455 protein-coding genes, 7 tRNA genes and 9 pseudogenes (2 of these 471 cut by a window edge) are annotated in these 461,373 nt (G+C 42.8%); 282 read left to right on the top strand and 189 right to left on the bottom strand.

The genetic code is table 11. From position 1 onward, the window contains the following. Positions 1–36: the final stretch of a lipocalin-like domain-containing protein gene (locus tag ACQ86K_RS07265; RefSeq protein WP_091163108.1), read on the top strand. 456 nt of this gene lie to the left of the window's left edge; 36 of the gene's 492 nt are visible here — the last part of the coding sequence; its start codon lies off the left edge, out of view; its stop codon occupies positions 34–36. A 135-nt stretch (positions 37–171) separates the two neighbouring features. Here ACQ86K_RS07265 and ACQ86K_RS07270 read toward each other — a convergent pair whose 3' ends face one another. From ACQ86K_RS07270 to ACQ86K_RS07305, 8 genes are all read right to left on the bottom strand, one after another. Continuing rightward, positions 172–1,524, bottom strand: coding sequence for a bifunctional folylpolyglutamate synthase/dihydrofolate synthase (locus ACQ86K_RS07270; RefSeq protein WP_256337341.1), 1,353 nt, complete (start codon positions 1,522–1,524; stop codon positions 172–174). 133 nt (positions 1,525–1,657) lie between these two features. After that, positions 1,658–2,476 (bottom strand): energy transducer TonB, encoded by an 819-nt coding sequence (locus ACQ86K_RS07275; RefSeq protein WP_091163110.1) that lies wholly within the window; start codon positions 2,474–2,476, stop codon positions 1,658–1,660. A 224-nt stretch (positions 2,477–2,700) separates the two neighbouring features. Next, positions 2,701–3,102: an ExbD/TolR family protein gene (locus ACQ86K_RS07280; RefSeq protein WP_090523411.1), complete on the bottom strand. Its 402-nt coding sequence runs from the start codon at positions 3,100–3,102 to the stop codon at positions 2,701–2,703. Continuing rightward, complete coding sequence (locus ACQ86K_RS07285) at positions 3,099–3,812, bottom strand: MotA/TolQ/ExbB proton channel family protein (protein ID WP_091163111.1); 714 nt, start codon at positions 3,810–3,812, stop codon at positions 3,099–3,101. Before ACQ86K_RS07285 ends, ACQ86K_RS07280 begins: the two co-directional genes overlap by 4 nt. 40 nt (positions 3,813–3,852) lie before the next feature. Beyond that, positions 3,853–4,605 carry an SPOR domain-containing protein gene (locus tag ACQ86K_RS07290; protein WP_431200084.1) on the bottom strand — a complete coding sequence of 251 codons (753 nt, stop codon included), beginning with the start codon at positions 4,603–4,605 and terminating at the stop codon, positions 3,853–3,855. Further along, on the bottom strand, positions 4,575–4,874 hold the full coding sequence (locus ACQ86K_RS07295) for a hypothetical protein (RefSeq protein WP_431200085.1): 300 nt from the start codon (positions 4,872–4,874) through the stop codon (positions 4,575–4,577). Before ACQ86K_RS07295 ends, ACQ86K_RS07290 begins: the two co-directional genes overlap by 31 nt. 40 nt (positions 4,875–4,914) lie before the next feature. Further along, the gene (locus ACQ86K_RS07300) at positions 4,915–6,594 is read right to left on the bottom strand and encodes a hypothetical protein (protein ID WP_431200086.1); all 1,680 of its coding nucleotides are present in this window, start codon (positions 6,592–6,594) and stop codon (positions 4,915–4,917) included. A gap of 219 nt (positions 6,595–6,813) precedes the next feature. Further along, complete coding sequence (locus ACQ86K_RS07305; protein WP_091163511.1) at positions 6,814–9,906, bottom strand: tetratricopeptide repeat protein; 3,093 nt, start codon at positions 9,904–9,906, stop codon at positions 6,814–6,816. 271 nt (positions 9,907–10,177) lie between these two features. On the opposite strand from ACQ86K_RS07305, the gene ACQ86K_RS07310 reads away from it, so the two are divergent. From ACQ86K_RS07310 to ACQ86K_RS07330, 5 genes are all read left to right on the top strand, one after another. Continuing rightward, positions 10,178–11,275 carry a DUF922 domain-containing protein gene (locus ACQ86K_RS07310; RefSeq protein WP_143020690.1) on the top strand — a complete coding sequence of 366 codons (1,098 nt, stop codon included), beginning with the start codon at positions 10,178–10,180 and terminating at the stop codon, positions 11,273–11,275. Positions 11,276–11,462: 187 nt separating this feature from the next. Then, positions 11,463–12,497 (top strand): LacI family DNA-binding transcriptional regulator, encoded by a 1,035-nt coding sequence (locus ACQ86K_RS07315; RefSeq protein ID WP_091163115.1) that lies wholly within the window; start codon positions 11,463–11,465, stop codon positions 12,495–12,497. Positions 12,498–12,605: 108 nt separating this feature from the next. Further along, on the top strand, positions 12,606–13,655 hold the full coding sequence (locus tag ACQ86K_RS07320) for a glycoside hydrolase family 43 protein (RefSeq protein WP_091163116.1): 1,050 nt from the start codon (positions 12,606–12,608) through the stop codon (positions 13,653–13,655). 258 nt (positions 13,656–13,913) lie between these two features. Beyond that, positions 13,914–14,771, top strand: a complete 858-nt coding sequence (locus ACQ86K_RS07325) for an SDR family oxidoreductase (protein WP_091163117.1) — start codon at positions 13,914–13,916, stop codon at positions 14,769–14,771. Positions 14,772–14,838: 67 nt separating this feature from the next. Next, positions 14,839–15,420, top strand: coding sequence for a Crp/Fnr family transcriptional regulator (locus ACQ86K_RS07330; RefSeq protein WP_091163118.1), 582 nt, complete (start codon positions 14,839–14,841; stop codon positions 15,418–15,420). Here the strand turns inward: ACQ86K_RS07330 and ACQ86K_RS07335 are convergent. Continuing rightward, positions 15,417–16,007, bottom strand: a complete 591-nt coding sequence (locus ACQ86K_RS07335; protein ID WP_091163119.1) for an HD domain-containing protein — start codon at positions 16,005–16,007, stop codon at positions 15,417–15,419. The two genes, ACQ86K_RS07330 and ACQ86K_RS07335, sit on opposite strands and share 4 nt — an antisense overlap. 167 nt (positions 16,008–16,174) lie before the next feature. Between ACQ86K_RS07335 and ACQ86K_RS07340 the strand changes: the two genes are divergently transcribed. Beyond that, the gene (locus tag ACQ86K_RS07340; protein ID WP_091163120.1) at positions 16,175–16,615 is read left to right on the top strand and encodes a hypothetical protein; all 441 of its coding nucleotides are present in this window, start codon (positions 16,175–16,177) and stop codon (positions 16,613–16,615) included. Between the two features lie 23 nt (positions 16,616–16,638). Here the strand turns inward: ACQ86K_RS07340 and ACQ86K_RS07345 are convergent, their stop codons facing one another. Genes ACQ86K_RS07345 through ACQ86K_RS07360 form a run of 4 tightly spaced genes read right to left on the bottom strand, consistent with a single transcriptional unit; the run spans position 16,639 to position 19,407 of the window. After that, positions 16,639–17,193, bottom strand: coding sequence for a hypothetical protein (locus ACQ86K_RS07345; RefSeq protein ID WP_431200087.1), 555 nt, complete (start codon positions 17,191–17,193; stop codon positions 16,639–16,641). Next, positions 17,144–18,187: an FAD-dependent monooxygenase gene (locus ACQ86K_RS07350; RefSeq protein WP_431200088.1), complete on the bottom strand. Its 1,044-nt coding sequence runs from the start codon at positions 18,185–18,187 to the stop codon at positions 17,144–17,146. Before ACQ86K_RS07350 ends, ACQ86K_RS07345 begins: the two co-directional genes overlap by 50 nt. Positions 18,188–18,245: 58 nt before the next feature. Further along, positions 18,246–18,485, bottom strand: a complete 240-nt coding sequence (locus tag ACQ86K_RS07355) for a hexameric tyrosine-coordinated heme protein (RefSeq protein ID WP_091163122.1) — start codon at positions 18,483–18,485, stop codon at positions 18,246–18,248. 52 nt (positions 18,486–18,537) lie between these two features. Further along, a complete protein-coding gene (locus ACQ86K_RS07360) occupies positions 18,538–19,407 on the bottom strand; it encodes an AraC family transcriptional regulator (protein ID WP_091163123.1) in 870 nt (289 codons plus the stop codon). Between the two features lie 839 nt (positions 19,408–20,246). On the opposite strand from ACQ86K_RS07360, the gene ACQ86K_RS07365 reads away from it, so the two are divergent. The 9 genes from ACQ86K_RS07365 (at position 20,247) to hmpA (ending at position 26,142) form a co-directional block, all read left to right on the top strand. After that, the gene (locus ACQ86K_RS07365; RefSeq protein ID WP_431200089.1) at positions 20,247–20,930 is read left to right on the top strand and encodes a sensor histidine kinase; all 684 of its coding nucleotides are present in this window, start codon (positions 20,247–20,249) and stop codon (positions 20,928–20,930) included. Between the two features lie 163 nt (positions 20,931–21,093). Continuing rightward, complete coding sequence (locus ACQ86K_RS07370; protein WP_129571050.1) at positions 21,094–21,501, top strand: hypothetical protein; 408 nt, start codon at positions 21,094–21,096, stop codon at positions 21,499–21,501. Next, the gene (locus ACQ86K_RS07375) at positions 21,501–21,845 is read left to right on the top strand and encodes a hypothetical protein (RefSeq protein ID WP_091163127.1); all 345 of its coding nucleotides are present in this window, start codon (positions 21,501–21,503) and stop codon (positions 21,843–21,845) included. The genes ACQ86K_RS07370 and ACQ86K_RS07375 overlap by 1 nt, the downstream gene beginning before the upstream one ends. Before the next feature lie 22 nt (positions 21,846–21,867). Then, entirely contained in the window at positions 21,868–22,986 is a 1,119-nt protein-coding gene (locus ACQ86K_RS07380; protein WP_091163128.1) for a PAS domain-containing sensor histidine kinase, read from the top strand. A gap of 86 nt (positions 22,987–23,072) precedes the next feature. Then, positions 23,073–23,510 carry an RrF2 family transcriptional regulator gene (locus ACQ86K_RS07385; protein ID WP_091163129.1) on the top strand — a complete coding sequence of 146 codons (438 nt, stop codon included), beginning with the start codon at positions 23,073–23,075 and terminating at the stop codon, positions 23,508–23,510. Positions 23,511–23,879: 369 nt separating this feature from the next. After that, complete coding sequence (locus ACQ86K_RS07390; protein WP_091163130.1) at positions 23,880–24,266, top strand: group III truncated hemoglobin; 387 nt, start codon at positions 23,880–23,882, stop codon at positions 24,264–24,266. 31 nt (positions 24,267–24,297) lie between these two features. Next, the gene (locus ACQ86K_RS07395; protein WP_091163131.1) at positions 24,298–24,591 is read left to right on the top strand and encodes a cupin domain-containing protein; all 294 of its coding nucleotides are present in this window, start codon (positions 24,298–24,300) and stop codon (positions 24,589–24,591) included. 1 nt (position 24,592) lies between these two features. Next, complete coding sequence (locus ACQ86K_RS07400; RefSeq protein WP_091163132.1) at positions 24,593–24,889, top strand: hypothetical protein; 297 nt, start codon at positions 24,593–24,595, stop codon at positions 24,887–24,889. Positions 24,890–24,927: 38 nt separating this feature from the next. Continuing rightward, positions 24,928–26,142 (top strand): NO-inducible flavohemoprotein, encoded by a 1,215-nt coding sequence (hmpA, locus tag ACQ86K_RS07405; RefSeq protein ID WP_256337342.1) that lies wholly within the window; start codon positions 24,928–24,930, stop codon positions 26,140–26,142. A 206-nt stretch (positions 26,143–26,348) separates the two neighbouring features. On the opposite strand, the gene ACQ86K_RS07410 is transcribed toward hmpA, so the two are convergent. Beyond that, positions 26,349–27,689: a polysaccharide deacetylase family protein gene (locus ACQ86K_RS07410; RefSeq protein ID WP_091163133.1), complete on the bottom strand. Its 1,341-nt coding sequence runs from the start codon at positions 27,687–27,689 to the stop codon at positions 26,349–26,351. Positions 27,690–27,845: 156 nt separating this feature from the next. On the opposite strand from ACQ86K_RS07410, the gene ACQ86K_RS07415 reads away from it, so the two are divergent. Genes ACQ86K_RS07415 through ACQ86K_RS07430 form a run of 4 tightly spaced genes read left to right on the top strand, consistent with a single transcriptional unit; the run spans position 27,846 to position 34,386 of the window. Next, positions 27,846–28,523 carry a hypothetical protein gene (locus tag ACQ86K_RS07415; protein ID WP_431200090.1) on the top strand — a complete coding sequence of 226 codons (678 nt, stop codon included), beginning with the start codon at positions 27,846–27,848 and terminating at the stop codon, positions 28,521–28,523. Continuing rightward, entirely contained in the window at positions 28,483–32,031 is a 3,549-nt protein-coding gene (locus tag ACQ86K_RS07420; RefSeq protein WP_431200091.1) for an MG2 domain-containing protein, read from the top strand. The genes ACQ86K_RS07415 and ACQ86K_RS07420 overlap by 41 nt, the downstream gene beginning before the upstream one ends. Further along, positions 31,953–33,566 carry an alpha-2-macroglobulin family protein gene (locus ACQ86K_RS07425; protein ID WP_431200092.1) on the top strand — a complete coding sequence of 538 codons (1,614 nt, stop codon included), beginning with the start codon at positions 31,953–31,955 and terminating at the stop codon, positions 33,564–33,566. The genes ACQ86K_RS07420 and ACQ86K_RS07425 overlap by 79 nt, the downstream gene beginning before the upstream one ends. Continuing rightward, entirely contained in the window at positions 33,514–34,386 is an 873-nt protein-coding gene (locus ACQ86K_RS07430; RefSeq protein WP_431200093.1) for a hypothetical protein, read from the top strand. Before ACQ86K_RS07425 ends, ACQ86K_RS07430 begins: the two co-directional genes overlap by 53 nt. A gap of 450 nt (positions 34,387–34,836) precedes the next feature. Here ACQ86K_RS07430 and ACQ86K_RS07435 read toward each other — a convergent pair whose 3' ends face one another. From ACQ86K_RS07435 to ACQ86K_RS07465, 7 genes are all read right to left on the bottom strand, one after another. Beyond that, positions 34,837–35,235 (bottom strand): carboxymuconolactone decarboxylase family protein, encoded by a 399-nt coding sequence (locus tag ACQ86K_RS07435; RefSeq protein ID WP_431200094.1) that lies wholly within the window; start codon positions 35,233–35,235, stop codon positions 34,837–34,839. Continuing rightward, entirely contained in the window at positions 35,192–35,428 is a 237-nt protein-coding gene (locus ACQ86K_RS07440) for a hypothetical protein (protein ID WP_431200095.1), read from the bottom strand. The genes ACQ86K_RS07435 and ACQ86K_RS07440 overlap by 44 nt, the downstream gene beginning before the upstream one ends. A gap of 15 nt (positions 35,429–35,443) precedes the next feature. Then, positions 35,444–35,989, bottom strand: a complete 546-nt coding sequence (locus tag ACQ86K_RS07445) for a carboxymuconolactone decarboxylase family protein (RefSeq protein WP_091163136.1) — start codon at positions 35,987–35,989, stop codon at positions 35,444–35,446. Between the two features lie 77 nt (positions 35,990–36,066). Beyond that, complete coding sequence (locus tag ACQ86K_RS07450; protein ID WP_091163137.1) at positions 36,067–37,341, bottom strand: MFS transporter; 1,275 nt, start codon at positions 37,339–37,341, stop codon at positions 36,067–36,069. Between the two features lie 6 nt (positions 37,342–37,347). Continuing rightward, positions 37,348–40,116 carry a TonB-dependent receptor gene (locus ACQ86K_RS07455; protein WP_091163138.1) on the bottom strand — a complete coding sequence of 923 codons (2,769 nt, stop codon included), beginning with the start codon at positions 40,114–40,116 and terminating at the stop codon, positions 37,348–37,350. A gap of 34 nt (positions 40,117–40,150) precedes the next feature. Continuing rightward, complete coding sequence (locus ACQ86K_RS07460; protein WP_091163139.1) at positions 40,151–40,711, bottom strand: carboxymuconolactone decarboxylase family protein; 561 nt, start codon at positions 40,709–40,711, stop codon at positions 40,151–40,153. A 184-nt stretch (positions 40,712–40,895) separates the two neighbouring features. Beyond that, a complete protein-coding gene (locus ACQ86K_RS07465; protein WP_129571063.1) occupies positions 40,896–41,444 on the bottom strand; it encodes a hypothetical protein in 549 nt (182 codons plus the stop codon). Positions 41,445–41,723: 279 nt separating this feature from the next. Between ACQ86K_RS07465 and ACQ86K_RS07470 the strand changes: the two genes are divergently transcribed. Next, positions 41,724–42,200: an organic hydroperoxide resistance protein gene (locus tag ACQ86K_RS07470; RefSeq protein WP_091163141.1), complete on the top strand. Its 477-nt coding sequence runs from the start codon at positions 41,724–41,726 to the stop codon at positions 42,198–42,200. Between the two features lie 101 nt (positions 42,201–42,301). On the opposite strand, the gene ACQ86K_RS07475 is transcribed toward ACQ86K_RS07470, so the two are convergent. From ACQ86K_RS07475 to ACQ86K_RS07500, 6 genes are all read right to left on the bottom strand, one after another. Further along, complete coding sequence (locus tag ACQ86K_RS07475; protein WP_091163142.1) at positions 42,302–42,982, bottom strand: metal-dependent hydrolase; 681 nt, start codon at positions 42,980–42,982, stop codon at positions 42,302–42,304. Between the two features lie 26 nt (positions 42,983–43,008). Beyond that, complete coding sequence (locus ACQ86K_RS07480; protein ID WP_091163143.1) at positions 43,009–43,431, bottom strand: hypothetical protein; 423 nt, start codon at positions 43,429–43,431, stop codon at positions 43,009–43,011. 232 nt (positions 43,432–43,663) lie between these two features. After that, positions 43,664–44,464: a DUF1223 domain-containing protein gene (locus tag ACQ86K_RS07485; protein ID WP_091163144.1), complete on the bottom strand. Its 801-nt coding sequence runs from the start codon at positions 44,462–44,464 to the stop codon at positions 43,664–43,666. 171 nt (positions 44,465–44,635) lie between these two features. After that, entirely contained in the window at positions 44,636–44,890 is a 255-nt protein-coding gene (locus ACQ86K_RS07490; RefSeq protein ID WP_431200096.1) for a LytTR family transcriptional regulator DNA-binding domain-containing protein, read from the bottom strand. A gap of 38 nt (positions 44,891–44,928) precedes the next feature. Further along, a complete protein-coding gene (locus ACQ86K_RS07495) occupies positions 44,929–45,396 on the bottom strand; it encodes a LytR/AlgR family response regulator transcription factor (RefSeq protein WP_431200097.1) in 468 nt (155 codons plus the stop codon). Then, positions 45,377–46,402: a sensor histidine kinase gene (locus ACQ86K_RS07500; RefSeq protein ID WP_091163146.1), complete on the bottom strand. Its 1,026-nt coding sequence runs from the start codon at positions 46,400–46,402 to the stop codon at positions 45,377–45,379. The genes ACQ86K_RS07495 and ACQ86K_RS07500 overlap by 20 nt, the downstream gene beginning before the upstream one ends. A gap of 394 nt (positions 46,403–46,796) precedes the next feature. Between ACQ86K_RS07500 and ACQ86K_RS07505 the strand changes: the two genes are divergently transcribed. From ACQ86K_RS07505 to ACQ86K_RS07560, 12 genes are all read left to right on the top strand, one after another. Continuing rightward, complete coding sequence (locus ACQ86K_RS07505; RefSeq protein WP_175489876.1) at positions 46,797–47,336, top strand: RNA polymerase sigma-70 factor; 540 nt, start codon at positions 46,797–46,799, stop codon at positions 47,334–47,336. Between the two features lie 84 nt (positions 47,337–47,420). Beyond that, a complete protein-coding gene (locus tag ACQ86K_RS07510; protein WP_091163147.1) occupies positions 47,421–48,488 on the top strand; it encodes a FecR family protein in 1,068 nt (355 codons plus the stop codon). Between the two features lie 194 nt (positions 48,489–48,682). Beyond that, positions 48,683–52,051: a TonB-dependent receptor gene (locus tag ACQ86K_RS07515; protein WP_091163148.1), complete on the top strand. Its 3,369-nt coding sequence runs from the start codon at positions 48,683–48,685 to the stop codon at positions 52,049–52,051. A gap of 4 nt (positions 52,052–52,055) precedes the next feature. After that, on the top strand, positions 52,056–53,534 hold the full coding sequence (locus ACQ86K_RS07520; protein WP_091163149.1) for a RagB/SusD family nutrient uptake outer membrane protein: 1,479 nt from the start codon (positions 52,056–52,058) through the stop codon (positions 53,532–53,534). A 74-nt stretch (positions 53,535–53,608) separates the two neighbouring features. Continuing rightward, entirely contained in the window at positions 53,609–55,804 is a 2,196-nt protein-coding gene (locus tag ACQ86K_RS07525) for an alpha-N-acetylglucosaminidase (RefSeq protein ID WP_091163150.1), read from the top strand. A 238-nt stretch (positions 55,805–56,042) separates the two neighbouring features. Further along, entirely contained in the window at positions 56,043–57,473 is a 1,431-nt protein-coding gene (locus ACQ86K_RS07530) for a beta-galactosidase (RefSeq protein WP_431200098.1), read from the top strand. 22 nt (positions 57,474–57,495) lie between these two features. Then, complete coding sequence (locus ACQ86K_RS07535; protein WP_431200099.1) at positions 57,496–59,001, top strand: hypothetical protein; 1,506 nt, start codon at positions 57,496–57,498, stop codon at positions 58,999–59,001. A gap of 13 nt (positions 59,002–59,014) precedes the next feature. Continuing rightward, entirely contained in the window at positions 59,015–60,142 is a 1,128-nt protein-coding gene (locus tag ACQ86K_RS07540; RefSeq protein ID WP_091163152.1) for an acyltransferase family protein, read from the top strand. Between the two features lie 126 nt (positions 60,143–60,268). Further along, positions 60,269–61,696 carry a glycoside hydrolase domain-containing protein gene (locus ACQ86K_RS07545; protein WP_431200100.1) on the top strand — a complete coding sequence of 476 codons (1,428 nt, stop codon included), beginning with the start codon at positions 60,269–60,271 and terminating at the stop codon, positions 61,694–61,696. Next, entirely contained in the window at positions 61,683–62,402 is a 720-nt protein-coding gene (locus tag ACQ86K_RS07550) for a glycoside hydrolase domain-containing protein (protein ID WP_431200101.1), read from the top strand. Before ACQ86K_RS07545 ends, ACQ86K_RS07550 begins: the two co-directional genes overlap by 14 nt. Beyond that, complete coding sequence (locus ACQ86K_RS07555) at positions 62,381–63,235, top strand: hypothetical protein (protein WP_431200102.1); 855 nt, start codon at positions 62,381–62,383, stop codon at positions 63,233–63,235. Before ACQ86K_RS07550 ends, ACQ86K_RS07555 begins: the two co-directional genes overlap by 22 nt. Next, positions 63,211–63,543, top strand: a complete 333-nt coding sequence (locus tag ACQ86K_RS07560) for a LamG-like jellyroll fold domain-containing protein (RefSeq protein ID WP_431200103.1) — start codon at positions 63,211–63,213, stop codon at positions 63,541–63,543. The genes ACQ86K_RS07555 and ACQ86K_RS07560 overlap by 25 nt, the downstream gene beginning before the upstream one ends. A gap of 6 nt (positions 63,544–63,549) precedes the next feature. Here the strand turns inward: ACQ86K_RS07560 and ACQ86K_RS07565 are convergent, their stop codons facing one another. From ACQ86K_RS07565 to ACQ86K_RS07585, 5 genes are all read right to left on the bottom strand, one after another. Next, on the bottom strand, positions 63,550–64,110 hold the full coding sequence (locus ACQ86K_RS07565; protein WP_431200104.1) for a LacI family DNA-binding transcriptional regulator: 561 nt from the start codon (positions 64,108–64,110) through the stop codon (positions 63,550–63,552). A gap of 85 nt (positions 64,111–64,195) precedes the next feature. Further along, entirely contained in the window at positions 64,196–64,576 is a 381-nt protein-coding gene (locus ACQ86K_RS07570; RefSeq protein WP_431200105.1) for a LacI family DNA-binding transcriptional regulator, read from the bottom strand. A 158-nt stretch (positions 64,577–64,734) separates the two neighbouring features. Beyond that, positions 64,735–64,807: transfer RNA gene (locus ACQ86K_RS07575), tRNA-Lys, on the bottom strand. An 87-nt stretch (positions 64,808–64,894) separates the two neighbouring features. Continuing rightward, positions 64,895–64,967 (bottom strand) — tRNA-Lys (locus ACQ86K_RS07580). 133 nt (positions 64,968–65,100) lie between these two features. Further along, positions 65,101–66,123, bottom strand: coding sequence for a WD40/YVTN/BNR-like repeat-containing protein (locus tag ACQ86K_RS07585; RefSeq protein ID WP_431200106.1), 1,023 nt, complete (start codon positions 66,121–66,123; stop codon positions 65,101–65,103). Positions 66,124–66,263: 140 nt separating this feature from the next. Here ACQ86K_RS07585 and ACQ86K_RS07590 point away from each other — a divergent pair. Further along, positions 66,264–66,347: transfer RNA gene (locus ACQ86K_RS07590), tRNA-Leu, on the top strand. 63 nt (positions 66,348–66,410) lie between these two features. Then, positions 66,411–66,494 (top strand) — tRNA-Leu (locus ACQ86K_RS07595). A gap of 19 nt (positions 66,495–66,513) precedes the next feature. Here the strand turns inward: ACQ86K_RS07595 and ACQ86K_RS07600 are convergent. From ACQ86K_RS07600 to ACQ86K_RS07660, 13 genes are all read right to left on the bottom strand, one after another. Next, positions 66,514–66,765 carry a hypothetical protein gene (locus ACQ86K_RS07600; protein ID WP_431200107.1) on the bottom strand — a complete coding sequence of 84 codons (252 nt, stop codon included), beginning with the start codon at positions 66,763–66,765 and terminating at the stop codon, positions 66,514–66,516. A gap of 517 nt (positions 66,766–67,282) precedes the next feature. Then, positions 67,283–69,835, bottom strand: a complete 2,553-nt coding sequence (locus tag ACQ86K_RS07605; RefSeq protein ID WP_431200108.1) for a GDSL-type esterase/lipase family protein — start codon at positions 69,833–69,835, stop codon at positions 67,283–67,285. After that, positions 69,835–70,449 carry a hypothetical protein gene (locus ACQ86K_RS07610; protein WP_431200109.1) on the bottom strand — a complete coding sequence of 205 codons (615 nt, stop codon included), beginning with the start codon at positions 70,447–70,449 and terminating at the stop codon, positions 69,835–69,837. Before ACQ86K_RS07610 ends, ACQ86K_RS07605 begins: the two co-directional genes overlap by 1 nt. 236 nt (positions 70,450–70,685) lie before the next feature. After that, positions 70,686–71,909 carry a hypothetical protein gene (locus ACQ86K_RS07615; protein WP_431200110.1) on the bottom strand — a complete coding sequence of 408 codons (1,224 nt, stop codon included), beginning with the start codon at positions 71,907–71,909 and terminating at the stop codon, positions 70,686–70,688. Beyond that, a complete protein-coding gene (locus ACQ86K_RS07620; RefSeq protein ID WP_091163222.1) occupies positions 71,906–72,154 on the bottom strand; it encodes a hypothetical protein in 249 nt (82 codons plus the stop codon). The genes ACQ86K_RS07615 and ACQ86K_RS07620 overlap by 4 nt, the downstream gene beginning before the upstream one ends. Before the next feature lie 87 nt (positions 72,155–72,241). Next, positions 72,242–72,829 (bottom strand): hypothetical protein, encoded by a 588-nt coding sequence (locus ACQ86K_RS07625; RefSeq protein ID WP_091163223.1) that lies wholly within the window; start codon positions 72,827–72,829, stop codon positions 72,242–72,244. A gap of 107 nt (positions 72,830–72,936) precedes the next feature. Continuing rightward, a complete protein-coding gene (locus tag ACQ86K_RS07630; RefSeq protein ID WP_431200111.1) occupies positions 72,937–74,145 on the bottom strand; it encodes a hypothetical protein in 1,209 nt (402 codons plus the stop codon). A gap of 112 nt (positions 74,146–74,257) precedes the next feature. After that, entirely contained in the window at positions 74,258–75,460 is a 1,203-nt protein-coding gene (locus ACQ86K_RS07635) for a head maturation protease, ClpP-related (protein ID WP_431200112.1), read from the bottom strand. A 330-nt stretch (positions 75,461–75,790) separates the two neighbouring features. After that, complete coding sequence (locus ACQ86K_RS07640) at positions 75,791–76,030, bottom strand: hypothetical protein (protein WP_431200113.1); 240 nt, start codon at positions 76,028–76,030, stop codon at positions 75,791–75,793. Positions 76,031–76,184: 154 nt separating this feature from the next. Continuing rightward, positions 76,185–76,679 (bottom strand): hypothetical protein, encoded by a 495-nt coding sequence (locus ACQ86K_RS07645; RefSeq protein ID WP_431200114.1) that lies wholly within the window; start codon positions 76,677–76,679, stop codon positions 76,185–76,187. Next, entirely contained in the window at positions 76,661–78,304 is a 1,644-nt protein-coding gene (locus tag ACQ86K_RS07650; RefSeq protein WP_431200115.1) for a hypothetical protein, read from the bottom strand. Before ACQ86K_RS07650 ends, ACQ86K_RS07645 begins: the two co-directional genes overlap by 19 nt. A 448-nt stretch (positions 78,305–78,752) precedes the next feature. Next, on the bottom strand, positions 78,753–79,130 hold the full coding sequence (locus ACQ86K_RS07655; protein WP_431200116.1) for a hypothetical protein: 378 nt from the start codon (positions 79,128–79,130) through the stop codon (positions 78,753–78,755). 292 nt (positions 79,131–79,422) lie between these two features. Next, positions 79,423–81,471 (bottom strand): hypothetical protein, encoded by a 2,049-nt coding sequence (locus ACQ86K_RS07660; RefSeq protein ID WP_431200117.1) that lies wholly within the window; start codon positions 81,469–81,471, stop codon positions 79,423–79,425. A gap of 106 nt (positions 81,472–81,577) precedes the next feature. Here ACQ86K_RS07660 and ACQ86K_RS07665 point away from each other — a divergent pair, with 106 nt between their 5' ends. Next, positions 81,578–82,027: a hypothetical protein gene (locus ACQ86K_RS07665; RefSeq protein WP_431200118.1), complete on the top strand. Its 450-nt coding sequence runs from the start codon at positions 81,578–81,580 to the stop codon at positions 82,025–82,027. Positions 82,028–82,032: 5 nt separating this feature from the next. On the opposite strand, the gene ACQ86K_RS07670 is transcribed toward ACQ86K_RS07665, so the two are convergent. From ACQ86K_RS07670 to ACQ86K_RS07695, 6 genes are all read right to left on the bottom strand, one after another. Further along, the gene (locus ACQ86K_RS07670) at positions 82,033–83,520 is read right to left on the bottom strand and encodes a hypothetical protein (protein ID WP_431200119.1); all 1,488 of its coding nucleotides are present in this window, start codon (positions 83,518–83,520) and stop codon (positions 82,033–82,035) included. Positions 83,521–83,621: 101 nt separating this feature from the next. Then, positions 83,622–84,137, bottom strand: coding sequence for a hypothetical protein (locus ACQ86K_RS07675; RefSeq protein ID WP_431200120.1), 516 nt, complete (start codon positions 84,135–84,137; stop codon positions 83,622–83,624). A gap of 24 nt (positions 84,138–84,161) precedes the next feature. Then, positions 84,162–84,602, bottom strand: coding sequence for a hypothetical protein (locus ACQ86K_RS07680; protein WP_431200121.1), 441 nt, complete (start codon positions 84,600–84,602; stop codon positions 84,162–84,164). A 210-nt stretch (positions 84,603–84,812) separates the two neighbouring features. Beyond that, positions 84,813–85,532: a hypothetical protein gene (locus ACQ86K_RS07685; protein ID WP_431200122.1), complete on the bottom strand. Its 720-nt coding sequence runs from the start codon at positions 85,530–85,532 to the stop codon at positions 84,813–84,815. Between the two features lie 44 nt (positions 85,533–85,576). Further along, positions 85,577–86,836: a PBSX family phage terminase large subunit gene (locus ACQ86K_RS07690; RefSeq protein ID WP_091163235.1), complete on the bottom strand. Its 1,260-nt coding sequence runs from the start codon at positions 86,834–86,836 to the stop codon at positions 85,577–85,579. A gap of 48 nt (positions 86,837–86,884) precedes the next feature. Next, a complete protein-coding gene (locus tag ACQ86K_RS07695) occupies positions 86,885–87,352 on the bottom strand; it encodes a terminase small subunit (RefSeq protein WP_176844374.1) in 468 nt (155 codons plus the stop codon). A 175-nt stretch (positions 87,353–87,527) separates the two neighbouring features. On the opposite strand from ACQ86K_RS07695, the gene ACQ86K_RS07700 reads away from it, so the two are divergent. The 5 genes from ACQ86K_RS07700 (at position 87,528) to ACQ86K_RS07720 (ending at position 91,227) form a co-directional block, all read left to right on the top strand. Beyond that, on the top strand, positions 87,528–88,031 hold the full coding sequence (locus tag ACQ86K_RS07700) for an antitoxin Xre/MbcA/ParS toxin-binding domain-containing protein (protein ID WP_091163237.1): 504 nt from the start codon (positions 87,528–87,530) through the stop codon (positions 88,029–88,031). A gap of 97 nt (positions 88,032–88,128) precedes the next feature. After that, positions 88,129–88,593, top strand: coding sequence for an RES family NAD+ phosphorylase (locus ACQ86K_RS07705; protein WP_167516197.1), 465 nt, complete (start codon positions 88,129–88,131; stop codon positions 88,591–88,593). Positions 88,594–88,676: 83 nt separating this feature from the next. Further along, complete coding sequence (locus tag ACQ86K_RS07710) at positions 88,677–89,921, top strand: hypothetical protein (protein WP_091163238.1); 1,245 nt, start codon at positions 88,677–88,679, stop codon at positions 89,919–89,921. Positions 89,922–90,194: 273 nt separating this feature from the next. Beyond that, positions 90,195–90,692, top strand: coding sequence for a hypothetical protein (locus ACQ86K_RS07715; protein ID WP_431200123.1), 498 nt, complete (start codon positions 90,195–90,197; stop codon positions 90,690–90,692). Between the two features lie 244 nt (positions 90,693–90,936). After that, positions 90,937–91,227 carry an RNA recognition motif domain-containing protein gene (locus ACQ86K_RS07720; protein WP_090523751.1) on the top strand — a complete coding sequence of 97 codons (291 nt, stop codon included), beginning with the start codon at positions 90,937–90,939 and terminating at the stop codon, positions 91,225–91,227. 291 nt (positions 91,228–91,518) lie between these two features. Here the strand turns inward: ACQ86K_RS07720 and ACQ86K_RS07725 are convergent, their stop codons facing one another. From ACQ86K_RS07725 to ACQ86K_RS07735, 3 genes are all read right to left on the bottom strand, one after another. Further along, positions 91,519–91,866, bottom strand: coding sequence for a hypothetical protein (locus ACQ86K_RS07725; protein ID WP_091163240.1), 348 nt, complete (start codon positions 91,864–91,866; stop codon positions 91,519–91,521). 218 nt (positions 91,867–92,084) lie between these two features. Beyond that, positions 92,085–92,597 (bottom strand): GNAT family N-acetyltransferase, encoded by a 513-nt coding sequence (locus tag ACQ86K_RS07730; RefSeq protein ID WP_091163241.1) that lies wholly within the window; start codon positions 92,595–92,597, stop codon positions 92,085–92,087. Between the two features lie 209 nt (positions 92,598–92,806). Continuing rightward, positions 92,807–93,508 (bottom strand): S24 family peptidase, encoded by a 702-nt coding sequence (locus ACQ86K_RS07735; protein WP_091163242.1) that lies wholly within the window; start codon positions 93,506–93,508, stop codon positions 92,807–92,809. A gap of 204 nt (positions 93,509–93,712) precedes the next feature. Between ACQ86K_RS07735 and ACQ86K_RS07740 the strand changes: the two genes are divergently transcribed. Both ACQ86K_RS07740 and ACQ86K_RS07745 read left to right on the top strand, forming a co-directional pair. Then, positions 93,713–93,907: a hypothetical protein gene (locus tag ACQ86K_RS07740; protein ID WP_431200124.1), complete on the top strand. Its 195-nt coding sequence runs from the start codon at positions 93,713–93,715 to the stop codon at positions 93,905–93,907. A gap of 67 nt (positions 93,908–93,974) precedes the next feature. Then, positions 93,975–94,391 carry a hypothetical protein gene (locus ACQ86K_RS07745; protein ID WP_091163244.1) on the top strand — a complete coding sequence of 139 codons (417 nt, stop codon included), beginning with the start codon at positions 93,975–93,977 and terminating at the stop codon, positions 94,389–94,391. Between the two features lie 102 nt (positions 94,392–94,493). Here the strand turns inward: ACQ86K_RS07745 and ACQ86K_RS07750 are convergent, their stop codons facing one another. After that, positions 94,494–94,790, bottom strand: coding sequence for an alpha/beta fold hydrolase (locus tag ACQ86K_RS07750; RefSeq protein ID WP_091163245.1), 297 nt, complete (start codon positions 94,788–94,790; stop codon positions 94,494–94,496). A gap of 133 nt (positions 94,791–94,923) precedes the next feature. Further along, positions 94,924–95,262 (bottom strand): hypothetical protein, encoded by a 339-nt coding sequence (locus ACQ86K_RS07755; RefSeq protein WP_091163246.1) that lies wholly within the window; start codon positions 95,260–95,262, stop codon positions 94,924–94,926. Between the two features lie 197 nt (positions 95,263–95,459). On the opposite strand from ACQ86K_RS07755, the gene ACQ86K_RS07760 reads away from it, so the two are divergent. Both ACQ86K_RS07760 and ACQ86K_RS07765 read left to right on the top strand, forming a co-directional pair. Further along, positions 95,460–95,795 (top strand): hypothetical protein, encoded by a 336-nt coding sequence (locus tag ACQ86K_RS07760; protein WP_143020700.1) that lies wholly within the window; start codon positions 95,460–95,462, stop codon positions 95,793–95,795. A gap of 171 nt (positions 95,796–95,966) precedes the next feature. Further along, the gene (locus ACQ86K_RS07765; RefSeq protein WP_431200125.1) at positions 95,967–96,329 is read left to right on the top strand and encodes a hypothetical protein; all 363 of its coding nucleotides are present in this window, start codon (positions 95,967–95,969) and stop codon (positions 96,327–96,329) included. Positions 96,330–96,437: 108 nt separating this feature from the next. Here ACQ86K_RS07765 and ACQ86K_RS07770 read toward each other — a convergent pair whose 3' ends face one another. Together ACQ86K_RS07770 and ACQ86K_RS07775 are read right to left on the bottom strand one after the other, a co-directional pair. Further along, on the bottom strand, positions 96,438–98,672 hold the full coding sequence (locus tag ACQ86K_RS07770; RefSeq protein WP_091163249.1) for a tetratricopeptide repeat protein: 2,235 nt from the start codon (positions 98,670–98,672) through the stop codon (positions 96,438–96,440). A gap of 204 nt (positions 98,673–98,876) precedes the next feature. After that, a complete protein-coding gene (locus ACQ86K_RS07775; RefSeq protein WP_129568850.1) occupies positions 98,877–99,098 on the bottom strand; it encodes a hypothetical protein in 222 nt (73 codons plus the stop codon). A gap of 367 nt (positions 99,099–99,465) precedes the next feature. Between ACQ86K_RS07775 and ACQ86K_RS07780 the strand changes: the two genes are divergently transcribed. From ACQ86K_RS07780 to ACQ86K_RS07815, 8 genes are all read left to right on the top strand, one after another. Next, positions 99,466–99,831, top strand: coding sequence for a TetR/AcrR family transcriptional regulator (locus ACQ86K_RS07780; RefSeq protein WP_431200126.1), 366 nt, complete (start codon positions 99,466–99,468; stop codon positions 99,829–99,831). Positions 99,832–100,000: 169 nt separating this feature from the next. Next, positions 100,001–100,384 carry a VOC family protein gene (locus ACQ86K_RS07785; RefSeq protein ID WP_229701616.1) on the top strand — a complete coding sequence of 128 codons (384 nt, stop codon included), beginning with the start codon at positions 100,001–100,003 and terminating at the stop codon, positions 100,382–100,384. 95 nt (positions 100,385–100,479) lie between these two features. Further along, positions 100,480–100,704 (top strand): YciI family protein, encoded by a 225-nt coding sequence (locus ACQ86K_RS07790; RefSeq protein WP_431200814.1) that lies wholly within the window; start codon positions 100,480–100,482, stop codon positions 100,702–100,704. Between the two features lie 108 nt (positions 100,705–100,812). Continuing rightward, positions 100,813–101,028: a hypothetical protein gene (locus tag ACQ86K_RS07795; protein WP_091163252.1), complete on the top strand. Its 216-nt coding sequence runs from the start codon at positions 100,813–100,815 to the stop codon at positions 101,026–101,028. A gap of 126 nt (positions 101,029–101,154) precedes the next feature. Next, entirely contained in the window at positions 101,155–101,370 is a 216-nt protein-coding gene (locus tag ACQ86K_RS07800; protein ID WP_090523794.1) for a hypothetical protein, read from the top strand. 308 nt (positions 101,371–101,678) lie between these two features. After that, positions 101,679–102,230 (top strand): hypothetical protein, encoded by a 552-nt coding sequence (locus ACQ86K_RS07805; protein WP_431200127.1) that lies wholly within the window; start codon positions 101,679–101,681, stop codon positions 102,228–102,230. Positions 102,231–102,389: 159 nt separating this feature from the next. After that, positions 102,390–102,761 carry a DMT family protein gene (locus ACQ86K_RS07810; protein ID WP_091163254.1) on the top strand — a complete coding sequence of 124 codons (372 nt, stop codon included), beginning with the start codon at positions 102,390–102,392 and terminating at the stop codon, positions 102,759–102,761. Between the two features lie 167 nt (positions 102,762–102,928). After that, positions 102,929–103,327: a GNAT family N-acetyltransferase gene (locus ACQ86K_RS07815; RefSeq protein WP_091163255.1), complete on the top strand. Its 399-nt coding sequence runs from the start codon at positions 102,929–102,931 to the stop codon at positions 103,325–103,327. A gap of 53 nt (positions 103,328–103,380) precedes the next feature. On the opposite strand, the gene ACQ86K_RS07820 is transcribed toward ACQ86K_RS07815, so the two are convergent. Both ACQ86K_RS07820 and ACQ86K_RS07825 read right to left on the bottom strand, forming a co-directional pair. Next, a complete protein-coding gene (locus tag ACQ86K_RS07820) occupies positions 103,381–104,028 on the bottom strand; it encodes an outer membrane beta-barrel protein (protein WP_091163256.1) in 648 nt (215 codons plus the stop codon). Between the two features lie 238 nt (positions 104,029–104,266). After that, on the bottom strand, positions 104,267–104,917 hold the full coding sequence (locus ACQ86K_RS07825; RefSeq protein ID WP_431200815.1) for an N-acetylmuramoyl-L-alanine amidase family protein: 651 nt from the start codon (positions 104,915–104,917) through the stop codon (positions 104,267–104,269). A 393-nt stretch (positions 104,918–105,310) separates the two neighbouring features. Here ACQ86K_RS07825 and ACQ86K_RS07830 point away from each other — a divergent pair, with 393 nt between their 5' ends. The 4 genes from ACQ86K_RS07830 (at position 105,311) to ACQ86K_RS07845 (ending at position 107,515) form a co-directional block, all read left to right on the top strand. Next, the gene (locus tag ACQ86K_RS07830) at positions 105,311–105,553 is read left to right on the top strand and encodes an alpha/beta fold hydrolase (RefSeq protein ID WP_431200128.1); all 243 of its coding nucleotides are present in this window, start codon (positions 105,311–105,313) and stop codon (positions 105,551–105,553) included. Then, entirely contained in the window at positions 105,553–106,131 is a 579-nt protein-coding gene (locus ACQ86K_RS07835) for an alpha/beta fold hydrolase (protein ID WP_431200816.1), read from the top strand. Before ACQ86K_RS07830 ends, ACQ86K_RS07835 begins: the two co-directional genes overlap by 1 nt. Before the next feature lie 416 nt (positions 106,132–106,547). Then, positions 106,548–106,769 carry a YdeI/OmpD-associated family protein gene (locus ACQ86K_RS07840; RefSeq protein ID WP_091163259.1) on the top strand — a complete coding sequence of 74 codons (222 nt, stop codon included), beginning with the start codon at positions 106,548–106,550 and terminating at the stop codon, positions 106,767–106,769. Between the two features lie 170 nt (positions 106,770–106,939). Then, the gene (locus tag ACQ86K_RS07845) at positions 106,940–107,515 is read left to right on the top strand and encodes a YceI family protein (RefSeq protein WP_090523809.1); all 576 of its coding nucleotides are present in this window, start codon (positions 106,940–106,942) and stop codon (positions 107,513–107,515) included. A gap of 469 nt (positions 107,516–107,984) precedes the next feature. Here the strand turns inward: ACQ86K_RS07845 and ACQ86K_RS07850 are convergent, their stop codons facing one another. After that, on the bottom strand, positions 107,985–108,383 hold the full coding sequence (locus tag ACQ86K_RS07850) for a hypothetical protein (protein WP_129568859.1): 399 nt from the start codon (positions 108,381–108,383) through the stop codon (positions 107,985–107,987). A 790-nt stretch (positions 108,384–109,173) separates the two neighbouring features. On the opposite strand from ACQ86K_RS07850, the pseudogene ACQ86K_RS07855 reads away from it, so the two are divergent. The 4 genes and pseudogenes from ACQ86K_RS07855 to ACQ86K_RS07870 all read left to right on the top strand — a co-directional run bounded on the left by ACQ86K_RS07855 (position 109,174) and on the right by ACQ86K_RS07870 (position 113,241). Then, a pseudogene (locus ACQ86K_RS07855) lies at positions 109,174–109,871 on the top strand (DUF2130 domain-containing protein). A 467-nt stretch (positions 109,872–110,338) separates the two neighbouring features. Beyond that, positions 110,339–111,424, top strand: coding sequence for a lantibiotic dehydratase (locus ACQ86K_RS07860; protein ID WP_431200129.1), 1,086 nt, complete (start codon positions 110,339–110,341; stop codon positions 111,422–111,424). 8 nt (positions 111,425–111,432) lie between these two features. Further along, positions 111,433–112,513 (top strand): annotated as a pseudogene (locus tag ACQ86K_RS07865) (lantibiotic dehydratase). A gap of 2 nt (positions 112,514–112,515) precedes the next feature. After that, positions 112,516–113,241, top strand: coding sequence for a thiopeptide-type bacteriocin biosynthesis protein (locus ACQ86K_RS07870; RefSeq protein WP_431200130.1), 726 nt, complete (start codon positions 112,516–112,518; stop codon positions 113,239–113,241). Between the two features lies 1 nt (position 113,242). Here ACQ86K_RS07870 and ACQ86K_RS07875 read toward each other — a convergent pair whose 3' ends face one another. From ACQ86K_RS07875 to ACQ86K_RS07885, 3 genes are read right to left on the bottom strand one after another with little or no spacing between them, the layout of a single operon-like run. Continuing rightward, the gene (locus tag ACQ86K_RS07875; protein WP_090523820.1) at positions 113,243–113,980 is read right to left on the bottom strand and encodes a LytR/AlgR family response regulator transcription factor; all 738 of its coding nucleotides are present in this window, start codon (positions 113,978–113,980) and stop codon (positions 113,243–113,245) included. Further along, the gene (locus tag ACQ86K_RS07880; protein WP_431200131.1) at positions 113,967–114,311 is read right to left on the bottom strand and encodes a hypothetical protein; all 345 of its coding nucleotides are present in this window, start codon (positions 114,309–114,311) and stop codon (positions 113,967–113,969) included. The genes ACQ86K_RS07875 and ACQ86K_RS07880 overlap by 14 nt, the downstream gene beginning before the upstream one ends. Then, a complete protein-coding gene (locus ACQ86K_RS07885; protein WP_431200132.1) occupies positions 114,308–115,057 on the bottom strand; it encodes a histidine kinase in 750 nt (249 codons plus the stop codon). Before ACQ86K_RS07885 ends, ACQ86K_RS07880 begins: the two co-directional genes overlap by 4 nt. A gap of 145 nt (positions 115,058–115,202) precedes the next feature. On the opposite strand from ACQ86K_RS07885, the gene ACQ86K_RS07890 reads away from it, so the two are divergent. The 3 genes from ACQ86K_RS07890 to ACQ86K_RS07900 all read left to right on the top strand — a co-directional run bounded on the left by ACQ86K_RS07890 (position 115,203) and on the right by ACQ86K_RS07900 (position 119,681). After that, complete coding sequence (locus ACQ86K_RS07890; protein WP_176844377.1) at positions 115,203–115,370, top strand: hypothetical protein; 168 nt, start codon at positions 115,203–115,205, stop codon at positions 115,368–115,370. Between the two features lie 83 nt (positions 115,371–115,453). Then, positions 115,454–118,567, top strand: a complete 3,114-nt coding sequence (locus ACQ86K_RS07895) for a lantibiotic dehydratase (RefSeq protein ID WP_091163264.1) — start codon at positions 115,454–115,456, stop codon at positions 118,565–118,567. 211 nt (positions 118,568–118,778) lie between these two features. Next, positions 118,779–119,681 carry a metallophosphoesterase family protein gene (locus tag ACQ86K_RS07900; protein WP_091163265.1) on the top strand — a complete coding sequence of 301 codons (903 nt, stop codon included), beginning with the start codon at positions 118,779–118,781 and terminating at the stop codon, positions 119,679–119,681. 62 nt (positions 119,682–119,743) lie between these two features. On the opposite strand, the gene ACQ86K_RS07905 is transcribed toward ACQ86K_RS07900, so the two are convergent. Next, positions 119,744–122,779 carry a glycosyltransferase family 117 protein gene (locus ACQ86K_RS07905; RefSeq protein ID WP_091163266.1) on the bottom strand — a complete coding sequence of 1,012 codons (3,036 nt, stop codon included), beginning with the start codon at positions 122,777–122,779 and terminating at the stop codon, positions 119,744–119,746. Positions 122,780–122,976: 197 nt separating this feature from the next. Here ACQ86K_RS07905 and ACQ86K_RS07910 point away from each other — a divergent pair, with 197 nt between their 5' ends. After that, a complete protein-coding gene (locus tag ACQ86K_RS07910) occupies positions 122,977–123,762 on the top strand; it encodes a mechanosensitive ion channel family protein (RefSeq protein WP_091163267.1) in 786 nt (261 codons plus the stop codon). Positions 123,763–123,773: 11 nt separating this feature from the next. After that, on the top strand, positions 123,774–123,950 hold the full coding sequence (locus ACQ86K_RS07915; RefSeq protein WP_176844378.1) for a hypothetical protein: 177 nt from the start codon (positions 123,774–123,776) through the stop codon (positions 123,948–123,950). A gap of 80 nt (positions 123,951–124,030) precedes the next feature. On the opposite strand, the gene ACQ86K_RS07920 is transcribed toward ACQ86K_RS07915, so the two are convergent. Next, complete coding sequence (locus ACQ86K_RS07920) at positions 124,031–124,432, bottom strand: winged helix-turn-helix transcriptional regulator (protein WP_090523849.1); 402 nt, start codon at positions 124,430–124,432, stop codon at positions 124,031–124,033. A 92-nt stretch (positions 124,433–124,524) separates the two neighbouring features. Between ACQ86K_RS07920 and ACQ86K_RS07925 the strand changes: the two genes are divergently transcribed. Then, positions 124,525–124,884, top strand: a complete 360-nt coding sequence (locus ACQ86K_RS07925; protein ID WP_091163268.1) for a DoxX family protein — start codon at positions 124,525–124,527, stop codon at positions 124,882–124,884. Positions 124,885–124,898: 14 nt separating this feature from the next. Here the strand turns inward: ACQ86K_RS07925 and ACQ86K_RS07930 are convergent, their stop codons facing one another. Both ACQ86K_RS07930 and ACQ86K_RS07935 read right to left on the bottom strand, forming a co-directional pair. Then, positions 124,899–125,084 carry a hypothetical protein gene (locus ACQ86K_RS07930; protein ID WP_091163269.1) on the bottom strand — a complete coding sequence of 62 codons (186 nt, stop codon included), beginning with the start codon at positions 125,082–125,084 and terminating at the stop codon, positions 124,899–124,901. A 172-nt stretch (positions 125,085–125,256) separates the two neighbouring features. Continuing rightward, positions 125,257–126,132 (bottom strand): glycoside hydrolase family 25 protein, encoded by an 876-nt coding sequence (locus tag ACQ86K_RS07935; RefSeq protein WP_091163270.1) that lies wholly within the window; start codon positions 126,130–126,132, stop codon positions 125,257–125,259. 223 nt (positions 126,133–126,355) lie between these two features. Here ACQ86K_RS07935 and ACQ86K_RS07940 point away from each other — a divergent pair, with 223 nt between their 5' ends. The 5 genes and pseudogenes from ACQ86K_RS07940 (at position 126,356) to ACQ86K_RS07960 (ending at position 129,531) form a co-directional block, all read left to right on the top strand. Then, the gene (locus tag ACQ86K_RS07940; protein WP_091163271.1) at positions 126,356–126,793 is read left to right on the top strand and encodes a MarR family winged helix-turn-helix transcriptional regulator; all 438 of its coding nucleotides are present in this window, start codon (positions 126,356–126,358) and stop codon (positions 126,791–126,793) included. A 27-nt stretch (positions 126,794–126,820) separates the two neighbouring features. Next, a complete protein-coding gene (locus ACQ86K_RS07945) occupies positions 126,821–127,942 on the top strand; it encodes an MFS transporter (protein WP_431200133.1) in 1,122 nt (373 codons plus the stop codon). Next, on the top strand, positions 127,894–128,079 hold the full coding sequence (locus tag ACQ86K_RS07950; RefSeq protein ID WP_431200134.1) for a hypothetical protein: 186 nt from the start codon (positions 127,894–127,896) through the stop codon (positions 128,077–128,079). Before ACQ86K_RS07945 ends, ACQ86K_RS07950 begins: the two co-directional genes overlap by 49 nt. A gap of 106 nt (positions 128,080–128,185) precedes the next feature. Next, a pseudogene (locus ACQ86K_RS07955) lies at positions 128,186–128,661 on the top strand (cysteine hydrolase). Between the two features lie 213 nt (positions 128,662–128,874). Further along, entirely contained in the window at positions 128,875–129,531 is a 657-nt protein-coding gene (locus ACQ86K_RS07960; RefSeq protein WP_256337347.1) for a phosphatase PAP2 family protein, read from the top strand. A 228-nt stretch (positions 129,532–129,759) separates the two neighbouring features. Here ACQ86K_RS07960 and ACQ86K_RS07965 read toward each other — a convergent pair whose 3' ends face one another. Further along, positions 129,760–130,488, bottom strand: coding sequence for a DUF6896 domain-containing protein (locus ACQ86K_RS07965; RefSeq protein WP_431200135.1), 729 nt, complete (start codon positions 130,486–130,488; stop codon positions 129,760–129,762). 312 nt (positions 130,489–130,800) lie between these two features. Here ACQ86K_RS07965 and ACQ86K_RS07970 point away from each other — a divergent pair, with 312 nt between their 5' ends. Together ACQ86K_RS07970 and ACQ86K_RS07975 are read left to right on the top strand one after the other, a co-directional pair. Continuing rightward, entirely contained in the window at positions 130,801–131,520 is a 720-nt protein-coding gene (locus tag ACQ86K_RS07970; protein WP_431200136.1) for a patatin-like phospholipase family protein, read from the top strand. Between the two features lie 51 nt (positions 131,521–131,571). After that, the gene (locus ACQ86K_RS07975; RefSeq protein ID WP_091163276.1) at positions 131,572–131,976 is read left to right on the top strand and encodes a VOC family protein; all 405 of its coding nucleotides are present in this window, start codon (positions 131,572–131,574) and stop codon (positions 131,974–131,976) included. A 102-nt stretch (positions 131,977–132,078) separates the two neighbouring features. Here ACQ86K_RS07975 and ACQ86K_RS07980 read toward each other — a convergent pair whose 3' ends face one another. After that, on the bottom strand, positions 132,079–133,398 hold the full coding sequence (locus ACQ86K_RS07980) for an SGNH/GDSL hydrolase family protein (protein WP_091163277.1): 1,320 nt from the start codon (positions 133,396–133,398) through the stop codon (positions 132,079–132,081). Between the two features lie 19 nt (positions 133,399–133,417). Beyond that, entirely contained in the window at positions 133,418–134,545 is a 1,128-nt protein-coding gene (locus ACQ86K_RS07985) for an OmpP1/FadL family transporter (RefSeq protein WP_431200137.1), read from the bottom strand. A 309-nt stretch (positions 134,546–134,854) separates the two neighbouring features. Between ACQ86K_RS07985 and ACQ86K_RS07990 the strand changes: the two genes are divergently transcribed. From ACQ86K_RS07990 to ACQ86K_RS08055, 14 genes are all read left to right on the top strand, one after another. Beyond that, complete coding sequence (locus ACQ86K_RS07990) at positions 134,855–135,100, top strand: hypothetical protein (protein ID WP_431200138.1); 246 nt, start codon at positions 134,855–134,857, stop codon at positions 135,098–135,100. Continuing rightward, positions 135,097–135,741: a helix-turn-helix domain-containing protein gene (locus ACQ86K_RS07995; RefSeq protein WP_431200139.1), complete on the top strand. Its 645-nt coding sequence runs from the start codon at positions 135,097–135,099 to the stop codon at positions 135,739–135,741. The genes ACQ86K_RS07990 and ACQ86K_RS07995 overlap by 4 nt, the downstream gene beginning before the upstream one ends. Before the next feature lie 517 nt (positions 135,742–136,258). Next, positions 136,259–138,055: an acyl-CoA dehydrogenase family protein gene (locus ACQ86K_RS08000; protein ID WP_091163279.1), complete on the top strand. Its 1,797-nt coding sequence runs from the start codon at positions 136,259–136,261 to the stop codon at positions 138,053–138,055. A 315-nt stretch (positions 138,056–138,370) separates the two neighbouring features. Beyond that, positions 138,371–139,114 (top strand): electron transfer flavoprotein subunit beta/FixA family protein, encoded by a 744-nt coding sequence (locus tag ACQ86K_RS08005; RefSeq protein ID WP_091163280.1) that lies wholly within the window; start codon positions 138,371–138,373, stop codon positions 139,112–139,114. Between the two features lie 174 nt (positions 139,115–139,288). Continuing rightward, the gene (locus ACQ86K_RS08010; protein WP_091163281.1) at positions 139,289–140,266 is read left to right on the top strand and encodes an electron transfer flavoprotein subunit alpha/FixB family protein; all 978 of its coding nucleotides are present in this window, start codon (positions 139,289–139,291) and stop codon (positions 140,264–140,266) included. 12 nt (positions 140,267–140,278) lie between these two features. Beyond that, on the top strand, positions 140,279–140,722 hold the full coding sequence (locus ACQ86K_RS08015; RefSeq protein WP_208102441.1) for an acyl-CoA thioesterase: 444 nt from the start codon (positions 140,279–140,281) through the stop codon (positions 140,720–140,722). Between the two features lie 79 nt (positions 140,723–140,801). After that, the gene (locus tag ACQ86K_RS08020) at positions 140,802–141,071 is read left to right on the top strand and encodes an acyl-CoA-binding protein (RefSeq protein ID WP_090523886.1); all 270 of its coding nucleotides are present in this window, start codon (positions 140,802–140,804) and stop codon (positions 141,069–141,071) included. A 320-nt stretch (positions 141,072–141,391) separates the two neighbouring features. Beyond that, on the top strand, positions 141,392–141,844 hold the full coding sequence (locus tag ACQ86K_RS08025) for a DUF2147 domain-containing protein (RefSeq protein WP_091163282.1): 453 nt from the start codon (positions 141,392–141,394) through the stop codon (positions 141,842–141,844). Positions 141,845–141,883: 39 nt separating this feature from the next. Beyond that, positions 141,884–144,262, top strand: a complete 2,379-nt coding sequence (locus ACQ86K_RS08030; RefSeq protein WP_091163283.1) for a 3-hydroxyacyl-CoA dehydrogenase/enoyl-CoA hydratase family protein — start codon at positions 141,884–141,886, stop codon at positions 144,260–144,262. 27 nt (positions 144,263–144,289) lie between these two features. Further along, positions 144,290–145,465, top strand: a complete 1,176-nt coding sequence (locus ACQ86K_RS08035) for an acetyl-CoA C-acyltransferase (RefSeq protein WP_091163284.1) — start codon at positions 144,290–144,292, stop codon at positions 145,463–145,465. Between the two features lie 30 nt (positions 145,466–145,495). Beyond that, positions 145,496–146,005 (top strand): AMP-binding protein, encoded by a 510-nt coding sequence (locus ACQ86K_RS08040; RefSeq protein ID WP_431200140.1) that lies wholly within the window; start codon positions 145,496–145,498, stop codon positions 146,003–146,005. Between the two features lie 23 nt (positions 146,006–146,028). Continuing rightward, positions 146,029–147,309 (top strand): AMP-dependent synthetase/ligase, encoded by a 1,281-nt coding sequence (locus tag ACQ86K_RS08045; protein ID WP_431200141.1) that lies wholly within the window; start codon positions 146,029–146,031, stop codon positions 147,307–147,309. Positions 147,310–147,312: 3 nt separating this feature from the next. Further along, complete coding sequence (locus tag ACQ86K_RS08050) at positions 147,313–148,089, top strand: enoyl-CoA hydratase/isomerase family protein (RefSeq protein WP_091163286.1); 777 nt, start codon at positions 147,313–147,315, stop codon at positions 148,087–148,089. A 6-nt stretch (positions 148,090–148,095) separates the two neighbouring features. After that, the gene (locus tag ACQ86K_RS08055; protein WP_256337348.1) at positions 148,096–149,007 is read left to right on the top strand and encodes an SDR family oxidoreductase; all 912 of its coding nucleotides are present in this window, start codon (positions 148,096–148,098) and stop codon (positions 149,005–149,007) included. 685 nt (positions 149,008–149,692) lie between these two features. Here ACQ86K_RS08055 and ACQ86K_RS08060 read toward each other — a convergent pair. Further along, the gene (locus ACQ86K_RS08060; protein WP_091163287.1) at positions 149,693–150,415 is read right to left on the bottom strand and encodes a hypothetical protein; all 723 of its coding nucleotides are present in this window, start codon (positions 150,413–150,415) and stop codon (positions 149,693–149,695) included. Positions 150,416–150,617: 202 nt separating this feature from the next. Between ACQ86K_RS08060 and ACQ86K_RS08065 the strand changes: the two genes are divergently transcribed. From ACQ86K_RS08065 to ACQ86K_RS08150, 18 genes are all read left to right on the top strand, one after another. Further along, positions 150,618–150,953 carry a winged helix-turn-helix transcriptional regulator gene (locus ACQ86K_RS08065; RefSeq protein ID WP_431200142.1) on the top strand — a complete coding sequence of 112 codons (336 nt, stop codon included), beginning with the start codon at positions 150,618–150,620 and terminating at the stop codon, positions 150,951–150,953. Positions 150,954–151,420: 467 nt separating this feature from the next. Continuing rightward, entirely contained in the window at positions 151,421–152,230 is an 810-nt protein-coding gene (locus tag ACQ86K_RS08070; protein ID WP_091163289.1) for an SDR family oxidoreductase, read from the top strand. Between the two features lie 4 nt (positions 152,231–152,234). Further along, the gene (locus ACQ86K_RS08075; protein WP_091163290.1) at positions 152,235–153,152 is read left to right on the top strand and encodes a helix-turn-helix domain-containing protein; all 918 of its coding nucleotides are present in this window, start codon (positions 152,235–152,237) and stop codon (positions 153,150–153,152) included. A gap of 11 nt (positions 153,153–153,163) precedes the next feature. Further along, positions 153,164–153,496, top strand: a complete 333-nt coding sequence (locus ACQ86K_RS08080; protein WP_091163291.1) for a nuclear transport factor 2 family protein — start codon at positions 153,164–153,166, stop codon at positions 153,494–153,496. 286 nt (positions 153,497–153,782) lie between these two features. Beyond that, positions 153,783–154,355 carry an RNA polymerase sigma-70 factor gene (locus ACQ86K_RS08085; RefSeq protein ID WP_091163292.1) on the top strand — a complete coding sequence of 191 codons (573 nt, stop codon included), beginning with the start codon at positions 153,783–153,785 and terminating at the stop codon, positions 154,353–154,355. Positions 154,356–154,572: 217 nt separating this feature from the next. Then, a complete protein-coding gene (locus ACQ86K_RS08090) occupies positions 154,573–154,971 on the top strand; it encodes a FecR domain-containing protein (RefSeq protein WP_431200143.1) in 399 nt (132 codons plus the stop codon). Between the two features lie 26 nt (positions 154,972–154,997). Beyond that, positions 154,998–155,465 carry a FecR family protein gene (locus tag ACQ86K_RS08095; RefSeq protein WP_431200144.1) on the top strand — a complete coding sequence of 156 codons (468 nt, stop codon included), beginning with the start codon at positions 154,998–155,000 and terminating at the stop codon, positions 155,463–155,465. Positions 155,466–155,876: 411 nt separating this feature from the next. Next, entirely contained in the window at positions 155,877–156,107 is a 231-nt protein-coding gene (locus ACQ86K_RS08100; protein WP_431200145.1) for a hypothetical protein, read from the top strand. After that, positions 156,059–157,708 (top strand): SusC/RagA family TonB-linked outer membrane protein, encoded by a 1,650-nt coding sequence (locus ACQ86K_RS08105; protein ID WP_431200817.1) that lies wholly within the window; start codon positions 156,059–156,061, stop codon positions 157,706–157,708. The genes ACQ86K_RS08100 and ACQ86K_RS08105 overlap by 49 nt, the downstream gene beginning before the upstream one ends. Positions 157,709–157,770: 62 nt before the next feature. Further along, complete coding sequence (locus ACQ86K_RS08110; RefSeq protein ID WP_431200146.1) at positions 157,771–158,415, top strand: hypothetical protein; 645 nt, start codon at positions 157,771–157,773, stop codon at positions 158,413–158,415. Between the two features lie 26 nt (positions 158,416–158,441). Beyond that, positions 158,442–158,639, top strand: a complete 198-nt coding sequence (locus tag ACQ86K_RS08115; RefSeq protein WP_431200147.1) for a hypothetical protein — start codon at positions 158,442–158,444, stop codon at positions 158,637–158,639. A 158-nt stretch (positions 158,640–158,797) separates the two neighbouring features. After that, positions 158,798–158,995 carry a hypothetical protein gene (locus ACQ86K_RS08120; RefSeq protein WP_431200148.1) on the top strand — a complete coding sequence of 66 codons (198 nt, stop codon included), beginning with the start codon at positions 158,798–158,800 and terminating at the stop codon, positions 158,993–158,995. A gap of 25 nt (positions 158,996–159,020) precedes the next feature. Further along, complete coding sequence (locus ACQ86K_RS08125) at positions 159,021–160,832, top strand: RagB/SusD family nutrient uptake outer membrane protein (protein WP_091163295.1); 1,812 nt, start codon at positions 159,021–159,023, stop codon at positions 160,830–160,832. Positions 160,833–160,971: 139 nt separating this feature from the next. Further along, entirely contained in the window at positions 160,972–161,424 is a 453-nt protein-coding gene (locus ACQ86K_RS08130; protein WP_431200149.1) for a hypothetical protein, read from the top strand. After that, positions 161,406–161,669, top strand: a complete 264-nt coding sequence (locus tag ACQ86K_RS08135; protein ID WP_431200150.1) for a hypothetical protein — start codon at positions 161,406–161,408, stop codon at positions 161,667–161,669. Before ACQ86K_RS08130 ends, ACQ86K_RS08135 begins: the two co-directional genes overlap by 19 nt. Continuing rightward, positions 161,666–161,881, top strand: a complete 216-nt coding sequence (locus ACQ86K_RS08140; protein WP_431200151.1) for a hypothetical protein — start codon at positions 161,666–161,668, stop codon at positions 161,879–161,881. The genes ACQ86K_RS08135 and ACQ86K_RS08140 overlap by 4 nt, the downstream gene beginning before the upstream one ends. Positions 161,882–161,988: 107 nt before the next feature. Further along, a complete protein-coding gene (locus ACQ86K_RS08145; RefSeq protein WP_091163297.1) occupies positions 161,989–162,936 on the top strand; it encodes a BT_3987 domain-containing protein in 948 nt (315 codons plus the stop codon). A gap of 278 nt (positions 162,937–163,214) precedes the next feature. After that, entirely contained in the window at positions 163,215–163,445 is a 231-nt protein-coding gene (locus ACQ86K_RS08150) for a hypothetical protein (RefSeq protein ID WP_143020702.1), read from the top strand. 398 nt (positions 163,446–163,843) lie between these two features. Here ACQ86K_RS08150 and ACQ86K_RS08155 read toward each other — a convergent pair whose 3' ends face one another. Next, entirely contained in the window at positions 163,844–164,323 is a 480-nt protein-coding gene (locus tag ACQ86K_RS08155; RefSeq protein WP_091163299.1) for a Dps family protein, read from the bottom strand. Positions 164,324–164,397: 74 nt separating this feature from the next. Between ACQ86K_RS08155 and ACQ86K_RS08160 the strand changes: the two genes are divergently transcribed. The 4 genes from ACQ86K_RS08160 to ACQ86K_RS08175 all read left to right on the top strand — a co-directional run bounded on the left by ACQ86K_RS08160 (position 164,398) and on the right by ACQ86K_RS08175 (position 166,841). Next, the gene (locus tag ACQ86K_RS08160) at positions 164,398–165,183 is read left to right on the top strand and encodes a DUF4905 domain-containing protein (RefSeq protein ID WP_091163300.1); all 786 of its coding nucleotides are present in this window, start codon (positions 164,398–164,400) and stop codon (positions 165,181–165,183) included. Positions 165,184–165,204: 21 nt separating this feature from the next. After that, positions 165,205–166,029: a LysM peptidoglycan-binding domain-containing protein gene (locus ACQ86K_RS08165; RefSeq protein WP_431200152.1), complete on the top strand. Its 825-nt coding sequence runs from the start codon at positions 165,205–165,207 to the stop codon at positions 166,027–166,029. Between the two features lie 26 nt (positions 166,030–166,055). Further along, entirely contained in the window at positions 166,056–166,217 is a 162-nt protein-coding gene (locus ACQ86K_RS08170; protein ID WP_431200153.1) for a hypothetical protein, read from the top strand. 87 nt (positions 166,218–166,304) lie between these two features. Further along, a complete protein-coding gene (locus tag ACQ86K_RS08175; protein WP_431200154.1) occupies positions 166,305–166,841 on the top strand; it encodes a uridine kinase family protein in 537 nt (178 codons plus the stop codon). Here the strand turns inward: ACQ86K_RS08175 and ACQ86K_RS08180 are convergent. The 5 genes from ACQ86K_RS08180 to ACQ86K_RS08200 all read right to left on the bottom strand — a co-directional run bounded on the left by ACQ86K_RS08180 (position 166,838) and on the right by ACQ86K_RS08200 (position 169,462). Beyond that, a complete protein-coding gene (locus tag ACQ86K_RS08180) occupies positions 166,838–167,176 on the bottom strand; it encodes a superinfection immunity protein (RefSeq protein ID WP_091163302.1) in 339 nt (112 codons plus the stop codon). The two genes, ACQ86K_RS08175 and ACQ86K_RS08180, sit on opposite strands and share 4 nt — an antisense overlap. 410 nt (positions 167,177–167,586) lie before the next feature. After that, positions 167,587–168,243 carry a 3-oxoacid CoA-transferase subunit B gene (locus ACQ86K_RS08185; RefSeq protein WP_090523970.1) on the bottom strand — a complete coding sequence of 219 codons (657 nt, stop codon included), beginning with the start codon at positions 168,241–168,243 and terminating at the stop codon, positions 167,587–167,589. 227 nt (positions 168,244–168,470) lie between these two features. Then, positions 168,471–168,953: a CoA transferase subunit A gene (locus ACQ86K_RS08190; RefSeq protein ID WP_431200155.1), complete on the bottom strand. Its 483-nt coding sequence runs from the start codon at positions 168,951–168,953 to the stop codon at positions 168,471–168,473. Positions 168,954–168,978: 25 nt separating this feature from the next. Next, positions 168,979–169,167, bottom strand: coding sequence for a CoA-transferase (locus ACQ86K_RS08195; RefSeq protein WP_431200156.1), 189 nt, complete (start codon positions 169,165–169,167; stop codon positions 168,979–168,981). A 118-nt stretch (positions 169,168–169,285) separates the two neighbouring features. Next, a complete protein-coding gene (locus tag ACQ86K_RS08200; protein ID WP_218134365.1) occupies positions 169,286–169,462 on the bottom strand; it encodes a hypothetical protein in 177 nt (58 codons plus the stop codon). Positions 169,463–169,630: 168 nt separating this feature from the next. Between ACQ86K_RS08200 and ACQ86K_RS08205 the strand changes: the two genes are divergently transcribed. Further along, the gene (locus tag ACQ86K_RS08205) at positions 169,631–170,188 is read left to right on the top strand and encodes a hypothetical protein (RefSeq protein ID WP_091163304.1); all 558 of its coding nucleotides are present in this window, start codon (positions 169,631–169,633) and stop codon (positions 170,186–170,188) included. Positions 170,189–170,334: 146 nt separating this feature from the next. Here ACQ86K_RS08205 and ACQ86K_RS08210 read toward each other — a convergent pair whose 3' ends face one another. The 4 genes and pseudogenes from ACQ86K_RS08210 to ACQ86K_RS08225 form a co-directional block, all read right to left on the bottom strand. After that, the gene (locus ACQ86K_RS08210) at positions 170,335–171,420 is read right to left on the bottom strand and encodes an SGNH/GDSL hydrolase family protein (protein WP_091163305.1); all 1,086 of its coding nucleotides are present in this window, start codon (positions 171,418–171,420) and stop codon (positions 170,335–170,337) included. A 277-nt stretch (positions 171,421–171,697) separates the two neighbouring features. Further along, positions 171,698–172,060: a VOC family protein gene (locus ACQ86K_RS08215; RefSeq protein WP_208102442.1), complete on the bottom strand. Its 363-nt coding sequence runs from the start codon at positions 172,058–172,060 to the stop codon at positions 171,698–171,700. A gap of 160 nt (positions 172,061–172,220) precedes the next feature. Beyond that, positions 172,221–174,582 (bottom strand): annotated as a pseudogene (locus tag ACQ86K_RS08220) (endonuclease MutS2). 4 nt (positions 174,583–174,586) lie between these two features. After that, on the bottom strand, positions 174,587–175,162 hold the full coding sequence (locus tag ACQ86K_RS08225) for a DUF4296 domain-containing protein (protein WP_090523992.1): 576 nt from the start codon (positions 175,160–175,162) through the stop codon (positions 174,587–174,589). Positions 175,163–175,205: 43 nt separating this feature from the next. On the opposite strand from ACQ86K_RS08225, the gene ACQ86K_RS08230 reads away from it, so the two are divergent. From ACQ86K_RS08230 to ACQ86K_RS08250, 5 genes are all read left to right on the top strand, one after another. Beyond that, positions 175,206–175,895, top strand: a complete 690-nt coding sequence (locus ACQ86K_RS08230; RefSeq protein ID WP_091163307.1) for a YggS family pyridoxal phosphate-dependent enzyme — start codon at positions 175,206–175,208, stop codon at positions 175,893–175,895. 392 nt (positions 175,896–176,287) lie between these two features. Further along, positions 176,288–176,806, top strand: a complete 519-nt coding sequence (locus ACQ86K_RS08235; protein ID WP_091163308.1) for a GNAT family N-acetyltransferase — start codon at positions 176,288–176,290, stop codon at positions 176,804–176,806. Between the two features lie 10 nt (positions 176,807–176,816). Next, entirely contained in the window at positions 176,817–177,614 is a 798-nt protein-coding gene (locus ACQ86K_RS08240) for a DUF3298 and DUF4163 domain-containing protein (RefSeq protein WP_091163309.1), read from the top strand. Then, positions 177,615–178,871, top strand: coding sequence for an aspartate kinase (locus tag ACQ86K_RS08245; protein WP_091163310.1), 1,257 nt, complete (start codon positions 177,615–177,617; stop codon positions 178,869–178,871). 77 nt (positions 178,872–178,948) lie between these two features. Then, positions 178,949–179,809 carry a YitT family protein gene (locus ACQ86K_RS08250; RefSeq protein WP_091163311.1) on the top strand — a complete coding sequence of 287 codons (861 nt, stop codon included), beginning with the start codon at positions 178,949–178,951 and terminating at the stop codon, positions 179,807–179,809. A gap of 106 nt (positions 179,810–179,915) precedes the next feature. Here ACQ86K_RS08250 and ACQ86K_RS08255 read toward each other — a convergent pair whose 3' ends face one another. Together ACQ86K_RS08255 and ACQ86K_RS08260 are read right to left on the bottom strand one after the other, a co-directional pair. After that, positions 179,916–180,299 (bottom strand): acyl-CoA thioesterase, encoded by a 384-nt coding sequence (locus ACQ86K_RS08255; RefSeq protein WP_091163312.1) that lies wholly within the window; start codon positions 180,297–180,299, stop codon positions 179,916–179,918. A gap of 51 nt (positions 180,300–180,350) precedes the next feature. Next, positions 180,351–181,349 carry a beta-ketoacyl-ACP synthase III gene (locus tag ACQ86K_RS08260; protein ID WP_091163313.1) on the bottom strand — a complete coding sequence of 333 codons (999 nt, stop codon included), beginning with the start codon at positions 181,347–181,349 and terminating at the stop codon, positions 180,351–180,353. Between the two features lie 221 nt (positions 181,350–181,570). Here ACQ86K_RS08260 and ACQ86K_RS08265 point away from each other — a divergent pair, with 221 nt between their 5' ends. The 3 genes from ACQ86K_RS08265 (at position 181,571) to ACQ86K_RS08275 (ending at position 183,588) form a co-directional block, all read left to right on the top strand. Beyond that, positions 181,571–182,299, top strand: a complete 729-nt coding sequence (locus ACQ86K_RS08265; RefSeq protein ID WP_091163314.1) for an intradiol ring-cleavage dioxygenase — start codon at positions 181,571–181,573, stop codon at positions 182,297–182,299. A 64-nt stretch (positions 182,300–182,363) separates the two neighbouring features. Then, positions 182,364–182,885: a hypothetical protein gene (locus tag ACQ86K_RS08270; RefSeq protein ID WP_091163315.1), complete on the top strand. Its 522-nt coding sequence runs from the start codon at positions 182,364–182,366 to the stop codon at positions 182,883–182,885. Position 182,886: 1 nt separating this feature from the next. Then, positions 182,887–183,588, top strand: coding sequence for a hypothetical protein (locus tag ACQ86K_RS08275; protein ID WP_091163316.1), 702 nt, complete (start codon positions 182,887–182,889; stop codon positions 183,586–183,588). A gap of 115 nt (positions 183,589–183,703) precedes the next feature. Here ACQ86K_RS08275 and ACQ86K_RS08280 read toward each other — a convergent pair whose 3' ends face one another. Next, on the bottom strand, positions 183,704–184,468 hold the full coding sequence (locus ACQ86K_RS08280) for an SDR family NAD(P)-dependent oxidoreductase (RefSeq protein ID WP_091163317.1): 765 nt from the start codon (positions 184,466–184,468) through the stop codon (positions 183,704–183,706). Between the two features lie 104 nt (positions 184,469–184,572). Further along, a complete protein-coding gene (locus ACQ86K_RS08285; protein WP_091163318.1) occupies positions 184,573–185,364 on the bottom strand; it encodes a carbon-nitrogen hydrolase family protein in 792 nt (263 codons plus the stop codon). Between the two features lie 189 nt (positions 185,365–185,553). Here ACQ86K_RS08285 and ACQ86K_RS08290 point away from each other — a divergent pair, with 189 nt between their 5' ends. From ACQ86K_RS08290 to ACQ86K_RS08335, 10 genes are all read left to right on the top strand, one after another. After that, positions 185,554–186,597, top strand: coding sequence for an NAD(P)-dependent alcohol dehydrogenase (locus ACQ86K_RS08290; RefSeq protein ID WP_091163319.1), 1,044 nt, complete (start codon positions 185,554–185,556; stop codon positions 186,595–186,597). Positions 186,598–186,745: 148 nt separating this feature from the next. After that, complete coding sequence (locus ACQ86K_RS08295) at positions 186,746–187,306, top strand: dihydrofolate reductase family protein (RefSeq protein WP_091163540.1); 561 nt, start codon at positions 186,746–186,748, stop codon at positions 187,304–187,306. Between the two features lie 103 nt (positions 187,307–187,409). Then, positions 187,410–187,946, top strand: coding sequence for a hypothetical protein (locus ACQ86K_RS08300; RefSeq protein ID WP_091163320.1), 537 nt, complete (start codon positions 187,410–187,412; stop codon positions 187,944–187,946). 197 nt (positions 187,947–188,143) lie between these two features. Then, positions 188,144–188,488, top strand: coding sequence for an SWIM zinc finger family protein (locus tag ACQ86K_RS08305; RefSeq protein ID WP_431200157.1), 345 nt, complete (start codon positions 188,144–188,146; stop codon positions 188,486–188,488). A 91-nt stretch (positions 188,489–188,579) separates the two neighbouring features. Next, positions 188,580–189,452: a hypothetical protein gene (locus tag ACQ86K_RS08310; protein WP_431200158.1), complete on the top strand. Its 873-nt coding sequence runs from the start codon at positions 188,580–188,582 to the stop codon at positions 189,450–189,452. Continuing rightward, positions 189,452–190,279 carry a DUF5691 domain-containing protein gene (locus tag ACQ86K_RS08315; protein ID WP_431200159.1) on the top strand — a complete coding sequence of 276 codons (828 nt, stop codon included), beginning with the start codon at positions 189,452–189,454 and terminating at the stop codon, positions 190,277–190,279. Before ACQ86K_RS08310 ends, ACQ86K_RS08315 begins: the two co-directional genes overlap by 1 nt. A 143-nt stretch (positions 190,280–190,422) precedes the next feature. After that, positions 190,423–190,932 carry a hypothetical protein gene (locus ACQ86K_RS08320; protein ID WP_431200160.1) on the top strand — a complete coding sequence of 170 codons (510 nt, stop codon included), beginning with the start codon at positions 190,423–190,425 and terminating at the stop codon, positions 190,930–190,932. A gap of 10 nt (positions 190,933–190,942) precedes the next feature. Then, a complete protein-coding gene (locus ACQ86K_RS08325; RefSeq protein ID WP_091163323.1) occupies positions 190,943–192,019 on the top strand; it encodes an ATP-binding protein in 1,077 nt (358 codons plus the stop codon). Between the two features lie 18 nt (positions 192,020–192,037). After that, positions 192,038–194,302, top strand: coding sequence for a DUF5682 family protein (locus ACQ86K_RS08330; protein ID WP_431200161.1), 2,265 nt, complete (start codon positions 192,038–192,040; stop codon positions 194,300–194,302). Then, entirely contained in the window at positions 194,292–195,434 is a 1,143-nt protein-coding gene (locus tag ACQ86K_RS08335; protein ID WP_091163325.1) for a VWA domain-containing protein, read from the top strand. Before ACQ86K_RS08330 ends, ACQ86K_RS08335 begins: the two co-directional genes overlap by 11 nt. A gap of 111 nt (positions 195,435–195,545) precedes the next feature. Here ACQ86K_RS08335 and ACQ86K_RS08340 read toward each other — a convergent pair whose 3' ends face one another. Continuing rightward, positions 195,546–197,225 carry a GH39 family glycosyl hydrolase gene (locus ACQ86K_RS08340; RefSeq protein WP_431200162.1) on the bottom strand — a complete coding sequence of 560 codons (1,680 nt, stop codon included), beginning with the start codon at positions 197,223–197,225 and terminating at the stop codon, positions 195,546–195,548. A 233-nt stretch (positions 197,226–197,458) separates the two neighbouring features. On the opposite strand from ACQ86K_RS08340, the gene ACQ86K_RS08345 reads away from it, so the two are divergent. From ACQ86K_RS08345 to ACQ86K_RS08365, 5 genes are all read left to right on the top strand, one after another. Continuing rightward, complete coding sequence (locus tag ACQ86K_RS08345) at positions 197,459–198,295, top strand: phosphatase PAP2 family protein (protein ID WP_129571901.1); 837 nt, start codon at positions 197,459–197,461, stop codon at positions 198,293–198,295. 131 nt (positions 198,296–198,426) lie between these two features. Then, entirely contained in the window at positions 198,427–198,828 is a 402-nt protein-coding gene (locus ACQ86K_RS08350; RefSeq protein WP_091163328.1) for a BlaI/MecI/CopY family transcriptional regulator, read from the top strand. A 15-nt stretch (positions 198,829–198,843) separates the two neighbouring features. After that, positions 198,844–200,430 (top strand): M56 family metallopeptidase, encoded by a 1,587-nt coding sequence (locus ACQ86K_RS08355; protein WP_091163329.1) that lies wholly within the window; start codon positions 198,844–198,846, stop codon positions 200,428–200,430. A gap of 109 nt (positions 200,431–200,539) precedes the next feature. Beyond that, entirely contained in the window at positions 200,540–201,178 is a 639-nt protein-coding gene (locus ACQ86K_RS08360; protein ID WP_431200163.1) for a hypothetical protein, read from the top strand. A gap of 5 nt (positions 201,179–201,183) precedes the next feature. Further along, the gene (locus tag ACQ86K_RS08365; protein WP_431200164.1) at positions 201,184–201,399 is read left to right on the top strand and encodes a hypothetical protein; all 216 of its coding nucleotides are present in this window, start codon (positions 201,184–201,186) and stop codon (positions 201,397–201,399) included. Between the two features lie 295 nt (positions 201,400–201,694). Here the strand turns inward: ACQ86K_RS08365 and ACQ86K_RS08370 are convergent, their stop codons facing one another. Together ACQ86K_RS08370 and ACQ86K_RS08375 are read right to left on the bottom strand one after the other, a co-directional pair. Beyond that, entirely contained in the window at positions 201,695–202,993 is a 1,299-nt protein-coding gene (locus ACQ86K_RS08370; RefSeq protein ID WP_431199432.1) for an IS110 family transposase, read from the bottom strand. 425 nt (positions 202,994–203,418) lie between these two features. Continuing rightward, the gene (locus ACQ86K_RS08375) at positions 203,419–203,997 is read right to left on the bottom strand and encodes a Crp/Fnr family transcriptional regulator (RefSeq protein WP_091171000.1); all 579 of its coding nucleotides are present in this window, start codon (positions 203,995–203,997) and stop codon (positions 203,419–203,421) included. Positions 203,998–204,127: 130 nt separating this feature from the next. Here ACQ86K_RS08375 and mgrA point away from each other — a divergent pair. From mgrA to ACQ86K_RS08390, 3 genes and pseudogenes are all read left to right on the top strand, one after another. Then, positions 204,128–205,122: pseudogene (mgrA, locus tag ACQ86K_RS08380) on the top strand (L-glyceraldehyde 3-phosphate reductase). A gap of 225 nt (positions 205,123–205,347) precedes the next feature. Next, the gene (locus ACQ86K_RS08385; RefSeq protein WP_091171006.1) at positions 205,348–206,058 is read left to right on the top strand and encodes an RNA ligase family protein; all 711 of its coding nucleotides are present in this window, start codon (positions 205,348–205,350) and stop codon (positions 206,056–206,058) included. After that, positions 206,027–207,157 carry an AAA family ATPase gene (locus ACQ86K_RS08390; protein ID WP_256337485.1) on the top strand — a complete coding sequence of 377 codons (1,131 nt, stop codon included), beginning with the start codon at positions 206,027–206,029 and terminating at the stop codon, positions 207,155–207,157. The genes ACQ86K_RS08385 and ACQ86K_RS08390 overlap by 32 nt, the downstream gene beginning before the upstream one ends. A 50-nt stretch (positions 207,158–207,207) precedes the next feature. Here the strand turns inward: ACQ86K_RS08390 and ACQ86K_RS08395 are convergent, their stop codons facing one another. The 6 genes from ACQ86K_RS08395 to ACQ86K_RS08420 all read right to left on the bottom strand — a co-directional run bounded on the left by ACQ86K_RS08395 (position 207,208) and on the right by ACQ86K_RS08420 (position 213,465). Next, complete coding sequence (locus tag ACQ86K_RS08395) at positions 207,208–208,287, bottom strand: hypothetical protein (protein ID WP_091171012.1); 1,080 nt, start codon at positions 208,285–208,287, stop codon at positions 207,208–207,210. Next, entirely contained in the window at positions 208,274–209,746 is a 1,473-nt protein-coding gene (locus ACQ86K_RS08400) for an FAD-dependent oxidoreductase (RefSeq protein ID WP_431200165.1), read from the bottom strand. The genes ACQ86K_RS08395 and ACQ86K_RS08400 overlap by 14 nt, the downstream gene beginning before the upstream one ends. A gap of 189 nt (positions 209,747–209,935) precedes the next feature. Then, entirely contained in the window at positions 209,936–211,444 is a 1,509-nt protein-coding gene (locus ACQ86K_RS08405; RefSeq protein WP_176844511.1) for a polyamine aminopropyltransferase, read from the bottom strand. A 5-nt stretch (positions 211,445–211,449) separates the two neighbouring features. Further along, complete coding sequence (locus ACQ86K_RS08410) at positions 211,450–211,629, bottom strand: hypothetical protein (RefSeq protein WP_091171023.1); 180 nt, start codon at positions 211,627–211,629, stop codon at positions 211,450–211,452. Beyond that, positions 211,626–213,110 (bottom strand): DUF4178 domain-containing protein, encoded by a 1,485-nt coding sequence (locus tag ACQ86K_RS08415; RefSeq protein WP_091171026.1) that lies wholly within the window; start codon positions 213,108–213,110, stop codon positions 211,626–211,628. The genes ACQ86K_RS08410 and ACQ86K_RS08415 overlap by 4 nt, the downstream gene beginning before the upstream one ends. Before the next feature lies 1 nt (position 213,111). Continuing rightward, positions 213,112–213,465, bottom strand: coding sequence for an S-adenosylmethionine decarboxylase family protein (locus ACQ86K_RS08420; RefSeq protein WP_091171030.1), 354 nt, complete (start codon positions 213,463–213,465; stop codon positions 213,112–213,114). 409 nt (positions 213,466–213,874) lie between these two features. Between ACQ86K_RS08420 and ACQ86K_RS08425 the strand changes: the two genes are divergently transcribed. The 10 genes from ACQ86K_RS08425 to ACQ86K_RS08470 all read left to right on the top strand — a co-directional run bounded on the left by ACQ86K_RS08425 (position 213,875) and on the right by ACQ86K_RS08470 (position 224,763). Then, the gene (locus tag ACQ86K_RS08425) at positions 213,875–214,498 is read left to right on the top strand and encodes an RNA polymerase sigma-70 factor (RefSeq protein ID WP_091171034.1); all 624 of its coding nucleotides are present in this window, start codon (positions 213,875–213,877) and stop codon (positions 214,496–214,498) included. 56 nt (positions 214,499–214,554) lie between these two features. Then, a complete protein-coding gene (locus ACQ86K_RS08430) occupies positions 214,555–214,845 on the top strand; it encodes a hypothetical protein (protein WP_431200166.1) in 291 nt (96 codons plus the stop codon). Positions 214,846–214,876: 31 nt separating this feature from the next. After that, positions 214,877–215,113 carry a FecR domain-containing protein gene (locus ACQ86K_RS08435; RefSeq protein WP_431200167.1) on the top strand — a complete coding sequence of 79 codons (237 nt, stop codon included), beginning with the start codon at positions 214,877–214,879 and terminating at the stop codon, positions 215,111–215,113. Between the two features lie 20 nt (positions 215,114–215,133). Then, positions 215,134–215,283: a hypothetical protein gene (locus tag ACQ86K_RS08440; RefSeq protein WP_431200818.1), complete on the top strand. Its 150-nt coding sequence runs from the start codon at positions 215,134–215,136 to the stop codon at positions 215,281–215,283. Then, the gene (locus ACQ86K_RS08445) at positions 215,280–215,633 is read left to right on the top strand and encodes a FecR domain-containing protein (protein ID WP_431200168.1); all 354 of its coding nucleotides are present in this window, start codon (positions 215,280–215,282) and stop codon (positions 215,631–215,633) included. The genes ACQ86K_RS08440 and ACQ86K_RS08445 overlap by 4 nt, the downstream gene beginning before the upstream one ends. A 371-nt stretch (positions 215,634–216,004) precedes the next feature. Continuing rightward, positions 216,005–219,136, top strand: coding sequence for a TonB-dependent receptor (locus ACQ86K_RS08450; RefSeq protein WP_431200169.1), 3,132 nt, complete (start codon positions 216,005–216,007; stop codon positions 219,134–219,136). A gap of 30 nt (positions 219,137–219,166) precedes the next feature. Continuing rightward, positions 219,167–220,723, top strand: coding sequence for a RagB/SusD family nutrient uptake outer membrane protein (locus ACQ86K_RS08455; RefSeq protein ID WP_091171045.1), 1,557 nt, complete (start codon positions 219,167–219,169; stop codon positions 220,721–220,723). Between the two features lie 189 nt (positions 220,724–220,912). After that, positions 220,913–222,400, top strand: a complete 1,488-nt coding sequence (locus ACQ86K_RS08460; RefSeq protein WP_091171048.1) for an arabinan endo-1,5-alpha-L-arabinosidase — start codon at positions 220,913–220,915, stop codon at positions 222,398–222,400. Between the two features lie 537 nt (positions 222,401–222,937). Further along, on the top strand, positions 222,938–223,372 hold the full coding sequence (locus tag ACQ86K_RS08465) for a CBS domain-containing protein (protein WP_090524079.1): 435 nt from the start codon (positions 222,938–222,940) through the stop codon (positions 223,370–223,372). Positions 223,373–223,776: 404 nt separating this feature from the next. Continuing rightward, complete coding sequence (locus ACQ86K_RS08470; RefSeq protein WP_431200819.1) at positions 223,777–224,763, top strand: DUF885 domain-containing protein; 987 nt, start codon at positions 223,777–223,779, stop codon at positions 224,761–224,763. A 123-nt stretch (positions 224,764–224,886) separates the two neighbouring features. Here the strand turns inward: ACQ86K_RS08470 and ACQ86K_RS08475 are convergent, their stop codons facing one another. Further along, the gene (locus ACQ86K_RS08475) at positions 224,887–225,513 is read right to left on the bottom strand and encodes a CatA-like O-acetyltransferase (RefSeq protein ID WP_091171060.1); all 627 of its coding nucleotides are present in this window, start codon (positions 225,511–225,513) and stop codon (positions 224,887–224,889) included. Between the two features lie 143 nt (positions 225,514–225,656). On the opposite strand from ACQ86K_RS08475, the gene ACQ86K_RS08480 reads away from it, so the two are divergent. Then, complete coding sequence (locus ACQ86K_RS08480) at positions 225,657–226,499, top strand: isocitrate lyase/PEP mutase family protein (protein ID WP_091171062.1); 843 nt, start codon at positions 225,657–225,659, stop codon at positions 226,497–226,499. Between the two features lie 165 nt (positions 226,500–226,664). Continuing rightward, on the top strand, positions 226,665–227,909 hold the full coding sequence (gene fabF / locus ACQ86K_RS08485; RefSeq protein ID WP_431200170.1) for a beta-ketoacyl-ACP synthase II: 1,245 nt from the start codon (positions 226,665–226,667) through the stop codon (positions 227,907–227,909). Between the two features lie 59 nt (positions 227,910–227,968). Here the strand turns inward: fabF and ACQ86K_RS08490 are convergent, their stop codons facing one another. The 4 genes from ACQ86K_RS08490 to ACQ86K_RS08505 form a co-directional block, all read right to left on the bottom strand. After that, on the bottom strand, positions 227,969–229,642 hold the full coding sequence (locus tag ACQ86K_RS08490) for a patatin-like phospholipase family protein (RefSeq protein ID WP_091171069.1): 1,674 nt from the start codon (positions 229,640–229,642) through the stop codon (positions 227,969–227,971). 93 nt (positions 229,643–229,735) lie between these two features. Continuing rightward, positions 229,736–229,909, bottom strand: coding sequence for a hypothetical protein (locus ACQ86K_RS08495; protein WP_176844512.1), 174 nt, complete (start codon positions 229,907–229,909; stop codon positions 229,736–229,738). A 311-nt stretch (positions 229,910–230,220) separates the two neighbouring features. Next, a complete protein-coding gene (locus ACQ86K_RS08500) occupies positions 230,221–231,048 on the bottom strand; it encodes a hypothetical protein (protein ID WP_091171575.1) in 828 nt (275 codons plus the stop codon). 14 nt (positions 231,049–231,062) lie between these two features. Continuing rightward, positions 231,063–232,880 carry a PAS domain-containing sensor histidine kinase gene (locus ACQ86K_RS08505; protein WP_091171072.1) on the bottom strand — a complete coding sequence of 606 codons (1,818 nt, stop codon included), beginning with the start codon at positions 232,878–232,880 and terminating at the stop codon, positions 231,063–231,065. A gap of 285 nt (positions 232,881–233,165) precedes the next feature. Between ACQ86K_RS08505 and ACQ86K_RS08510 the strand changes: the two genes are divergently transcribed. The 8 genes from ACQ86K_RS08510 (at position 233,166) to ACQ86K_RS08545 (ending at position 239,422) form a co-directional block, all read left to right on the top strand. Then, positions 233,166–233,633 carry a hypothetical protein gene (locus tag ACQ86K_RS08510; protein ID WP_129571878.1) on the top strand — a complete coding sequence of 156 codons (468 nt, stop codon included), beginning with the start codon at positions 233,166–233,168 and terminating at the stop codon, positions 233,631–233,633. A 122-nt stretch (positions 233,634–233,755) separates the two neighbouring features. Beyond that, the gene (locus ACQ86K_RS08515; protein WP_431200171.1) at positions 233,756–234,067 is read left to right on the top strand and encodes a two-component regulator propeller domain-containing protein; all 312 of its coding nucleotides are present in this window, start codon (positions 233,756–233,758) and stop codon (positions 234,065–234,067) included. Then, a complete protein-coding gene (locus tag ACQ86K_RS08520; RefSeq protein ID WP_431200172.1) occupies positions 234,064–235,485 on the top strand; it encodes a ligand-binding sensor domain-containing protein in 1,422 nt (473 codons plus the stop codon). The genes ACQ86K_RS08515 and ACQ86K_RS08520 overlap by 4 nt, the downstream gene beginning before the upstream one ends. Positions 235,486–235,538: 53 nt before the next feature. Beyond that, positions 235,539–236,714, top strand: a complete 1,176-nt coding sequence (locus tag ACQ86K_RS08525) for an ATP-binding protein (RefSeq protein ID WP_431200173.1) — start codon at positions 235,539–235,541, stop codon at positions 236,712–236,714. 2 nt (positions 236,715–236,716) lie between these two features. Continuing rightward, positions 236,717–237,343, top strand: a complete 627-nt coding sequence (locus ACQ86K_RS08530) for a response regulator transcription factor (RefSeq protein WP_090524105.1) — start codon at positions 236,717–236,719, stop codon at positions 237,341–237,343. Positions 237,344–237,618: 275 nt separating this feature from the next. Next, positions 237,619–237,984, top strand: a complete 366-nt coding sequence (locus tag ACQ86K_RS08535) for a VOC family protein (protein WP_431200174.1) — start codon at positions 237,619–237,621, stop codon at positions 237,982–237,984. Positions 237,985–237,996: 12 nt separating this feature from the next. Next, positions 237,997–238,863, top strand: coding sequence for a helix-turn-helix transcriptional regulator (locus ACQ86K_RS08540; RefSeq protein ID WP_091171085.1), 867 nt, complete (start codon positions 237,997–237,999; stop codon positions 238,861–238,863). A gap of 385 nt (positions 238,864–239,248) precedes the next feature. Next, positions 239,249–239,422 carry a hypothetical protein gene (locus ACQ86K_RS08545; RefSeq protein ID WP_176844513.1) on the top strand — a complete coding sequence of 58 codons (174 nt, stop codon included), beginning with the start codon at positions 239,249–239,251 and terminating at the stop codon, positions 239,420–239,422. A gap of 80 nt (positions 239,423–239,502) precedes the next feature. Here the strand turns inward: ACQ86K_RS08545 and ACQ86K_RS08550 are convergent, their stop codons facing one another. From ACQ86K_RS08550 to ACQ86K_RS08615, 14 genes are all read right to left on the bottom strand, one after another. Continuing rightward, positions 239,503–241,575: an alpha-galactosidase gene (locus tag ACQ86K_RS08550; protein WP_431200175.1), complete on the bottom strand. Its 2,073-nt coding sequence runs from the start codon at positions 241,573–241,575 to the stop codon at positions 239,503–239,505. 161 nt (positions 241,576–241,736) lie between these two features. Beyond that, positions 241,737–244,076, bottom strand: coding sequence for a glycoside hydrolase family 95 protein (locus tag ACQ86K_RS08555; RefSeq protein WP_431200176.1), 2,340 nt, complete (start codon positions 244,074–244,076; stop codon positions 241,737–241,739). 35 nt (positions 244,077–244,111) lie between these two features. Then, entirely contained in the window at positions 244,112–245,419 is a 1,308-nt protein-coding gene (locus ACQ86K_RS08560) for an alpha-L-fucosidase (protein WP_431200177.1), read from the bottom strand. A 96-nt stretch (positions 245,420–245,515) separates the two neighbouring features. Continuing rightward, entirely contained in the window at positions 245,516–246,745 is a 1,230-nt protein-coding gene (locus tag ACQ86K_RS08565; RefSeq protein WP_431200178.1) for a DUF4998 domain-containing protein, read from the bottom strand. A gap of 27 nt (positions 246,746–246,772) precedes the next feature. Continuing rightward, the gene (locus tag ACQ86K_RS08570) at positions 246,773–248,011 is read right to left on the bottom strand and encodes a DUF5000 domain-containing lipoprotein (protein WP_091171126.1); all 1,239 of its coding nucleotides are present in this window, start codon (positions 248,009–248,011) and stop codon (positions 246,773–246,775) included. Positions 248,012–248,058: 47 nt separating this feature from the next. Then, on the bottom strand, positions 248,059–248,898 hold the full coding sequence (locus tag ACQ86K_RS08575) for a RagB/SusD family nutrient uptake outer membrane protein (protein WP_431200820.1): 840 nt from the start codon (positions 248,896–248,898) through the stop codon (positions 248,059–248,061). After that, positions 248,841–249,968 (bottom strand): RagB/SusD family nutrient uptake outer membrane protein, encoded by a 1,128-nt coding sequence (locus tag ACQ86K_RS08580; protein WP_431200179.1) that lies wholly within the window; start codon positions 249,966–249,968, stop codon positions 248,841–248,843. Before ACQ86K_RS08580 ends, ACQ86K_RS08575 begins: the two co-directional genes overlap by 58 nt. Positions 249,969–249,994: 26 nt before the next feature. Next, positions 249,995–253,312: a SusC/RagA family TonB-linked outer membrane protein gene (locus tag ACQ86K_RS08585; RefSeq protein ID WP_091171132.1), complete on the bottom strand. Its 3,318-nt coding sequence runs from the start codon at positions 253,310–253,312 to the stop codon at positions 249,995–249,997. Between the two features lie 309 nt (positions 253,313–253,621). Then, a complete protein-coding gene (locus tag ACQ86K_RS08590; RefSeq protein ID WP_431200180.1) occupies positions 253,622–254,236 on the bottom strand; it encodes a hypothetical protein in 615 nt (204 codons plus the stop codon). An 11-nt stretch (positions 254,237–254,247) separates the two neighbouring features. Beyond that, entirely contained in the window at positions 254,248–255,492 is a 1,245-nt protein-coding gene (locus tag ACQ86K_RS08595) for an SGNH/GDSL hydrolase family protein (RefSeq protein WP_431200181.1), read from the bottom strand. A 401-nt stretch (positions 255,493–255,893) separates the two neighbouring features. Then, on the bottom strand, positions 255,894–257,192 hold the full coding sequence (gene fucP / locus ACQ86K_RS08600; protein WP_091171138.1) for an L-fucose:H+ symporter permease: 1,299 nt from the start codon (positions 257,190–257,192) through the stop codon (positions 255,894–255,896). A gap of 15 nt (positions 257,193–257,207) precedes the next feature. Then, positions 257,208–257,972 (bottom strand): SDR family NAD(P)-dependent oxidoreductase, encoded by a 765-nt coding sequence (locus tag ACQ86K_RS08605; protein ID WP_431200182.1) that lies wholly within the window; start codon positions 257,970–257,972, stop codon positions 257,208–257,210. A gap of 9 nt (positions 257,973–257,981) precedes the next feature. After that, a complete protein-coding gene (locus ACQ86K_RS08610) occupies positions 257,982–258,161 on the bottom strand; it encodes a hypothetical protein (RefSeq protein WP_431200183.1) in 180 nt (59 codons plus the stop codon). A gap of 17 nt (positions 258,162–258,178) precedes the next feature. Further along, positions 258,179–259,210, bottom strand: a complete 1,032-nt coding sequence (locus ACQ86K_RS08615) for an enolase C-terminal domain-like protein (protein ID WP_431200184.1) — start codon at positions 259,208–259,210, stop codon at positions 258,179–258,181. Positions 259,211–259,429: 219 nt separating this feature from the next. On the opposite strand from ACQ86K_RS08615, the gene ACQ86K_RS08620 reads away from it, so the two are divergent. The 5 genes from ACQ86K_RS08620 (at position 259,430) to ACQ86K_RS08640 (ending at position 266,047) form a co-directional block, all read left to right on the top strand. Further along, positions 259,430–260,305, top strand: coding sequence for an AraC family transcriptional regulator (locus ACQ86K_RS08620; RefSeq protein ID WP_091171146.1), 876 nt, complete (start codon positions 259,430–259,432; stop codon positions 260,303–260,305). A gap of 378 nt (positions 260,306–260,683) precedes the next feature. After that, on the top strand, positions 260,684–261,223 hold the full coding sequence (locus ACQ86K_RS08625; RefSeq protein WP_431200185.1) for a ThuA domain-containing protein: 540 nt from the start codon (positions 260,684–260,686) through the stop codon (positions 261,221–261,223). Between the two features lie 10 nt (positions 261,224–261,233). Next, positions 261,234–264,125 carry a PQQ-dependent sugar dehydrogenase gene (locus ACQ86K_RS08630; RefSeq protein WP_431200186.1) on the top strand — a complete coding sequence of 964 codons (2,892 nt, stop codon included), beginning with the start codon at positions 261,234–261,236 and terminating at the stop codon, positions 264,123–264,125. Positions 264,126–264,250: 125 nt separating this feature from the next. Further along, positions 264,251–265,108, top strand: coding sequence for a sugar phosphate isomerase/epimerase family protein (locus ACQ86K_RS08635; protein WP_091171152.1), 858 nt, complete (start codon positions 264,251–264,253; stop codon positions 265,106–265,108). Positions 265,109–265,111: 3 nt separating this feature from the next. Further along, a complete protein-coding gene (locus ACQ86K_RS08640) occupies positions 265,112–266,047 on the top strand; it encodes a sugar phosphate isomerase/epimerase family protein (protein WP_091171155.1) in 936 nt (311 codons plus the stop codon). Positions 266,048–266,230: 183 nt separating this feature from the next. On the opposite strand, the gene ACQ86K_RS08645 is transcribed toward ACQ86K_RS08640, so the two are convergent. Then, positions 266,231–266,752: a protease gene (locus ACQ86K_RS08645; RefSeq protein ID WP_091171157.1), complete on the bottom strand. Its 522-nt coding sequence runs from the start codon at positions 266,750–266,752 to the stop codon at positions 266,231–266,233. Positions 266,753–266,865: 113 nt separating this feature from the next. On the opposite strand from ACQ86K_RS08645, the gene ACQ86K_RS08650 reads away from it, so the two are divergent. Continuing rightward, complete coding sequence (locus ACQ86K_RS08650) at positions 266,866–268,008, top strand: metallophosphoesterase family protein (protein WP_218134477.1); 1,143 nt, start codon at positions 266,866–266,868, stop codon at positions 268,006–268,008. A 48-nt stretch (positions 268,009–268,056) separates the two neighbouring features. Here ACQ86K_RS08650 and ACQ86K_RS08655 read toward each other — a convergent pair whose 3' ends face one another. After that, the gene (locus ACQ86K_RS08655) at positions 268,057–268,653 is read right to left on the bottom strand and encodes an FMN-dependent NADH-azoreductase (protein ID WP_091171585.1); all 597 of its coding nucleotides are present in this window, start codon (positions 268,651–268,653) and stop codon (positions 268,057–268,059) included. 419 nt (positions 268,654–269,072) lie between these two features. Here ACQ86K_RS08655 and ACQ86K_RS08660 point away from each other — a divergent pair, with 419 nt between their 5' ends. From ACQ86K_RS08660 to ACQ86K_RS08785, 26 genes and pseudogenes are all read left to right on the top strand, one after another. After that, positions 269,073–269,657, top strand: a complete 585-nt coding sequence (locus ACQ86K_RS08660) for a DUF4255 domain-containing protein (protein WP_090524152.1) — start codon at positions 269,073–269,075, stop codon at positions 269,655–269,657. Positions 269,658–269,696: 39 nt separating this feature from the next. After that, positions 269,697–270,278, top strand: coding sequence for a hypothetical protein (locus ACQ86K_RS08665; RefSeq protein ID WP_431200187.1), 582 nt, complete (start codon positions 269,697–269,699; stop codon positions 270,276–270,278). Positions 270,279–270,370: 92 nt separating this feature from the next. Continuing rightward, positions 270,371–270,880, top strand: a complete 510-nt coding sequence (locus ACQ86K_RS08670; protein WP_431200188.1) for a hypothetical protein — start codon at positions 270,371–270,373, stop codon at positions 270,878–270,880. A gap of 18 nt (positions 270,881–270,898) precedes the next feature. Further along, positions 270,899–272,353 carry a phage tail sheath family protein gene (locus tag ACQ86K_RS08675; RefSeq protein WP_091171163.1) on the top strand — a complete coding sequence of 485 codons (1,455 nt, stop codon included), beginning with the start codon at positions 270,899–270,901 and terminating at the stop codon, positions 272,351–272,353. A gap of 11 nt (positions 272,354–272,364) precedes the next feature. Further along, a complete protein-coding gene (locus tag ACQ86K_RS08680) occupies positions 272,365–274,356 on the top strand; it encodes a phage tail sheath C-terminal domain-containing protein (protein ID WP_091171165.1) in 1,992 nt (663 codons plus the stop codon). A gap of 124 nt (positions 274,357–274,480) precedes the next feature. Further along, positions 274,481–274,912 carry a phage tail protein gene (locus tag ACQ86K_RS08685; protein WP_090524162.1) on the top strand — a complete coding sequence of 144 codons (432 nt, stop codon included), beginning with the start codon at positions 274,481–274,483 and terminating at the stop codon, positions 274,910–274,912. A 2-nt stretch (positions 274,913–274,914) separates the two neighbouring features. Beyond that, entirely contained in the window at positions 274,915–275,373 is a 459-nt protein-coding gene (locus tag ACQ86K_RS08690; RefSeq protein WP_091171169.1) for a phage tail protein, read from the top strand. 4 nt (positions 275,374–275,377) lie between these two features. Beyond that, complete coding sequence (locus ACQ86K_RS08695) at positions 275,378–275,560, top strand: DUF5908 family protein (RefSeq protein WP_091171172.1); 183 nt, start codon at positions 275,378–275,380, stop codon at positions 275,558–275,560. Next, on the top strand, positions 275,560–276,231 hold the full coding sequence (locus ACQ86K_RS08700) for a CIS tube protein (RefSeq protein ID WP_091171174.1): 672 nt from the start codon (positions 275,560–275,562) through the stop codon (positions 276,229–276,231). Before ACQ86K_RS08695 ends, ACQ86K_RS08700 begins: the two co-directional genes overlap by 1 nt. 6 nt (positions 276,232–276,237) lie before the next feature. After that, positions 276,238–277,989 carry a type VI secretion system tip protein VgrG gene (vgrG, locus tag ACQ86K_RS08705; protein ID WP_091171176.1) on the top strand — a complete coding sequence of 584 codons (1,752 nt, stop codon included), beginning with the start codon at positions 276,238–276,240 and terminating at the stop codon, positions 277,987–277,989. 9 nt (positions 277,990–277,998) lie between these two features. After that, complete coding sequence (locus ACQ86K_RS08710) at positions 277,999–278,253, top strand: PAAR domain-containing protein (RefSeq protein ID WP_431200189.1); 255 nt, start codon at positions 277,999–278,001, stop codon at positions 278,251–278,253. A gap of 38 nt (positions 278,254–278,291) precedes the next feature. Next, positions 278,292–278,714, top strand: a complete 423-nt coding sequence (locus ACQ86K_RS08715; protein ID WP_091171184.1) for a GPW/gp25 family protein — start codon at positions 278,292–278,294, stop codon at positions 278,712–278,714. 9 nt (positions 278,715–278,723) lie between these two features. After that, complete coding sequence (locus tag ACQ86K_RS08720) at positions 278,724–282,020, top strand: baseplate J/gp47 family protein (protein ID WP_091171187.1); 3,297 nt, start codon at positions 278,724–278,726, stop codon at positions 282,018–282,020. Next, positions 282,017–284,728 carry a hypothetical protein gene (locus ACQ86K_RS08725; protein WP_091171191.1) on the top strand — a complete coding sequence of 904 codons (2,712 nt, stop codon included), beginning with the start codon at positions 282,017–282,019 and terminating at the stop codon, positions 284,726–284,728. Before ACQ86K_RS08720 ends, ACQ86K_RS08725 begins: the two co-directional genes overlap by 4 nt. 18 nt (positions 284,729–284,746) lie before the next feature. Further along, positions 284,747–288,937: a hypothetical protein gene (locus tag ACQ86K_RS08730; RefSeq protein ID WP_431200190.1), complete on the top strand. Its 4,191-nt coding sequence runs from the start codon at positions 284,747–284,749 to the stop codon at positions 288,935–288,937. Between the two features lie 9 nt (positions 288,938–288,946). Continuing rightward, positions 288,947–290,418: pseudogene (locus ACQ86K_RS08735) on the top strand (contractile injection system tape measure protein). Next, positions 290,390–291,742 carry a DUF4157 domain-containing protein gene (locus tag ACQ86K_RS08740; protein WP_431200191.1) on the top strand — a complete coding sequence of 451 codons (1,353 nt, stop codon included), beginning with the start codon at positions 290,390–290,392 and terminating at the stop codon, positions 291,740–291,742. Before ACQ86K_RS08735 ends, ACQ86K_RS08740 begins: the two are co-directional and overlap by 29 nt. Before the next feature lie 112 nt (positions 291,743–291,854). After that, the gene (locus ACQ86K_RS08745; protein ID WP_431200192.1) at positions 291,855–293,984 is read left to right on the top strand and encodes a hypothetical protein; all 2,130 of its coding nucleotides are present in this window, start codon (positions 291,855–291,857) and stop codon (positions 293,982–293,984) included. Beyond that, complete coding sequence (locus tag ACQ86K_RS08750) at positions 293,981–294,964, top strand: tetratricopeptide repeat protein (RefSeq protein ID WP_091171206.1); 984 nt, start codon at positions 293,981–293,983, stop codon at positions 294,962–294,964. Before ACQ86K_RS08745 ends, ACQ86K_RS08750 begins: the two co-directional genes overlap by 4 nt. A gap of 7 nt (positions 294,965–294,971) precedes the next feature. Further along, positions 294,972–295,148, top strand: a complete 177-nt coding sequence (locus ACQ86K_RS08755) for a hypothetical protein (protein ID WP_431200193.1) — start codon at positions 294,972–294,974, stop codon at positions 295,146–295,148. 14 nt (positions 295,149–295,162) lie between these two features. Then, positions 295,163–295,645: a hypothetical protein gene (locus tag ACQ86K_RS08760; protein WP_431200194.1), complete on the top strand. Its 483-nt coding sequence runs from the start codon at positions 295,163–295,165 to the stop codon at positions 295,643–295,645. 4 nt (positions 295,646–295,649) lie between these two features. After that, positions 295,650–295,922, top strand: coding sequence for an eCIS core domain-containing protein (locus ACQ86K_RS08765; protein WP_167516186.1), 273 nt, complete (start codon positions 295,650–295,652; stop codon positions 295,920–295,922). 1 nt (position 295,923) lies between these two features. Then, positions 295,924–297,252, top strand: a complete 1,329-nt coding sequence (locus ACQ86K_RS08770) for an ATP-binding protein (RefSeq protein ID WP_091171216.1) — start codon at positions 295,924–295,926, stop codon at positions 297,250–297,252. Positions 297,253–297,541: 289 nt separating this feature from the next. After that, positions 297,542–299,854, top strand: a complete 2,313-nt coding sequence (locus ACQ86K_RS08775) for a sensor histidine kinase (protein WP_091171219.1) — start codon at positions 297,542–297,544, stop codon at positions 299,852–299,854. Between the two features lie 3 nt (positions 299,855–299,857). Further along, positions 299,858–301,648, top strand: a complete 1,791-nt coding sequence (locus tag ACQ86K_RS08780; protein WP_431200195.1) for a sigma 54-interacting transcriptional regulator — start codon at positions 299,858–299,860, stop codon at positions 301,646–301,648. Further along, entirely contained in the window at positions 301,630–301,806 is a 177-nt protein-coding gene (locus tag ACQ86K_RS08785; protein ID WP_431200196.1) for a helix-turn-helix domain-containing protein, read from the top strand. Before ACQ86K_RS08780 ends, ACQ86K_RS08785 begins: the two co-directional genes overlap by 19 nt. Before the next feature lie 67 nt (positions 301,807–301,873). Here the strand turns inward: ACQ86K_RS08785 and ACQ86K_RS08790 are convergent, their stop codons facing one another. Genes ACQ86K_RS08790 through ACQ86K_RS08805 form a run of 4 tightly spaced genes read right to left on the bottom strand, consistent with a single transcriptional unit; the run spans position 301,874 to position 304,360 of the window. After that, entirely contained in the window at positions 301,874–302,905 is a 1,032-nt protein-coding gene (locus ACQ86K_RS08790) for a trans-sulfuration enzyme family protein (RefSeq protein WP_431200197.1), read from the bottom strand. Beyond that, positions 302,902–303,030, bottom strand: coding sequence for a hypothetical protein (locus ACQ86K_RS08795; RefSeq protein WP_431200198.1), 129 nt, complete (start codon positions 303,028–303,030; stop codon positions 302,902–302,904). The genes ACQ86K_RS08790 and ACQ86K_RS08795 overlap by 4 nt, the downstream gene beginning before the upstream one ends. Before the next feature lie 2 nt (positions 303,031–303,032). Next, on the bottom strand, positions 303,033–303,302 hold the full coding sequence (locus tag ACQ86K_RS08800; RefSeq protein ID WP_431200199.1) for a hypothetical protein: 270 nt from the start codon (positions 303,300–303,302) through the stop codon (positions 303,033–303,035). A gap of 8 nt (positions 303,303–303,310) precedes the next feature. After that, positions 303,311–304,360: an APC family permease gene (locus ACQ86K_RS08805; protein ID WP_431200200.1), complete on the bottom strand. Its 1,050-nt coding sequence runs from the start codon at positions 304,358–304,360 to the stop codon at positions 303,311–303,313. A 399-nt stretch (positions 304,361–304,759) separates the two neighbouring features. Between ACQ86K_RS08805 and ACQ86K_RS08810 the strand changes: the two genes are divergently transcribed. From ACQ86K_RS08810 to ACQ86K_RS08820, 3 genes are all read left to right on the top strand, one after another. Then, positions 304,760–305,788, top strand: a complete 1,029-nt coding sequence (locus tag ACQ86K_RS08810; RefSeq protein WP_431200201.1) for a LacI family DNA-binding transcriptional regulator — start codon at positions 304,760–304,762, stop codon at positions 305,786–305,788. A 342-nt stretch (positions 305,789–306,130) separates the two neighbouring features. Next, positions 306,131–306,802: a basic secretory protein-like protein gene (locus tag ACQ86K_RS08815; protein WP_091171233.1), complete on the top strand. Its 672-nt coding sequence runs from the start codon at positions 306,131–306,133 to the stop codon at positions 306,800–306,802. A 164-nt stretch (positions 306,803–306,966) separates the two neighbouring features. Beyond that, positions 306,967–309,255 carry a GH92 family glycosyl hydrolase gene (locus ACQ86K_RS08820; RefSeq protein ID WP_431200202.1) on the top strand — a complete coding sequence of 763 codons (2,289 nt, stop codon included), beginning with the start codon at positions 306,967–306,969 and terminating at the stop codon, positions 309,253–309,255. Between the two features lie 231 nt (positions 309,256–309,486). On the opposite strand, the gene ACQ86K_RS08825 is transcribed toward ACQ86K_RS08820, so the two are convergent. From ACQ86K_RS08825 to ACQ86K_RS08835, 3 genes are all read right to left on the bottom strand, one after another. Further along, positions 309,487–310,563, bottom strand: a complete 1,077-nt coding sequence (locus ACQ86K_RS08825) for a DNA polymerase beta superfamily protein (RefSeq protein ID WP_431200203.1) — start codon at positions 310,561–310,563, stop codon at positions 309,487–309,489. Then, complete coding sequence (locus ACQ86K_RS08830) at positions 310,560–311,315, bottom strand: nucleotidyltransferase domain-containing protein (RefSeq protein WP_431200204.1); 756 nt, start codon at positions 311,313–311,315, stop codon at positions 310,560–310,562. The genes ACQ86K_RS08825 and ACQ86K_RS08830 overlap by 4 nt, the downstream gene beginning before the upstream one ends. A gap of 905 nt (positions 311,316–312,220) precedes the next feature. Beyond that, on the bottom strand, positions 312,221–313,792 hold the full coding sequence (locus ACQ86K_RS08835; RefSeq protein ID WP_091171247.1) for a TROVE domain-containing protein: 1,572 nt from the start codon (positions 313,790–313,792) through the stop codon (positions 312,221–312,223). Positions 313,793–314,212: 420 nt separating this feature from the next. Between ACQ86K_RS08835 and ACQ86K_RS08840 the strand changes: the two genes are divergently transcribed. From ACQ86K_RS08840 to ACQ86K_RS08850, 3 genes are all read left to right on the top strand, one after another. Next, positions 314,213–314,286, top strand: a tRNA-Pro gene (locus ACQ86K_RS08840). 14 nt (positions 314,287–314,300) lie between these two features. Further along, positions 314,301–314,372: transfer RNA gene (locus ACQ86K_RS08845), tRNA-Ile, on the top strand. A gap of 6 nt (positions 314,373–314,378) precedes the next feature. After that, positions 314,379–314,452: transfer RNA gene (locus ACQ86K_RS08850), tRNA-Cys, on the top strand. Positions 314,453–315,061: 609 nt separating this feature from the next. On the opposite strand, the gene ACQ86K_RS08855 is transcribed toward ACQ86K_RS08850, so the two are convergent. Further along, a complete protein-coding gene (locus ACQ86K_RS08855) occupies positions 315,062–315,853 on the bottom strand; it encodes an NIPSNAP family protein (RefSeq protein ID WP_112652142.1) in 792 nt (263 codons plus the stop codon). A 192-nt stretch (positions 315,854–316,045) separates the two neighbouring features. On the opposite strand from ACQ86K_RS08855, the gene ACQ86K_RS08860 reads away from it, so the two are divergent. Next, positions 316,046–316,732 carry a DUF2461 domain-containing protein gene (locus ACQ86K_RS08860; protein ID WP_431200205.1) on the top strand — a complete coding sequence of 229 codons (687 nt, stop codon included), beginning with the start codon at positions 316,046–316,048 and terminating at the stop codon, positions 316,730–316,732. Positions 316,733–316,735: 3 nt separating this feature from the next. Here the strand turns inward: ACQ86K_RS08860 and ACQ86K_RS08865 are convergent, their stop codons facing one another. Then, on the bottom strand, positions 316,736–317,053 hold the full coding sequence (locus tag ACQ86K_RS08865) for a hypothetical protein (RefSeq protein ID WP_431200206.1): 318 nt from the start codon (positions 317,051–317,053) through the stop codon (positions 316,736–316,738). A 129-nt stretch (positions 317,054–317,182) separates the two neighbouring features. Further along, complete coding sequence (locus ACQ86K_RS08870; protein WP_112652139.1) at positions 317,183–317,338, bottom strand: lmo0937 family membrane protein; 156 nt, start codon at positions 317,336–317,338, stop codon at positions 317,183–317,185. A 162-nt stretch (positions 317,339–317,500) separates the two neighbouring features. Here ACQ86K_RS08870 and ACQ86K_RS08875 point away from each other — a divergent pair, with 162 nt between their 5' ends. After that, positions 317,501–317,785, top strand: a complete 285-nt coding sequence (locus ACQ86K_RS08875; RefSeq protein WP_431200207.1) for a hypothetical protein — start codon at positions 317,501–317,503, stop codon at positions 317,783–317,785. Between the two features lie 135 nt (positions 317,786–317,920). Here the strand turns inward: ACQ86K_RS08875 and ACQ86K_RS08880 are convergent, their stop codons facing one another. The 4 genes from ACQ86K_RS08880 to ACQ86K_RS08895 all read right to left on the bottom strand — a co-directional run bounded on the left by ACQ86K_RS08880 (position 317,921) and on the right by ACQ86K_RS08895 (position 322,091). Further along, on the bottom strand, positions 317,921–319,057 hold the full coding sequence (locus ACQ86K_RS08880) for a glycoside hydrolase family 76 protein (protein ID WP_431200208.1): 1,137 nt from the start codon (positions 319,055–319,057) through the stop codon (positions 317,921–317,923). A gap of 503 nt (positions 319,058–319,560) precedes the next feature. After that, positions 319,561–320,994 carry a tetratricopeptide repeat protein gene (locus ACQ86K_RS08885; protein WP_091171268.1) on the bottom strand — a complete coding sequence of 478 codons (1,434 nt, stop codon included), beginning with the start codon at positions 320,992–320,994 and terminating at the stop codon, positions 319,561–319,563. Between the two features lie 83 nt (positions 320,995–321,077). Then, complete coding sequence (locus ACQ86K_RS08890; protein ID WP_090524279.1) at positions 321,078–321,257, bottom strand: hypothetical protein; 180 nt, start codon at positions 321,255–321,257, stop codon at positions 321,078–321,080. Between the two features lie 228 nt (positions 321,258–321,485). Then, positions 321,486–322,091, bottom strand: coding sequence for an NUDIX hydrolase N-terminal domain-containing protein (locus ACQ86K_RS08895; protein ID WP_431200209.1), 606 nt, complete (start codon positions 322,089–322,091; stop codon positions 321,486–321,488). Positions 322,092–322,465: 374 nt separating this feature from the next. Here ACQ86K_RS08895 and ACQ86K_RS08900 point away from each other — a divergent pair, with 374 nt between their 5' ends. Further along, a complete protein-coding gene (locus tag ACQ86K_RS08900; protein WP_091171276.1) occupies positions 322,466–323,059 on the top strand; it encodes a dihydrofolate reductase family protein in 594 nt (197 codons plus the stop codon). Between the two features lie 20 nt (positions 323,060–323,079). Here the strand turns inward: ACQ86K_RS08900 and ACQ86K_RS08905 are convergent, their stop codons facing one another. The 4 genes from ACQ86K_RS08905 to ACQ86K_RS08920 all read right to left on the bottom strand — a co-directional run bounded on the left by ACQ86K_RS08905 (position 323,080) and on the right by ACQ86K_RS08920 (position 326,296). Further along, a complete protein-coding gene (locus ACQ86K_RS08905) occupies positions 323,080–323,475 on the bottom strand; it encodes an AAA family ATPase (protein WP_431200210.1) in 396 nt (131 codons plus the stop codon). A gap of 13 nt (positions 323,476–323,488) precedes the next feature. Then, positions 323,489–323,824: an AAA family ATPase gene (locus ACQ86K_RS08910; protein WP_431200211.1), complete on the bottom strand. Its 336-nt coding sequence runs from the start codon at positions 323,822–323,824 to the stop codon at positions 323,489–323,491. Positions 323,825–323,860: 36 nt separating this feature from the next. Then, entirely contained in the window at positions 323,861–324,640 is a 780-nt protein-coding gene (locus ACQ86K_RS08915; protein ID WP_143020822.1) for a hypothetical protein, read from the bottom strand. Positions 324,641–324,841: 201 nt separating this feature from the next. Further along, positions 324,842–326,296, bottom strand: coding sequence for an RtcB family protein (locus tag ACQ86K_RS08920; RefSeq protein ID WP_431200212.1), 1,455 nt, complete (start codon positions 326,294–326,296; stop codon positions 324,842–324,844). Between the two features lie 271 nt (positions 326,297–326,567). Between ACQ86K_RS08920 and ACQ86K_RS08925 the strand changes: the two genes are divergently transcribed. From ACQ86K_RS08925 to ACQ86K_RS08935, 3 genes are all read left to right on the top strand, one after another. Next, complete coding sequence (locus tag ACQ86K_RS08925; RefSeq protein WP_091171286.1) at positions 326,568–327,629, top strand: helix-turn-helix transcriptional regulator; 1,062 nt, start codon at positions 326,568–326,570, stop codon at positions 327,627–327,629. 24 nt (positions 327,630–327,653) lie between these two features. Next, positions 327,654–328,208 (top strand): RNA 2'-phosphotransferase, encoded by a 555-nt coding sequence (locus ACQ86K_RS08930; RefSeq protein ID WP_176844515.1) that lies wholly within the window; start codon positions 327,654–327,656, stop codon positions 328,206–328,208. Positions 328,209–328,503: 295 nt separating this feature from the next. After that, positions 328,504–328,641: a hypothetical protein gene (locus ACQ86K_RS08935; protein WP_167516184.1), complete on the top strand. Its 138-nt coding sequence runs from the start codon at positions 328,504–328,506 to the stop codon at positions 328,639–328,641. 228 nt (positions 328,642–328,869) lie between these two features. On the opposite strand, the gene ACQ86K_RS08940 is transcribed toward ACQ86K_RS08935, so the two are convergent. After that, entirely contained in the window at positions 328,870–330,435 is a 1,566-nt protein-coding gene (locus ACQ86K_RS08940; protein ID WP_091171288.1) for a M20/M25/M40 family metallo-hydrolase, read from the bottom strand. Between the two features lie 354 nt (positions 330,436–330,789). Between ACQ86K_RS08940 and ACQ86K_RS08945 the strand changes: the two genes are divergently transcribed. Further along, positions 330,790–331,251, top strand: coding sequence for a hypothetical protein (locus tag ACQ86K_RS08945; RefSeq protein ID WP_143020823.1), 462 nt, complete (start codon positions 330,790–330,792; stop codon positions 331,249–331,251). A gap of 182 nt (positions 331,252–331,433) precedes the next feature. Here ACQ86K_RS08945 and ACQ86K_RS08950 read toward each other — a convergent pair whose 3' ends face one another. Next, positions 331,434–331,643 (bottom strand): hypothetical protein, encoded by a 210-nt coding sequence (locus tag ACQ86K_RS08950; RefSeq protein WP_090524308.1) that lies wholly within the window; start codon positions 331,641–331,643, stop codon positions 331,434–331,436. A 171-nt stretch (positions 331,644–331,814) separates the two neighbouring features. On the opposite strand from ACQ86K_RS08950, the gene ACQ86K_RS08955 reads away from it, so the two are divergent. Then, positions 331,815–332,822, top strand: coding sequence for an ABC transporter ATP-binding protein (locus ACQ86K_RS08955; RefSeq protein WP_091171294.1), 1,008 nt, complete (start codon positions 331,815–331,817; stop codon positions 332,820–332,822). Positions 332,823–332,982: 160 nt separating this feature from the next. Here the strand turns inward: ACQ86K_RS08955 and ACQ86K_RS08960 are convergent, their stop codons facing one another. Together ACQ86K_RS08960 and ACQ86K_RS08965 are read right to left on the bottom strand one after the other, a co-directional pair. Continuing rightward, on the bottom strand, positions 332,983–333,939 hold the full coding sequence (locus ACQ86K_RS08960; protein WP_091171296.1) for an EamA family transporter: 957 nt from the start codon (positions 333,937–333,939) through the stop codon (positions 332,983–332,985). A 6-nt stretch (positions 333,940–333,945) separates the two neighbouring features. Continuing rightward, positions 333,946–334,425, bottom strand: coding sequence for an Lrp/AsnC family transcriptional regulator (locus ACQ86K_RS08965; protein ID WP_091171299.1), 480 nt, complete (start codon positions 334,423–334,425; stop codon positions 333,946–333,948). Positions 334,426–334,661: 236 nt separating this feature from the next. On the opposite strand from ACQ86K_RS08965, the gene ACQ86K_RS08970 reads away from it, so the two are divergent. The 4 genes from ACQ86K_RS08970 (at position 334,662) to ACQ86K_RS08985 (ending at position 335,960) form a co-directional block, all read left to right on the top strand. Further along, positions 334,662–334,919: an RNA polymerase sigma factor gene (locus tag ACQ86K_RS08970; RefSeq protein ID WP_431200213.1), complete on the top strand. Its 258-nt coding sequence runs from the start codon at positions 334,662–334,664 to the stop codon at positions 334,917–334,919. Positions 334,920–334,923: 4 nt separating this feature from the next. Continuing rightward, the gene (locus ACQ86K_RS08975) at positions 334,924–335,235 is read left to right on the top strand and encodes an RNA polymerase sigma factor (RefSeq protein ID WP_431200214.1); all 312 of its coding nucleotides are present in this window, start codon (positions 334,924–334,926) and stop codon (positions 335,233–335,235) included. A 20-nt stretch (positions 335,236–335,255) separates the two neighbouring features. Next, positions 335,256–335,657 carry a hypothetical protein gene (locus ACQ86K_RS08980; RefSeq protein ID WP_176844516.1) on the top strand — a complete coding sequence of 134 codons (402 nt, stop codon included), beginning with the start codon at positions 335,256–335,258 and terminating at the stop codon, positions 335,655–335,657. An 87-nt stretch (positions 335,658–335,744) separates the two neighbouring features. Then, a complete protein-coding gene (locus tag ACQ86K_RS08985; RefSeq protein ID WP_091171302.1) occupies positions 335,745–335,960 on the top strand; it encodes a hypothetical protein in 216 nt (71 codons plus the stop codon). A 240-nt stretch (positions 335,961–336,200) separates the two neighbouring features. Here the strand turns inward: ACQ86K_RS08985 and ACQ86K_RS08990 are convergent, their stop codons facing one another. The 6 genes from ACQ86K_RS08990 to ACQ86K_RS09015 all read right to left on the bottom strand — a co-directional run bounded on the left by ACQ86K_RS08990 (position 336,201) and on the right by ACQ86K_RS09015 (position 339,277). Then, on the bottom strand, positions 336,201–336,332 hold the full coding sequence (locus ACQ86K_RS08990; RefSeq protein WP_431200215.1) for a VOC family protein: 132 nt from the start codon (positions 336,330–336,332) through the stop codon (positions 336,201–336,203). Continuing rightward, on the bottom strand, positions 336,301–336,690 hold the full coding sequence (locus ACQ86K_RS08995) for a VOC family protein (protein ID WP_431200216.1): 390 nt from the start codon (positions 336,688–336,690) through the stop codon (positions 336,301–336,303). The genes ACQ86K_RS08990 and ACQ86K_RS08995 overlap by 32 nt, the downstream gene beginning before the upstream one ends. Positions 336,691–336,773: 83 nt before the next feature. Further along, the gene (locus ACQ86K_RS09000; protein ID WP_091171306.1) at positions 336,774–337,004 is read right to left on the bottom strand and encodes a hypothetical protein; all 231 of its coding nucleotides are present in this window, start codon (positions 337,002–337,004) and stop codon (positions 336,774–336,776) included. 721 nt (positions 337,005–337,725) lie between these two features. Next, complete coding sequence (locus tag ACQ86K_RS09005) at positions 337,726–337,926, bottom strand: hypothetical protein (RefSeq protein ID WP_091171309.1); 201 nt, start codon at positions 337,924–337,926, stop codon at positions 337,726–337,728. A gap of 110 nt (positions 337,927–338,036) precedes the next feature. Continuing rightward, positions 338,037–338,894 carry a glycoside hydrolase family 16 protein gene (locus tag ACQ86K_RS09010; RefSeq protein ID WP_091171312.1) on the bottom strand — a complete coding sequence of 286 codons (858 nt, stop codon included), beginning with the start codon at positions 338,892–338,894 and terminating at the stop codon, positions 338,037–338,039. A gap of 170 nt (positions 338,895–339,064) precedes the next feature. Further along, positions 339,065–339,277: a hypothetical protein gene (locus ACQ86K_RS09015; RefSeq protein ID WP_143020824.1), complete on the bottom strand. Its 213-nt coding sequence runs from the start codon at positions 339,275–339,277 to the stop codon at positions 339,065–339,067. 181 nt (positions 339,278–339,458) lie between these two features. Between ACQ86K_RS09015 and ACQ86K_RS09020 the strand changes: the two genes are divergently transcribed. From ACQ86K_RS09020 to ACQ86K_RS09040, 5 genes are all read left to right on the top strand, one after another. Continuing rightward, positions 339,459–340,724 carry a metallophosphoesterase gene (locus ACQ86K_RS09020; RefSeq protein ID WP_091171319.1) on the top strand — a complete coding sequence of 422 codons (1,266 nt, stop codon included), beginning with the start codon at positions 339,459–339,461 and terminating at the stop codon, positions 340,722–340,724. Between the two features lie 86 nt (positions 340,725–340,810). After that, complete coding sequence (locus ACQ86K_RS09025) at positions 340,811–341,026, top strand: hypothetical protein (protein WP_091171323.1); 216 nt, start codon at positions 340,811–340,813, stop codon at positions 341,024–341,026. A 356-nt stretch (positions 341,027–341,382) separates the two neighbouring features. Further along, complete coding sequence (locus ACQ86K_RS09030; protein ID WP_431200217.1) at positions 341,383–341,715, top strand: hypothetical protein; 333 nt, start codon at positions 341,383–341,385, stop codon at positions 341,713–341,715. 74 nt (positions 341,716–341,789) lie between these two features. Then, the gene (locus tag ACQ86K_RS09035; protein WP_431200218.1) at positions 341,790–343,145 is read left to right on the top strand and encodes a TolB family protein; all 1,356 of its coding nucleotides are present in this window, start codon (positions 341,790–341,792) and stop codon (positions 343,143–343,145) included. Further along, complete coding sequence (locus tag ACQ86K_RS09040; RefSeq protein ID WP_431200219.1) at positions 343,085–344,221, top strand: hypothetical protein; 1,137 nt, start codon at positions 343,085–343,087, stop codon at positions 344,219–344,221. The genes ACQ86K_RS09035 and ACQ86K_RS09040 overlap by 61 nt, the downstream gene beginning before the upstream one ends. 93 nt (positions 344,222–344,314) lie before the next feature. Here the strand turns inward: ACQ86K_RS09040 and ACQ86K_RS09045 are convergent, their stop codons facing one another. From ACQ86K_RS09045 to ACQ86K_RS09060, 4 genes and pseudogenes are all read right to left on the bottom strand, one after another. Further along, entirely contained in the window at positions 344,315–344,995 is a 681-nt protein-coding gene (locus ACQ86K_RS09045; protein WP_431200220.1) for a hypothetical protein, read from the bottom strand. 4 nt (positions 344,996–344,999) lie between these two features. Then, a complete protein-coding gene (locus tag ACQ86K_RS09050) occupies positions 345,000–345,746 on the bottom strand; it encodes a copper homeostasis protein CutC (protein WP_091171332.1) in 747 nt (248 codons plus the stop codon). A 152-nt stretch (positions 345,747–345,898) separates the two neighbouring features. Beyond that, positions 345,899–346,908 (bottom strand): annotated as a pseudogene (locus tag ACQ86K_RS09055) (N(4)-(beta-N-acetylglucosaminyl)-L-asparaginase). A gap of 149 nt (positions 346,909–347,057) precedes the next feature. Continuing rightward, positions 347,058–347,498 carry a DUF2007 domain-containing protein gene (locus ACQ86K_RS09060; RefSeq protein WP_091171339.1) on the bottom strand — a complete coding sequence of 147 codons (441 nt, stop codon included), beginning with the start codon at positions 347,496–347,498 and terminating at the stop codon, positions 347,058–347,060. Positions 347,499–347,552: 54 nt separating this feature from the next. Here ACQ86K_RS09060 and ACQ86K_RS09065 point away from each other — a divergent pair, with 54 nt between their 5' ends. The 6 genes from ACQ86K_RS09065 (at position 347,553) to ACQ86K_RS09090 (ending at position 350,038) form a co-directional block, all read left to right on the top strand. Next, positions 347,553–348,107, top strand: a complete 555-nt coding sequence (locus ACQ86K_RS09065; protein WP_431200221.1) for a helix-turn-helix transcriptional regulator — start codon at positions 347,553–347,555, stop codon at positions 348,105–348,107. Positions 348,108–348,121: 14 nt separating this feature from the next. Then, complete coding sequence (locus ACQ86K_RS09070; protein WP_431200821.1) at positions 348,122–348,499, top strand: helix-turn-helix transcriptional regulator; 378 nt, start codon at positions 348,122–348,124, stop codon at positions 348,497–348,499. Between the two features lie 121 nt (positions 348,500–348,620). Beyond that, positions 348,621–349,076 carry an EVE domain-containing protein gene (locus ACQ86K_RS09075; RefSeq protein ID WP_091171346.1) on the top strand — a complete coding sequence of 152 codons (456 nt, stop codon included), beginning with the start codon at positions 348,621–348,623 and terminating at the stop codon, positions 349,074–349,076. After that, positions 349,064–349,195 carry an SRPBCC family protein gene (locus ACQ86K_RS09080; RefSeq protein ID WP_431200222.1) on the top strand — a complete coding sequence of 44 codons (132 nt, stop codon included), beginning with the start codon at positions 349,064–349,066 and terminating at the stop codon, positions 349,193–349,195. The genes ACQ86K_RS09075 and ACQ86K_RS09080 overlap by 13 nt, the downstream gene beginning before the upstream one ends. An 8-nt stretch (positions 349,196–349,203) precedes the next feature. Beyond that, a complete protein-coding gene (locus ACQ86K_RS09085) occupies positions 349,204–349,485 on the top strand; it encodes an SRPBCC family protein (protein WP_431200822.1) in 282 nt (93 codons plus the stop codon). Between the two features lie 94 nt (positions 349,486–349,579). Next, positions 349,580–350,038 (top strand): GyrI-like domain-containing protein, encoded by a 459-nt coding sequence (locus ACQ86K_RS09090; protein WP_091171354.1) that lies wholly within the window; start codon positions 349,580–349,582, stop codon positions 350,036–350,038. A gap of 166 nt (positions 350,039–350,204) precedes the next feature. Here the strand turns inward: ACQ86K_RS09090 and ACQ86K_RS09095 are convergent, their stop codons facing one another. The 3 genes from ACQ86K_RS09095 to ACQ86K_RS09105 form a co-directional block, all read right to left on the bottom strand. Beyond that, positions 350,205–351,539 (bottom strand): dihydroorotase, encoded by a 1,335-nt coding sequence (locus ACQ86K_RS09095; RefSeq protein WP_091171358.1) that lies wholly within the window; start codon positions 351,537–351,539, stop codon positions 350,205–350,207. Positions 351,540–351,635: 96 nt separating this feature from the next. Next, positions 351,636–352,199 (bottom strand): hypothetical protein, encoded by a 564-nt coding sequence (locus ACQ86K_RS09100; protein WP_091171361.1) that lies wholly within the window; start codon positions 352,197–352,199, stop codon positions 351,636–351,638. A gap of 11 nt (positions 352,200–352,210) precedes the next feature. Next, positions 352,211–352,627 carry a winged helix-turn-helix transcriptional regulator gene (locus tag ACQ86K_RS09105; RefSeq protein ID WP_091171363.1) on the bottom strand — a complete coding sequence of 139 codons (417 nt, stop codon included), beginning with the start codon at positions 352,625–352,627 and terminating at the stop codon, positions 352,211–352,213. An 80-nt stretch (positions 352,628–352,707) separates the two neighbouring features. Here ACQ86K_RS09105 and ACQ86K_RS09110 point away from each other — a divergent pair, with 80 nt between their 5' ends. From ACQ86K_RS09110 to ACQ86K_RS09160, 11 genes are all read left to right on the top strand, one after another. Continuing rightward, the gene (locus ACQ86K_RS09110) at positions 352,708–353,019 is read left to right on the top strand and encodes an NAD(P)H-binding protein (protein ID WP_431200223.1); all 312 of its coding nucleotides are present in this window, start codon (positions 352,708–352,710) and stop codon (positions 353,017–353,019) included. Positions 353,020–353,045: 26 nt separating this feature from the next. After that, positions 353,046–353,591, top strand: coding sequence for a hypothetical protein (locus ACQ86K_RS09115; RefSeq protein ID WP_431200224.1), 546 nt, complete (start codon positions 353,046–353,048; stop codon positions 353,589–353,591). A gap of 244 nt (positions 353,592–353,835) precedes the next feature. Beyond that, positions 353,836–355,188 (top strand): DEAD/DEAH box helicase, encoded by a 1,353-nt coding sequence (locus ACQ86K_RS09120; protein WP_091171370.1) that lies wholly within the window; start codon positions 353,836–353,838, stop codon positions 355,186–355,188. A 9-nt stretch (positions 355,189–355,197) separates the two neighbouring features. Beyond that, positions 355,198–355,464, top strand: a complete 267-nt coding sequence (locus ACQ86K_RS09125; protein ID WP_091171373.1) for a hypothetical protein — start codon at positions 355,198–355,200, stop codon at positions 355,462–355,464. A gap of 8 nt (positions 355,465–355,472) precedes the next feature. Beyond that, positions 355,473–355,805 carry a gliding motility protein GldC gene (gene gldC, locus ACQ86K_RS09130; RefSeq protein ID WP_090524371.1) on the top strand — a complete coding sequence of 111 codons (333 nt, stop codon included), beginning with the start codon at positions 355,473–355,475 and terminating at the stop codon, positions 355,803–355,805. Between the two features lie 10 nt (positions 355,806–355,815). Beyond that, on the top strand, positions 355,816–356,253 hold the full coding sequence (locus ACQ86K_RS09135; RefSeq protein WP_091171377.1) for a hypothetical protein: 438 nt from the start codon (positions 355,816–355,818) through the stop codon (positions 356,251–356,253). An 86-nt stretch (positions 356,254–356,339) separates the two neighbouring features. Continuing rightward, a complete protein-coding gene (locus ACQ86K_RS09140; RefSeq protein ID WP_431200225.1) occupies positions 356,340–357,827 on the top strand; it encodes a CHASE3 domain-containing protein in 1,488 nt (495 codons plus the stop codon). Then, a complete protein-coding gene (locus ACQ86K_RS09145; protein ID WP_431200226.1) occupies positions 357,824–359,791 on the top strand; it encodes a response regulator in 1,968 nt (655 codons plus the stop codon). Before ACQ86K_RS09140 ends, ACQ86K_RS09145 begins: the two co-directional genes overlap by 4 nt. A 2-nt stretch (positions 359,792–359,793) precedes the next feature. Further along, positions 359,794–360,624, top strand: a complete 831-nt coding sequence (locus ACQ86K_RS09150) for a CheR family methyltransferase (RefSeq protein WP_176844517.1) — start codon at positions 359,794–359,796, stop codon at positions 360,622–360,624. 75 nt (positions 360,625–360,699) lie between these two features. After that, positions 360,700–361,200, top strand: a complete 501-nt coding sequence (locus tag ACQ86K_RS09155) for a chemotaxis protein CheB (protein WP_431200823.1) — start codon at positions 360,700–360,702, stop codon at positions 361,198–361,200. 27 nt (positions 361,201–361,227) lie between these two features. Then, a complete protein-coding gene (locus ACQ86K_RS09160) occupies positions 361,228–363,156 on the top strand; it encodes a hybrid sensor histidine kinase/response regulator (protein WP_129567545.1) in 1,929 nt (642 codons plus the stop codon). On the opposite strand, the gene ACQ86K_RS09165 is transcribed toward ACQ86K_RS09160, so the two are convergent. Beyond that, positions 363,153–363,638 (bottom strand): methylated-DNA--[protein]-cysteine S-methyltransferase, encoded by a 486-nt coding sequence (locus tag ACQ86K_RS09165; RefSeq protein WP_091171391.1) that lies wholly within the window; start codon positions 363,636–363,638, stop codon positions 363,153–363,155. The genes ACQ86K_RS09160 and ACQ86K_RS09165 overlap by 4 nt on opposite strands. A gap of 92 nt (positions 363,639–363,730) precedes the next feature. On the opposite strand from ACQ86K_RS09165, the gene ACQ86K_RS09170 reads away from it, so the two are divergent. The 10 genes from ACQ86K_RS09170 to ACQ86K_RS09215 all read left to right on the top strand — a co-directional run bounded on the left by ACQ86K_RS09170 (position 363,731) and on the right by ACQ86K_RS09215 (position 373,114). Continuing rightward, entirely contained in the window at positions 363,731–364,414 is a 684-nt protein-coding gene (locus tag ACQ86K_RS09170; RefSeq protein ID WP_091171395.1) for a heme exporter protein CcmB, read from the top strand. A 191-nt stretch (positions 364,415–364,605) separates the two neighbouring features. Continuing rightward, the gene (locus ACQ86K_RS09175) at positions 364,606–365,040 is read left to right on the top strand and encodes a carboxypeptidase-like regulatory domain-containing protein (protein WP_431200227.1); all 435 of its coding nucleotides are present in this window, start codon (positions 364,606–364,608) and stop codon (positions 365,038–365,040) included. Positions 365,041–365,069: 29 nt separating this feature from the next. Then, positions 365,070–365,789 (top strand): hypothetical protein, encoded by a 720-nt coding sequence (locus ACQ86K_RS09180; protein ID WP_431200228.1) that lies wholly within the window; start codon positions 365,070–365,072, stop codon positions 365,787–365,789. 79 nt (positions 365,790–365,868) lie between these two features. After that, complete coding sequence (locus tag ACQ86K_RS09185) at positions 365,869–366,207, top strand: hypothetical protein (RefSeq protein ID WP_431200229.1); 339 nt, start codon at positions 365,869–365,871, stop codon at positions 366,205–366,207. Positions 366,208–366,660: 453 nt separating this feature from the next. Then, entirely contained in the window at positions 366,661–367,335 is a 675-nt protein-coding gene (ccsA, locus tag ACQ86K_RS09190) for a cytochrome c biogenesis protein CcsA (RefSeq protein WP_426589359.1), read from the top strand. A 1-nt stretch (position 367,336) separates the two neighbouring features. Then, positions 367,337–367,546, top strand: a complete 210-nt coding sequence (locus ACQ86K_RS09195) for a CcmD family protein (protein ID WP_091171407.1) — start codon at positions 367,337–367,339, stop codon at positions 367,544–367,546. 152 nt (positions 367,547–367,698) lie between these two features. Further along, entirely contained in the window at positions 367,699–369,135 is a 1,437-nt protein-coding gene (locus ACQ86K_RS09200) for a Glu/Leu/Phe/Val family dehydrogenase (RefSeq protein ID WP_091171410.1), read from the top strand. Positions 369,136–369,510: 375 nt separating this feature from the next. Next, entirely contained in the window at positions 369,511–369,921 is a 411-nt protein-coding gene (locus ACQ86K_RS09205; protein ID WP_091171412.1) for a cytochrome c maturation protein CcmE, read from the top strand. A 9-nt stretch (positions 369,922–369,930) separates the two neighbouring features. Then, positions 369,931–372,393, top strand: a complete 2,463-nt coding sequence (gene ccsA, locus ACQ86K_RS09210) for a cytochrome c biogenesis protein CcsA (RefSeq protein WP_091171415.1) — start codon at positions 369,931–369,933, stop codon at positions 372,391–372,393. A 10-nt stretch (positions 372,394–372,403) separates the two neighbouring features. Continuing rightward, entirely contained in the window at positions 372,404–373,114 is a 711-nt protein-coding gene (locus ACQ86K_RS09215; protein WP_091171418.1) for a phytanoyl-CoA dioxygenase family protein, read from the top strand. Here the strand turns inward: ACQ86K_RS09215 and ACQ86K_RS09220 are convergent. The 4 genes from ACQ86K_RS09220 to ACQ86K_RS09235 are packed head-to-tail and all read right to left on the bottom strand — an operon-like array spanning position 373,111 to position 374,424. Then, positions 373,111–373,497, bottom strand: coding sequence for a hypothetical protein (locus tag ACQ86K_RS09220; protein WP_091171420.1), 387 nt, complete (start codon positions 373,495–373,497; stop codon positions 373,111–373,113). The genes ACQ86K_RS09215 and ACQ86K_RS09220 overlap by 4 nt on opposite strands. Before the next feature lie 8 nt (positions 373,498–373,505). After that, positions 373,506–373,868, bottom strand: coding sequence for an alpha/beta fold hydrolase (locus ACQ86K_RS09225; protein ID WP_431200230.1), 363 nt, complete (start codon positions 373,866–373,868; stop codon positions 373,506–373,508). 32 nt (positions 373,869–373,900) lie between these two features. After that, complete coding sequence (locus ACQ86K_RS09230; protein ID WP_431200231.1) at positions 373,901–374,125, bottom strand: alpha/beta fold hydrolase; 225 nt, start codon at positions 374,123–374,125, stop codon at positions 373,901–373,903. Beyond that, positions 374,029–374,424, bottom strand: a complete 396-nt coding sequence (locus ACQ86K_RS09235) for a hypothetical protein (RefSeq protein ID WP_431200990.1) — start codon at positions 374,422–374,424, stop codon at positions 374,029–374,031. Before ACQ86K_RS09235 ends, ACQ86K_RS09230 begins: the two co-directional genes overlap by 97 nt. Positions 374,425–374,506: 82 nt before the next feature. On the opposite strand from ACQ86K_RS09235, the gene ACQ86K_RS09240 reads away from it, so the two are divergent. The 6 genes and pseudogenes from ACQ86K_RS09240 (at position 374,507) to ACQ86K_RS09265 (ending at position 378,249) form a co-directional block, all read left to right on the top strand. Further along, positions 374,507–375,289, top strand: a complete 783-nt coding sequence (locus ACQ86K_RS09240; RefSeq protein ID WP_431200232.1) for a Rossmann-like and DUF2520 domain-containing protein — start codon at positions 374,507–374,509, stop codon at positions 375,287–375,289. A gap of 19 nt (positions 375,290–375,308) precedes the next feature. After that, positions 375,309–375,641 carry a 2Fe-2S iron-sulfur cluster-binding protein gene (locus ACQ86K_RS09245; RefSeq protein WP_090524420.1) on the top strand — a complete coding sequence of 111 codons (333 nt, stop codon included), beginning with the start codon at positions 375,309–375,311 and terminating at the stop codon, positions 375,639–375,641. 90 nt (positions 375,642–375,731) lie between these two features. Then, positions 375,732–375,975: pseudogene (gene iscX / locus ACQ86K_RS09250) on the top strand (Fe-S cluster assembly protein IscX). Positions 375,976–376,124: 149 nt separating this feature from the next. Continuing rightward, the gene (locus ACQ86K_RS09255; protein WP_090524424.1) at positions 376,125–376,646 is read left to right on the top strand and encodes a KdsC family phosphatase; all 522 of its coding nucleotides are present in this window, start codon (positions 376,125–376,127) and stop codon (positions 376,644–376,646) included. A gap of 171 nt (positions 376,647–376,817) precedes the next feature. Next, positions 376,818–377,390, top strand: a complete 573-nt coding sequence (locus tag ACQ86K_RS09260) for a Maf family protein (protein ID WP_431200233.1) — start codon at positions 376,818–376,820, stop codon at positions 377,388–377,390. 211 nt (positions 377,391–377,601) lie between these two features. Beyond that, positions 377,602–378,249 carry a DUF4136 domain-containing protein gene (locus ACQ86K_RS09265; RefSeq protein ID WP_431200234.1) on the top strand — a complete coding sequence of 216 codons (648 nt, stop codon included), beginning with the start codon at positions 377,602–377,604 and terminating at the stop codon, positions 378,247–378,249. 264 nt (positions 378,250–378,513) lie between these two features. Here the strand turns inward: ACQ86K_RS09265 and ACQ86K_RS09270 are convergent, their stop codons facing one another. Together ACQ86K_RS09270 and ACQ86K_RS09275 are read right to left on the bottom strand one after the other, a co-directional pair. Next, positions 378,514–383,157 carry a T9SS type A sorting domain-containing protein gene (locus ACQ86K_RS09270; protein ID WP_431200235.1) on the bottom strand — a complete coding sequence of 1,548 codons (4,644 nt, stop codon included), beginning with the start codon at positions 383,155–383,157 and terminating at the stop codon, positions 378,514–378,516. Between the two features lie 680 nt (positions 383,158–383,837). Beyond that, complete coding sequence (locus tag ACQ86K_RS09275) at positions 383,838–385,823, bottom strand: M1 family metallopeptidase (protein WP_431200236.1); 1,986 nt, start codon at positions 385,821–385,823, stop codon at positions 383,838–383,840. A gap of 160 nt (positions 385,824–385,983) precedes the next feature. Between ACQ86K_RS09275 and ACQ86K_RS09280 the strand changes: the two genes are divergently transcribed. The 5 genes from ACQ86K_RS09280 to ACQ86K_RS09300 are packed head-to-tail and all read left to right on the top strand — an operon-like array spanning position 385,984 to position 389,414. Beyond that, entirely contained in the window at positions 385,984–386,691 is a 708-nt protein-coding gene (locus tag ACQ86K_RS09280; RefSeq protein ID WP_091171451.1) for a carboxypeptidase-like regulatory domain-containing protein, read from the top strand. 22 nt (positions 386,692–386,713) lie between these two features. Beyond that, positions 386,714–387,466 (top strand): prolipoprotein diacylglyceryl transferase, encoded by a 753-nt coding sequence (locus tag ACQ86K_RS09285; protein WP_091171455.1) that lies wholly within the window; start codon positions 386,714–386,716, stop codon positions 387,464–387,466. Further along, positions 387,459–388,856: a radical SAM protein gene (locus ACQ86K_RS09290; RefSeq protein ID WP_091171458.1), complete on the top strand. Its 1,398-nt coding sequence runs from the start codon at positions 387,459–387,461 to the stop codon at positions 388,854–388,856. Before ACQ86K_RS09285 ends, ACQ86K_RS09290 begins: the two co-directional genes overlap by 8 nt. After that, positions 388,853–389,131 (top strand): hypothetical protein, encoded by a 279-nt coding sequence (locus ACQ86K_RS09295; protein WP_091171461.1) that lies wholly within the window; start codon positions 388,853–388,855, stop codon positions 389,129–389,131. Before ACQ86K_RS09290 ends, ACQ86K_RS09295 begins: the two co-directional genes overlap by 4 nt. Before the next feature lie 19 nt (positions 389,132–389,150). Next, positions 389,151–389,414 (top strand): hypothetical protein, encoded by a 264-nt coding sequence (locus ACQ86K_RS09300; protein WP_091171466.1) that lies wholly within the window; start codon positions 389,151–389,153, stop codon positions 389,412–389,414. Here the strand turns inward: ACQ86K_RS09300 and ACQ86K_RS09305 are convergent. The 5 genes from ACQ86K_RS09305 to ACQ86K_RS09325 form a co-directional block, all read right to left on the bottom strand. Further along, complete coding sequence (locus tag ACQ86K_RS09305; protein ID WP_091171468.1) at positions 389,411–390,337, bottom strand: hypothetical protein; 927 nt, start codon at positions 390,335–390,337, stop codon at positions 389,411–389,413. The two genes, ACQ86K_RS09300 and ACQ86K_RS09305, sit on opposite strands and share 4 nt — an antisense overlap. A gap of 95 nt (positions 390,338–390,432) precedes the next feature. Next, a complete protein-coding gene (locus ACQ86K_RS09310) occupies positions 390,433–391,686 on the bottom strand; it encodes an ABC transporter permease (protein WP_091171470.1) in 1,254 nt (417 codons plus the stop codon). Beyond that, a complete protein-coding gene (locus tag ACQ86K_RS09315) occupies positions 391,679–392,599 on the bottom strand; it encodes an ABC transporter ATP-binding protein (protein WP_091171473.1) in 921 nt (306 codons plus the stop codon). The genes ACQ86K_RS09310 and ACQ86K_RS09315 overlap by 8 nt, the downstream gene beginning before the upstream one ends. Positions 392,600–392,654: 55 nt before the next feature. Next, positions 392,655–393,314, bottom strand: a complete 660-nt coding sequence (locus tag ACQ86K_RS09320) for a hypothetical protein (protein ID WP_091171475.1) — start codon at positions 393,312–393,314, stop codon at positions 392,655–392,657. 135 nt (positions 393,315–393,449) lie between these two features. Further along, entirely contained in the window at positions 393,450–394,604 is a 1,155-nt protein-coding gene (locus tag ACQ86K_RS09325; protein ID WP_091171477.1) for an exo-alpha-sialidase, read from the bottom strand. 229 nt (positions 394,605–394,833) lie between these two features. Between ACQ86K_RS09325 and ACQ86K_RS09330 the strand changes: the two genes are divergently transcribed. Continuing rightward, positions 394,834–396,807 (top strand): alpha/beta hydrolase family protein, encoded by a 1,974-nt coding sequence (locus tag ACQ86K_RS09330; protein ID WP_091171594.1) that lies wholly within the window; start codon positions 394,834–394,836, stop codon positions 396,805–396,807. A 17-nt stretch (positions 396,808–396,824) separates the two neighbouring features. Here the strand turns inward: ACQ86K_RS09330 and ACQ86K_RS09335 are convergent, their stop codons facing one another. Then, positions 396,825–397,196 (bottom strand): hypothetical protein, encoded by a 372-nt coding sequence (locus ACQ86K_RS09335; RefSeq protein WP_091171479.1) that lies wholly within the window; start codon positions 397,194–397,196, stop codon positions 396,825–396,827. Between the two features lie 234 nt (positions 397,197–397,430). Between ACQ86K_RS09335 and ACQ86K_RS09340 the strand changes: the two genes are divergently transcribed. Continuing rightward, complete coding sequence (locus tag ACQ86K_RS09340) at positions 397,431–399,323, top strand: alpha/beta hydrolase family protein (protein WP_218134479.1); 1,893 nt, start codon at positions 397,431–397,433, stop codon at positions 399,321–399,323. 335 nt (positions 399,324–399,658) lie between these two features. Here ACQ86K_RS09340 and ACQ86K_RS09345 read toward each other — a convergent pair whose 3' ends face one another. The 5 genes from ACQ86K_RS09345 to ACQ86K_RS09365 all read right to left on the bottom strand — a co-directional run bounded on the left by ACQ86K_RS09345 (position 399,659) and on the right by ACQ86K_RS09365 (position 406,053). Next, positions 399,659–400,195, bottom strand: coding sequence for a pyridoxamine 5'-phosphate oxidase family protein (locus ACQ86K_RS09345; protein WP_091171485.1), 537 nt, complete (start codon positions 400,193–400,195; stop codon positions 399,659–399,661). Between the two features lie 176 nt (positions 400,196–400,371). After that, complete coding sequence (locus ACQ86K_RS09350) at positions 400,372–400,980, bottom strand: transposase (protein WP_091171489.1); 609 nt, start codon at positions 400,978–400,980, stop codon at positions 400,372–400,374. Further along, entirely contained in the window at positions 400,980–402,344 is a 1,365-nt protein-coding gene (locus ACQ86K_RS09355) for an exonuclease domain-containing protein (protein ID WP_091171493.1), read from the bottom strand. Before ACQ86K_RS09355 ends, ACQ86K_RS09350 begins: the two co-directional genes overlap by 1 nt. Positions 402,345–402,569: 225 nt before the next feature. Further along, a complete protein-coding gene (gene yidC, locus ACQ86K_RS09360) occupies positions 402,570–404,420 on the bottom strand; it encodes a membrane protein insertase YidC (RefSeq protein WP_091171497.1) in 1,851 nt (616 codons plus the stop codon). Between the two features lie 22 nt (positions 404,421–404,442). Next, positions 404,443–406,053, bottom strand: coding sequence for a CTP synthase (locus ACQ86K_RS09365; protein WP_091171501.1), 1,611 nt, complete (start codon positions 406,051–406,053; stop codon positions 404,443–404,445). Positions 406,054–406,208: 155 nt separating this feature from the next. Here ACQ86K_RS09365 and ACQ86K_RS09370 point away from each other — a divergent pair, with 155 nt between their 5' ends. Then, on the top strand, positions 406,209–406,352 hold the full coding sequence (locus tag ACQ86K_RS09370) for a hypothetical protein (protein ID WP_176844519.1): 144 nt from the start codon (positions 406,209–406,211) through the stop codon (positions 406,350–406,352). Positions 406,353–406,586: 234 nt separating this feature from the next. Here ACQ86K_RS09370 and kdsB read toward each other — a convergent pair whose 3' ends face one another. From kdsB to trpS, 4 genes are all read right to left on the bottom strand, one after another. Continuing rightward, entirely contained in the window at positions 406,587–407,321 is a 735-nt protein-coding gene (gene kdsB, locus ACQ86K_RS09375; RefSeq protein WP_091171504.1) for a 3-deoxy-manno-octulosonate cytidylyltransferase, read from the bottom strand. Continuing rightward, positions 407,318–407,992, bottom strand: coding sequence for a hypothetical protein (locus ACQ86K_RS09380; protein ID WP_091171510.1), 675 nt, complete (start codon positions 407,990–407,992; stop codon positions 407,318–407,320). The genes kdsB and ACQ86K_RS09380 overlap by 4 nt, the downstream gene beginning before the upstream one ends. Positions 407,993–408,006: 14 nt before the next feature. Beyond that, a complete protein-coding gene (locus ACQ86K_RS09385; RefSeq protein WP_091171513.1) occupies positions 408,007–408,621 on the bottom strand; it encodes a deoxynucleoside kinase in 615 nt (204 codons plus the stop codon). Positions 408,622–408,746: 125 nt separating this feature from the next. After that, a complete protein-coding gene (gene trpS / locus ACQ86K_RS09390; RefSeq protein WP_091171518.1) occupies positions 408,747–409,742 on the bottom strand; it encodes a tryptophan--tRNA ligase in 996 nt (331 codons plus the stop codon). Positions 409,743–409,824: 82 nt separating this feature from the next. Here trpS and ACQ86K_RS09395 point away from each other — a divergent pair, with 82 nt between their 5' ends. The 5 genes from ACQ86K_RS09395 to ACQ86K_RS09415 all read left to right on the top strand — a co-directional run bounded on the left by ACQ86K_RS09395 (position 409,825) and on the right by ACQ86K_RS09415 (position 414,464). Then, a complete protein-coding gene (locus ACQ86K_RS09395) occupies positions 409,825–410,535 on the top strand; it encodes a lysophospholipid acyltransferase family protein (protein ID WP_431200237.1) in 711 nt (236 codons plus the stop codon). Between the two features lie 40 nt (positions 410,536–410,575). After that, positions 410,576–410,962 carry an Asp-tRNA(Asn)/Glu-tRNA(Gln) amidotransferase subunit GatC gene (gene gatC, locus ACQ86K_RS09400; RefSeq protein WP_369596633.1) on the top strand — a complete coding sequence of 129 codons (387 nt, stop codon included), beginning with the start codon at positions 410,576–410,578 and terminating at the stop codon, positions 410,960–410,962. A gap of 179 nt (positions 410,963–411,141) precedes the next feature. Beyond that, on the top strand, positions 411,142–411,882 hold the full coding sequence (locus ACQ86K_RS09405; protein ID WP_091171524.1) for an ABC transporter ATP-binding protein: 741 nt from the start codon (positions 411,142–411,144) through the stop codon (positions 411,880–411,882). A 54-nt stretch (positions 411,883–411,936) separates the two neighbouring features. After that, positions 411,937–412,770 carry a helix-turn-helix domain-containing protein gene (locus tag ACQ86K_RS09410; RefSeq protein ID WP_091171527.1) on the top strand — a complete coding sequence of 278 codons (834 nt, stop codon included), beginning with the start codon at positions 411,937–411,939 and terminating at the stop codon, positions 412,768–412,770. 44 nt (positions 412,771–412,814) lie between these two features. Further along, positions 412,815–414,464, top strand: coding sequence for a serine hydrolase domain-containing protein (locus ACQ86K_RS09415; protein ID WP_091171530.1), 1,650 nt, complete (start codon positions 412,815–412,817; stop codon positions 414,462–414,464). Between the two features lie 93 nt (positions 414,465–414,557). Here ACQ86K_RS09415 and ACQ86K_RS09420 read toward each other — a convergent pair whose 3' ends face one another. From ACQ86K_RS09420 to ACQ86K_RS09440, 5 genes are all read right to left on the bottom strand, one after another. Beyond that, complete coding sequence (locus ACQ86K_RS09420; protein WP_091171533.1) at positions 414,558–414,965, bottom strand: hypothetical protein; 408 nt, start codon at positions 414,963–414,965, stop codon at positions 414,558–414,560. A gap of 47 nt (positions 414,966–415,012) precedes the next feature. Then, complete coding sequence (locus tag ACQ86K_RS09425) at positions 415,013–415,315, bottom strand: hypothetical protein (protein WP_431200238.1); 303 nt, start codon at positions 415,313–415,315, stop codon at positions 415,013–415,015. A gap of 93 nt (positions 415,316–415,408) precedes the next feature. Beyond that, on the bottom strand, positions 415,409–415,636 hold the full coding sequence (locus tag ACQ86K_RS09430; protein ID WP_431200239.1) for a hypothetical protein: 228 nt from the start codon (positions 415,634–415,636) through the stop codon (positions 415,409–415,411). 72 nt (positions 415,637–415,708) lie between these two features. Further along, positions 415,709–416,581 carry a chitinase gene (locus ACQ86K_RS09435; RefSeq protein ID WP_431200240.1) on the bottom strand — a complete coding sequence of 291 codons (873 nt, stop codon included), beginning with the start codon at positions 416,579–416,581 and terminating at the stop codon, positions 415,709–415,711. 2 nt (positions 416,582–416,583) lie between these two features. After that, the gene (locus ACQ86K_RS09440) at positions 416,584–416,715 is read right to left on the bottom strand and encodes a hypothetical protein (protein WP_431200241.1); all 132 of its coding nucleotides are present in this window, start codon (positions 416,713–416,715) and stop codon (positions 416,584–416,586) included. Positions 416,716–416,956: 241 nt separating this feature from the next. Here ACQ86K_RS09440 and ACQ86K_RS09445 point away from each other — a divergent pair, with 241 nt between their 5' ends. The 3 genes from ACQ86K_RS09445 to ACQ86K_RS09455 all read left to right on the top strand — a co-directional run bounded on the left by ACQ86K_RS09445 (position 416,957) and on the right by ACQ86K_RS09455 (position 418,080). Next, positions 416,957–417,505: a cob(I)yrinic acid a,c-diamide adenosyltransferase gene (locus ACQ86K_RS09445; RefSeq protein WP_091171542.1), complete on the top strand. Its 549-nt coding sequence runs from the start codon at positions 416,957–416,959 to the stop codon at positions 417,503–417,505. A gap of 93 nt (positions 417,506–417,598) precedes the next feature. Then, a complete protein-coding gene (locus tag ACQ86K_RS09450) occupies positions 417,599–417,820 on the top strand; it encodes a DUF2795 domain-containing protein (RefSeq protein WP_002996718.1) in 222 nt (73 codons plus the stop codon). A gap of 110 nt (positions 417,821–417,930) precedes the next feature. Further along, positions 417,931–418,080, top strand: a complete 150-nt coding sequence (locus tag ACQ86K_RS09455) for a lmo0937 family membrane protein (RefSeq protein WP_110585189.1) — start codon at positions 417,931–417,933, stop codon at positions 418,078–418,080. A gap of 41 nt (positions 418,081–418,121) precedes the next feature. Here ACQ86K_RS09455 and ACQ86K_RS09460 read toward each other — a convergent pair whose 3' ends face one another. After that, positions 418,122–418,850, bottom strand: a complete 729-nt coding sequence (locus tag ACQ86K_RS09460) for a 2-C-methyl-D-erythritol 4-phosphate cytidylyltransferase (protein WP_091171545.1) — start codon at positions 418,848–418,850, stop codon at positions 418,122–418,124. Between the two features lie 150 nt (positions 418,851–419,000). Next, positions 419,001–420,050 carry a tRNA preQ1(34) S-adenosylmethionine ribosyltransferase-isomerase QueA gene (gene queA / locus ACQ86K_RS09465; RefSeq protein WP_090524496.1) on the bottom strand — a complete coding sequence of 350 codons (1,050 nt, stop codon included), beginning with the start codon at positions 420,048–420,050 and terminating at the stop codon, positions 419,001–419,003. Positions 420,051–420,310: 260 nt separating this feature from the next. Between queA and ACQ86K_RS09470 the strand changes: the two genes are divergently transcribed. From ACQ86K_RS09470 to ACQ86K_RS09480, 3 genes are read left to right on the top strand one after another with little or no spacing between them, the layout of a single operon-like run. Next, positions 420,311–421,096, top strand: a complete 786-nt coding sequence (locus tag ACQ86K_RS09470) for an ABC transporter permease (RefSeq protein ID WP_431200242.1) — start codon at positions 420,311–420,313, stop codon at positions 421,094–421,096. Further along, positions 421,075–421,557 (top strand): ABC transporter permease, encoded by a 483-nt coding sequence (locus ACQ86K_RS09475; RefSeq protein WP_431200243.1) that lies wholly within the window; start codon positions 421,075–421,077, stop codon positions 421,555–421,557. Before ACQ86K_RS09470 ends, ACQ86K_RS09475 begins: the two co-directional genes overlap by 22 nt. Before the next feature lie 7 nt (positions 421,558–421,564). Continuing rightward, positions 421,565–422,038, top strand: coding sequence for a DUF3347 domain-containing protein (locus tag ACQ86K_RS09480; protein WP_431200244.1), 474 nt, complete (start codon positions 421,565–421,567; stop codon positions 422,036–422,038). Between the two features lie 442 nt (positions 422,039–422,480). Here the strand turns inward: ACQ86K_RS09480 and ACQ86K_RS09485 are convergent, their stop codons facing one another. Then, the gene (locus ACQ86K_RS09485) at positions 422,481–423,299 is read right to left on the bottom strand and encodes a response regulator (protein ID WP_431200245.1); all 819 of its coding nucleotides are present in this window, start codon (positions 423,297–423,299) and stop codon (positions 422,481–422,483) included. 8 nt (positions 423,300–423,307) lie between these two features. Further along, on the bottom strand, positions 423,308–425,506 hold the full coding sequence (locus tag ACQ86K_RS09490) for a PAS domain S-box protein (RefSeq protein ID WP_431200246.1): 2,199 nt from the start codon (positions 425,504–425,506) through the stop codon (positions 423,308–423,310). Positions 425,507–425,892: 386 nt separating this feature from the next. Here ACQ86K_RS09490 and ACQ86K_RS09495 point away from each other — a divergent pair. Then, positions 425,893–427,180: pseudogene (locus tag ACQ86K_RS09495) on the top strand (citrate synthase). Between the two features lie 344 nt (positions 427,181–427,524). On the opposite strand, the gene ACQ86K_RS09500 reads toward ACQ86K_RS09495, so the two are convergent. From ACQ86K_RS09500 to ACQ86K_RS09510, 3 genes are read right to left on the bottom strand one after another with little or no spacing between them, the layout of a single operon-like run. Beyond that, the gene (locus ACQ86K_RS09500) at positions 427,525–428,553 is read right to left on the bottom strand and encodes a SusE domain-containing protein (RefSeq protein WP_176844520.1); all 1,029 of its coding nucleotides are present in this window, start codon (positions 428,551–428,553) and stop codon (positions 427,525–427,527) included. Positions 428,554–428,611: 58 nt separating this feature from the next. Beyond that, the gene (locus ACQ86K_RS09505) at positions 428,612–430,201 is read right to left on the bottom strand and encodes a RagB/SusD family nutrient uptake outer membrane protein (protein WP_091171562.1); all 1,590 of its coding nucleotides are present in this window, start codon (positions 430,199–430,201) and stop codon (positions 428,612–428,614) included. A 32-nt stretch (positions 430,202–430,233) separates the two neighbouring features. Continuing rightward, complete coding sequence (locus ACQ86K_RS09510; protein ID WP_431200824.1) at positions 430,234–433,158, bottom strand: SusC/RagA family TonB-linked outer membrane protein; 2,925 nt, start codon at positions 433,156–433,158, stop codon at positions 430,234–430,236. A gap of 449 nt (positions 433,159–433,607) precedes the next feature. On the opposite strand from ACQ86K_RS09510, the gene ACQ86K_RS09515 reads away from it, so the two are divergent. Together ACQ86K_RS09515 and ACQ86K_RS09520 are read left to right on the top strand one after the other, a co-directional pair. Then, the gene (locus ACQ86K_RS09515) at positions 433,608–434,744 is read left to right on the top strand and encodes an alpha/beta hydrolase (protein WP_176844521.1); all 1,137 of its coding nucleotides are present in this window, start codon (positions 433,608–433,610) and stop codon (positions 434,742–434,744) included. Between the two features lie 253 nt (positions 434,745–434,997). Beyond that, entirely contained in the window at positions 434,998–436,893 is a 1,896-nt protein-coding gene (locus tag ACQ86K_RS09520; protein WP_091171572.1) for a RecQ family ATP-dependent DNA helicase, read from the top strand. Between the two features lie 185 nt (positions 436,894–437,078). Here ACQ86K_RS09520 and ACQ86K_RS09525 read toward each other — a convergent pair whose 3' ends face one another. Then, positions 437,079–438,335, bottom strand: coding sequence for an IS4 family transposase (locus ACQ86K_RS09525; protein WP_431199200.1), 1,257 nt, complete (start codon positions 438,333–438,335; stop codon positions 437,079–437,081). Positions 438,336–438,602: 267 nt separating this feature from the next. Between ACQ86K_RS09525 and ACQ86K_RS09530 the strand changes: the two genes are divergently transcribed. From ACQ86K_RS09530 to ACQ86K_RS09595, 14 genes are all read left to right on the top strand, one after another. Next, the gene (locus ACQ86K_RS09530; RefSeq protein ID WP_091176637.1) at positions 438,603–439,202 is read left to right on the top strand and encodes a GIN domain-containing protein; all 600 of its coding nucleotides are present in this window, start codon (positions 438,603–438,605) and stop codon (positions 439,200–439,202) included. Between the two features lie 370 nt (positions 439,203–439,572). Continuing rightward, positions 439,573–440,871, top strand: a complete 1,299-nt coding sequence (locus tag ACQ86K_RS09535) for an IS110 family transposase (protein WP_431199432.1) — start codon at positions 439,573–439,575, stop codon at positions 440,869–440,871. 228 nt (positions 440,872–441,099) lie between these two features. After that, positions 441,100–441,690: a TetR/AcrR family transcriptional regulator gene (locus ACQ86K_RS09540; RefSeq protein ID WP_091176408.1), complete on the top strand. Its 591-nt coding sequence runs from the start codon at positions 441,100–441,102 to the stop codon at positions 441,688–441,690. Between the two features lie 141 nt (positions 441,691–441,831). Further along, positions 441,832–442,686 carry an oxidoreductase gene (locus ACQ86K_RS09545; protein ID WP_091176405.1) on the top strand — a complete coding sequence of 285 codons (855 nt, stop codon included), beginning with the start codon at positions 441,832–441,834 and terminating at the stop codon, positions 442,684–442,686. A 38-nt stretch (positions 442,687–442,724) separates the two neighbouring features. Further along, positions 442,725–443,468, top strand: coding sequence for an SDR family oxidoreductase (locus ACQ86K_RS09550; protein ID WP_091176403.1), 744 nt, complete (start codon positions 442,725–442,727; stop codon positions 443,466–443,468). Positions 443,469–443,619: 151 nt separating this feature from the next. Beyond that, positions 443,620–443,961 carry an ArsR/SmtB family transcription factor gene (locus tag ACQ86K_RS09555; protein WP_090524524.1) on the top strand — a complete coding sequence of 114 codons (342 nt, stop codon included), beginning with the start codon at positions 443,620–443,622 and terminating at the stop codon, positions 443,959–443,961. Beyond that, positions 443,942–444,298 carry an SRPBCC domain-containing protein gene (locus tag ACQ86K_RS09560; RefSeq protein WP_431200247.1) on the top strand — a complete coding sequence of 119 codons (357 nt, stop codon included), beginning with the start codon at positions 443,942–443,944 and terminating at the stop codon, positions 444,296–444,298. Before ACQ86K_RS09555 ends, ACQ86K_RS09560 begins: the two co-directional genes overlap by 20 nt. 449 nt (positions 444,299–444,747) lie before the next feature. Then, positions 444,748–445,356, top strand: coding sequence for a GIN domain-containing protein (locus ACQ86K_RS09565; RefSeq protein ID WP_091176400.1), 609 nt, complete (start codon positions 444,748–444,750; stop codon positions 445,354–445,356). Between the two features lie 116 nt (positions 445,357–445,472). Next, on the top strand, positions 445,473–446,195 hold the full coding sequence (locus tag ACQ86K_RS09570) for a head GIN domain-containing protein (protein WP_091176397.1): 723 nt from the start codon (positions 445,473–445,475) through the stop codon (positions 446,193–446,195). A gap of 90 nt (positions 446,196–446,285) precedes the next feature. Then, on the top strand, positions 446,286–447,269 hold the full coding sequence (locus ACQ86K_RS09575) for a c-type cytochrome (protein ID WP_091176395.1): 984 nt from the start codon (positions 446,286–446,288) through the stop codon (positions 447,267–447,269). A gap of 470 nt (positions 447,270–447,739) precedes the next feature. Then, the gene (gene tig, locus ACQ86K_RS09580) at positions 447,740–449,098 is read left to right on the top strand and encodes a trigger factor (protein ID WP_091176391.1); all 1,359 of its coding nucleotides are present in this window, start codon (positions 447,740–447,742) and stop codon (positions 449,096–449,098) included. Between the two features lie 346 nt (positions 449,099–449,444). Continuing rightward, positions 449,445–450,173: an ATP-dependent Clp protease proteolytic subunit gene (locus ACQ86K_RS09585; RefSeq protein WP_090524532.1), complete on the top strand. Its 729-nt coding sequence runs from the start codon at positions 449,445–449,447 to the stop codon at positions 450,171–450,173. A gap of 169 nt (positions 450,174–450,342) precedes the next feature. Further along, positions 450,343–451,581, top strand: a complete 1,239-nt coding sequence (gene clpX, locus ACQ86K_RS09590; protein WP_090524534.1) for an ATP-dependent Clp protease ATP-binding subunit ClpX — start codon at positions 450,343–450,345, stop codon at positions 451,579–451,581. Between the two features lie 91 nt (positions 451,582–451,672). After that, the gene (locus tag ACQ86K_RS09595; RefSeq protein ID WP_091176387.1) at positions 451,673–452,530 is read left to right on the top strand and encodes an AMP nucleosidase; all 858 of its coding nucleotides are present in this window, start codon (positions 451,673–451,675) and stop codon (positions 452,528–452,530) included. Between the two features lie 90 nt (positions 452,531–452,620). On the opposite strand, the gene ACQ86K_RS09600 is transcribed toward ACQ86K_RS09595, so the two are convergent. Beyond that, a complete protein-coding gene (locus ACQ86K_RS09600; RefSeq protein WP_091176384.1) occupies positions 452,621–458,518 on the bottom strand; it encodes a carboxypeptidase-like regulatory domain-containing protein in 5,898 nt (1,965 codons plus the stop codon). Between the two features lie 170 nt (positions 458,519–458,688). Here ACQ86K_RS09600 and ACQ86K_RS09605 point away from each other — a divergent pair, with 170 nt between their 5' ends. Beyond that, positions 458,689–460,050: a cystathionine beta-synthase gene (locus tag ACQ86K_RS09605; RefSeq protein ID WP_091176382.1), complete on the top strand. Its 1,362-nt coding sequence runs from the start codon at positions 458,689–458,691 to the stop codon at positions 460,048–460,050. Between the two features lie 68 nt (positions 460,051–460,118). On the opposite strand, the gene ACQ86K_RS09610 is transcribed toward ACQ86K_RS09605, so the two are convergent. Continuing rightward, positions 460,119–461,240, bottom strand: coding sequence for a DUF6438 domain-containing protein (locus ACQ86K_RS09610; protein WP_091176379.1), 1,122 nt, complete (start codon positions 461,238–461,240; stop codon positions 460,119–460,121). Positions 461,241–461,348: 108 nt separating this feature from the next. Then, on the bottom strand, positions 461,349–461,373 hold the final stretch of the coding sequence (locus ACQ86K_RS09615; protein ID WP_431200248.1) for a hypothetical protein. It continues 674 nt past the right edge of the window; only the last 25 of its 699 coding nucleotides appear in the window; its start codon lies off the right edge, out of view; it ends in the stop codon at positions 461,349–461,351.

The following is a 461,373-nucleotide window of genomic DNA, read 5'->3' on the forward strand; positions in this document are numbered from 1 at the left end:
GTAATGGGAGAGGTGGTTTGGAAGAAACTGTCTTAATCAGAATTTACAGGATTTAAGAATTAACAGCATGTTTTACTTCAAGCCCAGATTTTACAGGATTTGAATTAGCAGAAAACCTTGCCAATTCCTATATCAAAATTTTGCAAATCCTAAAATTCTGTAAATTCTGATTCAGACAACTTCAGCCACCACAAAAGTGCTGCCGCCTACAAAAACAAGATCATCATTAGCTGCATTTTTTTGTGCCGATAACAATGCCTCTTTTACAGAAAGGTAGGCTTCACCAATTAAACCATGAGCCCCCGCCTGTGCTTTCATGCTTTCAGCGTCCAGGCCTCTTGGAATGTCTGGTTTGCAGAAATAATAAGTAGCATCTTTAGGCAGCAGCGATAACACTTTGCCGGTGTCTTTATCATTTACCATCCCGATAACCATGTGCAGATGATTGTATTTAACAGATGCGATATTTTTCAATACTTCCTCTATGCCATCTGGGTTATGCCCGGTGTCGCAAATAGTAAGGGGATTTTTACTTAAGGTTTCCCAGCGGCCATGTAAGCCGGTGAGATTTTTGACTTGCTTTAAGGCTGTGTCGAGATGCTCATCGGTAATTGCAAAGCCTTGCTCGCGTAATTCATCAACGGCGGATAAAACGGTTTTTACATTTTTAAGCTGATAGCTACCTGTTAGGTCGAGTCCGAAAGTCCGAAAGTCCGAAAGTCCGGAAGAGGTATGGCCCAATGGGTTTCGTTTTGCACTAATTTTAAGTAGCCCTTCGTTTTCTTTCCGACTTTCGGACTTCCCGGCTTCCGGACTTGAAATCGTCCACTCTCCTGATGCAAACCGAATGTTGCTGTTAGTTTGCGCAGCTTTATCGATAAACACGTTTGATACCTCCGGTTGTTGTTCACCAATGATTACCGGGATGCCCGGTTTGATGATGCCTGCCTTTTCGCCGGCTATAAGTTGCAGGGTATCGCCAAGCATGTTCATGTGATCCCAACCTATATTGGTAATTACCGAGAGCAGCGGAGTGATCACATTCGTTGAATCCAGCCGACCGCCCAAACCTACCTCTATAACGGCGATATCCACCTTTTCTTTGGCGAAAACATCAAAGGCAAGAGCAACGGTCATCTCAAAAAAGGAGGGGACTATTTCATCAAAATCGGCCCTGTGATCTTCAACAAAGTCAACTACCGTTTGCTCGCTGATCATTTGTCCGTTAATGCGGATCCGCTCGCGAAAATCTTTGAGATGGGGTGAGGTATAGAGCCCTGTTTTGTAACCGGCAGTTTGTAAAATAGCGGCCAGCATGTGCGATGTTGATCCTTTGCCATTAGTGCCGCCTACGTGCACACTTCTAAATTTATGCTGAGGATTATCCAACCGCCTGCAAAGCCCGAGCGTATTGGTAAGGTCTTTCTTAAATGCCGAAGCCCCGTCCCGTGTAAACATGGGAAGCTGGGTATAGAGGTATTGGAGGGTTTGATTATAGTCCATAGTCCATGGTCCATAGTCCATAGTTGATGGTCAATGGATTTTACCGCAAACTTATGGTTTATGCGTCATAGTGCATAATCATGGTCGATCCAATTTACCGTAGGTTAACAGATAAATGCTATGGTCTATCATCCATCGACTATGAACTAAGAAATCAATTTACCTTAAACACAAAAACAACGGTACCCTGTTGCTGATCGGGGGCATTATCAAGCGGGTTGAGTTTGGAATTTTTTACAGCATCTTCGCATTTTTGAAGCAAGCCGGCATCTGATATGGTGGTACCACGGGCACCAGCACGGGCATACGTAACGTTGCCATCTTTATCAACCCTGATATCAACTACAATTTTACCGCTTTGACGGTTGTCATCACTTACAGAGGGTCGGCTCACAAAGTTACGCTGTGCCATATTCAGGCTACCGCCATTGCCGGATCCTGTTCCATTATAGTTATTGGTGAGTGTAGTACCCGTAGTTTTACCCTGGTTGCCCGGAGTTTTGCCTGTGCCATCGCCTTCACCGGTACCGGTTGATGCTTTGCCTCTGTACAAAGCATTTTGGTTAACGGTAGGTTTTGCCGGCGGTGTTTTTACCGGTGGAGTAGGGGCAACATTTTGACTTGGTTTTTTAGTAGGCGCGGCCACTTCTGGGGCATCCTCGTTATTTTGGGTAACTACCGTTTTTTCGCTGCTTTCGGGCGTTGGTTTTTCTTCGGTGGGTTTACTTTCGGTAACTTTATCCGGCTTAGTATGATTGGCTTTTTCCGCTACCGAAGGTTCTTCGGTGCTCATGTAATCATCGCCCATACCTTCATCAACCGTACCGTAGTTTACCAATATGCCGCCTGTTCCGTTCTCTTCAACCGGCGGATTTTTGAATACTATAAAATAACATGCCGCTATCAGCACAGCCATAATAATGCCTGTTGCTATAAATGCTTTCGGATAGTTATTTTCTTCCCTGTACTCCATTTTTATAATTAGTGCAATTTTTTAGTTAGCAGTATTTTCTTAGTTGCAGTGACAGTAGCGAGTAGCACTTTTTTATTCTTATCAGTAATCTGTTAAAACTGCTGCTAAAAACTGCAACTGCTACTTAAAGAACAACTGCTACTAAAAAGAGTGGCAGTTTGTTTAAAAGATTACGGTAACTTACTGCAATAATCTACTATAAACTTTAAGCTCAACTGCCACGGTTATCCCTTAGGTTCTGTCGCCAAAACCAGTTTAATGTTCAACTTTTGTGCTACGTCCATTACCTGTACCACATCCTGTATGGCTACAGTTTTATCAACATATAAAACTATGGTAAGTTCGGTAGCCAGGGTTTTGTAACCCGCCAGTGTAGTTTGCAGGGCATCCACCGGGATCTCCTTTTTATCCACGTAGTATTTCAGGTCTTTGGTTACGGAAACAGTTATGGTTTTTTTAGATACCGACTGCCCTGTTGATGACTTAGGAAGCACCAACTTAATAACGTTAGGGTTGGTAACTGTTGATGCTATAAGGAAAAACAGCAGCAGAAAAAACATAATATCGTTCATTGCCGACGTATGTACTTCTGCCGATGCGCCCCTGTGTCGTTTTCTTAAATTCATTTGCTCGGCTCCTCTAACAGGTCAATAAATTCAATAGCATCGGTTTCCAGCTTTAGGATCACCTTATCAACCATCATATTTAAAACGTGGTAGCACACATAAGCTACGATACCTACAAACAAACCTGCGGCTGATGTTACCATTTTTACGTATAAACCGCCAGAGATTACACCCATGCTGATGTTATCGGTTTTTGAGATATCATAAAAAATCTTGATTACACCGGCAATAGTACCAAGGAAACCAAACATCGGTGCTATACCGGCTACGATACCTAAAATACCAATGTTTTTTTCCAGTTTTGATACCTCAAGCTTACCAACGTTTTCAATGGCGCCTTCAATATCTTTTATAGGGCGACCAATGCGCAATAAGCCTTTTTGCAGCATGCGCCCGAGCGGCGTGTTATTGTTACGGCAAATAGCAATGGCCGATTCCAAATTGCCCGAGTGGATACTTGAACGTACCTGTACCATCAGGTTTGATTCATCACGAGATGCTTTACGGATAGTAAAGTAACGTTCAAAAAATATTACCAGCCCCAGTACAGCTAAAATACCTATCGGGATCATTACCCAGCCACCCTTGATCAGCAGGTCGCCAAAGCGAAGTTCTTCAGTTGGCAGTGCTGCGGTTGTTACGGCGTGGTTTGCGGTATCTGCCAGGTGTTTGGCGGTATCTGTAATTTGCTGAATTAATAATAAAGTCATTTCGTGGAATCAGTAATTTGTTTTGAGTATGTGTCTTTAGTTATTTTTCCTTGTGATATGAGTTTTTTCTCACGGCTTCTGCTTCCTCGGATGAGGAAAACCCTCCAATTATGATCTTGATCCGCGGACCGGTTCCGGGGCCTTTCAGCAGGCGGGCATCAATCCCCCTGCTTTTATAATCTTTAACCGCCTCATTGCTTTTGGTTATCGTTTTAAACGATCCTAAAAATATCGCAAACTCCGGTTGTGCTACGGTATCTGTTTTAGCTGCCGGATTATTTAACGCTTCAACAGGTTTAGAAATTGCCTTTGCCGTATCAGCAACAGTTGGAGTGGAATCCTTTTGGATCCTATCCGGCTTAATTATGGGAGCAGCTTTGGGCTTTTCAACCTTTGGTTGTTCTTTAGGGCTGTCATTGTTAAGATGTAATAGTGCGGGGTTATATTTATATACGCCAAAAGCTGCTGCGGCAAGTATAACCACTGCAATTGCTATTATAACCCAAATGCTGATACCCCGCTTAACTTCGGGTTCATCATCAATATACTCAGGCTGCTCAACAAGGGTTGCGTTTGCAGGCGGCGGTGTATAGGTTTGCTGTAGAGATATAGCCGTAGGCAAAGGCGGCGGCGGTGGCGGCGGGGGCACGTAGTTAACCTTGTTAATGGTTACCGGAGTAAGGCCAAAAAACAAAGGATCGCTGCCCGATGCCTGTTCCTGCGGTCTGAAAGCAATTTTGCCTTCCTGCATATAAAACCAGCCTAATTGGGCAAAAGGTACTTCATGCAGCACCAGCTCCTGCTTAAGGCTGTTGATGTATTTTTCGGTGAAATATTTGGATGATGCCAGCGAGATTTTTTCTTTTCGGCGATATGGCGTGTCAGGATCTCATCGTCTTTAGCCTCCTGATCAAAATGCAGCTTATGACCGGGCGGATAAAAAGTTGCCTGTACATCATCATAATAGCCATTTACGCGCAGGCGCGAAAAGCAGCCCAAGCCAGGTACACTTATTTCGGTGTACCGGCCGAGTAGTTCGCTTAAATAATTGGCTATATCCATCCGGTAAAAATACGGTTAATTTTAAAACATCAAACAGGGCTTAAAACGAGTACCCTACCCCGCCAAAGATATTAAATCCGTAGTTAGGGTAGTATAACCAATTTTGATACGAACTGCTCAGGATATTATTAGCCTGCGCAAATACCGAAAACTTGCTGTTTATCCTGTATTCTACGCTGCCGCTCAGGTCGCCAAAGCCCTTAATAGGCTGTTTAATCTGGTTGTAAACCGGGCTTCCCGGGGTAGATGTTGGTGCCAATACCAATAACCTGTCGGTTGTTGAGCCGCGGATAAGTAATGAGCCTGTAACAGTCAATTTGCTGTCGATATGTATAGCTGTACCAGCAGTTAATAAAAATTTGGGCAAATTCCATGGCTCACTTTCTTTAGCCATTTGATAGTCTTTTATTTCAACGCGACCGAAAATGTTAAAATCGTCTGTTGCTTTAAAATCCAGCTCGCCGTTAAAACCGTTTACGCGTGTTTTGCCATCATCATAAATAACAGCGAATTTGTTGCCCTCGGCGTTGAAGTTACTCACCATTAAAGGCATGTTTTTAATGCTGTTGCGGTACACGGCAGCTTTGAAGCTTAAGCCCGGAGCAAGCGTACCTTTTAAACCAGCACTGATATCCAGCTGATCAACCGAGTTTTTGATGTTGATGTTTTGGCCAAGGAATGGATTGATCATGGCAAAATCGTGCAGTGAAGAGCGGTTAACATCACCTTTGGCTTCCACAAACAGCCGTACATATTTAGGTACCACCTGTACCTCAAGCTTTGCTGCCGGGAAAATGTAAAACTTGCCAAAGTCGCCAAACTCTTTCACAATGTTAACTCCCGCGTCTATCTTGTAGTTAGTACCCTGAAATTTGATGTAGGGGTTAACCCTTGCAATGTTATTACCAAGACTGTATAGACTGTCTTTTTGACTGGCCAGGTCTAACGAAGCGCTTAAGCCTGCATAAAACTGCTTAACAGTTTGATTTAGAAAGCCTGAAATAACTACATTGTTTTCACGTGCCTGGTAAGCATTGCTAAATGCGTATCCTTTTAACTTTACAGCATAGGTAAAGTCGTTTTCAACGTCTTTGTAATTCTTTGCCAGTTCAACCTCGCCGCTTATGGTATTGAAGTGCTGTTTTGTCGGCACAAAATTGTTGTCGGGAGCATCCTGGTTGTAACCGTAAAAATAGGTACCTAAACGATTGTAATTGATGCGGCCTGAGACATTGTTATCGCCAATGATACTTTTACCGAAAACACCAACGTCATCGCGGCTTTGGGTTTGTTTTTGCAGTGAGCCAGATTGCGACAAATGTTTTATGAAACCGCCAAATTGTAAAGCCTCATCCCGACCGTTGGCAAAATAGCCTTCGCCATAAATGGTTTTCAGGTTGCCAAAACCAACTTTAGCAAAGTTGTTGGTTAAAACAGAATCCTGTTCTGCCGGCCTTTTCATTGGGTCAAGCTGCCTGATCTCGGAGTTTTGCTCCTGGCGTTTATCAAGCGGGGCATAGGTTAAAGGTGCTTTAAAGGGCACTTTATCTTCCAAATCAGGGTTACGACGGATCTTTACCGCATCGGCCAGCACCGGTTTGTAGGCAGTGGTCACTACAATTTCTTCTGATAAGCTACCGCCATTGGCAGCGTTATTGGGATTATTGCCGCCTCCCTTTTTAGTAGTATCCTGCGCTGTTTTTGCAGCAGCATCGCCCAAGCTTTTGCTGTCTGTAGCTTTTTTAGCTATAGGTTTTGGCGCGGCCTTTTTAGGTGCCGGTTTAACGACAGTTTTTTTGTCGCAGTTTTTACTGTTGTTTTTTTGGTAGATTTCTTTGTTTGTGCCTGGGCAGGAACAAAGTATAATGCTATTATTAAGGTAAGCAGCGTATATGTGTATCTTGAGTTCATTGCTTGTCTTTTTTTATATTACTCTTTGTTACTGTTTGTTAGTTGTATCGGGCTGGGCAGTTTCTTTGGTGCCTGCGGCAGGGGCTTTGGTTTTGCGGCCGCTCAGTTTATCCAGCTTTTCTTTAGCAGTAGGTAATATGTCGTCATCGGCTTTATAGTTATCAATGATACTTTGCAGGGTTGCTTTTGCCTGGAAGGTATCTTTTAAGCCCACATAGGTGTCAGATAACAAAATGTATGTTTTGGCTACCCAGTAATCGTAGTTTGGCATTTCCTTGGCCAGGTCAAAACACATTTTTTGCGCTGTTTTATAACGGCCTTTTTCATACTCAATAAGGGCAAGGTTGTAACGGGCTTCGGCAGCAGCAACGGTTTTGGTGTTGGTTGCAGTATAGGTGAACTGCTTAACAGCAATGGCGGTATCGCCGGTTGCGAGGTAAGCTTTACCTTCGTAAAGACCGGTTTTAAATTTATCTTCCTGCGATGTTTTATCATTGGTTTTAACAAGCTCTGCGTATTTAATAGCATCGTCGGTCATTAACATTTCCGAGTAGCAGTACATCAGGTTGGTGATGGCAAAAGTATAGTCGGCCTTATATTCGGAGTTGGTTTCCAGGCGTTTCAGGAACACTACAGCTTCGTTATATTTCTTTTGCTGCATGTATAATTTAGCCATGCTGATCAATGCTTTTTCGCTGTAGGCGCTGGTCCAGTCATTAAGGATCACATTGTAGTCAACAACGGCTTCGTCTGTGCGGCCCAATGCAGCTAAACCTTGCGCGCGGATAAAGCGTGCCTGTTTTTCGTAGATCTGTTTGCCTGGGAACTTATCGAAATAAGCGTTTACCGCGCTTACAGTACCCTGCCAGTCGCCTTTAAGATAAAGGTTGTTGGCTGCGGTTATCATTATGCTTTCCTGGTCAGACGTGGTATAGTTACCAATAGGGGTGGTACCAGCATAATTGATGAATGTTTGGGCATCGCCTTTATCGGTATAGATCTTTTCAATCTGTTTTAAAGATTGTTTTGCCTCATCTGTTGACGAGTAATCCTGTACTACTTTTTTAAATGATTCAACAGCAAGGTCATCATTGCCTGCGTTATAATCTATCAAACCAATGGTAACCAGCGCACGCGGTACATAACTGCTGCGCGGATATTTCTGGATCATGGCATTCAGATCGGTTTTAGCTTTATCTCCGTCTGTTTTCAGGAAATAGGTGTAGGCAATCTCAAAAGATGCATCATCGGCATAATCTGAGTTAGGGAACTTGTTCAGCACATCATTAAGGGTACTGATCTTAGTATCTAACGAGCCTTGTAACCCCTGGATCATACCACGCTGAAATAAGGCGTAATCTTCGCCCTGGTTGTGCATGGCTATAATGCGGTTGTAGTAGTTCATGGCATTGCCGTAGCTTTTCATTACAAAGTAGCTATCGGCCAGGCGGGTGATGGCATCATTTTGGGTATTAACGTCTTTAACATCACCCTGTAAAAACTTCTCAAAGTAGTTGGCTGCTTTTTTATACTGCTCATCGCCAAAAGCTGCATAAGCTAAAGCATAGTTGGCGTAGTTAGAAACATCAGTTTCCTTAGCTTCAGGCATGCTCAGGAATTTCTCAAAATTCTCTACCGATTCGCCGTATTTACGAACCTCGAACATGGCCTCGGCCATCCAGTAAGTAGTTAAGGCTTCAGTTTTGCTATCAACCGGATCTTTTAATGAACGAAGGAAAATACCGATGGCATTTTCAAAAGCACGCTCATTATAAAACTCCAGACCGCGGTAGTAAGTAACTTTTTGATAGGCTAAACGTGCACTCTGGCTTTTATTAGGGATGGGCTCCAGGATCTCAACAGCTTCTTTATAGCTGCGTGAGTTTAGTAATTCTTCACCCAATAATACCTTAACCTCGTCAATACGTTTTGAACGTGGGTATGTAGCCAGGTATAACCTTGTGGCACCTAAAGCTTGCAGGTTAAAATCGAGCTCGTATGATAGTTTGGCATACTCATAAAGGGCATCTTCCTGCAATTGCTTATCATAATCAAGCTTGGAAGCGTTGAGGAACGCATTACGTGCGCTCTGTTTGTTGTTCATTTTCAGGAACACATCGCCAAGGGTATAGTTACCGCTTTGACTGTAAACATCGTGTTGTTCAACCAGTTTTTCCAGTTCGCTGGCAGCTTTGGCATAGTTGCCTACTTTATAATAGGTATAACCCATCTGGTAGCTGTCCTGCGTGTTTTGCGTACGGCCCTGATCCCGGTCTTCAAAACGGCCATAATACTTCACCGCGTTGTCATAATCAGCCTTGGCAAAGTACGATGCGGCGATGATACGCAGCATTTCAGTTTCGTTTTGCTGATGTGTGCTGTTTACAATAGGAACGGCGTAGTTGAGCACATCGTCATAACGCTTATCTAAAAAGTAAACTGCCGAGATATAGTAAGGATAGCTGTTTTCGTATTTCTTTGAGTTTTTAAGCTTTTCAAAGTTTACCAGGGCAAGATGATAATCCTTGTTCAGGTAAGCGATGTAGGCAAAATAATAAGTAGCATCTTCGGTAAACTCGGTGCGTTTGTTTTTAACCTCGCCAAAAAGCAATTGGGCATTTTTGTAGTCTTTTAGCTCAAAATAGGCATAACCCTTGCGAAATTTATACTCGGTATTGTCATGGCCGTTAAGCTCGCCTGCCTCAACCTTGTTAAACCAGCGGATAGCGTCTTCATATTTACCTTGTTTAAAATACGATTTACCAATCTGGAAAAAAGCCTGTTTGGTAAGCGGATTTTCAGGGTGTTCTTTTATAAAACGGAGAAACATGCTTTCGGCATCATCATTACCCAGGTTAAGGGCGCAGAATGCTTCATAATACTGGCAGTTTTCTTTAGTGAGCGATAGCTCGGTTTCAAACTGTGGCTGGGTGCTTGTTTTAATTTTGTAAGCCTCAACCAGGCGAAATTGTTCGGCCGCCGAAGCAAATTTTCCTTTGTCCATCAAATCAATAGCCGCATGATAAGTGCGGTAAATTTGAGTGGAAGGATTTTGCTGGGCTCGTGCTGTTGTAACTAAAAATACGGGAATGAGCAGGGTGATGTATCTTGTTTTGATCATAAAGCGCATACTAACGATAGTGCGAAAATAGCTAAACCAAAAAGAGGCTTTTCACATTAGAAATTAACAATTGTGGATAACACTTCTTTTAACGAAGGTAATACTTAAGATAATATCCATGTGGAAAACTTTAAAATTGTTGAGTACTGCCGTGGTACCGGCTATGGATAATCAAAAGTAATAATTACACGTTAAACAGTGCAATTTATTTGTATTTTGAGCATTATAATACCCTGGGGGCGGCGTGCCCCATCCATTATTTTTACCAATTATGAATAGCGTTCTTAACAGAGGGGGATTGTGGTTGCCGGTTATTTTGTACATGTTGGTGTTTTGTCCGTTAAATTCAAAAGCACAAAAAACAAATGCCGAAATTGTTTTAACAAACAGGCAGTTAAATGATAAACCGAACGAATTTTATATCGCAAATGTTACTGATGAACGGCCCGACCGGAGTGCCGTCGCCTGGTTATTATCGGCCACAGGTAATTTGCCGGCAGTAAAACATGAAGTTGATCTACAGGGAGGCACAGCAACAGCTGTTAAACAATTTGCTGATAATGCTATCCCTGTTAATAAGATGTTACGCCCGGTGGTCATCCGCATTAAGAAGTTAAAGCTTACCGAAACGGCAATGGCCGATGGCAGGATAGAGGGCCAGCTTGACATACAATTGTGGTTTGAATTGAAAAAAGCTGAGGACAATGTGCATTTGATTGATTACCCGGCAGCTACAACATACTATCGCGGCGCGGGGCAACAGTACGATACCGGGGCGCTGATAAGCCGGGCCCTTGAAGCAGGACTGGTGTATTTTAACAGATGGATGAATCGTGAAGCGGGCACTAACATCAAACTGGCTAAGGGAGTAAAGTTAATTTTTACCGATTATTCGGAACAGCCGGAAGGCGATACCATCTACTACTCGGCTAAACGGCCTTTAACCTGGAATGACTTTCAGGATAAAGCCCGGGGCGAAAAGTATGTTGCCGAGGTGCAGCCAAGTTTCGGTTACACAGAACAGGTAGAAGTAGTGAAGTCGGTAGTGGTAGTGAAGATAAGCATGCGCGTGTTTTTGCCTAAAAGTGCCGCCTGGGTGAAACCGGAAGGACGTACAGACTATGCTCTAAATCATGAGCAGCGGCATTTTGATATTGTAGCAGTAATAGCCCGGCATTTTAAGAGGGCCCTTATGACCATGAAACTCCCGGTTGATAACTATGATGGCTATATTAACGTACAATACCTTGACTCGTACCGTGAAATGAATCAGCTACAAGATCAGTATGATAACGAAACCAGTCACGGTACAAACCAATACTACCAACGGGAATGGAATATGAAGATAGATGGATTTTTAAGAGATTAAAGCAGGAGACTCAACACGCCCGAGCCCGGGGGATAAATAGCACATATATGAATTTAAATTCGTGGATGTCAGCATAATGTTACATGGCATAACACATCCTTATGCTGTTCAGGACTTATTTTTCTTATGTTTACTCTCCTTTATATAATTGGATTGTTAATTTTAGGATCATAAGCAAGGGGGCGAAATGAATTTTGGCGGAGTTACCATAAAGGATATTGCTAAAGAGTTAGGGATCTCACCGTCAGCGGTTTCCAAGGCGCTTAAAGACAGTCATGAAATTGGCGAAAAAACTAAGGCGCTTGTACTGGAGTGTGCTAAAAGGCTTAACTATCAGCCCAATCTTAACGCTCAAAGCCTTAAACGGGGCAACAGCAAATCTATCGGCATTGTGGTTTCAACTATTGAGAACCAGTTTTTTTCGCAGGTGATCAATGGCATCGAATCAGTAGCACACAGTAAGGGATATAATGTGTTTATTACACAAACCCATGAATCGTATGAGCTTGAAATGCAAAATGTACGTCACCTGACTTTTCGCTCCATTGATGGTTTGCTGATCTCCCTCTCAACCGAAACCCAAAATATTGATCACCTGAAAAACCTGCATGAAAAAGGTTTGCCTATTGTTTTCTTTGATAGGGTAAGCGATGAAATTGATACGCATAAAGTAGTGGCCGATAATTTTGCCGGGGCATATAAAGCCACAACACAATTGCTTGAGGCAGGATACCGTAAAATAGCTCATATTACCAGTTCGGTAAACGTGTCCATTACCGCCGAACGCTTGAGGGGATACAAGGATGCACTTGAACAACATGGTATAATACCTGATGAAAAACTGATCAAGTACTGCCCGCATGGTGGTAAAGACCTTGCCGAGATCGAAAACGCGCTAAGTGAATTGTTTTCTGAAAGTAAACCCGATGCTATCTTTACAGCCTCCGACAGGATCACGACTACTACCTTGTCCCTTCTTCATAAATTAGGCTTCCGGATCCCTGCTGATATTGCTTTGCTCGGCTTCACCAATACCCAACTGGCCGAAGTTTTAAACCCACCGCTAAGTGCTGTTTATCAGCCCGGTTTTGAAATGGGAAAAAAGGCAACCGAAATGCTGATCAGCATTATCGAGAGCAAGCGGCCTGTTACAGAGTTTGAAACTACCGTATTGCCTACCCGGGTTTTTATCCGCAGTTCCTCTCAACCGGTAAAAGCTTAATATTAAACACCTGATTGGTAATAAATGTATGCTTAACATTTGTTGTTTTTGTGAAAACTTTTACAGATTTTTAGCGCATTATAAACCACGCTAAAACCTTTCAGCCCTATGAAAAAAATGTTCACTGCCTGTTTGCTGCTGCTTTTATTTTACAGCGCGGCAATTGCACAAAATACCGGCGATAAAACTTTTACCAACCCGTTGTTGCCATCTGGCGCCGATCCCTGGGTGATCTGTAAAGATGGGTTTTACTATTATACCAATTCAACAGGGGGCAATATTGTTATCTGGAAAACAAAAGATATTACCAAGTTGAGTACTGCACCTAAGAAAGCTGTTTGGGCGCCGCCGCCTGGTACAGCTTATTCCAAAGACCTATGGGCGCCCGAACTCCATTTTATAAATGGCAAATGGTATGTATATTTTGCCGCGGATAATGGCGATAACAATAACCATCGCATATATGTACTGGAAAATAGCTCGGCCGATCCAATGGAAGGTACCTGGGAGTTTAAAGGAAAAATAGCAGATAGCACCGATAAATGGGCTATTGACGCTTCGGTATTTGAAAATAACGGTGGTTGGTATATGATCTGGTCGGGCTGGGAAGGAGACCATAACGGGCAGCAGAATATTTACATCGCTAAAATGAAAGACGCTATGACCATCGGCAGCGAACGCGTGAAAATATCGAGCCCGGCTTATCAATGGGAAACCAATGGCGATCTGCATGATGCCGGTAACCCGGCACATGTAAGCGTAAATGAAGGACCGGAAATTTTGAAGCATAAAGATAAGTTATTCCTGATCTATTCGGCCAGCGGCTGCTGGACTGACTTTTATGCATTGGGCATGCTTACCGCTTCTAAAAATAGTGATCTGTTGAACCCTGCCTCATGGATCAAAACAGAGGAGCCGGTATTTAAGCAATCGCCGGAAAACAGCGTTTACGCGCCCGGTCATAACTCATTCTTTAAATCGCCAGATGGAAGGGAAGACTGGATCCTGTACCATGCCAACTCAAACCCTAACGAAGGCTGCGGTAATAAACGTTCGCCGCGTGCGCAAAAATTTACCTGGAATAAAGATGGTTCGCCAAATTTTGGTATGCCAATGAAAGATGGACAGCCTTTGGTTGTACCTTCGGGAACGAAATAGCATTCTGGAATAACCGACGTCGTGATTTCGATAGAGCAGAAGGCTCGGAATGTGTGCCGGAGCGAAGGAGAACTTATACAAGCTGTCTGTATAGTTTGTAGCAGGGCGTATAAGATTTCGACGAGGGACGAGGAGAAATGTCATTGATTTAAATCTCTGCTCCATCTTCTTGACAAATGTCAATTTCCTTCTTATCAAATGTCAATGTACAGGTTATAGTGTCGCGGTAAATTTGTATCAACAAAAGAACGATACAAAATGTCAAAAACAATTTTTATAACCGGAACAAGCACAGGATTTGGTAAATTAACCACTATAACCCTTGCAAATGCAGGCCATACCGTAATAGCAGGTATGCGCGGAATAAATGGCAAAAATGAAACTGTAGCCAAAGAGCTTTCAGCCTTGCCAAATGTTGAAGTAGTTGAGGTAGATATTACTGATGATAATTCAGTTAAAGCTGCTTTTGAATATACATTAACCAAATACGGCCATATTGATGTGTTGGTGAACAATGCCGCAGTTTCAGGCTTTGGCGTACTGGAGGCTTACTCGCTCGATCAGATCAGGCAGATGTTTGAAGTGAATTTTTATGGAACCCTGCGCACCATCTTTGCGGTTTTGCCGGGGATGCGTAAAGCTAAAAATGGCCTTATCATCAACATTACATCGGGTGCAAGTGGTCATACCCTGCCATTCATGATTCCTTATCTTGCATCAAAATTTGGGGTAGAAAGTATTACCGAAGGTTTAAAGGATGAGCTTGCACAGTTCAACATCGAGAGCGTTAGTATCCAGCCGGGCGTATATCCAACCGAAATGAATAATGGCAGCAAAACAGGTATCCATGCCGATAAACCGGAAGTTATAGCCGAGTACGGCGAGGCCTCAGCACAGCAATTTAACGCTATGGGCACCGCGCTTTTCAGCAAAATGGCCGAGTTTAACATGGACCCGCAAACTATTGCCGATGGTATATTGAGACTGGTTGAAATGGAAAAGGGCACAAGGCCTCTACGCTATCCGCTTGATGCAGTAGCGCAGGGTACCGACCAGGAATTTATTGATGCCCGCGCCGCTATCAAAACAAAATGGTTAAGCAAATACACCGCATAACCTAATTATAAAAATATGACCCGAACAAAAGCAAATATCCCCGGATAAAGGAGATATTTGCTTTTATATGTTTGAGCAATTTAAAGAGTACATTGGCCAGAAAGCAACACTCACCGAAGCTGACTATGCTAAAATTGAAGCAGTTTGTATTTTTAAAAAACTCCGTAAAAAGCAGTATTTATTGCAGGAAGGCGATGTTTGGAAGTATAACGCTTTTATAACCAAAGGCTTGGTTCGATTTTACAGCGTTGATGAAAATGGCCGCGAAAACATAGTAAGCTTTGCCAAAGAAAACTGGTGGACCGGCGACCGTGCCAGCCTGCTTACCGGCGAGCCTTCTAAAAATAATATTGATGCTATTGAGGATACAGAACTGATACTGATTACCAAAACAAACTTCGACAGGCTTTGCCATGATATACCGGCTTTTAACGATATGGTTAATGCCATCCTTAACAAAAGTTTCATTACCAGTCAAAACCGCATTCACTCGGCTATTGCTTTTACTGCCGAGCAAAAATACCTTGATTTTGTGCAGAAATATCCCGATCTGTCGCTAAGGGTGCCACAGGCGATGATTGCATCTTACTTAGGCATTACACCCGAAACCTTAAGCCGTGTACGAAAAGAAACTGTAAAGAAACATTAACCCTGAAACTTCATCAGTTCAATGTTTTTCTTTTTCATGGCTTGCAATACCGTTTTACCGTATTCCGTAAAATATTGGTGCCGTTGTAACAGGCTTAAATTGAGGGCATGCCATTCTTCGTCGCTATACTGCTTATCCAAATGTACTTCCCATTCCTGTTTTAAATCATGGGCAAAATCCAGGTAGTTTACAGATGCCAGGTGGTGCATATCGGCATCGCAAATAATTTGCTGGATAAGGTTTTGGGGCGATTGCGGTAATTTGGTGGCTTCAATACAATCCCATACCTGTTGTATAAAATCATTATTATAGTGGTGCTGCATTAAAAAAGTACCGGCAATGATCATGCTTGTGTCTTCATGGCCGTTATAATGATAGAGGTAGCCTGTATCATGAAACCAGGCAGCTATTGTTAAAATAGTTAGTTCCTGCTTTTTTAATTTGCAGTGTGCTGCAATTTCTGTTGCTGCGTTAACAACGCCCAATGTATGTTTAAGGTTATGAAAGTACATGGTTGATGGTAGGTTTTCTTCCATCAGCGACTTGACATAGGCAGCAGCTCTTTTTACTATACTTATTGCAGGCATAAGATAGTTGCGATACTACCCTCACATTCTGTAGGAATTCTGGATAAATATTAACCGGCCAAACTCTCAACAAAAAGATGACACTTTTATCTTATTTGTGTAAACATGGATTTTGCGTTTTTAAGCGGGATTTTAAACCTGTATTTTAGATGCATAAATGTTGATAGATGAAAAATACACTTCAAATAGCACAACTTTACTTGCGCTTTGCTTTAGCTATTGGTTTTTTGTTGCCCGTGGCAGATCGCTTGGGTTTCATGGGGCCGGCAGGGCAAAATTCAGTAAGCTGGGGTAGTTGGGATAATTTTGTGGTTTATACCAATACGTTGATGCCATATTTGAGCCGGTGGATGGCAGGTGTCATGGGTTTTTTAGCAACAGTGGCCGAGGTTTCAATAGCCATCATGTTTATTGTAGGTTTTAAGATTCGTACGGCAGCTTATGCAAGTTTTGCTCTTACGCTTACTTTTGCCCTTTGCATGACCATATTTTCAGGAATCAAGGCTCCTTTTAATTATTCGGTTTGGGCCGATAGCGCGGGTAGTTTATTACTGGCAAGTATAGCTACTTATCGCTGGAGCATTGATTTTATATATGATGAAGCTTAGTGCATGTTAAGGCTTTTTAGTATTCATTTACCTTTGAAGGTATCAAAATAACCGCTTATCAAACCTGGGCTTATTTCATCGCTAAGCAGGCCTATATAATTGTCGGGCCGTATTAGCAGGTATAAACCCGATTGTACCCCTAATTTTTGCCAGCTTTCATTAAGGGGTAAATTAACTACTTTGATGTAATTTATTAAGTGAACAGGAATTAGGCTGTCGTACCCAATGCTGCCAATACATAACAGGTGAAATTTGGGTTCCATGAGCAAATGATAGATGCTTTGTAGTTTGCCGTCGATAGCGGTCATAACGTAGGGGCACCTGTCGCCGGCACTAAATTTTAGCTTCTGTTTAATAAACTGCAGGGAAAGCCGGCTTTTTCTGTACGAATACCAAATTTGGGACAAGATCCTGAAAATCCGTTTTGAGATCCATTGGGTTGACAGTACGAGGCGTAAAATATTGGGCATAACGTAGGTGCGTAACTGATATAAGAACCAGTTACAGCTTGTCATGAAAGCAAATATTTTATCGGTAAATTTCATGAGCCATTGGGCAAAAGGGTACCGTCTCGTCATGATATGTATTAATAAGTTTATCGTCAGCAACACCTTGCAGCACCAGGGCCAGTTTCCAGGCCAGGTTATGTGCATCCTGCAAGCCGGTATTCATGCCCTGTCCACCTGCGGGACTATGAATATGTGCGGCATCGCCCAATAAAAAACATCGGTTTATCCTGAACCTGTTAACACAGCGGTGATGTAGTTTATAAACTGAAAACCAGTTTAATTTTTCTACGTTCAGCGGCAGCTTAATATTGGCCGTGATCACATCTTTAAGATCATCAAAACTAACATTTTCTTTGCCTTCAAAACCTTTGGGCAGGGTACCTAAAATGCGGTAATTACCATTGCCATACATTGGGAAAAAGGCGCAGAAATTAACACGCGACAGTGATGCGATGAGCTTGTTTGCGGGTTGCAGCCAGCTAAGCTTTACATCGGCAACAAAAAATTTATTTTGGTAGGTGCCTCCTTCAAAATTTAATTCCAGTTGCTGCCTTACCAGGCTCGATGAACCATCGCAAGCCAGCAAGTAGGAGGCTTTAATACTTATTTTGCTGAACGGATCACTTTTATCGTAAAGGCTGGCCACTACGTGATCATCATGCTGTTCAAAACTAACCAAACTGGTTCGCCACAAAACGTCACGGCCTGTAGCTTTCAATTGCTCGTAAAGCAGTTCCTCGTTTTTAAACTGTTCAAATGCCTGCAGGTTGGGGAAATCGGTGAGTCCGTTACCTGCGTTGGTTGTTTCGAGTGTTGCTTTTTCCCGGCCATTCATATAAATGGCGAATTTTCCAATCACCTGTCCCTGTTGCAAAACAGTATCAGCCAAGCCCATTTGCTGATAAATTTCCATGCTGCGGGCTGTAACCAACATAGCCCGCGACTCATGAGTAGGTGCGGGCTTGGTATCGATAATAATAAACTCAACGTTAAAGCGGGCCAGCTGGCAGGCGGCCATTAAACCGGTTGGCCCGGCACCGATAATAATTACTTGTGTATGCACGATGTATTACCGGGCTTAAAAATATGAAATTAATTGGCAAAGCGCAGGCATTATTGCACTATCGCCAGTAATTATTAGCTGCAGCTATGGTGGCAAATTCGGTTGCAACTGTTTGTCCTACGGCAATGAGCATCGCTGGGTCTTCGGCGTAAACACCTCTTAGCTTACCACGAATTTCGGCGTCGGGCTGGGTTACCTTGATGATGAGCCGGGCCATTTTAATTGCAAGTTCACGGCCTTCCTGTGGTGTTGCTGTAATTAGTGAGTCGCCTGGGATTAGTTGTACTGTTTCTGACATGGTGATAAATTTAATTAGTTATAAAGCTGATTAATAGGTTTTTGATGCGTTGTTAAAAAACAGGTTGTAATATTGTGCCCTTTTTCTTAAAATCAGAAAAGCTTATACCGGTAGTGTTTTTAAAAAATTTACTGAAATGGGCCAGGTCACAAAAGCCCAGATCGTATGCAATTTTTTTCATGCAGCTATCAGGGTGTATGGCCTGCCGTTTTGCCTCGGCGGCAACCCTTTGTCTGATGTGATGACCGGCCGGCTGGCCTGTTAGCTTTTTGACCACCTCGTTGAGGTAATTGGGGGTTACCGCTAACCTGCTGGCATAATCGGCAACCATTTTATTCTCCCTGAAGTTTTTATCAAGCAAGGTCATGAAGTTTTGCAGGATGGCAGTATTTCGCGATTGCTTTGGCGCTTGCTCCGAGTCCAGCTGGCGTGAAAGATAAATTAGGAAAATCTTGAAATAACGCTTCAATATCTCGGATCGGTAAAGGTTATGCCTACTGTATTCTTTAAGCATTATTTCGCTGATATCAATCATATCTTTGGCCAGTTCACTGCTTATGGTGATGATCTGCGTTTGGTTAAACATTTGATAAATGGGGCTGTATACAGGCTCCCTGCCGTAATCTTCTATATCTAAAAACGAATCGGTAAATGAGATGACATACCCTTGCAAACTGCTGCTAAATTTAAGATTATGCAGCCGGCCGGGTTTGATCAATAGTAATTGATTGGGGGTAACAGCTTCTTTTTGCAAATTGAGCCTGTAGTAACCGTTACCGGCTGTTATCCAAATCAGCATAAAATAATCGTTAGGAAGGTCAATGCCGTTTTCTTTGATCCACTCAATGGCATGGATCTTAAAAGGAAAGCAGCAGGATGCTTTGTCAAAGTGTAGCGGAGCAAAATCGTTAGCTTGTTTCATGGTTACTTAGTTTAAAGCTTGTAATACATGTACCGCAACTCTAATTTCGTGCCGTTGTGTTTACTTTATTGATATTCAGTTATTTGTTGTTTTTATAAGCGCTGCTTCTTAACGAAATATCATTATATTCCTGATGGGAAAGCGAAATATCGTCCGTATATATCCTTAACCGCCTAAGCCGTGTTCTATCACCGGCAAAAGCGGGCGCGCCGATATACTCAAGCTAAATCTATTGAAAAAACATTTATTAGTCGGGAGAAGGGATGCCGATATTTTTGTTCTGCTTCAGTCATCCTACATTCACGAATAAAAGAGCTTGAAACTGGTAAGTTTGATGCTTAGTATTTGATTATTAATCATATAGATTAATATTTGCTTTTATTGCAAGGTGGTAATACAATACATAATTTATACATCAAAATCCATATTTAATACATTGATAAGGTTTGGGCATCATATTATTTTTATAAGTTGAATTTGAGGACATGCCTATTTGTGTATAGGCATGCATTGTGAACAGGATTTTTGGTTTAGGCCGGTAATAAAAATAATACCAAGTGAATATCAATATAAGCTTATCCCGGTTTTATTGCAAGCTGACGTTAACAGGCTTTTTGCTTTTGATATCCACAAACTCGCCGGCGCAGCGTTACGATCATATCTCCCAGGGTGTTTTGTGGGCAAAAAGTAGTTCGTTTTTTATGAGGTGGGATCTTATAATTGTCGGCATTGTTGCGTTGCTTTTCGTTTTGGGGGGTGCTTGTGTTGGTTATTGGCAAAAGCAAATAAACGGTAAACGGTTGCAGCTAAAGGAGAAAGAAATCAGCGAGCAAAATCAAATGCTGCAGCATTTAACCGCGGATAAAAATCGTCTGCTTGATGAAAAGGACTGGTTATTGAAAGAGGTGCATCACCGGGTAAAAAATAACCTGCAAATAGTGATGAGCCTGCTTAATACCCAATCGGCATTTTTAAAAAATAACGCAGCGCTTGCCGCCATCCGTGAAAGCCAGAACCGCGTACAGGCTATAGCGCTCATCCATCAAAAATTATATAGCAGTTCAAACGTAGCCTTTATTGATATTGCTGTTTACATCAGCGAACTGGTTAATTATCTTGCCGATTGTTACGACGCTCATGAACGGGGAATCAGGTTTGAACAGCAAATTGAACGTGTTAAAATAGATGTTGCCCAGGCCGTACCTGTTGGCCTTATGCTCAATGAAGCTATTACCAATGCTATTAAGTATGCTTTTCCACACAAGCGTGGTTATATAAACATCTCGCTTGGTACACTTGATGATAATAATATCATGTTGAGCATTGCCGATAATGGTATTGGCCTGCCACAGGGTTTTGATATTAAAGAAGCGTCGTCATTGGGTATGGAAATGATGAAGGCCCTGAGCAAGCAGCTTGGCGGGAATTTTAAAATGGAAAATAGCGAAGGCGTGGCAATAACCCTGGTTTTCCGTGCCGAAAAGAATTTCGGGAATATCGAAAATGAATACTATCCTATATAGTATTAACGTCTCATTTGTATTGGGCCATATGTAATTTGTACTACTGAAACCATAATTAGTACATTGATTTCGGGTATCTCCGGCCCGAACTTTACATTGTTAAATAACAGTTAATAATTAAGCATTAATTAATTGTGCGATAAACGTGTAAAGCCCTCATGCTATGAAAAAGTTTGTTTGTTTGGCAGTTGCCTTCTTTACAAGTGTGTTGATGTTTATAGCAGCAGGTTTATTTATTAAGCTTAGCACAAGTTTGATGGAACCCCTGGTGCCTGCCAGGTTTTTCATAATCGTGCTTTATAGTATATGTTCATTGAAATTTGCTTTGCTGGTTATTATGCTTATGCCGGACAAACCTGTGCTTAAGCAAATGAGCATCGGTTTTATATCGGCCGATATGTTTTTAGTGCTACCGGGCAGCGTCACCTGTATTGCAATAAGCGTGCCTGTGCCGCTTATTGCAATACAGGCATTACTCCTGCTTTTTTACATGGCTTTGCAAGGTCGTTTGTGGCTTTATAAGGTCAATGAAAATACTATTGAAAATGAATTGATGGCATCACCTATTTAATGAATGACAATATGCATCACTATGATGAACAATTGATTAATCTCATTATTGATCTGCAGGAGCGGGGCTTTAATCACGATTTTGTAATTGAGAAAGAATATATCAGGTGCTTACAATACAACGAGCTGATTTCGCCCGATGATTTTGATATCCTGGAAACCTATCACTGCAAATCATCGGGAAAGAATAATGATTGCAGTTTGGTGTATGCCATTCGGTTAATTAACCATGACATGAAGGGCATATTAATGAGCGATTACGGGGTGTACATTAAAGGGATGTCATTAAGCTTATGGTCAAAATTTAATAATGTAATCAGGTTAAATCTATCAGTAATAAAATAAAATTTAAGAAAAACATATCCAAATGAACAGGGAAATCAGAAATATGGAAAGCCGGACGGGGCTAATGCCTGAACACCCCATAGGAGCAGCATACATAGGCAATTGGAAAATCCAGCTCCGGTCAAATAAGGTATCCTTTTGCCCGCGAATGCGCAAGATGCTTGAGCTATCAAAGGGATATGATGAAAATATCGAAGAACTTTTTGGGCTTGTTAAACCCGGGCAGTTGAGCGGACTTATCCATGAGTTTAAGGTTGCCTCCTTTAATGGAACCAAATTTGAAAAGCAGGTGCAAATTGTAACCCCATCCGGTACCGAAAAATGGATCCGGCTTACAGGTGTTTTATACTCACGCCGGTGGGGTACTGCCGAGCAAATGATTGGTACCATTGAAGATGTTACCCAGAAAGTTAACGAGGACTGCCTGAGCATGGCTATTTTAAATCATGAACTGCGTGCGCCGTTAACTATTATAAAGCTCAATACCCAGTTTTTAATTAACCATCTTGCACTCAGTATCAATAAACAACCAGTGAGGTTGCTGAACATGGTTGATCAGCATATTAACGGGATGACCAAGTTGATTGATGAATATTTATCACCATCAACCGGCGAGGACAGATCAGCACAGCTCAATTATAGCCTGTTTGATATTAACGACCTGGTTGATACAGTGCTTGGTGAAATGAGGATTCTTTATCCCGGGCACCGCTTTTGTAAATATCCCACTGCCGATAGCATTTTGGTTAGGGGAGATAAATACAAGATTATCCAGGTGCTGATCAATTATTTAACCAACGCTGCCAAATTTTCGCCGCCATGCTCACACATTAACATTAATATAGACTGTAACGAAAATGATGTTGAAGTATCGGTGCATGATGAGGGGGTAGGGATTAATGAGGAAAGCAGCCAGGCGCTGTTCCAGAAGTTTTACCAGTGCAATCAAAAATCGATGAGGCAAAAAAACAGCAAAGGCCTGGGTTTGTATATTGTGAAAAGCATTATCCAAAAACATGGCGGTACAGTGAAGGCCGAAAACGGAAAGGATGGAGGTGCTGTATTTTCTTTTAGCTTGCCGCTTAACCAGCAAAATAAATTTAACAGCACCAGCCAGGAAGCAATAAAACTAATGGCATAAACTGTCAGGTTTAAGTAAACGAAACAATAAAAGATATTTATATCTTTTATTGTTGATTTAAATAATTACTTTTGCTTTATAAAGCAATGGGAATATTTTCAAAAACATGTGAGTATGCGGTAAGGGCGGTATTTTTTATAGCCCAGCGCACCGCCGACGGTAGTAGGGTTGGCATAAAGGAAATAGCCGTAAACATTGATTCGCCCGAGCATTTCCTGGCTAAAATACTTCAGGATTTAAGCAGAAGAGGTATCATTCAATCCGTAAAAGGCCCCAACGGCGGTTTTTATCTTGATGCACAAAGCCTGGCCCGCCCGCTATCAGATGTAATAGAAGCAGTTGACGGCGGAGGCATATTCAGGGATTGTGGTTTAGGATTGAAAGAGTGTTCATCAAAAAATCCATGTCCCTTACACCATGATTTTTTAGATGTAAGGAACCGTTTACAAAACATGCTTGAATCTATCACCATAAGCCAGTTCAATGAAGATTTGAACCTGGGAATTGTAGTACTAAAAAAATAAATCGCCCGCCCGAAAGACTTAAGGCGCGGTCAAAGCATCAAATTTAGTAAATTAAATAAAATCTGGTGTTGAAATAACTAACTAAAGGATAAAAAGGTATTAATATATTATATAAAAACCAAATTAATACCTCAAAGAAATCCGATGAGCTTTGAGGTGATATGAAAAGTAGGAAGACTTACGAAATTTCAAAAACTTCATAAGTCTGGGCTCTGCAACTTGTCGCGAATAGCCGGTTGAAATACACTAAATGGTCTTTTTACGCGCTATTCTTAGACCGGTTTACACTGGCAAGGTGGTTAGGCTCAATGGAATAATAATTGTGATGGTTACTGCTAAATAGCGTGTATTTCAACAAATAAACAACTAATGAACGATATAGAAGACCTAACATCAATTAAGATACTGGTTGATGAATTTTACACCAGGGTGCGTCTCGATGAACTATTGGGCCCCATTTTTGCCGAAGTTATAAAAAACGACTGGCAGCCGCACCTTGATAAAATGTACGCCTTCTGGAATGCCGCTTTGTTTGGTGTTCCGGGGTTTAAAGGTAATCCTTTTGCGAGGCATGCGCCGCTACCTATCGGTAATGCTCATTTTGATCGCTGGCTGGATCTGTTTAAAGAAACTGTTGATGCTCATTTTGCCGGTCCTATGGCCGATGATGCCAAGAACAGGGCGGGCTTAATGGCGGTAATGTTCATGAGTAAGCTGGCCAATATGAAGGGTGGATCAGGAAGAGTTATTATGTAGCCGATATTTCCAGATATAAAAATCAAATGTTATGAAACAACTTGAAGTAAACGAACACTTCCAGGTGGTTAAGGTTGAGCTTACCGCAGGTGCAAATATGAAAAGGCACATAGCTACTTCAGATGCCTGCCTGATTGTAGAGGAGGGGAACGCCCTGCTCATCTACGCTGGCGAAACCTATGAACTTGGCAAAGGCGAAACTTTTCTGATCCCTGCCAACGAGCAGCATATGCTTAAAATAATCAATGATTTTAAGGCCTGGATTGTATTGGCTAATGGCGCGAAGATCAAATACCTTGAAGCTGATAACATTTACATTAATTGATATGATTATAGAACAAGTGCGGGGGCAAATGCCCTTGGCTACAGGGCCGATAGTTAAAATACTAAAACAAGGCAGTCACTATAAAGTGATAGCAATCGGCCTTAAAAAAGGAACGGTTTTAAAGGAGCATAAAACCGCTGTACCCGCCACGCTGATAGTAACCGAAGGAAGCGTGTTGTATAAAGAACATGAACGCTCGGTTGAGTTGAAGCGCGATACTGATTTCGAAATACCAATAAATGTGCTGCACAGTCTGCTGGCCCTTGAGGATAGTATTTGCCTTTTGATACAGGGTTAAACAGGCACAGCAATTAATTATAAATATATACTGTTAAAATGATGATTACTAAAGAACAAAAAGAGCTGGTTAAAGCCACAGTGCCTGTATTGAAAGAGCATGGAGTATTATTAACAACTCATTTTTACAACCGGATGTTTACTCATAACCCCGAACTTAAAAATGTGTTTAACATGGGCAATCAGCAAAACAGCAAACAACAAACCGCTCTTGCCATGGCTGTACTGGCTTATGCCGAGCATATAGAAAATCCGGGCGTGTTAATGCCCGTGCTTGATGGCATTGGTCAAAAACATACAAGTCTTGATATTAGGCCCGAGCATTATGCTATTGTTGGCGGTCACCTGATTGCCTCAATCAGCGAAGTATTGGGCGATGCCGCTACACCCGAGCTGCTCGAAGCATGGACTGTTGCTTACAATCAGCTGGCGGCTATTATGACTGGCCATGAACAAAACCTTTACAGTAAACAAGTGGCTAAAAAAGGTGGCTGGACAGGCTGGAGACCATTTGTGGTAAAACAGAAAGTAAAAGAATCGGCAGAGATCATTTCCTTTTACCTTTATCCCGCGAACGGTGGAGCGGTACCGGATTTTACGCCCGGTCAGTTTTTAAGCGTGCGTTTGTTTTTGCCCGAGCTTAACCTGTTACAACCCCGTCAGTACAGTATTTCAAGTGCGCCTAATGGTGAGTATTACCGGATTTCGGTTAAACGCGAAGCTGGAACTGAATTGCTTGCCGATGGCATGATCAGCAACCGCCTGCATAATTTTGTTAATGAAGGTGATATCATCGAGGTATCTGCACCGGCAGGTGGCTTTGTACTAAATGGTGATGGTGACCACCCAATAGTTTTCATTAGCGGCGGCGTTGGCCAAACCCCATTAATGAGCATGATGGAAAGCCTGATTAAAAGCGGCAGTAAACGACCAAAAACCTGGGTCCACGGTTGCCGCGACAAAAATGTACATGCCTTTAAAGAAGTTATTGAACATTGGGAAGGTAAAAACGAAGAGGTTAAAAAGCACATTTTTTATAACCAGATTGAAGAAGGGGTGACTGATGATTTATATGAAGGCTGGGTTGACCTGAGCCAACTGGGTGATGAGATATTTGAGCCTAATACAGAATATTACATTTGCGGTCCGGCTGGCTTTATTGAACTGCATTACCGCGAGCTCGTTAAAAAAGGGATCGATAAACAGCTGATCCATTTTGAGGAGTTTGGCCCGCAAACTTTGCAGCTGAATTAAGCAGCGTTTTAAAATGTAGAGACGCATCACATGCGTCTCCCGCATGCAAATTCTTGAAGTTAATGATTACGAAGCGGCTTGTCATATGTGAGACGCATGTGATGCGTCTCTACCAGTAAACAAACTCTAAAAGTAATAGTTATTCGTGCTGAAATAAGCTGTCTTTCACATTGGCTATTTCAGCACGAAATAACCATCCAACATTATTATCCTTTCTTCAGCGTTACTACCGCTTCATTTGGTTGAGCCTGGTATAACACGTAAGTGCCCTGGTCATCTTTAGCTGTACTAATCTTTTTGCTTTTTTTGCCCTGGATAACTGTTGTGCTTGTCCAATTGGGTGATACATAGGTTTTGAGCGTCACCGGCAAATAATACAATTTACCATCGAGGTTATGGCTCACCTTAACCTGAATACTGTTGCCATTTACCGAAGCCACAGCTTTACCGTGCTCTCGCTCGCGCATGTAGCGGGTTACGTCGCCAAAGGTGGCTACCCAAAGTTTATCGTTTTTGCTTTTGATGTATTGGAAATATTCATCGAGCAGAGTGCTTGGCAAGGCTTCGTAACCCATGCCGTCAATCCCATGGAAAACAAGTACCAGCCAGGTATTGGTATGATTAAGCGTAGTATCAACCCAAAGCTTCATCATAGGTAGCGGTGTTTTTGTAGTTGCGCCGCGCTGCCATTGAATATAATCTTTATCTGTTGAGCCGGGTGTTTGTTTGCTGGCGCGATCAATTTCCTTTAACCATGGTTCGGGCATGCGATTACGCAGTGCCGGGTAAATTTTAAGCGCGTAGCTCATCACCCGGTCGTTTTCAAAACCGTACGGGCACTCGGCCGAAAAGGTATGTTTAGGGCCAAGCTGGGCCAGGATATCGGCCTTACTTTTTTCCAGTTCCCAAAGCAGGTTTGGCTCATCAAGTCCGGGCATACTGGGGTGGGTGATAGAATGACTGGCAAACTCGTAACCTTTAGCCGCATCTTTTCTGAAATCATCCCAGGTTGAACCTATGGATTGTTTAAACTCATCGTTAGGTTCATAACCTGGTTTCAACTCGCCATTGCGGACCTTGGCATAGATGTCATCCAGCACTTTAAAAGCTTTTTCCTTTTTACCGCTATCGTACAAACTTCCGGCCTGCGTATGCGAAGCGATGGTACCCATATAACCCAAATACCCTGTGGCCGAGCATCGCTCAAAAAAGTTCTGATCGTTGGTTGGTACGATTGCCGATTCTTTGATGATCTCTTTTACCGGGCGACCAATAAATCTCCCATGGTATTTGGATCCGGGAATGGAACCTGTAATGATGAAAAATGTGGCCGGCATTTTTAGGCGTTCCATCACAGGGAGGGCTTTTCTGAACTGGTTCATGGAGCCGTCATCATAAGTAAGGGAAACAGCTCCGGTTTTGCCGTATTGCCATTTAGTTATTTCGGTTGTACCCGCTTTGGTTTGGGCATTGCTTTGCAAGCTTTGCAGGCCGATAAATGCAGTGAGCAGCAGGGTTTTAATTGGTTTATGATTGGTGGTTAGCATAACTAAAATTAACTTTTTAAATTAATTTACAAAGTAATATTGCTGTTTCAATTGGCAGTATATGAGGTCTGAAAACTATTTATGGAAAAAGGTTTGTCATTGCATCTTAAGGGTAGAGTGATTGATCAACCGTTAAAAAACGTTAAATTTTAACCTATGGATATTTTATATCTTGGTACGTCGTTTAAACATCAACCAAAACCATTATCCAGCATGTTACCACAACCTGCCAAAACCCTTGCCTGCTTGCTTATCTTAAGCTTAATTATTTCGATTAACCCGGTATCGGCACAAACTAAATATGACGTGCTCAATTTCCGGATCGATTCACTGGCAGCCGTAGGTTTGCCCAAATCAGCATTGAAGGAAGTTGATAAACTCGACAAACTGGCCCATGATGAAAAAAATGCCCCTCAGCAGGTACACGCGGTAATTTATAGAATGACTTTTCAATCATACATTGAGGAAGAAGCATTGGTGTCTATTATCGCCCGCTTAAAAGCTGATATTGATAAGGCGAAATTCCCCGTAAAGCCGGTGCTGCAATCAATGCTGGCCGAAATGTATTGGAATTATTACCGGGAAAACCAATACGAATACAGCCAGCGCAGCCACCTCGAAAAGCATAGTGACGACTATACCAAGTGGGACCTGCAAACTATTATTTCTGAAACAGCCAGGCAATACCAGCTTTCGCTTATGGATGCAAAAGAAGAGCAGTCCACGCCAATTGGTGTGCTTGACGGGGTTTTAGACGGTGATAAAAGTATCCGCTATCTGCGGCCTACGCTTTATGACCTGTTGGCACAACGGGCATTCGAATTTTTTAGCTGATGAGCCGGAAGTCATCAAACCTAAAATGGCTTTTTCGGTAAATGATCCGGCCTTTTTTGGTGATGCCCGTTCATTTGTCGAGATAAAGATCCATACTACCGATACCGCTTCGACATGGTACAAGGGTATTAAATTACTGCAGCAGATAACGGCCTTTCATTTGCATAAAAATAATGATGAAGCCCTTGCTGATCTTGAATTGCAGCGCCTGAAGTTCCTGCATGAAAAGTCTGCATTAAGTAATGCGGACTCATTATACTTTACAGCCTTAAAACAAATAGCCACAAGCTACGCCGCTAAGCCGATAAGCGCCGAGGCATTGGTGCTTATCGGTAGTTACTACAGCGGGATAGACAGTTTGGTAACTGCCCATAATTATTATAAAAAAGCTGCAGAATTATTTCCCAACAGTGTTGGCGGTAAAAACGCGGTGACTTACATCAGGGAATTAGAAAATGAAAATTTATCTGCCCAAATAGAAGAAGTATACGCCCCTGGCAAACCTTTGCTGGCCAGCTGGCAATATAAAAATGTTAAAGAGGCAAAATTTGCTATCTACAGTATTACCGATGTCCAAATTGAACAGTTAAAAAAAGATGGCAAACAGAGCGAAGATCAGGATTTAATGATCTCAAAACGGCTGTACAATTTTGTAAGTAAATTAAAACCTGTGGAAACCGGCGGATTTTCGTTACCCGGTCCGCATGATTACCGGAGCCATAGCACTGAATTTAAGATAAACCCGCTTAAGGCCGGTAATTACATCCTTGTGATTGATGATACATTGTTAAACAAATCTCCTTTAGCGGCTATGGCAAAATTTAGGGTAAGCGGTTTAGCTTATGTTACCAGGCAAAGGCCGGATGGGGTAAAGGAGGTCAGGGTGCTGGACCGTGATAGTGGAAAGCCTTTAAAAGGTGTAAAAGTTGATGTATACAATACCTATAATGATAAAGGGAAAATATTACGAAACGCTATTAGCAATGGCGTTTCGGACGCTGAAGGTGTGTTTACCTTTACCTGCAAAGGAGATTATTATAATGTAAACCTGTCAACAGCTAACGATAAATTTGCTGATCAGAATAGCTATGTATCGGGCTATCTCGAAACAAAACAACCTGCCGCCCAGCCTATTGAACGTACTATTTTATTTACCGACAGGCAGATCTATCGTCCGGGCCAAACCGTTTATTTTAAGGGCTTGCAGATAAGCACTTTGAATAACAAAAGCAGTATTGTGCCTAATGAGCAGGTTATAATTACCTTATTTGATGCCAACCGGCAAAAACAAAGCAGTCTTAATCTTAAAACTAATGAGTATGGCACAGTAACCGGCTCGTTTATTGTACCTCAGCAAGCGCTGGGCGGCATGATGTCTGTAACTACCGATCATGGATCGGCCTTGATTCGGGTTGAGGAATATAAGCGGCCTACCTTCCAGGTAGCGTTTTCGCCGGTTAAAGAAACTTACCGATTTAACGATTCCGTTCACATCAACGGAAAAGTTACTGCGTTTTCGGGATATGGCCTTTCAGGCGCTAAGGTAGCCTATCACGTAAAACGGGTTGCAGCGTTTCGGCCCTATTATGCAAAAGTAAGGGGCGATAATTTTACGGGGGATGACAATGTGGAAGTAACATCAGATACTATTAGAACGAATGATAATGGTGACTTCCAATTTACCTTTAAGGCTTCTGCCGGTAACGGACAACTTCAGGATATGTTTAATTATACCGTAACTGCCGATGTTACCGACGGAAGCGGCGAAACCCAATCGGCCAATACGGTTGTTAAGGTGAGCAATAATGTGCTTGACCTGGATCTGTCAGTACCTGAACAATTGTCGACAAAAGATAAAACCACTATCCCCGTAAAGCTTAGCAACATAAATGGGCAGCCGCAAAACGGCGTTTTAAATGTAAGGGTTTATTCACTAAACCAACCCGAGGGGGTATTTAAGAAGCGTTTGTGGGACGCTCCCGATCAATACCTGATGGGCGCCGATGAATACAAAAGGCTGTTTGAAGGTTATGCCTATAAACAGGAAGATAAACAGGATAATTGGCAAGTAAATAAAACAGTTATAGAAACCGATGTAAAGGTTACGGACACTACCAATAGCCAGCTTGATCTGGCAGCGTTAAAAAAGCAGCCAACCGGTGTTTATGAGCTGATTATTAATGCCAGGAGCAATAATGGCGACACCACATCGCAAACCTATTACATAAAAGTTCATACTGATCCGGCCAAAGCACCCGATATGGATAGCTGGGTAACGACTATCAATGATGAAGTAGGAAAAGCCGACGATACGGCTGAGTTTTGGCTGGGCGTGACGAGGGAAAGCAATATACTTGTTGAACAATATGAGGGCGCCAAGATGCTTTCGGCAAAATGGCTTACTGTTGGTGCAGATTATCAGCAAAGCTTAAAAATAGCTGTACCTGCAACCGCTAAAAATAATTTCGCGGTACAGTTTTTAATGCTGAACGATAACCGTCGGTATAGTTATTACAAGCAGATCAAAATAAAAGATACTGCCTCGGCCCTGAATATTCGATTACTTACTTTCAGAAATAAGCTGCAGCCTGGTGAAAAAGAGCAATGGAAATTACAGGTATCGGCACCCGGTAAAGAAAAAGAACAGGCCGAATTGCTGGCCGGCATGTATGATGCCTCGCTTGACGATGTTGCAACATCTCAAACCTGGAATAAACAATTATCGGTCTACGGTGGCAATGATCCCCAATATTTTAGCTGGCAGGCTTACGACGAATTTGTAAAGGCTACTGATACCTATGTTTTTAATAATCTCCAATATTATCGTCCACGCATAGTAAGTTTTGATTATGAAACCCTTAATTGGTTTGACTATAATTATTTCGGCGGCGATAATTATGGTTATAATACCTACATCGAATCGGTAAAGCAACATAAAACAGTATCGGCTAAAGATAAGCGGCTCGAGGGATTGTATCTTAAAAATTCGGCACTTGTAAAAAACGGCGTGATAGTAAGCGGTAGGGTTGTTAATGTGTTCAATTTGCCCATAACGGGTGTTAAAATCGCTATTAAAGGTACAAGTATCAGCACACAATCAAACTCATTAGGATTCTACAAAATCAAAGTACCGCGAAATGCTACATTAATATTTACCGGTAAATACCTGGTTGAAAAATATATGACACCTCCGGTAAACGGCTATTTACGAATGAGTTTAGAAAAATTAGACAAAATAAGAATTAACGGAAAAGATTATATGCGTATTGCTGATCCCGGTGTGAAATCTCAAATGGGAGAGCCTAACCAGTACATTAACATAGATGAGCCGGTAGGTAATAGCGATATGAAGGGGTTTGTAGAAAACGATAATAATATTGTGGGGGGCTACGGGGAAAAGTACCCGGCATGCAGGTTGTTAACCGTTCTATGGGTTATTTTTCTAACGTACCATTGCGGGAAATACAGGCTAATGTTCCGAAATTTGATAAAGAACTATTATCTGTAGGTTATGGCTCCCTAAAACCAATCGCCACCCGCAAAAACTTTAATGAAACAGCTTTCTTTTACCCGCAACTCCGTACAGATGAAAAAGGAGAGGTATTGATTGAGTTCACCATGCCCGAGGCACTCACCAAATGGAAGTTCAGGGCTTTTGCACATGATAAACAGCTACAGCTTGGCTATACCGAGGCAGAAGTGGTTACACAAAAGCAATTGAGCATAACCGCCAATATGCCCCGCTTTTTACGTGAAGGTGATACGGTGGTCGTTTCCGCTCGGTTAGCTAATCTCGAAGGAGAACCATTAAAGGGACAAGTGGAGTTACGGCTCTTCAATGGCATTAATATGCAACCTGTAGAACTATTAACAAATAAAGATGATGCACAACAAAAGTTTGAGATCGGCGCTTCGGCAACTAAATCAATTTCTTTTAAACTGGTAATCCCGCCCGGGCTTGATGCACTTACTTATCGTTTAACAGCTGACGTGGGTAAATACACCGACGGTGAAGAAAATACTATCCCGGTATTGCCAAACCGCATGTTGGTTACCGAAAGTATGCCGATGATGGTGCGGGCTGGTCAAAGCAAAACGTTCAACTTTGATAAGCTGATCAATAACAGCAGCACTACGTTAAAAAGTAAAACCCTCACGCTGGAATACAGTCAAAATCCAGCCTGGAATGCTGTGCAGGCCATTCCTTATATGATGGAGTTTCCGTATGAGTGTTCGGAACAATTGTTTAGCCGTTATTATGCCAATAGCTTGTCGACAGATTTGATCAGTAAAATGCCGCTGATCAAGCAGGTATTTGATCAGTGGAAAAGTGGCGACAGTAAAGAATTGCTCTCCAATCTCGAAAAGAACCAGGAATTAAAAACCACACTGCTCGAAGAAACACCATGGCTGCAGGATGCCCTTAGCGAGTCGGAGCAAAAGAAAAGGATAGCCCAGCTTTTTGATCTCAATAAAATGAGCTACGAAATGAAGGCTAACTTGGATAAACTGAAACAAAAGCAATTACCGAACGGCGCTTTCCCCTGGTTTGGGGGCAATTATGCCGATGATTACATCACCCGCCATGTTTTGGAAGGAATAGGACAGCTTTATCATCTGAAGATAGCCACAGCTGATAATAAAATATTAAAAGAGATTGCCGGCAAAGCGCTTGGGTATATGGATGCCGGGCTGATAAAACAGGATAAAGAAGAGAAGAAACAAAAGGACTATCAAAAAAGAGAGATTGGTTACGATGAAGCCCATGCGTGGTACGTGCGGAGTTACTACACTGATAAGCAAATGGAACCGGCGTTAAAATCTATCTTCAATAATTATCTGAAACGAGCCGAAGATCAATGGGTAACGCGAAGCATTTATGAGCAGGGGATGATAGCCCTTACCATGGTGCGTAACGGCAAACCATTGGTTACAAAGGCCATCATTAAATCGTTGATGGAAACGGCACAAACTTCGGACAGAAATGGGTATGTACTGGGGAAAAAACATGGTGGGTTATTACTGGCACCAGTCGCCAATTGAAACGCAAAGTTTAATGATAGAGTTGTTCACTGAGGCTGGTAATAACGCGAAAGCGGTTGAGGAAATGAAAATATGGCTTATGCGCAAAAAGCAAACCAATAACTGGAAAACCACCAAAGCGACTGCCGCTGCAGTGTATGCACTGCTATTAAAACAGGAAGACTGGCTGCAAGGTGGCGCTGCATCTGAAATTAAGCTGGATAATAAACCGCTCGCCAAATTAAAGCCGGATGTTAAAGCTGATGCCGGTACAGGCTACATAAAAACCAGCTGGATTGATGAGCAGGTAAAACCAGCATTGGGCAAGGTGGAGGTCAAAAATAACGGAAAATCCATCTGCTATGGTGCTATGTACTGGCAGTACCTGGAGCAAATGGATAAGATCAACCCGTCGCAAACGGATATCCATTTGGAGCGTAAGTACTTCATCAAAAAGCAAACAGATGCAGGCCCCGTATTGCAGGAGGTTGATGTAGCGCATCAGCCTAAAACCGGAGATTTGCTCAAAGTGGTGGTGTATTTAAAAGCCGGTCGTGATTATGAATATGTGCAGCTTAAGGATCTTCGCCCGGCAGGTACGGAGCCTGTAACGGCTTTATCGGAATATAAATACCAGGATGGTTTATCATATTATCAGGTATCTAAAGATGTAGCAACCAACTTTTTCATTAGTTATTTAAACAAAGGCAGCTACGTATTTGAATATGAATTGCGGGTAGCACAGCCTGGCAATTTTTCAACGGGGATTACCAGTATCCAATGCATGTATGCGCCGGAGTTTAATGCGCATAGTGAGGGGAGCAGGGTGGTGTTTAAATAGAAGTTTTTTTTAAGCTTTTTGTCGTTTCGATAGAGCTTGGGGGAATGAGTATAGGGGCAAAAGAGAAATCTTATGAGCCCGGCTGAGCGGTTTTGCAAAGTCCGCTTAGCAGGGTGTATAAGATTTCTCCCTGCGGTCGATGACAAGGGATACGCGAAAAAAACAGTTAGATGAATTGAAAATTAGCTGATAATATTATACAAAAGGGGGTAACACTTTTTTTGTATAAAAAACGATTAATTATCTGATTGTTAAATATATATGTAAGTGTTAGCCCTGAATTCTGTTAACCCTGTTAACCCCCTTTGTTAGTAAATCCAACTCAAACTCTATATCACTTATTAACTGAATAAGAAAAAAATGAGGCTAATCCTGATTTGCGGTACAGCTTCATAGTATATTCGATTCAAAGGATAGAGCAGCGTTTAATAACAAAAAAACAGCCCGAAGTTAAAAACTCCGAGCTGTGGGCGTGATAAAGCAGTAGGTATTAAGCTTTTTAAAAATGCTTGATATATAACCAACTTCGGCACGTTCAGGTGCCCGGTCGATATAGATCTGACGGTCTCGCGGTGCCCAGGTTCCCAATCCATCAACATAGCGGTTGAACATACAAAATGCAGCCGCAATCAATACCGTATCGTGGATCTCCTTATCATCGGCGCCTTCTGCACGGGCGGCCTCAATCTGATCGGTGGTTACGTGTTTCCCACCTTTTTGTACGCTGCCGGCAATAGCTAATAGTGCTTTGATCTTTGGTGAAAGATCAGCCGTAGAAAAATTAGCTTTGATAGCATCTATCTCGTCAATATTGCAGCCAAGGTAGTGCCCGGCTACAGCGCCGTGCACATTCTGGCAAAAAACAATCGTTAAGGTAGGATACATAGGTTGCAATCAGCTCCCTTTCGCCACGCGATAATGAATTGTTATCATCACGAAGTAATTGCTCGGCAAGGGCATTCAACGGGGCCTCTGTTTCCGGACTATAAAACATCAACCCACGAATGCCGGGCAGATCGTTATTTAATTCTATATGTGCCATATCTGTCAGGTTAAATTAATGCTGTGGTTGTGGTAATACGTAACCTTTAGCCATACGTTTTCCCATTTCGACGTAAGCTTCTGGATCGGTAGGGGTAAGGCTGGCAAGCCCGTCAACATAGCGGTTAAACATACTGAACGCAGCTGCTATCAATACCGCGTCGTGGATCTCACGGTCGGTAGCTCCTTCTGCGTGTGCGGCGTCAACGTCTTCCTGTTTTACTTCTTTTCCTAATATCTGCACTTTACCGGCAATATTCAGCAAAGCTTTTAGTTTGTTGCTGATGGGGGCTTCGGTCATATCGCGCAGCACTTCGTCAACAATAAGGGCGTCATCTTCATAAAGGCAACGGGCGGCAGCGGCATGACTGCTGTAGCAAAATGTGCAGTTGTTACGATATGATACATAAGTGGCTATCAACTCACGGTCGGCCGGACTTAAGGTTGATTCTCCGCGTAATAACACTTCGGCCAGTTCATACAAATACTGACCGGTTTCGGGCCTGAACATTACCAGCGAACGGATGCCCGGAACGCCTTCGGGTACATTGATGTGTGCCATATTTTTAATTAGTGAATTAGTGAGTTATTGAATTAGTGATTTTTTTAATTTTCTTCTAAGCTTTCGGCTTTAAGCCTTCAGCTTTTTGCTTTTTCCTCGCCTTCGGCTTTCTCCCGTACAAATAATACTACCAGTAAGCCAATTATAAATACCAGTGAAAAGATGAATAAAGCGTTACCGTAGCCACCCAGGGTTGATACCAGTACCCCTACAAATAAAACCGCAGTAGCTGTAAATATTCGCCCGATGTTGAAGCAAAAGCCAGTTGCAGTTGCTTTGATGCCGGTTGAAAATAATTGTGGAATATAGGCTGATAATACGCCCTGGCTCGCCCCGAAAAATAGCGCCAGTATGATGATCTCGATGTAAACTGCTGCACTGAACGTGGTATTGGTTTTAAACAGGATAAATGACATACCCGCGCAAACCGCGAAACAGATCACCATGGAGCGCCTTATAGATAACAGGTTAACAAGCCATCCTGAAAAGAAACCACCGGTTAACCCACCCATACCCATACACATCATGCTCAGGCCGCGTTCTTTTGCGGCATCATGGTCGGTAATCAGGCTTTGCACCCAGGTAGGTAGCCACGAAAATATGGCCCATAAACCTATCAGCATTGTACCGAAGGTTAAGGAGCCAACAATAAGCTCGCGGCGATGGCTTTTAGAGAGGAGCTTGTTCAAGGGATTTTCGCGGTTGACGATATCGTTACGGTAGTTGAGCCAGTTTTCAGATTCATTCAAAACCAGAGCGCCTATCAATGCCAGTGCAAGAGGGATCGCCCCGACAAAAAAGCCCGACCGCCATGATGATACAATAAAGTTGATTAGCCCTGCAGAGAAAATACCTATCGGGAAAGCTATGGAAAGAATGCCTATGATCACTGCTTTGCTTTTGGCCGGCCAGACTTCGCTCACCAGCGTTATGGATGTTACCAAAACGCCGCCTACGCCAAAACCGCTGAAAAAGCGGCAACACAGCACGCCCCACCAGGTTGGCATTAACCCGGTTAAAATGGTAAATACGCCATAGCTGCCAATGGCGAGCAGCAGGGCTTTTTTCCGACCCATTTTATCGCTGATTACCCCCCAGGTAAACCCACCAAAGGCCCAGCCGAATATAAAAATGGCATTGATATACCCGCTGATGGCGTTGATTTCATTGGCCGGAACGGCACCCTGTAGATCCTTTACCACAACAGGCAGGTAAACCGACATCAGCGTGGAAACCGAACCGCCCAGGGCAGTACTAAAAAAACAGATCACAAACAGCACCACCCTATAGGCGGCACTGAGGTTTGTTTGAGGTTTTACAAGCTGCTGTTCTTCAATTGCTAAAGTGCTCATGTTGTTCTATTTTAAAAGGTCATCAAATACTATTGAAACATAATAAATGGCGCCAATTGCCGGCGAACCATACGATTGGTAAATGCGGTTGTTGAAGATATTGCTGCCTCCCAGTTTAACGGTTGATTTAAGTTTTGGCAGTTTTTTGCTGAACTGCAGATCAACAACTGAATAGGCATCTACACGGCCCGGACGGGTGCCGTTGAATGTACCATACCAGTCGTAAGCAGTTTGCCAGTGCCATGCCGCGTTAAAACCGAAATCATTGATTACGTTGCTGTTGCCAAACGTAGCGTTAGTGCTCCATTTTGGTGTATTGAAAGCCGCAATATTGTTAGGATTAGCGTTGCGAAGGTTAAACACCGATAAAGTTGCGTTACCACCTAAAGCGTAACCGCCATTAAGCAGATAGGTCAACCCCGCGCTTGCTCCTTGTGCCGATACTTTATCAGGTGCGTTAGTATACAACTGAAACGCGTGTACTTTACCATTGGGAATGTCAGTTGCTGAAGCGGTTGTAACCTGGCCATCAGAACCAAGAATTGGGTTGCTCGGCTGGATAACCACGGTATTCAGGATAAAGTTGGTGTAGCTGCTGTAATAGTAGTTTACATCAATCAATAATTTATCCATCATCAAGCCTTTGTAGCCCAGCTCAAACGCTTTCTGTTGCTCTGGTTTGATATACGCTACACTTGCTTTTTGTAGGAGGCTCTTATTTTGTTCAATAGCTTGCGGAAATGGTGTCCCACTTTGTACCGCTTTGCCAAACGCTGCACCAAAGGCACTTACCGATGATGAAGTGAACGAGTTTTCATAAACGTTTAAGCCCTTGCTGTTATTAGGCGCGCCACCCAAAATAGTGATAGGGCCTACGTTAAGGTGGATAAACTGATCAACCGGGGTTGGGTTCCTGAAACCGGTTTGATATGATGCCCTGAAGTTTGAGGTTTTATCAACCGTATAAACTGCCGAAACACGAGGAGTGAAGCTGCCTTTAAAGTTTTCGTTTTTATCATAACGGATAGAAGCTGTTAGTTTCAGGTTGTCATCAAACAGTTTTTTGCCGGCTTGTAAAAATGAGCCGTACTCTTTAATGGTTACACGATTTACCTTATCATCAAACAAACTGCCATTGGTAAACATCCTGTAATCGCGGAAACTGCCGCCTGCCAAAAGCTCAAACACTTTTATGGCGCTGGTAAAATCATACTGGCCTTCGGCATGGTAAAATTTACTGTTACTGAAAACACCTGCGCCACTTAATCCATAATTATGAATTGATGCATTCTTAGCATTGTTAAATTCTGTTGTACCCGGTAAAAAGCGACCCTGGTCGGCAAAAGTCCTTGCGGCGGAATTGCTGTTTGGTGTAACGCCACTTACCGAACCGTTAAATGCTGCGGCATAGCGGGTAAACCAGGTATCATCGGCTTTATCAGGTGTTACGGTGTTGCCATTAAGGTCTTTTACCCAATCGCGGTTAATGAACTGAGCCAGTGAGCGGGTATTGTATGAGTCGTGTGAATTTTCTTCAACCGAGTAGCCGCGAACGAAGAAGTTGCTGCCTTTTAACTCAATCCTGTGTGTTTGCAAAACAAAGTTATTCAGGTCGAAACGGCTGCTGCCTGTATAGCTTGCAGTACCGCGACCGTAGTTGTATTGGTAGATTGCCTCCAGATTATTGTTGAAGCGGTATTGTAATGCGCCGTTAAGTTTAAGGCTGTAAACGTTGTAGTTCATTAGGTCTTTTTCTTCATAACCAGTTCTGGAAACAAGGCCAATTCCCGGTAAGGTTTTTGTAACCTCATCTCCATAAATGTTAAGTGCATCGCGGCCAGGGTTATTGGGGCCGCGCTGAGCGGCTGGAGTTGATGCGCTTACGTCGGTATAGTTATCGGCATACCAGTCGCGCCCGGTAAGGTATGAGGCGTTGATTTTAAACGCGAATTTATCATTGAATGCTTTGGCATAACGGGCTGCAAAGTCATATAAGCCCTGCGGCTTAACAACCGATTCGCCAAAGTGGTTGAGACCGCTTTTTACCTGTACGGTTAATCCCTGGTATTTAAACGGATCTTTGGTTTTAAGCGAAAGTAAGCCGTTAAAAGCTACCGGACCATACAATGCCGAAGCCGCGCCCGGAATAACTTCCACACTTTCGATATCAATATCCGAAGCGCCAAAAAGGTTACCTACCGAAAAGTTTAAACCGGGGGTTTGATTATCCACACCATCAACCAGTTGTAAAAAACGGCTGTTACCTGTGCTGTTAAAGCCGCGTGTGTTGATCTGTTTGTAGGTTAAACTGCTGGTAACGGCTTCGAGGCCTTTCAGGCTCTGTAATCCATCGTAAAATGTGAATGAAGGGTTTTCCTTAATGGCCTTAAGGCTCATTTTTTCGATACTTACCGGCGATTGTAAAATGCTTTGGTTGATACGGGTAGCCGATGATACCACCTCATTAAGCACAATTGCCTTTTGTATTAGCTTGACGCTGATATTGTTATTGGCAGATGTTATCTGGCTTTCCTGCACTTCAAAGCCTACTGCCGATATAATGATAGTAAAGGGCAGCTTCAATTTATTGGCATTTAAAGTATAGTTACCCTTTGAATCAGTAGTGGTGCCTGTAAGTTTTCCTTTAACAGCGATACTTGCGCCGGATACAGGTTTGCCTGTAGCTGCATCGGTAATGTTGCCCGTTATTTTAATGTCCTGTGCAAACAGGTTTATTGAGCTGAGCAGTAATATGATGAATAAAAGTTTTTTCATTGTGATTGGGTTTTACTTCAAATGAGGATTAGGGTTATTTTTTTAAATGATCATAGCCTTGTGGCAGGCGGGTATAGCCATGGTTTACTAATCGCTCGGCCAGTATGTTGTAATAGCCGGCATCAGCAGGTAAGGCTGTGGCCAATCCGTCAACATAGCGGTTGTAATAGCAAAACAGGGCAGCTATGAGCACGGTATCATGGATCTCGATATCGGTAGCTCCGGCAGCTTTGGCACGGTCGATGGCTTCGGTAGTTACATTCCGGCCATTTTGGGCAGTTAGCTTTGCAATGGTAAGCAAAGCTTTCATTTTTTCGGTAACCGGGGCAGTTTCAATGTTTTCCTTTACTTTTTGCGCTGTTTCAGCTTCACCTGCAAGTAGGTCGGCCGCGGCGGTGTGAGCGGTAGTGCAAAAGGTGCATTGGTTGTTGTGTGATACCACTGTGGCGATCAGCTCACGATCGGCTTCAGACAAGGTTGATGGCCCGCGCAATAAAAACTGTGTAAGGTTACGGATAGGTTGTGCCGCTTCTTTGGCATACTCCAGCAGGCCGGTAATGCCCGGCAAATGGCTTTCAAGTGTAATGTAAGGCATTTTAATAAATTGAATGTTTATAGGTTGGGAGAGGATGTATCGTCTGGAGATTACTAATCTTATCGATATGTTGTTATTTTCATAACTCTTGAGCCACGAATAAACTATCGACAGAAATAAATAATAACACAGCGGTAGAGTGGCACAGCCGCTACCCTAAGAAATGAACTAAAACAGGAGAAGATTAACAAACGGCCTTTGGCGGTTGCTCGGGGATATCCTGGTGAGCAGGAATTAACTGTTGAACTATGTGAGCAACAATTTGTTGAGTATATTTTATAGGGCAGCCAAACTCAAAATGTACAAAAGTGAAATTGAGGTTATCCTGCATAATTATTTTACCAAAGGGTACATGCTCCTTTTGCGGTACCGGGTTTTCTTTTATATCCTTTGCGTTAATAATGTTTTTATCGGCCAGCTGGGTGGTTTCGTAGTTTGGGATGCACATCAAATAAATTGCGCGACTGGTTACGCGCATTTTTTGATAATTGTAGCTGTTGTTGCCAAACCGGATCTGCCCATGAATATTTTCGTAGTTTTTCCAGTCGGTTATGCCAGGCATGTTTACCGGGATTACTACCTCGGTAAGGTCTTTCACATTGTAAAAGCCTTTGGCAGTTTGTTCGGCAAAGTATTTATTGCTTTTGTAAACCATGAACTGATGCAATGCCAGTTGCCCGCCTATATTAAGCAGGTGAAAACCGAGCAGCATTAGGGCAATAAACTTCTTCAATTGGTTTACGAACAATGAGTGGCTTAAAATTGCTGTTTATAAACGCAGTATCCAAATTTATTTAGAATAATTACGCGTAATGTGTAGCTGGTTTTCTTATTCTTTACCGGTTGTGATTAAAAGTTTCAATAGCTCTCGTACTGGTTGAACTTTCGGCTTAAAGAATGTCTTGTTCACGACATGGCTTGTCCGGTTCACATAGTTAGTGATAGGGCACCGGGCGATATCAGGGTATCTTTGAGCATACAAAAAACAAAAATTAATTAAATAAATAACACAATGGAAACTATTGAAGAATCAGGTATCAACAAGATCAAGGTTATCGAAGATATCTCACCTAATAAAATCGACAAAGTATTATATACAGGTAAAGTTCGTACCGTTGGCGGTCGCGACGGTGGTTCATCTGTTAGTACCGATGGCCAGTTGGATATCAAACATTCAACTCCCGGAACCCCTAAACCAGGCACTAACCCCGAGCAATTATTTGCAGCAGGCTGGTCAGCATGTTTTGAAGGTGCCATCGGTATTGCTGCTGCTAAAAAACGGATTGCCCTTCCTGCCGAACTGGCTATTGATGCAGAAGTGGATTTGGGTATTACCTCAGGTGCATACTTCCTGCAAGCCCGTTTAAATGTAAGTTTGCCAGGTTTGGATGTTGAAGTAGCCAAAGCATTGATTGAAGAAGCACACCAAACATGTCCTTATTCAAAATTGACTTACGGTAATATCAATGTTGAGATCAATTTAGTATAATTCGCCCCCTTCCGTCCCCCTAAAGGGGGTACTTTAAAAGCAACAAAGATGCCTTCCCAATTTAATTAGGAAGGCATCTTTGTATTCAAGAAAACTAAAGTTTAAATTTCTATACTCTCGCCAATACCCGGTAAAAATAATTTTAATCCGGCTTTTTCAAACTCACTAACAGCTTCGTCTTTATCTATTTTAATAAAGCCAAAGGTATCATAATGAACTCCCAAAACTTTATTGGCCTTAACAAGCTTTGCCGCTTCAATGGCATCTTCAACGCCCATCGTTAACATGTCCCCGATAGGAAAAACCGCGAAATCGAGATCAACCCATTTGGCCACCAGTTCCATATCTAAGGTGAGACCGGTATCGCCGCTGTAATACAGATTGCCATCATCAGTCGTTAATGCATAACCACAGGCTACACCGGCATAGCTACCATCTGGAAAGCTGGCAGAGTGTTGGGCAATGAATGATTTTGCAGTACCGAAATCAAAAGTCACCTTGCCGCCAGGGTTTAAAGGATGCACATTTTTAACGCCTTTTTTGCTGAAGTAATCATACACCTCATAAATACCCACAACCATAGCGCCTGTACGGTTGGCTATAGTTTCTACATCCAAAATATGATCGTAATGCCCGTGCGATACAAAAATGTAATCAGCTTTAATTTCATCAATGTTAATTTCTTTTGCCAATTCGTTACCTGTAATAAAGGGATCAAACAAAATGTGTTTACCTCCGGCTACTACCGAGAAGCATGAGTGACCGTAATAGTTGAGTTTCATTGGTTTGTTTTTTATGTTAATGATGATTAGTTTAAGAGCGGAGTTAAGGCGTTTAAGACAGGCATTGGCAATAGCTTAAAATGATCGTAGGCTGCGTAGGTAAATTTACCTGTTATATTGTTTATTTTAGGATGTAGAAATGTCATCTTTTTTGACATGATAGTATCAGCCGGGGAATAAGCTGAGTACGAATCAGTTTTTTTGTTAAAGCCGGTAAGAAGCGTGCTTCCCGCTTGATTTTGTTTACTGGTATTAGCACCCGGCAACCTGAATTCCGGCGATAATTGTGAAGCATCAAAGCGGCCTATTTCAGATGAATAGTTGCGTCCACTCGCTGGCAGGTTTATTTTAAAAGTAAATGCCCGCTCGGTACAATTTAGTTCGTTTGCCTGGGCATAAACCCCAATGCTTAAAAATGTTGCTATGGCAATTAGCAGTAATGTTTTCATGATAGTATTTATTAAAAACAGGATCGGCCCTGCGAAGGGCCGATCCTGTTTATGTTAGATTTAGTTATTTTCCACCGGTTTTTTCTCTTTCCCGGAACGCAGATCAATTCACAATCCTGCGGGTTACGTTCAAACGGTGCCCTTGTCAGGAATGATAAAGAGAACAGTGACAAGAATCCCATTAATAACCGGCCTTGTTTCAACTTGCTCATGATTTTTGAATTTATAGTTGTTATATTTTGGCTACAGCTTCATTGGTTAAAACTGCTTTTGTTGCGGTTAAAACCTCACCATTATCTTTGTTTTGTATAAAGCCTACTACTTCCCATTCTTGCTGGTTAAATTCTTTAGGAACGCTAATAATGGTTTGGCTTGTTTTTACCTGGCTTAGGGCAACTGTTTTTAAGTCGCGTACAATTTGGGCGTGTGATAAGGTTCTGCCTTCGTTTTCGCCGCGGGCAACTTTGCTGATGGCTGTTTTTTGTACAATGGCTATCAGCAATTGTTGGTTATCAGTGTTGCCCGATAGTTCGTAATTTACAGCAAGCTTATCGCCGGTTTGTTGTGCTTTTAAGGAAACCTGAGCGGCTTGTGTGGTTGTTAGTGCATTCGAAATCGCTTCACGAAGTGCCGGCTCATCCGAGCCAACCATCTCAGTTTTACCATTAACTATAACTTGGGGTGTATAAACCTGGGCATTTAAATGGTAGCTATATTCTTTTTGGCGTTTTGAAAACATGGCATTGCTGAATGCATCTTTCCAGCCGAGGTTATTCCAATAGTCCACATGGTAAGCCAATATGTAAACGGGTTTGTCCTCTGAGTCTTTTTGGATCCTCGCCAGCAATTCATCAGCAGGAGGACAACTTGAACATCCCTCTGAAGTAAACAATTCTACCAAAGCAAAACCTTTTTCGGGAGTAGCGGCGTTTTCAGTTTTAGGGGCATTTATTTTACGATTAGCGTAAGCTGCTGTAGCGAGTGCCAGTGCCACGGTACCAACGCAAAAGCTAAAAATTTTTAAGGTTTTCATATTTCTTGATTTTTTATTTACTTCAAAATTATACCCTAAATAGCCGCAGAAACAGCATAAAAAAGCCCAACCAGACATATCTACAGTTCAGTTGGGCATTTGTTAAGTCGAAAGTCTTGAGTCAGAAATCGTTTTACTTAGGACTTAAGACTCAAGACATCGGACTTAAAACTATCTATTCTCGAGCCAGCTTAAAAATACCGGCGCTTTTTCTTTATTGATGAGTAATTTCTCGGGAGTTGGAATGGTTAGTTTCACAAACAGCTTACGCATAAAATAATGCTCCACCTCTTTTATCGCACTGAAGTTAACTATGTATTGCCTGTTGAGCCTGAAGAACTGCTCCTGCGAGAGCTGACCGCTGATCTGATCAAGCGACTGGTTAACCACATATTCCTGCTGATCAAAAGTCATGATGGTCGACAATTCGTTACGGATGTAAAAGAAAGCGATATCATTGGTAGCTATCGTGATGTACTTATTGTTTTTAAATACCAGGAAGCTTTTTTACCTGCCGGAGGAGTAATCTGCGATAACAGGCTGCTGATATCCGGCTGCGAGCCTTGCTGAAAGAAATTTCGCAGTTCATCTACCTTTTTAAAAGCATCGGCAATATCTGTTTTTGAGAAAGGCTTGAGCACATAATCAACGCTGTTGGCCTTAAATGCCTCTAACGAATATTCATCAAACGCAGTGCAGAAAATAATAGGGCAGTACACCTTTACCAATTTAAAGATCTCAAAACACAACCCATCCGAAAGCTGGATATCCATAAAAATAAGATCGGGCTGCCTGTTCTCTGAAAGATAGGCAACCGAGCTTTCAACGCTCTGAAGCTTCGCAATTATTTTTGAGTGCGGCCTTAATTCTAATATGATACCTTCAAGCGAGCGGGCCGCTTTTAGTTCGTCTTCAATTATGATAATGTTCATGTATAATAGGTAGTTTAACTTTGAATATTTTATCTTCAGATATGATCTCTATGTGTTTATCAAGCAGGTGATCGTAGCGTAGATTAATGTTCTTAAGTCCAACACCTGTTGATGGTTCTTCAAAACGCTTTGGTTTTATTTCGTTTTCCATAACGATGTTTTCACCTTCAGCATAAAGCTTAATATGCAACGGATGATCCAGCGATACCACATTGTGTTTAATACAGTTTTCTATCAATAGCTGCAGCGTGAATGGGGGGATTAGCGTACCGCGATATTGTTCATGTATAGTATTAGTGAAAATAAAACCGTCTTCAAACCTGGCTTTAAGTAAAAAATTGTAAGCTTCTACAATTTCCAGTTCTTCGGATAAATGAATAAGGTCTAACCTGCGGCTTTCAAGCGTAAAACGATAAAAATTTGAAAGTTTAAGGATGAAATCTACCGAGTGTTGGTCATTGGTCTCAACCATCGCCTTTAGGGTATTGAGACTGTTAAACAGGAAATGCGGGTTGATCTGCTGTTTCAACAGTTCATATTGTGCGCCAAGGTTATCGGCCTTGATGCGTTCCAGCTCAACGTTAACCTGCTGGTTTTGGTAGTTTTGGTACAACAGGTTTATAAGCATATAAAATACGAGGTTAATAAGTATACCCCTTACCTCAATCATCAGCATTACCGGGCCGAAATTTAAATGCGTTAATATCAGTTGCTGTATGTAGGCTAAGGCCAGCATTACCCCCATACCTATCAGCAGTGTTGTAAGAAGCCGGGAATACGAGATGCTTTTATTCAGTTGTTTATTGCCCGATTGCTTTGGCAGCGTATAGATATTATAGTACCATACAAACAGTGAAAAAGAAGCGGTAACAGCCGAATTCACTGCCGCTTCAGCGGGTTTAAAATGGCGTTCGGCTATTTGGGGAACAGAGGCCAGCAGGCCAAGGAAAATTGAACTGCTCCATATAATTCCGGGGGAAATTTTAAATGTAGTGTTATTTTTCATTTACTGTAAACGGGTTTACGGAAATACGGACAGTTGCCGGGCAAATATAGAGTTAATTACGGCCTGTGAGCCAAATCCACCTTCATGATGCTGAAAGGGAAGCTAATGTTAATCTGTTTTGACCAAACACTTTAATTATTTTACGTTTTTGAGGGCTAAGATATAATCACCCGGGCTGTTGAATTATAAATTTATAGTTAAACCGGGCATTTGCCTTCCTGAATCAGACATTTGGAAACATGAAAAACCAATGTCAAATAAAAGAATATCGTAGACAGATTAATTCTTTTACAGGTTTTCTAAATCAACCTAAAATAGTTTGGATCAAGATTTTTTACTTAAAATTGTACATTATTTCAGTTAACTGTTCCCGTTAAAAGCAAGCCGCTCAACATTGGAGATTAAAGAACTTATAGATTCTATTCATTACAACAATGATGAATCTGCCTTTAATGAATTGTATAAGCTGCTGATCAATAATCTTAATCAGTTTGCCTGGTCCTTTTTGGGCGATAAGGAAGCTTGCGAAGAGATCATCAATGACCTTTTTGTAAATATCTGGACAGGCCGCCACAAGCTTAACAAGATCTCGAACCCTAAAGTATACTTTTATGTGGCTATAAAAAATGCCTGTCTTAACCATATCCGAAGCAACACCTCAAAAAGAAACCGCGATGCTCAACTTGCCGAAACCTATTATTTTCATTTATCGGTTGATCCCGCGCAATTGCTCATCAGCAAAGAGCTGCAGGCCGGAGTTTTAAACGCTGTAAACAGTTTGCCGCCCCGTTGTAAGCTCATTTTTAAAATGGTTAAAGAGGATGATCTCTCCTGCAATGAGGTAGCCGATATCCTTGGCCTGTCGAACAAAACGGTTTTTGCGCAACTGGCTATCGCCCTGAAAAAACTTGACGAGGCGCTGGGGAATAAATAGGTTAATCCCCCTCAAAAAAATATTTTAATTTCTTTTAGGAAAAACCGGGAACTGCCGTGTCCTTAATGCAGAATACCAATTACTATGAGCAAATCCAGGTTTATTGAGTTAATGGCCAAAAGCATGGGCAAAACTGCCAGTGCTGAAGAATTGACCGAACTCGACATGTTTCTTGAACAATTTCCCGACTATAAAAAAACGTATAATGTTACCAATGCTTTAAAAGGAAACGGCACTGAAGCAACAGAAACAAAACCAGAAGAGATTAACGGAAACCTGGAGGAAATCTGGAACCGAATTAAAAACTTGAACGAAAATTCGGCGAATGATACTAAGATAAAACCAATGTTCAGGTGGCAATGGGTTGCTGCAGCGGTACTGGTGCTTGTTACTACGGGAGTTTTATTTTATAACAGAGCGGCACAGCAGGATACTTTAACCGTCGAAAATATATTACATGAAATTCATGTGCCTTATGGTAAAACCGAAAAGCTCAAATTGCCCGATGGGACACAGGTTACGCTAAATGCGGGCAGTACTTTTTCGTACCCCGAGGCTTTTGAGAAAAACAGCCGGGATGTAAGCCTTACCGGCGAAGGTTTTTTTGAGGTAACTAAAAATTCTAAGAGACCTTTTCTGGTACATACTGCCAGACTTGTTGTAAAGGTATTGGGAACCGTTTTTAACGTAAAAGCCTACAATAACGATAAAACTGTAGAAACAACATTGCTAAAAGGTAAAGTACAGGTTGAATTAAAAAACAATCCCGAGAAAAAGATCATCCTGTTGCCTAACGAAAAGCTGATTGTTATTAATAACCGGGAACCACAAAGTGTAAAACCCAAAGAGGGAAAAATTGAATACCAGGTAACCGAACTGCCTGATGTTAAGCCGAACGAAGTGAAAGAAACAGCCTGGGTTGATAACCGCATCCTGTTCACCAACGAAATGTTTGAAGATGTGGCTGCTCAAATTGAACGCAAATACAACGTGCAGGTTGTGTTTGAAGATCGGGCGCTTCGTACCGAGCAGATAAGCGGGTTACTTGATAAAGAGACGTTGAAGGAGGCTTTGGGCATTATTGAATTGACCACACCGTTCAATTTCAGGGTTGATGGACAAACGGTTTATCTGTCAAAGAAAGATAAATAAAAACAAAATAAACTAACTAACCACTAATTAACAGCTTATGATATTGAAAACTTACCTGTCAGATTCCTGAAACATCCTCAAATAAACAAGGGAAGAGCTGCCACTCCTCCCCGCAAACAAATAGGATTTTATTAACGGAGTAAGCTATTGTAACACAGCACTTACTCCATCCATTTATTTTCAAAACAAATGTAATGAAAAAAACAAGAAGGGTGTTCCCGCTTCGTGGCGCGCCCGTGTGTCTCAAAGTTATTTTGCTGATGAAAGCAGTATTTTTATTGGTCATGGTTACCTGTGTGCAAGTTTCTGCAAAAGTGTACTCACAGCAGAAATTTACACTTAACCTAAAGCAGGCCGAAGTAAGTAGTGTCCTTACCAAAATTCAAAAACAAAGTGATTACCGTTTCTTTTACAACTATGCCAGTATTAAAAAGTTGGGCAGGGTTGATGTGGATGTAAAAGACGCAACAATTGATGAGCTGCTTGCCGTTATTATTGATGATAAGCTTTCCTACAAAATGAATGATGATCATGTAGTGATCATCGCCAACCAGGAGGATGCCAAAAGCCTTGCCCTTATAAAAGGAAAAGTTGTTGATGCCAAAGGCGAACCGCTTATTGGTGTAAACATTAGGCTTCAAGGGACTAACCAGGGCACCACTACCGATGCAAATGGTAATTTCAGTATCGATGCCCCTGTAAACGGTGTGTTGGAAATCTCTTATATCGGGTATGAAAAGAAGGTTGTTACAATAACCGGAAGCCAAACTTTAAATATCACCCTGGTTGCCTTGCCATCTGCCTTGACCGAAGTTGTGGTTGTTGGTTATGGTACCAGCAAAAAGGTTGATGTTACGGGTGCAGTAGCAAGCGTTAAAGGATCGGATATTCAAAACTTGCCTGTTAGTACAGCGGCTCAGGCTTTAGATGGTCGTGCAAGTGGTGTAAGTATTGTTCGTAACGATGGTTCACCTGGCGCTGCGCCGAGCATCAGGATCCGTGGAACAGGTACAGTGAATGATGCCAATCCGTTAATTGTAATTGACGGTGTACCTACCAGTAACCCTGACGCGTTAAGTGACATTAACCCTAATGATATTGCCAGCGTTGACATTTTGAAAGATGCTTCATCAAGCGCTATTTACGGTACCCGTGCTGCAAACGGTGTAGTTTTGGTAACCACAAAAAGAGGTACCTATAATCAAAAGCTTGCAACAGCATTTAATTTCTACAGTGGTTTTTCTAACACAACTAAATATCTTAGCCTGTTAACTGCTCCACAGCTTTATCAGCTAAAAAGAGAGCGTTATACCAATGATGGTGTTGCTATTGACGCGCCATGGGATGATAGTTATTATGCTACACAAAGAACCGACTGGCAAAGGGCTATTATGGGTACCGGACATGTAACCAATGGCGATGTTAGTATTCAAGGCGGTAACGATGCTTCAAACTATTACTTTTCAAGCTCTATTTATAATGAGGATGGTATTATTGATAAAACCAACTTCAAACGATACAGTACACGTATCAATTCCGAGCATAAGATAACTTCGTGGTTAAAGCTGGGAGAGAACGTTCAACTGACCTACGGTAATAACAATGGCTTTGATAACAATAATTCGCAAACAGGTTTGATATTTTCGGCTCTGCGTTTTAACCCGGCTATACCACTGGTAAATCCTGATGGTACTTACGGTACATCAAAGGCTTTTGCTAATCAGTTGGGTGATATCAACAGTCCCTATGCTACTATCCAAATGGCCGACAGGTACACTAAAAAGTACAGGGCATTGGCCAACGCGTTTGCTGAAATTACCTTTTTAAAGGAGCTGAAATTGAAAGTTAACTATGCCTTTGACGGTACATTTATCCGCAATTATAATTTTAGTATCGCAGATAATAATCAAACAAGGCCAAATCCAAATTCTACTTTAACCCAATCTGAAGAGGAAGTATCGTCACAGTTGCTTGAATCTTTTCTTACGTATGATAAGGTGTTTGGCAAAAATCACGTAACTTTTACAGGTGGTTATTCTTATCAAAACTTTAAAGATTACGGTTTTAACGCTCAAAGGGTTGGTTATGACGATACCGATCCCGATCAACGGGTGCTTAACCAGGGCAATGGCCAATTCAATTCAAATATCTTGCCTCAGCCATCTTCATTACAGTCGGGCTTTGCAAGGTTATTTTATGATTTTGACAGCAGGTACCTGGCAACCGTTACTTTTCGTGCAGACGGTTCTTCCAAATTTGCGCCCGGCAAACAGTGGGGGTACTTTCCTGCATTTTCCTTGGGCTGGAGAATTACCAGTGAAAAATTCATGAAAAATATCACCTGGGTTAATAACTTGAAATTGACGGGTGGTTATGGTGAGTTGGGTAATCAAAATGTACTGCCTTTTCAGTATCTAAGCTTGATCAAAATTGGCAGTACTTATGAAAATGGTGGTTATGCCTTTGGTGGCACGGGAGTAAGTGGTGCAGCTGTTACAAGTATTGCAAATCCGGATATTACTTGGGAGCGTACTGCTATGACCAACATTACCCTTGATGCTGGTTTCCTGAATAACCAGTTAAATACCACACTTACGTATTTCAATAAGAATACTAAAGATATGTTGATATCACCGCCGGTAGTAGGTTCAGCGGGTTCGGTAGCTATTCCAAATCAAAACATCGGTACAATGAATAACAAAGGTGTCGAAGTTGAAATTAACTATCAAGGCGGCGATAAACTAAAATATTCATTCGGTGCCAATGCTTCGTTTATCAAAAATAAGGTAACTAAACTTAATGGAGAAGGCACTTTCATTGGTTCGACAGTTTACGGGCGTTCAAGCCAGGAAATCTCAAGAACATATCAGGGTCAGCCGATAGCTTCTTTTTACGGATGGAAAACAAATGGCCTTTACCAAACCCAGGCAGAAATTGATAACGATCCGGCGCTTAAAAATGATTCGCGTAAGGCTAATATCAAACCCGGCGATGTGCGCTTTCTGGATTTAAATGGCGATGGCCAGATTGATGGTAATGACCGCACCAATTTGGGCAATCCAAATCCTAATGCTACAGTTGGTTTGCAAGGCAGTCTTTCATACAAAGGTTTTGATTTTGCAGCAAACTTTACCGGCGTATTTGGTGTAAGCCTTTATAATGCCGATAGGATGCAAGGTATTGATCCAACCTATCCGTTTAATCTTTATGCCGAAGACATGAACCGCTGGACAGGGGCGGGCACAAGCAACTCGATCCCGCGTATGTCATTAGATCGTGCTAACGACAATTATCGCACATCCGACTTGTTTGTCGAAAGCGGGAATTACTTTGCCCTCAAAAACGCCACTTTAGGTTATACTTTACCTGCAAGCTGGGCTAAAAAAGCAACACTGAAAAGCGTAAGGTTATATGCATCAGGTCAAAACATATTTTTTATAACCAATTATAAGGGATACACGCCTGAGCTTGGTTATACTAACGGCAACCTGCAGCGTGGGGTTGATGTGGCCCAGTATCCTACGGTACGTACAATTACATTCGGTATAACTGCTAAACTTTAAAATCATGAAATCGAAAATTACAATATATATGGTTATAGGGCTGGCGTTACTCAACAGCGCCTGTAAAAAAGCACTTGACCTTAAACAACAAGGGGTTTATACCTCAGATAATTATTTCAGGAACGAAGTTGATGCTGTAAATGCGGTTTCCGGTATTTATAGCCTTTTGGAAGAAGAGGATTATGTTGGCCACGCGGAGGCTACATTTGATGTTCCATCTGACGATTACTGGCGTTCAGGTGATCATAGCGAAGATGAGGGCATTGAGAACTTAACTTATGATGCTTCAAATGCTGCCATCAGGTATCCATGGAAATGGAGGTATGAAACCATTAACCGGGCAACCAATTGCATCATTAACATCCCAAAGATCACCGCAATATCTACCGATATTAAAAATCGGAGTATGGGCGAAGCTTATTTTTTACGTGCCTTTGGCTACTGGCGTTTAATGATCATTCATGGCGATGTACCTATCATTACCGAAGATGATTACTCAAAACAAACTTTTAATGTTCCAAAATCGCCAATTGAAGAAGTACGAAAACAGATCGAGTCGGACTTGTTGAAAGCGGTGGATCTTTTGCCTGAAAGCTATGGCTCTGCCGACCGCGGCCGTGTAAGCAAAGGAACTGCATTGGGCTTATTAACCAAGCTTTACATGTATTGGGAAAAACTTCCTGAGGCAATTGCAACCGGTCAAAAAGTGATTTCCAATTCACATTACGCGTTGGCTGCTAACTACGCCGATAATTTTACCCGCGCTAATGAAACCAGCACCGAGTTGCTTTTTTCGATCCAGGCTGTACAAACCGTTGTGCAAAATGACTTTACAGTTTATTACATTCCAAGATCATGGAATGGTTATGGCTTTAGTCAGCCATTACAGGGACTTGCCAATGAGTTTGAGGCAGGTGATCCACGTAAACAGGCTACTTTATTAAGCGTTGGCGACAAGGTTGATCTGGGTGATGGCAAGGGCTTGACAACGTTTACCGCCGATCTTTCTGCTACTGGTTATGCATTTAAAAAGTACGCTGTATTTAATACTGAAGCTGATGGCGGCGGAGTTGACCACAGTTATGCTGTGCCTCTAATGCGTTCTGCGGATATTTATTTATTAGTTGCCGAAGCCTTGATCCGTACACAAGGTGCCGGAGCTGGTGACGCTTTGATCAATCAGATCAGGCATCGTGCATCTCCGTTGTTAAAGCCGGTTTCCGGAGCAGGTATGAAAGAGCTGATCCATGAGCGCCGTGTTGAGCTGGCTGGTGAAGACCAACGTCACCAGGATTTGATGCGTTGGGACAAAGCCAAAATTGTGGATATAGCTGCTATTTATAATCTGGCTGTTTCCAAAGCTCCGCTTGATCAAAACAAAACGGTAACCTTTGTTCGCCCTAAAAACTATTATTTCCCAATCCCGCAGGTTGAGATTGATAAGAGTAAAGGTGTGTTGGTGCAGAACCCTAATTTTAAATAATGATATCCTCATACCGGCAATAGGAGAGAGCCTTCTGTTGCCGGTATTTATTTCCAGCGTTTAACTATCTGTTGATGAGAAAGTGCTTACTTGTTGTTGCTATTATTTCATTGGGTTTTAAAGCCAATGCCCAGGTTGATCAGAAAGCCTCGTACGATTTTATTGAAAGAGTAATTGCCGGCAAAAGTAATTTGTTTGCTGTTGAGGCTATCCCCCAACAAAACGGCAAAGATGCGTTTGAGTTGGAAAGCCGCAACGGTAAAATTGTGTTGAGGGGTAACAATGGACTTTCAATAGCATCAGCATTAAACTACTATCTTAAAAATTATTGCTTTTGCGATATCGGCTGGAATGGCACTAATCTTAATTTGCCTGCTACCCTGCCTGTGGTTAAAGGTATTATCCATAAAACCACGCCTTATCAATATCGCTACTATTTAAACTATTGCACGTTTAATTACACCATGGCCTGGTGGGATTGGGAACGCTGGCAAAAAGAAATTGATTGGATGGCTTTGAACGGTATTAACCTGCCGCTGGCTATAACAGGTGAAGAAGCCATTTGGCAAACTGTTTATAAAGAAATGGGCTTTACCGATAAACAACTGGATGAATTTTTTAGTGGCCCCGCTTATTTTTCATGGTTCTGGATGGGGAATATCGACGCCTGGGGCGGCCCGCTGCCACAGCATTGGATGGACTCGCACAAGGCATTACAGAAAAAGATTTTGGAGCGTGAACGCTCATTTGGGATGACACCTGTTCTGTCGTCATTCACCGGCCACGTGCCGCCATCATTTAAAGACAAATTCCCCGGTGCCAAGATTAAAAGAACCAACTGGGATGCCGGTTTTCCCGATGTATTTATACTTGACCCCGACGATCCGATGTTTGAAACCATCGGTAAAAAATATATAGAAGCACAAACTAAAGAGTTTGGTACCGACCACCTGTACTCGGCCGATACTTTTAATGAAAACGTGCCGCCAACAAACGATTCAACCTACCTGGATGGCATGAGTAAAAAGGTATTCAACTCCATGGCCGCTGCTGATCCTAAAGCAATCTGGGTAATGCAGGGCTGGATGTTCCATTATAATAACAAATTTTGGCAGCCGCAACAAATTAAAGCTTTGCTTAACGCTGTACCTAATGAACAAATGATAGTGCTTGACCTGTACAGCGATGCCCACCCGGTTTGGAACCGTACCGAAGCTTATTACGGCAAACCGTGGATCTGGAGTATGCTCCAAAACTTCGGCGGGAATATCAGCCTGTTTGGTCGTATGCGCCATGTAGCTGCCGATCCTGCCATAGCCCTGCACGATCCCGAATCAAAAAATATGCGTGGTATTGGTGTTACACCCGAAGGTATTGAACAAAACCCAGCGCTGTTTGCCCTGATGCTGGAAAACGTTTGGCGCGATAACCCGATTGATGCCGATAAATGGGTTGCAAATTACGCTCAACGCCGTTACGGGCAGGTAAACAGCCAGGCCGGTGAAGCGTGGCACATGCTGTTAAATTCGGTGTACTCAGGCGGCTTAACCGAAGGCGGCCCAGAATCGATTATTGTGGCAAGGCCAACGTTGAAAAAATATATCGATAGGGTGCTTACCAAACTGGATTATGATCCCATGCAACTGGCTAAAGCATGGACATTACTTATAAACGCTGCCGACAGCCTGAAACAAAGTGATGGCTTTCAGTATGATTTGGTTGATGTAACACGGCAAGTATTAGCCAACTATGCAAGTCCGCTGCAACAAAAAATGGCTCAAGCTTATCAAAATAAAGATCAGCAACAGTTTAAATTATACAGCAGCCAGTTCTTGGAACTGATGGACGATATGGATGCTTTGTTGAGCACCCGTAAAGATTTCCTGTTAGGCAAATGGATCAACGAAGCCAGAGCTAACGGCGTAACCGATAAAGAGAAAAACCTGTATGAGTTTAACGCCCGTGACCTGGTTACCCTTTGGGGTGACAAAGAAAGTGGCCTGCGCGAATACTCAAACCGTCAATGGGCTGGTTTAATCAAAGGCTATTACAAACCACGCTGGGTAATGTACTTCGGTTTGCTGGATAAGTCATTATCAACCAAAACTGACTTTAATGCCGAAGCTTTTGATAAGCAGGTGAAAGATTGGGAATGGCAATGGGTGAACAAACATGATAATGCTTATACCGATGCTGCAAAAGGTGATGCCGTTGAAAAATCAAAGCAATTGTTTGCGAAGTATAATGCGATAATTTTGGGGACGCGATAAGAAGTTTAATAAAAACGATGTCATTTCGATAGAGCAGGGGAGGAATCGAGAACTGGGACGAAAGAGAAATCCTATACGCCCTACAAGGCACAGCATAGTTTAATGGAATGGCGTATAAGATTTCTCCTCACGCTACGCTTAGGCCATCACAAGTTCGTCGAAATGACAGGAGTAAAAACATACAGATAAAGACTTACGAAGTTTTCAAAACTGCGTAAGTCTGGATTTTTGAAAAATCATGAGAATACGCTATACCATATTAACATTTATCCTATTGTTAACCGCTTTTACATCAGCCCTCAGCCAGGGCTCAAACGATTATATCTTCCCAACTACAGCAGTTGCTAAGCCTTATATTGATTTTGACAGTAAAGGTTTCATTGTTCAGGGTAAACGTACGTTTATAGTATCAGCCGGATTGGAGTACTCTCGCATACCGCATGAACTTTGGTACGACAGGTTGATGAGAATCAAACGGGCAGGTTTTAATTGTATCGAGATCTACACTATCTGGAATTTTCATGAAGAGCAGGAAGGTAAATTTAACTTCAGCGGGGACCGTGATCTTGGAAAATTTCTGGACATAGTAAAGCAACTTGGTTTATATGCCATTGTGCGTGTTGGCCCGTATTATTGCGCCGAATGGGATAACGGTGGCTACCCGATATGGCTTAAATTTAAAAAAGGTCTGCGGGTACGTGAAGACAATAAACCATTTGAACAATATGTCGACCGCTTTTTTGATCATCTTTTGCCTGTGGTGTTCCAAAGGCAAATCAATAAAGGAGGAGCGGTTATACTGGTTCAGTTAGAAAACGAGCATCCCAACGGTTGGGGAACCGTAATGCCCGATGGTTATTTCAAACATCTTCAGGCAAAAGCTTTGGATATGGGTATGCAGGTGCCATATTTCTTCAGCGGTTTACACCACGCCAGTGACCCTGCAGGTGATGGAAAGCTTGACGATGATAAACGCCCGAACCCATGGTTCTCTACAGAGTTCTGGACTGTTTGGTATTCACAATATGGAGCCAAGCCGGGAGATGCTGAGCTTTACGACAGACGTACCTGGAAAATCATTGCTCATGGCGGTAACGGTTATAACTACTATATGGCCCATGGTGGTTCAAACTTTGGCTATACCAATAATGACGAGGATGCAGCTTCGTACGATTATGGCACGGGTATAGGCCAGGCGGGCGATTTACGACCGATTTATTACACTTTCAAGCGCGCCTCATGGTTCTCCCGCAGTTTCCAGGATGTATTGGAAAACAGCACAAACGCTTCCGAAATATACAAAGGCATTGCTGCTGATACAGCAGTTAAAATATCTGCCCGTACAAGCCCGGCTGGTGATCTGATATTCCTTGATAATCCGGGAGCATCTAAGGTAAGTACATTGTTAAATATCAAGGGTGACGAAGGTTTGCTTGCGGGTAAAAAGATCAGCGTGCAGCCTAAAGAGATCTATCCTTTGGTGCACAATTACAAGCTTAATGATGAAGTTACGCTTGATTGGGCGCTTACCCGTGTATTCGCTATTGTTAAACAGGTTAATACGACGACTATAATTGTTGATGCTGAAGCAGGCGATCAGTTGTTGCTTCGTTTCAATACTAAAGAGAAAGCTTCTGTCAGCATCGGCTTCGGTAAAAATCGGCAATAATAATTTGCTAATTGATGAGCAAATGCCTGCTACTGCCGAAATGCCGGTTGAATATACTTTTAATTCAGGCTCGCAAACTATAAGGGTTTTGGCCATGAACCACACTTTAACCGATAAAACGTGGATAGTTGGCATTGAAGGCACAAGCTATATCATCACAGGGTTAAACTATGTTGGTGATCTATCGGTTAAAAATGGACAATTAAAAGTTACGGCAGAAACGCCTTTAATACAAAATGCAGGCCAGAAGATAATGTTATACACTGATGGTAAAGGGATTGCTTTCAGTGTCGACGCGCAAGAAGGGAATCAGCCGCGGACTATCAGTCTAACTAACTGGCAGTATAAAGACGCGTCCGTTAATGCTGCTCCAAATGTTAATGCCAGCAGCTGGCTCAAATCAAAAGATCCGCAGCCAATGGGAGCGGATGACGATATAACTGCCGATGCCTGGTACCGGGCTTCGCTAAACATAACATCTAACGGAAAATATACCTTGCAGGTTAAAGGAGGGGGCAGGGGACAGGCGTTTATTGATGGCAAACCTGCTGCTAAATGGAAATTGAACGATAATGAGTTAACGATTAATCTAACCAAAGGCAAGCATAACTTAGCTGTTTTTGCAGCGCATGACGGGAGGGATAAGCTGGCCGCCTATCTGGGGCCGATTGATGAGGTTGATAGCAAAGGGCTTTTCGGTAACGCGTTGATCAAAAAAGGCGGACCGTTTATTTCTGAGCTTAGCGATTGGTATTTTACCAGGGCCAATAAAAAGTATGATGTAAAACAAGGACCACCGGCGTTTGATACATCGGTATACAAAAAGTATAAAATAGGCAATGATGTTTTCAACCTGAAAGAGGGTTATGCCTGGTTTCACATAACTATTCCGCAGCAGCCGGCGGGGACTTCAAAATTAGCAGTGCTGTTTAAAAGCGTTGACGAAAACGCCACCGTATTTATTAACGGTAAACAAGTAGCCCATCATGACGGCTGGAACCAGCCATTTGAAGTGAACATTACTGATGCAGAAACCTTAAAACACCCGGTTGATCTTACCCTTTTTATTGAAAATTACTCAAATGAAGGGGGCATCGATCAATCTGTAAAAATCAATGCCATAGGTGATGCCACAGCGGTAATCAACTGGCAATTAAAAGGTGGTCCGGGTGATGCGCAAGCTGTTCAGGGCTGGACGAAGCTTGAAGCAGTTAAGCAAGTAAAAAACGTACCAGCCTTTTATCGCACCATTTTCAGTCTGCCATCATCAGCAGGAAGTACATTCATCTGGCGTTTTGATCCCGATGGATTAGGACATGGCTCCGTTTGGGTTAATGGTCACAACTTAGGCAGGTACCCTGAAAAACTGGATATGAAAAGCCTTTATATCCCCGAATGCTGGCTTAAACCGGGTGTAAACCAGGTGGTGGTTTATGACGAAGACGGCAATAGTATCAATAAAACCCGTATTGTGGCAGAAGGAGCTGCAGGCCGGTTAATCAAAGAAATTTCAATACCCCTTAATTAATATAATTGCAAAAATGGCTGCAACAACCGAAAGATTTACCGCGCTCGATGTTTTCCGTGGTATGACCATTTGCTTCATGATCATCGTTAATGCCCCCGGTTCGGGGGCAAACGTATGGTCGCCGCTTGATCATGCACCCTGGATTGGTTTTACACCTACCGATCTGGTTTTTCCTTCTTTCCTTTTCGCAGTAGGCAACGCGCTTAGTTTCTCTAAAAAGAAATTTGAAACTGATGCCGCTTTTATAGGCAAGATTTTTAAGCGCACTGTGATCATTTTTCTGCTGGGGCACCTGATGTATTGGTTCCCGTTCTTTCACCGTGAAGCAGGTAGCTGGGTATTTAATCCGCTAAGCCATACCCGTATTATGGGGGTGCTACAACGGATTGCTTTGTGTTACTTTTTTGGCGCGTTGATAGTTCATTACTGCTCGCAAAAAACGGCCGTTATCATATCTGTTTTACTTTTAATTGGCTACTGGGCATTCCTGATATTTTGTGGTGAACCGGGTAAAGAGTATACCATGCTTGGCAACGCAGGTACCCGGTTGGATATTGTATTGATGGGCAACAACCATTTATATCATGATAAAGGCGGCCCCATAGCTTTCGACCCGGAGGGTTTACTCAGCACCATGACGGCTATTGTTAATGTGATTGGCGGGTACCTGGCCGGAGCGTTTATACAGCGTAAGGGTAAAAATTATGAGTCGATTGCGCGCTTGTTCATGTGTGGGGTATTGCTGATAGCTGCTTCATTATTCTGGGCACAATTTTTCCCTATAGCCAAAAAATTGTGGACAAGCTCATTCACACTTCTTACTATCGGGATTGATCTTTTACTGTTAGGTTTTATGGTGTTCGCCATCGAAATAAAAAAGGTAAAGAGTAGCACAAACTTCTTTCTCATATTCGGGCGCAATTCACTGGCCATATATCTGCTGTCAGAATTGCTGTTAACCGTGTTCCAAACCATTTGGGTAAAACCACAGCTAAGTTTTTACGACTGGATAAACCAGGCGTTTTATCAAAAAATATTCCCCGGCGCGTTTGGTACATTGGTGTTTGCGCTTTGTTATATGATGCTTTGCTGGCTGGTGGCATATCTGCTTGATAAGAAAAAGATCTATATAAAAATATAACATCCACGTAGAGACGCATAATTGCGTCTCCAACTATACAGAGAGGGTATACACGTTAAATGCCCTGCAAGAGGGAGACGCAATTATTCGCCTCTACATTAGTGTTTTAAATTATTGATTGCGCAATTGAAGAAGATAATCTGTTTAGTTTCAATCATTACATTATTGGGCAGCAACCTCTATGCCCAGCAAATAAATCATCTACAATATGTTGATCCGTTTATTGGTACATCACTTAGCAATGTGCTTACTAAATGGGGCAACAATGGTGGTTGTTATCCTGGAGCCGTTGCGCCATCGGGTAGCGTACAGCTAAGTCCAGAAACAAGGACAATGGGGGCAAGGGGATATAATTATACCGATAGCTCAATTTATTATTTCAGTTGTTTTGGCCACATGAGTGGCTTCCCCGAAGGTTCGTCCGGACATTTCTTTGTGATGCCATTTAATGGAAACAATATTTTTGAGCCTGGTAAATCAAATCTCCGTTTTTCGCACAGAAATGAAATGGCTGCTCCTGGCTATTACAAGGTAAGTTTTGACGGTAAACAGATTGTCGCCGAAGCTACCGCTACGGCAAGAACAGGCATGTTCCGTTTTACATTTAATGGGAACGCTAATCCGCAAATCTTTATCGGTAATGCCGGCGAAATTCAGGTGGTATCAAATAAAGTGCTTCATGCTTCAAATGCTAACGCGGTAATAAACTTTAACCAAGGGTACACTGATAAAAAAGAAGTTAAAGGCGGCTGGCTGTTTACTTTCAGCAAAGCTCAGGCAGGTGCCACAATTATCACTTTACAATTAAGCAAATCATCGGTTGGTTACCCCGGGGCACAGCATAATATCAATCAGGAAACAGGTAGCCTTAGTTTTGACGAGATACGCGCCAAAATAAATAGGGAATGGGCTAAACTATTATCAATCGTTGATATAACCGATGATAATGAGCAGAATAAAAGGGTGTTTTACACAGCACTTTATCATTCATTATTGCTGCCGTGGGTTGCTGATGACGCTGATGGCAGTTACCGCGGTACGGATGGTAAGGTCTATCAAAAAACAGGTCAAAACCAGTATGAAGCTTTTTCTCCATGGGATACATTCCGGTCGTTACATCCTTTGCTCACTTTGTTATATCCGCAAAAGCAACAGGATGTGATCTTGTCTATGTTGGATGTATACAAGCAAAGCGGTCACCTGCCTACCGAAAGTATGACGGGCAACCATGCTGTTCCAATTATTGTTGATTCCTATTTGAAAGGGATTGTGGGCTTTGATAAAGATTTTGCTTATAAGGCTATGAAGAAAGATTTGGTTGACGGGCCATTTGTTCAGTCAGACATGGAAGTTTATCACCAAATGGCCTATGTCCCCTTTACCCGGCCCGAGTCAGTTACCCGCACGGTTGAGTATGCCTATGATGACTGGGCGCTGTCGCAATTCGCAGATAAGGTGATGAATGATAAGCCGACTTATCAGTTATTATCAAGCAGAGGTTTTAACTACCGCAATCTTTTAAATAAGGACGAGACTGTTTATGCTTCCGCGTAATGGAGATGAGTTTAAGCTTCAGCCCGGCACATCGGGTTATAAAGAAGGCGACAAATGGGTATATTCCTACTTTGTGCCTCAAAATGGTAAAGACTTGATTAATATGACCGGCGGCAATGAGCAGTTTGCCGCCCGTTTGAATTCAGCTCTTCGCAATAATGTTATCCTCTTTGATAACGAAACTGTTTTTCACTTACCTTATCTGTTTAACCAGGCCGGCAAGCCACGGTTAACACAAAAATGGGTGAGAGATATCATGCTCAATAGGTTCAAGGCTACTCCTGGCGGTTTGCCCGGTAATGATGACCTCGGTTCAACATCAAGCTGGTATGTCTTTAGCTCGCTCGGGATATATCCGGTATGTCCTGGTAATCCGCTTTACGCTATCGGTGCGCCTTTGTTCAAATCTGTAACGCTTCATTTACCCAATGGCAAAAAGTTCATCATCGACAGTAATAATTCATCTGCAAAAAATAATTACGTACAGGCTCTGCATGTGAATGGCAAAGCCTGGCAACAATTGGCCCTGACACATTCGGTGTTGGTTAACGGTGGTGCAATGACTTTTGATATGGGGAAAGCCCCAGGTAACTGGCCAACCGATAAAGATCCGATTGAGCTATCGGCCACACAAAAAAATACTGCCTTTAGTATAGCGAGTTATTCGGTCGATAAAAAAATGCAGTGCCTGACGAGCCGCTTGTGATAAGGTTTAAACTTAAAAATACAGGTAGCAAGGGCATTAAAACCGTAAAGCTGTTGGTTAACGGAAAGCCATATAGTTATAAAAACTGGCTGGTTGAGCCGGGACAAACTGTTCAGGATTCTATTGAGTTTCGCCTTTACCCTGTGGGAAAAACGGTACTGAAGCTTGATAATACACTACCGTTGATTGTCGAAGTGAATCTGCCTGCAAAACCGCAGGAACAAGCTTTTAATATATCGGGGCTGGAGGTAAAACCGATGATCAGGTTGAATGAAAGCCAGGAAATAAAATACCGGATAAAAAATACTGGCGGATTAAAGCAAACCTTTATTATACCTGTAATCCAGAATGATTCGGTTGTTTTTACCGATAATATTAAACTTGATGCCGGTGAAGTTAAAACCATTAGTCATCATATAAAAGCTTCCAAAAACGGATTTGAATATGTGAGGGTCGATACGGCGAAAACTATCTACAAGGTTTATGAAAATGCTACAGAATCATTATTACTTGATTTCGCATCGATAGTCCGTGGTAAGATAGTTGCTGATAGTTCGGGCTTTCATAACAACGGAAATGTTATTTCATCTTCAGTAACGACTACTAATGATAAATTGTTATTTAGCGATAGTACTTATGTGGAAGTCCCAAACTCACCAGCTTTGGACAATATGGATGAATCCATTACTATGATGGGATGGGTTTACCCGATGGGCAATAAGAAAGGTCTGGTTGATATCATTACCAAAGGCGATAACCATGTATTGCAAATGACGGATAGCAAAACCCTCACTTTTTTTGCCGGTGGATGGGGCAGGGGGACTGTACCGTAAACCTTCCTGTCGATTGGAAGCAGCACTGGCACCACATAGCCGGCGTGTGCAACGGCAAAACGCTGTATGTTTATATCGATAGTGTTTTGGCCGGAACCACGCTGTTAGAGGTAACCGCTGATCTGTCGGTAAATAACAAATGGACGTTAGGCCGAAACGAAGAGTTTCCATCGGAACGCGTGTTTCACGGCTTTATGGACAGAGTGAAAGTATTCAAAGCCGCATTATCCGCTGATGATATCAAAAATATAGTGTCGTCAGAAAAAAGTAAGCTGGTGGTGTCTCCTACGTTTAAGAACGATATATAACAATCTCTAACTGGCTGTTGATGCTCTTGCTATCAATTGCGATGGCATTATCAGTTCCTGCTTGGCTTCATTAAGCCGCCCGGACAAGCGGCCGAAAAGGATTTCCGCTGCTTGCTTTCCCATATCATATGCAGGTTGTAAAATAGTAGTAAGCGATGGATTAAGTATGGCCGCGGTAATTTGATTGGTAAAACAAACAACTTTTACATCACAAGGGATCTGTAGTTTTAGTTCATCGCAAGCCAGATAAGTTGCGGTTGCCAGCTGCTCAACTGTAGCTATGATACCATCGGGTTTAACGGTTGCCAAATGCGCTTTGATCATGTTTACGTTTTCCTCTGTATATTTATTGGCGCAGGTTACTATTTCTGCATCTTTAACTACAAACCCATTTTCAGTTAAAGCGTTGCGATATCCTTGTTCCCGGGCGGTTAAAATAGTAGGATAACCGCTGATGGTAACCAGTGAGATGTTTTTACATCCGGCTTGCAATAAGTGGGTGGCTGCGTTGTAAGCGCTATTATAGTCGTCGGTTACTATTTTATCTGCAGTAATATCCTCGCACACCCTATCAAAAAAACTATGGGAATGCCCGTTTCCTGTAATGTTTTAATATGTCCGGTATCCTGGGTGCTGCTGGCTACCGACATAATTAGGCCATCAACGCGTCCGCTGGCCAGGTCGTTAAACATGGATGCTTCCCGTTCATAGCTATCATGAGTAAGGTAAATGAGCGCATGATATTTTTTGGCGCGACAATACTTTCAATGCCGTTAATGGCCTGGCTAAAAAAGCTGTCGGCAATTTCGGGTATAATGATGGCTATGGTATTGCTGCTTTGTTTGCGGAGACTGCTGGCATAAGCGTTAGGTACGTAATTTAAACGCCTGGCGGCTTCCATTACCCTCAGTTTGGTTTCAGGACTTATATCATAGCTGTCGCGAAGCGCTTTGGATATGGTTGCGGTTGAAAGGTTAAGCTCTTTCGCAAGCGTTTTCATATTCACCCTATCGTTCTTGTTACCGCCGGTCATTTTTAGTATTGGTTGTGCTTAATTGTGGAGCAATATAACGAAAAAGATGTTCAGTAGTTTCGACGCAACTCAGCCTGAACGGAAGAAGGGCGTTTATATGTTAAAACAATGCTGGGTACGGTTTAAATAAGAAAAGGCACAATTTCTTGCGCCTTACGTGATCCCGCTGGGACTCGAACCCAGGACCCCAACATTAAAAGTGTTATGCTCTACCGGCTGAGCTACGGAATCATTCTTTAAATTTTTCGCTTACTAAGGCGTGGCTGTTTAAAGGCAGCTTTTGTTTTTAAATAAAAAAGCCTCTTTTCAAAGGCTTTGTGATCCCGCTGGGACTCGAACCCAGGACCCCAACATTAAAAGTGTTATGCTCTACCGGCTGAGCTACGGAATCATACTTTTCAACTTCCTGGTTCGGTTAACCGTTTCCGTTTAAAGTGGTGCAAATATAGGGTTCTTAATTATTCCCTGCAAGCTATTTTTTAAATTAATGTTAAGGTTTTTTTAAGCCGTTAAAAACCAGTAAACTACAATTTTAGAATGGCTATTTTACCACTATTCCCGGCTAATAATACAAGCTTACCATGTTTTGCCTTGCGGCAAACATTAAAACTTGTGCTATCTATTTGTTTCCATGTTTTGCCGCCGTCAGTAGTAATATTACTCCCGGGCGTGCCTGTGGAAAGAAATATCCCGGATTTTATGTGCTCAACACTTGATTGAAAACCTGCCGGCCCTGTTTGGGGTGGTGTAAATGTGAGGACAGGGTGAACCGCCAGGATAGTCGCCACTGAATCTGTTTTTTTATCACTGGCATAATCACCTCCGACAATAATACCGGCATTTTGCCCTATCGATATTGAAAAAGCGCCTTCACTGCTTTTTCCATGTGTAAGTGGAAGGTTTGAATACTGCCATTGATTATTGTGAGGCTGTAAGGAAATAAGCCTGGCGTTACTACCCCCTGAAACGATGTATATCGCCTCTTTGCCCGATACTCTGAGGCATGTGCCACTTGCGGCAAACGATGCCTCTCCCGGCAGTGCATTTGGGGCATTATTCGACTCGTTCCAGGTTTCACCGCCGTCTTTGGTTTCCAGCAATAAAAATTTATTGTTGATCGGGTCGCCCAAGATGTAGCCATGAAGGTTATCGGCAAAATCCATAGCGTCTAAAAAATAGGTAGTATCCGTTTTTCGATATTTTTCATGCCAGGTTTGTCCGCCATCAATTGTTTTCAAGATGAGGGACGGCGTGCCCGAACTCATGATTACAGCCTCTTTGTCGTTGAAAGCTTCAATATCCCGAAAGTCGGATTTTTCATAACCCTTTATTTGTTGCCAGCTCCAGGTTTTGCCGCCGTCGTTTGTTTTGGCGATGTATCCTTTGCTGCCGCTTATCCATGCCGTATTATCATCAACTACAGATAAACCACGGATGCTTGTTGGCTTATCCTGTTGTAAAACGGTAATAGTTTGTGCTTTCAGGACAGAATTGAACCACAAAGAAAAAAGTAGGGTACCTGAAATAAAAATGCGGTTTAGTTTCATTACGTTTGATATAAAGAGTTTTATGAAACCTAAGTTAGATTTTCAAAGGCCGTTAAACGACATAATAATGATTTTTTAATTTATTAAGTTGCAATTTGCCGGAAACGATTATATTTGCACGCTTGTTAATAAAACGATAAGCCCGGATGGCGAAATTGGTAAACGTTGCGGTCTCAGAAGCCGTTGAGAATTGTCTCTTGAGAGTTCGAGTCTCTCTTCGGGCACGCCTTTTTTAAAGTAAGAAAAATTAGAATGTGAGAATTGAAAGATTCTCACATTTTTTAAAAGCCCAGGTGGCGAAATTGGTAGACGCACCATCTTGAGGGGGTGGCATTCGTAAGGATGTACGAGTTCGAATCTCGTTCTGGGCACACCTCTTAAACAATGTATTTAAGATCTCTTCCCCTCTTTTAATCCACGGACTTCCTGCTGTAATACATTAACTTGTCCTTCCAGTATTTTTAACCTGATCTCGTTGATCCTGCTTTGTGTTTCCTGCGATGAACGGATATCTTTAATGTCGCCTTTCAATTGGAAGTAGCCTGTCATTACCGAAACAACAATACTTATGGTGCTGGCTATGGTGACTATCATATTCTTTATGGTAATGCCCCTGATCTCTCTGTGTTCAAATGTTGTCATGATGTAGATATTATAAATTGGTTGGGAAATGCGCTGGTATTTAATTGCTTGCGCTATAATGGTGGTGGGTAAAATCGCAAAATCCCCATTTAAAAAATAAAACGAATGGTATATTTTTTACACGATTTTGATATGCATGGTAAATCTTAAAGTCCCTAAAAAAGATTTAATCGGGCTTTAAGATTCAGAGAAATTCAATTAACATAGCCTTTTATAAGCCTGCGCCAATTAAAATATCCTGCTTGGCTATGATAAAGCAAACAAGAAAAAAGGTAATTTTGTTAATAGTTTTAAATTGGGTATATTACAGTATAAATGAATGGTTTTAATAGCTAAGGCATGTTATTTTATATTAAAAATCTTATTTGTAGGTATAATATTCATTACTGGATATACAAACCAAATGAGCGTACTTGCAAATGGTGTGGCAAAAAAATGATTGCGCTTGACGAAGGCCCCTCAACAGGTTGGGATCAATCGTGTAGCTGGATAGAACCATCTGAACATCCATCAATTATCAAAGAAACGCTGTCCACGCGAAAGTAGACCCTACTACTGCCGGAGCAGATGAACTATAATTTAACCGAATATTAACCCCACTGACAACTGATATACTTGCTATAATGGCTGAACGAGCATCTGAATTCATTGGAGTAACACTAAACCCTTTAAGTGTCTGATCACTTGAAAGGCCTGTTGAAATAGTGTTTGTAAAATCATAATGATCAGTAGTGTAAATTCCTGATGCAATAGTATTACCATCTAATAATCTTATAAAAGGAAACCATCCATCACTTGTGCTACCTGATCGATACCAAAACTGATTTCCATAAAATCCCCGGCCATGTACATACTGATTTATTGTGCCATTGCTACCTTTTGACCTGAATGTTATTACTTGTCCTTGAACCGGAAATGTTGAGCTTGCCTCGAATTGGCTTAACCCTAAGGGATAATCGGAAGGTGGTTGAGTAGCTGTGAACACATTCGCAGGCACAAAATTGTTATTAATGACTGGTCTGAAAATTGACGGGAAAATAACATTGAAAAGCTTATCGGCCTGCCATGCGTAAAATACAGACTGTGGGTGTAAACGATCTCCCATATAATCAGAGGCGTTTCTTGCATCTTGCCACATAGCATAAGTGTCAAAAAATACACATTGATATTTACGTGCTAATGATTTTAAGCCTTTTCGATAATCTTCTATCCAAATCTCACCGCTATAACTTCCACTTATGTGGTCTTGATGGGTATTTGGGGTACATAAAATAATTGATAATTTATCTTTAGTAAAATTAGAATTTGCCCTAATTGTTGCTAAACCACTTTCTACAAGATCGATGGATTGCTTAGCGGTTTTTCCGTCTTGTGCATCGTTAATACCATATCTAAGAATATATAAATCCATCGGAGTAGACATAGATAAATCAGAGGGCAAAACGGTGTTAACCCAACTAACGTTTGATAAACCAAGAGCACTACTTGAAGACCATGTTACGTTGGTGAAATTGCTCCTAATAGTTAAGTTCTGTAAGAGGCTAAATATATCATATCCAGCAGTACCTCCGTCAAATACAGAAGTACTATCCCCTGATAATTGACATTTCACACCCGTACCTGCTATTAATTTTTTGTGAAAGCTCGATAGATATTCTAAGCCAAATATGTGTTGATATTTATCAGCATCGCTATTTAGCTGAACTGGTTGACCAAAATCTCCTGTTTTTGTTATCCGAATGTCGCCATTTATTGGCGTACCGTATGTATTAGTTGGATTGGTTGAAACATGAAAGTCCCCGGTATCTTCTATAACACGCTCCGATGCTAACGCTGTATTTATAACTGCCGTGTCATCCGTCACACCATCCCCAACAGCCCCGTAATCAACCCTGAAAGATTTAATCTGCCCGGATGGTTCAGATGAGCCGCCCCCGCCACTACCGGAAGGCGCATTAATCCAATGCAAATCACCATCAGTATTGCTATTTTTTGCTAAGATCTGCCCGCTTATCCCTCCCGAAGGAATCTTAAATAAACCGGTAATTTGAGCCTGCAGCTTCCCCAACGCCTGCAAAATGCTATCGGTTGCTGATATTGCCGAGGCGCTTCCGAATCCGATACCTGTAAGTACAGCGTTTAAAACCCTTGATACCGTGAAATATTTGTTTGTTGCGCCTTCGGGTACAGCATCGGTAGTACCGGGCGACGCCACAATTTGGATGTATGCCGATCCGCCCCACCTGTATTCATTGTTGGTATCGGTAGTAATATAGATTTTTCCGGTTTCTCCGATCGCCGGCAGGGATGCATAATTGGCAATCTCCAGTACATCATCGACATAGCCGGGGAGTTGGGCTGCCGAAATCTTTCCGCTGCCATCTAAACCCGCATAGCCGTTGGGTGTATTTTTGTTCGCAATTTCCTCAAATTGTGCGCCCGAAACTATCAATGAAATTCCGCTGCCCCAGATACCGGCGGTCTTGGGGCCGAAAAAGTAATAAGAGGAGGTATTGATATAAAAATCACCATCGGTACCCAGGCTGTTTGCCGGATTGGTTAGCCCGTTTAATATTGTTTTGCCGTTTGTACCATTGATACCATCCGTTCCGCTTGCCCCTTGTGGTCCCTGCGGACCTGTTTGCATGGAGAATACCTGGTTCCATGCTCCGGCGGTCTTTTTGTAAAATATGCCGCTTACGGTGTTTATAAATGTATCGCCATTATTGCCGGTTGACGTATTGGGGTTGGTTGTGCCGTATAGCACGGTGGTATCGCCGCTGCTTCCGGTGGCTATGGTGTAAACAATTGTCCAAACACCTGCTATTTTTTGCGCAAAGGAGCCTGCTGCAGTGTTTATAAATACGTCCCCGTTTTTACCGCTTGTGTTTTGCGGAAGCACCGGGCCGAAGGTTAGGTTAGCTCCGGCGTTTAGCCCTGAATTGATAAATTGAAGCAGGGTGGCAAAATCGAATTGATAATCGGCATTGTTGCTGATGAGGATTGATCTGTCTTCGGTATTTATAGTTTCTGCTATCGGGAGCTCGCTTATTTTTTTATCGTTCGCCATCAGTTTAAAAATTCGGTTATTGGTAAATTGTAATTGTTAATTGTGCCCGGATAGTTGAAATCATTTTTGTCGATACCACGGATCCGCGGACCGGACTGGCGGCTGCTTTTATTCTTTTCGTTGTAGCGCCAAAGCGGAAAGTTTTCCTGGTTATCTCTTAAAAATTTTTCTATATCATTGGTATAAGCATTGGCTATACTGCGTTGCTGCTGCACCAGTTTTACAATCTCGGGCGATGAAAGGGCATCGCCGTTATCGTGGCGTTTGATAACTGGTCCAGTTGCAGTGTAGTGTATAGCGTCGTTTTCAATAAAGCGGGCAAAGGTGAAATAAACCAGGGCGGGAGCGAGGCCTTCGTATAATACGATGCGGCCATACTCGTCAAGATATTCGCTGCCGTTTAACAGGTCCTTATAAGCCTGCGGAGCATCTTCTTTTATAGTACCGTCATCATTGCAGCAGGTGATCAGCTGGTAGTATAAGGCATAACCTAAAAATGGCTTCAAATCAAGCTCCTGCGCTTTTTTAATGAACACTTTGAGACGCTCGGGTTTAATATTTATGTTAATGTCTTCGTATTGCTGAAATATGGTTTGATTGATTAAATAGATCATAGCATGGCCTCCTAACTCCCGTTGCGGGATTTGAAAATGTTGTTTATGATTGTGTTTAAGTCTTAGTTCTAAGTCTTGAGTCGGAAGTCTTAAGTCGTTTTTTGTTTAAATTAGAATGATGAAAATGATAAGGCTTAAGCAGCTTTTAGAACTTACGACTAAAGACTGATGACTTAATTAAGCGCACATTGCTTCGGCTTCGGCTTGTTTAAAACCATAAGCGTATATCAACGCAGCTATTTTGTTTTTTGAGGAATGGCCGATTGTAGGAGCCCGTTGATGGCGTTTCCGGCCTTGATACCCGGGCTATCATCGGCTGCTATCGCTGTTACGGGTACGATGTTCCAGTTATTACCGGGATTTATATTTCTGTAAAAACGATTGAAAATTTCAGCTAAAGTTTCTGACAGGTCAAGCCTGTCGGCCGCGGTATTGTCATTGAACTCAAGAATTGCCTGCTTCTTTTCGCTGCCGTTGCTTAACCCTGATGATTTTTCGGCGTTAATCAATTCTTTTGGCACCGAAAAGCCTTTAATGATGCGGGCTTCGACAGATCGTTCCGTCGTTTCAAACAGCTTATCGTTATTCTGAATAGGGTAGGCTTTGAATTCCGGTTTTGAGTTTTCATCTTCATATTCAATTACGATGATCTTTTGCGCGCTTTTCGCACCCTGAAATGCGCCGAGGTCTTTTTCAAGCTGCGATGGGATATTGGCCGCTGAGTACTCATCGGCATCAGGCCTGGTGTTTTCGGCCTCCTCGCGGCGCGACTGCATAAAAAGCATGGTTGATGGCAGAAACCCGGTGGTTACCTCCCTGTTGTTGAAAATCTTGATCCCGGCCTCGGTTTCAAAATCTTCCCATACCGAATCTGCTTCAATTAACGGGTAATCATCAACTTCCGGATTAAAATAAAACAACTGTCCTTTGTAATGTTCCCATCCGCCGGCCCGGGATACCTGTTCCCGGATCACCTGCGGATCAGGATTATACCGGTCTAAAAAAGTGATCTTGCTGCGCATGATGTTTTTCCAGGTTTTGCGGCCCCAATCTGAGTAAAGCGCATATTTGTCGGTCGTTTCCGGGCTATCGGTATCGCCCATGCGTATATCCTCGAATTTTACGTAACTCACCGATACGATCTTGAAATCAGCATTGTAATTTACGTGAATGCAGAAACCAGTGAAAAGTGCTTTGTCGGTAGCCAATGCCTTTAATAGTTTGGCAAGGGTTAAACCCTTGGCGTTGATCACCTGTTTGTTGAGGTCTTTTTCTTCAAATCCATTACCGGCAATGAATTTTGTCCGTTTGTTCCAGCAGTCTTTTGCTGTAGGTGATCCGGCTACCAACTCAAGCATCCGCTGCGGATAAGCATTATCCAGGTCATAGTTAAGAATACCATAGGTTTGGTTTGGCCTTACCAGTATTCGCCTTTCAATTTGCGGAAGATAGGTTTTCATTTTGAACCTCCTTTGTTTGAATCTTTATTAGCCATTGATTTGCGCCTATTCTTAGATTGGATTATAACTCCCCCTTCAGGGTGACGGGGGGCAAACAGCGCTTCTATATGTGGATATCGTTGTAAGTACCATTCTGCTTCTTCATCGCTCAGGTTTTCATTGCAATGTATTGCTGCCGAACCAGGTGCAAATTGATGAAAGCCGGGTTTAAGCATGTATTTCTTTGTTATTGCGTCATCAGTCATTTGGTCATTAGTTTTAGGTTATAGAAAAAGGATCTTTTAATGGTCATTAGCCATTATACAATGACTAATGACCTCATGACACAATGATTATGCTGTAACCAGCGCCTCGATAGCTGATAAAGTGCTGGCATAAGTGGCGTTACCAGTGCCGGGAGCAATAGATACCGCGCGGGGAGGGTAGGGCTCTTTCATTTTATCAGGATTGGTAAGCTTCAGTTTGTAACCACCGTCAAGTGATTCATCTGCGGCATTACGTTCGGCATCGGTTAGGATCAATCCGTTTACCGCGCCAAAAAGTTCAATAGCCGAATCGCTTGATTTATAGTTATTAACCGCTATGGCGCGTACGCGGCCATATCCCATGGCCATAAGCTGGCCTTTGATATCAACAGATAAACCTGCTATGTTGAAATCTATCTCTTCGGTATAACGCGGGCCTACCTGTGTTTTTGTTTGTTTGGAAGTAGTATTGAAACTGTTATTTGTTCCTTCAAATTTGTAAACTTTGGCATTGCTCACAGCGGTTAATCCTTTAACAATAAGCGGGTTGCTGGTGTCGTAAGTGAGCACAATATCATCCGCATTAAAGATATAGATCACATCCTCAATACCCGAGGTAATAGGTTCATCCGTACCCAGGCTAAAACCTGCGTTTATTTTATTATAAATTGACATGTTATTATTGGTTGATTAAGTTAATGGTTGATTAAGTTGATTGGGTTAGTTAAGGATAGGGTAAAGAGTCAATAACCACTCACCTAACCAACCCAATCAACAATTCACTAAGCAGAGAGGTAGAACAGTTCGTTGGCAAATTTGAAATTTACGGCCGCTTTCATACGGGCTTTCATGCGTACCACGTTATCGTTGGTGTAAGGCTTCAGGTAAACGGTTGATAGCTCAGAAGCATCACCTAACAGGTCGACACCGAGGAATAGGTTTGACGACCTTGCACCTAAAATAGTATTAGCCTGCCAGTGGTTCATGATTTGAAGAGGGATGCCCAGGTAGTCCATCTTTTTCATATCGGTAAAAGCGTTGATAACGTTTAATGCCTTGTTTGCCTGCGCCTGGGCATACGCATAACCCACATGTAAAGGAATCTGTAAGTTAAAATCTTCCTGGATCCTGTCGGCAGGGTCAAGCTGGGCATAAACACTGCCCAGCACCTGCAATACATTGCTTACGTTAATGTAGTTTACTGTAGCCGCGGTGGCTGTGCCGCTAAAAGTTGCAGGCCTACGGCTGTTAACTTCATTGTAGTTACGCACCAGCTTAAACGAGGTGGCGCTCGCTACCTGAATGAAGTAAGATTGGCCCTGAACAGCGATACCTGGCGCGCCATTGGTAGTATCCTTGCTGGTGCCGGTTACCGCGGTGATTGTAACAACATCGCCATCAGCGAGGGTTGAGGTATCGGCCACGGTCACAATGCCATTTGCATCAATTGCGGTAGCTGCCAATGAGGTGGCGGGTTTGCTTAACCCTACTTTGTAAACGCCTGAAGCCGCAGCTATCGATGGGAGCAGGCCGGGGAAGTCGGCTGTAAAGGCAGCTTCCTTAGTGGCACCTTTGCCAAGCCAGTACAAACGTTCGTTAGCAATCTGGATTTTGGTTAAATAACGCTGTACCATAAAGTCCGACAGGTCAACCACACCTTCATAATCCATAAAGGCTCCTGGTTTAAGGGATTGGGCTTCCCAGCCTTGGGCAAGTTTATCCCACTGCTCCTGTTTCATGAATTCGTAAACCACGGGGTCAAGATAGCTTTCGGTTTGGTGAGCGGTTGTACCTTGATCAGTAAAGATACCTGATGGGTTTTGCAGTACAACGTCGTCATCGACATCAAGGATTACCTTGCGGGCTTTTACGTCGTTAATTACCGTGAGCAGGCCACGTTTAACGGAATCGGCTTCCAATAAAGTGCTTGCCATAAATCCTGCCAGCGCTTCGCCGGCGTAGGTGTTGTTTGTAAATGTAAATTGAGCCATAAAGTTTAGCCCCCCGGCCCCCTAAAGGGAGAGCTTTGATTGTTTTAAACGTATAGGGATAGTAAGAATGGGTTAATTAGATACTATAAGGTTTAGTAAGGTAGTAGTCGGTTTAGGAAGCTATTGCTTTTTTAACCGCGTTTTTCGCGATTTCAGTTTGCGGGGCAAAAAACGGAGCGGGCTCTGAGTGGGTTTTATTGCTGCGCTTTGAGCTTTCGGGTATAAAGGTTGATTTGATTTCGTTCTTTACTTCAGTATGTGTTTTTTGCAGGCGGTTGTTGGCTTCCTCAAGCGCGCTACGGGCTTCTGTTAACAGCGCGTTTTGTGCATGCAGGCGGGCTTTTAACTGCTGCATGCGATTTTGTACATCTGCAGGTTTTTTAGCCGATTTAAATTTACTTTCCGGCAGGTTGTCGTCTTCATCCTCTGCTTCCGGTGCTGTTTCAGGGTCAGCAGGTGTTACCGTTTGAATCTTTCCGTGTTTAACGTCCAGTTGTTTGCCATCGGCGCAGGTATAAGTATCGCTTATGGCGGGCATAGTCATGTCTTCGTCCTGGTAAACTTCGGCACCTTCTTCAATTTGGCCTGCGTGGTGCAGCGTTCCCTTATCGGTGATGGTTTGCTTGTTTACCACTTTTTTGAAAAAATTCATGATCTTGTTTAATACCGACGTGGTTTTCTCAATGAGTTCTTTGTTCTCGATGTTCATACAGTTGTTTTTTATGTTTAAGATTTTGTTAATGCATCGCTGGTAAACTGCTGGGGCGGTGCTTGTATAGTTTTTAATAAGCGCGCTGTTGGTAATCTCTGTTTGATAATCTTCTATTTGGTCGATAAAGCCAAGATCAAGTGCCTGATCGGCAGTCATCCAGGTGACGGAGTTGATCAAACTGTTTACGGTAACTCCGTCTAACCCGGATTTGTCCATGTAGATCTGTGCCAGCCGCTCCTGAACTACATTTAGCATCTGTACATCTTTTAAAAGTTCATCTGCATTGCCGCCGGTACCAACCATTGGTTTGTGAATCATAAGCAGCGCGTATTTGCTCATGATTACTTTTCTGCCGCCCATTGCAACAACTGAAGCTGCTGAGGCGGCCAGCGCGTCGATATAGGTAGTAACTTTACCGGGATACTTTTTAAGCAGATCATAAATAGCGATGGCATCAAATGCGCTGCCGCCGACCGAACTGATGTGTACTTCAATATCAGCGCCAGCCGCTGCCTCAAGCTGGGTTTGTATGTAAGCGGATGATAAGTTGCCCGAACCAATGCAGTCGGTCTCGGTATCGTATAAATAAATTTTGTAGCTCATATAAATTGTTTTTTGTCCGAAAGTCGGGAAGTCAGAAAGTCCGGAAGATGGACTGGGGATTGTTAATTAGCTTGTAATAGCGGCCGTTTTTTTTACGTCTTATAATGCCGGCTGGCATGTATCAAAGATCGTGGTTATTGTTTATTTTGATGGTGACAGTGTTTTGTCAGTTGTGGTCTGAACTCGAATTTCTTGAATTATTTGAATGGACTGGATTTGCTTTGGCGTGTTTTAATCTTAGTGATTCTTCGCGTTCGGTTGATTGACATAACAAATGTCGGCACAAATTTCTTTCAACCTGGTGACAGTATTTTGTCAGTTAAAGAATCTTTAAGCTACTTTCTCCGAAAAGCAATTAAGTGCACGCCAGATGGTGCGTTCGTCTTTGCTGAACTTAATTTCTGCTTCAAGCACAGCCTGATTTTTCGAGATACCCCGGGTTTGTTGTTGTGCATGAACCCATAAAAAGATTTCGCGGTACACAAATACTTTAGTAGTGATGAACCCAGCTTTATACATAGCAGAGAATATTCCTTCATCAAAAAGGGTATTGGCAATTTGGATATCCATTTTGTTAGAGGTTAGCGGTTATAGGTTATAGGTTATAGGTTATAGGTTATAGGTTATAGGTTATAGGTTATAGGTTATAGGTTATAGGTTATAGGTTATAGGTTATAGGTTATAGGTTATAGGTATGTTTGTTGTGATGATTGGCATAATTTGATTAAAGGTTTACACGGTTAATAGTTTGAGCTAATATATTTTGCTGGTTATTAATATCCTTTACATCCACATAAACAGGAGGGAAGTTATTGATCATTTGATAAGCGAGTGTATTGGCCAGGTCTTTAACGTCATTAACAGGTTGATTATAATACCTGTTAGCATTGCCGCCATCAGTGAATATGCCGCCTAAGGCATAACCCCGATTCAGATTCGGTATAGAAAAATCACGACCTCCATGTGCCACGTTGATAGCGCTAACCAGGTTGCGGGCCCATGGGTTCCGCATAGCTTCAGATACAACAATAGCTTCGCCTGAGCGAAGGTAGGCATTGGTGTTATCTGTACGGCTATAGCCGGAAAGTAATGCCCCGCGACCGTCAGACTGATAATGTAAGCCGCCTTTGGCGTATTGCGGCGGTTTCTGGGCTATAATGGTTGCAACCTGCATGGCGGTAGAAGCAATTATACCAGGTATTACGAAAGGAGCCAGCACACCGGTTTGAGAAGTAGCCTTGGTAACAGCCAGCGCTCCATTAATAACGGCTTGTAATATTGAAGCTTTTTGTTCGGCCTTAAAAGCTTTGACTTTTTCAGCAGCTTCCTTTTTTGATATTTATCTTCAATGGCTTTTTTCTGTGTGTTTGTCAGGTTTTTATTGCCCAGTTCGGCTGCTTTGTCTTTTTCTAACCCCTTGATTTTGGCATCGCTTTGATTTTTAATGTTATTTTGAATGATTGAAAAAGCTTTGTCGGATACTTGTTGTGCTGCTTGTAGTGCAAATTCTTTGCGTTGCTGCTCGTATTGCTGTGTTAAAGTTGTAATATCCTTTTGCTTTTGATCTTCTAAGGCTTTGATCTTATCGGCATTGCCTGCAGCCAGTTTTATTTCATAAGTGTATTTGTCGTTAATGAGTTGTTTTTCGGCTTCTAATTTTTGACCGGGCAGCAGGGCTTTATCAACCTTTTTCTCATCCTTTGCCATAGTGTCCTCGTGTTGATTAGCATCTATTACGGCCTGCATTTGCTTTTTTGCTTCATCAAAATCATTTTTATTAAAAAACTGAATTTTATCACCAATACCAAGATGGAATTTTTGTTGAAGCTGCTCACTTTTTTTGTCGTAATCTTCCTGGCTGATCAGCTTTCTACTCAGCGCATCATTCAACGCGGCGAGTTCAATGTCGTAGTGTTGCTTATCAAGCTCAATTTGTTTGGCAAATGTAATTGCCCTGGCTTGCAATAATTGGGCGGCGCGGGAGGTATCTATTTTCTGTTTCTTTTTTTGTGGGGCTGTGTCAGTGTCAAAATTATCCCAAAAACTCATGTCCATTTCTTTCGCTATATCAGCAGCTTGTTTTTGAAATCCGGCTGCTATTGCTTCCAACTTCTTTTGCTCGTTTTGGGCATCTTTTACTGCTTGAGCCCGCCGATTTTCGGCTTGCTTTTTCTTTTCTCTATCGGCTGTTTCACTTGTGTTTGGTATACCTCTTGACCCTTCGCCAGCGGCACCCGGATTTCTGTTTAGTACGTCCATCACTTTGTCCCAAAATGTAAGAGAATCATCGTCTGACTTTAATTTGGCTTGCTCTGCTTCATAAGCTTTTTTTGCAGCATCCTGAAGTGCTAACTGGGCTGCAGCTTTGTATAAGGTCATTTTTATATAGGCGGGCCCATCTTTTGTTAACTTGTTCTCAACTTCGGCCAATGATGATGCCTTGCCCATTGTTTTTCCCAGCGTTTCATTATATTGATTCAATACATCTTTTTTCTTAAGAAAACCATTTCGGGCTAAATCGACATTTATTTTTAACTCATCTAATTGCTGGATAGCTTTTGAATAGTCGCTACTGCTGAAAGCTTTATTTAGTGCATTTAATTTAAGTATAGCGTCATTAATAGCATCTTTTCCTTGTATGAGAGATGCAACCCATTCCATTATTTCCGGGCCATAAATAGTTAATATAGTTAGACCAGCGCTTAATATATTGGTGAATGTAAGAAAGCCTGCCCTTACGCCTTCAATGATATTTTTCCATATAGAAAATGTAGATGAAAGTGTTGATAAAGTTTCCTTGAATGCATTGCCAGATTTTGCAGCTGCCTCATTTTGTTCATTCAATTTTTTAATTGAGTCTGTTAATTTGTTAAGGTCTTTATCTAAGGCATGCACATTGTCTGAGACATTTTTTATCGGTTTACCAAGGTTACTTATGCTGTTCTTTAAATTGATAAACGCCTGGTTGTATTTTTCGATCTGCTGAATGGAATTATTCATGTCCGAAAATATCGGGTCATCATTGGATGAATTTGTCATTTTGATTATTAGTTTTAATTATGTTTAGGTAAAAAAGTAGCCGCTGATATTAAACAAAAAAGTCTTTTTTAATTTGATGGCTTAATGCTTAAAATTCCATTTGGCATAATTTAAAGATTGATTTAATTCAGAATGATTAGAAGAATCTGCGGTTATAGCGAACTGTCCGAGCTATGGCTTAGGATATTAGGATGTGGAACTGATTATCAACAAAGTTGTGTGCAGCCTTAACCAAATAATCAGGCGATATTTATTACTGTAGCTTTTTAGTTATTTTAGTAATGCTTTCTATTTTGAAATCAAGTTTAGGGTTTGAGAAAGCATAATCCTTATCATCCCCATTACTTGTAAACTCAATATCCCCCGTTTTATTTTTCTCAAATGATCCGGTTATTAATACTCTATCACCTTTTAACAAATCTTTTAGCTTATCTTTTATGATGGTATTGTCTGGTAGTACCCTGGCAGATAATACTATATTACTCAAATCTGGGTATTTTTGGTCGTCATCTAAGTAAATCTTTGGCGTAACAAGTAAAGTTGCCTCGATATAATCAACGGGGTAACTTTTTAATTCAATTTGATAAAGAGTAGCCTGCCATTGCACAGCTTTCGCATGCAAAGTATCCACAATCAATTTAGCTACCTGAGCATGTTGTTTATCATATATTTCATTTTTTTATCGCATTTTCTTCTCCGGAATAGAGAGAATCAGCTACATGAAATTTATTTATTAACGTTAATTCCTCAGTCGGTCGGTCATCTACTATTTTAACAGGAGGAGTGCAACTTGCTATAATTAATAATAACAACAGAAGGTTATATGATTTCATCAAAGTGATAATTTAGATTTTACTAATATTATTGGTAAATATAACGTTTACACTTTGGGTTGCAAATAATATTTGGAAAATAAAAAAATGTTAACCAAGCTTTACTAATTCTACTTTTGTCGGCTGTCCTTTACGCCAGCTATCGATTTTGTTGATATAATAATAACAGCTGTCCTGCTCCAGATAAACCGGAATAAGCAAATCAAGTTCCATGATATCGCGCGGGGTTAATAAAAAATAGCGCACTACCTTTTTGGTTTGGGTTAGTATCTTTTGCAGTTGCGGATAATAGTTTGTTCTTAAACCTGGCTGCTTTGCGCCGTTAACTCCCGGTTTATCGCTAAAGCAAAGGTTAAATTCACCATCGGGTTTATAAAAATAAGGCACCGATACTACGTCATTTACCTCAACAGTCTTTTCGCCGTCGGTAAATTTTACCGTAGGATAATCTTTAAGATTGAGCAGGTTTAACTTTTGATCAATCAATATTCTTGGTGATGTGCTGATGCTGAAATCGTTGGTATCGCTATCAGGATCGAGCTTTTTAATTTGCGCTATAGTTCCACCGGTAAATGCCCGGTTAAGGGTAGGGGCAAACTGGCTTTCGAACAGGTCGGCACTTGCCGGCAGGGTCTTATCTTTAACTATAATTTCAGAATCGGCCAGTTTTTTGGGTAATACGTTATCGTCATCCTTGTATTTCATGTAATTAACCTGTGCATATCCGCCGAGTTGAAAACTTATGGTTTTACCCTGATCAATACACTTGCTTGTCCAGTTTTTTGCGATTGGAATATTGGAAACAATATCTGCAAATGAATTAAAGGACACGGTGCGGGTACTGTTATCTGTTTGGCATACAATGCCGAAACGTTGCAGCGTATCCTTCAATAAATCTTTCTGACTTATATCCGGAAAAATGCGTTCGCATTGTACCTGCTGGCCATATAAAACCGGTTTCTGATCAACATCGAACCTAAACACAGCGCCTTTATGAATAAATACGGTGGTGTTATAACGGTGCAGGTGGTAAGTGATGAAAATCGAATCTCCTTTATTAAGCTCGAAATCGTATGTGAACTTTAAATTCTTAACCGGTTCTGTGCGCTCACGGGTATTAGGCGGATAAGCCTTATCTGTAAAGTTGATGGTTTGCTTTGCCACTTCGCTTGAATGGCCGTTTGCATCACGATAGTTTATGATGAGTTCAAAATACCCGTTATCGCCGGTATTGGCCACGCCATGCATGTCTAAGTCGAGAATGAGGCTTGCTGTGCCGTTAACCCGCTCTGTTGCGTGGTATTCCTGAAATCCAATTGGTAAAGTTCTGTCCCTATTATCATTGGCATGCATACCTAACTGCCCGCCATCAATTACAAGTTCGTTATTTGTAACGTACAACATCGATGCTGATTTACTCAAACCTTCAACTGAGTTCTGAAAATCGGTACCATGTTCAAACTCGTCATTGGCAAACTGGCAAATAAGTTTAGGATATAACTCATTTTTAAGCAAGGAGCCTGTTGCTTTATAACCTGTGTTTTTGATCATTAGTTCGATTGCAGTTTTAATGAAAAAACCTGGCCGCATGGTATACACATCCAAAGGTTTATCAAAATCAACCTCATTTATTGATCCATAATCAACAACAGGCCATATCCAACCCTCTTCCTTTTTTTGTGATGCAACAATGGTTTCCAAATTCCAGGGATGGTCAAAAGCCTGCCACGGCAGATTTTTACCCAAATTGGATGTGGTGCTGCTGCTATCGCCCATATCATAAATCTTTCCTTCCAACGCGTCAAAAAAATCAACGTTACCGCTTAGTATGGTGATATTGGCCATATCCTGTTCAATGCTGTTAAGCACAGCCAGCCCGTAAGGAATAATCTCCAGTCCATCCTGGATGATTTTTGCCTGGTAATTATCATAAGGGAGCATAGTAGTAAAAGCTATATCATCCGGAAAACCCAGAATTTGACGGTTACGTTGCGTTAGCGGTATCTTAAACTGGTTGCTGGTATTGCCCTGCTGGTTTTTAACTTCGGCCAGGTTATTGATTTGGAAGGTAAGCGCAATAGGGCTGTCATCAGTTAAATCAACCAGTTGGTCATTAATATAAAGTTGTATTTGATTCATGAAATTAGCAAATGTTAGTTGTTGACCGTTGTTTAAAACAATTGGTTTATTATCAATAATTTATTTAAGTTTATGATCCCGACCAATTAACCTGAAACAGCATTCAATGCATGTAAAGTATCTTTTGATAATTGCCATATTGGTATGTTGCCTGGTATCATGCAAAAAAGATGATAAGGCTGCTAACCCTCTAGTTACTATTACAGGTAAATGGTACCTGAAAAAATATCATACCCGCAGTTATAAAAACAATGTACTGTTGAGAGATACTGCCCGTACAGATTACTCGGCTGCTGATTTTGAAATTTTTAATAATGATGGTTCAGGTTATACGTCAAACCGCACTCCGTCGGGCGAAACGGCGCTTATTAAATATCAATACACTTTGAAGGATAAAGTATTAACCATAAGTAAAACAACACCGGCATTTTATGAAGGCACTTATACCGTTAATACACTTAGCGAAAAGGCACTTGAGGTAAGTTATGAAAGTAGTATAACTGTTGATGGTGATTATTACTATGGGATTGATAACATTAGTTTTACGAAAGAATAAGTCCGTTACTGGGTTTGAATATTTATGGACGGCATGTTGAATGTTATGCTAAACGGGGCCTGCCCGTTGCGGGTTTCATATTCGCTGTAGGTAGCGGTATTTATCACAATGGTTTGCCACCTGACGGGATTTTTATTTACCAGCATCTGTACCTTTGGCGAATATTTAATTGACTGCAGCCCGCGGATATCATTTACAGAAAGATCTTCGGCCATAACCTTCATTTTTTGCCCTGCACTTTTGCTGATCACTTCTTCAATTCCTTCCTGGGTTTGCCAGTTTTGTACAAAGTTTTTAATGATAACAGCATTTTGAACATCCAGACTTATTTCCTGGTTAAATACAAAACGATAGTAATTCCAGGAACCACTAAGCCCGGTCCATCTCAGGTATACTGAATTATCATCAACAGCATCATCTATCCGTACAGTTTGTGCTTTGGTTAACGAATGCGAACCATTTTCATCATCATACCTGATCTGGATATTAAAGTAATAGGCCACGGCCGGGAAGTTTGCATTAACCATAAGCCGGTGCAGGCCGGCTGGACCTGTTAAAGGCATGATAAAAGATGTCTGGTTCCCAATACTAAATTTGCTGCCATCTTCATTCAGGATCCATGAATCATCTTCGTTTTGTAAATAATCTGGTTGTGAACCACCGGGTAGCGGGTTCTGGTTAATATCAAGCAAAGTAAGCAGGCAATAGGGTTGTAAACTGGCCATCTCATTAGTGCAGATGAACCCAATATCGAATGGGTATCCGGCCGAATATGCAGGTTTTTTAAAATCTGTTATCCATTGTGCAGGTGAGTAAACGTTTGGCACATAAGCTGCAAGGTTGCCGCCATATTTATCCCCGAGCTGTTTGGCCGCATAAACTACGTAGTACGGATACTGAATTTGACTGAAGCTGCTTGTAAATCCTTCGTTTGAGCCATCATCATAATGCTGGGCGTACTCAACCGTATAAGCGGCACAGAGATTGGTATCGCGATGATCAACCTGGTTATAATCGCTGCTGTCGGCAGGGCGCAGCAAACTCTGTAAAAAGTTTGACAGGTCTGCTTTTACTAAGCCGGTATTATCCGGCCGGTTTACTGATTTTATGGTGGATAGGTTATTGGTAAGCGGATCGGTATAGCTAATGCGGGTATGCAGCTCATAATACGGGTACATGCTGTTGATATTAATAAAACCGGTAGTGTCACCGTTTATAAACGGAGTATCAATCACTATGCTATTGGTGCCTGTTACTTTTTCAATGGTATAAACTCCTTTATAAGCGTTCGACTTCAGATAGATTTTATCCCCTTCCTTGACTTTAACCAACCCTGTATTGGTGTCTTTAAAATTGGCGTTAACACTGATGCAGGCATGTCCTTTTTCGCTGTCGGCTGTTATGCTTTTAATCGTGAAATCTTTTCTTTGATAGGTAAACACGATAGGATTGAACGCCGCGCTCCAGCGTGATACATATCCATCGGGGAGCATTACCGAAGGATCACCGATTAACAGATTGGTGGATGTTGAAATACTAACCTCCGCGGTGTCTGTACAGCCTAAGGGGTTACTGTCTTTTACAAGTATGTGTTTTAACCCCCGCTTAGGTTTGTAAAAACAGGAGACGCCTGCCAGTTTACACCCAGATCTATACTGTACAATATGGATGCAAAACTTGAGGTTGCGTTAACTGTAATCTGAGCGTCGGCAGCTCCCGGGGCCGACTCGATCTTATTGATAGCTATATAATTTATCTTCAGATCACAAACAGAGGGATTGGGGGAAGGATTGTCACCGGCTTTGACAGCAATTATGCTGAACGATATATAGTTGCTCCGGATCATATCTCCCTGAGGACTGTATTCATAGTCTCTGATAATGCCCGAATAGAGCAGGAACGATTGCCCGGCTACCGTAACAGTATAGTTGCTTGTATACCCATTTTCGTTACGCTGATAGGTAACCTCGCAGTTATTGCCATTAGTAGGTTGCCTGGTATCAGCATCAATGATGCTGATGAACACATCGCCCTGGTCAATTTGCCCCCCATTTTGATCGGGGTAGGTTGTTGAGCTGATGGTTTCATTAATGGTGGCTGTTATATTCATTTTTTTATTAGTTAGAATGAGGGTTTAAAAAGCATCAAAATACATGGCCGATAACGCTATGGTTAAACCAATACCGGTGGTGTTAACATCAAACTTGTTATAAACCGGCACACATTTGGCTTTTTGTCCTGCTTTGACCCTGAAGTACCGGCCTTCGCCTTCCCTGTATTTTGAGGCTTTTACCACAAATTGACTGGCCATTTGCAGCGCTTGCGATACGTAGGTTTCATTTTCGGCCGTGAATTGCCCAAAATCTGTTTTGAACAAAAACTCCATATAAACGGTAAACATATTATCAATCGAGCCATTAACCTGCGGACTTACCTCAATAGGCTGAAGGGGGTAAAGAAATACGCAGGGAAAGGTGATATCATCAGCAAGGGTATTCAGTTCGGCCTGGGTGCCATAGGCAAATGCCGGGTTGCCATTAAGTGTTTGTACAATAGCTTCTATTTGGTTACGCATAATAATTCAGGCCCCGATCCCTGGTTTGGGGTGGTTATATGTTTTTGCCTTGCAGGGATAAGGCGCTTTAAGTTGTAGTTTGAGATAGCTCGCTATATCGTTTTTGATACTCGGCTTCGGTTTTATTAAGCAGCAGTTTGGTAAGCATACGCTCATATGGCATACTCATGATCAGGTCCCATTTGGTAATATCGCCGCCTGCTAATGAGTTTACAGTGTTGATATATTTAAACTTTTCGAAGGACTGGATTCCTGCCCTTTTTTCCAATACGGTAGGAGCCGATGCCAAAAGCTTATTCTCGGCATCGATAAGCTGGGATAACAGGTAAAAAAATGCTTTGAGATGGGCAGTGCCTCCGTTACCCGTAGCTTTTTAACTTCGTCCATAAAGCTTTCTACCTCATATTCGTTATATTTTTTACCTGTTGCCCGGCAATAGAAGTATTGCGCCAATATCTGGCAGCAAGCGTTTAATGAAGGATTAAAATGTTCCTGCCAATCATCTTCGCCATGGGTTTTTATATGGGTATTTATTTCTTCGGCTATGATATCGCGGGCTGCCATAAATGCGCCGGCAGGCTCAACCGAAAGGTTTTGCATTACTTTTACCTTTGTTTTTTGGGGTGGTGCCCCGCTGCCCCCTGATAGCATAAAAATTACCTCTTTGGGGATCTCGTTACTGTTGTACAGGTATTTAATCTGGTGGGATAAAGAAAGCACGGCATCGCCAAACTGGTGCAGATCATCATAGTTTTTGATGTTATGAAGCTCAGTAACCGGTATGCCCGAAAGTATGCTGATGGCCTCCAAATCTGTTATATTGGGCCGGGCTTGCAAATCCATTAGTTGGCCGAGGGTTACTTCATTTAATTGCGTTGGTATCCGGACCCGCAACTTGCCCTGGGTTGTTTTTAATATTTGTTCTGTCATATCTATTAAGCCTGTGTCGGTTTTGTAGTTTTTATTATGGATGTTTAGATCAGCCCGTGTAATACCCCTACCTGTTGAATGCTTTGCCTGTGCGGCAGGCGCGATTGAAGTTTTCCGGTGCCGTTTATTTTTAATTTATTAAGGGCGATATACCTTAAGGGGTCTATCAAATGGTTCCATGAGTCAACCGGTTCATTGATGGTTTTGCCTGTTACATCTACGCGCCATTTATAACGGTTAAGCTCGTTGCGCAGGTTTGTACTATTGCGGGTTATATTTATTTTGTAGCGTTTAAGGATATCAATAGAGTTTTTAACACTATCGGCACCTTTTTTTGCAGCTGTAACGCGCCACCCCAGGCGTTTTAATTCTTCTATTGATTTGGGTTCTGCACTATCTGCAATAATTTCGCAGTTAAAACCTACACCGGCCTCTTTTAATTTTGAGGAAATATCTGTGTTGGTGAGGCCTGTTTTGTAGAGTAACTCGTTTACCCACAATTCGCCGTTTTGCTGGTATACTTCAATGCATCCGGTTTCATCATTGGTAAAACCAAAATCTAAGCCCAGGGCTATCAAACGGGCATCGGCCGGGATAGATTCGCAGATATACCAGTTGTCAAATATAAGCCCGTTTATTTTGCCGGTTAAACCACGGGCGTATACTTTCCATAGTTCAATATCAACAGTTTTTAACGCTTCTATTTTGTCACGTACTTCCTGACCTAAAAACGGGTTATGCCGATGGTCGGACACTATAAGTTGTACCCCCGGTTTACCAATTAAGTGCTCATGTACCCAAAAGCCGGTATTGGGGTTATAGTCAATAAAAATGCGCTTTTTGGTACGCAGGGCCAATTCTGTATATACATCCCATGTAAGGCCATTGGCTTCGTTGATAAACAGGTAGTCGCGCTTTCCGGATTTTGCGTCCTGTCCGTTGTCGTAGCTTTTAAACTCAATTATGCTACCGTTGAGAAACTCGAAAATACGGTCGCTTTTATTATAGCTTTTAATTTTTGCCTGTAATACCGGCGAAGAGCTGTATATATTTAGAGCATCGCGCAGGGCGCCTGCTTTAAGGTTAGGGATATCCTGTCCAACTATGGTGATCACCTGTTTGGGGTTTTCGCAGGCAAGGCAAAACAGCGCCTGCTCAATGGCAAATGTTTTACCGCTGCTGGTACCTCCCTGGTTAATTACCACATGCGCGGTTGAAAGATAATTTTGTTTGAACAGGACAGAGCAGTGAAAACCTTCCGGCTCTTTAAATGTAATGTCGGTGATTACTTCTTCATCGGTCATTGTTACTGATTTTAATCTGATAGCTGAGGTTGCAAACGGGTACCGGGGTTATAGTTTTACCTCTTTTTCGCTACCGGCAGGAGGAGGACCGGAGCTAAAAACCTTTACTGTTAAAATGTTCCCTGCTTCTGTATTTGGTAATGGATCATGTTTTTCGTTCCACCCCATATTTTTTAGCGCGAACATTGCCCCGGTTACATTTTGGTGCAGATGGGCTTCATAGCAGGCTTCTACGCGTAAAACGCCCTGTTTAACTGCCTGTGAAAACGGGCCGTGCTGTACATATGTATAAAACTCCTGCCGGCTGCTAAAGCCAAGGGCAAGGGCCAGTCCTGATAATGTTGCAGGTTCGGGTTCACGGTCCCAAACCTTTTGTTCAATAGTTTCTGCATTGTCTTTACTGTTTTTTACCGGTTTTTGTTCAATATGATATTTCCCCTTTATATAGGCGAAATATTTGTCAATAAGCCGCTCAACCTGGGCGGCGTTATTAAAGGAAGATATATCAGGCTTCATTATGTTTTGAATGCCGATTGGCATAAGGGAATAATCAAATGTCGGGAATATTTTTCACAATTACTAATTTTATTGGTAATTTTTTATTTAAGCAGATGTAGGCGGATGGGCATAGCGGTGGAATGAATAAAATGTAAATATTTTCTTTTTTAATAGAAAAAATTTACATTTGTGTATGAGCAAAGCAATTAAACGTAATACAGCTATTGAAGGCCGGCAAGGGCAGGCTGCATCCCGCCCTTATGTATTTACCGATGCGCCTATGCAGGTTTTTAATGATCTGCTGATGCCTTATGAAACCTATTTTAAATCGCCTTTGGCTAAGCTTGGGGCTATAAAACAAGGGTTGCGTTCAAATTCCATCACTGATTTATTAAAGGTAACCGGTGCTACTCAAAGTGATATTGCCAAATGGTTGCATATAACCGAGCCTACTTTGCGTAAGCATTTGCAAAGCACACATGAGCTAAACCAGGGGCTGAGTGAGCACATCATTCAACTGTTTGAGCTTTTTGACAAAGGCCTGGATACCTTTGGCTCCCTTGATGAGTTTAAAGGCTGGCTAAAACATTATAATCCGGGTATTGATGCTATCCCATTTGATTTGCTCGATACCATAACAGGCATTGGTATTGTAATAAGTCAGCTTATCCGTATTGATTACGGTGTGCTTGCCTAAAAATAATTATTGAATTAATGATTTAGTGAATTATTGATTGCATTTTTAACGCAAATTTATGATCACTAAATAGGTTATTAATCTTTCCTTCTATCTTTTGAACGTTTACCGGATAAGTCAAACCAAGTATGCCCATGACCGCAAAGGCTCAGGAATTGACGGCCGATGGAATTCATTGGGACAATATATGATCTATACAGGCGGTTCACTGGCTCTTTCATGTCTTGAAAAACTGGCGCACTCGCCTGGTACTGCTTTATATGCCGGTGATTTTTCAGTTATTATATTTCAGATACCGGATAACCTGCCTGTTTTTGAAATCACTGTAAACAAACTCCAAAAACTTAATGCCAACTGGCACAAGGTAATTAACTACCCGGTTACTCAATTGCTTGGTGATACCTGGCTTCGTAAAATGGAAACGGCCGTATTAAAAGTGCCATCGGCAATTATTGACCTGGAGTATAATTACCTGCTTAATCCGGCCCATCCCGATTATAACAAAATAACTATCAGCAGTGTAAATAAGTTCACTTTTGATCCGCGGCTTAAAGCTCAATAAAATCTTGTACAAACAAATAACTTAAATAATTATTTTATAATTGCACGGATAAACCTTTACTTTTCCTGCATCGAATAATTATAATGGGTATTAATAAAACAAGCATTTTAATTTTTGCAGGCCTGCTCATAAGTATCAGAGTACACGCCCAGGATAAAAGATACATCCCGATAGGGCACACTAAATATAAAGATACAATACTGGTTACCCATCCCGACACTACTTTTGAAAAAGATGTATTTGACGTTATAGGATCCATTTTTGGTGAAAGCAAGAAGCCCGGCAAAGTTGATTCTGTAACTTCAAAACCGGTAATATCAATTATTCCGGCTATAGGTTACACTTTACAAACAGGGCTGGCGGGTACTATATCGGGCAATGTGATTTTCAGGTTAGCACCCGATACCCGGATCTCCACTATAACGGTAAACCCTGCTTACACTCAAAATAAGCAGGTGATCGTCCCCATCCAATCAAACATATGGTCGAAAAATAACAAATATGATTTTATAGGCGATTTCAGGTTTTACAAATATCCGCAAAGCAGTTTTGGCTTAGGCAGTAATTCTGACAGGGATAATGAAAATCCCCTGGTTTACAGTTTTTTTCGTTTCCATGAAACTGTTTTGCGCAATGTATCCGGAAATTTTTACGCCGGTTTGGGGTATATTTTTGATGACAGGTGGGATATGTACGAGAAAGGTCAGTTAAACGGAAAAACGTCCGACTATGAAAGGTACGGCCCCGTTAGCCGCGCTATATCAACCGGGATAACGTTTAGCGGGCTCTATGACAGTCGCGACAACCCGATTAATGCATCGCGCGGATTCTACACCTCATTACAGTACCGGGATAATTATACTTTTTTAGGCAGTACAACTGCTTGGCGCTCTTTAATTGTTGATGTGCGCAAATACTTCAGGTTTCCGGAAAGCTCGGATAACGTGCTGGCCTTTTGGTCATACAATTGGCTGGTAATTAATGGTCGGCCGGCATATCTCGACCTGCCCGCTACAGGGCATGACCCGAGCTTTACTACCGGGCGCGGATACATACAGGGTAGGTTTAGAGGGGCGCAAATGGTTTACCTTGAAAGCGAATACCGGTTTAAAATAACCCGTAATGGTTTACTTGGAGGGGTAGCTTTTGTAAACGGCGAGTCGTTTTCGGCGGCACCGGGTACGGCTTTGCAAACTGTGCAGCCTGGTTTTGGAGCCGGTTTAAGGGTTAAACTGAATAAGGTATCCAAAACAAACATAGCCATTGATTATGGTTTCGGGCGCGAAGGGTCAAAAGGCTTGTTTATTAATGTGGGCGAAGTGTTTTAATTGGTCGATATTGGTTTGATTAACAGTATATTGTCTGTAATTTGTATTTTAATTTTTACATTTTGGATGGTGAAAATTCCTGAAAATAGGCCGTAGCTTGCCCGTTTTTTGCATTTTTATTAAAAGGGCATTACCGCGCATAAACCGGCAACTTTAGCATGACTATTGACGTATATTCATATAAAGGTTAAAAAAGTTAAAAAATTAATTCGTTTAACCATATTTAATGAAATTTGTAATTATTTATTGCTATGTTTATTCGCCAGTAAGCCTATGATACGTACCAGTTTTACTAAATGGTTTGTTTTACTAAGTTTATCCATTTCGGTGGCTTTAACTTCCTGTCAAAAAGACGAGGAAGTGAAAGATATCAGCGCGGTTAAAACATCTGGCAGTAAGGACAGCGTATCATCAGTAAACATTATCAATACTCCGGGTAATTTTCTTGCAGGCAAAGGTACTTTAAAAGTTACCATCGAAGATTCTACTTACACTTTCGATGCCAGCCAGGATTCAATTGCATTCATAAACGTGCATAATGGCGATAACAAATACTTTGGCATCACAGCAATCAATAAGGCGCATAACATGAGTTTTGGCATCAGCTCGTTAGGATTGGCGTCGGTGAAAACCAGCAGCGACGTAGCCGGAAGCCAGTTTTTATTTAAGGTTGATGAAAAAAACCATTACTTCAATATACCCTTACCAAATATGCCGGACAACAGGATTTTGGTAAGATTGATATGGATCAGTATAATCACGAAAATATGATTGCTAAAGGTACTTTCTTTACCTTTTTAGCTAAAGACGATAAGTCTGACTCTCCTTTTTACCGCGTTGAGGGAAGCTTCGAGCTACAACTCAAATAAAATCCGGTTCTGTTTTTAACATTTGGTTTGGAAGTTTTATTCAGTAATATGAAGGTAAAAAAGCCATTACCTAATCATCATTAGTGCCCGGAGAGGCAGGAATCCGGCTCTTTTTTTGTACCTTTACGCAAATTTTAAAAACATTGATGAAAGTATTTATTGCAGGTCTTCCTTTAGAAGTAGATGAGGCCGAATTAACAGCTGTTTTTGGTGATTTTGGGCCGGTTAAATCGCTCAGGATCATTAAGGATCGCGAAACAAAAGAGAGTAAGGGTTTTGGTTTTGTGGAGATGGTTAACGAGGATGAAGCGAAAGAAGCGATACGTTGCATGAATGGAGCAAGTTATTATGGCCGCAGGATCACGGTTAACGTAGCCGAAGATAAAGGTCCTGGCTTTAACGGCGGTGGCCAAAAAGGTGGCTTCAGACGTAATTAATACCAACTAAAACATTATTCTTCTTTTTTTAAAATATTAGCCGGCTTAGTCCGGCTTTTTTGTTTTTGGTGATGCGGGATTTTATAATTTAAATCACTTAAACTAATTTGTTGCTTTCCAAACAATAGCCCTGAAATTGATCTGTTTACGTGCGCAATTTAATGGGCACGTGCTGCCGGCCGGGACTTATTATCACGTGGTTGATCTTAAAGATGGTAAGAAACCGCTGTCGGGGTATGTAACACTTTTAAAGTGATATATGCGAGCCGGCGCAATTAAGTAACTTATTGTTTATGATGCTTGTGCCAGTGAATTGTTAACATCGAGGTTACTAAGTAAGCTGTCAAGCTTGAGGTTAAATTCTTTCAATTTGATATCGCCTTTTTCAAAAGCTCCTGTTAAGCGTGTTAACTCCTGTTCAATACTTGTTACAATGGCATTGTTGGTATTAGTAGCATTCTTTTGTAAATCTTCAATTACTTCTATTTTATGTTCTGCAGCTTTAAGCAGGTATAGTTGTTGCACATCGGCGGTTATATGACTACTATCGCCAGCTTTTGTGTTTTGCCGTTTGTTAAATTCAACTAAAATTATGGCAGCAATAATAGCCGCGATTACCAGTATCATGATAGGTTCCATCTTCTTCTCTTTTTATTACAACTTTATCACTCCGGCAGAGGCCTGCGGTTTATAATTACTATAAATATAATTGAATAAAAAATAAACTAAAAAGCTATTGTTGATAAAATGCCCATTTGTGAATAACTATTGAGAAATGGTTGTAAGTTTTGTGTAAATATGTGAAGCTTTAAATAGATGGAAACAGGTTAGCCATACCGGATAGCTGTTGTAATTTGTTATTGTTTGCTATTGAGCCGCTTTTCGTAGCACAAAAAACTTAAACCCGGCCTTATATCCAGGCTAATTTCGCCGGCCAAAACATAGCCCAGCTTTGGGAATAGCTTTTGCGTTGCCATGTTCGCAATATTGGTGTCAATTCGTAATGTATTTATTCCTCGCTGTATAGCTTCATGTTCGGCCTGCTTGAGAAGTGCTGTGGCGACGCCCCGGCCCTGGTAGTTAATGTTTACAGCAAGCCGATGCGTAACTATAGCAGCTTCACCGATATCAAGCCCGGCCTGCGCATATTCTGCATCCTGATCGGTAGTTAGGGCAGCCACACCCGCAATTGCTCCTGTAACTTCGGCGACCCAAAGTTGGTTAAGGTTAATGTCCTCTGTAAATACTTGTTTATTGGGATAGTCGTCATTCCATTGAAAATTACCTGCTGCTTTCATGCCAGGTATTACTTCAGCTACAAAAGCTAATATCTGGGGTATATCATTGAGGGTAGCCAGCCGGATTGTCATTTTATCTGTCAAGCAAATTGTAATTAAAAATAACGAAGTTTTAAGCTATGATAGCTTGATTTTTGTAATAAATAATCGGCTTATTTCGCTGTGGGCCGTTTTATAATACTGTTTGGATGTTAATTTATAGGTATGATAACCGCTCACCGGGCAGGCAACAATGGCGGTGGAATTTGTTGTTCTTTTAATAAATTCTACCGCCACGCTGGTTAATGGTTATGCTTTTTGTGGATGTCTTTAACAAGGCAAAGTTTTTTGATGTCGACTACTTTTATAATAAATGGGGCATATTTGAGCCGGTTGCCAACCATTTCGGTTGTATTATCTGAATGTGCAATTACTTCATCAGGGCTATCCCCTGCAAGCAGGCGTTTATACATTCGGTAATCTCCCCACTCGATGTAATAAACCTCGCCGGGCAGGATCTTTTTGTCATGAATTATTTTTAGTGCAACCCAGCAGCCGTTTTCAAGATATGGGTACATACTGTGCCCCCAAACCGGAAGTGCGAAATCGCAATCCTCAATGCCCGGGAAATTCATATGACCAACCGGCTGTGAATCATTAATGTCGTTATATACTTCTACGCCTGAAGCGGTTGCAGAAATTTCATACATAGGTATGCCCTCACTGTGTTTGGATACAGGCTTTGATTCAGAGAAATTCTGTTTTTTGTCTCCGATTATGTATTCTTTGTATTTTTCTTTAAAAATACGGAGTTTTTCTGGATCTATGTTCTGTCGGCTCTTTATTATTTCAGTGATTGAGCTTGGCGAGTTAAAGCCTAACGCTTCAGCTAATTGAGCATTTCCATTAAAAGCTTTTCCCTTAAGCTGATTGTAAAGTATGATAAACTCCAATGTGTCGGGCCGTACAATCTTTATTTTGTTTGGTTTTATGTCGTCTTCCATGATGAAAATAATTTAAATATTTTTCTTGATTATAATAAAGATTATTCTGTATATTTGTTTCGTTGATAAATGCTAATGTAAGTCAAATTATTTACAAATCAAAATGTTCGTTTCGTTTTATAAAGAGTATTCTTTTGTTAAGTACGATATTCTGTAATTTAAAATCAAGAAATAATATCAATAAATAATCAATATCATACCACCATGCATATAGTATTTTCGGCCCTGCGGCAATTGACAGGAAGTAATAGCAATCAACATAATCGAGATACTTTGAATGAACATGAGGCTTTGCAGCGCTTTGAGGGTTACAAAACTGCATGTGAAAAATATAGAGATGAAATTGCTGCTATCCAAAAGTATATGCCGGGATGGATGCCCGCTTTTAAACGGTCATAACCTGGTTGCAGGTATTACGGCCTTAAATTCTCAATTAAAATAATACGAAATCAATACACTAATTATCATGATAAAAATTTCTCAAAAACTTAAAAGCCAGCTTTGGTGGCTTATTATATCGGTTGACTATGATTACAGCCGGATAACTATTGCCGAACACGATATTACCGATGAAGTGCTTACTTTGTGGCTGGAGGATAAACAGGATTTTAAAAACTCAATTGATGAATGCCTTCAGGTAGATATCCGGATCCGTGACCTTGCCCGGATCATTAAAGCCGAAAATCTGAATAGTTACGAGGGTACCAAATTACACCCAACCAAAAACTTTGCCTACAAGGCCCGCATCGAAATTAACACCCCCTTGCAATGGTATAAAGAGGACGCCTCGTCACCCGAACAGCAATGGACCCGCGAAGCTGTATTGAAAGCTTTGCTTACACAACTTGTAGAAGAGGGTGCTGCAAGTGATTATGCGTATTAAATTAGCTATAAAATATGCTGTTTGGCATTTAATTCATAATTGACCGTGTTGTTAAAATTGCTTTAAATACCGTTTTACAGGCTTGAGATCATTCACCGTCTATTAGTTGTGGCTTTTACCTGATTGGCCATAACCAGGCAAATCAATCGTAATAACCCGGTATTTATTACCAAGGTATTTTACCTGATTGTTAAAGTAACTTTTGTTAATGCGTCGTCCATGTACAAAAAGCAATGTGGTATCACCTTTGCCTGTATCTGTATAGGCAATGTTAACGCCATGGTTGCTGATTTTTACGGCAGACTTATCAATAGCGTTTTTGTTTTGCGGGTGCTGGGTACAGGCATACCACAATCCAATTGAGGTTGCCAGTGAAAACAATGCGGGTAACTTTTTCATACAGACAGATAATTATATGCAGCAGGTTCGCTATATAAATATCCGTTTATGAATAGGTTGCAGCAAATGTTTAACTTATTTTAACAAAGCGATCATTGTTGCCTGAAGGAGGGCCGGGATGCAGGTCCCGACGCTATTTTACTTTTACCAGCTGTTGTTCTTTTTCAATATGCTCAACCAGCTCCAAATCTTCGCTAACAGCTTCGGCTTCCGGACTTGCGTAGTTTAGTTTGCGGAAACGCCACTGGGCAAAAGCAGGTTCCTGGAAGCGGTTTATCAGTTTAAAAAATTTGGGGAAATTGTGTACTTCTTCCAACAACAGGCCGGTTACAATACCATTGTTATCAAGTATTTCGCGTATGGTGTATTCCTTATCTTTGGTGATCCAAATCTCAAAGTCCTGCCGTATTTCAGCCATCTTTTCAGGATCTATTTTGTCATTTATACAAATTACCTTATCGCCCGGTTTCATAATGATCGCAATTTTATGTATTTCTTTTGTTAAGAGATTGTGAATGTAAAGGTCGGCTTTTTATACATATTTTAAAATTTGTGCGCGGGGATTTTTGTGTTAGAAAAATATTCGAAAAAAGTTTTAAATATTATGCAACCTTATTTTATTGGCTTCGTATTAAAATGTATAATGAATGTTTAATATCAGAGCTTTATATGGATTATTTTTATTTGTTTATGATAGCGGGGCTCGGACTGGTATTTGTTATTTTACAGTTTGATAAGCAACAACGCAGCAGGGTTAACTTATTGCTGAAAAACGCGAATGATGTGCAGCCGTTACTGATGAAACGATGCATGGATCAAAAAATAAGTAAAATTAATGCCGGGCTCAGTGCTGATACCTGTCATACGAATATTCGTAACGATGCGAAGCAAAAAATAGATGCAAACCTGCAACAGATAGCAGATGAGTACCATGCAGGAAAGATCAGTTTGCCGGTTTATAATGATAAGCTTGGCGAGCTGCTTGAAAATTTAGGAAATAAATAATTTATGGTTTAACCTGAGTTTATTTTATTGTCATATATAGTTTTTGTTGGTTAGTTTTACTTTAAGGTCATCTGCTGTTGGGGCATTTGACCTTTTTTGTTTTGGGTGCTTGTTCAATAAAGCAATTATATATTGCATGGATAAACAAAATGATTATTATTGCAGTCACTTATGTCTGACAGAGCGATTATAAAACGGTTAAAGGTAGTTGTTAAAGAGCACGGCGGCCAGCTGGGGCTTGCCGGGGCCATTGGTGTTGATCAGGGTTTCATTAGCAAGGTGATCAACAAAAAGCAGGATATTAGCTATTATCTTATCCGCAAACTCTGTTTCCAGCTTAAATACTCGCCCGAATGGCTTATTCTTGGTACAGGCGAAAAAATAATCAACAAACCCGAATCGGCCAAGCTTATTACCGAAATACAAATGATGCGTACCGAGGTTGATATTTTACAGGCCCGTATGCGCGCCTACGAAATGGAATTGAAAGAGCTACGCGCGCAATTACATATAGAAGATAAGAAGGCGGTATAGCCACTCCAAGTCCGCGTAAATGTAAAAGCCCCTTTCGGGGCTTGGTTGTTATTTATAGATCAGTTAATAGTTACTTATTATACGAGTATTGTAAATAAAAAGTTATTGTTATTTGCAATATTTTATAATGAAATCAGATGCTTCTTTTGCGCCCATACTTAAAGCTTTATTCATATCGGCGCAGCCGCCGGTTTTATCATCAAGTGCTATTTTTGCAAGCCCCCTTTGTAGATAAGCACGGCCATTTTTCGCGTCAAGGCTTATAGCGGTATTACAGTCTAAAATTGCTCCGTTCAGATCTTTTAAATTTATTTTGGCGGCAGCCCTGTCAATATATAGATCAGGATTGTTAGGGGCAAGTTTAAACACGGCTGCAAAATCTTCTTTCACTCCCTGGGCGTCCCCGAGACTACTTTTAGCAATACCGCTATGCGAGTAAGCTTTTACATTGGTATCGTTCATATAAATGGCATTATGATAATCATCGGCAGCGCCGGCATAATCCTTCATAGCCATTTTAGTATCGCCCCTGATTAAAAAGGTTTCGTCGTTTGAGTAAATTGACACAGCACGGTCGAGATCAGCCAGGGCGCCTTTATAGTTTTTAAGTTTGGCTTTTACAAAGCCCCGCGCTTGCCATACTAAAGCGGTTGAATCTGATAGTGAGTCAATTTTTAGTGCGTTGCTCAAATCGGCTATAGCTCCGTTGTTGTCTTCAGCGTCTGCTTTGGCCAGGCCCCGCTTCAATAATAGCGTTATATTTTTAGGGGCTTTTAGTACACCGGTATTATAATCGGCCATGGCCCCTTTGGCATCGCCGGTGGCGGCTTTTGCTTCACCCCGATAAAGGTAAAAATCAGCATTTGCAGGGTTAAGTGCTATAGCCTTGTTAAATATTTGTACGCCATTGTTAGTGTATTTAAAAAAATTATTGATTTTACCCAATCGTGAATAACCATTTTGTTGTTGCGGGGCAATACTGATCAGTTTTTCGAGGTCAGTTACAGCTGCGGCATAATCGCCCAGTTTGGTTTTTTCAATGGCCCGGTTTAAAAAGGCATAAGTATAAACCGGGTTTATAGCAATCGCCTTGGTATAGTCGTTAATAGCAGCTAAGGGAACTCCTAAATCGCGATAAGCATCGCCGCGCGACAGGTAAGCTTCATCGCTTTTACTGTTCAGGTTGATTGCTTTTGTTAAATCGGTAATCACTCCCGCGGTATCCTTCATGGCCATTTTAGCTTTGCTTAAGGTTACGTAAGCACTTATGCTGTTAGGGTTTATTTTAATTGCCGAATCGGCATCAGCCCTGGCGCCTTCGTAATTGCCTAATGCCAGCTTTGAAAATGAACGGCTTTGGTATGCATCGCCGTTTTTGGGTTCAAGGGCAATAGCTTTGTTAAAATCTTCCAACGCGGCATTATTATCTTTTTTGTCGCTCTTAATAATTCCACGATATAGGTACAGATTTGCATTCCGGGGGAATTGAGCAATTGCCTTGTTGAAATAATCAAGAGCGCCATTTGAATCGCCCAGGCTGCTTTGGGCATTGGCCATGTAAAGCAAAAGGTTTTTAAGGTTGGGGTTGATAGCAGCCGCTTTTTTATAATCATCAACCGCACCTTTAAAATCATTTAGTTTTGCCCTGGTATTTGCCCGGTAAAAATAAGCTTCAGCGTTATCGGGATTAAGCGATAGTGTTTTGGTATAATCAGCAATAGCGCCATTATAATCGTTTATGCTGGCCTTGCTGCCTGCCATGTATTGATAGATTTCGGCGCTGTTAGGGCTTAGTTTAACAGCCATATTATAATCAGCAATGGCTCCGGTAAAATCGTTGTTATTGTTTTTGGCCAGGCCCCGGTACTTGTAAAGATCGGCGTTATTTGGTGTAAATTGAAGTGCTGTGGTAAAATCGGCAATAGCGCCGGTATAATCGCTCATATTACTTTTGGCATTGCCCCTGTAGTGAAACATGTCTGCAGTTTTAGGTCCTAACGCTATCGCGCGGTCAAAATCAATAATGGCGGCCTGATAATCTTGTATGGCAGCCTCTGCATTGGCTTTATAAAGGTAGGCGTTGGTTAAATCGGCTTTTAGGACAATGGCCTGAGCATAATCATTAATAGCTGCTTTATAGTCTTTGAGGTTGCCATATGCATTGGCCCTGTAATAAAAAACGTCTGCGTTTTTGTCGTTTAATTCTATAGCACGTGTAAAATCTTGTATGGCATCTTTGTAATTCCTTACATTGGCTTTTGAGTTTCCCTCCTGGATATATTTACTTGCTGTTTGGGCAAGTGAACATAGCGGCAAAAAAAGCAGAAATAGAATTTTTTTCATGAACACGGCAGCGGTTTATCAAATATCAATAAAAAACTGTTATTGACTATGGCAAAACTTATACCATAATGAAATATCTTATAACTGATAAGAAAAGAGTGGGGGGTAATGGGCATTGGGGATAAAATTGGGGCGTAAAAGCCCCAATTTTAAAGAGTTTAATTACAACCGGGCAGGAATATTCCTTTATTTTTTTATCAATGATCAGGAAAAAGAAGCTTCGTTTGTCCTGTCCTGATTCCGTTTTTTTCCATATGCTATCGCGGCTGTACAAAGCGCAATGCACACCAATAATGCTACCTCAATTACAACGTGAATTACCGGAACCTTGCCAGGGAAGTTTGACAACAAAATACCTGCATCCGGAACCAATAGACCAACAAGGGGGAAGCAAAAGAACATTCTTAATATTATTAATTTTTCCATAATTATTAACATTTAGTATGACAATGCTAAGGTACGTATTATTTCTTTGTAATTTAAATAAAATTGCATTCATTCCATTGAAACCCTCAAAATCAGCCGGCTAACAATTTCGAAGGCATCGTTTACAAAAAGCCTCTGCAATTTTTAGTTAATTAAGTGTTGATAGAACATTACATTGCGGTTATTGTTTTAACTTCCGTGTTTTTTTATAGATTTTTTTAGGGTGATATAGGTTTTTAGCCCATATCCAAAATGAATAAAAATAAATTTTTAAATAAGCGAATGCTCACTTATTTTTGCGTTGAAATGAGGCCACGCGACGAGACATAAAGAATACAAAATACGCCAGAAGGCGATAGAATTGATAGTGGCTGAAGGCCTTGACGGTTTTGGAGTGAACAAGCTTGCGCGGTCGGCAGGGGTATCACCCGCTACTATCTATATTTATTATAAAGATAAAGAAGAATTAATAAGCAGTATTTGCGTTGGCGTAGCTGAAAAGATGATGACTTTTAGTCTTCAAAATTTTTCGCCTGATATGGATTTTGCAGATGGGCTGAGGGTACAATGGCGCAACCGTCTTGAGTATTTCATGCAATGTCCGTTAGATATGGAGTTTATTGAAATTATGCGCTATACCCATTTTTATGAAAAGGTAACCGCCATGCTTACCGTTAATTTTGGGCAGGTACTGGGAGCATTTATGCGTAATGCCGAAAAAAGCAGCAACTGATACCACTGCCTTTTGAGGTTTATTGGGCGGTAGCATATGCGCCTCTTTATCAGCTTATCAAATTTCATAACCAGGGCAACAGCTATGTGAACAGCAGTTTTAAATTGGATGATAAACTGATGGAGCAAGCATTGGGTCTGGTATTAAAAGCATTAAAGCCTTGATCAGTATGTCAGCAACCACTATTAAACTTAATCATGTTAATTTGCCGGTGACCGATGTTGCCGCCTGCTCTGAATTTTTTGAGCAATATTTTAATTTTAAATGTACTGGCGTAAAAGGTAATAATATGCTGGCCGTAATGGAAGGCAAGGATGGTTTTATCCTGGTGCTTATGGCTGATACCTTTAACCGGAATGGCAATAACAGTTACCCCGATGCTTTTCATATCGGTTTTTTGGTTGACAGTCATGAACAGGTTGCCGAAGTTTATGACCGGCTGGTAAAAGGGGGAGTAGCTGTAACGCAAGCCCCTGCGCCTTTGCGTGGCGGTTATGGGTTTTATTTTAATGCTCCGGGTAATATATTAACGGAAGTTACCTGTTTAGCTTAATGAGTGTAATAATTAAGTATTAAATTAAATAATCAACTTATGGTACATGCATCAGCCTATAAAGATCCGCATCACGTGATGCTTTTTTTCAAGAGATTGACAGCCTTGCGGATAACGAACAATGTTTAGTTGATAGAAATGGTTATTACGATGATCTTAAAAGCAATGGCAAAGTTGTTATAAGCGGTAGTTTCTGGAACCAGGATAGAAACTTTGTAATAGTTTCTTTTTCAGATGATAATGAGCTTGTGCAGATTATTGAAAACGATCCCGCGATAAAACAAAATGTACTTGAATTGGTAAAAGCAATGCCTTTTTAACCCTTTTTTCAGGGTGAAAATACGTAGTGTAAAATGGGTTAAAATACGGGGTGCGTCACGCTTGTATATCTGTATACTACACAATATTTTTGGGTAAACGGATTGCCCATGGAGCCTTTTAAACTAAGAGTTAATAAGCGGACTTATAAAATCATACCTTCGGTTGTTAATGAAACCACTTTCAGTGTATTAAACTACTCGGCTTTTTACACCATAACCAGGTTAACAAAAGGTTACTGGGAAATTATCGAGCATCGTTTTGGAGATCATCTAATCCCTCTGCAGGAAATAGGCCGCTCAATTGAGGAATATTATAAACTCTGATGCTGTTTAAATCTATAAAAACTCACATTAACCATATCGAAAATATTTATTGCTTTTTAATAAATATTATTTTAATTACTCTCTAAAGTGTTAAATTAGACGTATTAACTGATACCTTAAAATATTATGGAAAAATTAGCAATTTTAAGAATGTTTGCCGGCTTTCCATTGTTCGGCTTATTACTGCCTGATATTTCTACTTTTATAGTTGGCCGTTTTCAAGATATTTCGCCGTTTCATATATACATTGAATGCTTTTTATTTCTTTTTATAATTGCTTGTACATTGGGCATAGCCTATATCCGGAAACTTGGCGACAGGCCAGGTTCACAGTTGCAATAATAAATTACTGGCCTCGGCCAGTTACAGTAGTTTTTAACATTAATCATTATAAACCCAATATATTGTTTAGTACCCTTAAAGCCCTGTTGCCCGGTTTATTTAGGCCGGGCTTTTTTGTGGCTTTACATGTTATGAAATTAATTTAGTGTTCGGGGTTAACTTTATTTTTTTATTTTTACGGGTAAATGAACCCTAAACACCATTATCTAACTTCTCCCCGTAAGGCGCACTTACTCCTCATGAAAAAATCAGCTATCTGTTTTAAGATATTTTTAATATTTATACTGTTTTGTTGTTTTAATACTGCTATGGCCCAGCATCATTCAAGCCGGGCGTTAACGTATGGTGGCGGAGGCAGTGGCGCCGTTAATTTTAGCGATGGCTGGGGCATAGCCGCAGGTACAGGTGTTGATATTCCGCAGGGCAATTTTAATTATACCTTTAAGCCTGCCAATAGTTTTAATGCCAGCGTTTACAGGTTCTTAGGCCCTTTTACCGCAAATCTGAGCGTAGGGTACATGAACTTTAAGCCCGATGAATATTTAATTTCAGAGGAAGTTGAAGGCACCGGCTCAACTGCTAATACGTATTATGCGGATATGCCCGTAATTGCCGCGTATGGTGGTGCTGCTTATAATATTGATATAGCCGATAACTTCCGGGTATATGGCGGTGTGAACTTAGGGGTATATTTTACTGATTTTGCTGTAGGTTATGAAATTGACGGCGTAGATCCATTTGTTTATGATAAATGGTCGCAATCATTATATTATGCTCCTAAAGTAGGGGTGATATTTCCGATAACTCCTAAGTTAGGGGTCAGCATCGAATCAAAATATAATTTTTTTCCCAGAAACTAACTTTGGGCGATGTTTCGGCAAAACAAAACTGGAATTCTCTTTCGCTTGGGGCCGAGCTGGTTTTTAAATTTTAAATTGTTATAAATAATAGCATAACAATTTACAGCCGCCGGTGTTATCAATCTCAATTTATTGATATTTACACAAAAAATTGTATTGATGAAAGGCTTGCGCACTGTTACATTTCTGTTTATATCCAACACCTTTATGACATTTGCCTGGTATGGACACCTTAAGTTTAAAGAGTACGAATGGGGCAAAAACCTAAGCTTAATAGCCATTATACTTATAAGCTGGGGCTTGGCATTTTTTGAATACCTGTTCCAGGTACCTGCTAACGAAGGAGGCTTTAAGGAAAACGGCGGCCCCTTTACCCTGGTTGAATTAAAAACCATTCAGGAAGCGATTACGCTCACGGTATTTATGATTTTCACAACCCTGCTTTTCAAAAATGAAAAACTGGGCTGGAACCATTTAGTAGGTTTCGGACTAATTGTGCTGGCGGTATTTGTTATTTTTAAAAAATGGTAATTAACTAACACTTAGGTAAAGCGGTCTGAATGATACGCTGTAAAACTTACCGCCCGCTTCCCGTTTTCATATTTGCTGGACTACCTGCTTTCTTAATCCTGGCTTATTGGGATAACGCAGATGCTGTTTACATTTGATTAATAGCTTGTAAACAACTCAATAACAATATGGAAATAACTTATAAAACCGGTACAATACCATCCGCCCGGCAAGTGATAGAACTTTATGATACAGCCGGGCTGAAACGCCCAACCCATGACGAGCAGCGGATTGCCAGGATGTACCAAAACTCAAACCTTGTGGTAAGCGCTTGGGATGGTGATAAACTGGTAGGCATATCTCGCGCGCTAACCGATTTTTGTTACAGCTGCTATCTTTCAGACCTGGCGGTTACTAAAGCTTATCAAAAAGAAGGAATAGGCAAAAAGCTGATTGAACTAACTAAAGAAGCTATTGGCGATGAAACTATGCTTTTATTGCTTTCGGCCGCAACAGCTATGGAGTATTATCCTAAAGTAGGTATGGAAACTGTTCGTAACGGCTTTATCATTCACAGGGTAAAATAAAATAAGGGCAGGACGATAAGTTTATATCTTTTCATCCTGCCGTGATTTAGCGTTTATTTACCGCCAAATATATAAAATACAGAGAGCAATACGCCATTGTTAATTATATTGAAATTAACGTTATTGGTACTTCCAATCTGGCTGTTATAATCGTCTTTGATCTTGCTGTGATTGTAAGAGAAATTGGCCAATGTGGCGGCTACGCCAAGTTTTTTTGTAGGGTAATAAACAAGACCCATTGTTGCTCCTGCTACATAACTGTCAGTTTTAGTTGGAGTACTTGTATCAGCTGATCTGAAATCGTAGCGACTGTATCCGATATACGGTCCTGCGCGAAGCCCTAATTTATCGCCGAACATAAAATATTTTCTCAGAAATAGTGCAGCCCCATATTGATGTGAAGTTACGTTGTTGGGATAATTACTGTTTTTACCGTTTTGTGAGGTGTGGGCGTAATTAAGACTTACTCCAATATCAAGTTTATCTGCTATAAAATAACTATAGTTAGGACCGATGCTGAAATTTGTATTTTTAACTTCAGATTCGTAAGGGTTGGGGACCGACTGAAAAGCGTTTTGCGTCGATTTCTGATACATAAATTGCAGATCGATACCTAATGTTTGTGAACCTTTTTCGGTTTGGGCTTTTGATATTTGAAAAGCCAATAAAAATACGGGGATTAAGATTAGGATTTTTTTCATTTGTGTTAACGTTTTGGTGTGTTGAGCTATTGAAACGGAAAAACACAAAAGATATTTTGCCCGAGAAAGGCTTTTAATAATATTTATAAAATAAATTTAATTTGAGCTGAAATAGATAATATAAGTTATAAAAACTCGTTATAACGGATTTTTTATAGTTGTGCTAATATTCAATAAAATAAATATCAGAACGAAGCATAAATGTTTAATTAGGGTGATGATGTAAGGTGGGTTACTGTTAATTCCCCTCCAAATTATTACGGTATTGCTTTAGCGCTGTTAGGATTGATCGTACAATTTCGTTTTGGCCGCTGGTCGAGTTCAGATATGCTTCATCAGATGGATTATTGATAAACCCGGTTTCAACCAGTACGGCAGGCATACCGCTTTGTGCCAATACCAAAACACCCTGTTCCTTTACGCCCAAACTATGCCTTCCATTGGTTTTACGGAACTGATTGTCAACCAAATCACCAAACTGTATACTTTGCTTGCGGTATTTTTGCTGAAACGCGTTAAGTACAATAGTATTTACCGCAGCATCATCACCATAGCCATTGTATTTTTCTTTGTAATCCTTTTCTATAAATATCGAAGCATTTTCACGCAAGGCTTCACGCTGCTCCTGGCTGCGGTGAAAGCCGTATACAAGCAACAATGTTCCCCTCGATGATCCTTTTCGCTGGGGCGATGAATTACAATGAATGGAAATGAACAGGTTGCCGTGATTGTCGTTAGCGATATCGGTACGTTTGTGCAACTCAATAAAAACATCGGTACTGCGGGTCATTACTACTTTAATGCCGCTCATTTCATCATTTATAGCATCCCTTAACTTTTTGGCGATACTTAAAGAAACGTTTTTTCCTTTGAATAAGTCCCGTGCGATCCCGGATCTTTGCCTCCGTGTCCGGCATCGATAATAACCGTTTTAAATTTGAAACGATTGGGGCTTGCTGTTGCAGACTGTTGCCCGAAACACCTGGCGGTGAACATCACGCATAGTAAGGGAAAAAGCGAAATAAATATTTTATATTTTTTGGGAAAGGAAGCAGGCATGAACATATATGTATACAGGTTTATAAACATTCATTCTATAACAAATAATTATAGGTATGATATTGTTTTAACCGTATGGTTTAAAAAGCGCATTTGTTAAAGTGCGCAAATATAATACATGTTTGATTTACAGCACTATCTAAAAAATAATAGCCCGGGTCCGTAACAGAAGTTTAAACTTTGCATTATGTATGTATATTTAATGACTTAAACAGGTGTGATCATGATGTTAAAAAAGCTGTTGTTAATTGTATTGGTATGTCAGGCATTTTTGGCCTGCAGTCAGCAAAAAGGCGTAGTTTATGGCGATAATGCCGTTGCCGGTAAATATTATGATATTAGGGGAATAAAGTTGTATGCCGAAGTTTATGGTAAAGGCAAACCCCTGCTGATGATACATGGCAACAGTAGCAGCATCAATGCTTTTAAAAAAATATACCCTATTTTGCAAAGAAGTACAAGGTAATAGCTGTTGACAGCCGTGCACATGGCAAGTCCACCGATCCGCGCGATTCACTTACTTTTGAAATGATGGCCGATGATTTTGCTGCCCTGCTCGATGTAATGCATATCGATTCGGCTTATGTGATAGGATGGAGCGACGGCGGCATTAACGCGCTGGTGATGGCTATGCGCCATCCCAACAAAGTAATAAAACTGGCCTCGACCGGTGCCAACCTCTGGCCCGATTCTACAGCCCTTATACCTTCCTTATGGAAGGATATGGAAAAAGAATATGCCGCCAAAAAGGATTATCATTTTATCACCGCCAAAGAAAAGAACGATAGGAAGGTGTTTATGCTTGATTATAAAGAACCCCATATTAAACTTTCGGCATTGAAAGCTATTAAATGCCCGTCGCTGATTATTGCCGGCGACCATGACCTTATAGTAACAACGCACACTGTTCAGATAGCCGAAAATATTCCGAACGCGTATTTATGGATCCTGCCCAACTCGGGTCATGGCACATTGGTTGAACATACCGATGAGTTTAATAAAAAAGTGGATGATTTTTTTGAGCAACCGTTTCACCGGCGTTAAGGGATATAAAAAGGGGGATGTAATTGGTTACAAGGTATTTAAAAAGATGGCCCGGTTGGTACGCCGGGCTATCTCACATGATTACTTTAATTTAGTAAAATCTCAATTGCTTTGGGTAACAATTTTTTTTGCCTTAGGTTTTATAAAATTTGCGTTACATATGCTTTTGGGGCAATTTCACTATACTAATTACGGCCTGATGCCGTTTTCACAATAACTCAACCGTAAGCTAACCTGCAGCTTTTACTGTTTAAGTAAAGTAATATGGAATCAAAAAACCAAAGGCTGCTTATCGACACGCTTTTAACCATCTCATTTCTTTTAATAGTTTTACTTGCCGTTATTATGGTTTTTCAGCCCGGTGTTTATTCCAATTAATATTATCTTTATTGGGAAGTAAACCCAGATAAAAAAACATGCTTAAACCCGGTGAACATATTGAAGATACACCTGCCGAACTGCAGGCTCTGCTTGACAACGATGCAGACGCCCGTGCGTTTTTTGAAAGCCTGTCCAAATCATATAAACAAGGTTATTGTGATTGGGTAGGTTCGGCTAAGCAGGAGGCTACCCGTAAAGTAAGGGCCGATAAGGCATTGATCATGCTCCGTAACAAACAAAAAACCTTAAAAACCTAAGTATAAATCTCCCCGGAAATAGTTTGTTTTTCTTGTAAGTTCTACTAAAATGGTAGTATATTGTCATCTGATTTCAATAAAAACATGTTTAAACATTTATTTTATTTGAAGTCCGGATCATTTACATACTTTTGAGCCATAAATCAAAAACAAAAAAAGAAATTAAAACAATGAAAAAGATTTTTATCCTGTTAGCAGCAGCATTCACCTACACGGCGGCATCAGCACAAACTACCTGGACTGTAGACAAAGCTCACTCAAACGTTAAATTTACAGTAACCCACTTAATGGTATCTGATGTTGATGGTATTTTTAAAAACTATGATGCAACCATCACTGCCGCTAAACCTGATTTCAGCGACGCTAAATTTCAGATCAGCATACAAACAGCCTCAGTAACTACAGATAATGATCAGCGCGATAAACACATCACAAGCCCTGATTTTTTTGATGTTGCTACTTACCCAACTATTACTTTTACCAGCACCGGTATCACCAAAACATCTGATAAGCACTACAAACTTACCGGTAACTTAACTTTACACGGTGTAACCAAACCGGCTTCATTTGATTTATGGTACCGTGGTACTATCCAAAACCCAATGAGCAAAGCTGATGATGCAGGTTTCCAGTTAACCGGCACCATCAAACGTTCTGATTTTAACTTCGGTTCAAAATTTGGCAACGCTATGGTAAGCGACGAAGTTGCTATTAAAGCAAATGGTGAGTTTGGCAAAGCCAAATAATTGCAAAAATATATTAACAGGAACGGCGCGGATAACCCGCGCCGTTTTCTTGTTTTATGATACAGGCAGTGGAAGATCTATGCTTGGGAAGGCAGATATTGCATTTTTAATCCCTGCTTTTTTTGATAGCGGATTATTAAGGTGCAAATGCTAATTATTGAAATAAGGGCCGCGCTTGCTATGACATGTGTAAAGGGTACTTTAAACTCCGGATTGATAAGCGTTTCGGTTATGTCAGGAATGATGATGGCGATGAGGGGTAAGCAGGAGAATAGCCTCAGGAAACCAAGTTTTTTCATAAAAGTGATAATGGTATTTAGCGCAACTAATGCGCTGTAAATATGCCACTATGTTTCTTTTTATAAAATACCCGTTACACGGTATTTTTACAACCTGAATTGGTAATTTGCTGAGTAACTGCTTAGCTTTGAAAGAAGCGCCGGTAAAACGAGGGAAAAAGAAAGTCCGCTTAGGCCTTGCGGGAAAGCAGTTGTTTTAGGGTATTAAACCACAATTGATTTTTAGCTCCAAAAAGGGTATGATCAACAATAAGATATAAGGTGATAAGCTCTTCTTTTAGCCTGTAGCGTAATCTTAACGGCTGCCAGAATAAACCATTGTTCCGTACCATCGAACGTTTGTAAAGCTCGTCAAAACCTAAATATAACTGTTCAAGACTATCAAGCGGGATATGTTCATAGCTATCGCCGTCAAGTACAAGGCTTTTAGGGGTAAGTATAATTTCGCCGTTGTAATGGTGTGGTGGCGGGGTAAATGCAAATAATGCTCCTCCGTCATTTGCCAACCCTAATGTGGCCAGGTCATAATCGTGACTCCACATTACCTTTCCAATTCTCAATATCTGCATGTTATAAACTTCGGTATTTTAAACGGCAATTACAACAGATTGTTATCATTGTAGTTTCATTTTGTTACAATAATGTTAATACCCCTTATGGGTTACCATATCATGTGCTAAACAGTAAAATCCCTATCTTTGATTTACAGGAAATATTTTCCTTTTATTAAGTAATTGAATAATATCAATAATCAAGTTATTAGCTTAAAGCTTTGTGCATTCAGCTCTCAGCTTTTATATAAATAATATGGCTACAGAAGTTAAGTGCCCAAGTTGTGGTTTCGGTTTTCCGATAGAGGAGGTAATGGCCGAGGAGTATAAAAAAGAGCTCAGGGTTAAAATGATGGATTATACCCGTCAAAAAGAAGAAGAATACCGCAAAAAGGATGAGGAGTTTTTAAATAAGGAGCGCCAGCAGCAGGCAGCCTTTGAACAAAGGCTTAACAACGAAAAAAAGCAATTGCAGCAAACGCTTGAAGACAACCTGCGTAAAACCATAAGCCAGGATTTTGAAAACCAGCTTGTACTTCTCAAAAATTCAGCCGCTGAAACAGAGGAAAAACTAAAACTATCACGCCAGAAAGAGCTGGAATTTTTGCAGCGCGAGAAACAACTGCATCAAAAGGAAGAGGAAATGGAGCTTGCAGTGCAGCGCAAGCTGCAGGAGCAGCGGAACGAACTTACCGATCAGATCCGCAAGCAGGAAGCAGAACGCCACAGCATAAAAGATACCGAATACCAGCTAAAGGTAAAAGAGCTTGAAAAACAGCTTGACGACCAGAAGAAACTGGCTGATGAAATGAAGCGCAAAGCCGAGCAGGGTTCTATGCAGCTGCAGGGCGAAGCCCAAGAGTTGATACTGGAAGAGTTATTACGCAATTATTTCCCGTTCGATATCATAAGCGAAGTAGGTAAGGGCGTACGCGGTGCCGACTGCGTACAAACCGTGCGTAACCAGTTTGGCCAGGAGTGCGGCCGCATTATTTATGAAAGCAAGCGTACCAATGCTTTTTCGGCAGACTGGATCGAGAAGCTTAAAAAGACATGCGCAGCATGGGGGTTGATGTAGCCGTTATTGTAACCCAATGCTACCCAAAAGGCATGGATTGTTTTGGCGAGCGTGACGGGGTTTGGATTTGTAGTTTTGATGAGGTGAAGGCAGTATCCTACATTTTAAGAGATGGGGTGATGAAATTATCAAACCTGGCCAAATCACAGGATAATAAAGGTGATAAAATGCACCTGTTGTATGATTACCTTACCAGCAGCGAGTTTTCGGAGCAATGGAAGGCTATTCGTGAAGGATATATGAGCATGCGCCAATCCATTCAGCGCGAACGCGATGCCATGGAAAAACTCTGGAAAGCCCGCGAAAAGCAATTGGATAAAGTGCTGCTAAGTGCCGCTCACATCCGCGGCAGTATTGAAGGGATTGCGGGGAGTGATACTATTCAGCTTAACCTTACCGATGATGAGGATGCGTTGCTGTTGGAGTAATTAATGTAGTTTCAGTCGGTCCATATACTACCGCAAACGTCGCCGCTTGTGGTTATCATGCAGTGTCATGCGGATTGCTTGCAAATTGATAACCTGAACCTCGGCTATAAGTGAAGGCCTGGAATCAAATGTTCTTAATTACCGAAGGATGATATTTTGTGAGTTTTTGCCGCCCTATTTTGGATAGTGCACTTGCATGGCAATTATTTTGATCGCCTTGTCAGTATATCAATTTTTGCGCTAAATACAAAGGCATGAAGCAGGGCGATATTAACTCAATTAATCATATTATAAACAAAGAAATAGACAACACTCATAACAAACCTGCTAATAAAAATAGCTTTTACTTAAATTAGCTGTTTACATACTGAACCTTGCCTGTACATCCAAATGAAAGTTAATTTTATTAACGGTTTAATTTTACGCTCGGCTGCTTTGTCGTACAGGCAAAAGCTTGATAAAAAAACTTGCTTACATTATGGAATGACAGGTTAATCAAAGAAAGTATTTACCTGGCAAGTAAATCGCTTTATAATGAACTGGATGCTTTTTTTGCAAACGGGCAGCAAACGAAAGCTAAAGAAGCTCAATTACTATCAAGTTTTTATAAATATATGGCCCGTATGTCAAACCGGGCTACGCCGTTTGGGCTGTTTGCGGGTTGTTCATCGGTTTACTGGGGGGCTGCAAATAAAGTAAAACTTACGGCAAAGTTCAGGAGACATGCAGTGCCCGACGCTGTGGTGAGTTTCTCGCTTGCCAAACAAATTGAAAATGCCAATCAAATATCTGCAGGATATAAGCTAAATAATACCCTTTATAAAGTTGGGGGCGATTTACGATTTATTACTTATCAAATTATTGATAACCAAAGGGTTTACCAGGTGAGCGCCATTGCCTGCAATGAGGTGCTTGATGACATAATTACCGTTGTTGGTGATAAAATATGGAATAAACAACAACTGCTCGAAAAATTCCCGGATTTTGAGCCTGATGATTTCATTGTGTTTATTAATGACCTTATTGAAGGGCAACTGCTAAAACCGGCATTTGAGCCGGCAATAGGGTATGATTTTCCAGTCTTTTTGCAAAAGACTGATGATCCGGGATTAAGGGATACCATTAATGAATTGGTCGATTTGCTTAATAAAATTAATAATGGAGATGTTGAAAGCTCAAACTGGTTTTCGTTATATACTGCTATTGAACAAATTACTAATCACATAACCGGCAGGGAACTTAAAGACCAGGTGCATGTAACCAGGTTTAACGAGCTGGAAAGCCGGGAGCTTGGTCAATCATTGCAATGGAAAATAACTAAGGCGATTGCATTGCTTAATAATGTGAGTGCTGTGGCTCCCAATAAAAGGATTGAGCAGTTTAAAGGCAGGTTCGGGAAAAGGTATGAGGAGCAGAGCGTACCGCTCCTGGAGGCATTTGACACCGATACGGGAATTGAATACGGGCAATGGTATGAGCATGAAACCCTTTTTACAGAAGGGCTGTATACCGGAAGCGAAGGGGGCCTTCATGGGTGGATTATACAGAGATAGATTTTAAAATGCTTAATCTGTTAAACCGCGCCAAAATTGAAAAACAGTATAAAGTTATTATACCTGATAATTTTGCCAGGGAACGCAGCCCGGATCATTTGCCATTTTCCATGTCGGCGGTTTTTCAGCTTTTTGAAAACGATATGGTATACCTGGAGAGAGTTACCGGGCCCGGCGCTTTAAGCATGATAGCGCGGTTTGCAGTTGGGGATGCCGAAATTTATAAAACAGGTTTAGAGATAGCGGCAAAGGAGATCGCCAACTGCCCGGATGCCATGTTTGCCGAAGTGATCCATATGCCCGAAGAACGGATCTTAAACGTCATGATGCACCCGCCTTTCTGGCCCCATGAACTGGCTTATATTGATGATGCCAAGGGAAGTTCAGTTTTGAGGCTTGACGATATCTACATAAAGCTTGAGCAGGGCGTTTTTAAATTGTTTTCAAAAAACATCAGCGGGAAGTAGTTCCGCGCTTAAGCAGTGCTTATAATTATAACAGGTCGCAGCACCCCATTTACACCTTTTTGTGCGATATCCAGCATCAGCGGGGCAATGGCAGCTTAAGTTTTAACTGGGGGCACTCTCTACAGATTTTGTGTTTTTTCCACGCGTTGAAACCAGCTTTGGCGTTATCCTGCACCGTGCCACCTGGAAGTTTACGCCCGCTATTTTGGGTGAACTTTGCAAGGCTGAAAAATTCATGGATAAATTCGGCGATTTGTTTAACAGCTTTAGGAATGAGTGGTTACTGCCCGATAAATTTTATATAATAAAGGGCGATAATGAATTACTGATTGATACTGAAAATGAGATTAGTATACAGGTACTTGCAAAGGAAATAGCAAGGCAGGACCCGGTTTTGATTTTATCTGAGTGTATTCACCTTCAGCATGAGGCTATTGTACAAGATGTGGATGGCGATCCTTACATGCACCAGTTTGTTGCACCCTTCCATTTCGATAGGCCTTTGAAGCCCCCATATTTCCAATATATTGAAAATACGCTTCAGCGTAATTTTTTCCCGGCAGCGAGTGGTTATTTATCAAGCTATATCTCAGCAGTAATATCGCCAACGAGGTGCTGTTAAAATTGGATGAACTGTTAAATTATTCGGGTACTGTTAAAATAAAACAATGGTTTTTTATCCGGTACCATGACCCGGATAATCACATTCGGGTTAGGATTAATTTGCTTAAGGACGGTGATTTTCAGGATGTTTACCTGGCTGTGCGCGAGGTGTTGTCGCCATTTTTGACAAGCGGGCAGCTTCATGTTGTACAGCTTGATACCTACGTGCGCGAACTGGAACGTTACGGGCAACAAATTGAACAAGCCGAGGGCCTTTTTTGTATTGAAACTTCGTTTTGCTGCAGCGTATTCAGGCTGCTTGAAAGCAACCGCTATGATACCGAAGACTGGCTCCTGATTTTTTGGCTGATCAAAGATTACCTAAACCTGATGAGCAATAACCTAAACGACCAACTGCAATTTGTTGAAAGGCAGCAGGCTTATTTTTTTGCCGAATTTGATGATAAGGCGGTTAAAATACAGATTGATCAGTTATATAGAAAATATCATGGCAGCCTCAATAACCTGCTTTTAGCATATGATGACCTGCTTCGGCAAAAAAGAATGCAGGTAGAATTACTGCTGCAAAACTACACTATTGATTGGAATGCGAAGTTTTTGAGCAGCGTGATCCACATGGCAATTAACCGCTATTTTAGCAGCCGGCAGCGCCTGCATGAATGCATCTTGTACGGGATGCTCTTAAAGTTCCTTAAATCGGAAAAAGCCCGGAACGGGAAAGTATAGCTTACTTAAACATCTTGTTATTGAGCAGTGCGAAAAAGCTGTCGCGGTAAGTAACACCTATGGGGATCTTTTCTTTGATCTTATCAAAGATCACCATGTTGCCATCAATAGCTTTAATGCGTTTTAAAGCGATAATGTAGGATTTATGGGTCCGCGCAAAATTTTCCTGGGGCAGGGTGTCAACCAAGGTTTTCATGCTCACCAATGAGATATGCCGTTCATTTTCTGTAAAAACCGAACAGTAATTTTTAAGTCCTTCTATATAAATGATATCCTCAAAGTTGATACGTACAATTTTACCGTGATCGGTTTTCAGGTAAAATGAGTCGGGCTTTGGCTGCAGGTCAATTACCGGCGCTGGCTTATTAGATGAAAGCAGTATTAGCTTGTCAAGGGCTTTTTGTGAAGCCTGTAAAAACCTGTCGAAAGCGAAGGGCTTAAGCAGGTAATCGAGCACATTGTTTTCAAACCCCGCCAGCGCAAATTCACTAAAGGCTGATGTTATGATGATCTCCGTGCTTTTCGGTAGCATTTTAATCAGGTCGATACCCGAAAGCTCAGGCATGTTTATATCAAGAAAAATGAGGTCAGTGGCTGATCCTTTTAAATATAATAGTGCTTCAATAGGATTGGTAAACGTTTCGGTAAGGTTAATAAAAGGCACTTTTGATATAAAATCGCTTAAAATATCAATGGCATAAGGCTCGTCCTCAACTATAATACAGTTAATTACTTTCATGATACTTTAAAGGCATGGTAAGTTTGCATTCATAGCTGTTGTGCGTTTCATCCACCAATAATTCATATCCGTCCCGGCCATATTCATCGGTTAATCTGTCGCGAATATAATTTAATCCTATCCCGTTCGACTGTATTTTGTTAACGCTGTTATTGTTTTTATAATTAAGCGAATAAAAATGCAGCTTCCTATCTTCAACAGTAATGCTCAACACAGCCTCCTTTGTACTTTGATTGAAAATGCCGTGCTTAAACATGTTTTCGATGAGGGTAATTAAAACCAATGATACTACCTGATACGGAATAACACCGCTTTCGATACTTATCTTCATAAAAAAGCTTTGCTGCGATCTTCATGAATTTTTATGAAGTCTTTGATATAGGCAAGCTCACTTTCCAGGCTGCTAAACCCGTCCTCATTTTTGGTTAATGCATACCGCATAATGTTTGAAAGTGTAATGATTGACTGCCCTACTTCCGGGAGTTTCTTATAAGTTTCAGCATATAAAAAGCCGAGCGTATTAAATACAAAGTGCGGATTGATCTGTGATTTTATTACATTTAGTTCGGCTTGAAGGGCTTTCTTTTCTAATTTTTGCCGCTCCTCAAGCATTTGAGCCTTTTCCAATCTGTGCTGTGCAGCCTCGCGCTCTTTTAATATTACCTCTTTGGCAAAACCATAAGCTACGCCCATTACAGCAAAGTAAATAGAGCGCATAACAAATGTCAGAATCCTGGCGGGGGTTCCATAAACCTTAAGTGAACTATGCTGGAAAATGATGAGCGAAAATGCTTTTAAGTAAGCGGATACTACAATGATAGCTGCGGAAACAACAAGGGTTGCTGTTACTAATAACAATTTGTTGTTGGTTTTTTTATTGAGGAATTTATAAAAGTTCCAAATACCATAAAATACTCCGGCATTAACCATGAAGGCAACAATGGTGTTAAGAAACTCAACTTCCACGCCGGCAAAATAAACAACCACTTCTTCATAAAGTACATAAGTAATCCAAAAAAGTAGATGCTGAAATATTGCTTTTAGATTTTCCTTATTCACGATAAAGTCCTCTGTCATTTTTTTCGTCACTCTTAAAAGCGGTTTTGGTCATTCGGAAAGGGGCATTGGTACTAAATTTTTTCTCGGTAAAAGCCTGTTAACCAAATTTATACTATCTGGGTTAAATAATTAACCATTTACAGCCATTTAAAAGTTTAAAATTATGAAAAATCACGACAAAGCAACCTTGCCAAAAATCCAAATTAAACAGGTACAGATACTCAATAGGGTTTTAAATAATAACGTAGCAAAATATGCCAATCAAGCCTGTTTCATGCAAACAACTACCGAAACAGGTACTATAACGGCTACTGCAACAGGCATTATTTAGTTTAGTCGCCCCGGATGCTGGTATCAGGAAAAAATGAACGGAGTGTTTTTCATCAATGAGGTTATTATCAATAGCCAGCTGTCATGAAAGCGACAAAATTATCCGAGCAATATAAATTTTCATCAGGCCTGATGTTCAGGTTTCCTGCATTTGATTGCGTGGAAGCAATTGATAAAGAAACTATCAGGGCATTCACAAAAGATGAATTGTTTATGCAGGCGCTTTGGCTTACCTCTAAAGACTTGTATGAAGCGGTTTTGCATATAGATGATATTACAGATGCGAAAAAACTGGAGAAGCTTGAAATAACCTTAGCCAAATTTATTAACAGGAGCGCCACCGGCACCAATCCATCAGGGTTATTTGCAGGTTGCGCTCCTGTTACCTGGGGGAATACGACCGATTTACAGCTTGGTAATGCTTACCAGCATGTAAGGCTTAATGTTGCCGTAGCGGTTAATTTGAACGGCCAGATTTTAAATAATCGCCTCATACGGACATTGTTAAGTTACAAGGTAAATAAAACAATGTATACCTTAAACGGGACCTACCGTAAAATTGACCGTCAAACTGTAAACCGTGGTAAATACAAAGCATCGCCGGTAAAGATATCTGACGATCTGCAGGCGGTTATCGGGTTTTGTGAAAACGCCAGGACATACAATTCGATAGGCTTATTTATAACGCAAAAACTTGGCAAAAATCCGGAATGTGCCGCTGCTTTTTTGGATCAATTGATTAAAAACCAGGTTTTGTGGAGTGAGCTTGAACCGTGTATTGACAGCGGGGAATACCTTGACCAGGCCATTGGCATTTTTACCCGGTTGGCATACCAAAGTGCACAGGCACAAAGCTATTTGTCAAAACTGAATACCGTTAAGCAGGTGCTAACAGGCACCGATAATGTAATTACAAAAAATAATAAGGTTGCTATGATTTTGAAAGATTTACCAGGTGATGCCTCACAGGGGACATTGCTGCAGGTTGATTATTTTAGGCAGGCAGATTCGGCTACGCTTGATAAAGCTTATGCTGATAAATTGCTCGATGCCATTGATCTGCTTAACCGGATCACACCCAGGCATCAAAGTAAAAACCTGGAAACGTTTATAAAACGCTTCCGCGACCGGTATCATGAGCGGGAGATTTTGCTAACAGAAGCGCTTGATCCTGAAAAAGGTATCGGTTATGCCATAAACTGTTATACAGAACCATCTGGCTTTGCAGCTGATAAGGAAGATCTGCAATATACCAGCGCCGTGAAGTGGCTTATCGGGCAAATTGTTAATAACCCCGGGCAGGAAATTATCCATTTGCAAAAGTCACAGTTTGAAAACGTTAAGGCTTACGATGATGAGTTGCCCCCAAGTTTTTCGGTAATGTTCCGAATTTCGGGCCATGATGAGCCCTTGCTGTACCTTGAACATTGCGGGTGGCCGGCCGGTACCTCCATGTTTGGCCGTTTGGCTAATGCCGAGCGGAATTTTGGCCAGATCCTTGATGAAATAGCCGAAACAGAAGCCCGTATTTATGAGCCGGCTATAGTTGCCGAAATTGTACACTCGCCTGATGACTGCTTAGGAAGCTTTACCTCTGCGCCGTACCGGGGCTACCAGTTTCAAACACCGGTAAGCGCTGGTGACCAGGAAGTTAATATAACAGATCTGCTCGTATCTGTTAAAGGAAATAATGTTGTGCTGCGTTCGGCCAAATTAGGTAAACGGATTATTCCCCGCTTAAATACAGCATATAATTACGGAATGACAGCTTTACCTGTGTACCGGTTCCTGGCCGATCTGCAATGCCAGGATTTAAAATACGAGCTTGGGTTTAATCTTGACATATTACCTAAACTTGGGGTAACCAAAACGCCAAGGGTAGTTTATGAAGGCGTAATATTAGCCTTAAAAACCTGGTACATAAACAATGCTGATTTACAGCAGCTGTTAAAAGAACTGGCTATTGATTACAGCGAAGCATGGGCGAAGTTTGTTAGATACTGGGATTTGCCCGAGGCTTTCGTTTTTACAGATATTGATAGTGAATTGGTTGTACATACCAACAGCAGGCTTGAGGTTGCTGCATGGCTTTCGTCATGCAAGAAAAAGAATGAAATTATTTTAAAGGAATACATTGGCGAACGCGATAATGTCATGCTTAAAAAGAAGGATGAAAAGCTTATCGGTAACCAGTTTGTCGCTGTTTTAAAGCGGGACGAAAAAGTAGCCGGCAAGTATACCAGTATGGGGCCGCTTAGCACAAACGTGGCCAAACGCCAGTTTTTCCCGGGTGATGAATGGCTGTATGTAAAACTGTATTGCGGCATAAACACTGCCGAACATGTGATAGGCAATGAGCTGATACAGCTAAGCAAAAAGCTTTACCACGAAGACCTGATTGATCAATGGTTTTATGTACGATATGCTGATCCTGAACCTCATATTCGTTTCAGGGTCCATCTGGCTTCTGTATTTGCATTGGGCAGGGTCATTCAAAATATTAACAATTGCTTTTCGGCCTTAATTAAATCAAAGCAGATCTGGAAGGTGCAGTTTGATACCTACGAGCGCGAACTGGAACGCTATGGGGAGGCGTCGATTGAACTTGTTGAACAGTTGTTTTTTAACGATAGCCTTGCCATAGCCAGCCTCATATCAAGAGCGGATGTGACCGAAAACTTTGAAGAGGTGAGGTGGCTCTGGGGGCTGTTATCAATTGACAGGCTGTTGAATGATTTTGATTTTCAGATCGAACAAAAAAACGAGCTTATGGAGCTGCTTGTAGCCTCATCATATCCGGACGTTAATTATGATAACCTGCTTTCAAAGCAACTGACTTTTAAATACAGGCATTACCGCAACAAGATTGAGGGCCTTTTTGCCGAAGGTGCCGCGGTTGCAGGCAACGACCTGCTCAGGTACCGGAGTTTAAACAACAGACCGGCAGCTTTATTGCTCGCCGAGCTTATTTCATCCGAAACGGTACCGCAGGATTTGAACCTGCTTGTGATCAGCCTTATTCAAATGAGTATGAACCGCTTGTTTAAAACCAGGCAGCAGGCTCACGAACTGGGCGTGTACGATTTTCTGCTGCTTTATTATAAATCAGTTTTGCAAAACAAAGAAACGGATTACAACAATAAATATATTGGCGGGGTTGTAAATGATTACATGACAGGCAGGCCGTATCTTCAATAAATAATGGTTAAGTACCCTGAAATACTATTTTAACCTTCCCTACACAAATCTATTAAGCCTTCTGCTAACGCGGAAGGCTTTTTGTTTTATATAAATGTTTCGGTCATTATTTTCTTAATAAAAGTTTAACAGAAATTCCAGCGGCCTACCAATATTATAAATGTATTTTTAACCCCAAAATTACCTGAACCCGGGAGGTAGCTTTTACATTATGGAAAGAAGATCAGCATTAAAAAATATAGGCGGCCTGCTTCTGGCGCCTTCATTAGCACTTGGCAATACAACACCAGCTGCAAAGCCATCATTACGAATAGCCCACATTACCGATGTGCACCTTAAGGATAAGTTTGATGCCCCTGCCAGGTTTACCAGGTGCCTCCATCACCTGCAGCAGCAAACGCCAAAGGTTGACATGGTATTGAATGGCGGCGACATTGTTTTTGATATGAACAAGGAAAACATCGGCACCATCAATGATCAATGGAAGCTGGTGCAAAACATCATGAAAAATGAATGCAGTTTGCCCGTTCATTATTGTTTGGGCAACCACGATATCTGGTGGTACGAGGACGACAAGGGACAGGCCATCTACGGAAAAAAATACGCTTTGGATAAGTTACAGCTTGTAAAGCCCTACTACAGTATGGTTAAGAATGGCTGGAAGGTTATTGTGCTGGATAGTGTGCATTTAGATATTGATAATACCTGGTATATAGGTAAGCTGGGCGAGGAACAGCTTAACTGGCTCAACGATGAGCTGAAAGCTACGGACGCCAATATGCCGGTAATGGTTATGTCGCACATACCGATATTGACGGCTTTACTGATGATAGAGGATGATATTGTAAACAAGTGGACAATGCTTGGCGGCGATATGCATACCGATACGGCTAAGATCATTAACCTGTTTTACCAGCACCCCAACGTAAAGTTATGTGTGAGCGGTCACCTGCACATGCGCGATAAGGTGGTTTATAACAATGTTACTTACCTGTGTAACGGCGCCGTTTCCGGTGCCTGGTGGGAGGGGAACCGCCGGGAAACAGCCCCCGGCTATGGTTTGATAGACCTGTATGCCGATGGTACTTTTGAAGAAAAGTATGTGAATTATTAAAATATAAAAAAGGGGCAGGCTAAATCAAATAGCCTGCCCCATAGCATATATATGTTGGTTGTTTAGAGCTGGAGAATACTTTTAAACTTTTCGGCATAATCATTAAGCTGTGTAATTATTTGACCGCATAGTTCTTTTTGGTTGCCGTTTTGAGTAATGGCTGCCATATTATTGAGAAGTTGCATACTGATCTGCACATCGCGCGGACTTAACCGGCCTGTATCTTTTTGCAACTGATGGTAGTTATAATCAAGCTGATCGGTTAGGTAGCTGTTAACACTTTTGATCAATTTATTACCCAGCTTGGCATAGTCCAACTTATACGAGGTATCGGCCATTGTTATTTTGCCTTGTGCCGTCATAAAGTTAGGGTTGATGTCGGGCATTACCTCTTCATATTTGTGCAGGGTATTAAGTGCCAGGTTACGATGGCCTTCTTTCAGTAATGTCGCCGACAGATCAGAAAAAGCAGAAACCATTTGAGGGAAAAACATAGTTGTTGATTGCTGATCAAGGTATTTGGCTGTTTTGAAATTGCCGAACTTAAACTTATCCATCATGTTGCTGTACATCACCAGGCTGTTGATCTTTGAAAGCTGATCTCTTAACGATGAATCAGTTTTGAAAGGCAATAGGCGATAGGTAAAACCTTCCTGGTACAAATATGGCTGTAAGCCAACCATGCTTGTTTGCCCAATAGATGTAGTGAAACAAATTGGCCGTTTCCAGTCGTTATGGGCAAGTATATCTATCATGGCAAGGTTTTCTTTGGTGATATAATTGGGAGGGAATTTCCATTTCATGGTATCCGTAAGTAAGCCTTTTTGCTCGGGCGTGATCACCTTATTTTTCATTACACCATCAGCATTAACTGCCAGCTTGAAGTTTTTGGTAGGCAAATAATTTTCGGTTGTGCCGTTGGTGTATTCAACATGCGTACGTTTATCATCCGAAGTAATAAAGTCAAATATCTCTTTTACATCAACATAGCCCGGTATTTTGGCATCATTATACCTGATCACATCACGGGTGCCCAGTTTATATTTATCAAAGCTCATGGTGATGGGCAGTGCGTCGGCCTGGTTTATTTTGCGTTGCATTTGCCTTACCGACCAGTCGGCGCTTAACAGGCTCAGGTTTACGATGCGTACATCAGGCCGAATGTTTTCTACCTCCTGGTCATACCATAGCGAGTAGGTGTCGTTATCACCCAGGTCAAATAAAATAGCATTTTTAGGGCAGGACATGAGGTAATTGTAAGCCATGTCATGCGCCGCCATTTTGGTTGAGCGGTCGTGGTTTTTCCATTCTTTACTTGCCAGCAAAACAGGGCCAGCAATTGTACAAATAATAAAAGCGCCAATAGTGGCAAACCTCGGGCTGATCTTTTTAGGCACCATGTCAATCAGCGCTATCAATCCTAAACCAATCCAAATGGCAAAGGCATAAAACGAGCCCACGTACGAGTAATCGCGTTCACGGGGCTGTACAGACGGCTGGTTAACATATAATACTATAGCCAACCCGGTGAAAAAGAACAGCAACGTTATTACCAGCGCGTCTTTCTTTCGCTTCTTGAAATGGTAGAGCATGCCTAACAAGCCAACCATTAATGGCAGCGCATAAAGGGGCGTATAGGTAACATTATTCAATACAAACTTAGGCGTATTGGAGGCATTGTTGAACAAGCCCGATGTCCAGTTGCCGCCGATGCCATTCATGTTGGTTTGGCCTTCCATATCATCATCATTATAGCGGCCAACAAAATTCCACATAAAATAACGCCAGTACATCTGGTACATTTGCCAGCTGAACATCCATCTTAAATTATCCGAAAAGGTAGGCGTAGCGTTATCGCTCAATTGCAGCCAGTTGCGGTAAAACTGGGCATCCTGGGCGTAGGTGGTATTCTCCTCTGTCGACCACATGCGGGGCAGAATGCTGGTGTGGTCATAAACATAATTAGGCTTATTGTAAGCTACCTCGTATTTGCTCTTTCCTTTACGATAAAGCGGTGTACCGTCGGTAACATCTGTTATTTTGGCATCGAAGTAAGGGCCCTTAAGCAATGGTGTTTCACCATATTGGGTACGGTTAAGATATTCATACATCGTAAAGGCATCGCTGGGGTGTGAGTTGTTAAGGTTGGTGCCCGCCGATGCCCTGATAGGGATGTAAACAAAAGAGCTGTAACCAAAATAAACAAACACAACGCAAAGCAGGCTTATATTTAAAAGATGTTTCTGCTTGCGGATGCTGTACCGGATCCCGGCGATAAGCAAGCCGATGATCAGCAAGAAAAAGAACAATACGCCGCTGCCAAAACCAAGTCCAAGGCTGTTTACAAAAAATAGATCGAACCGGGCGGCGAGGCCTATGGTATATCCCCTGATGCCAAACTGAACAAAGGCCAGGATAAGGATGCTTATAGCGAATGCCAAAAGCCCGCTTTTAACACTGATGTTTTTATGCCTGCGGAAATAATAAACCATTACCAAAGCAGGTATGGTTAATAAATTAAGCAGGTGAATGCCGATAGAAAGGCCGATTACATAAGCTATAAAAACCAGCCACCTGTCGGCACGTGGTTCATCGGCAACGGCATCCCACTTTAAAATAGCCCAAAATACTACTGCGGTACATAATGACGACCATGCAAAAACAATGGTTTCAACTGCCGAAAACCAAAAGGTGTCGGTAAAGGTAAATGCAAGGGCGCCGGTTAGCCCGGCACCCATTATTTGTAAGGTTTGGGTTGTATTAACAGTAGTATTTTTTGTAGCAAGGAGTTTTTTAGCAAGGGCGGTTATGCTCCAAAATAAAAACATAATGGTAGCCCCGCTGGCCAATGCCGAACCCAGGTTGGTAAAGTAGGCAACTTTTGTCCTGTCGCCCATCGAAAGCAGCGAGAAGGCCTTACCTATCATGGCAAAAAGAGGGTAGCCCGGTTGGTGCGATACCTGGAGTTTATAGGCGCAGGAAATAAATTCGCCGCAGTCCCAAAAACTTACGGAGGGCTCTAAAGTAAAGACGTAAGTTACGGATGCAAGGGTAAAACAAAGCCAGGCCAAAAGGTTGTTGATCTTATTGTAGCTCATGATAAAGTGTAAAAGTTTTTTTCAAGTAGTTAATACCAAATTAGGGCTTAAAATTGGTAACGTATTGAAATTTAACACTTTTAACATTTGTTAACACTTGGAGGGTTGAAGTGTTAAATGGTTGTTAAAACAAACCCTTCCCCCAAATATGCGTTAAGCATAGGTGGTTTTTATGCGGAAGCTAAACGATTTGTTTTATGAAGATTGAAAAGTTTTATGACCAGGTTTATATATGGGTGATTCGCTATGCACCCAGTTTTTTGATTGGGCTGGTAGTTTTATTCATCGGCCTTTGGCTGATTAATATGTTGTTGAAATGGTGGCAGGGCCATATGCAAAAAAAGGAAATAGATCCTACTATTAAACCCTTTTTGCAGAGCCTTGTAGGGGTTGTATTGCGTGTGTTGCTAATTTTAGGAGTTGTGCAGATCATGGGTGTGCCCATTACTTTGTTCACTGCACTCGTGGGTGCCTTTGGTGTAGCCGCTGGTTTAGCGCTTTCAGGTACTTTGCAAAATTTTGCAAGCGGTGTGTTGATACTGCTGCTCAAGCCCTTTGTTGTGGGCGATAATATCATAGCTCAAGGCCTTGAAGGAACGGTTATCGCTATCCAGATCTTTTATACCATTGTTAAAACCTTTGATAACCGAATAGTTATTATGCCTAACAGTAAACTCTCAAACGAGGTGATCATCAACATCAGCAGGGAAGGCACCCGCAGGCTTGATATCGAGCTGAAGTTTACCAATAATATTGATTTTAATGAGGTGAAGTCGGTCATTAACTCTTCTATCGATAAATCAAAAAATATATTGGAAACTCCGGACAGGAGGATAGGTATTGCCAGTTTAGATCCTGATGGTTATCGTGTAGGAGTTAATGTTTGGGTTCATGCGCATGGTTTCCAGGATACCAAGCTGGCCGTACAGGAAAATATTTTGCAGGATTTGAAAGCTTCCGGGGTTAAAATACCAGGTTTATAAAATATGTACGCATGGATAATTTAGAAAATAAGATCACGGTGATTGTTGAAACGCCTAAAGGCTGCGGCCATAAGCATGATTATGATGCCATCACCATTCAGTTCAGGCTTAAAAAACTACTGCCGGCCAGTATGGTTTTTACATCAAGCAGGGATAGCGCTCATCGCCCCGAGAAGAAAAAAGCGTAATGTTATCATTTATAAAAGCGCCTTTGCTTACCAGGCAAAGGCGCTTTGCGCTTCTAAATTCTGAAGAGCTATTTACTACATTATAATGAAACTGCCATTGTTTTTTTGGCATCGGCTTCAGCCCGGCTCATTTGTTTAATATGCTCACGATGGTTCATGCCCCATTCGCGTAATTCCGAAACAACCTTACCAAGCGTATCGGCATATTCGGTACGTTCATAAATTACAGTTACCGGTGTGGTATCATAAACAGTCCGTTTAACAAAGCCATTTAGTTCAAGCTCCCTTAACTCTTTCGAAAGTATTTTAGGCGTGATGCTTTCCAGGTCGCGCTGAAGTTCCTTAAACCGTTTAGGGCCGGTCATTAGGCTTACCAGCATTGGCAGCTTCCATTTGCCGTTTACTACATAAAGCGTATCGCGTACTGCGGTTACAGAAGCTTTGCAGGTCTCTTTATTGTGAATGATTTGTTCGTTGTTCATACTCGCTATCCTTAACGATACCGGTATCCTTTAGGATAGTAGTATCTTTTTAATAGCAAAGGTAGCTAAGTTTGCGGTAAATAATTCATTAGATGAAAGCAACTAAAATTTTTTACTGGATCCTGAGCGCTATTGTAGCATTGATGATGGCTTTTTCATGCTATTCATACTTAACGAAGCCCGAAATGGCTGCAGCCTTTCATCATTTAGGCTTCCCTGATTATTTTAGAGTTGAACTGGCAATAGCCAAGCTTATCGGTGCAATATTACTATTGGTACCAGTGCCTGCCAGGTTAAAAGAATGGACTTATGCGGGATTTACTTTTGTATTTGTTTCTGCGTTTATCGCACATACCGCATCCGGCGATCCGGTAGCAAACCGTGTGATGCCGTTGGTGTTTCTGGCGATTTTGGGAGGATCGTATGTGTTATATTATAAGAAGCAGAAGTAATGTGAGATATGTTTCTACCACGTCATTGCTGTAACCATCAGGTAGCCAAAAAAGCGTGATGACAGGTAAAATATATTTTGGCGGTGTTGCACGTGGGCTGCGTTAGTGATTGCAGTGTAAAGCCCGGAGCGCGCAAAGGGGGTGCGGGTAGGAAAGGTGAGGACTTGCAACGGAAAGCCCGGGCCGCAGGCAACGCCCATGTTATAAAAATTTATCGGAAAAATATAATTAATAATCAATAACTTACGATCTCGTCATTATAAGGGACGACGCAATCTTTAACTGTACACGGTCGATTTGCAGGCCTGCTCTACTGATTGGGGATTGCTTCGTTCCTCGCAATGACGGATTTTATATCCTATTTCCCAATTCCTACGGCACCAGCAATTTCTCAAACTCCGTACTATCGCCCTTAAACACATTAAAATCCACAACATGGTTAATGCCGTTAACATGGGCCTTATCTGAGTGCTGCCAGAATTTCCAGTTAGTTTTATTAGATACAAGCAGCTTGGGCTGGTAATAATGGGCAATCCAAAGGGTATAACCATCAAAATAACCTTCCAGGTAATCCTGGTAAAATTTAAGGTTAGTATAGATGATGGGCTTAATCCCTGTACGGTTTTCAATGGTTTTGATAAAACTCTCCAGCTGTTCGCGCATCTTTTCAGGACTGGTACGATACAACCTTTCTATATCCACCACCATGGGCAGGTCGCCTTTTTCGGTTTTTACCGTTTGAAGGAAAAACTTAGCTTGCCATACGCCACTTTTTTGCGGAAGGAAAAAATGATAAGCGCCGCACATGATGCCTGCCTTTGGCGCTTCTCGCCAATTACGCTGAAAATATGGGTCAACACTTAATACACCCTCGGTAGCCTTGATAAATGCGAAGCTGATATGGACATCACCCTCGCGCATGGCTTTTACCTGTTTCCAGTTTATACGGCCCTGGTATGAGGACACATCAATGCCATATACGGTATAGCCATCGGGGATATGAATGGCAAAATCCTTGTATTTACGATAATGCGTATCCTCTCCTGCATCCATGATCCATCGCCAGGTAGCGCTGCCAAATTTTAAAATATAGCCATAATAAAAAGGCGAAAACAGGATGAGCAGCAAAGCGCCTACAGCCACTATCCACTGTGTGGAGAAATTGGCCTGCTGTTTTGCTTTAACTACCGGCTTTTTACGGGCAGGAGCTTTCTTTCTTACAGGTGTTTTCTTTTCAGGAGCAGGCACGGGGTAAAATTACGAAAACGAACCGTTGATTAGGGATGATTACGTTGATTGCGCTGATTTTTTTGATGATCAAAGCGGTCTTCGAATCTAATTGTGTTAAGTAAGCTAATCAAAATCAACACAATCAGCGAAATAAAAAAATCAACGGTCAGGTTTGACATTGTGCTGATAAAACAATCTCTATATTTGTAAGGTAAACTTACAAGTTTAACTAATTAATTATATGGGCGACGAAAAAGAGATTCAACTGGCTTCGGAATTGAGGTTTATTATAGGTAGGCTTAGTAAAAAGATCAGGAAGACTTCGACTACTGCCGAAAAGCTTTCGCTTACCGAGCGGTCGACCATGGCACTGATCTTTCAGCATGAAGAGATCCTGCCTAACGAGTTGGCGGCTATGGAGAAGATCACCACACAATCCATGTCGCAGATATTGAGTAACCTGCTCAATCTCGGGTTAATCAAAAGGCGCATTTCCGAATTGGACAAGCGCAAGGTTATTATTTCACTATCGGAAGCTGGGATCAGCCTCATCCACAAATCCAGGAGTGAAAAAGACGAGTGGCTTAACCGTGCGCTTGAAACTACCTGTACTGCCGAAGAGCAGGCAGTTTTAAAGAAAGCCCTGGCACCCCTGGCCAAACTTGTTGACTTTGATTAATTAATGAAAACTGACAGAAAGAGATAGATGAGTAAGATAAGTACATTCAACGCTTTTAAAAGCCGCAACTATCGGCTGTATTTTGCCGGGCAGTCAGTTTCGTTACTGGGCACCTGGATGCAGAAAACTGCTGTTAGTTGGGTGATCTATTCGCAAACGCATTCCAAGTTTATGTTGGGCTTAACTCTGTTTGCAAGTTTGTTCCCTTCATTCCTGTTCTCGTTTTTGGGTGGTGTGGTTTCTGACAGGTATAACCGTTTTAAAGTGCTGCTATTTACACAGGTGGCTTCAATGGTACAGGCTGTTTTACTCACTGTGCTGGTGTTTTTCGGATATTATTCGGTTTGGGCCATCATGGCATTGACTGCTGTTTTAGGGCTGATTAACGCATTTGATGTTCCGGCAAGGCAATCGTTAGTATACGAAATGGTTGATGATAAATCCGACCTGCCTAATGCGCTTGCCCTTAACTCTTCCATGGTGAACCTGTCGCGGTTAATAGGGCCGGGGATAGCAGGCCTGATTATTGAAAAATTCGGCGATTCGGTTTGCTTTGGGGCTAATGCATTAAGCTTTATTGCGGTAATTGGCTCATTGCTGATGATGCGTTTGCCCGAATTTACTCCCAAGCCCCACGGTAAAAACGTGCTCGCCGATCTGAAAGACGGCTTTGAATACATTCAGCAAACGCCCACTATAAAGTTTATGTTACTGATGCTTGCTTCAATAAGCCTGCTTGTACTGCCTTTTAGTACGCTGATACCGGTTTATGCTAAGGATATATTTAAGGGAACGGCGTCAACTTTTGGGGTTATAGATAGTGTGATAGGGCTTGGTGCTTTTGGCGGCGGCATTTTGCTGGCCTCATTAAGTGCCGGTACCGATCTTAAAAAGATCCTTGCAGTTAATACAGTAATATTTGCGGTGGGGCTGATCGCATTTTCACATATGCACAACTATCCCGTGGCGCTGTTTTTTTCGGCTATTATCGGTTTCGGTATGATGTCGCAGGTTACCATTGGTAATACCATTATCCAAACTACTGCTACTCCCGAAATGCGAGGCCGGGTAATCAGTTATTACGCCATGTCTTTTTTGGGATGCAGCCGCTTGGCGGTTTGCTCATTGGCGCAGTTTCGCAAAAAATAGGCGTACCCGATACTGTTATGGCCGAAGGCATGGTAGCACTGCTGTTGGGTGTTTTACATTTTGCTTTTTTACGGCGCAGCAGGCTTAAAAAGAAAGCGATGGCTGCCGTGCAGCAATCTACCGAAGCAATTTCTTAACCATTAAAACAATCAAATTATCATGATAACTGCACTTGATCAAAATACGGCACTCGTACTGATAGACTTACAAAAATATATTGTACAGCTTTCATGCGCGCACCCCATGGCCGGCATCCTTGAAAAATCGGCAGCGCTTGTCGAAGCCTTTCGTAAAGCAGGTAAACCCATTGTTGTTGTTCATGTAGAACCTATAGGTGCGGCTTTTAAAACAAGGCGTGATAACAATAGAAACAGCATGACCGAACTCCCTGCCGATTGGAACGAAATAGCTCCTGAAATTAAAACCGAGCCAACGGATATTTTTATCACCAAAAAAACTGGGGCGCTTTTTATAATACAGGTCTGCACCAGGAATTGCAAAAAAGAGGCGTTACACAAATTGTACTGGCAGGTGTAGCTACCAGTATCGGTGTTGAAGCTACTGCCCGCTCGGCCAACGAGTATGCCTACAATATAGCTTTTGCCAGTGATGCCATGACCGATATGTTTCCCCAAGCGCATGCCCACAGCTTCAAATACATTTTCCCGAGGATAGGGGAGGTGGGGACTACCGCCGAGATTATTGAGAAGTTGGGATAGATAAGGGTAAGTGTATAATAGGACGCACCTTTGCTTTGTATCTACCCTTAGTAGGTTGAAGAACCCAGACTTACGAAGCTTCAAAAATTTCGTAAGTCTTATTCTTCTGGTCATCCATTCTTTGTGCTTCTACTATTTCGGCGAAAAAACAATCTTCATGCAATAGGCATTTATAGTTAAATTAGCAGTGTGGATATTGCTACTAAACCGCCTATGAAAAAGATCTCCCCGCTTAAATTCCTGGTAGTTTTAATTCATTTGCAGGGCTTATTTATTTGCTTAACAAACAAAGCTTTTGCCCAGGCGGATTCGGCGAAAGTCACCGTAAATAGTCCTGCATTTATCTCACCTGCTGTTCAGCGTTGGGACGACCGTGTCATGATCGATTTGCAAAATCAACGCACAACTGGCCAAACAGGTTTTTTCATGTTCCTGAGCAAAAATGTTTTGTATGGCGATATCGGGATCCCGGCGGGCTTACTGGTAGGAGGTATTGCAAGCAATAACAAAGAAATGCGCCAAAACGCAGGTTATGTGGCAAGCAGTACGGCAATATCATACGGCTTTATGTTGTTGATAAAACATTTGGTGAAGCGACCGCGGCCATTTATTCAAAATATCAATATTACACCTGTTTACAGGGCAGGTGGTACCTCATTCCCGTCGGGGCATACTTCATCAAGCTTTGCCACAGCTACAGCTTTATCGGCTGCCTATCCTAAGTGGTACGTCATTGCGCCATCTTTCTTTTGGGCGGGGGCCACAAGTTATTCAAGAATGTATTTAGGTGTTCACTATCCTACCGATGTGGCTGCTGGATTAACGTTGGGTGTGGGCAGTGCTGCGGTTATGTCGTTTTTGAAGAAGTAGAGGTAATTTATGTTTGAAAATTTTTTAATTATGATTTAACTGGTATCTTTAGTTATCAAATTGCCGGATATATGATTGCTATACTTGATTTTTTGTTTGGATTATTACTCACCGACTGGAGGCGTATCCGCAGGCTTAAATGGAACCGGAAAGATTAGATGGAAGTTTTTCATTCTGATTATTTTAATCCAAAAAAACGCAATACGTTGAATTTCTTTTTGGTATCAATCAAGGCATCTTCCTGATAAACTTCAATGTGAATTTTTTTCTGTCATTGACAACTACACCCGTATGGTTTTCAATATTGGAAGTTATGCGTTCGAACTTATTAAGAGCAAGCATCCTTTCAATTATCCTTACACCATCTGCGTACTCGTCATAAATGTCTATAGGTAAGGGAAAGTAGTTTTGAGTTGATTTAATGAACCTTGTGAAAAAATAAGGATCTAAATCGCCAAATTCCAATCCAAACACAAGCGGGACTTCTATTATTTGGCCGGACCTTTTGTGCTCGAAGCCACAATGAAAACCATGTAAAAAATAACGCCATTCTTTAATTATTCCACTTTGTTTTTTATTAGCAAAAAACGGGTTAAATGAACTAAGCGGGAACTGTGGATTGATCTCAATACCTAATTTTGAAGCTAACTTATTGATCAATAATTCAGATAAGGCGCGGTAATCTTTTGCGCATTGTTCGAAAAATAGCTGATTGTCGTCGATTTCTTTATCCGTTAGCAGTTTTGCAATATTTATTTCAGGCTGAGTTGCATGTATGTAAACTTGAAATCCCTTAAGATCATTTTTTAGTTTTTTGCCAATTTCTTCTCTTTGGTATTGCAAAGTTTGTTCAAAAATCAACCTTAGTCTTTTTTCACGAGGTATTTTGCTTATTACCTCTAAAGAAGGAATCTGTTTGACTGAACCTATTATTAGCGTTTGGGTTATCCTATCCACTGTTATTATAAATGAACTGCAGTAACATTTAATTATCTGCACTTATAGGTAGCTAAAATAAGTTATTTGTTCGATGCACGTCGCACACTTAAATAACCTCATAGTGTTAGTAATGCAGATATAATTTGAAGGGAAATTTCTCCTTATTTGAATAAAGTGATATCTTGACCTCAATCATTCTCATAGCTTGCCATAAACAACGGCGAATGATAAACTATAAAAAATGAATACAAATATTGATCAAAACGGCTCAAGAAAGATAGGATTAGTGTTGTCTGGCGGGGGGTAAGAGGGGTGGCCCATTTGGGGGTGATGCAGGCCCTAACCGATTATGGTATCAAATTCTCGCATATCTCGGGCACAAGTGCAGGCGCAATAGCTGCGGCTTTTTTTGCAGAGGGATATACCCCAAAAGAAATTTTACGCGTCATCAAAGACAACAGCCTGCTTAAATTGCTGCGCCCGGCATTTGGCAGCAACGGTTTGATCTCAATAACACATGCCAGGGTATTGATTAATAAATATATTCCGCATAATTCCTTTCAAAGCCTCAAAACACGTGTTACCATTCCGGCGGTTGACCTGGGCGAAGCAAAGCTGGTTTACTTTACCGAGGGCGAACTGGATATCGCAATTTTGGCTTCCTGCTGTTTGCCAGGTATTTTTAAGCCCATTATGATTAATAATCATATGTATGTTGATGGCGGGATCCTCAATAATTTCCCGGTTGAGCCCTTGGTAGGCAATTGCGACCTGATTATTGGCTCATGCTGCAACCATTTGCCGGTAGTTACAACTATCAAATCATTTGGGAACCTGGTTGACAGGGCCGCTATGATAGGAATTAACGCGAACCTTAGCTCACATAAAATGCTGTGCGATATAGTTATTGAACCGCATGGTTTGGGAGGGTATGGTATTTTTGATACCGACGCGGCCGAGGAAATTTATATGATAGGCTACGAGGAAGGCTTAAAAACCATCCGTGCTAACGAAAAATTAAAGGAGATCACCCTTTCACAAAAAAGGTAAAACTGCTTTGGAAATGGTATTACAATGTGACGTAAAAATTAAGATATAACTATGAAAAAAGTAACTGGCCTTGGAGGTGTATTTTTTAAATGCGACGATCCGAAAGGTATGAACGAATGGTATGTCAAAAACCTTGGGCTGCCTTCCGGCGAATACGGGACAACGTTTGAGTGGCGGCATGCAGATGATCCGTCAAAAATAGGGTCCACCTCATGGTGTACGTTCCCGCAGGATACCAAATATTTTAATCCGTCGGCCAAGCCGTTTATGATTAATTACCGGGTAGAAAATCTTGTTACACTGGTAGACGAATTAAAAAAAGATGGGGTAACCATTATTGACGAGATTGCCGAGTATGACTATGGCAAGTTTGTTCACATTCTCGATCCGGAAGGGAACATTATTGAGCTTTGGGAGCCAGGCGATGAATCGGAGCCGGATAGTGCTGCGGGATAATTTAGTTCTAAGTCGAAAGTCTTGAGTTCTAAGTTAGGATTTATCCCTATCGACTTAGAACTCAAGACTTTCGACTTAAGACTTCTGACTTCTGACTAACGATCAGGGAAACTTAACCCCGTTATAATCAGATATATTCACCTGTGGTATTGATGAGTTGTATTTGTCATTAATAGCCTTGATAAATTCATTGGCAACAATGGCATATCCGCGTGGTGTAAGGTGCACCCCGTCCAGCGAAAACAGGCCGCCGCTGATATAGTTGGAATTAACGCTTACTCCGTCAACCACCATCCCGTTCAGTTTAACATTTTGCAGAAAGGTATATGCATCAAATACAGCCAGGCCTTTTGCTGCCGCTATAGATTTTATGGTTGTGTTATAAGAAGTCACATAATCCTCGGTAAGGGCAACCTCCTTTTCGTCAAGTACATATTGGTTATCTATCGGCGTATACGGCGTTAAACCGTAAGGCAGGTTGCCAACAGGGGTTGCGACCGGCTGCCCGATCTTGCTCGTCGGAAAGGTAAGTACGATAAGATCGTTAGGCGTTGCTGCGCGCGGCGCATAAGTACTGCCCGAAACCAGAGCGTTAATATACAATGCTTTTGCATTGGGGTTGGCTTTTTGCACGCCGGCCAGTATTGCAGAAACGGTGATGGTATTAAAATAAGGTATTGAGGTTACATCGGGTACGGTTGCAACTACGCCTTTCTGTCCCTTGGCAGTAAGGGTGTTGATCAATACATTATACAGAGCAGCAAAAGTATTTTTGTCTGTCAGCACGTCGCCGGTCCCTCCGGATGTGGCATAGCCTAAAGCGTCATTATTTCCCAGCCAGTTAGAGAAGAAGGTAAAGGGCTTGGCCATAACAAAACCAAGATAGGTGGTGGAGTTTGTTGGCGCGTTGCCCGGCAGCAAGCGTTCAAAATACCCGTTAAGGTTACCATAGGGAGCGTAAGTGATGTGCATCAGCTTAATGCCGGGTACGCCATAGTTATTAATATCGCCCGTATATTTGGTATAGAGAGTAACATCTCCAAAACCGGGTACTGTAAGTTTCCCACGTATTGCCAGGTTAGTAGTTACCGGGGTTGTAATCGGTGTGCCATCGGCATTAAACCCGGTGAGTGATAAATAGCCCGATCCGTTTGCCTGGGCGGTGCTGAATAGCGGCTGCGTAAATGCGCCACCGCCAACCGATTGCATTTGCTTGCCGATGATGCTGGGATAGGATACCTGCTGACCTGCAAGGTATAAGCCCCCATCGGCATAACCGGCAGTGAGCGAGTTACCCAACGCAATGTATCTTGAAAAATCAACAGAACCTGCGGACGGCTTTGGCGTATGGATTTCGGGCTTGCAGGCACCTAATAACAGTAACCCTGCAACAATATAAATATGTAATTTAAACGTTTTCATGAACTGATTTCTTTAAGGATTACCAATGATAGGCTAATGAGATACCTGGTATATAAACATCGGTTTTAAATGTTCCCGATAGCTGCGATTCGATATTGGTTTGGGTGCGTTGCATCAGGTGCTCGTACTCAAAGGAGATATCTATATCGAGGTGCTTGGCTACGGTATAACCTAAGCCCAGGGTACCATAAACCCGGTTAGCATCCGGAGCTTCGGGAGTTACATAGCCATCTAAAACAGCGGTGCCGCCATAGCCACCGCCAAAACGCAGGGCCAGTTTATCGGTAGCCTTATATTGAGCGCCCCCGCGTAAGCTAAATGCCTGTTGATAATTCCGGGCGGAGTGGGTATCCTGTAATACAGCCGTATTGTTTTTATAATCAAACGATAGCGTTTTATAACTATCCCAGTTAACCAGGTTAACATCCAGGGCCAATATCCATTTGCTGCTGGGGTAAAAGCCGAAACCGATGGAGTTAGTGGCTGGTAGGGGTATGGTTGAACTAAAGGTATTGGGCTGAGGGAAACTGCTTTGCAGCGATGCAGGCACAGTAAAAATAGCGTTCCCTGCCGAAATTGTGGTATTTACCTGCGAGCGGTGTGTGATCCCTATGGTAATACCTGCTTCCGTTTTGAAGTAAACGCCCGCGTTCCACCCGTAGCCTTTGCCGCCGCCTTTCAACCGGGCCTGTCCTGGGTCGCCGCTGCTGTTTGCCAGTGGGATGGCCCGCGTCAGATCAACGCTGCCATGGTTGTAAACAAAGCCTCCGCCAATGCTCACCCAGTCGGCCAGTTTTATACTTATTGTTGGCTGAACATAAATGGCTTTCAGGTCGAGGCTTTCCAGTACATATTTGCCTTGCCAGGTATTGCCCCAGTCGGTTAAGCCGCCAAAAGGAGTATAAACGCCAAGTCCCAGTTTCCAGAAGGAAGATTTGGGCCCCCATACCGCATAAGCATGGAACGGGGTAGCAACTTTATTGGAAGTATGGTCCTGTATTGAGGTTCCGGCGGGGTTGAAAACAGATTTGAACAGTAAAGGGCTTATTCCTCCCTGTATGTAATTTTCGGGCAGCATGGCTACCGCGCCCGGGTTAAAAAATACGGAAGCGCCATCCTGTACGATACCCGTACCTGTATGGCCCATTCCTATTTGCTTTTGCCCCCCAGGTTCACCTGGAAACCCTGGGAAAAAGCTAACAGCGGTGCTGCGGTGAGCACCAATAGTAGAATTTTTCTCATAAAAATATAATTGGTTCGTGACAGGAAATTGCTTGTAGGTTACAATTTGAAACTGTCAGGGATAAAATTAGTTTGGATTAAAAAGAAAAAAGGGCTATAATGCGGAGATATTAGTCAAAAAGTCGGATAAAGCTTATTTTTAATACCAGATAAGAAAAGTTGCTTTACAACCGTCTTTAATAAATAAATAGTTAAAATTATATATCTAAACTATATGAATAATAAAGTTGGACAATTAAGCCTGTCAAAATTTGCAGATCTTTATGCAGACAAGCTGGCTGGTGCCGATTTTTTTGTTGTTGACGAAAAGCAATTATTGAGCCTGAGCGAATATCCTTATCGTTCGGACGGTTATATTATAGGCATTTGTACCCGGGGCACAGCCAAAGTAGAAGTAAACCTGCAGGTTTATGATGCCCGGCCGGATGCCATGCTTCTGGCAACCCCTTTCATGTTTTGAGGATCTACGATAGCAGTGCCGATTTTTTATGCAGGTTTGTTGTTTTCAGCAAAGCTTTTCTAATCGAAAATAATGCTAATAGCCATTTCCTTGAATCATTCAGTTATTTCAACAGCGCGTCTATCCCGGTAATTTATCCTGGCAATGCCGATGCCAAAATGATCCTGGAAATTTATTTATTGATCCAGCGCAAATTAGCGCGCGAAGGGCATCCTTACGATGTTGAAATATCCAGGAGCATTTTGATGACACTGCTTTATGAAATACAGGCCATTTACGAAAAGCAACACCTGATAATAAAAGGTAAACAAACCAGGAAACAGGAACTAAACGTGCTTTTCCAGTCCCTCATTTTCCATCATTATAAAGAACATCGCAGCGTGCAATACTATGCCGACGCGCTGTATGTATCTCCCAAACATCTAACAGAAACCATTAAGGAAGTAACCGGGAGGACCGCGGGCGAATGGATAGACGATGCGGTAATATTGGAAGCCAAAGTACTACTAAGAAACCACGAGATCAGCATTGCCCGCGCCGCCGAGAGCATCCATTTCCCCGACCAATCATCGTTTGGCAAATATTTTAAAAAGCATACCGGCATGTCGCCTTCTGACTATAGAGCGATATCTGCGCATTGATTGTTTGAAAAAAATGTCATAGCGAGTAAGCGCCAGGGAATCCCCGAAAAAAATTGTAACGACTTGTAAAATATATTTTAGCGGTGTTGTGCGGGGGCCGCATTAGGGATTGCAGTGTAAAGCCCACAGCGCGGGTTGGGACTGTGGTCAGGAAAGGCGAGGACTTGTAACGGAAAGCCCGGGCCGCAGGCAATGCCTATATTATAAAATCGATTAAAATATTATTGATAATCAGTAATTTACGATTATTTCATTATAAACGCAGCGCGGCAATCACACGGTAGCATAGCGGCCCTGTATAGTATGCGATTGCTTCGTCGTTCCTCCTCGCAATGACGTGGCTTTTCGAATACATGAAATGTTATTTCCGTAATATATTTAAGCCAATGGCAGTCTTTCCACCCTCCCACATTCCCTCTTCTTTCCGACTTTTTGACTAATATCTCCGCATTGCTGCCCTTTCTTTGGCTTCATAATGCCTCTAATTTTACTCCTAATTATAAACCAATAAAACTTTATGAATGCCACAGAACCGATGAAAGCCATAAAAGGAGGGGAGTTTCTGATCAGGGAGACTTCCGCGGAAAGCGTTTTTATTCCTGAAGAATGGAATGAAGAGCAGTTGATGATCGCCGAAACATGTACCAATTTTTTGGCACAGCAGGTAACACCAAACCTTCAGCGTATTGACGAGCAGGAGGAGGGGTTAATGCGCCATTTAATGGACGAGGCAGGTGCGCTTGGATTGTTAGGCATCTCCGTGCCCGAAGAATATGGCGGTTTTGGTAAAGATTTTAAAACTGCCATGCTGGTTACTGAAAAATTAGGTGCCGGTCACTCATTTTCGGTTGCTTTTTCGGCGCATACAGGTATAGGTACCCTGCCTATATTATACTACGGTAATGATGCCCAAAAGCAAAAGTACATCCCCAAGCTGGCCAGCGGCGATTGGAAAGGGGCTTATTGCCTTACAGAGCCTGCCGCAGGCTCAGACGCTAATTCGGGTAAAACCAGGGCAAAACTTTCTGCAGATGGTAAGCATTATCTTATCACCGGGCAAAAAATGTGGATCACCAATGCCGGTTTTGCCGATGTGTTTACGGTTTTTGCCAAAATAGATGATGATGAAAACCTGAGCGCGTTTATTGTTGAAAAGGATTTTGAAGGTCTTTCGTTAAATACCGAAGAACATAAAATGGGGATAAAAGGCAGCTCGACACGCCAGGTGTTTTTTAACGACTGTAAAGTGCCGGTTGAAAACCTCCTTTCCGAAAGGCAGAATGGTTTTAAGATAGCAGTCAACATCCTGAATCTCGGCCGCATCAAATTAGGCGGCGGCACCGTTGGGGCCAGTAAGGATGTGATCACCTCATCGGTACGTTATGCCAATGAGCGGGAGCAGTTCGGTCGCGCTATTTCCAAATACGGGGCGATAAGATATAAACTGGCCGAACAGGCTATCCGTACTTATGCGGCAGAATCGGCCGTGTACAGGGCCAGTCAGAATATGGAGGAGGCTACAGAAATGTTAATTGCCTCCGGCCTTGATGAAAATAAAGCCAAACTGAAGGGGACTGAGCAATTTGCTATCGAAGCAGCGATCCTTAAAGTTCATGCTTCAGAGGTTTTAGATTATGTAACTGACGAAGGTGTGCAGATTTACGGCGGCATGGGCTATAGCGCAGAGGCGCCGATGGATAGGTCGTACCGCGATTCCAGAATCAACCGGATCTTTGAGGGCACCAATGAAATTAACAGGTTGTTAACTGTTGATATGATGCTGAAACGCGCCATGAAGGGTGAGCTTGACCTGATGGGACCGGCTCAGAAAGTAGCCGGTGAATTGATGAGCATCCCCGATTTTGGCGCAACCGAAGAAGATGGCCTGTTTACTAAAGAAAAGAAATACATAGCCAATTTTAAAAAGGCCATATTGATGGTAGCCGGTAGCGCTGTTCAAAAACTAATGATGCAATTGAGCAAAGAGCAGGAAGTATTGATGAACCTGGCCGATATGCTGATAGAGCTTTATGTAAGCGAATCGCTGCAATTGAGGGTAGAGAAATTGGTTGGCTTAAGAGGAGAAGAAGCGTGTAAGGAACAATTGGATATGATGCGGGTGTACATCAATGACGCGGCCGAACATATTGCGAAATCGGGTAAAGAAGCATTAAACTCATTTGCCGAAGGCGACGAAAGAAGGATGATGCTCATGGGACTAAAGCGCTTCACTAAAACCGAAGACATCAATACCACCCAGGCACGCAGAAATATTGCAGCCAAATTGATTGCTGAAAATAAATATTGCTTTTAGTGCTTCATCACTTTTTTAATGTTGTGGTAACACATCACTTCAAACAAAAGAAAATGTCATTTCGAACCCTTGAAGGGCGGGAAATAGCGAGGCAAGGGTGAGAAATCTCCTACGAGATGCAGATTTGTGCGGGTTAAAACAGGGCGTAGAAGATTTCTCCTCACCGGCTGGGACACGCCCTTCAAGGGTTCGTTCGAAATGACATTATTTTTCCATTAATAATTAAGTCATTAAAGACGTGTACGAAGAGGAAAATCTCACGATCCCCGCGTTTATTTTCCCTAAATAATATCAACCAAAAACAAAATTCTGATAATGAAAATATTAGTGTGTATAAGCCAGGTGCCGGATACCAGTACTAAAATTGTATTAAAAAATAATAACACTTCTGTTAATAGTGATGGAGTTACTTATGTGATTAACCCATATGATGAATGGTACGCGTTGATCAGGGCTATCGAATTAAAAGAAAGCGGTATCGCCACCGAAATTCATTTGATAACCGTAGGTAAGGCCGATGTAGAGCCCGTGATCAGGAAAGCATTAGCCCTAGGCGGCGATGAAGCTATCCGTATTGATGCTGAGAGCAATGATCCTTATGAAACCGCTCATTATATAGCCGAATATGCTGCCGGGGTTGGTTATGATCTTATTTTATGCGGCAAAGAGTCTATCGATTACAATAATGGAACTACAGGCGCCATGCTGGCCGAGTTACTTGACCTCGATTATATTGGTTTTGCAACCGGGATCAGCATAGAGGCCAATGCTGCTGCGGTAAATCGTGAAATAGAAGGCGGTGAAGAAACAGATGCCTGTAATTTACCGCTGGTTATTTCCTGCCAGAAAGGTGTTGCCGAAGCCCGCATTCCCAATATGCGCGGCATCATGGCGGCACGTACGCGTCCGTTAAAGGTAATTACGCCTTCAGGAATAACTGCTGTAACCGAAATACTGTCATATGAATTGCCGCCTGCCAAGGCCGGTATCAAGCTGGTAAGCCCGGATGATATGGATGAATTGGTGCAGCTGCTGCATACCGAGGCTAAGGTTATATAATGTCAATTATTATTAAATGTAGAGACGCATAATTGCGTCTCCCGAATGCAAATTATGGCAATTGAAAAAGATAAGTAAAGCCGCTTGTCCTGCGGGAGACGCAATTATGCGTCTCTACCCGAAAAAACTTAAATAGTTTTTAAACAGTTAACTTCTAACTAAAAAAACAAAAAAATGTCTGTAATAGTATTGGTAGAACATACCGGAGGAATTATAAAAAAGCAAAGCTTTGAGGCTGTGCAATATGCCGCTCAAATAGCCCCAAAAATGGGCACTACGGTAACTGCCGTTGCTTTAGGCAGCGTTACCGAAGCTGAAATGGAAAACCTTGGCCAGTACGGTGCTCAAAAAGTGCTGCACGTTGCCGATGGCCGGTTGGACGAGTTACACTCAAGGGCATATGCCAGCGCGTTAATAGCCGCAGCACAAAAGGAGAATAGTAAAGTAGTTGTAGCCCTTCATGATATCAGGGGCAGGGCGGTAGCGCCGCGGATAGCTGTAAAATTAAAAGCAGGCCTGGTAGCCGGGGCGCTTTCATACCCTGATACGGAAAAAGGCTTTGTAATTAAAAAGGCCGTGTTTTCGGGAAAAGCATTTGCCTATGTAAACATTTTAAGCGACGTAAAGGTGATTATGCTGATGCCTAACACATTTCCACCTCAAAAGCAGGAAGGTAAAGCAGTTGTTGAGCAACTGGATGTAAGCTTTAGCGAAAAGGATTTTAGTGTGAAAGTAAAATCGGTAAATAAAGTGACAGGTGAAGTACCGCTTGCGGATGCCGAGCTGGTTGTTTCGGGTGGCAGAGGTTTAAAAGGCCCGGAAAACTGGGGCATACTGGAAGACCTGGCGAAAGAGCTGGGCGCTGCTACGGCCTGCTCGCGCCCGGTAGCCGATTCGCACTGGCGACCGCATCACGAACATGTGGGCCAAACAGGTGGCACCGTTCGTCCAAATCTGTATATAGCGGTAGGAATATCCGGAGCTATCCAACACCTGGCCGGGGTTAATGGTTCAAAAACTATTGTAGTGATCAATAAAGATCCCGAAGCTCCGTTTTTTAAAGCAGCCAATTATGGGGTAGTTGGTGACGCGCTGGAGGTTTTGCCTCGACTAACGGCAGCAGTCAAAAAGTTTAAAGAACATCATCAATAAATAATCAGGGCTATGGAGTTTTTTTATGAAGGACAGGTGCTGTGGTCGCAGATAGACTCGAACCAACATATGCGGCATTCTGCATATGCCGATCTTGCAGCACAGGCACGCATCACCATGCTTGAAAGCCTGGGTTTAAAACTGCCTACACTTTATGAATACAAAATAGGGCCTGTATTATTCAGGGAAGAAATGATTTACCTGAGAGAGATCGGGATCAATGAGCAGATCAGGGTAACCTGTGAGCTTACTAAATCCCGGCCTGATGGTTCCCGCTGGGCAATCAGGCATGAGCTGTACCGGGGCGACGACGTCAAAGCTGCAATCATAAATGCCGAAGGTTCATGGATAGATATGGAAAAGCGTAAGCTGGCCGTATTGCCGTCAGAGCTAAGCCAGATGTTTATGAAGGCGCCCCGCAGCAGCGATTATGTGGAAGAGGCCAATCCAGCCTGAAATAATTAAATAGTGTTGAATATCAGTTTATAAGCTTTGGGCTTTATGCCTTCTGCTTTTAGCTTTAAATAATTTATCTATGACCGATCTGAAAGGCACTTTTGAAAGGGCCGTTAAAGAGAGTAAGGAACTACCCTCAAAACCTGATAATGAAACATTATTACGCCTGTACAGTTTATATAAGCAGGCAACGGAAGGCGATATAAATACAGAAAACCCTCCGGGCATGTTTGATTTTGTAGCTAAAGCAAAATATGATGCCTGGTTAAAACAGAAGGGCACTACCGCTGATAATGCGATGCAGCAATATATTCAGCTTGTAACGCAATTATCAAATAAAACCAGCTAACTTTAATTCCGAAATATTGACAAATGTTTCCGCCGTTTAGACCTTTATAAAGCACCGCAGAAATAGATATTTGTTTTTATAAACCATCCCGGTATCGGGGATATGATTAGAATCTATTAGTTCACATAGATAATTAAATAGTAATAACCAGGCTATTAGCTTTAAGCCTTGTGCATTCTGCTTTTAGCTTTATATAAACCATTTTATAATTCTACTCTGTCTCTTTTTAGGTGGCTTCTGATACCCGTATTGATATTAGGTAAATGCGACAGAGGCCCTAAAAACCGACTTGTTTTTAACTATAAAAAACACCTAAGTCAATGTCAGCATCAAAAAAACATTTCACCCGTTTTGTATTAATCCTGCTAGCCATTGTGGCGGTAAGCATCAATGCAAAAGCGCAAACCGATAAAATTGAAGGTTTATGGTACAACGATGTAAAAACCGCCAAAATCCAGATCACTAAAGAAAGCAACGGTAAGTTTTATGGTAAGGTGGTATGGCTTAAGGAACCATTAAAAGATGGGAAGCCGAAAGTTGACGAAATGAATAGTGACGAAAAATTGCGTTCAAGGCCCAGGCTGGGCTTACCCGTATTGGCTGATTTTGTGAAAGATGGCGATAACAAATACTCGGGCGGAACAATTTACGATCCTAATAACGGCAAAACGTATTCCTGTAAAATGACCTATAAAGGTAAAACCCTGGATATCCGCGGATACATTGGTATTTCGCTTTTCGGGCGGACAACAACCTGGTCGCGGGCAGAGTAAAATAAAGATAAAGAGTTTTAATAACACAAGCAGATACTAATGAATGCTAAACGAATTATAAAAAAGGTTGCAGTATTGGGGTCGGGAGTAATGGGCAGTCGTATCGCCTGTCACTTTGCAAATATTGGCGTACAGGTACTGTTGCTTGATATTGTACCCAAGGATGCTCCGGCAGATAAAAAAGCGCGGAATAAAATTGTTAATGACGCGCTGGACTTCGCGTTAAAGTCAAACCCTTCGCCCATCTATCTCAAATCTTTCGCAAAACGTATTACAACCGGCAATTTTGAAGATGATATGCCCAAAATTGCGGATTGCGACTGGGTTATAGAGGTAGTTGTGGAACGGTTGGATATTAAACAACATGTGTTTGAAACAGTAGAAAAGTACCGTAAACCCGGCACACTGATCACTTCCAATACATCCGGTATCCCGATACATTTAATGGCCGAAGGTAGGAGCGATGACTTTAAAAAATATTTCTGTGGAAGCCATTTCTTTAACCCTCCCCGGTATTTAAAATTACTGGAGATCATTCCCACAAAAGACACCTTAGCGGGCGTTGTGGATTTTTTGATGGACTATGGCGCAAAATACCTGGGGAAAACTACAGTATTAGCTAAAGATACGCCGGCATTTATCGGTAACCGCATCGGGGTTTTCAGCATCATGAGTGTGCTGCATTATGTGGAGCAAACCGGTATGACGGTTGAAGAGGTTGATAAACTGACAGGGCCTGTAATAGGGCATCCTAAATCGGCTACGTTCCGTACCAATGATGTGGTGGGTTTAGATACGATGGTGCACGTTGCCAACGGTCTTTACAAAAACGCACCCGATGATGAGGCAAGGGAACTATTTAAAATTCCTTCATTTGTTGAGGGAATGCTAAAAAATAACTGGCTGGGCAGTAAAACCGGCCAGGGTTTTTATAAAAAAGAAAAAGGTGAAGGTGGAAACCAGTTTTATGCGCTCGATCTGAAAACGCTTGAGTACAAACCCTCTCAAAAGGTAAAATTCGCCTCGCTTGAAACTACAAAGGCGATTGATAACTTAAAAGATAGGCTCAGGATCCTGGTTGCAGCAAAAGACAAGGCAGGTGATTTTTACCGGGCTACCTTTTATCAGTTATTTGCTTATGCCAGTAACCGCATCCCCGAAATAGCCGATGAACTTTATAAAATAGATGCTGCCACCAATGCGGGCTTCGGCTGGGAACTGGGCCCATTTGAAAAATGGGACGCGCTTGGTGTTGAGGATACGGTAAAAGCCATGGAAGCCGTGGGAAACAAACCGGCCCAATGGGTATATGACATGCTTGCGGCGGGTGCAAAAAGCTTTTATAAAATAGAAGATGGCAAACGCCTGTATTATGATATTCCGTCGAAAAGCCACAAGGTAATTCCCGGTACCGAAGGCCTTATTTTGCTCAGTAATATCCGGGAAACAAATACGGTGTGGAAAAACAGCGGTACTACCATTACCGATATTGGTGATGGTATCCTGAACCTTGAGTTTCATACCAAAATGAATACAATAGGCGGCGAGGTGATTGAAGGCATCAATAAAGCCATCACCCTTGCCGAGGCAAGTTACAAAGGCCTGGTTATATCAAACGAGGGTGCAAATTTCAGCGCAGGGGCCAATGTGGGCATGATATTCATGATGGCCGTTGAGCAGGAGTTTGATGAGCTCAATATAGTGATCAAAGCCTTCCAAAATACGATGATGCGCATCCGTTATTCATCGATCCCGGTGGTGATAGCGCCTCATCAAATGGCCCTGGGTGGTGGCTGCGAAATGTGCCTGCATGCCGATAAGGTAGTGGCACATGCCGAGCTATACATGGGTTTGGTTGAGTTTGGTGTTGGCTTGATTCCCGGAGGTGGGGGCACAAAGGAATTTGCCCTGCGCCTTTCAGACGAACTACAGGAAGGTGACGTAGAACTCAATAATTTCCGTGATCGTTTTTTAACCATCGGCCAGGCAAAAGTATCCACTTCGGCTTATGAGGCATTTGAATTTGGCTATCTTAAAAAGGGCAGGGACATAGTGGTAGTATCGCGCGACGGGTTACTTACCGAAGCTAAACAGCAATGCCTGCAGATGGCGAACGAAGGGTACATACAGCCTATTCCGCGCGGAGATATCAGGGTGCTGGGTAAGCAGGCCCTGGGTTTGGGTTATGTAGGGGCCAATACCATGTACAGTGGTAATTACATAAGCGAGCACGATGTGAAAATTTCGCAGAAACTGGCTTATGTGCTTTCGGGCGGTGATCTGTCCCAGCCTTCAATGGTGAGCGAGGAATATTTGCTGGGGTTGGAGCGTGAAGCCTTTGTTTCGCTTTGCACCGAAAAGAAAACGCTTGAACGCATTCAATCCATTTTAACCGGCGGAAAAGTGTTAAGGAACTAATTTTTTTAAATATAAAATCTCAATAAAATGAACGCATATATAGTGGCAGCCAGCCGCAGCGCTGTTGGAAAAGCTACCCGGGGCGGGTTTAGGTTTACCCGTCCGGATACGCTCGCGGTAGATGTGATCAGGCATCTGCTGGCATCAGTGCCTAATGTTGATAAAGAGCAGATTGATGATGTAATTGTGGGCAATGCTACACCCGAAGCCGAACAGGGATTGAATGTTGCGAGGCTGATTTCATTAATGGCGCTTGATACCGATAAAGTACCCGGCATGACGGTGAACCGCTATTGCTCGTCGGGGCTGGAAACAATTGCCATTGCCTCTGCAAAAATACACAGTGGCATTGCCGATTGTATTATCGCGGGTGGTGTAGAAAGTATGAGCCTGATCCCGATGGGGGGCTGGCGCATTGTTCCTAACGCCGATATTGCCCTTGCACATCCCGATTATTACTGGGGCATGGGCCTTACTGCCGAAGCTGTTGCTAAAGAATATCATATTGGCCGCGAAGAGCAGGACCAGTTTGCTTATAATTCCCACCAAAAAGCCATCAATGCTATTAAAGAAGGTAAGTTTAAAGATGAAATAGCGCCGGTAAATATTGTGGAAACCTATGTAGATGAGAGCGGCAAAAAAGCGAAAAGGGAATTTAAGGTAGATACAGATGAAGGCCCGCGCAGCGATACCTCAATTGACGCGTTGGCAAAGCTTAAACCGGTATTTGATGCAAAAGGAGTGGTTACCGCAGGCAATTCGTCGCAAACCAGCGATGGGGCTGCTTTTGTCATGGTGGTTAGCGAACGTTTTATGAAACAGAACAACCTTAAACCTATTGCCCGGCTGGTTAATTACGCGGTTGCAGGTGTTCCGCCCCGGATCATGGGGATAGGCCCGCTGGTGGCGATCCCAAAAGTGTTGAAAATGGCCGGGATGAAACAGCAGGATATTGACCTGATAGAATTGAATGAAGCCTTTGCTTCGCAATCATTGGCGATAATAAAAGGGCTGGAGCTTAATCCCGAAATTGTAAATGTAAACGGAGGGGCTATATCGCTCGGCCATCCGCTTGGCTGTACCGGGGCTAAACTTTCTGTTCAGCTTTTTAACGAATTAAAACGGCGGGAGAAAAAGTATGGTATGGTTACCATGTGTGTAGGCACGGGGCAGGGCGCGGCGGGTGTATTTGAACTGTTGTAGGAATTTACCTTTATCTAAACCATTGCAAGCATGGAAAAGGCGACAAGATTGTTTGATTGCATGATTACCCAGGCTAAGGAGCCTAAGGTGGATCTTTTGAATGCGAAGGAGAATGGTTCCTGGCGGTCATACAGCACCCAAGAAGTGCATGCCATGATCAACCAGCTATCCGCAGCCCTGTTGGCCCTGGGCGTTTCGGGCGGTGACGGCACTACCGAAGGCCGCGATAAAATAGGTTTGATAAGCAATGGCAGGCCCGAGTGGATTATAACCGATCTGGCAGTACAGCAAACGGGAGCCATACTGGTCCCGCTATACCCTAATACAGGCACTAAAGAAATTGAGCAGATCCTGAACGAGGCAGAAGTTAAATATGTATTTGTAAGCAGCAAAGATTTATGCGAAAAGGTTAAGGAAGTTCATTTAAATATCTCCTCGTTAAAAGGCATATTTACTTTCGATAACATCGATGGCTGTGATTACTGGGGTACATTGCTTAAGCCTTTGCAAGAAAGTTATCAGAAAAAATACAGCAGATAAATGATCAGATTACCGAAGACGATGTGGCAACCATCATTTATACTTCGGGCACTACCGGCCGGCCAAAAGGGGTAATGCTTACGCATAAAAACATTATGACCAATGCCTCGGCATCCGGCGATATTCTTAGCCGGATTCCGGTTACAGAAAAACGTGTTTTGAGCTTTTTGCCTCTGAACCACATTTTTGAAAAGATGTGTACCTATGTTTATCTGTATTATGGCTTTTCTATTTATTACGCCGAAAATATGGACACCATAGGCGCGAATATGAAAGAAATAAAGCCTTCACTTTTTACCGCTGTGCCCCGCTTGCTCGAAAAAGTGTTTGAGAAAATTATGGTGCAGGGGCAGAAACTAACCGGTATTAAAAGGAAGATCTTTTTCTGGTCGGTAAAACTGGCCGAAGCTTATGAAATTAATAATACCAGCCTTCGGTATAAAATTAAACTGGCCATAGCCGATAAACTGGTTTACAGCAAATGGCGTGCTGCTATAGGTGGTAATATAAAGGCTATAGTAGTTGGCAGTTCGGCCTGCCCCATTAAGCTGGAAAGAGTTTTTACAGCTGCAAATATTGTTATTATGGAAGGTTATGGGCTTACCGAAACATCGCCTGTAATTGCTGTTAACTGTTATGAAAAAAGCGGGAGGAAATTTGGCACCGTAGGTCGTTTGCTGAGCGGTGTGCAGGTGAAGATAGCCGCCGATGGAGAGATCCTCTGCAAAGGCCCTAATGTGATGCTGGGCTATTATAAAAATCCTGAGCTTACGGCAGAGGTATTGGAAAACGGCTGGTTCCATACCGGGGATATAGGCGAACTGGACCACGATTCGTTCCTGAAAATAACAGATCGTAAAAAAGAGATCTTTAAAACCTCGGGCGGTAAATACGTGGCCCCGCTACCCATCGAAAATAAGATGAAGGAAAATTATTTTATTGAGCAGATGATGGTTGTTGGTGCGGAAAAGAAATTTGTCGCGGCGCTCATTGTACCATCCTACACTCATTTAAAACCCTGGTGCAAGGAAAATGGTATTGCTTTTACAACTAACAATGAGTTAGTTAAAGATGCGAAGGTAATTGAATTGTATCAATCCATTATTAATAACTATAATCCCGAATTTAACCATGTTGAACAGGTGAAGAAGATCACCTTGCTTCCCAACGAATGGTCGATAGATAGCGGTGAACTTACCCCGACAGGTAAAATGAAACGGAAAGTGATCACCGAAAAATACAAAGCCGAGATAGATAAAATGTATCTCTGCCAAGTAAGTGAGGATCCAACTCTTGTAAATTAATTGATGAATACATTTCAAACAACAATACAGGGCAGGCTGGTTACAATTTCGCTTGATAGGGGCCGCTCAAATGCCATTAATCATGAAATGGTTAAAGAACTGGCGGCCTGTATCAAAACATTGGAGCATGATGACAACGTGGGCGGGGTTATTTTAACCGGCAAGGAAGGCTTTTTCTCTTCCGGTATCGACCTGATTGAGGCCTATGATTATGATGAAGCGCAAAGCCGCCAATTTTGGGTGGATTTTTTAGCCTTGCAAAATACTTTAGCCGCTTTCAGGAAACCTTTGGTAGCTGCCATTAGTGGTCACAGCCCGGCTGGCGGCTGTATATTAGCTATTTGCTGCGATTATCGGGTGATGGTCGAAGGCGCATTTATCATCGGCTTAAATGAAGTTCCGGTTGGTATTATCGTACCTGACAGTGTTTTTAGCTTGTATGCCTTTTGGCTTGGCCAGCGTAAGGCATATCAGTATTTAATAGAAGGTAAGCTGCTTAAGGTAAACGAAGCACTGGAAGCCGGGCTCGTTGATGAAACTGCTGCGCCGGATAAGTTAATGAGCGCTGCAATAGAAAAGGTAATGGCCTATATAAAACTGAACCCGGTTACCTGGACGGAAAGTAAATTGAATTTGCGAAAGGAGTTGATAGGGAAACTCAAAGCCGACCAAACCGATACCCTGAACAAAATGCTAAAACAATGGTGGGCACCCGAAACCAGGCAAGGCCTTCAAATGATGATCCAGAATTTAAAATCAAAAAATACAGCTGTTAAATAATTGACAATGACAGATCCTAAAACTTCAAATGATGCTGCAAATCCAAACGCCGCAACTGTCGGTGGAATGTTAAGAGATGACGCTTTAAAAGGAAAAACCATCATTGTAACCGGCGGCGGAACAGGTTTAGGTAAAGCAATGGGGACTTACTTTTTGCATTTGGGCGCTAACCTGGTAATTACCAGTCGCAAATTGGACGTACTGCAACAAACCGCTGCCGAAATGGAAGCCGAAACCGGGCGTAAAGTATTGCCAATAGCCTGCGACGTGCGGAAGTATGACCAGGTTGAAGCAATGTTGCTGAAAGCTATCGAAAGATTTGGGCAGGTTGATGCACTATTGAATAACGCGGCGGGTAATTTTATTTCGCCTACGGAGCGTTTATCGGCAAACGCGTTTTCGGCTATCATTGATATTGTTTTAAAAGGTTCGGCCAATTGTTCGCTGGCTTTGGGCAAATATTGGATCAGGGAGAAAATGCCCGGAAATATCCTGAATATCATAACCACTTATGCTTTTACAGGTTCGGCTTATGTTGTGCCCTCGGCCTGTGCAAAAGGCGGTGTGCTGGCCATGACCAGGTCCTTAGCCGTTGAGTGGGGCAGGCATGGCATCCGCGCCAATGCAATTGCGCCGGGCCCATTTCCCACCAAAGGCGCATGGGAAAGATTATTGCCCGGAGACATGGCCCAAAAGTTTGATTTTAAAAACAGGGTGCCGCTTAAAAGGGTAGGCGAACACCAGGAGCTGGCTAACCTGGCCGCTTTTTTGGTGTCTGATTATTCAGGATACATTAATGGCGAGGTGATTACCATCGATGGGGGAGAATGGCTGCAGGGTGCCGGTCAGTTCAGCGGGCTCGAAATGATACCGGATGAAATGTGGGATGATATTGAGAAAGCTACAAGGTCGGCGTAGGGTGGTAATCGATTAGTAATTGAGTGTGTTAATTACCGATCTGAAGAAGTGAAGTTTTCAAATGCATTTTTGCCCTCTTCAAAAGCTTTTAGGTCTTCCTCTGTCCAGGTTGAAACTTAAGATATTTTCTTCCTGTATGCCGAGGGCTGTGGTTTAATTTGTTGTTGTATAGTAACACCAAGCCCCTAAGTATTTGTAACCAAAATACTTTTAGTATCGGGAATATCCATTACTAACCTCTCCAAGCTGGCCTTGTTGATTTGCATCCCTTTTCTAAACGAAGCGGTATCTGTAAAGGTATATGGAGCAATACCTTTAATATTTACTTTCAATCTACCATTTAAAACAACATCATTAACATTCACTATCGGATCATCATAGCAGTCTTTTCCGGCGTCAACGACAAGCGACTTCTTTTTAAAGCCTTCGCTGCCTGGTCATCAAACTGTAGTAAACCACCTCATGCGGATATTATGAGGTGGTTTTTTCGTCCACTTAAGCTGTCTTGCGATGGATGTTCCTTTTGTTTTTTCTACGGCGCGCTTGGAAGATATAGATCGAAAAAAGCGAAGAGGCAGCAGTACTACTTCGTATGGTGTCGAAAACATACATTGAGATCGGTTAAAATCAGTATGAAACAATAAAGCCATCGAAGACTTTCCAATAATGCAGCATATATTGATGCTTAAAACAATTTTATATTACTTAATTCGATAGAGATAAACAGCGGGGCAGGAACAAGGGCGGTATTATCTTCATTCCTTTTGTAAACATGCCTGCTTGTTGGGAATTTGATGCCCTGAACTTCGGCATAATTTGCCAAATAATGAACAGATGCCGCATTGTTGAGAATCTCAACATTATAGTCATGCCTCTTGAACAGGCCTGACTGATCGATATAAAATACCTGTTCCCTGCAGTGTGTTGCAATGTTTTCCGGGAAAGTGACATGCAGCCGTCTTAATACCTCACCATTTTCAGTCCACGGCTCCAGTTCTTTCACTTTATATCCGGGTTCCGCTAAACAAAACGGTGTGTTCAAATAAGTCCACATGGCGTAGCCTGTGAAATAGGTTACCTGAAGTTTTGACCAGGGTGTTTCTGTTACATAGTCTTTAAAGCTGTGTCGTGGAAAATACAATTGATCGACCAGTGCGTCCTTCTCATCTATGATGGCGACTTTGTTAGTTTCAAAGGTATTATGCCAACCTTCTTTTATAAAAGGAGAGAACGACACATGCTGTTTTGTAGTGCTCAACAAGACATTAATGTCATCCATAATACCTGGGACCTGCTTAAATGCCCAGGTAACGCCCCCAATTTTAAGATGTGCAGAAATATATTCAAACTTTTTCCAGTTATCCAAGCCGCCATGGGCATCAATCGTAAATTTTAAGAGATCATTCATATCGTGAGTTAATTTAATTTGCAATCTGAATAAGCTATTTTTTCGTTGTTGCTTTTTGCAAGTGCAAATATAAATCTTTCTACTTGTTATTTGCAAGTAGAAAGATTTATGGTGGTGGGTTTTCTCTTACTAATGGGTTTTTATGCTTAAATTTGCACTTGTAATCAGCAAGTGAAATGCTTGTGAAGTTTATGACGATATCATGAAAAAGATAAAGAAACGTTCTGCCTGCCCGATAAGTTTTAGCCTGGACTTTCTCGGAGATAAATGGACATTACTGATCGTCAGGGACATACTGCTTAATAATAAAAATACTTTTGGCGAGTTTTTCCAGTCGGCTGAAGGTATCGCAACCAACGTATTAACAGATCGCTTAAAAATGCTGGAAACCGAAGGTTTCATCATGAAATACCCCGTTCCTGGCAAGGCCAGGGTGGCCTATTGCCTTGCAGAAAGAGGCATTGCCCTTATCCCGATTATTATGGAAATGGCAATATGGGGAGTGTCAGAGAATAACACGGAAATAAAAAAGAGTTAACGGCAGCCCTTAAGAACGATAAGGAGGCCGTCTTATCAGGATTAGCAAAGAAACACCTGGCGATATACGAACAAAGGAAAGAATCAAGGATTGAACCCGATCAGGTAAACGTTTAACGATCAAGCATCCTGGGCAGTGCAGTCATTTTCACTCCTCCGCCATTGGCAGTACGTTTTCATTAGTTGGATAACCGGCCGTGATCATTTTGCTTTTTATCAGTTTTGTTATTCAGACCCCTGCCTTCCCTGAACACTTACTCGATAATGTATCTTCCGCAGTGCTTTTTATATAAAATCAGGAAATAAAATCCATTTCCTGTGCCGGGATAAGTGTAAACAGTATGCCTTTAAAGAGAAAATCCACAAGGAACAGCGGCATCGCGTCATTTTGGCTACTATAAACTGCAATACGGCCACACATCGCAAATAACTCCTGCCGATTTTTGTACGGTAATATTTAAGCAAAAAATGGGAAAGACAATTTTTATTACCGGGGCATCTTCAGGGCTGGGTAAAGCCACTGCCAAATTATTTCAAAGTAAAGGCTGGAACGTTATCGCGACAATGCGCAATCCCGCCCTTGAAACAGAACTTACTGCATTACAAAATGTAACCCTGCTGCCATTAGACGTTACCAATTTGGAGCAAATTCAAAGTACCGTAAAAGAAGCAACCGGCCAACATGATATCGATGTGGTATTTAATAACGCCGGTTATGGCCTCGTTGGCGCGCTGGAAGCTTTTTCAGATGAACAGGTGGTAAGGCAGATAAACACAAATTTGCTCGGTGTCATCCGCGTTACGCAGGCTTTTGTACCCTATTTCCGAAAAAAGAAAAGCGGGTTGTTTATTACCACAACTTCTATCGGCGGCCTGGTGACCTTCCCTCTCGACTCGATCTATCACGCAACAAAATGGGCGCTGGAAGGCTGGAGCGAGGGTATGTCCTATGAACTGGGGCTTCACAACATCGGTATCAAAACCATTGCGCCGGGTGGTATCAAAACTAACTTCGCGGGTGAGCCATTAGATGTTGCCCGCCACCCTGCCTATGAAGAAGGATTGGAAAAGCTGTTTAACCTGATGAATCCTGCCAATTTTGAACCTGTGGAATGGATTGCAGATGTGGTATATGAAGCTGCTACAGATGGTAAGCAGCAGCTGCGCTATGTTGTAGGGGCATTTGCCAGGCAGTTGTATGAAAGGCGTTTGGAAATCGGTTCTGAGGTAGCAGTACAGGAGATGAACAAAATGGTCTTCGGAGAATTAGTAAATTAGCCAAATGAGGAAAGAAGCCAACAACCCTTTGCGGATAGATTCTATTTCAGCACTGCACAGGATGCTGGGCTTACCCAAGCCATTACATCCGTTAATAAGTCTGGTGGATAATACAAAAATGGTGGTAAATAAAGCGCAGCTGAACAGTTCTTTTCTCTTCAACTTTTATAAAATTTCTTTTAAGAAAACGCTGAAAGGGCTCATCGGCTATGGACAGGGCCATTACGATTTTGATGAGGGCGGTATGGTATTTACCGCCCTCAATCAATTGCTCTCAATTATTAGTAACGACGAAGAGTATGAAGGCTTCTCATTGCTTATCCACCCGGACTTTATCAGGAACTACCCGCTGGATAAAAAAATCAGGTCGTATGGATTCTTCTCTTACGAAACGAATGAGGCCCTGCACCTTTCTGATAAAGAAAAGACGATTATTTTAGGCGTTCTGGACAACATACAGCAGGAATTAAACGGAGCTATTGACGATCTCAGCCAGGACTTGCTAATTTCTTACATCGAGGTGCTGCTCAATTACAGCAACCGTTTTTACAAAAGGCAATTTATTACCCGCAAGGCGGTAAGTAATGATATGCTTATGCAGATGGAAGATGTATTAAATGACTACTTTGAAAAAGAACAGGGATTGGATAAGGGACTACTGACGGTAGAATACCTGGCGCAGCATTTACATGTCTCCCCACGGTATTTAAGTGATATGCTGCGTTCCCTTACCGGCCAAAATGCACAGCAGCATATACACGAAAAACTGATAGAAAAAGCAAAGGAATATCTTTCGGTTTCCCATTTAACAGTTGCAGAAATAGCCTACCAGCTGGGTTTTGAGCATCCGCAATCGTTCAATAAAATATTTAAAAGAAAAACCAATGTAACGCCCCTGGAATTCAGGGCCTCGTTCAATTAAACAGCCAGTAAATGGATATCAGATTATTTATAGAAGAGTGGATTAAACTGGGCAATGCTTTCGATACGGATGCATACCTGGAAAAGTACCGGGCCGATGCAATTCTGGACGACCCTTCTGTTGGGAGGAAATTTATCGGTCACAAAGGCATCCGGGATTATTTTACCACTTATTTTATAGGATATAAAACTCAGACCCGGTTAATGAAGTTGGACATCCACGGTAACGAAGCGCATCTGGAAGTGGAATTTACCGGGGAATTTCCCGAGGGGAAAATCGGCGGTACTTTTGATATTATACTCAAAGATGAAAAAATCGCAGCAGTAAAAGCAGCGCTTATTTAAGCAGTAAAACAATAAGTTGCGATTTCGGCTGCAAACCTGTGATCAGGCTGATTTAAGCGTCATTTACCAACCCGGGCGATATTTTTAATATTTCCTGATTGAACTGGTATGTTTTGAGGATCGAGGTTTACTGGTGTGTAGTTTAATTAACACCGGTAAGGTTAATTTAATGGTTGTATAAAACACGCTAAGGAAGCCGGCAGTAACGCATGAAACGTAATAAAAAAAATTGTGTTGTTACTACTTGTGCTTTTTTATTGATAGATTCGGGAACTAGCTGGAATCTATGTCAATGTATCTTAAACTTGATGATCAACAACTGTTGCGATTATTGATTAATGGTAGTGAAGACGCATTTGCAGCTATCTACAACAGGTATTGGCGAAAACTTGTTGCGATAGGTTATAGTCATACTAAAGACAGGTTTTTAGCCGAAGAAATTGTACAGGAGGTTTTTCTGAGTATCTGGAACAGACGGAATGAACTAAAAATAGATACGGTAAGTAGTTACCTGGCAACAGCCATAAAATTTTCAATATTTAAACATATTGCAACCAATAACCGCCGTCAGAGAATTTTATCGGCCATGCCGAACGCAAGCTTAGTGGAAATGACGGATGAGCTTGTGCATGCCCGCTTTTTGAAGGAATATATAAGCGGCGTGGTAGAGGAGATGCCCGAAAAATGCCGCCTGGTTTATAAACTAAGTCGCGAAGAAGGGTTAAACGTTGGCGAGATCTCGCAAAAAATGAACATTGCCGAAAAAACGGTTGAAGCACATCTGTCTAAAGCGCTTAAAGTGCTCCGCCTCAATTTGAAAGAATTTATGGTATTGGCCATATTTCTTCACAAAATTTAACATCGCCCAGTTAATTTTGTTGTTTATCCGCGTCTTACCAAAGGTTTGTTCATTAAGTTATTTTAAATAAATATTAAAGTTTTTGTTTTTTGACTAAGGGTAACTTCATAGTTGTTGTACATCCTGTTATAAAAAACAAAGATGGAAGACGAGACACCTGCAGTCGCTTGCCAAAAAATATCTTTCCGGCACGGCTACCGAAGCCGAAAAGGCCGAGTTGCATACCTGGTATAGACTTAAGGAAGGGGAAGATCTGATATTGCCTTATCTTGATCAGCGTGAAGAAGCGGAAGCAAGAGAGAGGATGTATAAAAACCTGAAGCAAAAAATGGATGATGCCGATGGTGAACAGCACCGACCTAAAACACTTAAATTCAGGCTGGCTGCTGCGGCTATCGTGTTGCTGGGTATTGCCATGTCGTTTTATTACCTTAACATATACCACTCTGGCGGGCAACTACGGCTTGTAACAACCAAAAGCGGCGAGCATAAAAAAATTGAACTTACCGATGGTACTTTAATTTACTTAAGTTCGGAATCAAAGCTTTCATATCCCGTTGCCTTTAAAGGAAATACCCGCGAGGTGATTTTAGAAGGAGAAGCTTTTTTGAGGTAGCTAAAGACAAATCAAAACCCTTCATTTTGCATACCGGTAAGTTAACTACAAAGGTGTTGGGTACATCATTTAATGTGGATGCTATCCTGTCACACCCTGATGTTACCGTGGCACTTATAAGCGGTAGGGTAATGTTTTCTGACGGAAATGCGCAAGCTGTACTTAAGCCCAACTTCCAGGTAGTATACAATAAATCAAAAAAACTGCCACGGATTGAAACAATTCCGGATTCGGCAGCGCTTATTGGCCGCCATAAAGGCTCATTTGAATACAAGAACACCCCGCTTGAACAGGTAATTGAAGATCTGAACCGAAACTTTAATACTCACGCCGTTGTAATAGGCGCTGTTAAAAACTGCACCTTTTTTGGCCGTATTAAAGAGGGCGAAAGTCCGGAGCAGTTTCTTAACAAGTTAGGAATAATTATGGATGCTACAGTAACCGGTAAAAATGGCGGTTATGTTATCAAAGGAAAGGGAGGAGGTTGCCGTTGAGCTAAGTCATCTACTTTAAAACAATCTTCAGCAGGCCCGGCAAGGCCTGCCTGAAGATCAAAAAATGTCATTCGTTAAAGCAGTACTTGAAAGGTTGGAGCCAAAAGTATCTGCAATTTTTTTAAACATTTTATTTAGTGAATATATGAAAAATAATGTGCCCTGCCAATGGGGCCGCAAGTGTACGCTTTTTATGAAATTGAGCACATTAATGCTTTTATTATGCAGCACTGCGTTTTCTATGACTCGCGTTGATGCAAACGGGCAGGAGGTCCTGAAAAAAAGATCACTGTAAACGTTAAAAATAGTCCGGTTTCTGATGCGCTCGAGAAGATCTCCGCCTCATCGGGGGTTAAGTTTACTTATAATGGAGCGGTAAGTAACAGTACCGAAAAAGTATCGGAAAAAGCGGTGAATATTGAACTTGGCGTTGTACTTAAACGGGTGCTGGCTAAAACCGATTTTACTTTTATCGTACTCGACGATGGCGAAATTCTTGTTCGCTATGATGATGCTAAAAAAATACCAATTCTGGTAAAACGTTTTTTCAGCGAATTGTTACAGGCAGGGTCACCGATGAAAAAGGCATTGCGCTGCCCGGCGTTTCCGTTAAAGTTAAAGGAACAGACAGGGGTGGTATAGCCGATGCTAAGGGAAATTACCAGATCCAGGTTAATGCAGATAGCGAAATTTTGGTTTACAGTTTCATTGGCTATAAGAACCAGGAAGTAGCCGTTACGAACAAAAAGGTTATTGATATACAAATGCAGCCCGCGGCTGATAATGAACTAAAAGAAGTAGCGGTAGTAGCTTATGGCACGCAGAAAAAGGTAAGCCTTGTAGGCGCACAGTCAACTATTGATATTGAAAACCTGAAACAGCCTGTTTCGGATGTTACCACCCTGCTGGCCGGGCAGGTTGCCGGCGTTATCGGCGTACAACGTTCCGGCGAACCGGGCCGTAGCAGTGCCGATATCTGGATTCGTGGTATATCAACCTTTACGAGCAGCTATCCATTGGTATTGGTTGATGGTATTGAGCGCTCTATCAATAATATCGAGCCTGAGGATATTCAATCTTTCACGATTTTAAAAGACGCGTCGGCCACTGCGGTTTACGGTGTTCGTGGTGCAAACGGTGTTATCATTGTACAAACCAGGCGTGGGGTAGCCGGTAAGCCCAAAATAAACGTCGATTTTTATGAGGGTATAAACTCATTTACCCGTATCCCTAAAATGGCCGATGGCGTAACCTACATGAATATGGTTAATGAGTCATTAACCACCCGGGATCAGCCTGCCAAATACACGCAAACCTATATCCAAAACACCAAAAACCAGGTTGATCCGCTGTTGTATCCGGATATTAACTGGATAGATGCCGTTTTTAATAAATACAGCCACAACAGGCGCGCTAATATCAATGCCAGCGGCGGGGTACCAAGTGCCCGTTACTACGTTTCGGCAAGTTATTATGATGAAACCGGCTTGCTTAAAACAGATGAGCTGGCCAAATACAATTCAACTATTGATTATAACAGATACAATTTTACCAGTAATCTAAACCTTGAGCTTACAAAAACCACCAAACTTGATTTAGGTGTACAGGGTTTTGTGGGCAAAGGGAACTATCCTTCAGTTTCGGCCAGCGATATTTTTGTGCAGGCCATGATCGTACAGCCTACGGCTTTCCCCATTATGTATCCTGGCGGTTTTGTTCCGGGTGTAAACCCCAACGGCGATCAGCGAAATCCATATGCTGATTTAACTACACGGGGTTACAGCACCACGTATTCGAGCCAGTTATATTCAAATGCCAGGCTTACGCAGGACCTGAAATTTATTACACCGGGCCTGAGTTTTACGACCATGTTTGCTTATGATATCAACACATCACACAGCGTTAACCGCAGCAAGCGTTTGGATACCTATTTTCCTGATGCAACAACACCCTATAACGCCGACGGATCGCTTAACCTGATCAAAACATATTCGGGCACAAGTACATATCTTAACTTTTCGGAAGCAAGCGGCGGTTACTATAAAACCTATACCGAATCGTCGCTGAATTATGACTGCACTTTTGGCGATCACCATGTCGGCGGCCTGCTATTATTTAACCAGCAGGATCAAACCAATTATCCGGGGGCTCCTTTGCAAACTCAATTCCTTACCGTTACAGGGGCCTGGCCGGCAGGGTTACCTACTCCTATAAAGACAGGTATTTTGCCGAGTTTAACGTAGGCTACAACGGATCTGAAAACTTCTCGCCCCAAAAACGCTACGGCTTTTTCCCGGCCTTCGGCGTGGGCTGGCTTCTGTCCGAAGAGAAATTCTTTGAGCCGCTGAAAACAGCGTTCTCCATGTTTAAGATCCGTTACAGTAATGGTTTTGCGGGTGCTGATGACGGCGGTCCGCGTTTTGACTACCTTACTTTTTTAACAGATGGTGCCGATGGTTATACATTCGGTCTTAACCGACAGGGTGTAAGCGGAATCAATATTACCAATTATGGTGTAAACGTGACCTGGGCAAAATCACACAAACAGGATCTCGGCTTTGATATACGAACGCTGAATGATAAGCTCTCACTTACTGTTGATTTGTTTAAAGAACACCGCACGGGTATTTTATTGCAAAGGCAGGCCGTTCCAAGTTTTGTAGGGCTTGCAAACTCGCCTTACGGTAACCTGGGTATTGTTGATAATAAGGGGATTGATGCCAGCCTACAGGATAACATGACTATTGGCAAGGTTAATTTAAGCATCCGTGCAAACGTTACTTATAACAAGGATAAGGTGATAGAAAACGATCAGCCCATACCGCCGTATCCATGGATGAACCGTCGCGGTAACAATGTACTGGCTAATTACGGTTATATAGCCGAGGGTTTTTTACCAGCCAGGATGAAGTTAACAAAAGCGCGGTACCCGGTGATAAAAGCAGCATAAGGCCCGGCGATATCAAGTATAAAGACTTGAATAACGACGGTGTGATTAACGCTTATGATGTTACTAAAATTGGCCGCGGCGATGTGCCTTCGTTAATTTACGGAGCCGGCTTTACGGTATCGTACCTGAATTTCAGCGTGGGCGCTTTTTTCAGGGTACAGGCCGGGCTGACAGGTATATTTCAGGTAATGCTATCCAGCCGTTTTCAACCAATGGCGGTGTAAGCAATGCCTATGCCAATATTACCGACCGATGGACACCCGAAAACCCCAATCCCAACGCGTTTTATCCACGCCTGGCCTTTGGCGATGCCGCGAACACCAACAATACCCAAACCAGTTCATTCTGGATCAAAAACGTTCAGTTTGTAAGGCTTAAAACATTGGATGTTGGGTATACGCTGCCTAAAGGTTTGTTTAATAACCTGGGTTTAAAAGGAGCAAGGGTATATGTAATGGGGTATAACCTGTTCACCTTCAGTAAGTTTAAATTATGGGATCCAGAGCTTAACACAGGCAATGGAACGTCTTATCCTAATACTAAAACGTTGTCGCTAGGCCTTAGCGCGCAGTTCAATTAATACTAACTGTATTTAAAAGTCAGGTATGAAAAAAATATTAATAATGTCTTTCTTACTATCCTTGGTAAGCATGAACTTTTCCTGTAAAAAGGGATATCTGGACCAGGTTCCGGATGATAGGTTAACCCTTGATCAAACGTTCAATAACCGTAATACGGCATTGAAATTTTTGGCAAATATATACTCTAATATGCCCGATGAGGCTTCGCAGCGTTTTGCCGGTTTCGGGAATACCGTAGGCCAGTGGACGGGTGGCAGCGATGAGGCCGAATATGTATGGGGCTTTGTAACCAGCAATAACATCAATAATGGTACTTATGATGCTTCAAGCAGCCTGATCAGTGGCTTCTGGACTTATTTTTACCAGGGGATCAGGAATGCCGGAGTATTTATGGATAATATAGATAAGGTGCCAGACCTTACGCCCGATCTTAAAACGCAGTACAAGGCCGAAGCGAGGGCATTGCGTGCTTTATATTACTTTTATCTTTTGCGCATTTATGGGCCTGTGGTTATTATCGGCGATAAAACCATCGCTCCGGATGCATCTTTTAACGATGTTCAGTTACCCAGAAATTCATATGATGAGTGCGTAAGTTATGTTACTGCCGAGCTTGATCAGGCGGCCAAAGACCTTCCTGCATTGCCTTCTAATGATAATAATTATGGACGTTTTACCAAAGGTTTTGCATTGGCCATCAAATCTGAAATGTTGTTGTATGCTGCCAGCCCGCTTTACAATGGCAATACCGATTATGCCCCTATGAAAAATGCCGATGGCAAACAACTGATCACTCAGCAGCCCGATGCTAATAAATGGAAGCTTGCTGCAGATGCCGCTAAGGAATTTATTGACCAGTTTGTTCCGGCGGTGTATGATCTTTATCGTGTAAATGACCCAAGCGGCAATTATAGCCCGTATCTATCATGCCGTGATGTATTGTTAAAAGATTGGAACAAAGAAGTTATATACGCCAATATTGGCGCAGGCGTTACGAACCGGCAGTACGAAACAACCCCATACCATCAGGGTGCAGCTGACGAAGACAGGGGGGCCGGAGGTCTGGGCGCTACCCAGGGTATGGTTGATGCTTATTTTATGGCCAATGGACGCGCTATTGATGATGCCGCATCTGGCTATCAAAAAACTGGCTTCTCAGATTTTAAGGCACCTTATGATGATCAGTCAAGAAGTACCTACAATCAATGGGTAGGGCGCGAACCTCGGTTTTATGTAGGCATTACCTATAACGGCAGCGAGTGGCTTAATAAAAACTCAGGCAATGTGATTACACAACTCTGGAATACCGGTAACTCGGGCCGCAACACCGGTGGTAATGATTATTGCCCCACCGGATACGTGGTGCGAAAAAATATGCCACCAAGCGATAGGACACAAGGCAACCGCTCATGGGTAATGTTAAGGCTTGCCGAAATTTACCTCAACTATGCAGAAGCGTTAAATGAAAGCAATCCGGGCAACGCCGATGTGCTGACCTATATTAACCTGATCCGTAACCGCGCCGGCATCCCCGAATATGGCAAAGGTGTCCCTGCACCGGTAGGGCAGGAAGCCATGCGCCTGGCCATCAGGAAGGAACGGCAGATAGAACTGGCATTTGAAAACAACCGTTTTTTTGACGTAAGGCGCTGGAAAATTGCCGAAACTACGGAAAGCGGACCAACTTACGGATTAAATATCAGTGCCGACCTGCCCGATTTTTATAAAGTGGTGTCGTTCGAAAATCGTGTTTTTTCTAAAAAACACTACTTCTATCCATTGCCGCAAAATGATATTAATAGTGATAAACTATTGGTGCAAAATACCGGTTGGTAAACTCATTGAAAAAAGCATACCGGTAAAGGCCATTTGAAATTGGCTTTTGCCGGTATAAAAAGCAAATCATCCTGTTTTAAATAAACAAATCCTGGTTGCCGTGCAAAAGCGCCGCAGCGCAGGATGTTAGCACATTGTTATGAAATTTATCAAATATGCATCATTACTGGTGGTGTTTTTCTTTACACATATTTTAATCAGTTCGGCAACTCAGTTCAGCTCCGGCGACACGCTGAAAAGCCCTGCCAAAAACTGGAAAGAGCATTGGTTTGAGCACGACCTTATAGTTTCGCGCACTTATGCCGATGCTAACGTGGTTTTTTATTATGATGATAACATGTACCCTTCAGTAACATGGCCTTATAAAACCATGTCGGCTGTTTGGGCTTATGTAAAAAAACATACGGAGCATTCGGTACTGATCCCCGCCTGTACGTGGTGTTGCACCGTGTGGTTAACAATAAGCTGGGCGGCGGGCACCCTGCATCGTACTTTGATGCCAGTCATGATCATCACAATACCATTGATTGCGGGCTTGATGACTGGACAGGCTCTGAAGGGCAGCAAATTGGGATGCCTGTTCATGAGGTAGGGCACATTGTTAGCGGTGCCAGCCACGGGGTAAAAGGCTCGCCATCGGATGCTTTATGGGGTGATAGCAAGTTTATGGAAATTTTTAACTATGATGTACTGAAACATATTGGTAGGGAAGATGAAGCAGGCAGGGTTTATAAACAAATGCAAACCCAGTATGATGATTTCCCCGCCCCCGGTCGCAGTGGTTTAAAAACTGGTTCTACCCAATTTATCATAACTATGGCGAAGCAGCGGTATTGAATAAATATTTTGGTTTGCTTGCCGATTATTTCCCGCAAAAAAATAAGGAGTACACCAGGGACCTGAACTGGGGCGAGTTTATACATTTTTGGAGCGGTGCCGCCGGTGTAAACCTCAAGACGCAGGCATCTGTAGCCTTTGGATGGAGTGATGAATGGGAAGCGCAGTTTATTAAAGCGCAGCACGATTTTCCGCAGGTTAAATACAAATAAGTTTAACAGTGAAAATGCTGATAGACCGCTGGCCAATTTTTTTAAGAAAAGACCGCTGCCTGGTTGTAAAGACATTTAAAAACATTAATCATTAACTCAATTAAAAAATGAAAAAGATCTTAGTGAAATATTACCCGGTACTGATGGCCCTGGTAGTATTAATCAGTTCATGCTCAAAAAACGACGATAATTACGATTACCGGAAGATGCCAACTTCGGTTGAATTGCCTATAGCGGCGCATGCAGGCCCCGCATCGTTTGATAATGGCGGTTTTAAGTATAAAATATCTGAAAGCATCAGCGCGCAGCCGCAGTCCTTATCCACTACTGTGTTACTGTCTGCAGTAAAACCGCTTACAAAGGCCTTAACAGTTACCCTTCAGGTTGATATGAATGCCGTTACCAGTCTTAACGCGGCACACAGAGCCCTATTTGTTGCCGATAGTACCGAGGCGGTAAAAAACGGTACTGATCTGCCTGATCGTAACAGCGCACAATACGCCACCTTTGTACCTTTGCCATCAAGCGCTTATAATGTGCCAGCTTCAACCGTAACTATCGGGGCCGGACTTTTATCGGCCAATCATAATATCAACCTGATTACCTCGGGCCTTTCGCTTAGTACTAATTATATGTTGCCCCTATCTATTACAGATGCGCAGGGCCAGGCTATCAATTACTATAAAACAGTATACTATATTATTGGGATAAAAAGTCAGTATGAAGGCACCTATACAGCAAATGGTTCTATCGCTTTTCCTGATCCTTCAATAAACAGATCATGGACTAACAGAACTAAAACTTTAACAACCATTAACGGAACAACTGTACGTTCAGAAGCGGCAGACCTTAGTGGAAGTAATTACTACATGTATTTAACGGTAAACGCCGATAATTCGGTAACTGTTAAATCGGCTCCTGAAGCCGCTAACCAAACTATCCAAAATAATGGTGTATGTATGTATGATCCGGTTACAAAAACTTTTAGACTAAATTACAAATACGTAGGTGGCACCGGCGATCGGCGAATCAGTGAGAGCATCAAGTTGAATTGATACTTAAAAATGCAGTAGATAATCCAAACGCTTTCATCAGAAACGTTATTCGGTGAAAACACCTGATTAGAAAAGGCAAATGCCAGGATGCCAGCTATGTGAACATGTTCGTTTAGCCCGAAACGCTGGCATGCAAGAGGTTATCGGTCCGACTCTGATATTACCCACTTGACTGAAACCAACAGGTTGAAAGGCCTTTAGATACCCTCTAAAGGCCTTCGTTTTTGGCTTACGGTTCCCTGCATGAAAAGGAAGTGTGGCACTCTTTCCGACAGGAAATGTATACTCAAAATAATGATAACTGGGTGAGTACCGGCCTTAACCCGGCGTTGCCCGCGCCCGACCTGGGCTACTTTATCGGTTACCGGATATGCCAGGCATATTATGACCAGGCAAAAGATAAAAAAGCAGCGCTAAAGGAAATCATCGAATTAGATTACGCAAACCCGGTAGCAGTGGACGATTTTTTCAAACGTTCGGGTTACCGATGCGGCCGATCGGGTAACTGACCCACGATTTAAAAGTTTTGAATGGTGGTAAAAACATTTTCGATAAATTCAACAAAAAAAGCTGCTCAACTTAACGGGGGCAAGTAATTTGGATTTTGAAAGTTTTTTAAAAGACGCATTTTTAGCCTTTAAACGCAAAAAAAGCCCTTAGCAATGCGCTAAGGGCTTTTCAAAACAAGTTTTCCTACAAGGGCTCGAACCTCAATCTTCAGAGCCAGAATCTGACGTGCTACCATTACACCATAGGAAAATAAACAGAACATCTGCCGCTTAAAGAGACGGCGTTTCGTTCCGTGCAAATATACGAAATATGCAAACCGGTGAAAACCCCGTTTTAAAAAAAGCCACATCCGGATTGTTCCTGATGTGGCTTTTTTTACAGTAGGATTATGTGCGGGTTAGTCCTCGTTCACGAATGAACGCAGCATCCATGTATTTTTTTCGTTGAATTGCATGAAGCGGTTGATCATGTCGTTAGTGCCATCGTCTCCGGCATCGGCGGTGATGGTTAATATCTCGCGTTCCATTTTTATCAGCGCAGCCAAATCGTCAATAATAGCTTTCACCATCAGGGTATCCTTTAGGCCGATGGTCTGGATCTCTTTAATGCTTGATGTTTCAATATAATCTTTAAAAGTACTGATAGGAGGTTTGCCAAGGCTCAGGATCCTTTCGGCAAGCTCATCAATAGTAACCAGCGCGGCAGTGTACAGCTCTTCAAATTTCAGGTGCAGGGTAAAAAAGCTTGTGCCTTTAACGTTCCAGTGGCAGCCACGCAGTTTTTGGTAGTGGATATGGTAATTAGCCAGCAGGTCGTTCAGGTGGTCAACTACCGGTTTTACTTTAACTTCTTCGAGGCTTATTTCTTTTGCGTCCATAAATAATAGTGATGTTTTAGTTGTAACATGCCTTTACGGGCAATGTTTGGCAAAGGTAAACAGTTTTAATTTTAATGAGCATATTTGCATTCTCTATGACTTCGCTTTTACCCTTCATCAGCAAAACTTACCAGTCCCCGGTTTGGCGTATGGAAATTGACGAAAGCAGCCAAACGCTGTTCCTCGAGATCAGGGACCATGCCGATAAGCAGGTTAGTTTTTCGGCCCTGAACCTGCAAAACGGTGAGGTTTATTTTGAAGGCTTAACTACCCCCGAGCGCTGGCTTACCGGTATTGAAGCTGCTTATGATGGCGTATTATTGCTGCATAATTACCAATCGGCCACAGGGCCGGTACATAAAGGCGTCACTGCAATTGAAGCCGCTTCGGGCAAAGAGTTATGGAATAATTTTACTTTAGCTTTTGATCATCTGTCGGTTAATGGCCCTGTAGTGTATAATGCCCAATTACAACCGAAGAAATTATTTTTACTTGATGTTAAAATCGGCAATACACTAAGAGGATACGAGCCGGTTCCTGATCAACCGCTGAATAATCAGATCATTAGCCCTGAACTGTTGCCCTCAGCGGAAGTAAATAGTTTATATTTACCGCTCAGCGTATATGCAAATGCGGTTCATTATATCAGCTACAATAGATTCAGAATTGTATCTTTGCACACGCTTTTGCAGGAGCATCTTGAACAGCACTTGTTTGTATTTAACGAGGAGGGTACCCTTTTGTATCACGATTTGTTACATAACGCTATACAAAAAATGCAGCCCGAGGCGTTTGTACTACATAATAATCAGCTCATCTATTTAAAAAACAGATCGGGCTTAATAGTGTTGAACTTGTAAATTACTGTATTATAATTTATTATGAAATTTAAGATTTTATTATTGGTCGCTCCCTTACTCACACTCTCCATATCGCTTTTTGCAAACCCAGTTGTTGATTCAATTGGTGTTGAAAACCTGAACGGCAAAAAAGTGATCGTTCACAAGCTTGATCCCAAAGACAATTACTACTCTATAGGCCGTCGCTACAACGTCAGCCCTAAAGCTATTATACAGTTTAATAATAACGCCCCGCTTAAAATTGGCGGCATTGTTAAAGTACCTACCGAATTACCTTTTTCAGGTGAAGCTGCTGCACAGCCTGCCGTAACTGCGCCTGCAAAACAGGTAGCAACTACTTCTGCGCCTGTACAACAAAAGCCGGTTACCCAGGCCCCTGTTCAGCAAAACAAACCACAGGTACAAGCTCCGGTTAGCTCACCTGCGCCTGTAGCCCAAGCTACAGTAAATAAAACACAGCAAGCAGCTGCCGATACCGTTAAAAAAGTAAGCATGCTTAATGTGCAGCAATACAAAGTATCGGCGGGCGAAACCTTGTTTTCTATCGCCAAGCGTTTTAATACATCTGTTGAGGATATCAAAGCACTTAATAAACTAAGCTCTGATTCATTAGCACCTAACCAGGTGATTAATGTGCGCAGCGGTTTACCTCCCGAAGAGGTTAAACAGCCAGTAATGCAGCGCGATTCAACTTCTGTTGCTGCGCAGCAGGACACCACCGGCGACCATGGCAAAGCTAACCGTTTTGGTTTATACGAGAAAGTTGAAAAAGGCGTGGCTACCTGGATGGATGACGCCGGTTTAGATCCTAAAAGGAGTTGGTGCTGCACCGTACAGCACCAATAGGCACCATCATTAAAATTACCAACCCTATGAACAATCATACCACCTTTGCAAAGGTTGTTGGCCGTTTTACCGATAACGAAACAAACAAAAATGTTTTGATCATCATGACCAAGAACACTGCCGATGCTTTAGGTGCTTTAGATAAACGTTTCCAGGTAAATATCAGCTACGGCAGCCCGAATGAATAAACCTTATATTATTGGAATTGCCGGCGGAAGCGGCTCAGGCAAAACCTTTTTTTAAAGTGCTTTTTAGAACATTTTACTGCCGACGAGGTGAGCCTCGTATCGCAGGATGATTATTACATCCCGGTAGCACATAACATGACCAAGGAGGAGAACAAAGAATATAATTTTGATCTTCCTTCAACTATTGATCATGAACATTTTCAGCAGGATATCAGCAAGCTTTTAAATAAGGAAGCTATCCTGAAACAAGAATACACTTTCAATAACCCCGATGCTATCCCCAAAATGATAGAGATCAAGCCTGCACCTATTTTGATAGTGGAGGGCTTGTTTATCCTGCATTTTAAAGATATATCGGAGCTGCTTGATTTGAAAGTGTTTATTGATGCTGATGAAGACATCGCCCTGCAGCGCCGCCTTAAACGCGACCTGATAGAACGCGGCTATTCGCACGATGACGTGATGTACAAATGGATCAACCACGTGGTGCCGGCCTACAAAGAATACCTGCTGCCCTACAAAGATGAATGCGACCGTGTGATCACCAATAACACCCACGTTGCTGAGGACATTATGGTGATAACGGAAGAGATTTCGGCTGATTTGAGGGGACGTTTATTTTAAGACAGATCGCCTAAAATCTCTTTAAGTGCTTTGTCGTAATCGGCTTTGGTAATAACCCCGGCATCAAATTGTTTGTATAGTTCATGCAGCTTCAGCGCTTTTTCGGTGGTATAACCCGGATAACCCGATTTATAATAATCTAAAGGCGCTTTTTCCTTTTCAAACGACCAGATAAGCGCCCAAATCCAGCCGATAATAGTCCAGCCCAGAAACAGGTTTAACAGGAAGATTAATTTAAAGTCGGCTTTTTCGCGGGCAATTATAGCGGGTATAAAATACAGCAGTGCGCCAATTGCCATGCCCATCATTCCAGCAATGCCAAATATGAAATTCATGTTTTAAAGATAGGAGTTTCTTTGAGAGGGATGCTATAGCGTTTTACTAAATCGTCATTGCGAGGAACGAAGCAATCGCGAGCTATACAGAGCGGACTTGCTTATTGAGGATTATTAATAATTGTAATTTGATTTTTATAGGTATTAATGAGCTCCCTACGGTCGGTTGTCTTCGTGCTTTATGATGACGTCATTGTAAATAATTGATTATCAAGTTGGTTTTTTGGGCCTGTTTTGTGATATGGGCGTTGCCTGTGGCCCGCGCTATACGCTCATACTGCACGGGCATTAGCCACAAGGCCGGTATCCGCTGCTATCGCTAACGCGCCAGACACACCATCGCTAAGATATATTTTATACGTCATCACGGTGTTTTTCAGGATTTCCTTGATGGTTACTCAATGACGTGACTACAGAATTATTTCCGGCACGTCGCCTTCAATAATGAGCTTCCCTGCCGTAGCCTGTTTTATTTCTTCAACACTTACTCCCGGAGCCCTTTCAATAAGCCTGAAACCACCTTCGGGCAAAACGTCAAATACACCCAGCTCCGTCACGATTTTTTTAACGCAGTGTACGCCGGTGAGGGGAAGGGTACACTGGGGCAGCAACTTTGATTCGCCCGCTTTGTTTACGTGCTGCATGGCTACAATGATATTTTCGGCCGACGCTACAAGATCCATAGCGCCACCCATACCTTTAACCATTTTACCGGGGATTTTCCAGTTGGCTATATCCCCATTTTCGGATACTTCCATAGCGCCAAGGATGGTAAGGTTTACCTTTTTAGCCCTGATCATCCCAAAACTCATGGCCGAATCAAATATGGCCGATCCTGGCAGCATGGTGATGGTTTGTTTGCCTGCATTAATGGTATCCGGGTCTTCCTCCCCCTCAAAAGGGAAAGGTCCCATCCCCAATAAACCATTTTCGGATTGTAATACCACATCCATGGTATCCGGTATATAATTGGCTACCAGCGTTGGGATGCCAATGCCGAGGTTAACATAATAACCGTCTTTTATTTCTTTTGCAATTCGCTTTGCGATGCCTTGTTTGTCAAGCATGATTTTCTTTATTAAATCATGTCATTGCGAGGTACGAAGCAATCGCATGCTATACAGGGTGGCTATGCCTCTGTGCGATTGCCACGCTACGCTCGCAATGACATGTTGCGTTTTATTAATTATGTCATTGAGGAACGAGGCAATCGCTTGCTATACAGAGAGACTTGTATAGTCGCTCTGCCAATCGGGGATTGCTTCGTGCCTCGCAATGACGTGGTGTTTGATATTTATTGTTTACTTCTCACCGTTGCATGCTCAATTCGTTTTTCGTAGTTGGCCCCCTTAAAAACCCTGTGTACATAAATACCCGGTGTATGGATATGATCCGGATCAAGTTTGCCGGGTTGTACCAGTTCTTCCACTTCGGCAATGGTTACCTTACCGGCCATAGCCATTACCGGGTTAAAATTGCGGGCGGTTGACCGGTATACCAGGTTACCCATAGTATCACCTTTCCAGGCCTTTACAATGGCAAAGTCGGCATTAAAAGCCATCTCCATTAAATAATCCTTACCGTTAAAGTTGCGCACTTCCTTGCCTTCGGCCACTTCGGTGCCAATACCTGCGGGGGTGAATATGGCGGGCATGCCGTAACCGGCGGCCATACAGCGGGTGGCCAGCGTACCTTGTGGTATCAGTTCCACTTCAAGCTCGCCGCTTAGTAACTGGCGTTCAAATTCAGCGTTTTCGCCCACGTACGATGAGATCATTTTTTTACTTGGCGCTGCTTCAGCATCAGGCCGATGCCGAAGTCATCAACCCCGGCATTATTGGAGATACAGGTGAGTTGCTTAACCCCTTTTTTACCAGGGCGGCAATGCAATTTTCGGGCAATCCGCATAATCCGAATCCGCCGAGCATAAGGGTCATGCCGTCGGTAATATCGCGGATGGCCTCATCGGCACCACTAACTACTTTATTCATATATTATAATTGGTTGCTATAAATTTAAGTAAAATAAGCCTGAAGCTTATGGTTATGTAGATAACTTATTAGGGCAGGTTTGTGTTTTATGAATGTAAGCGTATTACATTGTTTTAACTTAAGCTTTTGAAGGATGGAATGGAAATGGGCGATCGGGGCCACAAGTCAGCTCTGCACCACCCTGCACACAAGACTTGCGCCAAAAGAGGCATAAACCAAAGCCGCCCAGCATGAGGGTCATACCATCGGAAATGTCGCGGATGGCCTCATCGGCACCACTAACTACTTTATTCATATATTATAATTGGTTGCTATAAATTTAAGTAAAATAAGCTTAATGCTTATTGTTATGTAGATAACTTCCTACCGCACGACTGTGTTTTTATAAATGATGTTTTATAGGTTTTATAAAACAAATAGAAATTAATTTTATTATTAATTAATACACCAAATATCAAAACCTATGGAATTAAGAGATGACGAGTTCAGGAGCGACGAGCTTAAACGCCCCGAACATGAAGAAAACAAACCCAATGCTTACCGGGTGGACGACGACAATAATGAGGACGAAAAAGACCTGAAGCGAAGTTATCTGTTTGGTAGCTCAGAAATGAACAGCCCCAATGACCCAGGTATGGAAGGAAACGGTATGGGAGGCGAAAATTTTGGTCAAAACAATATCACCCCGGCCGGTAACGATAAAGACAATCCGTCACAAATGGCGGGCAATAATAACGAATACTTTAACCGCACCCAGCCTGCCGAGGAACATCCCGAAAACAGCAATTTTAAAGATCCTAACCAGGCAGGTAACGCCAACTACGGCAATGTGATCAACGTATCACAAAACGGCCGTTCGGATGAGGACAATGGACAAACGGAAACCAGTAATAGCAAGCCCAACCCGCAGCAGCAATACCAGGAAGGAACTGCCGATGATGACGGGGATGCCAGCAAAAAGCAACAAACCAATATTCCAGGACCTAATGAGTTGCCTGATCAGCAGAAGGTAGGGGAGTAAGGTGAAATTTTATGTCATTGCGAAGAGCGAGTCGGAATGAGCCTTGGGGCGACGTGGCAATCTCGTCGTTTTGCAATACGAAAAGCATATTTGCCCTGTATTGCTACGAGATTGCCGCGTTACGCTCAATGACATGGTTTTATATTTTACCACTTAACCGTCTTTTCCATAAAAGCGATCAAATCATCGGCCATAGCTTGCTGCTCTTTCAGGCTCGGATGCCCCGGTGTATTTTTATAAGGAATAAAGTGCGTGTAAATGCCTTTATCATTTAAAGCAGCAACGGCCTTTTCGATATAACCAGGCCATGGCGAACCTGCTTTGGTTGCATCCATGCTGCCCAGCGCGCAAATGATCTGTGCTTTAGGATATACCTTGCGGATACTTTTTACAAACTCTTTATAAGCTTTAATGATCTGCTCCGGCTCGGGGGCTTTACTGCCAAAGCGCTCTTTAAACTGTGGATTGTTGGGTTGGTTTACAATCCACGAATCATTTTGAAACAGGTTGATCACTACTACATCGGGCGTATACTTTTTGAAATTCCAGGTGCTTGTTGGGTCTGTTGGATCAAGGCGGTTATACATTTCGGGCATAATGAGCGGGAACCAGCTCACGGTAATGCCGATACCGCTTTTAGAGGTGCAAACATACTGTGCATTAAAGTGACGGGCAGTAAGGGCCGCGTAGCTAAGGTAGCCGTTTTCATAAGGGGCGCTGCCACGATCCTGCCCGGTGGTGTCCTCATCGGCATAACCGCAGGTAATGGAGTTGCCGAAAAATTCGATCTTACGTTTTTTAGCCTCTGGTGCAGTTAATGCAGTAGCTTCTTTGGCCAAGGTGAACTGATAAAAAAGGGTTTTGCCTTTGTCCCATTCGGTACGTTTAAACAGTTCGAGGGTGTGCTTACCGCTCGGCAGGTTCTCAGCGAGTGTATAAGCCTGTTTGGTATTATCAAGGTGAATGGTGTTTACAACCTTGTCATCAACAATGATGGTAAAATAGTTTTCGCCCCGTTCATCCTGCATCACAGCCGATGCGCCGGTTCCGTCAAAACTAATTTTTAATGATGAGCCCGTCCAGTACAGTTCGGCAGCTTCATCAGTTTGATTGATCCGACCGGTGTAGCGGATGCGCTGATCTTTGCTCTTTAAAATAATATTTTGAGCAAGACAGCTTGTTATTGAACCGGTAAATGCAATGAAAAATACAAGAAAATATAATCTGCGCATCTTTATTAGGGTTTGGCCGCCCTAAAAATAGGAAACTTATGCAAAATCAATGCAGCAAAAAAATCTCCTCTATGCCTATGCCGTTGTTGGTGTTGTCCCCAACAACTTCTATTCTTTCAATAAATTATGTTTTTTAATTACGTTACCGTTAATAAAACTGGTAAACAAATTTTGTTGGTGACAACACCAACAACGGCGGGGTTGCCCTAAAAATAGGAAACTTATGCAAAACGCGGATAAGTTATTAGCCTATTCGCAAATATTTGTTAAGAAACTATCATTCAATTGGCATCCCAAATTGCAGCAGGTAACCATTATAGTCAAAAACGCCGAATTCGCGCATGCCGTAATTAAAATCTTCAATAGGGTAGCAAATTACTGCCCTGTCTTTCAGTTCGCTCCACAATAGATCAACTTTATCTGTCCGGATATAAAACGAGCCGGTAAATTTGGGCACGGTGAACGATGCATTATCAACAGGCAAAGCTAACATGATCTCAATATCATCACGGCTTACCGTAGCCCAGCCCCAGTCTTCATCATAGCCAATACAGGTAAAACCAAGGTTATTAATGTAAAAATCAACACTTTCCCGTACCTGCCGGGTGTATAACATGGGAGCAATAGATTTTAAAGACATATTTGAAATAAGTTAGGGCGCAAATTGTAAAAACGTAGTTCAATTAAAGCCGTCATTGCGAGGTACGAAGCAATCCCAAACTTTACAGAGCGGCTATGCTAATCGGGGATTGCTTGGTACCTCGCAATGACGGGGCTTTTATGATATTTTAACGTTATGGTTACTTCAAATATACATAAGTTATTCCATCTCCGCCACGATCAGCATGCTCATCTTCCATGCGGTCAACCTGTTCATATTTTTTGAGGTATTGCCTGATCATTTTGCGTAAAATTCCATCGCCTTTACCATGAATGATCTTGAGGTTGTTAAAACCCATCATCAGTGCACGATCAAACAGTTTTTCAATGGCGTGAAGCGCATCTTCGGTACGCTGGCCACGTACGTCAATCTCCGGACTAAAACTGGCCATGTCATTGGTGTGCGAACTGAAATTTCGCCTGATCTCTTTAGGTACCGATGATTTGGAAACTTTGATCACGCGTTTCTTTTTAGCAACCGTGCGTAAATCGCCAATGGCAATTACTACATTCTCTTTAATGATCTCTATCACCTGGCCTGTAGTTTCCGAATCGATGAGTTTCACCCAGTCGCCAGGTTTTAATTCTTCATCGGCAGGAGCAGCAGGTTTTGGGGCCTCAGTTTTAACGGTGTTCTTTTTAAGCTCAACATTCAGATTTTCGCGCAGCTGCTTTGTCTTTTCTTTATCGGCATTGCTGCTCTTTATTTCGGAAATGGTATTTTCAACCAGCTTGTTTGCGTTCAGGATAATGTTCTTAGCCTGATCCTTGGCTTCCTTAATCAGTGTGCGTTTATTTTCTTCGAGATAGCTTTTTAACTTCTCGTTTTCTGCAAGCAGCTCATTAACCTTGCGTTGTTGTTTATCCAGTTTTTGTTTGGTTTCAAAAATAGAGCGCTTTTCACGCTCCAGGTCAACAAGCAGGGTATCCACCTTTTTTGCCCCTCACTTATTTTGTTTTTGGCGAGGTTAAGCACGTTTGCCGGCAAGCCTATTTTTTGGGCAATCTCAAAAGCATATGAACTGCCGGGTTTGCCGATCTCCAACTGGTACAGCGGCCTCATCTCAATATTATTGAACAACATCGAAGCATTTTCAATGCCCTCGGTGTTGCTGGCAAATATTTTAAGATTGGAGTAGTGCGTAGTTACCATGCCCTTAACCTTTTTTTGATTCAACGATTCCAACACGGCCTCGGCAATCGGCCCGCCAAATTGCGGATCGGTACCGGTACCAAATTCATCTATCAGGATCAGGGTTTTGCCGTTGGCCTGCTCCACAAAGTTTTTCATTTTGGACAGGTGGGCGCTATACGTACTCAAATCACTTTCTATCGATTGGTCATCGCCTATATCAACAAAAAGTTGCTTGAACACACCTACAACGCTGGCCTCATCGGCAGGGATCAGTAAGCCAGCCTGCACCATCATTTGCAATAAACCAACGGTTTTCATACAAACAGATTTACCGCCGGCGTTGGGACCCGATACCACGATGATGCGGGTACCTTCGTCTATCTGCATATTGAGTGGGACAACCGTTTTTTCTCTGCCTTAAAATTCAGGAACAATAGCGGGTGACGGGCATTGTATAATTTAACCCTGGCCTCGTTTATCACCTGCGGCATTTCGGCCTCAATATCAATGGCAAACAGGGCTTTGGCGCGCACAAAATCAAGCTTGGTTAGCAAACCATGATAGGAGAGTAGCAAAGGCACATAAGGCCTTAATTCGGTAGTTAAGGCGGTCAGAATTTTTACTATCTCCCGGCGGCGTTCAAACTCCAGGTCGCGGATGCGGTTGTTGAGTACAAATACCTCTTCGGGTTCAATATAAACTGTTTGGCCCGATGCTGATTCGTCATGCACAAAACCTTTCAGCTTGCGTTTGTTTTCGGCCAGCAGGGGGATCACCAGCCTACCATCGCGTACTGTTAACGAACCATCGGCAGCCCAGCCGTTTGATGTGGCATTTTTAAAAACCATATCAATTTTTTTGCGGGCTTCCTGCTCGGCTTTGGCAATGCCTGTGGTAATTTCCATCAGCTCGCGCGAAGCATTGGGCCTGATCTTGCCTTTCTGATCAATTACGGCGTCTATCTTTTTAAGGATTGCCTTTTCAATAGGCAGGTGCTCAAAAAGGGCTTCAAGGTTAGGGTACAAGCCTTCACGCTCGTTAAAATAGGCAATAACGGCAAATACCGTGGTTAACGAAGCCTGAACCTGGTAAAACTCTTCTTCGCTTAAAAAAACGCCCTCTATACGGGCTTTATTGGCAAGGGACTTTATATCGAAAAAATGCTGGATGGGCAGGACCTCATCATTAACCAGGATATTCTTAAACTCGTTTGCCTGGCTCAGGAATTTATGGATCTGGTCGTAATTGCTCATCACCTGGATCTTGTCAACCATTTGTTGACCCATTTCGCTCAGGCAATGTGCTTTTATCAGTTCTTTTATCTCGGTAAAACCCAGCTTATCTACACTGTTTTGGGGGTAAAGCATCAGGTTATGACTTTAAGTTTTTTAACGAATCGGCTTTGCGGGCTTTCTTGCTTTTGCGGGGATGGAATCTCCTTGCCGAGTCGGTTTTTAGTTTAGTTTTTAAATTTTTCAATGAGTCGGCTTTGCGGGCTTCCGTGTTTTCATGCGGATGCATTTTTCTTGCCGAATCTATTTTAGTTTTAATATTTAAGTTTTTTAGCGAATCGAGCTTACGCGTAGCCTTGCTCTGTTCTGTTTGCACTTTGGCAAGCGAATCGGTTTTACTTTTAATTTTAATATCTACCTGGTCATAAATGGCCAGCAGTTTATCGGGCTGCATGGCGTAGTACCGCATGCTGCGGTTGAAATGCGCGGTATCGGTATGCAGGCGCTGAAACATGGCAATATATTTACCCGCGCCGTATTTATACAAACTATCGGGTATCTGCGTGGTATTATACAGGCTGCCGTCGATGATGTGCATTTCGGTTAACACCGCTGCCATAGCGTCGGGTTTGAGGACGTCGTTGGGAATACTTTTGCCATTGCAGGCACATAAAAAAAGTGCTGCAGAAAAAAACAAGGTTATATATTTATGCATTCAGTAATTTAGCGGCTGATTAATTAAGCAAATTTACGGATAAATGAGCATTGCAGATAACATCAAAAGCTTAAAAAAGGAAACGGAAGCAGATAAGGTAATATTATTGGCCGTATCAAAAACAAAACCTGTTGCAGATGTACAGGAAGCATATGATGCCGGACAGCGCCTTTTTGGCGAAAACATAGTGCAGGAGATGGTTGAGAAGTATGAGCAACTGCCTAAAGATATCGAATGGCATTTGATTGGTCACCTGCAAACCAATAAGGTAAAGTATATAGCGCCTTTTGTAAGTATGATCCAGTCTGTTGATAGCCTGAAGCTTTTGCACGAGATCAACAAACATGCTGAAAAAGCCGGAAGAATAATTGACTGCCTTTTGCAAATTTATATAGCCGACGAAGAAACCAAATACGGACTGGGCTTTGATGAAGCAATAGAATTGCTGCGCTCTGAAGAGTTTGCTGCAATGAAAAATATCCGGATCCGTGGCTTGATGGGTATTGCTACCAATACTGATAACGAAAAGCAGATTAAAGAAGAATATTACGAACTGAACACCTTTTTCGAGGGCATAAAAGTGAGTTATTTCCGGAAAGAGGAAAGCTTTGATATCCTGTCGATGGGCATGTCGTCTGATTATAAACTGGCTATTGAGCAGGGCAGTAATATGGTAAGGCTGGGCAGTACCATATTTGGCGGCAGGGTAATTAAGCACTGGAAGAATAATTAATTAGCACATCATGTCATTGCGAGCGCAGCGTGGCAATCGCATGGAGGCATAGCCGCCTCGTGTAGTATGCGATTGCTTCGTCATTCTTGCTATGGCCGTTGTTGGTGTTGTTACCAGCAACATGTTTTTTGCAATGAAATTTGAGTGTTCAATTTTTCAAAAACGGGTGTTCAACTTTTAAAGTTGCAAAAAGTTAAGTGGCTGATTGTCAGTTATTATGCGTTCATTGTTGCTTAAATGTGCAGTGGGTGGTAAATTAAATATCTGATTATCAATTAGTTTTGTTTTGAAGGTAACTATGAGTGTTCACACCTAAAAAAGTTGAACACCTGTTAAAATAAATATAAAATTGTTGGTGACAACACCAACAACTGCGAAGCGAAAAGATAAAAATGAATAATACAGAAAATAAAATTGAAAGTCAGCACCCTCTTCAGGGGGCCGGGGGGCTAATTATAAGGGAAGCCATTCAAACCGACTGTCCGCGCCTGATGGAGCTGGTGCATGAGCTTGCCCTCTATGAAAAAGCCCCGGACGAGGTTACCGTAACCCTGCAGCATTTTGAAGAAGCCGGGTTTGGCCCTAACCCGGTCTGGAAAGCTTTTGTTGCCGAAGTTGACGGCCTTGTGGTTGGTTTTGCCCTATACTATATCCGATACTCCACCTGGAAAGGCTCCCGCATGTACCTTGAAGATCTCATTGTAACTGAAGATATGCGTGGCAAAAAGATCGGCAAACTACTTTTCGACAGGTTGATCCAGGAAGCTAAAGAAAGAGGTTTCAGCGGTATGGTTTGGCAGGTACTTGACTGGAATGAGCCGGCCATTAACTTTTACAATAAGTACGGCGCGAATATTGAGGCGGGCTGGTTAAATGCTTCGCTTTCAAAAGAGCAGTTGTTAAACTACTAATACTATACCTATGAAAAATCTGTGCCTGGCGTTTTTTCTGGCGATGGGATTATCATCGTGTCAGTGGGGTGTTCCTAATAAAATCCCCGAGAGGTCATTTGATACCCTGCGTTATGCTTATAAAGTAATCAAAGCACGGGCGGCAGATTGCGGTGCTAAAGCCGATAGCGCCTGTACGGTAGTGAAAATTAATTACCCGTTGTTTGACAGCGACAAAATTTTAAATGATACCATAATCCGTAAGCTTACATCGATGTTTGCTATGGATGGAAGGCCCGACACCAGCCTGGAGCTGATGACCAAAAAGTTCCTGAAATCATATGATGAATTCAGGAAGACTAACCTGCGGCCGGGAATGTTTTTTACGCTGGATGATTCCGTTAAGGTGATCCACCAGGATTCGAGCTTAACAACGCTCGAAGTTCGGGGTTATTCATATACTGGCGGCGCTCATGGCAGCACATCTGTCGGCTTTATAAACTGGGATACCAAAGCCGGTAAAGACCTTAAACTTGATGATGTTCTTGTTGACGGGTATCATGATAAATTAAATGCCGTTGCCGAAAAGATCTTCAGGAAGAATGAAAAATTAAGTGATACCGCATCACTCGCCACCAATTATTTTTTTAAGGATAACAAATTCGCGCTCAATACTAATTTTTCCATTACGCCACTCGGGATTAAATTTTTGTACAATCAGTATGATATTAAACCATATGCGGCCGGTATTACCGAATTGTTTATTCCATACGCACAGATCAAATCATTAGTACAGCCGGGTTCGGTTGTAAGTCAATTCATTAAATAAATGCTTGTTTTTAAATTCGGAGGAGCGTCGGTTAAAGATGCTGCGGGTGTTACCAACCTTGCTAACGTTGTAAAACAATATACTAATCAACAATTGCTCATTGTGGTATCGGCCATGGGCAAAACCACCAATGCGCTGGAGAAGCTTACCAAAGCCTACATGGAGCAAACCGATGATATGCACGGGATCTTTAACGAAATTAAAGAATATCATTACAACATCCTGAGCGGATTATTTGAACCGGGCCACCCTGTATTTGATGAAGTTGCCAATACTTTTGTGGAAATTGACTGGGCCATTGAGGATGAGCCACATGATAGCTATGATTTTGTTTATGACCAGATCGTATCCATTGGCGAACTGGTGTCAACCCGGATAGTTAATGCCTACCTGAACAAGGTTGGGCTCAAAAGTAAATGGCTTGATGTACGCGGATATGTGCATACCGATAATACTTACAGAGAGGGTATAGTAGATTGGGATAAAACTAAAGCAAGTATCAGCAAGGATCTTCCAACCTTACTTGAAAAAAGTATTGTTGTAACCCAGGGCTTTTTGGGCGGCACCTCCGAAAATTTTACCACCACACTTGGTCGCGAAGGGTCTGATTACACAGCATCAATATTTGCGGCTTGCTTAGGCGCCGAATCGGTTACTGCCTGGAAAGATGTTCCGGGCATCCTGAACGCCGATCCGAGATTTTTTGCTGATACGGTTAAATTTGATGAGCTCTCCTATACGGAAGCCATCGAAATGACCTATTACGGGGCCAGTGTCATCCACCCCAAAACCATCAAACCCTTACAAAATGCTAAAATACCCCTGCTGGTAAAGCCGTTTACAGACCCATCTGCGCCAGGTACAGTAATTAAAGAAGATGGACATAATCAGTTTACCAAGCCGGTGATCATCCTGAAACAAAACCAGGTATTACTGTCAGTATCAGGTAAGGATTACTCTTTTATAACGGAAGATCACCTTAGCGATGTGTTTCGCCTGTTTGCTCAAAACAATGTTAAGGTAAATGTGATGCAAACATCAGCATTAAGTTTTTCGGTTTGCTTTGATTTGAACGAAGAGCGTTTTGAAAAGTTGCTGAACGGCCTAAAACAAGATTTTAAAGTGAAATATAACGATGGGCTAACGCTCATTACTGTACGCCATGACGGGGCGAATACCGTTAAGAAACTAACCGAAGGCAAAACCATTTTGCTGGAGCAAATTAGCAGGAATACAATACAGGTGGTGGTTAGGTAAAAGTCAAAAATCTCACTTTATCAACATTCGTCAGTGTTCAAATACCTGCTTTTAGCGCCAAAAAGCTATATTTGGGCATGAAGGCAATCAACACGATCAGGGATTCAGCAAATATCGGCCTCGGGATTTTATCGGCAGCTTTTGGTCTTAAGGGGTTTTTATTATCCAGCCACTTTATCGACGGAGGTGCTACCGGGGTATCCATGCTGATATCTGATATAACGCTTATTCCTATATCCATATTGATCTTTGTTATCAACGTGCCTTTTTTATGGATAGGCTACCGGAAGCTTGGACTTTGGTTTGCTATCAAAAGTACTGTGGCCATAGCTTTGCTTTCATTATGCCTTGCAGTAGTTCAGTTTCCGGATGTTACTCATGATAAATTGCTTACCGCGGTATTTGGCGGCGTGTTTATCGGTACCGGCAGCGGGTTGGCCATGCGTGGCGGAGCTGTGCTTGACGGTACTGAAATAGCTGCCGTATTGGTAAGTAAAAAAACGCAGCTGCTTAAAGTGAGCGACTTTATTTTGCTTCTTAACGTTTTGATATTTGGGGTTGCAGCCTCGGTATTGGGTGTTGAACCGGCCATGTATTCAATATTAACCTATATGGCTGCCGCCAAAATGATCGATTTTTTGCTGAACGGTATCGAGCAATATTCGGGTGTTACCGTTATCTCAACTAAAAGTGATGCTATCCGCAGAGCGATAACAGTTACGCTTGGCCGTGGCGTTACTATTTATCAGGGGAAAAGCGGTTACGGAAAAGACGGTCATGTCAATGATCCCCGCGATATTGTATTCACTGTTGCTACCCGTTTGGAAATCCCATCATTAAAACAAACTATTCTTCGTATCGATCCCAAAGCCTTTATTGTACAACAAAGTATTGACGATACAACAGGCGGGTTGTTGAAGCGCAAGAAACTACATTAAGAAGCTTAAAGCTTAAAGCCGGCCGAAGGCTGAAAGCAAACATCTTTAAATAATGGCAATAGGATAGCATTTTCTGGCTTTTAGCTTTCCGCTTTAAGCCTTCAGCTTACAAAACGCTTACCGGGTGCTTATGATCATCAATGGCAACAAACGTAAAAGTGCCGGTGATAGCTTTTTCGCGCACAAAAGAGTACATTTCTTCAATATAGATTTCAACCAAAACTTTTAGGCTGGTATTGCCGATATGGGATACACGGCCAACAAGTTCAATAATGGTACCTGCCGGGATAGGGCGGTTAAAGTCTATCCTGTCGGATGATACGGTAACCATTTTTTTACGGGTGAAGCGGGTGGCCGTAATGAAAGCTACCTCGTCCATCATGGCCATTGCCGAACCTCCGAAAAGCGTGTCGTAGTGATTGGTGTCGCTCGGGAACACGGTTTTGAATATCCGTGATTCAGCTTCTTTAATTCGTTCTTCAGTAGTCATTGAGTTGAATTTTAACTCCCTCTCTTTTGGAGAGGGTTGGGGTGAGGTTGCTTATCTCAATTTACCCCATTTTAAATAAGTAGCGCCCCATGAAAACCCAGCACCAAATGCTGTCAGGATCATGTTATCGTTCTCTTTAAAATCTTCTTTATAATCCCACAACGCCAGCGGGATAGTGGCAGCTGTGGTGTTACCATAACGGTCGATGTTGATCTTAACACGGCTTTCAGGTAGGCCCAAAGCATCACCTACGGCGTGGATAATGCGGTAATTTGCCTGGTGGGGTATTAGCCAGTTGATATCATCTATGGTAAGGTTGTTACGCTGCAGTACAGATGTGCAGCTTTCAGTCATCCCTTTTATAGCAGCTTTAAAAACTACACGGCCATCCTGGCGTATATAATGTAGTTTGCCATCAATAGTTTCTTCAGATGCCGGGTTCATAGAACCTCCGCCGGGTACATATAAATGTTCCCTGCCGTGCCCATCTGTTTTAAATACACTGTCAATAACGCCAATGTCTTCGGTAGATGGTTCAAGCAATACCGCGCCGGCGCCGTCGCCAAAAAGGATACAGGTGTTGCGGTCGGCATAGTTTACAATGGCGCTGTTTTGATCGGCACCGATAACTATTACTTTTTTATAACGGTTGCTTTCAACCAGGCTCGAGCCAAGGGTAAAGGCATAAAGGAAACCACTGCAGGCCGCGTTAACGTCAGACGCCCAGGCATTGTTTAAACCACATTTATCACAAACGATGCTGGCGGTGGAGATAAGCAGGTAATCGGGAGTTGAGGTGGCTACAATAACACAGTCAATTTCAGAAGGATCAACTTTGGCATTTTCAAGTAAATTTTTTACTGCAAAGGTAGCCATATCTGAAGTAGCCAGTGTTCTGTCGGCGAGGATCCTTCTTTCTTTGATCCCTGTACGTGAAACTATCCAGTCGCTGTTAGTTTCAACCATTTTTTCTAAATCACTGTTAGTTAAAATGTTGTCGGGAACATAGCCGCCTACACCGGTAATCACCGCACTGCTTTTTAATGCCATAAATATTATATACTCTCAAAAAAACATGCAAAGATAGAGAAATTTGACGGTTTAAAGTTGTCATGCAACTGTATGTTTATACAATCTTATCTGCCTGCGCACCGATAATTTGCTGTTTATCGACACAAAAAGGCAGCTAGCCGACACATGTTTCAACACAGACTATACTGCTTTTACTTTTGAATCAACAGATTAGGTTAAACTTAAAAGCAGAACATACAATGGAAAGAAAGAACTTTTTAAAAAGCCTGGTAATCGGCGCAGTGTCATCGTCGGTATTGGTTGAAGCCTGCAAAAAGGATGCTGATACCGCCACAGCAACTACTACTTCATCTTCCGGCAGTACTTCGGGGTCAACCGATTCAGGCACCTGCAGTGTTGCACCTACCGAAACCGAAGGCCCCTATCCAACACATTCACCTGCATCTTATATAAGAAGCGATATTACCGATGGCCGTACCGGGTATAAGCTTACCGTGAAAATTACAATCAACAATAGCAATAATAGCTGTAGCGCGCTATCGTCAGCATTAGTTGATATCTGGCATTGCGATGCGGAAGGCAATTATTCTGAATATGGCGGCAGCGGCACACAATCAACAAATTATACTTCCGTACATTTTTTACGCGGCAGGCAAACTACCGATTCAAATGGCCTGGTAACTTTTACCTCTATATTTCCGGGATGGTATACCGGCAGGGCAACGCATATTCATGTACATGTGTATAACTCATCGGGTACATCATTGAAAGTAACACAGATTGCTTTTCCGGAAGGTGCCGGCACGGCCCTGGCGGCTGTTAATGGTTATGCTAAAGGCATGAGCGGATATACGTATAATGCGAGTGATAATGTGTTTAGCGATGGGTATACGCTTGAAACCGCTACTGTTACCGGTAGTACCACCGCCGGTTTTGTATTAGCTATCAGCTTAAGTGTACCTGCTTAAAAAAACATTTTGTTTGTAACAGGGCGCCGGCGACAAGCCGGTGTTTGTTTTTTTGAACCATCATATGCAAAAACGCCTCATCATTTTATGTTATCGTAAAATCATCGATATCCGCTCGGTTAAGCAATGGGATAAGCTGGTTTTTGAAAGCACCTACCTGGAATTTAAAATGCAGGCCCAGAACTTTAGCCAGGGAACAGCCTATACATCCTATGCCGAATTGTTAAGAAATGTGCCCAATGCCCAGCGTTTAACCGGTATGGTTGCACCATCGGTTACAGGTTATATTCAGCAGCTTGGCAGTATTATGCCCGATATTTTAAATAATATTGGCAGGCGGTTTCTTGCGTTCAGCAAGTTTCAGCTGGAGATCATCAATTCGGATATTAATGATAAGGATAAACACCAGGTCGCGGTTAATTTTTATTCCGAACCGTTGTTTTGGCATGATACCATAGATAATTACCTGCTCATATCCGCTCAACAGGCCGAAAATCAGTTAAATGTCGAAAATAATTGCATATCTACCAACCTTATGCAATTGCAGCCGTATATAAACATAACTTCATTGCAATATCACAATTAACATGGAAAAGATCTCACCGGGACAAATACATTTGGCCGACCAGAGAGGTTTCAGCAAAACCGCAACTCTGCTTCGTTACAGTAATTTCAATTATGGTAACTATTTTAACGAGCATCGTAAGCCCTTTGGCAGGCTGGAGATATGGAATGATGAAATGCTGGCCGGTAGTAGTTCAATTGATGTAGCTGTCGAAAACTCGGGCTGGTTTGTTTTAATGCCGGTAACCGGTGAGTTGTTGTTAAAAAGGGTAAATGGAGATATCCGCCTGATTGATGTTGGAGAGCTGTTTGTAGGTTATGCTGTTGCCGGTGAGCGTCTTGAATTAACTAATCTTTATAAAAGCGATTGGATCAATTACATTTATTTTCAGCTAAAGGATAATGATATAATAAACCCGCATCGTGATACGGTTTTTAAGTTTGATTTTACGGGCAGGGCAAACGAATTGATTGACTTGGTTCCAACCTGCGGAATATATCCGTTTCGATTACATATCGGGGTATTTGGTGGCAGGATAGATGCCTTTTATCAACTGCAAAATAGTAGTTCATTGTTTTACGCATTTGTGCTTGCCGGGGCTTTTGAGCTGCAGGGTCGCCTGATGCATGAGCGTGACGGATTGGCGTTATGGCAGGTGGAAGAGGCTGACATGGAAGCATTAAGCAATAACGCGGTGATTGTGATATTGGAAATATTAAAATAAATCACCTGTTGTAGAGGCGCATTATTGGCACCTTCTGTAATATACAGCCAACCCCTTACAAAAAGGGTACCTCATTAATTTAACGAGGTACCCGGCTAATCAAGATATTTCTCATTTAAATTGCCATACCACCCGATGCTTCAATACGCTGGCCATTAACCCAACGCGCATTTTCAGTACAAAGGAAAGCTACTACGCCGCCGATATCTTCCGCAACACCTGGCCTGCCCAATGCAGTTATGCTGCTTACCATTTTTTGGGTTTCTTGGCTATTGCGCAAATGGCCGCCGCCAAAATCGGTCATGATGGCGCCGGGGGCAACCACATTAGCTCGGATACCTCTTCCGCCGAGTTCTTTAGCCAGGTAACGGGTGAAAATTTCTACCGCGCCTTTCATAGATGCATACGCCGAAGAACGCGGAACTGATACCCGCGTCAGCCCGGATGATACGTTGACAATCCCACCGCCATCTGCCATCAACGGGATCAGTTTTTGAGTTAAAAAGTATACACCTTTAAAGTGCACGTTCAATAAATCATCAAAAAATTCCTCGGTAACATCGCTAATGGCGCTGTAACCGCCTTGCCCGGCATTATTAATTAAAAAGTCGATATGATCGGTGCCGAATTTATCCGTCAAAACTTCGCGCAGTTTTTCGGTAAATGCGTCAAAGCTTTTAATTACACCAGTATTGAGTTGCAATGCAGCAGCCTTTGCGCCGCTTTGTTCTGCAAGGTTAACCACCTTTGCTGCTTCCTCTGTATTGGTATTGTAGGTTATAATAACATCTATTCCTTTTTCGGCAAGCCTTAAGGCCATGTCCCGGCCTAAGCCACGGCTGCCGCCGGTAACCACGGCAATTTTATTTCTGTTTTCCATTTCTTTTGTTTTGATACAAAAGTAAAACAGATAGGAGAGGAAGGGTTTGGATAAATCAATCCATTATTTACAAAATTCAAATAATGGGTAAGATATCGGCGCTTTTAGTAATTGTATAACTGTGGTTTAAATCTTTTAGCCAGATAGCCGGTAGCTTTTTGCGGGTCAATATCGGCTATAATTACACCGGTTGTTCCATAAGCCTGGTAAACCACACACGTACCATCCGGCGCTATGACCGAACTTGCTGATTCCGGGTAAAGCGAACCATAATTAGAACTGGCAAAGTAGATGGTGTTTTCCAGCGCCCGCATCATCATGGCTTTTTCGTAATAGGGGTTTGCCATACTGCCCCATTCGGTAAGCAATACCCCATCAGTATTACTGCCCGAAAAATGAGGGTGGAAAACAATGTGCGCGCCATTGCGTGCCGCCCATCTTACCGATTCGGGATAACGGAACCCTTCATGACAAATGGTAATGCCAAATTTTAAGCCATTCACTTCAAAAATACTTCTCTGGGTGCCCGGAACCCAAATGGCGTCTTCCGATGGGTCTAATTGATTTTTAGTTTGATATCCAAGCACGTTGCCGGTTTTGGATATTACATGTGCAATGTTTAAAAGCCCGTCTTCGCTGTACCAATCCATAGGCATAATTACCGCAATATTATTTTCGGCGGCCATCCTGCATACTTCATCCAGCGCCGATCGCAATATTGCCGGCGATGTTGGCTCCGGATCGGCTATCATACCCGGATATGCAGGTATATATGATTCAGGGAAACAGATAACCTCTGCCTGTTGTGACGCTGCATCTTTAATCAGCTTTTCGGCTTGTTGCAGACCATCATTAATTGATTTCGGAAAAGGTGGGGTGGCAATGGCTATCTTCATGCGGTGTTAATCTATATGCTAAATTAAAGGTTTGCGAATATCTGTGGTTAATATTTATCCCCTCATGTGTCACTTTTTTATTTCAACCCATGCTTGGCCGATATTTATAAAATTATCATTGTACATTTGTAGAGGAGATCCTCTCCAAACTCAATAAATCATCATTCACACTACTTAACGTTTACTACTATGATTGAAACTAAAGCGTATGCTGCGCAAGATGAAAATACACCGCTTGCCCCCTGGACTTTTGAGAGGCGCGAAGTTGGTGCTCATGACGTACAGTTTGATATTTTGTACTGCGGCGTTTGCCACTCCGATTTGCACCAGATCAAAAACGACTGGTTCCCCGGCATTTTTCCTATGGTGCCCGGACATGAAATTGTTGGCCGCGTAGTTAAAGTTGGCGAGCATGTAAAAGGTTTTAAAGTTGGCGACCTTGCCGCCACCGGCTGTTTGGTTGACTCATGTCGTACATGCGAAAACTGTAAACGCGACCTTGAGCAATATTGCCTCAATGGCAACTCGCAAACTTATAATGGCCTTGAACAGGATCATAAAACACCTACTTATGGTGGTTACTCAAACACCATTGTTGTTAATGAGGATTTTGTGCTGCACCTTAAGGAAGGGGTTGATCTGGCCGCCGTTGCCCCGCTATTATGCGCCGGCATCACAACCTACTCGCCGCTAAGGCACTGGAAAGTAGGCAAAGGCCATAAGCTTGCCGTGCTTGGCTTAGGTGGTTTAGGCCATATGGCGGTTAAATTTGGTGTTGCCTTTGGTGCCGATGTTACGGTATTAAGTACATCTCCCAAGAAAGAAGAAGACGCTAAAAAATTAGGTGCTCACCACTTTGTGGTAACTACCGATCCAAAACAGGTTGAAGCAGCTAAAAACTCCTTCGATTTTATTTTGGATACCGTATCGGCCGAGCATGACTTTAACATGTACCTATCGTTATTACGTACCGATGGTGTTCATATCTGCGTAGGTGTTCCCCCTAAACCGGCTGAGATTGCTGCGTTCAGTTTATTGGGTGGCCGTAAAAGTTTAGCCGGTTCGGGTATTGGCGGTATCAAAGAAACCCAGGAGATGCTTGATTTCTGTGCCGAAAATAACATTGTTTCGGATATTGAAATGATTGATATCAAGGATATTCACACTGCTTATGACCGTATGGAAAAAGGCGATGTGCGTTACAGGTTTGTAATTGATATGGCTACGTTGTAAAGTAATTTATAATTGATAACAGAAGGCCGTGCGGGAGCATGGCCTTTTTACTATAGTCATATTTACACCCTTCAAAAGTCGCTTTAGCCCCCTGCATACGAACGAGCACCAGTTTAATTTTGATATAAAAAATATAACCACTGATATTATGAGAAATTTAGTATTGTTTATGCACATTTCACTCGACGGTATGGTTGCCCGCACTGATGGCGCTATGGACTGGATCAAAGTGAGCAATGAGCTGTTTGAGTATGCCAACGCCCGCACACAGGTAGCTGACACCGCCCTGTATGGTCGTAGAACTTTTGAAATGATGGATGCCTACTGGCCAACAGCAGCCGATGGGCCAAACCCCTCAAAACATGATATTGAACACGCTACATGGTATAATAATACACTTAAGTATGTAGTGTCTGAAAATGCTGCCGGGCAAAATACCGATAAGATTAAATTTATCAGTGACGATGTAAAGGCGCGGATTTCAGACCTCAAAAAACAGGAAGGCAGCGAGATCATCATGTTCGGCAGCCCCGGCCTTGCCCGTTATTTGATGCAGGAAGGATTGATTGATGAATTTTGGCTGTTTATAAACCCGATAGTGCTTGGCGCCGGTGTTCCGTTGTTTCCTAATGCGGAAATAAAACTTAAACTGGAAAAAAGCACAACTTTCGCCGATGGTGTTCTCGGGGTGCATTATATAAAAGAGTAGTGTTTTGCAGGTAGATATCTTACCGTTATAAAAAAAACTGCAACCCGAGGCAACGCCTTTGCTAAAATGGTAGTAATCATTATGTACACAAACATATTACTACATGAAATTACTATCAAAGCTAACAGCAGCGGCCCTTGTGACAGGAACACTGTTTTTTTCAAATACGGTAAAAGCGCAAACCACTCCTGCAAATGCGTTCCGTTTAGGTTTAGGAATTGAAACCGGCTTGCCTACAGGTGTAGCAAAAATTGGCACTACTTTTACCTTAGGTGGTACAGCCCGTTTACAATATGGTATAAGCAATAGTTTTGCGCTTACTTATACTATGGGCGGGTATCATTTTTTTCAGAAAGAAAATCCTGCTACGGGTAAACGCTATCCAAGCTATGGCGAAATTCCGATTAAATTTGGTTTCAAAGAGTTTTTTGTACCAAGTGTATATGTTGCCGGCGAAGCAGGTATCGCTTACGAAAAACTGGAAGAAGGCTGGGGCCCGCACAGACTTGATCTTTCGCCTGGTATAGGCTGGGCCAATAAAACCTGGGATGTAAGTGTACGCTATGAAAACTTTTCGGGTGCTAATCAGGATTATTTTGGTATGGTTGGCCTGCGTTTAGCCTACGGGTTTGCTTTATAATTTCGCACTTAATGTAACGATTAACTAATATGAACTAACAAACACCCGGGTTACCCAGGTTATGTTAGGTTGACTGGCCCTCTTTCGGTTATTACCGGAGGAGGGTTTTTGTTTATTTTCGGGTTGACAGCTAATTATTTTATCCTGATTTTAGGAACGAGAAACCTAACCCGTTTTTTTACTAAACATCACAAGTTTTGCAGCTAACAGAAGATCAGATATACGCTCTCGCACCTGATGAAGCTTCAAAAAAAGCAGGTCGTGATTTGGCTAACCCGGCCAAATGGGGAAGTAAAGGTATTAGTGAAGAAGCCCTTTGGGGCGAATGCCAGGGTAGCGGCAGCAAACCTTACCAAACTCAGGTTGATCTTGGAGCTATCGCCTTTAAATGTTCATGCCCCAGTCGTAAATTTCCATGTAAGCATGGCTTAGGCTTAATGCTTTTATGTGCGAGGCAACCAGGCTTATTTGCCAAATCAACAATGCCTGCCTGGGTAAGCGATTGGATAAACAAACGAGCCGAAAAAGAAGAAAAAAGTTGAAAAGGCGGACGAAAAACCTGTAGATGAAAGCGCTCAGGCTAAACGTGTACAGGCACGTGAAGAAAAAGTAAGTGCAGGGATAGCCGAACTAATGGTTTGGATCAAGGATATTGTACGCGGCGGAATTTTAACCATCCCCGAAAAAACGCCGGCTTACTGGGATAACATGGCCCGCCGTATGGTTGATGCCCAGGCATCGGGATTGGCTGGTATGGTGAGGAACCTTGGTGCTACCAACTTTTGGAACGAAGGCTGGCAAAGTGGCTTCATAGATAAATTACTCCAATTATATTTAGTTGCAGAGGGGTACAATAACATTCAAAATATTGACCCGGATTTGCAGCAGGATTTACGCGCTGTCATAGGTTTCACCACCAACCAGGAAGAGCTGCGGGCGCAAACAGGTGTAAGTGATACCTGGCTTGTTATTGGAAAGGAAAGCCGCGATGAGCAGCAACTAACCATTGAGCAAAACTGGCTTTACGGTTTAAAAACCAACAGGTATGCGCTGGTGCTGCAATTTACGGTTAAAGGGCAATTCCCGCCGCTTAACTTTTCGCCGGGAATATACCTGGATGCTACCCTGGTGTATTTCCCGTCGGCCCTGCCGTATCGTGCTATCGTTAAGGATTATAATATCATAAGGCCAATCGATAACGTTAACATAAAAACATTTGCAGGCTGGCAGCAAGTTGCCGGTTATGAAACCATACTAAACAGTCGTTTGCCATTTCGCAGCGAAATGCCCCTTGTTATAGCATCGCTAACACCGGTTTTTTACCAAAAGCAATGGTGGCTACAGGATAGCGAAGGCTGCCTCTGTAAAATATCAGCAAGTTATACCAACATCTGGCAACTGATTGCCATAAGCGGAGGCGACCCGGTAAACATGGCCGTCATCGGTAGAGAAAATGAATATCGCCCGATTGGCGTTTGGCATCAAAATAATTACAAAAGTATCTGATGAAGGCCTGGGAAAGTATCATAAACACCGCAATGCTGGGTACTGATAAACCTACACCTGCTATTGCTGATTTGCCGGAAGAAGTAGCCCTGATCGCTAATGTGATAGAGGCCTCAGCAGGCTTAGATAAAGAAGAACGCTACCTGCAAAAAGCTGCTGTGATCTACAATTACAGGCAATCGGGTTTTGTACCCTTTCAAAAAAATGATCTGCCGGCTAATAAAGCGCCTGCAGAAACAAGACCGTACTGTTCACCCGAAGCCGCCGGGGTTTTGAACGCCATATTGGGCGAGGAGAACGATCAATTACTACAATTGTGGTTAATGCAATGCTGTAAATCAGGGCAATTACTATTGCCTGATGTATTGCCGGTCGTATTTGAAAAAGCACAAAAGGAGATGGCATTGCGCAAAGTTGTTATTGAATGCAGTGGTAACAGGGGAGTTTGGCTTAGCAAAATGAACCTTATGTGGAACTGGTTTACTACTATAGCCGATGAGGAACTATGGCAAATGGGTACGCCAGCCCAGCGTTCAGAAATATTGAAAAGCTTAAGGCTGAGTGAGCCCGCCAAAGCTTTAGAATGGCTGCAGCAAACGTGGGAGCAGGAGAATGCAGCCGGTAAATTGGAATTGCTTAAAGCCATGAAAGTGAATAGTAATGCTAATGACCTGCCATGGTTGGAGGGCTTGCTCAACGAAAAAGGGCAAAAGGTTAAAGATGAAGCTTTGGCCCTGCTCAAAAGTATTTCTGGTCTGTCGGTTGTTAAACAGTATCAGCAGTTGCTACGTGAATCTGTATCGCTAAAAAAGAAAAGGCCTTATTAGGTTTAACTACCAAAACTTCCATCCAAATAAAACTTCCCGCCGTAGTTGACGAAAGCATCTACAAATCGGGCATCGAAAAATTATCGGGGCCTAAAAGTACGGTAACTGACGAAAACTATGTTGTTTATCAGCTCATCAGCAGCGTGCCGCCTGCGTTTTGGGAAGATCAGTTTGAAGCAACGCCCATTCAGATAGTTGAATATTTTGAAAAATATGCACCTGCTATGGTACCGGCTTTGGCCAATGCGGTAGCAAAGTTTGGGCAAAAGAATTGGGTGCCGTTTTTTCTCGGGCAAAATATGTTCTACCCGGATTTTGTTGAAATGCTAAGCGGCAGGGAACAGGAAAAATACCTGCTGAAAGCCTTGAGCAACGATCCGCAAAATACAATCGCACATGCCATCCGCATTAGTGATGAATGGGGCACCGAGTTTGCGGTTGCAGCCCTGCTTAAAATGGCTAACTGGCCTTACGAATATAATCGTGGTTTTTTTACCCGGTATATCAGCCTGGTCCCTGTCGGGGCTTTGAAACATGTCGAAAACATAACATCACAGCAGGTTAACCTCCAGCCAACCTGGGACAAAACCCGCAATCACTTAATTAATTTACTCGACTTAAAACAGCAAACGCTTAAAGCCTTTAACGCATAAAAACTTTAACATGTCACAGATATTACGTCAGCATGCAGAGCAATTATTTGCACACGAACTGGAAGAATTGAAAAAGCAGGACGGTGATAAGCGTCCGGCCAACTGGGTACTTTCTCCTCAATCGGTAGTAACCTACCTGGTTGGCGGAAAGCTGAAGAATGGCTTTGAGGTTTCGCCAAAATATATTGGCAACCGCCGCTTAATGGAGATTGCTGTAGCTACGCTCACAACAGATCGTGCCCTGTTATTATACGGTTTGCCCGGTACAGCAAAAAGCTGGGTGAGTGAGCATTTGGCAGCGGCTGTAAGTGGCGATTCAACCATGATTATCCAGGGAACAGCTGGTACCAGTGAAGAGGCTATTCGCTACGGCTGGAACTATGCCCGTCTGATAGCACAGGGCCCATCGCCGGATGCGTTGGTAGAAACGCCAGTAATGCGCGGGATGAAAGAAGGCAAGATAGTTCGTTTAGAAGAGCTTACCCGTATCGGCGCCGATGTGCAGGATACACTGATCACCATTCTTTCTGAAAAAATGCTGCCCGTGCCTGAGCTTAATATCGAAGTGCAGGCCGTTAAAGGTTTTAATATCATAGCCACAGCCAATAATCGTGATAAAGGTGTAAATGAATTATCAAGCGCGTTAAAGCGCCGTTTCAATACCGTCATCCTTCCCTTGCCTGATTCGGTGGAAGAGGAGATAGACATCGTACGCCGCCGGGTTGAAAGCTTTGAAAAAGTAATGGAACTGCCGGCCGAACCGCCGGCATTGCAGGAGATCCGCCGGATAGTGACCATCTTCCGTGAACTTCGTGCAGGCGTTACGCTTGATGGCAAAACCAAGATCAAAGTGCCGTCAGGTACCTTAAGTACTGCCGAAGCTATCTCCGTTGTCAACAGCGGTTTATCAATGGCTGCTTATTTTGGCGATGGACAATTGAAGGCAGCAGATCTTGCCGCGGGCATTATCGGTTCGGTAATTAAAGACCCGGTGCAGGATAAACTGGTTTGGCAGGAATACCTGGAAACTGTAGTAAAACCACGTACCGATTGGGCCGACATTTACCGTGCCTGCCGCGATCTGTAATCAAAAAACCTTAAGCCAATGGCAGTACATATTTTAGGCATAAGGCACCACGGGCCGGGTTCGGCGCGTAACGTGAAAGCTTTTCTGGAAACGGTTAGGCCCGATATTGTTTTGGTTGAGGGGCCGCCGGAAGCTGATGCCATGCTGCAATGGGTAAGCAACGAAGGTTTGAAACCACCAGTAGCGCTGCTTTGCTATCAGCCGGATGACCCGCAACGCTCGGTATTTTATCCCTTTGCCGATTTCTCGCCCGAATGGCAGGCAATTGTTTATGCCCGCAGGCAAAATATCCACGTGCGTTTTATGGATCTCCCTGCCGGTAACCAGATGCTTGTTGAAAAGGAGCAAAAGGTTGTTGAACAACAACAAGAGCCGGATACAGATCAGATCAATAGCGAGGGACAAAGCCTTGAGCAACTCTATAAAAGTCCGATAAGTTACCTGGCAGATGCCGCCAGCTTTGCCGACGATGAAAAATGGTGGGAGCATACGTTTGAGTACCGCAATAATAACGATGAGGTTTTTGATGCGGTATCTGAAGCTATGCAGGCGCTCCGCGAGAGTTTTCCTAAAAAGGATAAAAAGCTTGAACAGATGCGCGAAGCATACATGCGCCGTACTATCCGCCAGGCCGAAAAGGAGATGTTTCATACCATAGCGGTAATCTGTGGTGCCTGGCATGCGCCTGCCTTGCAATGGAAATCATCGCAAAAAGATGATAATGAAATACTGAAAGGGCTGCCAAAGGTAAAAACAGAGTGTACCTGGATTCCCTGGACTTTTAACCGTTTAAGCTTCCGTAGCGGTTACGGTGCTGGTATCAATTCGCCGGGGTGGTACAACCATATCTGGAACCATCCGCATGATGATGGTACCTTGTGGATGGCCGAGGTGGCACAACTTTTCCGTAAGCAGCAGATGGATACCTCCGTTGCCCATATTATTGAAGCGGTAAGGTTGGCCGGTGCGCTCGCTTCACTGCGGGGTTTGCCCAAAGTAGGGTTAGAGGAACTGAATGAGGCCACGCTGAGCGTGCTTTGTAACGGCGAGAGCATTTTGCTAAAACTGGTACATGACGAATTAATAGTTGGCCACCAGATAGGCGAGGTGCCGGTTGAGATTCCGAAACCGCCGTTGCAACTCGATATCGAAAAACAACAAAAGAAATTAAGGCTGCCCGCAACAGCTGATTACAAAGATTATACACTCGACCTGAGGAAAGATACCGACCTGGAGCGGAGTATCTTCCTGCACCGCCTGCAATTACTGGACATTAATTGGGGCAGGCAGCAATACACCAGCGGTAAGGGTACTTTTAAAGAGCAATGGCGCCTGCAATGGGACCCCGGCTATTCGGTGGAGATTATTGAACGCGGCAATTTGGGCAATACCGTAGCTGAAGCGGCCGCGAATAGCGTCCTCAACCAGGCAAAAGAAGCAAGGGAACTGAAAGTTATAGGCGATCTGCTTGAAAAAACGATTCCGGCAGAATTGCCGGGAGCCATTGAAGCGCTGATCAGTCAGCTTAATAATCTGGCTGCAGCCTCTGCAGACGTTATCGAAATGATGGAAGTAGTGCCCGGCCTGATAACCGTGGCAAGGTACGGCAATGTACGCAAAACAGATGCCGAATTGGTGATCAGCATTATCAATAGCATTATTACCCGCGTTTGTATCAGTTTGCCCAATGCCTGTATCGCTATTGATGAAGATGCCTCTCAAAAGCTGCTGGAACTGTTTTTTAAACTGAACGATGGCATTAACCTATTGCAGGATATGGGCATAATTAGCATGTGGCAGCAAACGCTGTTGACTATAGCAGCTAATAAAAACACCTCGCCGGTTATAGGAGGATATAGTACCCGTTTACTGCATGACGCCCGCAAATTGGAGGGCGATCAACTGATGCAGTATTTCAGTTTTGCTATGTCATCGGCCACGGCTCCGGTCATCGCCGCAGCCTGGCTCGAAGGCTTTTTGAAAGGCAGCGGTACTTTATTGTTGCTTGATCAGGACCTTTGGCAGGTGATCGACAATTGGGTAGCCAGCCTTGCCGATGAGGTCTTTATGCAAGTGCTGCCTTTACTGCGCCGCACCTTTGCCAATTTTACCAATCCTGAAAGGAGAAAGTTTGGCGAAAAGGCCAGATCCGGCGGTGGGACGGGGCATCAGCATACAAATATCAGCGCTAATTTTGATGCCGAAAGAGCTAAGCAAGGTTTGCCGGTTATAATGCAATTATTGGGTTTAACCATAAATATTAACGACACAAATGGAAATTGAACCGGAGCACCTGCGCAAATGGCGGTTAATACTGGGCGGTAATCAAAATGAAGGCACCGGATTTAGCCTTGATGATGCCGACCTTAAGGTTGACCGCACACTTGAAGCTTTGTATGACAGCGATAGAACCGGAGGCCTCGGTGCATCATCACCGAATGTAAGCCGTTGGCTGGGGGATATCCGTACCTTTTTCCCATCAAGCGTAGTACAGGTAATGCAGCAGGATGCATTAAAGCGCTTGAACCTGACCCAAATGCTGTTTGAAAAGGAGATGTTGGAAAATGTAGAGCCGGATGTTCACCTGGTAGCAACTTTGATGACATTGAGCCGCGTTATTCCCGACAAAACAAAAGATACCGCCAGGCAGGTAGTACGTAAAGTTGTTGACCAACTGGTAAAAAAGTTAGCCGAGCCCACGCGCCAGGCCATAACCGGTAGTTTAAATCGTAGTGTCCGCAATACAAGGCCGCGGCATAATGAAATAAACTGGGGGGCAACTATTCTTAAAAATCTTAAGCATTATCAACCCGAATATCAAACTATTATTCCCGAAACGAGGATTGGTTACGGTCGTAAGCGCTCATCATTAAAAGATGTGATCCTGTGTCTTGACCAAAGCGGATCGATGGGATCATCAGTGGTTTATTCGGGGATTTTTGGAAGCGTTATGGCTTCTATCCCAGCTGTAAAAACTAAAATGGTGGTTTTTGATACCGCCGTTGCCGATTTAACTGAAGAATTGACCGACCCGGTTGAGTTATTATTCGGCGTGCAATTAGGTGGTGGCACGGATATCAATGCAGCTTTAACCTATTGCCAGCAAATAGTTACCCGGCCTACGGATACCGTATTGGTGCTCATTACCGATCTTTACGAAGGAGGTAACGTTGCCGAAATGCGCCGTCGTGTGATAGAACTGGTTGCGGCAGGTGTGCAGTTGGTAGTATTGCTTGCTTTAAGCGATGACGGCTCACCATCGTATGATCATGGCAATGCACAGTTCCTGGCCGATATGGGTGTGCCCGTTTTTGCCTGCACACCCGATAAATTTCCTGATCTGATGGCCGCCGCGCTCACTAAACAGGATATTGGTATGTGGGCGGCCAGGGAAGACCTTATTATAAAAAAGTAGAGGATTGGCGATTTTACCGATAAACCACCCACCTATACGCTCGATACTTTATCAAAAGTATTACGGTTAGGCAGGCTGGAACAATTTTATAGTTTGATAGATGCTGTTTGCTTACCAGCTAAACTTTAAAAGAGCCACCCCTTGCCTTGGTAACAATACAGTGGCACCTGCCAGCCCTGATTTAGCTTGTAGCGTAACCTGTTTGCCAAACTGTTGTAATTGCTCTGCTTTTTCAAGTTCCTTAATTTGCGTAGCTGTAGGTTTTTGCGGTGAACCCATCTTTTTCCACACTTCGTAGGCATTGCTATGCTCATCATCTATGCGGTATTGAGTTAGTTTTACAAAGGTGGGTGGCAGGTGTCCTATCTTGATCTTTACGGTTTTCCCTGCATCGTGCAGGTCATCATCATGGTAGTTCCACAGCAATACGGTCATTTCTTTTTTATCTGCGGCTGCCAAAGCACCAATATCTGTATTATTTCCCCTGATGCTTGAATCAGCTACGGTTTTAAGCGAATACATCTGGTCGCCGGTTACTTTCAGGCGTTTGCCTTTCATCATGCCCAGCATCCGGAAAACGTTAAGTACCGGCTTATCAACTCCGTTTGTAGCCAAATCGCGGAAGCCATAAAACCAGGGCTGGTTTTCAAACTCGAACGACCATGATACGGAGCCCATAAAATTTATACCTAATGAGTCGGCCAGTTGGTATTCGCGGGCTATGGAAGCTGCTGTATAGCTCGAATACATGGTGCCATTGCGGTAAGCATTTGAGGGATTGGTAGCCATACCGCAGGCCGCGCAACCTTCCGGGTCCGATTCGCCTATCACTATCGGGGTGTTTTTAGTTTCGGGATATGATGCTACAATTTTAAAGCCTTCTCTGATATCGCGGATCTGCGGGGCCATGTTCATACGCACCCGGCCATTGATCAGCGTAGGCTGCCCTTTGGCATGGAAAGAGATCACATCAATAGGCGAACCTATTTTGCCTGTTGCATAGTTGGTGTCGGCAATGCAATGTTTAATGAATGCGTTCAAAAACTTCATCCCGCCGGGACTTGAGCCACCTGCAACTTCTGGTCCGCCCACGTGCGCGGTAGGCAGGGCACGTTTTACGCCATGGGCAGCATAATCATACAGCTTAAAGAACTCTTTCATAGTACCTTTCCAGTAGCCTATGTTTGGTTCGTTCCACACTTCCCAGTACCAGCTTTCAACCTCGGTTTGGCCGTAGCGCTGTACACAATGCTTTACCCATTGATAAATAAGCTCTTCCCATTTATTATAATCTTTGGGAGGGTACGCCCATCCTGTGTAAACATCATCATAGTTATCGCCGGGTTTCCAATAATGGCGATAAGGTTTGGGGTGGGTTGACAAGGCCTCGGGCATAAAACCTATCTGGGCATAAGGTTTCATGCCCAGTTTAATGTAAGTGTCGAATATGCTGTCAACCAGGTGCCAGTTATAAATAGGTTTGCCGCTGGCATCCTCAGTATAGGCATTGGTTGATCCCCACTTTAACGCGGCTGTGCCATCGCCTGTGGTAAGCAGGTTGTGCACACGCATGCGTACCGGTACCGGGCTCAAAGTGGCCAACTCCGACAAAAGTTTACGGCCATCCTTCATGTAGGTATAGTTAGGCTCATCGTGGCCAAACCATGCCCAAAAGGGGTACATATCGCCAATTTTATTATTTAGGCTGATGGTGATATTGGCCTGGTCCTGGGCAAAAATGCGGCCGCTGATAAATAATAAAAGGCAGGGGACAAGTTTGATGATCTTCATTCAGGTAGTTTGGTGGTTTATAAGGAGTATAGATCAAACATAGGTAATTTTATTTATTGTAAAAAGAACAATTAAAATGCGGGCATGGCCTTTCAATCAATTTTAAATCACGTACAACATATTTAACTTAATTTACGTTAACAGCGTGTTAATTTATTGTTTACGCGCTTCAGAAATTCTACAGAATTAAATTGTATAATTGCTGCTATCAGCGCTTAATAAGGGGGATTTCTTTGCAAAAGTTCAGGTTTTATTTTATTTCGATGCTATTGGCAGCTTCGTTCTCGCTGTCATCATATGCCCAGGTTAAGGATACATTACAAAAAGATGCTGTAAAAAGGGATTCTTTGCAGAAAGATTCGGCCAGGAATATCCTGACATTGCCCGATACGGTTAAGCATCTTCAAAGTAGGTTTCCGTCATACATACCGCCCGCGGCTTTTATCACTTATGGCCTGTTATCGTTTAAAGTGGGATTTATACGTAATATTGATTATCGCGTACGGAATGATATGAACAAGGATCATCCCGGCTTCCATACCAAGGTTGATAATTACATGCAATACGCGCCTATAGTGTCCGTTTATGCGCTTAACCTGGCTGGTGTTCATGGTAAAAATACATTTATAGACCGTACTATGCTGCTCGTGCTTTCTGAAGCCATATTTGCCGGTACCACTTTTGGCTTAAAACGTGTTACCCACCGTGAGCGGCCCGATGGCTCAGATAAGTTTTCGTTCCCTTCAGGCCATACCGGTAACGCTTTTGTTTCTGCCGAGTTTATGGCCCAGGAATATGGCGACCGGTCGCCCATATACGGTGGTGTGGGCTATGCGTTTGCAACTACCACTGCTATTTTGCGTGTATATAACAACAAGCATTGGTTTAGCGACATCATAGCAGGAGCTGGTTTTGGTATCCTGTCAACCAAAGCGGCTTATTACCTGTACCCGCTTATCCGTAATGGCGTATTCCGTGGGGGAAATGAGAAAGGGAAAAACAACAACTCTTTATTGTTGCCAACTTACCAGGACGGAAGGGTTGGATTAACCTTCGCCAAGAGTTTTTAAACAACTGATCTTATATTTATAATTTGCAACCACCTTAATATTAGGGTGGTTGTTTTGTTTTAGAGGAATTTTTTTTCAAGAAAAATAACTTAGCTATTGTAACGTACGTTTTTAATACATACCTTTGGTTTATGAGTTTGTTTAAAAAGGATATTACTGCTGATTTAACGCCAACCAAAACAGAAATGGACGTTTTGCAGGTGTTGTGGCACCATGGCCCGTCGACAGTGAGGTTTGTGCATGATAAGCTTAACGAGCAAAAGGAAGCGGTAATTTATACAAGCACCCTTAAGCTGATGCAGGTAATGAAAGAGAAGGGGATGCTTAATCGCGATGAAACCAATATGAAGCACGTTTACAGCGCCGCGGTTGAGGAAAGCAGGGTGAAAGGTAATATGCTTGGCCGTTTTGTTGATTCGATGTATAATGGTTCGCCGAGCGATTTGATTGTAGCCCTGTTGGGCAACGACAAAACATCGGCCGAAGAACTCAGAAAAATAAAAGAGCTGCTCAAAAACATGGACGATCAATAATTAAACTTTACAGATATGTACCTGCTCCTTAACACCAACACCATTTCCCACAGCCTGATACAGGCTTTTAGCTGGATGCTGATCCATTCGCTGTGGCAGGGGCTGTTGTTGTCGGTTATGAGTGCGGTGGTGATGTTCCTGACCAAAAAAGCAAGCGCGGCAGTAAGGTACAACCTGGTGCTTGTACTGTTTTTACTGTTTATAGGGAGCTGTCTGTTCACTTTTGTTTGGGAATGGAACAGGCAACCTGTAACTGCGGCGTTTGGTAATGCTATAGGTAATCGTGCATCGCAGCTATTAAACCTTAATGCTGATGGGATCCGGAATTTTGCCAATACCTGTATCGGTTATTTTACCGTCAATGCACCAATGGTTGTGCTGCTGTGGTTTGTGTTTTTCCTGTTCCGCTCTGTAAGGATGATGCGCGGGCTCATATTTATCCATACCGCCAAACACAGGCAGGTATCCGAACCTGTCGGGTATTGGAAAAACAGGGTTGAGCTGCTTTGCGAAAAACTGCAATTGAAGCGGGCTATTCGGCTGCTTGAATCGGGTTATGTGAAAATACCCATGGTTATCGGGCACCTGAAACCGGTAATCCTGATCCCGGCGGGTTTATTGGCAGGGCTGCCGCCCGAACAGGTTGAAGCGGTGTTGCTGCATGAACTGGCCCATATCCGCAGGCATGATTATTTCGTTAACTTTTTACAAACCATTGCCGAAACCGTATTTTTCTTTAATCCCGGCTTATTGTGGATCTCGTCCCTGCTTCGGGATGAGCGGGAAAACTGCTGCGATGATATCGCCCTCGCCCAAACAAAAAACAAACGCGATTTTATACAGGCATTGATCAGCTTTAAAGAACATTCGCTTTACGGAGCAAATTATGCGGTTGCGTTCCCCGGTAAAAAGAACCAGCTGTTGCAAAGGGTAAGCCGCATCCTTGGTAATAAAAACAAAACGGTAAGCCAGGGTGATAAAGCATTTTTGATAAGCGGTGTTGTTATCCTTTCGGCAATAATAGCTACGGCGACCATCGCACAGATCCGGGAAGTTAATAATCCCGGTAATGATAAAACTTATGTGTATAAACAGGAGCGGCATATCACACCATCTGCAGGTGTACAGCCGGTTGCACCCGTTAAATCTGTCGATAAACCAAAACACCCAAAGTACAGAAACATTGCGGTAGCTCAAAAGCCTGTTGCTGCAAATGAAAATGTGATTATGGCTAATGCTGAGCCGCGTTCTCCACAGGAGCAGCTTGAAGCTGATGCGAAGCTCGCAAAACAACGGGCCGAAAAAGAAAGCCAGCAAGTTTCGGCCGATAAAACCGAATATAACCGCGGGCAGGAACAGGCCCGCCGGGATCAGGAACATGCCAAAGTAGATCAGGACCAGGCTCGTCGCGACCAGGAGCAGGCCAAACGTGATCAGGAACAAGCCATGCGGGATCAGGCGCAGGCTAAACTTGACCAGGAACAGGCCGAAAGGGACCAGGTACAAGCTAAGCGCGATCAGGAGCAGACGCGCCGTGACCAGGCACAGGTAAGTAAACCCCAAACAGAACCTATAAAAAGCAAAGTAAGCGTTCAGAATTAAGCAGGTACATTTCTTATTTGGTAGTTAGAGCAGAGGTGCACCCTGCTTTATTGGCCGGACTATGTAATAATCAATTATGTTAACAATCAATTTTTAAACTGCCCTTCCCTTGGGCGGAAGGGAAATCTATTGCCCAAGTTTTAAACTATTAAATCAACAGAAAAATGAAAACCAATTATTTAAGGAGTGCCCTGTTGCTGATAGCAGCAACGGCGTTAACAACTGCGGCAAATGCGCAGAAACCGGGAAAAAAACGGCCTTCAACGCCTATAACAATTACGATACTTTTGATGGTAAGGGGCGCGAACGCATCCAAACTAACTGGAAGGGTAAAACCTACCAAATGGAGCTGGCGAACAACAAGCTGGTGGCCCTGGCAGTCGACGCTGAGATTATCCCATCAACCCAATGGAACGAATATAGTACGGTTATAGCGGCTATCCGCGAGCAGATCAGGAAAGACAGGATCCAGGCAAAAAAAGATCAGGCACAAGCTAAACGCGATCAGGAACAGGCAGAGCGAGATCAGCGACAAGCAAAAGTTGAACAGGAAGATGCCTCGCGCGACCAGCAACAAGCCAAACGCGATCAGGAGCAGGCTTCCCGCGATCAGGAGCAAGCCAAACGTGATCAGGAACAGGCCAGTCGAGATCGGGTACAAGCTAAACACGACCAGGAACAGGCGCACTTAGATCAGATTCAGGCCAAAAAGATCAGGAACGCGCCGCCGAAGATCAACGGCTGCTAAAACAGATGACAGGTGATTTGGTAGCTGATCATATTATTCCCAATGAGGAAGCTTTGCATGAGCTTTCATTTAACGGTGAAGAACTGATTGTAAACGGTGAAAAGCAGCCCGACAGCGTGTTTAAAAAATACAGCAAAAAATATCCGCGCTTTGCCCTGGGCAACACATCCTATGAAAATGGTAAAAAGCAATTTAACGGCTTGCATATTCATAGGAATTAAGTAGTGGTGTGTGTACGTTGTAGCCGCAAAGCTGTTAGTGTTAGCCAAAGCGTCATTGCAAGTAGGTAAAAGCCGAGTCCTCTGAAGGATGTATGACATTAGGCGGGATGGCCTGTCACCCTGAGCTTGTCGAAGGGTCGCGCGCAGATGCCCTAACCACCATGCTTCGACAAGCTACCCATGACAAGTTTAAAAAACGCCTGTCATTCTGAGTGTAGCGAAGAATCTTCTGCAAGATACAGAGCCGCTAAGCAGGGCGAAGAAGATCCTTCGTTCCTACCCATGACATAATAATTTAAGCAGGTACAAGTTCCCTATTTAATTCAAAGGCGAGTTTTTCTAATCGCCTTTGTTTCTGTTCCTTAATGATATTTTCATAGGCTTGCAGCCCTTTTTCCACAAAGTCGGCTCCTTTTACAATTAAACGCCAGTATTGAGCGGCCAGTTTTCTGGCCGTTGCTTTAATAGCTATTGCCGGACCTTTTCTGCCTCTTAATCTTCTTGCAAATGAACCCCAGCCGATATACTTGCTGTTCAATAATCCATGGGCCATTTGTTTGAATATTTGCCCAACGGCCGGTTTACCCTTACTTTTACTTTTGTTCTTTTTCCCTGAACGGTCCTGGCCGGGAGATAAACCAAGCCAGCTTGTGAAATGTTTTTCACTTGGCCATCGGCTAAGATCCGAACCCACCTCTGTGTATAACTGTAACCAGTTGTAATCTGTAATACCCGGAAGTTTAGTTGCATCCTTACCATCAAATATTTTTAACAGATGATCTCCCAGGTTGTTGATATGAGGTTTGTTGTGACGGATCGCCTTGCGTTTTCCTTCGCTTATTCCCGGCGGCAGGTTCTTATCCCTGTTGATCCGTTGTAAAACACTATCAATCTGGCTGTCGCATTCCATTATCTGGCCTTGATAAAAACCATAAGCCTTATAGGCCTGACCTAATGAAAAAAGCCCTTGCGCTGTATAATGACCTTGCAGGGCTTTCAATAGCTCTTCCCCTTTATTCTCCCTGATCTTTTTATGGCAAAGTGAAAACAACTTATCAGGATCTCGCTCGCCTTGCAGTATCGCATCGATTAACGCCATCCCGCTTACTCCATGGACCTGGCTTAATACCTCCGGCAAACGGATATTCATTTCTATCAGGGCCTTCTGCATGTGTTGCACATGCATGGCCGCACTCCGAAGATGATCTTCACGAAGGCGCTGATAACTACGCAATTCTTTGATATGACCTTCGGATACATAACAGCGGTTCAGCAAGCCATAACTATGCAATTGCTGTATCCACTGACAATCTTTTACATCTGTTTTCCTGCCTGGTAACTGGCGGGTCTGTCTTCCGTCAACAAGCCACACATCCAATCCCCCATCTAAAAGAATATCGTAAAGTACATACCAGTATACTCCTGTGGCTTCCATTGCCACTGTACTTACCTTATGCTCCAATAAATAGTTCTTAAGTGATACCAGATCACTGGTGAAAGTCTCAAACGAACGAACCGGCTGGCCTTCAAGACCCACAAATACCTTGCGGGCTCCAATATCTATACCTGCCGCATGAAAATGCATCTTTTCCATACTTATAACGCTTTTTAAACCGTGCCCGAAGGAGTTTAAAGAAAAGACAGGCTACCCATCGGACAAATCACCCACACAAGGGATCGTACCATACCTTCAGACTCTTGCTTCGGAACCATACTCAGCAACAGGCAATAAGCACTATAACTCGGTCGGCCACACTGCACGGTTCAGCAAATCTATGTCATTTCACCTTCAGAGGCCACGGATTTAAACACTCAGGATGACAATAAGCGTTAATGTCATACATCCTTCAGAGGCCCCGGATTTAAACACTCCGCATGACACTCATTTTTAAACATATCAAGGGTAAGAACTAAACAATCCCCGATTAGCAGATTCTTCCTGCCTATTTGGGATTGCTTCGTTCCTCAATGATGCCTCTTATATTAATTAGTATAAAAATCAGACGGCAAATGAATATCTTACTTCTTCAAACTCCTCGTCCTCAATTTACTTAAAAACTCGGGCGAGATTCCTAAATATGAAGCTATATAATGCTGCGGCACCCGTTGCGGGATGCTGGGATAGCGGTTAATAAATTCAATGTATTTTTCCATGGCTGTGGTTGCTATGGTTTTAAACAGCCGTTTTTGAACTACCGTTAAATGCCTTTGCAGCATGAGCCTGAACATGCGCTCAAGCTTGGGTATTTCATTAAGTAAGCGTTCTTTTGAGGCGCGGGTGAGGATGAGCAATTCGCAATCTTCTAACGTTTCGATGTACATACTGCATGGGGTTTGATCCTCAAAGCTGGCCAGGTCGCTTACCCACCAGTCTTCAATGGCAAATTGCAGGGTTACTTCGGCGCCGTTTTCGTCGATGATATACTCGCGGATGCAGCCTTTGTTTACGTAGGCTTCAAAATTGCAGATATCTCCGGCTGCAAGTAAACGTGTTTTTTTAGGTATTTTCCGGTATTCCAATATCTCATTAAACAGCGCGGTTTCTTCTGTAGTTAAACTAACCGACCGCGCCGCGTAATGATTGATATTTTGAAACATGGCTCAAATATAAGCCCGGAGCGGGGGATACCCACAAATATGCGCCTGTAAATAATTTTATTTCTTGTCCCAGTTCAATGGATTTTTGTGGCAGATAAGCCAACTTTGGACTTTACTAATTATTTAAGATATGACTTATCTACCTGATGCAAACCGTTACCAAAGCATGGAATATCGCCGTTGTGGTAACAGCGGTTTAAAGTTGCCGGCGGTATCGCTTGGCTTGTGGCACAACTTCGGCGGTATCGATAGCCTGGAGAATGCTCGTAACATTTTACGTTTAGCCTTTGATAAAGGCATCACCCATTTTGACCTGGCCAACAACTACGGCCCGCCGCCGGGCTCGGCCGAAGAAAGTTTTGGCCGTATTTTTAAAGATGATTTTAAAAACTACCGCGATGAACTTATTATTTCAAGCAAAGCCGGATGGGGTATGTGGGAAGGCCCGTATGGCGACTGGGGCTCAAAAAATATTTGGTAGCCAGTTTAGATCAAAGCCTTAAACGTATGGGGCTTGATTATGTAGATATTTTCTATCATCACCGTCCTGACCCTGAAACCCCCATCGAAGAAACTATGGGCGCGTTGGATCTGATAGTACGCCAGGGTAAAGCCCTGTATGTTGGGATCTCAAGCTACAGCGCTTCCGAAACTGAAAAGGCAGTTGCCGTATTGAAAGAGCTGGGCACACCATGCCTCATTCATCAGCCTAAATATTCCATGTTCGATAGGTGGGTTGAAGGTGGCTTGCTTGATGTGCTGGAAGACAAAGGTGTAGGCTGTATACCATTCTCTCCGCTGGCACAGGGGTTATTAACCAATAAATATCTGAAAGGTATTCCGGAAGGATCGCGGGCAGCTGCCCATCGTGGTAACGGCGCTATCGACGAAGATGCCATAACCGAACAAAATATAGCCAAAGCAGCCAAGCTAAACGAAATTGCATTGCAGAGGGGCCAAAACCTGGCGCAGATGGCCTTATCGTGGATCTTGAAAGATAAACGCATCACTTCGGTGTTGATCGGTGCAAGTAAGCCGGAGCAGGTTACAGATTCTATCGGTTGTTTAGCCAATACATCATTTAGTGATGAGGAGTTAAAGCTGATCAACAATATACTGGCGTAAGACTAACCAATTCTGATATATTACAATCGACTATTGTTAGCCTTCGGTGTAAACCGGAGGCTTTTTTGTTTTTAATTATAAGGTAGTTTTTTACCTTTGCACCAGTAACAACAAAAACTCTCAAAAATTTGAGCCATGTAATCTCATTAGCATAAACGTTTAATGAGCTTCCCCATCCCAGGGGAGGAGGTGAATTTCTATTTCTTTTAATTAAAATTTTACAACATGGCTATATCACAAAAATATGGTCGTACGTATCATTATCCGTTTTCGCCGGGTACAACCAGCGATGACAGGATACAGCACGACTATTGGCAACACATACAAAAAATACCCGCGCTTATCCATACTGAAAAGCTGGATGGCGAGAATAACTGCTTATCGCGGCACGGCGTTTTTGCACGGTCTCATGCAGCACCAACGGTCTCTGCCTGGACGGAGAGCATCCGTAGGTTTTGGCAGTTGATCAAAAATGATCTGGGTGATATGGAGATCTTCCTTGAAAATCTCTACGCTGTCCATTCTATCGAATACCGGAACCTCGAACATCATTTTTATGTGTTCGGGATCCGCGAGCATAACCGTTGGTTAAGCTGGGAGGAGACAAAGTTTTATGCCGCAATGATCGGTTTGCCAACCGTTCCCGAACTGGGCGTTGTTCATTTGCCTGTTGAGCAGTTAAAGTTTGAGCATGATGTTTTGGCTCTTACCAAAAGCAGGGGGACTTTTGAGCCTTATGATGTGTTGGACGGAAAACCTGCAACTATCGAAGGCATAGTATCCCGCAATGCGGATGGATATGCAGCAGATGATTTTGCGTATAATGTATTTAAATATGTAAGGAAAGGGCACGTTAAAACCAGCCAGCACTGGACACGAAGCTGGAAACGTGCACCATTAAAAAATGAAGGAGGTAACTATGTGGGCCATTACTAAAAATAAAGACTGGACATATCTCGAAACCCGTTTTGATTGGGTACAACGGATGAAGGATGTACCGCAGGATGCCATATACCATGCCGAAGGCAATGTTGCCATCCACACCCAAATGGTACTTGAAGCACTAACTGCTGAGCAAATTTATAAGGAACTGTTAGCCCAGGAACAGGAAATACTTTGGGCAGCTGCTTTGCTGCACGATGTTGAAAAATATAGCACGACAGTAATTGAGCCGGATGGACGGATTACTTCAAACGGACATGCCCGTAAAGGAGCTATGACAGCCCGGCAGATATTGTACAGGGAAATACCAACGCCTTTTGCTATACGTGAACAGGTAGCCGGGTTGGTGCGTTATCATGGTTTGCCACTTTGGATATTCGAAAAAAGCGACCCGGTAAAGTCCCTGATTATGGCAAGCATGGAGGTTAACACGCAATGGCTTGCTTTGCTTGCCCGTGCTGATATGTTGGGCCGAACCTGTGAGGACAAGGATGAAATGTTGTACAAAGTGGATTGCTTTGAAGCTTTTTGTCGGGAGCAAAATTGCTGGGGTGTTGCCCGGGCATTTACAAGTGATGAAGCGAAGATATATTATATGCAGCACGAAGATGGATATGCAGATTATGTACCTTTTGAACAGCCCGTTAACGAAGTGATATTGATGAGTGGCTTGCCCGGAGCAGGTAAAAATACTTATATCCAAAAGAATTATCCTGATATGCCGGTAATATCACTCGACGATATCCGTGCAGCAAAAGGTATTTCGCCTACGGATAAAAGCGGTAATGGTATAGTAATACAGGAAGCCAAAGAACAGGCCCGTGTGTTTTTGAGGAAACAAAAAGGCTTTATCTGGAATGCTACCAATATTACCCGGCAAATGCGTTTACAATTGATCGAACTATTTGCCACTTACAAAGCCGCGGTAAAGATTATTTATGTGGAAGTACCCTACGTCGGATTACTAAAGCAGAACAGGAACCGCGAAGCAGCCATACCAGATGCGGTACTTGAAAGGTTGATTGATAAGTTGGAAACTCCGGCATTGTGGGAGGCTCATACAGTGGTTTACCAGGTGAATGATACAGTTTGAAAATTAAGCGCCGCCAATGCTGGCGGCGTTTTTACCAATCCCAGTTGGTGCTATGCTTCTTGTTGCTTTCGCATACGCCATATAAAACCATCAAGTACATAATGGGTTGACTGTGGCAAGGCTAAAAGCGGAACGGTTAAGGCGAGGATCATATCGCTGTTAATGGATGGTAACCCTGCAAAGATCCTGAATACCGAAACGTGCTCTTTCCAGATCAGGCCATCCCAAAGACCTTCTTCTACATAAGCAAACAAAATAAGCAGGCCGATAAATGAAAGTACCCCGTATTTGCTAAAAGTAAGTTTCATGAACCCTGTCTGGTAGTTTTTTTGACCGGTAAATTTTTTCTGCTCATAAAACCACACTAATGCCATGTACGGAATGCCATGCGATACCACGTTGAGCGTGGTGAAAGCCATATCGCCATTATAATATACAATCCCGAAATACCACGACAGGAACGTGCCAAGCACCACCATGTTTTTGGGTAAATTAAACTGTTGTTTTTTAATGTAAAGCCATACTTCCTTAATGATAAACAGCGCTATGCTAAGGAGGTAGATGACTTTGGCGGCTATAAGTAAACCATCAAAATGGAATAAAACAAAATCCCCGTTAACAAACCAGTTGAAGTTTTTTTTGTAGCCTGCAAAATGCCAGTATAGCAAGGGATATATGGTAGCTATATAAATAGCTGTATTGTCAATATACTTTAATAATGATGTTTGATTTTCCCGGCGCGAGTAAATGCGCAGAAAACCATACTGTTGCCTGATAAAGTGATAGACGGCAAGGTAAGCTAATAGCCGCCAAAAAAATATACCGCCGGCCAGGTAAAGCATCACACCACCTATATAACAAAACAAGGGAACAGCTATCAGTATATGCGGCTGCTTTTTAAATTCGGGCGGATTAAAATAAGTTCTGTAAAGGGTGCTGTAAACATGGGCTACATCAATCATTACAATCAGCACAACCCAATACTGCACCGGCATAAGCGCTGAGTTTTTAAATTGTGCCGGAAAAAGCGCTACGGTAAGCAGCGCAATAAATGGAGGCGACAGGATGAAGACCCCATCGGTAAGGCTATTCTTTACCCATGGTTGGGTACCTGTTTTAAGCTGCTCCATTGTTATGTTCAATAACTTGCTGTGCTGCCCGGATGCCCTGGTGAAAGGCCTCTTCAAAAATGGAAATCCCGCTTAGATCGGTATGCGCAAAAAAGATTTGATTATTGATAGCCTGCTTTGCTTGTTGGCGGTTACTGCCCCAGATATAATTTACCGACGGTGCTATCATGCCATGGCCCCAAAGCCACATATCGGCCTGTTCAATATGCTCCGTTATACCGGGGTGCATCTGTTCCATTTCACTTATTACTATATCCAGCCATTGTTCATACGTACGGGTATAGGCTGCAAGACGGGCTAATCTGGGCTCTTTATCGCAAAGCGGTAGGTAGTAGGTAATGACCTTTTTTGCTTCAACCAGTTTTGTGTCCTGCTGGTTGGCATTTACATAACCTACTGATGCCGTGTTGTAAGCCACATTATCCCAGCAAAGCACCATGCCTTTAGCAGCCGTTGGGATTTCGTTAACGGTAAGGTTGGCGATGAGCCATGGCGAATAATGCAGCATACTTGCATCAAAGCCAGGTCGTGCTATGTTTTTAAGAAGTTTTTGATTAACAAATTGAGGCGAGGCCATGATCACTTTATCTGCATGGAAAATAGCAGATGTATTTTGTTTCAGATCAAGGACTTTTACTGCTACTTTACCGTTTTTATCCAGTTGAATATCATAGGCTAAATGCGATGTTTGCACGTGATCTTTAACAGTTTCCCTTAGTCTTTTCATTAGCCAGCCATTACCCTCGGGCCAGGTAATTACTGCATTGGGATCGGCATTGGCAGCTGTTCCTTTCCTGGCCGAAAAATAATGAAGGCCGGCCCATGCACTAACATTCAAGGCCGGTGTACCATAATCATCCTTGCAGCAATAGTTTAGGTACCACAATAAATAAGGAGAATTAAAGCCGTTTTGTTGTAAGTAATCATGAAAACTTATCCTGTCGAGCTTACGGTAAGTATCATCGGCCGAGCTGTTATCCAACGGGATATCAAAAACGTATTTGCTATCGTTGCCCCGGGCGTTTTTGAGTTGGGTTATCAGGTTGAAAAAGCGAATGACCTGTTTGCGGTCATTATCGGTAACACCAAAATCGGGTACTATGCCTTCCTGCCAGTGGCCGTTGATGAGCAGGCGTTCTTCAGGGTCGAAACAGAGGTAAAACTCGTTGTAATAAGGCTGCCCTTTTTCGTCGAAGTGGGTTATTACGCCGTTCTCCTGTAAAAAGTCTACCAGTGGTTTATCGTAATTATTTACAATAGGAATGTAATGAGCTCCTAAGGGGTAAGAGGAAACACTATTTGTGCCAAAGAATGCGTTGCCACCAGTGTGATCTTCCAGTTCCAGTAATTTAAAATCTGTTTCTCCCTGTTTCTGCAGCCATCTTGCGGCCGATAGCCCGGAGATGCCGCTGCCGATGATCAGTGTTTTAACTGATTGCTGCGAGGATGGAATTGGCATAGGCAACTTATCGCGCAGTGCATGACCCGCTTTTGCGTTCGGCCCCGAAAGTTTACCTTTTATGTGTGCATAAGCCGGTTTACCACCACCTATTTTTCGGATGCACCCGTTAAAAAAATAGCGCCTGTTACCAGGCCAGCCTGCAACAGGAATGACCGGCGGCTTAAAGGTTTTACGCCAGATGAGCGGTTATAAAACAGTCGACCACTCATCTTCAAAGTATTTTACTAAGATCTGGTTGTTTAGCTTGTTTACCTGCGCCGGTACCCGGGCCATATCCTTGGGGAAGTAAAGCATTTGCTCAAGACATTGTTTCGACATAAAGCGCAAGCCCGGCAGGTAATGATCTGGTACCTTATAAACAGGTTTGCTCATGGCCATGATATAGCCCCATTCGCCAAAAGATGGTACATAGTTGTGGTATGGTACTGTATGCAAACCAACAGATTGCAGTGTTTTTTCAACCGTGTAGTATGATTTTGGAGCTATATATGGTGATGTAGACTGCACCACCATAATGCCATCGGGTTTAAGCAGGTGTTTAACAATAGCATAAAAAGTATTGGTGTACAGCTTGCCTACCGAGTAATTTGATGGATCCGGAAAGTCGATAATAATGGCATCATAAACTTTACGTTGCTCGCGGGCCCATGAAAAAGCATCAGCATTAATAACCGTAACCTTGGGTGAAAGAAATGAGCGGTTGTTCAGTTTCAACAACATTTCGTTGGTGCGGAACAGTTTGGTCATTTCCTTATCCAAATCAACAAGGGTAACGGTTTGAATTTGTGGATATTTCAGGATCTCGCGTACCGCCAGTCCGTCGCCTCCGCCCATTACCAGCACGTTTTTAGCATCAGGCAATGCCTGCAATACCGGGTGGATCAATGCTTCATGATACCGGTATTCATCAACCGAACTGAATTGCAGGTTGCCGTTGAGAAATAGCCGCAGATCGCGCCCTTTTTTGGTGATGATAATGCGCTGATATGGCGTGCTTTTTGAAAATATAATGGTGTCGCTGTACGTTAAACTTTCGGAAAAATTAGTGATGGTGTTGGCGTATATAAAGCCGGTTAATAACGCCACAAGGCTAATGATAGATGCGCTTTGCAGGTATTTAGCCCCTTTAATTTCATGTTTAAAGTTGATGCAGGTAATCAGCGCTACCAGTACATTCAACATGCCAAATAAATAGGCGGTACGGACAATACCCAGGTAGGGGATAAGCAGCAACGGGAACACCAGTGATGCTATCAGCGCGCCAATATAATCGAAAGTGAAAACCTTTGATACGAGGTCCTTAAATTCAAACCTGTCTTTCAAAATCCGCATTAACAGAGGGATTTCCAGGCCAACCAATATCCCGGTGATGGAGATAAGGCCATACAGGATGATGCGGAATGAACTTACACTTTCAAATACCAGGAAAAGGATTGACGAGCTCGTACCGCCTACAAGGCCTACCAATATTTCAATGCGGATAAACCAGCCTAACAGGTTTTTATCAAAATATTTGGATATCCATGAGCCCAAACCCATCGAGAACAAATAAACACCAATAATGGTTGAAAATTGGGTAACCGAATCACCAAGAAGATAGCTGGCCAGTGTACCTGCTATCAACTCATAAATAAGGCCGCAGGTGGCAATTATAAAAACCGAAACGAGTAATAATACGGGGAGTTTTTTATTCATATCCATTATTTGTGATAAAACCTAACCCCATACCCAGAGTGCGCTACCGTACCATGATATCCTGCATTACGTTCTACATCATTACTTTGCCAAAAGGCTATGCCATTAAATGCATCGAAAGTAAAATACACTACTATCAATGATGCTATAACTATATATGCTATGTTTGATTTGATGAGTTTCATTCGTCGTCGTCTTTTTGATAAGGTGAAAAGTCGCTGTTCATCCAGCGGTTAACTTCAAATCTGCGTGCGCGGTACCAGCAATACAGCGGATAAAGGCACAGTATTAAAAATGTGATCAGAATATTTCTCCATAAAGTCACGCTTTCGGTAACCTTTACATCAAGCGAATTGACCAAACTTGAACCCGAATAGGGATACATGTTTACATGGTATTTGCCCGGCGGGATCTCTGAAAGCAAAACCGTTTCATGTAAGCCGCCTTCGGACCAGCTTTCGCCGTCCTCAACACCGTGATAGTATTCAATGTCTTTGGTAAGGCTCCAGGTTTGATTGTCTTTTTCGCTTACCAGTTCAATAGTTGTGGAAAGCCAGTTATTATCAACTTGCGATGATAGTTCTATTTCCAAAGGCACCGGGCCATCTTCTATTTTAAATGTTGGCGTTTTGAATGATTTAAATTCAAAGTTGCCTGCGCTGTCAGGCTTTACATTTGCACCGGCAGTGTCCCGGGCAAATGAGTCAATGGCTTTGGCGCTGTCCTGTAATATGTTACCTATAGCGGTAGCTGTACTATCGGTTGTTTTATGATCTCCCGTAACCATAACACTTTTTCTTTTTGCAGTATCTGCAGGCCGGGGCCGTAAATCAAGCGAATAGCTATGTTCAAGTAAAACTGTTTCGGGCCGCAAGTATCCAACCCAAAGCTGTATCAATAAAAAAGCGATAATGGCAATGCCGCTTATCATCAAGGCGCCATTCCAGCGTGCCCTGTGTTTGGACGCCTGGTTTGCCCCAATACCAACTTTTGAAGGAAAGTTACCCAATGGAATTTTAAAAGCAGCTGCGATCTCTCGCTCTTCAATGTATTCGCCAAGATACCAGTCCTCTTGTTGGGTACGCTGATTTTGCTCCCATGTTAGTAAAAATGGTGGCCTGATGTATTCACGCGCTTTGATCCTTTCGTCGCGGATATCCCAGTCAAATTCTCCGATGAGCGAGTGAATTACGGGGCGGTAAGAGTTAAAAAGGTTAAACTCAAGCCCCTGGTATAAGGCTGTATTTTCGAGGCTCTTTTTTGATTTTTCAAGATCTGGAAAAAAGCTTTTGCCTGCAATTAGCGACCAGTGCCCATCAAATTCGGCCAAAAAAGCGTAGCCTTTGGCGTAATTGTAAAGCATGTATTCGCGCCATTGGTATTGGTTGTAGGCTGCTTCCTTCTTTTCGATATAGGCTATCACTTTATACTCCACATCGCGGAGCAGACCTTCGGTACCTATGGGCAAAACAGGTTTGTTTTGAATTGAAACAAGGCGGTCTTTAACGTAAGATTTGCCATCAGTGCCAAATAACAGATAGGAGTAGCATGAAGGGCAAGCCGCTGCCTCACAAGCAATATGATCATATAGTGTGATGGGCTTGTGGCAATTAGGGCAGGTAATCGAATCCGAAAAAGGAAATGCTTTAGGGTTTAATGTGGCCATGCTATCTCTTTATTTCGTTTTTCTGTAGTTCAACCCCTTCAAAAAATTCAAGCACGCTGCTGTATAAAGCACGGGTCTTGTCATCATTTTCGCGCTGGTAATTAGAAAGGAACACATCAAAGGTAGCTGTGCCATATTCGGGCCAGGTATGGATAGACATGTGCGACTCTGTAAGGCAAATAACCGCAGTAAAGCCGCCACCCTCAAAATCATGATAAACCTCACCAACCTTATTTAGCTGGAAGTGGGTAATAAGCTCATCGAATAATTGATGACAATCTGCACTGGATAACAGTTGGCTATGTTTAGCAGATGTAAATTCAGATAAAATGTGAAGTCCAGGTTTGTAGGGCATTAGTGTAAATAAATTCGGAACTAAATATATGAAAATATTTATTGTACCTGTTTTTTGATTTTATTCCCCTGAAGCGGTTAATTGGGATGGGAAACATTAATTTAAATCAAAAAATGCGTTGTTTTATTATTGTTTATTTGACAATTAAAATTAATATTAAGTACAGGTAAAAGTCAGGCAGTTGGATTTTATGCTATTTGAAGGCGTTTTTTAGCTGTTGTATGTTTTAGTTGGATAAAACAATTTAGCATACCGTATTTTGTAAAGGCAAAAAAATATTTTAATTGTTTTTTGAACAATTAAAATAAAATGTCATATCTTAGATTTTAATTAGGGCAATGACTTTGCTTTAATGAAGACCAATAGCCAATTATATTAATTTAACTATACAAGAACTGTTTCACGGTTTTTGATCAAAGTAAATACAACCGATAAGGAGATGCTGGACACCGAGATTAGGTACTTACTTAATGATATTGCTTTAAACAGCAGCAGGGCTTCCTTTAAAAGGCTGTACCTGGCTTATTATGGTAAATTATTTAACCTGGCAAAATCACTGGTAAAGCAGGATGAACTGGCCGAAGAAATCACCAACGATGTTTTCATGAACCTTTGGGGGCGCCGGGCTTCTATTGCGGAGATCAATAACCTTACTTATTACTGCTATACATCGGTTAAAAATAAGTCGCTTACCTGCCTATCCAAAAATCAGCTTAAAAGCGTAAATATTGATGATATAAACGTAGACGTTGCCGATTCGGGCGCTACAGGTGAAGACAAGCTGGTTTATGAAGATCTTACCAAACTCATCAATACTACTTTAAACAAACTTTCCGAACAATGCCGCCTGGTTTTTAAGCTGATAAAAGAGGACGGCTTGAAATATCGCGAAGTAGCCGACCTGCTCGATATCTCTATAAAAACGGTTGAATACCATATGGGCAACGCGTTGAAAACCCTTGCGCAAGGGTTAAAAGACACCGAAAAAGCGGCGATGCCTGCCAGCCCCGAAAAAATTTCAAAAAATATTTGATCTGCCCACTGGGGTATCCTGATTATTTACAGTCTTTATATATAGAGCTGTAAATAATGATCAACAACATCTGGATACTTATTGGTAAAAAGTTAAATGGTGAAGCTTCGCCCGAAGAGTTACTTGAACTTGAACAACTGTTGCAGCAACAGGAAGCCGCCGGTATGTACCCAATGGATGGACTGGAAGCGATCTGGAAAAATGATCAGCAAGCAAGCCAGGATGAAAAGCTGTTAAGCAAATGGGATGCTTTTGAAACCGAACTTGATGTCATTGAAGAAAAAGAGGCTGAACAAGCCGCTCAAATTATCTCAATCCAAAGCAAAAGAAAAAAACGGGATCATTAAACTGGGATCGTTATTAGCTGCCGCATGTTTGATGCTGGGCATATTTTGGTTTACCCGCAAAGAAACTATCACTACCGGGAAACCCAATGAAATAACTGCTCCTAAAAACGGCATCAGCAAAATTCAATTGCCCGATGGCAGTCGTGTTTGGCTTAATATGGGCAGCAAGCTTACTTATAATAATGATTTTGGCACCGAGGAAAGAAAAGTATCCCTGGTGGGTGAGGCTTTTTTGATGTTGTTAAAGATCCGCAGCACCCTTTTGTAGTTACTACCACAACTATCAGTATCAGGGTGTTAGGTACTAAATTCAATGTGCGTTCATATAATAATGATAAAACATCCGAAGCCGCACTCATTCGCGGTAAAATTGAACTTACCGTTTTAAAAATCCCGAAAAAAAGATCATCCTTAACCCATCAGAAAAAATTACGGTGATCAACAACCAGGAACTGCAACTTAAAAGTAATACCCCAACATATAAGATAGCCGAAGAAACTCCGCTTATAGCACTGAGCCGCATTCACCAGGCCAAAAAGGATACCTTGCCGTCAGAAGCCTTATGGCTTGAAAATAAACTGGCCTTTGACGCTGAAGATTTTGAAAACATCGCCCAAAAAATGGAGCGCAGATATAATGTGAACATCGTTTTTGAAAATGAAGATGTAAAAAAGCTGCGCTTTACGGGGAAATTTCAAAAAGAATCGATTAATAAGGCTTTATTGAGCCTGCAGAAAACGGCGGCGTTTCGTTATAAAATTGACACTAACCAAATTGTAATTTATTAATTAATAAACCTTTATGAAAGAGCCTATGCGTAAATAAGTATCAAATCTGAAACCATAAAAAATGGGAAGATGTTCCCGCATCCCCCCATTATAATGTGGTACAAGTTAACTACCAGTCCTTCTATAAACCAAATAGTTAAAATAACCTTAATGCTAAATTATGAAAAAAATGCACACCGCATTAACCCATTGCGGCTGAACCAATTTTTGAAAGTACTTCTTATGTTTAAATTTATCTGTATCCTGGTACTCGCCTCCTCGTTGCAGGCGTTTTCAAAGGGATATGGTCAGACCCGCATCAACGTTAATTTTCAAAACATGCCCCTGAAAAAGGCGTTAAAGGAAATCGAAAAAAGTCTGACTATCGCTTTTTGTATAACGACGATATGTTGTTGAAAAACGATATGCCCGCCAGTTTAAATACAAAAGATGCATCGCTTGAAGAGGTGATGAAAATTGTACTTAGCAATACCAACCTGAGTTATACGCTGGGTGATAATAACCTGGTTATACTTACAGAAAAGGGCAAGGCAATGGCCCCCGGTACTGTGAGTGGTAAGGTAACCGATGATGAAGGCCTGCCTTTGCCTGGCGTTACTGTAAAAGTAAAAGGGACGAACGTAAGTGCACAAACCGACGTGCAGGGCCGTTATAATATAAAAATACCCGATGTTAACACGGAAGGTGTGGTGCTTGTATTTTCATTTGTTGGCTACACTTCACAGGAGGTGACAATAAGTGGCAATTCGCTCATCAATATACAGTTGAAAGCAGCATCCAATTCTTTAAACGAGGTAATTGTGGTTGGATACGGCACACAGAAAAAGGAAAATCTTACAGGTTCGGTTGCTGTGGTGAACGTAAAGGACGCCAATAAACGTGTAACTCCCGATGTTGCAAGGGCCTTGCAGGGGCAGGTTGCGGGCGTACAGGTAAATGGTTCAGGTGTACCGGGCGAAGGCGTTTCTATCCGGATTCGTGGTGTGAGCTCGCTGATCAACAACAACCCGCTATATATCATTGATGGTGTACCAACTATGGAACCTTTCGATTTCCCTACAACTGATATCGAAAGCATGCAGGTAATTAAAGATGCGTCGGCAGGTGCCATTTATGGTTTCCGCGGTGCCAATGGTGTGGTTATCATCACTACTAAAAAAGGCCGCAACGGCGCCATGAAGATCAACTACAATGGTTATGCAGGCTTCCAGAAAAATCCAAAAACACTGTCTGTTACTGACAGGGTAGGGTACCAAAAAATTGCCAATGCTGCCGAAACCAATGCTGGCTTATCATTGGCTCCGGGCAATGATCCGTCATCAAGCAAATTTATCAGCAACGTAAATACCGACTGGCAAAAATCGGGCTTCAGAACAGGCTACACCCAAAGCCATGACCTTGGCTTATCCGGCGGTAACGAAAACATGAGCTATAACGTCGCCTTTGATTATTTTAACCAAACCGGCACAACCGTGTCTGGCCCTTCATATACGCGCTATAACCTGAGTGGTAATATCCAGGGTAAAAAAGGCATCGTGTCTTTCGGTACTAAGTTTGCCTATACCGAAGGCGATTATAACAATCTGGCATATCCACATTTACATGGTACAGGTAACCAGATAGTTGATCTTGTTACAGCTATCCCTACCATGCCTATTTACGATCCTAACCGTGTTGGTGGTTATGGCGGTGTTGATCAAAATACCCAAAGGGCCATCTCTTTGAATATTATTGGTGTAAATAATTTGTTAAACAGCACGGGGCAACGCAATCGTATGCTGGCATCGGCATGGATGGAGATTGAGTTTATCAAAAACCTGAAATATCGTCTTAACGCAAGCTATGACCGTAACGATTTCAAGAACACTTATTTCGACCCTATTTATGACCTGGGCTGGTTTTATCCCAACACAACGGCTTACTACAGCGATGCCCGTGGTAATTACTATACCGCCCTTGTTGAAAATACGCTGAGCTACAAATTCAATATCAAAAAGCATAATGTAGAATTACTGGCAGGTACGGCTTATCAAAAAGATAAGAATGATAACCTTACCGGTATAGCCTATAATCTGCCGCAGCCATACCTGTTTGCGTTTGATAATGTGAGTAACACTACCGATAAAACAGTATTTGGCAACAGCAACGAGCGTAAATTTTACTCGCCAATATTTGGCCGCGTAAACTACAACTATGATGATCGTTACCTGCTAACCGCCAATTACAGGCGTGATGGTACATCGCAGTTGCCAGCGTATAACCGCTTTGGTAATTTTGCCGGCGTATCTGTTGGCTGGAATATCAATAAAGAAAAATTCCTGCACCTGCCCGAAGCTATTACCCAATTAAAATTAAAGGCGGGATACGGTACATTGGGTAACGTAAACGCGCTTGCATTTTACCCATACCAGGCCGTTGTAAATGCCAATGCCAGTTATGTATTTGGTAATACATTGGCGCCTGGCGCAACCCAAACACAGGTATTTGACCAAACTAACAAATGGGAGCAAAAACGTACCAGCAACGTTGGTTTGGATTTGAGCCTTTTTCAGGATCGGTTAAGCTTTTCGTCGGAGTATTATGTTAACAAAATTATAGGCATTCTTTTACCTGTGCCAATCCCGGTTTCCGTAGGCGCTATTAACACTCCACTGGTTAATGCTGCTTCTTTTACCAATAAAGGTATTGAGTTTACGGTCACTTATCGCAGCAGGGATAACGGTCCGTTCAATTACACCATCAGCGCAAACGCTTCAACGGTTAAAAATAAAGTATTATCCTTAGGCAATGGTGGTAACCCAATTTACGGTGCATACAGCAAAACAGCTGTTGGCGGTGAGGTAGGCGAGCTGTATGCATTTAAAACTGAAGGTATTTTCAAAGATGCAGCAGATGTAGCGGCTCATGCCACCCAAACAGGGGCAGCCCCGGGCGATGTTAAGTTTGTTGATACTGATCATAACGGCATCATCAACGATAACGACCGTGTTTACTTAGGCTCCGCTATACCAAAACTTTACTATGGCTTTAACTTCAGTGCTAATTATAAAAGCTTTGATGCATCAGTATTTATACAAGGTAACTATGGCAGTAAAATAGCCAATGGGGTGTACCAGTCTTTAATGACAGGCCAATATACCAACGCCAGCACTGATGAATTAAATTACTGGACACCAACTAATACCAACACCAACGTGCCCCGCCCTATCATAGGTGATCCTAATGCCAATAACCGCAATTCGGACAGGTTTATTCAGAGCGGCTCTTACGCCCGCCTGCAAACCGCGCAATTGGGTTATACGCTCCCAACAAGTTTGCTGAACCGTACACATGTGATCAGGAGCTTGCGGGTTTACCTGTCTGGACAAAATCTGTACACCATCACTAAATACAAGGGCTTCGACCCGGATTTTATTAACGATGGTACCATTAACCGCGGTTTTGATTACGGTTCGTTCCCTAATCCGCGCACTTTACTGGTAGGCTTACAATTAGGATTATAAAAACTGATTAACGATTTAACATTATTTATAATGAAAACGATATATACAAAGGCATTATTAACGCTATTGTTGGTAGCTGCATTTGCCATGGGATGCAAAAAGAGTGATTTAACCACAGTAAACCCTAACGCACAAACCACCCAAACGTTTTGGCAAAATGCCAGTGATGCCGTAAAGGGAATCAATGCGGTATACGGCAGTTTAATCATTGATGGTTCATACATGCGCTTTTCGCCGATAGTGGAAAACACAAGGGGCGATGATGCGACAAGCTATAGCCCCTGGGACCAGATCTATAACATGGGTAAGTTTAATATGCAAAGCACCGGTGCCGGTGTGCTGTTTTCATGGACAGCCTACTACCAGGGTATTTTACGCGCAAACGAAGTGCTGAAATATGTACCCGCCATTAATATGGATGCCGAACTGAAGAAACGTGTATTAGGCCAGGCTTATTTTCTGCGAGGCCTGTACTATTTTCACCTGGCCGATTTTTATAAAAACGTGCCTATGCCGTTGGTTCCTGCCGGCTCAAGTGCCGATTATTTTCAAAAACAACAGCCCCAGGATGTAGTTTGGGCGCAAGTGATCAGCGATTTTAAAGCTGCCGAAGGTATGCTGCCAACAACTTACAGTGGCTTATCGCCCGATGGACAGATAGGTCGCGCTACCAGGGGAGCAGCAGCGGCGTTTCTGGGGAAAACCTACCTGTTTACAAAAAAATACGCCGAAGCTGCTGCCGAGTTCAAATCAGTTATTGATATGGGTACTTATAGCCTTGTGCCTAATTACTACGATAACTTTTTTGCCAATAATGAAAATAACTCCGAATCAATTTTTGAGGTTCAGTTTTCAAGGGATGCCGGAGGTACTGATCTGGGCTGGGGAGGCGATCCGTCATCAGGATGGGGCCGTACATCTGCCCGTGCCATCACCTTTGGCGCGGCGAGCTTTGGTTTTACAGATGTGCAGCCAACGCCTGCATTATACAATGAATATCTGCAGGAGAAAACAACCAGCGGCGGTGTCGACCCACGTTTGGATGTAACCATGTATTACAACAAACCCGGCGAAAAATTATATAACCAGGATTTTGCCGCCCGCTACGCCGGCAGCTCCTCATTAAATGCCCTGTTTTGCCATAAGTATGAAAATGGCGACAGCGGCCAGGCCGATGAGTATGACTGGAGATCAGGTATCAACGAAAGATTGATGCGTTATGCTGATGTACTGCTGATGTACGCTGAGTGTTTGAACGAATTGGGCCAGACAAACGATGCTTATCAATACATCCAGCGGGTACGCAGCCGTGTTGGTTTGCCAAACTTAGCTACGGTAAAACCGGGCATGAGCCAGGCTGAGATGCGCGATCAGATAGGTCACGAACGTTTCCTGGAGTTTTCGTTGGAAGGTCACCGTTTTGATGATATCCGTCGCTGGGGCTGGTTACAGGATGCAACTAAACTGGCCTGGCTAAAGTCCCGCGACCCGGAATTTAATACCTATACCGCAGGTAAGGAGTATTTGCCGATACCGCTTAGCGAAGTGCAAACCAATGTTGGTTTGGTACAAAATACGGGGTATTAGCCCCATCCAACCTTAGTTAACAACCCTTGTCATTTCGATAGAGCAAGGGGGGACGAGCGAGGGGGCGAGAGAGAAATCTTGTACGATACACAAAGCGGATAAGCAAGTCCACAAAGTATGTAGTATAAGATTTCTCGCTATCACTCGAAATGACATGAGTTTTTAGATAAGAACGAGACGAACACGACGATGAATACAGCGAAAAATCTATATTTAATAACCGCATTGACAACAGTGCTGTTTTCCTGCTCAAAAAAGGAGACACCTGCGCCAACTAAAACGGATACTACCACGACTCCACCGGTAACAACAGCGTTTGATATCAACAGTATCAGTGATACTTATGCGGATATTGCGGCATTTACCTATTATCCTAAGTGGACAGTGTATAACGTGCATGACCCATCCATTAAAAAGTTTGGTGATTATTATTATTGCTATAGTACTGATGTGGCTTTTGGTACTGATGTAAGGCCGGGCCTGCAAATCCGCAGGTCGAAGGATTTGGTGCAGTGGGAGTATGTGGGTTGGGTATTTTCGTCATTGCCGGCGCAGGGATCTGCCTATATTACGGGTAAAGGCGGTACGCCTTACAACGCCTTATGGGCACCTTACGTAATGAAGGTGGGTTCGGAGTACAGATTGTATTATTCGCTTTCATCGCCTGTAGCACGCCTGAGTGTTATCGGTATGGCGACGGCTTCATCGCCTGACGGCCCCTGGACGGAGAAAGGCCTCGTTGTAACATCAACCAATGATGCCAGTATCCAAACCAACGCTATCGACCCAACCGTAATAACTACAACCACCGGCGAGCAGTATATGTACTATGGCTCGGCCTGGGACGGGATCTATATCCTTAAACTTGATCCTTCAACCGGCCTGGCGGCCAGTTCGGGCGATAAGGGCAAGCGCATAGCTAACCGCGGTTTTACCGGCGGCAAATACAATGGTAACATTGAAGGCGCGGAAGTGATCTACAACCCCGATCTGAAAAAGTATTTCCTGTTTATCAGTTATGACTGGCTGCAAACCAAGTATAATGTTAGGGTTGGGCGGGGCGATAGCCCGACCGGTCCGTTTTATGATTATAACGGGCATGACATCAATACCAATGAAGATCATGGCCCTATGATCCTTGCGCCATACCAGTTCAGCAACCAAAGCGGCTGGCAGGGCACAGGGCATTGCGCAGTGTTTGACAACGGTAGCGGGCAATATTACATGGCGCACCAGGGCAGGCCGGGTATTAACTCGTACTTTATGGACCTGCACGTTCGTAAAATATCATGGACAACCGACGGCTGGCCAATAGTATCGCCTGAGCGCTATGCCAATGTTGCTCAAACAACTATAGCTGCGACCGATGTGGCAGGGACCTATGAAAAAATCACGCTGAATTATCATGTTGTACCGGGTTATGGTACCGAGCAAACCAATCCGGATTTCCAGGTTTCAACAACCTTTAAACTGGACGTTGCCGGTACTATTGATGGTAACGCTGCTGATAAATGGACATTTACCGCTCCATGGCTTGAGCTTAAATACAGCAACGGCGATAATTACAAGCTAAAAGTTGAACGCGAGCGCGACTGGGAAAACAAAATAACATCAACCCTGATATTTACCGGGTTAGATAACCATGGCACTGCCATTTGGGGAAAGAGAAAACAATAGGTTTGTTTTTATATAGGTTGGTAGCCCTTCGGTTTAATTACCGGGGGCTTTTTTAATCAAAGAAACCGAGATTGTTGGTGAAGCTATTTTGTCAGCGCCTTTTATTATTAGAGTAACTTATTCAAAAAGTTACGATAAAAACAAAAAAAGAGGTTGAATAAATATGGCGTCAAATCTTCTGTAAAACCTCCGCTGTTTTTACTCTTATCAGTTTTATTATCTGATTTTTAATTAGTTATGTATGTTTCATCGAATATACTAATTAGCTGATTATCAATTTGTTTTATTTTTATGCTGTCCCGCGTTTCAGACTCAAAAAATGGAACATTTGTTTTTCTGCAAAAAAGACAGCCGGCATTTTTTTAATTTTTTTTCGGGAATCAAAAAATTGGGACACCCGTTTTGTTACAATATAAGGATTGGTTTAACTGCATGGCCGAACGGTTTTTTTAGCCTGAATAGATTTTGTTTTCCACAATCCATTGTTTTTCTGTTACTTATTCGTATCTTGAATTTACCAAATTAACCTGAGTATTTATGAAAAGTGTAAAGCATATCCTGGCCCGTAAGGGAAACAATGTTACTGCAGTACCTGCTGATACCACCGTGTTTAACGTGTTGAAACTGATGGCCGAAAAAAACATCGGCTCGGTAGTGGTAACTGAAAATGGCAGGTATATGGGCCTGATGACAGAGAGGGATTACTCCCGTAAAATCATTTTAATGGGTAAACACTCCGACGAAACCACCGCTGGCGAGATCATAAGTACCAATTTCCCGAGGATCACCCCCGAATCATCAGTTGATGAATGCATGCTGATCATGAGCGAAAATAATATCAGGTATTTACCGGTGTTTGATGTGGCCGATCAGCTATGCGGTATTATTTCAATGAGTGATGTGGTGTACGAAACTATCCATTCGCAACGGGAAACCATTGAGCAATTGCACAGCTACATCCAGTCAACTTAAGCAAAATGCTTTTGGATTGCTGATAATGGTTAACAGGAGTTTTGTTTTTGCATAAATTAATCAAAGCAAATATTTAGGTTTGTTAACCACTCCGTTGTTATGAGGCGACCTCTTGTTTTTTTGTTTTTTATTTTAACTTCTTCTTTTGCTTTTGGTCAGCAAACGTTTGATGCTTTTTGCAATGATTTTGTAGCCGGCTACACTAAATTGCATTTGCCCCAACTTGAACTAAGCTACACAAACGGATTAGAACATATCGGCACCGCTGCTGATGTGCAAAAACAGTTAGCTTTTTTAAAAAAGTTAAGACTGATTTATCAGCCTTCAAAGCAGGTCAGCTCAGCGAACCGGAAAACGTAGATTATCAGCTGATCAGCTATGAAACCGCCCTTAATTTAGAGCGGATTAAACTTGAGCAGGATTGGTTAAAAAATAAACCTGCTGTAATCCCCACAGGCGGCATTATCACTATCCCCAACGGCAAAGCCTGGTATGCCTACCTGCTAAAACGCTGGACCAGTGCCAGCGCCACTCCTGATGAGATCTACCAGTTTGGCCTTAGCGAAGTGGCCCGCGTTCAAAAGCACATCGAAGCTATCCGCCAGCAAACCGGGTTAAACGAAGATGATTTTTATAAGCACCTCAATGATCCTTCCTTTTTTATCATCGACCCGAAGTTAGTTCAGCAAGCCTTCGAAAATACCAAAGAGGTTATTTATGCCAACATGCCCAAACTTTTTAGTAATACCAACATAGCCCCGCTAAAAATTGTAAAAGGCGAAAACAGGCAACTGGCACAAACGCCCGGCTATTACGATAATAATGCGTTTTACTATAACCTTTTTGATAAGCCATACAATAAGCGGCAGGTCGACTGGCTTTTTATGCACGAGGGAGTTCCCGGCCACCATTACCAGGCGGGTACGGAGGCGCAAACCAAAACGTCGGCAGTGCAGCAGTTGTTTTATTATATGGGCTTTGCTGAGGGTTGGGCGGCATATACCGAAGAGTTAGGCAAACAACTTGGCGTATACAAAATGCCTTATGATGAGCTGGGTAAATGGGAGTGGGATATTGTACGGTCGGTACGCGTACCCTTGGATGTAGCGCTTAATTATTACGGCTGGACAGATGAACAGGCGCTGGCATTTTGGAGAAAGAATATCCGGGGGCAGGATGATATTGCCATGCGCGAAATTGCCCGCATGCGCCGCTGGCCGGCACAGGTAGTTACCTACAAGTATGGCGCATTACAAATACTGCACTGGAAAGAGGAATTGCAGCAAAAGCAGGGTGCCCAATTTAACATCAGGGATTTTCATTCACGCGTGCTTGATCATGGCTCGCTGCCATTGTTTATGGTTAAGGAGAATGTGTTTAAAAAAAGTTAAACTTTTTATCTTGTAAATCAATAGATGGAAAGATAGCACCAGAGGTGCTAAAGGGTTGTAGAATAATTATTAAAGGGTTTTAGCGTGCCTGAGGTACGCAACTTCTGCGCGTTTTACGGTAGCCTAAAATCCTTTGTTCAGCAGCTCCTGGTAACAATCTATATACTGGCCCACGTGGATGCCATCAATCAACGCGTGATTTACATGCACGGATACCGGCATGGTGCGCTTACCATGATGTTCTGTCATTTTACCAAACGAAACCTTAGGGCAGCTATCCATAAATGAAAACATGCGTGCATGTGACAGTGAGGTGAAATTGATCCAGGGTAGCGAAGAAAAACGGATTACATTGTTTAAAGCCTTGCGTTCAAGCAGGTTGTTACTTTGTACCCGTTCAATTTCCTTGTTGGCGTCGCGGGCAAAATCTTCGAACAAGGGATGAAAGGGCCATTCACCAAAGCCAAACGTGCCATTAGCCCGCGGAACTGTTGAGCTGGCATCAATCTGGTCGTAAATAAAAACATCATTGCCCTCCATACGATATTTGAAAGGCTCAATAATTTGCGAGGCAGCTAAAGACTGATACATGGTATAAAGGAAAAATGAGATCCCGTTATCCTTCACAAACTTATAGGCGGCTGTTACATCAACGTTTACGTTTACGCCATAATAGGGCTCCTCAAACTGTTTAAAAAAGTTGTAATGCTCTTTCCTGGTCCAATTTTCAATATCTATTTTTTGTTTCATAACTATTGCTGTTGCAATAATAGGGATATTAAGTCGGAAGTTAGAAGTCGTAAGTCTTAAGTCAAAAAGCAAATTTGTGGCTTAAGACTCATGATTGCAGGTTAACTTTTGCTTAATTTCGATAAACACTAATCTGCTTTCAAATGTCATCTGCAATAAACGATTCCCAATATCAAAAAGCCGAAGTTTTTAAAGCCCTGCATGAACGTGATGGCCTGTTTGTTATCCCTAATCCCTGGGATGCCGGTTCGGCTAAGATTTTAACAGGGTTAGGTTTTGAAGCTTTTACTACTACAAGCGCCGGATTGGCCTATGCGCTCGGCCGACCGGACGGGCATGCGATGATCGGTCGGGAGGAAACGCTTGATAATGCATTGGCTATTATCAATGCCACACATTTACCGGTAGCTGCCGATTTGGAGAATGGTTTTGGCGATACGCCGGAGATTTGTGCCCAAACTATCTTAGCCGCAGCGGGAGTGGGACTGGTTGGCGGCTCGATAGAGGATGCCACAGGTAACGACCGTGATCCCATTTACAATTTTGAGCTTTCGGTTGCACGGGTAAAGGCTGCTGTTGAAGCGGCGCGGAGTTTACCTTTTCATTTTATGCTAACCGCCAGGGCCGAAAATATGATCCACGGGAAAATAGACCTGCAGGACACCATAAAACGCCTTGTTGCTTTTGCCGATGCAGGTGCTGATGTTCTTTTTGCGCCAGGCCTCAAAACGAGGGAGCAAATAAACGAAGTAGTGAAGGCCGTAGCCCCCAAATCAGTAAATATTGTACTTGGCGCAGCAGGTTTTGATATTAGCTTCAATGAACTTGCCGGCCTGGGTGTAAAAAGGGTAAGTCTTGGTTCGGCATTGGCAAGGGCTGCTTTGGGCGCTTTTCAGCGGGCCGCTGTTGAACTTTCACAGGGAAGTTATGGTTTTGTAAATGATGCTGTTCCTTATTCGGAATTAAATAAGATTTTTGGAAAATAATCGAATCTGTTTCCTTGATTTAACCATGATGGTTTTTGAACTATTTTAACTTTTGGTCATGCCATAACCTGGTAATTTTCAGCGTGTAAAACCGATACATGTTGAATTGTCAAAATACCATTTGGTATATTGTTATATCTTTGCGCCGATTTTAATAAAACCATCATGTTAAACAGAGTAGTTATAACAGGTCTGGGCGCTTTGACACCGCTTGGAAATAATGTAAAAACTTATTGGCAAAACTTAATTGCCGGTAAAAGCGGCGCTGCAACCATCACCCGTTTTGATGCATCATTATTCCGTACGCAATTTGCCTGCGAACTGAAAGATTTCAATATCACAGATCACCTGGATAAAGCCGAATTAAAACGTACCGATACCTTCACCCAGTATGCGCTTGTTGCAGCCGATGAAGCTATCAAAGATTCGGGTTTTGATCTGAGCAAAATGGATCCCTTTGATGTTGGTATTATCTGGGGCAGCGGACAAGGCGGTATGGAAACTTTTGAGGAGCAGGTAACTGAGTATGCCAGGGGTAACGGACAGCCCAGGTTTAGCCCGTTCTTTGTACCTAAGTTCATTTCTAATATGGCTTCGGGAATAATCTCTATCCGTAACGGTTTTATGGGGATTAACTACACAACGGTTTCGGCCTGTGCAACATCAAATACAGCTATTATGGATGCTTTTAATTATATCCGTTTGGGTAAGGCTAAGATCATAGTTACTGGTGGTTCTGAAGCGCCTATAACCCCGGCTTCAATTGGGGGTTTTAGTTCGATGAAAGCTATGTCTGCCCGTAATAATGATCCGCAACACGCTTCAAGGCCATTTGATATTGATCGTGATGGTTTTGTTATGGGCGAAGGCGCAGGCGCTTTGGTGCTTGAAGATTATGAACATGCAGTGAGTCGTGGTGCCCATATTTATGCTGAAGTTACCGGAGCATCTATGACTGCTGATGCATACCACATGACAGCCACTCACCCGGAAGGATTAGGTGCTGCCCGTGCCATGCAGCAGGCCCTTACCGAATCGGGTTTAAGTATTGAAGACGTCGACTACCTGAACATGCATGCTACCTCAACTCCGGTTGGTGATCTTTCAGAGATCAACGCCCTGCTTGCGGTTACAAAAGGCAAAGCAACAGATACTATTATAGGTTCAACCAAATCCATGACTGGCCACCTGCTGGGGGCCGCCGGAGCTATTGAAGCTATCGCAGCCATAAAATCAATTGAAAATCAAATAATACCACCAACAATCAATACCACAACTTTAGACCCCGCTATTCCGGATAATTTGAAGTTTGTATTGAAAGATGCCATCGACCATAAAGTAAAAGTAGCCATGAGCAATACTTTTGGCTTTGGCGGGCATAACGGAATAGTGGTATTTAAAGCAGTATAAAAGCCATTGAAGCCTTACGAAGTTTTAAGAAACTTCGTAAGGCTGAATTTTTTAGACCGCTACGGCAGCAGTTTCCATGTTTTAAGTTCTTCTTTGATCACTACCATTATTTTGTTGGTTACCATACGGTTCAGGATCACTTTAGCGCCTATCCATAATAAGCTTTTGGTGAGCCAGCCAAGGTCTGCCACATTAAGCATAATGGTTTGGATACGATCTTTCAAGCCGCTGCTAAACCTGTCGATATCTTTTTCTTTAAGCGTGGGCCAGTTGGTACCCGAACTGAATTTAATATCGGGGAATTTGATATCTTGTTCAAATACCGGGATGATTTGGTAGCTATCGTTTTGTGTCGATTTAAATCTGGCCAGATCTGCATTAGCATAGCCATCTTTAAAAATGGGGTTAGTGGTAAGTGCTTTGGCTGGTATGGTAAAGTAATCACGCAAAAAGATCTTACAATTGTGCCGGCCTAAAAAGAAATCATGTACCCTGAATTCTTTATTTAAAAATCCGCTAAAACCGCTCAACGCACCACAGGCAATGGCTTGTTCGCCGGTTAGGTCTGTCGATTTGCCATCGGGCGTATCTACACGGCGCGATGGCGTGATCAGGTACTGACCTGCGCAATCATCATCCATTGCGTCTTTAATATTAACCGCTTTTGAGCGCATTTGCGATAGCATGGATGATAGCGTTAAACCTATCACATTTAATATAGCCCGTGATTGCGAAATTGGTTTTGGCGGTTGGGTAGGAAAAGGTTCAATCATCAGTACGGTTGAAACAAATTTGTTAAAGTTGTTATAATCAACGCTCGGTTGGGCTGTAAGGTCGTCTAAAACACTGCGTACTTTATCAAACGGCTCGTTGTTGATCATACCACCGTCGACGTTCAGGGTTTGATAACCGCCTGCATCAATTGGAGCATTGGTTAAGTAATTGCTTAACCATGGGTTATTGTTAACATACTGGGCGTCGCGTTTAACTATCCTTGATTGCAACCCAACCGGAAAGGCGCCGGTAGCCATTGCAGCGTCGGCGGCTATATCCGTGTTAATATTATTTTTCAGGTCAAGCGGCATCCATCCGTTATTATGCCCGGCAATGGCGTTTTCGGTAAGCTCAAAGCATGCGTAATCATTATGGATGCGCATATTATATTTGGTACGCTGTGAAGATGACGAATTGAACGGAACATTGTAGGCGTAGCCCTGCAGGTTTGTAAGCGTGGTAAAGATCTTTAAACCGGGTTTAATATAAGTGGGCAGCGGTTGCCATTGTTTTGGATCGGCGGTAACTACCCGTTTGGCAACATCATTAATAAAATCAGAATTCAGTGCCGATATTACACCCGAGCTTTTAATGTCGCTGGTATCCAGCATTTTTGTGAACATATCAGCCTGAATAAGGTCGACCCAGGAGTGGTAGAGCTTGTTTTCGGGATGCTCGGCTAAAAGATCTCCTGATGGCTTGTCGATATGGGTTATCGGGTTGTTAAGGGAGGATGCGGCCATTATACTGGTCATACCGCCTGCCGACGCACCGCCCATTACCGGGATCTGCACTTTGTGCGATGGTACGCCTGGCTCACTGCGGTGCTTGTCCCATTCGGCTAATGCCTGGAGCAGGTAATCAATAACGCCTGCTGTGTAAGCCCCGGCAGACACGGCTCCGGCCATACAAAGTCCTACATAAAATACTTGCTGATCTGAAGTTTTATCTGCTTCCATGAGATAGATATTAGGTTGGGTTGCTAAATTTAAAAAAATGACTGCACAAAATGATACGTGAAACTACGTGAGTTGATAGCGGGTTTTACCCGATCACATGGCTTTATCGGCTTTTTGCGGTTTGGGATGTTCCCTTGGTTTAAGTTCCCGGTCAATAATTTGTTGTTCAAAGCTTTTCTCGTCTTTGCGGTCGGTTTTTACTATCCATACTATTAATGTTATTAACAAGGTTATTACAATGCCTACTGTAAAATAATTGATTTGCATGTTTATATATTTGGTTAGCTAAATTTACCCCGGCTGTATTAACTGACAATTAAATTTAAGCATGAAATAAAATCAGCCACAAACCCTGATTCATGATTGGATAGGATCTAATAAAAAAATACACTATGCAGGCCCATGTAGCCGCATTACTCTTGCAGTTAAAGATCTTTGAGGCTGGCAGAAGTACAAATCCTGAAGCATCCGGCTGAACCTTTCTGGGGCGGTTATGCCGGTTTTATTGCCCATCCTGAAGGCAATTCCTGGGAAATCTGTTATAATTCGTATGTTGAAAAATGATGAATGCTTTAAACCTATAGTTGGACATGAATATGGTCGTCATGCCTTACCGCACGGCATCCGTGAAATCGTAGCTTGGGTGTTTGGATGCCCAGACGATTTTTTAAATGAGGTTCGATAAATATTTTATTGATGACATATTGCGATGCAAAGAGGGTTACAAGTGCCTTTGTTCGTAAACTATCAAAAGTAAAATTAACTTTATTGCTCTGGGGAACCATTTTAGTCAAAAAGCTGTACTGCCAATAACCCTTTATCAGGCAGGCCTGTGTTGTGTTGATTTCACCGGCGCGCGGCTCTTCACTAATTCCGTATCCGATTGGCGAAGGTGTTTTATCGGTTTCTAAGCCTGTTTTGTTATCAATATAAAAAAATGCAAGATCGAGTTTTTTACCATCGTTATGACTCAGGTGGGGCATAAGCGGAAACCCATTAATGAACGGAAAGCTCGCGTCAAGATAATTCAGGGCACTTCCCGGATATTTATGGTTCATTTCGGCAGCTACGGCAAATGCAGCCTGCTTAAGTTGTGGGCGAACATAATTACGATTGAACAGGCAGGTTAGCCGGTTTAGCGGCTTTAAATGATTGATTTGGGAGAAGGGGAGCGGCACCCTGCCCGAAAGTCTGGCAAGCGGAGGTACAATTAAAAAAGTGGTAAGGCAATATAACACCATAAAAACTACAGCCTTGGTGATTTGGCGGTAATATTTATTATTTAAGGTTTTGTTGATTAGTTTGTGCAGGCTAATTGAAATGAGATAAACCAGCCCACCAATTTGTGTAAAAACAGTGAGCAGGCAAAACAATAAAACGATGATTATGGGTTTTACTATTTTCAATCGGGATTTAAATTTCAATTTAGCGGTATCGTAAACCAAAAAGTACTGCCTTTGTCCACTTCGCTTTCAACCCCCATTTCGCCGCCGTGAAGCTCAATGATCTCGGCGCTGATATATAAGCCAAGTCCAAGCCCTGAATATTGAATACCCGAAGTATCAACCCGGTAGTAGCGTTCAAATAAATGCGGGATGTTTTCCGGCGGGATTCCCCTGCCGAAATCCTGTACCGATATTTTGGCCATGTTGTCCTGTTTACTGATATTGATGACAATCCGGTTGCTGTCGGGCGCATATTTAACCGCATTGTTTACAAAATTAACAACAACCTGGTCTATCCGTTGCCTGTCTGCGTATAGTTCCAGATCGGTGTCGCCTGTAAGCTCAAGTTCATGCGTACCTGCAAGCCTCACGTGGTCGCAGCATTCATTGATCATTTGGGCTGCCAAAAAATGTGTTTTATGAAGTGCAAGCTGCCCGGCGGTAATTTTTGAAACGTTAAGTAAGCTATCAACCAGCTGCTGCATTTTATTCAGGCTGCTGTTGCCGCGGTTAATAAACTGAGGGATCTTATCAGATGAGGGATCAACCTTGATCAATCTGTCGAGCAATTGCATGGACGCCTTGATCGATGTCATCGGTGTTTTTAGCTCATGACTGGCAACGCTTATAAAATCATCTTTTTGTTGTTGCAGGTGTTTAAATTCGGTTATATCAAGCAAGGTGCCCAGAATACGCAACGGTTTGTTTATTGAACCATAATAAACTTTGCCTTGCGCCCTGATCCAGCGTAAAGAGCCATTTGGCCAGATAATTCTTGCCTCATAAAAAAGTTTTCCGGTAGTAAGCGCGGTTTTATGAGCATTATTACGTAGTTCAAGGTCATCGGGATGCAGTGCTTTCAAAAATAAATCGCGGGGGGCATCTCGGCCAACTCCAAAAATAATGTTAAACCTTTCGGATGTAAGTATCTCTTCGGTAACCAGGTCAAGATCAAAGGTGCCTATTTCAGCAGCTTCAACGGCCAGCCTGGCCCTTTCTTCAGCTTCCTCAATTTTGCGGCGTGCAAAAACTTTTTCAGTTACATCAATGGCAATTACCATAATGGCGCTTATCTCGCCGTCAAAACCTTTAACAGGTTCATAAACAAAATCAATAAATACCATTTCGGGTACGCCATTGCGTACAAGCAGCAGTTTATGCTCCTTGGCGGTAATCGGTTGCCCTGTTTCAATAACATTATCCATTACGGGGGCATACAATTCGGCCGTTTCAGGGATGGCTTCCCAAACGCCCCGGTTTTCCATTTCTACACGTTTACGGCCTACCAGCTCAAGATACGAGTCATTCACTACTTCAATTACCAGATTATCGCTGTTTATAATGCAAATGCCCACGGGTGCTTGCCTCACCATGTTATACAAGGTATGCCTGCTCTCTTCCATAGCCTGTCTGGCATGTTCAATTTCGGTAACATCTGTCGAGAAACAAATAACGCCAACTATTTTACCGCGCGAGTTACGTACAGCCTGATAGGTAAACTTGTAATAATTAATTTGCCGTTTGCCGTTAATTATAAATTCGGCAGGTGCATTGTTGCCGTGATAAGTTTCGCCGGTACGGTATACTTCGCTTATGAGGCTGCTGAACGGCTGGCCCTGAAGGTCGGGTAGCGCCTCGTCAAAAGGTTTTCCAATTATCGACTTATCTTTCCCCCATGCCTTTAAGGTAGCATCATTGGCTATGGCAATGAGCTTATCCGGGCCCATACACATATACACCGGAAAAGGCGAGGCCTCAATAATGCTTCGGAAAAAGTTTTCTGTAGGTTCCAAGTTATGGCGTGGTTTTATTCGGTAAAAGATGCTCCCAAAAATAAAAATATTTTCGTACAGATTTAAATATGCAGGGCAGGTTCTGTTATGGTTTATTGATAATTAAAGAATTATCTGCACAGATTTTCAGATTAATTACAGATCTGCTCAAAAAGTGCAAAAAATGATCTTTATAGGCGAAAGACACCGGCTTGCTGTATGGCCGGGTACGGTTGCATTGCTTAGGTGTGATAGGCATATTTTTTTGATCAAAGCCTACCCACATTTGATCAAAAAATATCACAAATGAAAAATAAATTTTTATTGGCATGTATAGTAGGGTTATTATCTGCCAGCACCATGTATGGCCGTACGGCTGCCGAAACAGGATACGCCGGCGTGATCCGCGATTTCATTGACAGCCACATGACCTCCAACTTTAAAAAATTAAAATCAATAATGAGTGACAATTCTGTATTGAAGTTACCCCGCGGCGAAAAGGTACTTGTACAGGAAAAAGACGACCTGGTAAGCATGATGAAAAAGGATGCCGGTACCCAGCAAAATTGCCAGTCGGGTTACGAAGTGCTTGCCAAAAGCGATGCCATGGTAATTGCACGGGTTGATTTTAATTATGAAAACTGCGCACAGCATGATTACCTGATCATCGAGAAAAATGAGCGGCAGGACTGGAAAATTACCCAGGTTTGTAAAATGTTTGAGGACATAAAAACACCTTTAAATAACGACAATTCTGTGGTAGCTAAAAACTAAATTTTACTTCCTTAACCGACAATAATTAATCACCCTATTGGGGTGATTTTTTTTATTTTAATTAGCTTTAATTTAACTTTTTAATTGTACCCCCATACAGGTAATTTAATTTATGTTTTTAATTGAATAAGCTATCGCGTTTCCCCGTTTTTCTGGTTTTGTGTTTCCTGGCAGGTATGCTATTGTTTACAGGCCGGGCCCATGCACAGAAATACATTTTTGCGCACTATGATATTGAGGATGGGCTCATTCAGTCGCAAATAAACAAGCTATCCATGGATACCGATCATCGTTTGTGGATAGGTACATTTGGTGGCGCCTGCCGTTTTGATGGAAAGGATTTTACGGCTTATACCCGCTTAACAGGTTTACCTGATAATTACGTTGCAACCGTTTTTTCGGATAAGGGGGCTGTACCTGGTTTGGTACAATGAACGGGCTTGCAAGGCTTTATAATGGGCGGATTATAAAGTATAAACCGGATATACCGGTTAAGCGCTCTTTTGTCGGTAACATAACCCAGGATGGAGAGGGAACTATCTGGGTTACAGCTGCAGGGATGTTGTTCAGGGTGAAGAATGATAAAATGCAGCATGTCCCTATTAATGATGATCCTGATATTTTTATCACCAGTTTGGCTGTTAATAGCACAGGTTCGTTATATGTGTCTGTTTACAAAAAGGGTATATATCGCCTTAAAGGGCAAAAATGGGAACATGTAATTGATATTGATTCCCAATTTAGTGAGCAAATTATCAAAAGGATTTTTTTCGACCGTTTTGATAAAAGCAAAACTTATCTTCTAACCCGCTCGGGTTTGTTATGCGCCAGGAATGGTATGGCTAAACCACTGGATGCAAAAAATATTACCGGAAAAATAAAAGGTCAGTTATTGTGCATTGAACAGGACGCTGATGCCAATATTTGGCTAGGTACCGATAATGGAGCCTATTGTATTATGAATGATAGTGTGATACACTATAACTCATCAAACGGACTTACCGATAACTCTGTCCCTGATATTTATTTTGATGCAGATAAAAACTTGTGGCTGGGCAGCCTTGGCAATGGCCTTTACCGCTGCGAAGGCGACAGATATACCGTTTTTGATCGTACACAGGGTATCCCCGAATCAAAAATAGTAATGTCGGTGACTGAAGACTGGAACAAAAATGTTTTAATGGGGATAGATGGAGCCGGTCTTTTGCGATATGACGGGAAAAAAACCAGCGAGGTACCTGTTCCAACCGGTTCGCCATATTTAAAGGGGGTGCAGAGTTTATATACGGATAAAAACGGCACTGTTTGGATTGGTACCGGGCAAACCGGTTTATGGCAGTATGATAAAAAGGGTTTCAGACAGGTAAAAAATAGTTCATCTTTTGCCTGCAATTTTATTACTGCCGATGATAATGGTACTATATGGCTGGGCACGTCAATGGGCTGCTTCTATTACCAAAACGGCGGGCTGAAACAATTGGAAGGTATTCCTCCTTATTCGTCCGCAATGCTTAGCCTGGGGCGCGATTCTATTTTGATAGGCACCCAAAACGGTGTTATGCTTGCTGTAAATAAAAAGATAGTTTCGGGGTTTAAACTTAAATCTTTCCCGGCAACGGCTGTTTACAGCATGATCCGATATCGCGACCTGCTGCTGGTTGGTACAGATGATAGCGGGTTATACACCTGGGATATGACAACTGGGGCGGTAAATATCTATAATGTTGATGACGGACTCAAAGCGAATAGCATTTACAGTCTTGCTGCTGATGAACGCGGCCGCCTTTGGATGGGTACCGGTAAGGGAATTAACCGGATGCAATATGACCCTGCAAAGAAAACTTTTGGGTAATTGATAACATAGGCTCAAAGGAGCCGGTGGTAGAGGCCAACCAAAACGCTATTATGCGCCGTGGGCACGAGGTTTGGATCAGTACAACCAAGGCTGTTATGGTGTATAATACCATGACAAAAATGGTTCCCGCGCCGCCGCCGCATGTGTTCATCAAATCGGTACAGTTGATGAAGGAGGATGGCGAAAAACGCTCTTCAATTGACCTTAATGACTGGGCCGAGCTTAAACATAATCAAAATCATTTATCGATATCTTTTCTTGGTGTTTACCTCAAAAATCCTGACGCGGTATCTTACCAGTATAAGCTGGTTGGGCTGGATAGTGCTTTTAGTTCGCCCATGCGCAATAATGTGGTCAATTATCTTTCGCTGCCGCCGGGTACATATACTTTCAAGGTAAAAGCCATAAGCCCCGACGGGCAGGTATCGCCCAAGATGGCCAGTTTCAGTTTTGTGATCATTCCGCCTTTTTATCAAACTTTTACCTTCAGGTTATTAGCCATTATATTTTTAGTTCTGCTGGGTTTCGGGGTACAAAATTTAGTTCATCAACGTAAAATAAAACGTCAAAAGGCAATTGAAGCCATGAAGCGTGAAGAGAAATTAAAGATCCGCCAGCAAACAGCCGAAGATTTTCATGACGATCTGGGTAACAAATTAACCCGGATCACCGTCTTATCAGAAATACTGAATGCCAAAATAGATAAAGAGCAAGCGGATCAGCGCGGAATTGTGGATCAAATAAAGCAAAACGCGGCATCACTATACAACGGTACAAAGGATATCCTGTGGGCGCTCGACCCTAAAAGTGATAACTTATATGAAACCCTGAACCATATCCGCGAAATAGGGATAGAGGTTTTTCATGATGTACCGGTTGATTTTGAGTTTGCTGCCGTTGATGAAGATATACAGCTGGTAAAACTGCCTATGGAATACAGCCGTAACATCACCATGATATTTAAGGAACTGTTAAATAACATCCTTAAACATGCCGATGCCGGACAGGTAGTTTTTGAGCTTGATCAGAGCGATAAAAACGCGATAGCACTCCGGGTTACCGATGATGGTAAGGGGTTTGATAGCAGCGCCGCCCATCGCGGCCGGGGGATCAATAACATTAATGCCCGCGCAAAACGGATCAATGCATCATTGCTCATTAATTCGGAAACAGGTAAAGGCACATCAGTAACATTAAAGTTTAGTAAAAATCAGTTAAGCAATTAAGCATGGCCCGTAACATTAAGGTAAGTATTATTGAGGATGATGAAACCCTGCGCGATGGCTATGCCTTTTTAATTGGTGCTACCGAGGGCTATGATGTGATAAGTACCTATTGTTCATATGACGAGGCTGCTAAAAAAATAGCTGCGGATAAACCCGATGTAATCCTGCTGGATATAGAGCTACCCGGAGTTAACGGCATTGACGCTATACCCAAATTAAAAAAGCTCTTGCCCAACTGCTATATCCTAATTCTAACTGTTTACGAATCTGAAAAGCAGATTTTTAACGCGCTGGCCAACGGGGCATCGGGCTATCTTACAAAAAACACCCCATCAACCAAGATCATCGAATCGATAAAAGAAGTACGTGAAGGCGGCGGCCCTATGAGTATCAACATTGCACGCCTGGTAATCCGCTCATTTCAAAAAAACCAGGAATCGCCCTTATCCAAGCGAGAAACCCAGATCCTGGAGTTGATAGGCGAAGGCAAAAGTCGTGGTCAGATTGCTAATGAATTGTTCATTGACCTGGAAACAGTGCGCAGCCATATCAAAAATATCTACCTTAAGCTTGATGTAAACTCCCGTGCTGATGCCATTAAACTGGCCAGGCAGAATAAGTTGATATAGTTAACGATGTTCCAGTGTTTGGCACGGTCGCCTCGTTAGATAATCATATCCCCGATTCTGTCCCCACAGATTGCCTATTGTGAACTGATTTCACTAATTCACAAATCCCCCAAATAGGGGGATACTATCCCCCGCAGGTAAAGTACCTTTGATATGTTAAGTAGTTTTAACTGACCGGCTACTGTAAACCCGCTTCAAAAATTATCCTGTTTGCTGCCCCTGGCTAACAGGTTGGTTTCCATCATTAAAATCTGGTTTCCGTTAGCTACTGTAAAATGAAATTGAAATATATACCTGTGTATACAGCCGACTTTGAGGGGCAAATTGATTTTTATACTCAAAAATTAGGTTTCAAAATAACAGGTACAATGACATTTTACGAAGGCAGGGAAAGCACGGTGATCCAGTCGGATAAATTAAATGTGGCGTTGCTTGTAACTAATAATGACAACAACAGTGATAAGAGTAATATTATCATTAACACTGCCGACTGTTTGAACGATTATCATGTGCTCCGTACGGCTGGCGTATTTTTTTGCAAATCGCCTGCGTATTTACCGGCCGGACTGGCAGCCGAATTTTTAGACCCGGCGGGGAACAAATTTATGTTACTGGAAGAAAGAAATTATAACGAACAATAAAATCATATCACAATGGACTATTCAAAAGTATTACGCAACAACAACAAGATTGTAAGCCGCACCGGCGGCCAGAGGCAGGGGCCGCAGTATACTTCAGATTTAAGCCTTCGCTTTGTATTAAGCGGTAATGAACGTTATGATATTGGCCGCAGGCATTTGTCCATATATCCCGATTCGTTCCTGATCCTGAACAGGGGTACACAATATTCAACCGATACAGATCTGGGCCAGCAGGTACAATCATTTGCCATCAATTTTGATCAGCAGTTTTTGCAGGATTTTAAAGATTGCTGGACCTTTGACAATGACACTTTGTTAACTAAAGGCTATGATAACGGCAAAATACAGCCCGAGTTTAATGAAACTATATATCCGTTTGCGGGCGATATCAAGTACAATGTATGTCACCTGAAACAACACCTGGATAATGGGATGCAGGATGAAATGCTGATCAACGAATACCTGCACCATACGCTCATTAATTATTTCCATATTTATAATGATGAGATTTGCAAGAAAGCAGAAAAACTCGACTTTTTGAACCAGGGTACCCGGGTTGAGATCCTGCGCCGTCTTAACCTGGCTAAGGAGTACCTGTACAGCAATTATAATCAGAATATTAGCCTTGAAGACCTTGCCGAACATGCCTGCCTTTCGGTTAATCACTTGCTGCGCACTTTTAAGCAGGCTTTTGGTTTAACACCGCATCAGTTTTTGATCCAGCTGCGTTTAAGACGCTCATTAATGTTGCTGAAGGACACCCGGTTTCCTGTAAATGAGGTAGTTGGCATGGTGGGTTTTGAATGCCCGAGTTCGTTCATCAGGTTATTCCGCACGCATTATAAGATAACACCGTTAAAATACAGACAATCAGCATGATATGAAAATTTTTTTGTGTGCCAAGATGGTGCTTTTCACACATGTAGCACGTACTTAACACACTATGTTTGTAGTACCAGATAGTTTTTTGTTAAGGATATTTGGTCAGTTAATAGTTAATGAAAAAGTCAGTAACGCGAGGTCACTGACTTTTTGTTTTTGAGGGTAGGAGGATGAGGAGAACATACAAATGATGTCATTGCGAGCGTAGCGCGGCAATCGCACGGAAGCATGACCACCCTGTACGGTATGCGATTGCTTCGTCGTTCCTCCTTATAATGACATTGAATGATGGTTCTGTTAAAAAAATATGCGAAAATCAACATTTGCTTTCCTTGCTGTAACATTCGCAAAAAAATCGTCTTTTAAGTTAAAACCTACTGCTATGAAATTTTTTACCATACTGGCCGTTACCGGCGGATTGTTTTTTACTTCGCTCCAGATAGAAAAGACTAACATTGCGGGCATTAAACACAAAAACAAATGCTGCATGGACGCCAAAAAATCAAAATGCCCGCTTGCATGCAAACGGGCAAAATCGGCTAAATTGAACAGTTAAAAACGATACAGGGTTTCATCCCCTCAAAAGGCGTCCGGCGATTAAAGGGGAATCTGTTGCCGGCGCCTTTGCAGTGTTTATTAGTTCAGTTCAAATTTTAATAATTCAGCATCTCCTGCTTTTAGCAAAACGCTTTTTGTGTTTACGTTAGTGCCTTGCAGTAACGATTTCGCATTTGGTGCTTTTCCGGCCTCCATACCAATCCTTTTCGGGTCGATAGTATACACTTTATCAGTTTCACCATAATTAAACAGGGCCAGGTAAAAGCTGTTGCCAATTTTTTGCGTAAACTGCTCGGTTGTACCTGTTTTGGTGTTACCTTCAACTGGCCTGAAGGCTTTTCCATTTTGCACAATTTTCAAAATCTCAGGATTCTGGTACATAGCTTTTGCTCTGCCAGTCCATTGCCCATGTGTCGAAAAATCATCACCGGTTATGAACGTGCCGGTAACAACTGCCGAGAGCATCCTTGCCCTGTTTGCGCCCTCACTTTCGGTTGAAAGTACAACATGGTCGGCATCAATGTAATTATATAAGTAAGTTTGCCACCAGCCGTAGTTTACGCTGTTGAGGGTATAGCGGGTATCTTTTACAGTTTTAAAAGCATCGCATGCAATGCGCCTCATATGCGCGTAACGCCCGGTTGCCAGGCTGGGAGAAATGGCAGCGTAAACCAGCATCTGATCACCCAACTGATCAATCAGGTGTTCCATCCCCCTTTTATACGCCTGCATACCGGTGGTGATTTTCGGGTCATAAAAATGGCTTGATTCGGCCGCCGCATGACCCAGAAAGTCGATCTTGATCATTTTAAAACCACAGGCTTTTAATTTACCAATTACATAGTCAATATGTTGAAGGGTACCCGGATGGGTTGGGTCTGTTGCGCGGGCACCGTCAATATCGTGGTAGCCGTCACCAACCTTAGTCCAGGTTTCGCCGTAGGTGTAGTTGCTGCCTAAAACTTTGCGGTCGGGGCCGCCTTTCCAGCCCCAGTCGGTAAATGGTGCCCAATACACGCCGGGTTGAAGGCCTTTTGATTTACAGTAATCGGCAAATGATTTAAGTTTGCCAAAATCACCTTCCCAGCCACCGCTGATCATATTATCCCAAAACGAATCGAGATCAATAAACGCCGTATTGCCGTTGCGAAATGCAGGGATGCTATCGGCAAAAAAATCCGCTACTTTGATAGCTTTATCGTAGTTGAGTTTTTCCTGCATAACGCCCCAGCTGTTCCAGCCAACTGGGGTAGGTTTTGTCCAGTTAAAAACGTAAGTTGGTTCAGCAATACGGTTTGCTTTACCAAACTTTTCCATACCATTGCGCCAGTCGGCAAACCAGCCCACAAGTATTTTAGGTGATTTAACGGTATTGCCGCTGATATAGCCATGAGCAATTTTATCGCGGTTTACGGCTTCTTCAGTGTAGCCGCCCCATATTTCGAAGGTGTTGGTACTATCTTTTTTGGCGAGGGTACGCACGCCTGTTTTCCAGGTTTCGTGTTCCACGGATCCAAACACAATACCACTGCGGGTGTCGTTATCAAAAACAGCCCCTACTTCGGCGCTGGTATTGGTGAGTGGTGCTTTAAACGCTTTTGAATCATAACTGATGAAGGTATCATTATCAAAAGGTACAAAGAGGGAGCGGGCATCGCCGGGTATGGCGGACATATTACCCGCTATCGGCTCCATGTAATTTGTTTTCAGGTTTTTGCCCTCAACATAAAGTTCGACAAAAAAATAGCCTTTGTGCGATGGGTAAGTATAAAACACCTGCACCATGTTTGGCAAATTATTGCCGCTTAGGGTGAAAGTATGTTTTACGCCTTTGCCAAAGCCGTCGGTTATTAAGGTTTTGGCATAAGCAGTGGTTTTGTATGCTGTTGAAGTAATAAATTTTCCGTTGATGCTTGCTTTGCTATAACAATTGTTAAGTACAGTTTTACCGTTTTCGATAACAGAAAAGGTGCCGCTTTTTTGATCATAGCTGATACCGCCGGCGGGGCTATATGAAAACGATATGCCGCCCTGTTGGGATGGCTGAATAGTACTGGTTTTGGCTGATGCTGAAACAATTGCCGGCTGCCAAACGCAAAGCAAGCCGGACAATTGCACAGCAATTATAAAACGATTAAGAAATTTTAGCATGAATTTTAGGTTATTAAATGTCTAAGTTACATTTTATTAATTATGTACAAATATGCTATTGGAATTTTAGCGGATTCGTTACACCGTGTGGATTTAATAAAGAAAAACTTGTTGTAAATAAGGCGTCCTTTTAGGATGCCTTATTTGTTTGTAAGAGCTTATTAAGCTTTAACGGCCATTATGCTCTTGATCTGTCCGTTAATTTTTACTTTAACTGTGCGCGGAGTGGGTGAGGTTACTTTGTAAGAGGTTATTTTACCATCTTTCCATTTCATATCGACGGTAAAATTGCCGCGGGCTTTAAGGCCTTTAACCTCGCCCTGTGCTTTCCATGCATCAGGGATAGAAGGAATAAAATCAATAAACCCTGCATGGCTCTGGATCAGCATTTCGGCAATACCGGCTGTTGCACCAAAGTTACCATCAATCTGAAACGGCGGACCGGCTGATAGCAAATTAGGATATACGCCGCCGCCTGCACCGTAGTTAATATCGGTTTTGATGGTTGGCTTCATCAGTTCCTTAAACAGTTTGTAAGTGCGGTTTCCGTCATGCAAACGTGCCCACCACAATATTTTGTAGGCGATAGACCAGCTTGGGCCGTCGTCGCCACGTACCTCTAAAGTTTTCTTAGCGGCTTCGGCAAGTTCGGGTGTAGCTTCTGGTGTAATCTGAGATGCCGGAAATAAACCATACAGGTGTGATACGTGGCGATGCTGCGGTTCGGTTTCTTTATAATCCTCCAGCCATTCCTGGATGCGCCCATCCTTAGATATAACACCCGGGGGTGGGAGCTTTTTCACTTTAGCAGCCAGTGTTTTGCTGAATGCCTCGTCTTTGCCCAATACTTTGCTTGCTGTTATTACATTGTTGAACAACTGGCGGATAATCTGGTTATCAATAGTTGGGCCTACGCAAATGCTGGCATGTGTGCCATCGGGCAGGTAAAAGCTGTTTTCGGGCGATGAGGAAGGTGAGGTAACCAGCCAGCCGGTTTTATCATCACTGATAAGCATGCTGCTGTAAAACTGTGCTGCACCTTTCAATATCGGGTAAATTTGTTTCAGGTAGTTTTTATCGCCGGTGAAATCATAATGCTGCCAAAGGTTATCACAAAGCCAGCCTGAACCAACTTTACAAACACCCCATGAAGCGCTTTCGCCCGGTTCGGTAAAGCCCCATGGGTTGGTAATCACATGTGCTACCCAGCCATCTGCATTGTAATAGGCTTTGGCTGTTTTTTCGCCATGTGGTACCATGCCCTTAACCAGGTCGGCAAGGGGCAGGTTCAGTTCTGACAGGTTGGAAACCTCAACCGGCCACTGGTTCATTTCAATGTTAATATCCAGGTGATAATCGCCGTTCCACGGGGTGTGCACTTCGTTAGCCCATAAACCTTGCAGGTTGGGTGGCAACAGGCCTACACGGGTGCTGCAGATGCTCAAATAGCGACCAAACTGGTAAAATAAAACAGGGAGGCCTTTATCCGCATCTGGATTAGTATGGAAAGCGAGAAGCCTTTGATCGGTGGTTAATTTATCTGCTTCTGAAGTGCCAAGATCAACTTTTACGCGGTTAAAGAGTTTCTGGAAGTTGGCGATATGCTGCTCTTTTTCCAAAGCATAAGGCTTTTTCATAGCGGCCTTCAGTGCGTCGTCCATTTTGCTGAGATATTGCGGATTCTTAAAATCTGTACCCGCCGATATATAAATGATCACCTCGGTTGCATCCTTAATAACCAGCGAAGTAGGGGTGCTGCTTAATGAACCGCCGGTTAGTTGCGCCTTTACCCTTGCTTTGTAAGCTACGCCTTTGCCATCTGTACCATTATCTAACTGACCGGTAAGGTCAAGCTCATTACCTTTTGTACTGGTAATACCACGCTCCGGGCGACTGATATTAATGTTCAAGTTAAGCATTCCCGGTTTATCAGCGCTTAGTTTAATCACATCTACATCATTACCAAAACTGGTTAAGTACTCACGTTTGTAAGTAACGCCATTTACCTGGTAAGTGGTTTTGGCCACCGCGTTGTTTAATGACAGCTCACGCTCGTAGTTATCGTATTTTACAACTTTATCTTCAACTCCCTTGTATTGATAACTCAGGTTAAGGTCGCCCAGCATCTGGAAGCAACCGAAAGGAACGCCACCGGATCCTTTGCCGGTACAAACGAACGACTTATCGATTATAGCCTGTGCTTCTACGTTTTTGCCAGCGGCAAGCAAGCTTCTTATTTCGGGCAGTTTTTTATAGGCTTCGTAATTGTTGGCATCCTGCGATGAGCCCGACCACATGGTGATATCATTCAATACTACTTTTTCGGCAGTAACACCGCCATCGGGCATCATCCCCAGGCGACCGTTACCAAGGGCAACGGTTTCTTCCCATCGTTGTGCAGGCTGTTTGTACCAAAGCTTTAACTGTTTTGTTTGTGCGTGAGTAAACGTTGTAATACCTGTTATTATTACAGTTATTAGCAGGGGCGTTCTTTTTGGCATGTTTATATTAATTAGGTTTTCTGTTTTAAGCTTGTTTATTTACCTGCAGCAATTACGGGGATCTCTTCGGCGTTTTTATTCAGTTCCAATACTATCACATTGCTGTTGGCATCAGGCAAGGTTTGCGGCAAATCAATACTATAGCCTGTAGCATCCGGTTTATAATTTACTTTGGCTCCGCCCAGCACGTAGGCGTTGGTTATATTAATGCCCGGCAGGTTAGGCAACGCAATTTTATCACCTTTTTTCTGAAATATATGCAAATAGAGCTTGTTTCCCTTGCGTGTAACAGCATAGTTATCATTTGGGGCAATCGGGCCGCCTTTGGTGCCATAGATGCTTTCGCCATATTTTTTTAACCAGGCGCCCATTTGCCTTAATGTTTCAACTTGCCTCACTTCAATGCGGCCATCAGGCATAGGTCCAACATTTAATAGCAGGTTGCCATTACCGGCTGCTGTTTTTACCAGTGTTTGGATACACTCCTGCGCGGTTTTCATTTTATCATTAGGTTTCCATGCCCATTGCTGGCAAATGGTGATACAGCTTTCCCATGGTTCGTTCATGTTAAGCTGACCAATACGCTGTTCGGGTGTAAGATAATCACCTACTGATTGATCGTTCAGTTTTTCGCTTTCTTTGCCTAAGCGGTTGTTTACTATAACGTTTGGATCAACACTTTTGATGAATTTGTAAATCTCCTGCCCATCGGCGTTGGTCCACGGTTTTTCCCAGTAGCCATCAAACCAAAGCAGGTAGGGATGGTATTTAGTGATGAGTTCATTCAACTCATTCTTCATTTGCGTTTTAAAAGCTACCATATCGCCCCTAACATTCTTTGTCGAATCGTAAGGATTGTGGATAGGATAGTTAGGGTCGTGCCAGTCGAGCACAGTATGGTAGATACAAAAAAGTATGCCCTGCTTTTTGCAGGCTACGGCCAGTTCTGCCACCATATCGCGCTTATACGGTGTTTTGCTGATGTTATAATCAGTATATGCAGACGGCCATAAAGCAAAGCCATCGTGGTGTTTGGCCGTAATCACCAGGTATTTCATGCCTGCATCTTTGGCAGCTTTTACAATAGCATCGGCGTTAAATAAAACCGGGTTAAACTCCTTGTACAGGCTATCATAATCATCCTGGGCTACTTCTTTGTTGCGGCTCCAGCCAATTTCGGTACCGCGTAAGGTTACCGGCCCGAAGTGTATAAACATGCCGAAGCGTTTGGTCATGAAATCATCCAAAACCGCTTTTGGCGTTTTTACAGGAGCAGCCTGCTGAGCAAAGCTGAGCTTGATTACTGAAAACAGGTAAAGAAAGATAATTGCCGGTTTTTTCATTTCGGAATTTTTAAGGTGAACATTATAGAGGACAGTCGTTTTTATACTTTTTAAAATATGACCAGGCCGCCAGGCAGCCCGGTCATTGGGGTGTTATTATAATAGTGCGTTATTCCAGAAGGTAAGCTCGCTCATATTGGTGTAGTTACCCTCGTTGTTCGAATTGTGTTTGATCCTGATACGGATGTAACGTACCGCCGGAGGATTAGGATCGAAGTTTACCTTGAACGGCGCGCTGCCGTCGTCGGTCCTTTTAATCTCTTTAAGCAGTTTCCAGCCTTTAGAAATAGCTTCGGCAGTCCAGCCAGCATCATTGGCTTTCAGGGTAGTAGCAGCGTTAGTAATATCCGCTATGCCCCATACTTCAAAATCATCGGGATTGTGACAACAGTTACGGCCTGTTTCCTCAATGGCTACAAGGCCTTTGTAAACAGCTCCCATATCAAAGGTGATCACTACCGGTAACGGGCCATTGCCATCGCTGTGGAAAATGTTAGGGAAGCCCTGCGGTCCTGTACTGCCGTCCCAAAGCCTGTCAATGTCTGTATCTCCCTCGTAAGGCTTAGCGTCATTGGCTAAATAAACTTTTTTGAACAGTTTTTTATCGCAAACAGCGACAGAATTAATGGTTGGGAAATCCTCATAGTTAGCTACATAAAAAGTATCCAGTGCATTTACCGTTGGTTTAAAGGCTGATAAGAACTGGATCCTGGTATCTGCCTTATAGTCTGCGAGTGTAACCGACATGCTATCGGCGCTAAGTTTTCCAAAACTTTCTTTACCGGCTTTATTGGTGTATTTTATGTTTGTGAACACATTATGGGTACTGGTATCAACTTTCAGGAAATTAAGGGTAAGCTTTCCATCGGCACTGATACCATATGGATTGGTAACATTATACCCCCTGTTTGCTAAGCCCGATTGATAAATAGGCCCATAAACTCTTACATTGTTGATATCAAGCGGAATAGAGCGGTTGCCTTTGGCATCGTACGAGAAAACAGTGAACGAATAAATGTATTCGTTCAGGTTTGGTATAACAACCGTTAAACTATCCGACGTATTGTGGTTGGTGGAATTGTAAATGATGGAATCAGCCTTGTTGTTCCAGTATATTACGTAACGGGTTATGCTGGGATCGGAGCTTGGGTTCCAGGTAAGGGCTGCGCGCAGGTTTCCGGGGCGCGAGTGTGCGTTGGCAACTGTACCCGGATACTTAACTTCATGACCGTTTAAGTATGATTCAAACTGTGTGTCTTGCTTGCTGCAACCATACAACAGGTATCCAAGCAAATAGAAAGCAGCTATTCTGACAATATTTTTCATGTTCGTTTAATCTAAATGAGTTAATACCTATTGTGGGTTACCATAAATTGAAAGCTCCATCATGTGTGCAAAGTCACCGTTTGACCACGTGTCATGCACCATAAAGCGGAAGTATTTAATAGGCGTTGAACCCGGAGGGATATTAAAGTTAACCCCTGCCGCAACAAAGTCGGCATCGGCAGCATTGGTGAAGCCGGGTGTAAGGCCCGACGGCGGGTTTGGATAATGGTAGTTACCGATATTAATCCAATCGCCAATTACGGTTCCAACAGGGGCATAGTCTGGCAATCTTACATCCTGTGGTGCGTTAATGTTTGATCCCCAAATGCTGAAATCTTTAGGGTTACCATGCGCGTAGGCATACTGATTTGGCCTTTCCCATAATACAAAGCGGCTTAATTGTGCTGATACACCCAGGCTAAAGGTAACCTGTATGGGTGCGGGTGCTCCCGGAGCAGTGTGCCAGCCGTTTGAGTAGCCGTCGGTTTTGTTATCCCAAAGATATGGTACTTCCCAGCCGTATGCGGTCGGACTGTCGGTAGGGGTTTTATATACTGAGAATTTGCTCTTATCCAGCAGTGTTTCAAATATGGGTGTGATATTTACAACGGTAGTATCAGAGATATTGCCAAACTTATCCGTTACATATACACCGAATTTTTGGGATACCGCCGGATACCCTCTTATAGAGTAATTAATGGTATCGACCTTGGTATAATGCTGATCTACAACTTCCAGTGCCTGCGTTGATTTATCAAAGGCCAATAAAATTACACCTATATCTTTTTGATTAGGGTTCATCGCCTTGATGTTTACGCCGCCAAAATCAGATGTGATAGTTAATGTTGGTTTGATGAGCTTGTAAAAAGGCGTATCAGGGTGTACTTTAACGACAAGCGGATCTGACTTTACGTTAGCCCGGCTCACCGAGTAAAGAGTTACCTCGTATTCCTGGCTTTTGGCAAAACCATCAACCGTAACGGTATCTGAGTAATAGCTCGATTTTGTTTGGCGTGTAGTTTTATCATTGATGCGGTACTCGGCCTGCACGTATAGCAGGTTATCTGAGTTTGGCAAATCGTAGGTAATATAAGCACCGCCGTTAAAGTTTTTAACTTTAACATTGGTCACTGCGGCAGGCTTGCTCATATCGGTCGAAACCTCTTTAACGTACCCGTCGTTTTTTTTGCATGAATTTAAGCACGCCATAAACAACGCTGCTGCAAGCACCAGTGCCGTTACCGAATAATTTTTAATGCGTTTCATAATTCTTATCTATGTTGAATTAATTCATTTTTATTTGATGGAGACACTTACCAATAGGTAGTTTGTACCAGGTTGTTGTTAACGATCAGGTCATTATCCTTTATAGGCCAGAAGTAGTTTTTTAGCCCGAAAACCGGCGTTAACACGGTATGCAGCCTGTAATAGTTGCCGGCTTCGGATTCATATATATTCCAGCCCTGTAGCGGTACACTCAATACGCCCTGAATCTCTTTCCAGCGGCGAAGGTCCCATCCGCTTTGTGCCTCAAAACATAGTTCGATACGTCGCTCACGGTGTATGATATCCCGTAGTCCTTCTTTAGTTGTTGGCTTGCCCGGATTTTTTGAATAGGTTGACCATGACTCCAACACCCCTTTTAAACCTGCTCTTGCCCTTACTTTATCAATATAGTTGTAGGCGTCGGCAGTTGGGCCGTTTGCTTCGTTCAGGGTTTCGGCATATAACAGATATAAACCGGCGAGCCTCATTAGCGGCAGGTGATACTCAATAGGCTGAAAACCATCATCATAAACTGAAAGATAATTAGCCAGCTTTTTAGGCCAGTAACCGGTAATGTTAAGGGTGTTCAGGTCTTTAGGGCCTGCCAGTGATCCCGAACCGCGTGCTTCAACATGGTAAGCCTGGTCCTGGTTGTAAATGCCGTTACCATACCAGATGCTGCCATCAAAAGCGATATTAGCATAAAAGCGGCTTTCGCGGCCATAATGCTCATTGATAGTTGTATATCCTTGAGCTATATAGTATTTATCGGCGTCGCCTGCTGTTTTCAGGGCGAAACGGTTGGCATAATCATAATCTTTATCCTCTGTTAACGGTACGCCGTTAGCAGTATAAAAAGCTCCTGCGTTGAAATCGGAACAGCGAATGTTGACGGGTTTGAGAAGATATTAACGGCTGATTTTGGCGTTAACCTTGGTGTTGCATAGCCCTGGCATGGGAAGGTAGGGTTTAATGCCCAGATCAGCTCGGGGTTTACATCCCATTTTTCGGTAACCGCGTTTTGGATGGTTAGCTCGTTACGCAACTGATCTGAAAGGGAACCAACTGTAGGTGGTGCGACAAAGGTGTAAAGTTTAAGCCCGTTGGCTTCGCAGGCATCAATGGCAGCTTTACAGGCATCGGCGGCACGTTTCCATTTTTGCGGGTCGGCAGTACTTGAAAATAAAGGCTGGCCATCTTTGTTTTTCATGCTGGCGTAGTCCGGGTTGCCGTTGAAAAGGGGACTGGCCTGAGTGGCTAACATTTCGGCTTTAATTGATAAAGCGGTTAGCTGGGTAATGCGGCCAAGCTCTTTTGCCTGGTTGGTGATAACCGGCGGTAAATCTGGAATAGCCTCATCCAGTAATTGCACGCAATAGTTAAATACCGAATCAACCGGCGAGCGTTTTACCCTAACCTCTTCGGTGCTTGCTGTTATATCAATATTGGTTTTTACCAGTGGTACAGGGCCGTATAAGCGGCACAGGTAATAATGGTAATATGCTTTAAGGAACTTTACCTCGGCAATCCATCTTGCTTTTTCAGATGGTGAAAGATCAACAGGCTTGTCAATGTTTTCAAGCATGATGTTGCACCTGCGGATAGAACGGAACAACGCCTGCCCGCCATTTTCTCCATCCCACCAATTTACACCGGGGCTTGCGCTGTTTTGCGTGCCACGGATAAGGCTAAAGCCATTTTCATTTAGCGGGTGGTTGGTGAGGTTGTTTGGATAAATGATCTCCGATGATGTGGTGAAGCCGATATTTGATGTAGGATCTGAAAACTGCTGTAAAGTTGCATAGCAGGTAAACAGGTAGTTTTCGGCCTCATTACGGTTCCTGAACGCGTACTCAAGGGTGCCGGTATTATCTGGCGTAACATCAAGATATTTTTTACATGATGCGCCCGAAACCAGGAGCCCTACCAGTAATAAAATTTTATAATATTGTTTCATAATACTAAGTATTGATCAGTAAAAAATTACAGGTTAACGTTTATGCCTAAGTTGAACACCTTTTGTATTGGGTAGGCAAAGCCATTACCGCCAAGTTCAGGGTCCCAAAGTTTAAAGGCGCTCCATGTGTACAGGTTAAGGCCGTTAAAGTAGATGCGGCATTTGGTTACATTTAAGCGCTTTAAAATAGATGGCGGTAATGAGTAACCTATCTCCACCGATTTAAGTCTGAGGAAACTACCATCGCGCATCCACCACGTACTGTTTTGACGGTTGTTTTCGATCTGGTTCCCGGTTACACCTAACCTTGGATAGGTTGCATATAAATCCTGGTTTTCTTCGCTCCAGTGACTATCAGCAAATGCTTTGATCAGCTGGGTATTGCCATATATGTACGGATCGGGGCTTTGAATGAATGGACTGGTACGGCTCGGATCGATAAAGAACGACACACGAGCCTGGCCCTGGAAAAAGCAGGAGATATCAAAGTTTTTAATCCCGGCTGATAAGCCGTAGCCATATACAATTTCGGGCACCGTTGGATAACCAATAAAAGTTTGATCGGCGCCGTCAATTTTACCGTCGCCGTTTAAGTCGCGGTATTTAATATCGCCACCACCCGGAGGAATGCCGTTGGTTGAAAAAATCTGCGAAGGGGAGTTTCTGGCTTCGTTATCGTCTACGAATAAGCGTTCGGCAATATAGCCGTATTGCCTGTTTATTTCCTGGCCTTGATGGTAACGGTAAGCTTCTTTATACTGGGGCTCTTCATAGTTACCGTATTTACTGCTGGCCAGGGTAAAGTTGCCGCGGCCCTGCAGCCAAACATCTTTGTTTATAGCGGCCTTATAATCCATTTGCAGGTCGATACCTTTTGTATCGGCCGTGCCTATATTGGCAGTAACATTTGGGTTTCCATATTGGTCAAGTGCCTCAAGACCCAGTGTTGTTGGCAGCGAACTGCGTGTTTGAAGAATATTATAACGGTGATATTTGTAAACCTCGGCTACTACATTGAGGTTTTTAAACATGGTGAACTCCAGGCCAAGATTTAGCTGGCGCGATGTTTCCCAGGTTACGTTAGGGTTTTCGTAGTTGTTAATGTAAACGCCCTCGCGCCTGTAACCGTTAAAGGTACCAAAATAGGCAGGGTTGCCGCCGTTAAGATTAACATCCGAAAGGAAGAAGAAACGTTGTGAACCGATGGCATCATTACCTACTAAACCATAGCTGGCCCTCACCTTCATGCGGGAGATAACGTCATAAAGCCCCTGTCCCCAGAATTTTTCGTCAGATACGATCCATGAACCACCAATGGTAGGGAAGAAACCATATCTATGACTTGACGAAAAGCGCTCGGTACCGTTATAACCAAAGTTAAATTCCAGGAAATAACGGCTTTTAAATGAATAAGTAGCGCGGCCTGCAAGGGTGAGGTTACGGTAAGGCAGCGAGTATTGAAGGGTTGGCCTGTCAAGTACCGGATCTTTAGCTGCCGAATAAACCGTTTGCTGGCGCGTACCTATCAATGATGCGCTCAGGTTATGGCTGCCAAAAGCGTGATTATAATCCAATACACCCTGAAAATAGATGTAGGTATTTAGGTTATCGGTGCTTGGGTCGCGGTAATAGCTTAGGTACTCGGTGGCTACGTTATTGCCGGTTGGCTGCGGGTTAAGCCAGGTTAAAGTATATTTATTAGTGGCTTTATCGTAGGTATTTACATTATAGTAAAATGGAGAGTAACCCATTTGCGACTGAAAGTATGAATACCTGTTGGTATGGAATAAGCCATGAAAGTTAAGCCCGTCGGTTATAAAATCCAGTTTCTGATTTAACTCCAACTGGGCAGATAACCTTGATTCTGAATAATTTTTATGGCCACGCAATAACGCAGCATATGGGTTATTATATGCGATGGCATTTGATGTTGACCCTGCGTTTGCTGGTGCCGCGTTACCGAACAGGATGTGCTTAACATCGCGGTTGGCCGAATCTGCGGGGAAGTAAGCAGGGAACAATACCGGGCTGGTGTGTACGGCAACGTTATAAAGGTCGGTCGAGAATGAAGCATCGGCAGTAAGAGGGCCATTATACTCATTGAATGAACCGGCAAGCCTTACAATAAGCTCGGTGCTTTTACTTAAGTTGATATTAACGTTTGACCGCAGCTGGTAGTTTTCAAACTTTACGTTGTTGTTGTTATTGTTGGCAATATCCTGCCTCAAAATGCCATGGTCAACATTGTATGAGCCTGACACATAGTAGCGGGCTACGTCGCCGCCACCGCTTACGCTCATATCTGCACGCTGCGTAGCTGTGCGTTTTTTGAAAAGCATATCCAGCCAGTCCACGGCAGGGTAAACATATTTATTGCTACCGGGTGCATTACTGAGCGTTGCTTCGGTATTTAATATTTTATTTTGAGAGAAGGGGAGCGGGCTTAACGGATCGCGGGTTATGGTAGCTTCGTTAAACAGCTTCATATAAGTGATAGGATCGGCCAGCTGCAGCGTTTTGGCCGATTGCGATATGGAGTTTTCCACACGTACATTGATCTTGGCTTTGCCAATTTTACCTTCTTTGGTGCTTACTAAAATTACACCGTTGGCACCACGCGCACCGTAAAGTGCAGTAGCACTTGCGTCTTTCAGTATCGAAAAGCTGGCGATATCATCAACCTGCAGGCGGGCAAGGTCGGTTGTGGAAAGTTCAACGTTATCTATCAAAATAAGCGGATCTTTTTTGTAACCAAAAGTGGTTACACCGCGGATAAAGAAACTGGAATTATCCTGCCCTGGCTGGCCGCTTGGCTGAAAGGCGATGATACCTGCAACCTGTCCGGCAAGTGCATTGGTTAAGTTACTGGCGGGTATTTTCAGGTCGGCGGGTTTAACGGTGGTTACCGAACCTACTACGGCTTCTTTTCGTTCTTTTTTGCCGTAGGCCAATACCACAACCTCATCGAGGCCGCGTTTGGATTCTTTAAGCACAATATTTACTACCAGCTTACCGGTCGAAACGGTGAAGGTTTGATCAATAAAAGTTACGTACGATACTTTAAGGATAGTACCGGGCTCGGCATCTATCACAAACTTGCCGTTAACGTCGGTAGTAGTGCCCAGGTTTTTGCGGTTGACAGCCACAATATTGGCACCTGCAATTTTGCCGCCCAGTGTGTCGGTCACGAGGCCGGTAATGGTTACCTTACTTTGCGCGTGTGTAAATTGCGCTGAGCAGATAAAACTCAGTAGTAATAATACAAAGCAATAAAAACCCGGTGCAGGCCTGTGAAACTGTCTAGGCTCCCGCCGGTTTTTGATCCGTTGGTAAAATTCTTTCATAAAAAATGGTTTGATAATGGTTCTTTATTTTTGAGATTTGGTTGATGGGTTTATTGGTTTCAGGCACCGTTTAAATGCGCAAATGGTAAAAGGTTTTTCCAATGGTAAAAGGATTGATCATTTTTAAAATATGTTAAGTTGACAATTAAAAGTTTTGAGCTGCGTTTACAGCGTATTGCTGTTTTTAAAAAAATCAATTGGTTAAAAAATAGAGTACCTGGCACGTGTTCCCCTTGCTGTTTTTGTTGCTATCGGTTTCAATTTTCAGGCTGAGCGTATGCGGGCCTTTTTTGAGGTCGGTACTAAAGGTTACATACCAGGGCAGATAAATCCATGAGCTGAACTCTGTGTACAGGTCCATCTTTTTTCAATGCCACCATCGATATTGTAGCTGATGATTCCTGCATCAGGCCCGGATACAATGGCCATGCCTATAGCGGTGCCGGTAAATGGCAATGTTAATGATGAGCCCGGTTTTGTGGCAATAAGCATTGGTTTGTGTACAAAACCTTCGCGGGTGCTCAGGTTATTGTTGGGTGCCCAATCGGGATTAAAGGCCCATCCGTTCAAATTTTTTGCGTTTTGAATACTGTAATAGCGGCCATTATTGAGGTTAAGCGCGTTAAGCGGTTTGGGCAAGGGATTTGCTTTAGTAGCAGCAGCCGGCTGTTTGTTAAAACATGAATTGAGCAGGCTTTTTATGGTGGCGAAGTAAAGTTCCTGTCCGTAAATCGCTGGGTGCAAGTCTTTAAAATCATATTGCCATGAAAACTCATGGTTATTAAGTTTATCCGTAACCTCTTTGGCCAGGTTAATGGATGGCAAGCCATAATGTTCTGCAATTAATTCGTGATTTTTGATTTGCATCGGGATTTTGCCATTGTTGTAATCTTTGATCTTATCCGGATCAACAAATGACATCATGACGATGTCAATCAGCGGATTGGCTTTTTTGCATGCCTTACAATTCCTTCGAGGGCCTGTACCTCGGTAAGGCTGTCCAGTCCGTTCACGTTATCGTTTACCGCGGCTTCAACAAACATCAAATCAACCTTGCCCGAATCAAGCACATCCCGCTGTAAACGGAATGCATGCGGTACACTACCTAACGAGGGTATGCCGGCCTGTATAAGATGAAAACTGGTTGCGGGAAAACGTTCGGTAAGGTAACGGCTTATCTTTTCGCGCCAGCCGGGGTTATAAGTAATTGATCCGCCTAAAAAAGCTACTGTAGCTTTCTTGCCTGCACTGAATACACTAAGACTGTTGGCCAAGCCGTTACGGGTTATAAAGTAATCGGTATATGGCAGCACTTTTTTTACAGGATAGCAGTAGCTTATGATCATATCAGCCCAGTGCCCGGGATTTTCGATAGGGAAGTGGTGCCCGTTCAATTCCTGCGGACCGGCAGTTACCGGATATATCATCATCGGCCCGCCTAATGCGGTATAACGTTGAGCAAGGATGTTGGTGTTTTCGGCATTGGGTACCAGTTTATCATTGATACCTATGATATGCATAACCGGTACCTTAAAAGCAGCAAGGCCGTCAAGGTTATCAATAGGATTGTCTTTGTAATCAAGCGCTTGTTGTTCGGTAAAGTGATACACCTGTTGCAGCTGTTTCCACAGAGCGGCATCGCCCGGGGCACTTAGTTTACCTCCCGGCCAGCTTTCAATATTGCAAACAGGGGCTTCATTATAAATGCAACTAATTTTATCAGGATTGCGTTTGGCCCAGCCATATACATATAAACCGCCACGACTAACGCCTTCAAGGGCAACTTTGGCAGCGAAAGCTTGTTTAGCTGTTAAATACTGATAAAAAGCATCCCAAACCTGCAATGCATAGGGGCTGCCATATTGATCATCAACATTTACGAAAGCTACATGAAAGCCTTTGGCTAACAGGATACTATCAATATCGGTATGCCAATCCGGAAATGAAGCCCGCCAAACCCATGGATTACCTTCGAGCGCCTTTTTAGGTTTTACATAATAAGCTTTGTGGGGGCCTATGGTAATATTAACACGTTCAAATCCCTTCCAGGTATCGTTAGGTGCATTTTGAATAGTATATACGGCGTGGGTATTGCCCGCACTTACATTTTCATGATCTTGTGCTGAGGCAATACCGGCCGTGAACCCAAATAATAGCGTAATTAGTAAAGTTTTAATCATTCAATTTTGGATATAAAAATTCCACTTCAAAAACTTCGTCCTTTTTTTGGATTCTGGTTTTTGATTAAAAAATGTTTTGTAAACTTTTAGTAGCTGGCGTTTATAATCAAGGGTAAAAATATGGAGGGTATTGGCAATAAATTGTACTTAAATTGATTTGTTTCGATACTATTTTGACATCGGTTTTTTGATTTTGAGTAAAAAATGACTTACTGAAACAATTTAGTTGTATTAAGTGTAGTTTTCACAACAAAATAATATTGAAACGCAAAAAGTTGCGCAATATGGTATTGGCTACTTTTAGTTAATGGTTCATTGTTGATGGTTCACGGCAGCATCAGGTGCAGCGAACGCTCAGAAACTTGCGAGGTATTTAAAACTTCGTAAGCTTAATAAGTAGGTTAGTGTCCTATTGCTGTCAACTGTGGTTCTTCGGATTCATTCGAATAAGTTTTGTTTTTTACCATATAGCCTTTAATTCCGTAATATAGTACGTACACATAGCAAACCAGTGGTGCAATGAATGCCATCTTAATGCCTGAATGATCTGATATCAAGCCCATTATTGGCGGAATAATGGCTCCGCCTACAACTCCCATGATGAGCAGTGATGAAGCTACCTTGGTATAGTCCCCTATGCTTTTGATGCTAAGCGTAAAAATGATAGGATACATCACCGAGGTAAACAGTCCTACTATTGACAGTGAAATTATGGATAAGTAACCGCCGGTAAGTACCGATATCAATATCAGCGTAAATGCTCCGATACTGCATAGGGTAAGCACTTTATTGGGTTTAACCTGCTTAAGCAAAAACGCACCCAGCAAGCGCCCGGTTAAAACCAGCGCCATGTAAAGTGTAATAAACAGGGCCGATTTTTGCTCGGTAATACCAGTAATATTCAATGATTTTGTATAGCGAATGATAAAACTCACCACGCCAACTTCGGCACCCAAATAGGCAAAAACTGCTAATACGCCCAGCATAGTATGCCTGAATTTAAATACTCCCGATAGTTTTTGACGGTTGTTACCCTCATGGATAACCGGCAATTTCAAAAAATAAAGTACCACGCAAAGGGCAATAAATAGCGCAGCCAGTGTCAGATAGGGTGGGATAACCAAATGCGCCTCGTTGTTTAAAAACGCCTTTAGTTGTTCGGGGCTAAAGGATTGGATAAGCTTTGCAGGGATATCCTTTTCGTGCAATAAAAATTTAGAACCGATGAATGGCCCTATAGTGGCGCCCATTGAACCAACGGCCGCAGCTAAGCTTAGCCGGCTCGACGCATGATCCGGATCGCCAAGTTTTGAAATATAGGGAGTAGCCGTAACCTCCAGTATGGCAAAACCCGATGCCATGGTAAACAATGCCAGCAGGAACACAGGATAATACCTGGTGGTTGCTGCCGGATAAAATATGGCAGCTCCAATAGCAGCTAATATAAGCCCGGTAAGCATCCCGGCCCTGTAACCCATGTTTTCAATGAAACGCCCTGCAGGCAAGGCCATCAAAAAATAAGCCCCAAAAAATGCCGACTGGATTAGTGACGATTGCAGGTCGGTTAGCTGGCAGGCACGCTTGAGGTGTGGAATAAGCACATCATTGATATTGCGGCTCAGGTTCCAGAAAAACATCAGGCTCATTACTATCAACAGCGGAGCCAGATATTTTGATGCATTACCATTGATTTTGTTCATGGTTAATATCTTGTTTTATCGTCTGTATCCAAGTTCGGCGCCACCGCTTACGGGCATAATGCAGCCGGTTACAAACCGGGCCGCGTCCGAAAGCAGGAAAACTGCGGCATCTGCTACTACATCGCCCTCAGGGCAGTAACCTAATGCATGGATATCGTTTAAGTATTTTTCTATCGATCCTGGATCGGGTTGTTCGGCAGCCCATTGTTTAAGCAATGGTGTCCATACGCCGGCAGGCGAAACAGCATTTACCCTGATACCATATTGTGCATAATCAAGCGCCATTGATTTGGTTAGGGCATTGATGCCGCCTTTAGCTGCTGTATAAGCAGCATGCAGGCTTTGACCTATATCCCCGGCCATACTGCTGGTGTTTAAAATGCAGCCTTTTGAAACTTTGAGCAGATCAATACCATATTTGGTTGTCCAGAACAGGCTTTTGAGGTTAATGCTCATAAGTGCGTCCCATTCGTCTTCTTCGGTTTCATCAACCGGTTTTGAGGGATGGGCTATAGCGGCATTGTTATGAATAGCATCAAGCCTGCCGTAGTGTTTCCGTATGGCATCGAAAGCAGCCTTTACATCAGCCGCCTTTGATACATCACCAGGAATACCTTCATGGTTGCCACCAAAACGGTCGAGGGTTTTATACAGGGCGCGCTCATTTACATCCATTATAAAAACGGTTGCTCCCTCACGGATATAAGCTTCGGCACAGGCCAAACCAATGCCCGATGCCCCTCCGGTAATAAATATTACTTTGTTTAATAATTGGTTCATCTTTGGTTTTTAGCTGGTTACAAGGTCGCTGCTGTTGCCTGCTTCGGCAGGTACGGCGTAATAGCCCCCGCTAATATTGGCCGGATTTTTAAAATACTTGGCCAAATGCGGTATATGTTCCAAAAATAAGTTTTCGTGTCCAATAGCCACATGGTTGAACAGCACTAAGTGTTGATGGATCTGCCCCATGTCGCCAACGTGCGGAACTACCGGTATGTTGAATTTTTTGCCAGCAGGCTTATCGTCAAAAACTCGGATACACCGCCAACACGCACGCAATCAACCTGGCAAAAATCTATGGCGCCGGCCTGAAAAAAGTTTTTAAATATGATTTTATTAGGGATATGCTCGCCCGCAGCGATTTTAAGGGGCGCAATATCTTTAGCTAATGTTTGATGCGCCAAAACATCATCAGGGTGCGTGGGTTCCTCTATCCAGTAAGGGTTTATGCTGCTCAATTCTTTACAAATAGAAATAGCCTGAGGCAGGTTCCATTTTTGGTTGGCATCAAGCATAATGGTTGTTTTGTTGCCGGCTTCGGCCCTAACCAGCTTTGCCCTGCGGATATCACGTTGCGGATCATCTGAGCCAACTTTTAACTTCATGGCGGTAAATCCCCGGTCAATGGCGCGTGCTACGTTCTCTTTGATCTTCTCATCCGAATAATTAAACCAGCCCACTGATGTATCATACGCCTTATAACCTGTTTGCAAAACGCCGTTGCGTAATGTGCGGCCTGTAAAATTGCCCTTTAAAATATTTTCTGCTTCTTCAACAGTCAATACATCTTCAAGGTAGTTGAGGTCGAGCGTTGCCACCAGTTCTTTCGGGCTTAAATCAAGCAAAAGTTTCCAGAGCGGTACCTGGCGACTCTTGGCCCAAAGATCGAAGCATGCATTTACTATAGCTGCAAGGGCTAATTGCATAACGCCTTTGTGCGGACCCAGCCAGCGGTAGGTGGGCGAATCCAGTATCGAACGGTAAACCGAACCAAAATCGGCCATAAGTTCCTCAATTTCTCGCCCCTGTAATGTTTCGGAAAGGTATTGGATGGCTTTGCATACCAGGTCATTACCGGCACCAAGGGTAAAGGCCAGGCCAATGCCTTTTACGCTACTATCGGTATGCAGTTCGCAAATGGCATAAGCATACTGGGTTGAATCGTTTACTGCATCAGAGCCGGCGCCATTGCCTAAATTAAAACGCTTGTCGGTAACTTCAATTTTATTGATATACATGTAGGTAAATATATTTTGCAAATAGTTTCAGGCCGTTCTATGTCGAAAAGCCCTAATGAAATTTTGTTCCTTGTGTTTATAAATCGGTTTATTATACCTTTCCGGATAAGGTATGGTGCTGTAAAATTAGTGCCGTTTGATTTTTTACTTTCACTTTAATTGGCAACTTTCGATAGTATTTTTGCTTATATTTAGCTTTTCTCTTCATGTTTTGTTAAAATGAAACCAATTTTAGCCGTATTGTCTGACGGGGTACAGTCGGATGACCTATTTGTTGCACGGGAGGTGAAACTTCCTTTTTTCTCAAGTGAGTTCCATTTTCATGAAGAATGCCAGTTGGTGCACATTGTAAAAGGCTCGGGTAAGCGCATCATCGGCGATCTGGTTGATTATTTTGAAAGCGGCGAGCTTATTTTTCTTGGTTCAAATATTCCGCATGTTTGGCATAATACCCAGGAACAACCCAATGAGGATGACCCTGAACATTATGCGCATTCACTATCTATTCACTTCAATCCGTCAAAATTGCTCATGAATCTTTCGGCATTTGGTAACATACGCAAAGTGGAGTTGTTTTTAAGTAAGGCGCAAAGAGGGATGGAGCTAAAGGGTAAAAGCCGTGATATGGTAATAAAACTGATGTACCAGATAGTACAGCAGGAAGGGTTGCAAAGGATCATCACCCTGCTCGAGATCCTCAATATCATGAGTGCAGACCCGGAGCATAACCTGCTGGCCAGTATCAACTATATCAACTATTATCAATATCATGATAGTAAGCGCATGGACCAGGTATTTAAGTATATCTTTGATAATTTCAGAGAGGATATTTCACTAAATACCATTGCCGATGTGGCTAACATGAACACTTTTGCCTTTTGCCGGTTTTTTAAGGCGCGTACCCAAAAGTCGTTTACTCAGTTTGTAAATGAAACAAGAATTGGTTATGCCTGCAAACTGCTAAGTAATAAAGATTACAGTATTACAGATATAGCCTATGAATGCGGCTTTAATAATGTATCAAACTTTAACCGCTTTTTTAAAGTGATTAAAAAGGTAAGCCCGCGCCAGTACCGGAACCAGATTTTGTCTTAGTATATGATAGTTACTTACCGGCGAAGTGAGCTTTCGCTGCAAGGTGACTTACTTCCTTAAAAATGTCCCTCACCTTACCTTCAGAATGAAGCCGGCGGAGGCTCGGTTATGCACTTCTGCATCCGGCAGATCTCATCTTGTATTGATGGTAGTAACAATTCAATTACAAATCCATTCCTGCTAAAAATAAAAGTGTAATTAATACACAGTGAGTTTTTTAAATAGTAATATTGTGTTAGCCAATTGTTGAACAGCCTTTTTAGCGATACTGCATTTCATATTTTTTGCCTTGTTTATAAATCCTTTTAGCAAGGCGATGGGATTAATGCTGCTTTTATGGCTATTCATTAAAAATGTAAACCAATAATAACCTCAAACATGTCATTAAAAACAAAACTCACCTTCGTTTTTTTGACAGGATTAACTTTCCTGCTCTATTCCTTTAAAAAACCATCTGATAAGCCGCGGGTGCTGGTGTTTTCAAAAACTTTAGGCTGGCACCATTCATGTATCCCGTTTGGGATAGCGGCCATTCAAAAATTAGGTAACGAGAATGGCTTTGATGTGGATACCACCACCAACTCTGCTAATTTTAACGACGATAATCTGAAGAAATACCGGGCAGTAATATTTAACTGCACTACAGGCAATGTGCTTAATGCGGTTGAGCAGGCAGCTTTTGAACGTTATATACAGGCAGGCGGTGGTTTTATGGGTGTACACTCTGCGGCTGATACCGAGTACGACTGGCCATGGTACGGCAAGCTGGTTGGGGCTTATTTTTCAAGCCATCCTAACAACTCTAATATCCGGAAGGCTACTATTGATGTAACCGATAAAAGCCAGCCGGCCACCGCCAACTTGCCCACAAGGTGGGAGCGTACTGACGAGATGGTACAATTACAAATCTATATATAGTGGCATCCATGTGCTGGCAAGCCTCGATGAAAATACTTACGACGGTGGCACCAACGGCGCTAATCATCCCATAACCTGGTATCATGAGTTTGATGGCGGCCGGGCATTTTATACAGGCTGCGGCCATACCGACGAAAGCTACAGCGATCCCCTGTTTTTGGGGCAAATGCTCGGCGGGATCAAATACGCTATGGGCAGTGGCAAACCGCTTGATTATGGTAAATCATATTCTAAAGTAGCGCCCGATCAAACCAGGTTTATTAAAACGGTGCTGGTAAGTAACATTGCTTCGCCTATGGAACTGTCGGCAGCAAAGGATGGTCGTGTGTTTTTCACCCAGTTATTGGGCAATTTTTCCGTTTATAATACAAAAACCAATAAGTTTAAATTAATCCATAAATTCCCGATCACCTATGAAGGCGGCACGGGTGTTATCGGCCTCACGCTCGACCCTGATTTTGACAGGAACCAATTTGTTTATATCTACTATATGCCCGCCGGGCAAACCATTGAACCGCTTAACTTCCAGCTTTCGCGCTTCAAGTTAAGTCCGGCGGATGTGCTCGACCTTAAATCGGAGAAAATCCTGCTTAAAGTACCGGTACAAAAGGTGAGCGGTGCTCACCATGGTGGTTCGCTGGCCTGGGATAAGAATAAAAACCTGTACTTGTCAACGGGTGATAGCTCAAGCCCCTTTCCTTCTGATGGTTATGCACCGCTGGATGAGCGCCCCGGAACGGAACATTACAGCCTTGACGCGCAGCGGAGCGCCGGCAATACCAACGATTTTAAAGGCAAGATCCTGCGGATCCACCCCGAGGCTGATGGAACTTACACCATCCCCGAAGGAAACCTTTTCCCGAAAGGGATGGCTAAAACCAAGCCCGAAATTTATGTTATGGGCTGCCGTAATCCATACCGGATTGCGGTAAATCCTAAAACATCGGTTTTATACTGGGGCGAGATTGGGCCGGATGCAGGTAAAGATTCACCGCGCGGGCCACGCGGGTACGATGAGTTTAACCAGGCGCGCAAAGCAGGAAACTTTGGCTGGCCATATTTTGTGGGCAACAACTTTGCTTACTCGCACTGGGATTTTGTGAATGCCAGGCCAGGGCCAAATTTTGATCCTAAAGCACCGGTAAATAATTCGCCGAATAACACCGGCTTAAATATACTACCTCCTGCTACCCCGGCCATGATCTGGTATCCTTACGCCGCTTCCGACGAGTTTCCGGAGTTGGGTATGGGAGGCCGTTGCGCCATCGGCGGCGATTTTTATGAGTTCGATAAGCATATTAAAAACCCGAACAAATTCCCTGAATATTATGACGGCGCCTTGTTTGTGGCCGACTGGATGCGCAACTGGGTGATAGACCTGAGGTTTGATAAAGATGAGAACTATTTACGCAACGAAGCCTTTATGCCTGCCAACGGCGATTTCCGCCGACCAATTGATATGGAGTTTGGCCCGGATGGCGCCCTGTATATGCTGGAGTATGGCTCGGTTTATGGTGCCCAAAATGAAGACGCCCGTTTGGTTAAAATTGAATACAATACCGGTAACCGTGCGCCGATTGCTAAAGCAAGTATTTCGGATACAGCGGCATTTAATAAATTCGCCAAAACCAGGTTTTTAACCGCGGAGTTAAAAGAGTTTCCTGCTAAAAAGGAAATAGCCGGCCAGGCCCCGCTTAAAGTAACTTTCAGCAGCCAGAACAGTAAAGATTTAGATGACGACGATAAGATCACTTATCAGTGGTTGTTTGATGGTAAAACTGTTGGGGCTGCCACTCCATCGGCAAGTTATACTTTTACTAAGCCGGGTGTTTATAAAACCATATTGAAAGTAACGGATAAGGGCGGCTTGTCCGGTCGGGATACGGTAATTGTAAGGGTTGGCAATACCAAACCCGAAGTGACCATAGCCAGTGCTGATAATAAATCATTCATCTGGAAAGGCAAGCCTTTCCGCTACCATGTAGTGGTTAGTGATAAGGAGGACGGTAAAATAGATCCCAAAAGGGTAAAATTATTTTATATCTACAACCCGCAGCCCTCGGCCAATAGTACCACACAAAACTTAACGGCTTTGTCAACTACCGAGGTAAGCTATCCGGGTAAGGGGCTGATGGCTAATAGTGATTGCAAATCGTGCCATACTGTTAATAAAACTGCCGTTGGGCCAAGCTTTTTAGCTATTGCAAAACGGTACAAAACACAAAAGGGAGCTATTGATCAGCTCTCCAAAAAGATAATTGCGGGCGGCGCGGGTAGCTGGGGTACCGAGCATGTAATGAGCGCGCATCCGCAACTATCAAATGCCGATACGCGAGAAATAGTGAAATACATTTTTTCGCTTACGGATAAAAAGAGCCCGGTATTGCCTTTGCTCTTAACCGGAACACTCAATCTGAAATTTAATGATGCCGAACCGCGCGGAGAATACACACTGCTGGCATCTTATACCGATAAGGGCGGTAAAGTTGTTGGTCCGCTGAAAGCTACGGATATGGTGGTGTTGCGGAATGCTGCAGAGAAGGCTGTTTATGCCGATGAGTTGAAAGGCTTTAATAGATTTAAAGATGACCTGTCGGCGGGTAACCATAAATCATATGTACTGTTTAGGAATATTGACCTGACCAACATTAGCAAGTTTGCTTATAAATATGCTTCGAAGGATTATGACGGGGAGATAGAGGTGAGGCTCGATTCGCAGGCCGGGCCGGTGATCAGCTCTGTGGCTTATTCAACCACGGGTTCCTGGGATAAAACCGGTGAAGTAACCGGGGTGTTGGGTAAGCCAGTAAGGGGAAAACATGATGTATATTTCTTCGCCATAAAACATTCTAAACCGAGTGATGGTATTTTAAATTTAAAGGATATTCAGTTTGTTGAGTAACGATTTCGAAGCGCAAAAACATGCAACCTCTGAAAGTGAAATGACAAAGCAGCTAAAGACTTACGAAGTTTTTAAAACTTCGTAAGTCTTTAGCTGCAATTATTAATCGTTAACCAATTTTAACCATGAAAAAATCAACCATTTTTATAGCCCTCGTAGCCGTCATGGCTTGGGGACAAAACAAAGCTTCAGCACAAGGCAAACCATTATTTACCGGCCCGATAGGGGTGCAGGCTTACACATTTCGCAGTAGTATGCCAAAAGCTACCGCTGCCGTGCTGGATACTATAAAATCATTGGGCATCACTGAAATTGAAGGCGAAGGGCCGAAAGGGATGCCACCCGAAGAGTTCAGGAAAATGTGCGATGACCGCGGTATCAGCATCCCATCAACCGGGGCAGGGTATGACGCAATTGTTAATGATCCGGGTAGTGTGATCAAGCTGGCTAAAATACTGGGCGCCAAATATGTGATGGTTGCCTGGATCCCACATGGTAAAGAGTTTACTTTGGATGATGCCAAGAAAGCCGCTGCCGATTTTAATCGGGTGGGTAAGATCCTGAGTGAAGCGGGTTTAACCTTCTGTTACCATAATCACGGTTACGAGTTTGGAACTTATAACGATGGTACATTGTTTGATTATATCGCCCAAAATACCGATCCGAAATATGTCTCGTTCGAGATAGATATCCTGTGGTCGTTCCATGGTGGGCAGGACCCGGCTGCATTGATCAATAAGTATCCGTCGAGGATGAAACTGATGCATCTGAAAGATATCCGCAAAGGCGTAGCTAACGACCTTACAGGTGGCACCGATACCAAAAATGATGTTGCCTTAGGCACCGGGCAAATTGATATCCCCGGAGTGTTGAAAGCTGCAAAAAAGGCAGGGATCAAACATTATTTCATCGAGGATGAAAGTCCCTCATACAGCCAGCAGCTACCCATTACCATTGCTTATATAAAAGGTTTAAAAGATTAATATATGAGTAATTTAAACCGCCGACAAGTGTTAAAGGCTATAGGTTTAACAGCGGGGGCTGCCGTATTGAGCGAAACTGGAGCGGTAGCAGCGCCCATAGCTCCAAAAGCTGGCAGCGGCTTTGTTTACTCATTAAATATGAGCACCATCCGCGGGCATAATCTTGGTTTTGTTAAAGAGCTTGAAGTAGCTGCCAAAGCCGGTTTTACCTCAGTAGAGATCTGGATAGATACCCTGCAAACTTATCTGCAAAGCGGCGGGTCATTAACCGAAGCCAAAAAGATCATCAAGGGATTAGGCCTTAAAGTTGAAGATGCTATCGGTTTTGCCCCATGGCTGGCTGATGATGAAACTATCCGTAAAAAAGCGCTGGAGCAGCTTCAACGGGAAATGGAAATGCTGGCACAGATAGGCTGTTATCGTATTGCAGCCCCTCCGGCGGGCGTGACCAAAGGCCCTGTACTTGATCTGGATGTGGTAACCGAACGATATCTTACCATCCTGAAAATGGGTGAACAAACCGGTGTTATGCCTCAACTGGAAATGTGGGGCGGCTCACAAAATCTGAAACACATAAGCCAGGTACTTTATGTAGCTACGCAATGCGGTAAAGCGAATGCCCGCATTTTGCTCGATGTGTTCCACATTTTTAAGGGTCAATCGGCTGTAGAGAGCCTGAATTATGTTGGTCATCGCGCACTGGATATTTTTCATGTAAATGACTATCCGGCAGGTATCAGTCCTGAGCTGATCTCCGAACCCGACAGGATCTATTGCGGAGATGGTATCGCCCCGATTAAACAGATCCTGCAAATAGTTAAAAACCCCGAACGGCCGCTGGTGATCTCGTTCGAGGTTTTTAATAAAAGTTATTATGCACAGGATGCTTTAACGGTGGCTAAAACAGCATTGAAGAAAATGAAGGAGGTAGCCTCTTGATTTTCGGAGGGATTAAGCACCGTATAGACTTACCCCGACATCGCTGCGCTCGTCACCCCTCTCTACGCGAGCGTAAAGAGGTGGGCATTTTTATTTTCGTTTCCCTCTTTGCGGCGAAGCCGGAGAGAGGGTGGTCCAGCGAAGCGCAGACCGGGTGAGTTGACTGTGCGCGAAGATGGGGGTTTACTTCCCTTCATAAACAAAAGCTACACTGTCTTTCACGGTAAGCCCGCTCATATTTTGCCCTACGTAAATAACAGTATATTTTGATGGTTTACTGATATCATAAGCCTTTAGCAGGTCAATAGTAGCCATTAAGCTATCCTTTGGATTAACTTTAATATAGCTGCTGGGCGGGGGCGGCATGATTCTTTTGGCCATAGCGCCTTTGTATAGTATTTCCTGACCACTTGCATCTTTTACGTCGAGGTATTTGCTCATCAACGGCTCAAATGGGGTATGCCATTTGCAAAATTGACGGGCAGTGTCGGCATCGTTGTAAACGGTGAATTTTAGCTCAACGGCGGCTCCAATTTTAATTGTTGGCTTTATTTGCATTTTGGCAAACAGGCTGGCGCTTATAGCAGGGGCAGAACTTTGATTTTTAGCAGAATCAGAACCGGCAGATGTGTTTTTAACATGATTAACACTACATGCCGATAAAGTAAGCAGGGTTGCAGATAAGATTGTTTTGTAGTTTTTCATGCCGCAAAGGTAAGCACTTCAATTACCATTGGCCTGATAGAATTTTGAACCCGTGATCTCAGGCTGGCCCTGTTAAACCCTAAACCCCAATTTAACCCTGCCTTAATATTAGGTTGCGTAATTTTGTTGACATCATGGAGCAGATGGCTTTAATTTCCTCGTTAAAACACACAGGCCCGGTCATCAAAAAAGATCAGCCGGATGACAGCTATAAATTTCAGCCCCTGCCCGAACCCTCCGGCAATTATCCCTATCATCTATCCATACATGATGTAGTGCCCGGCATTGCTGATGACAAAATGGTTTTTCATATGGTAGGGGATACCGGCAGCATCCGTAATCCGGGTTCGCAAAGGCGCATAGCAGCTTTAATGGCTGCACAGTATAAAGTGCTTTCCGGCGCCGGTAAACCAAAGTTTTTGTACCATTTAGGTGATGTTGTTTACAACTACGGAGAGGCTCAAAACTATTATGAACAGTTTTTTGAACCCTATAGCCTTTATCCGGGGCCGATATTCGCGATAGCCGGTAACCATGATAGTGATGTAAATCCTTCCGCTGCGATGCCGTATCAAAGCCTTGATGCTTTTACAACTGTGTTTTGTGATACTGTTTCGCGCCAGGTAATGCTGAGCCGAAGGATAGACCGCAAAAGCATGCCGCAGCCCAATATTTACTGGACAATGGACACCCCGCTGGCAACCATCATCGGTTTACATACCAATGTACCTAAGTACGGCGTTGTTACCCGCGAGCAGCGTGAATGGTTTATGGAGGAACTGCGATCTGCCGATATGCAGCGGCCAGATAAGGCAATTATCCTTTGTATGCACCATGCCCCTTATTCGGCAGATATTAATCATGGAGCCAGTTTGCCGATGATTGATTTCCTGGAAGGTGTTTTTGAAGAAACCGGCGTCAGGCCTGATATAGTTTTTAGCGGGCACGTACACAATTATCAGCGTTTCAGTAAGCAATATGATGACTTAACCATGATGCCTTATATTGTAGCCGGTACCGGTGGTTTTGATGAGTTGCATCCAATTGCTTTGACCGACAATACGGGTTTTACTGCCGAAGATTCCAGGTTTGATGGGGTTAGCCTTGAATACAGTTGCGATACCCGTCATGGTTTTTTAAAGATCGCTGTTGAAAAGATTAACAATGGGCTCACCTTAACCGGTGAATATTACACCGTAGCTGATGAGGACGAAAATACAGCTGTTTTAACGGATAGCTTTGTTATTAAAATTTAAAACAAAAACACCCGAAGAAAGCAACTACTTCCTCCGGATGTTTTAATATTAAAGCTCAATTGCCTGTATCGCTTTATCTAAAGCAATTTCCTGCATGCCCGGTACCTTTACGCCTTCAACTCTAAATGCTTTAATATCCGTCATCCCCATAAAGCCCAGTACAGCCCTTAAATAGGACTCGGTGAAATCATAAGCTTTCATGAATCCTTCAGAATATACTCCGCCAGATGAAATGGCAAGGTATACTTTTTTATTTTTAACTAATCCCTCAGGTGTTTTTCCATCGTATTTGAAAGTTTTGCCCGCACGGGCAATATGGTCTATCCATGTTTTTAAGGTTGACGGAATGCCGAAGTTGTACATTGGTGCATCAATAACTACAGCATCGGCATTCATTAGTTCGGCAATTGCCTCGTCCGAATGTTTAACGGCTTCAACAAGCGCTGGTGTCCTTTTTTCTTCAGGAGTGAAAAAAGATGTTATGTGTGCTTCTTCCAGGTGCGGGAATGGAGTAGTGGTTAAATCATGAGTAGTTAATGTATGATCGGGATGGGCCGATTGTAATTCACTTACGATGGCCCTGCCTAATTTTACGCTGAATGATGCTTCGCCCCTCGGGCTGCTGATTAGATGTAATATTTTCATTGCTGTATGTTTTGTAGCAGCAAAATTACCTCTCATAACTATCAAAAAGATACTACTATCCTAAAGGATACCGGTATCCTTTAGGATAGTAGTATCCTGATTTTGAGATATTTGTTTGAACATCAATTAGATACGAGGTTCTCCGGTTTTGTCGATGTTACGCCGCGCTTAAATTATGGAATTTGAAGAAGAGTGCGCCGTGACAACTGGTTATCCATTTTAAAAAGTTCGTTTTTGATGAAATTTTCAGGTTTTGTGTTGTTTTAACCTGTTCATTACCACGTATTTATACGTGCCTTAATTGCGTATAAATACGTGGTAATTAGCGTGCATACACTTGCAGGTTACTAAAGCCTGATGCCCAATTTTGGATTAACATCAGCAGCTAACCTGCAAACACCTATAAACATCTAATTATCATGATTTACCAAACCGTAAGTTTTTTAGCCGAGCAGTTGAATAACTATCTCAAAACAACCGACGGGAACAGCGGGCTCAGCTCAAGCTTCACCCAGCTTAAAAACGTAGCCCACCTGAGCGATGATGAGATCAAAGGGCTTGAGAATATCCTGGTAACGCTGGTAAATATATCCGAGGAGTTTACCATGAAAAATATACCCAATTACGTACGCAACGGCGATGATATTAACTATCGTAACGCGCCGATGTACCTTAACCTGTATGTTTTGTTTTCGGCCTGTTTGCATTCTTCTTATGAAAAATCACTGATCTTCCTGTCGCATATCGTCGAATTTTTTCAGGGCAAGAGCACTTTTACCAAACAAAACAGCCCGACCACGAAAGTTGGCCTCGGCGATTTTCGCCTTATACTTGATATCTACTCGCCCACATTTGAGCAGGCCAATTATCTGTGGAGCACGTTGGGTGGTAAACAATTTCCATATGTATTGTACCGCGTCAGGCTGATTGAAATACTGCGCGATAATGTGACCGAAACACGTGGCATCATTAAAAAGATAGAACTGAGCGATAAACTGAGCTAACGATTAGTGCCGGCGATTAACCTGTAAATTATAAACCCGATGGTACTGGACCTGAACTACGAAACGCTTTTTGAGGTTGACATCCGTCATCATTATCACCTGGATGACGGGATCACACTCTTTGACACGCTGAGCGCCGATGCGCGCCTGGCCATGCTGGAGCGTTATGACATAGGCAGTTTCATGAGCGTAACGCCTACTAAAGCTACAAGGGCGAAGTTCGCAGGCTTGCACATGGTTTATAAACAAACCGAAACCGGCATTATTACCGGCATCCCATACACCTTGAACGGGGGCAAGGAGCAGCCGCAGATAGTACCGCCGGATAACACCGTTTTTAGCTTCAGTTTGGCTATTAACGATGGGCTTTTTGCCAACTACAGCTCACTGCCTTTAAAGGCGCCGGATGGTATGGTATACTTTTTTACCAACGATCCTTCGTATTCGCCGCGTGTGGCGCCGTTTTTAACAGCGACACCGAATGTTTACAAGGCTGCTACCGATTATTACCCGGGCGATATGCTGGTAGATAACCAGGCTGCGCCAACTAAATTGTTCATCGCCCAGAAAAAAATAACCTTGATCCGGCAGCGGGCGCTACCCCGGCGGGCAACTGGGTAACCGATCCGCTGGTAGGCGGAAAACCGCTGGCCTACGCAAGTAATAATGATTTGATCCGCCAGTTTGGGCGCATATTTACCTACCAGGTAACGGTGGCAAATAAAACCCCGGCACTCACTATAAAAGATCGCTTTGGCAATGTGGTAAACGTGTCCGGCAGTGTGGAAACCGGGCCTTTGAATATCATCAAAGCTGATATGGGCAATTTGCCTGAAGGCTTATATACTGCCCACCTGGCAACTGCAGGTTATACTGACGACTTTCCGTTTTATTACAGTATGGACTCATCGGCCTGGGCTTTTATTGATATCTGTGTTAAAACAAGCGGTGCAACCTATAACCTGTTACAGACGGATACTACGCTTAAATCGCCGGTGTTTAGCTTACGGTTTAAAAACCGGGCGACCTACTGGCGCTACATAGGTAAAACCTTTGGCGCGGCATCAGTAACTGATAATGCGCTGCCCCTTACCCGGCAGGGTTTTATAGCTGTGAAAGTAAAGGATAAAAATAATCATCCCACCACTATCGACCTGCCCAATGCAACGGCATCCCTTATTAAACCAGAAACCAATCAGATTTTTTCAGACATATTTTTTTAGGAAGTAAAAAACAGTAATATGGCAACAACATACAAAACTCCGGGTGTTTACGTGGAAGAAATTCCACTCCTACCTCCATCGGTAGCCGAGGTTGAAACGGCTATCCCGGCCTTTATAGGCTATACACAAAATATTAGCTATAACGGGGCATCGCTGCAGTACAACCCTGTCAGGATCAAATCGCTTAAAGAGTATGAGCAGATCTTTGGTTTTGCCGAGGATACCCTGTTCACCACAACCGGAACAGCAACCGGTATCAAGATCAAAAAGGCGGCCGGTGTATTTTCATTTGATGCCGCGGTTGACGATCCTTACGCAGCCTTGAAATTCAGGATGTACTATTGCCTGCAGCTTTACTTTGCCAATGGCGGCGGCCCTTGTTACATTGTTTCAGCAGGCCAAACTGGTGCAGCTGTTAATGTTGACAAAGCTTTGCTTGGAAACGCGCTTGCCGCGGTTCAAAAGGAAGATGAGCCCACAATCTTGCTGTTTACCGATGCCGTAACCCTTACCGCACCTGCAGACTATTATGGCTTGTTTACCGCAGCATTGGCCCAGGCTGCATTTCTGCAGGATAGGGTAGTACTTATTGACCCCTATGTGGCGGTAGCCGATAAAGGGAAAAAAGCGTTTGGCGATATCGCAACTGCGTTCCGTACGGCTATTGGGGTTAATAACCTTAGTTATGGTGCTGCCTATTATCCATGGCTGCAAACCAGCATCAACTATTTCAGCAATGAAAGCAAACAACTGATCGTTTCCGGAACAGGCGTTACACCAACGGATTTTCCGGCCACTGCCGTTCTGCGCGATGATGCCAACACAGCCAATTCTATCTATCACTTAAACAGTGATCTGTATAATTATATCAAACAGCAAACCAGCCTGTTCTCGGTTATTTTACCTCCCGCAGCGGCAATAGCAGGTGTATACGCTTCTGTTGATAATACGCGGGGTGTTTGGAAAGCGCCGGCAAATGTGAGCCTTAACATGGTAGCAGCCCCAATGGTAAAAATTGATGATGCCGACCAGGAAGATATGAATGTTACCAGCACCGGTAAATCGGTAAATGCCATCAGGGCATTTTCGGGCAAGGGTGTATTGGTTTGGGGAGCACGTACGCTGGCAGGTAATGACAACGAATGGCGTTACATATCCGTAAGGCGTTTCTTTAACATGGTTGAAGAATCGGTTAAAAACTCAACCCAACCCTTTGTATTTGAGCCTAATGATGGTAATACATGGGCAAAGGTACGCGGTATGATAGCCAACTTTTTAATACTGCAATGGCGTGCGGGAGCTTTACAGGGCGCCAAGCCTGAGGATGCCTTCTTTGTACACGTTGGCCTTGGCGAAACCATGACCTCGTTGGATATCTTGGAAGGCAGGCTCATTGTTGAAGTAGGCATGGCTGTGGTCCGTCCGGCCGAGTTTATCATTCTTCGTTTCAGTCATAAAATGGTTCAATCTTAAATCAATTAGTCATGGCTTATAAAACACCCGGAGTTTACGTGCAGGAGATTGCACTGTTTCCGCCATCAGTTGCCCAGGTTGAAACCGCTATACCCGCCTTTATAGGTTTTACAGCTTTTGCATTAACTCCTGAAGGCAAATCATTGGTAAATGTACCAACCCGCATAAAATCGTTGCTGGAGTTTGAAAGCTTATTTGGCGGCGGCTATGTACCGGCAACCATTAAGGTTACTGTTAACCCGGCTACAAACCAGATCCTGAATGTGGTACCCGATAAGCGGTTTCACCTGTATGTATCGCTCAGGCAGTACTTTGATAACGGCGGCGGACCGTGTTATATCGTTTCGGTAGGAGATTTTTCATCTGCAGTAACAGCGCCACCCATATCAGGAGGTATCGATACCCTATCGGCCGAGGATGAGCCTACACTGATCCTGTTTCCTGATGCGGTTGAGCTGGTAAGCGGCGGTAACCCCGACCTTGTTGCTTTTAGCGGTTTGCAAACCAAAGCGTTGGGCTTGTGCGCTTCTATGCAAGACAGGTTCTCGATACTTGATGTGCTGCAGGGCGATAAACGCCAGGATGTTAGCAATAAGCCTATTGACAACTTCCGCAGCTCGATAGGGATCAATAACCTCAATTACGGCGCGGCTTATTATCCCTGGATCATAACCACTTATGATGTCAATGTTGATTTCAGGCAGATGGAGTTTTGGAACAATGCAGGGGTACCGGCCAAGATCACCAATTATGATGGTTTTTCAAAAAGCACTGATGAAAAGGCGCTGGTAACCAACCTGCAAAATGCTATCAAAGATACTGATAAAGTAATCGGATCTGTATTTAGTAACGCCGCCGACGCTACTGCGTTGAGGGTAGGCGGGGTTGATGCAGTTAAGTCAAAGTTAACCGCATTGGCAAATAATATTGCTCAAAATGTAACTCCCGATGTACAGTTAACCAGTTACCTTGATTTGTTGGCCGCCATTGTTACCGCGGGTAAAAAGGCAAAAGATGCACCCGCTGTTGGTGCGTTGTATGGCAAAGATATTGATGCATTGAGCAAAGATGCAAAACTTGCCGCTGCCATCACCAACCTCATTGCCTACGAAAAAAATGCCAAGGTGGCTGCTAATACAACCGCCGGTCGTAATCCAACACCTGTTTATTCGGTATTAGATAATACAGCATGGATAACCAATTCAACCTATGCGGCAATAGCTGCCAATGCAGATAATTTTACCAAAGATGCAGCCGGTGCACTTTCCATTGTACAGGCATTACAGGATACTGTTGCCACTATTTTAACTGGTTTCGGCGCATTAATAAACGGTGCCCTGTTTTATGAAAACCTTGCTGAGCAGGCTTTATTCTCGGGCAACGTATTTTTCAGCGCTGCTAACTCGGCAATAACGCTTAAAATGAGCACTATTCCGCCATCTGGGGCAATAGCAGGGGTGTATGCCAATGTTGACGGTACCCGGGGTGTTTGGAAAGCACCTGCCAATGTAAGCCTTAACAATGTCATAGGCCCCGCTGTGAAAATTGATAACAGCGACCAGGACGATATGAACGTTACGGCTACGGGTAAATCAATCAATGCTATCAGGGCTTTTGCGGGCCGGGGCACTTTGGTTTGGGGCGCGCGTACCTTAGCAGGTAATGATAATGAATGGCGCTATATCCCTGTCAGGCGTTTCTTTATCATGGTTGAAGAATCAGTTAAAAAGGCTACTTATCCTTTTGTATTCGAGAACAATGATGCTAACACCTGGACAAAGGTGCGGGTAATGATCCAGAACTTTTTAACGCTGCAATGGCGTGCCGGGGCCTTACAGGGCGCTAAACCCGAAGACGCATTTTTTGTACACGTTGGCCTTAACGAAACCATGACCGCACTCGACATTTTGGAGGGCCGCATGATAGTTGAAATTGGTATGGCTGTAGTAAGGCCTGCCGAGTTCATCATCCTCCGCTTCTCACACAAAATGCAGGAGAGTTAATTATATAAAAGCTTAAAGCGGAATGCATAAAGCTTAGATCTACCAGATTCATTATTAACTACTTGATGTGAAGCTAATTAATAGGTTCAATATAAATCAATGAATTTCATTTAAAACAAATAAAATGGCAAATTATCCTCTACCCAAATTCCATTTCCAGGTTGACTGGGGTGGCACACGCATCGGTTTTACCGAAGTAACCGGCTTACAAATTGAAACCGAAGTGGTTGAATACCGCGAAGGCAGCAGTAAGGAATACAATAAGGTAAAAATGCCCGGCATGCGCAAATACGGTAACATCACCCTGAAACGCGGCACATTTGCTAATGATAACGAGTTTTATGACTGGATGAACACCGTAAAACTAAACCAGATAGATCGCCGCGACCTTACCATTAATTTGCTTAACGAAGAGCATCAGCCGGTAGTTACCTGGTCGGTTAAAAATGCCTTCCCGGTTAAGATCCAGTCGGCCGATTTGAAAGCAGATGCCAACGAGGCTGCAATTGAAACGCTTGAGGTTGCGCACGAAGGTTTAACCATCAAAAACGGCTAATCATGGCCTTCGACGCTAAATCGGGTTATCCGCCTTTAGGTTTTCACTTTAAGGTGGTGTTTACGGGCATTGGCGATGAAGAAATCGACAGCCGGTTCCAAAACGTATCGGGCCTATCCATGGAGATGGAAACAGAATCCAAGAAGGAGGGCGGCGAAAATCGTTTTGAACACGCGCTGCCGGTAAGGGCCAAGTTTCCGGCACTGGTGCTGAAGCGAGGGCTCATTACCGAATCAAAACTGTTGATGGATTGGTGCAATAACGTGTTCAATAATTTTATTATCGAACCCAAAGACCTGACCGTAAGCCTGCTTAACGAAGAACATGATCCGCTTTTAACCTGGAACGTAGTGCAGGCCTGGCCCAAAAAATGGAGCCTGAGCGATTTGAATGCCGAGCAAAACAGTATCGCTATTGAAAGCTTTGAGCTGCAATACCAGTATTACACCCTTCAAACCTGATGTTATGCCAATTGAGATCAGAGAACTGAACATCCGCGTGAGCGTAAACCAAAGCCCTGCCGAACAGGATTCAAAGCCCTCAGGTGGCGGTGGCGGTAGTGGCGGCGGAGGCGGTGATAAAGATGAGATCATTGCCGAGTGCGTAGAACAGATACTGGAGATTTTGAAAAATAAAAACGAACGCTGATGGCCGATAACGTAACCAAAATGAAGATCGTGGCCTGGTCCGATCCGAAGAGCAAAAATGAAGAAGGCTCTATGACGGTGCAGGTTAACCCCGAAAGCTATAGCCAGAAGATCGAGATCAAGTATTCTGACAAGCAGGCGCAGGGAACCTCGGGCAAGCTGCCCAAGTTTTCCAAGATTGAGCCGCAGAAGATGGATTTCGAGCTGATGTTTGATCGTACCGGGGTAATCAATGGTGCCACCGCCGGTGAGTTAGGGGTTGACGAGGATATCGATAACCTGCAAAAGCTCATCATCGAATACCAGGGCGATAAGCACCGGCCAAGGTTTGTAAGTATCTATTGGGGAACGCTTCAGTTTGACGGTGCGCTGGAAACAATGGATATCAGTTATAAACTGTTTGACAGCCAGGGCCGCCCGCTCAGGGCCATTGTAAAAGCTTCGTTCATTGGTTCGGTTGAGGATAAAAAGCGGGTAGCTAAAGAAAATGCCCAGTCGCCCGATTTAACAAAAGTGAGGGTAATTAACGAAGGGGACACATTGCCGCTGCTCTGCTACCAGATATACGGCGATTCAAAGTATTACATAGAAGTCGCCCAGGCAAACAGCCTCAACGATTTCAGGTACCTTAAAACAGGCACAAAGCTCAAATTTCCACCATTAAATCAATAACAGATCATGGCAGATAGCCGCACCATAGAAACCACCCGGTCAAGTACCGTTGTTACCCCGATTGTAAAAATTGAGGGCACCGAGATACCCCGCACCATGCAGGTGGAGGCTATGGTGATTGATAAAGGCATTAACCGGATAGCCGCCGCTAAACTGGTGATCATTGATGGTGACACTTCGGCCCAAAAGTTTGATGCCAGCAATGGCGACTTGTTTGTGCCGGGTAAAAACATCGAGATTTTGTGTGGTTACGAATCGGATAATTATACGCTGTTTAAAGGTGTGGTTATTAAACACAGTATCAAGCTGCGCAACAGCGGCTCGCAACTGGTTATCGAATGCCGCGATAAGGCCATTGCCATGACACTTGCCCGCCACAGCAAGTACTTTGGCGAAAACGTGAAGGACAGCGATGCTATAACTACTATAGCTGGCACTTACAGCGGTTTAAGCATCGATGTTGCCGATATGAACATCACCACCAGCGACCTGGTGCAATACGAAGCCACCGACTGGGATTTTATAACCGGTCGAGCCGAGCTGAACGGGATGTTGGTTTATACCGATGATAATACCCTCTCCATCAAAAAGCCGGAAATAAGCGGCGCCGCGGTTGTGGAATTATCATTTGGCGCAACCATGCTGGAGTTGGATGCCGAGATTGATTCACGGATCCAGTTCCCCTCCATAACAGGCCGCACCTGGAACCCGGCATCACAGGAAATTGAAAAGGTTGATGCTAATCCGCCATCGGGCGAACTGAACGGCAATCTGACAAGTGATGATCTGGCTGGCGTATTTAATGAAAGTAAATATCAGCTTAACCATGGCGGCAAGCTTTCACAGCCCGAGTTGCAGGCCTGGGCAACATCGCTCAAGCAAAAACAGGTGCTTTCAAAAGTGCGGGGCAGGGTAAAGTTTAAAGGCATTCATACGGTGAAACCGGGAATGATCATTAAGCTCAGTAATCTGAGCGATAGGTTTAACGGCAACACCTTTGTAAGCCACATTCAGCATCATATCTCGGCCGGCGACTGGCAACTGGAAGTACAGTTTGGTTTGGATCCGCAGTGGTTTACCGAAAAGTTTGAAACCAGTATAAAGCCCGCTTCGGCTTTGATCCAGGCAGTGCCCGGTTTGCAGATTGGCGTTGTAACCCAATTGGAAAGTGATCCCGATGGCGAATGCCGCATCCTGGTACGTATGCCGGTGATCAGCGCTGATGATCAGGGGATTTGGGCGCGGGTAGCAACTTTAGATGCCGGAAAGGAACGCGGAAGTTTCTTTTTGCCCGAAGTTGGGGATGAGGTAATTGTTGGTTTTTTAAACAGCGATCCTCGTAAGCCGGTGGTACTGGGTATGCTTAACAGCAGCAACAAAACTGCTCCTTTAACCGCGGCCGATGCTAACAACCAAAAGGGTTTTGTAACCCGCAGCAAAATGAAGCTAATTTTTGATGACGATAAAAAATCAGTAACCATTGAAACGCCGGCCGGGAAAAAGATAACTATGGATGAAGACGCCGGGGCGATTGAGTTAAAGGATGAGAACAATAACTCGATAAAAATGAACAGCGATGGCATCACCATCGAAACCCAGGGCAAACTGGTGCTTAAAGCCCAGCAGGATTTTAACGCCGAAGGGATGAACCTGGGCCTGAAAGCCAATACCGCCCTTTCGGCAGAGGGATCAGCGAGTGTAGAAGTAAAATCAAGCGGTACGGCGGCACTGAAAGGCTCAATTGTACAAATAAACTAATAACAAAAAATGGCAGCAGCAGCAAGGATAGGCGATATGCACGTATGCCCTATGTTCAACGGGCCTTCGCCTCACGTAGGCGGGCCGGTAATAGGGCCGGGGGTACCAACGGTGCTCATTGGTGGTATGCCGGCCGTATGCGTGGGCGATATGTGTACCTGCGCCGGTCCGCCCGACTCGATAATCATGGGTTCGGCAACGGTGCTGATAGGGGGAAACCCGCTGCCCGCATGGGCGATAGCACAGCCCATGGCGGATCAATAGTGTTAGGCTGCCCAACAGTAATAATCGGAGGCTGATCAATGGAACCAAAAATACCTTTTATAGGCAGGGGATGGAGTTTCCCGCCAAGCTTTGACAAGGCTGCCGGTAAAGTTGAAATGCTTACCGACGAGGCCGATATTGAAAGCAGTTTGGGCATACTGTTCAGCACCCGGCTGGGCGAGCGCATTATGCAGCCAACTTTCGGGTGCGATTTACAAAAGATAGTTTTTGAGGCTGTAAACCTCACCCTCAAAACCTATATCAAAGATTTGATTGAAACCGCCGTACTGTATTTTGAACCCAGGATAACGCTCAACAGCACCGAGGTTGACACCAGTATGGATAACGAAGGGATATTGCTTATTAAGCTCAATTACACGGTACGTACCACCAATTCAAGGTACAACTATGTGTTCCCTTATTATAAAAATGACATTACCAGCATAACTACCAACCAATAAGAACTAACCATGGCCTGTAACGATAAAAATCCGCTTCAACGTGATGGCTCAAGCCAGTCACAGCGCTTCCTGAAAGCGCTTGACCCAGCAAGTGCCCCAATTGAGGAATTGGGCATGGAAGACTGGCTGACGTTCGCTGCTGCTTATGCCGATAAAATAAACTATTATACCTTGAAAGACAGCAATTACCCCCAGGGCGATTGGAAACCGTTTTTCATCCAGGATAAAAAAGCGCTGCAGGATTTTTTGAAGCAGGTTGAGGTTAAAATGCAGAATGCCGGCCTGGGTTTTCCCGACTCAAGTATCAAAAGCGATGTTGAACCGCATCTGGCCCTGTTTATGTGTTTCATTATGCTTTTACAGCATTCGGAAGATGCATTGAATCAGTTTACCGGCCGGCACCTTGATTTTTATTTTAAACGGGTATTGCAGCTGCGCAACCGCCCCGAAGTACCCGATAAGGTACATGCAATATTTGAGCTTGCCCGCAACCTCACCGGTTTCCTGTTGCCGGAAGGCACATCACTTGATGCCGGTAAAGATAAAAGCCCCAAACCCAAACCGGTTGTTTTTAAAACAAACGCAGAGCTGGCTGTAAACAGCGCCACTATAGCGGCTATGAAAAGCTGGTACCAATCGCCTGCGGATAAGAAGGTAGCCTATGCCGATGTTACTTTTTCGGCCGATGGTTTGGGTACGCCTTTTAAAGATGATGTACCTAAGTGGAACCCTTTTGGCAGCAAGAGCTGGCCAACGGCATCAATGGGCTTTGCTTTTGCATCAAAAGTATTGCTCATGAGCGAGGGTGACCGTACCATAACTTTAACACTCAACTTTTCGGGGCTCGGTACTATTGATCCTGCACTGCTTGCCCAACTGTTTAAGGTTTTTTTAACATCCGAAAAAGAGTGGCTGCAGGCCGATTTTCCAACTACAGATGCCTTTAAGGTTAATCAGCAGCAAATTATTATTACTGTTAATATACCGGCAAAGGCTAAGGCTGTTGTGCCCTATGATCAGGCTATTCATAAAGAAAATTATAAAACCGATTTCCCGGTAATCCGGCTGCTGATGAGTGTTCAGGATAATGCCTATCCTGTTTATATCGCGCTGAGTAAAGCTAAGCTCAATAATGTGCAGATAGATGTGACTGTGAAAGGCATGAAAAACCTGGCCGTTGAAAATGATAACGGTAAAGTTGACCCATCAAAGCCCTTTTTTGCCTTTGGCGCACTGCCAAAAGTTGGCTCAACCCTATACATCGGCAGTACTGAGATTTTTCAAAAAGAGTGGACAGAAATTACGCCTCATATAGATTGGAAAGGCGTACCTGATGATCTGAAAAGTTATTATACGGCTTATCGTACAGATTATCTCAAGTCAACGTTAAGCCCCGGTGCATATAACATTAACGCCAGTAATGAGGCTTCAGATACTACGGGGACTTCGAGGGAGGTAACTGCCAAAAGTGATTTTAAAGCAAAAGTAGCCTACATCAAAAACGGTGCATTGTTCCCAAGCGAAGGCAGCGAGATCAATGTGCTCGATAATACCTTTACACTTAAGCCGGATGGCGTTCAGCAAGCGGTAAATCCCGCACCTTATTTTATTAATAAATACCTGTATTTTAATGTATCGGGCTCTTTTAAGCAGGGTAGCTGGCCACAGGCCGAAAAGGCATTGGTGCAACAGTATGTGCAACCAATGCAGATGTTTTTCCCGGTGCTGGGTTTTGTTGGTTTTCAGCAAACTGCTACCACACTTCAAACACAAACCGAAAATTTCTCAGCAGGAGTTAAGGATAATTATATCCTTATAAGCCTTGTAAAGGATTTTATGCATAGTATATATCCGCAATTGTTTGCCGCTGCCATGACAGATACAACAAGGGCCGCGCTTATTCCTAAAGAACCCTATACTCCCGAAATAGCATCGCTAAAGCTCGATTACAAGGCATCGGCTAAAAATAAGATTGATGATTTGACCGGCAGTAATGATAACCCTGGTCTGCTGGCTGATTACGTGAACCATAACGTCCAATTTTTTCACGAAACACCATTTGGCCAGGCCGAACAGCATGCTTTCCTCAAAAAACAATATCACGGGCTTATCGACGGGAATATTACAGCCATACCGCAAGCTCCTGATCTTGCAGCTTTTTACATAGGTATTGCAGGTATTGAAACGGGGTCTGTAGCCAGTATTCTTTTCCAGGTAGCCGAGGGCAGTGAAGACGCGCTTGCGCCGTCGTTCTCGGATACTATTCAACCTAAATGGTATTATTTATCAGGCAATGAATGGCTTGCTTTGGATAAAAGCAATATCATCAGCGACGATACCAATGATTTTTTGCGCTCGGGGATCATCAAGTTTTTAATCCCCGAAGGCGCTACAACCAACAATACATTCCTAAACCAAAGCCTCACCTGGCTTGGGGTTGAACTGCCAACTGCAGTAACGATAGATTCGGTTTGTAAATTCATCAACGTACATATCCAGGCTGCCGAAACCGAATTTGCCGATAATGATAATGAACTTTCGCACCTGGAAACCGGGTTGCCCGCAGGTACAATCAGCAAACTGGTCGACAGGCTGCCGCAAATCAAATCGGTTACTCAGCCATATGCTTCGTTTGGCGGTTTGCTGCCGGAGGATGATGGCGCTTTCCGCCTGAGGGTAAGTGAACGGCTGAGGCATAAACACCGGGCTATCACCATCTGGGATTATGAGCACCTGGTAATGGCGCAGTTTCCGCAGGTGTTTAGGGTTAAATGCCTTAACCATACCAACGATAATATTGAAGTTGCCCCGGGGAGCGTAAGGGTAGTAGCCATACCTGATATCCGTAACCAGATCAGTTTTGATCCATTTAAACCTCGCGTAAGCAAAAATACCCTGAGCGAGATTACCAAATACCTGTCGGGATTAAACTCTATGCATGTTGACCTGCTGGCTATTAATCCTGATTACGAAGAAGTGATCCTTGATTTTAAGGTGAAATTTTACTTCGGGTTGGATGAAAACCTATATGCAGCCAGGTTGAACACCGATGTGATTAATTACCTGTCGCCTTGGGCTTTTAACCGTAATGCCGATATTGATTTTGGCGGCATCCTGTACAAAAGTGTGGTGATCCGCTTTATTGAAGAACTATCCTATGTTGATTATATAGCTGATTTTAAGATGTACTTCACAGCATCGGGGCCCGCAAACCCCGATGTTTTGGAGGCAGGCAATTCAAAGGCAATCCTTGTATCGGCAAAGCAACATTTAATTGATACCAAAACCATACCTACATGCCCATGATTGATCAGTTAACCATACCGAAACAAATTGATACCAGCCTTGGGCCCGAGTATAATACTTTGCGCACCGAAGGTATGCAGCATATCCGCGACCTGGCCAGTGCCATTTGGTCGGATTATAATGTGCATGACCCAGGTATTACCACGCTGGAGATGCTTTGCTATGCACTCACTGATTTGAACTACCGCATTACCCTGCCCGTTGAAAATATTTTAGCGGTTGATCATGACAATACCACCAGTATGCATGAGCAGTTCTTATCTGCCATAAAAATATTGCCCACTTACCCGGTTACACCCGACGACTACCGTCAATTATTTGTGCGGATAGATGGTGTACGGAATGCCTGGATCAAAAAATCGCCCCATAGTATTATAGCCAACTATAAACAACCTGATGGTAAACCGCTGCTTCGTTACGCCAAACCCGGCGAAAATGCCTTGACCGGTAAAGAGGTTAAATTCGATTTAAAAGGCATCAACGATATCCTGATAGATTTTGAGGATTTTCCTGAATTGGGGGGCGATGCAGCCAAGATCAAAGCCAAACAGGATGACATCATCAAACAAATAAAATCGGTATACCATTACTTCCGCGAATTGTGTGAGGATCTTGACCAGGTAAAGGCCGTTGAAAATCAGGAGATCGTGATATGTGCCGAAATTGAGCTTCAGCCCCAGGCCGATCCTGAAATGATCTGGGCGCAGATCATGTTTAATATAGAGCAATACCTTACACCCGATATTAAATTTTACCTGCTTAAAGAATTGCTGGATAAAGGCATGCAGACCGACGAGATCTTTGAGGGCCCGGTACTTGATTTTGAAAACCTGCAGGGTATTGATGCCAAATTTGCTAAACAAGGGTTTATCATCCCGGCCGAACTTGCGGCCTCGCAATTGCGTACAGAGGTGCGCCTATCTGATCTGTACCGCATTATCATGGAAATTGACGGTGTACGATTGGTGAAAAGAATTTCCTTTGGTTTTTGTGGCTGTACCGCGCCGCAGAGCGAGGTTGCCGATAAGATCTATAAATCGAATGAATGGTTGCTTTGTGTGCAGGAGGGGCATAAGTCTGTTTTGTGCGAAACCAATTCATCATTTACCTTTTACAAGGATGTGGTGCCTATCGAACTGAAACAGTCCGAAGCCCAGGCCGATCTAAACCAGCTTCGGAAAGACTGGCAGGACAATGTAGAGGCTAAAAAGATAGTTGATTTGCCGGTACCCGAAGGCGATTACAGGGATATAGGGCACTATGAAACCCTGCAAAATCAGTTTCCTGAAAATTACGGTATCTCGCCGCTGGGCCTGCCCGATACTGCTACAACTGAGCAAAGGTCGCTGGCCTTACAGCTTAAAGGCTACCTGCTGTTTTATGACCAGGTGCTGGCCAATTACTTCGCCCAGCTTTCAAATGCCAGGATTTTGCTTACTGCCGATGACAGCATCCGCAAAACCTATTTCAGTAATACGGTAAATGGCATCCGCGATGCGGAAAAGCTGTTGGATGGTTATGCCCAATGGGAGAAAACGGTTGATGATGTAATTAAAGAAACCGGGCAGGATAACTATCCCGAACGGAAAAATAAATTCCTCGACCATTTGCTGGCCCGTTTTGCCGAGCAGTTTAACGAGTACGTATTTTTAATGTACCGCATTTACGGCGAAGATTACCAGCGCAACATCATCAGGCATAAGGTTAAGTTTTTGAAAGACTATGACCAGATGAGCATTTGCCGCGGCAGCGGGATGGATTTGTACAATACCAAAACACCGGATCAGCAACTGGTGAATGTATCGGGCATGGAAAAGCGGATCTCAATGCTGCTCGGTTTCTCTAACTATAAAATGCAACAGCTAAGCGTTGAGGATTACCTTTTGTTTAAGGCCGATGCCCTGCATTACAACTGGACAATATCGCAGCTTGGCGTAGTTAAATTTAAAGGCAATGCCAACTTCCTGAAGGAGATAGATGCTTATGAAGATCTTGGCCTGGTATCCGTGCTGGCCTGCGACAGGGAAAATTACCGCTTAAGTCCAGGAGCTACCGCGGGTAAGTATGTTTATAATATAGCCAACTCCGCAGGTACTTTGCTTACCCATAATGATATGGAGTTCAGCGCCGCCGCCATCGAAACCGAGATTGCGTTCATCATCAAATTTATGCAAAACGATTTCAAGATGGAGGGCATGTACGTGATAGAAAATATCCTGCTGCGCCCGCCATTTGATTATACCGGCGATGACAGCACTCATCACCAGTTTATGCCGGTATGCCTTGATCCTAATGGCGTGTACTGTGAGCCGCTTGATCCATACTCGTTCCGGGTTTGTGTGATACTGCCGGGATATAGCGTAAGGTTACGTAACACAGCTTTCCGCACCTATGCCGAGCGGCTCATCCGCACCGAAACGCCCGCTCATATTTTGCCGCGGATCTGTTTCATCGGACATGACCAGATGGTTGGTTTTGAAGCAGTTTATAAAGACTGGCTTGCAGCCAAACACATAGCGATAAGTACGGATACGCCTATCGATCCGGTATTGAACAGCAAATTCATCGACGTGATTGAAAAACTGTACACTGTTTATCAGCAGGGCCAGCTAAGTGATTGCAATGACGACACCCAGGAAACCAACCCGATAATATTGAACAAAACCAGCCTTGGCACCTTGCAGGGCGGCACAAATAATAACAGTTAAAACCTAAATGAAAAAGCCATGCCACCAGTAACCAACATAAAGCTCACCGATATAACTTTAGAGTATAACTCCTTTGTTGACAGCCAGGTGCTTACAGCCAAACAGCTGAATGATATTGTAGAGTTTTTTGAAGATCAGCAGCGCCTTACCCGTACCTGTTTAATTGGTGTTGGCCTGGTATGCGGCTTAAGTTTCAAAGGCGACGCCAACGGCATAACCATAGGCAAGGGCTGCGGCGTAACTACCGACGGCGATTTGCTTTATATGCCCGAAACAACCTATAAAAACTTCAGGGCCTATGATAATTCGCTGATCAAATACCCGCCGTTTTATCCCATGGGCACCGATGCCGCGCAAATGGCTTTATGGGAGCTGGTAACGCCCGATGATAAAGGCGCTTTCCCGGTTGATAGTTTTGCCCTTACCAATTTTAAATCAAAGGCCGGTAAGGAACTAACTGAAATGTACGGCCTGCTTTACCTGGAATATTACTCTAAGGATCCCGATGCCTGTACCGCTATTGATTGTGATAACCAGGGCCGCAAGCAGGTAGCCAAACCCAAAGTGTTGCTCATTGCCCAGGCTGATATGAACCAGATCATTGAGCAAACCGGTTCGGAGGTTATTTATGATGATATTTACAAAAAGTATTTCAACGCTTATAATGCCTATTTTGATGCTCCTGTATTAGCTGCAAAACGCGTGTTCTTTAACACGCAAACAACCGCTTCATCATCAGCGCTTACCGCTGCCTTTTCAAAAATTGCAAATGACGGCGCCGGTGGTTTATCAAGTGCTGTTCAAACGCTCTACAACACATTCAAATTTGCGCTCGATCCGCAATCTGTTTATCCTATTACAGGCATTGTTGCCAACATCAATACTACGTTAAGCAAAGCTACAGCCCCAATGCAGGCACAGTACCTGTATGATTTTTATAAGGACCTGTTAACCGGCTATAATGAATTGAGGGCCATACTTTCGGATATCATTTACCAGTGCTGCCCCAATATTTATGCTTTCCCCAAACATATTATGCTGGGTGCTTTAAATATTACACCAACGGCCAAGCCAACGCCTTATCGCCATAAGTTTTATGCTTCACCGGCTATCAGCGCCAATAAAGATAAGCTGAACATTGCTATTAACCTGCTCGACAGGCTGAACGTTATGAGCAGCGGGTTTACGCTGCCTCCGAGCCCGGTGGTGAAAATAACACCATCTACCGATAACAGTAAACCTTTAGAGGCAAGGGCTATCCCTTTTTATTACGGCAAACCGATTGACCTGGCTCAAAAATGGAGTTATAGCCGGTGGCTGCAGGGTACAGATAAGCTGATACTTGGTTATAATGCCGGAGCTTATTCGCCTGCAAATGATATGGTGGTAAACCCGCTGGCCTATTCAATCGACTCCAATAATTTTTTCAGGATTGAAGGGCATATCGGTAAAAAATATACCGAGGCTATTGCCGCGGTTGATAAGATCAGGCAGGACAGTAACCTGCCATTTGATGTAGTGGCCATCAGGCTGGGGGACGTTACCCTTAGTGATATTAATATTGATGATTATGCCTGTCAATTTAATGATCTGGAAGCTACATTAAGGGCTTTCCAGGCCGAGCAAAACTGCCTTTACAGCGATGTAAGTAAGTTTTTTTCGAGTTTTGATACTAAAACCGGCTACGTACTTGCAGACGAAATTAAAGCACAGGCAGCTCAGCAGCAGTTGTCATTCGCCAACGAGGCGCAGGCAACTGATACCGTTACAGCTGATGCCGGTGCTACCAAAGTGAGGATGGCCGCGGCCAAAATTGTTGAGACGGCAGATGCAATACCAGGAGCACGGATGCAGGTAACCAGCGACCTTGCAATCAATAAAAGTATCAGTAATATCCTGATTAATGGCGGTATCAATGCTGTTGATAATAATATCAATGTAGCAAAGGACAGTGTTGGCTCCTATTTGGATCAGATCCGCAGGCAGGGCGGGGCTGTAAGTATTTCTGATTACGCAGATGCTGCCGGCAAAGCTATTGACACATCGGCAACCGGCTCTTATGAGCAGGCTATCGCTGTTGATATTCCGGTGCGTGTGATTGCTGGTACCCGGAATATAAGCCAATGGTTACCCAACAGGCTGGTTGATATTGACGATGACACTATTACTAACTTCTCGGCGCGGGTAGATGACCTGTGCAACGAGGTAAAATCGGCAAGCGTAAAAAGCCGCCAGATTTTTGCCAAAGCCGATTATGTGCGTAAGGGGTATGAAGATGATTACGAGCTGCAATTGTGGCGCTTGTCTGAAAACTGCTGCGCAGGCCAGGCGCTTGCCGTTATTTTAAAAGAAATTCAGGACCGGAAAGCCAAGCTGTTGGCTCAGCTTACTTTTTCGGCCTATGCTGCAAATCATACTGGTTTAGAACACTTGGCCGGTGTGCCGGCGGGTGGCACATTTGTAATGGTGTACGCAACTACCATGACTACCCCGAGCCCAACAATACCTCCAAATACACTTTCGCTCGATGACAGGTTAAAGGCTCTTCAGACTAACCCTCAGTTTGTAAAAGGTTTTGCAAGTGATGCCGACGCGATGACGTTCATAGCTCAGAATAGCAACTTTGAAGATATTACCGCCGCTGTGAAATTTTATCAGGTACAGTCGCCGCGTAAATTTACACCAACAATTGAAGCTGATGTTATCAGTAAAACTCGGGCCTTAGCTATCGATCTTGGTAAATCACGGGCTGTGGCCGCTAACCCCGATGTGCCCGAAGATATAGTATTTGCCGATTTTTGCCTGCCGTATATGTGCTGTTCCGATTGTCCGCCGGTAGCATTTATCATGCCTAAGCCACAGGTAGGACTTAGTTTACCGAAAGCCGTAGCATGTTCTGACGAAGGGTTGCTGCAGTTTAAAGTTAGCCCGGCTGATGGCGTTATCAAAGCCTCGGCTGGTTTTGAAACTACAGTAGTAACTAAAGACGCAATAACCTATTTTGATACAACTAAAGTTAAAGACGGTGCATTTGGTCAGCAGATTAAATTTACGGTAAATGATCAGCCAACCGATTGCACTATTACCGTGTTTAAACACCCGGCTGTTAAACCTGCGGCCAGCATAAGTGATACAACCCAGTTTGCCGTATTTATTCAGCTAACAGCTACAACCAATCAGGCAGCAGGTGATACATTTGCCTACACATGGACAATGCCCGATGGACAGGTACATGCTAACCTTACCACACCGGATGATAACATTACCTTCCAATATGCTGATCTTCGTGCCAAATTCCCTGATGGCAAGCTTACGTTCACCTTATCTGCCAATAACCATGATTGTACCGATTCTGAGCAGGTTTCTATTACAGTAGAGATTCCTGAGGAACCTGTAGACCTGCAGTTAGCCGCCAGCGAAGTTTGTTCAGATGAGGGTAATATAAACTTCACTGCCGTACAACCCGCAACAGGGATTATCACCTCAAAAATAGCGGGAGATGCTGTGAAATTGCTGGGCAGCCAGTGGGTTGTTGATCCATCGAAAGGGCCTTATGATGTCAGCATCAACGACTTTATGGTGAACGGCAAACCGGTTCCTGCTTGTATGCTCATAATCCATGAGCATCCGCAGGCTTCGTTTGACTATAAGGTAACTATGGATAATGAAAAAGGTGCTGCTACGGTTACTTTAACAAATAAAACACCTAATCCGGGCAGCTTCAAGTTTACATGGACATTTGACGATGGAACTACCAGTAATGAGGTAAACACAGTAAAAGTGTTTGATATGCGCCAGTTTCCGCGTGGCCGTAATACAGTTATTACACTTACAGCAGTGAATGGTAAGTTTGAGAAGTGTCGTGCCGTGTTTACGCCTACGCCGCCTGTTGCTTTGCCTCCTATAACCACCACTCCGGTACTTACCCACTTGCCGCCGGAAACCACTACACCGGTAGTTACTAAAGTTCCGCCTGTGGTTACTACGCCGCCAACGGGTACTACTGTACCGCCGGTGATTACAGTTAGGGATACACCTGCGGTAACACCAACACCAACGGTAGACCCATCTGTGATTAAAACGAGTACAACTGTAACACCGGCGGCTACACCGAAGACAGATCCGGCTGTAACTCCTGTGGCACCCAAAATAGCTTCGAAGATTATCAAAAAAGATCCGGGTACTACAGATCCGGGCACTGTTAAATAATGTTGAGCTATGGCAGGAAGCACACATATCATCCATAAGCTGGTACTTGATATAGAAGTATCGCATCGAAGCACTGCCCAAAAGGTGCAGGACGAGGCCGTGCGGTACTTTGAACAGGTGCTGCTCAAAAAACTGGAGCAATTGCTGGATGATATGGATCTGCCTGCCCATGTTTTGATAGATAAGATTGATCTTGACTTGGGCTCGGGTAAACTGGAGGATGTATTTGAACAATTGCAGGCAAGCCTTGCTAAGGTGCTTGAGCCGGTTTTAAATCCTGCCGCATTACCCGTAGGTGATGTGCCAGATAACGAGATAAGCTATTCATTGCTTACTGAAGAGCAGCAGGCCTTTAATGTATTTGTTTATTTCCTTAACACGGGCAGGCTTCCTTGGTACGCAGTGGCTGCAACAGAATGGCTACAGCAGGAAAATGTTTGGTTGAGTGAACTGTCAGAATTGTTGACAAAAGATCGAACTTATCAATCAAAACTTATCAATCTTTTTAAAGGCTCACAGCTTACAGTACGCAGGTTCTTTAGCCAGTTTGGTATAGCGTTTATTAAAAAGCTTGCAGCGGTTCTGCTGGATATAGATGTACATAAACTCCAAAAAAGACTTGACGCTGCTATAGTCGAAATTAAGGCTTTGATAAGCAGCCAGTCAACAGATGGCCGTACAGGTTTGTCATTGGCAGAACTTACCGGTAACAAGGAGTATATCATCGAAAAACTTTTGCTGAGGATATCCCTCCGCATAGGCCTTGATGAATTACCTGTTGATAGCACAATTCTGAAAAAGTTAGCCACTTTAATATTGGGAGAGTCAGCTAACACGACTTCATTGTCAGCAACGAACTTTATTCAAGTTGCAGAAGCGTTTATCCAATCGACAGAAAATAAACCGCTACTACAAAGTAATAAGCCTATAACCACGCCCGATAATACTCCGGAAACAAGCTCAAAAAAGAAGAAGAAATTGCCGGGACTTATGTAACTCAGGCCGGTTTGGTGATCCTGCACCCCTTTTTGGAGTATTTCTTTAAAGATTTCGGCTTGCTGCAGGATAACGATTTTGTTGATCTGCCTGCAAGGCAACTGGCCGTTCACCTGCTGCACTATTTAGGTACCGGTAATGTGAACGCTTTTGAATATGACCTTTATTTTGAAAAATTTTTATGCCGGTGGCCACTTGACGAGCCATTGGAACGTGAAGTTGAAATACCCCAACGCATGCTTGATGAAGGCGACAATATGCTCCGAACCGTGATAAAATACTGGAAAGCATTAAAAAATACATCGCCCGGCGGCTTGCGCGAGGCATTCTTAATTCGCAAGGGGAAACTGATTGAAGCAGAACAGCCTGCCCGCCTTATTGTAGAGCGGATGGACCTGGATATCCTGCTTTCATCATTGCCATGGGGCATTGGCGTAGTTAAACTGCCCTGGATGAATGAACCTTTTTACGTGGAATGGCAATGAAGACACCGCAAAAGGCAGCACCTGCAAACACCAAACAAAACCAGCCCGCAAACAAGCAGGGGGCAGGGAAAGATCCTTTTTCTCTGCCGCTCATGATGTTGAACAGGTGCAGGAAGCGCCCTTTTTTGAAGGGAATAAGGTTCAGCGTAAAATGACGGTGAATGAACCTGGCGATCATTTTGAACGGCAGGCCGACCAGGTGGCTGATAAAGTTGTTCAGCATATTAATCAGCCTAAAACCGTAGCCAACGCTGCAACTGGTTCTACTACTACCACGGGTCCTGCTAATGCAGCTACCTCCGCTGTGCAAAAGAAAGAAGATAAGAAGGAAGATAAACAGGAAAAAGAGCAGAACGGAGCCGATAAAGAATTACAGCGTCGTCCCGTTTTTGAAAGTGATGGCGATCCCAACGAGGGGAATACATTAAAACGCAGCAGCCAGTCGGCCGCTCCGGATGTATCTCCACAAACGCAACAAAAGATCGAATGCAGCAAAGGCGGCGGCGAGCCATTGCCTGCCAATACCCGCGAGGAAATGGAAGGTGCAATGGGTGCAGATCTGAGTGCGGTACGGATCCATAATAACAGTGAAGCCGCCGGATTAAGTAACGATTTACAGGCGCAGGCGTTTACCCACGGCAATGATATTTATTTCGGGGCTGGTAAATATGATCCGCAAAGTAAATCGGGGCAGCACTTGTTAGCGCATGAGGTGACGCATACGGTACAACAGGGTGGAAATGGTGTTAAAAAGAAAGGGGTTATTCAACGGGCGGAAACCGGCGTTGCAGAAAGTGGAAAAGCCAAGGCGCACACTGGTGATGATAAAATTGACCAAACCAATAAAACTATAAAGGTTGAGAAAATAGATATTCCAGGTTTTAAATATGACATGATGCCATCTAAAACCGATTACTCGTTTAAAAAAACGACAAGAAGCGGGAAACATTTGGCTACCTGGGAAAAAGATGCAGCTACAGATGCCGGCTTTGGGAAAAAGTTTGATGATCTGAAAAAGGTTGAGTTACCAAATGGCGGGACATCTCCCGCGGGAAATAATACTTATTTCATGGTATCAAAAACCAATGTTACCGGGGGCATATTGTTTGGTAATCCCGATGAGATAAGGACCCGGTCGGTAAGGCCTAACTGGCGGCGGGCGGGGCAAATGCATGAGTTTGAAGTTGACCATAAAGTAGAGTTGCAAATTGGAGGGGCCGATAACGATATCGGCAACTTATGGCTTCTTTCCCAAAAAATTAACGGCTCATCAGGCGGCACTATTCAGGCCAATATAAAAAGTGCTGTAGACAGAAACTATTAAAGCCGAGAAAGCCAAGGACCCTGAAAAAGTAAAAGGTCTGTCGGTACAGGGCATTGTAGATAATTACAGTATCACCACTGCAAAGTTAAATAAAGCCGGATCGCCGGACAGTGTGGGCGACCAGGAAAAATATTCGCTTTCTGAAATTCAGAAGGGAGAGCATCTCAACGGTATGCGCTTTTTAGTGCCCGGCAAAGATGATAAGATTTTAAAAGAGCTTGTAGATACCAATACTGTACACCTGTTTTTGAATGAGAGGCGGAGCAAAGCTATCAAAATGCCTAAAAAAGGGCCTTTTAAACTTCAAAACTCAAAAAAGTATACTGCCAATATCGATTCTGTTACCTATGACCCCCAAACAGATATTATGCAACAGGGTGGAGCCGGCAGCATAACAGTAACCATGTTTAAAACCAGTAAAACTGCCGACAAGATTACTGAAAGTTTTACATTGAATCCTATTCCGGGGGTGTACGGGGGATACGTTTCGAGACAAGACATTTTAGATAAATTACGTCCGCAGGTCAAGGCCTTAAGTCCTGTTCAACTCTCTGAAGCCGGCTTTAGTGATGATGGCGAGCTTGAAGCAAAAGGAAAAGTACATACAACCATTCCACTTATCGACAATGCGGATATTGATATTATCATAAATAGCAGCGGCTTAAGTATCCGGAAAGTTTTTGATGGCGGCGAGATCAAGCTTCCCCCTCCATTTAAAATTACAGATACTTCGCTCGGTATTACTTTGGGCGATTCGGGTTTGACGGTTGATGGTAACATGAACTTTGAGATCAAAAAACTCGGGAAAGGCGAAGTTCATGCAAAAGCAGGTACTTCAGGGGCTTTCGCGCTGGGTGGTTCATTTGATTTCGACTCCAAAACTTTTAATCCTGCCCGTATTACGGTTGACTATGTTAAGCCGGGTGATGGCGGCAGTGGCGGAGGTTTATCTGCTACAGGCGAGATAGGAATCGGCCCTAATAAGATAAAGGGGATCAAATCGGCCCATATTAATATAGCTTATGCAAACAATGAGTTTACAGCTACTGGTACTGCCGAACCGGATATTAAAGGGGTAAAAAGTGCCGAGATCCACGTTAGTTACGCTAATGAAACCTTAGTTATAGGAGGCAGCTTCGTTCTTGACGAGAATATGCCGGGCATTCAAAGCGGCAGCGGCAGTGTGGAAGTTACACGCGGGCCGGACGAAATTTACCATGTTAAAGCCAGCGGTAAAGCCATTCCCAAAATACCGAAAATCAATACAGAGCTGTCAATATCATATGACGATGGCGCGCTGACTATTGAAGGCAAGGCATCTTACGCTGCCGACAGGGTATCAGGTGAGGTGATGGTAGGGGCCACCAACCGTGCTATTGCCGCTGATGGCACGCCATCTGGCCCGGCAGGTGACAAGTTTACCGCCTATGGATCGGGTAAGTTAACGCTTAAAGTTACCGATTGGCTGCAGGCATCGGCAAGTGTAAGGGTGACCCCGGCCGGCGAAATTGAAGTCGTAGGCCGTTTGGACCTGCCTTCGGCGGTTGATGTTTTTCCGAAGAAGAGCATTAATAAAGAGCTTTTTAAAGTACCAACCATCCAGATCCCCATATTCGCCATCCCGCTTGGTCCTAAAAGCATAGGTATCGTAGCTACTATTGATGGCGGCCTCGATTTTGACGCCGCGGTTGGCCCCGGCCAACTCAAAGACGTTTTTGGACAGATAGAATTTAACCCTTCACATCCCGAAAATACCCGGATCAGCGGTGGGGCAAAATTTGTGATCCCGGCGCATGCCGGTTTAAAGTTAAAAGCCGCGCTTGGTATTGGTTTAAGTATTGGCCCGGCCAGCGTTACCGGTGGTATTCAGATAGTCGGCGGATTAGGGTTGGAGGGTGAGGCAAGCGCGGCTGCCGACCTGGCCTGGTCGCCCACAACCGGGTTTGAGTTTAACGCTTTGGGCGAGATCGAGGTACACCCTAAGTTCACGTTTGATGTAAACGCATTTATTAAAGCCGAACTTGATCTTTTGGTTACAGATATTTCAAAAGAGTGGACTAAAAACCTTGCGTCATTTAGTTATGGCCCGGATCTGCAGGTTAAAGTTTCGCTGCCAATCCACTATAAGGATGGCGAACCGTTTGATGTGAAAACCGATGATATTAAAGTTACCTATCCTGAAATCAGCATTTCTGATATAGCAGGTGGTATAGCAGATAAAGTAAAAGAAGAAATGTTATGAGCAACCGAAGCCAACTAACCGAACTGATAAACCTTGGTGCTATACAGCAGCTTAACGGCAATTTTGAAGCTGCCGAGGCGTATTATGCCAAAGCTGCCGATTTAAATGAGCCCAATGTTACTCTGCTCAATAACCGGGGAATGTTGTTTTACCAGCAAAATAAATTTGCCGAAGCGAAGCTGCTGTTTGAACGTGCTTTAGAAATTGACAGCCAAAATGCTTCGGCATGGCTTAATTTGGCTAATACCGAAGTTTTGCTGGGTCAGTATGATAAGGCTCTAAACGCTTTCAGGCAAACCATTACGCTTAAGGCCGATCAGTTTGAAGCCTGGGAGGGCTTGGCAAAACTGTATATGTTATCGGCAGATATGGAAAGCGCCGAAACATGCTGGCTTAAAGCGGTGGAACTTAACCCCACAAGTTTAAATTTATTGATGGGACTGGCGCAGGTCTATCTTTCAACCGGGAGGTATGATGAAGGTTTTGAAATGGCCGACTATGTTTTATCAGAGAACCCGCAAAACAGCAGGGCATTGCAAACTGCGGGTCTGTCCCAATTAATGATAAAAAACTATGCCTTGGCTACCGGCTACCTGATCAGGTATCTGATGTTGTTTCCTGGCGATATTGCGGTACGTAACCACCTGGCCGTTGCTTATTTGCAAAGCGGCCAGTTAAATGAAGGGGCGGCAGAATATGAGCGGATCTTGGAATATGACCCTGAAAACGAAGAAATAAGATTAAATACAGGGGTGCTTTGCCTCGGCCTCAACCGTTTTGATGATGCGCTGGCACACCTTGACCTATTACTTGAACAATACCCCGAAAATAAGAAAGGACAGCTTTACCGGGGGATAGCTCTGGCTAATTTAAACGAGAAAGATAAAGCGAAACGGGTTTTTGAAGACCTGCTGCATGATGCCGGCGAATGGGCCGCCCATGCCAAAAAGCAATTGGATCTGTTAAACAATTTAAACTAAACCTCCTATGAAATACATCCATAATACACGCCAGCCGCTTAGTCAGAAACAGGCTGATAAAGCAGATAAGCCCTTTTTTAATGGCAGCCGCGAAAAAGCAAGCAGGATGGAGATGCTTTTTTCCAGGCCAGGAAAATTGATGGCAACCAGGATAGCGCCCTCGAGCAGGAGGCCGATGCAGTAGCACATAAGGTAACCATGTCACAGCAGGCAACTGCTAATTCATCGCAGCGAATGGGACAAATGAGCGTTCAGAAAAAGGGAGCGGATGAGGAAAAGGATGCGAAATCGACTCAGAAAAAAGAACAAAAGGACGAGAAGGAGGAAGGCAAGCCGCAGAAAAAAGACGAAAAGAAAGAAGAAGAGAAACCAACTCAGAAGAAAGAGGAGGATAAAAAAGATAAAGAGCCCCAAAAGAAAGAAGAGGATAAAAAGGATAAGGAAGGCGTTCAGAAAAAAGAGGAAGAGAAGAAGGATAAAGAACCACAAAAGAAGGAAGAAGATAAGAAAGACAAGGAGCCGCAAAAAAAGGCGAAGAAGATAAAAAGGACGAAGGCAAGCCTCAGAAAAAAGAAAAAGGCGACGAAAAAGACGATAAGGCTGCTGCACAAAAAAGGAAGAAAAAGGCGGCGGTGTAGAAAAAACCGAAGGCAGGCCCGAACCCCCGGAAGCAAAGTTTGACAGGTTGCTGAACGAAAGTAAAGGTGGAGGCAGTCCCTTACCTGCCAAAGTACGTACGCAATTGGAGCATCAGATGAACGCCAATTTTGAACAGGTGAAAATCCACACCGGGCAGCAGGCTGTTGAGCTTTGCAACCTTTCAAAAGCACAGGCGTTTACGCATGGTAACGATATTTATTTTAACGCAGCCAAGTTTGACCCTGAAAGCACCGCCGGTATGAACCTGCTGGCGCACGAGTTAACCCATGTTGTACAGCAAAACGGTCCGCGTAAATAAAATGGATACTAATATTAAGCAATTAAAAGCGCTGATGCAGTATACAGCCGGTTGTGTTGAAGCCAGGTTGCAAACTGTATTTGGTAACGACGCAACTTATTTGCCTCCGCTGCTGCCCCAGTTAGAGCGAAATGGTAGTGTGCTCGAAAAATTAATTGATGATCATGGCTTGAACAGCAATGAGGTTATTATACTAATGATGGCCCTGGTACCTCATTTACAGGTTGAGTTTTTTGATGAAATTATTCAGCCTTACATGTGTGAATCGGGTGATTTTCAGCAGATTGGTGGAGTTAGGAGCCGTAACGGACGCAGCTTTTTGCCAACCGGTCAAACAGCGGTTTTTGTTTTGGCTGGCGATGATCTGGAAAAGCGGCTGGAGATAGCTGATCTTTTTCATCATCATAGTAATTTGACGAAGCAGCACATTTTATACCTGGAGGATGTGCCCGAAGGTGAGCCTGCCTTATCCGGCAGGTTATTGTTACAACCCGAATATGTTGAACTTTTGATCAGTGGTACCGAATCTATTCCCAAACTAAGTATGAACTTTCCGGCACAACACCTGGAAACTACCTATAACTGGGATGACCTTGTACTCAATGATAACACCCGCAGGCAAATTGCTGAGCTGGAAAACTGGGTGAACTACCAGCAGGTATTAATGACCGATTGGGGTATGGAGCGGAAACTGAAACCAGGCTATCGGGCATTATTTCACGGCCCGCCGGGAACCGGCAAAACGCTCACTGCATCTCTGCTTGGTAAATACACCGGCAAACCTGTTTTCAGGATCGATCTGTCAATGATCGTATCCAAGTTTATAGGCGAAACAGAAAAGAATCTCTCCAAGCTATTTGAAAAGGCCGATAATAAAAACTGGATCCTGTTTTTTGACGAAGCCGATGCGCTTTTTGGCAAACGGACTAACGTTAAAGATGCGCACGATAAATATGCTAACCAGGAAGCATCGTACCTGCTGCAGCGTGTGGAGCAGCACAATGGCCTGGTGATACTTGCAACCAATTTTAAAAATAACATTGATGAGGCCTTTATGCGCCGGTTTCAGTCGGTTATTAACTTCCCGCTGCCTAATGCCGATGAACGCTATACTATCTGGCAAAAATCATTTCCGCCTAAAGCCAACCTCAACGGGCACATTAACCTTGAGCAGATCTCGCGTAAATATGAGCTCAGTGGTTCCGGGATCTTGAATGTAGTACAATTTGCCTGCCTGCAAATGCTGGCCCGCAAGGAAAGCCGCATAACCTCTGAACTAATATTGGAAGGTATTGAAAGAGAGTATACTAAAGAGAACCGGGTTTGGTAGGAACCTCCGGGATATAAATCCGAAATTTTCCGTCGATCTATAATCTGTACAATGGAATCCATGATCTGTACATTGACCGGTTCAGCAGCGTTCGGGATTTTTATGCCGGTCCGGATCCTGGTTATTTCAGCAATAAAGAAAATTTAGCTTTCTGCTTATTGATGCCGTTTGCATAAAATTGAATAAATTTAGCAAATCATCGCCTATCACTATTCCGTGACTTTCACAGGAGATGATTTCGTTATGGTTTTGTCGGTAATTATCTCTGGGGCAATAAAATACTAAGTGTATGTTTAAATATATAGCGACATGTTTTATTGTTTTAATTTTTGCCCCAAGCGTATCCGGGCAAAAAAAGATGGACATTGCTACCATTAAACTAAACCTCGATAACCAAAAAAACAAAGCCGACACCAATACAATTAAACTACAAATACAATTAGGCAGCTATTATCTAAACAAGCAAGGCGACCACAAAGAGGTGCTGGATAGCGGCATCAACGCTTTTAATAAAGCCATACAAATGAGTGTTGCCATCCATTCGGCAAAGTGGCTTAACGAAGCTATGATGCTTAAAGGGGCAGCGTATCTCAAGCAGTACAACCTGAAGCAGGGTAAAGCTGTTTTTATGGAAGTGGTTGGTTATTACCATAAAACAGATGATCAGTACCAGGAAGGTAAAACCCTGGCCCGCTTAGGCGATAATATATCGATAGACAATACAGTTGCCATTCCTGATAAAATAAATAGTTATGAGCAGGCCCGGGCCTTATTTCAGCAAACGGGCCATAAACTGGATGAGACTGATATGAACAAGAACATAGCCGACATCCATCTTAGCCAAAAGAAACTTGATCTGGCCGAAACCGAACTGCGCCAGGTACTGGCCCAATACAAAGCAATTGGCTATAAAAAGCTCCACTATACTTATCATTCCCTTGCCGAGCTAAGCAAACAAAAGGTTGATTTGCATAACGAGCTTTTATATCGCCACGAGGTAATAAAAAGTATAAACGCCACGGCTGATACGGCTTTGGCCGATTTTTATTACGCCAAACTTGCATTGGTGTATGCCGACCTGGATAAGTACGACCAAAGCCTTATTTACATCCTTAAATCGGCCGAGATATTAAAGCATAGAAAACAATACGAGGATTTTTATGGGTACCTGAGCCTCATTATTTATGATTTCATAACAGCTAAAAGGCCTAAAGAAGCACTGGCATACTTGAAACAGGCGGTAAAAGATGTACCACCAAAGATCTTGGCGCAAAAGGTTGATATGTATGAGGCATTTGGCAATATCTACGTTGCCCTGAAAGATTACCCGGAAGCCGAGCAATACTATCTGAAAATGATGGAAGTATATAAGGTTACTAACTTTAGTAAAGACTTTTATACCACCAACGAGCAAATGGTTACTGATTTTATTCATTACAACGAAACCATGGCCGGCTTTTACCTGCTTATTCAACAGTATAAAAAGGCAGGCATTTATACAAAACAGATCTTGTCGCTGCCATCTAATACCATCAGGCCTATCACACTCACCAAGATCCATCGCATGCAGTTTCGGGTCGATTCTGCATCGGGCAACTATGTAGCTGCAATAAAACATTTCGAGATCCATAAACGCCTTGATGACTCGTTGTTTAATGCCATCAAAAACAAGCAGATAGAGGAGCTTGATATCAGATATAGGACTAATGAAAACAAGCAGTCGATAAGGTTTTTACAGGAACAAAGTAAGAATCAAAAAGCCGAACTGCAAAAGGTAAACATGCAGCGTAACATTACTTTTGGCGGTGTGGCCATGCTTATCATTATAGCAGGTTTGGCATTTAACGGTTACCGGCACAAGCAAAGGAGCAATCAGCAATTACAGTTAAAACAAACGGAAATTAATAATCAGAACCTATCGTTACAAATCCTGCTTAACGAAAAGGATGGCCTGTTAGATGAAAAGGACTGGCTGTTAAAAGAAGTGCATCACCGGGTAAAAAACAACCTGCAAATTGTAATGAGCCTGCTTAATACGCAATCGGCATTTTTGAAGAACAACGCGGCACTTGCCGCAATCCGGGAAAGTCAAAACCGGGTACAGGCTATAGCGCTTATTCATCAAAAGCTGTATAGTAATTCGGATGTGGCTTATATCGATATGTCGGTTTATATTAATGAGCTGATTAATTACCTGGCCGATTGTTATGATCCTGGCGGCAGGGGAATTCGTTTTGAGCAAATGATACAGTCCGTTAAGCTTGACGTTGCCCAGGCCGTACCCGTAGGCCTGATACTAAACGAGGCCATTACAAACGCCATAAAATATGCCTTCCCTGCGCAGCGGGGCGAAATTAAAGTGGCCTTACAACTGGCCGAGGAAACCATTATACTCACCATAGCCGATAATGGAATAGGCTTGCCTGTTGATTTTGACATCCAAAAAGCAAGCTCATTAGGGATGGAAATGATGAAAGCATTAAGTAAACAACTGGGCGGTTATTTTAAAATAGAAAATTACGGCGGCGCTATAATCACCGTGGAATTCAGGGCCGAGGAGATGTTAAATAATATTGAACGAAAAACTTTTGCAGCTAATTAAAATATGAACAAAAAGATATTAATAGTTGAGGATGAGTCGCTGGTGGCGTATGATCTGAAATTAATATTAACCCGTGCCGGTTATAAAGTTTGTGGCATTGCCGATTCTGTACCCGAAGCCTTGGAGATCATTGAGGAGCAAAAACCGGAAATGGTATTACTTGATATATTTTTAAAGGGTAGCCTGAACGGTATCGACCTTGCCAAAGTGCTCACTTCAAAAAATATAGCATTTGTATACCTGTCGGCTAATTTTCAGGAAAGTATCCTGGAACGGGCAAAGGCTACGCAGCCCTATGGTTTTTTGGTAAAGCCATTCCGCGAAAAGGAACTACTTATAACCCTGGATGTTGCTTTTTACCGACATCAAAACAGTATCGAATCAAAATTGCGCCAGGAGCAGGCCCTGGAGCAGGTGTTTAAAAATATTGTTGCCGAACCGATAAACTGGAAACAGAAGCTGTTGAAAATAGCAATGAGCATCCAGCCGCATGTACCGTTTGATTATTTGACCGTTACTATGAAAAATGATACGGGTTTTCCTGATAACGCCCTCTCATTTTTACGCACAGGGTTTGATGAATACCAGGTTATTGGCAAGGATGAATTGGTAAACATCACAAAAACAAACAAGGCACAATTGAGCCAGATGCAGGAAGACAGTCCGCGGATAACCAAGGCTGATTTTTATAATGCTGCTAATTTTGTTAAGATTTGGCCGCAGTTTCCCGTTAAAAAGCTTATTGCACAGTTTTTTAATATGCAATCGTTTTTAGGATTGCCTTTGCTTTCGTCAGGAGGGGATGTTATTCATTTTTCGTTTTACAGCCGCAAAACCGACTGTTATACCCATGATCATTTGATCTTGTTAGATCGACTGCACAGATTACTGCTGAGCACGGTGGAGGAGATCATCCCATTTGATGTGCCTGAGCCGTCACTAACGAGGGTTGATAAATTAGGCCAAAATCAATTGAGTGAGAAAAGCAAAGCTGCAGGTTTTAAAGATATTATCGGTAAAAGCCATCAAATGCTCACCGTACTTGACCACATTGGCATAGTAGCTCCGCTTGATACATCGGTATTAGTTTTAGGCGAAAGCGGTACAGGTAAGGAGCAGATAGCTAAGAGTATCCACTATCTGTCGCCTCGTAAAAACAAGCCTTTGGTAGTGGTAAACTGTGCCTCCATGCCGGCGACCCTGATTGAGTCCGAATTGTTCGGACACGAAAAAGGTGCTTTTACCGGAGCTGTTGAAAAGCGTACCGGTAAGTTTGAGCTGGCCGATGGCGGTACTATTTTCCTGGATGAGATAGGTGAAATGCCGGCCGAATTGCAGGTTAAGCTATTACGTGTTTTACAGGAGCAGGAGATTGAACGCATTGGCGGCAGGGGCCCGGTGAAGATCAACGTACGCATAGTTGCGGCTACGAACCGCAACCTTGAAAAAGAAGTTGAAGAAGGCCGCTTTCGGCTCGATTTATATTACAGGCTGTTTGTGTTCCCGATCATAATTCCACCTTTAAGAGAACGTAAAGATGATATCCCGGTATTGGCTAATCATTTTCTGGCACGTTACGCGCAAAAGATCGGTAAAGCGGTAACGGGGATCTCAGCAAACGTAATGGCCCAACTGCTTGAATACCAATGGCCGGGCAACGTGCGCGAGCTGGAACATTTTATTGAACGTAGTATCCTGTTAACGGATGGCCCGGTAATAAAAGACGCTTACCTGCCCAAGCTGCAGGGAAAAAAGAAAGCCCTGTTTATGCCGAAATGCCGACTGATAGATTAAAAACCATTGATGAACACGCCCGCGACCATATTTTAGATGTACTGAAACGTTGCAATGGCAAAATAAGCGGTAAGGATGGGGCAGCTTCGAAATTAGGTTTGCCGCCATCAACGCTGCATTCAAAAATGCAAAAGCTGGGCATAAAAAAATGGGAATGAATGTTTGAAATTAAACAGTATTTATTTCCAAACCAAACAATAAATCCCGGCGCGGGGCCGGGACTGCTTACTTTTCTAAAGCCTGTTTAATATCCGCTATCAAATATTGAGGATCTTCCAAACCAATATACATCCGGATTAATTGATGATGGTCGTTATCCGCCGAATATTCATCCTCGCTAAAAGAGGCAATGGCCGGCACAACAAGACTTTCATGGCCTCCCCACGACACTGCAAGTAAAATATGTTTCAGGCTGTTGCAAAACCTTTCAATTTTACTAAATGAACTGTGTTTTAATATGAGGCTAAATAAACCTCCGCAGCCCTGCATTTGTTGGCTAACTAAATCGGCCTGATTGAATTTGGGACTAAAAGGCCAGATCACATCCTGTACAGCCGGATGAGAGGCAAGCCATTCTGTAATGATCCTGGTACTTTCAAAACTGCGTTGCAGCCGCAGGAGGAGCGTTCTTAATCCCCGCAAAAGCAGCCATGCCGAGTGGGGCGACAGCGCCGGGCCGGTATTCATGAACTCGTGATCAAAGATTTTTTTAAGCACAGCTTTGCTGCCGGTAAGCACACCTGCCACAACATCCGAATGGCCGCCAATATATTTGGTAGCTGATTGCGCCACAAGGTCAACCCCCATAGATATTGGTTGCTGGTAAAGGGGGCTGCAATAGCTGTTATCAATCATGGTTATGATACCTCTTGATTTCGCAAAATCGGTCACTTTCCTGATGTCCTGCAGCTCATAGCAAAATGTGTTAGGGCTTTCGAGGTAAATTAGGCGTGTTTGCGGAGTTGCGGCTTGTCCAAAATTTTCAAAAACTGTTCCGTCAATAAATGTGGTTGTAATGCCAAATTTGGGTAAAAAGTCTTTAAATAATTTAATTGTCCAACTGTACAGGTTATCCACGGCTATAATATGATCACCTGATTTTAACAGCGATAAAATTGGGACACTTATAGCACTGATACCGCTGCTGAACAGCAGGGCGTCTTCCGCGCCATCTAACGCGGCAAGTTTTTTCCTGAGTATAGTGAGTGTGGGGTTTTGCCCTCTTGAGTACAGGCTGCTTTCAAATTCATCATTCATTGCCCCCTAAGTGCCTCAACGTCTTTAAAAGAGAAGTTGCTTGATTGCATAATCGGCGGCGAAATGGCGTTAAAGTAGTTCTCTCTTTCCTCCCCAAGCTCATTTAAAATAAATGACAAATCCATAATTAAAGTATAGTGTTAGGTTTTTGGCTTCGTTTTGTGATATAGTAAATAATAAGGCCGGCAATAAAAGCACAGATGCATATTAAAGCAGCCTGCGGATTTTCAATAAAAATGCTGATAGTAACAAACCAATAAGTGGTAATAAATATGACAGGTATAACAGGGTACCACTTCATGATATAGATGCCGGTATTATTGAGCTGTTTGGTTTTACGCCGCAAAATGAAGATGGTTATAGCTGCAGTTGAAAGGCCAATGGTATCAAAAAACATTACATAATTTAATATGGTTTGAAACGAATTGGCAAAAAACAGGATAATGAGCACCGCACCAACAAAAAGCTCAATCCAAACTCCTGTACCTGGGTTTGGCTGTTTACACGTTTAAAGCGGGCAGGTAATATACCATCTTCGGCCATGGCATAATAAACACGCGGATTGGCCATAATATTAACGTTAACGAAAGCCAGTACCGAAACAAACATAAGCAGCGATACTATTTTATAGCCGGCTGCACCAAATAAAACCCCTGCAAGTGTTGCCGCAAGCGTTGTTTTATGCTGAAGGCCGCTAATGCCTAAAACTGAGTAATATGCAAAGTTGATAAGCATGTATAATGATATCACTGTAGCTATTCCAAAAAATATAGCCTTGGGGATATTGATCTTCGGGTTTATAATATCGCCTCCAAAATTTATAGTTTGCTGGTAACCGCCATAGGTAAAAAATACAGCTACCAAACTTATTCCGAACGCGCTTATATTGTTATTATTATGATATGCGATAACTTCTTTGGTAGTATTGATGTTACCTTTAAATACTGCCGCACACAAAATCAGGATCATGCCTATTTTAAAAAGGGTAAGCACATTTTGTGTGCGTGCACTCATTTTAATGCCCAGGTAGTTTATAATATATAAAACAACTACGGAAGTTATAGTCATGATTTTGATGCCCGCATCGTTTTGCAGGCTTTGTGGCATAATAATGGGGTTAATGTATTCCGCCCCTATAAGCGCTACGGCAGCAACGGAGGCCGCGTTGCTTATTACCAGCACCCAATTGATCATAAAGGCAAAAGCCGGGTGAAAGCAGTACGAAAAAACCTTGTAAAAGCCACCGGTGGTGGGGTAGCGGGCGCCAATTTCGGCAAAGGTGAGCGCCCCACACAGGCTTACTGCTCCCCCAAGCAGCCAGGCTCCGAAATACAAAAGAGGTGTGCTTGAGTTTTTTGCTACTTCTGCCGGTGCTGCAAAAATGCCCATGCCTATTACCAGGCTCACAACAATCATTGAAAGATCAAAGCGGTTGAGTTTCGGGGTTATACTCATGAAGTTTTAAAATACCAATTAATCAGGGAAAACACAAAATCTAAATTTAGCATTAATTTGTTAGCAATTGATACGATGAAAGCTTTTATACACAGGTCTTCTATTTTAATTTTTTAATGATCTTAATGAAAGTTTATAACTGTATTGCAATAAATTGTTGTTGAAAAGGTCGAAAATGGAAGCCATACGCTATATTTACCAGGCCGGTTTTAAATGTTTATATTATAAGGTTAAAATATTGGCAATTAGCAAAATTAACTTGCCGGGTTTGATTGAAAAAAAGCAAAAAGTTGAATTTTGACAGAGATACCTGTTTGACGAATTGCCGGTTTAACATAAAAATTGATAAGACTTTAAGATGTCGGGCATACTAAACCTTAAACCTGAATTTAAAAAACGATGATGAAAAAAATATCCATTAAGGATATAGCCAAACTTACCGATACATCAATAACTACTGTTTCATTTGTTTTAAATGGCAAGGGCCGTATTAGCAAAGAGATCAGTAAGAAGATATTGGATGTGGCCCAAAAAAATGGTTATGAACCTAATCGTATGGCGGTTGGTTTGCGTACGGGTGTTTCAAAAGTTATCGGACTGATAGTGGAGAGCATTGGCGGGCCGTTTTTTGGAGAGATGGCAAAGGTAATTGAAGAGGAGGCTGAAAAAGACGGCTATCGTATTATTTATTGCAGCACCAATAATAACCTGCAAAAAGGCAAGGACATGATCAGGATGCTGAGCCAGCAACTGGTTGATGGTTATATTATTACCCCGATGAAAGGGCTGGAAAAAGATATCCAGAACCTGGTTGATAATGAAAAGCCTGTAGTGCTCATTGACGGATATTTCCCCGGGACAAGCATCCCTCACGTGCTGGTTGATAATTATGCAAGCGCTTATAACGCGGTTGATTGTTTTGTACGATCGGGATATAAAAATATCGGGATGGTAACTGCCGACCTCGGGCTGATCCAGCTAAACGACCGGAGCCTGGGCTATAAAGCTGCTTTAAAAGATAATAACCTGAAAGATAGCAGTAAGATGTTTTTAAAGGTTCCCTTTGATATGGACAAGAATGAAGGGGTTGAGGCTGTTAAAGCATTTATTGTAAAGCAAAAACAAATGGATGCTGTTTTCTTTACCACCAATTATTTGGGTACCATGGGTTTGCAGGCCATCAAAGATCTTAAGCTTAGTATCCCGGATGATTTGGCCGTGATAAGTTTTGATGATAATGAAGTGTTTAGTCTATACCCGCCGGGTATTACTACCATACAACAACCTACTTACGACATTGCAAAATCGGCAATTGATATTTTAATGGCGCAAATCAACACACACAAACTTGATGCTTCAAAAATTGATCTGAAGATCCCGTCGAAACTGATTGAGCGGGGATCAACCCTGTCGAAGGCTACAGCGTGACAATAGTTTAGTATTGGGTCCACTAATTTCCTTAGAAATCATTTGGTAAAACGTTTTATTTAATTAGCTTTGAACATTGATGCTGCTCACCTGGTTAGTTAGAACCGGTTGAGGTAGTTGGGGGGCTAACTCCACCATAGTTCAACTGCTTCATAGTTCTTTTTCGATAATATTGTTTAATTAATAAAACGCCTGTTGTTTGAAGAGCAACAGGCGTTTGTTTTTGAATAAATTGAAAGGGAACTATTAATAATATTACAGAGTAATATGTTTTAATGATAAAACGTTTTATCTATATTTGGATGGTTTAATTATTATCAATCGTAAAAACCAAAACTATTCATGAAAAAAATATTTATTTTCTCACTATTCTTAATTTCGGGCTTGTTCATGGGTTTGAATGCCAATGCGCAGGAAGTTTTTAAACAAAAAGGCTACCAGGTAACTTTTATCAGTAAGGATGCTGCATTTAGCACAGATTTGAAAGACAGGCTGATCAAAACCTTTTTTGAAGTGTATCCAAAACTTTCGAAGGAGTACAACAAAAAAACATCTAAAAAAGTAACGTTTGTTATCGACACTGCTTATGACGGCGTAGCTGCTACCGGAAATGATACCGTAGTATTCAGCGCGAAATACATGACCAAACATCCCGGCGATATTGACGTGGTTACTCACGAAGTAATGCACATTGTACAGGCTTATGGCAACAGCGATGGCCCCGGATGGTTAACCGAAGGGATTGCTGATTATGCCAGGTTTAAATTTGGAGTAGACAACGCCGGGGCCAAATGGGCATTGCCAGCATTTAAATCAACCCAAAACTATGATAATGCATATCGCGTAACTGCACGCTTTTTGGTATGGGCAGAAAAAAACGCAAAGCCCGATCTGGTAAAAATACTTGATAAGCAACTGCGTGAGCATACTTTCACCAACGAGAGTTGGAAAAATCTAACAGGAAAAACAGTGGATGAATTGTGGGCCGCTTATGCTTTAAATCCCGCGGTTTAAACCGTTTTTACAGGTATCTGTAACAAATACCACGTACTCCCATATTTAGCGGGCTGCTTTACATAAATTAGTTGCTTTGTTAAAAAAAGATTACAAGGCCAGCGGTCACGACGCAGAGTTTCCTCGTATATGAGAGGAAACAATGAATATACTTAAAGATTACAATGAGAAGATTACTTACAGCATTATTAATAGGTACGGCCGTTTATAGCCAGGCTCAAACCAAAACAGAAAAGCTGGTTGATTATGTTAACCCTATTATAGGCACACAACGTATGGGGCATACCTATCCGGGAGCAACGGTACCTTTTGGTATGGTGCAACTAAGCCCCGAAACAGACACTGCCAGCTATGAAAAGGACGGTCATTACAATCCGGATGTATACAAATATTGTGCAGGATATCAGTATGACGATAAAACGATAGTAGGCTTTAGTCATACCCACTTCAGCGGTACCGGTCACTCAGATTTGGGCGACTTTTTAATTATGCCAACCGTTGGGGCTTTAAAACTCAATCCAGGTGTGGCCGATAAACCAGGCAGCGGCTACCGTTCGGCATTTTCGCATCAGAATGAGGTTAGCGGTGCCAATTATTACAAGGTGAAATTGGATGATAATAACATCACAGCCGAGCTAACCACCACTGCAAGGGTTGGTTTTCATCAGTACACCTTCCCTAAGTCGGATCAGTCGCACATTATACTCGACCTCATGGCGGGGATCTATAACTATCCCGATAAAAACGTGTGGACTTACCTTAAAGTAGTTAACGATTCAACAGTTGTAGGCTACCGCCAAACCAATGGCTGGGCCCGCACACGTACTTTATATTTCGCGATGGCATTTTCAAAACCATTTTATCAGCATGGGTATAAAAAATATGACAAGCGTGAGGTGTACGGTGGTTTCTGGGGTAAATTCAATCAAACCAAAAACTTCCCTGAAATTGCAGGCAGACAGATCCGCAGCTACTTTGACTTTAAAACAGAAGAAGGGGAGAAGATCAAAATTAAGTTTGCCATATCTCCTGTAAGTATGGACGGCGCGCTGAATAACATGCGCACCGAAGCACCGGGCTGGGACTTTGATAAGGTGAAAAACGATGGTCAGCAACTTTGGGAACAGGAACTGCATAAAATTGAGATAGCCGGAAGTAAGGAAACCAAACAAAATTTCTATACCTCCATGTACCATACCATGATCAATCCTACGTTGTACATGGATGCTGATGGTCAATACAAAGGCCTTGATCAAAATGTACATAAGGCTGATGGTTTTACCAATTACACTACATTTTCGCTTTGGGATACTTACAGGGCATTACACCCGCTGTTCAATATCATTGAGCCGAAACGTAACGCGGATATGATCCAGTCGATGCTGGCCCACTTTGATCAAAGTCCGGAGCATATGCTGCCGGTATGGTCAAACTCGGGTAACGAAAACTGGTGTATGAGCGGTTACCACAGCGTTGCTGTAATTGCCGATGCTGTAATAAAAGGTAATGTGAATTTTGATGCTAATAAAGCGCTTGATGCCTGCGTTACCACCGCCCGCCACCGGGATTATGAAGGCATTGGCGAGTATATGGATAAAGGTTTCATCCCTGATGAAAAAAGTGGTGTATCGGTGTCTTCAACCCTCGAATATGCTTTTGACGACTGGGCCATAGCTCAGCTTGCCAAAAAACTGAACAGGAACGATATCTACGAAGAGTTCATCAAGCGTTCAGAAAACTATAAAAACGTTTATGACCCTGCTATTGGATTCATGCGCCCTAAATTGGCTAATGGTTCATTCAGAACTAAGTTTGATCCACTGAGCACTATTAACGAAGGTTTTATTGAAGGTAACAGCTGGAACTATACGCTATTTGCGCCTCAGGATCCTGAAAGCCTGATCAAACTGATGGGCGGCGATAAACGTTTTGTGCGTTACCTGGATTCATTGTTTACCATGAACCTGCCCGATAAATATTTTGCCGAAACAGAAGATATTACCCGCGACGGGATTATCGGTAACTACGTGCACGGCAACGAGCCGTCGCACCACGTAGCCTACTTGTACAACTGGACCGATAAGCCATGGAAAACGCAGGAGCGTGTACGCATGATTTTGCCGATGATGTATAAACCAACTCCTGATGGTTTAGGTGGTAATGATGATACCGGGCAGATGAGCGCCTGGTACATATTCACCTCACTTGGTTTTTACCCGGTAGCGCCGGGTTCTGATCAATATTCAACCGGTAGTCCGGCTGTTGACCATGCGGTGATCAATCTGGATAACGGTAAAAAGTTTACCATCAATGTAAAAAATCAGAGCGCTAAAAACGTTTATGTGCAAAAGATGGTATTAAACGGCAAACCGCTTGATAAACTGTTCATCAGTCATGACGAGATCACGAATGGCGGCGAGGTCACTTTTTACATGAGCTCGAAGCATAAATAGAGATTGGTTTTGATTCCGGATTTCAGATTTTTGATTTCGGAGTTAAAAAAGGGCTTTCCGCATTGGAAGGCCCTTTTGTGTTTATTGGAGGATAGCTCACGATTGCAACATGCCAAAGAAACGTTATTGCTGGGCACGAAGCAATGCCAAACTCTACAAAGCGGTTTGCAAATCGGGATCGTTTCGTGCGTCCATGTTTTAAACAGCCTTTACATATAATATGGCAGTGGACTATAGCGGGCTGTTTTCATAAAATTCATCTCTTATTTGCAATAAAATGCCTTCAGCCTTTTGCAGGTCCGGTTTATCAGGTAGGGTAGAGGCTCGATATAGTTCATTGATTTGCTCCATTTTTTCGTTAACCATATTCATCAGTTTATCAAATTCAAACTCGCCGTTGCGGATTTTTAGCAGGAAATCCCTATCGGGCCGGTTTACGATTACCTGGCCGTATTGTGCTATTTCTCCGGCCATATTGAGCAGTCGAAAAGTGTGCATCATGTTTTTGGAATCGTAGCTTTTGCCGTGCGATAACGTGCTTTGATAGCGCGCCTCATTTCTTTTTGTTTCCCATTCGCGGTACTCCTTATACTCTTTACAGTATACCGAATAGCCATCTTTATTAAAGTTCATCACCGCCAGATGTTCTACTCCTTCGGGTACCGGGCTCAGTTGTACATCATCAGCGTCGGCACCAGATGTTATTCCCCTGAAGTAGCCTGCCTTCAATTGTTTTTGGTGATAAAGCAGGTATACATCCCTGAAATGGTCCAGGTTTACCAGGCCGCATTGCTGCTGCTCAAAGTTGTTTACCTGAAGCCATTCCTTTAGTGTAATACTGCCATTATCATGGATCACATAGCAAAAATCCAGTACTGTCTTACGGGTTTCGTTTATTGGCTTATTGATTTTTTTGTTTAAGCCGCGGGCCTTTTTTATTTGCGAATGCGCATAACCTGCAAAGGTATCCAGGCAAAGCTTCGACAGGAAATCTTCCGGCTTTATCAAGTCCATCAACGGGTGGCGGTACAATACAAATTGGCTGGGCGTGCTTAACAACTCCAGTATGTTGGGGTTGTTTTTGGTAAGCAATTCCATAAAACGACCGATCTCAAAATAAACCTCATCGTTAGTATTGTTGGCAACCTGATCGGTTTGGGTAAAGCCATAAAGCTGTTTTTGAGGCATGATGAAGATGCCCTTCCTATCCGTGTCAGATCCCTTAACGTTAAGATTATAAGCAGTGCTCCCGCTGATACAATCAAGCAGGAGCAGTTGCGGGTTTTGTTGCAGATGATCAAAAGTCATAATAGTATGTATTTTCTGAACAATTGGTTCAATTCGTCCGGCTGTTTCCTTTTTGAAGGATGCAGCGGTATCTGCTGCTGGCAATAAGTCAGCGTATCCTGCAGCCAGGTTTGTATTAGCGGCACCGGTTGTATCAACGTTTTTTCATCGGCCGTTTGCTTTTGAACAAGCAGGTAGTCTAAGATATCCTGAAAATGCGTGTCGGTTATCAAACTTCTCAATTTACTAAACTCCATTGGCGGCGCTGTTTTGCGGTTAATTATCCAAAGGCAGGCCAGTGTTGATCTTAGTGCATAAAAATAGCGTTTCAGTTTAACTTCGCTTCCCTGCAAATCATCTCGCAATGTATTAAAAACCAATGACGAATAGTGATTAGCTGAGGCCCTTGGCGAAAGGTATTCCTGCATTATATTCCTTATCTCATTGGCAAAATCACTGGCTTCACGGTAAACTATAGGTGATTGTATCCATTCAAACAAGGATATGTTTGACTTAAGGAATAGCTTTAACGCTTTACGTATATCCCAGCCGCGTATATCCAATACATCATTTATAGGCAGGTCTATAAAATCGGGCATATCTGTAATACTGAGGTAATAGTTTACCGGGCGGGCGTATATAAAACGCACATCGAAGTCACTATCGGGCGAGGCAAAGCCCCAGGCCCGGCTTCCCGATTCGCAGGCATAAAGTATTTTTATATTTTCGGTCTGCTCCAATTCAAGCAGTTTTTGTTGTATAGTATCAGTCATGGTTTTAATGTTAAAAGTTAAAAATGAAAGAGCTACTGGCAGCAGGCGGCTTTCAGGATTCGAACCTGTCTTCATGTATTGCTACATGTTTCAACCAACGAAGTAACACCCACTTACGGCATCTTCCATTACTTATTCCCCAAAGGGGATGTCATTGTTTAAAAATCAGGGAATAAAGAGCAACAATTGACAAGTGCTGTGATTTTGCGTGACAGGCGAAGTAACACTTATCTACGGCATCTTTATTCCTGATTGCAACAGGTTTAGGTAAAAAGTTTTAATGAACAACAGGCTAAAGGCAATTGCCAACAAGCGGTTCAGTCGTCCCATGCTCCAAACTGTCTGAGCTACCTTAGCTTGCGGGGCTAAAGGCCGGATTTTTACCGGCGACCCTGGGGTTAAAAAAGCGAAGTAATACTTGTTTACGGCACTTTAACCTATTGTTCATTTTGAAAATAAGGGCAATGGTCAACAAATCTTCTGCATTATGCTCTAACCAACTGAGCTACCGCGGTTACCAGCGGGCCGGGTTCGAACCGGCGACCCTAACGTCCCAAATCGAAGTAGTACTTGTTTACGGCACCTTATTTTATTTTCAATTTTTTAAAAGAAGGGTAATAGGCGATAAGTGCTTGCTTACTCTGCGTTTTAACCATCTCAACTACCCTTGCGGGGCCGGACTCGAACCGACGTCTCAGTTTTGGAAATCGAAGTAACACTTATAAACGACACCTTCTTTTATAAAGAGCAAAGGCGGCAAGAGACTTGGGGGCTTGCAAGCGAGGACTCGAACCTCCATCATGGCTTTCGCCACAATGCCCTCCCCATTATTGGCTGCGAAGTAACTCTTGCCTACGGCATCTTTATTTCTTTAAGTGCAGGGCTGTTAGCTTCCCTGCACGTTTTTATAAATCTATATTGTTAATAATGTTCAGTGCCGAGCGTCCGTTTTCAATTGCTGCTAACACATCAAAAACTTTATCGCTCCAACCTGCAATTAAATACACGTCGTTTTGAAGTAACTGCAAAGGTGCCTGTCCATAGCCCGCCAGGTCAAACAGGTACAGTTTTGCCTTTGGAGCAATGTGTTGTTTGTAATAAACCCACTGCTCCTGTATGTGATTGCTGCCGCCATTACTGTTCCATAACTGGCAATCGGTAAATAACATTACCTTATCCATTTGCAAACGGCGGGTACTCAGGTCATGAATAACGAGGTAGCCATTGGTTGAGTAACCCACTTCACCTTCGCGGCGATAAAACTCCTGCACGTTGCCCAAAATGTTACCGCGTGGTACTGTAATGGTTTTCCAGCGGTCGCCAAACATACCTACCTCCACATTTTTACAGCGCGATTGCAGCAGCATGGCCAGCATTAAACCAATATCATACAACAGCACTTTTGACTTTGCCGATATAGGTTTCTGCATTGATCCGGATACGTCGCAGGCCAGCAATACACGGGTATTTTCGTCAAAACCCCTGATATTGGCTGCGCTTGCTTGTACCGCTTTTTCCAATGCATCCATCAGTTCTCCGGTGTAGCCTTTGTTGCCGGTTATGGCTGCTTTGGCTGCCCTTGCAATGTTTTGCACCGCCGAGGTTGGCGTTATCAGCTCACGGTAAGCAGCCAGGTAGCGGAATGGAAACTGTTTGGCTTTAGCCACCTGTTCGCCGTCGGCAATGGTTGCGCACACTTTTTTAAAGTGGGCATAGCTTACGCCTGCATCCTGTATGTTGCGCAGGTTACGCAACAAGGCCATATAACCAACTTTACCGCTGTCAATTAGTTCTTCCCATTTGGCACGGAACGCTATTGCTTTGGCTTCGGCGCTATCAAAATTCAGTTGCCCAAGGGCCGAGAGTTCTGTTTCCCAGGTGTAAGGTGTTTGCAGTTCGTTTGTGGCTATCTTGTTAAAGATCAGCTGCTGCAAATCATCTTTGGCACGTGGGTGTACCAGGAACAAAGCATCACGCATTTTTATGGCGCCATCGCGGTTATATTTAGCAAACTGGTATTCGTCAAAGCGGTTAAACGCCTGCGATAAACCTTTTTGCATTTGCTTTGATAAGCGGTTGAGCTTTTTAGTGCCCTTGCGCTGGTTTAACGTTTCATAGCAAGCCAATAACTCGGTGATCTCATCGGCACGGCCGATAACCCCGTCGGTAACCCGGGCAACCAGATCGTTGCCCGAGTGCAGCTTAGCCAATTCGGTAACCAGCACCAGCGGCACCGAACGCATATACATTTTGGTACGTGCATAAACTGCCAGTTTACCAACAAATACCGGGTTGCATTTAGCTATCAAATTACGCAGGCGCTCCACGCGTGCCTGGTCTTTTTCATAAAAGGTGTCGTTTAAGCTCCAGGTAACTACCGTGGTGTACAATTCCATTTCGGCGCTCATGATAAAAGCTTTTGCGCCTTCATGATTTACCGTTTTGGTTTTTACTCTGCTTAACAGGTTGAATTTCATTTTGAACCTCCTTTATTTCGTTTTGTTGATACAAAGGTTGGAGGCTACTGCGCAGTGTATTTGCGCAGTGAAAAATATTTTTATTTTTTTCAGAACTTTGATTCGTAGGATTAAAAGATGGACTTGATGCTTTAATGATTTATAGAAATTCGGAAGCTTAAATGTTACTTTGGAGTTCTAACTCAAGTATTCCTTTAATCCTACGAATCAAGGTTCAAATTCAATTGAAAAAAATATTTTTCATAATTATTTTTTAATTTAAATATTGTTTGTATAATTGCATCATGAAAACAACAATATGTATACAGTGTCCATCACCCATACTGATTTATCAGAGGAGATAGCTGTGTATATATAGTAAGTATATAACAACATTGAAAAATCCTCTTAGATAAAAACTAAGGGGATTTTTTGCTTTACAGGGTAGTATATCAATTGGTCAGATTACCACATTTGGGATGTGGAGGCTCCCGGTTCAAGTCCGGGTTACCCTACTGATTTACAGCTAGAAATATAGCTCAATGGTAAGAGCAGCACCCTTATACGGTGTCGGTTAAAGGTTCAAGTCCTTTTATTTCCACAACATGGCCGGTTGCCCGAGTGGTTCAAGGGAGTCCTCTGCAAAAGGAATGTTCGCAAGTTCGAATCTTGTACCGGCCTCTTTTATTTTTGCCTGCGTAATGGCATTACGCCGGGCCTTAACTTTCATAATCCCGGCGCAGAGTCGGGTATGGGTAGTTATTGTTTTTATTTATTTAATAGTATTTTTAATGATATTTTATCGAGTATTTTTGTTTTTTTTATAATGATTGATAAAAGGTCATGAGTCTCAGAAAAAATTGCGCTCCGTTTGGCCCCTCTCAAAACCAGGGGTCTTTTGGCTCTAACTAAGGCAGTATTTATTTAAAACAAATGTTGAAACAGGCAGTAGGGGAATTAAGGGGGAATATGGGTTTTGGAAAGGCTTAATATTTCCTCGTCAAATACATCCACAGATTATTTGCTGATATATGGTTTATTTACTATCGAAGCCTTGCTCATGGTTTGTTATATCTTGTACAAACGGGTGGCCATTTGAAAACGCTCTTTATAACCTCGTTTCAAGCCTTCTTTCAGAAGTTCAATCTCAGCTTCGCTGAGTGTTTGCCTGTTTTTCTCCATATCGTGGCTAATCAAATTTAGGAAAAATAAGCTGTATGATGAAATTCGAAAAGACCGTTGATAAGCAAGACTTACGAAGTTTCCAAAACTTCGTAAGTCTGTAAAAAATTAAATCTGTGAGTAAGTTGTTGGCATCAGCATAGTTGATGTTATTTTGCTCACCAGCAGGGCATCGGCATATTCCGGTACGGCGCTGATCTTTTTCCATTGCGGATCACTACCAAAAGCTTTCCAGTGAGCATTCTTGGCATCAAGGTCATCAAAGGTGATCATATAGGTAAGATTAGGCCTTTGTGAACCTATTACGGTTTCGCCCCAAAAAACAGGTTTGAAACCGAGGCGTTTAAATACATCTATTTCGCCTTCATCATTAAACATTTCAATCTTCTTTTTACCTGCGGCTTCAGTTGCGCTTTGATACTGCCTCAACTCAAAGATCCTCGTTTTATTTTCAGGTGCTTCCAGGTGCGGCATGTGTACAAATGCTTTTAACAAAGAGCTTTCTATCCGTTCATAAGCAGGTGCAGCGGCCGGGGCATTAAGGTAAGCAGCGCCTTTGGCCTGCAGTTCTGCATCGCCGGCGAAACTATCGGTCACTGTTGCGAAATGGGCAAAACTGTTAAACTGCACCAGCACAAAAAGCCTGGTTTGGCCTTCGGGCTTCATTTCGGTAAATACGCCTACATGTTTTACACCTAACCGGTTGAAGGCTGGTATAGCGGTATCTTTCAGGAAATCCTCTACCAGTTTTTGCTGTTCCGAATTTTTCAGGTTGTATACCCTTAGCTCATAGTATTCGGCAGCCTTGGGAGAAGTTTCTGTAGCTTTGCTCATGGCGGGTAAAACAGTTGCGGTAACACCGGTTAGCAGGGTTGATTTAACAAAGGAGCGCCTTTTCATAGCAGGTTTGATTGTTTGGCTAAGATAGGTTTTTCGGCAAAAAACAAGTGTCACATTTTTGTTTTGAGGGGAAATCCGGTTGCTTAAGCATCATCCGAAGGTATTATTAAACAGTGCAGGCGGATTCGATTTTGGACAGCCTGCAAATTTCTCTAATTTGGCTTTCCTGCTTTTTGCAGATTATTTTTAATTATGAGCCAGCTAATACTACCCGCCTCCACCTTTGATTTTATGAGGCAACTGAAACAGAACAATAACCGCGACTGGTTTGCTCAATATAAAGAGGCATATCAACAGCAGCTTGAACTGGTGGAGGTTTTTACTGCCGGGTTATTGAACCTGCTCAATACGCATGACGTTATCGAAACGCCCAGCGCAAAAAAGGCCCTGCACAGCATCTACCGCGATATCCGTTTTTCAAAAGATAAAACGCCTTTTAAAACTAACTGGAGCGGGAATTTTAAACGGGCGGGAAAGCACCGCCGCGGCGGTTATTATTTTCACCTGGAACCTGGCAATACATTTATAGCAGGTGGCTTTTGGGCCCCGGATGCACCCGATCTTAGGCGGATCCGCGATGATATCGCTTTTGATGCCTCGCCGTTGAAGCAAATCATCGGCAGTAAGGAGTTTACAAAAACTTTTGGCGTTTTAGAAGGCGAACAGCTGAAAACCGCACCCAAAGGTTATGCTGCAGATCATGAAGCTATTGAGCTGCTGCGTTATAAACAGTTTTTAGTAAGACGACGCTTTACCGATGAGGAGGCTTTAAGCCCGGATTTCATCATAAAAGCTTTTGATACTTTTAAGAATATGCGCCCCTTTTTTGATTATATGAGCGATGTGCTCACTGCAAATGTAAATGGCGAGGAAGATTAACTATTAGTGCCTCGTTGAGCCGTCATTGGCCTCGGTGATCTTGCTTAAATTGTAATGCATCTGCCCGTTATGTTCTTCGCCCTTAATAAGACCTTTATCGTAAAGGCTGACAAGAGTGGTTTTAACCAGCGCGGTAACCTGTTCGTTCACAATGCCGGGCTGCAGGGTTTCCAGCTCTTTCAGTACGCTATCTGCCGTACCTTCGCCAATTTGTGCCAGCGCATATATGGCTTTATTTTGCTGGGTATCCTGTGGATCAAAATGTGAAGGGATGTGCAGTGGTTTATATTCTTCCCTGAATTCTTCGTCGCTTAATGTCATCGTCGTAAAGCTTATAGTAACACTAAACAAACGTTATGGAAGTTTGTGTGACATTTTTAGCTTAAATCTCAAAACAATAAACGCGGACTTGCGGCCCGCGTTTATTGTTTTCTTATAGAAAAATAGTTTTTAAACTGTTGAAGGGCTTCTGATAATGCCAAGTAAAAATGAAATTACGGCAATTACCAATAATGCATGGATTAAACCGGTTGCCGAATAGGCAAAAACACTGATCGCCCATCCTATTATCAGGATAACTGCGATGATATACAATAATGATCTCATAGTTTGATGTATTTAGTTTGTTATATGTAACACTTTAAAAATCGTGCCATAATTCAATCTTTATTGAAAAATATTATTTATACTGAAAGTAAATTAATTTTATCGAAATAATGATTGTGGCATCCCTCTTGCTATATCTTGATGCTACACTTAATGCTACATATGAAACCATTCTTTATTACTATAGCTAAAAATTTAACTCTTCTTATAGTACCGGACAGCGATGCCCATGCAGACGGTCACCCGGTGCTAACCTATACTTATAGTATTTATCGCCGCGATAAATCAACTGTAGCCAAGCTTAACCAGCCTGATAAGCTTTTACAGGCGAATAAAAAAACAACCCCGATTACCTGGGTTATATCGCTTTTGAGCAACCGGGAAAAGTGTTTAGTTATGTTGCCGACGGTGAAAATGAACTGTCGCCCGATGAAGTACTGGATGTGATTGAGGAGATCAATCATTTCAGGAATACGCCGCAAATGTGGATTATTTAAATTGTGTATAAGCACGCAAAAAACGCGAAGGCGCAAAAAATATTTGGCGCATTCGCGTTTTGTGGGAAATAGCAGAACGTAATGCTTATTTCTTAGTTGGCGGTATCAATTGCATGAAAGTTACAATGCTGCTGGCCTCATATGATTGAATATCGCCGGTTGGGGTAGGTACGGCGTAATTACGATAAGTAAGATTCCGGCCATCGCGGTTTTTCCAGCCGGTGTTAACGTTGGTTTGGATCCAGCTCAGGTATTGGCTTTGGGCACCTTCATTGATCAGTTGCACTATATATTGCGCGAAAATGGCTTTCAGAACGCCCTGTTCGTTAAAATCTCCTTCGGCAGGCAATATGCCGTTGGTGCACATATTGTTTTTTACATAATCGGCATATAGTTTGGCATCGTTAAGGTAAGCTGCATCGTTGGTTTGTTTGTATAAGGCCATGGCTGCGCCAATTGCAGTACCCGAGTTATAAGTATAATCCTGGCCACCCGGAGGGTTATTGCCTATTTTGTTGTCGTTCACTTTGCCCGATGCATCCACCAAATTAGTTTTCGACCATGAATAGATAGATTTGGCCTTGTTGAGATAAGAAACATCCTTAGTGATATTATACAATTTCATGGCCGCTATAACGGTAGGGAAGTTGATACATGAGTTTTTTCCACTGTGCTGAAAATCCCAGAACATGCCGCCATCTACAGGATCATAAGAGCCGTTCCAAACCCTCTCGAACCCGGATTTTGCTTTTTCAAGATAAGTGGCATTGCCGGTAAGCTGGTTGGCGCGCGCCAGGGCAATAACCCACCACATCATATCGTCATAAATAAACCAAACAGTGGTGTTGTTCCAGTTGTAGCCATCGTAATGATTATAATTGCCCTGGTATATATCGCTAATGCGTGTTAGCTGTGCCGGGGTTTTGGTACGCTCATAAACATTCATGGCCATATCCCAGTAAATAGCCTGCGTCCATATAGCTGCAACGCCATCTTTTTTAGTGGTGCTGAAGTATAGTTTATTATTTGAATCGTAAAAAGCGTTATTGAATGCTGTATAGGCAAGATCGGCATCGGCGCTGCTAAATCCGGTACTGTTATCGGTTGGGGTAGTCGTATTTGTATCAGGCTTCGATGCAGCGGGTGTAACTTCTTTGCCCTTACTGCAGCTTACTATGGTAATAAACAAACTTAGGGCTAAAAAGCAGATTGGTTTTTTCATATGATAAATGTTGGTTAGTAATAGGCTTATGTCTGGTAGCTGAATAAGGTTTTAATTCGTGGTTAATTATTCACAGGCAAGGCAATTATAGGTTAAAAAACGACCGCTAACCAACGTTTTAACCCACAAAAAATCGTTAACCCAATTCTTAACCGTGATTTTAACCGGGGAAGGGGCGTTTTTAAGTAAGACATAATAAACTTCGTTATGTTGGAACTTGTTTCAACACTCCATTTGCCAAGCCGGCGGCAAGGCAAACGTTTATTGAAATTGCTGTTTTTTGTGTTTGAAAGCTGAGTGATCTGCACGGCGGATACCTCAGGGTCCTCTGCAAGAGACCCTGAGGGGACGAGAATATCCTTAGCCCAAGTTTTGCGGGCCGGGATTGATGAGTCGGGTAACTTGGGCTTGCGTATCACAAGTCAGCCAGCACACATCCGAGCCCGCAAGACTTGCGCTAAAAAAGTAAATAAAAGCTCTAAAAAATAAAACTGTATTTAACCTTACGCAGGTTTACGTTTTGCGGCAGGTGGTTTAGTTTCCTTTTTCTCTGGCGAAGGTACCGCCGCGGTAACTGGGGGCTGTTGAGGTTTATGCCCGTGTACCAGCCGCTCATGCATGAAGTGTGTAAGCTTATGATGGAATGGTACCAGCACGGAGGCCAGGCATACCAGGATTACCAATTCAAGTACGGGTAAATGGTTACTGAGGCGCTGCACAAAAGGATGAATAAACAGGGTTAGAAATTCAAAAGCCAGCAGCAGGCATAACACGCTCATAAACTCAATCACCTTGCGGTGGGTACGGCTTTTGCTCAGCAGTAACACTACCAAAAAAAATGTCGGGATAAAAACAGCTATGCCTACCATTTGCAGATTAATTATCCGCGCCTCTTCTTCGCGGTGCTTTTCTTCGGCAATTTCTTCCTGCCGCGCTGCTTCGTTAAAACTTAAGGTTTGGATCTGCTTAATTTTTTCGGCATTGAACATACTGTCTTTGGCGGCGAGTGCGGTTTTTAAATAAAGCAGTTCAAGGTGCTCATTTTTGCCCCGGTACACATCGGTAAGCAGGTTGCTGGCGTGAAAAATCCCCTCGGGATATAGGGCGGCTTTTGCGGCATTAAGGGCCAGCGTTGCATAATAGATGCTTGAATCGGCCATACCTTTTTGCTTATAGAGTTGTGCTACGCTGTTATAGCTGTCGGCAAGGCTGTTTTGATCGTTTACTTTTGCAGCATAACTTATACTCACCCGGTAATAATCAAGCGCCAGGGCGGTATGTCCCATTTTATAGTTAATGTCGCCTAAAATGGATAAGGTGTTAGGCATGGTAGCCGTATCTTTCAGGGTTTGCTTTATGGCATAAGCCTGCATCTCATAGTTTAAAGCCGAATCAACCTTGTTAAGCTTGATGTAGCAGTTGCCAATATTGGCCAGGATAATCCCCAGGCGCGCTGTTTCATGCAGTTCTTCGGCAACAGCTTTAGCTTTAAAATGGTAGGATAGGGCTTTTACGTTATCCAATTGGTCGGAGTAAACGATGCCTATATCGCTGAGACTTTTTAAAATACCCAAACGGTCGTTAATTTCTTCGCGTATTTTTAGTGAGTTGAGTAAAAAAGAAAGGGCCTGGTCATACTTGCCATTTTTCCATAAAACCACACCCAGGCGGTTCATGCAATCGGCCTCGCCTTTTTTGAACGAGAATTTGCGGGCCAGCTCAAGCCCCTGCTGCGCATAAATCAGCGCGCTATCAGGCCGGGTGGCCTGCAATTGTAAGCTTAATTGGCGTAATGGTTCAACACCCGCGGTATCATTTTTATGCCGGGCCGCTTCTGATCTTAACCGATTTAATATGTTTTTTTGAGCATAGGTATCCGTGGCGATGCCGGTTAAAAGGCATACGCAAACCATTCCCTTTAGTATGTGGTTTAGCATAAATTATAAAATAAAACAAAGCCCCCATTTTAGGAAGGGGATAGATATACAGGGCAATGGCACCAGCCGGATAAAACAGATTCCTAACTATCCATCGAAGGTTCTTCAGCTGCATTATCCGGGTCGGGCGAAGCTACAAACCCGTCGGCGGCTTCGTCTTCGGGCTCAAGGCCTGTTTCATTATCAGCAAATCCCATTGAGGTATTTTTGTCCCTAAAACCCATAGAGGTGTTTTTGTCGAACGCTTTGGTTGATGTACTCATGGCTTTAATGTTTAAAAATCAGTTTGAGTTCAGTTAATTGCTAAGCGAGCAGGTATATAAATATACATTTATATTTTATTGATGGTCAAATCTTTACGCTTTATGTGAAATAGAGTGCCGTTTTATGCGGATAGTTGCCGGTTTTGCGGAAAGTATATTAAATGAGACTGAAAAAAGAAACCGTCAGCTCATAAAGGAGTGGATAAAATAGAAGTGACCGAAACAAATTTATTTACACTTGCGACAGGGCTTTTTTCGATGAAGTAAGGCCTCTTTTACATACTCTCCGTGGTTTTTATGCCAGGTGGTTATTTCGGCCGGATCGACAAATTTTATTTCGAGGCTTTCTATGGATGTTTCGATATTGCCGCTAACGTATTTGCATAAATAAAGCACTACAACTGAACTATGGGGCTGCTGAAATTGACCGGCGGGGACAGCGAAGAATTTAATGATCTCAACCGGTTCAACAATTAGCCGGGCCTCTTCCCAAAACTCACGTTTCATGGCTGTTTCCGGGTCTTCGCCAATATCAACCCAGCCGCCGGGCAAACCCCACAAAAGGTCGTCGCTGCGGTGCTCAACCAGCAGGCGGCCATTGTCATCAAACAAGATACCGTTAACTCCTACTTTGGGTGTGGCATATCCCAGATCGTTACGAAAGCGTTCTTTTAAAACTTCGGTTTCCAGGCCGGTAAATTCGCTGTACTCCTGTGTGGCTATATCCAACAGTTTTTGATAGCGCTCCATATCGAAAGGGCTTTTGGTATACCTGATACCGGTTTGTGCCAGGGCATAAATGTTTTCAAGCAGGTCGATATAATTCTTTTTCATATGGTGCCTGCAATATAGCTAACAGCTGATATAACCGGGGTAAAGAAATTATAAAATCATTGTTTAAAGATGTTTTGCGTATGGAGGGAATTTGTTACTTTTAAATACTCTGGGATTTTCTTGTGCCTGCTTCCTGCTGATTAGGTTCAGGATATACGAGTTCGAATCTCGTTCTGGGCACACTTTATAGTTTCACGGCAATCTATAACTCTTGAGAGTTCGAGTCTCTCTTCGGAAATGAGTACTTTATTATCTGTCGCATTCAACCTATCATTGGTCGCATATACACCGCAGGCATTATTGCCTTATTGCTGAGATTTGTATCATAATAAAAAACAAATTTTAAACATCAACCACTTTGGGAGGTAAATCTTATGAGAAAGATAATCGTTTTAACATTCATGACATTAGATGGCGTAATGCAGGCACCCGGCGGACCGGAAGAAGATCAATCAGGCAGTTTTAAATATGGCGGCTGGTCGGCACCTTTTATGGATGAAGTTTCGGGTAAGATGATGCAGAAGCAGATGGAAGCGACAGATATTCTGTTAGGCCGGAAAACGTTCGACATTTTTGAAGAGTATTGGCCTAAGCATGCGGATTATTGGCCTGGTATCAATGAGGTAACAAAATACGTGTTATCCAATACAAAGGATAAATCCGATTGGAACAACAGCGTGTTCCTTACAAGCATAGAAGATATTAAAAAACTGAAAGATTCAGAAGGTTCGGACATCAAAGTCTGGGGCAGCGGCGAACTGGTTAAGTTGTTACTGAAACATGACCTGGTGGACGAGCTTTGGCTTAAAATATACCCGGTACTGCTTGGCAAAGGAAAAACCATATTCAGTGAGGACACCGTGCCTACTACTTTGGAGGTAACAGAAAGCACCGTTACACCAAGCGGAGTGGTCTTTGTTAATTACAAACGCGCCGGGGAGGTTAAGACCGGTAATATGGGAGCTTAAAAAAGCTTGGAGGGAATTACTCATTCCCCAAAAAGGATCCGCGTCATCTCTGTATAGTTGTTCAGGAAATGTTTGGTAACCATGTAATGCTCCGTTTCTTCGTAACGTACCTGTTTAATACCCGAATCATCCAGTTGGTAAATGGTTGCACCCGGGTAGGCTAATAAAATGGGGGAGTGGGTGGCTATAATGAACTGTGAGTTTTCATTCACAAGCGTATTGATGAGCGAGAGTGCCGCCATTTGCCTGTTTGGCGATAAGGCGGCCTCCGGCTCATCAAATATGTAAAGCCCGTTGCCGGTAAGCCTGTTGGTTAGCGTAGCCATGAACGATTCGCCGTGTGAGCATTCATGAAGCGACTTTACTCCATATTGCCGTGCAAACGTGCCTTTGTCGTTTTCATAAACATTTTCCATATAGGTGGCTACGTTATAAAAGCTTTCGGCCCGGAGAAAGAAATAATCGGTTGGCTTTTTGTAGCTTTTTATACCGGTTAAATAATTGAAAAGTTGCGACGAGATTATTATGCGTTTGAAACTGCGCGTTTTTTGAGCCTCCCTCGATACTGAAACCCATATGCAAAGCGATGGCCTCTACCAGCGTTGATTTCCCCGAACCATTTTCGCCAATGATAAAAGTAACATCGCGATGGAACTTTAATGACGACAAGTTCCTGATAGCCGGGATGTGAAACGGATAAGCATCAAACGATGGCACCATATCTCGTTTCAGTTGGATCTCCTGGAGAAAAGGTTTGGCTTCCATAGTAGGGTAAAGATAGGGAATGGAGGTGAATAAAGATTATAATCGAAATAGCTTAGCCAGTGCACGATATATCACCCATACAACAGGATAACACATCGCAATTGCAAATATTATTAATGATATAGCATAGAGATCATTACTGAATTTATATGTTAAATCAACCTTTGATAATATTACTATTTCGGCTCCCAATATCAATATATACAATGCCATTTTTATAGTAAACTGGTGTATAAAATTGATGGGGTTTTGCGCCTGCTTGAATGTCTCGTTTTGCTCAATTCTTTGTTGTGCTATATTAAAAATGAGCGTTTCGATTTGGTCATTTATGGAAGGCCACATATCGTAATTGTCCAATGCAAAATCTTTATAGATCGATAAAAATTCTAAAATTTCAATACGCAGATAGTCGTAGTGTTCCGGGCGGAATGCTTCCTGCAGCTCATCGCTAAACTGGTATAGCGAACCCATTTTGTCACCGGCCATCGTATCATTTAACGCGATGCGGTCCATTACTTCGCATGCTTTTTGTAACCCGATATTATTGCTATTGAGTTTATGATAAATTAACCCAAGCAATACATTGCCTATAATAGGTGCATTGCTTATACTTATTTTGTCTTTGATAAGCACCTTTGCTTCTGTGATGCTCTTGCTCATTGAAAGCTCAATGAAAAAATAATCCGGAATATCTTCTGTAGTGATGATGATATCATCGGCCCATTTTACAGCTTCGGCTTTTGTAATTAGTTCCCATTGCAGGCCCCAATAAAATACTTCAAGCAAGAGGTTATATGATTGCGACAATATAAGCATTCGTGATTCGGTTTAGTTGTTTGCCTACCCAGTCCCAGCTCCCGCAAGCGCCCTCGCTTGTGGGCATTATTAAGCAAACCGGTGGCTCTCCATGTAGATAACCTAAACGCGGGCCACAAGTGAGGACACTTGCGGCAGCGTTTAGAAATATAATTAAAAATCTGATTTTCAACTTCAAACTCCCAAGTTAAGACTCTTCTCCTAATCCTCCGGCTTTTCCTTAGCATCCGCCATCCGCACTATCCTCGGCTGAAAGCTTGCCAGTACATCAACCAGATCATGCTGGGCGGCCATCACAGCATGGATATCCTTGTACACCATCGGCGCTTCGTCCAAATCGCTTCCCATCAGGGTGATGCGTTTATCTGCGAGGTTAGCGGCAACTGCTTTCGGGTCGACAGTTTTGAAGGCGGCGCTTCGGCTCATTAAACGGCCTGCACCGTGTGAGGCGGAGTTGATAGAAGCCGCATCGCCTTTACCGCGCACTACAAAGCCAGGTGTGCTCATACTGCCGGGAATGATCCCTAATACACCTTCGCCTGCCGGAGTAGCGCCTTTTCGGTGTACCATTACTGCGGTACCATCGGCAAGCTGCTCTTTCCAGGCAAAGTTGTGGTGGTTTTCAATCATCATTACCGGTTTAAGGTTAAGCGCACGGGCAATTTTGTTATGGATTTCGTGATGATTGGCGCTGGCGTAATCGCCGGCCAGGTTCATGGCAATCCAGTATTCCTGCCCTTCGTCGTTATCTAAATTTAACCATGCCAAATGCTTGGCCTCCTGCGGAAGCTTGGTTTTGCTCATAGCAATTTTTGAGTAATGATCGGCAATGCTCCCTCCAAACCCGCGCGAACCTGAGTGCGACAATAAAGCGAGGTAACCACCGGCCGGGATGCCTTCAAGCGCTCCTTCGGCAACGGTAAGTTCGCCCCATTCAACAAAGTGGTTGCCGGTACCCGAGGTACCCAATTGTGAATAGGCTTTATTCTTAAGGTTCCGGATTGTCTTGGTTTCGCTCCATACAGGGCTGTCGAACAACGAGGTATCAAAATGCGTTTTGGTAACCCCGCCAATGCCGAAGTTGGTATGATCAAGCAGAAGCCCTTTAAGAATGTCGGTTTCGGTGTCAACCACACCGGCAGGCAAATCAAAAATACTCAAACACATACGGCAGGCAATATCCACCCCAACCGCAAAGGGGATGATGGTATTGGCAGTTGTAGCCAGCACACCGCCAATAGGCAAGCCGTAACCCTGGTGGGCATCGGGCATTAAAGCACCTGCTACGGCTATGGGTAACTTAATCGCGGTTTTCATCTGCGCAAGCGCACCCACTTCAATATGCTCAAGGCCGTAAACCGGGAAATCGGCAATTTCCTGTTTCAGTGCGAAGTTGGTTCGCGGCTGTTTTAAAAATTTTCCTTCTTTTCGCAGATCAATTACCGCCTCGGCCAGGTTCTTAAACTTGCCGCCTTTTTTAAGGGCATAAGGCATTGGGTCGTCAATAAGGGCTTCCAGGTTGGCCAGGATCTGTTCCTTATCCATTACGCCGTGTTTTAGCAGGCCATTCGCCACACGGCTAAAGTTCTCCAATATTTTTACGTCGTTAATACCTAATGCGGTTAATTGGTTGTTGCTTATTTTTATCTTTTCCATAGCGCTCTTAAACCTCCGCCAATTGGCGGAGGGGTTTCTTGTTTAGCTGCTTTTGTTATTTAACGATACAAAGTAAAATTTCAACTGCGCAATGTATTTGCGCAGTTGAGAATAATTTAATAATATTATAAAAAAGTCATGAACTGGTGTGTCGACTCACCCCGACATCGCTTCGCTTGTTGACCCTCTCTCCGGCTTCGCCGCAAAGGGGGTAGGGAAATTAAAGAATAAATAAATCCGAAATCTAACATCCTAAATCCGAAATCAAAATATGCCTGTAAACCGCAACGCCCTTATCCGCTACCGAACCATTGATAGCTGCCTGCAAAACCGCCGCCGGCAGTGGACACTTGACGACCTGATTGAAGCCTGCTCCGAAGCTTTGTACGAATACCAGGGGATAAACAGCGGGGTAAGCCGCCGCACCGTGCAGGCCGATATGGAGATGATGCGCAGTAATAAGCTGGGGTACGAAGCGCCTATTGTAGTGGTTGATAAAAAGTATTACACCTACTCCGACAAGAATTACAGCATCAATAACATCCCCCTCAATAACCAGGACATGCAGGTGTTGAGCGAGGTAGCCGGTTTGCTGGGCCAGTTTAAAGGCCTGGGGCATTTTGCCGACCTTAACGAAATGGTAACCAAACTGGAAGACAAGATCTACAGCCAGAAAACACACAGTGTGCCAGTGGTTGATTTTGAAAAGAACGATAACCTGAAGGGGTTGGAATGGATTGAGATTATTCGTAAGGCTATTGTAAGCAAGAATACGTTGTGTGTTAGCTATCAGTCATTCAAAGCAAGGGAGGCCAGTACATTTTGCTTCAGCGCTTATTTGTTGAAGGAGTACCGTAACCGATGGTTTGCGCTGGGCGTATCACACGTAAGGAATAAACCACTGCTTACCCTGGCGCTCGACAGGATTCAGACTGTGGAGGTACATATTGACGAGTACATTGAAAACACCCGGATCAATCTCGCTACTTATTATAATGATGTGCTTGGCGTTACCAAATCGCCGGGTCAGCGCGATAATGAAGTCATATTTTGGGTAGATGATAAAAATGCCCCGTATGTTATTACCAAACCATTGCACCACACGCAAAAAATATTAAAAGTTACGGCAGACGGAACAATATTCAGCATTAGGGTGATCATGAACTTCGAGTTGGAGCGTGAATTGCTCGGTTTCGGGCCTAAACTGAAAGTGCTTGGTCCGCGGATCCTGGTTAAACAAATGAAGGATCTGTACCGGAAATCTCTGGAGCATTATGCTGGGGATAGCCCTGTACCGCAGGGTAAGAATTTGAGCAGTTTGTTAAATTCGTGACGTAAAGCATTTATATTAGTGCTAATGATAAGCGAAAAAGAAACTACCAGCTTAAGTAAATTTTTAAGCCTAGTATTACGTCATCAGCCCGAAGCAATAAATATTAAACTTGATGAGCAGGGCTGGGTAGCCGTTGACGAATTGCTGCTAAAAGCGGCTGCACATGGTAAAGCCATAACTCTTGAAATACTGAACCACATAGTTGAAACTAACGCCAAAAAGCGTTTCGCATTTGATGATGCCCGGCAGAAGATCCGCGCCAGCCAGGGGCATTCGGTTGAGGTTGAGCTGGGTTATGAAGCACAAATACCACCGGATGTGCTGTATCATGGCACAGGGAGCCAGTCGATTGAGGCGATTTTGCAAACCGGGCTCGAAAAGCGGAGCCGGCAGCACGTACACCTAAGCAACGACCTGGAAACGGCTGTTAAGGTTGGTCAACGCCATGGTAAACCTGTGGTGTTAACCGTTGCGGCGGGTGAAATGCACCGGCTGGGTCATAAATTCTATCTGTCAGAAAACAAGGTGTGGCTTACCGATTTTGTACCGATAGATTTTATCGGAAAATATTCCTCTTAACCTATCCATGACGACTTAAAAAATGGGTGTCATACTGAGCCCGTCGAAGTATGGCGGACAGGGCCCCTGCACACGAGTCTTCGACAGGCTCAGACTGACAGGCCCTCTTTGTCATCTAACCTTCAGAGTCCATGGATTTAATCACTCAGGATAAATCCCAAATCGAACATCCGAATTCCGAAATTGGAAAATGACATTTTTTTGACTTTTGTACCAAATTAGTCGAAACTTTATTTTAAAAAACGCTTGCAGGTTAAGTAGCAAACCTGTTACATTTAGGAAATTATAAACTGAAATGCCAAAGCACATCCTAATTATTTACGTATTGGTTGCCTGTTGTATCCTGGTTATTATGGTCAACTCATTTGTTAAAAACAGGTTAAACAAAAAAGCTGAAGACCGGCGGATCCTGAAACCCGTTAACCGTTCTTAATTGTTTTTCAAATCCATTAAGAGGGCCGGCCCTGTGATCAAACCGGGGCCGGCTCTGCAAAGCATCGATATCTCCTGATGCTCATATTGTTTATCACCAGTCGTTTTTTTGAAGTTTAAACAAGCCTTTATTAAAATATACGTTGAGGAAAATATTTTTCGCTAAGACGCAAAGATTTTTTCCCTTTGCGTCTTAGTATGCTTATTTAATCACGGACGTGCTATTCTGCTAAAATCCATCAAAAACAAAGGTTTCGTTTACAAGCGGTTTCCTTGGCAGCATTTCAGGTCGGATACTGGCCTGGTACACAAATGAGGCTACGATGATGGCGGCCTGTTTCAGATCATCTATCATCAGGTGGTCGTAGTCGTCCATATTGCTGTGGTGCGTGCGGGTTTCATAATCAATAGGGTCCTGCACAAACTGGAAACCCGGTATGCCAGCCCAATCAAACGCCAGGTGATCGGTTGACCCGGTATTGGCCATAGTTACCGTTGTGGCACCAAGGTCATTAAAGGGTTTTAGCCACTGTTCAAATATCGGTTTCATTTTTTCGTTGTTTTGCGCAAAGATCCCCCTGATTTTTCCGGTACCATTATCCAGGTTAAAATAGGCTGATACTTTAGCCTGCTCGGGCTTTACAGTAAATTTAACGCCATCCCTGAAATGGCTTTTAACGTACCCGAATGAACCCAGCAAACCCTGCTCTTCCCCGCTCCACAGTGCAATGCGGATGGTGCGTTTAGGTTTAAGCCCAAGCGAATCGAGCAGGCGAACGGCCTCCAGCATTACAATGCAGCCTGCGGCATTGTCGGTTGCACCGGTAGCTGCCTGCCACGAATCAAGATGACCGCCCAGCATCACCAGCTGCGATTTTAGTTTGGGGTCGGTGCCGGGGATTTCGCCCACTACGTTGTAGCCGTTTGTATCTTCGGTAGATGTTTTGTCCGTAAAACTCATGGCCAGTTCAACTTTCTGGCCCGATTGGATCAGCCGTTTGATCTTCTGCCCGTCCTCCGAAGCCATGGTAACCTGCGGTACGGTTTCCGGATCAGTTAATTTATAGCCGTAGCGCCCTTGCACAAAAACGGTTCCGTTAACATTACTGCGGCCCGCGCTAATGAATGCCAGCGCACCAGCGTTTTTCAATATGCGGTCTGCTGTTTTAAAGATCTTCAGATATTTAGTAGTATACATGTCGATCATGGAGCGGGACACCATATAAGTATCCTTCAGGTTGGCTAACGCGGTGTCGGCCAGTCTTTCGGCCGATGGCTCAAAGTCCTTTTTATAATCAGCCGCCTCACCGGTAACCAGTACAAATTTGCCTTTAAACCCGGTAGCGTGGCTATTAAGATAAACAGTATCTATAGCCTGTGCCGATGTAATTATCATAACTTCACCTTGCAGCAAGCCTGTGCTGCCCGGGCTCCATGGATTAGGATAAGCCCTGATCTGGGCATTATAGGGTGCGCGCATCATCATACTGAAATCCTGCACTTCCCATTGTTTGCCAAAAGTGCCCCAGGGCTCGGTAGCGGCATTGGTCATTCCCCATTTTTTCATGGTGGCAACTGCCCAGCTTGCTGCCCGGGCATAACCCGGCGAATTGGTTAACCGCGGACCGGATACATCGGTTAAATAATGCGCTATCTGCGGAATTTGTGAGCTGCTAAGCTCTGCCTTGCGGATGCGACTGAAAGCTGCAGTATCAATAACTTCCTGCTGGGCGTAGCTACCGGTGCTGGCAAACAACAGCGCGCCGAAAATAAAATTGAGTTTTATATATTTCATAATGAGGGTTTTATATTTGAATATAAGGTTTTAGTTTGAAAAATATAAATAAGAGGGGGTAAAACCTGAACTAAGCCGTGCCATTAACACAATAAAACATTGGCAACACCCCAGATGTCATTAAATAACGTAAAAACCGCATCCCGAAAGCGTATAAACACTATGTTACCCGGCTGTTTTTATCGTCAATTTTATCTTCTCTAAATAAAGTCATTTAACCCGAAGGCTATTTGTAGTTTTCTGAATCAGCAAATAGCTTAAATCAATGGTATTTATAGTGTTCGGGTCGCCTGTATATGGCTTTAAACGTTTGTGAACCAACAATCAAATTATATAAACTTAAAACTACAACCTATGTCTTTTTTATCAAAAATGTGGGATAATGTAAAATCCCTGTTCCACAACGCTTCAGACGCTGTACATGAAATCATTACCGTAGCCGACAAAGTTGCTAACGGAATCAAAAACCTTGAAGCAAGCCAGGCCGGCCAGTTTTTGGAAATGACGCTGGAAACCCTGGTGCCGGCATCAGCAGTAATTGTGAACGGCATTAAATTATGGCTGCCCAAAGTGGTTACCGATTTAAACTGGGCTGTACAGGAAGATGGCAAAACAGATGCGCAAAAAATAGCCGACGCGGTGGCTTATTTAGCAAAACTGAAAGGCGTTAACCCGGATGCTTATGCCAGCCAGCTGAACACGTTAAATGCACTGATCCAAAAATGGATGTCGGACCAGCAGGGTGCCGGGCTCAACATTCAGCAGGCGCTTACCATTAGCCAGGTTAACCATAATCCCGATCTGGTTTCGGCTTAATGATATTAAATTGCTGAGGGGCAGCATCCCCGTGGCCGCATCATAAAACAAATGATGTGGCCTTCTTTTTTGCATATATATAAATATGACCTGTTTTTTCTTAAGCTTGTGGTTGGCCCATTTGCAACTGCTTGCCGGTAAGGATATTAGCGTACTTAAAGTGGCAGATAATAAATAAGCCTCTATTTTTTTGAAGTAGCAACTACAACAATACCGCCTATAACTAATAATCCGCCAAGGTAGGGCGGCCAGTTAACAGTTTTTTCCCTGTCGGCCGATACCTGTATAGGGCCGGCATCAATGATCTTTTCTTTTTTGGTGTAAGTAAAACCTGTCCAGATGAGCATGGCCGCACCTACAATAATGAGTACAATCCCTATGGCTTTGTTCATGGTTATATAATTTGGTTATTGATAATAAATAGCGTTTAGTTACTATTTGTTTTGCGCTTGTCGTTCAGATTGGCATATTAAGTTTTTTTGCTTTCAACTTTTCTTTAGATTAGAAGCCTGGATCCGGGGTGAATGGTTTTCCTATAACATCCTGAAAATTAATTACCGTAGATGCAAGATAATCTGATACTGGAAACCATATCGGTTACTAAAAACTTTTTTGGGGATAAGTCTTCGGGGGTTAATAACGTTACCATTTTTATTCCAAAAGCAAAAATAACAGCGATAGTAGGTGAAAGCGGCAGCGGGAAAACCACTTTGCTCAACCTGTTATATGGTACCCTGGAGCCCGACCATGGTGAGGTGTTTTTTAAGGAGGAGCAGGTATTAAGCAGGCAAAAAGGTATTCAGCATGCCCATAAGGTTATGCGGATGGTAGCGCAGCACGATAACGATCTTGATCCGCGAATATCGGTATGGGACACTATATGTGAAGGTTTGCCTGCCGAAGATCAAAGTCAGGCTATCCATCATGTTACTGAAGCCTTGAACCTTTTAAATATCTACACCATTAGAGAAATGCCCTTTGGTAAATTAAGCGGTGGCGAAAAGCAGCGTGTAACCATTGCCAAAGCATTGATTAGCCGCCCGGAAGTTTTACTGCTTGATGAACCCTTTAACCAGGTAGATGCAACCTATCGGGAAGGTTTACAGCACGATATCAGGTATATTGTAAAGGAATGGGGAGTTACCGTAGTATTGGTATCGCATGATCCTGCCGAGATCCTTTCCATGGCCGATGAACTTATTGTACTTAAAGAAGGGGAGATTGTGGAGAACGGCAGTCCTGAGCAGTTATATCATGCGCCTAAATTATTGTACACGGCACAAATACTGGCCAGCTGTACCCGGCTAACATCGGCCCAGGCAAAAGTTTGCAGCATAAAAAGTAAACGCAGCGTGGTGGTGGTTTACGCCGAGCATATTAAAATTAGCAGCCTGGGCAGCAAATGGCTGGTGAAAATGGTATTGTTTAAAGGCTTTTTTGAAGAACTTATTGTTGAAAAAGATGGTTTAACACTGCGGGTAATTAATTACGACAGGCGTAAGTACCCGGTTGGCAGTAAAGTTGGCATCAGTATCAGTAAGTATTTTGAATTTGGAAAATGGGAGAGTTGATTTATACTTTTGTCTCTTTGGGACTTTTTAATAAAAATGCCATTGCGAGGAGGAACGACGAAGCAATCTCGTAGCTACGCAAGCCGGCTATGTATTGACTACGAGATTGCCGCGCTGCGCAATGACATAGTTTTTATTTTTTTCGTTTCAGCGCTTGTGTTCACTTTGCTACTGCCAGTTCTCTATGTTTTGCCTTCCTATACTTCGATAAATTGATCAGCAACACACTGCTCAATATTACAACCAGTCCAATAACCTGGATCAGCGTTACATGTTCGCCTGCAAAAATTACCCCCAATAATACGGCTATCACCGGGTTAACATAGGCATAGGTACCAACCTGGGTAGCCGGTCTCACCTGTAAAAGCCATACATAAGCGCTAAATGCCGCTATCGATCCAAATATAATGAGATAAGCTAGGGCATACCAGCTTTGTACCGGTATGGCATGCCATTGTACGGTTTGTACCTCGTTGTTTAAAAAACTTGCGGGAATAAAAAATATGCCGGCTCCAAGCATTTGCCAGGCCGTATTTACCGATACCGATCCTTTAGTGTTATAATGTTTTGAATATAATGAACCGGAGGCCCAGCCCAGTGTACCAAGTAAAAGCAATATCATTCCTGGTAATTTTGATGGACCTGCCGATGATCCCAATACGTCCGCGATCTGATCCCGAAATAAAAGTATCACACCTATAAAGCCAATGATGAGGCCGACAATGGTGCTTTTGCTTTTAAAGTTGGTGCTCCAGTTGGGTTTATCAAGCAGCACGAACCAAATTGGCGGCGATGTTACCATAATGGCCACCATCGCGCTTGGTAAAGTTTGTTCGGCCCATATTACTGCACCGTTACCTATTACCAACAGCAGGAAACCGCTTACTGCTGCATGTAATATGTTTTGTTTTACAAAAATCTTTTCACCCTTAATTGCACACCACGCCATTAACAGCAAACCCGCTGTGAAGAAGCGCAGCGCGCCCAACAGCAGCGGCGGAAAACCAGCTACTGCAATTTTTATAAAAAAGTAGGTAGAGCCCCATACTATATAAACAGTGGCGAAAGCTATAATAACTAATAAGGGCGAAGTGGATTTTGCAGTAGTAGGTGCCATGGTATATTATTTTTCGGGTATAACCAATTGTTGTTGTTCTTTTTTGGTTTCGAGCACTATGGTGGTGCGGGTGCTCAAAATATTGGGTATTTTACTGAAGTGAGTGCGCATTAAATTCATTAGCGAGGCGGAGTCATAAGTACGCACTTTTATTAAATAGCAATCGTCGCCGGCTATGTGGTGCACTTCCTGTACTTCGGGTATCTTGGCCAGCTCGCCTGATGTAGCATCGCTTCCTGGCCCATCGGCCGCTTTCATAAATATAAAAGCAAGCATTTTTTGCTGCAGGGCCGCCGGATTGATGCGCATTGTATATTGTTGGATCACATTTTTTTGTTCCAGTTTTTTTACGCGCTCAAGAATGCCGGATGGCGCCATGCCAAGCTCACGGGCCAGGTCGGCATTAGAGATCCGGGCGTTTTCCTGCATCAATCGCAAAATATGCAGGTCGGTTTTATCTAAAATAATTTCCGGTTCGTTAATCATACAGTAATATTCGGTATAAATTGAATAAAGTTCAAATATTTTTAATTAAAATGAATTTAATTCAACAAAACTGTCTTTATGATGTTTAAACATCAGTTGCTTAAGTCGCTTCTGCAATCAAATAAATACTGTTTTAGCTGTCTGAAATGACTTTTTGATATGCAATAGATTTTTTTGAAAAAAATTAAAATGTTTTTAAATCACAATCGTCTTTATCTTTAAAAAGGATAAAGAAATTGACAACAGCGATAATGCCCCAGGACAAAAACAGCCACATCATACAAACAATTGCGTCGTATGGTAAAAGCCTGTTGGGATTTATTCGCCGGAGGGTAAAAAACGATGCCGACGCCGAGGATATACTCCAGGATGTTTGGTACCAGTTTAGCGCTGTTATTAATTCTGAACCGATTGAACAAACCAGCGCCTGGCTATACCGGGTGGCCCGGAACAAAATAACTGATAAGCATAAAAAAGACGGAAACCCTGCTTGATGATATGCTGGCCGATGATGAGGATTATGACGATGAGGCACCGGACTTTAAAGCCATACTCCTTACCGAAGCTACCACTCCCGAAACCGAGTATTTGCGCAACCTTTTTTGGGAGCAGTTATTTTTTGCGCTGGATGAATTGCCCGAAGAACAAAAACAGGTATTTGTTTGGCATGAGCTTGAAGATATCCCCTTTGAGGAAATTGCCAAACGTACCGGGCTAAATACCAACACGCTGGTATCAAGGAAACGTTACGCCGTACTACACTTGCGCAAACGGCTTGCCCAGCTTTACACCGAAATTACTGAATATTAAAAATTAAGACATTATATAACATGAAACCATTTTTTTATAAAAGGCGATTTTTCTTCATTCCGCTTGGGGTGATCGCTTGCCTGGCCGTCATCAGCTTTGTGGTAATGCAGCTGTGGAATAATTTATTGCCGGATATTTTACATGTAACAACCATTACTTACTGGCAGGCCGTTGGCATATTTATTTTATGCAAGATTTTGTTTGGTTTTGGGAAAGGCGGCCCTAAAGGCGGAGGAGGTGCGCCCTGGATGCGCGGACGCATGGCTGAACGTTTTAAAAATATGAGCCCTGAAGACAGAGATAAATTCCGCGCTCAGTGGGAAGACCGCATGTGCGGATGGAAAGGCCACGGGCATGGCAGGTTTAGCCGTGACTGGGACGATTTTAAGACTACCACAAACGAAGAAAAGAAGGCTGAGTAAGCGATCAGGAATATCAGCTTTAAGCTTTATGCATTCCGCTTTCAGTTCTAAATAAATTTATATTTATCTACCTCAAATAACATAACAATGGATGTACTGGTATTTGCAACAAGTGTACGGCAGAGACGGCAGGTGAGCCGGGTACAAAATTTATTAACCAAAATACCCGCCATAGCCCAATGGAACTTTGACCTGGAAGACTGCGATAATATTTTACGGGTGGAAGCTAAGGATCTTTCGCCTCGTTATATCGAATCGTTGTTGCAAAACGCCGGCATCTATTGCCAGGAGCTGGATTACTAATACCTGTTTACAATGACGGCCGCGCTTGAACGTAAGGTGAGATCCGATGGGACCATATCTTGTTAAGCATCCCTGTTACAGGATACATTTATGGCCCGGTGGTTCAAATCCCTAACGCTGCTGCGGCGGTAATATGGGTGTTCTTCCCAATAATAGTGCTTTAGGGCTTTTGGCTGTGCAAAGGCTATTGGTTAAAAAGAAATTCAAAAATTTAGTTAAGTGATTGTTTGGCAGCCCGGCTTATTTTTTAGCCGGGCTGTTTATTTCAATCCAGTAGCCATCCGGATCCTGGAAATAAAGTTGCAATACGCCATCTGCCCGGTAGGTAGGTTCTTTACTGTCACCTTTCCAGTTTGAGTAAGGGATATTCATTTGATCGAGTGTTTTTGCAAACTCTTTTACCGACGAGAACGGTGAAGCAAAGGTGTACGCCTTTAACCTGTTTTTCGTTGCGTTCAGCCTGTATAACATGTAGTTTCACATTATTGCCAAGGCTATACCATTGGTGTACGGTATCGGCAAAGGGGTTGTCAACTTTTTTAAGGTGTAATACTTTGGTATAAAATTCGGTGCTTTTTTTAAGGTTACCGGTAGTAATGGCAATATGATCAATTACCGGTGAGATATCGGTACCGTTTTGGGCTTTGCAAACCACAGGCAAAAGCACAGTTATTGCCAGCAGCAACGTGGTTAGTTTGGCTGTTTTAAAGATTATTGATAAAGATCTCATTGTTAGGATTTGTAATTTAAATGCCTAAAGATATAGGTTTAGCATTATGGTTAAAGTAATGCACAAATAAATTACACAAGCATTCAATGAAAACTGAATATCAATTTTTCGTCCTCGTGATTAATACAATTGATATTGTGTAAATTCCAGTCATTAATATCAATAAGGCCCGCATCGGTCCTGTAATGACTGTCATCAACAGGGCATTTTACTACATATCCAATATCTTTAATCAGCACAATTATTGGTCTTGCACCGCAAACCTTGCAGCAGTTACAATCAACCGATCCTGGTATATTAACATAGCCCCTCATACTTCATCCGGCGTTTAATTAAGTTTTTAATTGCGATTGGTTATCAGGTCAATCAACTTGTTAAAGTAGTCGTATTTTATCCCAAAAAGTTAAAAAAATACTAATTGAGAATAAAATCCTCCATGAAAATATAATACGTATGAAACTGGGTTTATGTTACTGCCCTTTGCAGATTATTATTTATTTAAGGAGATAATAATAGTTGTTTGTGTTTTGCAGTACCGTTTTATATTAATTTAACGCTGCAAACAGCTATGGAGCAATATGATTATTAATGCTTATAGCCTTTCTGGCCATCGGTTTTCTGTTTGTTTGGATTAATCAGGTTATGGAGCGACGGAGTTCCTGAGTTGTCGCTTGAAATAGTTTTCGACTGATGATTATCCTACTGTAACATTCCTTTTACCGCTTTGTTGCCGCACTCTTATGGCATGATAACTGTTTGGCCATAGTTTATCTATCGAAAACTAATAAATCATTTGCTATGAAAACTACTGTTTCACGCTCAATTTCATTATTAATATTAGCAGCAATGGGCTTTACAAGCTGTTCGACCGAATACCGGGAACGACACAGGCGACGACACGACGAAAGGGTTCGTGTACACGAACGCGTAGTTATACATAATTAAAACAAGTAAATACAGCAAAACAGGCCGTGCTGATGAAGCACGGCCTGTTTTGTTTATGGCGTTTAAAAACCGGGATTGTTTATGGTAAAATCAATCGTTCCAGAGGTGCCGTGAATGAAGGCTACCTTCCAGTTTGTTTTTAATCATAAGGTCGTCTTTATGCAAAATGCAATCGCCCTGATTGATGTCTTCTTCGGCAGTAACTTTGATGATGCTGCCTGATATCTGTTCAACTATACTTGATAAAGTAAAGATCTCTGAGTCGGGTATTTGTACGGTTAATATTGCCATGGGTAGATGATGTTATTTTTAATAATTCAAAAATATGGCAATAAAATTTACCCAATGTTTTATGAAAGTAAAATTTAAATAACCTTTATTTTACAAATGTATCAACAATATTAATTCACAGTTTTAGTTATCAGCACCCAGTCGACAATGGTTTTGGCATCACCGGCTTTTATTTTGTTAACTGTATTTTCTGATAAGCCATGATAGGGTTTGGTAACCTTGTTAACACCACCAGGATAGCCACCACCTAATGCAAAATTAAGGATGATGAATTTTTTGTTATCAAAAGCCCAGCGGCCATATTTTTCAACCATTGCTTTTGTTACTGTATAGGTAATTTTGCCATCAACCTTAAAAACAAGGCTCTCAGGCAACCAGTCTACCGAATATACATGCCACTGGGTAACATCAATGCCTGCGGGGAAAAATACACGTTTTGCAAGCGGCGTATCGCCAAAATAGCCGGGGCCATGTAAAGCATGGCTTACCCAGCTTGAGTCGCCTACGGTTTCCATTACGTCAATTTCGCCGCAATTGGGCCATTTACCGTTTCCAAGCAGCCAAAAGGCTGGCCATAGGCCTGCGCCTGCCGCCATTTTCATTCTGCATGAGGCAGTACCATATGTAAACTCCATTTTAGCTCGGGTATTAATGCGGCCTGAAATGAAATCATATTTACGCTGCTCTTTACTGGTAAAGCCGGGTTTATATAAAGCCTTTAAAACAAGCGCGCCGTTTTCTGCACCTTCGGCTTTACCATCTATCATATAAATGGTAGCCGCCGAATCAACATAGGCCTGCTGCTCGTCATTAACAGTGTTGCCCGTAACTTCAACATTCCACCTGCTCCTGTTGAGGGTTGGTTTATTAAAATCTTCAAAGAAAACAGTATCCGTAGTTTTATTCTGAGCGAATGCCTGTAATGCTAATAAAAGTGGAGCTGATAGCAGCAGATATTTTAGATTCATTTGAAGTGTGAGATAAGGGTTTAAAAGTAGATAAATTGGATGACACGAATTTAGTATTTACCAATTGCGATCATAATTTTACAGTAACGTCCCGGTTTGAAACTTAGAAGATACATTGACAAATAAACAAATTGAGAATCTCTGCTTGCATTGTTATATTTGTGTAATACTCATCTTAAGGTCATGGGTAATACCACAGCAAATTTATATTTCAGGTCAAAACAGGTTTCATTAATAATGTTGGCGGTAACAGCTATCATTTGGTCCAGGTTGCTATTCTTTCTTTTTAATGACCCTGAAGGCCCAAATCTTTTAATAGTTGGAGGTTTGGCACTGGCTGTATTTTTGTTATCCTGGGCAGTATATATATTTATCCCGTCCAAAATGAATGGTTTTAAACGCATTTCTGCAGCAATTTGTATCCAAATACTATTGATTATTGGTCTTTATTTTTGCATGAAGTAATTTCCCGTCTTTCTCAAAATCTTTAAACCTGGCCTGCATCAGCAATTTTACCCTCTAATTACCTTTACTTTTTTAAATTGCAGTCTTATACATATTTATATGCACAGTAGTGGTTTTTTGAAGGTATTCGCAATTATTGCGTTGATTAGTTTGTTGTTTGATTGGTACATCCATTCCGGCCTTAAAACCTTAACTGCCGACTGGCAATCAAACCTGTGGCGCAATGTTGTTTTATGGGGGTATTTGATCACATCTGTTGGTGTAACTGCGTTGTTTTTAATTGGCTTTGGCGCTTTTAGTACAGCAAGCGGCATGCGCCCGTTTCATGAGTGGATGCTAAGCCTGTTCCTGACGTTTTTTATTACCAAATTGGTTTTCATAATCGTGCTATCCCTCGGCGATCTTGGGCGGTTTTTCGTAGGTGTATTCAACTTGATCAGTGATTCGGGCAGGGTTGCCGGGCAGCCGGCTTTTCCGGGCCGGCGTAAGTTCATCAGTGAAATAGCGGTACTGGTGGCTGCCGTGCCTTTTACTTCGTTTTTTTATGCCATGCTTAAAGGTAAATATGATTATAAGCTGCACAAAACCACCCTTTATTTTGATGATTTGCCCGATGCTTTCGATGGCTTTACCATCACCCAGCTTTCTGACATCCATTCGGGAAGTTTTGATAATACCGAGGCTATGCAACGCGGTATCGACCTGGCTAAAGCGCAAAAAAGCGACCTGTTTGTTTTTACCGGCGACCTGGTGAATAATGCAGCATCGGAAATTGAGCCTTATATTGACAGGTTTGGGCAGATCAAAGCGCCTTACGGACAGTTTTCCATTTTAGGTAACCACGATTACGGTGATTATATCCATTGGGATAACATGCAGGAAAAGGCAGCCAATCTCGATAAACTTAAACAACATCACAAAGCCTTAGGCTACCGTTTGCTGCTGGATGAAAATGTAACCATTGAAAAAGGCGGGCAATCGATCTCCCTCATCGGGATCCAAAACTGGGGCAAAGGTTTCATCCAGATAGGCGATTTGAATAAGGCGCTTCAGGACGTACCCCAGGATGCCTTTAAAATACTGCTTTCGCATGACCCTACCCATTGGGAAGAACAGGTTCGTTATAACCCAACAACCATTCATCTTACCTTGTCGGGCCATACTCACGGCGCGCAGTTTGGTGTAGAGATTCCCGGCTTTAGGTGGAGCCCGGTAAAATACCGTTATGTTGACTGGGCCGGCCTCGCTAATGAAAATAACCGATATCTGTACGTAAACCGTGGTTTTGGTTTCCTGGCATTTTCTGGAAGGTTAGGTATTTGGCCGGAGGTTACAGTTATTGAGCTGAAGAAAAAGGTGGTGTAACGTTATAAAATAAGGATTTGATTTATCCGGCTTGATTTGTGGCAGGGTTTTTATGCTTATTATACTAAGCATTTAAACTTAAAATTATGGCAACTAATAATATAAAAAGGATAGGCAAACAAGGTCCCCAGGTACAGCATCAGCATAGCAATGCCTGGCAAGTGATGAAGCCTTTTGTACATTTTGGTGTGAAAGCGATAAGCGCAATAGCCCATACGCTGATCTACATTATAAAACATATTCCCAAACCTGATTCGCCTAAACCTTCCGGGCAAAAAGGCGGTAAGGTCATCAAAATATGAAATAGTAAGCCCGGTATATTCATATCGGGCTTTTGGGTAATCCAGTACTGGTTATCAACCGTTATTAAACGGAATAAAATACCGTGTTTTCACGGGTTGCGGGACCGTTTTTAAATGGCGAGATTTAAGCGTTGATTAAATCATGCAAAACAAGAACTGCCATTACCTATCACTGGTTGCTAATATTGCCTTCAATAATAATTGATATAATATTGAAAACCTAAACCTTAACTTTAACCTTGTCCTTACACCCGTCAGTTTGATGGGTGTTTTTTGTTTTATACCAGGTCAAATTCATAAGCGTTCAGTAAGTGGCTTGTTGTTTAAATTACAATTTGTACTTACTTTCACCCTCAATGAATCATCTGTTTACCGGTTACAAAACGCTTCAAAAATTAATACTTCCGGCGCTGTTACTTTCTGCTACATTGTCAAAAGCGCAGGTGTTTGGCGGTAATCCGCCATCTATAAAATGGAAACAGGTAAACACACCGCCAGCCCGGGTGATATTCCCGACCGGCTTGGATTCGGCGGGGTTAAGGGTTGCCAATATCGTGCAGCAAATGAACGGCCTGATCCGGCCAACAATCGGCTTTAAGCAAAAACAAATCAGTATTGTATTGCAAAATCAAACTACCGTAGCCAACGGTTATGTGGGATTGGCCCCCTTCAGGAGCGAGTTTTTTTAACTCCCGAACAAAATAGCTTTGATATAGGCAGCCTGCCATGGCCGCAGCAACTGGCTATTCACGAGTACAGGCATGTGCAGCAGTACAATAATTTTAATGTAGGCCTGTCGCATTTACTCCGCATAGTTTTTGGCGAGGGCGGGCAGGCGCTGGGTAACGACCTGGCTGTACCCAACTGGTTTTTTGAGGGCGACGCTGTTTTTAACGAAACCCTGGTGAGCGAACAGGGCAGGGGCCGGTTGCCTTATTTTTTTACCGGTTACCGTGCGCTGTGGGCTGCGGATAAAAACTACAGCTATATGAAGCTTCGCAATGGCTCGTACCGCGACTATGTGCCCGACCATTACCCCCTTGGCTACATGATGGTAGCCTACGGCCGCGAAAAATATGGAAGCGAACTCTGGAAAAACGTAACACATGACGCTGCGGCTTATCGAGGTGGCTTTTATCCTTTTCAATGGGCTGTTAAAAAATACACCGGCGAAAGTTTCAAAACCTTTTCAAATAATGGGTTTGCTTATTTCAAACAGCAATTTGCCGAAGATAACAATCAGCCCATTGCCGAACGAAAGAAACATTTTGACGCCAACCGGCAATACCCGGCTTTTGTGAACGATAGTACGCTCATCTATGCCAAAAATACTTACGATCATTTGCCTGCCTTTGTCATTAAAACCGGTGATAAAGAATTGAAAATCAGCACCCGTTCCTATTCATTGGATAGTTATTTTGATTATCACAACGGTAAAATAATTTATACATCCTATCGGCCGGATTTACGCTGGAGCTACCGTAATTATAGTGAACTGATGCTGCTTGATACAAAAACGGGGCTGGAACACCGGATCACATCAAAAGCAAAATACTTTTCGCCTGCTTTTAGTGCCGATGGCCAAAGCATTGTTGCTGTACGGGTTGATCCATCAGGATTGAGTCAGCTGCATATTTTGGATACTGCGGGTAAACTACAACAGGAAATTCCAAACCCGAAGGGGCTATTTTATACTTACCCTAAGTTTTACGGCGATGGCAAACTGCTGTCGGCAGCGCGCAATAAGGATGGTAAAATGGGGATAGCGCTTATTGAGATCGCTACCGGTAAAACAGCGTATTTAACACCCCCGAGTTTTCGCCCGATAGGTTTTATCGCCCTAAAAAAAGACACGTTGTATTTCACGCAAACCGATGGTAAAAACGACCGCCTGTTTGTGATGATGCTTAACGATAAAAGTGTTTATGAAATGTTGCCAACCGGTAATTTTACAGGTTTAGGCTACTATCAGCCGGCAGTAAGTGATAATAAACTGGCCTGGGTAGGTTTTACTGCCGATGATTACCGGATTAACCAGGCCAATAAAAAAGATTTGAAATGGATAGCCGCCGGGGAGATTATGCACGCTACCTGCCCGATCTGGGTATCACAGCACTGAAAAAAGATTCGGCTGCCAATTTAGTAACAGGGATAGTTGATAAGCCATTGCCGGTTACCAGCTATCCCAAAGCGCATGGTTTGTTCAATTTTCACAGTATCATCCCCAATATCAGCGACCCTAATTATTCATTCGCTATCACGGGCGAGAATGTGCTGAATACTTTTCAGTCCGAGTTGTCTTTTGATTATAATACCAACGAAGGCTACAAGCAGTTTGGTTTCGATGCCATTTACGGGGCTTTGTTCCCCTATATTTCGGCCGGGGCCGATTACACACTCGACAGGCGGAGCTTTTATAAGGGCCAATACGTTTACTGGAACGAGACTGCTGTGCATGGTGGTTTGCGGGTTCCCCTGAATTTTAGTGAGGGCAAGCGCTTAACCAGTCTTACCTTTGGCAGCGACCTGTATTTTAACAGTATCAACTTTCAACAAGCCTACAAAGGCAGTTTTGCTGACCGGTCATATAGCTATTTGAATAATTATTTCAGCTTTAGCAATCAAACGCAACAGGCACAGAAAAATATTTATCCCCGGTTTGCGCAAAGCATAGGCGTCAATTATAAATCGGCAGTTTCAGGATCGGGCGCAACGCAGCTATTGGCTACGGGAAGTTTTTATTTCCCTGGTTTGTTTGTGAACCACAACTTTGTCATCAGCCTGGCGCACCAGCAAAAAGGGAAGGACAACGTGATCAGTTTCTCTAATGATTTCCCTTTCTCCAAAGGTTATACCGCCGAAAACCTGGATGATATGAATAAGATTGGCTTAACATATCATATGCCAATAGCTTATCCTGATGCAGGTTTCGGCAACCTGTTTTACCTGTTACGCCTGCGTGCAGCATTGTTTTTTGATTATACCCATGCCAGCGCATCAAACTTTTTTACCGATGGCAGCGGTTTTAAGCAAAACTTCAGGTCGGCAGGTGGTACCCTGTATTTTGATACCAAATTCTTTAATCAAAACAGTATCACATTCGGTATCAGATATAGCAGGCTGCTGGATGAAGATTTTTTTGGCGGGACAGGGCGCAATAGGATAGAGCTGGTTTTGCCGGTAACTTTCTTTTAGTTGGATGGTTGATCTAATAATCAGTACTTATGATGCCCACTATACAACCCGAACAGGTGATCAACTCTGATTTTCTATCGTTAACATAGGAGGCTATTCGAATGATCTCAACAGGAATTTTGACATTCTTTTTTGAAGAGTTTTTATTCCGGCAACGCCGTAGGCTTGTTCCTCGCAGCAAAAGCTGAACAACAGATTTTTAAGTTTTTTGATATCCCTGTTTTTTACAAGCTCGTCAATATATTCCCCCATCTTCGTTTTAGGACTTGCGTCACCGCAATAAAAGGCATACATTTTATATAGATTTAACTCTTTTACTAAATCTTCAATGTTTTTGGATGATTTGTAAAAGTCGTTGCGTCTTTTTAAGTATTGCAACACTTTCGTAGTATCTATTTTTGGATGATTTTCTCTTTTATTTAGTTTATCGTAAAGCGGATCTCCAAAGAATGAGTTATCATAGCACACAGAACTAATTAGAATGCTGTCGCCCATTGTTAGTAAATTAACATAGTAACGATTCGATCCATTAAAAATAACGTTTATCCGTTGATGCTTATAACCAAAATCCACATCTCTGTTAAAGTAAGTAGTTACTTTGCTATCATGGGGCTGCCGGGTTTGTTTAATGCTGTCAATTCTTTGGAAAAGCCTGGTAGCGCTCTTTTCATTATTAGATACTGATTCTATTTTGTGATAATAAGTCTGAAGCTGGGCATAACTTTTTAAAACGGTAACTTGGAATAAAAACAGAAAAAGTATTTTTCTATTCATAAATTTAACTGTTAGCCAGCCTGATGAGTTCCTTAACCCGGTCAACGCCGGTAACATCAATACTATATTCATCGCCGGCTTCGGCGCTCATCATGATGCTTTCATTGTGAAACTTCATTTTACTGGCAACCTTGATCCTTGCTGATGAATGAACTTCTTTTACCCCGGTGTAATGTATGAGATCGGCAACATTCGCTTCACTTACGCCGCTCCCGGGCATAATGCTGATGCGGCCGGCGGCTTGTTCAACGAGGCGGTTTAAATTGCTGGCACCCTCAATAGCGGTGCTTTTGCCTCCTGAGGTAAGTACGCGCTCGCAGCCCATTTCAATGATTTCTTCAAGGGCTTTATGCTGATCGGCACACATATCGAAAGCCCGGTGAAAAGTTACACCCAGGCCCCATTGCCGGGCAAGGCGTACCATTTCGGTACAGCGTTCTATATCGATAGAGCCATCTTCTTTAAGAATACCTATTACCACACCGTCGCAACCGGCATCAATACAATACCTGATATCGGCCATCATGAGCTTGTACTCCATATCATTGTACAAAAAATCGCCGCCGCGAGGACGGATGAGCACATACAGCTTGATATGGAGCAGGCTGCGGGCCATTAATATGGTGCCGTGCGATGGGGTGGTGCCGCCATCCTTCAAATTTTCGCAAAGTTCAACACGCACAGCGCCGCCCTCCTGGGCCGCCAGGGCCGATGTTACCGAATTAGCACAAACTTCGAGTGATACCTGCATGTTTTTTAAGTCCATAGACCATAGTCAATAGTCCATGGCCTTTTTTTGTTTATTGTCTATGGTCGATAGTTCATAGACTACTACTGTTAAGTTAACTATATTCTACAATATTAAACTATGGACTATCGACTATGGTCCATCGACCAATAAATTTACTTATAATAACTTTTTCCTGGTATTAACAGGTCCTGTTGTTGTGCATTACAAACGGCGTATGAAAAACCACTTTGTATAGCATAGGCACCATATTCGCCTTTTTTATTAATAGCTAAAAAGCCAACCTGGATCTTTTTGGCTATTTCCGGTTTCTTTTTAATAATACGGTTTACAGCTTCCTTGCAGGCATCCTCCGGAGATAGGCCCTGGCGCATTAATTCAACCACCAAGAAGCTGCCCACATTGCGGATCACCTCCTCACCAACACCGGTTGATGTTGCACCGCCAACCTCATTATCTACATAAAGACCTGCACCTATAATCGGGCTATCACCAACGCGGCCGTGCAGTTTAAAAGCCATGCCGCTGGTAGTACATCCGCCTGAGATGTTGCCTTTGGCGTCAATAGCAAGCATACCAATGGTATCATGGTTGTATTTATTGCCCGGTTTACCGCCGTTTTCGATATTCATAACGGGGCTGTACTGAGCTTTTTTAAGCCACTCCTTCCAGATCTTTTCTGTTTCGGGGGTTAGCAGTTTTTCTTTTTCATACCCTGCTCAACGGCAAACTGGGTAGCACCTTCGCCAACCAGCATTACGTGAGGGGTTTTCTCCATCACTAAACGTGCTACCGAAATAGGGTGGGCTATATTCTCCATGGCAGCTACCGAGCCACAGTTGCCAAACTCGTCCATGATACACGAGTCGAGGGTTACATGTCCGTCACGATCGGGCAAGCCGGTGCGGCCTACAGTATGATTGGTGATATCTTCGGCTTCAGGGATGCGGGCCCCGGCTTCAATAGCGTCGAGCGAACGGCCTCCGGCTGATAATACTTTCCAGGCTCCTTTGTTGGCTATAATGCCAAAATCCCAGGTTGAAATTACGATAGGATAACCGCCTTCGGGCTTTGATATGACGGTTTTTGCGATGGCAGATTTAGAAAGCGCTGCAAATGAAGCACCTGCGGCGGATAATTTAATGAACTTACGGCGGTTGTACATACCGCTAATATATGAAAAACAGTTTTAAGTCATAAGTTCTAAGTCTTCAGTCTGAAGTCGTAACTCTTGAGTTTTAAGTTAAGACCCTATCGGGTTATAAAAATGAAGATTTTTGACTCGCGACTTAAGACTTTCGACTTTGAAAAAAGCTATTCAAAATCCCGCTGGCAATTAAAACAATGCCATGCTTTGCGGCTATAAAAAGGGAATATCATCAATAAAAATGAGATGATGGCGGTGAACCAATGAACCCTTTTTTCGGTTGCTGAACCATAACGTACATTGGTTGAGCCACAATAAGGGCAAATCACGGCATTAAGCGTTTCGTCATCAATTTCAATATGGTCCTGGTCGTGCAGGTCACCTTCGGCGGCTAAAATCTCCCGGCATCGCTCCAGGTCGCGCTCAAATATTTTGAGTTTAATGCCGCCTACAGCCTGGTTGTAAAGGGGATTGGACCCAATGGTGTTTTCATCGGCAATAAAGCAGGGGATACCATAACCTTCCAGTTTGGTGCGGATGATATGTGCAAGCATCACATCATAATAGGTTTCAAACGTTATGATCTTTTCTTCGGGTTGAACGGCCATATTGTAGATAAATATTAATCAAAGGTAAATTGTTTTTTATTTAATTTGGACGCCATGAACCGCATCGACCGAATATCAGCCATTTTGATCCAACTACAATCACGCAGGGTGGTAAAGGCAGGAGATATTGCCGATAGGTTCAATATTAGCCTGCGTACGGTTTACCGCGACATAAAAACGCTTGAAGAAGCTGGCATCCCGCTCATAGGCGAAGCCGGCGTTGGCTACTCCATTATGGATGGTTACCGCCTGCCCCCGGTAATGTTTACCCGCGAGGAAGCCACAGCTTTTTTAACCGCCGAAAAGTTTGTTGAAAAGCTTACAGATACCTCAACCATGGCACAGTACCAGTCGGCCATGTACAAGGTGAGGGCTATTCTTAAATCATCTGAAAAAGATGCCCTGGAAAACCTTGACGGCAGCATCGAAGTACTGAAAAGCCATAGTCAGAAAAGGGCCGGAAGTACCGATCATATCCAAACCATACTGGATTGCATTATCTGTAAAAAGATCATGAGCATTGATTACTTTGCCGCCCACTCGCAGGAAAATACCAAACGCGAAGTTGAACCGGTAGGCGTTTTTTCCTGGATAGTTTCTGGCACCTGATAGCCTACTGCCGTCTGCGTAGTGACTATCGCGATTTCAGGATGGACCGTATCAGGAAGCTGGTGGTTACAGATAAAAGTTATGTAAACAGTAAGCACCCTACGCTAAAAGATTATATTGACAAAATGGCCTGCGAAAAGCAGCTTGAACAGGTGGTGATAAAAGTTGACAAGGAGATTCACAGCTATCTTGATCATCAAAAATACTACGGCGGTTTTGTATCTGAGAAAACTGTAGGAAGTAAAATTGAGATGACTTTTTTGACCATCTCATTGGAAGGTTTTGCCCGATGGTATATGACCTTTGGCGACCGTGCCGAGATCATCAGACCCGACACCTTGTTGCAGCGTGTACGGGAGATCACCGCAACCATCGCCCAAAAAATAAATTAATTTCTTTTCTTTTTTCCTGCTGACATAAGGCTGTCACCAGCGCGTTGTTACTTTGTTTCATAATGGCAGGGGCAGGGCTTTTATTGGTCGTGTTTTTGCGGTTAATTTAAACCATACACTTATGAAACATTGGATAATAGTAGTATCAAAAGATCACATTGGCCGTGGCATTTCCGGGGGATTTATTCAGGCCAATCATGGTAAACTGGCGCCGCTTAAACGTATGGAAGTTGGCGACTGGGTGGCGGTATATTCGCCCAAACAAAAGATGAACGGCAATGAGCCTTTGCAGGCTTTTACAGCCATTGGCCAGGTGCGTGACGAGGATATTTATCAGAAGCAAATGGCTATTGATTTTATCCCATACCGCCGCAATGTAAATTACTACGAATGTGCCGAAGTTCCGATAGCCCCGATGATTGAAAAGCTCGATTTTATCACCAACAAAAAAGCGTGGGGCTACAACTTCAGGTTTGGATTTTTTGAAGTTCCCGGCGCAGATTTTAAGAAGATAAAGGAACAAATGATCACTGCAAAACAACCACTATTAAATAAGGCTACGTTATGGAAAAATTAACAGTAAATGTGCAGGTAAAATTTAAAGCCCCGATGGCTAAAGTTTGGCAAGGCCTGACTGATCCTGCTATGGTGAAAAAATATTTTTTGGTACCGATCTTGAATCGAGCTGGAGGGTAGGGGAGCCCATAAAATTCAGCGGGGAGTGGGGTGGTAAAAAGTATGAAGACCATGGAACTATACTGGATATTGATCCGGGCACATTTGTAAAATACAGCTACTGGAGCAGCATGAGCGGCACTGACGACAAGCCCGAAAACTATGCCAATGTTACCTACAACCTCACCGAAAATAATGGCGAGACTGAACTTACCGTTACCCAGGACAACGTAAAAAACGAGGAAGCTAAAGCGCATTCAGAACAAAACTGGAAAGGGATTTTTGAAGAATTGAGGAAACTGATAGAGTAATTATAATATTAAATTAATAATTTATATAATCATTATAATTGTTTGTAAAAAAGTTGATTATAAGTCAATATAACAAATAGTAATAACTCCGAAAATGGATAAAGTAACAATAAAGGGTTTCTATTTAGTTGGGATTTCGGTACGTACTACAAACCAAAACGGGCAGGCAATGAAAGATATAGCAGGGCTTTGGAACTGGTTTATGAGTGAAGCGGTTTTACAGCAGGTGGTGAACCGTCTTAGTGATGATATTTATTGTGTTTACACCGATTATGAAAGCGATAAGAACGGCTTTTATACCACAGTACTTGGTTGTAAGGTAGCTACTAAAGACAATATACCTGAAGGCCTGATTTGCATTACAGTACCACCCGGAAGCTATAACCGGTACGTGGCTAAGGGTGCATTGCCGCAGTCGGTAGGCGAAACCTGGCACCAGATCTGGACAAGCGATATTGACAGAAGATATATGGCCGATTTCGACGTATATGGAGAAAGGTCACAAAATGCTGATAACGCCGAGGTAGAAGTTTTTGTGGGAGTGAATAACTAACTATCGTCATGCTGAACTTGTTTCAGCACCCCATCAGAAGAGCCGCGTGGAATCTTGCTTGTGAGGTGCCGAAATAAATTCGGCATGACTTTTTAGTTAAAAGAATATAGCGTTTAGACTCCAGAAAACTCTGTAATTTCCAAAATTCTATAAATTGTAATTAATATTACCTGTTAAAAGTCAATCGCTTGCCGGCTTTACCTTCAATAAGACTTCCATTCGCATATGCCAGATTTCCTGATATCAATGTGTAAGCCACTTGCGAGCGGAAAGTATTGCCTTCAAATGGGCTCCAGTTACATTTATACAGGATATTACTTTTATTAACGTTCCATGGTTTGTTCAGGTTAACCAATACCAGGTCGGCCCAGTAACCTTCGCGGATGAAGCCGCGTTTTTCTATTTGAAAAAGGGTAGCTACGTTATGCGCCATTTTTTCTGCAATTTGCTCGAGGCTTATTTTACCATGGTGATACAGCTCAAGCATGGCTGGCAAAGCATGCTGAACCAATGGGCCACCGGATGGCGCCTGCAGGTAAGGCTGCTCTTTTTCTTCTATAGTATGCGGGGCGTGGTCGGTAGCAATAACGTCAATCCTTCCATCAAGTACAGCACGTAAAATACCATCACGGTCTGCCTCTGTTTTTACTGCCGGGTTCCACTTAATATAGTTGCCTTTTATGTCATAATCTGCATCGGTAAACCACAGGTGATGGATGCAGGCTTCGGCAGTAATTCGTTTATCTTTTAATGGAATTGTGTTGTCAAAAAGATGTGTCTCCCGCTCTGTAGAAATGTGCAAAATATGCAAACGAGTGTTGTGCTTTTTTGCCAGCTCAACCGCCATTGATGAAGACAAATAGCAGGCCTCTGCACTCCTGATTTTTGGATGCATCCGCACCGGAATATTTTCGCCAAGCAGTTGTTTGTAATGGGCAAGATTGCTCTTGATCGTAGCCTCATCTTCGCAGTGTGTAGCGATGAGCATGGGTGATTGCGCGAAGAGTTTTTCGAGGGTGTGAGGGTCATCAACAAGCATGTTACCGGTAGAGGATCCCATGAACACTTTGATGCCACAAACCTTACTGATATCGGTGCGCAAAACCTCATCTAAATTGTTGTTAGACGCGCCCATAAAAAACGAATAATTAGCCAGCGAATTGCGCGACGCGATCTGGTATTTATCTTCCAAAAGTTCCTGCGTTAAAGTGTTGGGAACGGTGTTTGGCATCTCCATAAACGAAGTGATGCCGCCCGCAACAGCAGCTCTTGATTCTGAATAAATATCGGCCTTATAAGTTAAGCCCGGCTCGCGGAAGTGCACCTGGTCGTCGATGCAGCCAGGTAACAAATGCAGTCCTTCTGCATTAATCACTTCATCTGCCTGGTGGTCGATAACTGAGTCGATACGGTCTATCAAACCATCTTTGATCAATACATCGGCAACGTATTGTTTATGCTCGTTAACTATGGTGGCTGCTTTTATCAGAATTGTAGACATGTTTTGAAATTTCGGATTTGGGATATTCGATTTCGGATTTGTTGATTGAGCTCAAACTTACGAAGTTTTTAAAACTTTGTAAGTTTTGAAGGGAAACTACTGAAGCATGAAGCCCTGTTGCTCCAGTATTTCGGCATTTTTCAATATACCGTATGTTCCAGTCTTTTTAACGGCCATTTTGTTATGGATGTGGTATTTTAGTTTCCGCGAGGCTTTATTGATTTCCTCCCAATTCCATACACTTGCCGGTCCTATAATTGAGTTGGGTAATTCATGACCAATTGCACCTTTCTCATTAAAATGCCCGATGTGTGATTTGCTAAGTACGTTCCCCTTAATTTGTCCCAGATAAAGTCGTATCAACCCCCAATCCATGGTTGAGTACCGGAACGTATGCCCTTTACAGCGCTTAGGATCAAGATTGATTTTTTCGAAAACAGGTTGCCCCTTAAACTCCGGTGACCATAAAGCGAAATTTGATCCAAAAGAGCCTCCGTTGTATAAATCAAATTTTGCGGTTATATCTGTTGCCGATGTATAACGAAGCACCTCTTCGTCATAAGCAGAATAATGATCAATAATTTGAAGTTTAGTCTCGGTCAAAATAAAATCGAGTAAGTCAATTTGGTCTTGTTTAATCGCGTAAAAGTCGTAAGTCATTCTATTCGTTTTTACATTTCGGCAAAAGTTTCTTCAGATGGAAACTCTCCTAAACTTCTATAAATTGCATTACCGCTCGCCTCGCTGTCCTTCACTGCCCATGTTGCCATTGCGTACATTACCGGCCGCAATTCCATGCCTGATTCGCTGAGCCGGTAGGTTACATGGGGCGGTACAACCGGTTTGGATTCCCTGATCAGCAGTCCGTCGGCTTCCAGTTGTTTCAGGTGCTGGATCAACATTTTTTCGGTGATGGTTGGGATAGATTTTTTTAGCTCGCTGTAACGCTTGCTTCCGGCTAAGAGGTGAAACAAAATGATCGGTTTCCAATATCCACCTATGCGTTCCATAACATAAGTTACCGGGCATTCTTTAAATGCGGCTTGTTTGTTTTCCTGTATAGTTGAGCTTTCTTTTATCGCTGTCATGGTAATACATACTTTAGGGTAAGTACTTGTAAAAAAGTAAGTGTAAAAATACCTTTGCTTTCAATAAAAACAAAAACATTATGAAAATTATAGTAACAGGTTCAACAGGCAATATAAGCAAACCTTTAACACAAACTTTAATAGCCGCAGGGCATAACGTAACAGTAATTAGCAGCAATGCCGATAAGGTAACAGAAATAGAATCATTAGGCGCTAAAGCAGCAATAGGTTCATTAGCCGATGCTGATTTCTTAACACAAACATTTACTGGTGCCGATGCGCTTTACGCCATGGTGCCGCCAAGCTTCAGTGCCGAAAGTTTAAGGGCATACCAAAACGAAACAGGTAAAAGCTATGCCGAAGCTATCAAACGCTCGGGTATAAAAAAGTAGTTGCATTAAGCAGCATAGGTGCGCATTTGGATAGCGGCGTAGGCCCTATAAAAGGCATTCACGATGTTGAAGGTGTTTTGAGCGGATTAGATGGTGTGGCCGTTAAATTTATCCGTGCACCATTCTTCTATATCAATTTTTTCAGTAATATCCCGCTTATTAAGCACCAGGGTATCCTTGGATCAAATTATCCTGCAGATGCAAGACTAATCATGGTACACCCTAAAGATATTGCAGCCGCAATAGCAGAAGAGTTGCAAAAGGATTTTATTGGTAAAAGCGTACGCTACATTGTAAGCGAAGAGTCGACACCCGGCAAGGCAGCTGCAATTTTAGGTGATGCAATCGGCAACCCTAACTTGCCATGGATTGAGTTTACTGATGAACAGCTTGCAGAAGGCTTATCACAGGCAGGCGTTCCTCCCGAAATGACCCGCAACTTTGTTGAAATGGGCACTGCGGTAAAAAGCGGAAAAATCTGGGAGGATTATGATAAGCATAGGCCTGTATCGTCCGGTAAGGTGAGTTTGCAGGATTTTGCCAGGGAGTTTGCTGCGGTATACAACGGCTAAATTTTCTCATGTAAAAGTCATTATTGCTGTGAAAGCAGTAGTTGGCCTCACCCACCCCCCACCTCAGGTGCGGGGTGTTTACTTTTTGAAGGCTTCACTTTTGGGAAATTTAGAGGTACCCACTGATTTGTACCCAGCGATGATCACTTGTGAACGATACGCTCTTCTTGTTTCCTGGTTCTTACTTTCCTGACTCGCACTTTCCGCATTGTTCCTACTTCAACAAAAAGCCTATCTTTGCGGCATGGCAGTAACCTTTGAAGATCTTAAATTTAACCGGCAAATTTTAAACGCTATAGCCGATGCCGGTTATACCGAAGCTACGCCTATTCAGCAAAAAGCTATTCCGCCGATATTGAACGGACAGGATGTAATGGGTATTGCACAAACCGGAACCGGTAAAACCGCGGCCTATGTGTTGCCCATTATCATGAAGCTTAAATATGCGCAGGGCGAACATGCCCGGGCGTTGATTATTTCGCCGACGCGTGAACTGGCCATGCAGATTGAGGAAAACATTAAAGCATTTGCCGCTTATACCGATTTACGGGTTGTTTTACTTTACGGAGGTATTGGCCCCAAAACACAAATAGAGCAGGTAAAAAAGGGTGTCGACATTATTGTGGCAACGCCCGGCCGTTTTATGGATATTTACCTTGCCGGGCATATCATGACCAAACCATTACAGGTGTTGGTGCTTGACGAGGCCGATAAAATGATGGATATGGGCTTTATGCCCCAGATAAACCGGATATTGGAAGTAGTGCCGGTGAAAAGGCAAAACCTGCTTTTTTCGGCTACCATGAGCGAGAAGGTGCACCAGCTTTCGGCTAACTTCCTGGAGTTCCCTACGGTTATTGAGGTTACGCCACAGGCTACGCCGGCGCAAACGGTTAACCAGCATTTATACCATGTGCCCAATATTAAAACCAAAATAAACCTGCTCAAAAAGTTGCTCGATAACGAAGGGGAGATTACCAAACTGATTGTTTTTTGTAAAACCCGTGCAGTGGCCGAAGACGTATTCAAATTCCTGACCCGCAAATTTGGCGAAGAGGAAGTGAAAGTGCTTCACGCCAATAAAGGGCAAAATACGCGCATCAACTCCATCAATTCATTCAAAAACGACGATGTGAAGATATTGGTGGCTACCGATGTGGCATCGCGAGGTATTGATGTGAGCGATGTAAGTCATGTGATCAATTTTGATGTACCGGTGGTGTATGAGGATTATGTACACAGGATCGGTCGTACAGGTAGAGCGCTGCAATCGGGCGAAGCCATTACTTTTGCTACACCGTCTGAAGAGTATTATATCCGCAAGATTGAGAAACTCATCAAGCAAACCATTCCCGTTGAGCGAATCCCCGACGATGTGTTTATTGAAGAAACCCCATATGAGGAAAGGCAGGACCAGGCGCGGGAAATAGATATGCAAAAGCGCAAAGAAGACCCCGATTTTAAAGGTGCCTTCCACGAAAAGAAATCCCTTAACCAGCGCAAAAAGTTTGATGCCAATAAGGATAAAGCTAAATACGGCTCAAAAGCAGCAAGGCAGGGTACAGGCCGATCATCCAAAAGCAAAAAAAGACACTAAGCTCCATCAATGAAATTCAGATTTACCCCTTTAAACTTTTTTACCGCGTTTTTGGTGGCGGTAGCAGCCTATGTTTTTATTTATGGGGCTGGTATGGCCGGACGCCCGCTTGAACATTGGGGCGGCACCATAGGTTGGATCTTTTTATTGTTTGCCTTCGTGGTTTTTGTGATTGATATGATGTTCCGCAACTTTTTTATCGAAACTAAAAAAATATGGATGGTGGAGACCTTCTTCATCGTTCTGGTTATAATTATATTCTTACTTGTTAAATAAATTTTGAAATGAAAACCGCTGAAATAAAGCTTACCGTTACGCTTGATGATAATAATGTTCCTGAGCACATTCTTTGGGAATCGACCGACTCAACCAACAAAGAAGCGTTGCCTGTAAAATCAATGATGCTTGCCCTGTGGGACCAAAGCTATAAAAATACCCTGCGCATTGACCTTTGGACAAAAGATATGCCTGTTGATGAGATGAAGCGATTTTTTTATGAAACCCTGCAAACCATGGGCGACAGCTTTTTACGTGCAACCGGCGAGAAAAATATTGTTGAAGACCTGCGCGACTATTGTGCCCACTTTGCTGATAAAATGGAAATAACACAAAAATAACAACCTAAATATGCGCCTTAGCTCAATTTTATCATTTGCAGGTTTTGCATTGCTTTTTGCTGCAACCTACTGCCCGCTGCTGCGGGTATTCCACGTAACCAGCTGGAATATTTACAAGCTTAACCAACCTTATGGGCTGGTACTGTTGTTGGTAGCTGTTGTTGGCATTATTGTATCGTTCCTTAACCAGGCTAAGATTATGCGTGTGGCGGCCTGGCTGTCGATAGTACTTGTTGTACTGTTGCTGGTTGCTGCCATTTTTAAAGTAAATTCGGCATTTAGCTTTATTCCGTTTAAAGGCATTAACAGGTTTTTAACCAGCCAGCTTAAATTTCAATGGGGTTGGTATGTGATGTTTGCCGGTCCTGTTTTGGCTTTGATCGGCGCTTTGAGCAGCCGCCCTAAAGTTTTTATCTCAAACACTACCGATACTACGACAGTAAATTAATATTCCTTGTATGTTTAATTAGCTGTAATATTAACATTACAGCTTTTTTTAAACATATTTGTAATTCAGATTAATACGGATACCTAATGTTAAAGTTTTCCTTCCGCCAGCAGGTTTTAGCTGGCTTTGTAGTATCAATCATTCTTGTTTTTGTGGTGGGCATCTTGTCTTTTAACAGCCTGCGCCAATTCGAGGAGGATAACACCTGGGTTAATCATACTCAAAGGGTGATCCGTACTTCAACAAGTTTATTGCAGGAGTTAATTAATGCCGAAACAGGCATGCGTGGTTATGGAGCTACCGCTAAAAAGGTATTTCTTGAACCGTATAATGCCGCTTTACCTAAAGTAGCCGATGACCTGGCCACGCTAAAAGACATGGTGAAGGATAACCCTGTGCAGGTAAAACGCGTCGATTCAATCAATAAGCTGGTGAAGGAGCAATTGCTGATCCTTAAAACCAATGTTGAAACGCGCGATAGCCAGGGGCTTGATTACATGGTGCAGCGCAACATGTTTGTAAATGGCAAGGAAAATATGGATCAGGTCAGAATGCTGATCGACCATATGACCAACACAGAGGAGAGATTGCTTGCCAATAGGAAAGAAAATTCGCAGGATGCATCAACCTTTGCCAAGTTCGTAATTGCATGCGGTTCGTTGGTTTTCCTGTTCATCATCCTGTTGCTGTTCTTCTACATTCAAAAAACTTTCGATCAGCAAAAGAAAATTGAGGATGAAATCAGGGTTGCTAATATTGAACTTGGAAAAGTGCTTGCCGATAACGAAGCCAAAAACTGGCTGCTCACCGGAACCGGTCAGCTGAATGAAAAAATGCAGGGCCAGCAGGTTGAAAAAGAATTATCCAATAATATATTAACCGAAGTTTGTACCTATACCAATGCCGCGGCAGGTACATTTTACCTTTATAACGAAGCAAGCAACAGGCTTGATTTTTATGCTTCATACGCGTTCCACAATCCTGATTTTGTTAAAAAGTCGGTACAAATGACCGAAGGCTGGCTTGGCCAGGTAGCTAAGGATGGTAAAGCGGCGGTTGTAAAAGGTAAACTGAACGATAAGCTTGAGCTTTCATCATCGGTATTAAAAACTGAACTGGCCGAATCATTTATCATACCTTTCTTTTTTGATAAAAAGCTTAAAGGAGTAATGGAGGTTGCTTTTAATGAAGGGATCTCGAAAAATAAATCAGAATACATTTTAGCTATCGCTAATGATATAGGTATAGCTGTTAATACATCGCAGGCGCGTACTATTATGCACGACCTGTACGAGGAAACCCAGCAGCAGGCCGAAGAGCTGGAAGCACAGCAGGAAGAACTGCGGGTTACCAATGAGGAGCTTGTTCAAAAAACTGAAGAGCTGCAGGCCTCAGAAGAAGAGCTCCGGGTACAGCAGGAAGAACTGCGTACCACCAATGCCGAACTGGAAGAAAAAGCCAGTTTGCTTGAAGAAAAAACCAGGCCATTGAACAGGCCCGCCAGGCTATCAATCTTAAGGTTGAGGAACTGGAAACCACGGGTAAATACAAATCGGAGTTTTTGGCCAACATGAGCCATGAGCTGCGCACGCCGCTTAACAGTATCCTGGTACTGGCACGGATACTTAAAGATAACAAGCCTGCCAATCTTTCTGAAGACCAGATCAAATATGCCAGCGTTATCTTCAACGCCGGTAATGACCTGCTTACTTTGATCAACGATATCCTCGACCTTTCCAAAATTGAATCGGGCAAGCTGGATATGCAAAATGAGGATATTAAAGTAAGCGATATTGTTGGCGATATGGAAATGCTGTTTGCCGAAGTAGCCAGCAACAAAAAAATTAATTATACAACAAGTATAGACAGGCAACTGCCGCAAACCATATTTACCGATAAGGTACGTATAGAGCAGGTGATCAAAAACCTGTTAAGTAACGCGTTTAAGTTTACTTCTGAAAATGGTTCTATCGCTATCAATGTAAAACCGGGTATTAAAGATAAAACCATCAGCTTTGCTATCAAAGATTCGGGGATCGGGATCCCTGCGGATAAGCAAAAAGTAATATTTGAGGCATTTCAGCAGGCCGATGGTTCAACAAGCCGTAAATATGGCGGTACCGGTTTAGGTTTATCTATAAGCCGCGAACTTGCTTTCCTTTTAGGCGGCAGCATAACCCTGAGCAGTGAGCCGGGCATAGGCAGCGAATTTGTACTTACCGTGCCTTTTGAAGCTAAATTAACACCTGCGGCCTTAATTGAAGAAGTATTGCCAACTGCCGAGACTTTTAAACCTGTAACAGAGTTCCTGAACCCGGTTAAAGCGGCCCCGCGTGAGCCCGGTAAAGAACCTTTGGTTGTAATTGTTGAGGATGATAAAAACTTTGCAAACATATTGCAGGATTATGCCCGCGATCATGGTTATAAATCAATCATGGTGTATGAGGGTACCCGGGCGGTTGAAATTGTGAAGGAAGCCAAACCTGATGCGGTGATCCTGGATATTATGCTGCCGGGTAAAGACGGCTGGCAGATTTTGAAGGAGTTAAAGAATGATGAGGATACAATGCACATACCGGTTCACCTGATGTCGGCCGGGGATGCCGCAGCAAACCGCGTACGCCGGGAAGGTGCCATCAACTTTATGAAAAAGCCTATCAATACCGAAACGCTGGATAAACTTTTTGCCGATATCATGGTACAAAGCGGCACCAGGTTTAAACAGATCCTGCTGGTTGAAGATCACAAAGCCCAAAGCCAAGCTTTGAAAGACCTTATGCAAGGCCAGGGCATCACCGTCGACCAGGCTTTTGACGGCGAATCTGCATTTAGGATGTTGCATGAAAACGAGTACCAGTGTGTGATCCTTGACCTTAACCTGCCTGATATTTCGGGCTTGGATTTGCTGGATAAGATCAAAGAGGTTGACCGCTTTGCGTCACTGCCGGTTATTATCAATACTGCAATGGAGCTTGACAAAACATCGGTTAACAGGCTAATGCATTATGCCAACGCCATGGTGGTTAAAACCAATAAATCATCCGACAGGCTGATTGATGAGGTTAACCTGTTCCTGAACAAGATAAGCGAAACGGCGATTGCCCCGGCACAACAAGCGCCATCATCGGCCAAACCTAAAACACTAACTAAAGGCAAGGATGCCATTAAAGGCAAAAAGGTGCTTATTGTTGATGACGACATGCGCAATATTTTTGCGCTGAGCAGCGCCCTGCAAAGCTATGACCTCAATGTAGAGATAGCTAATGATGGTGAAGAAGCCATAGCTAAACTTGAGGATATAAAGGATATTGACATAGTGCTCATGGATATCATGATGCCTAAAATGGATGGCTATGAGGCTACCAGGCATATCCGTAAGCAAAACAAATGGGCTAAATTACCCGTAATAGCATTAACTGCAAAAGCAATGAAAGACGACCGCGAAAAATGTATAGCGGCCGGCGCCAATGATTATATCACCAAGCCAGTTGATATGGACAGGTTGATATCGCTCATGCAGCTTTGGCTTGAAAGTTAGTTATGGATACAGAGCAGGGAATTATATCACATGCACAGGTTCATGAGCTTATTGATATTGTAAAAAAAGTTCATGGGTTTGATTTTTCGGGTTATACCAAAGCTTCATTAAAACGGAGGTTAACCCGTATTATGCTGCTCAACAAGTTTGAGTTTTATGACCTTAAACATGTGCTTATTAATGATGCAGACTTTTTTCAGAATTTCCTGGAAGAGATTACGGTTAACGTAACCGAAATGTTCCGCGATCCTTCATTCTATCGTGCGGTTAACTCACAGGTTGTTCCATATCTTTCAACTTATCAGCACGTCAAAATCTGGAGTGCAGGCTGCTCAACGGGCGAAGAGGTTTACTCTATGGCTATATTGCTGAACGAAGCTGGTTTGGGAAAAAAGTCGTTCATATACGGCACGGATATCAATACCGAGGTTTTAAAGGAGGCCCGCAAAGGGATCTACAGTTTGCGTAATATAAAAAGCTACGCGGAAAATTATCAATATACTGATTTAAAAGGTTCAATTACAGATCATTTTACCATTTTGTACGATGCCGCGTCGATACATAATGAATTAAAACAAAATACACTGTTTTCGGTACATAATTTAATATCTGATACTGTATTTAATGAGTTTCAGATGATAAGTTGCCGGAATGTTTTTATTTATTTTGAAACGTATCTGCAGGAACGGATCCTTGACCTGTTTTATAAAAGCCTTTGCCCTCTGGGCTATTTATGCCTTGGCAGTAAAGAAACTATCCGGTCAGATTCGTTTAAGAGCAAGTTTAAGGTGATCAACCAAAAAGAAAACATTTACCAAAAAGTTGGGACCTGATAAAAAGTTACTGGAAAGATGGCACGCCGCCCAGATCGTATTATTGGGCGGATCGGCAGGCTCGTTTAAAATTTTATTCCGGATCATAAAAGATCTTCCCGAAAAACTGGGAAAAACCGTAATTCTTATCATACACAGGAAAAAAATTTTTTCAGCGAAATAGAAAAACTATTTGCCGAGAACAGTCGTATGTACATGCGCGAAATTGAGGACAAGGATATTCTTAAAACGGACACTATGTATATTGCCCCGGCAAACTATCATACCTTAATTGAACGCGGCGGTTATTTTAGCCTGGATGTTTCGGAACCGGTATGGTATTCAAAACCATCAATTGACGTTACTTTTGAAAGCGCCGCCGAGGTTTATGGTGACAGGTGCATGGCGATATTGTTGTCGGGAGCTAACCAGGATGGCGCCGAGGGCCTATTAAAATTAAAGAAAAGCGGCAGCCTTACCATAGCGCAGGAGCCCGGCGACGCAGAAATGGCCGAAATGCCAAAGGCAGCTATAAATTTAGGTGCTGCTGATTATATTTTGACACAGGATGAGATTTTTAAACTTTTACTTTCATAACAATCACCACCCCCTAATTAATATTAAATGACCCCTGTTAATATTCTAATTGTTGATGACAGAGAAGAGAATATTATCGCGCTTGAAGCATTGCTTAAACGCGATGATATTAAAATGTTCTCTACTACCTCGCCAAATGAAGCCCTTAAAATTGCCTGGGAAACCAATATTGCCATTGCTTTAGTTGATGTTCAGATGCCCGAAATGGACGGCTTTGAACTGGTGGAAATGCTTAAATCAAACCCACGTACCAAAGATATCCTGGTTATTTTTGTTACAGCCATTTCAAAAGAAGCCAAGTATGCTGTTAAAGGCCTCGGTACCGGCGCTGTAGATTATCTTTACAAACCGCTCGATCCTTATATTACATCGGCCAAGGTTGATTCATTTGTACAACTGGCCCGTACCCAGGCCGAAATAAAACAAAAGAACGATGAGCTGCAGAATTATGCCATCGTTGTAAAAAACTCGGCCGATATTATAACATCGGTCGACGCGCAAAGTCTCCGCATTGACAATATCAACCCCACCGTCGAAAAGATAATGGGTTTCAGGCCTGATGAACTTATTGGCAAAAGTATTGTTGACCTGGCCATAGACGATCATAAGCCGTCGTTTCGCAAAAAATTGGGTGAAATCATAAAAGACAACCTGGGCTATGCCATTTTTGAATTTAAGTTTGAAACCTTTGATAAAAGGGTAATTTGGGTGGAGTGCCGGGCGGCATACCGTAACAAAACGATATTTATTAATATCAGCGATATTTCTCCGCAAAAAAGTTACCAGGAGCAGCTTATCAAATCAAAAGAAAGCGCGGAGTACAGCAAAAAGGTGAAAGAAACCTTTTTGGCCAATATGAGCCATGAGCTGCGTACACCGGTTAATGGCATTATAGGTATCACTTCGCTTTTGCGTAAAACAGGCCTTACCGATCAGCAAGTGGGTATGCTTGATTTGCTTGATACCTCCTCAAAATCGTTATTGGGTGTGATCAATGATGTACTTGATATCTCAAAAATTGAGGCTGGTAAATTCAGTATCATCCGTACGGCCAATAATGTTTATGACATTGTAAACTCGGTTTTTAACCTGCTTAAATTTAAAGCCGACGAAAATAATATTGAGTTTTTGCTGGATATTGAAGATGAAGTACCTGAATACCTCATGGTGGATTCATTGCGCCTGAACCAGATATTGATGAACCTGATCAGTAACGCCCTTAAGTTTACCGAAAGGGGCTATGTAAAGCTCAAGATTACCGTACTTCAAAAACACAATGAAAAGGTAAAGCTGAAATTCAGTGTTGAGGATACGGGCATCGGAATCCCGGCCGACAGGCTTAACAGCATCTTTGATTCATTTGAACAGGCCGAAGACGATACCGTAAGCAAATATGGTGGTACCGGGCTTGGGTTAACCATAGTGAAAAAGCTGGCCGAGCTAAAGGGAGGCGAACTTACCGTAAGCAGCCAGGTAGGCAGGGGTAGTACTTTTAATTTTGTATGCTGGTATACCATCACTGTTAAACCCAAAACTAAGGTAACTCCCAAAACTGATAAGATATTGCCGCCGTTTAATAACGTACGGGTGCTGGTAGCTGAAGATAACATGGTTAACCAGTTTATGCTCTCCAAAATATTAAAGGACTGGAATGTAGAGGTAGAGATGGTTGATAACGGCCGCAAGGTTATTGAGAGGCTTACCAATAAAGACTATGACATTATTTTAATGGATACCCATATGCCCGAAATGAACGGTTACCAGGCAGCTAAAACCATCAGGGTTGATTTTGAGGAGCCTAAACGGAGTATTCCCATCATATCGCTTTCGGCAGCAAGTTATGACCATGAGCAGCAGGAAGCATTATCGGCAGGGATGAACGATGTGCTTTCAAAGCCGTTTCAGCCATACCAACTGCATGAAAAAATGTCAAGGTTATTGAAGGTGGGCGTTTAAAACTCAAGCCTGGTTTGCCCAACACCCATTACCTTTGCCTCATGCTCAAGCAGCCATTTTTTGCGCCATATACCGCCTGCATAGCCGGTTAAGCTGCCATTTGAACCTATTACCCGGTGGCAGGGTACTACAACCCATAGGTTGTTACGGCCGTTGGCAGATGCTATTGCCCTTATAGCCAACGGATTGTTCATTTGGTTTGACTGCTGGGCGTAAGTAATGGTTGTTCCATAAGGGATCTGGATCAACTCGTCCCAAACCTGTTGTTGAAACTCACTGCCTTCCTGCTTTATAGGAAAAGTAAATTCCTTCCTTGTACCGGCAAAGTATTCATTTAACTCATCAATAGCAGCTTGCAGCAACGGGGTGGGAGCAGGAGCAATCTCATATTCCTCATCGCGTATCGATACTGATGCTATAAAGCCATCTTCTTCGGTAATGCGGGCAATGCCAACTGGCGTGCGGAAATAAGCTACAGGCATGGTAATTGGTATGTTATATTCAAAATTAAGCTAATTTTTTTAGCTTGTCAAATGCCCTTACTCACTCGCAGGTAATTATTACATTTGCGGTGATGAAACTTGTTAATGAAACCTGGTACCTGCTCAAAAAGGAAGTTTTGCTGGAGTGGCGGTCCAAATATGCTTTTAATGGCGTTTTGCTGTATGTGGTTTCAACGGTTTTTGTTTGTTATATCTCCCTCAACTTAAACCCCGGCTTTTCCAACAGCAGCGGTTACCCCATAGTTTGGAACGTGTTGTTCTGGATCATCATGCTGTTTGCATCGGTAAATGCCATTGCCAAAAGCTTTATGCAGGAAAGTAAAAGCCGGTTACTCTATTATTACTCCATTGCCAGCCCGCAGGCTATCATCCTGTCTAAAACAATCTATAATATTTTGCTGATGGCTTTGTTAAGCACATTGGCATTGGTGGTATTTAAAGTGTTTTTTCCCAATACTCTTGGCGACCCGCTGTATTATTTCCTGGCTGTGTTGTTGGGGAGCGTCAGTTTTTCCACCGTGTTCACCATGATCTCGGCCATTGCATCAAAGGCCGGTAACAATGGTACACTGATGGCTATATTAAGCTTTCCGGTTATTATCCCTGTTATATTGGTGCTTATTAAGTTAAGTAAAAGCGCAATGGACGGGGTAGACCGGAGTTTCTTTTACGGCAACATAGGCGTTCTGTGCGCTATTAATGCCATTGTAATAGCTACTGCCTTACTGCTTTTCCCATACCTGTGGAGGGACTAATTTGAATTGGCCGAACCGGATTTAAGAATCAAGAAACAGGCTGAATTAAAAAGATTAAAAATATAAATTCTCTAATTCAATAAATTCGGGTTCAGACATTCCCGCAACAAAAATTATACACCGGCAATTCATTAACCGTTCATAAAAAATGCGTTTTTTAGCGGATTGAAAAAACATTCTAATTTTAATTAATGCGTTTTTATTGGTTTTTGCTTATCGCGTTTATATGTCCGCTCATAGTTTCGGCACAAACCGGTACTATTACAGGTAAGGTAGTGCGGGCCGATACTAAAAGCCCGGTAGCCAATGCCAGCGTATTTTTAAATAATGCCACCTACGGTACTTCCACTGCCGAGGATGGGACCTTTACCCTGGCCGGAGTTAAACCAGGCCAATACCAGTTGGTGGTTACCGGCGTTAGCATTGAAGAATACTCCATAACGGTACTGGTTGGCCGCGAACCTGCAAAATTAAGTATCGAGGTTAATCAAAAAGTGCTGATGCTGCGCGAAGTAGTGATCAGCAGCAGCGCCGACTGGAAAAAAATTACGAACTGTTTAGGAAGGAGTTTGTTGGCGATACCGAAAATGGCAAGGAGTGTAAGGTTACTAATCCACATATTTTAAATATTATCTACCACAGGGGAAAGCAGCAATTGGAGGCCTCTGGCGATGAGTTTTTGGTGGTAGAGAACCTGGCGCTGGGCTATCGTACCAAATTTTTGTTGAAGAACTTTTTGTATGATGCTATTGAGCACACCATATCCTATTCGGGAAGTGCCCTGTTCGAGAACCTGCCCGGCAGCGCAGCGCAGAAGAAACTCTGGAAGCAGAAACGCGAACAGGCCTATTATGGATCGGCTCAGCATTTTTACCGCTCGCTTTATAAAGGAAAGTTAAAAGAAGAAGGGTTTGAAGCACACGATTTTACAAGGCAAATTAACCCTGAACGACCTGAGGAAGCGGTATTGATGCAGAAGATGAAAAAATACCGGGAAGGCCCGCGCGATTCGGCCATGCGTTATTATAACCTGTCGAAGATGACCAAATGGTACCGCGAAAACCTCGCGAAGCTGCCTTACCAGGAGTTTGAGATCTTGCGGAAAACACCACAGGATGGGATTTACGCGCTCACCTTTCCGCACTTTTTATACGTAGTATATACCAAACGCGAAGAGACTACCGAGTTTAAGGATGTTTATCACCCGCTGGATATGCCTAATTATGAAACCAGTATCATGACCAAATATTCGGGCTATATTGCATTTGATATGAACGGTATCGTAGTGTCGAGCCCAAGCCCGCTTTACGAGGGTTCATGGTCGAAGGCAAAGCTTGGCGATTTGCTGCCGGTGGATTATGAGCCGGGGGATTGATTAATTTCAGGAAGACTTTGCTTATTTCGAATTATATTTGCCGCCACCATCGCAGATATAATTCTTGTTACCATCCTTTATGAAATATATAAGCTATTTAGTGTTAGCTGTTGTTTTTGTTGCGCAGGGAGTTTCAGCACAACAAATAGTATTTAAAGACCAAAATTTAAAATCGGCTTTACTTAAAAGAGGCTATGATTTTAATAAAAACGGCGAAATAGAAGTATCCGAAATTGACACTGTGGCGAATTTAAACATTGCCAAAAGTGATATTAGGCTGTTAGATGATTTAAAATATTTTAAAAGTTTAGAAAGGGTTTATGCAATGTCTAACCAGATTGCGAACCTGGATGTGTTTTTTGACAATAATACGATTAAGGAAATTTATATCGGAGGCAATGTTCTCGGAAAAAGTTGACGCTAAAGAATCTCAGAAATTTGACCGTTTTGGCGGCGGCCCATAATGACTTGGAAACAGTCGAATTAAATGGCACTGATAGCATAAGACAACTTTATTTACAGAGCAATGCGTTTAAAAACATCAAATTGGAAAATCTGACTAATCTCAGCGTATTAGAATTAATAGATAATAAGGCGTTAAAGACCATTGACATCAGACCAAACGTTGCTCTCACTTACATTGGACTGCTTTCAACGGCTGTATCCCAATTAGATATTTCCAATAACAAATTGCTGTCAACGTTTTATGTAAGTAATACTGTGAAAGTAATAAAGAGTGCCGGTCAGGAGAATTTTAAGTCCGCACCAGTTATAAGAGAGATTCACTAAAATGTGTAATACTTTATGTTTGCCTAAACTTAGTGTCGAATCAATGAGCAAATAATTAGTTACATTTGCCTGCATAAATCATATGAAGTTTATTTATCAAACATGGTGGAAGGTTGCGGCTGTTTTGCTGGTGCTGTCTACCTTTTACACGGGCCTGGTTCTCAAAGCGCCGAGGCTGCCAATTATTCACGAAACCATCCGTAATTTGTATTTTCACGTACCCATGTGGATGGGGATGCTGACTGTTTTTGTGGTATCGGTTTATTTCAGTATTAAATACCTGCAAACGGGTAAAGAAGAGCATGACCTTGCTGCTGTTGAGAGCGTTAATACCGGGTTGCTGTTTTACACCTTAGGCCTTTTAACCGGTATGCTTTGGGCAAAATTTACCTGGGGCGAATTTTGGAGCGGCGACCCCAAACAAAACAGCGCGGCCATTGCATTTTTGTTGTACTGTGCTTATCTGGTGCTTCGTAATTCTATTGATGAGGAGCAGAAGCGGGCCAAGATTTCGGCTATCTACAATATCTTCGCTTTCCCCATCATGATTGTGCTGATATTTGTTTTGCCCCGCATGACAGATTCATTGCACCCCGGCAGCGGCGGTAACCCTGCATTTGGTAAATACGACCTTGATAACGGTATGAAGATAGCCTTTTACCCGGCTATGTTAGGCTGGAGTTTTATTGCCCTTTGGATAGCAACTATCCGTTACCGCATCCGTTTAATTGAGAATAAGAAGAACGCTATAAATTAAGATGAAGAAATTAACGCTTTTATTGCTACTGCTTACGTTTTGTACCGCTGTTTTTGCTCAGCCAGGGCAGCAGGTTGAAATGGCAGATACCCTGCGCCAGTCGGGAAAAATTTACGTGGTTGTAGCAACTATTTCCATAATTTTTGTTGGACTGGCCATTTACCTGTTTACTATAGACCGCAGATTAAAAAAAGTCGAAAACGAAAAGTAGTTCAAATAATATGTTTAAACAATTTAAACATATCATTCGTGACGGTGTTGACTGGTGTATAGGGCACACTAACTAAGAAATATTTGCAATATTGATAAAAATTGTACCAAATTTGCTCACTTTTTTAAGAGATTAATATTTATACAATAGTTATGGCTACGAATATTTTGATTGCCGACCAGGAAACACACTTCTTCAGCGACGTGTGCAAAAACTTCGATCATGCTGCCCAATTCACCAAACACGATGCAGGCCTGCTTGATCAAATTAAATCATGTAACAGTGTTTACCGCTTCCGTTTCCCCATTCGCAAGGGTAACAGTTTTGAGGTAATTGACGCCTGGCGCGTTGAGCACTCGCACCATCAGTCGCCAACCAAAGGTGGCATCCGCTACAGCGAAATGGTGAACGAGGATGAGGTAATGGCCCTCGCCGCGCTCATGACTTACAAATGTGCCATTGTTAACGTTCCGTTTGGCGGTGCCAAAGGCGGTATCAAAATAAACCCTAAAAACTACACCGTAAGCGAGCTGGAAAACATCACCCGCCGTTATACCGTTGAGTTAATCAAAAAGAATTTTATTGGCCCAAGCATTGACGTGCCTGCACCTGATTATGGATCGGGCGAGCGCGAAATGAGCTGGATTGCCGATACTTATGCTACCATGAACCCCGGTCAGTTGGATGCTATGGGCGCCGTAACCGGTAAGCCTATCGCCCTGCATGGTATTGCTGGCAGGAGGGAAGCTACCGGCCGTGGTGTGGCCATCGCTACCCGCGAGTGTGTAAGCGTTGGTGAGGATATGCAAAGGATTGGCCTGCTGCCGGGTTTATCAGGTAAAAGGGTAATTGTGCAGGGCCTTGGTAACGTAGGCTATTATTCGGCTAAGTTTTTATCCGAAATGGGTGCGATAATAGTTGGCTTATGCGAATTTGAAGGCGCTATTTATAACGAGAACGGTTTAGATATCGAGGCTGTATTTCAGCACCGTAAGGCAACCGGTTCTATTTTAGGATACGCTGCGGCAATACAGGAATTTGCCAATACCATGGAAGGCCTTGAGCAGCCGTGCGATATCCTGGTACCGGCAGCCCTTGAAAACCAGATCACCGAAACAAACATCCGCAACATACAAGCTAAAATTATTGTTGAGGGCGCTAACGGCCCAACCTCACCCGAAGCTGAAGCTATATTTTACGCCAATGGTGGGATGATAGTTCCGGATATGTTTGCCAATGCCGGCGGTGTTACCGTATCATATTTTGAATGGTTGAAAAACCTGAGCCACGTAGCTTTCGGCCGTATGAACCGCAGGTTTGAAGAGAATTCAAATCTTAACCTGGTAAACATGGTTGAAGGGATTACCGGGGTAGCTTTAACTCCGGTACAGCGCTCAACCATTATCAAAGGTGCATCAGAGCTTGAACTGGTAAATTCAGGACTGGAAGATACCATGATCCGCTCATACCACGAGATCAGGGAGATCTATAAAAGCAATCCTGAGATTGGCACCCTGCGTAACGCGGCCATGGTTGGCGCAATCAATAAAATAGCGGTATCGTACCAAAATTTAGGTATCTGGCCATAATTAAGGATTTAATAGTTTCGATATATAGCGAGGTGGGTTTGAAAAAGCTTACCTCGTTTTTGTTTTTAATTATGCCGCGATAGGGATCGCAGCGGATACCGGCCAATGAGCGTAGAGCCCGGGCCGAAGGCATCGCCATAATAGTTTCAGAACTCGCATTAAACTAATTTCAAGAATTTCTTCGCTTTTCGCAAAAGCACGTTTAATAGATAAGCACAAGTATTAACATTCGACCAATTCTTAAAATTCATCAAATTCGAGTTCTGACGTTTCTATTAAGAATGATTCTAAATAATACATATGTCTTGTAATAAACATTATTCGCTGCACGTTTTGTATTTTTGCAAATCGTTATTTTAATAATATAAACCGCAGATGAAAAAAAGTGCAATTTTTGGTCTTGTTGTTATCGCTATAGCCATAGCGGTTATCATAAGTGTTTATTCAAGCTCAAGCACCTATGCAACCTTTGCCGAAGCGCAGCAAACCAGCAGCGAACTGCATGTAATAGGCCACTTCAGCAAGGGAAAGGAAATGGTTTATGACGCTGCTAAGGACGCCAATTATTTTTCATTTTATATGAAAGATAATAAAGGCGAAGAGCGTAAAGTTGTTTTTACCGGTACCAAACCGGAAGACTTTGAGCGTTCGGAGCAACTGGTACTTACCGGCCAGATGGTTGGCAGCGAGTTTCATGCATCAAAGATCCTGATGAAATGTCCTTCCAAATACACGCAGGATAAGTTAGAAGTTACAGAAGCGAAGGCTAAACAAGCCAGCATTTAATCATTTTTGATGAATACAGTTTTTAAGGGCGAACACCTTTTACCGGGACAAATCGGCCAGTTTTTTATTGTTCTTTCGTTTGGTGCAGCCCTGCTGTCATTCATAAGTTACTATTTTGCTACTACAGATGATGCCGGTAAGGCCGACAGCAGCTGGCAGCGTTTAGGACGTTTAGGTTTTTACGTAAATTCCATCTCTATTTTAGGAATGGGCACCTGCCTGTTCTATGTGCTTTATAATCATTATTTCGAATATCATTACGCCTGGGCCTATACCTCGCGTTCGCTGCCCGTTTATTACCTGGTATCGGGTTTCTGGAACGGACAGGAGGGCGGCTTTTTGCTTTGGGCCTTTTGGCAGGCCGTTTTAGGTAATGTACTTATTGCAAGGGCTAAATCATGGGAGCGCCCGGTGATGACTGTTGTTGCCCTGTCGCAGGTTATTCTGGGAACCATGGTACTTGGGATCGATATTTTCGGTCAGCGGATAGGCAGCTCGCCATTCTTGTTGTTGCGTAATTCAGGTATCGAAGCGCCTATATTCTCGCAGCCAAACTACCTCGACTTTATAAAAGACGGGCAAGGAATGAACCCATCGCTGCAAAATTACTGGATGGTTATTCACCCGCCTACCTTGTTCCTGGGTTTTGCATCTATTATAGTTCCGTTTGCTTACGCGGTTGCCGGGCTTTGGCAAAAGCGATATAAAGAATGGGTACAGCCCGCTATATCATACGCCTTGTTTGGTTCTATGATATTGGGTACCGGTGTGATCATGGGCTCGTTCTGGGCATATGAGTCGTTAAACTTCGGTGGCTTTTGGGCCTGGGACCCGGTTGAGAACGGTTCGATATTTCCGTGGTTAACAATGGTTGCGGCATTGCACGTACTTATCGTATTTAAAAATACAGGCCACTCATATTTTACAGCTACACTGCTGGTATTGCTGAGTTTTGTACTGGTATGGTATACTTCATTCCTTTCAAGAAGCGGTATTTTGGGTGAAAGCTCTGTGCATGCTTTTACCGATTTAGGTATGTTTTGGCAGCTGGTTATCGGCATCCTGATATTCCTTGTTTTATCTGTTTGGGTTTTGGTATGGCGATGGAAAGAACTGCCTATCACCAAAAAAGATGAAGAAACGTACTCGCGTGAGTTTTGGATGTTCGTAGGTTCAGTATTTTTAGGGTTATCTTGCTTCCACCTTATTGTAGTAACATCGGTGCCTGTATGGAATGCCATGTTTGGTACCAAGATTGCACCTCCTTCTGATGCTGTTAAACATTATAATGTGATCCAGTCGTCATTTGCGTTTGTGGTGACTTTACTTACCGGTTTTACGCAATTCCTGAAATATAAAAAGACTGATATTACCCGGTTTTTCATTACTACAGGCGTTTACCTTTTGTTTGCCATATTGGTAACGGCGCTTGTTGTTTACTTAACCGGTGTTTATCGCCTTAACTTCGTGTTCAATTTGGTGATGTGCGGTTCGGTTTATTCGGTTATTGCCAATGCCAAAGTATTGGTTGATGCTTTTAAAGGTAAGTTCAAGCTGGCCGGTTCGGCAGTGGCGCATTTAGGTTTTGGTTTGCTAATGGTTGGCGCGGTGATAGCGGCAGGTACCAGCAAAGTGGTTTCTGAAAATGCAAGCGGTGTGGTTAATGTGCAGGGCTTTGATGCCAAAGCAGGTAACGCCCGCGAAAATATCATGATCTATAAAAACACCCCGGTAAAAATGGGCGATTATACAGTTACCTATCTTGGCGACTCCATTTCATCACCTTACCATTTTTACAGGGTTGATTATAAAAAGTTTGACGCCAATGGTAAACTGCTTGAAAACTTTGTGCTTAAACCCAAAGTGCAGGCCAGCCGTGATGCGGGAATGTCTTCATCGCCTGACACCAAGCATTATTTATTAAATGACCTTTATACTCACGTTACCGCTATACCAAGCGAAGGTTTTGCCATGCAGGGCGAGGCCGGGCATGACGAAGGTAACGATGATAAAAACTACGATGAGCCTGTAGCACACGAAGTTGCCATTGGCGATACCATCAGGTACCGCGACGGCTTCATGCTGGTTAAATCATTAAACAAACAGGCTACGGTGCAAAATATCCCGCTTACAGCCAACGATGTGGCTATCGGCGCCAATATTGAAGTTCATGCGCATGATGGCAAGGTGTATACTGCCGAACCTGTGTTCATGATCAGGGGCGGTAACGTGTTTGATTTTGCCCGCAAGGTTGAGGATGCCGGATTAAAACTGCGTTTCTCAAGGATCAACCCCGAAAATAAAAAAGTAGAAATCACTGTTTACCAGCAGCCGCAAAACAAACGCCCATGGATTGTGATGCGCGCTATCAGCTTCCCGTATATCAACTTCTTCTGGAGCGGTACTATCATTATGGTGATTGGCTTTTTGCTTTCTATCCAAAGGCGTAATAAAGAACTTAAAACCGTTTAATTTCTGTTAGATGGATTTAACCGGGCACCGGTATAATATTGATCATGACGGGTTCACCGTTATTGATGATATTTATACCAGTGCCGAAATTAATGCCATTATTAACATTATCGAATCGGCCGACAGGTCGGGGCCGTTGTTCCGGCAAACTGATGATGTATTTGCCATAAGGCAATTTTTAAAGGCTGTTCCGGATGTTTCCCCTCTTTTATTGAATGACAGGTTAAAAAACGTTATCTCCAATGTTTTTGGCGATGGCTACTTTGTTGTAAAATCCATCTATTTTGATAAACCGGGATCGTCCAACTGGTTTGTAGCCTGGCACCAGGATTTGACCATCTCGGTGGATAGGAAAATTGATATAGCGGGTTACGGCCCCTGGACGGCTAAGCAAAATCAGTTTGCTGTGCAGCCTCCGCTTTATGTTTTGCAGGATAATTTCACTGTCCGCATTCATCTGGATGACACCAATGAAAATAATGGTGCATTGAAAGTATTGCCCGGTTCACACCTTAAAGAAATTTATCGCCCCGAAAACATCGACTGGCAGCAAGAAACTGAAGTAAGCTGCAATGTACAGGCCGGTAGTATCATGATCATGCGGCCGTTGCTCATGCACGCCTCAAGCCGAACCACCAATAACAAAAAGCGTAGGGTAGCACATATTGAGTTTAGCAGGGCAACGCTTGCTGATGAGATTGATTGGGCGGAAAAAGCTTAGGTGGAGTATACTAAGGTTAAAACCGGCGCGGAGCTGCTGATAACATCTGTAATATCATCATTACTACAGATAAGATAATGGACAAGTCCCGCTTCATTGTAAATGCTGTGTGTTTCCTCTTTAATCCATCTTAAATATTGAGTATCTGTAGAATAATTTATTCCGTTTTGAAATTTATCATTGTAAATGGAATTGATTCTGAATGATTCATTTGTGTTTCTGAATGAGAAATGAGTTTTAAACGTGACTTTTAAAATAGGGTCATTTTCGTTTATACTTTTTAAAGTGATCGTGAGACCTTCGTCGTTATAGCTTATATTATCCAGGTATTTATCCTTAGCGATAGAGTTACCTTGTTCCCATACATTAAATTCGTCGGCCATATAGTTTATTACCCCTTCAAAAACGAAAGGATTTTAGCATTTACGGTGTCGGCCTTTTCAATCATGGGTAAATGTGCTGCGCCATCAACAGGGAAAAAGTCGGTCTTCAATACACTACGGATGGAATCACTAAAACGTAGGGGTAGAGTTTTATCAGCTTTGCCCCATATCAGTAATACGCTTTTGCCTGCACTGTTGAGGCAGGTATTGCTTTCACGACCATTTTGATTGTAATTGTACAGGGTTGAAACCAGCGCGTTTCTAAACCCCTTATACTCCATTTGCGGGAGGTAGCGGTTTACCCATTCGGGATGGTTTCTCGGATAAAGAAAATCGGTTGTTTGTCCTTTTGCTCTTTCGTCGGAGTTCACGGCTTCGTTATAAAGTGTGAAATATTGCGGAGCTACCGGCTTTTTTGTTCATATACCGGGTCAACAAGGATTACTTTATTAACCAGAGCGGGGTGGCTACAGGTAAAGTTTGTAATTACTGCGCCACCAAATGATACGCCAGCCAAATTTACTTTGTGTCCTAATTTAAGCTGATTGATGAGGTCAAGGATTTGCGTGTTGTAGAGTTCCTGAGTGTAAGGAACATCGGGCCTGTCTGAATAACCACGGCCATACATATCATAGCGTAATACCCGGTATCCTTTTTTATCAAAAAATCGTACGTTGGGTCCCAGATATAATAAGGTACGCTAAAACCGTGAACAAGTATAACAACCTGGGCACTATCAGGGCCTTCGAGCTGGTAATGGGTTACGCCCTGACTTAATTTGATGAAGTTGCCGGGAACGTTTTTGCGGCTGGTATCGGTTAAGGTTTTGGTTTCTTTATTGTTATATCTATAGAAGCCGTATAGTATTAATGACGCGGCCCCGACAAGAAATATCACAATTATAATGCTTACTTTAAGTATTTTCATGCGGTATTAGATGTTGGTTTCTAAAATACAGAAATATTTATACTACAGTTAGTTAAATAATTATATCTATTGTAAAGAATATATGAACATTACCATAATAGGCTCCGGCAACGTAGCAACCCATATGGCAGCAGCGTTTAAAAATGCAGGCCACCGTATTGTGCAGGTATACAGCCGCGATATACAGCATGCCGCTTTATTGGCCTACCATGTTAGCGCCGAAGCGATAGATAACCTTGACAATATTAATCCTGATACGGGATTGTTTGTTGTTTCGGTTAAGGACGATGCTATAACGACTGTTGTTAAACCGTTGTCGGCCCATAAAAAGTTAATAGTACATACATCGGGCTCAACCGATTTGAACAGTTTGCTGGCTTTTACCCCAAAGGCCGGTGTATTTTATCCCCTGCAAACGTTTAGCAAGATAAGAGAGGTTGATTTCAGATCTGTCCCGCTCTGTCTTGAAGGTGCTGATGATGGTATACTTGCTGATTTAAAGCAGCTGGCATTTACCATCAGTAATAATGTATATAGCGTTAACTCCGCCCGGCGCAAAATATTGCACCTCGCCGCGGTATTTGCCTGTAATTTCCCCAATTATTTGTACGGGGTTGCCCAGGACCTGCTTGCGCAAAATCAAATGGAGTTTAACATGCTGCGCCCCCTGATCCTGGAAACTGCCCAAAAAGTGCTTGAACAGGAACCACGCAATGTACAAACCGGCCCTGCAGTACGCAATGATGAGGGCACTATGGCCACTCACATGCAGATGTTAAGCGAGATGCCTATGTTACAGGATATTTACAGTTTGTTAAGTCAGGGTATTATCAAAAACAACAAAGGGGTTACCGCACCCGAGTAATTTTGTTACTTTTGCTTAAATGAACATTTATAAAATAAAGATCAATTTCGAGGAAAAAGGGCACGAAAGCGTTGAGTTACCTATAGCCGAAGGAGAATCTGTATTAGACGTATGCCTGGAGAATGGCATTGAACTACAGCACAATTGCGGTGGTGTTTGCGGATGCAGCACATGCCATGTTTATGTAAACAAGGGGATGGATAATATCCAGGAGATATCCGATAAAGAAGAGGATTTTATTGACAGGGCTGTTAACCCGCGTATTAATTCGCGCCTGGGTTGCCAGTGTGTGATTGTTGATGGCGACATTGAAGTTACCCTGCCGGATCAGTCGCAGTTTTTAGGCCACTAATATTTGCATCAATCCGTTTAAACAATAAATAAAACGTATAATTTACAACGTATTAGCGTAACCCCCGGGTAGTACGTAAAATCAACAAAAATGAGCGATAATAAATTTGCCTTACCAATTCACTGGAATGATTATGAAGATATTGCCATTGAACTTTATGAAAAGTTTGGTGACGATTTTGACGAGATCAAAAATATACCGCATCCGTTTTACCGAACTGCTGGAATGGGTATTGAGCCTGCCTAATTTTGCCGGTACCCGTGCCGAGTCAAACGAAGGCCACCTGGAGCAGATCCAATCGGCCTGGGTATACGAGTGGCGGGATAATCAATAATTCAGTTGGCAGTTTTGAGCCGGCGGTTTGCAGTTTTAAATTTGCGATTAGCAGTTTAGCACAAAGCAAACATTCTGTAATCAAAAAATCGGTGAAATCACCTCAACAAATCGGTGGGATCACGAAACAAAATCGGTGTAATCATAACCATGGAATCATTCCTGAATAAATTAAAAGATATTACTACCCTCATTTTTGATGTGGATGGCGTTTTGACCGACGGGTCTGTTTTTGTAACGGAAGCTGGCGAACAAAGCCGCGCCTTTAATATTAAAGATGGCTACGCGCTGCAGTTAGCTGTTAAATGCGGTTATAATGTTTGCGCCATATCGGGCAGCCGCTCAAAAAGTGCCATGTACAGGTTAAACAGCCTTGGCATCCAGGACGTGTATATGGGTACACATACCAAATCGCAAAGGTTCAAGATTTACCTGGAAGAAAAAAGCATAATAGCCACCAACGTTTTATACATGGGCGATGATATTCCTGACCTGGAAGTGATGAAGCTTGCAGGCCTGCCTGTTTGCCCTGCCGATGCTGTTGAAGAGATCAAAGCAGTTAGCGCCTATGTATCGCCCTACGGCGGCGGCAAAGGCTGTGCCCGCGATATCATTGAAAAAGTGCTCAAGGTTCAGGATAAATGGATGAGCAAACAGGCGTATAGCTGGTAGGGTTTCGTCCATAGTCCATAGTCGATAATCTATAGATCATGGTTCATGGAATAAACCCGGCAGATCATGGTTATAAATAGTTTTGTTGCTACTATGATCTATGAACCATTTGCTACGGACTAATCAATGCAGCTACCATGATCTATGAACCATCAACCATGAACTAAAAATATGAACATCATCCCACCCGTAATTCTCGCATCAAAATCGCCAAGACGGCAGGAGCTGCTCCGGCTTATGGATATTGATTTCAGGGTTGTGCTTAAAGAGGTTGATGAGTCATTCCCCGATGGGCTTACCCCAACAGAGGTTGCCTTGCATATAGCCCGTAAAAAAGCAGAAGCATTTGATGAAACGGTAGGAGACGAGGTTGTGCTTACTGCCGATACCATAGTTTGTATTGATGGCCTGATATTGGGTAAACCCGAAACCCGCGCACATGCTATCGAAATGCTGCAAATGTTATCGGGCCGTGTACACCAGGTTATTACCGGTGTATGTTTGTTATATAAAGGGCGTTATAACAATTTCTATGATCTTACCGAAGTGCTCTTCCGCAAGCTTTCTGATGCCGAGATCAGTAATTATGTAGATAATTACCAGCCACTTGACAAAGCCGGATCATACGGCATCCAGGAGCTGATAGGCCTGATAGGCATCGAACGGATTGAAGGCTCATATACCAACGTTGTTGGTTTACCTACCCAAAAGGTTTATGCACAATTGCTTAACTTAAGCAAATAGATTTCACATGCAGGCGCAAGTATTGTGCGGCTGCATGTGCGGGGATTACTTGTGCCTTTCGCAAACCATTTTATTCGTCGTTACAGTTTCGCTAAACATCGTCAATTTTGATAAAGCGTGTTTTTTCCGGTACAATTAAATAAATAATTATTTAATTTAAACCTTTGTTTCCTGCATAGTCTAACGTATTAAATAAAGGGAGTAATTTGTCATGAAAAAAACTATTAATACAGGGCTGGTGTTACTGCTGGTGGCTGCCTTGTCTGCATGCAGCAGTTACAACTATTACACCGCAGCCCGAAACAAAACAGATTTATCCGCTTACCGTACATTTGCCTGGCTACCTCCTGCAACCATGACCAATAAAGCCGGCGCAGTTGTTAAGAAGGAAGTGGCTGATGAAAGGGTTAAGGACGCGGCTATTTCGGCATTGGAAAACAAGGGGTTAAAATTTCAGGAAAATAACCCCGATCTGTTGGTAAGCTATACCACAGTTACCGGCAGGGGAATGAAAACTGAGTTTTATCCTTATTACTATGGCGGTTACCCGGGCTTCGGTTTAGGATTTGGCTGGGGCTATCGTCCGTTTTATGGCTATGGCGGTTGGGGTTGGGGATATCCTTATGGTTACGGTTATGGCGGCGGCGGTTATGCCCGTGTGCCTTACAAAGAAGGTACCCTGATTATTGACATTATGGATACCAAATCGCGCAAACTGGTATGGCGTGGTTTTGGTGTTGGCGAACTGCACAACCCGCAAAAAACTGTAAAGGAACTGCCCAAAGTAGTTAACGGTATTATTGAACAACTACAGCTTAACCAGGTACAGCAAGACCAGGTGCCAATGAAAAAAGCATAAGAAATTTGCTGATCAATTATTGAACTAATGCAAAAATCCCTTCGGGCGCTAAGCCTGGAGGGATTTTTGTTTGCGGTATAAATGGGTTACAGCAAAAGTAAGGGCAGCTACGGCTAAAACAATAACCCAGGCATCAAGCGGGCAGTTAGCGTCGCCATCGGCATTATCACAGGGATTATCTAACTGGGCAAAACATCTTAAGGTGCCGGCCGCAAAAACAAGGGCGGTTAAAAAGAACTTTTTTTCATATGCGCAAATCGCTTGTTATTGTTTTAAAAATTTACCGGTGCCAATCAACTGTTTGGTTTTATTATCGGTAACTCTTATAATATATGTACCCGGCACTAAACCGGTTACGTTGTTTTTCCAGTAAAGCTGTGTGATATTTACTGCCTTCAGTATCACACCACTGCTGTTGGTTAACTGAATATTATAGTTTGCTGAAGCGTTGGTTTGCCCTATGGTTAGGTTTAATGTTTCTGTTACAGGGTTTGGATATATCGTAAGCAGGCTATTGCTTATGTTATTTTTTGTATTGGCATACATTAATGGCAGCTCTTTTGACAGGCTGATATCATTGTTTAAATCAGTTAACTGAACACGGTAATTATTTAAGCCTTTTGCCGGGTTAGGGTCAGTATAAGAGTAAGTTCCCAAACCGTTCGATTTTATCACATCCAGGTTTTCCCAGGTTTTGCCGTTATCTGTGCTTCTTTGCAGCGTAAATGTGGTGTAGTTTGCCTCATTTTCAACAATCCAGGTTGTTTTAGCTCCGCCGGTTGCTTTTACGGCATTAAAATAAAGCAGCCGCAAGCCCAATGCAGGTGATTGGCGCAATATCAGCTGAAAACGTTTTTTACCAAAAGTAGCCGGGGTACTTTTATCAATATTGTAGCTGTAAATGTTGTTGTGTTTAAGATCCAACGAGTCTTTAGTAAAGTTATCCTTAAGCCATATTTCATAAATGGCAGGTACGTTGCTAAGTGCTCTTAGTTTTAATTGATAAGGCCCCGATGAGGTAGCGTCAGACGTTAGGGGAATGATCTCCTGTTGCTTTTTGGGGAAAGGCCGGTGATGGATAACGGTTTTAACGCTATCGCTTGACAGGGCCGACAAGGCTATTTGTGCACCATTGGTGCCCAGGTCTTCCGCATCTTTACTATTTTCAAATGCTGTACTGGCGTCGTTATTAAATGCAATAACAATATCATCGGTATTAATGGAGTCCTTTATCATTTGCAGCCTTAATATCGGTTCGGCCAATGATGATGAAGTTTGTTGTGATGCTGCTGATTGTGCTTCGGCAGCCTTCAATATGTCCATGTCGGCAGCTGTGGCCGCCAGTTTCTGTAAGCCCTTATCAGCAGGGGCACTTAATAAGGCTATCAGATTTGATGCCGTTGGTTGCGTTGTTGACTTCGCCGATTCCCTGAAAGTTAATGATTGCGAAGCTGAGGTAGCCTGTATAAAAAACGCCTGCCCGCTGGCTATCATATTACTTGCATAGCCATCGCTCGAAATACCGGGGTTAATATTGGTAGTCGTATCTGCTGTAGATATAGCAGTGGCCTTTTGCATGTAGCTGGCATACTGCTTTGTTTTTGGATTGTAAACCCATATTTTGCCCGGAGCAGATAGGGTTGCAGCCGAAGATACCTCTGAGGGGAAACCGGCCCCGTAAATTGAGGATGTGGCGGAAACGGTTGTTGTTGTGCCCCTGCGGTTAAATTTTTCCCAATTGATGGTGGCTGCGTAAGGATTTCCGACCAGGTTATATCCGTTAACCTGGCTGCCTGTAGTATTGCTGAACAAGAGGCTGGTTGTGCCGCTGTACCAGTTGGTTACTGTAATGTCACCTGTGTTTAATGTACCTGTTGTTGTTAAAGTGGTGTTGGTGGGTACATAGCTTGCGGTTGTTGAAGTTGCAAGATCGGCGGCTGTCCTGTCTCCCCTGAAAAAGAAAAGGAAGCCGTTTCCGACAGGTATGGTATGTGAGCCGTCGGTATCAAAAATATAAGTTGGCGGGGAGTTGATATTGTTGATGCCCCTGAAATTACCGGCTGTAAAAGACGCTTGCGACGAGGCTATGTTTTCCCTGAAGCAATAAATTGTGGGATTGCCCGATTTATCAAAGCCGCCCGTTGTGCCTGTAGTGCCGGTTATCCATGATGAGTTTTTAAGATAATTTATACTGATTACCTTGGCTGATGAACCTGTATTAACGGGTGATGAAAGTAACCTGTACCCCCGGTTATATGAATTGCCGCCGCTTATAAAACGCTGTACGTTTACATTGCCTGTAATTGCTGTGCCGGAAGGAATAGCATCTACAGTGGCTGAGCCTGTTGCATCGGAGTTTAACGTTAAAACACCGCCGGCAGCAAGGGTAGCTGTACCGCCCATAGTAAGTATACCCGAGGATGATACCGCGAATTTACCGGTGCCCGACATGGTTTTTATACCGCTGCCATTAACAGTAACATTATTAAATTTTGTGCCGTTGGTGCTGTTGTCTGTAAGAGATTGAGCGCCTGCTTTACTAAAAAACACTGTTCCGGTGCCTGCCGTAAACGTACCCGTGTTGGTGTAATCGCCATTTAAGGTTAGTGTGCCCGCCCCGCCTGTAATAACAGCGCTGTTAGTAGTGTTGCCAGTAATACTAATATTGCCAGAACCCTGGGTTACGTTTGCCGAATTGCTCCAGGTTCCTGTAACAGTTATAACAGGGTTGTTCGTGTTAAGGCCTATTGCACCCCCGCTTGTGATCCAGTTTCCGCTTACGGTTAGCGCGCCGCCGTCGACAGTTTTGGCTGCCGCCCCTGATAAGGTGAGGTTATCATAGTTGGAGGGGGTTGTACCTATAAAGCTGTCATTAGTAGCGTGTACAGTTTGCGTGCCCGAAGTAGCTGCGTAGTTAACGAGTCCGGTGCCGCTGCCGCCGGTGGTGAAATCGATAGTACCACCTGTAGCGGCACTTATTGGGGTATTGCCTGTTAAGTTTAAAGTAGTAGCCCCGGTACCAGTATCCATATCAACGAGAGCCGCATTGGTAATAGTAAGACCCCCGCTGGTCATGTTTACGTAGCTTGAATTTGTGGTAGCTATACTACTTATTGTTAATATTCCCGAATTTAGATGGAACGTGGCGTTATTAACAGAGTAATTTTGTAATCCTGATGTATAGGTTCCCAATGCCGAGGAGGTAGTGTTTAAACTTAACGAATTGGTGATATTGAATACCGGAACCGTTGTATTTATTATGGTTGTATTGGATGTTGGGCTGACGCTTCTTGTAGGCGTAGGAGGAGTGGTATTATCGCCAACTACAAATGAGCTACAGTTTAATGTACCAGTACCTGTACCGGTAATGGTTGTTGTCACGCCGCCGGCACTACTGTTGTGATTTTGCGTGATGGCGCCGGTAACCGTAAGGGAGTAGGTATCTTTGATGGTTAATGTAATAGATGGGGTTCCGCTCATTGTACTTTTTAAGGGGCCTAATATCAGGAAAGCTACATTAGGCACACTGCTTTGAACGATGGGCTGGTTATAAAATGAAACAACGCCTATGCGTGCCGCATAGCTTGTAGTAGGAATAGTTGCTGGGCTCCAGTTACGGGTATCATTCCAGTTGCTGTCATATGCGCCTGTCCAGTCAATGGCATCATCAAAAGTTATAGTATTACCATTTGAGGATGGGCCTGTATAAGTAATGGCTGAGCTGTTTCCATTCCCCGTAAGGGTGTTAATACTGGTGACGGTAATAGTGCCTGTAGGGCTGCTGCCATAGTTTAGCTGGCTTTTTACTGTACCTGTATAAAAATAATAACCGGGGACAGAGTAGGATCCATCTGTATTGCCCGAGCTTGAGATAAGGTCGCCCACACTATAATCTTGTATAGCGTTGCCGGTGTAAGTTACTGAACTTATCAGTGCGTCTGTTGATGTGGAGTAATAGGAATCATCTGAACGGTAGAGACTTCCTGAACCATTGAAATATGCCTCGAACCCGGAGCCTGACGTGTTCAGTACCAATTGGTTGATAACGAAATTGCCTCTTGATATTATTTTTAACCCGTAAAGGATTACGCTTTCGCCGGCGTAGTAAGGCGGCTGTGTAACATTATTTGCCGTTCCGTTTGCGTCCGTTGTGGTAAATTGGAGTACACGGGTGTACATATCAAAATTATCCCATTGAAACCTGCCGGCAGTAGTACATGTTGATTCAAGATAGGAATAATAATAGCTGCTGAACCCGCTACCAGTTGTACTTGTACTTGAAGCAACAAGGGTTTTGGCTGTGGTCATGCCGGTTACAAAAACATCTTTAAATATTGCCCAACGACCGTCTTTCAACCGTTGCACTTTGATCATGTAGGTTTGCTGGTCGTTGGCCATGGTGGCATTCAGCAGCTCATTGTAACGGCCCGTCCCGGTATTTGAGTCATACCTATACCTTAAACTGAGTGTTGTACCGGTATGGGTTATATAAATGCCCTGCATGGTATTGGCTGTATACCCGTTGGCAATAAGCCAATAGCGCCATGAATTATTACCTACAGCCATCGCATCGGGATCATCCGGGCCGGTTGCACTATTATTTTTATAAATGAAATTCCACTCAAAATCATTCTGAGTCAGATCTACGCTCCCTGATGTGCCGCTTCCGACAAAATCCCACCTGATAGCGCTTATGGCGTTGGTTGCAGGTACCGCGGATCGCAGGCTTACCGAGCCGTTTAAAGGACTTGTAGTTGATGCATCTATGGTAACCGACGAACTTGTGCGGGTGGCATTCCCAACCCCGGTTGCTCCTAATGATGTTATAGTACCGGCAGAGGAAGTTTCAAAGTTATTGTAATAGTAGGTAAGGTTATCGCTGGTTTCCTGGGCCGCAACTGCGCTCATCAGGCATAGCAGATATCCGGTAAATAAAACGCAGCGTAATTGTGATTTCAAATTAATAGGGTTTCGGGCAAGTAATATCAATAATGATGCTGGTTCAATAAAACCGGAATAAAGTACAAATTTCAACTCAAATATGCGGTTGTGTTGCCAATGGCATCGGTTGTGATGTTTTTTATTGAAAAAATGGAAAATTTAGAGAAATTAATTATTGATTATTGTTTACACATTTTGGGGAATATTTTCTACTATGCTTTTAATCAATAAGCAGGCTGTTAACTTACAGTAAGGACTAATTAATCACCGGGTAACGATAAATATTTAAAAATATTCCTGTTAGGAGTGAGGATTTTTGTTGCCGGTAAAAACTGTTCAGATTTGATTGGGGTAATATGTCCCGTAATAATCATCACCATTGACTTTAGTCAACCGAATACCGGTTAATGTAACGATGACTATATGTTACATGGGTGTTTCAGAGCGACGTTGGATAAGTGTTCAATTTTTAAAAAGCGGGTGTTCAACTTTTTGTGGTGCGGAATTGTAATATTCTGATTATCAATACGTATGTGTTCAATTTGTGTTGTGTGTAAAATGCAAGTATTTGATAATCAGTATTTGTTTTTTTAAGAAAATACGCCAGGTGTTCCACTTTAAAAATTGAACACCTGGCATTATATGCTTTATTTAACCTTTTGGCTGTTATTGCCGCGGTTAAGATCAGGCAGGGCGTTGTCGGGATCAATAGTTACCGATTCAGCTTCCTGTTTAGTAGGCAGTGTATAAGTGATTTGCCCGGATTGCAGCCAGGTTTCAACCGGCAGGTAAAAACGTTTCTTACTGCCGTCTTTAAATTTTACCTCAACAGTAAACGGCATGGGCAACTGCTCTTTGTTTACAGCTTTGATGGTGATACCTTTGGATGAATCTTTACCTTCATATTTCGCGTCGATAAGCGCTATATCAACCAGCCAGTTATTGTAAAACCAACCCTTCCAAAACCAGGAAAGGTCTTCGCCCGCCCCATTCTCTATCGAACGGAAAAAATCATCAGGTTGTGGGTGTTTGTAAGCCCACTGGTTAATGTAGTTTTTAAAGGCGTAGTCAAACCTGTCTTTCCCTAAAATTTGCTCGCGCAGCAATACCAGGCCAAATGCCGGCTTATAGTAGGTAAGCGGATGGCGGTATTTTTCGGGGATGGCATCTGGAGTGGTCATAATACTTGGCGATTGCGGATCAAGCAGTGAGGGGATAATTTCATCGGCAGGGTTGCCGCCGCCGGGAGCGTATTCACTATCGCGTTTAGGGGCATATTCACCCTTGTTAAAGGCATCGGATGCATAAATGTCGATAAAGGTGTTCAGGCCTTCATCCATCCAGCCATAGCGGCGCTCATTTGATCCCACAATCATCGGGAACCAGTTATGGCCTATCTCATGCGCGGTTACCCAGTAAAGCACGCTGCCTTTATCGGTGATACCGTCAAACACAATACCCGGGTATTCCATGCCGCCGGCAATACCGGCTTCGTTAATAGCAACCGGGTAAGGATATACAAACCACTTTTCCGAAAAGTATTCAATTGATTTTTTGAGATATTCGGTAGCCCGGCCCCAGGCATCGTTGCCATAGCTTTCGGCCGGGTAAACGCTCATTGCTAATGATTTTTTACCACCAGGCAGGTTAACCCTTGCTGCATCCCATATGTAAGCTTTTGATGCACCAAAGGCAACATCGCGGGTGTTGAGCATTTTGAAATGCCAGGTGAGGGTACCCTTGTTAACCGGGCGACTGGCAGGATCATTAACCTCGGCCAAATCACGGATCATGATGGTTTTATCACTGTTGCGGGCTTGGTCTAAGCGGACTATTTGTTTAGCTGTCAATACCTCTTTAGGGTTAAGCAATTCGCCCGATCCCGCTACGATCATATCCCATGGAACGGTTACCGAATAATCTATATCGCCATAATCTAAATAAAACTCACCGCTGCCCAGAAATGGTAGGGTATCCCAGCCGTGACTGTCGTCATAAACACACATGCGCGGAAACCACTGTGCAATTTCGTAGATCTTGCCATTTTTGGTATCGCAATAATCAGTACGGCCTCCAAAGGCACCGGGAATGGTGTAATGATAATTAATACGCAGTTTTATTGCCCCCTTTTGCAGCGGGTGTGCAAGGCGTACCTGCATGCGGGCATCTGTAATTACAAATGGTACGGGTTTAACTACATCGCCATTATCAACCGAAACGGATTCTATCTGGTAACCGCTGGTATGCTGATCTACACCGGGGGTATGGTCTGTGAAGAAGTTAGAGCGGGCATCCTGTTTATAAGTATTTTGATCAAGCTGCAGCCAAAGGTAAGGCAATGCATCCGGGCTGTTATTGGTATAGTTGATCACCACCGTACCGCTGATTGTTTTCTTAACGGTATCCAGGGCAACTTTCAGATTATAGTCTGCCCGGTTTTGCCAATACCTTGGACCGGGTGCGCCATTAGCCGAATGGAAATCGTTACCTTTTTCGGTATAAAACATAGGCGAGAAAGCCGCCGACGGGTTGTAGTTTGATGAAGTATCGTTTGGATTGAGTTTCCCTTTTTGCGCCGATGCGCTGAGTGCTAAAATCGACAGTAAACCAATGTCGATAAATTTTAATTTCATGGTGTGCATTTAAGCACCCAATATACAAAGGATGGCCGGAAAACAGTTTGTTAAAAAAGTTTTAAATAATTATGGAATTTTATGCCTGGTAGCATCATTGTAATAAACTGCTTAATCACCCGGATGAATTAATATATTTATCAATTAAAACGTCGGTATAATGTCTATTCAACAAATCAGCATACCTAAACCCTGCCACGAGCAATGGTCACAGATGGTGCCCGCTAACAGCGGTCGTTATTGTTATCACTGCTGCAAAATGGTTATCGATTTTACGGTAATGAGCAATGACGAGATCATTAAACTTCTTTCGGCAAAGGATAATGTTTGCGGCAGATTTGGCCAAATGCAGCTGATTGAAATTAATGCGGGTATTGGCGCAAATAAAAAGCGATCCTTATCATGGATTGGTATCCTGACAGCAGCAATAATAAGCTTAACCCAACTTGAAAAAGCTGAAGCCAAAACCAGGCACAACCTTGAGCAAGGAGAGTTTCAACGTAAAAGCAACTTGCTCATACCTGTCCCTACCGGTGTTCAAATATTAGTAAAAGGCCTTGTAACCGAAAAAGGGACTAATGTTCCGATTCCCGGCGCTACAGTCCATTGTAAAAACGGTGAAAGTGCAAGCACTGATGTTGATGGCGAATTTAAGTTTTTGGAACTTTCGGAGACAGATACCCTTGTTGTTGGCTTTATCGGTTTTAAGACACAGGAAATAAGGCTTGCCGACATAGCTGACAGGTCGCAAATAAAAATAGAATTAGAGCCGGAACCGCTAACTGAACAATTTGTTGTGGTAGGAGGTGTATTTGTGCGTCATTCTTTTATTCATCGCCTGTGGCATAAAATAAAAAACATATTTTAGGGCTTTATTATAAAAGCTAAACTTGCATTTTCCTGTAAATCTACCTTTAGGCAATTCATCAATTCCCGTACATTTTATTTGCGAGACACTGTCGTACTTTTTAGGTTATCAGTATTATGCCTGGTTGCGGAAACATACTGCCGATAAGATCAGTACCGAACATCGACTTATCATATTTATCGGTGCAGCGGCAGGCGCATTTATTGGCTCGCACCTTGTAGGGATCTTTGAGAACCCACCTTTGCTGTTCTCGCATTTCAATATCATCTATATTATGGGCAATAAAACCATAGTGGGTGGGATGCTTGGTGGATTGATAGGTGTTGAGCTTACCAAAAAACAATTGGGGGTAACCGCGTCATCTGGCGATTTGATGGTTTATCCGTTGATCCTGGCTATGGTTATTGGCCGTACCGGGTGTTTTTTGGCCGGGCTGGAAGATGGGACTTATGGCATAGCCTCCAACCTGCCCTGGGCTATTGATTTTGGTGACGGCATCCACCGACATCCTACTAATTTATATGAAATTGTATTTTGGGGAATGCTTTGGGTTGTACTCAAACTCATTGAACAAAATTATCGTTTTGCCGATGGCGCGCGATTTAAAGTATTCATGGCAAGTTACCTTGTTTTCAGGCTACTGGTTGAATTTATTAAGCCCGATTACTTTTTTGGTTTTGGTTTATCGGTAATTCAGTTAGTTTCTCTCGCCGGTATTTTGTATTATTATAAAGTATTTTTATATCCTAAAAAGCTGTTTGCAAACCATGCCTGAACGCCCGTATATATACTATGATTTTACGTTAAGCATTTGCTCCACCTGTTTACGACGGGTTGATGCCAAGATTGTTTTTGAGGATAATAAGGTTTACATGCTTAAAAACTGCCGCCGGCATGGTTTTGAAAAGGTGCTGATTGCCACAGATGTGGAATATTATAAAAACTGTCGCAACTATGCAAAGCGAAGTGAGATGCCGCTTAAGTTCAATGCCAAAATGCATTATGGTTGCCCTTATGATTGCGGCTTGTGCCAGGATCATGAGCAGCACTCGTGCCTTACCGTTGTTGAAGTAACCGACAGGTGTAATTTAAGCTGCCCTACCTGCTATGCCATGTCATCGCCCACCTACGGCAGGCACCGCACTTTGACCGAAATAGAACAAATGCTGGATGTTGTAGTGGCAAATGAAGGTCAGCCCGATGTGGTGCAGATCAGCGGGGGAGAACCTACGGTGCACCCGCAGTTTTTTGAGATCCTGGATATTGCCAAGAAAAAGCCTATTAAGCATTTAATGGTAAACACCAACGGCATCCGCATAGCTAAAGATGAAAATTTTGTAAAGCGGCTGGCCACATACATGCCCGATTTTGAGATTTACCTGCAATTTGATTCTTTCAAAAAAGAGGCACTTGAGCAGTTGCGCGGTGAGGATTTGCGCGAAGTAAGGCAGAAGGCTATTGAAAATCTCAATAAGTATAATCTGTCCACAACGTTGGTAGTCACTTTGCAAAAAGGTTTAAATACCGATGAATTAGGTGCAATTATTGAATACGCGTTGCAGCAACCCTGTGTTCGCGGCGTAACTTTTCAGCCTACGCAACAGGCCGGCAGGTTAGAGAATTTTAATGAACAAACCGACCGTTACACCCTAACCGAAGTACGTAACGCGATACTTGAACAAACCAGTGTATTCAATAAAAACGACCTGATCCCGGTACCTTGTAACCCGGATGCCCTGGTGATGGGTTATGCCCTTAAGCTTGGAGGCGAAGTGATTCCGCTGACCCGGATGATAAACCCGGATGACCTGTTGGATAACTCAAAAAATACCATTGTTTATGAAAACGATGAACGCCTGAAGGGCCATCTGCTTAATATGTTCAGCACAGGTAATTCGGTTGATAAAGCTAAAGAACACCTGCACTCGTTGTTATGCTGCCTGCCTGAAATTGACGCGCCAAGTTTAAGCTATGATAACCTGTTCAGGGTGATCATTATGCAATTTATAGATGCGCAGAATTTTGATGTTCGGGCTATCAAAAAATCATGTGTGCACATCGTAAATAAAGACATGCAGATCATCCCTTTTGAAACCATGAACATTTTTTACAGGGACGATAAGCGGGAATATCTTGAACAATTAAGAGGAGAAATTTTGGTATGACAGAGGAAGAACAATTACAACCACCCAATCAGCTTCCTGGCAACAAGCCCCAAGGTGGAATCAAGATAGTCGGAATTAACCTGGCAGTATTTGTTGGTTATACCTTGCTTAGTCTGCTGACCGATGGCGGTGTAATAGCTGGGCTGCTAATGGTTGCCCAGGTGATTGTTTGTATTATACTTTCATTGTATTTCCGTAAGTGGAGTTGGTTTTTAGGCGGCTTACTGGTTTTAGTAATTGGTTTTTCAACGTGTGTTGCAATGATAAGGATTTAGTATCTCACAAGTTGCTATAATGGAAACGCAGAAGAAAGACCCTGGCAGCAAAAAAATGATAGTTGTAGGTATCAATCTATCGATATTGGTAGCTTATACCATATATTTCAGATGGGTTGCTAATGAGGAGCTTATTATATTAGCTGAAGCGATTTTTATTTTTTTGCACGTAGTACTGTGCCTAATATTGGCAATTTTTGCTTTGAGAAAAGAATTTTTGTTTAGTGCGCTTGTTGTTCTGCTGATCGGTTTTTCGTCATGCTGGGTTGTTTTCTCCATTTAGGTTAACATCCCCGCCAAAACCCCTTCTTTTAACGAATTGGTACACATACTCACCTTATGAATATCCAGCGCATGCATAATGAAACGGGTAACTAACGATGCAGCTACAATCATATCAACCCGTACCGGGATAATCCCCGGATTACCCAAACGTTCTTTATGGCTCGAGAGGATGAGTTTATTGGTGATGGTTAACAGTTCTTCCTCATCAAAATCATAATGCTGAATACTCTTTAAATCAAAGGGCTGGGCCTTTTCTGTTTCAATCAATCCTGCAAAAGTTTCAAATGAGCCCGACGAGCCAACAAGGGTGTCAATTTCAATGCCTGTAGTGGCAATGAACAAATCATTCAGTGTATCCTCAAGATATAAATTCATAGCCTCGATAGATGCCGGCGGAATAGGATCGGTACGGTGGAACTGGTCCATAAGGCGTGCCGCGCCAACTTCAAAACTTTGTTTCCACAGGATCTTATCGGCGTTGCCCAAAATAAATTCAACGCTGCCTCCGCCAATATCCATGATCAGGGAGTTTTTGGCCGATAAGCAACCGCTTAACTTTACACCATTATAAATAAAACCGGCTTCCTGTTCGCCATCAATAATTTCAATACCAATGCCTGTTTTGGCCTTAACTTCTTTGATGAAATCTTTGCCGTTTGATGCGCTCCGCAAGGCCGAAGTTGCTATCGCCCTAACACCGTCAACATTATTGGCCTGTATAAGTTTCTGAAAGTGTTGCATGGTATTTATGCCGCGCTGAAAAGCATCAGACAAAATATACCCCTTGTTAATGCCTCCCTCTCCTAACTTAACAGCTTCAGTAATATGTACAATTTCATGATAGTTATGGATGTCCCCTTCGGCAATCAATAAATGGAAGGTATTGGTACCTAAATCCATTACTGCAACGCGTTTACTCATACGGCTAAAATAAATAATCCCCGAAATTGTTTAACTATTCCCGGGGATTTTATTCAGTAAATCCGAAATCGAACATCCGATGTCCGAAATAAAAATTATTCTTTATAAAAAAACCACTTGGCCAGTTCTTTATAGCTTGCTTTTTTACCGTACATTAATACACCTACCCGATAGATCCGTGCGGCCACATAAGTGGTAAATAAAAAGCCTACTACCATCATACACATGGATACTGCTACCTGCCATCCCGGTGGATCAAACGGGATCCGTACCATCATGGCTACAGGTGCAGTAAAAGGAATCATGGACAGCCATACTGCCAGCGGGCTATCCGGCGCGCGGAACAATACTGATACAGCTAAAAAATAAGTGAACAGTAAGGGCAGGGTAATAGGAAACATGAATTGCTGGGTTTCCGTTTCGCTGTCAACTGCCGAGCCAACAGCTGCAAACAGCGCTGCGTACAACAGATAGCCGCTTAAAAAGTAAAATATAAAGCAGCCCATGATATACCCAAATGGTATAGTTTGTAATACTGCAAGCGCATTTACCATAGGACTGGTAGGCGAGTTAAAAGAATGTCCGGCGATTTTGGTAGATATAATGGATAAAATTATCCAGGCACTAAACTGAGTTAAGCCAACCAGGCCCACACCGATGATCTTGCCGAGCATTAATTGAAATGGTTTTACTGAAGATATCACCACCTCTATAATACGGTTTGTTTTTTCTTCAATAACGCCGCGCATTACCTGTCCGCCATATATAAACAGCGAAATATAAATAATGATAGCACAAGCTATACCAATTAAAATATTGGCGCCGATATTAGCATTCTTATCGCCTTTATCTGAAATTTCAATGGCACTAACCGAGATGTTGGTTCGCTTTATGCTTTTTAAAAGTGCTGTATCAATATGATGCCTGATGAGGTTGTTTGAAAAGGCTATATCGCTCATCTGCTTTTCAATTTCTTCAGACAAGGGTATAGAGGCCTTCTTTTTTGAAAAGATCTGTACCGAATCTTTTTGTGTGTAATTTACAGGGATATACAAAATAGAGATACCCTCGCTATCCTTTAGCAGTTGTTTGGATGATTTAAGATCGGTGAGCGCATAGGTAAATTTTACATTATTGGCATCATGAAACCTATTAGCGAAATCACCGCTTTTATCAATCACGTTAACTGTTTGCAACGATGATAGTTTATCGCTGCTATCTGCAACCATCTTTACCACAATGCCCATAACCAATATCAGCAACGGCACCACGAATATCATGATGATGAATGATTTTTTGCGTACCCGTGTCAGGTATTCGCGCTGTATAATGAGTAATACTTTATTCATGGCCGGCTGAGTTTAGGTTAACTTTTTCAATGAAAATTTCATGCATGCTGGGTATTACCTCCTGTAACATATTTACCCTTGCTTTTGGGATAAGGTACTGCAAAACATCGTTTGAATTATTCTCGCGCGTAAGCTTTATCTTGATGGTATGACTGCCATCATCGGCATGGGTTTCGCTAACCAGTTCAAATGGCTGGTTGCCGTCAAATGCTATCTGTTCGCCGGTATATTCAACAAAATAGGTTTCATTGCGATACGAGTTGCGGATGTGTTTAACCTTACCATCCAGTATCTTATGCGATTTATGAATGAGCGCTATAGCGTCACAAAGTTCCTCTACTGATTCCATGCGGTGGGTAGAAAAGAGTATAGTTGCACCTTTTTCGTTCAATTCTAATATCTCGTCTTTAATGAGTTCTGCATTCACTGGGTCAAATCCGCTGAAAGGTTCATCCAGTATGATCAAATCGGGCTCATGCAGTACGGTTGCTACAAACTGCGCCTTTTGCTGCATACCTTTTGACAGTTCTTCTATTTTCTTTTTCCACCAGGTTTCCATCTCCAGCTTCTCAAACCAAAATTTAAGACGCTTTTGGGCTTCAGCACGGCTTAACCCTTTTAAACGGGCCAGATAGATCATTTGCTCACCTATCTCCATCTTTTTATACAGGCCACGTTCCTCGGGCAGGTAACCTATACGTTCAATGTGCGACTGGTTGAGTTTTTCGCCGTTAAAATAGATTTCGCCCGAATCGGGAGCAGTAATTTGGTTCACAATACGGATAAGCGAAGTTTTACCGGCGCCGTTAGGGCCAAGCAGACCAAAAATCTGCCCGCTTTCAACTTCCAAACTTACATCACTTAGTGCACGGTGACCGGCGTATTGTTTAACAATATTGCGGATGCTTAGCATTTATTAAGGTTTATGTATCTGTTTTTTTCTGTTAGATCAGGTTAAGCAGAAAAAGTTACAGGTTGGGTTTATCATATGGTGGCCAATTGGGCTTTTCAATGTCATAAAATGGCTTTTCCAATTGTTGGCTATTAAGCGCATTTAAAGCGGTTACTGCAATATAAATTCCGGTTGTCGGAACAATCAGATACACGAGCCCGATGTAGCGGATATAGAGAATATAGCTGGAAGTTCCGATAAGGGGAAGCACCATCGGTACAACCATGTAAAATACAATAATAAATAGCTCACTTAAGGTAAAAAGCAGCAGTGGTAACTTGAATACCGTATTACGTAATAAGGCGGCCATAATCACAATACATATTATTACCATCATGTTAATAGCTCCATGGATCTGGTAAAATATAATTAATGATTCTCTGGTAATTTGAAAAATGCCGATGGCTGTATTAACTAAGCCCGATATAACGCTATAAATCATATAAATGATGAACACGTTAACTATAAAAGGTTTTTCGTTGGTATATTTTAAAACACCTATCACAAATATCATTAACCAGGCAAAACAAATGACAGGTGCAAACGAAAGCGTAGGTCTTACTACATCCGGTACCGTGAATGAAATGGTTTGCATGGCGTACAGGAGTATCAGAGCTAACATACTAATAACGCATGCAGCAATAGTGAGGTAAGCGGTATCGCGTGTAGGTTTCATGAGCAGGATAGGTTGAATTAATAAATATTACAATTGGCTTAAAGATAATAATAAGGCATGGCTGTTTATTGAAATAAAAAAAACGGCGTGATTGTTTTGAAACAAATTATGCTGCTTACTTAATAGCCTGATTAGTTAATTTATTTCAGTTGCTTTTAAACTAAACCTGAGCGTTTCAATTGCTTCCTTTTGCCTCGAAATGATTATGTACATGTAGCCATTATAAACAATGGTGTGTGGGTAACCATATTGCCCGCCTTTCCATAAGCCTTCTTTTTTAAGGTGATACAATTCATTGGCAATAATATAGTTTTTGTCGAAGCTTTTTCCATTTTTTGACAACGAGAGCACCAGCGGATTACGGTCATAATGGTGCAGGGTATCGGGGATGCCCACATAATAAAAGCGTTTATCCGGCAACCTACCTAAGTGAAACTTGCTGTCATTATCCGAAAAGGGGGCCTCAACCGGCCGCGACCAGCTTTTGCCATTGTCGTTGCTTTCGGTGAGCCATAAATGACCTTTCCAGCCTTTACCGGTTACCCTGAGCAGCATGTGTAAAATGTTGTCGTCCGTTTGGAAAAACGATCCTTCGCAAAGCGGCGGCAACCCTGATTTTGCAGCGGGTGCATAAAACATAGCTGGGTTATCCTGTTTGTAAAGAGAATCGGGATAAAAACTGCTTAGCTTCCAGCCCGAAAGTCCGTGGGGATCATCTGTATAAGGAAAAGTGAAATTACCGCTGATGATCAGCCTCCCGCTATTGGTAACTTCAGGTCCATGGTTTGGTACAACAGGCAAATGCATATCAAGCGGCCCGCTCCAATGTTCGCCGTCGGTGCTGGTCTTAGCCCATAAATGGGTGCTATTGCGGTGTTTGTCGTAATCGCCGTAGTAGGCTACCAAGGTTCCTTTATACTGATAAAGCCCGGCGGCAGTGAGTACTGTGAGCGTATCGTTGATTTTACCCGGACTGGCTAATGTTTTCAACGGCGACCAGTGTTTAAAATCTTTAGAAGTTGCATAAACTACCCTTTGCCCCGGTGAATCCTCATCAACCATTCCATTGCTCCATATTGCCACAAAGCGGTCTTTGAAATGGATAATAGATGCGTGATGGTTGTAAAGCCACTCTTTATCCGGCGAGTAGATCATTGATCGTTCAATGTTTAGCCTCGGCACTCCAGCTTCGGTTTGATAATTGTTGCGAATGGCCGGGGTTTGTGCGTGGGTATTAAGAACGGATGAAAAAAGACAGATAACAAAAAGAAGCTTGAGTTTTGCAGACATGATCCTAATTAACACAAATTATCCGGTTAGTAAAAGCGGAGTTGAAATTTGCCAAATTAAAGCCAGGTTCCCGCGGGAGTAGTGCTAATAAAATGTAGCATCCGTTATTCTGAAGCCACAGTCATTAATAAATATGCCAATCTTTTGTAATAAAATCATGGCAATCCCTTTTATCCTAAAAATCAAGGTTCTTTTACTAAATTACGGGCTCTATCAAAATACATCATTTATGAAGCGAGCCTTATTCCTTATACTCACGCTTTCTGCTGTCTTTAATGTATCTGCCCAACAAAAAAAGCCTTTGAAACCTGCCGATGTCTATCGGATTCCAACGGTAAGTGATCCGCAATTATCGCCCGATGGCAAATGGGTTGCTTATAGTGTATCGGATGTTGATACGGCTAAAGACCGCCGCGTGTCCCATTTGTGGATGCAGAGTTTTGATGGTAAAGAATCTATCCAGCTAACTCATGGTGATGAAGCAGCCTCATCCCCGCGCTGGAGCCCGGACGGTAAATATTTGTCGTTCCTATCCTCGCGCGATTCAAAAACGGGCTCACAAGTTTGGTTGATCGACCGCCGCGGTGGTGAGGGTGCTAAGCTAACCAACATTAAAGGCGATCTGAGCGACTATGCCTGGAGCCCGGATGGCAAGCGCCTGGTAATGGTTATAGGCGACCCGGAAAACAAAGGTAAAGAGGAACCTAAAACTCCAAAGCCCATAGTTATTGACCGTTATCATTTTAAACAGGATATAGTAGGGTATCTTCAGCACTTGCATAGCCACCTTTATTTAATTGATGTTGCCACTAAAAAGCTTGACACCTTAACCCGGGGCGATAAAGACGAAAGCTCGCCGGTATGGTCGCCGGATAGCAAAACAATTGCGTTTGTAAGCAATCGCAGTGCCGATCCCGACAGGAATCAAAATACTGATATTTTTACTATTGATGCCCGCTCCGGCGCCAGCATGCTTCAGCTTACCACATGGAAGGGTAGGGACGGCAACCCTCAATGGAGCCCTGATGGCAGATTAATTTCCTATCTCCGTTCAACCAGTGATGCCGATTACATGATGTATGATCAGAGCGTGGTTTGCATTATGGATGTGGTTGGCCAAAATAATAAACCGCTCACGCTTCAGCTTGATCGTCCGGCCGGGGCACAAACCTGGGCTAAAGACAGCAAGAACATTGTATTTATTGTAACGGACGACCGTGCCCGTTATCTGGCCAATATCAATATCAACAGCGGAAAGATCACTACAATAAACAAGGGCGATTATGTTTTTAACGATATAGCTACCAATCTTTCGGGCAATTGGATAGTACAAAAAACAGATCCTTACACACCTGCCGAATTATTTGCCTTAGAAGATAAAAAGCTGCGCCGGCTTACATTTCATCATGAGGAATGGTTAAATACAGTGCAATTGGCATACGCAAAAGGCTTTGAGTCAACAAGTGTTGACGGTACCAAGGTATCAGGTATTGTTTTTACGCCCGATAGTGTTCCTAATAAAAAATATCCACTCATCCTGTTTATTCACGGCGGGCCGGTAGGGCAGGATGAATTTGGGTTTGATGCTACAAGGCAAACATTGGCTGCCGCCGGTTATGCGGTAGCAGCGGTAAATTACCGGGGAAGTAACGGCCGGGGCCTTGATTATTGTAAAGCCATTTATGCCGATTGGGGTAATAAAGAAGTTAAAGATTTGCTTGGCGCGGTTGACCAACTAGAAAAGTTAGGTATAGCAAATCCCGATAAGCTGGGCATAGGCGGGTGGAGTTACGGTGGCATCCTTACAGATTATACCATAGCATCTGATACCCGTTTTAAGGCCGCGGCCAGTGGTGCCGGCAGCGCGTTACAGCTTTCGGTTTATGGCAGTGACCAATATGTATTGCAATACGAAAATGAGATAGGCACACCCTGGAAAAATGCCGATAAATGGATCCAGATCTCTTACCCGTTTTTTCATGCCGATAAAATAAAAACGCCGGTCATGTTCATGTCTGGCCTGAAAGATTTTAATGTGCCGACCATCGGCAGCGAGCAGATGTATGAGGCGTTGAGATCTCAAGGTATTCCAACCGAATTGATATTATATCCTAATCAATTTCACGGTCTTACCAAGCCAAGTTACCAGGTTGACCGGCTGCAGCGCTACGTTGACTGGTATGACAAGTATTTGAAAAAGTAGGGTTAACGGGAAGTAGTTCAAGAATTGATGGATTGCATTGATCTCATAAATCTTACGTCTGAAGTGATCTGATCTTTGGCTTCCGGTGATAATTCGTCAAGTTCAGCTTCATCAATGAGTGTTTGCAGTATCTGATTTGCCAGGATGTTAAGAAAATGTGAACCGGTAAGGCGATCATACATTCTGGATATTTGTTTGTCGAAGTCCCGAACCTCGTTGTATAATTTATAATATTGTTCCTGTGGTGTTTCAGGGCTGCTTTTTAATTGCTGAATAAGCTGATCGAAATGTTGCATCCCGCGTTTAAAATCCTCGGCAATGCCTTTATCAATTAGTGCTCTGACGATCTTTTTGTCTTTTTTGCTTAATTTCTGATAGTCATTATGCATGATGCTGATTTTAATGGGTAATACAAATAATGGAACGTCGTTTTTTCAAAACAATGCAATAATAAAAACCTTGTGATAATATTGGGTGGTTTAATTAGTAATTTTCCGGTCAATTGCAATCCTATGCATAAAAACGTACTTTTAATTATAGCGGTTTTAATCTTTAACGTTGTTTCTGCTCAAACAACAAAAAAGCCGCTTAAGCCCACTGATCTTTATAAACAGCCAACGCTGATGGCCCCTCAGCTATCACCCGATGGCAAATGGCTGGTTTATGAGCTATCTGAGGTAGACACCGCAAAAGATAAACGCGTATCGCACCTATGGATGCAAAGCTTCGATGGTAAGCAATCCATTCAGCTTACTTATGGTGATGAGCCCGCATCTACCCCAAAATGGACGCCGGATGGTAAGTTTATCTCCTACCTGTCTGAAAAGGATTCAAAAAATGGTGGCCAGGTTTGGATGATGGACAGGCGTGGCGGAGAAGGGCATAAACTCACCGACATTAAAGGCGAGATAAAAGAATATGTATGGTCGCCAGATAATAAGAAGCTGGCATTAATTATCAAAGACCCTGAAAACAAAGGAAAAGAGGCACCGAAAACTACACCACCGATAAGGATAGACCGTTATCATTTTAAACAGGATATTGAAGGATATCTGCAGCATTTGCATTCGCATTTATACCTGTATGATGTGGGTTCAAAAAAGCTTGACACCCTTACCAGCGGCAACATGGATGATAGCTCGCCGCAATGGAGCCCGGACGGGAAAACTATTGCCTATGTAAGTAACCATACTATTGATCCTGACCGGAATGAAAATACAGATATTTTTACGATTGCAGCTAAAGCGGGAGCCGAGCCTAACCAATTAACAACATTTACCGGCCATGATATTAACCCGATGTGGAGCCCGGATGGCAAGCGCATAGCTTACCTGCGCTCCACAAGCGATGCTGATTATTTTATTTATCAGCACGATGTTTTGTACCTGATGGATGCCGACGGAAAAAACAACCGTTCATTAACTGACCAACTGGATAGGCCTGTCAGCAATATTGCATGGAGCAAGGATGGTAAAGACCTTGAATACTTGGTAAGCAGCGACAGGATCCGTTATATCAACAGATATAACTTGCTTACCCGTAAATCAATATTGGTTTATAAAGGTAACGAATGCAGTTTTTCTGATATCATCGGTCATTCCTTGGGTATATGGGTAGGCAAAATGACTACACCATACATACCCAACGAATTGGTGGCTATTGAAAATGGCAGGATCCGGCGCTTAACTTTTCACCAGGAAAAATGGCTGAGCGAGGTTAAGCTGGCTTATGTAAAGGGCTTCCAGTCGTTTAGCAGCGATGGTACACTGGTTTCGGGTATTTTGTATACGCCCGATAGCGTGGTGACTAAAAAAATGCCATTTATCCTTTACATTCATGGCGGCCCTACAGATCAGGACGAGTTTGAGTTTGACGAGATCAGGCAAACACTGGCCTGCGCCGGCTATGCCGTTGCCGCTGTAAATTACCGCGGCAGCACTGGCAGAGGGATTGAATACACTAAAGCTATTTATGCCGATTGGGGCAATAAAGAAGTGAAAGACCTGCTTGGTGCGGTAGATGAATTAGTTAAACTTGGCATAGCAGATAAAGACCGCCTCGGAATTGGAGGTTGGAGCTACGGCGGCATTCTTACCAATTATACTATAGCAACCGACCCCCGCTTTAAGGCGGCGTCGAGCGGAGCAGGCAGTGCGTTGCAATTAGCCATTTATGGATCGGATCAATGGATTGTACAATATGATAATGAACTTGGCGCACCATGGAAAAATGCTGATAAATACATCAAATTATCGTATCCGTTTTTCCATGCTGATAAGATAAAAACCCCAACGCAATTCATGTCTGGCCTAAAAGATTTTAATGTGCCAACGGGAGGAGGGGAGCAAATGTATGAAGCGCTACGGTCACAAGGGGTACCTACTCAGTTGGTACTTTATCCCGGCCAATATCACGGTATCACTGTACCCAGTTACCAGGTTGACAGGCTGCAGCGATATATTGAATGGTTTGACAAATATTTATCCCCCCAGCCCCCTAAAGGAGGAGCTTTTTGATAAAGCGCATTTAACGAGGCTGTATCATAAATAATCGTGATACGGCCTTTTTTTGACTTATTCGGATACTCAAGCTATATATAGTTTTGGGTCGGCTCTACTGACAAAAAGGGGGTTAACAGGGTTAACATAATTTAGTGGTAATTTTTACTTAAACTATTTATAATCAAATAATTAAGTGTTTTTAGGCCAAAAATGTGTTAACCCCCTTTTTGTATAAATATGATCGGCTAAACTTCAATTCAAAGGTAATACAACACCAAGGGGCGTCAATTTGATTTATGATACAACCTCGTCTTTTATTCTGTAATTCAATAATTCTGAAAATTCTGATTTCAGACAGTAAGCTTTCCTTCAACCGAATCATCAATGGTTTTACCAATAGCAGCACCGGCGAGCCGTTTTACAAATGCGATGGCATTACCATGCTTATTATCCCAGTAATAGCCCTCGGTAGGTTCAACTTTAATAACGCTGATGCGCGGATCGTCAATACCTTCGGTAAACCATACTTTTAATGTGGGTTCCCATAGTTCTTTGATCTTTTCCTTGTCTTCGGTGATAGTTGCAATTCCGTAGAGATTTAAAAAATCAGAATATCCTGATCCCTGGAAAAGCAGGTGAACAAATGGGTCTTTAGCCAGCTCGTCGTTTTTGTGGCTGTCATTAGCGCTTAGAAACCAGAAATTACCTTCCTCATCAATTTTCTGCGCAGACATTGGTCGCACGGAAGCAGGTACACCTGTTTTAATGTTACTTACAAAAAAGCAGCTTTTAGCACTTTCGGCAAGTTCCTTGATTTTAGCCAATGCCTCCTGACCGTTAAGGTCTTGCATGTTATCTTCCGGCTGTTGTTGATTGATACTATCCATGTTTTAAGTTTTGTTGGTAAATGTTATAAGAGTAACCAATCAAAAACTCAATTGTGTGCGGTGTTTTAACTTAATGGATAATTATTTATTTATAAGTGATGGTGTTTTGGGTGGATTTAACTTACGAAGTTTTCAAAACTTCGTAAGTTTTACAGTGCACCAAGAAAAGCATCGTGCTATTTTACATAAGGTATATCACGCTCATCAACAGAGATTTTGTGATCATTTATGAAATGTTCCAAACCTCCAAACCATTCTAATACATCATGTTTGTTCAATACAGTTTTTTTTGCTGATAAATAAGCTGGGTAAGATGAGTATTTATAATCGCTGATGTCTGTTACAAGATTGGCGATCACTGGATTTTGATGTATGTAAGTGATAATCCTTGTATAGTAACTATCAGAATCAATTTCTGAAGCTTTGTATCTACCTTGAAATAAGCTGCCAACTCTATTATATTTTTTATTGATTGCTTTTGAATAAGAGATAAAAAAGTTTTTGATACCAGTTTCAAACGACTGCTGATCGTTTACCATGATAAAAAAGTGAAAGTGGTTTGGCATCAGGCAATAAGCATATACTTCGCAAAAGGGTAAAACGTGTTTCTTGAATTGGTTCAGAAAGAAAATGTAATTATCGTTTTCGAAAAAGATAGGTTCTTTATTATTACCCCGGTTGTAAATGTGATAGTAGGTGTTGTCGCTTATTTTCACTTGTAGATTTGTCAATCGGTCAACCAAACTTACGAAGTTTTTAAAACTTCGTAAGTTAATATCAAGCATTACCCAAATACCACCATCCTATCGGGATATTTGGAAGCGTAAGTAGCTACAATATTTTTGATGTAATCATTCCCCGGGTAGGGTGTAAGATGGCTTTTGAGTTGCTGTACGTTATCCGCGTCAAAATAATGGGAGATATAACCCATACCATAAAACTGACCTTTTTCTACCAGGATACAACTATGTTCATCGCCGGTACGGCCTTCATCCCGGATAGCGTAAGTTGGCAAGGCTTGTTTAAGCTGATCAATGGCATTGTTTACCTTCTCATTATAACTTTCCGGAGTTTCAACACCTTCACACGCGCATGCACTCCCGGCTGTACCGGTACATGGCTCATTGTTTTTTTGTATAAAACAAAGCTTAGGGCAAAGGTCAAAACCTTCTATCAGTTTGTTGAGCAGGTTATAGCCATCAAGCAGAGAATTGCAGGTATATATCGGGTCGCTGTATTTACGGTATTTATCAACCGCCAGGCGAATATAGCCACGCTGATCTTCAAAAGCATAAAGACAAAAAGCGTTTTCAAAGCGTTTCAACGAACGGTTGTATTTAGGCCACAGGCGTTTAATTTCAATAGCTTCCAGTACAAAGGCTATAAGCTCGGTACCGCAAAGCTGATAGCTGATCTGGTAAATATTACGTAAAAATTCCTGGCGTTGAAAGCCTGGGTTATTGCCAGTGAAATGGCTGCTTACGCGTTTTTTAACGTTTTTGGCTTTACCTACATATATTACCTTGCCTTTTTGATCATGAAAATAATATACACCTGGTGTATAAGGCAACTGGTCTATATCCTTTTTAGATAGGTTAGGCGGCAACACCTGATCCTTTGAACCTTGCTTAAGGGATTGTTTGATATGGTTCTCCGTGTCGCTGTTCAGCAGCAAGGTAAATAACTCAGCAGTAGCTTCTGCATCCCCCATAGCCCTGTGGCGACTTTGGTTATCAATACCTAAATGTTTGCATAACCGGCCAAGGCTATATGATGGTAAACCGGGCAGTATCTTGCGACCAAGCCTTACCGTGCACAGCTTATTGGTTTGCAAATCATATCCCGCAGCAGCAAGGTGATATCTTACAAAAGAAAAATCGAAGTTTACATTATGGGCAACAAAGATCTTACCGTGAATAAGGTGATAAATATCTGCAGCTACATCTTCAAAAGGAGGAGCGTTCTGCACCATCTCATTGGTAATGCCGGTTAGCGCACTGATATAAATAGGGATTTCACGCTGCGGGTTCACAAGCGTTTCGAAGCGCTTCACAACCTTTTTGCCATCATGTATGCATATGGCAATCTCGGTAATACCATTAGCACTTGCATGCCCCCCGGTGGTTTCTATATCGACAATTGCATACATGATATTTCAAATGTAATACAAAATTTGCTAATTATTTTAGTTGAGTTTAAAAAAGTCGGGAAGTCGGAAAGTCCGCAGTCGGAAAGTTTTTTGTTTAAAAAGGATCGCCCAGCTTATAAAAACAGAAAGGCAAAAGAAAAGCCCCTGAGAAACTTTCCCAGGGGCTTAAATATCTTTCGGACTTTCCGACTGCGGACTTCCGACTAAAGACTAAAGACTAAAAACTTAAGACTTCTTATTCTTATTAGCCTGGATCTGTTGTTGCTGACGCATCATTTCTTCCATTTTGGCACCAAAGCCCGATTTTTTCTTCTTAGAGTTATCTTCAGGTTTCTTTTTGTTTTCCTGGATCTGGGCATGGATCTTTTTATCATCAACCATGAATTTGATCAGGTATTGCTGTAAAAAGGTGAACATGTTGGCCAAAAAGTAATAATAGTTCAAACCGGCAGGGTAGCTGTTAAGCGTGAACAGGAATACCAAAGGAGTGATGTAACCAATGTATTTCATTTGCCCTGTAGCACCGGAGATCTGGTTGTTGAAATAAGTATAGATCAACGTTGAAATGGTCATCAGTAAACACATTAAACTAATGTGGTTAACGCCGCCAAGGAAAGCTATCGGAGCGAATTTAATAACCGAATCATAAGTTGAAAGATCATGCATCCACAGGAAACTTTCGCCCCTTAGCTCAAATAAACTTGGGAAAAAGCGGAAGAACGCAATAACTATAGGCATCTGGATCAGCAATGGTAAACAGCCGCCCAATGGGTTAACACCTGCCTTTTTGTACAGCTTTAGGTACTCCTGTTGTAACAACGTAGGGTTATCCTCACCAACTTTAGCTTTAATTTCATCCATTTCGGGCTTCAGCACACGCATTTTGGCCATTGAAAGGTATGACTTGTAAGTAAGAGGTGATAATACCAGCTTAAGCAATACAGTCAATACCAGGATGATCAGACCATAGTTCCAGTTAAACTTGTTAAGGAAGTTAAATACCGGCAATACCGCGAAACGGTTGATGTATTTTAATGGTCCCCAGCCAAGGTTAACCAGTTTATCAAGGTCATGCCCCTGGTCTTTAAGCGTATTAAAACGGTTGGGTCCAAAGTAAAACTCCAAGGGTAAAGAACCATCTGTGCCGCGGGTAAGCGACAGGTCGGCTTTCATTTGTTTTACATCGGTGGTATCGTTAAAATCAGTAGCAACAGCAACATCTGTTTTGGTAATGCCGCCTTTAGCTATCAGCACATTTGAAAAGAAGTGCTGTTTAAAAGCAACCCAGGCCATTTTTTTATCGCTGATGCTTTTTTGATCGTTTTTGCCTTCGCTTAGGTAATCAGCATCCCCATCGGTATTATAATAGTACACCGTTGAATACTGACGCTCCATTTTGATGTCTTTTTCCTGTTTGCGCAGGCTGGTGGCCCAGTTAAGGTTAATGGTGCTGCTGTTGGCAATAACGCCGTCAAGACCGGTAGGCTTAATGGTTAGCCCAAGTTTAAAACCATCACCTTTTAAACTGTATACATAATCAATATATTGGGTGGGGCTATAGCTCAAACGCATAGTAACCGAACCTGAATCTTTTTCGGCTATGTTAAGTTCTTTTGCACTTGGGGTAAAATAGTAATTGTTGGTATTGATATTGGCAACACCGGCGGCAAACTTCAATCCAAATTGGTTATTGTCACCACTGAAAAGCACCAGGGGCTTCTTATCAAAAGTTTTGTAGTTTTTTAACTCAACGGAAGCTACTTTGCCTCCGTGGGTGCTTAATTTAATAAGCAACTCTTTATTACCAATGGTAACAAACTCTTCTTTACCAACAGATGCGGCGCCGAAAGGCATTTTTAACAAGGCCGAGTCAACTTTGGCTGTTTTGGCGGTATCAAACTTAGCTGTGGTTTTAGCAGCAGCGGCAGCTACAGCGGCACCAGCTTTTTTCAGCGAATCCTGGTGCTGTACCTCGCGCTCTTTTTTAAGGTCGGCTTCTGATGGCTTTAAAAAGTATATCGAGCCGGCAATGATCGCCATGATCAGGAATAATCCTGTAAACGTATTTTTATCCATTATCTAATTATCGTACAATTACTTATTTTTTGCGGGCATAAGCCAGCGAAGCGGCGACAAAGTTAATAAAAAGTGGGTGTGGATTAGCAACTGTTGATTTTAATTCGGGGTGAAATTGCGAACCAACAAAAAACGGGTGGTTTTTTAACTCAACAATCTCCACCAGGCCATTGTCAGGATTTATGCCGGATGGGGTAAGGCCGGCGGCCTCATATTGCTTAAGATACTCGTTATTAAACTCATAACGGTGACGGTGCCTTTCCGAAATGTGGTTTTTTCCGTAAATAGCCGCTGCTTTAGTGCCTTTTTTAATATCGCAGGGATAAGCGCCTAAACGCATGGTACCGCCTTTGTTGGTGATGTTTTTCTGATCTTCCATCATGCCGATAACCGGGTAAGGGGTTTCGGGATTCATTTCGGTACTGTTGGCACCCTCAAAACCTAATACGTTACGGCCAAACTCAACTACCGCACATTGCATACCTAAACAAATACCAAAGAAAGGGATATTATTTTCGCGCACATGGCGGATAGCCTGGATCTTGCCTTCAAAACCACGCTCGCCAAATCCTGGGGCAACCAGTACGCCATGCATACCTTTTAATTTTTCAACAGCGTTTTCGGGCGTAAGCTGTTCCGAAGGGATATATTCAACCCGCACTTTACATTCCTGTTTAGCGCCCGCATGGATAAAGGCTTCGGTAATAGATTTATAAGCATCCGGCAACTCCACATATTTACCAACCAGCGCAATGCGCACGTCAGCAGTTGGGTTTTTGAGGCGACCAAGAAACTCCTTCCAGTTTTCAAGGTTTGGCTCATTTTTGTGCGGAAGTTTTAATTTGGTCAATACGGTTTTGTCAAGCTGTTCTTTCAGCATTAACAGGGGTACATCGTAAATACTTGGTGCGTCAATCGACTCAATAACAGCATTGATATTCACGTTACAAAACAGCGCTATCTTTTTGCGGATATCGTTGGTAAGGTGGTGTTCGGTACGGCAAACCAGGATATCGGGCTGGATACCATACTCTAATAACATTTTTACCGAGTGCTGCGTAGGTTTGGTTTTTAATTCGCCTGCTGCTGCAAGGAATGGTACCAGTGTAAGATGGATAACCAGAGAGTTAGCCGATCCAATTTCCCAGCGGAATTGCCTTACAGCCTCAATATATGGTAATGATTCAATATCGCCTACAGTACCGCCAAGCTCGGTGATCACGATATCGTAATCGCCGCTTTCGCCCAATATGCGGAAGTTTCTTTTTATTTCATCGGTAATGTGGGGCACTACCTGTACAGTTTTTCCTAAAAAAGCCCCTTCACGTTCTTTATTAATTACATTTTGATAAATGCGGCCGGTAGTGATGTTGTTGGCCTTTGACGTAGGAGTGTTCAGAAAACGCTCGTAGTGGCCAAGGTCAAGATCGGTTTCTGCACCGTCTTCGGTTACATAGCATTCGCCGTGCTCATAAGGGTTAAGTGTTCCCGGATCAATATTGATGTAAGGATCAAACTTTTGGATGGTTACGCGGTAACCGCGCGATTGAAGGAGTTTGGCTAAAGAAGCAGAGATTATACCTTTTCCTAACGATGAGGTAACACCGCCCGTAACAAAAATATATTTAGTCATGATTTTTTTGAAAATGACCGGGCTTTTATACCACGGCCAATTGTTTCTGTACGGGATACAAAAGTAAGAAAATTTTCACGCTTCGGTATATCTGTTTTTCAAAAAATAGAACTGTAAATATCTTTTGTTTGTAATCGGTTTTTACAGAGTGTATTATGCGCGTTTTTGAAGCGGATACTTTTATAAACGGAAGTGAACTGGTTGATGGCTTTAACGGCGATAATCCTGGTAAGGTTCCCGTAACGGGTGGTTTGGCCGGTGACGCTGCCCGGTTACCATCTGATATAATGAATACGTAATTTCAGCCTTTTTTCTCGAGCTGTGCCTCCAAAAAGCTGCTGTTTCGGCACTGTTGGCCTGTTTGTTTACATGGGTAGCAGTACAGACTATAATGACTTTTCCAACTCAACCGCGGTTACTGAAATTGTGTTTTAAAGCCTTTACGCGGCGCGCTTAATCTTATATGGATTAAGAATAACAATGTTATCACTACAAGAAGTGTTAACTTATAATTGGGAGGATTAAATCAGAAACTATATATCAAACTTCAATTTCTCCAAATCCTCCGGTACATCAACGGCATGGGTTTCCAGTTCGGTTTCTGCAACTTTAATGCGGTAGCCATTATCTATCCAGCGAAGTTGCTCAAGGCTTTCTGCCTTTTCAAGCGGGGATACCGATAGTTTGGTAACTTCCTGCAATATATCTGCGCGATAACCGTAAATGCCAATGTGTTTAAAAAAGGTGTGAAATTCGAGCCAGTTCTCGGGCTCCTGGCCGCGGATATGGGGCAGGGTAGCACGGGAGAAATAAATAGCTTCGGATAATTTATTGATCACCACCTTGGGCGAATTGGTATTATGCAGTTCCTGCTCGGTCAGGATCCTTTTTACAAGAGTGGCCAGTTGGGTATCAGGATCGTTAAAGCAGGCTGTTAATTTGGTGATCTGCTCAGGGTCAATAAAAGGCTCATCGCCCTGGATATTGATGATCACATCATACCCGGGGTGCAGGCGGGCAACTTCGGCACAACGGTCGGTACCGCTTTGGTGGTTGGCACCTGTCATCACCGCAACGCCGCCAAAACCGTTTACGTGGTTAAAGATCCGGTCGTCATCGGTAGCCACGATAACCTCACTCAGGCTCCGGCATTTTTTTGCCTGCTCATATACACGTTGGATCATAGTTTTACCGCCGATATCAACCAATGGTTTACCGGGAAAACGGGATGACGCGTAACGGGCTGGGATAATGCCTAAGATTTTCATTTGATTTTTATTACAATGGTTTTAAACATTTGCAAAGCTAATTCCTGATCCTGCTTTGATAAATTACGGCCTGACAGTTGGAAGTTTAAAGTTGATGATTTACTTTGATAATAAATACCAGTAATTCCTTTTGAAGGATTTTTTGGCCAGATTGTTTTTATAATAAAATCTTGTTTCGACTCTTCATTAAAGTTGTGATCTTTTATCTCTGCAGGGATTTCTATCGGAATATACACTGTGCTGTCCTTAGTAAGCATATTTGCGATGTAGTCAGCCTTAGGAAATTTGCTTTTTTGCTTAGCTGTAGGTTTATGTATTGAGATTTTGACTTTTATATTGGGGGCGTCACTATATGTACGTTCTCTATCGCAAAAATCACATCCGCGTTGCCAATCGTTAGTTTTTATATACTCCTGTTCTGATAGTAATGGGTTATTAGCGTACCCCATCGAACTGATTTCGAAAGAAAGAGTATCGGTTGGAGCAATAATTCTACCTACAAAAGAGTCTATGCCTTGTTCCTGTTGAAAATGCCAGTTAGGAGGCAACCATAGTTTGAAACCATTCAAACTGAGCAGATGCCATGTGCTGATATTTACTTGTTTTTCTGAACTATGTTCGCAGGAGAATAAAAGAATAGATAATAAAGCGAAGATCAAAAACTTCTTCATACCCTATTAAACTATTAAAACAGCCCGTTAATCTCCCTTTCAATAAGGTTTACAATGGTAGCCATATCCTCAGTATTGTTAGCAAAATCCAGATTATCCTTATCAAGGATCAACAGTTTGCCTAATTTATAGTTGTTGATCCATTTATCATACTTTTCGTTCAGTTTGGAAAGATAATCTAAACGGATACCTATTTCATACTCACGGCCGCGGCGCTGAATATTGCTTACCAGGGTAGGTACAGATGCTTTAAGGTAAACCAACAGATCGGGCGGTTTAATAAACTCGGTGATATTTTGAAAAATTGATTCGTAGTTTTCGTAGTCGCGCGTGGTCATCAGACCCATATCGTGCAGGTTTTCGGCAAAAATATAGGCATCCTCGTAAATGGTGCGGTCCTGTATAATATTACGCCCGCTTTTTTGGATATCGATGATCTGGCGGTAACGGCTATTCAGGAAGTAGATTTGCAGGTTAAAGCTCCAGCGCTTCATGTCGCTGTAAAAATCCTCTAAATAGGGGTTGTTATCTACTGCTTCATACAAAGGGTCCCATCCGTAATTTTTGGTCAGCATCTCGGTAAGGGTGGTCTTTCCGGCGCCGATATTTCCTACAATAGCTAAATGCATATATTTTAGTTCATGGGTTATAGTTCATGGTTCATAGCTGATGTTTTTAACGAAGAACACCCGCTGTTTTGAAATGAACTCCGACTAATATACATTATGAACTATGAACTATCAAAACCCGCTATTTAAAATTTCCTGAAGCCGATGATCTCTCTAACTTCCCTTATCGTTCTTGACGCGCTTTCACGGGCCTTTTCGGCACCCATTTCGGCTACTTTACGCAGGTAATCGGCGTCGTTGGCAATGGCGTTGATCCTGTCGCGGATAGGGGCTGTTGCCAGTACCATATCTTCGGCAAGCTGCTTCTTTAAATCGCCGTAACGGATAGCCATTTTGTTATAAAGCTCGTCAAAGTGGGCAAGTGTATCGGGTGTTGAAACAACCTTCATTAAATCGAACAGGTTTTGGATCTCCTGTGGTTTTTGCTGGTTTTCAACAGTAGGGCCGCTATCGGTTACCGCGCGCATTACTTTTTTGCGGATGGCTTCGGGTGTATCACCTAAAAATATAGCATTGCCTTCGCCTTCTGATTTGCCCATTTTTCCCTTGCCATCTAATCCCGGAATTTTTATCAAACTTTCGCCAAAGCTAAAGGCAAAAGGCTCGGGAAAATAATCATGGTTATATAGCCTGTTGAAACGGTTACCAAAAGTGCGGGCCATTTCAAGGTGCTGCTCCTGATCTTTACCTACAGGCACTTTAGTAGCTTTGTGGATAATAATATCCGCCGCCATTAAAACCGGGTAAGTAAGCAGGCCGGCGTTCACATTTTCGGGATTGGCGCGTACCTTGTCTTTAAATGATGTTGCTCGTTCCAGTTCGCCCAAATAGGCGTTCATGTTCAGGTACAGGTATAATTCGGTAACCTCCGGAACGTCGGATTGCACGTATATAGTAGCCTTTTCCGGGTCGATGCCCGCGGCTAAATATTCTATCAGCACCTGTTTTACATTGCCATGTAAATTGGCAGGTGTGGGGTGGGTAGTTAACGAGTGGAGGTCGGCAATAAAGAAAAAGCAGTTGTATTCATCCTGCATTTTTATAAAGTTTTGCAACGCCCCGTAATAATTTCCTAAGTGTAAGTTTCCGGTCGAACGGATGCCACTAACAACAGTCTCCATAGTGTGGCGAAAGTAAGGAATTTTTCTATTTTTGGTAATGATGAAAATGATATTGAGAAAAGTACACGCATATCTTTACATTGTGAGCGTGGCCCTGGGCTACGTTATATTATGGCCTTTTTTCTATTATTTTTCGCGTAAGCCCGAACGCTATCATACCCTCAACTCATTCAGAAGGGTTTGGGGATTAGTGAGTTCTGCTTTTGTGGGCATATTTTACCATTTTGAATATGAACAACCGATTGACTGGAGCAGGCCTTATATTATTTGTCCTAATCACACCTCAAACCTTGATATTTCGGCTATGTGTATCCTGGTTAAAAGCAATTGTTGTTTTATGGGCAAACATGAGTTGGAAAATGGCCTGGTAACTGGTCTGTTTTTCCGTACGGTGGATATTCCTGTAAACCGTGATAGTAAAATGTCGTCGTTCCGGGCGTTTAAAAAAGCATCAGAGAAATTACAGGAGGGCGTTTCTCTTATCATTTTCCCCGAAGGCGGAATTTCGGATCATTATCCCCCGCAGCTTTGCCCGTTTAAAAATGGTCCTTTCAGGCTGGCTATTGAGTTAAAAATACCTGTCATCCCGGTATCGTCGGCCAATACATGGCAAATACTTTGGGATACCGGCATTAAGCACGGCAGCAGGCCAGGGATCTCTAAATTTAAGGTTCATAAGCCTATTGAAACGGCACACCTGAGTATTGACGATGCCGATGCTTTACGGGATGAGGTATTTGAGATTATGAACAATGATTTAATGTTTGAAGGCGCTGTTTCTACCCTGGCTTAGTCAATTATATGACAGCAGACCGGGAATTTGTAATATATTTGTGCATAAACCCATTGAAGCGGCCCAGTTAAGCATGGATAATGCCGGCGCACTGCGCGATGAGGATTACGCTATTATAAAACAAAAAACAACAGGCATGACCATTGATAAAGAAACCGTTGAAAAAGTAGCCCACCTGGCCCGCCTTGAACTTACTGAAAGCGAAGTACAGGATACGATGAAGGATATGAGCAAGATCCTTGATTTTATGGCTAAATTGAACGAGGTGGATACCACGGGTGTTGAACCACTGGTTTATATGACCACCGGTGCCAACGTGCTGCGAGAGGACGTAGTTAAACAACAAATTACCCACGAAGAAGCTTTGGAAAATGCCCCTAAGCATGACGAAGACTACTTTTTGGTTGCAAAGGTGATTGAGAAATAGTTTTTTGTCCGAAAGTCGGGAAAGTCCGAAAGTCGGTAAGTCGGAGAAGTCCGAAAGTTAAGACGGTAGTAAGTTAGACTAAAAACTTGCGGACATCGGACTTACGGACTACCGACCACTAAAAATAAAAACCACTGTAACATTCGGCACCTCAGTGCAGTCCAAACAAAAAATAATTCATGGAGCCAATAAATACTGCCAAGCCGTTAATAACCATAAAAGATATCGGGCGTAAATATGTAATAGGTGCCGAGGTGATCCACGCACTTAAATCAGTTTCGCTTACTATTAACAAAGGCGAATTTGTGGCTTTGATGGGCCCTTCCGGCTCCGGTAAATCAACCCTCATGAATATTTTGGGCTGTTTGGATACCCCAACCAAAGGGCAGTACATCCTTAACGGAATAGATGTAAGCCACATGACCGATAGCCAGCTTGCTGAAGTACGTAACTCGGAAATTGGTTTCGTGTTCCAGACATTTAACCTGCTGCCCCGTAATACTGCTTTGGATAATGTGGCGCTTCCACTAATCTACGCCGGCGTTAATAAAGAAAAACGTAAGGAACGTGCCGGCAATGCATTGAAAAATGTTGGTCTTGGTCACCGTATGGATCACAAACCCAATGAACTTTCGGGCGGGCAAAGACAGCGTGTTGCCGTGGCAAGGGCGCTGATCAATAATCCATCCATTATACTGGCCGATGAGCCAACAGGTAACCTTGATACCAAAACATCCATCGAGATCATGGGCCTTATTGAAGATATCCACGCTAAAGGTAACACCATTATCCTGGTAACGCATGAGGAGGACATTGCCCTGCATGCCCACCGCATAGTACGTATGCGCGATGGTTTGATAGAGAACGATTACGTTAATACCAACGTGCAAACGGTTGACCGCAGGGTAGAGGAGGTGTAGCCCCCGGCTCCTAAAGGGGGAGTTATAGCGTTTATTAACTCAATAATCTTCGCCGTGAAACAACTACAAACAGGCAGCTTCTACGGACAAACCAATCATACAACGCATTTACAGGGTATCACCATAACTGATACCGAATATACCCTTGATAAGGTGGACTGGCATTACCATGAAAATGCCTACTTCACTTTTATATTGGCCGGTAATGTTATTGAAGGCAATAAAAAGGAAGTTTATCATTGCCCGGCAGGCACTCTGCTGTTTCATAACTGGCATGATCCGCACTATAACATCAAGCCCAAAGGCTTTACCCGCGGCTTTCATATTGAATTGCAAAAGCGCTGGTTCGATGACCTGGACTTGAAACAGGATAAACTGGAAGGCAGCTTTGCCATTCAGGACCCGGATGTGAAATTTATTTTATACCGGATCTTTAAAGAATCAAAGATTTGTGACGAGCTGACCGCAATGACTGTAGAAATGCTATTGCTGCAAGCGCTCAATAAAATGCAGGTAAATAACTCCGGCATGTCACGACAAGTTCCTGCATGGGTTGGCAAGCTGAAAATATTGCTGGCCGATGATCCTGCCCGGAAGCATACGCTTGCCGAACTTTCCGGGCTATTACAGCTCCATCCGGTTCATTTATCCCGTGATTTCTCCAGGTATTTCAATTGTACTATGGGCGAATATATCCGCAAGCTCAGGGTTGAAAAAGCGTTTGGCTTATTAGCAGATGACGGGTCATCCTTAACAGATATCGCCTATGCCTGCGGATTTGCCGATCAAAGCCATTTTTTACGCTGTTTTAAGCAATTTGGCTGTGATAGCCCGTCTGCTTATCGTAAGCTTTTATTGAAAAAGCATGTTAATTCTGTTCTATTTTGAATGTATTAATTGGGGCAGTTTTGTAAATATCTAAACAGACAGCAATGAAACATTTTCTCCTTATATTCTTTATAATAACTGCAACCATTTGCAGGCTATCCGCTCAGGTGGGCAATATCATCGAACCTGAACCTATAACCTCCGCCCTTCAAAAAGCCAATATGGGTAAGGTTGTTTTTGAGGCGGATACTATCCCGCTTGAAAAACTGGAACAAACCGATCTGTTAACAAGCTATGAGGCTAAACCTGCCAATAATTTGTACATGCGGCTTTTGCTGGCCAATTCATTAACCAATTACCAGCATAGCTTAGCGCCGTCGTTAAGTATTGAACAATTGAACGGGGGAAATTTTCAATTTGTTTTTTATGTAGATGGCAGGCAGGTTTACCAGGAAAATCTGCATAAAGGGGCCAATTTGCCCATCGCAAAAAATACAAAGACCACTATTTTTGTTCCGCTCGTCAGTAGCCGGGGAGAAGATTCATGGGGACGCTTTTTGTGGGGACGGTTTATGGCCCATGGCGGGGAAGATGGGCTTACTACAGGTGCTCACCAGCTTAAAATTGAAGTTCGGCCTTATATTACTGTCCCTGATTTGAAAGTAGGTGAGCTAATAGCACAGGGAGAGATTAGGTTTATCGTACCGGCAATTGATCTAAAAGATGCCGAATTGCAACCCATAAAGCCCGGCAGCGGCTGGCAGGTATCAAAAGATGATTTTGATAAAAAGAAGGTCATGGAGATGAATGCCCTTATTGCCGGCAACAGGTTTAAACAGATCACCAGCGTGGTAGTGATCAAGAACGGCAAGTTGCTAATTGAGGAGTATTTTAACGGCAGCGCGCGCGATTCATTGCACAATCCCCGTTCGGTTGGTAAAACATTTGCTTCGGCCGTGATGGGGATAGCAGTTCATGATGGCTATATCAAAAGCGTTGATCAAACCTTAAAGGAGTTTTATGACCTCAAAAAGTTCAGTAACTACTCGCCTCAAAAAGAAAATGTAACACTAAAAAGCCTGCTTACCACGAGCTCCGTTTTTGACGCGGATGACAACCAAAGTGATTCGCCGGGGAACGAAGAAAATATGTACCCCACCGATGATTGGGTGAAATTTACCCTCAGCCTTAAAACAGACAGCAATAAAAGGGCAGGTAAACAATGGAATTATTTTACAGCCGGCGTGGTGGCATTGGGCGATATCCTGAATAAATCAGTGCCCGGCGGGCTTGATAAATATTCGGCCGAAAAGCTGTTCAAGCCATTGGGCATCAGTAATTATCGCTGGCAATACACACCGCAGAGTGTACCCAATACCGCGGGCGGCCTGCAAATGCGCTCGCTTGATTATGCCAAATTCGGGCAATTGTATAAAAATGGCGGTGTTTGGAATGGCAAACAGGTAATTTCGCAAAACTGGGTTAAGGAATCATTTACCAAACACCTTACGTTACCAAAAGATGTGGTAGGTGAGGGCTTTTACGGTTACCTGTTCTGGAACAAAACCTATACGGTAAACAACAAAGCTTACGAAACTTACTACTGCTCAGGTAATGGCGGCAACAAGATCTTTGTTTTTACCGATGAGCCGCTGGTGGTTATTATAACCGCCGAGGCCTACAACACGCCCTACGCGCATTCGCAGGTTGATAAAATGATGAAGGATTATATTTTACCGGCGGTATTAAAATGATTGCTGTAGAGGTGCATAACATGCGTCTCCGAATATGCAAATCAAAATTTTAACACAGTTAGACGCACGTGATACGTCTTTACCTTTTTACGGTTATTCAATTTTTAATCGAAATATCAAATTATCCCGTCTGCAATCGAAGTAATAGATATCAAGATTTTTTAGATGATAATACGCTTTTGTAGCTATGATGTAATTTAAGTAGACTTTTAGTGGTTGGTTTGTTTTGACTGAAGTTATTGCGATCCGTTTTTTATCGTTACTTAAAATATACAATCCTTTATCGCCCTCATAGCAAGGTGTGTCATTACCATATTCAACAGTTAATATATCTGCATCTTTTATACGTTGCTTTTTGATCAGAATTGGCTTTTTATCAAAATCGGTATATTCAGCTATTGTTTTATCGTTGTATTTAACATGCCAATAATCAACCGTATCGGGTTTGAAATGAGCATGGGTGTTAACAGCGAAAGCCAAAATTAGTGCGAATAGGCTCATATGGTATGGTTTAATATAGGTAAAGCAGGGCTAATAGCCTTACTTGCTCAATCGCAGGTGGTACACAACCTCGAAACAAACTCTGCCAGGTGCATAGCTTTTTCTGCAGATATGGCGTGGGTATTACCGATAATGAGGGTATGCTCAACAATTTCTATTACAAAATCATCCAGCCTGATATCCATTACCACGTTGCGGAAATTACGATCGGCCCCGGTAATTGCTTTTTGGCGGTCGCTTACCAGCATATAAAAAGTGTCACTAAAGGCCTTGTCTTCGGCAAAATCAAGCTCAACCGGGTGGATCAGTTCAATGATCTTGTCAACCAATGTTTCGCGCCTGATGAGCACCCGGCCAAAATCATGCTTTAAATAAGCCAGTGCCCAGGTTTGATATGGTGCGGAGGTTACAGCCTTGCCGTGATGATGCCCGTTATGTTTTGACTAGCATTCGGTGAATAGCATATAGCTATCGTTATTTTTATTTTTTATAGCGTATGATTCCTTTACACTAATGTCGAGATAGTCTTTGAAAATGCTAAACTGCTCTAAATGAAAATCAATATGCCCGGTTTGTTCAATCCTGAATCTGTTTTTCAGGCTGGCCAGGATATCACCGAACTGGTCGGTTGCCGGGGGATACAAACCGGCGTTTTCAATGGCGGATTCCAAATGTTAAAGTTTAGTGTTGTAAATGCTAATACAATAATAACTTTTTTGCTTTGAAATTCAAAAATACTGCCGTTAATAATGATAAGGCTTCATTTTACCGCATGAACAAGCGCAATTGGCATCGGTAATACCTAATTTCTTCAGGAAAAACTGGTAAAAGCCAATCCTGTCGTTCATATTATACATATTTTCGCCCTTGTTGCATTCTACTTCGCCGTTCACAATATTAATGGTCATACCAAAACCTGGCGTGCGGCCTGCGGCTTTATCTTCTGCATTGGGTTGCCATTTGCCTGTCATTACAGCATGCGCCGATGGTTTGTGGGTTTGAGGCGTCATCCAGAAATAGATGGCGGTTTTAAAAGCCATCACCGGGTCGGTTTCTACCATCTCGGGATTTTGGAGCAATATTTTATCATCGCCTAATATGCAATCTGAAGCATAGCCGTAATTGCCGTTATAGCTCAATTGCATCGGCCCGCGACCATAGTATTTTTTACCGGCAACGGGAGGGTATTCATCATTTTCGGCAATGTAAGGCAAACTGGTATTGCTTTCATGGATCAGCATGAGGCCATCGGTATATGTAGCATTTATGCCATGACGGGTTTCGTGCGCAATGTGCGCAAAAAAGGCGGCGAGTTCCTTTTTATTTACATCAGCACTGTATTCGGTGCAGAAATTGCCATAGTCAATAGTGTAGGTGCTATCTGGCTTGGCTTTGGCCCATTCTTCGTTCCAATCAACATCCTGGCGTACAACGGCCTTCTTTCCTGTTTTTTTATCGGTACGTATCAACTGGTAAACGGATGTTGCCCTGCGGGTTACTTTTACGCTGATCATGCCAAGCTCATCGGCTGCTTTGATAAAGGCAGCATACGTATAAAATTTATCGCGTTGCGGAAAAAGATCATTAAATTGTTTTTCGCTTAGCAAACTGGCCATACTTACCCTGGCTGGGGCAGCTTTTTTTGAGTGGGGGTTTTGGTATTGCTGTTGTCGCCGCAGCTAAACCCGGTTGAAAGCAGGATGATAAGAGATAAGGAGAGCAGCTTTGATGATAATATGATCGGTTTCATGAGTTTCACGCTAAGTATGTTTGATGATATCACGGATGCAAGTTTAAGCTAACATATTAAAAATTACACTTTATTGGCAAAAAATATGCTAAAGTGTTATGAAATACAAAATTTAAGATGATAGATTTGAAATAACACCAATCATGAAAAAAAGATTTATCGGGCTTGGTTTTAATTGCCTGATAATCAGAGTTAGCTTTTTTGTAACCTGATTGTTGGCAGCTTATTTGTTAAATTAAGTATGAAAATATATACTAAAACGGGCGATAAAGGGTTTACCTCATTAATTGGCGGTACACGCGTGCCCAAGCATCATATCCGCATTGAAAGCTATGGTACGGTTGATGAGCTTAACTCGTACATCGGGCTTATTGGTGATCAGGATATTGATGCACATGATAAGGAGGTATTGAAGCAGATACAGGACAGGTTGTTTACAATTGGCTCTTCACTGGCAGCCGACCCTGAGCGGTCAAGGATGATTATTCCGGACCTTAACATGAGTGATGTGGAAATGCTGGAAGCAGAAATGGATACCATGAATGAAAGCCTGCCGGCGCTTAAACATTTTATTTTACCTGGTGGCAGTAATGTGATTTCATTTTGCCATATTGCAAGATGTGTTTGCCGCCGTGCCGAGAGGATAACCGTTCAGCTTGCCGAAGAAAGTACAGTTGATGAAAAAGTGAATATTTATCTGAACAGGTTGAGTGATTACCTGTTCACTTTGGCTCGCAAAATTGCTAATGCTAATAAAATAGCTGAAAATCAGTGGATACCACGGGTTTGAAAAATTGAAAAAAATATTGATATTCAATTTGAAAATGTTATACTTTTGCGAAAAAGTAAATTTTACTGATAATTATAAATATAAATAAAAACGATGTATTGGACACTTGAACTGGCATCGCACCTGGAAGATGCACCATGGCCCGCAACTAAAGATGAATTAATTGATTATGCTATCCGTTCAGGCGCTCCTGTTGAGGTTATCGAAAACCTTCAGGCACTTGAAGACGATGGCGAACCGTACGAAAACATAGAAGAGATCTGGCCGGATTATCCGACTAAAGACGACTTCTTCTTTAATGAAGACGAGTACTAAACACGATAATGAAACCCTTAGCAATGAGGGTTTTTTTATTAACCGCTAATTTTGGAATGGTTTTGGTATAGGTAATTACACATTTACTTAACTACTAAAAACATAACAAAATGAGAGGTTTATTGTACATTATCGCTGTTATTCTGGTTATAGGATGGCTGTTTGGAGCATTTATACACCCATTTGGGGGTGGTTTGATTCACATACTATTGGTAATAGCTATCATAGCTGTACTTTTAGGTGTAATCAGACGGGCATAACAAATTTAACCTTGTATTGCAAATCGAAAAAGCCGCAGACTTTATAGCTGTGGCTTTTTGCTTAAAAGCAGTTCGGCAATAGCGATATCTTCGGGGAAGGTGATCTTGATGTTGCTGTGATCGCCTTCGGTAAGTTTTATTTCGGCGCCATATTGCTCAACAACGCTTGCGTCATCTGTAAACCTGGTATCAAATGGTTGTTCATAAGCTTTTCTTAATAGTGAAGCCCTGAAAGTTTGCGGGGTTTGCACCAGGTAAATCTCATCTCTGACCAGGCTTACCGAGCGGCTTTCTTTTACCTGACGTATCGAATCGCGGCTTTTAACGGCCACTACCGCTGTGCCATGCTTAGCGGCGCATTGGTAAGCTTCATCAATAATGTAGGGTGAAGTAAGCGGCCGTACGGCATCCTGTACAGCAACAAGGGCTTCCCGATCGGTAATCAGGTTAAGCCCGTTCTTAACCGAATGAAAACGGGTTTCTCCGCCCGTAATCAACTGATGGGGAATGGTAAATGAATATTCCTGAATCAATTGCTGCCAGTAAGTATGATAAGCTGCTGGTAAAACCAGTATAATGGCTGGTTTCGCCTCTGATTGCTCAAAGGCTTCAATGGTATGCATTAATATGGGTTTGCCGTGAAGTAGTAAAAATTGTTTAGGGACCGCCGATTGCATTCGACTGCCCGAACCTCCTGCTACTATGATAACGTAGTTTTTGTTTTGAGATGTGAGATGTGAGATATGAGATGTGAGATTGGACGTTGTCATAATTTAAGTTAACTAATATCTAACAAAATTGGCCGCAAAAAAATTAGATCTGAAAACAAATAGAATGTCTCAGATCTAATAAACTACAAAAAAATGAGATATGAAACCATGGTCTCATATCTCAAATCTTATATCTCAAATCCAAAAAGATTAGATGATCAGCATCGCATCACCGTAGCTGTAAAAACGATATTTTTCTTTTACGGCAATTTCGTATGCATTCATTACGTGCTCGTAACCGCCGAATGCCGAAATCATCATCAATAGTGTTGACTCAGGTGTATGGAAGTTGGTGATCATTGAGTTAGCGATGCTGAAATCATACGGCGGGAAAATGAATTTGCTGGTCCAGTCGTTAGCAGCTTTCAGGGTTTTGTTTGCCGATACAGCCGATTCAATGGCACGCATTGAAGTTGTGCCAACTGCACAGATGCGTGCTTTGCGTTCAATGCCGCGGTTTACAATATCAGCTTGTTTTTGCTCAATGATAAATTGCTCCGAATCCATTTTGTGTTTGGTTAAATCCTCAACCTCAACCGGGCGGAAGGTACCTAAACCAACGTGCAAAGTAACTTCCGCAAAATCAACACCTTTTAATTCAAGGCGTTTCATAAGCTCACGGCTGAAGTGTAAACCGGCAGTAGGAGCAGCAACGGCGCCTTCATGTTTAGCGAAAATGGTTTGGTAACGCTCTTTATCTTCTGCAGTAGCTTTGCGTTTAATGTATTTAGGCAGTGGTGTTTCGCCTAAAATTTCAACGTTACGACGGAATTCTTCGTCTGTACCGTCAAACAAAAAGCGGATAGTACGGCCGCGTGAAGTGGTGTTGTCAACAACTTCTGCAATCAGCAAATCGTCATCGCCAAAATATAATTTATTGCCTACACGTATTTTACGGGCTGGGTCAACCAGTACATCCCATAAACGCAGTTCTTTATTCAATTCGCGTAGCAAAAATACTTCGATGGTAGCACCGGTTTTTTCTTTGTTGCCATATAAACGGGCAGGGAAAACTTTAGTATTATTAAGGATCATTACATCCTTATCATCAAAATAATCCAGCACGTCTTTAAATATTTTATGCTCAATTTTGCCCGAATCTTTGTGTAAAACCATTAAACGTGATTCATCGCGGGTGGCAGAGGGTGTATGGGCGATAAGGGATTCAGGTAAGTTGAATTTAAATTGAGATAATTTCATGCTTGTTTTTATGAATTTTCAAGGGCGCAAATGTACGAATTTTTTTGTTAATTTAACAGATTTTTTAAGAAGCAGTTTAATTACACTACCATTATATTAATTGCAAAATGCTGTAACTTAAATCATGTACTGTTGTCTAAAAAAATATTAGCAGGCGGCTTAACATATCAGTAATAAAAGCGCCCGTTATATTATGTATTACCTCCACGCTTTAACCGTGCAATTAGGATTGATTAACAAGTAAGATCAAAATAAGTTATATGCTTTTTTTAAAACTTTTAAGGGAAAGTTTTTTGTTTGCCGGCGATGCCCTGCGGCAGAATAAAACACGTACGTTGCTGTCATTGCTTGGGGTAACTATTGGTATATTTACTATCATAGCTGTACAATCGGCAGTTGATACCCTGCGTAATAATCTGCAAAATAGTGTTAATAAGTTGGGTAATAACAGTATATATGTGCAAAAGTGGCCCTGGGTAGGTGGTAGCGATTTCCCATGGTGGAAATACCTGCAAAGGCCTGAATCTGACCTTCGCGATTTTAACGAACTTTCGCGCCGTATCACAACAGCCGAGGCATTATCATACGAAATAAATATTGATAACCGCACCATAAAGTATAAAAGCAACACGGTTGAAGGTGCCCAGGTAGACGCTGCATCGCAGGATCATGACAAAACCTGGAATTTTGACCTTGAGAGCGGTCGTTACTTTACCGAAATGGAATCAAAAACCGGGGCGCCTATAACCGATATCGGTTATGATATAGCCCAGGCCCTTTTCCCCGATGGCGACGCCGTAGGTAAGCAGATCAAGGTTATGGGGCGGTATGTGACCATTGTAGGCGTGTTTTCAAAACAGGGTAAGGATATGCTTGGTATATCTACAGATAAGGAGGTGCTGTTGCCCCTTAACTTTGCCCGCAACTTAATTGATATACAGAGTTCAAAATATGGTCCTTCAATTATTGTGCGCGGAAAAAAGGAATCCCGACCGATGATGTTGAAAGTGAAATTAAAGGGCTTATGCGTTCTATCAGGAGGCTGAGGCCCGGTGCCGATGATAATTTTTCGTTAAACCGTACAACCATGATCACCCAGCAGCTCGACGATCTTTTTAAAGTGGTCAACATCGCCGGTGCTATCATTGGCGGGTTCTCCATTTTAGTTGGTGGTTTTGGTATCGCTAATATCATGTTCGTATCGGTAAAGGAACGCACCAATATCATAGGGATACAAAAATCATTAGGGGCTAAAAACTATTTCATATTATTGCAGTTTTTAATTGAATCGGTTTTGCTTTGTTTTGTGGGCGGGATCATCGGGTTGTTTTTTGTATATCTGGCCACGTTTGCCGTAAAGGCCGCTTTAGATGTACAGGTAATACTTGATGCCGCTAACGTTACACGGGGTTTAAGCTATTCAATTATAATAGGGGTGATAGCTGGCATTATTCCCGCGTATTCGGCCTCGAGGCTAGACCCGGTAGAAGCTATCCGTACAAACTAATTGTAATATGAAAATAATTAAAGGATTTTGTTTTTTAGCGGCTTTAGCCGTTGCCGCTGCATGTAATCAGCCTGCCAAACAACAGGATACTGCTAAAGTGGATACGACAGTTGCTGCAAAGCCTGAAGCGGAAACCCAGGTTGCAGATACAGGTAACACCAGTGATGTTTTTAAGGCTTATATCGCTTTAAAAGATGAGTTTATTAAATCGGACCCCACCGGCATAAAAACAGCCGCTACAGCTTTGGAAGGTAAGCTTTCGGGTATAAAAGGTTGCAGCGAAACAGCTGCTGTGGCGCACCAGATAAGCAATGCAGCAGATATCAAAGCCCAGCGTGAAGCGTTTTTGGTATTAAGTAAAGATGTTATCGCTTTGGTAAAAGGTGCGAAATTCAAGTCGGCGCCAATTTATGTTGATTTTTGCCCAATGGCCGATGGCGGAAAAGGGGGTACTGGCTTTCGTCAACAAAACCAATTGTAAATCCCTATTTTCCGGAACATATGAAAGAGTGCGGAACGGTGAAAGAACAGATTAACTAAGATCGTTGATCTCACTGATTACGTTGATTTCGTTGATCATATTTAAAGCGATAGGCGATCCCTATCGCTTTTTTATTTTGAACCAGGATTTTCATGATTGAAGGATTTTATGATATTTTAAAGCGATTTGTATACTGATTGCTTCGCTGCCCGTAGACTTCGTCTACGGAGGATTTATGTATGTAGTTTGCAACCACGTACATAGGTTATTGTGACATGATTTCATTAGTGTGCAGGGCTGGAGTTACAAACTCCGGGTATAGTTTATTCGAAGGCATAGGCTTCGAATAGCGGGGACTTCGACTAGCGGAGGTTTTTAAACCTTTAGCCTTTAGGCTTTTACCTTTCGCCTCGATCCAAAATCGAACATCCGAAATCCGAAGTTACACTGATTGCCTGATATGTTTTACCAATTTGCTGTACAGTACTTCAGGAACAAAAGGTTTAGTCAGATAATCACACATGCCCGCTTCCAGCGCTTGTTGGTAGGTTTCGGGCATGGCGTCGGCCGTTAGGGCTATGATGGGCAAATCGGGCTGTTTTTGTTTAATCACCGCCGTTGCTTCAAAGCCGTTCATAACTGGCATTTGCAGGTCCATAATAATAAGGTCATAAGAATTTTGATTAGCCAGGTCAACAGCTATTTGCCCGTTTAATGCTTCGTGAACGTGGGCATTCCAGCGTCTTAAAAATTTGCCGGCTATCATCAGGTTCATTTTGTTGTCGTCAACAACTAAAATATTCATGCCCTGTAAATTGTTGGTTGGAGCATTAGCCGTAACAGCACCCTGTTTCAGAGCGGTGGTTTCGGGGGCGAGGGCGAAATTTATAGCAAAACTAAATGTGGTACCCTTACCCAGTTCGCTTGATACTGCAATTGTACCTTTATGCAGCTCAACCAGCCGTTTGGTAATAGCGAGGCCTAAACCGGTACCTCCATAGTCATTATCAATTACCTGTTGGTCCTGCATAAAAGGATCAAAAACAATGTTGAAGCTTTCGGGCGAAATGCCTATACCTGTATCGGCAACCGCAAATTTAATATTAACGGTGTTTGGGGTTATCACATCCTTATCCAACCGGATAATAACCTTACCTGTATGTGTAAATTTAATGGCATTACTGATCAGATTATTAAGTATCTGACTCAGTCGCATCGCATCACCAATTAAATCTCCGGGAATGGTATCATCTGCTATCAATTCAAGTCTTAGTTTTTTTCGGCCGCCTTCGGCTCAAAAGATTGCTTTATTTTATGGATTAGCTGGTGAATGTTGAACCGTGAGTTATTTAGTTGCAGTTTGCCAGCCTCAATCTTATTATAATCTAAAATGTCATTGATAATGGCCAGCAGGTTTTCGCCCGAAAACTTGAGCGTATTGAGGTATTCCACCTGGTCGGGCCTTGGGTTTTCGTCAAGTAACAGGTTGGTTGTGCCAATAACCGCGTTCATCGGCGTACGGATCTCATGGCTCATGATGGATAAAAATTCCGACTTGAACTTAGACGACTTTTCGGCCATTTCTTTAGCCCAGATCAGGTCCTGCCGCGCTTTCTCCTGGTCTGTTATGTCTTCGCCAAGCGCTGTGGTCTCCTTAAAAACGCCGTTTTCGTCATAAAAAACCGTATTTTGCCAGCTTATTATCCGTTGCTCGCCGTTACGGCAAATAATAGGGTTAATGTAATGCGGTAAAAAACTGTCATTTATAAACCAGTTCTTTAAAAAATCTTTCAGATCATCGGGAATAAAATTGTCCATCCAATTCATGCCAATGATCTCGGCTTGACTATATCCTACCAGGTTTGCCAGGTATTTGTTGCAAAAGGTAACAATGCCACTGTCGTTAACCGTTATTGCTATCATATTAACAGTTTCTAATACCCGCCGGTATTTGCTTTCAACGTTTCTGAAATCAAGCTCAGCCTGCTTGCGTTCCGTAATATCCTGCAGGGTACCTATAATTTTACGCACACTTCCGTCGTCATTATACAGACGTTTGCCCGCTATAATGCTCAGGTGTTTGATATTGCCGCCAGTAGTTATGATGCGGTATTCATAGGATGAATCCATGTTGCTTAACTCGTTACGCAATAAGCTCCTGACAATAAACCTGTCGTTAGGATGTACATGCTTAAGCAGCAACTTTATAAAACAGCGCTGGCATGAAGAGGTATCCTGGTTAAGTTCATAAATGCCGTTCAACTCTTCCGACCAGGACAGGCGACGCGACGCGACGTCATATTTCCAGTTGCCTATTTTAGCAATGGCCTGGGCTTCCATCAGTTCAAGCTGGCTTAGTTTAACCGCTTTATCGGCAAGGCGGGCCTCGGTAATATCCTGGATAATGCCAAATGTGCGTGTAACTGTGTCTGACAGTAATTTCTTTTCGCCGCGTTGGATCCTGATATATTTTAAGTTGCCCGCCGGTGTGATAAATTTATGCTCAAGTTGGTTTTGTGTTGTTGTGCGGATGGATGCAAGGTATTCAAAAACGTTCTCCCTGTCGTCAGGATGTACCAGGCTTATATAATATTGAAAGTGGTTCATGCCTGTGGGGATATCTTCAATCCCGAGCAGGTCATTGAGGTTGGCCGACCAAAATGTTTCCTTACTCTCGTGGTCATACCACCAGTTGCCTATTTTAGCAATGTTTTGAGCTTCCAGTAACTGATCTTCGTTTTCTTTAAGGGCCCGTTCATATTTCTTTTGTTCGGTTATATCCACTACTGAAGCCGAGATCCGGCCGGTATAACCTGTTGTTTTATCAAATACGGGGGTAAAGTTAGCTGTAAAGGAATGTCCGCTTTCGTAGTCTGATAAAAACTCTATTGATATGGGTTTGCGGTTTTCTATTACATAGTTTAAAGCCCTGTCATACTTCTCGGCTTTTTGCGGGCCCACTACCTTATCGAGCGTTTTGCCAATCGCTATCCGCGGATCAACTACGCGCTCGGTCATTTCATTAAACCATACGTTAATACAGGTTTTGTTTTCATCAAACTCAAAAATGATGTCATTTAACGAGTTAATGAGCGCGTTGAGATGATTACGACTTTCACGCAGCTTGGCATCATTAACTATAAGGCTTTGGTTAAGCTTCATTACGTTATTAACAGCATTTTTTAACTGGTATTGATAAGCCATCACCACTAAAAATGAGACATAGGCTATTACAGTGAAAACCAAAATAAGCACTATCAGCACTGCGGGCGAAATGGCAAGCCTGGGTGCGGTAAAATAGGCGGTTATAATAGCCGCAAGGTTAGCTTCGCAGATAATTATGAATTCCCTGCTTTTTTTGCAAAAAAGGGTTAGGGCAATAAAAATGGTTATTGCGCTAAACAGGTACACATGTTCAAACCCGTTTTTGGCAAGTAAAATGCAGTTGTTTATGACCAGGAAAGACAAAACGGTTGCAAAAATCCCCGCTTTGTAAAAAATTTTATTGTTACCGAAAGAAAAAATAGCGTTATAGCACAAAAAAAACAGTTTATCGCCCTTAGCCAAAACGGATCGTAAGAATTGTGGAAGCAAAGATAGTGTAACGAGGGACTTGCAATAAATAAGCCTATGAGTAAAAGGCGGTAAACGGTAGCTTGGTTTTGGATCATTACCAATGAGTTACCTTTTAACGACATGTTTTGCAGTAATTTTTTAATCAATTATTAACGTCTATAAGCACAAATACAGGTTGTAAAATAATAAATTTGGCCGAAAATTTTTACAAACAGTAAATTATATTAGCGGTTATTAATACGCAGATTTATTTACATTTGTTGCAGATACAAATTTCTATGGCGGAAACAGCACAACTAAAAATTGGTGATAAAACATTTGAGCTCCCGGTAATTGAGGGCACTGAAGGTGAAAAGGCAATCGATATTTCTAAGCTTCGCGATCAAACCGGTTATGTAACACTTGACATCGGGTACAAAAATACAGGCGCTACCAAAAGCGCCATTACTTTTTTAGATGGCGAGCAAGGAATACTTAAATATCGTGGTTATCCAATTGAGCAGTTAGCCGAAAAATCATCATTTATTGAAGTTGCTTATTTGCTGATCTATGGCGAGCTGCCATCTGCCGAAAAGCTAAAATCTTTCCAGTACGAGCTAAGCCGCCATACTTTGGTGCATGAGGACATGAAAAAGTTTTTTGATGGTTTTCCGTCAAAATCGCACCCGATGGGGCAGTTGTCGTCATTGGTATCTGCATTATCGGCTTTTTATCCCGAATCATTAAAGCCATCCCAAACCACCGAAGAACTTAACCAAAGCATTATTAAAATGCTTGCTAAAATGGCTACCGTGGTCTCGTGGATCTATAAAAAATCGTTAGGGCACCCTGTTATATATCCCCAAAATAAATACGATTACGTTACCAACTTCCTGCACATGACTTTTGGTCAGCGTACAGAGGAGGTGGAGATCGATCCGGTGGTTATTGATGCTATGAACAAGCTGTTAATTTTACATGCCGATCATGAGCAAAACTGTTCTGCTTCTACCGTTCGTATAGTAGGTCTCGTCTGATTCCAATATTTATGCTTCGGTATCTGCAGGTATTTCAGCGCTTTGGGGACCATTACATGGCGGCGCCAACCAGGCTGTAATTGAAATGCTGGAGAAGATCAAAGAAGATGGTGGTGATACTGATAAATGGATTGCTAAGGCTAAAGACAAAAACGATCCTTTCCGTTTAATGGGTTTTGGTCACCGTGTTTATAAAAACTTTGATCCGCGTGCAAGGATCATCAAAAAGGCATGTGATGATATTTTAGAAAAACTGGGCATCAACGATGAGGTATTGGAAATAGCGAAAAAACTGGAAGAAGTTGCCCTGAAAGATCCTTACTTTGTTGAGCGTAAACTTTATCCTAACGTTGATTTTTACTCCGGTATCATTTACCGCGCCTTAGGCTTCCCTACAGATATGTTCACTGTACTGTTTGCGCTTGGCCGTTTACCAGGATGGATAGCTCAGTGGAAAGAAATGAAAGAAAACAAAGAACCTATCGGTCGTCCGCGCCAGATTTACGTTGGTGCCACCTCTAAAGAGTATGTGGAGATAGCAAACCGGTAAATTTATATGGTTCATAGTTGATGGATCATAGGTCATAGAAGAAAAAATTACTTAAATAAAAAGGCGATGGGGGATGACCTCATCGCTTTTTTCTGTCTTAACCTTGATTTTTAGGATTTGAGAATTTCCTTGATATCATATGCTTTTGGGGGATTGATCTTATCAAAAGAAGAGCCATGTTAATATTCGTGGTTAATCAGGTTATCTTTAAAACGTTGAAATCACCGTATTTTCAATCATCCTATAATCCTAAAATCAGGCAAATCAAGGTTCAGATAAGAAACCCCGCAGGTTTTCACCGTGCGGGGCCATATAAATAAATCAATCAACTGAAGTGGTTAAGCTTAAAGCTTAATAATAGTAAAGGTGTTGGCCTTAGTATCTAGTACTATTTTGTACGTACCGGCGGTTGTTATGGTATAATTACCTCCGCCTGGTGTAAGCGCCGCTGGCGTTCCGCCTAAGTTTAAATCCCAGCTGTGATTAAACCTGAATTTCATATCCTTGCCGGCAATTAAAGCAACTGTAACGCTCCAGGTTTTGGTGGTGGCATCATAAAGCATATCTGTATCGGTACTCCAGCCGCCGGGGGTAGCATCGCCGATAATGCTCCAGAACACAGGGGTAGCAGTAAATGTGCCTTTTGTTTTATCGTTTTGATCAATAACAGCATGCAATGCATAGTATCCTGCGGCAGGTACTGAAAGGTTACCGCCGGTAGTACTTATTTTTCCGCTGCCTGCATCTCCGTATGCAACGTCCCATACCTTTTTAGGAGTAAGTTTAAATTCAAGCTTACCTGCAGGGAAACCGATATAACCATCATACACACCGTCATTATTTGGCGAAGTAAGACTATCGGCAGTTTTGGGGTCCCATCCCTGGTAAGCACCGGGAACATAAATATAGCCTGTACCTTGGTATGGTAATACAGTTAATGTAATAACGTTTGAGTAGGTAGCAGCCAGGTTTGGAGCCGCTGATGATTTAATGCGCACCTCAACTTGCGATGGGTTGTCATAAGATAGCTTCAATGCTGTTAACATATCGTTAAGCACACCCACTTTAAGCGTTTGGGTAAGCTTATCGGTGCTTACTTCTCTTGCGTTTTTAAAACTATTGCCTTTTACATCTAACTGTATAGTATAGGTGATAGGGGCATTGTAACCAGTTACCGGGGTTGCGGCCCAGCTAAAGGTAATAGCATCATTATTAGCGTTGGGCTTTGAAAGTTCAGGGGCGGTTGTTGTTGATGTTAAAGCGCCTACTTTGCCCACGTTTGCTACAACCTTTACTTCATCTTTTTTACATGATGCCAGCATCAGCAGCGCGATACCGCCAATTGCCAGGAGCGTGGTAAATATTTTTTTCATATCCTTTTTAGGTTTTATGGTTTTGCGGGAGATGCTTGTGAACATCTCCCGGTATATTTTAATATCCTGTATTTTGTTTCAGATTAGGGTTGGCTGCAACATCACTTGTTGGTAATGGATAAATGGTGCGGTAGCTTTCAACACCTTTGCCATCTTTCGAGCCGCCTTTAAAAGGCCACAGGTAGCTGGATTCAACAAACTTTTTGTACCTGATCAGGTCGGTACGGCGGAAGCCTTCCCAATACAGTTCGCGGCCCCTTTCATCGAGGATCTGGTCTGTTGTGATGCTGGTTACATTGCCGCTTGCATTGCCATAGGCTCTTTCACGCAGCTTATTGATATAACTTACAGCAAGGCCCATATCGCCGCCTGTGCCGCCCCTTGTTGTTGCTTCGGCATATATTAAGTATTGTTCTGCAAGCCTGAAAATGGGAAGGTCCATATCTGCATAATCAAGGCTTGAACCCGGTTTGCCATCCGCTATTTTCACGTTTTTGAATTTTGAAATAGCATATCCATCTGTAAAGGTGCTGATATCTGAAATTTCAAGGTTTTGCCCGTTGGTATAAAACTGGGCACGTTTATCGGCACTTGAAGCACCATTTGGAAACAGGTTTACCAAAGCTTTGGTGGTACGCAAACCAGCCCATCCGCCGCTAATACCATAATCAGCCGCCGGCATTGAGCCACCAACAGGCGCGTGGGTCATAAAGGTAGCACCGCCGTAGCTTTGCGTGCGCAAGCCATCGTAGTTAATGGTTAAGATAAACTCATCTGTATTTACGTTATTGTCGGCGCGCATCAGTTTAGTATAATCACTGATCAATTTGTAACCGCCGTTTTCAATAACTTTCTTTGAGTAAGTGATAGCGTCAGTATAACGTGCAGTGCCAGTATAAACTTCGGCATTCAGGTAAATCCTGGCCAGCAATGCCCACTCGGCAGCCTGGTCGGCACGACCATATTCGTTGGCCCGGGGTTTTGCTAAAGTTCCGTCAATCGCTTTGAGTTCACTTTCAATATAATTAAATAGGTCTTTGCGGGTTATTTGTTTTGGTAAGGTTGATCCAAGGGCATCATTTTCGGTAACAAACGGAGGATTTGCAAAAAGGTCCATTAATACCGAATACTGATAAGCTCTTAAGAAACGTGCCTCAGCAGCATACATTTTTATATTGGTGGCATTAGCTCTTGAAATGCCCCTGCTGCTCAGGTTAGCATCTGTTGACTGACGAATAAAATCGTTAGCCAGCGTTATCTGGTAAACTGCTCTGTAATAAATGCCTTTCAGGAACAAGTTGCTTGATGACCAGGACATATTGTGAAAGTCGGGCAGACCGGGGTCGCCCCACCCAACTACGGCTTCATCAGTGGGTAGTTCTTCTGCACACCACATTAAACGATAAAAATCGGATGTTCCTTCATCAATACCCTGAACATCGCCATTACCAGCAGGACCTGAATTGCCTGTTAATGCATATGCGGCATATACTTTAGCAAATGCCTGTTTGTAACCTTCCGGAGAATTATAAACCTGTGCCGATGTCAGGTCGTTTGTAGGGATCAGGTCAAGCTTTTTATTGCATGATACTGAACCTGCGGCTATCAGGCCGCCGATTATTATAAGTTTTATTGAATTTCTTTTCATGTTGATTTCTTTTAAAATGATCAGCTATAAGGTTATAGTGATAAATTAAGCCCTAAAACATAGGTACGTGGCCGCGGATACAGGTTGTTATCGATACCTGTTCCTATTTCAGGGTCAACACCTTTATATTTAGTAATTACAAACACATTTTGCACGTTAGCGCTTAATCTTAAGTTTCCGGTATTTTTGAATACTTTACCAAAATTGTAACCTACGTTTATATTGTCCATACGGATAAATGAAGCGTTTTGGATATAGTAATCTGACAGCACATTTTTATCACTGTTTCCGGTCAAACCGCTTTGCAGTACATTGGTTGATCCATTGTTTATAACACCGATAGGGTTAATGATGCTTCTTTGGGTGCCAGTGCTTGAAAACACGTTGTTATATGCGTAGTTTCCTACACTCGCCCGTGCAGTAAAACCTGCCGACCATTTTTTGTAGTTTACATTTGATGTTAAACCAAAGTAGCCTTTAGGATCAGGGCTTTTATAATGGTACAGGTCCTGGTCATTGATCACCCCATCTTTGTTTCTGTCAACAAATACGCCATCAAGAGGCCTGCCGTCCGGGCCATAAACCTGCTGGTACACATAAAATGAATAGCGTGGATAGTTTACTGAGTTGATCTGGATGTTTTGACCGGTTCCGCCAGAAATGCCGCCGGTAGGGCTACCTGCATAGCTTGGATCTGGTGCTATAGTAAGTTTGGTGATTTTGTTTTGGTTATAAGTAGCGTTAAGGCCAACACTCCAGGTGAGATCGGTACTCCTGATTATATCAGCATTGATATTAAATTCAACACCGCTGCTGGTTGCATCGCCAATGTTAGCAACAATCTCGTTTGAGAAGTTTGAACCTGCAGGCTGGGAGATCCTGTTGAGCAGGTTAGAAGTTTTCCTGTGGTAATAATCAATAGTACCGGTAATACGGTTGTCGGCAAAGCCAAAGTCAAAACCAACGTTGGCGGATGTGGTTTCTTCCCAGGTTCTGTTAGGATAATAGCCACCCGGGCGGTACAAGTTATAAAACTTATCGCCTAACTGGTACTGAGCAGTATTGTTGCTGAGGTTGTAATATGATATATAGCTATAATTCTCGCCGATATCCTGCTGGCCTGTTTTGCCATAACCTAAGCGCAATTTCAGGTCAGATAAAACTTTTGATCCTTTAAGAAAATCTTCCTGGATCATTTTCCATGCAAAGGCCGCGGATGGAAAGGTACCATATCTTCTGTCTGGTGCAAACTTTGATGATCCGTCTCTTCTTACTGTACCTGTTAAAATGTATTTATCGTCATAAATATAATTTACACGGCCATAAACTGATATCAGCCGGTTTTCGGGTTTATCGAAAGGATAAACTGGTTTTGATACAATTGTACCATCGGCAGTCACATCAGGAAAATTGTAAGTTGTAGTTTTGAAATCCTGGTATGAATAACCTGCTACCGCATCGATATGGCTTTTAATGTCTTTTATATCTTTAGCATAGCTCAGATAGCCTTCAAATATTTTATTTGACTGCAATTGTTTGTATTGAGTGTTTGTACCGCCATGGAAAACCCCGGCGGCATCTTTATATCTTTTATAGCCAGATGCAGCGCTATCGTTTACAAACACAGTGCCACGACCGTTTGATACGTCATAACCAAGGTTCACGTTAGCATGCAGCTCAGGAAGGAAATGGAATTTATAATCTAAGGTTAAGTTGCCGATGCTGCGGTAAACATTACTTTTATCATCGCGTTGTTCCAATAAACCAAGCGGGTTTAAAGGCGCGAGTGATTTAAGGCCGTTAACCGAAGATGGGTCAAGCCACTCATAGTATCCGCCAAAACGGTTATTGCCCGAATATACCGGAAGGGTAGGATTAAAGCTAACTGCCGAGCCAATAGCGTCCTGATTGGCAAACCTTTGCTTTACATTTGCGCCTTTAACGTTTAAATTAACTTTCAGGTGATCAGTAAAAAAGCTTGGGCTTAAATTAATAGCACCAGTAAAACGCCTTAATGAGCCGGTTTTTAAAATACCTTCCTGGTTAAGGTACCCTGCCGAAACACGGTATGGTAATACCTTGGTAGCGCCAGATACACTGATGTTATTATCGGTGGTTTGTGCGGTTTGATATATTTGCTTTTGCCAGTCGGTATTTGCTGTACCCAATAAAGCTTGTTGAGCGGTTGTGCCATTAGCTTTAACATAATCACGCAATTGATCGGCGGTTAAAACACTAACTTCCTTGCCTAATTTGGATACGGAAAATTGCGAACTGAAATCGACAGTTGGTTTTCCCTTTTTACCTTTTTTAGTTGTAATCAAAATTACGCCGTTTGATGCCCTATTACCATAAATGGCGGTAGCTGATGCATCTTTTAATACTGAAAACGACTCGATGTCATTAGGATTTATTAGACTTAAAGGGTCGGCAACACCGGATATTTTTGAAGTACCGTCGGCGTTGCGGGCGTTATCCAACGGCACGCCATCAATAACAATAAGCGGGTCGTTGCTGGCAGACAAGGAAGCACCACCGCGAATACGGATCTTGCTACCTGCACCAGGCGCGCCGCTGTTTGATATTACGGATACACCTGCAACCTTACCGGCAATTAATTGCTCGGGGGTAGTAATAACGCCTTTTTGAAAATCTTTAGCGGTTACATTGGTGATTGCGCCTGAAAGATCTTTTTTACGCTGGGTACCGTAACCTATAACTACTACCTCGTTAAGGCTTTTGCTTTCGGGAGCGAGGCTGAAGTTTTCGACCGTAGCACCGTTAACGGTTACTGTTTTTTTGATGGTAATATAACCGATAAATTTTACGCTTAGGGTGTAAGTACCGGCTTTAACATTGTTAATGGCATAGTTACCATTAGCGTCGGTAGTTGAACCAATAGTGGTACCATCGACGGTAACCGTAGCACCGGGGAGGGGCTGGTTGGTTCTCGTCAGATACCTTTCCTTTAATACTCCCGGTTTGTGAAAACGCCATGAATGACATCATCAGGAAAGCACAAAGAAGAACATACTTTTTTGAGTAATTTTTTCTCATTTACTTATTGATTTTTATGAATAAAAAAAGGCTTATTTTGCCGTCTATAATTGGTTTATTATTGTGGCCGAAACAGCATGCGACTAATTTACATTTACAAATATCAATTGCAAATTTTATATAAAAGATAATTTTAAAGCGTTTAATTAAGGCTTCTTTAACTTTAAAGAAATACTGAAATTTATTAAAATAGTGGGAAAAATTATTGTTTTTATGCGAAATTTAGATTTAAACGCATATTTGTGAAATAAGTAAGTGTCAGGTGTACACAATAGGTGATTTTACTTTTATGCAACCTATTTCCGGGAACGTTCCCGGCAACGTTCCCGGTTTTTAGCTTTTTATGATAATGAAAAAAATAATTTTCTGCGCGTTTTTGCTTTTTGGACAAAATTTTTTGCTTTTTAGCCAGGTGAAAATCTCCTTTTTTACCGGCAAAATAGCAACCCTGAAAAGCTCGTCTGAACACCTGTTCCTGGCGGGCGATTTTAACGGCTGGAATCCTGCTGATAAAAACTGGGAACTGCTCAAAACCCCGGCCGGGAATTATGTGTTGAACAAAGAACTGCCGGTTGGTATCGTGCATTTTAAAGTGACCCGTGGCAGTTGGAACTCCGTTGAATGCGATGTTGCTGGCAAGCCCATTGATAACCGCAACCTAAAAATAACCGCAGATACAACTATTAAGCTGGACATTGAAGCCTGGCAGGATAACTTTGGCGTACCCGAAAAGAAACATACCGCTACAGCGAGGGTACATTTGATCAGCGAAAAATTTCAGATGCCGCAATTAGGCAGGCAGCGGAGGGTTTGGATCTATCTGCCGGCCGGGTACGATGCAGGCAAAAAGAAATACCCGGTAATTTACATGCACGACGGTCAAAACCTTTTTGACGATTACACCTCAAGCTATGGCGAATGGGGCATTGATGAAATGATGGATAAAATACCAGTACGGCAGGAAAGTATTATAGTAGGTATCGATCATGGAGGCGAGTACCGCATAACCGAGTATGACCCGTATAATTCAAAATATGGTGAAGGCAGGGGAGACGATTATGTTCAATTTTTGATTAAAGAGCTTAAGCCATATATTGATGCTCATTACCGTACCCAAACTGATGCCGCGCACACAACCATTGCGGGCAGCTCCATGGGCGGACTTATCTCGATGTATGCGGCACTTAAATATCCCGGGGTGTTTGGAAATGCAGGAGTATTTTCGCCCGCGTTCTGGATCGCGCCGCAGATTTATGACCAGGCGCAACAGGCTACAATAAATAAAATGAGCCGATTTTATTTTGTTTGCGGTGATGCCGAAAGTGAGAGCATGGTTGCTGACATGCAAAAGATGGCTGATTTGCTGAAATCAAGAGGGGTAAAACCCGAAAATGCGCCGGTCACGATAATCAAAGGTGCAACCCACAATGAAAAGCAATGGAACGGCGACTGGCCTGGGTTTTATAAATGGTTGATGGAGTTTTAATTAACTACCTGTTTTGCGTTAGCTATAGTAGCGGATACCGGCCAAGCGGCTAAGGCCTGCGCAGTATGAGCGGATAGCGCGGACCGAAGGTAACGCCCACAATGATAATTTGGGATTTCAGATGTTCGATTTCGAATTTTCTTTGCATCTGTAAATCCTTAATTCTATAAATTCTGATTCCGACCTTAACGTTCTATCCATAACCCGCCCAAATTTCCCTTAAATTTAATAGTTTTGAGGTCAGCGTTTACCCATGACCATCGAAGAAATATTAAAACAATACTGGAACCATGATACTTTCAGGCCCATGCAGGCCGAGATCATCCAGTCTGTTTTATTAGGAAATGATACTTTGGCGCTGTTACCTACCGGTGGCGGTAAATCAGTTTGTTTCCAGGTGCCGGCGTTGGCTAAAGAGGGGATCTGTATAGTGGTGTCGCCGCTTATTGCGCTCATGAAAGACCAGGTTGAAAACCTGCGGGCCAAAGGCATCAACGCGATATCCATAGTATCGGGAATGGGTCGCCGTGAGATAGACCTGGCGCTGGATAATTGCATTTATGGTTCGGTAAAGTTCCTGTACCTGTCGCCCGAGCGCCTGCTGAGCGAATTGGTGCGCGAGCGGGTGAAGTACATGAAAGTAAACCTTTTCGCGGTGGACGAGGCGCATTGTATTTCGCAATGGGGTTACGATTTCAGGCCGCCGTACCTGCATATTGCCGATCTGCGGGAGCTGCATCCCAACGTGCCCGTGCTTGCGCTTACAGCAACAGCTACCGCCGATGTTAAGGCCGATATTCAGGAAAAGCTAAAATTCAAAAACCCGGTAGTTTACCAGCAAAGTTTTGAACGACGCAATATCCGTTATGTGGTGCAGCATGAAGAAGATAAGTTCCGTAAAATGCTCAATATCGTACGCGGTGTTAAGGGAAGCGGCATTGTATATGTACGGAGCAGGAAGGAAACTTTTGAGATAGCAAAGTTCCTGACGGATAACGGTATACGGGCCGATTATTACAACGCAGGCCTGACTGTTGACCAGCGCGCCGAAAAGCAGGAGGCCTGGAAAAATAACCGGGTACGGGTGATTGTAGCTACCAATGCTTTTGGTATGGGGATAGATAAGCCGGATGTACGGTTTGTGATCCACAAGGATATCCCGGAAAGTTTGGAAGCCTATTACCAGGAAGCCGGCCGGGGCGGGCGCGATGGTAATAAAGCCTTTGGCGTGCTGCTATATAACCCTGCCGATAAGCTTAAACAGGAAAAGATGTATGAGCTTAATTTTCCATCGGTTGAGGAAATTAAGCAGGTATACCACAACCTGGCCAATTATTACCAGGTGGCTTATGAGGCCGGCGAGGGTTTAAGCTTTGATCTCGACCTTGGCGAATTTTGTAGCCGCTTTAAACTCGATGCTATTAAAACACTCAACGCCCTTAAGTTTTTAGAGCGTGATGAATACCTGGCTTTTAACGAAAGCGTATTTTTGCCCTCGCGTTTTCAGTTTGAGGTAGTTAACGAACAACTATACAACTTCCAGATCCAGAACGCCGGCTGGGACCCGTTTATCAAAACCCTGCTGCGCTCATACGGTGGCGCGTTTGAAAATTATGTACGTATCAAGGAGTTTGATATCGCAAGGCGAACAGGTTTAAGCGTTCAGCAGGTTATTGAGGGGATGTTACAGTTGCAGCAATACGGCCTGATAAGCTATATGCAGCAAACAGATAAGCCCCAGGTTACCTATTTAAAACCACGGATACAGGGCAGTCACCTCACTATCGACAGGAAATATATTGAGCAGCGCAAAGAAGTGTACCGTCAAAAAATGGAAGCTGTTTTTGCCTACGCCATTCATAAACGCTGCCGGAGCCAGATGTTGCTGGCTTATTTTGATGAGCCAAATGGTCGTAAATGTGGGATCTGCGATGTTTGCCTTGAGGAAAAACGCAGGGTAAATCAAGACGAAATTTTCGACAACATCACCACCGAAATAGTACAATTGCTTAGTATTAGCAACCCCGATATCGGCGGACTGATAACCGGGATCAACATCGGTACCGAAAAAGAAAAAATGGAGGCCGTACGCCTGCTGCTCGATGCAGGGAAGATTAAGACCGACGGTGAGGCTTATTATTTAAGTTGATCAAATAATAAGCATTTTATGCTCCACTGTCGTCCTGAACTTGTTTCATGATCCCACAAGAGAAGTCTACATCTTTGATCGGCGCGCGTAAATGTAGCACGTGAGGTGCCGAAACAAGTTCACTGTTGTCCGGTAAAGTTTGTTATTGTTATAAAAAGACTGCATTATGATATAAAAAGAAGGATTTAGGTTTTAAAGCGGATGTCCAAGCCCCCCAATTTTAGTTGCCGTGAGTGATTTGTTGACATGACGGACAGTTTCTCCGGATCGTTCAGAAAGTTAAATAGGTGGATATAACTCATCAGATGGAGTCTTATAATAGAACTCAGATTAGAGAAAGACCATTGTCTTTTGAGTTGTACCTGGACAATTTTGATTAGAAGATCGGCAATAAAAGCGCACCATATCTGTATTTTGATTGCATTCTCATTATCCCCCAGGAAGTATTTAAGCGGGAAATTTTGCTTTACCCGCTTAAATAGTATTTCAATAAGCCATCGTTTCTTATAAAGATCGGCAATAGCTTCAGGTGGTAACGAGAAATTATTGGTTAAAAACTCAAATGTCCTTTCGGTTTCTTTGTCAAAGAAAGTAACCAGGCGAATCTCCAACTGGATACCCTCTTTTTGAGTACGTGTGCCCTGGAGGAGTAGTTTATCTTCGATGACACCGTGTGCCTTGCTTTGTTCGCTAAGCTCATTCAGCCACATTGTTGAGTATTTGGCATCTTTTTTCTGCCTGGTGACAAAGAATACGCCTTCATTTGTCATTCTTTGATATTCAGAATAGTCTACGTAACCTTTATCGAAAACGATAAAGGAACCTGGTTCGAGTTTGATCTCTTTAAGGAAGGGCATATCGTTAGCGCTGGCTGCCGTGAAGCTAATTTTCAGCGGTACATCATCTGCTGCCTTAATGAGCGTATGAACTTTGATCCCGCCTTTTCTCTTACCGTTGGCCTTTCCCGGGCTTGGGGCTTTCAATATTTGCTGAAATAAGGTAATTGTTGAAGAATCGGCAATGAATAGCTTAGGGTCGATCTTTAATCGGCTGTCCGGTAAAAGCTGCTTGTGTCGCCTATACAGGTTATCATAAATACGGGCGAATACTTCAAAGCTACGCTGGGCATTAGCATCACATAAGGTGCTTCTGGCCGGACATTTACTTATACCGATATGATGAAGCTTATGCAGGCTTGCTTTCATGCCGCTGATTACTTCTCTGCTGCTGGTGCATCTGTTAAAAACGCAGTAAAGCATCGTTACAAGATGTGTATAGGTATCAAAGTAACGGTAGTAGAGATCGTGATCCCCACGTCTTGCTAATGATCGAACATTATTACGATCTATTAAACCTAATAACTGATTCAGGACCGGCTGTCCGGTAAAAAAGTACTTTTGCTCATGTTGTGTATTTAAGTGTGGTAACTCAAATATCAACACAAAGGGGTAGTCTTTCGGCTATCCCTTCCTTTTTCCCTAAAAAATCTTTACCGGACAACAGTGAAACAAGTTCGGTACGACCTGTTGGAATTTACCCCTCAAATTTTCTCCCCCATTTCACCGGGAAAAATCACCCCTTTACCGACAAAAACCTGCCCTACAGCTAATTAGGCCAAACCTGCTGTAACGTTTTTTATTTGAGATCGTCATATGTATGTATTCAATGAAATAAAATAATAATCACTTGACAATCAAAATATTAATACCATGAAAACTACATTGACCGCCATCGCTACCGTACTGTTTATGGTACTTGGCTTCGCAAACATCGCATCTGCAAATAATGCTAAAACTGATGCAGGCATCATTTTAACCGACATCAGCAAAATCAACAAAATTGAAGTTTACGGCAATGTTGAACTTTATATATCAAGCGGCCCGGCCGACCAGGTAAAAGTTTACAACCGCTACTATTCTGAAAACGCTCTGGTTCAGTCACAAAAAGGCGTATTGCGCATCTCATCATATAAAGCCGAAAAATTGGTAGTTTGGGTAACTGCAAACCAATTGAGCGCCATTAACGCTTATGATAATGCCGATATTAAATCATTCGGCAGTCTTTCAGGCATCGAGCTTGATGTTAAATTAAACAACAATGCATCTGCCAATCTTAACCTGGATACTTATAGCGCCAGCATCACCCTAAGCGGTAATGCCAAAGCCGAGCTTAAAGGTAACACCAATGAGTATAGCTTAATCCGTAACGCAACTTCAAATGTGAACAGCAACGGCCTTGCATACACTCACGCTACCGAAACTTTGAATAAAGAAACCAAGCCAGCGGTTGATCAATTTGCAACTTTATAACAGCCATTTTTTTTGAGTCAATTATATAAAGTGTAGCCGCCTTGAAAGGGGCGGCTTTTTTTGTTGTCAGTTGCGTTGTAAACGCAAACCCAGGTTACGCACCCGTCGCAAATGAGCGCCAGATCATAAACTAAAAACGACTGTCAGTCTGAGTGTTTAAATCCGTGGCCTCTGAAGGTGAAATGACATAGATTTGCTGAACCGTGCAGTGTGGCCGACCGAGTTATAGTGCTTATTGCCTGTTGCTGAGTATGGTTCCGAAGCAAGAGTCTGAAGGTATGGTACGATCCCTTGTGTGGGTGATTTGTCCGATGGGTAGCCTGTCTTTTCTTTAAACTCCTTCGGGCACGGTTTAAAAAGCGTTATAAGTATGGAAAAGATGCATTTTCATGCGGCAGGTATAGATATTGGAGCCCGCAAGGTATTTGTGGGTCTTGAAGGCCAGCCGGTTCGTTCGTTTGAGACTTTCACCAGTGATCTGGTATCACTTAAGAACTATTTATTGGAGCATAAGGTAAGTACAGTGGCAATGGAAGCCACAGGAGTATACTGGTATGTACTTTACGATATTCTTTTAGATGGGGGATTGGATGTGTGGCTTGTTGACGGAAGACAGACCCGCCAGTTACCAGGCAGGAAAACAGATGTAAAAGATTGTCAGTGGATACAGCAATTGCATAGTTATGGCTTGCTGAACCGCTGTTATGTATCCGAAGGTCATATCAAAGAATTGCGTAGTTATCAGCGCCTTCGTGAAGATCATCTTCGGAGTGCGGCCATGCATGTGCAACACATGCAGAAGGCCCTGATAGAAATGAATATCCGTTTGCCGGAGGTATTAAGCCAGGTCCATGGAGTAAGCGGGATGGCGTTAATCGATGCGATACTGCAAGGCGAGCGAGATCCTGATAAGTTGTTTTCACTTTGCCATAAAAAGATCAGGGAGAATAAAGGGGAAGAGCTATTGAAAGCCCTGCAAGGTCATTATACAGCGCAAGGGCTTTTTTCATTAGGTCAGGCCTATAAGGCTTATGGTTTTTATCAAGGCCAGATAATGGAATGCGACAGCCAGATTGATAGTGTTTTACAACGGATCAACAGGGATAAGAACCTGCCGCCGGGAATAAGCGAAGGAAAACGCAAGGCGATCCGTCACAACAAACCTCATATCAACAACCTGGGAGATCATCTGTTAAAAATATTTGATGGTAAGGATGCAACTAAACTTCCGGGTATTACAGATTACAACTGGTTACAGTTATACACAGAGGTGGGTTCGGATCTTAGCCGATGGCCAAGTGAAAAACATTTCACAAGCTGGCTTGGTTTATCTCCCGGCCAGGACCGTTCAGGGAAAAAGAACAAAAGTAAAAGTAAGGGTAAACCGGCCGTTGGGCAAATATTCAAACAAATGGCCCATGGATTATTGAACAGCAAGTATATCGGCTGGGGTTCATTTGCAAGAAGATTAAGAGGCAGAAAAGGTCCGGCAATAGCTATTAAAGCAACGGCCAGAAAACTGGCCGCTCAATACTGGCGTTTAATTGTAAAAGGAGCCGACTTTGTGGAAAAAGGGCTGCAAGCCTATGAAAATATCATTAAGGAACAGAAACAAAGGCGATTAGAAAAACTCGCCTTTGAATTAAATAGGGAACTTGTACCTGCTTAAATTATTATGTCATGGGTAGGTCCTCGAAGCATGGTGGGCGAGGCCTCTGCGCGCGACCCTCCGACAAGCTCAGGGTCACAGGCCTGTTATTCATAATGTAATTTTACCTTCAGGGTCCGCGGATTTAAACATTTACAAACCCTTCCTTCATCCTAATGTCATCAAACAAAATATAATTTCTATTTTAGACTTTTTAGTCGAATTTTGATTCGTTAAACAAAAACAACAATGGGCAAAGCAGAAAGAACCAGGCAATTCATTATCGAGACGGCAGCGCCGATCTTTAATGAAAAAGGTATAGCCGGTACTACCATTGATGATATTTTGGCGGCAACAAAAATGGCTAAAGGTGGGCTTTATGGTCACTTTGAAAGCAAGGACGAAATTGCCAGCGTAATGGTTAATTATCTGCTCGATAAATTGAGCGACAAAGTAAACACTGTTATGGCTAAAGAAAAAACAGCCATTAAGAAAATCCATGCCTTTATTGATATATATAAAGACCCGATAGATTCATACATAGAAGGTGGCTGTCCGATACTTAATTTTGGTGTTGAGGCCGATGATAATAATCCTGTCCTTAAACAGAGACTTAAAGCAATGATTGAGGCAGGGCAGAAGGACTTTGTTGAGATCATCAATAAAGGCGTTGCTGATGGCGAAATATCCCCTGAAATAAACGCCGCAGATTATGCACTCAAAATGTTTGCACTGCTGGAAGGCGGGATGCTGGTATCAAGGGTTACCGGAAGCAGTAGATATATGAACAGCCTTGTACGCATGCTTAAAACCGAATTAAAAGAATACGAGTTGAAATAATTTTTTTGATTGATAACAGACTTTTTGGTCGTTTTTAATCAGAGGCAATGAAGATAAATACAATAACCGGGAACGGGTTTTTTTAATGACAAAAACGACTAAAAAGTCTAAAAAATAAAGCACAATAAAACAAACAACATCATGAAAACTCAAAAAGTAATATTAGTAACCGGCGCTTCAAAAGGCTTTGGTTTAGAGATAGCAAAAACAGCATTGGCCGCAGGTGATAAAGTAATAGCAACCGTGCGCAGCAAAGCCGATCAGCTTGCCACCTCATTAAATGATAATCCTAACCTATTGGTTGTTACTATGGATGTAACCAATGAAGCACAGGTTAAGGCTGCAGTTGCCGAAGGTTTGCTCCGTTTTGGTAAAATAGATGTGGTAATCAATAATGCAGGTTACGGCATTGTGACTGCCATTGAAGAAGCTACAGATGCCGAAGTAAAGGCACAGTACGAAACCAATGTATTTGGCCTGCTTAACGTAGTGCGTGCTGTGTTACCTCATCTGCGCGCCCAAAGATCAGGTCATATCATCAATGTTTCTTCCCTGTTTGGCTTTGATGCCATACCTGGCTGGGCTTTATATGGTTCTACAAAATTTGCGGTTGAGGGAATTTCAAAAGGCCTTGCCGTTGAGCTTGCACCGCTTAATATTAAAGTAACTGTGGTGGAACCGGGTTTGTTTAGCACCGAGTTCTTGAGTGCCGAATCATACAGCGCCGCAAAAAACGTCATTGATGATTACGCTGCTACTGTTGGCCCAATGAGGGCAGGAGCAAATCAGCTACATGGTAATCAACCTGGCGATCCAAGAAAACTAGCCAGGGTGGTAGTTGATATCGCTCATAATGAAAACCCTCCGCTGCACCTACCTATTGGTAAAGATGCTGTAGGCATGTATAAAGCCAATGCTGAAAAAACAAGCGAAGAAATTGATCAATGGATTGAAGTATCAACCGGTACCGACCATGATCATGTTGCAGCAAACTAATTAATCACACCATTCACTCAACAATAAATAAAAATATCATGTCAATAAAAAAAATAGCCTTAATTACAGGCGCAAATCGCGGTATAGGTTTTGAAACCGCCAAACAATTAGGAGAAAAAGGTGTGGCCGTTATAGTGGCTGCCCGTAAACTAAGCGCTGCCAAAGAAACTGCGACCCAATTAACCGAACAAGGGATTGAAGCATACGGCGTTCAACTGGATGTTACCAATGCCGGTGAAAGAAAAGCAGTTGCTGCTTACATCGAAAAACAATTTGGCAAACTGGATATCTTGGTAAATAACGCCGGTGTCGGTCCTAAAGAAGATGATCTTTTTGTTAAAAAGACCGTTGCTACAACCGCCGATGAATTTGAATATATCTTTAATACCAACCTGTTTAGCATTGTATACCTTACTAACGAGTTACTTCGGCTGCTTAAAAAGAGCGATGCCGGTCGTATAGTTAATCTTTCAAGCATTTTAGGTTCATTGACATTGCATGCAACTGAAGGTAGTCCGATAGCTGATTTTAAACGTTTATCATACGCTGCATCAAAAACAGCTCTGAATGTGTTTACCGTTCTTTTGGCCGACGAGTTGAAAGGCACTAAAATTAAAGTAAACTCGGCCCATCCGGGTTGGGTACAAACAGAACTGGGTAGCGTTGAACATGCACCCATGACTGTTCCTGACGGCGCCAAAACCAGTGTTGAACTGGCACTTATTGGCGAAGATGGCCCTAACGGCCGTTTTATTCACCTGGGGGAAGAACTGCCATGGTAAATTGAACTGACCTCAAATTGTTTTCTGGAGCGTCGTTACCTTTAATAGGGTGGCGACGTTTTTTGTTTTTTATTGAATAAAACTATTTTCAAAAAATACTTGCGCAAGCAAATGCTTGCATTTATATTTGCAAGTACTTACTTGCGTAATTATGAAAGCCAGACGAGATGTTTACCAGGCGATAGCCGACCCCACCCGAAGAGCGATTATCAATATGATTGCTGCACAGCCGCATAACGTGAATGCGATAGCTGCAAACTTTGATGTTACACGGCAGGCAATTTCACTGCATATCCAGATCCTGGCCGATTGCGGTTTGATAAACGTTAAACAGCAGGGCCGCGATAGGGTCTGCGAAGCCCGGCTTGATCAGCTTGGCGAAATATCAGTTTGGGTTGATCAATATCGCCAGCACTGGGAAAATAAATTGGATAATCTTGAGAAATATGTAGTAAACCTAAAAAATGAAAGAAATGGAAAACAATCAAAGTAGCACTGCAGATCGTGAACTGCGCTTAACCAGAACTTTAGATGCCCCGGTTGAGCTGGTATGGGAAGTTTGGACCCAACCCGAACATATTGCCCAGTGGTGGGGGCCCAACGGCTTCACTAATACCATTAGTAAAATGGAAATTAAACCTGGAGGAGAGTGGGATTTGGTGATGCATGGCCCCGATGGGACAGATTATAAAAATAAGAGTGTATTTAAAGAAGTTATTCCACTTAAAAAGATAGTATACGAGCATGTCAGCAGTCCGAAGTTTGTTGCAACCATTGAGTTTGACGAGACGGGGAGAGCAAACCTTTTTGAGCTGGCACATGCTTTTTGAAACGCATGAGCAGTTTGTACAGGTAGTAAAAACATTTAAAGCTGATGAAGGCTTAAAGCAAAACATCGAAAAGCTGAACCTGTATTTAAAAGGTGTGAGGAAGGGATAAACTCTATCGGAGGTGACATAGATATCTTCTTTTGTTAATGTATAAAGCGTTATTGAACAATAACGCTTTTTGCGTTTATAGCAGCCCCAATTAAAGAGGGTTTCGAATGGCATTAATAGCATTGCCGTCATCATTTTTCATCTGCACATCTGAAATCTGCATATCTGCGCACAAAAATTCTTCCGCTGTTTACCGATGTAATTCCGCTGTTCGCCGACTAAAACCCGGTGTACATCTAATTAGCCCGAAATGCCTGTAACGTTTTAAAAATGGGGGCGTCTTATCTGTGTATTAAATGAAATAGAAACACAAATAATTGACAATCAAAATATTAATTATCATGAAAACTACAATATTAACAATCGCAACCTCTTTAGTTTTAGCACTTGGAGTATCAACTGCAGCTAACGCAGCAACCAAAAAAGATAACGGCGCAGCCGTAGTTTTAAACAACGTAAGCAAGATCAATAAGATCGAAGTTCGCGGTAACGTTGAAGTATATGTATCTGCCGGCGATAACGACAATGTTAAAGTTTATAACCAATATTACTCAGAAAGCGCATTGGTACAAAACAACAACGGTACCTTACGTATCACCTCGTACAAAAACGAAAAACTGGTAGTTTGGGTAACTGCAAATGATCTTAAAGCTATCAATGCTTATGACAATGCCGAAGTTAAATCATTCGGAAAACTTGCAGCCCTTGAGCTTAACGTTAATCTTTATGACAATGCATCTGCTAAATTAAATGTTGATACTTATGCTGCAACAGTAAACGTTAATGACAAAGCTAAAGCCGAGTTTACCGGTACTGCCGATGTTTACACTCTGAACCATACCCGCGAATCATTTGTAAATAATAACGCATTTGCAGCCGTAAACTTTACAGATAAGGTAACCAACGCTCCTGCTAAATACACCGTTGAAAACGAATTTGCAGGTCTTTAATATCTTACTTTTACAAAAGTCCATCATATATTCAAAAGCTATCATCTAAAATGTGATAGCTTTTTTTAATTTTGATGTAACACTAAACTGCCAACCGGCGTCATAACATCAAAACCATGAAAAAATACCTTTTTACCTTCACTATAGTAAGTGCTTTTGTAGCTACCGGCATATTATCATCATGCAATTATAGATGTGTGCACGGCTCAGGAAATCAAACTACGGAAAAGCGCAAGGCCGAAGATTTTAAAAAAGTTGAGATCTCGGGCGCTTTTAAAGTACACCTGAAACAGGATAGTTCGTTAACTATCGATATCAAAGCCGACGATAACCTGATCAAATATATTTCAACTTCGGTTGAAGGTGGTGTATTACATATTAAATCAAAAAAGAATTTCTGCGATCCTGGTGATATGGTTATTAACATCGGCGTGAAAAACCTTGAAGAAATTAAAGCTTCGGGTGCGGTTGAAGTTAATTCTAATGGCAAGGTCAACGCTAAAGATTTCAAGCTTGATCTTTCAGGTGCTACTAAAGTTACGCTTGACCTTAACGCGGCCAATGTTTCAACCGATGGCAGTGGCGCCACAGAAGTACACCTTACAGGCCAGGCTGCATCGCACAAAATTGACCTGAGCGGAGCCGGTAAAGTAGACGCCTTTGATTTTGTTGTTGGTGACTATGATATTGAAACATCGGGCATTGGACATTGTAAGATCAATGTGCTTAAAACACTGAATGTGCATACCAGTGGTGCTTCCGAAATTGAGTATAAAGGTTCCCCATCTACCGTGAATAACGATAAATCGGGTGCTTCATCTATCAAAAAAGTTGACTGATCGACCTTATAATAATTAACGGAGAGGCCGGGGATATAACTAATTCGCGGCTTTTTTTGATTTTACAACCTATCACTAGTAAAAATTTGAATGAAAAAGTTTTTAAAATGGACGGCCTATACAATTATAGCGCTTGTTCTTGTTGCTGTTGCCGGCGTCTCTTACATAACCCTGGCATTGCCTAATGTGGGCCAACCCGAAGCTATTAAAGTTGATGCCACGCCACAACGCATTGCCCGCGGCAAGTATCTGGCCAATAATGTAACGGTTTGTCTGGATTGTCATTCTATCCGCAGTTGGGATAAATTTGCAGGCCCTTCAGATTCTACAGTTTCCGGTGCCGGCGGTGAAAAATTTGATGCTTCAGCAGGTTTCCCCGGCACGGTTTATTCGCCTAATATTACTCCTTTAAACCTAAGTAACTGGACTGATGGCGAAATCTTCAGGGCAATGACCACTGGTGTTAAAAAAGATGGGTCGGCTATATTTCCGATAATGCCATGGCCTTATTACGCAAAAATGGACAGGGAAGACCTTTATTCCATTATAGCCTATATACGCACCTTAAAACCGAGCGGCAAAAATTATCCGGGTCATCAGCTCGATTTTCCGCTGAATGTTATTGTGCATACCATGCCGCAAAAAGCTGCGTTGGGTAATATCCCAAATCCGGAAGACACTGTTAAATATGGAGCCTATTTGCTTAACGCCGCGGCCTGTAAAGAATGCCACACGCAATCAGATAAAGGTAAATTGAACGAGGCTATGGCTTTTGCCGGCGGACAAGGTTATATAGTACCCGGTGGAAGCAAAGTGTTTTCAGCTAATATTACGCCCGATAAGGAAACAGGCATTGGTAGCTGGACAAAAGAGCAATTTGTAAGTCGCTTTACTCAATTTGTCAATGGTAAAATGCAGCCGGCACCGGTAAAACCGGGCGAATTTCAAACCATTATGCCGTGGTGGAGATATGGCAGCATGAAAGTGTCCGATCTGGAAGCAATTTACGCTTATTTGAAAACAATAAAGCCCATCAGTAACCACGTTGTAAAATTTGAAAGGAATGGGAAATAGATTGGGGGTTGGTTGGGTTTAACGCCCGGTTTGATGGGTAGTGCGGTTAGCAGTGTTAGGGATTGCAGCGGAAAGCCCACGGCGTTGTGTAGGCCTACGCGCGTGGGCCTGGGCGAGTATTTGCAGCGTGATCCCGGGCCGCAGGCAACGCCCATATTATGGTCTGAATCCGAATTTATTGAATTAAAGAATGTACCAGAAATGATAGGCAAGTTCGCTTGTTTTCAATCAATTTTAAAAAATGGTTTAATTCGGGTTCACACAAACACAGGTTCAGACAAATTTATATGCTATTATTATGTTGCCCTGCCGTTAAACCCTTTTAAAAGCTGCTTCATTTTCCTTGAAAACAATATAAAATCAAGCGCTAATTAAAAATAAATTCATACTTTTGCGCCTCGAATTTTGTATAGCACGGATTAGGTTTTAGGCTATATTTCAAAGGATTAAATTAAATACCCGGTAAAAAGATGAATATTACACAGGAAAAAATTAATGACCTGAACGCAGTTGTTAAAATTAACATCAACCCTGAAGATTACCAGCCACGTGTTGAAAAAGCTATAAAGGAAAACGCTAAAAAAGCAAAAATTCCTGGTTTTCGCCCGGGCATGGTGCCTGCATCGCACATCAAAAAAATGTACGGCAAAAGCATCCTTGTTGATGAGATCAACAACCTGTTACAAGATACTTTAAATAACTATATCGACGAGCAAAAACTGGCTGTATTGGGTCAGCCATTGCCTGCTGCAGATGATAACAAAGAATACAACTGGGATTTTGCCGATAACTTTGAGTTTAGCTATGAATTAGGTTTAGCTCCTGAGTTCAGCATCGACTTTTCATCAAAAGATAAATTAACCCAATACGTAATCAAAGTTGATGACGAAACGCTGGCTTCAAGGATCAAAAATATCCGCCGCAGCTATGGCAAAATGACAAATCCTGACGTATCGGCAGATGATGACGTTCTTTACAGCGAATTGGTTCAACTTTCGGCCGATGGTAGTGTTTTTGAGGGTGGAATAACCAATACAGCGTCTGTACGTTTAGATCAGATCAAGGATGAAGCAATCAAAGCTTCACTGATCGGTTTGAAAAAAGGCGATGTGTTAACATTCGATATTCGTAAAGCTTTTGATAACGACGCAGCTAAAATTGCCGGTTTATTGAAAATTGAAGAAGACGATGCAGCTGATTTAAGAGGCGATTTCCAATTAACTGTTAAAAACGTTAACCGTTTAGAGGAAAGTGATCTTAACCAGGAGTTCTTTGACAAATTATTTGGTGAAGGTACTGTAACTACCGAAGAGGAGTTCACAGCTAAAATTACTGAAGAACTTGAAAGCATGATGGTTCAGGATGCCGACCGCAAATTGCAGGACGACATGTACAAACTGGCTATCGCTAAAGTTGATTTCGCCCTTCCTGATGAGTTCCTGAAACGTTGGTTAAAAGCAACTAACGAAAAACTGAGCGACGAGGAATTAGAAGGCGGTTACAACGATTTTGCTCAAAACCTGAAATGGACTTTGATTGAAAACAAGATCATTACTGATAACACAATCGAAATTAAATATGAAGATGTGTTTGAATTAGCTAAGATCCGTTTAGATCAGCAGTTCAGGATGTACAGCCCGACTGCTATCCCTGAGGATCAATTAGGCCAGTACACTGTTCAGTACCTGCAAAACAAAGACAACGCTAACAAGATATTTGAAGAGGTAAAAGCATTAAAGGTATTTGATTATATCAAAAATGTGATCACTTTAGATAAGCAGGATATCCTTTACACTGATTTCAGTGCATTGGTTACCGCAGCACAGTAAGCAGTTTTTCAATCGCCCTGAAAAGGGATAGATTTTATAGCATATTCACCAAAAGCAACTCAAAAGGTTGCTTTTGGTGTTTTATGTGTCGTTAAGATTATATGTCATTGCTTCGTCGCTACGCTCGCAATGACATAAGAGAGTATCTGCCCGATGTTGGTATTTTCACCAACATCTTCCTGCCGACTCTACTGTTAGTTTTGACCAAAAAAATCAGGTTTAGTCACGTAGGCCTCATCAAAAAATTACGTAATAAAAACTATCTTGCAAAAAATCTATTGAACTAAAAACTATATTTATCGCGGGTAAGACGCCCGCATTTCCTAACGAACAACAAACAAAAACCATGAGCAGTAATATCGATAAAAACGAATTCAGAAAATATGCTGTTAAGCATCACCGTATTAACAGCCTTTATGTAGACAAATATATTGCAGGTGTTGAAAGAGGCAATATGCCAACAGGTGGTATCACTACCGTACCAACCGGTATGACACCATACATCCTTGAAGAACGCCAGCTTAATGTACAGGCCATGGACGTGTTTTCACGTTTGATGATGGACCGTATCATTTTCCTGGGCGATGCTATTTATGATAATATTGCAAACATTATCCAAGCTCAGTTGCTATTCTTACAATCGGCTGATGCTAAACGCGATATCCAGATCTACATTAACTCACCAGGCGGTTCGGTTTATGCAGGTTTAGGTATCTATGACACTATGCAGTTTATATCAAATGACGTGGCTACCATCTGTACAGGTATGGCGGCGTCAATGGCTGCCGTGTTGTTAGTAGCCGGTACTGAAGGTAAAAGGGCAGCGCTTCCGCATGCAAGGGTGATGATCCACCAGCCATCAGGCGGTGCTCAGGGCCAGCAGTCGGATATAGAGATCACTTATCAGGAGATCACTAAATTGAAAAAAGAACTGTACCAGATCATTGCCGATCACAGCGGTGCACCTTACCAAAAAGTTTGGGATGCATCTGACCGTGACTACTGGATGATTGCAGAAGAAGCCAAAGAATTTGGTATGGTTGACGAGATTTTAAGAGGTAACAAAGGGAAATAATTCTTGAAAGTCCGGATTCCGATAAATCGGAAAGTCTGGATGTTTGGAATGTTAAAAAGTTATTAAAGTCCGGAAGCTGAGCTGCTTCCGGACTTGCTCACTTTCCCGACTTACGGGCAGGATTTTTTTTGCCACTAATTTTTTAACTTTGAGTAAGAAGATAAATCAGATGAATAAAAACAGCAAAGAGATCAGGTGTTCATTTTGCGGTGCCGGTAAACAGGATTCCCTGATGTTAATAGCAGGACTTGATGCACACATTTGTGATAAATGTGTGAACCAGGCCAATGAAATATTGGCTGAGGAGTTGAAGGTACGTAAAGTGAAGTCATCGCCTCTGGCGCCGGCCTTGCTTAAGCCATCAGAAATGAAGGCACATCTTGATCAGTATGTTATTGGGCAGGATGACGCCAAAAAGATACTTTCGGTAGCTGTATATAATCATTATAAACGCTTAAATCAGCGTATTGATAAAGATGAGGTTGAGATTGAAAAATCAAACATCATCATGGTAGGTGAAACAGGTACGGGCAAAACCCTGCTTGCCAAAACACTCGCCAAAGTACTTAACGTTCCATTTTGCATTTGTGATGCTACCGTGCTAACCGAAGCCGGTTATGTAGGGGAGGACGTTGAAAGCATCCTGACCCGCTTACTGCAATCGGCCGATTATGATGTAACCCTTGCCGAAAAAGGTATTGTTTACATTGATGAGGTTGATAAGATAGCCCGTAAAAGCGATAATGCTTCTATCACCCGCGACGTATCCGGAGAGGGCGTACAACAAGCGCTATTGAAAATATTAGAAGGTACCATGGTTAACGTACCACCACAGGGGGGCCGTAAACACCCGGATCAGAAAATGATCACGGTAAATACCAGTAACATCCTTTTCATTTGCGGTGGAGCATTTGACGGTATTGAAAGAAAGATCGCCAATCGACTGCGTACCCAAACTGTTGGTTACAAGTTTAAGCACGATGAGGGTGATATTGATACTAAAAACTTCTATAAGTATATTACACCGCAGGATTTGAAATCATTTGGTTTAATCCCTGAGTTGATAGGCCGTTTGCCGGTGCTTACCTACCTCAACCCGCTTGATAGAGAAGCATTGCACAATATCCTTACCGAGCCTAAAAACTCATTATTGAAACAGTACAAAAAACTGTTTGAATATGAAGGTGTAAAGCTTGATTTTGAAGACGAAGTATTGGAGTTTATTGTAGATAAAGCAATGGAATTTAAACTTGGCGCGAGGGGGTTACGCTCAATATGCGAAGCTATCATGATCGATGCTATGTTCGAGTTTCCATCCAAAAAAGATGTGAAACGTTTGAACGTAACTTTGGATTACGCACGCGAGAAGTTTGAAAAATCTGATCTGAAAAAGTTAAAAGTAGCTTAACGCACAGTATATAAGCAAACACTTATATTTATTAAAAAATAAAGCGCGCCCTGGTTATCATGCCGGGGTTTGCTGTATAAAAAGAAATCATATGAACGAAGAATTAAACATTAAAAAGGACGGAGATGCCTTACCACCGCCGGTGAAAGAAGTGCAATCGCCCGTAAAATCAGGATTAAAAACAAAAGAAGCAATTGTAGCTAACTGGCTGCCGCGCTATACCGGCAGGCCTCTTGAAGCATTTGGCGAGTATATTATCCTTACCAATTTTTCAAAGTATATCCAGCTGTTTTCGCAATGGAATGATAACGCGCCTATTATGGGGCTTGAAAAGCCAATGCAAAGCGTTACAGCAAACGGTATTACTATTATTAACTTTGGTATGGGCAGTTCGGTGGCGGCTACTGTTATGGACCTGCTCACGGCCATTCACCCTAAAGCTGTCATATTTTTGGGTAAATGCGGAGGCCTTAAGAAAAAGAACAACGTAGGCGACCTGATCCTGCCGATAGCCGCCATTCGTGGCGAAGGTACATCCAACGATTATTTACCTCCCGAAGTGCCTGCTTTGCCGGCATTCGCGTTGCAAAAGGCTATCTCAACTACCATTCGTGATTACTCACGCGATTACTGGACCGGTACCTGCTATACCACTAACCGCCGCGTTTGGGAACATGATAAAGTATTTAAAAAGTACCTTAAAGATCTGCGTGCCATGGCTGTTGATATGGAGACTGCAACCATCTTTACAACCGGCTTCGCCAATAAGATCCCTACAGGTGCGCTGCTGCTGGTATCAGATCAGCCGATGATCCCCGAAGGTGTTAAAACCGCCGAAAGCGATTCATCAGTAACCGAGCAATTTGTTGAAACACACCTGCATATCGGTATCGAATCGTTAAAGCAGTTGATCAATAACGGGTTAACGGTTAAGCATTTGAAGTTTTAAGTTCATTAGTTCACTGGTTCATTAGTTCATTTGTCTTAGCAAGCGCTAAACAAATGAACCAGATACCAATGAGCCAAGCATACCAATGAACTAATGAACAAATGAACCAATGACAATCTGTTTCATCCCCTCTCTGCCGTAAAATACCGGGAAATACATCAGTTCGGCTTTGGCCGGATTTAGGGTGTATTTGCCGTTGTAACGGGGGATGAGGTTTACGGTGAATGTATATTTGCCCTGTTTAAGACTGCGGCAAAATATACTTACCTTCTCCTTAAAATATTCGCGGTGTACTTCATTATTGTCCCATTGCTGCTCCTTGCTTTCGTACGAGCATCCGGCAGGTATCGGGATCTCTATCATCACAAAATCAGCATCGCCGCGGGCTGTTACTTCTGCTTTTAATAATACAGGTTCACCGCCTTTCAGGGTGGTTATTGTTTTTTCCTTACGCTCAAACCAGGTATTTACTGTAAAATCTTTACTCACTTTTTCGGGCTTGCTGTTCCAGAACTGCTGGTAGCCGGTAATGTACACAGGAAGACTGCCGGTTTTGCTGATACTGATCGTTTTATCAGTTAGCGTTGTCGAATAAGGGAATTTGTCGATCGTTTTTGTATCTGTGCCTGTAAGCGTGATCTGCGATGGTTTGACCTGTTTATTTTCTGTCAACAGATCTGGCAGAATAGTTTCCAGTATCAGCGCCGATTCATAAGTATTACGCCAGTCACCAAGCCGGCGTTGTTCAAGGAAGTAGCCGCGGATCTTGGTTAGTAGCTCGGGATGCCTGCCTTCGTTTTTGATAATGCGGTAGGCTAATACACTCAACTGTACCGAATTGTCAAAAAAGCGATAACCGTCTTCGCCCCAATATAAGTTACCGAACATAGTATGTTTGCTTGTGTTGATTAAACTGTCCATTTTTATGGGTAGGGCAGATTCCTGCCGTAATAACATCATTCTTAACTTATCATACCCTGACAATTTGTAGTCGAAGGTTTTTTGATCCTTAGCCTGCTCTTTTTCAATGCCTGTTACATACTTCTGGTAATCAACTTTCGCTCCCAGTTTATGAAGTAACTGAAGGCAAAGTATTTTGTCCCTGCGTTTGTAACTTTCAAGCTGAAAGACGAGATAGTCGGTTAATTTTTGTTTATCCAGTTCAACAGCGTAGCCCTCTTTTTGGGCATCTACAAGCGCTTCTACTACATGCAGACTGATCCAGAGTTCTTCGTTACTATCCTTCCACCAGCCCCAGGTGCCGTTACTTTTGCGGTTTTCCTGTAGTTTTTTAATTACGTCTTTTATATTTCTCTCGTATTTAAACTCTTCGCCCAAAAACTTTTTAATGCGCCGTTCCATGAGCAGGCCTTTCAATTTTGAAGCCAGCTGCTCATTGCATAGATACTTGTACTCCCTCAGCTTGCGGGTTTCTTCAGTCAACGCGGGCAATACAGAAGCCTCTGCCCGGAAAGTAACAGGGCCCAAAGCCGGATCAAATTTCATGTTCACTGTGGTATCGCGGTCAAGTGCTTCAAAAACTCCTTTGGTTTCTTTAACCCCCTGGGGCATCACCGGGATACTGCGCTGCTCGCCGTCAAAATAGCCGTTATCCCGTTTAATGGTATACTCAAAAGTGAGGCTGTCGGTAGGAGCGATAGAAGCAGCGGCAGCAGCAGTAATAGTAAGTGTGTCAATTTTGGAGTTTTTAACTTCCAGTTCCTCCTGTTTCAGGGTTTGTCCGTTGTATTTAAAAATACGGGTAAGCTTTGCGGAGGTATTATTATAGTTCATCACCTTGCCAATCAGGTTCATTTCATCGCCGGCTATGGCAAATTGCGGCGCAATGAAATTGGCGCTTAAAGGTTTATATGATTTGATGCTGCTTTCGGTAAAGCCGGTTTGCCTATTGCCGGTAATGCCGATGATAAACGTTCGCCAGTTGGTGATATCATCAGGGTAAGTAACCATAAAGCTGGCTTTGCCATGCTCGTCGGTACTGAGTTTAGGCTGCCAGTAGGCGTAGTCTGAAAAGTTTTTACGCATGGTTTGCGTGCTGCCGGTTTGTGTGCTGTCGGCCCCTTTGCTTCCGGCCAAACCGGGTTTAGCTTTGGTTCTGATCACGATGACGCCATTTGAGCCCCGGGCACCGTATATTGCCGTGGCAGCGGCGTCTTTCAATACACTAATTTCTGCAATGTCATCTTTATTTACGTCAGATAGCTTATCAACAATTTCGCCATCCACCACAATCAGCGGCTGGGCCGACGGTAATGATGCCATTCCTCTAATCATAATATTGATACCGCCTCCGGGCCCGCCATCGTTTATATTCAGACCGGCAACCCTCCCCTCTAAGGAAGATACCATTGCCAACGCGCCCGTGGTCTCACTTCTTTTTACCGCACCATATCCAATAACCATAACCTCCTGCAATAATTTTGAGCTTGGTTTTAAGGTTATCCTGACAGTTGCCCCGGGTTGTATGTTTAGCTCCTGCGTGTCGTAGCCTATAAAGCTTATAATGAGCTTGCCGGTTTTGGGAACTTTTAATTTAAAGCGCCCGGCTAAATCCGTGAGTGTGCCTGTTGATGAACCTTTTACCTTTATGGTTACACCGGGCACAGCTAATTTATCATCGCTGGCGATAATTGTTCCGCTCATCATGTCGCCGAAAGTACCGGTATCAAGATATTTATCATTAAAGGCCTCTTTTATTTTCAGGGCATCGTTTTCTATTTCGCGGTCACCGTGATTATAGCTGCCCGTCCTGTTATTGATAATGTTGCTGATCCGAACACCTACCGAATCTTTAACATGCGTGGGCAACACCGTAAAGTTGTAAAAATTAGTGCCGCCTGTTTTTATGGTTACATTTTCTTTAATATCATAACTATCGCCCTTAAGTAAAAATAAAAGCCTGTACCTGCCGGCGTTTAGGTTATTAATGTATGTGGTATTGCCGGGATAGATCAATAAAAAGTCCGGGTCATCATATTTATAAACGATCAGGTTTTTAACCAGCAGTTTTTTGCCCTTAGGTTGATCGATGCTCATACTTAGTTTACCTGTTTCGCCCGTAATAACGGGGTTTACAAAAAGTGATTGCGTGTTGCTGCGCAGGTCAAGATATTGCTGCCAGATACTTTCGGCCTCAGGTTGGGTAAGTACCTGCTGTGTATAATCATCGGCAGGGCCGTGGTATGAAGATAGTATGGGATTGAAGGGATAGGCAGCAGCGATGCTTTTTTGTTTGATAAGACCGGGCTCAAACTGAAAAGAATAGCCTGGTTCGGTAACAAAATATCGCGAACCACTGCCCTGTACATCTAAATTGGCAAAGTTTTCGACCGAAGGACCTATGAGTACGCTGTTGTTCCGGTAACCATAGTTCGGGTCGGGATTGATCATGAATACCTTTTCGTTTTGGGTAAGGAGGGCCATCTTCCAGCCAAAATTATTGATAACGGTAATCAGGTAACGGTTGATGAAGTCGCTTTCATAGGTACTCAATGTATCCAAAACCTTTGTTGAGTGCGCATTATCAGCATTAATGCTGAAGATCAGCTTTTTCGATTTTTGTACATCTACACTATCTACCCAAATGTTTTGATGGCTGGTCCTGAACCGGAACATGTGCCTGCCCGGCGATACCGCGAAACTGTAGCGTTTAAGCTGTTGTGTTTGGTCAAAGTACACCGGCCGGTCATCAATATAAAGGATGTGTACGGGCAATACATCGCCGTTTTTAATCACAAAAGGCGCTACCTGGGTTAGCGAGTCTTTAGCATCTTCTTCAACCCGGTAAATTTTTTCGGGGTGAGTAAACTGGTAGTAGGCAATACTGTCAAGCCCCATTTCTTTACTCCAGCGCTTCCAGTTGAGCTGTAATGAACCATCGCCATTTATATTGCCGGTATTAAAACCCATTTTTTGCTTGCGATACGGAAAACCTTTGTCAAGGTATGGCACATACGGCGCCTTGTAGTCGGCAAACTTACTCGTCATTGACCAGGCCGTTAAATCAGCATTGGCTACGGGCTGGCCTTTGGCATCGGTAACCACGATGTCGGTTTTAGCTTGCTGCCCGGGATAAACCGACACTGGCTGACGAGCGTTGATGGTCAGCAACTTATCGCGGTACATGATATCGGTGGCTTCGGTTTTGCTTTCACCCGCCCAGATATAATGCACCTGAAAGTTTAGGAGGTTTTGATCATTATAAGCACGTACATAAAACAGGTTATTGGCCTGCCCTGCATCAATTAATTTGTTGCCGCCAAATACCGAATACCAAAAATGCAGGTGCCGCGGGTTGTCAACCTTTACAAACACCGAATCGGCGGTGCGGTAGCCCGATAGCGAGATGCCGGCGTTATTATCTTTTAGGTCGAGGTCGGCATAGGCGCTGTCTGTTTCGATATTGTAACTATCGGCATAAGGATTGATGATGGTTTTTGCCGGGAGCATTACCCTGACCCTGGTTATGGTATCATACTTTGCGTTAAGGGCGCTGATGGTAGCCATAGCATTTACGGCCTTTCCATTATCAAAGGCGGTACTTATTAGTGTATCACCGTTTAACTTGGCGGTAATACTAAACCGGCTGTACCGGTAACTCATATCGTTATTGGCCGATTGCTGTTCGTTATTACTGTTCAGAAATTCTGAATTAATGGTGTAAGTAATATCTGCCTTCGGGAAAATAGAATCGGGGATAATTAGCCTGGTTTCACCAACCGGGTCAAGCTGTAGTTGGTGTGTCCAAAGCTGGTCGGGCACAAAAGTGTAGTTTTGCCTGCGCATACCGGTGCCACGGGTATTGAATGTAACAGTAACCCTGCCATCCGTAACCGGCAGGTTATTTTCGTCAACTGCTTTTAAATATAATGTAGCCGGATTTCCGGGCCCGTGTTTTTCTTTATCAATCCTGGTGCTGAAGGTTATTGATTTAAGCTCGTATTCTTCATATTTAAACCGGCCCGTCAAAAAAACCTTGCGTTTGGCTAAAAAGCCCTGATCGTCATCGCCTTTATAATCGTCAAGTTTGTACTTTTCGCTTGACTGATCTTCGAGCGAGATGGTATAATCTTCATCAAGTGAAAGGTCGAGGCTATCAGTAAGAGCAAAGCTATATTCATAAGCTCCTTCGCGGTAACTGTTTACTTTGCCTATGATCTTACCGTCATCCTCATACCGTTCTTTGAGCCGTACTAAAAGCTGAGCTGTGGTTACAGGTTGTTTTGTTTTTTTATTTAAGATGATCGCCTTGAATTTTACCGTATCGTGTGGTTTATAAATGGCCTTGTTAAATACAATGAAGCCTTCATAATTATCTGCGGGCTGGCGGCTGTAATATTTATCGTGTCCCTTAAACAGGTTTTTAAAGCGTTTCCAGGCAGCTTTAAAAAAGCTCATATTGCGATACGGATTGTAATGATAATAAGATGAGCGCTGCTGTTTTTTTATAACGTAATAGTTGGTAACGCCCGCGTAATCAACTTTTAGTATGGTATCCCTTTTTGAAGGATTAGCTATATACAAGCCGGCCTTTGAATCATAAGTAACGGTATGATTGTCAAACTGCACTAAAGCGTTGTTAATAGCTTTGCCTGCCTGGTCAACCAAAATAAAGCGGAGGTCATAGTTATTAGCCAGCAGTTTTAAATTGGCCGAGCGGTTTTCGATAAGCGAATAGCTTAGCACGTTCTTTTTGGCCACTACTTTCAAATAGTTGCCGAGAAGGAGGGTATTGTTCCATTTATCGTTTGTTTTAAACGAGTCAATGGGGTTGTGTAATATTTGCTCGTCAGGTTTTTTACGCGGGTAGCGGTAAAATTTAAACACATCGCCGGCCGTTATTTTATATATATAAGTATAATAACTGCTTTGCCGGCTTGGGGTAAGCGGCTTTTGCCCAAATGCGGCAGTTATACAAAAACTTAAGAAACTAAAAAATAATAACGATCTTTTTAGTGTTGCCTGCATGTTTAGGTATGTTTTGTGGTAATTACCACCGGTTTGAATTTATTACATTTATGCTTGTGTGTTTATAGGATGCAGATCTATTTACTTTTCCATAAAAGAAATATCATTTAAGAAACTTATTTTTGAGGCGTAACCCTGCTTTATATACCGGGTTAGTAGAGATTTAAATTATGTGGTACAACAACATACTCGATACCATTGGCAATACGCCGCTGGTAAAACTGAATAAAGTAGCAAAAGACATTCCAGCTACTGTTTTAGCCAAGATAGAGACAACCAATCCCGGCAACTCCATTAAAGACCGTATGGCCCTTAAAATGATTGAAGACGCCGAAAAAAGCGGTAAGCTTAAACCCGGCGGTACCATTATTGAAGGCACATCGGGCAATACCGGTATGGGACTGGCTATCGCGGCCGTTATCAAAGGCTATAAATGTATTTTTACCAGTACCGATAAACAGTCAAAAGAAAAGTTTGATGCTTTGCGCGCCTTTGGGGCCGAGGTAATTGTTTGCCCTACTAACGTGGAACCTGAAGATCCAAGGTCATACTATTCGGTATCGTCACGCCTGGAGCGGGAAGTCCCTAACTCATGGAAGCCCAATCAGTATGATAACCTGAGCAACTCGCAGGCGCACTATGAAAGTACTGGTCCCGAAATTTGGGAGCAGACTGAAGGCAAGATCACCCACCTTATTGCAGGTGTTGGTACTGGTGGTACTATATCAGGTATTGCCCGTTATCTGAAAGAGAAGAACCCTGCCATACAGATTTTAGGTATTGATACTTATGGTTCGGTATTTAAAAAATACAAGGAAACAGGTGTTTTTGATAAAAACGAGATCTATCCATATATCACCGAAGGTATTGGCGAAGATTTCCTGCCACAAAACGTTGATTTTAGCCTGATAGATCACTTTGAAAAGGTGACCGATAAGGATGCCGCCCTCATGACCCGCGAAATTGCCCGTAAGGAGGGGATCTTTTCCGGTAACTCAACAGGCTCAGCCGTGGCTGGTTTGCTGCAGATGAAGGATAAGTTTAAAGAGGGCGATGTGGTGGTGATCATCTTCCCGGACCATGGCACCCGCTATCTTGGAAAAATGTATAATGACGACTGGCTGCGCGACCGTGGTTTCCTGAAAGACGAGAAACTTACCGCCCGCGATATCATCAGCAAAAAAGATGTACAGGAAATCATTACCATTGATTGCGAAAAGAGCGTGCTTGAGGCTATTAATACTATTAAATCGCTCAATATCTCTCAAATCCCGGTTACGCAAAAAGGTATGGTAATTGGGAAGATCACCGAGAGTGATATCCTTGATTCGCTGATCGAAAACCCTTCAATCAAATCGCAGCCGATCAAAAACATTACCACAGCTCCGTTCCCCTTTGTTGATCTGAATACTTCGATAGACAGGATCTCGGCGATGATCAATAAAGATAATATTGCTGTGCTTGTTGAAGACGGGGAGGGTAAAATCGAGATTATTACCCAGTATGATATTATAAACGCTATATCAGCTTAGCAGGTGAGGTTAAACGTGAAAGATAAAAGGTGCTATGCCCATCGCATAGCACCTTTTATCTTTCACGACTAATCGTAGTCATAAATTTTACGCCATTTCCATTGCTGCTGATTTACGTCATAAAAGTTGAATCCGATATCAACAGTTTGAAATTTATCTTTTATTTTGAATGTGAAAAACCGACCATTGGTTTTAATGGTATCTCGTGGCAAGTCACTATATTCGATGACAAGGTTAAACCGCTGAGCAAAAGTAATATCAGTAACCTTTCCATTACGCAGGTAGTCAGATAATAAAAAAGCTTCTGATTCAGTTAATTCTGCAATCTTTTTACCTTTTCTAAAACTTGAGCCCCTTATTTTTTTAAATCTTGAACTAATAAATGGTGGTATGGGCATCTTTGTTAAGCTCAATTGCTGATAAAGGTAGCGTACAGGGATATACGCCCAGGTAAACTCAAAAGGGGCAGATCTACCATAGTCATCAATGGTTTTGTAAATTTTCCCATTTTGTATGAATGTGGTGCTTATTGTCTCATCATCTGACCGAGATACGTTATACCTATCCTTTAGTGAAGCGATATCAGCTTTGGAAAAATTTGCTTGTAGTTGTTGGAACTTTTCTTTCGTGATTTTACCTTCAAACAAGCCTTTTTTACCGGTATATTCCAATCCTTTAAATAATATAGTCCCATCATCATTCAATATAATGCTCATGATCGGACACGATCCATAACATCCGGATGTAGATAAAACGATTTTTTCGAAGGTGGGATTTTTATGGTTTCCGGGTTTGTAATGCTTAAAGGTAGCAAGCTTATTATTCCATAAATCAAATTGCAAGGTGTCAGGAGTTAATTTGGTTAATAGGTGGGCCTCCCATTTATTGCCGTTAGGATTTAACAAGTACAGACTATCAGCGTCGATCCTGTATTTTGAACCACCTCCAAGGTTTATTGTGGTACTGTCTGTTCGCCTTAAATAACTGGTTTTATTTTCAAAAGTGCCATTTTTATAAAAGTTAAAGCCTGCATTATCAAAATACGGAACTTCAAGAACAATATTTCTATTTGCTGTGGCCGGATTTTTAACTTTAATCCAATTGCCTAAAATGTTCTTTTCATTTTGCTGGCGTATATCATTGCACGATAAGATGAGGAGCAGCAAAAATAATGATAGAACATATTTCATGTTATGGCAGGTTTAATTTGACTGCGTTAAAACGTTTGAGAAAAGCGATTTATTACCTGACTTTTAAAAGATAAGCCTTTTGCCTTTAGCCCTTTGCCTTTCACCTCACTACTCCAACCTCTTCTTCGCCAAT

This window comes from Mucilaginibacter sp. P19 (genome assembly GCF_050632265.1).
GTDB lineage: Bacteria > Bacteroidota > Bacteroidia > Sphingobacteriales > Sphingobacteriaceae > Mucilaginibacter > Mucilaginibacter gossypii.

What these genes read in the sequence shown, in the direction of transcription:
- ACQ86K_RS09000 (WP_091171306.1), bottom strand. Translation starts at nt 337,004, where the DNA reads ATGAGGGGCTATGTTAATATACCAGGATCGGTTGATTGTAACTGCTGC.
- ACQ86K_RS07510 (WP_091163147.1), top strand. Translation starts at nt 47,421, where the DNA reads ATGAGCAAATCCAGGTTTATTGAGTTAATGGCCAAAAGCATGGGCAAA.
- ACQ86K_RS07640 (WP_431200113.1), bottom strand. Translation starts at nt 76,030, where the DNA reads ATGGATATCCAAATTGCCAATACCCTTTTTGATGAAGGAATATTCTCT.
- ACQ86K_RS08430 (WP_431200166.1), top strand. Translation starts at nt 214,555, where the DNA reads ATGATCAACAACATCTGGATACTTATTGGTAAAAAGTTAAATGGTGAA.
- trpS (WP_091171518.1), bottom strand. Translation starts at nt 409,742, where the DNA reads ATGGAGACTGTTGTTAGTGGCATCCGTTCGACCGGAAACTTACACTTA.
- ACQ86K_RS09275 (WP_431200236.1), bottom strand. Translation starts at nt 385,823, where the DNA reads ATGAAATTAAAATTTATCGACATTGGTTTACTGTCGATTTTAGCACTC.
- ACQ86K_RS08760 (WP_431200194.1), top strand. Translation starts at nt 295,163, where the DNA reads ATGTCACAGCAGGCAACTGCTAATTCATCGCAGCGAATGGGACAAATG.
- ACQ86K_RS08900 (WP_091171276.1), top strand. Translation starts at nt 322,466, where the DNA reads ATGAGAAAGATAATCGTTTTAACATTCATGACATTAGATGGCGTAATG.
- ACQ86K_RS08930 (WP_176844515.1), top strand. Translation starts at nt 327,654, where the DNA reads ATGATAAGCGAAAAAGAAACTACCAGCTTAAGTAAATTTTTAAGCCTA.
- ACQ86K_RS08975 (WP_431200214.1), top strand. Translation starts at nt 334,924, where the DNA reads ATGCTGGCCGATGATGAGGATTATGACGATGAGGCACCGGACTTTAAA.
- ACQ86K_RS09480 (WP_431200244.1), top strand. Translation starts at nt 421,565, where the DNA reads ATGAAAATAATTAAAGGATTTTGTTTTTTAGCGGCTTTAGCCGTTGCC.
- ACQ86K_RS08865 (WP_431200206.1), bottom strand. Translation starts at nt 317,053, where the DNA reads ATGACATTAAGCGACGAAGAATTCAGGGAAGAATATAAACCACTGCAC.
- ACQ86K_RS09280 (WP_091171451.1), top strand. Translation starts at nt 385,984, where the DNA reads ATGTCTATTCAACAAATCAGCATACCTAAACCCTGCCACGAGCAATGG.
- ACQ86K_RS07470 (WP_091163141.1), top strand. Translation starts at nt 41,724, where the DNA reads ATGGAAACTATTGAAGAATCAGGTATCAACAAGATCAAGGTTATCGAA.
- ACQ86K_RS08290 (WP_091163319.1), top strand. Translation starts at nt 185,554, where the DNA reads ATGATTGAAACTAAAGCGTATGCTGCGCAAGATGAAAATACACCGCTT.
- ACQ86K_RS08265 (WP_091163314.1), top strand. Translation starts at nt 181,571, where the DNA reads ATGGAAAGAAAGAACTTTTTAAAAAGCCTGGTAATCGGCGCAGTGTCA.
- ACQ86K_RS07685 (WP_431200122.1), bottom strand. Translation starts at nt 85,532, where the DNA reads ATGACAGAACAAATATTAAAAACAACCCAGGGCAAGTTGCGGGTCCGG.
- ACQ86K_RS09100 (WP_091171361.1), bottom strand. Translation starts at nt 352,199, where the DNA reads ATGACTTACGACTTTTACGCGATTAAACAAGACCAAATTGACTTACTC.
- ACQ86K_RS09220 (WP_091171420.1), bottom strand. Translation starts at nt 373,497, where the DNA reads ATGGCCGACGAATTTAATGTATGGGAACAAGGTAACTCTATCGCTAAG.
- ACQ86K_RS09230 (WP_431200231.1), bottom strand. Translation starts at nt 374,125, where the DNA reads ATGTATGGCCGTGGTTATTCAGACAGGCCCGATGTTCCTTACACTCAG.
- ACQ86K_RS09005 (WP_091171309.1), bottom strand. Translation starts at nt 337,926, where the DNA reads ATGGCAATATTAACCGTACAAATACCCGACTCAGAGATCTTTACTTTA.
- ACQ86K_RS08060 (WP_091163287.1), bottom strand. Translation starts at nt 150,415, where the DNA reads ATGAATGATCTCTTAAAATTTACGATTGATGCCCATGGCGGCTTGGAT.
- ACQ86K_RS08245 (WP_091163310.1), top strand. Translation starts at nt 177,615, where the DNA reads ATGCTTGTTTTTAAATTCGGAGGAGCGTCGGTTAAAGATGCTGCGGGT.
- ACQ86K_RS08225 (WP_090523992.1), bottom strand. Translation starts at nt 175,162, where the DNA reads ATGCATAAATATATAACCTTGTTTTTTTCTGCAGCACTTTTTTTATGT.
- ACQ86K_RS09330 (WP_091171594.1), top strand. Translation starts at nt 394,834, where the DNA reads ATGAAGCGAGCCTTATTCCTTATACTCACGCTTTCTGCTGTCTTTAAT.
- ACQ86K_RS07945 (WP_431200133.1), top strand. Translation starts at nt 126,821, where the DNA reads ATGAGTAAGATAAGTACATTCAACGCTTTTAAAAGCCGCAACTATCGG.
- ACQ86K_RS09110 (WP_431200223.1), top strand. Translation starts at nt 352,708, where the DNA reads ATGAAAATTATAGTAACAGGTTCAACAGGCAATATAAGCAAACCTTTA.
- ACQ86K_RS08770 (WP_091171216.1), top strand. Translation starts at nt 295,924, where the DNA reads ATGGATACTAATATTAAGCAATTAAAAGCGCTGATGCAGTATACAGCC.
- ACQ86K_RS09150 (WP_176844517.1), top strand. Translation starts at nt 359,794, where the DNA reads ATGGATACAGAGCAGGGAATTATATCACATGCACAGGTTCATGAGCTT.
- ACQ86K_RS08150 (WP_143020702.1), top strand. Translation starts at nt 163,215, where the DNA reads ATGTATACTCAAAATAATGATAACTGGGTGAGTACCGGCCTTAACCCG.
- ACQ86K_RS08800 (WP_431200199.1), bottom strand. Translation starts at nt 303,302, where the DNA reads ATGTTTTTTGATACCATTGGCCTTTCAACTGCAGCTATAACCATCTTC.
- ACQ86K_RS08195 (WP_431200156.1), bottom strand. Translation starts at nt 169,167, where the DNA reads ATGAATAAAGTAGTTAGTGGTGCCGATGAGGCCATCCGCGATATTACC.
- ACQ86K_RS07840 (WP_091163259.1), top strand. Translation starts at nt 106,548, where the DNA reads ATGCTTAAACCCGGTGAACATATTGAAGATACACCTGCCGAACTGCAG.
- ACQ86K_RS07315 (WP_091163115.1), top strand. Translation starts at nt 11,463, where the DNA reads ATGAATTTTGGCGGAGTTACCATAAAGGATATTGCTAAAGAGTTAGGG.
- ACQ86K_RS07710 (WP_091163238.1), top strand. Translation starts at nt 88,677, where the DNA reads ATGGGTATTAATAAAACAAGCATTTTAATTTTTGCAGGCCTGCTCATA.
- ACQ86K_RS08995 (WP_431200216.1), bottom strand. Translation starts at nt 336,690, where the DNA reads ATGAGATCTTTATCAATAATCTTTAAAACAGCCAAACTAACCACGTTG.
- ACQ86K_RS08260 (WP_091163313.1), bottom strand. Translation starts at nt 181,349, where the DNA reads ATGGCATTAAAAAGCAGTGCGGTGATTACCGGTGTAGGCGGCTATGTT.
- ACQ86K_RS08920 (WP_431200212.1), bottom strand. Translation starts at nt 326,296, where the DNA reads ATGGAAAAGATAAAAATAAGCAACAACCAATTAACCGCATTAGGTATT.
- ACQ86K_RS09345 (WP_091171485.1), bottom strand. Translation starts at nt 400,195, where the DNA reads ATGGATAGTATCAATCAACAACAGCCGGAAGATAACATGCAAGACCTT.
- ACQ86K_RS09025 (WP_091171323.1), top strand. Translation starts at nt 340,811, where the DNA reads ATGGCAACTAATAATATAAAAAGGATAGGCAAACAAGGTCCCCAGGTA.
- ACQ86K_RS07755 (WP_091163246.1), bottom strand. Translation starts at nt 95,262, where the DNA reads ATGAAACCGGGCGATAAGGTAATTTGTATAAATGACAAAATAGATCCT.
- ACQ86K_RS08170 (WP_431200153.1), top strand. Translation starts at nt 166,056, where the DNA reads ATGAACAATCATACCACCTTTGCAAAGGTTGTTGGCCGTTTTACCGAT.
- ACQ86K_RS08385 (WP_091171006.1), top strand. Translation starts at nt 205,348, where the DNA reads ATGGCTATATCACAAAAATATGGTCGTACGTATCATTATCCGTTTTCG.
- ACQ86K_RS08310 (WP_431200158.1), top strand. Translation starts at nt 188,580, where the DNA reads ATGGTTTGGATCAAGGATATTGTACGCGGCGGAATTTTAACCATCCCC.
- fabF (WP_431200170.1), top strand. Translation starts at nt 226,665, where the DNA reads ATGTTAAACAGAGTAGTTATAACAGGTCTGGGCGCTTTGACACCGCTT.
- vgrG (WP_091171176.1), top strand. Translation starts at nt 276,238, where the DNA reads ATGGCAGATAGCCGCACCATAGAAACCACCCGGTCAAGTACCGTTGTT.
- ACQ86K_RS08635 (WP_091171152.1), top strand. Translation starts at nt 264,251, where the DNA reads ATGAAAAAATCAACCATTTTTATAGCCCTCGTAGCCGTCATGGCTTGG.
- ACQ86K_RS07820 (WP_091163256.1), bottom strand. Translation starts at nt 104,028, where the DNA reads ATGAAAAAAATCCTAATCTTAATCCCCGTATTTTTATTGGCTTTTCAA.
- ACQ86K_RS07445 (WP_091163136.1), bottom strand. Translation starts at nt 35,989, where the DNA reads ATGGCACACATCAATGTACCCGAAGGCGTTCCGGGCATCCGTTCGCTG.
- ACQ86K_RS07745 (WP_091163244.1), top strand. Translation starts at nt 93,975, where the DNA reads ATGATAAAAATTTCTCAAAAACTTAAAAGCCAGCTTTGGTGGCTTATT.
- ACQ86K_RS08910 (WP_431200211.1), bottom strand. Translation starts at nt 323,824, where the DNA reads ATGGAAGCCAAACCTTTTCTCCAGGAGATCCAACTGAAACGAGATATG.
- ACQ86K_RS07375 (WP_091163127.1), top strand. Translation starts at nt 21,501, where the DNA reads ATGAATGACAATATGCATCACTATGATGAACAATTGATTAATCTCATT.
- ACQ86K_RS07735 (WP_091163242.1), bottom strand. Translation starts at nt 93,508, where the DNA reads ATGGAAGACGACATAAAACCAAACAAAATAAAGATTGTACGGCCCGAC.
- ACQ86K_RS09265 (WP_431200234.1), top strand. Translation starts at nt 377,602, where the DNA reads ATGAAAAAAACTATTAATACAGGGCTGGTGTTACTGCTGGTGGCTGCC.
- ACQ86K_RS08005 (WP_091163280.1), top strand. Translation starts at nt 138,371, where the DNA reads ATGAAAATATTAGTGTGTATAAGCCAGGTGCCGGATACCAGTACTAAA.
- ACQ86K_RS07630 (WP_431200111.1), bottom strand. Translation starts at nt 74,145, where the DNA reads ATGGCTCAATTTACATTTACAAACAACACCTACGCCGGCGAAGCGCTG.
- ACQ86K_RS09340 (WP_218134479.1), top strand. Translation starts at nt 397,431, where the DNA reads ATGGCCCCTCAGCTATCACCCGATGGCAAATGGCTGGTTTATGAGCTA.
- ACQ86K_RS08730 (WP_431200190.1), top strand. Translation starts at nt 284,747, where the DNA reads ATGCCACCAGTAACCAACATAAAGCTCACCGATATAACTTTAGAGTAT.
- ACQ86K_RS09270 (WP_431200235.1), bottom strand. Translation starts at nt 383,157, where the DNA reads ATGAGCGCAGTTGCGGCCCAGGAAACCAGCGATAACCTTACCTACTAT.
- fucP (WP_091171138.1), bottom strand. Translation starts at nt 257,192, where the DNA reads ATGAACAAAATCAATGGTAATGCATCAAAATATCTGGCTCCGCTGTTG.
- ACQ86K_RS08330 (WP_431200161.1), top strand. Translation starts at nt 192,038, where the DNA reads ATGGCAGTACATATTTTAGGCATAAGGCACCACGGGCCGGGTTCGGCG.
- ACQ86K_RS07910 (WP_091163267.1), top strand. Translation starts at nt 122,977, where the DNA reads ATGAAGATTGAAAAGTTTTATGACCAGGTTTATATATGGGTGATTCGC.
- ACQ86K_RS07320 (WP_091163116.1), top strand. Translation starts at nt 12,606, where the DNA reads ATGAAAAAAATGTTCACTGCCTGTTTGCTGCTGCTTTTATTTTACAGC.
- ACQ86K_RS07675 (WP_431200120.1), bottom strand. Translation starts at nt 84,137, where the DNA reads ATGAATATAACAGCCACCATTAATGAAACCATCAGCTCAACAACCTAC.
- ACQ86K_RS07715 (WP_431200123.1), top strand. Translation starts at nt 90,195, where the DNA reads ATGATACGTACCAGTTTTACTAAATGGTTTGTTTTACTAAGTTTATCC.
- ACQ86K_RS08690 (WP_091171169.1), top strand. Translation starts at nt 274,915, where the DNA reads ATGGCCTTCGACGCTAAATCGGGTTATCCGCCTTTAGGTTTTCACTTT.
- ACQ86K_RS09415 (WP_091171530.1), top strand. Translation starts at nt 412,815, where the DNA reads ATGAAACATTTTCTCCTTATATTCTTTATAATAACTGCAACCATTTGC.
- ACQ86K_RS08160 (WP_091163300.1), top strand. Translation starts at nt 164,398, where the DNA reads ATGAGCATATTTGCATTCTCTATGACTTCGCTTTTACCCTTCATCAGC.
- ACQ86K_RS07950 (WP_431200134.1), top strand. Translation starts at nt 127,894, where the DNA reads ATGCAGCCGCTTGGCGGTTTGCTCATTGGCGCAGTTTCGCAAAAAATA.
- ACQ86K_RS09300 (WP_091171466.1), top strand. Translation starts at nt 389,151, where the DNA reads ATGGAAACGCAGAAGAAAGACCCTGGCAGCAAAAAAATGATAGTTGTA.
- ACQ86K_RS09030 (WP_431200217.1), top strand. Translation starts at nt 341,383, where the DNA reads ATGAATCATCTGTTTACCGGTTACAAAACGCTTCAAAAATTAATACTT.
- ACQ86K_RS07340 (WP_091163120.1), top strand. Translation starts at nt 16,175, where the DNA reads ATGAAAAATACACTTCAAATAGCACAACTTTACTTGCGCTTTGCTTTA.
- ACQ86K_RS08915 (WP_143020822.1), bottom strand. Translation starts at nt 324,640, where the DNA reads ATGCTTATATTGTCGCAATCATATAACCTCTTGCTTGAAGTATTTTAT.
- ACQ86K_RS08340 (WP_431200162.1), bottom strand. Translation starts at nt 197,225, where the DNA reads ATGAAGATCATCAAACTTGTCCCCTGCCTTTTATTATTTATCAGCGGC.
- ACQ86K_RS07900 (WP_091163265.1), top strand. Translation starts at nt 118,779, where the DNA reads ATGGAAAGAAGATCAGCATTAAAAAATATAGGCGGCCTGCTTCTGGCG.
- ACQ86K_RS08205 (WP_091163304.1), top strand. Translation starts at nt 169,631, where the DNA reads ATGGAATTAAGAGATGACGAGTTCAGGAGCGACGAGCTTAAACGCCCC.
- ACQ86K_RS08590 (WP_431200180.1), bottom strand. Translation starts at nt 254,236, where the DNA reads ATGATGTCATTTGTTGATCCGGATAAGATCAAAGATTACAACAATGGC.
- ACQ86K_RS08700 (WP_091171174.1), top strand. Translation starts at nt 275,560, where the DNA reads ATGGCCGATAACGTAACCAAAATGAAGATCGTGGCCTGGTCCGATCCG.
- ACQ86K_RS08980 (WP_176844516.1), top strand. Translation starts at nt 335,256, where the DNA reads ATGAAACCATTTTTTTATAAAAGGCGATTTTTCTTCATTCCGCTTGGG.
- ACQ86K_RS07895 (WP_091163264.1), top strand. Translation starts at nt 115,454, where the DNA reads ATGAAAGCGACAAAATTATCCGAGCAATATAAATTTTCATCAGGCCTG.
- ACQ86K_RS08495 (WP_176844512.1), bottom strand. Translation starts at nt 229,909, where the DNA reads ATGCAAATCAATTATTTTACAGTAGGCATTGTAATAACCTTGTTAATA.
- ACQ86K_RS07930 (WP_091163269.1), bottom strand. Translation starts at nt 125,084, where the DNA reads ATGGGCGTTGCCTGCGGCCCGGGCTTTCCGTTGCAAGTCCTCACCTTT.
- ACQ86K_RS07440 (WP_431200095.1), bottom strand. Translation starts at nt 35,428, where the DNA reads ATGGCACATATAGAATTAAATAACGATCTGCCCGGCATTCGTGGGTTG.
- ccsA (WP_091171415.1), top strand. Translation starts at nt 369,931, where the DNA reads ATGAATACAGTTTTTAAGGGCGAACACCTTTTACCGGGACAAATCGGC.
- ACQ86K_RS08740 (WP_431200191.1), top strand. Translation starts at nt 290,390, where the DNA reads ATGAACCTTTTTACGTGGAATGGCAATGAAGACACCGCAAAAGGCAGC.
- ACQ86K_RS07365 (WP_431200089.1), top strand. Translation starts at nt 20,247, where the DNA reads ATGCTGCAGCATTTAACCGCGGATAAAAATCGTCTGCTTGATGAAAAG.
- ACQ86K_RS08230 (WP_091163307.1), top strand. Translation starts at nt 175,206, where the DNA reads ATGAGCATTGCAGATAACATCAAAAGCTTAAAAAAGGAAACGGAAGCA.
- ACQ86K_RS07480 (WP_091163143.1), bottom strand. Translation starts at nt 43,431, where the DNA reads ATGAAAACATTACTGCTAATTGCCATAGCAACATTTTTAAGCATTGGG.
- gldC (WP_090524371.1), top strand. Translation starts at nt 355,473, where the DNA reads ATGAAAACCGCTGAAATAAAGCTTACCGTTACGCTTGATGATAATAAT.
- ACQ86K_RS08085 (WP_091163292.1), top strand. Translation starts at nt 153,783, where the DNA reads ATGTCAATGTATCTTAAACTTGATGATCAACAACTGTTGCGATTATTG.
- ACQ86K_RS08775 (WP_091171219.1), top strand. Translation starts at nt 297,542, where the DNA reads ATGTTTAAATATATAGCGACATGTTTTATTGTTTTAATTTTTGCCCCA.
- ACQ86K_RS08680 (WP_091171165.1), top strand. Translation starts at nt 272,365, where the DNA reads ATGGCTTATAAAACACCCGGAGTTTACGTGCAGGAGATTGCACTGTTT.
- ACQ86K_RS09050 (WP_091171332.1), bottom strand. Translation starts at nt 345,746, where the DNA reads ATGCAGGTATCACTCGAAGTTTGTGCTAATTCGGTAACATCGGCCCTG.
- ACQ86K_RS07395 (WP_091163131.1), top strand. Translation starts at nt 24,298, where the DNA reads ATGAAACAACTTGAAGTAAACGAACACTTCCAGGTGGTTAAGGTTGAG.
- ACQ86K_RS09045 (WP_431200220.1), bottom strand. Translation starts at nt 344,995, where the DNA reads ATGAATAGAAAAATACTTTTTCTGTTTTTATTCCAAGTTACCGTTTTA.
- ACQ86K_RS08300 (WP_091163320.1), top strand. Translation starts at nt 187,410, where the DNA reads ATGAAATTACTATCAAAGCTAACAGCAGCGGCCCTTGTGACAGGAACA.
- ACQ86K_RS07980 (WP_091163277.1), bottom strand. Translation starts at nt 133,398, where the DNA reads ATGAAAACGTTTAAATTACATATTTATATTGTTGCAGGGTTACTGTTA.
- ACQ86K_RS09140 (WP_431200225.1), top strand. Translation starts at nt 356,340, where the DNA reads ATGTTAAAGTTTTCCTTCCGCCAGCAGGTTTTAGCTGGCTTTGTAGTA.
- ACQ86K_RS08420 (WP_091171030.1), bottom strand. Translation starts at nt 213,465, where the DNA reads ATGCCCTACAAACCTGGACTTCACATTTTATCTGAATTTACATCTGCT.
- ACQ86K_RS07775 (WP_129568850.1), bottom strand. Translation starts at nt 99,098, where the DNA reads ATGGAAAAATTAATAATATTAAGAATGTTCTTTTGCTTCCCCCTTGTT.
- ACQ86K_RS08135 (WP_431200150.1), top strand. Translation starts at nt 161,406, where the DNA reads ATGCCTGTTCATGAGGTAGGGCACATTGTTAGCGGTGCCAGCCACGGG.
- ACQ86K_RS08935 (WP_167516184.1), top strand. Translation starts at nt 328,504, where the DNA reads ATGCCAAAGCACATCCTAATTATTTACGTATTGGTTGCCTGTTGTATC.
- ACQ86K_RS09160 (WP_129567545.1), top strand. Translation starts at nt 361,228, where the DNA reads ATGACCCCTGTTAATATTCTAATTGTTGATGACAGAGAAGAGAATATT.
- ACQ86K_RS08640 (WP_091171155.1), top strand. Translation starts at nt 265,112, where the DNA reads ATGAGTAATTTAAACCGCCGACAAGTGTTAAAGGCTATAGGTTTAACA.
- ACQ86K_RS09530 (WP_091176637.1), top strand. Translation starts at nt 438,603, where the DNA reads ATGAAAACTACATTGACCGCCATCGCTACCGTACTGTTTATGGTACTT.
- ACQ86K_RS09200 (WP_091171410.1), top strand. Translation starts at nt 367,699, where the DNA reads ATGGCTACGAATATTTTGATTGCCGACCAGGAAACACACTTCTTCAGC.
- ACQ86K_RS08870 (WP_112652139.1), bottom strand. Translation starts at nt 317,338, where the DNA reads ATGAGATCATTATTGTATATCATCGCAGTTATCCTGATAATAGGATGG.
- ACQ86K_RS07270 (WP_256337341.1), bottom strand. Translation starts at nt 1,524, where the DNA reads ATGGACTATGGACCATGGACTATGGACTATAATCAAACCCTCCAATAC.
- ACQ86K_RS08055 (WP_256337348.1), top strand. Translation starts at nt 148,096, where the DNA reads ATGACAGATCCTAAAACTTCAAATGATGCTGCAAATCCAAACGCCGCA.
- ACQ86K_RS08130 (WP_431200149.1), top strand. Translation starts at nt 160,972, where the DNA reads ATGAAATTTATCAAATATGCATCATTACTGGTGGTGTTTTTCTTTACA.
- ACQ86K_RS08795 (WP_431200198.1), bottom strand. Translation starts at nt 303,030, where the DNA reads ATGGATTTGTCATTTATTTTAAATGAGCTTGGGGAGGAAAGAGAGAAC.
- ACQ86K_RS07560 (WP_431200103.1), top strand. Translation starts at nt 63,211, where the DNA reads ATGGGGCAGGGGGACTGTACCGTAAACCTTCCTGTCGATTGGAAGCAG.
- ACQ86K_RS09175 (WP_431200227.1), top strand. Translation starts at nt 364,606, where the DNA reads ATGCGTTTTTATTGGTTTTTGCTTATCGCGTTTATATGTCCGCTCATA.
- ACQ86K_RS08040 (WP_431200140.1), top strand. Translation starts at nt 145,496, where the DNA reads ATGGAAAAGGCGACAAGATTGTTTGATTGCATGATTACCCAGGCTAAG.
- ACQ86K_RS08010 (WP_091163281.1), top strand. Translation starts at nt 139,289, where the DNA reads ATGTCTGTAATAGTATTGGTAGAACATACCGGAGGAATTATAAAAAAG.
- ACQ86K_RS08020 (WP_090523886.1), top strand. Translation starts at nt 140,802, where the DNA reads ATGACCGATCTGAAAGGCACTTTTGAAAGGGCCGTTAAAGAGAGTAAG.
- ACQ86K_RS09505 (WP_091171562.1), bottom strand. Translation starts at nt 430,201, where the DNA reads ATGAAAAGAAATTCAATAAAACTTATAATAATCGGCGGCCTGATAGCC.
- ACQ86K_RS07880 (WP_431200131.1), bottom strand. Translation starts at nt 114,311, where the DNA reads ATGAAGATAAGTATCGAAAGCGGTGTTATTCCGTATCAGGTAGTATCA.
- ACQ86K_RS07700 (WP_091163237.1), top strand. Translation starts at nt 87,528, where the DNA reads ATGAGCAAAGCAATTAAACGTAATACAGCTATTGAAGGCCGGCAAGGG.
- ACQ86K_RS08660 (WP_090524152.1), top strand. Translation starts at nt 269,073, where the DNA reads ATGATTTACCAAACCGTAAGTTTTTTAGCCGAGCAGTTGAATAACTAT.
- ACQ86K_RS08395 (WP_091171012.1), bottom strand. Translation starts at nt 208,287, where the DNA reads ATGGAGCAGCTTAAAACAGGTACCCAACCATGGGTAAAGAATAGCCTT.
- ACQ86K_RS09445 (WP_091171542.1), top strand. Translation starts at nt 416,957, where the DNA reads ATGAAAATATATACTAAAACGGGCGATAAAGGGTTTACCTCATTAATT.
- ACQ86K_RS08460 (WP_091171048.1), top strand. Translation starts at nt 220,913, where the DNA reads ATGAATACAGCGAAAAATCTATATTTAATAACCGCATTGACAACAGTG.
- tig (WP_091176391.1), top strand. Translation starts at nt 447,740, where the DNA reads ATGAATATTACACAGGAAAAAATTAATGACCTGAACGCAGTTGTTAAA.
- ACQ86K_RS08325 (WP_091163323.1), top strand. Translation starts at nt 190,943, where the DNA reads ATGTCACAGATATTACGTCAGCATGCAGAGCAATTATTTGCACACGAA.
- ACQ86K_RS07460 (WP_091163139.1), bottom strand. Translation starts at nt 40,711, where the DNA reads ATGCCTTACATTACACTTGAAAGCCATTTGCCGGGCATTACCGGCCTG.
- ACQ86K_RS08455 (WP_091171045.1), top strand. Translation starts at nt 219,167, where the DNA reads ATGAAAACGATATATACAAAGGCATTATTAACGCTATTGTTGGTAGCT.
- ACQ86K_RS08250 (WP_091163311.1), top strand. Translation starts at nt 178,949, where the DNA reads ATGAAGGCAATCAACACGATCAGGGATTCAGCAAATATCGGCCTCGGG.
- ACQ86K_RS08555 (WP_431200176.1), bottom strand. Translation starts at nt 244,076, where the DNA reads ATGCCAAAAAGAACGCCCCTGCTAATAACTGTAATAATAACAGGTATT.
- ACQ86K_RS09355 (WP_091171493.1), bottom strand. Translation starts at nt 402,344, where the DNA reads ATGTATGCAATTGTCGATATAGAAACCACCGGGGGGCATGCAAGTGCT.
- ACQ86K_RS09540 (WP_091176408.1), top strand. Translation starts at nt 441,100, where the DNA reads ATGGGCAAAGCAGAAAGAACCAGGCAATTCATTATCGAGACGGCAGCG.
- ACQ86K_RS08615 (WP_431200184.1), bottom strand. Translation starts at nt 259,210, where the DNA reads ATGTATATCAATAAAATTGAAGTTACCGACAAGCGTTTTAATTTAGGC.
- ACQ86K_RS09065 (WP_431200221.1), top strand. Translation starts at nt 347,553, where the DNA reads ATGAACCGCATCGACCGAATATCAGCCATTTTGATCCAACTACAATCA.
- ACQ86K_RS08815 (WP_091171233.1), top strand. Translation starts at nt 306,131, where the DNA reads ATGAAAAAAATATTTATTTTCTCACTATTCTTAATTTCGGGCTTGTTC.
- ACQ86K_RS08955 (WP_091171294.1), top strand. Translation starts at nt 331,815, where the DNA reads ATGCAAGATAATCTGATACTGGAAACCATATCGGTTACTAAAAACTTT.
- ACQ86K_RS07385 (WP_091163129.1), top strand. Translation starts at nt 23,073, where the DNA reads ATGGGAATATTTTCAAAAACATGTGAGTATGCGGTAAGGGCGGTATTT.
- ACQ86K_RS08390 (WP_256337485.1), top strand. Translation starts at nt 206,027, where the DNA reads ATGAAGGAGGTAACTATGTGGGCCATTACTAAAAATAAAGACTGGACA.
- ACQ86K_RS07760 (WP_143020700.1), top strand. Translation starts at nt 95,460, where the DNA reads ATGGATTATTTTTATTTGTTTATGATAGCGGGGCTCGGACTGGTATTT.
- ACQ86K_RS08490 (WP_091171069.1), bottom strand. Translation starts at nt 229,642, where the DNA reads ATGGAAGCAGATAAAACTTCAGATCAGCAAGTATTTTATGTAGGACTT.
- hmpA (WP_256337342.1), top strand. Translation starts at nt 24,928, where the DNA reads ATGATGATTACTAAAGAACAAAAAGAGCTGGTTAAAGCCACAGTGCCT.
- ACQ86K_RS08685 (WP_090524162.1), top strand. Translation starts at nt 274,481, where the DNA reads ATGGCAAATTATCCTCTACCCAAATTCCATTTCCAGGTTGACTGGGGT.
- ACQ86K_RS08015 (WP_208102441.1), top strand. Translation starts at nt 140,279, where the DNA reads ATGGAGTTTTTTTATGAAGGACAGGTGCTGTGGTCGCAGATAGACTCG.
- ACQ86K_RS09515 (WP_176844521.1), top strand. Translation starts at nt 433,608, where the DNA reads ATGAAAAAAATAATTTTCTGCGCGTTTTTGCTTTTTGGACAAAATTTT.
- ACQ86K_RS08890 (WP_090524279.1), bottom strand. Translation starts at nt 321,257, where the DNA reads ATGAGTACATCAACCAAAGCGTTCGACAAAAACACCTCTATGGGTTTT.
- ACQ86K_RS07415 (WP_431200090.1), top strand. Translation starts at nt 27,846, where the DNA reads ATGGATATTTTATATCTTGGTACGTCGTTTAAACATCAACCAAAACCA.
- ACQ86K_RS08720 (WP_091171187.1), top strand. Translation starts at nt 278,724, where the DNA reads ATGGCCTGTAACGATAAAAATCCGCTTCAACGTGATGGCTCAAGCCAG.
- ACQ86K_RS08235 (WP_091163308.1), top strand. Translation starts at nt 176,288, where the DNA reads ATGAATAATACAGAAAATAAAATTGAAAGTCAGCACCCTCTTCAGGGG.
- ACQ86K_RS07730 (WP_091163241.1), bottom strand. Translation starts at nt 92,597, where the DNA reads ATGACAATCCGGCTGGCTACCCTCAATGATATACCCCAGATATTAGCT.
- ACQ86K_RS07610 (WP_431200109.1), bottom strand. Translation starts at nt 70,449, where the DNA reads ATGATCTATTTAATCAATCAAACCATATTTCAGCAATACGAAGACATT.
- ACQ86K_RS09185 (WP_431200229.1), top strand. Translation starts at nt 365,869, where the DNA reads ATGAAATATATAAGCTATTTAGTGTTAGCTGTTGTTTTTGTTGCGCAG.
- ACQ86K_RS07785 (WP_229701616.1), top strand. Translation starts at nt 100,001, where the DNA reads ATGTCAGCAACCACTATTAAACTTAATCATGTTAATTTGCCGGTGACC.
- ACQ86K_RS08755 (WP_431200193.1), top strand. Translation starts at nt 294,972, where the DNA reads ATGAAATACATCCATAATACACGCCAGCCGCTTAGTCAGAAACAGGCT.
- ACQ86K_RS08435 (WP_431200167.1), top strand. Translation starts at nt 214,877, where the DNA reads ATGCTGGGCATATTTTGGTTTACCCGCAAAGAAACTATCACTACCGGG.
- ACQ86K_RS09600 (WP_091176384.1), bottom strand. Translation starts at nt 458,518, where the DNA reads ATGCAGGCAACACTAAAAAGATCGTTATTATTTTTTAGTTTCTTAAGT.
- ACQ86K_RS09310 (WP_091171470.1), bottom strand. Translation starts at nt 391,686, where the DNA reads ATGAATAAAGTATTACTCATTATACAGCGCGAATACCTGACACGGGTA.
- ACQ86K_RS07485 (WP_091163144.1), bottom strand. Translation starts at nt 44,464, where the DNA reads ATGAAAACCTTAAAAATTTTTAGCTTTTGCGTTGGTACCGTGGCACTG.
- ACQ86K_RS09565 (WP_091176400.1), top strand. Translation starts at nt 444,748, where the DNA reads ATGAAAACTACAATATTAACAATCGCAACCTCTTTAGTTTTAGCACTT.
- ACQ86K_RS08525 (WP_431200173.1), top strand. Translation starts at nt 235,539, where the DNA reads ATGCGCCGTGGGCACGAGGTTTGGATCAGTACAACCAAGGCTGTTATG.
- ACQ86K_RS08565 (WP_431200178.1), bottom strand. Translation starts at nt 246,745, where the DNA reads ATGAAAAATATTGTCAGAATAGCTGCTTTCTATTTGCTTGGATACCTG.
- ACQ86K_RS09305 (WP_091171468.1), bottom strand. Translation starts at nt 390,337, where the DNA reads ATGAGTAAACGCGTTGCAGTAATGGATTTAGGTACCAATACCTTCCAT.
- ACQ86K_RS08610 (WP_431200183.1), bottom strand. Translation starts at nt 258,161, where the DNA reads ATGGGGCAGATCCATCAACACTTAGTGCTGTTCAACCATGTGGCTATT.
- ACQ86K_RS09255 (WP_090524424.1), top strand. Translation starts at nt 376,125, where the DNA reads ATGGAATCATTCCTGAATAAATTAAAAGATATTACTACCCTCATTTTT.
- ACQ86K_RS09165 (WP_091171391.1), bottom strand. Translation starts at nt 363,638, where the DNA reads ATGCCTGTAGCTTATTTCCGCACGCCAGTTGGCATTGCCCGCATTACC.
- ACQ86K_RS09475 (WP_431200243.1), top strand. Translation starts at nt 421,075, where the DNA reads ATGCGTTCTATCAGGAGGCTGAGGCCCGGTGCCGATGATAATTTTTCG.
- ACQ86K_RS07600 (WP_431200107.1), bottom strand. Translation starts at nt 66,765, where the DNA reads ATGACAACATTTGAACACAGAGAGATCAGGGGCATTACCATAAAGAAT.
- ACQ86K_RS07380 (WP_091163128.1), top strand. Translation starts at nt 21,868, where the DNA reads ATGAACAGGGAAATCAGAAATATGGAAAGCCGGACGGGGCTAATGCCT.
- ACQ86K_RS08295 (WP_091163540.1), top strand. Translation starts at nt 186,746, where the DNA reads ATGAGAAATTTAGTATTGTTTATGCACATTTCACTCGACGGTATGGTT.
- ACQ86K_RS09095 (WP_091171358.1), bottom strand. Translation starts at nt 351,539, where the DNA reads ATGTCTACAATTCTGATAAAAGCAGCCACCATAGTTAACGAGCATAAA.
- ACQ86K_RS08960 (WP_091171296.1), bottom strand. Translation starts at nt 333,939, where the DNA reads ATGGCACCTACTACTGCAAAATCCACTTCGCCCTTATTAGTTATTATA.
- ACQ86K_RS08560 (WP_431200177.1), bottom strand. Translation starts at nt 245,419, where the DNA reads ATGAAAAAACCGGCAATTATCTTTCTTTACCTGTTTTCAGTAATCAAG.
- ACQ86K_RS08605 (WP_431200182.1), bottom strand. Translation starts at nt 257,972, where the DNA reads ATGAACCAATTATTAAACAAAGTAATATTTATTACCGGAGGGGCATCG.
- ACQ86K_RS08475 (WP_091171060.1), bottom strand. Translation starts at nt 225,513, where the DNA reads ATGAAACAAAAAATAGATATTGAAAATTGGACCAGGAAAGAGCATTAC.
- ACQ86K_RS07425 (WP_431200092.1), top strand. Translation starts at nt 31,953, where the DNA reads ATGGGTTATTTTTCTAACGTACCATTGCGGGAAATACAGGCTAATGTT.
- ACQ86K_RS09440 (WP_431200241.1), bottom strand. Translation starts at nt 416,715, where the DNA reads ATGAAACCGATCATATTATCATCAAAGCTGCTCTCCTTATCTCTTATC.
- ACQ86K_RS08480 (WP_091171062.1), top strand. Translation starts at nt 225,657, where the DNA reads ATGTCATCTGCAATAAACGATTCCCAATATCAAAAAGCCGAAGTTTTT.
- ACQ86K_RS07625 (WP_091163223.1), bottom strand. Translation starts at nt 72,829, where the DNA reads ATGTCAATTTATAATAAAATAAACGCAGGTTTTAGCCTGGGTACGGAT.
- ACQ86K_RS09470 (WP_431200242.1), top strand. Translation starts at nt 420,311, where the DNA reads ATGCTTTTTTTAAAACTTTTAAGGGAAAGTTTTTTGTTTGCCGGCGAT.
- ACQ86K_RS09405 (WP_091171524.1), top strand. Translation starts at nt 411,142, where the DNA reads ATGGAGCCAATAAATACTGCCAAGCCGTTAATAACCATAAAAGATATC.
- ACQ86K_RS07520 (WP_091163149.1), top strand. Translation starts at nt 52,056, where the DNA reads ATGAAATCGAAAATTACAATATATATGGTTATAGGGCTGGCGTTACTC.
- ACQ86K_RS07970 (WP_431200136.1), top strand. Translation starts at nt 130,801, where the DNA reads ATGCAGGCCCTAACCGATTATGGTATCAAATTCTCGCATATCTCGGGC.
- kdsB (WP_091171504.1), bottom strand. Translation starts at nt 407,321, where the DNA reads ATGAAAATCTTAGGCATTATCCCAGCCCGTTACGCGTCATCCCGTTTT.
- ACQ86K_RS08405 (WP_176844511.1), bottom strand. Translation starts at nt 211,444, where the DNA reads ATGAATAAAAAACTCCCCGTATTATTACTCGTTTCGGTTTTTATAATT.
- ACQ86K_RS09170 (WP_091171395.1), top strand. Translation starts at nt 363,731, where the DNA reads ATGAAACTTGTTAATGAAACCTGGTACCTGCTCAAAAAGGAAGTTTTG.
- ACQ86K_RS08065 (WP_431200142.1), top strand. Translation starts at nt 150,618, where the DNA reads ATGAAAAAGATAAAGAAACGTTCTGCCTGCCCGATAAGTTTTAGCCTG.
- ACQ86K_RS07620 (WP_091163222.1), bottom strand. Translation starts at nt 72,154, where the DNA reads ATGACTGATGACGCAATAACAAAGAAATACATGCTTAAACCCGGCTTT.
- ACQ86K_RS07920 (WP_090523849.1), bottom strand. Translation starts at nt 124,432, where the DNA reads ATGAACAACGAACAAATCATTCACAATAAAGAGACCTGCAAAGCTTCT.
- ACQ86K_RS09560 (WP_431200247.1), top strand. Translation starts at nt 443,942, where the DNA reads ATGGAAAACAATCAAAGTAGCACTGCAGATCGTGAACTGCGCTTAACC.
- ACQ86K_RS09385 (WP_091171513.1), bottom strand. Translation starts at nt 408,621, where the DNA reads ATGCATTTAGCTATTGTAGGAAATATCGGCGCCGGAAAGACCACCCTT.
- ACQ86K_RS09260 (WP_431200233.1), top strand. Translation starts at nt 376,818, where the DNA reads ATGAACATCATCCCACCCGTAATTCTCGCATCAAAATCGCCAAGACGG.
- ACQ86K_RS08710 (WP_431200189.1), top strand. Translation starts at nt 277,999, where the DNA reads ATGGCAGCAGCAGCAAGGATAGGCGATATGCACGTATGCCCTATGTTC.
- yidC (WP_091171497.1), bottom strand. Translation starts at nt 404,420, where the DNA reads ATGGATAAAAATACGTTTACAGGATTATTCCTGATCATGGCGATCATT.
- ACQ86K_RS07815 (WP_091163255.1), top strand. Translation starts at nt 102,929, where the DNA reads ATGGAAATAACTTATAAAACCGGTACAATACCATCCGCCCGGCAAGTG.
- ACQ86K_RS08855 (WP_112652142.1), bottom strand. Translation starts at nt 315,853, where the DNA reads ATGAAAAGGCGCTCCTTTGTTAAATCAACCCTGCTAACCGGTGTTACC.
- ACQ86K_RS07605 (WP_431200108.1), bottom strand. Translation starts at nt 69,835, where the DNA reads ATGGCGAACGATAAAAAAATAAGCGAGCTCCCGATAGCAGAAACTATA.
- ACQ86K_RS08580 (WP_431200179.1), bottom strand. Translation starts at nt 249,968, where the DNA reads ATGAAACAATATTATAAAATTTTATTACTGGTAGGGCTCCTGGTTTCG.
- ACQ86K_RS09320 (WP_091171475.1), bottom strand. Translation starts at nt 393,314, where the DNA reads ATGAAACCTACACGCGATACCGCTTACCTCACTATTGCTGCATGCGTT.
- ACQ86K_RS08620 (WP_091171146.1), top strand. Translation starts at nt 259,430, where the DNA reads ATGAAACCAATTTTAGCCGTATTGTCTGACGGGGTACAGTCGGATGAC.
- ACQ86K_RS07615 (WP_431200110.1), bottom strand. Translation starts at nt 71,909, where the DNA reads ATGAAAACCTATCTTCCGCAAATTGAAAGGCGAATACTGGTAAGGCCA.
- ACQ86K_RS08785 (WP_431200196.1), top strand. Translation starts at nt 301,630, where the DNA reads ATGCCGACTGATAGATTAAAAACCATTGATGAACACGCCCGCGACCAT.
- ACQ86K_RS08285 (WP_091163318.1), bottom strand. Translation starts at nt 185,364, where the DNA reads ATGAAGATAGCCATTGCCACCCCACCTTTTCCGAAATCAATTAATGAT.
- ACQ86K_RS07635 (WP_431200112.1), bottom strand. Translation starts at nt 75,460, where the DNA reads ATGAGCTACAAAATTTATTTATACGATACCGAGACCGACTGCATTGGT.
- ACQ86K_RS08990 (WP_431200215.1), bottom strand. Translation starts at nt 336,332, where the DNA reads ATGAATATCCCTTACTCAAACTGGAAAGGTGACAGTAAAGAACCTACC.
- ACQ86K_RS09610 (WP_091176379.1), bottom strand. Translation starts at nt 461,240, where the DNA reads ATGAAATATGTTCTATCATTATTTTTGCTGCTCCTCATCTTATCGTGC.
- ACQ86K_RS08665 (WP_431200187.1), top strand. Translation starts at nt 269,697, where the DNA reads ATGGTACTGGACCTGAACTACGAAACGCTTTTTGAGGTTGACATCCGT.
- clpX (WP_090524534.1), top strand. Translation starts at nt 450,343, where the DNA reads ATGAATAAAAACAGCAAAGAGATCAGGTGTTCATTTTGCGGTGCCGGT.
- ccsA (WP_426589359.1), top strand. Translation starts at nt 366,661, where the DNA reads ATGAAGTTTATTTATCAAACATGGTGGAAGGTTGCGGCTGTTTTGCTG.
- ACQ86K_RS08035 (WP_091163284.1), top strand. Translation starts at nt 144,290, where the DNA reads ATGAACGCATATATAGTGGCAGCCAGCCGCAGCGCTGTTGGAAAAGCT.
- ACQ86K_RS09420 (WP_091171533.1), bottom strand. Translation starts at nt 414,965, where the DNA reads ATGAGCCTATTCGCACTAATTTTGGCTTTCGCTGTTAACACCCATGCT.
- ACQ86K_RS07280 (WP_090523411.1), bottom strand. Translation starts at nt 3,102, where the DNA reads ATGAATTTAAGAAAACGACACAGGGGCGCATCGGCAGAAGTACATACG.
- ACQ86K_RS09535 (WP_431199432.1), top strand. Translation starts at nt 439,573, where the DNA reads ATGGAAAAGATGCATTTTCATGCGGCAGGTATAGATATTGGAGCCCGC.
- ACQ86K_RS08545 (WP_176844513.1), top strand. Translation starts at nt 239,249, where the DNA reads ATGAAATTTTTTACCATACTGGCCGTTACCGGCGGATTGTTTTTTACT.
- ACQ86K_RS07975 (WP_091163276.1), top strand. Translation starts at nt 131,572, where the DNA reads ATGAAAAAAGTAACTGGCCTTGGAGGTGTATTTTTTAAATGCGACGAT.
- ACQ86K_RS09215 (WP_091171418.1), top strand. Translation starts at nt 372,404, where the DNA reads ATGGATTTAACCGGGCACCGGTATAATATTGATCATGACGGGTTCACC.
- ACQ86K_RS07890 (WP_176844377.1), top strand. Translation starts at nt 115,203, where the DNA reads ATGAAAAATCACGACAAAGCAACCTTGCCAAAAATCCAAATTAAACAG.
- ACQ86K_RS08570 (WP_091171126.1), bottom strand. Translation starts at nt 248,011, where the DNA reads ATGAAACGCATTAAAAATTATTCGGTAACGGCACTGGTGCTTGCAGCA.
- ACQ86K_RS09520 (WP_091171572.1), top strand. Translation starts at nt 434,998, where the DNA reads ATGACCATCGAAGAAATATTAAAACAATACTGGAACCATGATACTTTC.
- ACQ86K_RS09040 (WP_431200219.1), top strand. Translation starts at nt 343,085, where the DNA reads ATGGATAGCCGCCGGGGAGATTATGCACGCTACCTGCCCGATCTGGGT.
- ACQ86K_RS07810 (WP_091163254.1), top strand. Translation starts at nt 102,390, where the DNA reads ATGAAAGGCTTGCGCACTGTTACATTTCTGTTTATATCCAACACCTTT.
- ACQ86K_RS07525 (WP_091163150.1), top strand. Translation starts at nt 53,609, where the DNA reads ATGAGAAAGTGCTTACTTGTTGTTGCTATTATTTCATTGGGTTTTAAA.
- ACQ86K_RS09125 (WP_091171373.1), top strand. Translation starts at nt 355,198, where the DNA reads ATGAAATTCAGATTTACCCCTTTAAACTTTTTTACCGCGTTTTTGGTG.
- ACQ86K_RS07905 (WP_091163266.1), bottom strand. Translation starts at nt 122,779, where the DNA reads ATGAGCTACAATAAGATCAACAACCTTTTGGCCTGGCTTTGTTTTACC.
- ACQ86K_RS07850 (WP_129568859.1), bottom strand. Translation starts at nt 108,383, where the DNA reads ATGCAGATATTGAGAATTGGAAAGGTAATGTGGAGTCACGATTATGAC.
- ACQ86K_RS08410 (WP_091171023.1), bottom strand. Translation starts at nt 211,629, where the DNA reads ATGAAACTCATCAAATCAAACATAGCATATATAGTTATAGCATCATTG.
- ACQ86K_RS07360 (WP_091163123.1), bottom strand. Translation starts at nt 19,407, where the DNA reads ATGAAACAAGCTAACGATTTTGCTCCGCTACACTTTGACAAAGCATCC.
- ACQ86K_RS07410 (WP_091163133.1), bottom strand. Translation starts at nt 27,689, where the DNA reads ATGCTAACCACCAATCATAAACCAATTAAAACCCTGCTGCTCACTGCA.
- ACQ86K_RS07295 (WP_431200085.1), bottom strand. Translation starts at nt 4,874, where the DNA reads ATGGATATAGCCAATTATTTAAGCGAACTACTCGGCCGGTACACCGAA.
- ACQ86K_RS07535 (WP_431200099.1), top strand. Translation starts at nt 57,496, where the DNA reads ATGCCTGCTACTGCCGAAATGCCGGTTGAATATACTTTTAATTCAGGC.
- ACQ86K_RS07875 (WP_090523820.1), bottom strand. Translation starts at nt 113,980, where the DNA reads ATGAAAGTAATTAACTGTATTATAGTTGAGGACGAGCCTTATGCCATT.
- ACQ86K_RS08655 (WP_091171585.1), bottom strand. Translation starts at nt 268,653, where the DNA reads ATGAAAATATTACATCTAATCAGCAGCCCGAGGGGCGAAGCATCATTC.
- ACQ86K_RS08185 (WP_090523970.1), bottom strand. Translation starts at nt 168,243, where the DNA reads ATGCTTGACAAACAAGGCATCGCAAAGCGAATTGCAAAAGAAATAAAA.
- ACQ86K_RS07585 (WP_431200106.1), bottom strand. Translation starts at nt 66,123, where the DNA reads ATGAAACTAAACCGCATTTTTATTTCAGGTACCCTACTTTTTTCTTTG.
- ACQ86K_RS08275 (WP_091163316.1), top strand. Translation starts at nt 182,887, where the DNA reads ATGGAAAAGATCTCACCGGGACAAATACATTTGGCCGACCAGAGAGGT.
- ACQ86K_RS07325 (WP_091163117.1), top strand. Translation starts at nt 13,914, where the DNA reads ATGTCAAAAACAATTTTTATAACCGGAACAAGCACAGGATTTGGTAAA.
- ACQ86K_RS08080 (WP_091163291.1), top strand. Translation starts at nt 153,164, where the DNA reads ATGGATATCAGATTATTTATAGAAGAGTGGATTAAACTGGGCAATGCT.
- ACQ86K_RS08280 (WP_091163317.1), bottom strand. Translation starts at nt 184,468, where the DNA reads ATGGAAAACAGAAATAAAATTGCCGTGGTTACCGGCGGCAGCCGTGGC.
- ACQ86K_RS09450 (WP_002996718.1), top strand. Translation starts at nt 417,599, where the DNA reads ATGTATTGGACACTTGAACTGGCATCGCACCTGGAAGATGCACCATGG.
- ACQ86K_RS08715 (WP_091171184.1), top strand. Translation starts at nt 278,292, where the DNA reads ATGGAACCAAAAATACCTTTTATAGGCAGGGGATGGAGTTTCCCGCCA.
- ACQ86K_RS09090 (WP_091171354.1), top strand. Translation starts at nt 349,580, where the DNA reads ATGGATAAAGTAACAATAAAGGGTTTCTATTTAGTTGGGATTTCGGTA.
- ACQ86K_RS08820 (WP_431200202.1), top strand. Translation starts at nt 306,967, where the DNA reads ATGAGAAGATTACTTACAGCATTATTAATAGGTACGGCCGTTTATAGC.
- ACQ86K_RS08825 (WP_431200203.1), bottom strand. Translation starts at nt 310,563, where the DNA reads ATGACTTTTGATCATCTGCAACAAAACCCGCAACTGCTCCTGCTTGAT.
- ACQ86K_RS07660 (WP_431200117.1), bottom strand. Translation starts at nt 81,471, where the DNA reads ATGAATCAAATACAACTTTATATTAATGACCAACTGGTTGATTTAACT.
- ACQ86K_RS09240 (WP_431200232.1), top strand. Translation starts at nt 374,507, where the DNA reads ATGAACATTACCATAATAGGCTCCGGCAACGTAGCAACCCATATGGCA.
- ACQ86K_RS09370 (WP_176844519.1), top strand. Translation starts at nt 406,209, where the DNA reads ATGCGCGTTTTTGAAGCGGATACTTTTATAAACGGAAGTGAACTGGTT.
- ACQ86K_RS07540 (WP_091163152.1), top strand. Translation starts at nt 59,015, where the DNA reads ATGGCTGCAACAACCGAAAGATTTACCGCGCTCGATGTTTTCCGTGGT.
- ACQ86K_RS07355 (WP_091163122.1), bottom strand. Translation starts at nt 18,485, where the DNA reads ATGTCAGAAACAGTACAACTAATCCCAGGCGACTCACTAATTACAGCA.
- ACQ86K_RS08645 (WP_091171157.1), bottom strand. Translation starts at nt 266,752, where the DNA reads ATGAAAAACTACAAAACAATCTTATCTGCAACCCTGCTTACTTTATCG.
- ACQ86K_RS08155 (WP_091163299.1), bottom strand. Translation starts at nt 164,323, where the DNA reads ATGGACGCAAAAGAAATAAGCCTCGAAGAAGTTAAAGTAAAACCGGTA.
- ACQ86K_RS07475 (WP_091163142.1), bottom strand. Translation starts at nt 42,982, where the DNA reads ATGAAACTCAACTATTACGGTCACTCATGCTTCTCGGTAGTAGCCGGA.
- ACQ86K_RS09135 (WP_091171377.1), top strand. Translation starts at nt 355,816, where the DNA reads ATGCGCCTTAGCTCAATTTTATCATTTGCAGGTTTTGCATTGCTTTTT.
- ACQ86K_RS08270 (WP_091163315.1), top strand. Translation starts at nt 182,364, where the DNA reads ATGCAAAAACGCCTCATCATTTTATGTTATCGTAAAATCATCGATATC.
- ACQ86K_RS08510 (WP_129571878.1), top strand. Translation starts at nt 233,166, where the DNA reads ATGAAAAATAAATTTTTATTGGCATGTATAGTAGGGTTATTATCTGCC.
- ACQ86K_RS08540 (WP_091171085.1), top strand. Translation starts at nt 237,997, where the DNA reads ATGGACTATTCAAAAGTATTACGCAACAACAACAAGATTGTAAGCCGC.
- ACQ86K_RS09145 (WP_431200226.1), top strand. Translation starts at nt 357,824, where the DNA reads ATGAGCCATGAGCTGCGCACGCCGCTTAACAGTATCCTGGTACTGGCA.
- ACQ86K_RS09500 (WP_176844520.1), bottom strand. Translation starts at nt 428,553, where the DNA reads ATGAAAAAAATATTTACCACGCTCCTGGCAATTGGCGGTATCGCGCTG.
- ACQ86K_RS09195 (WP_091171407.1), top strand. Translation starts at nt 367,337, where the DNA reads ATGAAGAAATTAACGCTTTTATTGCTACTGCTTACGTTTTGTACCGCT.
- ACQ86K_RS07450 (WP_091163137.1), bottom strand. Translation starts at nt 37,341, where the DNA reads ATGAGCACTTTAGCAATTGAAGAACAGCAGCTTGTAAAACCTCAAACA.
- ACQ86K_RS08830 (WP_431200204.1), bottom strand. Translation starts at nt 311,315, where the DNA reads ATGACTGATACTATACAACAAAAACTGCTTGAATTGGAGCAGACCGAA.
- ACQ86K_RS07795 (WP_091163252.1), top strand. Translation starts at nt 100,813, where the DNA reads ATGGAGCCTTTTAAACTAAGAGTTAATAAGCGGACTTATAAAATCATA.
- ACQ86K_RS07495 (WP_431200097.1), bottom strand. Translation starts at nt 45,396, where the DNA reads ATGAACATTATCATAATTGAAGACGAACTAAAAGCGGCCCGCTCGCTT.
- ACQ86K_RS09290 (WP_091171458.1), top strand. Translation starts at nt 387,459, where the DNA reads ATGCCTGAACGCCCGTATATATACTATGATTTTACGTTAAGCATTTGC.
- ACQ86K_RS08125 (WP_091163295.1), top strand. Translation starts at nt 159,021, where the DNA reads ATGAAAAAAATATTAATAATGTCTTTCTTACTATCCTTGGTAAGCATG.
- ACQ86K_RS08860 (WP_431200205.1), top strand. Translation starts at nt 316,046, where the DNA reads ATGAGCCAGCTAATACTACCCGCCTCCACCTTTGATTTTATGAGGCAA.
- ACQ86K_RS08335 (WP_091163325.1), top strand. Translation starts at nt 194,292, where the DNA reads ATGGAAATTGAACCGGAGCACCTGCGCAAATGGCGGTTAATACTGGGC.
- ACQ86K_RS07765 (WP_431200125.1), top strand. Translation starts at nt 95,967, where the DNA reads ATGTCTGACAGAGCGATTATAAAACGGTTAAAGGTAGTTGTTAAAGAG.
- ACQ86K_RS07370 (WP_129571050.1), top strand. Translation starts at nt 21,094, where the DNA reads ATGAAAAAGTTTGTTTGTTTGGCAGTTGCCTTCTTTACAAGTGTGTTG.
- ACQ86K_RS07845 (WP_090523809.1), top strand. Translation starts at nt 106,940, where the DNA reads ATGAAAAAGATTTTTATCCTGTTAGCAGCAGCATTCACCTACACGGCG.
- ACQ86K_RS08790 (WP_431200197.1), bottom strand. Translation starts at nt 302,905, where the DNA reads ATGAATGATGAATTTGAAAGCAGCCTGTACTCAAGAGGGCAAAACCCC.
- ACQ86K_RS07530 (WP_431200098.1), top strand. Translation starts at nt 56,043, where the DNA reads ATGAGAATACGCTATACCATATTAACATTTATCCTATTGTTAACCGCT.
- ACQ86K_RS07420 (WP_431200091.1), top strand. Translation starts at nt 28,483, where the DNA reads ATGACCTGTTGGCACAACGGGCATTCGAATTTTTTAGCTGATGAGCCG.
- ACQ86K_RS09075 (WP_091171346.1), top strand. Translation starts at nt 348,621, where the DNA reads ATGAAACATTGGATAATAGTAGTATCAAAAGATCACATTGGCCGTGGC.
- ACQ86K_RS09380 (WP_091171510.1), bottom strand. Translation starts at nt 407,992, where the DNA reads ATGAAGAAGTTTTTGATCTTCGCTTTATTATCTATTCTTTTATTCTCC.
- ACQ86K_RS07725 (WP_091163240.1), bottom strand. Translation starts at nt 91,866, where the DNA reads ATGGAACCTATCATGATACTGGTAATCGCGGCTATTATTGCTGCCATA.
- ACQ86K_RS09455 (WP_110585189.1), top strand. Translation starts at nt 417,931, where the DNA reads ATGAGAGGTTTATTGTACATTATCGCTGTTATTCTGGTTATAGGATGG.
- ACQ86K_RS08535 (WP_431200174.1), top strand. Translation starts at nt 237,619, where the DNA reads ATGAAATTGAAATATATACCTGTGTATACAGCCGACTTTGAGGGGCAA.
- ACQ86K_RS09545 (WP_091176405.1), top strand. Translation starts at nt 441,832, where the DNA reads ATGAAAACTCAAAAAGTAATATTAGTAACCGGCGCTTCAAAAGGCTTT.
- ACQ86K_RS09555 (WP_090524524.1), top strand. Translation starts at nt 443,620, where the DNA reads ATGAAAGCCAGACGAGATGTTTACCAGGCGATAGCCGACCCCACCCGA.
- queA (WP_090524496.1), bottom strand. Translation starts at nt 420,050, where the DNA reads ATGAAATTATCTCAATTTAAATTCAACTTACCTGAATCCCTTATCGCC.
- ACQ86K_RS08000 (WP_091163279.1), top strand. Translation starts at nt 136,259, where the DNA reads ATGAATGCCACAGAACCGATGAAAGCCATAAAAGGAGGGGAGTTTCTG.
- ACQ86K_RS08595 (WP_431200181.1), bottom strand. Translation starts at nt 255,492, where the DNA reads ATGATTAAAACTTTACTAATTACGCTATTATTTGGGTTCACGGCCGGT.
- ACQ86K_RS08985 (WP_091171302.1), top strand. Translation starts at nt 335,745, where the DNA reads ATGGATGTACTGGTATTTGCAACAAGTGTACGGCAGAGACGGCAGGTG.
- ACQ86K_RS09575 (WP_091176395.1), top strand. Translation starts at nt 446,286, where the DNA reads ATGAAAAAGTTTTTAAAATGGACGGCCTATACAATTATAGCGCTTGTT.
- ACQ86K_RS07455 (WP_091163138.1), bottom strand. Translation starts at nt 40,116, where the DNA reads ATGAAAAAACTTTTATTCATCATATTACTGCTCAGCTCAATAAACCTG.
- ACQ86K_RS07805 (WP_431200127.1), top strand. Translation starts at nt 101,679, where the DNA reads ATGGCCCAGCATCATTCAAGCCGGGCGTTAACGTATGGTGGCGGAGGC.
- ACQ86K_RS08070 (WP_091163289.1), top strand. Translation starts at nt 151,421, where the DNA reads ATGGGAAAGACAATTTTTATTACCGGGGCATCTTCAGGGCTGGGTAAA.
- ACQ86K_RS09245 (WP_090524420.1), top strand. Translation starts at nt 375,309, where the DNA reads ATGAACATTTATAAAATAAAGATCAATTTCGAGGAAAAAGGGCACGAA.
- ACQ86K_RS09595 (WP_091176387.1), top strand. Translation starts at nt 451,673, where the DNA reads ATGAACGAAGAATTAAACATTAAAAAGGACGGAGATGCCTTACCACCG.
- ACQ86K_RS08810 (WP_431200201.1), top strand. Translation starts at nt 304,760, where the DNA reads ATGATGAAAAAAATATCCATTAAGGATATAGCCAAACTTACCGATACA.
- ACQ86K_RS08025 (WP_091163282.1), top strand. Translation starts at nt 141,392, where the DNA reads ATGTCAGCATCAAAAAAACATTTCACCCGTTTTGTATTAATCCTGCTA.
- ACQ86K_RS08805 (WP_431200200.1), bottom strand. Translation starts at nt 304,360, where the DNA reads ATGAGTATAACCCCGAAACTCAACCGCTTTGATCTTTCAATGATTGTT.
- ACQ86K_RS08415 (WP_091171026.1), bottom strand. Translation starts at nt 213,110, where the DNA reads ATGGCCACATTAAACCCTAAAGCATTTCCTTTTTCGGATTCGATTACC.
- ACQ86K_RS08585 (WP_091171132.1), bottom strand. Translation starts at nt 253,312, where the DNA reads ATGAAAGAATTTTACCAACGGATCAAAAACCGGCGGGAGCCTAGACAG.
- ACQ86K_RS08355 (WP_091163329.1), top strand. Translation starts at nt 198,844, where the DNA reads ATGTACCTGCTCCTTAACACCAACACCATTTCCCACAGCCTGATACAG.
- ACQ86K_RS09365 (WP_091171501.1), bottom strand. Translation starts at nt 406,053, where the DNA reads ATGACTAAATATATTTTTGTTACGGGCGGTGTTACCTCATCGTTAGGA.
- ACQ86K_RS09120 (WP_091171370.1), top strand. Translation starts at nt 353,836, where the DNA reads ATGGCAGTAACCTTTGAAGATCTTAAATTTAACCGGCAAATTTTAAAC.
- ACQ86K_RS07800 (WP_090523794.1), top strand. Translation starts at nt 101,155, where the DNA reads ATGGAAAAATTAGCAATTTTAAGAATGTTTGCCGGCTTTCCATTGTTC.
- ACQ86K_RS09605 (WP_091176382.1), top strand. Translation starts at nt 458,689, where the DNA reads ATGTGGTACAACAACATACTCGATACCATTGGCAATACGCCGCTGGTA.
- ACQ86K_RS07990 (WP_431200138.1), top strand. Translation starts at nt 134,855, where the DNA reads ATGAATAATAAAGTTGGACAATTAAGCCTGTCAAAATTTGCAGATCTT.
- ACQ86K_RS09020 (WP_091171319.1), top strand. Translation starts at nt 339,459, where the DNA reads ATGCACAGTAGTGGTTTTTTGAAGGTATTCGCAATTATTGCGTTGATT.
- ACQ86K_RS07550 (WP_431200101.1), top strand. Translation starts at nt 61,683, where the DNA reads ATGCTTCCGCGTAATGGAGATGAGTTTAAGCTTCAGCCCGGCACATCG.
- ACQ86K_RS07335 (WP_091163119.1), bottom strand. Translation starts at nt 16,007, where the DNA reads ATGCCTGCAATAAGTATAGTAAAAAGAGCTGCTGCCTATGTCAAGTCG.
- ACQ86K_RS08030 (WP_091163283.1), top strand. Translation starts at nt 141,884, where the DNA reads ATGAATGCTAAACGAATTATAAAAAAGGTTGCAGTATTGGGGTCGGGA.
- ACQ86K_RS09295 (WP_091171461.1), top strand. Translation starts at nt 388,853, where the DNA reads ATGACAGAGGAAGAACAATTACAACCACCCAATCAGCTTCCTGGCAAC.
- ACQ86K_RS07770 (WP_091163249.1), bottom strand. Translation starts at nt 98,672, where the DNA reads ATGAAAAAAATTCTATTTCTGCTTTTTTTGCCGCTATGTTCACTTGCC.
- ACQ86K_RS08400 (WP_431200165.1), bottom strand. Translation starts at nt 209,746, where the DNA reads ATGCCAATTCCATCCTCGCAGCAATCAGTTAAAACACTGATCATCGGC.
- ACQ86K_RS07925 (WP_091163268.1), top strand. Translation starts at nt 124,525, where the DNA reads ATGAAAGCAACTAAAATTTTTTACTGGATCCTGAGCGCTATTGTAGCA.
- ACQ86K_RS08925 (WP_091171286.1), top strand. Translation starts at nt 326,568, where the DNA reads ATGCCTGTAAACCGCAACGCCCTTATCCGCTACCGAACCATTGATAGC.
- ACQ86K_RS08780 (WP_431200195.1), top strand. Translation starts at nt 299,858, where the DNA reads ATGAACAAAAAGATATTAATAGTTGAGGATGAGTCGCTGGTGGCGTAT.
- ACQ86K_RS09585 (WP_090524532.1), top strand. Translation starts at nt 449,445, where the DNA reads ATGAGCAGTAATATCGATAAAAACGAATTCAGAAAATATGCTGTTAAG.
- ACQ86K_RS07665 (WP_431200118.1), top strand. Translation starts at nt 81,578, where the DNA reads ATGCATGTAAAGTATCTTTTGATAATTGCCATATTGGTATGTTGCCTG.
- ACQ86K_RS09325 (WP_091171477.1), bottom strand. Translation starts at nt 394,604, where the DNA reads ATGTCTGCAAAACTCAAGCTTCTTTTTGTTATCTGTCTTTTTTCATCC.
- ACQ86K_RS07345 (WP_431200087.1), bottom strand. Translation starts at nt 17,193, where the DNA reads ATGACGAGACGGTACCCTTTTGCCCAATGGCTCATGAAATTTACCGAT.
- ACQ86K_RS08965 (WP_091171299.1), bottom strand. Translation starts at nt 334,425, where the DNA reads ATGATTAACGAACCGGAAATTATTTTAGATAAAACCGACCTGCATATT.
- ACQ86K_RS09010 (WP_091171312.1), bottom strand. Translation starts at nt 338,894, where the DNA reads ATGAATCTAAAATATCTGCTGCTATCAGCTCCACTTTTATTAGCATTA.
- ACQ86K_RS09080 (WP_431200222.1), top strand. Translation starts at nt 349,064, where the DNA reads ATGGAAAAATTAACAGTAAATGTGCAGGTAAAATTTAAAGCCCCGATG.
- ACQ86K_RS09335 (WP_091171479.1), bottom strand. Translation starts at nt 397,196, where the DNA reads ATGCATAATGACTATCAGAAATTAAGCAAAAAAGACAAAAAGATCGTC.
- ACQ86K_RS08625 (WP_431200185.1), top strand. Translation starts at nt 260,684, where the DNA reads ATGTCATTAAAAACAAAACTCACCTTCGTTTTTTTGACAGGATTAACT.
- ACQ86K_RS07285 (WP_091163111.1), bottom strand. Translation starts at nt 3,812, where the DNA reads ATGACTTTATTATTAATTCAGCAAATTACAGATACCGCCAAACACCTG.
- ACQ86K_RS09105 (WP_091171363.1), bottom strand. Translation starts at nt 352,627, where the DNA reads ATGACAGCGATAAAAGAAAGCTCAACTATACAGGAAAACAAACAAGCC.
- ACQ86K_RS09460 (WP_091171545.1), bottom strand. Translation starts at nt 418,850, where the DNA reads ATGACAACGTCCAATCTCACATCTCATATCTCACATCTCACATCTCAA.
- ACQ86K_RS07695 (WP_176844374.1), bottom strand. Translation starts at nt 87,352, where the DNA reads ATGAAGCCTGATATATCTTCCTTTAATAACGCCGCCCAGGTTGAGCGG.
- ACQ86K_RS08530 (WP_090524105.1), top strand. Translation starts at nt 236,717, where the DNA reads ATGGCCCGTAACATTAAGGTAAGTATTATTGAGGATGATGAAACCCTG.
- ACQ86K_RS08895 (WP_431200209.1), bottom strand. Translation starts at nt 322,091, where the DNA reads ATGAAAAAGAATTATATCGACCTGCTTGAAAACATTTATGCCCTGGCA.
- ACQ86K_RS07305 (WP_091163511.1), bottom strand. Translation starts at nt 9,906, where the DNA reads ATGATCAAAACAAGATACATCACCCTGCTCATTCCCGTATTTTTAGTT.
- ACQ86K_RS09205 (WP_091171412.1), top strand. Translation starts at nt 369,511, where the DNA reads ATGAAAAAAAGTGCAATTTTTGGTCTTGTTGTTATCGCTATAGCCATA.
- ACQ86K_RS07960 (WP_256337347.1), top strand. Translation starts at nt 128,875, where the DNA reads ATGAAAAAGATCTCCCCGCTTAAATTCCTGGTAGTTTTAATTCATTTG.
- ACQ86K_RS07690 (WP_091163235.1), bottom strand. Translation starts at nt 86,836, where the DNA reads ATGACCGATGAAGAAGTAATCACCGACATTACATTTAAAGAGCCGGAA.
- ACQ86K_RS08465 (WP_090524079.1), top strand. Translation starts at nt 222,938, where the DNA reads ATGAAAAGTGTAAAGCATATCCTGGCCCGTAAGGGAAACAATGTTACT.
- ACQ86K_RS09570 (WP_091176397.1), top strand. Translation starts at nt 445,473, where the DNA reads ATGAAAAAATACCTTTTTACCTTCACTATAGTAAGTGCTTTTGTAGCT.
- ACQ86K_RS08255 (WP_091163312.1), bottom strand. Translation starts at nt 180,299, where the DNA reads ATGACTACTGAAGAACGAATTAAAGAAGCTGAATCACGGATATTCAAA.
- ACQ86K_RS08695 (WP_091171172.1), top strand. Translation starts at nt 275,378, where the DNA reads ATGCCAATTGAGATCAGAGAACTGAACATCCGCGTGAGCGTAAACCAA.
- ACQ86K_RS08945 (WP_143020823.1), top strand. Translation starts at nt 330,790, where the DNA reads ATGTCTTTTTTATCAAAAATGTGGGATAATGTAAAATCCCTGTTCCAC.
- ACQ86K_RS08050 (WP_091163286.1), top strand. Translation starts at nt 147,313, where the DNA reads ATGAATACATTTCAAACAACAATACAGGGCAGGCTGGTTACAATTTCG.
- ACQ86K_RS07915 (WP_176844378.1), top strand. Translation starts at nt 123,774, where the DNA reads ATGGATAATTTAGAAAATAAGATCACGGTGATTGTTGAAACGCCTAAA.
- ACQ86K_RS08350 (WP_091163328.1), top strand. Translation starts at nt 198,427, where the DNA reads ATGAGTTTGTTTAAAAAGGATATTACTGCTGATTTAACGCCAACCAAA.
- ACQ86K_RS08075 (WP_091163290.1), top strand. Translation starts at nt 152,235, where the DNA reads ATGAGGAAAGAAGCCAACAACCCTTTGCGGATAGATTCTATTTCAGCA.
- ACQ86K_RS08875 (WP_431200207.1), top strand. Translation starts at nt 317,501, where the DNA reads ATGAAACCATTCTTTATTACTATAGCTAAAAATTTAACTCTTCTTATA.
- ACQ86K_RS07720 (WP_090523751.1), top strand. Translation starts at nt 90,937, where the DNA reads ATGAAAGTATTTATTGCAGGTCTTCCTTTAGAAGTAGATGAGGCCGAA.
- ACQ86K_RS07680 (WP_431200121.1), bottom strand. Translation starts at nt 84,602, where the DNA reads ATGCGTAACCAAATAGAAGCTATTGTACAAACACTTAATGGCAACCCG.
- ACQ86K_RS08215 (WP_208102442.1), bottom strand. Translation starts at nt 172,060, where the DNA reads ATGTCTTTAAAATCTATTGCTCCCATGTTATACACCCGGCAGGTACGG.
- ACQ86K_RS08950 (WP_090524308.1), bottom strand. Translation starts at nt 331,643, where the DNA reads ATGAACAAAGCCATAGGGATTGTACTCATTATTGTAGGTGCGGCCATG.
- ACQ86K_RS07310 (WP_143020690.1), top strand. Translation starts at nt 10,178, where the DNA reads ATGAATAGCGTTCTTAACAGAGGGGGATTGTGGTTGCCGGTTATTTTG.
- ACQ86K_RS07515 (WP_091163148.1), top strand. Translation starts at nt 48,683, where the DNA reads ATGAAAAAAACAAGAAGGGTGTTCCCGCTTCGTGGCGCGCCCGTGTGT.
- ACQ86K_RS08145 (WP_091163297.1), top strand. Translation starts at nt 161,989, where the DNA reads ATGAAAAAGATCTTAGTGAAATATTACCCGGTACTGATGGCCCTGGTA.
- ACQ86K_RS08750 (WP_091171206.1), top strand. Translation starts at nt 293,981, where the DNA reads ATGAGCAACCGAAGCCAACTAACCGAACTGATAAACCTTGGTGCTATA.
- ACQ86K_RS08210 (WP_091163305.1), bottom strand. Translation starts at nt 171,420, where the DNA reads ATGCGCAGATTATATTTTCTTGTATTTTTCATTGCATTTACCGGTTCA.
- ACQ86K_RS07670 (WP_431200119.1), bottom strand. Translation starts at nt 83,520, where the DNA reads ATGCTCCCCGATGGATATGTATCACGCTGGAGCGCGGCGTTCAATCCT.
- ACQ86K_RS08940 (WP_091171288.1), bottom strand. Translation starts at nt 330,435, where the DNA reads ATGAAATATATAAAACTCAATTTTATTTTCGGCGCGCTGTTGTTTGCC.
- ACQ86K_RS08190 (WP_431200155.1), bottom strand. Translation starts at nt 168,953, where the DNA reads ATGATCTCATCGTACGTGGGCGAAAACGCTGAATTTGAACGCCAGTTA.
- ACQ86K_RS08835 (WP_091171247.1), bottom strand. Translation starts at nt 313,792, where the DNA reads ATGAAATTCAACCTGTTAAGCAGAGTAAAAACCAAAACGGTAAATCAT.
- ACQ86K_RS09315 (WP_091171473.1), bottom strand. Translation starts at nt 392,599, where the DNA reads ATGCTAAGCATCCGCAATATTGTTAAACAATACGCCGGTCACCGTGCA.
- ACQ86K_RS07750 (WP_091163245.1), bottom strand. Translation starts at nt 94,790, where the DNA reads ATGAAAAAGTTACCCGCATTGTTTTCACTGGCAACCTCAATTGGATTG.
- ACQ86K_RS07885 (WP_431200132.1), bottom strand. Translation starts at nt 115,057, where the DNA reads ATGACAGAGGACTTTATCGTGAATAAGGAAAATCTAAAAGCAATATTT.
- ACQ86K_RS08370 (WP_431199432.1), bottom strand. Translation starts at nt 202,993, where the DNA reads ATGGAAAAGATGCATTTTCATGCGGCAGGTATAGATATTGGAGCCCGC.
- ACQ86K_RS09350 (WP_091171489.1), bottom strand. Translation starts at nt 400,980, where the DNA reads ATGCTTGATATTAACTTACGAAGTTTTAAAAACTTCGTAAGTTTGGTT.
- ACQ86K_RS08885 (WP_091171268.1), bottom strand. Translation starts at nt 320,994, where the DNA reads ATGCTAAACCACATACTAAAGGGAATGGTTTGCGTATGCCTTTTAACC.
- ACQ86K_RS08365 (WP_431200164.1), top strand. Translation starts at nt 201,184, where the DNA reads ATGACAGGTGATTTGGTAGCTGATCATATTATTCCCAATGAGGAAGCT.
- ACQ86K_RS07985 (WP_431200137.1), bottom strand. Translation starts at nt 134,545, where the DNA reads ATGGGCCATACAGGTACGGGTATCGTACAGGATGGCGCTTCCGTATTT.
- ACQ86K_RS08375 (WP_091171000.1), bottom strand. Translation starts at nt 203,997, where the DNA reads ATGTTTCAAAATATCAATCATTACGCGGCGCGGTCGGTTAGTTTAACT.
- ACQ86K_RS08180 (WP_091163302.1), bottom strand. Translation starts at nt 167,176, where the DNA reads ATGAATTTCATATTTGGCATTGCTGGAATGATGGGCATGGCAATTGGC.
- ACQ86K_RS07940 (WP_091163271.1), top strand. Translation starts at nt 126,356, where the DNA reads ATGGGCGACGAAAAAGAGATTCAACTGGCTTCGGAATTGAGGTTTATT.
- ACQ86K_RS09435 (WP_431200240.1), bottom strand. Translation starts at nt 416,581, where the DNA reads ATGGCCAGTTTGCTAAGCGAAAAACAATTTAATGATCTTTTTCCGCAA.
- ACQ86K_RS07830 (WP_431200128.1), top strand. Translation starts at nt 105,311, where the DNA reads ATGATGTTAAAAAAGCTGTTGTTAATTGTATTGGTATGTCAGGCATTT.
- ACQ86K_RS09550 (WP_091176403.1), top strand. Translation starts at nt 442,725, where the DNA reads ATGTCAATAAAAAAAATAGCCTTAATTACAGGCGCAAATCGCGGTATA.
- ACQ86K_RS07400 (WP_091163132.1), top strand. Translation starts at nt 24,593, where the DNA reads ATGATTATAGAACAAGTGCGGGGGCAAATGCCCTTGGCTACAGGGCCG.
- ACQ86K_RS07330 (WP_091163118.1), top strand. Translation starts at nt 14,839, where the DNA reads ATGTTTGAGCAATTTAAAGAGTACATTGGCCAGAAAGCAACACTCACC.
- ACQ86K_RS08675 (WP_091171163.1), top strand. Translation starts at nt 270,899, where the DNA reads ATGGCAACAACATACAAAACTCCGGGTGTTTACGTGGAAGAAATTCCA.
- ACQ86K_RS08880 (WP_431200208.1), bottom strand. Translation starts at nt 319,057, where the DNA reads ATGAAAAAACCAATCTGCTTTTTAGCCCTAAGTTTGTTTATTACCATA.
- ACQ86K_RS08240 (WP_091163309.1), top strand. Translation starts at nt 176,817, where the DNA reads ATGAAAAATCTGTGCCTGGCGTTTTTTCTGGCGATGGGATTATCATCG.
- ACQ86K_RS08520 (WP_431200172.1), top strand. Translation starts at nt 234,064, where the DNA reads ATGAACGGGCTTGCAAGGCTTTATAATGGGCGGATTATAAAGTATAAA.
- ACQ86K_RS07275 (WP_091163110.1), bottom strand. Translation starts at nt 2,476, where the DNA reads ATGGAGTACAGGGAAGAAAATAACTATCCGAAAGCATTTATAGCAACA.
- ACQ86K_RS08315 (WP_431200159.1), top strand. Translation starts at nt 189,452, where the DNA reads ATGAAGGCCTGGGAAAGTATCATAAACACCGCAATGCTGGGTACTGAT.
- ACQ86K_RS07390 (WP_091163130.1), top strand. Translation starts at nt 23,880, where the DNA reads ATGAACGATATAGAAGACCTAACATCAATTAAGATACTGGTTGATGAA.
- ACQ86K_RS07570 (WP_431200105.1), bottom strand. Translation starts at nt 64,576, where the DNA reads ATGACCGGCGGTAACAAGAACGATAGGGTGAATATGAAAACGCTTGCG.
- ACQ86K_RS07430 (WP_431200093.1), top strand. Translation starts at nt 33,514, where the DNA reads ATGTACTGGGGAAAAAACATGGTGGGTTATTACTGGCACCAGTCGCCA.
- ACQ86K_RS08550 (WP_431200175.1), bottom strand. Translation starts at nt 241,575, where the DNA reads ATGCTAAAATTTCTTAATCGTTTTATAATTGCTGTGCAATTGTCCGGC.
- ACQ86K_RS08165 (WP_431200152.1), top strand. Translation starts at nt 165,205, where the DNA reads ATGAAATTTAAGATTTTATTATTGGTCGCTCCCTTACTCACACTCTCC.
- ACQ86K_RS09060 (WP_091171339.1), bottom strand. Translation starts at nt 347,498, where the DNA reads ATGGCCGTTCAACCCGAAGAAAAGATCATAACGTTTGAAACCTATTAT.
- ACQ86K_RS07500 (WP_091163146.1), bottom strand. Translation starts at nt 46,402, where the DNA reads ATGAAAAATAACACTACATTTAAAATTTCCCCCGGAATTATATGGAGC.
- ACQ86K_RS07740 (WP_431200124.1), top strand. Translation starts at nt 93,713, where the DNA reads ATGCATATAGTATTTTCGGCCCTGCGGCAATTGACAGGAAGTAATAGC.
- ACQ86K_RS09235 (WP_431200990.1), bottom strand. Translation starts at nt 374,424, where the DNA reads ATGAAAATACTTAAAGTAAGCATTATAATTGTGATATTTCTTGTCGGG.
- ACQ86K_RS08905 (WP_431200210.1), bottom strand. Translation starts at nt 323,475, where the DNA reads ATGGAAAATGTTTATGAAAACGACAAAGGCACGTTTGCACGGCAATAT.
- ACQ86K_RS08725 (WP_091171191.1), top strand. Translation starts at nt 282,017, where the DNA reads ATGATTGATCAGTTAACCATACCGAAACAAATTGATACCAGCCTTGGG.
- ACQ86K_RS08200 (WP_218134365.1), bottom strand. Translation starts at nt 169,462, where the DNA reads ATGAATAAAGTAGTTAGTGGTGCCGATGAGGCCATCCGCGACATTTCC.